This is a genomic window from Mucilaginibacter sp. KACC 22773 (assembly GCF_028736215.1).
Taxonomy (GTDB): Bacteria; Bacteroidota; Bacteroidia; order Sphingobacteriales; family Sphingobacteriaceae; genus Mucilaginibacter.
In genome coordinates this window covers 2,018,503-2,479,875 of record NZ_CP117883.1, presented here as the reverse complement: position 1 = coordinate 2,479,875, position 461,373 = coordinate 2,018,503, and the positions used below count along the sequence as shown (strand labels likewise).

General features: G+C 43.2%; 357 protein-coding genes and 1 tRNA gene. 156 read left to right on the top strand and 202 right to left on the bottom strand.

Annotation, left to right across the window (positions count from 1 at the left end):
* Window positions 1–30: 30 nt before the first annotated feature.
* The 6 genes from PQ469_RS10570 to PQ469_RS10545 all read right to left on the bottom strand — a co-directional run bounded on the left by PQ469_RS10570 (window position 31) and on the right by PQ469_RS10545 (window position 13,804).
* The gene (locus PQ469_RS10570; protein WP_274212940.1) at window positions 31–1,476 is read right to left on the bottom strand and encodes an MBL fold metallo-hydrolase; all 1,446 of its coding nucleotides are present in this window, start codon (window positions 1,474–1,476) and stop codon (window positions 31–33) included.
* Window positions 1,477–1,485: 9 nt separating this feature from the next.
* Window positions 1,486–3,483 carry a gluzincin family metallopeptidase gene (locus PQ469_RS10565; RefSeq protein WP_274212939.1) on the bottom strand — a complete coding sequence of 666 codons (1,998 nt, stop codon included), beginning with the start codon at window positions 3,481–3,483 and terminating at the stop codon, window positions 1,486–1,488.
* A gap of 244 nt (window positions 3,484–3,727) precedes the next feature.
* Complete coding sequence (locus PQ469_RS10560; protein ID WP_274212938.1) at window positions 3,728–5,530, bottom strand: glycoside hydrolase family 35 protein; 1,803 nt, start codon at window positions 5,528–5,530, stop codon at window positions 3,728–3,730.
* Window positions 5,531–5,694: 164 nt separating this feature from the next.
* A complete protein-coding gene (locus PQ469_RS10555) occupies window positions 5,695–6,930 on the bottom strand; it encodes a hybrid sensor histidine kinase/response regulator (RefSeq protein WP_274212937.1) in 1,236 nt (411 codons plus the stop codon).
* A gap of 34 nt (window positions 6,931–6,964) precedes the next feature.
* Complete coding sequence (locus PQ469_RS10550; protein WP_274212936.1) at window positions 6,965–12,613, bottom strand: HAMP domain-containing protein; 5,649 nt, start codon at window positions 12,611–12,613, stop codon at window positions 6,965–6,967.
* 402 nt (window positions 12,614–13,015) lie between these two features.
* A complete protein-coding gene (locus PQ469_RS10545; RefSeq protein ID WP_274212935.1) occupies window positions 13,016–13,804 on the bottom strand; it encodes a rhamnogalacturonan acetylesterase in 789 nt (262 codons plus the stop codon).
* Between the two features lie 384 nt (window positions 13,805–14,188).
* Between PQ469_RS10545 and PQ469_RS10540 the strand changes: the two genes are divergently transcribed.
* From PQ469_RS10540 to PQ469_RS10515, 6 genes are all read left to right on the top strand, one after another.
* Window positions 14,189–14,752, top strand: a complete 564-nt coding sequence (locus PQ469_RS10540; RefSeq protein WP_274212934.1) for an RNA polymerase sigma-70 factor — start codon at window positions 14,189–14,191, stop codon at window positions 14,750–14,752.
* A 116-nt stretch (window positions 14,753–14,868) separates the two neighbouring features.
* Window positions 14,869–16,065 carry a FecR family protein gene (locus PQ469_RS10535; RefSeq protein ID WP_274212933.1) on the top strand — a complete coding sequence of 399 codons (1,197 nt, stop codon included), beginning with the start codon at window positions 14,869–14,871 and terminating at the stop codon, window positions 16,063–16,065.
* 149 nt (window positions 16,066–16,214) lie between these two features.
* Window positions 16,215–19,757: a TonB-dependent receptor gene (locus PQ469_RS10530; RefSeq protein ID WP_274212932.1), complete on the top strand. Its 3,543-nt coding sequence runs from the start codon at window positions 16,215–16,217 to the stop codon at window positions 19,755–19,757.
* A 30-nt stretch (window positions 19,758–19,787) separates the two neighbouring features.
* The gene (locus PQ469_RS10525) at window positions 19,788–21,761 is read left to right on the top strand and encodes a RagB/SusD family nutrient uptake outer membrane protein (RefSeq protein ID WP_274212931.1); all 1,974 of its coding nucleotides are present in this window, start codon (window positions 19,788–19,790) and stop codon (window positions 21,759–21,761) included.
* A gap of 284 nt (window positions 21,762–22,045) precedes the next feature.
* The gene (locus PQ469_RS10520) at window positions 22,046–23,359 is read left to right on the top strand and encodes a glycoside hydrolase family 88/105 protein (RefSeq protein WP_274212930.1); all 1,314 of its coding nucleotides are present in this window, start codon (window positions 22,046–22,048) and stop codon (window positions 23,357–23,359) included.
* Window positions 23,360–23,410: 51 nt separating this feature from the next.
* On the top strand, window positions 23,411–25,423 hold the full coding sequence (locus PQ469_RS10515) for an FAD-dependent oxidoreductase (protein ID WP_274212928.1): 2,013 nt from the start codon (window positions 23,411–23,413) through the stop codon (window positions 25,421–25,423).
* Window positions 25,424–25,486: 63 nt separating this feature from the next.
* Here the strand turns inward: PQ469_RS10515 and PQ469_RS10510 are convergent, their stop codons facing one another.
* The 8 genes from PQ469_RS10510 to PQ469_RS10475 all read right to left on the bottom strand — a co-directional run bounded on the left by PQ469_RS10510 (window position 25,487) and on the right by PQ469_RS10475 (window position 38,521).
* Window positions 25,487–27,949, bottom strand: a complete 2,463-nt coding sequence (locus PQ469_RS10510) for a glycoside hydrolase family 31 protein (protein ID WP_274212926.1) — start codon at window positions 27,947–27,949, stop codon at window positions 25,487–25,489.
* On the bottom strand, window positions 27,949–29,094 hold the full coding sequence (locus tag PQ469_RS10505) for a glycoside hydrolase family 88/105 protein (protein ID WP_274212925.1): 1,146 nt from the start codon (window positions 29,092–29,094) through the stop codon (window positions 27,949–27,951). Before PQ469_RS10505 ends, PQ469_RS10510 begins: the two co-directional genes overlap by 1 nt.
* A 60-nt stretch (window positions 29,095–29,154) precedes the next feature.
* Window positions 29,155–31,296 carry a hypothetical protein gene (locus PQ469_RS10500; protein ID WP_274212924.1) on the bottom strand — a complete coding sequence of 714 codons (2,142 nt, stop codon included), beginning with the start codon at window positions 31,294–31,296 and terminating at the stop codon, window positions 29,155–29,157.
* Window positions 31,297–31,463: 167 nt separating this feature from the next.
* A complete protein-coding gene (locus tag PQ469_RS10495) occupies window positions 31,464–32,270 on the bottom strand; it encodes a rhamnogalacturonan acetylesterase (RefSeq protein WP_274212923.1) in 807 nt (268 codons plus the stop codon).
* A gap of 13 nt (window positions 32,271–32,283) precedes the next feature.
* The gene (locus PQ469_RS10490; RefSeq protein WP_274212922.1) at window positions 32,284–33,054 is read right to left on the bottom strand and encodes a rhamnogalacturonan acetylesterase; all 771 of its coding nucleotides are present in this window, start codon (window positions 33,052–33,054) and stop codon (window positions 32,284–32,286) included.
* Between the two features lie 7 nt (window positions 33,055–33,061).
* Window positions 33,062–35,920: a glycosyl hydrolase gene (locus tag PQ469_RS10485; RefSeq protein ID WP_274212921.1), complete on the bottom strand. Its 2,859-nt coding sequence runs from the start codon at window positions 35,918–35,920 to the stop codon at window positions 33,062–33,064.
* Window positions 35,921–35,930: 10 nt separating this feature from the next.
* Window positions 35,931–37,160, bottom strand: coding sequence for an oligogalacturonate lyase family protein (locus PQ469_RS10480; protein ID WP_274212920.1), 1,230 nt, complete (start codon window positions 37,158–37,160; stop codon window positions 35,931–35,933).
* 14 nt (window positions 37,161–37,174) lie between these two features.
* Window positions 37,175–38,521 carry a rhamnogalacturonan acetylesterase gene (locus PQ469_RS10475; RefSeq protein WP_274212919.1) on the bottom strand — a complete coding sequence of 449 codons (1,347 nt, stop codon included), beginning with the start codon at window positions 38,519–38,521 and terminating at the stop codon, window positions 37,175–37,177.
* A gap of 252 nt (window positions 38,522–38,773) precedes the next feature.
* On the opposite strand from PQ469_RS10475, the gene PQ469_RS10470 reads away from it, so the two are divergent.
* Complete coding sequence (locus tag PQ469_RS10470) at window positions 38,774–40,219, top strand: MFS transporter (RefSeq protein ID WP_274212918.1); 1,446 nt, start codon at window positions 38,774–38,776, stop codon at window positions 40,217–40,219.
* 32 nt (window positions 40,220–40,251) lie between these two features.
* Window positions 40,252–40,821 carry a Crp/Fnr family transcriptional regulator gene (locus tag PQ469_RS10465; RefSeq protein ID WP_090648007.1) on the top strand — a complete coding sequence of 190 codons (570 nt, stop codon included), beginning with the start codon at window positions 40,252–40,254 and terminating at the stop codon, window positions 40,819–40,821.
* A gap of 104 nt (window positions 40,822–40,925) precedes the next feature.
* On the opposite strand, the gene rhaM is transcribed toward PQ469_RS10465, so the two are convergent.
* On the bottom strand, window positions 40,926–41,240 hold the full coding sequence (gene rhaM / locus PQ469_RS10460) for an L-rhamnose mutarotase (protein ID WP_274212917.1): 315 nt from the start codon (window positions 41,238–41,240) through the stop codon (window positions 40,926–40,928).
* Window positions 41,241–41,464: 224 nt separating this feature from the next.
* Between rhaM and PQ469_RS10455 the strand changes: the two genes are divergently transcribed.
* Window positions 41,465–42,496, top strand: a complete 1,032-nt coding sequence (locus PQ469_RS10455; RefSeq protein ID WP_274212916.1) for a GntR family transcriptional regulator — start codon at window positions 41,465–41,467, stop codon at window positions 42,494–42,496.
* Between the two features lie 19 nt (window positions 42,497–42,515).
* Here the strand turns inward: PQ469_RS10455 and PQ469_RS10450 are convergent, their stop codons facing one another.
* Window positions 42,516–43,523 (bottom strand): GntR family transcriptional regulator, encoded by a 1,008-nt coding sequence (locus tag PQ469_RS10450; RefSeq protein ID WP_274212915.1) that lies wholly within the window; start codon window positions 43,521–43,523, stop codon window positions 42,516–42,518.
* A 199-nt stretch (window positions 43,524–43,722) separates the two neighbouring features.
* Between PQ469_RS10450 and PQ469_RS10445 the strand changes: the two genes are divergently transcribed.
* From PQ469_RS10445 to PQ469_RS10405, 9 genes are all read left to right on the top strand, one after another.
* Window positions 43,723–43,986 carry a CHC2 zinc finger domain-containing protein gene (locus tag PQ469_RS10445; protein ID WP_274212914.1) on the top strand — a complete coding sequence of 88 codons (264 nt, stop codon included), beginning with the start codon at window positions 43,723–43,725 and terminating at the stop codon, window positions 43,984–43,986.
* Between the two features lie 573 nt (window positions 43,987–44,559).
* A complete protein-coding gene (locus PQ469_RS10440) occupies window positions 44,560–45,201 on the top strand; it encodes a GNAT family N-acetyltransferase (protein ID WP_274212913.1) in 642 nt (213 codons plus the stop codon).
* A gap of 35 nt (window positions 45,202–45,236) precedes the next feature.
* Entirely contained in the window at window positions 45,237–45,653 is a 417-nt protein-coding gene (locus PQ469_RS10435) for a four helix bundle protein (RefSeq protein WP_274212912.1), read from the top strand.
* Window positions 45,654–45,737: 84 nt separating this feature from the next.
* The gene (gene argG, locus PQ469_RS10430) at window positions 45,738–46,964 is read left to right on the top strand and encodes an argininosuccinate synthase (RefSeq protein WP_090647165.1); all 1,227 of its coding nucleotides are present in this window, start codon (window positions 45,738–45,740) and stop codon (window positions 46,962–46,964) included.
* Between the two features lie 2 nt (window positions 46,965–46,966).
* On the top strand, window positions 46,967–47,371 hold the full coding sequence (locus PQ469_RS10425; RefSeq protein ID WP_274212911.1) for a cupin domain-containing protein: 405 nt from the start codon (window positions 46,967–46,969) through the stop codon (window positions 47,369–47,371).
* A 138-nt stretch (window positions 47,372–47,509) separates the two neighbouring features.
* Window positions 47,510–48,439, top strand: coding sequence for an N-acetyl-gamma-glutamyl-phosphate reductase (gene argC, locus PQ469_RS10420; protein ID WP_274213823.1), 930 nt, complete (start codon window positions 47,510–47,512; stop codon window positions 48,437–48,439).
* 157 nt (window positions 48,440–48,596) lie between these two features.
* Window positions 48,597–49,724, top strand: a complete 1,128-nt coding sequence (locus PQ469_RS10415; protein WP_274212910.1) for an aspartate aminotransferase family protein — start codon at window positions 48,597–48,599, stop codon at window positions 49,722–49,724.
* A gap of 26 nt (window positions 49,725–49,750) precedes the next feature.
* Entirely contained in the window at window positions 49,751–50,698 is a 948-nt protein-coding gene (locus tag PQ469_RS10410) for an N-acetylornithine carbamoyltransferase (RefSeq protein WP_274212909.1), read from the top strand.
* A 58-nt stretch (window positions 50,699–50,756) separates the two neighbouring features.
* The gene (locus PQ469_RS10405) at window positions 50,757–51,365 is read left to right on the top strand and encodes an FMN-binding negative transcriptional regulator (protein ID WP_274212907.1); all 609 of its coding nucleotides are present in this window, start codon (window positions 50,757–50,759) and stop codon (window positions 51,363–51,365) included.
* Between the two features lie 3 nt (window positions 51,366–51,368).
* On the opposite strand, the gene PQ469_RS10400 is transcribed toward PQ469_RS10405, so the two are convergent.
* Window positions 51,369–52,613, bottom strand: coding sequence for a cation:proton antiporter (locus PQ469_RS10400; protein WP_274212906.1), 1,245 nt, complete (start codon window positions 52,611–52,613; stop codon window positions 51,369–51,371).
* Window positions 52,614–52,669: 56 nt separating this feature from the next.
* Window positions 52,670–53,968: an NAD(P)/FAD-dependent oxidoreductase gene (locus PQ469_RS10395; RefSeq protein WP_274212905.1), complete on the bottom strand. Its 1,299-nt coding sequence runs from the start codon at window positions 53,966–53,968 to the stop codon at window positions 52,670–52,672.
* A 203-nt stretch (window positions 53,969–54,171) separates the two neighbouring features.
* Between PQ469_RS10395 and argB the strand changes: the two genes are divergently transcribed.
* From argB to PQ469_RS10380, 3 genes are all read left to right on the top strand, one after another.
* Window positions 54,172–55,017 carry an acetylglutamate kinase gene (argB, locus tag PQ469_RS10390; RefSeq protein WP_274212904.1) on the top strand — a complete coding sequence of 282 codons (846 nt, stop codon included), beginning with the start codon at window positions 54,172–54,174 and terminating at the stop codon, window positions 55,015–55,017.
* Window positions 55,014–55,835: a pyrroline-5-carboxylate reductase gene (proC, locus tag PQ469_RS10385; RefSeq protein WP_274212903.1), complete on the top strand. Its 822-nt coding sequence runs from the start codon at window positions 55,014–55,016 to the stop codon at window positions 55,833–55,835. The genes argB and proC overlap by 4 nt, the downstream gene beginning before the upstream one ends.
* A 222-nt stretch (window positions 55,836–56,057) precedes the next feature.
* Entirely contained in the window at window positions 56,058–57,434 is a 1,377-nt protein-coding gene (locus tag PQ469_RS10380; protein ID WP_274212902.1) for an aspartate kinase, read from the top strand.
* 56 nt (window positions 57,435–57,490) lie between these two features.
* Here PQ469_RS10380 and PQ469_RS10375 read toward each other — a convergent pair whose 3' ends face one another.
* Window positions 57,491–57,949 carry a hypothetical protein gene (locus tag PQ469_RS10375; RefSeq protein ID WP_274212901.1) on the bottom strand — a complete coding sequence of 153 codons (459 nt, stop codon included), beginning with the start codon at window positions 57,947–57,949 and terminating at the stop codon, window positions 57,491–57,493.
* A gap of 229 nt (window positions 57,950–58,178) precedes the next feature.
* Here PQ469_RS10375 and PQ469_RS10370 point away from each other — a divergent pair, with 229 nt between their 5' ends.
* Window positions 58,179–60,911, top strand: a complete 2,733-nt coding sequence (locus tag PQ469_RS10370; RefSeq protein WP_274212900.1) for a S9 family peptidase — start codon at window positions 58,179–58,181, stop codon at window positions 60,909–60,911.
* Window positions 60,912–61,341: 430 nt separating this feature from the next.
* Here the strand turns inward: PQ469_RS10370 and PQ469_RS10365 are convergent, their stop codons facing one another.
* The 3 genes from PQ469_RS10365 to PQ469_RS10355 are packed head-to-tail and all read right to left on the bottom strand — an operon-like array spanning window position 61,342 to window position 67,134.
* Window positions 61,342–62,988 (bottom strand): dihydrolipoamide acetyltransferase family protein, encoded by a 1,647-nt coding sequence (locus PQ469_RS10365; protein ID WP_274212899.1) that lies wholly within the window; start codon window positions 62,986–62,988, stop codon window positions 61,342–61,344.
* A 43-nt stretch (window positions 62,989–63,031) separates the two neighbouring features.
* Window positions 63,032–64,279 carry a competence/damage-inducible protein A gene (locus tag PQ469_RS10360; RefSeq protein WP_274212897.1) on the bottom strand — a complete coding sequence of 416 codons (1,248 nt, stop codon included), beginning with the start codon at window positions 64,277–64,279 and terminating at the stop codon, window positions 63,032–63,034.
* Window positions 64,280–64,284: 5 nt separating this feature from the next.
* Window positions 64,285–67,134 (bottom strand): putative LPS assembly protein LptD, encoded by a 2,850-nt coding sequence (locus PQ469_RS10355; protein WP_274212896.1) that lies wholly within the window; start codon window positions 67,132–67,134, stop codon window positions 64,285–64,287.
* 52 nt (window positions 67,135–67,186) lie between these two features.
* Between PQ469_RS10355 and PQ469_RS10350 the strand changes: the two genes are divergently transcribed.
* Both PQ469_RS10350 and PQ469_RS10345 read left to right on the top strand, forming a co-directional pair.
* Complete coding sequence (locus PQ469_RS10350) at window positions 67,187–68,089, top strand: N-acetylmuramoyl-L-alanine amidase family protein (protein ID WP_274212894.1); 903 nt, start codon at window positions 67,187–67,189, stop codon at window positions 68,087–68,089.
* 272 nt (window positions 68,090–68,361) lie between these two features.
* Window positions 68,362–69,306 (top strand): MlaD family protein, encoded by a 945-nt coding sequence (locus PQ469_RS10345; RefSeq protein ID WP_090647093.1) that lies wholly within the window; start codon window positions 68,362–68,364, stop codon window positions 69,304–69,306.
* A gap of 328 nt (window positions 69,307–69,634) precedes the next feature.
* Here the strand turns inward: PQ469_RS10345 and PQ469_RS10340 are convergent, their stop codons facing one another.
* The 10 genes from PQ469_RS10340 to PQ469_RS10295 all read right to left on the bottom strand — a co-directional run bounded on the left by PQ469_RS10340 (window position 69,635) and on the right by PQ469_RS10295 (window position 80,245).
* On the bottom strand, window positions 69,635–70,588 hold the full coding sequence (locus PQ469_RS10340) for a D-2-hydroxyacid dehydrogenase (RefSeq protein ID WP_177183787.1): 954 nt from the start codon (window positions 70,586–70,588) through the stop codon (window positions 69,635–69,637).
* A gap of 84 nt (window positions 70,589–70,672) precedes the next feature.
* Window positions 70,673–71,740 (bottom strand): 3-phosphoserine/phosphohydroxythreonine transaminase, encoded by a 1,068-nt coding sequence (gene serC, locus PQ469_RS10335; RefSeq protein WP_274212893.1) that lies wholly within the window; start codon window positions 71,738–71,740, stop codon window positions 70,673–70,675.
* 202 nt (window positions 71,741–71,942) lie between these two features.
* Complete coding sequence (gene rpe, locus PQ469_RS10330; RefSeq protein WP_274212892.1) at window positions 71,943–72,593, bottom strand: ribulose-phosphate 3-epimerase; 651 nt, start codon at window positions 72,591–72,593, stop codon at window positions 71,943–71,945.
* 106 nt (window positions 72,594–72,699) lie between these two features.
* Window positions 72,700–72,972 carry a hypothetical protein gene (locus tag PQ469_RS10325; RefSeq protein ID WP_090647080.1) on the bottom strand — a complete coding sequence of 91 codons (273 nt, stop codon included), beginning with the start codon at window positions 72,970–72,972 and terminating at the stop codon, window positions 72,700–72,702.
* 167 nt (window positions 72,973–73,139) lie between these two features.
* The gene (gene pnp, locus PQ469_RS10320) at window positions 73,140–75,275 is read right to left on the bottom strand and encodes a polyribonucleotide nucleotidyltransferase (protein WP_274212891.1); all 2,136 of its coding nucleotides are present in this window, start codon (window positions 75,273–75,275) and stop codon (window positions 73,140–73,142) included.
* 131 nt (window positions 75,276–75,406) lie between these two features.
* The gene (rpsO, locus tag PQ469_RS10315) at window positions 75,407–75,685 is read right to left on the bottom strand and encodes a 30S ribosomal protein S15 (protein WP_090647072.1); all 279 of its coding nucleotides are present in this window, start codon (window positions 75,683–75,685) and stop codon (window positions 75,407–75,409) included.
* Window positions 75,686–75,930: 245 nt separating this feature from the next.
* Window positions 75,931–76,884: an adenylyltransferase/cytidyltransferase family protein gene (locus PQ469_RS10310; RefSeq protein WP_274212890.1), complete on the bottom strand. Its 954-nt coding sequence runs from the start codon at window positions 76,882–76,884 to the stop codon at window positions 75,931–75,933.
* Window positions 76,885–76,969: 85 nt separating this feature from the next.
* A complete protein-coding gene (locus PQ469_RS10305) occupies window positions 76,970–78,775 on the bottom strand; it encodes a M61 family metallopeptidase (protein ID WP_274212889.1) in 1,806 nt (601 codons plus the stop codon).
* 161 nt (window positions 78,776–78,936) lie between these two features.
* Window positions 78,937–79,608, bottom strand: coding sequence for a hypothetical protein (locus tag PQ469_RS10300; RefSeq protein WP_274212888.1), 672 nt, complete (start codon window positions 79,606–79,608; stop codon window positions 78,937–78,939).
* Between the two features lie 67 nt (window positions 79,609–79,675).
* On the bottom strand, window positions 79,676–80,245 hold the full coding sequence (locus tag PQ469_RS10295) for a hypothetical protein (RefSeq protein WP_274212887.1): 570 nt from the start codon (window positions 80,243–80,245) through the stop codon (window positions 79,676–79,678).
* Window positions 80,246–80,431: 186 nt separating this feature from the next.
* Between PQ469_RS10295 and PQ469_RS10290 the strand changes: the two genes are divergently transcribed.
* Window positions 80,432–80,851 carry an acyl-CoA thioesterase gene (locus tag PQ469_RS10290; protein ID WP_274212886.1) on the top strand — a complete coding sequence of 140 codons (420 nt, stop codon included), beginning with the start codon at window positions 80,432–80,434 and terminating at the stop codon, window positions 80,849–80,851.
* A 204-nt stretch (window positions 80,852–81,055) separates the two neighbouring features.
* Here the strand turns inward: PQ469_RS10290 and xerD are convergent, their stop codons facing one another.
* The gene (xerD, locus tag PQ469_RS10285; RefSeq protein WP_274212885.1) at window positions 81,056–81,955 is read right to left on the bottom strand and encodes a site-specific tyrosine recombinase XerD; all 900 of its coding nucleotides are present in this window, start codon (window positions 81,953–81,955) and stop codon (window positions 81,056–81,058) included.
* Between the two features lie 41 nt (window positions 81,956–81,996).
* Between xerD and aroQ the strand changes: the two genes are divergently transcribed.
* Window positions 81,997–82,416: a type II 3-dehydroquinate dehydratase gene (gene aroQ, locus PQ469_RS10280; RefSeq protein WP_090647054.1), complete on the top strand. Its 420-nt coding sequence runs from the start codon at window positions 81,997–81,999 to the stop codon at window positions 82,414–82,416.
* A gap of 54 nt (window positions 82,417–82,470) precedes the next feature.
* On the top strand, window positions 82,471–83,112 hold the full coding sequence (locus tag PQ469_RS10275) for a hypothetical protein (RefSeq protein WP_274212884.1): 642 nt from the start codon (window positions 82,471–82,473) through the stop codon (window positions 83,110–83,112).
* A gap of 20 nt (window positions 83,113–83,132) precedes the next feature.
* Here the strand turns inward: PQ469_RS10275 and PQ469_RS10270 are convergent, their stop codons facing one another.
* Together PQ469_RS10270 and PQ469_RS10265 are read right to left on the bottom strand one after the other, a co-directional pair.
* Window positions 83,133–84,185: a glycosyltransferase family 2 protein gene (locus PQ469_RS10270; protein ID WP_274212883.1), complete on the bottom strand. Its 1,053-nt coding sequence runs from the start codon at window positions 84,183–84,185 to the stop codon at window positions 83,133–83,135.
* Window positions 84,182–85,066: a lysophospholipid acyltransferase family protein gene (locus PQ469_RS10265; protein ID WP_274212882.1), complete on the bottom strand. Its 885-nt coding sequence runs from the start codon at window positions 85,064–85,066 to the stop codon at window positions 84,182–84,184. Before PQ469_RS10265 ends, PQ469_RS10270 begins: the two co-directional genes overlap by 4 nt.
* Window positions 85,067–85,080: 14 nt before the next feature.
* Here PQ469_RS10265 and PQ469_RS10260 point away from each other — a divergent pair, with 14 nt between their 5' ends.
* Window positions 85,081–85,719, top strand: a complete 639-nt coding sequence (locus PQ469_RS10260) for a WbqC family protein (protein WP_337993760.1) — start codon at window positions 85,081–85,083, stop codon at window positions 85,717–85,719.
* The gene (corA, locus tag PQ469_RS10255; protein WP_274212881.1) at window positions 85,720–86,844 is read left to right on the top strand and encodes a magnesium/cobalt transporter CorA; all 1,125 of its coding nucleotides are present in this window, start codon (window positions 85,720–85,722) and stop codon (window positions 86,842–86,844) included.
* A gap of 544 nt (window positions 86,845–87,388) precedes the next feature.
* Here corA and msrA read toward each other — a convergent pair.
* Both msrA and PQ469_RS10245 read right to left on the bottom strand, forming a co-directional pair.
* Entirely contained in the window at window positions 87,389–88,039 is a 651-nt protein-coding gene (gene msrA / locus PQ469_RS10250; RefSeq protein WP_274212879.1) for a peptide-methionine (S)-S-oxide reductase MsrA, read from the bottom strand.
* A gap of 194 nt (window positions 88,040–88,233) precedes the next feature.
* Window positions 88,234–88,497, bottom strand: coding sequence for a DUF3820 family protein (locus PQ469_RS10245; RefSeq protein WP_090647026.1), 264 nt, complete (start codon window positions 88,495–88,497; stop codon window positions 88,234–88,236).
* A gap of 103 nt (window positions 88,498–88,600) precedes the next feature.
* On the opposite strand from PQ469_RS10245, the gene PQ469_RS10240 reads away from it, so the two are divergent.
* Entirely contained in the window at window positions 88,601–88,828 is a 228-nt protein-coding gene (locus PQ469_RS10240) for a hypothetical protein (RefSeq protein ID WP_274212877.1), read from the top strand.
* Window positions 88,829–88,894: 66 nt separating this feature from the next.
* Here the strand turns inward: PQ469_RS10240 and PQ469_RS10235 are convergent, their stop codons facing one another.
* From PQ469_RS10235 to PQ469_RS10200, 8 genes are all read right to left on the bottom strand, one after another.
* Window positions 88,895–90,202 (bottom strand): MFS transporter, encoded by a 1,308-nt coding sequence (locus tag PQ469_RS10235; RefSeq protein ID WP_274212876.1) that lies wholly within the window; start codon window positions 90,200–90,202, stop codon window positions 88,895–88,897.
* 69 nt (window positions 90,203–90,271) lie between these two features.
* The gene (locus PQ469_RS10230) at window positions 90,272–90,931 is read right to left on the bottom strand and encodes a beta/alpha barrel domain-containing protein (RefSeq protein WP_274212875.1); all 660 of its coding nucleotides are present in this window, start codon (window positions 90,929–90,931) and stop codon (window positions 90,272–90,274) included.
* A 116-nt stretch (window positions 90,932–91,047) separates the two neighbouring features.
* Window positions 91,048–92,094 carry a sugar kinase gene (locus PQ469_RS10225; RefSeq protein WP_274212874.1) on the bottom strand — a complete coding sequence of 349 codons (1,047 nt, stop codon included), beginning with the start codon at window positions 92,092–92,094 and terminating at the stop codon, window positions 91,048–91,050.
* Window positions 92,091–93,503 carry a glucuronate isomerase gene (gene uxaC, locus PQ469_RS10220; protein WP_274212873.1) on the bottom strand — a complete coding sequence of 471 codons (1,413 nt, stop codon included), beginning with the start codon at window positions 93,501–93,503 and terminating at the stop codon, window positions 92,091–92,093. Before uxaC ends, PQ469_RS10225 begins: the two co-directional genes overlap by 4 nt.
* A gap of 10 nt (window positions 93,504–93,513) precedes the next feature.
* Window positions 93,514–94,713 (bottom strand): mannonate dehydratase, encoded by a 1,200-nt coding sequence (gene uxuA, locus PQ469_RS10215; RefSeq protein ID WP_274213821.1) that lies wholly within the window; start codon window positions 94,711–94,713, stop codon window positions 93,514–93,516.
* 474 nt (window positions 94,714–95,187) lie between these two features.
* On the bottom strand, window positions 95,188–96,888 hold the full coding sequence (locus PQ469_RS10210; RefSeq protein WP_394349445.1) for a sodium/sugar symporter: 1,701 nt from the start codon (window positions 96,886–96,888) through the stop codon (window positions 95,188–95,190).
* Between the two features lie 52 nt (window positions 96,889–96,940).
* A complete protein-coding gene (xylA, locus tag PQ469_RS10205) occupies window positions 96,941–98,269 on the bottom strand; it encodes a xylose isomerase (protein WP_274212871.1) in 1,329 nt (442 codons plus the stop codon).
* Window positions 98,270–98,389: 120 nt separating this feature from the next.
* The gene (locus PQ469_RS10200; protein WP_274213820.1) at window positions 98,390–99,868 is read right to left on the bottom strand and encodes a xylulokinase; all 1,479 of its coding nucleotides are present in this window, start codon (window positions 99,866–99,868) and stop codon (window positions 98,390–98,392) included.
* A gap of 131 nt (window positions 99,869–99,999) precedes the next feature.
* On the opposite strand from PQ469_RS10200, the gene PQ469_RS10195 reads away from it, so the two are divergent.
* Window positions 100,000–101,037 carry a LacI family DNA-binding transcriptional regulator gene (locus tag PQ469_RS10195; protein ID WP_274212869.1) on the top strand — a complete coding sequence of 346 codons (1,038 nt, stop codon included), beginning with the start codon at window positions 100,000–100,002 and terminating at the stop codon, window positions 101,035–101,037.
* Between the two features lie 132 nt (window positions 101,038–101,169).
* On the top strand, window positions 101,170–101,679 hold the full coding sequence (locus PQ469_RS10190) for a hypothetical protein (protein ID WP_274212868.1): 510 nt from the start codon (window positions 101,170–101,172) through the stop codon (window positions 101,677–101,679).
* A 128-nt stretch (window positions 101,680–101,807) separates the two neighbouring features.
* On the opposite strand, the gene PQ469_RS10185 is transcribed toward PQ469_RS10190, so the two are convergent.
* On the bottom strand, window positions 101,808–102,182 hold the full coding sequence (locus PQ469_RS10185) for a VOC family protein (protein WP_274212867.1): 375 nt from the start codon (window positions 102,180–102,182) through the stop codon (window positions 101,808–101,810).
* 250 nt (window positions 102,183–102,432) lie between these two features.
* Entirely contained in the window at window positions 102,433–105,729 is a 3,297-nt protein-coding gene (locus tag PQ469_RS10180) for a glycosyl hydrolase (RefSeq protein WP_274212866.1), read from the bottom strand.
* A 288-nt stretch (window positions 105,730–106,017) separates the two neighbouring features.
* Here PQ469_RS10180 and PQ469_RS10175 point away from each other — a divergent pair, with 288 nt between their 5' ends.
* From PQ469_RS10175 to PQ469_RS10165, 3 genes are all read left to right on the top strand, one after another.
* Window positions 106,018–107,325, top strand: a complete 1,308-nt coding sequence (locus PQ469_RS10175; protein WP_274212865.1) for a cytochrome ubiquinol oxidase subunit I — start codon at window positions 106,018–106,020, stop codon at window positions 107,323–107,325.
* A gap of 12 nt (window positions 107,326–107,337) precedes the next feature.
* The gene (locus PQ469_RS10170; RefSeq protein WP_274212864.1) at window positions 107,338–108,351 is read left to right on the top strand and encodes a cytochrome d ubiquinol oxidase subunit II; all 1,014 of its coding nucleotides are present in this window, start codon (window positions 107,338–107,340) and stop codon (window positions 108,349–108,351) included.
* An 82-nt stretch (window positions 108,352–108,433) separates the two neighbouring features.
* Window positions 108,434–109,462 carry a GntR family transcriptional regulator gene (locus PQ469_RS10165; protein ID WP_274212863.1) on the top strand — a complete coding sequence of 343 codons (1,029 nt, stop codon included), beginning with the start codon at window positions 108,434–108,436 and terminating at the stop codon, window positions 109,460–109,462.
* A gap of 86 nt (window positions 109,463–109,548) precedes the next feature.
* On the opposite strand, the gene prmA is transcribed toward PQ469_RS10165, so the two are convergent.
* From prmA to mce, 6 genes are all read right to left on the bottom strand, one after another.
* Window positions 109,549–110,385: a 50S ribosomal protein L11 methyltransferase gene (gene prmA / locus PQ469_RS10160; protein WP_274212862.1), complete on the bottom strand. Its 837-nt coding sequence runs from the start codon at window positions 110,383–110,385 to the stop codon at window positions 109,549–109,551.
* A gap of 121 nt (window positions 110,386–110,506) precedes the next feature.
* Window positions 110,507–110,980, bottom strand: coding sequence for a hypothetical protein (locus PQ469_RS10155; protein ID WP_274212861.1), 474 nt, complete (start codon window positions 110,978–110,980; stop codon window positions 110,507–110,509).
* A gap of 155 nt (window positions 110,981–111,135) precedes the next feature.
* Window positions 111,136–111,900, bottom strand: a complete 765-nt coding sequence (gene tpiA / locus PQ469_RS10150; protein ID WP_274212860.1) for a triose-phosphate isomerase — start codon at window positions 111,898–111,900, stop codon at window positions 111,136–111,138.
* Between the two features lie 190 nt (window positions 111,901–112,090).
* Window positions 112,091–113,275, bottom strand: a complete 1,185-nt coding sequence (locus PQ469_RS10145) for a GlmU family protein (RefSeq protein WP_274212859.1) — start codon at window positions 113,273–113,275, stop codon at window positions 112,091–112,093.
* Between the two features lie 66 nt (window positions 113,276–113,341).
* Entirely contained in the window at window positions 113,342–113,590 is a 249-nt protein-coding gene (locus PQ469_RS10140) for a type B 50S ribosomal protein L31 (RefSeq protein ID WP_090646940.1), read from the bottom strand.
* A 220-nt stretch (window positions 113,591–113,810) separates the two neighbouring features.
* The gene (gene mce, locus PQ469_RS10135; protein WP_274212856.1) at window positions 113,811–114,647 is read right to left on the bottom strand and encodes a methylmalonyl-CoA epimerase; all 837 of its coding nucleotides are present in this window, start codon (window positions 114,645–114,647) and stop codon (window positions 113,811–113,813) included.
* Window positions 114,648–114,753: 106 nt separating this feature from the next.
* Between mce and PQ469_RS10130 the strand changes: the two genes are divergently transcribed.
* From PQ469_RS10130 to PQ469_RS10105, 6 genes are all read left to right on the top strand, one after another.
* Window positions 114,754–115,965: an IscS subfamily cysteine desulfurase gene (locus PQ469_RS10130; protein WP_274212855.1), complete on the top strand. Its 1,212-nt coding sequence runs from the start codon at window positions 114,754–114,756 to the stop codon at window positions 115,963–115,965.
* A gap of 113 nt (window positions 115,966–116,078) precedes the next feature.
* Complete coding sequence (gene iscU, locus PQ469_RS10125) at window positions 116,079–116,492, top strand: Fe-S cluster assembly scaffold IscU (RefSeq protein ID WP_147059619.1); 414 nt, start codon at window positions 116,079–116,081, stop codon at window positions 116,490–116,492.
* A 154-nt stretch (window positions 116,493–116,646) separates the two neighbouring features.
* Window positions 116,647–116,973 (top strand): HesB/IscA family protein, encoded by a 327-nt coding sequence (locus PQ469_RS10120; RefSeq protein ID WP_090646922.1) that lies wholly within the window; start codon window positions 116,647–116,649, stop codon window positions 116,971–116,973.
* Window positions 116,974–117,605: 632 nt separating this feature from the next.
* Window positions 117,606–118,040 carry a YybH family protein gene (locus PQ469_RS10115; protein WP_274212854.1) on the top strand — a complete coding sequence of 145 codons (435 nt, stop codon included), beginning with the start codon at window positions 117,606–117,608 and terminating at the stop codon, window positions 118,038–118,040.
* Window positions 118,041–118,758: 718 nt separating this feature from the next.
* Entirely contained in the window at window positions 118,759–120,492 is a 1,734-nt protein-coding gene (locus PQ469_RS10110) for a GH35 family beta-galactosidase (protein WP_274212853.1), read from the top strand.
* A 439-nt stretch (window positions 120,493–120,931) separates the two neighbouring features.
* The gene (locus PQ469_RS10105; RefSeq protein WP_274212852.1) at window positions 120,932–121,828 is read left to right on the top strand and encodes a flavin reductase family protein; all 897 of its coding nucleotides are present in this window, start codon (window positions 120,932–120,934) and stop codon (window positions 121,826–121,828) included.
* A gap of 459 nt (window positions 121,829–122,287) precedes the next feature.
* On the opposite strand, the gene PQ469_RS10100 is transcribed toward PQ469_RS10105, so the two are convergent.
* Window positions 122,288–123,121 carry a nuclear transport factor 2 family protein gene (locus PQ469_RS10100; protein ID WP_274212851.1) on the bottom strand — a complete coding sequence of 278 codons (834 nt, stop codon included), beginning with the start codon at window positions 123,119–123,121 and terminating at the stop codon, window positions 122,288–122,290.
* 245 nt (window positions 123,122–123,366) lie between these two features.
* Entirely contained in the window at window positions 123,367–124,830 is a 1,464-nt protein-coding gene (locus tag PQ469_RS10095) for an ATP-dependent DNA helicase (protein ID WP_274212850.1), read from the bottom strand.
* A 36-nt stretch (window positions 124,831–124,866) separates the two neighbouring features.
* Here PQ469_RS10095 and PQ469_RS10090 point away from each other — a divergent pair, with 36 nt between their 5' ends.
* The 3 genes from PQ469_RS10090 to rsmD all read left to right on the top strand — a co-directional run bounded on the left by PQ469_RS10090 (window position 124,867) and on the right by rsmD (window position 126,755).
* A complete protein-coding gene (locus PQ469_RS10090) occupies window positions 124,867–125,337 on the top strand; it encodes a hypothetical protein (protein WP_274212849.1) in 471 nt (156 codons plus the stop codon).
* 78 nt (window positions 125,338–125,415) lie between these two features.
* Window positions 125,416–126,228 (top strand): DUF3822 family protein, encoded by an 813-nt coding sequence (locus PQ469_RS10085; protein WP_274212848.1) that lies wholly within the window; start codon window positions 125,416–125,418, stop codon window positions 126,226–126,228.
* Window positions 126,204–126,755 (top strand): 16S rRNA (guanine(966)-N(2))-methyltransferase RsmD, encoded by a 552-nt coding sequence (gene rsmD, locus PQ469_RS10080; RefSeq protein ID WP_274212847.1) that lies wholly within the window; start codon window positions 126,204–126,206, stop codon window positions 126,753–126,755. Before PQ469_RS10085 ends, rsmD begins: the two co-directional genes overlap by 25 nt.
* Here rsmD and PQ469_RS10075 read toward each other — a convergent pair.
* Entirely contained in the window at window positions 126,752–127,501 is a 750-nt protein-coding gene (locus PQ469_RS10075) for a DeoR/GlpR family DNA-binding transcription regulator (protein WP_274212846.1), read from the bottom strand. The genes rsmD and PQ469_RS10075 overlap by 4 nt on opposite strands.
* A gap of 58 nt (window positions 127,502–127,559) precedes the next feature.
* On the opposite strand from PQ469_RS10075, the gene nudK reads away from it, so the two are divergent.
* The 3 genes from nudK (at window position 127,560) to coaD (ending at window position 129,032) form a co-directional block, all read left to right on the top strand.
* Window positions 127,560–128,138 (top strand): GDP-mannose pyrophosphatase NudK, encoded by a 579-nt coding sequence (gene nudK / locus PQ469_RS10070; RefSeq protein ID WP_274212845.1) that lies wholly within the window; start codon window positions 127,560–127,562, stop codon window positions 128,136–128,138.
* Entirely contained in the window at window positions 128,135–128,503 is a 369-nt protein-coding gene (locus PQ469_RS10065; RefSeq protein ID WP_274212844.1) for a DUF4406 domain-containing protein, read from the top strand. The genes nudK and PQ469_RS10065 overlap by 4 nt, the downstream gene beginning before the upstream one ends.
* A gap of 67 nt (window positions 128,504–128,570) precedes the next feature.
* Complete coding sequence (gene coaD / locus PQ469_RS10060; RefSeq protein WP_090646857.1) at window positions 128,571–129,032, top strand: pantetheine-phosphate adenylyltransferase; 462 nt, start codon at window positions 128,571–128,573, stop codon at window positions 129,030–129,032.
* Here coaD and PQ469_RS10055 read toward each other — a convergent pair.
* The gene (locus PQ469_RS10055; RefSeq protein ID WP_274212843.1) at window positions 129,001–129,639 is read right to left on the bottom strand and encodes an NUDIX domain-containing protein; all 639 of its coding nucleotides are present in this window, start codon (window positions 129,637–129,639) and stop codon (window positions 129,001–129,003) included. The two genes, coaD and PQ469_RS10055, sit on opposite strands and share 32 nt — an antisense overlap.
* On the opposite strand from PQ469_RS10055, the gene pyrE reads away from it, so the two are divergent.
* The 4 genes from pyrE (at window position 129,638) to PQ469_RS10035 (ending at window position 132,993) form a co-directional block, all read left to right on the top strand.
* Window positions 129,638–130,297, top strand: a complete 660-nt coding sequence (gene pyrE, locus PQ469_RS10050; protein ID WP_090646850.1) for an orotate phosphoribosyltransferase — start codon at window positions 129,638–129,640, stop codon at window positions 130,295–130,297. The genes PQ469_RS10055 and pyrE overlap by 2 nt on opposite strands.
* A gap of 88 nt (window positions 130,298–130,385) precedes the next feature.
* Entirely contained in the window at window positions 130,386–130,781 is a 396-nt protein-coding gene (locus tag PQ469_RS10045; RefSeq protein ID WP_274212842.1) for an SRPBCC family protein, read from the top strand.
* A 379-nt stretch (window positions 130,782–131,160) separates the two neighbouring features.
* On the top strand, window positions 131,161–132,789 hold the full coding sequence (locus PQ469_RS10040) for an ABC-F family ATP-binding cassette domain-containing protein (protein ID WP_274212841.1): 1,629 nt from the start codon (window positions 131,161–131,163) through the stop codon (window positions 132,787–132,789).
* A gap of 131 nt (window positions 132,790–132,920) precedes the next feature.
* Window positions 132,921–132,993 (top strand) — tRNA-Lys (locus PQ469_RS10035).
* 198 nt (window positions 132,994–133,191) lie between these two features.
* Here PQ469_RS10035 and PQ469_RS10030 read toward each other — a convergent pair.
* A complete protein-coding gene (locus tag PQ469_RS10030; RefSeq protein ID WP_274212840.1) occupies window positions 133,192–133,398 on the bottom strand; it encodes an SDR family NAD(P)-dependent oxidoreductase in 207 nt (68 codons plus the stop codon).
* 219 nt (window positions 133,399–133,617) lie between these two features.
* On the opposite strand from PQ469_RS10030, the gene PQ469_RS10025 reads away from it, so the two are divergent.
* From PQ469_RS10025 to PQ469_RS09980, 10 genes are all read left to right on the top strand, one after another.
* A complete protein-coding gene (locus tag PQ469_RS10025; RefSeq protein WP_274212839.1) occupies window positions 133,618–134,331 on the top strand; it encodes an alpha/beta hydrolase in 714 nt (237 codons plus the stop codon).
* Between the two features lie 127 nt (window positions 134,332–134,458).
* Complete coding sequence (locus PQ469_RS10020) at window positions 134,459–135,319, top strand: helix-turn-helix domain-containing protein (RefSeq protein WP_274212838.1); 861 nt, start codon at window positions 134,459–134,461, stop codon at window positions 135,317–135,319.
* Between the two features lie 95 nt (window positions 135,320–135,414).
* Window positions 135,415–136,209 carry an alpha/beta hydrolase gene (locus PQ469_RS10015; RefSeq protein ID WP_274212837.1) on the top strand — a complete coding sequence of 265 codons (795 nt, stop codon included), beginning with the start codon at window positions 135,415–135,417 and terminating at the stop codon, window positions 136,207–136,209.
* Between the two features lie 748 nt (window positions 136,210–136,957).
* The gene (locus tag PQ469_RS10010; RefSeq protein WP_274212836.1) at window positions 136,958–140,095 is read left to right on the top strand and encodes a SusC/RagA family TonB-linked outer membrane protein; all 3,138 of its coding nucleotides are present in this window, start codon (window positions 136,958–136,960) and stop codon (window positions 140,093–140,095) included.
* 61 nt (window positions 140,096–140,156) lie between these two features.
* Entirely contained in the window at window positions 140,157–141,974 is a 1,818-nt protein-coding gene (locus tag PQ469_RS10005; RefSeq protein ID WP_274212835.1) for a RagB/SusD family nutrient uptake outer membrane protein, read from the top strand.
* 18 nt (window positions 141,975–141,992) lie between these two features.
* Window positions 141,993–142,697, top strand: coding sequence for a DUF3823 domain-containing protein (locus PQ469_RS10000; RefSeq protein ID WP_274212834.1), 705 nt, complete (start codon window positions 141,993–141,995; stop codon window positions 142,695–142,697).
* 24 nt (window positions 142,698–142,721) lie between these two features.
* Window positions 142,722–143,870 (top strand): hypothetical protein, encoded by a 1,149-nt coding sequence (locus PQ469_RS09995; RefSeq protein WP_274212833.1) that lies wholly within the window; start codon window positions 142,722–142,724, stop codon window positions 143,868–143,870.
* A gap of 86 nt (window positions 143,871–143,956) precedes the next feature.
* Complete coding sequence (locus PQ469_RS09990) at window positions 143,957–144,934, top strand: family 43 glycosylhydrolase (RefSeq protein WP_274212832.1); 978 nt, start codon at window positions 143,957–143,959, stop codon at window positions 144,932–144,934.
* 5 nt (window positions 144,935–144,939) lie between these two features.
* Entirely contained in the window at window positions 144,940–145,944 is a 1,005-nt protein-coding gene (locus PQ469_RS09985; protein WP_274212831.1) for a family 43 glycosylhydrolase, read from the top strand.
* Between the two features lie 27 nt (window positions 145,945–145,971).
* A complete protein-coding gene (locus PQ469_RS09980; protein WP_274212830.1) occupies window positions 145,972–147,243 on the top strand; it encodes a glycoside hydrolase family 99 protein in 1,272 nt (423 codons plus the stop codon).
* 188 nt (window positions 147,244–147,431) lie between these two features.
* Here the strand turns inward: PQ469_RS09980 and PQ469_RS09975 are convergent, their stop codons facing one another.
* The 6 genes from PQ469_RS09975 to PQ469_RS09950 all read right to left on the bottom strand — a co-directional run bounded on the left by PQ469_RS09975 (window position 147,432) and on the right by PQ469_RS09950 (window position 158,610).
* Entirely contained in the window at window positions 147,432–148,688 is a 1,257-nt protein-coding gene (locus tag PQ469_RS09975; protein WP_274212829.1) for a glycoside hydrolase family 99 protein, read from the bottom strand.
* Between the two features lie 150 nt (window positions 148,689–148,838).
* Window positions 148,839–151,085, bottom strand: a complete 2,247-nt coding sequence (locus tag PQ469_RS09970) for a GH92 family glycosyl hydrolase (RefSeq protein WP_274212828.1) — start codon at window positions 151,083–151,085, stop codon at window positions 148,839–148,841.
* Window positions 151,086–151,189: 104 nt separating this feature from the next.
* Window positions 151,190–153,739 (bottom strand): Kelch repeat-containing protein, encoded by a 2,550-nt coding sequence (locus PQ469_RS09965; protein ID WP_274212827.1) that lies wholly within the window; start codon window positions 153,737–153,739, stop codon window positions 151,190–151,192.
* Window positions 153,740–154,125: 386 nt separating this feature from the next.
* Window positions 154,126–156,273: a DUF5703 domain-containing protein gene (locus PQ469_RS09960; protein ID WP_274212826.1), complete on the bottom strand. Its 2,148-nt coding sequence runs from the start codon at window positions 156,271–156,273 to the stop codon at window positions 154,126–154,128.
* Between the two features lie 418 nt (window positions 156,274–156,691).
* Window positions 156,692–156,904 (bottom strand): hypothetical protein, encoded by a 213-nt coding sequence (locus PQ469_RS09955; protein ID WP_274212825.1) that lies wholly within the window; start codon window positions 156,902–156,904, stop codon window positions 156,692–156,694.
* A gap of 29 nt (window positions 156,905–156,933) precedes the next feature.
* Window positions 156,934–158,610 (bottom strand): hypothetical protein, encoded by a 1,677-nt coding sequence (locus PQ469_RS09950; RefSeq protein ID WP_274212824.1) that lies wholly within the window; start codon window positions 158,608–158,610, stop codon window positions 156,934–156,936.
* Window positions 158,611–158,917: 307 nt separating this feature from the next.
* Here PQ469_RS09950 and PQ469_RS09945 point away from each other — a divergent pair, with 307 nt between their 5' ends.
* Window positions 158,918–159,181: a hypothetical protein gene (locus PQ469_RS09945; RefSeq protein ID WP_274212823.1), complete on the top strand. Its 264-nt coding sequence runs from the start codon at window positions 158,918–158,920 to the stop codon at window positions 159,179–159,181.
* Between the two features lie 149 nt (window positions 159,182–159,330).
* Here PQ469_RS09945 and PQ469_RS09940 read toward each other — a convergent pair whose 3' ends face one another.
* Window positions 159,331–161,670: a beta-galactosidase gene (locus PQ469_RS09940; RefSeq protein WP_274212822.1), complete on the bottom strand. Its 2,340-nt coding sequence runs from the start codon at window positions 161,668–161,670 to the stop codon at window positions 159,331–159,333.
* A 102-nt stretch (window positions 161,671–161,772) separates the two neighbouring features.
* Window positions 161,773–163,155 (bottom strand): alpha-L-fucosidase, encoded by a 1,383-nt coding sequence (locus PQ469_RS09935; protein WP_274212821.1) that lies wholly within the window; start codon window positions 163,153–163,155, stop codon window positions 161,773–161,775.
* 94 nt (window positions 163,156–163,249) lie between these two features.
* On the opposite strand from PQ469_RS09935, the gene PQ469_RS09930 reads away from it, so the two are divergent.
* The 3 genes from PQ469_RS09930 to PQ469_RS09920 are packed head-to-tail and all read left to right on the top strand — an operon-like array spanning window position 163,250 to window position 168,398.
* Window positions 163,250–165,526, top strand: coding sequence for an alpha-N-acetylglucosaminidase (locus tag PQ469_RS09930; protein WP_274212820.1), 2,277 nt, complete (start codon window positions 163,250–163,252; stop codon window positions 165,524–165,526).
* A gap of 39 nt (window positions 165,527–165,565) precedes the next feature.
* Window positions 165,566–166,936 (top strand): alpha-L-fucosidase, encoded by a 1,371-nt coding sequence (locus PQ469_RS09925; protein WP_274212819.1) that lies wholly within the window; start codon window positions 165,566–165,568, stop codon window positions 166,934–166,936.
* Window positions 166,937–166,973: 37 nt separating this feature from the next.
* Window positions 166,974–168,398, top strand: coding sequence for an alpha-L-fucosidase (locus PQ469_RS09920; RefSeq protein ID WP_274212818.1), 1,425 nt, complete (start codon window positions 166,974–166,976; stop codon window positions 168,396–168,398).
* A 10-nt stretch (window positions 168,399–168,408) separates the two neighbouring features.
* Here the strand turns inward: PQ469_RS09920 and PQ469_RS09915 are convergent, their stop codons facing one another.
* From PQ469_RS09915 to PQ469_RS09845, 15 genes are all read right to left on the bottom strand, one after another.
* On the bottom strand, window positions 168,409–169,443 hold the full coding sequence (locus tag PQ469_RS09915; RefSeq protein ID WP_274212817.1) for a LacI family DNA-binding transcriptional regulator: 1,035 nt from the start codon (window positions 169,441–169,443) through the stop codon (window positions 168,409–168,411).
* Between the two features lie 158 nt (window positions 169,444–169,601).
* Complete coding sequence (locus PQ469_RS09910) at window positions 169,602–171,116, bottom strand: right-handed parallel beta-helix repeat-containing protein (protein ID WP_274212816.1); 1,515 nt, start codon at window positions 171,114–171,116, stop codon at window positions 169,602–169,604.
* A 27-nt stretch (window positions 171,117–171,143) separates the two neighbouring features.
* The gene (locus PQ469_RS09905) at window positions 171,144–172,694 is read right to left on the bottom strand and encodes a right-handed parallel beta-helix repeat-containing protein (protein ID WP_274212815.1); all 1,551 of its coding nucleotides are present in this window, start codon (window positions 172,692–172,694) and stop codon (window positions 171,144–171,146) included.
* Between the two features lie 230 nt (window positions 172,695–172,924).
* Window positions 172,925–174,238, bottom strand: coding sequence for an IPT/TIG domain-containing protein (locus PQ469_RS09900; protein ID WP_274212813.1), 1,314 nt, complete (start codon window positions 174,236–174,238; stop codon window positions 172,925–172,927).
* 95 nt (window positions 174,239–174,333) lie between these two features.
* On the bottom strand, window positions 174,334–176,169 hold the full coding sequence (locus tag PQ469_RS09895; RefSeq protein WP_274212812.1) for a RagB/SusD family nutrient uptake outer membrane protein: 1,836 nt from the start codon (window positions 176,167–176,169) through the stop codon (window positions 174,334–174,336).
* 46 nt (window positions 176,170–176,215) lie between these two features.
* Entirely contained in the window at window positions 176,216–179,566 is a 3,351-nt protein-coding gene (locus PQ469_RS09890) for a TonB-dependent receptor (RefSeq protein ID WP_274212811.1), read from the bottom strand.
* A 195-nt stretch (window positions 179,567–179,761) separates the two neighbouring features.
* Complete coding sequence (locus tag PQ469_RS09885; RefSeq protein ID WP_274212810.1) at window positions 179,762–180,940, bottom strand: FecR family protein; 1,179 nt, start codon at window positions 180,938–180,940, stop codon at window positions 179,762–179,764.
* 151 nt (window positions 180,941–181,091) lie between these two features.
* Window positions 181,092–181,679: an RNA polymerase sigma-70 factor gene (locus PQ469_RS09880; protein WP_090651906.1), complete on the bottom strand. Its 588-nt coding sequence runs from the start codon at window positions 181,677–181,679 to the stop codon at window positions 181,092–181,094.
* A 165-nt stretch (window positions 181,680–181,844) separates the two neighbouring features.
* Complete coding sequence (locus tag PQ469_RS09875; protein ID WP_274212809.1) at window positions 181,845–183,593, bottom strand: DUF4091 domain-containing protein; 1,749 nt, start codon at window positions 183,591–183,593, stop codon at window positions 181,845–181,847.
* Window positions 183,556–184,284 carry a carbohydrate-binding family 9-like protein gene (locus tag PQ469_RS09870; protein ID WP_274212808.1) on the bottom strand — a complete coding sequence of 243 codons (729 nt, stop codon included), beginning with the start codon at window positions 184,282–184,284 and terminating at the stop codon, window positions 183,556–183,558. The genes PQ469_RS09875 and PQ469_RS09870 overlap by 38 nt, the downstream gene beginning before the upstream one ends.
* A complete protein-coding gene (locus PQ469_RS09865) occupies window positions 184,281–185,426 on the bottom strand; it encodes a phosphotransferase enzyme family protein (RefSeq protein ID WP_274212807.1) in 1,146 nt (381 codons plus the stop codon). The genes PQ469_RS09870 and PQ469_RS09865 overlap by 4 nt, the downstream gene beginning before the upstream one ends.
* Before the next feature lie 882 nt (window positions 185,427–186,308).
* Complete coding sequence (locus PQ469_RS09860; protein WP_274212806.1) at window positions 186,309–187,394, bottom strand: substrate-binding domain-containing protein; 1,086 nt, start codon at window positions 187,392–187,394, stop codon at window positions 186,309–186,311.
* Between the two features lie 351 nt (window positions 187,395–187,745).
* Window positions 187,746–189,506, bottom strand: coding sequence for an SGNH/GDSL hydrolase family protein (locus PQ469_RS09855; RefSeq protein WP_274212805.1), 1,761 nt, complete (start codon window positions 189,504–189,506; stop codon window positions 187,746–187,748).
* A gap of 10 nt (window positions 189,507–189,516) precedes the next feature.
* A complete protein-coding gene (locus PQ469_RS09850; protein ID WP_274212804.1) occupies window positions 189,517–189,648 on the bottom strand; it encodes a hypothetical protein in 132 nt (43 codons plus the stop codon).
* A 22-nt stretch (window positions 189,649–189,670) separates the two neighbouring features.
* Complete coding sequence (locus tag PQ469_RS09845; RefSeq protein ID WP_274212803.1) at window positions 189,671–191,692, bottom strand: hypothetical protein; 2,022 nt, start codon at window positions 191,690–191,692, stop codon at window positions 189,671–189,673.
* 411 nt (window positions 191,693–192,103) lie between these two features.
* Between PQ469_RS09845 and PQ469_RS09840 the strand changes: the two genes are divergently transcribed.
* The 4 genes from PQ469_RS09840 (at window position 192,104) to PQ469_RS09825 (ending at window position 195,465) form a co-directional block, all read left to right on the top strand.
* Window positions 192,104–192,436, top strand: a complete 333-nt coding sequence (locus tag PQ469_RS09840; protein WP_274212802.1) for a hypothetical protein — start codon at window positions 192,104–192,106, stop codon at window positions 192,434–192,436.
* Between the two features lie 123 nt (window positions 192,437–192,559).
* Complete coding sequence (locus tag PQ469_RS09835; RefSeq protein WP_274212801.1) at window positions 192,560–192,943, top strand: LiaF domain-containing protein; 384 nt, start codon at window positions 192,560–192,562, stop codon at window positions 192,941–192,943.
* A gap of 239 nt (window positions 192,944–193,182) precedes the next feature.
* A complete protein-coding gene (locus tag PQ469_RS09830) occupies window positions 193,183–194,745 on the top strand; it encodes a M20/M25/M40 family metallo-hydrolase (RefSeq protein ID WP_274212800.1) in 1,563 nt (520 codons plus the stop codon).
* 195 nt (window positions 194,746–194,940) lie between these two features.
* Window positions 194,941–195,465: a hypothetical protein gene (locus PQ469_RS09825; protein WP_090651916.1), complete on the top strand. Its 525-nt coding sequence runs from the start codon at window positions 194,941–194,943 to the stop codon at window positions 195,463–195,465.
* A 228-nt stretch (window positions 195,466–195,693) separates the two neighbouring features.
* Here the strand turns inward: PQ469_RS09825 and PQ469_RS09820 are convergent, their stop codons facing one another.
* The 7 genes from PQ469_RS09820 to PQ469_RS09790 form a co-directional block, all read right to left on the bottom strand.
* Window positions 195,694–197,991 (bottom strand): GH92 family glycosyl hydrolase, encoded by a 2,298-nt coding sequence (locus PQ469_RS09820; RefSeq protein WP_274212799.1) that lies wholly within the window; start codon window positions 197,989–197,991, stop codon window positions 195,694–195,696.
* A gap of 307 nt (window positions 197,992–198,298) precedes the next feature.
* Window positions 198,299–199,159, bottom strand: a complete 861-nt coding sequence (locus PQ469_RS09815) for an HvfC/BufC N-terminal domain-containing protein (RefSeq protein ID WP_274212798.1) — start codon at window positions 199,157–199,159, stop codon at window positions 198,299–198,301.
* On the bottom strand, window positions 199,152–200,072 hold the full coding sequence (gene bufB, locus PQ469_RS09810; protein ID WP_274212797.1) for an MNIO family bufferin maturase: 921 nt from the start codon (window positions 200,070–200,072) through the stop codon (window positions 199,152–199,154). Before bufB ends, PQ469_RS09815 begins: the two co-directional genes overlap by 8 nt.
* Before the next feature lie 14 nt (window positions 200,073–200,086).
* Window positions 200,087–202,171, bottom strand: coding sequence for a ferritin-like domain-containing protein (locus PQ469_RS09805; RefSeq protein ID WP_274212796.1), 2,085 nt, complete (start codon window positions 202,169–202,171; stop codon window positions 200,087–200,089).
* 20 nt (window positions 202,172–202,191) lie between these two features.
* Window positions 202,192–203,103 carry a PorP/SprF family type IX secretion system membrane protein gene (locus PQ469_RS09800; protein ID WP_274212795.1) on the bottom strand — a complete coding sequence of 304 codons (912 nt, stop codon included), beginning with the start codon at window positions 203,101–203,103 and terminating at the stop codon, window positions 202,192–202,194.
* Between the two features lie 282 nt (window positions 203,104–203,385).
* On the bottom strand, window positions 203,386–212,634 hold the full coding sequence (locus PQ469_RS09795; RefSeq protein ID WP_274212794.1) for a cadherin-like beta sandwich domain-containing protein: 9,249 nt from the start codon (window positions 212,632–212,634) through the stop codon (window positions 203,386–203,388).
* Window positions 212,635–212,903: 269 nt separating this feature from the next.
* A complete protein-coding gene (locus tag PQ469_RS09790; RefSeq protein WP_274212793.1) occupies window positions 212,904–213,440 on the bottom strand; it encodes a phage tail protein in 537 nt (178 codons plus the stop codon).
* Between the two features lie 463 nt (window positions 213,441–213,903).
* On the opposite strand from PQ469_RS09790, the gene PQ469_RS09785 reads away from it, so the two are divergent.
* From PQ469_RS09785 to PQ469_RS09770, 4 genes are all read left to right on the top strand, one after another.
* Window positions 213,904–214,488, top strand: coding sequence for a hypothetical protein (locus PQ469_RS09785; protein WP_274212792.1), 585 nt, complete (start codon window positions 213,904–213,906; stop codon window positions 214,486–214,488).
* Between the two features lie 12 nt (window positions 214,489–214,500).
* Window positions 214,501–215,157 (top strand): hypothetical protein, encoded by a 657-nt coding sequence (locus tag PQ469_RS09780; protein WP_274212791.1) that lies wholly within the window; start codon window positions 214,501–214,503, stop codon window positions 215,155–215,157.
* Window positions 215,124–215,912 (top strand): sensor histidine kinase, encoded by a 789-nt coding sequence (locus PQ469_RS09775; protein WP_274212790.1) that lies wholly within the window; start codon window positions 215,124–215,126, stop codon window positions 215,910–215,912. Before PQ469_RS09780 ends, PQ469_RS09775 begins: the two co-directional genes overlap by 34 nt.
* A gap of 120 nt (window positions 215,913–216,032) precedes the next feature.
* On the top strand, window positions 216,033–216,686 hold the full coding sequence (locus PQ469_RS09770) for a response regulator transcription factor (RefSeq protein WP_274212789.1): 654 nt from the start codon (window positions 216,033–216,035) through the stop codon (window positions 216,684–216,686).
* 335 nt (window positions 216,687–217,021) lie between these two features.
* On the opposite strand, the gene galB is transcribed toward PQ469_RS09770, so the two are convergent.
* From galB to PQ469_RS09710, 12 genes are all read right to left on the bottom strand, one after another.
* Window positions 217,022–219,436, bottom strand: coding sequence for a beta-galactosidase GalB (gene galB / locus PQ469_RS09765; RefSeq protein ID WP_274212788.1), 2,415 nt, complete (start codon window positions 219,434–219,436; stop codon window positions 217,022–217,024).
* Between the two features lie 174 nt (window positions 219,437–219,610).
* Window positions 219,611–220,729: a glycoside hydrolase family protein gene (locus tag PQ469_RS09760; protein WP_274212787.1), complete on the bottom strand. Its 1,119-nt coding sequence runs from the start codon at window positions 220,727–220,729 to the stop codon at window positions 219,611–219,613.
* A 321-nt stretch (window positions 220,730–221,050) separates the two neighbouring features.
* Window positions 221,051–223,816 (bottom strand): family 78 glycoside hydrolase catalytic domain, encoded by a 2,766-nt coding sequence (locus tag PQ469_RS09755; protein WP_274212786.1) that lies wholly within the window; start codon window positions 223,814–223,816, stop codon window positions 221,051–221,053.
* 24 nt (window positions 223,817–223,840) lie between these two features.
* Window positions 223,841–227,500, bottom strand: a complete 3,660-nt coding sequence (locus PQ469_RS09750) for a malectin domain-containing carbohydrate-binding protein (RefSeq protein WP_274212785.1) — start codon at window positions 227,498–227,500, stop codon at window positions 223,841–223,843.
* Window positions 227,427–230,321, bottom strand: coding sequence for a glycoside hydrolase family 95 protein (locus PQ469_RS09745; protein ID WP_274212784.1), 2,895 nt, complete (start codon window positions 230,319–230,321; stop codon window positions 227,427–227,429). Before PQ469_RS09745 ends, PQ469_RS09750 begins: the two co-directional genes overlap by 74 nt.
* An 8-nt stretch (window positions 230,322–230,329) precedes the next feature.
* Complete coding sequence (locus tag PQ469_RS09740; RefSeq protein WP_274212783.1) at window positions 230,330–233,095, bottom strand: alpha-d-galacturonidase; 2,766 nt, start codon at window positions 233,093–233,095, stop codon at window positions 230,330–230,332.
* Window positions 233,096–233,310: 215 nt separating this feature from the next.
* Window positions 233,311–234,870, bottom strand: a complete 1,560-nt coding sequence (locus PQ469_RS09735; protein WP_274212782.1) for an MGH1-like glycoside hydrolase domain-containing protein — start codon at window positions 234,868–234,870, stop codon at window positions 233,311–233,313.
* 32 nt (window positions 234,871–234,902) lie between these two features.
* Window positions 234,903–236,555: a UxaA family hydrolase gene (locus PQ469_RS09730; protein ID WP_274212781.1), complete on the bottom strand. Its 1,653-nt coding sequence runs from the start codon at window positions 236,553–236,555 to the stop codon at window positions 234,903–234,905.
* A 33-nt stretch (window positions 236,556–236,588) separates the two neighbouring features.
* A complete protein-coding gene (locus tag PQ469_RS09725; protein WP_274212780.1) occupies window positions 236,589–238,058 on the bottom strand; it encodes a tagaturonate reductase in 1,470 nt (489 codons plus the stop codon).
* Window positions 238,059–238,079: 21 nt separating this feature from the next.
* Window positions 238,080–239,981 (bottom strand): glycoside hydrolase family 88 protein, encoded by a 1,902-nt coding sequence (locus tag PQ469_RS09720; protein WP_274212779.1) that lies wholly within the window; start codon window positions 239,979–239,981, stop codon window positions 238,080–238,082.
* Between the two features lie 8 nt (window positions 239,982–239,989).
* Window positions 239,990–240,988 (bottom strand): pectinesterase family protein, encoded by a 999-nt coding sequence (locus tag PQ469_RS09715; protein ID WP_274212778.1) that lies wholly within the window; start codon window positions 240,986–240,988, stop codon window positions 239,990–239,992.
* The gene (locus PQ469_RS09710; protein WP_274212777.1) at window positions 240,988–242,643 is read right to left on the bottom strand and encodes a glycoside hydrolase family 28 protein; all 1,656 of its coding nucleotides are present in this window, start codon (window positions 242,641–242,643) and stop codon (window positions 240,988–240,990) included. The genes PQ469_RS09715 and PQ469_RS09710 overlap by 1 nt, the downstream gene beginning before the upstream one ends.
* 291 nt (window positions 242,644–242,934) lie before the next feature.
* Between PQ469_RS09710 and PQ469_RS09705 the strand changes: the two genes are divergently transcribed.
* Entirely contained in the window at window positions 242,935–243,966 is a 1,032-nt protein-coding gene (locus tag PQ469_RS09705; protein ID WP_274212776.1) for a LacI family DNA-binding transcriptional regulator, read from the top strand.
* 127 nt (window positions 243,967–244,093) lie between these two features.
* Here the strand turns inward: PQ469_RS09705 and PQ469_RS09700 are convergent, their stop codons facing one another.
* From PQ469_RS09700 to PQ469_RS09655, 10 genes are all read right to left on the bottom strand, one after another.
* A complete protein-coding gene (locus PQ469_RS09700) occupies window positions 244,094–245,434 on the bottom strand; it encodes an OmpA family protein (protein ID WP_274212775.1) in 1,341 nt (446 codons plus the stop codon).
* A gap of 724 nt (window positions 245,435–246,158) precedes the next feature.
* On the bottom strand, window positions 246,159–246,716 hold the full coding sequence (locus PQ469_RS09695) for a DUF4199 domain-containing protein (RefSeq protein ID WP_274212774.1): 558 nt from the start codon (window positions 246,714–246,716) through the stop codon (window positions 246,159–246,161).
* Between the two features lie 204 nt (window positions 246,717–246,920).
* Window positions 246,921–247,496, bottom strand: a complete 576-nt coding sequence (locus PQ469_RS09690) for a DUF4199 domain-containing protein (protein WP_274212773.1) — start codon at window positions 247,494–247,496, stop codon at window positions 246,921–246,923.
* Window positions 247,497–247,526: 30 nt separating this feature from the next.
* Window positions 247,527–248,195 carry a hypothetical protein gene (locus tag PQ469_RS09685; protein WP_274212772.1) on the bottom strand — a complete coding sequence of 223 codons (669 nt, stop codon included), beginning with the start codon at window positions 248,193–248,195 and terminating at the stop codon, window positions 247,527–247,529.
* A gap of 6 nt (window positions 248,196–248,201) precedes the next feature.
* On the bottom strand, window positions 248,202–249,452 hold the full coding sequence (locus tag PQ469_RS09680) for a dihydroorotase (protein ID WP_274212771.1): 1,251 nt from the start codon (window positions 249,450–249,452) through the stop codon (window positions 248,202–248,204).
* Window positions 249,453–249,480: 28 nt separating this feature from the next.
* Window positions 249,481–251,529 (bottom strand): BatA domain-containing protein, encoded by a 2,049-nt coding sequence (locus tag PQ469_RS09675; RefSeq protein WP_274212770.1) that lies wholly within the window; start codon window positions 251,527–251,529, stop codon window positions 249,481–249,483.
* Between the two features lie 179 nt (window positions 251,530–251,708).
* Window positions 251,709–253,130, bottom strand: a complete 1,422-nt coding sequence (locus PQ469_RS09670) for an alpha-L-fucosidase (RefSeq protein ID WP_274212769.1) — start codon at window positions 253,128–253,130, stop codon at window positions 251,709–251,711.
* A gap of 120 nt (window positions 253,131–253,250) precedes the next feature.
* The gene (locus PQ469_RS09665; protein WP_274212768.1) at window positions 253,251–254,354 is read right to left on the bottom strand and encodes a twin-arginine translocation signal domain-containing protein; all 1,104 of its coding nucleotides are present in this window, start codon (window positions 254,352–254,354) and stop codon (window positions 253,251–253,253) included.
* Between the two features lie 629 nt (window positions 254,355–254,983).
* Entirely contained in the window at window positions 254,984–256,486 is a 1,503-nt protein-coding gene (locus PQ469_RS09660) for a DUF1501 domain-containing protein (protein ID WP_274212767.1), read from the bottom strand.
* Window positions 256,487–256,493: 7 nt separating this feature from the next.
* On the bottom strand, window positions 256,494–259,727 hold the full coding sequence (locus tag PQ469_RS09655; RefSeq protein WP_274212766.1) for a DUF1553 domain-containing protein: 3,234 nt from the start codon (window positions 259,725–259,727) through the stop codon (window positions 256,494–256,496).
* Window positions 259,728–259,871: 144 nt separating this feature from the next.
* Here PQ469_RS09655 and PQ469_RS09650 point away from each other — a divergent pair, with 144 nt between their 5' ends.
* From PQ469_RS09650 to PQ469_RS09635, 4 genes are all read left to right on the top strand, one after another.
* Window positions 259,872–260,747, top strand: a complete 876-nt coding sequence (locus tag PQ469_RS09650) for a helix-turn-helix domain-containing protein (RefSeq protein ID WP_274212765.1) — start codon at window positions 259,872–259,874, stop codon at window positions 260,745–260,747.
* Window positions 260,748–260,851: 104 nt separating this feature from the next.
* Window positions 260,852–262,222 carry a sensor histidine kinase gene (locus PQ469_RS09645; RefSeq protein WP_274212764.1) on the top strand — a complete coding sequence of 457 codons (1,371 nt, stop codon included), beginning with the start codon at window positions 260,852–260,854 and terminating at the stop codon, window positions 262,220–262,222.
* Window positions 262,223–262,302: 80 nt separating this feature from the next.
* The gene (locus tag PQ469_RS09640) at window positions 262,303–262,680 is read left to right on the top strand and encodes a response regulator (RefSeq protein ID WP_274212763.1); all 378 of its coding nucleotides are present in this window, start codon (window positions 262,303–262,305) and stop codon (window positions 262,678–262,680) included.
* Window positions 262,680–263,723 (top strand): adenylate/guanylate cyclase domain-containing protein, encoded by a 1,044-nt coding sequence (locus PQ469_RS09635; RefSeq protein ID WP_274212762.1) that lies wholly within the window; start codon window positions 262,680–262,682, stop codon window positions 263,721–263,723. Before PQ469_RS09640 ends, PQ469_RS09635 begins: the two co-directional genes overlap by 1 nt.
* Before the next feature lie 98 nt (window positions 263,724–263,821).
* Here the strand turns inward: PQ469_RS09635 and PQ469_RS09630 are convergent, their stop codons facing one another.
* A complete protein-coding gene (locus PQ469_RS09630) occupies window positions 263,822–264,700 on the bottom strand; it encodes a YitT family protein (protein ID WP_274212761.1) in 879 nt (292 codons plus the stop codon).
* Window positions 264,701–264,710: 10 nt separating this feature from the next.
* Window positions 264,711–265,289, bottom strand: coding sequence for an HD domain-containing protein (locus tag PQ469_RS09625; RefSeq protein WP_274212760.1), 579 nt, complete (start codon window positions 265,287–265,289; stop codon window positions 264,711–264,713).
* Between the two features lie 142 nt (window positions 265,290–265,431).
* On the opposite strand from PQ469_RS09625, the gene PQ469_RS09620 reads away from it, so the two are divergent.
* The 5 genes from PQ469_RS09620 to PQ469_RS09600 all read left to right on the top strand — a co-directional run bounded on the left by PQ469_RS09620 (window position 265,432) and on the right by PQ469_RS09600 (window position 269,345).
* Window positions 265,432–266,661, top strand: a complete 1,230-nt coding sequence (locus PQ469_RS09620; protein ID WP_274212759.1) for a dicarboxylate/amino acid:cation symporter — start codon at window positions 265,432–265,434, stop codon at window positions 266,659–266,661.
* Window positions 266,662–266,715: 54 nt separating this feature from the next.
* Window positions 266,716–267,270 (top strand): hypothetical protein, encoded by a 555-nt coding sequence (locus PQ469_RS09615; RefSeq protein ID WP_274209702.1) that lies wholly within the window; start codon window positions 266,716–266,718, stop codon window positions 267,268–267,270.
* 2 nt (window positions 267,271–267,272) lie between these two features.
* Entirely contained in the window at window positions 267,273–268,187 is a 915-nt protein-coding gene (locus PQ469_RS09610; protein WP_274209701.1) for an IS3 family transposase, read from the top strand.
* A complete protein-coding gene (locus PQ469_RS09605; RefSeq protein ID WP_274209700.1) occupies window positions 268,151–268,384 on the top strand; it encodes a hypothetical protein in 234 nt (77 codons plus the stop codon). Before PQ469_RS09610 ends, PQ469_RS09605 begins: the two co-directional genes overlap by 37 nt.
* Window positions 268,385–268,607: 223 nt before the next feature.
* Complete coding sequence (locus tag PQ469_RS09600) at window positions 268,608–269,345, top strand: trimeric intracellular cation channel family protein (protein WP_274212758.1); 738 nt, start codon at window positions 268,608–268,610, stop codon at window positions 269,343–269,345.
* 640 nt (window positions 269,346–269,985) lie between these two features.
* On the opposite strand, the gene PQ469_RS09595 is transcribed toward PQ469_RS09600, so the two are convergent.
* The 10 genes from PQ469_RS09595 to PQ469_RS09550 all read right to left on the bottom strand — a co-directional run bounded on the left by PQ469_RS09595 (window position 269,986) and on the right by PQ469_RS09550 (window position 283,617).
* Window positions 269,986–272,274, bottom strand: coding sequence for a GH92 family glycosyl hydrolase (locus PQ469_RS09595; protein ID WP_274212757.1), 2,289 nt, complete (start codon window positions 272,272–272,274; stop codon window positions 269,986–269,988).
* 196 nt (window positions 272,275–272,470) lie between these two features.
* Window positions 272,471–273,976, bottom strand: coding sequence for a RagB/SusD family nutrient uptake outer membrane protein (locus PQ469_RS09590; RefSeq protein ID WP_218152471.1), 1,506 nt, complete (start codon window positions 273,974–273,976; stop codon window positions 272,471–272,473).
* A 23-nt stretch (window positions 273,977–273,999) separates the two neighbouring features.
* Window positions 274,000–277,350: a TonB-dependent receptor gene (locus PQ469_RS09585; RefSeq protein WP_274212756.1), complete on the bottom strand. Its 3,351-nt coding sequence runs from the start codon at window positions 277,348–277,350 to the stop codon at window positions 274,000–274,002.
* Window positions 277,351–277,701: 351 nt separating this feature from the next.
* A complete protein-coding gene (locus PQ469_RS09580; RefSeq protein ID WP_274212755.1) occupies window positions 277,702–278,916 on the bottom strand; it encodes a FecR family protein in 1,215 nt (404 codons plus the stop codon).
* Between the two features lie 90 nt (window positions 278,917–279,006).
* Window positions 279,007–279,651 (bottom strand): sigma-70 family RNA polymerase sigma factor, encoded by a 645-nt coding sequence (locus PQ469_RS09575; RefSeq protein ID WP_274212754.1) that lies wholly within the window; start codon window positions 279,649–279,651, stop codon window positions 279,007–279,009.
* A gap of 166 nt (window positions 279,652–279,817) precedes the next feature.
* Window positions 279,818–280,420: a TMEM175 family protein gene (locus PQ469_RS09570; protein WP_274212753.1), complete on the bottom strand. Its 603-nt coding sequence runs from the start codon at window positions 280,418–280,420 to the stop codon at window positions 279,818–279,820.
* Between the two features lie 26 nt (window positions 280,421–280,446).
* Window positions 280,447–281,661: a glycoside hydrolase family 88 protein gene (locus PQ469_RS09565; RefSeq protein WP_443192804.1), complete on the bottom strand. Its 1,215-nt coding sequence runs from the start codon at window positions 281,659–281,661 to the stop codon at window positions 280,447–280,449.
* Window positions 281,662–281,707: 46 nt separating this feature from the next.
* Window positions 281,708–282,181 carry a hypothetical protein gene (locus PQ469_RS09560; RefSeq protein ID WP_274212752.1) on the bottom strand — a complete coding sequence of 158 codons (474 nt, stop codon included), beginning with the start codon at window positions 282,179–282,181 and terminating at the stop codon, window positions 281,708–281,710.
* A gap of 119 nt (window positions 282,182–282,300) precedes the next feature.
* Window positions 282,301–282,948, bottom strand: a complete 648-nt coding sequence (locus tag PQ469_RS09555; RefSeq protein WP_274212751.1) for a LamG domain-containing protein — start codon at window positions 282,946–282,948, stop codon at window positions 282,301–282,303.
* A gap of 24 nt (window positions 282,949–282,972) precedes the next feature.
* Window positions 282,973–283,617: a hypothetical protein gene (locus tag PQ469_RS09550; protein WP_274212750.1), complete on the bottom strand. Its 645-nt coding sequence runs from the start codon at window positions 283,615–283,617 to the stop codon at window positions 282,973–282,975.
* 132 nt (window positions 283,618–283,749) lie between these two features.
* Here PQ469_RS09550 and PQ469_RS09545 point away from each other — a divergent pair, with 132 nt between their 5' ends.
* Window positions 283,750–285,033, top strand: a complete 1,284-nt coding sequence (locus PQ469_RS09545; protein WP_274212749.1) for a hypothetical protein — start codon at window positions 283,750–283,752, stop codon at window positions 285,031–285,033.
* A gap of 3 nt (window positions 285,034–285,036) precedes the next feature.
* Here PQ469_RS09545 and PQ469_RS09540 read toward each other — a convergent pair whose 3' ends face one another.
* Both PQ469_RS09540 and PQ469_RS09535 read right to left on the bottom strand, forming a co-directional pair.
* Complete coding sequence (locus PQ469_RS09540; protein ID WP_274212748.1) at window positions 285,037–285,285, bottom strand: hypothetical protein; 249 nt, start codon at window positions 285,283–285,285, stop codon at window positions 285,037–285,039.
* 198 nt (window positions 285,286–285,483) lie between these two features.
* Complete coding sequence (locus tag PQ469_RS09535) at window positions 285,484–287,445, bottom strand: M1 family metallopeptidase (RefSeq protein ID WP_274212747.1); 1,962 nt, start codon at window positions 287,443–287,445, stop codon at window positions 285,484–285,486.
* A gap of 199 nt (window positions 287,446–287,644) precedes the next feature.
* Between PQ469_RS09535 and PQ469_RS09530 the strand changes: the two genes are divergently transcribed.
* The 3 genes from PQ469_RS09530 to PQ469_RS09520 all read left to right on the top strand — a co-directional run bounded on the left by PQ469_RS09530 (window position 287,645) and on the right by PQ469_RS09520 (window position 288,457).
* On the top strand, window positions 287,645–287,866 hold the full coding sequence (locus tag PQ469_RS09530; protein WP_274212746.1) for a DUF2683 family protein: 222 nt from the start codon (window positions 287,645–287,647) through the stop codon (window positions 287,864–287,866).
* Window positions 287,854–288,120 carry a Txe/YoeB family addiction module toxin gene (locus tag PQ469_RS09525; RefSeq protein WP_274212745.1) on the top strand — a complete coding sequence of 89 codons (267 nt, stop codon included), beginning with the start codon at window positions 287,854–287,856 and terminating at the stop codon, window positions 288,118–288,120. Before PQ469_RS09530 ends, PQ469_RS09525 begins: the two co-directional genes overlap by 13 nt.
* 109 nt (window positions 288,121–288,229) lie before the next feature.
* The gene (locus PQ469_RS09520) at window positions 288,230–288,457 is read left to right on the top strand and encodes a hypothetical protein (protein WP_274212744.1); all 228 of its coding nucleotides are present in this window, start codon (window positions 288,230–288,232) and stop codon (window positions 288,455–288,457) included.
* A gap of 180 nt (window positions 288,458–288,637) precedes the next feature.
* Here PQ469_RS09520 and PQ469_RS09515 read toward each other — a convergent pair whose 3' ends face one another.
* The 5 genes from PQ469_RS09515 to PQ469_RS09495 all read right to left on the bottom strand — a co-directional run bounded on the left by PQ469_RS09515 (window position 288,638) and on the right by PQ469_RS09495 (window position 294,171).
* Window positions 288,638–289,018, bottom strand: coding sequence for a DUF5071 domain-containing protein (locus PQ469_RS09515; protein WP_274212743.1), 381 nt, complete (start codon window positions 289,016–289,018; stop codon window positions 288,638–288,640).
* A 17-nt stretch (window positions 289,019–289,035) separates the two neighbouring features.
* The gene (locus PQ469_RS09510; protein ID WP_274212742.1) at window positions 289,036–291,252 is read right to left on the bottom strand and encodes an outer membrane protein assembly factor BamB family protein; all 2,217 of its coding nucleotides are present in this window, start codon (window positions 291,250–291,252) and stop codon (window positions 289,036–289,038) included.
* Window positions 291,253–291,543: 291 nt separating this feature from the next.
* On the bottom strand, window positions 291,544–292,473 hold the full coding sequence (locus PQ469_RS09505; RefSeq protein WP_274212741.1) for a nucleoside hydrolase: 930 nt from the start codon (window positions 292,471–292,473) through the stop codon (window positions 291,544–291,546).
* A 6-nt stretch (window positions 292,474–292,479) separates the two neighbouring features.
* Window positions 292,480–293,790, bottom strand: coding sequence for a hypothetical protein (locus PQ469_RS09500; RefSeq protein WP_274212740.1), 1,311 nt, complete (start codon window positions 293,788–293,790; stop codon window positions 292,480–292,482).
* Between the two features lie 135 nt (window positions 293,791–293,925).
* The gene (locus PQ469_RS09495) at window positions 293,926–294,171 is read right to left on the bottom strand and encodes a hypothetical protein (protein ID WP_274212739.1); all 246 of its coding nucleotides are present in this window, start codon (window positions 294,169–294,171) and stop codon (window positions 293,926–293,928) included.
* A 132-nt stretch (window positions 294,172–294,303) separates the two neighbouring features.
* Between PQ469_RS09495 and PQ469_RS09490 the strand changes: the two genes are divergently transcribed.
* From PQ469_RS09490 to PQ469_RS09455, 8 genes are all read left to right on the top strand, one after another.
* Complete coding sequence (locus tag PQ469_RS09490; RefSeq protein WP_274212738.1) at window positions 294,304–295,551, top strand: efflux RND transporter periplasmic adaptor subunit; 1,248 nt, start codon at window positions 294,304–294,306, stop codon at window positions 295,549–295,551.
* Between the two features lie 128 nt (window positions 295,552–295,679).
* Entirely contained in the window at window positions 295,680–297,137 is a 1,458-nt protein-coding gene (locus tag PQ469_RS09485; protein ID WP_274212737.1) for a TolC family protein, read from the top strand.
* 138 nt (window positions 297,138–297,275) lie between these two features.
* Window positions 297,276–297,941 (top strand): ABC transporter ATP-binding protein, encoded by a 666-nt coding sequence (locus tag PQ469_RS09480; RefSeq protein ID WP_090651970.1) that lies wholly within the window; start codon window positions 297,276–297,278, stop codon window positions 297,939–297,941.
* A gap of 22 nt (window positions 297,942–297,963) precedes the next feature.
* Window positions 297,964–299,196, top strand: a complete 1,233-nt coding sequence (locus PQ469_RS09475; protein WP_274212736.1) for an ABC transporter permease — start codon at window positions 297,964–297,966, stop codon at window positions 299,194–299,196.
* Between the two features lie 29 nt (window positions 299,197–299,225).
* Window positions 299,226–300,413 carry an ABC transporter permease gene (locus PQ469_RS09470; RefSeq protein ID WP_274212735.1) on the top strand — a complete coding sequence of 396 codons (1,188 nt, stop codon included), beginning with the start codon at window positions 299,226–299,228 and terminating at the stop codon, window positions 300,411–300,413.
* Between the two features lie 75 nt (window positions 300,414–300,488).
* Window positions 300,489–301,862, top strand: coding sequence for a sigma-54-dependent transcriptional regulator (locus PQ469_RS09465; RefSeq protein ID WP_274212734.1), 1,374 nt, complete (start codon window positions 300,489–300,491; stop codon window positions 301,860–301,862).
* Window positions 301,846–303,144, top strand: a complete 1,299-nt coding sequence (locus tag PQ469_RS09460) for a sensor histidine kinase (RefSeq protein WP_274212733.1) — start codon at window positions 301,846–301,848, stop codon at window positions 303,142–303,144. The genes PQ469_RS09465 and PQ469_RS09460 overlap by 17 nt, the downstream gene beginning before the upstream one ends.
* Before the next feature lie 112 nt (window positions 303,145–303,256).
* On the top strand, window positions 303,257–304,927 hold the full coding sequence (locus PQ469_RS09455) for an alpha-amylase family protein (protein WP_274212732.1): 1,671 nt from the start codon (window positions 303,257–303,259) through the stop codon (window positions 304,925–304,927).
* A 67-nt stretch (window positions 304,928–304,994) separates the two neighbouring features.
* Here PQ469_RS09455 and PQ469_RS09450 read toward each other — a convergent pair whose 3' ends face one another.
* The 19 genes from PQ469_RS09450 to PQ469_RS09360 form a co-directional block, all read right to left on the bottom strand.
* Entirely contained in the window at window positions 304,995–305,333 is a 339-nt protein-coding gene (locus PQ469_RS09450) for a response regulator transcription factor (RefSeq protein WP_177183887.1), read from the bottom strand.
* Window positions 305,334–305,596: 263 nt separating this feature from the next.
* Window positions 305,597–306,379 (bottom strand): NIPSNAP family protein, encoded by a 783-nt coding sequence (locus tag PQ469_RS09445; RefSeq protein WP_090651977.1) that lies wholly within the window; start codon window positions 306,377–306,379, stop codon window positions 305,597–305,599.
* A gap of 182 nt (window positions 306,380–306,561) precedes the next feature.
* Complete coding sequence (locus PQ469_RS09440; RefSeq protein ID WP_274212731.1) at window positions 306,562–307,332, bottom strand: 3-keto-disaccharide hydrolase; 771 nt, start codon at window positions 307,330–307,332, stop codon at window positions 306,562–306,564.
* A 16-nt stretch (window positions 307,333–307,348) separates the two neighbouring features.
* Entirely contained in the window at window positions 307,349–308,224 is an 876-nt protein-coding gene (locus PQ469_RS09435) for a sugar phosphate isomerase/epimerase family protein (RefSeq protein ID WP_274212730.1), read from the bottom strand.
* 50 nt (window positions 308,225–308,274) lie between these two features.
* The gene (locus PQ469_RS09430) at window positions 308,275–309,165 is read right to left on the bottom strand and encodes a hydroxypyruvate isomerase family protein (protein ID WP_090651980.1); all 891 of its coding nucleotides are present in this window, start codon (window positions 309,163–309,165) and stop codon (window positions 308,275–308,277) included.
* A 165-nt stretch (window positions 309,166–309,330) separates the two neighbouring features.
* A complete protein-coding gene (locus tag PQ469_RS09425) occupies window positions 309,331–309,771 on the bottom strand; it encodes a c-type cytochrome (protein ID WP_090651981.1) in 441 nt (146 codons plus the stop codon).
* 178 nt (window positions 309,772–309,949) lie between these two features.
* The gene (locus PQ469_RS09420) at window positions 309,950–311,203 is read right to left on the bottom strand and encodes an MFS transporter (RefSeq protein ID WP_147052066.1); all 1,254 of its coding nucleotides are present in this window, start codon (window positions 311,201–311,203) and stop codon (window positions 309,950–309,952) included.
* Window positions 311,204–311,259: 56 nt separating this feature from the next.
* A complete protein-coding gene (locus PQ469_RS09415; protein WP_274212729.1) occupies window positions 311,260–312,312 on the bottom strand; it encodes a sugar phosphate isomerase/epimerase family protein in 1,053 nt (350 codons plus the stop codon).
* A gap of 9 nt (window positions 312,313–312,321) precedes the next feature.
* Complete coding sequence (locus tag PQ469_RS09410) at window positions 312,322–313,473, bottom strand: Gfo/Idh/MocA family protein (protein WP_255369895.1); 1,152 nt, start codon at window positions 313,471–313,473, stop codon at window positions 312,322–312,324.
* A 391-nt stretch (window positions 313,474–313,864) separates the two neighbouring features.
* Entirely contained in the window at window positions 313,865–314,437 is a 573-nt protein-coding gene (locus PQ469_RS09405; protein ID WP_274212728.1) for a gluconate 2-dehydrogenase subunit 3 family protein, read from the bottom strand.
* Between the two features lie 177 nt (window positions 314,438–314,614).
* Complete coding sequence (locus PQ469_RS09400) at window positions 314,615–316,045, bottom strand: Gfo/Idh/MocA family protein (protein ID WP_090651986.1); 1,431 nt, start codon at window positions 316,043–316,045, stop codon at window positions 314,615–314,617.
* Window positions 316,046–316,069: 24 nt separating this feature from the next.
* Entirely contained in the window at window positions 316,070–317,749 is a 1,680-nt protein-coding gene (locus PQ469_RS09395; RefSeq protein ID WP_274212727.1) for a GMC oxidoreductase, read from the bottom strand.
* A gap of 197 nt (window positions 317,750–317,946) precedes the next feature.
* Window positions 317,947–319,662, bottom strand: a complete 1,716-nt coding sequence (locus PQ469_RS09390) for a GMC oxidoreductase (protein WP_090651988.1) — start codon at window positions 319,660–319,662, stop codon at window positions 317,947–317,949.
* A 3-nt stretch (window positions 319,663–319,665) separates the two neighbouring features.
* The gene (locus PQ469_RS09385; protein ID WP_274212726.1) at window positions 319,666–320,220 is read right to left on the bottom strand and encodes a gluconate 2-dehydrogenase subunit 3 family protein; all 555 of its coding nucleotides are present in this window, start codon (window positions 320,218–320,220) and stop codon (window positions 319,666–319,668) included.
* Window positions 320,221–320,390: 170 nt separating this feature from the next.
* Window positions 320,391–321,299: a sugar phosphate isomerase/epimerase family protein gene (locus PQ469_RS09380; protein WP_274212725.1), complete on the bottom strand. Its 909-nt coding sequence runs from the start codon at window positions 321,297–321,299 to the stop codon at window positions 320,391–320,393.
* Window positions 321,300–321,448: 149 nt separating this feature from the next.
* Window positions 321,449–322,978, bottom strand: coding sequence for a hypothetical protein (locus PQ469_RS09375; RefSeq protein WP_274212724.1), 1,530 nt, complete (start codon window positions 322,976–322,978; stop codon window positions 321,449–321,451).
* Window positions 322,979–323,214: 236 nt separating this feature from the next.
* Window positions 323,215–324,297 carry a fatty acid desaturase gene (locus PQ469_RS09370; RefSeq protein ID WP_090651992.1) on the bottom strand — a complete coding sequence of 361 codons (1,083 nt, stop codon included), beginning with the start codon at window positions 324,295–324,297 and terminating at the stop codon, window positions 323,215–323,217.
* 246 nt (window positions 324,298–324,543) lie between these two features.
* Window positions 324,544–326,454: a tetratricopeptide repeat-containing sensor histidine kinase gene (locus PQ469_RS09365; RefSeq protein WP_274212723.1), complete on the bottom strand. Its 1,911-nt coding sequence runs from the start codon at window positions 326,452–326,454 to the stop codon at window positions 324,544–324,546.
* A 99-nt stretch (window positions 326,455–326,553) separates the two neighbouring features.
* On the bottom strand, window positions 326,554–327,120 hold the full coding sequence (locus PQ469_RS09360) for an acyl-CoA thioesterase (protein ID WP_090651994.1): 567 nt from the start codon (window positions 327,118–327,120) through the stop codon (window positions 326,554–326,556).
* Between the two features lie 184 nt (window positions 327,121–327,304).
* Between PQ469_RS09360 and PQ469_RS09355 the strand changes: the two genes are divergently transcribed.
* Window positions 327,305–327,988: a hypothetical protein gene (locus tag PQ469_RS09355; RefSeq protein WP_274212722.1), complete on the top strand. Its 684-nt coding sequence runs from the start codon at window positions 327,305–327,307 to the stop codon at window positions 327,986–327,988.
* 46 nt (window positions 327,989–328,034) lie between these two features.
* Here PQ469_RS09355 and PQ469_RS09350 read toward each other — a convergent pair whose 3' ends face one another.
* Complete coding sequence (locus tag PQ469_RS09350; protein ID WP_274212721.1) at window positions 328,035–328,400, bottom strand: SpoIIAA family protein; 366 nt, start codon at window positions 328,398–328,400, stop codon at window positions 328,035–328,037.
* A 161-nt stretch (window positions 328,401–328,561) separates the two neighbouring features.
* Here PQ469_RS09350 and queG point away from each other — a divergent pair, with 161 nt between their 5' ends.
* Together queG and PQ469_RS09340 are read left to right on the top strand one after the other, a co-directional pair.
* Window positions 328,562–329,488: a tRNA epoxyqueuosine(34) reductase QueG gene (gene queG, locus PQ469_RS09345; protein WP_274212720.1), complete on the top strand. Its 927-nt coding sequence runs from the start codon at window positions 328,562–328,564 to the stop codon at window positions 329,486–329,488.
* Window positions 329,489–329,637: 149 nt separating this feature from the next.
* A complete protein-coding gene (locus tag PQ469_RS09340) occupies window positions 329,638–330,279 on the top strand; it encodes a hypothetical protein (protein ID WP_274212719.1) in 642 nt (213 codons plus the stop codon).
* Between the two features lie 66 nt (window positions 330,280–330,345).
* On the opposite strand, the gene PQ469_RS09335 is transcribed toward PQ469_RS09340, so the two are convergent.
* Window positions 330,346–331,383, bottom strand: a complete 1,038-nt coding sequence (locus PQ469_RS09335) for a 3'-5' exonuclease (protein ID WP_274212717.1) — start codon at window positions 331,381–331,383, stop codon at window positions 330,346–330,348.
* 130 nt (window positions 331,384–331,513) lie between these two features.
* Between PQ469_RS09335 and PQ469_RS09330 the strand changes: the two genes are divergently transcribed.
* Together PQ469_RS09330 and PQ469_RS09325 are read left to right on the top strand one after the other, a co-directional pair.
* Window positions 331,514–333,493: a DUF3858 domain-containing protein gene (locus PQ469_RS09330; RefSeq protein ID WP_274212716.1), complete on the top strand. Its 1,980-nt coding sequence runs from the start codon at window positions 331,514–331,516 to the stop codon at window positions 333,491–333,493.
* Window positions 333,493–335,406, top strand: a complete 1,914-nt coding sequence (locus tag PQ469_RS09325; protein WP_274212715.1) for a DUF3857 domain-containing protein — start codon at window positions 333,493–333,495, stop codon at window positions 335,404–335,406. Before PQ469_RS09330 ends, PQ469_RS09325 begins: the two co-directional genes overlap by 1 nt.
* Here the strand turns inward: PQ469_RS09325 and PQ469_RS09320 are convergent.
* The 6 genes from PQ469_RS09320 to mutS all read right to left on the bottom strand — a co-directional run bounded on the left by PQ469_RS09320 (window position 335,393) and on the right by mutS (window position 340,922).
* Window positions 335,393–335,521: a hypothetical protein gene (locus tag PQ469_RS09320; protein WP_274212713.1), complete on the bottom strand. Its 129-nt coding sequence runs from the start codon at window positions 335,519–335,521 to the stop codon at window positions 335,393–335,395. The genes PQ469_RS09325 and PQ469_RS09320 overlap by 14 nt on opposite strands.
* A 337-nt stretch (window positions 335,522–335,858) precedes the next feature.
* Window positions 335,859–336,092: a hypothetical protein gene (locus PQ469_RS09315; protein ID WP_274209700.1), complete on the bottom strand. Its 234-nt coding sequence runs from the start codon at window positions 336,090–336,092 to the stop codon at window positions 335,859–335,861.
* The gene (locus tag PQ469_RS09310; RefSeq protein WP_274209701.1) at window positions 336,056–336,970 is read right to left on the bottom strand and encodes an IS3 family transposase; all 915 of its coding nucleotides are present in this window, start codon (window positions 336,968–336,970) and stop codon (window positions 336,056–336,058) included. The genes PQ469_RS09315 and PQ469_RS09310 overlap by 37 nt, the downstream gene beginning before the upstream one ends.
* A gap of 2 nt (window positions 336,971–336,972) precedes the next feature.
* Window positions 336,973–337,527 carry a hypothetical protein gene (locus PQ469_RS09305; protein ID WP_274209702.1) on the bottom strand — a complete coding sequence of 185 codons (555 nt, stop codon included), beginning with the start codon at window positions 337,525–337,527 and terminating at the stop codon, window positions 336,973–336,975.
* 55 nt (window positions 337,528–337,582) lie between these two features.
* Window positions 337,583–338,146 carry a C40 family peptidase gene (locus tag PQ469_RS09300; protein WP_274212711.1) on the bottom strand — a complete coding sequence of 188 codons (564 nt, stop codon included), beginning with the start codon at window positions 338,144–338,146 and terminating at the stop codon, window positions 337,583–337,585.
* Window positions 338,147–338,312: 166 nt separating this feature from the next.
* Complete coding sequence (mutS, locus tag PQ469_RS09295; RefSeq protein ID WP_274212709.1) at window positions 338,313–340,922, bottom strand: DNA mismatch repair protein MutS; 2,610 nt, start codon at window positions 340,920–340,922, stop codon at window positions 338,313–338,315.
* Between the two features lie 415 nt (window positions 340,923–341,337).
* Here mutS and PQ469_RS09290 point away from each other — a divergent pair, with 415 nt between their 5' ends.
* Together PQ469_RS09290 and PQ469_RS09285 are read left to right on the top strand one after the other, a co-directional pair.
* A complete protein-coding gene (locus PQ469_RS09290; protein ID WP_274212708.1) occupies window positions 341,338–342,045 on the top strand; it encodes a DNA alkylation repair protein in 708 nt (235 codons plus the stop codon).
* Window positions 342,046–342,212: 167 nt separating this feature from the next.
* Window positions 342,213–343,190: a M15 family metallopeptidase gene (locus tag PQ469_RS09285; RefSeq protein ID WP_274212706.1), complete on the top strand. Its 978-nt coding sequence runs from the start codon at window positions 342,213–342,215 to the stop codon at window positions 343,188–343,190.
* A gap of 217 nt (window positions 343,191–343,407) precedes the next feature.
* On the opposite strand, the gene PQ469_RS09280 is transcribed toward PQ469_RS09285, so the two are convergent.
* Window positions 343,408–343,971: a sugar O-acetyltransferase gene (locus PQ469_RS09280; RefSeq protein WP_274212705.1), complete on the bottom strand. Its 564-nt coding sequence runs from the start codon at window positions 343,969–343,971 to the stop codon at window positions 343,408–343,410.
* A gap of 452 nt (window positions 343,972–344,423) precedes the next feature.
* Between PQ469_RS09280 and PQ469_RS09275 the strand changes: the two genes are divergently transcribed.
* Complete coding sequence (locus PQ469_RS09275) at window positions 344,424–345,182, top strand: oxygenase MpaB family protein (RefSeq protein ID WP_274212704.1); 759 nt, start codon at window positions 344,424–344,426, stop codon at window positions 345,180–345,182.
* 126 nt (window positions 345,183–345,308) lie between these two features.
* Here the strand turns inward: PQ469_RS09275 and PQ469_RS09270 are convergent, their stop codons facing one another.
* The gene (locus PQ469_RS09270; RefSeq protein ID WP_090652008.1) at window positions 345,309–345,809 is read right to left on the bottom strand and encodes a hypothetical protein; all 501 of its coding nucleotides are present in this window, start codon (window positions 345,807–345,809) and stop codon (window positions 345,309–345,311) included.
* Window positions 345,810–345,879: 70 nt separating this feature from the next.
* Window positions 345,880–346,815: a cation diffusion facilitator family transporter gene (locus PQ469_RS09265; RefSeq protein WP_274212703.1), complete on the bottom strand. Its 936-nt coding sequence runs from the start codon at window positions 346,813–346,815 to the stop codon at window positions 345,880–345,882.
* Between the two features lie 197 nt (window positions 346,816–347,012).
* On the opposite strand from PQ469_RS09265, the gene PQ469_RS09260 reads away from it, so the two are divergent.
* Window positions 347,013–347,399, top strand: coding sequence for a hypothetical protein (locus PQ469_RS09260; protein WP_274212702.1), 387 nt, complete (start codon window positions 347,013–347,015; stop codon window positions 347,397–347,399).
* A gap of 129 nt (window positions 347,400–347,528) precedes the next feature.
* Here the strand turns inward: PQ469_RS09260 and PQ469_RS09255 are convergent, their stop codons facing one another.
* Window positions 347,529–348,101: a hypothetical protein gene (locus PQ469_RS09255; protein WP_274212700.1), complete on the bottom strand. Its 573-nt coding sequence runs from the start codon at window positions 348,099–348,101 to the stop codon at window positions 347,529–347,531.
* Between the two features lie 194 nt (window positions 348,102–348,295).
* On the opposite strand from PQ469_RS09255, the gene ppnP reads away from it, so the two are divergent.
* Both ppnP and PQ469_RS09245 read left to right on the top strand, forming a co-directional pair.
* Window positions 348,296–348,577 (top strand): pyrimidine/purine nucleoside phosphorylase, encoded by a 282-nt coding sequence (gene ppnP, locus PQ469_RS09250; protein WP_274212699.1) that lies wholly within the window; start codon window positions 348,296–348,298, stop codon window positions 348,575–348,577.
* Window positions 348,578–348,639: 62 nt separating this feature from the next.
* A complete protein-coding gene (locus PQ469_RS09245) occupies window positions 348,640–348,969 on the top strand; it encodes a YbjQ family protein (RefSeq protein ID WP_147052092.1) in 330 nt (109 codons plus the stop codon).
* A 124-nt stretch (window positions 348,970–349,093) separates the two neighbouring features.
* Here the strand turns inward: PQ469_RS09245 and PQ469_RS09240 are convergent, their stop codons facing one another.
* The 6 genes from PQ469_RS09240 to PQ469_RS09215 all read right to left on the bottom strand — a co-directional run bounded on the left by PQ469_RS09240 (window position 349,094) and on the right by PQ469_RS09215 (window position 355,115).
* Window positions 349,094–349,291, bottom strand: coding sequence for a hypothetical protein (locus PQ469_RS09240; protein WP_090652013.1), 198 nt, complete (start codon window positions 349,289–349,291; stop codon window positions 349,094–349,096).
* Window positions 349,292–349,326: 35 nt separating this feature from the next.
* Window positions 349,327–349,818, bottom strand: a complete 492-nt coding sequence (locus PQ469_RS09235; protein WP_274212696.1) for a hypothetical protein — start codon at window positions 349,816–349,818, stop codon at window positions 349,327–349,329.
* Window positions 349,819–350,221: 403 nt separating this feature from the next.
* Window positions 350,222–350,410, bottom strand: a complete 189-nt coding sequence (locus PQ469_RS09230; RefSeq protein WP_090652016.1) for a hypothetical protein — start codon at window positions 350,408–350,410, stop codon at window positions 350,222–350,224.
* 570 nt (window positions 350,411–350,980) lie between these two features.
* Window positions 350,981–351,580, bottom strand: a complete 600-nt coding sequence (locus tag PQ469_RS09225) for a GIN domain-containing protein (protein WP_274212694.1) — start codon at window positions 351,578–351,580, stop codon at window positions 350,981–350,983.
* A 352-nt stretch (window positions 351,581–351,932) separates the two neighbouring features.
* Window positions 351,933–353,825 carry a RecQ family ATP-dependent DNA helicase gene (locus PQ469_RS09220; RefSeq protein WP_274212693.1) on the bottom strand — a complete coding sequence of 631 codons (1,893 nt, stop codon included), beginning with the start codon at window positions 353,823–353,825 and terminating at the stop codon, window positions 351,933–351,935.
* A gap of 120 nt (window positions 353,826–353,945) precedes the next feature.
* Window positions 353,946–355,115, bottom strand: a complete 1,170-nt coding sequence (locus PQ469_RS09215; RefSeq protein WP_274212691.1) for an alpha/beta hydrolase-fold protein — start codon at window positions 355,113–355,115, stop codon at window positions 353,946–353,948.
* 347 nt (window positions 355,116–355,462) lie between these two features.
* Between PQ469_RS09215 and PQ469_RS09210 the strand changes: the two genes are divergently transcribed.
* From PQ469_RS09210 to PQ469_RS09200, 3 genes are all read left to right on the top strand, one after another.
* A complete protein-coding gene (locus PQ469_RS09210) occupies window positions 355,463–358,468 on the top strand; it encodes a SusC/RagA family TonB-linked outer membrane protein (RefSeq protein ID WP_274212690.1) in 3,006 nt (1,001 codons plus the stop codon).
* 26 nt (window positions 358,469–358,494) lie between these two features.
* Window positions 358,495–360,078: a RagB/SusD family nutrient uptake outer membrane protein gene (locus PQ469_RS09205; protein WP_274212688.1), complete on the top strand. Its 1,584-nt coding sequence runs from the start codon at window positions 358,495–358,497 to the stop codon at window positions 360,076–360,078.
* Between the two features lie 68 nt (window positions 360,079–360,146).
* A complete protein-coding gene (locus tag PQ469_RS09200) occupies window positions 360,147–361,172 on the top strand; it encodes a SusE domain-containing protein (protein WP_274212687.1) in 1,026 nt (341 codons plus the stop codon).
* 215 nt (window positions 361,173–361,387) lie between these two features.
* Here the strand turns inward: PQ469_RS09200 and PQ469_RS09195 are convergent, their stop codons facing one another.
* On the bottom strand, window positions 361,388–362,674 hold the full coding sequence (locus PQ469_RS09195) for a citrate synthase (RefSeq protein WP_274212685.1): 1,287 nt from the start codon (window positions 362,672–362,674) through the stop codon (window positions 361,388–361,390).
* Between the two features lie 361 nt (window positions 362,675–363,035).
* Between PQ469_RS09195 and PQ469_RS09190 the strand changes: the two genes are divergently transcribed.
* Window positions 363,036–366,098, top strand: coding sequence for a PAS domain-containing hybrid sensor histidine kinase/response regulator (locus tag PQ469_RS09190; protein WP_274212684.1), 3,063 nt, complete (start codon window positions 363,036–363,038; stop codon window positions 366,096–366,098).
* Between the two features lie 12 nt (window positions 366,099–366,110).
* On the opposite strand, the gene PQ469_RS09185 is transcribed toward PQ469_RS09190, so the two are convergent.
* Both PQ469_RS09185 and PQ469_RS09180 read right to left on the bottom strand, forming a co-directional pair.
* Window positions 366,111–366,638 (bottom strand): DUF3347 domain-containing protein, encoded by a 528-nt coding sequence (locus PQ469_RS09185; protein WP_274212683.1) that lies wholly within the window; start codon window positions 366,636–366,638, stop codon window positions 366,111–366,113.
* Window positions 366,639–366,646: 8 nt separating this feature from the next.
* Entirely contained in the window at window positions 366,647–367,894 is a 1,248-nt protein-coding gene (locus PQ469_RS09180) for an ABC transporter permease (RefSeq protein WP_090652025.1), read from the bottom strand.
* A 238-nt stretch (window positions 367,895–368,132) separates the two neighbouring features.
* Between PQ469_RS09180 and queA the strand changes: the two genes are divergently transcribed.
* On the top strand, window positions 368,133–369,182 hold the full coding sequence (gene queA, locus PQ469_RS09175; RefSeq protein ID WP_090652026.1) for a tRNA preQ1(34) S-adenosylmethionine ribosyltransferase-isomerase QueA: 1,050 nt from the start codon (window positions 368,133–368,135) through the stop codon (window positions 369,180–369,182).
* Between the two features lie 299 nt (window positions 369,183–369,481).
* Window positions 369,482–370,204, top strand: a complete 723-nt coding sequence (locus tag PQ469_RS09170) for a 2-C-methyl-D-erythritol 4-phosphate cytidylyltransferase (protein WP_274212681.1) — start codon at window positions 369,482–369,484, stop codon at window positions 370,202–370,204.
* A 41-nt stretch (window positions 370,205–370,245) separates the two neighbouring features.
* Here the strand turns inward: PQ469_RS09170 and PQ469_RS09165 are convergent, their stop codons facing one another.
* From PQ469_RS09165 to PQ469_RS09155, 3 genes are all read right to left on the bottom strand, one after another.
* Window positions 370,246–370,392, bottom strand: coding sequence for a lmo0937 family membrane protein (locus PQ469_RS09165; protein ID WP_143065512.1), 147 nt, complete (start codon window positions 370,390–370,392; stop codon window positions 370,246–370,248).
* Between the two features lie 104 nt (window positions 370,393–370,496).
* Window positions 370,497–370,718: a DUF2795 domain-containing protein gene (locus PQ469_RS09160; protein WP_002996718.1), complete on the bottom strand. Its 222-nt coding sequence runs from the start codon at window positions 370,716–370,718 to the stop codon at window positions 370,497–370,499.
* A 92-nt stretch (window positions 370,719–370,810) separates the two neighbouring features.
* Entirely contained in the window at window positions 370,811–371,359 is a 549-nt protein-coding gene (locus tag PQ469_RS09155) for a cob(I)yrinic acid a,c-diamide adenosyltransferase (protein ID WP_090652028.1), read from the bottom strand.
* Window positions 371,360–371,541: 182 nt separating this feature from the next.
* On the opposite strand from PQ469_RS09155, the gene PQ469_RS09150 reads away from it, so the two are divergent.
* A complete protein-coding gene (locus tag PQ469_RS09150; protein ID WP_274212680.1) occupies window positions 371,542–372,558 on the top strand; it encodes a chitinase in 1,017 nt (338 codons plus the stop codon).
* Window positions 372,559–372,639: 81 nt separating this feature from the next.
* Here PQ469_RS09150 and PQ469_RS09145 read toward each other — a convergent pair whose 3' ends face one another.
* The 5 genes from PQ469_RS09145 to PQ469_RS09125 form a co-directional block, all read right to left on the bottom strand.
* Window positions 372,640–373,842 (bottom strand): sensor histidine kinase, encoded by a 1,203-nt coding sequence (locus PQ469_RS09145; protein WP_274212679.1) that lies wholly within the window; start codon window positions 373,840–373,842, stop codon window positions 372,640–372,642.
* Window positions 373,843–374,058: 216 nt separating this feature from the next.
* Window positions 374,059–375,879, bottom strand: coding sequence for a membrane protein insertase YidC (yidC, locus tag PQ469_RS09140; RefSeq protein WP_274212678.1), 1,821 nt, complete (start codon window positions 375,877–375,879; stop codon window positions 374,059–374,061).
* Window positions 375,880–375,900: 21 nt separating this feature from the next.
* Window positions 375,901–377,511 carry a CTP synthase gene (gene pyrG / locus PQ469_RS09135; RefSeq protein WP_274212677.1) on the bottom strand — a complete coding sequence of 537 codons (1,611 nt, stop codon included), beginning with the start codon at window positions 377,509–377,511 and terminating at the stop codon, window positions 375,901–375,903.
* Between the two features lie 199 nt (window positions 377,512–377,710).
* Entirely contained in the window at window positions 377,711–379,243 is a 1,533-nt protein-coding gene (locus PQ469_RS09130) for a response regulator (RefSeq protein WP_274212676.1), read from the bottom strand.
* Window positions 379,244–379,246: 3 nt separating this feature from the next.
* Entirely contained in the window at window positions 379,247–380,383 is a 1,137-nt protein-coding gene (locus tag PQ469_RS09125; RefSeq protein ID WP_274212675.1) for an FIST signal transduction protein, read from the bottom strand.
* 426 nt (window positions 380,384–380,809) lie between these two features.
* Here PQ469_RS09125 and PQ469_RS09120 point away from each other — a divergent pair, with 426 nt between their 5' ends.
* On the top strand, window positions 380,810–383,839 hold the full coding sequence (locus PQ469_RS09120) for a protein O-mannosyl-transferase family (protein WP_274212674.1): 3,030 nt from the start codon (window positions 380,810–380,812) through the stop codon (window positions 383,837–383,839).
* 116 nt (window positions 383,840–383,955) lie between these two features.
* Here PQ469_RS09120 and kdsB read toward each other — a convergent pair whose 3' ends face one another.
* The 3 genes from kdsB to trpS form a co-directional block, all read right to left on the bottom strand.
* Complete coding sequence (gene kdsB / locus PQ469_RS09115) at window positions 383,956–384,690, bottom strand: 3-deoxy-manno-octulosonate cytidylyltransferase (RefSeq protein ID WP_274212673.1); 735 nt, start codon at window positions 384,688–384,690, stop codon at window positions 383,956–383,958.
* 100 nt (window positions 384,691–384,790) lie between these two features.
* Entirely contained in the window at window positions 384,791–385,405 is a 615-nt protein-coding gene (locus PQ469_RS09110) for a deoxynucleoside kinase (protein WP_090652037.1), read from the bottom strand.
* 126 nt (window positions 385,406–385,531) lie between these two features.
* Window positions 385,532–386,527, bottom strand: coding sequence for a tryptophan--tRNA ligase (trpS, locus tag PQ469_RS09105; RefSeq protein ID WP_274212672.1), 996 nt, complete (start codon window positions 386,525–386,527; stop codon window positions 385,532–385,534).
* Between the two features lie 81 nt (window positions 386,528–386,608).
* Between trpS and PQ469_RS09100 the strand changes: the two genes are divergently transcribed.
* From PQ469_RS09100 to PQ469_RS09075, 6 genes are all read left to right on the top strand, one after another.
* Window positions 386,609–387,319 carry a lysophospholipid acyltransferase family protein gene (locus PQ469_RS09100; RefSeq protein WP_274212671.1) on the top strand — a complete coding sequence of 237 codons (711 nt, stop codon included), beginning with the start codon at window positions 386,609–386,611 and terminating at the stop codon, window positions 387,317–387,319.
* Between the two features lie 108 nt (window positions 387,320–387,427).
* Complete coding sequence (locus tag PQ469_RS09095) at window positions 387,428–388,159, top strand: lysophospholipid acyltransferase family protein (RefSeq protein WP_274212670.1); 732 nt, start codon at window positions 387,428–387,430, stop codon at window positions 388,157–388,159.
* On the top strand, window positions 388,156–388,446 hold the full coding sequence (gene gatC, locus PQ469_RS09090) for an Asp-tRNA(Asn)/Glu-tRNA(Gln) amidotransferase subunit GatC (protein WP_274212669.1): 291 nt from the start codon (window positions 388,156–388,158) through the stop codon (window positions 388,444–388,446). Before PQ469_RS09095 ends, gatC begins: the two co-directional genes overlap by 4 nt.
* Before the next feature lie 158 nt (window positions 388,447–388,604).
* A complete protein-coding gene (locus PQ469_RS09085; RefSeq protein WP_274212668.1) occupies window positions 388,605–389,360 on the top strand; it encodes an ABC transporter ATP-binding protein in 756 nt (251 codons plus the stop codon).
* Between the two features lie 165 nt (window positions 389,361–389,525).
* Window positions 389,526–390,890, top strand: coding sequence for an exonuclease domain-containing protein (locus PQ469_RS09080; protein ID WP_274212667.1), 1,365 nt, complete (start codon window positions 389,526–389,528; stop codon window positions 390,888–390,890).
* Between the two features lie 235 nt (window positions 390,891–391,125).
* On the top strand, window positions 391,126–391,662 hold the full coding sequence (locus tag PQ469_RS09075; RefSeq protein WP_090646118.1) for a pyridoxamine 5'-phosphate oxidase family protein: 537 nt from the start codon (window positions 391,126–391,128) through the stop codon (window positions 391,660–391,662).
* 116 nt (window positions 391,663–391,778) lie between these two features.
* Here PQ469_RS09075 and PQ469_RS09070 read toward each other — a convergent pair whose 3' ends face one another.
* The 5 genes from PQ469_RS09070 to PQ469_RS09050 all read right to left on the bottom strand — a co-directional run bounded on the left by PQ469_RS09070 (window position 391,779) and on the right by PQ469_RS09050 (window position 402,264).
* Complete coding sequence (locus tag PQ469_RS09070) at window positions 391,779–392,861, bottom strand: efflux RND transporter periplasmic adaptor subunit (RefSeq protein ID WP_274212666.1); 1,083 nt, start codon at window positions 392,859–392,861, stop codon at window positions 391,779–391,781.
* A 4-nt stretch (window positions 392,862–392,865) separates the two neighbouring features.
* Window positions 392,866–396,126, bottom strand: coding sequence for an efflux RND transporter permease subunit (locus tag PQ469_RS09065; protein ID WP_274212665.1), 3,261 nt, complete (start codon window positions 396,124–396,126; stop codon window positions 392,866–392,868).
* A 6-nt stretch (window positions 396,127–396,132) separates the two neighbouring features.
* Entirely contained in the window at window positions 396,133–397,524 is a 1,392-nt protein-coding gene (locus PQ469_RS09060) for a TolC family protein (RefSeq protein WP_274212664.1), read from the bottom strand.
* Window positions 397,525–398,249: 725 nt separating this feature from the next.
* Entirely contained in the window at window positions 398,250–400,241 is a 1,992-nt protein-coding gene (locus PQ469_RS09055; RefSeq protein ID WP_274212663.1) for an alpha/beta hydrolase family protein, read from the bottom strand.
* 55 nt (window positions 400,242–400,296) lie between these two features.
* Entirely contained in the window at window positions 400,297–402,264 is a 1,968-nt protein-coding gene (locus PQ469_RS09050; protein ID WP_274212662.1) for an alpha/beta hydrolase family protein, read from the bottom strand.
* Between the two features lie 287 nt (window positions 402,265–402,551).
* On the opposite strand from PQ469_RS09050, the gene PQ469_RS09045 reads away from it, so the two are divergent.
* Entirely contained in the window at window positions 402,552–403,967 is a 1,416-nt protein-coding gene (locus PQ469_RS09045) for a B12-binding domain-containing radical SAM protein (protein WP_274212661.1), read from the top strand.
* A 99-nt stretch (window positions 403,968–404,066) separates the two neighbouring features.
* Here PQ469_RS09045 and pyrF read toward each other — a convergent pair whose 3' ends face one another.
* A complete protein-coding gene (pyrF, locus tag PQ469_RS09040) occupies window positions 404,067–404,897 on the bottom strand; it encodes an orotidine-5'-phosphate decarboxylase (RefSeq protein WP_274213818.1) in 831 nt (276 codons plus the stop codon).
* A gap of 353 nt (window positions 404,898–405,250) precedes the next feature.
* Between pyrF and rho the strand changes: the two genes are divergently transcribed.
* From rho to purS, 3 genes are all read left to right on the top strand, one after another.
* Window positions 405,251–406,885, top strand: a complete 1,635-nt coding sequence (gene rho, locus PQ469_RS09035; protein ID WP_090646078.1) for a transcription termination factor Rho — start codon at window positions 405,251–405,253, stop codon at window positions 406,883–406,885.
* A gap of 91 nt (window positions 406,886–406,976) precedes the next feature.
* Entirely contained in the window at window positions 406,977–407,699 is a 723-nt protein-coding gene (pssA, locus tag PQ469_RS09030) for a CDP-diacylglycerol--serine O-phosphatidyltransferase (protein ID WP_090646075.1), read from the top strand.
* Window positions 407,680–407,934, top strand: a complete 255-nt coding sequence (purS, locus tag PQ469_RS09025) for a phosphoribosylformylglycinamidine synthase subunit PurS (RefSeq protein WP_274212660.1) — start codon at window positions 407,680–407,682, stop codon at window positions 407,932–407,934. The genes pssA and purS overlap by 20 nt, the downstream gene beginning before the upstream one ends.
* Window positions 407,935–408,174: 240 nt before the next feature.
* Here purS and PQ469_RS09020 read toward each other — a convergent pair whose 3' ends face one another.
* Both PQ469_RS09020 and folK read right to left on the bottom strand, forming a co-directional pair.
* The gene (locus PQ469_RS09020) at window positions 408,175–408,552 is read right to left on the bottom strand and encodes an Hpt domain-containing protein (RefSeq protein ID WP_274212659.1); all 378 of its coding nucleotides are present in this window, start codon (window positions 408,550–408,552) and stop codon (window positions 408,175–408,177) included.
* A gap of 24 nt (window positions 408,553–408,576) precedes the next feature.
* Window positions 408,577–409,056 carry a 2-amino-4-hydroxy-6-hydroxymethyldihydropteridine diphosphokinase gene (gene folK, locus PQ469_RS09015; protein WP_274212657.1) on the bottom strand — a complete coding sequence of 160 codons (480 nt, stop codon included), beginning with the start codon at window positions 409,054–409,056 and terminating at the stop codon, window positions 408,577–408,579.
* Window positions 409,057–409,143: 87 nt separating this feature from the next.
* Between folK and sppA the strand changes: the two genes are divergently transcribed.
* The gene (sppA, locus tag PQ469_RS09010; protein ID WP_274212656.1) at window positions 409,144–410,916 is read left to right on the top strand and encodes a signal peptide peptidase SppA; all 1,773 of its coding nucleotides are present in this window, start codon (window positions 409,144–409,146) and stop codon (window positions 410,914–410,916) included.
* Between the two features lie 65 nt (window positions 410,917–410,981).
* Window positions 410,982–411,470 carry a hypothetical protein gene (locus tag PQ469_RS09005; protein WP_274212655.1) on the top strand — a complete coding sequence of 163 codons (489 nt, stop codon included), beginning with the start codon at window positions 410,982–410,984 and terminating at the stop codon, window positions 411,468–411,470.
* A gap of 82 nt (window positions 411,471–411,552) precedes the next feature.
* Here the strand turns inward: PQ469_RS09005 and PQ469_RS09000 are convergent, their stop codons facing one another.
* The 3 genes from PQ469_RS09000 to PQ469_RS08990 all read right to left on the bottom strand — a co-directional run bounded on the left by PQ469_RS09000 (window position 411,553) and on the right by PQ469_RS08990 (window position 414,338).
* Window positions 411,553–412,485 (bottom strand): hypothetical protein, encoded by a 933-nt coding sequence (locus PQ469_RS09000; protein ID WP_274212654.1) that lies wholly within the window; start codon window positions 412,483–412,485, stop codon window positions 411,553–411,555.
* 255 nt (window positions 412,486–412,740) lie between these two features.
* Entirely contained in the window at window positions 412,741–413,529 is a 789-nt protein-coding gene (locus PQ469_RS08995) for a carbon-nitrogen hydrolase family protein (RefSeq protein ID WP_274212653.1), read from the bottom strand.
* A 59-nt stretch (window positions 413,530–413,588) separates the two neighbouring features.
* Entirely contained in the window at window positions 413,589–414,338 is a 750-nt protein-coding gene (locus PQ469_RS08990; protein ID WP_274212652.1) for an ankyrin repeat domain-containing protein, read from the bottom strand.
* 265 nt (window positions 414,339–414,603) lie between these two features.
* Between PQ469_RS08990 and PQ469_RS08985 the strand changes: the two genes are divergently transcribed.
* The 11 genes from PQ469_RS08985 (at window position 414,604) to PQ469_RS08935 (ending at window position 426,348) form a co-directional block, all read left to right on the top strand.
* Entirely contained in the window at window positions 414,604–416,283 is a 1,680-nt protein-coding gene (locus PQ469_RS08985) for a DNA polymerase/3'-5' exonuclease PolX (RefSeq protein WP_274212651.1), read from the top strand.
* Window positions 416,284–416,351: 68 nt separating this feature from the next.
* Window positions 416,352–417,350: a D-glycero-beta-D-manno-heptose-7-phosphate kinase gene (rfaE1, locus tag PQ469_RS08980; protein WP_274212650.1), complete on the top strand. Its 999-nt coding sequence runs from the start codon at window positions 416,352–416,354 to the stop codon at window positions 417,348–417,350.
* Window positions 417,351–417,446: 96 nt separating this feature from the next.
* On the top strand, window positions 417,447–418,004 hold the full coding sequence (locus tag PQ469_RS08975; RefSeq protein WP_274212649.1) for a D-sedoheptulose 7-phosphate isomerase: 558 nt from the start codon (window positions 417,447–417,449) through the stop codon (window positions 418,002–418,004).
* Window positions 418,005–418,047: 43 nt separating this feature from the next.
* Entirely contained in the window at window positions 418,048–418,551 is a 504-nt protein-coding gene (gene rfaE2, locus PQ469_RS08970) for a D-glycero-beta-D-manno-heptose 1-phosphate adenylyltransferase (RefSeq protein ID WP_274212648.1), read from the top strand.
* Between the two features lie 12 nt (window positions 418,552–418,563).
* Window positions 418,564–419,529 (top strand): glycosyltransferase family 9 protein, encoded by a 966-nt coding sequence (locus PQ469_RS08965; RefSeq protein ID WP_274212647.1) that lies wholly within the window; start codon window positions 418,564–418,566, stop codon window positions 419,527–419,529.
* 325 nt (window positions 419,530–419,854) lie between these two features.
* On the top strand, window positions 419,855–420,541 hold the full coding sequence (locus tag PQ469_RS08960) for a porin family protein (RefSeq protein ID WP_274212646.1): 687 nt from the start codon (window positions 419,855–419,857) through the stop codon (window positions 420,539–420,541).
* Between the two features lie 84 nt (window positions 420,542–420,625).
* Window positions 420,626–421,102 (top strand): SixA phosphatase family protein, encoded by a 477-nt coding sequence (locus PQ469_RS08955; protein ID WP_274212645.1) that lies wholly within the window; start codon window positions 420,626–420,628, stop codon window positions 421,100–421,102.
* A 166-nt stretch (window positions 421,103–421,268) separates the two neighbouring features.
* Window positions 421,269–423,896, top strand: a complete 2,628-nt coding sequence (locus PQ469_RS08950; RefSeq protein WP_274212644.1) for a sigma-54-dependent Fis family transcriptional regulator — start codon at window positions 421,269–421,271, stop codon at window positions 423,894–423,896.
* Window positions 423,897–424,072: 176 nt separating this feature from the next.
* Entirely contained in the window at window positions 424,073–424,828 is a 756-nt protein-coding gene (locus tag PQ469_RS08945) for an SDR family oxidoreductase (RefSeq protein ID WP_274212643.1), read from the top strand.
* A 274-nt stretch (window positions 424,829–425,102) separates the two neighbouring features.
* Window positions 425,103–425,300 carry a hypothetical protein gene (locus tag PQ469_RS08940; RefSeq protein ID WP_090649405.1) on the top strand — a complete coding sequence of 66 codons (198 nt, stop codon included), beginning with the start codon at window positions 425,103–425,105 and terminating at the stop codon, window positions 425,298–425,300.
* Window positions 425,301–425,349: 49 nt separating this feature from the next.
* On the top strand, window positions 425,350–426,348 hold the full coding sequence (locus PQ469_RS08935; protein ID WP_274212642.1) for a hypothetical protein: 999 nt from the start codon (window positions 425,350–425,352) through the stop codon (window positions 426,346–426,348).
* 100 nt (window positions 426,349–426,448) lie between these two features.
* Here PQ469_RS08935 and PQ469_RS08930 read toward each other — a convergent pair whose 3' ends face one another.
* Window positions 426,449–426,814, bottom strand: coding sequence for a DUF2200 domain-containing protein (locus PQ469_RS08930; protein WP_274212641.1), 366 nt, complete (start codon window positions 426,812–426,814; stop codon window positions 426,449–426,451).
* 117 nt (window positions 426,815–426,931) lie between these two features.
* Entirely contained in the window at window positions 426,932–428,023 is a 1,092-nt protein-coding gene (gene dprA, locus PQ469_RS08925) for a DNA-processing protein DprA (protein WP_274212640.1), read from the bottom strand.
* Window positions 428,024–428,362: 339 nt separating this feature from the next.
* Here dprA and PQ469_RS08920 point away from each other — a divergent pair, with 339 nt between their 5' ends.
* The 4 genes from PQ469_RS08920 (at window position 428,363) to PQ469_RS08905 (ending at window position 433,120) form a co-directional block, all read left to right on the top strand.
* Window positions 428,363–428,743, top strand: coding sequence for a BlaI/MecI/CopY family transcriptional regulator (locus PQ469_RS08920; protein WP_090649392.1), 381 nt, complete (start codon window positions 428,363–428,365; stop codon window positions 428,741–428,743).
* On the top strand, window positions 428,740–430,635 hold the full coding sequence (locus tag PQ469_RS08915) for an energy transducer TonB (RefSeq protein WP_274212639.1): 1,896 nt from the start codon (window positions 428,740–428,742) through the stop codon (window positions 430,633–430,635). The genes PQ469_RS08920 and PQ469_RS08915 overlap by 4 nt, the downstream gene beginning before the upstream one ends.
* Window positions 430,636–430,642: 7 nt before the next feature.
* Window positions 430,643–432,295, top strand: coding sequence for a M56 family metallopeptidase (locus PQ469_RS08910; protein ID WP_274212638.1), 1,653 nt, complete (start codon window positions 430,643–430,645; stop codon window positions 432,293–432,295).
* A 582-nt stretch (window positions 432,296–432,877) separates the two neighbouring features.
* Entirely contained in the window at window positions 432,878–433,120 is a 243-nt protein-coding gene (locus PQ469_RS08905) for a hypothetical protein (RefSeq protein ID WP_090649383.1), read from the top strand.
* 247 nt (window positions 433,121–433,367) lie between these two features.
* Here the strand turns inward: PQ469_RS08905 and rsmG are convergent, their stop codons facing one another.
* From rsmG to PQ469_RS08890, 3 genes are read right to left on the bottom strand one after another with little or no spacing between them, the layout of a single operon-like run.
* A complete protein-coding gene (gene rsmG / locus PQ469_RS08900) occupies window positions 433,368–434,000 on the bottom strand; it encodes a 16S rRNA (guanine(527)-N(7))-methyltransferase RsmG (RefSeq protein WP_274212637.1) in 633 nt (210 codons plus the stop codon).
* Entirely contained in the window at window positions 433,990–434,595 is a 606-nt protein-coding gene (locus PQ469_RS08895) for an RNA polymerase sigma factor (RefSeq protein WP_274212636.1), read from the bottom strand. Before PQ469_RS08895 ends, rsmG begins: the two co-directional genes overlap by 11 nt.
* Entirely contained in the window at window positions 434,586–435,704 is a 1,119-nt protein-coding gene (locus PQ469_RS08890) for a glycosyltransferase (RefSeq protein ID WP_177183828.1), read from the bottom strand. Before PQ469_RS08890 ends, PQ469_RS08895 begins: the two co-directional genes overlap by 10 nt.
* Before the next feature lie 241 nt (window positions 435,705–435,945).
* Between PQ469_RS08890 and PQ469_RS08885 the strand changes: the two genes are divergently transcribed.
* The 12 genes from PQ469_RS08885 to PQ469_RS08830 all read left to right on the top strand — a co-directional run bounded on the left by PQ469_RS08885 (window position 435,946) and on the right by PQ469_RS08830 (window position 450,449).
* Window positions 435,946–436,830, top strand: a complete 885-nt coding sequence (locus PQ469_RS08885; protein WP_090649371.1) for an Rpn family recombination-promoting nuclease/putative transposase — start codon at window positions 435,946–435,948, stop codon at window positions 436,828–436,830.
* A 754-nt stretch (window positions 436,831–437,584) separates the two neighbouring features.
* Window positions 437,585–438,751: an alpha-xenorhabdolysin family binary toxin subunit A gene (locus PQ469_RS08880; RefSeq protein WP_274212635.1), complete on the top strand. Its 1,167-nt coding sequence runs from the start codon at window positions 437,585–437,587 to the stop codon at window positions 438,749–438,751.
* Between the two features lie 79 nt (window positions 438,752–438,830).
* Window positions 438,831–441,221, top strand: coding sequence for a hypothetical protein (locus PQ469_RS08875; RefSeq protein WP_274212634.1), 2,391 nt, complete (start codon window positions 438,831–438,833; stop codon window positions 441,219–441,221).
* Window positions 441,197–441,886 (top strand): hypothetical protein, encoded by a 690-nt coding sequence (locus PQ469_RS08870; protein WP_274212633.1) that lies wholly within the window; start codon window positions 441,197–441,199, stop codon window positions 441,884–441,886. Before PQ469_RS08875 ends, PQ469_RS08870 begins: the two co-directional genes overlap by 25 nt.
* A gap of 275 nt (window positions 441,887–442,161) precedes the next feature.
* Complete coding sequence (locus PQ469_RS08865; protein WP_274212632.1) at window positions 442,162–442,881, top strand: hypothetical protein; 720 nt, start codon at window positions 442,162–442,164, stop codon at window positions 442,879–442,881.
* Between the two features lie 61 nt (window positions 442,882–442,942).
* A complete protein-coding gene (locus PQ469_RS08860; RefSeq protein WP_274212631.1) occupies window positions 442,943–443,647 on the top strand; it encodes a hypothetical protein in 705 nt (234 codons plus the stop codon).
* Between the two features lie 187 nt (window positions 443,648–443,834).
* Window positions 443,835–444,965: a tRNA guanosine(34) transglycosylase Tgt gene (gene tgt, locus PQ469_RS08855; protein WP_274212630.1), complete on the top strand. Its 1,131-nt coding sequence runs from the start codon at window positions 443,835–443,837 to the stop codon at window positions 444,963–444,965.
* 83 nt (window positions 444,966–445,048) lie between these two features.
* The gene (locus PQ469_RS08850; RefSeq protein ID WP_177183827.1) at window positions 445,049–446,152 is read left to right on the top strand and encodes an LptF/LptG family permease; all 1,104 of its coding nucleotides are present in this window, start codon (window positions 445,049–445,051) and stop codon (window positions 446,150–446,152) included.
* A gap of 85 nt (window positions 446,153–446,237) precedes the next feature.
* Window positions 446,238–447,140, top strand: a complete 903-nt coding sequence (locus PQ469_RS08845) for a DMT family transporter (RefSeq protein WP_274212629.1) — start codon at window positions 446,238–446,240, stop codon at window positions 447,138–447,140.
* 1,066 nt (window positions 447,141–448,206) lie between these two features.
* Complete coding sequence (locus tag PQ469_RS08840; RefSeq protein WP_274212628.1) at window positions 448,207–448,485, top strand: LapA family protein; 279 nt, start codon at window positions 448,207–448,209, stop codon at window positions 448,483–448,485.
* 4 nt (window positions 448,486–448,489) lie between these two features.
* Window positions 448,490–449,377: an NAD(P)-dependent oxidoreductase gene (locus tag PQ469_RS08835; RefSeq protein ID WP_274212627.1), complete on the top strand. Its 888-nt coding sequence runs from the start codon at window positions 448,490–448,492 to the stop codon at window positions 449,375–449,377.
* A gap of 187 nt (window positions 449,378–449,564) precedes the next feature.
* A complete protein-coding gene (locus tag PQ469_RS08830) occupies window positions 449,565–450,449 on the top strand; it encodes a polysaccharide deacetylase family protein (RefSeq protein WP_274212626.1) in 885 nt (294 codons plus the stop codon).
* Between the two features lie 394 nt (window positions 450,450–450,843).
* Here the strand turns inward: PQ469_RS08830 and PQ469_RS08825 are convergent, their stop codons facing one another.
* The 5 genes from PQ469_RS08825 to PQ469_RS08805 form a co-directional block, all read right to left on the bottom strand.
* Window positions 450,844–452,730 carry a S9 family peptidase gene (locus PQ469_RS08825; RefSeq protein ID WP_274212625.1) on the bottom strand — a complete coding sequence of 629 codons (1,887 nt, stop codon included), beginning with the start codon at window positions 452,728–452,730 and terminating at the stop codon, window positions 450,844–450,846.
* A 129-nt stretch (window positions 452,731–452,859) separates the two neighbouring features.
* On the bottom strand, window positions 452,860–453,381 hold the full coding sequence (locus tag PQ469_RS08820) for a hypothetical protein (RefSeq protein WP_274212624.1): 522 nt from the start codon (window positions 453,379–453,381) through the stop codon (window positions 452,860–452,862).
* 378 nt (window positions 453,382–453,759) lie between these two features.
* Window positions 453,760–454,257, bottom strand: coding sequence for an FKBP-type peptidyl-prolyl cis-trans isomerase (locus PQ469_RS08815; RefSeq protein ID WP_274212623.1), 498 nt, complete (start codon window positions 454,255–454,257; stop codon window positions 453,760–453,762).
* 25 nt (window positions 454,258–454,282) lie between these two features.
* Window positions 454,283–456,292: a thioredoxin domain-containing protein gene (locus tag PQ469_RS08810; protein WP_274212621.1), complete on the bottom strand. Its 2,010-nt coding sequence runs from the start codon at window positions 456,290–456,292 to the stop codon at window positions 454,283–454,285.
* A gap of 205 nt (window positions 456,293–456,497) precedes the next feature.
* Window positions 456,498–457,238: a hypothetical protein gene (locus PQ469_RS08805; RefSeq protein ID WP_274212620.1), complete on the bottom strand. Its 741-nt coding sequence runs from the start codon at window positions 457,236–457,238 to the stop codon at window positions 456,498–456,500.
* Between the two features lie 578 nt (window positions 457,239–457,816).
* Between PQ469_RS08805 and PQ469_RS08800 the strand changes: the two genes are divergently transcribed.
* The 3 genes from PQ469_RS08800 (at window position 457,817) to PQ469_RS08790 (ending at window position 460,757) form a co-directional block, all read left to right on the top strand.
* On the top strand, window positions 457,817–459,778 hold the full coding sequence (locus tag PQ469_RS08800) for a M1 family metallopeptidase (RefSeq protein WP_274212619.1): 1,962 nt from the start codon (window positions 457,817–457,819) through the stop codon (window positions 459,776–459,778).
* 181 nt (window positions 459,779–459,959) lie between these two features.
* Complete coding sequence (locus PQ469_RS08795; protein ID WP_274212618.1) at window positions 459,960–460,370, top strand: response regulator; 411 nt, start codon at window positions 459,960–459,962, stop codon at window positions 460,368–460,370.
* Between the two features lie 27 nt (window positions 460,371–460,397).
* Entirely contained in the window at window positions 460,398–460,757 is a 360-nt protein-coding gene (locus tag PQ469_RS08790) for a response regulator (protein ID WP_090649313.1), read from the top strand.
* 215 nt (window positions 460,758–460,972) lie between these two features.
* On the opposite strand, the gene tnpA is transcribed toward PQ469_RS08790, so the two are convergent.
* On the bottom strand, window positions 460,973–461,368 hold the full coding sequence (tnpA, locus tag PQ469_RS08785; protein WP_274212617.1) for an IS200/IS605 family transposase: 396 nt from the start codon (window positions 461,366–461,368) through the stop codon (window positions 460,973–460,975).
* Window positions 461,369–461,373 lie beyond the last annotated feature (5 nt).

The following is a 461,373-nucleotide window of genomic DNA, read 5'->3' as shown; positions in this document are numbered from 1 at the left end:
TTTTTAACGTCTAATACAACTTATCTATAATTAATTTGAATCACTGTGAACCTCATATTCAATGTAAAACTTTTGTTGGTTGTACACCGGCTTAAAAGGCACTTTGGCCCATGCTTCTTTGGCCTGCCCGTCCGGGTCGCAATCAGCGTCGTAGCCAACATCCATTACCAGCACGCGGTTTTGCGTGTTTTCTTTTAGTTTTTTATAAAGGTTTACCGCCGGCATTTTCCAGCCATTATTCTTGGTGATATTTGGATCGGTACGATCAACGGGAATCATGGCTACAAGGTCCTTATGGATGATTTTATCATCAAGGTATTCTTTTAATGTAGCGTTGTGGCTACAGTGGTGGCCCACTTTATACAACACCGTATTGTTCAGCAGATAATCTAAAGAGAAACCTGCTTTTACTTTGTCCTTATCCCATTTAATATCTTCCCATGAAAGCCAGTTTCCGGTTTGGGCATCGCCAACAAATAACAATACCTTACTACATTCAACCAGCTCAAAGGCCAATACAAGGCTGCTGTTGTTGGTGTAGGTATCCAGGTAAAGGGATAAGCGCTCGGCCTGGTCAAGCCATTCATCGTCTATGGTACGCCAGGCATTTTTTTTCATCTGGTATTCTTTCGAAAACAATTTTGATGTTAGTTTTCTATCGTGCTTTTTGTCGAATGGAAAATTCCCCTCATCTGAATCTACAGGCTCGCCTGTAAAGTTTTTCATTGCCGATAGATAGCCTTCGGCAAGATTACTTATTGCTGCAAGCTTGGTATCATAAGTTTCATCCTTATTAGGATTAATATCAAACAGCAAATTGCTGTTTCTTGGCGGCCCAAGCACATAAACCTTAACCGAGTTTTGGGGCAGGGCGGGCAAATCCAATACAGATCCCGGCGACAGGTATGAGATGGTTTTACCAAGTTTGCGCAAATTATCAATACCCATTTGCGGCACTACCGGCGGGCGTTTTACTTTCTTTTCAGCTTTTGGTACTTCAGCATCATCGGCTGCCAGATAAAATCCCAAAACATCACTGATGCGGCTGGAAGCAAGTGAGTGGCTTTCGTTATTATTTTTTGCAAGTCCGTCCACAATTTTTTGAAGGTTGTCGGTCACTTTACGCTGCCCCGCAGCAATTTTACCGGCTTGTTCGTCTTTTGGGTCATCAAGCCATGATAGCCATACATTATTGATACCAGTTTGCTGGAAAACCCCGAAAGCATGTACAAATCCCGACAGGTGATCATTATGCTGATGTGTACCTACAACAACATCAAGGGGCATGCCCTCCAAATCATCCTGAATAAACCCGGCTATAGTTTGAAGCCTTTGCTCAGATTTATCTGAATTGCGAAACGAACCGCAATCAATTAATACCGAACTTTCGCTCCCGTCTTTTTTAAATTTTAACAGAAAGCAATCTCCAAGTTCGCCAACCTGGAACATTTTTATATTTACGCTAAGGTTACTCATGATAAGGTTTTAATGAAAATGTAAATTGGCAAAATTTATAGTACTAAACCCGTTATCGTCATCGTACATCGAATCGGAAAACGAAAGGGCTGCATCGTCTTTACCTTGCTGATAAGCCAGCTGCTTGGTAAACCTGTCCTGGCTGGCTATATTTTTTGTAACCAGGTAATTAACCTTAAAATCTTCGGCCATATTAAAAACAATAGTACAACCGCCCCTGAATTTCATTTTGTCAACAAGAGGGGTGCCTGTTTTTAAATCTACCTTGCCTGTTTCAATTAATATAGTTGTTGATTGGGTTATGGTTACTATTACTTGCTCCAATATCATTCCGTCGCGGCCTAAACGGTAAGCCGGCCTTATTTTATGGATTTCAATAGGTAGCATGCCGCTTTCCCGCTCCTGTTTTAGTTTAATGCCATCCAGTTCTTTATATCCAATTACAGTGGTGCTTAAGCCCAGCTTAGGCAACAGGCTTTCCAATTCGGGGCCGGATAAGATAGCCGAGGGCATGTTGCTCTGATTTTTTTGAGGCTTACCAACCAAAAAATCGTGGAAAGCGGCCTGTATAACTTTTGATTGCGTATAAATTTCTTTACGATCGGCCAGGTTGGCTAACGTGCGTACCTTATCCCTTAAAAAGGAGGCCATTTTCCCGAGGCTATTCCGATCCAATGGCCCAAAATTATCTGGCGTACACCATCTCAGGCTCTCTTCCGAAAAAGTATTTACATGATCGGGAAATATGCCCCAGCTCCTGAAAGCATCTATAAGCGCTATGCGGTAATTATTGTCATCGCCAGGTGCAAAATCAATATCGGCAGTAACCAGGGCGCGTAAATATTCGCCAAATGTAATGTCAACCGGCGGGCAGTAATCCAGTGCGCGGATTGCTACCTTCATTAAATGCTGGGCTATTTCACATACTTCCTGCGCAAGCCTGGTAGCCAAATCAAGCTGTAGTACGCCCTGAGGCAATACGCCAGAACCATTTGTGGCTATCCTGATTAAATCCTGGGTTTTAAAATTATAAATCTTGATGAGGGCATCAAAAAAGGTAGATACCAAAACCGATCCTAATTCATGTGCCTCGGTGCGGGTTTGGTAAAGGGTAGGATCTGGTTTGCTGCGCTTCCAGTTACCATCTTTATCATTACCGCCTATGGCACTCCGTAAAGCCCCCCTGCCATGCGCCATGGCGTTGCCAAATTGTGTGGCCAGTTCGCCCAGGTAAGTAAACTTATCTAAACTGCCATCAGATTTTGAAAACTGGTTAATTACCAGTTCATTAATGGTAAATCGCTGTAATAACGCAATAATATCGGCAAAGGCCTCATGAAAAGCCGGCACATCGGGATTTGTGTTTTCGATAAACCGGGGGTGGATACTATCTAAAAGCGCGTGGGTAACCTCATGCGATACAATATCGGGCGAGAGGCATGCAAATACTGCCCCATTTGGAAAATTGGCGCCCTGTATTTGCTGCGCTGCTTTAAAATAGCCAAACAGGATGGCTTTTTTATCAGTGGTATAATAGGCATTGGCAGCCCTGAACGCGTGTGGGTACAACCGTATGCGCTGAACATAACTTTCGATAGGCCGGCCGTTTTTACCTTTTACCGGGTTGCCCTGGGCATCTTTAACAATGCGAGAATTCCAGATTAATTTTCGGCCTAATGATTGTTCAAAATACTCCAAAGTTTTCATGGAAATTGTGTAAACAAACTGCTGATGAAACTGCGGGTTGCCTTCGCTTGGGGTTAAGCCGTTTTGCGATAAAACCTCTACCGAATCCAGATTTACCGGCTCATAATAACAATTGCTTGGCGGATCGATATCTATCACTTCAAAGTATTCGCCGGTTGGCCCTGCATTTTCGGGCTTATCCAAATTTTCCCATAGTACCCGGTAGGTCGTCTGGTTAAATTTCATGGTATCCAGCTGAGTTGAAAAGCCCGGATCAAGGGTGTATCCCCTTAAGTACCGGTAAACCAATTTGACCGCCATATTGCTTATGTTTAGTGTTTAGGAACTATCGTTTGCCATAGTAAAGTTCTGATAATGATTAATATATACAACAGGTATTTTTACGGTATTTTACAAATATTTTCCGCACCGCACCCCTCCTGTGGTGACATTCAAATGCGCCCAATAAATCTTCATTTGTATAAGGCTATCCCATAAACAAAACAGCCTGCCCCTATTAAAACTTAGCGGGCAGGCTGCACAAAATACCAATATGAGGTTACTGTTACTCCAATGTGTTTACCCCTTTAATGGTGGTTTTGGTTTCCTGGTGCATATCAAATACCGTTACACTGTTTTTGCCTTTAAGCAACCAGTTTGCCGGGCAATATAAATGAAACTGGGGCCCAACATTCCAGTAGCGGCCCAGGTTGTGGCCGTTTACCCAGATAACTCCCTTTTTAAAGTTACTGAGATCAAGGTAGGTATCGGCTACCTTACTTAATTCAAAACTGCCTTTGAAAAATACCCCGTCGTGAAATCCTTCGGGATATTTATTTTTTAACGAGGTGACGAATTTTTCGTCCATCGGCAACTTAAAGATCTGCCAGTTGGTGAGGGTCATCCCATTCAGGGTAACGCGGTCGGTAATACCTTTGCGGTCAATCATGTATTGGGCAAAGTTTATATGACCCATATTTTCTACAAGGATTTCCAGCTCAGGGTCCTTTACATCCGTTTTTGGCAGCTTGATTGTCCACTTGCCGCCATCGCGATAAACGGTATCAACCAGTTTGCCATTTAATAAAACAAGTGCGTAATCATGGGGCTCGGTAATGGTAAGGCTACCGCTTTTATGGCCAACAAGTTTTGTACGGTACAATATAAAGCCGCTATACTGGCCAAGGGCTTCCATGGGTAGCGGTTGCGGCGATTTAACAGCCACCGGCAATTCTTTCCAAACGGTAGTAAAAGGTGCCATATCAAAAGCCGGTATCTCGACAGTCGGTATCGATTTTGGAACTTCCGGTATTTTGTACTTCACATATTTTGAAATCAAATTGCGCAGCGCAAAGTATTTTGGCGTTGGTGCTCCCTGCTCGTTGATGGGCGCATCATAATCGTAGCTGGTGACATCGGGCTGAAACTGGGTGGGGCTAAACGCGTTTGCGCCCGCATTATACCCAAAGTTGGTGCCGCCATGTACTACATATAAGTTGAAAGAACGTTTATGTTCAAGCAGATAAGTTACCTCTTTCACAATACCATCGGTACCTGGCTTTTGCCATTTTTCTGTCCAGTGCGTTAACCAGCCTGGATACGACTCGCTGCTAAAGGCCGGAACATTGGGGTTTTGTTTGGCCGCCTGGTCAAAATCGGCATCGCTGCTGCCGCTATCCAATCCAATAGCTGCGCCGTCAACACCGCCAGCCTCCAGCATAAAGGCGGTTGGGCCATCGGCGGTATAAAATGGCACGTTGATGCCATTGGTAACCCAAAGCTTTTTAAGCGCTTTAATATAATCGCGGTCATTGGCATAGCTGCCGTATTCGTTTTCGACCTGTACCATCAGTATTGGGCCGCCGCTTGTACATTGCAGGCCCTTTACCTGTTGCGAAAGCGCGGTCACATATTTTGTTACTGCCGCCATATAGCGCGAATCCATGCACCGAATTTTAATATCTGGAATTTTTAAAAGGTATGGTGGCAGGCCGCCAAAATCCCACTCAGCGCAAACGTACGGACCGGGGCGCAATAATACCCACATACCCTCCTGTTTACATATGCTGATAAATTCGGCAATATTCCTGTTTTCGGTTGTAAAATCGAATACCCCGGGCTGATGTTCCAGGTAGTTCCAGAAAACGTAGGCGGCTATGGTATTACAGCCCATGGCCTTTGCCATTTGGATGCGCTGGCGCCAGTACATTTTAGGAATCCGTGCCGGGTGCATTTCGCCACTGATGATCTGGAATGGCTTACCATCAAGCAAAAAATCGGTTTTGCTTAACGAGAAAACATGCCTTTGCTGCGCGCCGGCAATACCTGCAGATATGATAAAAAGAAATACAAGGAGAGTTTTTTTCATGTGTGATGTAAATAAATTTAAAGCAAGCCCGCTGTGCCACAAATTTAAAATAACAAATGATTTTTGATCTGCCTTACACAAACGTTTGTGTGTTGGTTCATTAGTTTACTGGTTCATTAGTTCATTGGTCTTTTCCGGCGGAGCGTAACTAATTATCCCCCACTTTACAACTCCGGCTGTTCTGTAAAATGTGGTAAAGTAAACCGGAAACAGGTGCCTTTGTCAACTTCGGTATCCACGCTGATGGTGCCGCCATGGGCTGCTATAAAATCCTTTACCAGTAACAGACCCAGTCCGCTGCCTTTTTCCATATTGGTGCCTAAAATGGATGTCCGGCCGCCATTGCCAAAAAGCATCGCTTTGGTGTCTTCAGACATTCCTATGCCGTTATCACGAATGCAAATCTCTACCATGCCTGCCTCAACACAGGCGGAAACTTTTACGGCACCGCCGCCATGCGGCGTGAATTTAATAGCATTGGTTACCAGGTTTTGCAAAACAGAACGAAACATCAAAGTATCGGCCATGATATAAATATCATCGTCAACCCCGTTTTCAAGACTAATTTCTTTCTGACTGGACGTTTCGCGCAACAGGTCAAGCGATTCATTAATTCCATGGGCCAGGTGCAGCTTTACGGGTTGGAAACTTGTTTTCTCGCGTTGATTTTTGGCCCATTCAACCAACTCATTCAACTGACTGAGAATTTTGTTCGACGTCCGGTTGATGATACCCGATAACAATTTGATTTGTTCGGGTTTTAGCTTATCGGCATCTCTTTTTAAGTTTTCTGATGAAGCCAGCAATGATGTTAAAGGGTTGCGCAAATCATGCGAGATAACCGACAGGAACTTATCTTTTGACAGGTTAAGCGCTTTCAACTCATGGTTCAGGTTTTCCAGCGCAATGGTACGTTCATGTACGCGCTGTTCCAGTTCCTGGTTAAGCTGGATGAGGTCGTTATTAATCAGCTGCAATTTTTCTTCCTGCTGTTTCAGTAAATGGTTCTTCTGGTATAACTCGGTGAAAACAGCCACTTTTGACCGCAGGATATCCGGGTTGAACGGCTTCCTTACAAAATCCACCGCGCCGGCTTTGTAACCCTTAAACACGGCAGCCTCTTCGTAATCATGCGCCGTTATAAAAATAATAGGAATGCGCCGTAGCTTATCCCGCTGATAAATAAGCTCGGCAGTTTCATATCCATCCATCATGGGCATCTTTACATCCAGCAGGATAAGTGAAAAGTCATCCTCCTTCAGCAGGATACGGAGCGCTTCGCGCCCTGAGGTAGCGGTGGAAAAAGCATACTGATCTTTTTCCAGCACTACCCTCATCGATAGCAAATTATTTTCATTGTCATCTACCAACAGGATCTTGATGATACCGGTATCGTCCATTTTACGCGTATAAAGTACTTTGTTATCGATATGGTTATTTAATCAGCCACACCCGCATCAGGGACAGCAGCTGATCGGTTTTTACCGGTTTGGTGATATAATCTGATGCACCCGAGGCGATACATTTTTGCCTGTCGCCTATCATGGCTTTGGCGGTAACCGCTATTATTGGCAGGTTTTTATTCCGGGCCTCTTTGCGGATGATCTGGATCGTCTCGTACCCGTCCATTTCGGGCATCATAATGTCCATCAACACTATATCTATTGTTTTGTCCTTGTTCAATATTTCCAGCGCTTCGCGTCCGCTCTCGGCAGTAATTGCCTCTATTTTCGATCTTTCAAATACTGCGGTTAAGGCAAACAGGTTACGTACGTCGTCATCAACAACCAGTACTTTTTTACCGTCAAGTATATCGGCCTGGTTGCGCACACTGTCAATCATTTTCAGTTTACTCTCGCTGATGAACTTTTTATCAACGTGCAGCAGTACCAATATCTCTTCTAACAGGTAAACGTGCGACGAGGAGGTTTTAGCGATGATTTTATGGTTGAGACGTTTAAGCTGAATAAGCTCGTCCTGTGTAAAATCACGCGCTGAATGCAGCAGAATGGTAGTTTGCTGTTGTTTTAACAGGTTTATTTTATTGATCAGATCGAGCCCGTTGGCATCTGGCAGCACAAAATCCATGATGATACAATCAAACATTTCCTTTTTAAGTACCGACAATGCTTTTTTAGCTGTAGCTGCGCCAACAACCTCTACCCTGTCGCTTGATAATAATTCAGACAGCCTGCCAAGCTCACTCTCATTATCTTCAATCACCAGTACGCGTTTTTTGGCGTGCTCATGAAAGCTAACTATCCCCGTAATTAAATCCTGTAACGACGTATTTGAAAGCGGCTTCAGGCTAAACGATTTAGCGCCAAGCTTATGCGCCATTACCCTGTTATCCTCGCCAGATATTACATGTACCGGGATGTGCCTTAAGTTTATATCGCTCTTAAGTAATTTAAGGATCTTCCAGCCGTTTGATTCGGGCATATTTACATCAAGGGTGATGGCAATAGGGTTGTATTTGAGGATGTTATCAAAAATCTCGAGGTAACTTATTGCTACCAGTACTTTTATGCCCATATCATGGGCTTTATCTATCAGGATCTTGGTAAAGCGAAGGTCGTCCTCAACAACAAGTAACACCTTGTCTTCGGCTAAAATATTGTGGCGGTCATCATCTATTACCATTTCGGCGGTTTCGGCCAGATTAGTACGCAGGTGCGATACAGAAAGGTTTTCCTTGATTTTCACCACGGGTGTTTTCTCTTCTTTATATTTAAGTGGCAGGTAAAGGGTAAATGTACTGCCTTTACCCAGCTCACTACCCACGGTAATCGTTCCGCCTAATAACTCGGCAAACCCTTTACTGATAGATAAGCCAAGCCCGGTACCACCGTATTTACGGCTTGTTGAACCTTCGGCCTGTTGAAAGGCTTCAAAAATGATCCCCTGGGTATTTTTAGAAATACCGATACCCGAATCCTCGATAGAAAAGGCGATTACCTCGCCCGGGGCGCCAATTGGATTTTCATGATTCGCCGCCGGGCGGAAAATATGAAGTTTAACCCGTCCTTTTTCGGTGAACTTAAACGCGTTGGAGAGCAGGTTTTTGAGGATCTGGTTAAGGCGCTGCATATCTGTCTCCATCATTTCGGGCAGGGTCTCCTCTACTTCGATCTCAAATTTCAGGTTTTTAGCTTCTGATATCGGTTTAAAGGTTGACTCGGCAAACGAGGCTATTTCTTTAAAGCTAACCGGCATCACATCGGCCGCTATTACTCCCGATTCAATCTTCGACAGATCGAGGATATCATTAATCAGCTGGATAAGGTCATCCCCGCAAGAATGGATGGTTTTGGCAAACATTCGCTGCTTTTCGGTAAGGTTACCTTCGGGGTTTTCAAACAGCTGCTGCGCCAGGATCAGCAAGCTGTTAAGCGGTGTGCGTAACTCATGCGACATGTTGGCCAGGAATTCCGACTTATATTTAGACGTAAGCGTAAGCTGCTCTGCCTTTTCCTCCAGTGAGCGGCCTTTATCATGCAGCTCGTCGTTCGCCCTTCTTAACTCTTCCTGTTGCGCCGAAAGCTCACTGGCTAATGACTGCGATTGGCTCAGCAATTCCTCGGTACGGGTATTGGTTTCAATATTGTTTAACACGATACCAATACTTTCGGTAAGCTGATCCAGGAAGTCGATGTGGGTATCGCTGAAGTTTTCAAAGGAGGCCAGTTCGATAACCGCCTTTACATTATTTTCAAAAAGTACCGGCAATATCACCAGGTCGATAGGTGCGGCATTGCCTATACCCGAACTAATTTGTAAATATTCATTTGGTACATTGGCAAGCCTGATCCTTTCCTTATCTGTAGCGCACTGCCCTACCAGCCCCTCGCTAAGCGAAAATTCCTGGTTGATGAGCTTGCGGCTCTTTTGAGCATATCCTGCAAAAAGTTTCAGTTTGGGCTCGTCGGCCGCTTCGGGCTGCTCCAATATATAAAACGCGCCGTAACGGGCATTCACCAGTTCGGCAAGCTCCGATAGTACTTTGTTGGCCACCGCGTTCCGGTCGCGCTGTCCCTGAAGCATTTGTGCAAATTTAGCTAAGTTTGATTTCAGCCAATCCTGCTCGTGGTTACGTAAGGTAGTGCCTTTCAGGTTGGCAATCATCTGGTTAATGGTGTCCTTCAAAGCTTCCAGCTCGCCCTTGGCCTCCACGCGTATGGTACGGGTAAGGTCACCCTTGGTTACCGCCGAGGCTACTTCGGATATCGAGCGCACCTGTACGGTAAGGTTTTGTGCCAGCTGATTTACGTTTTCGGTCAAATCTTTCCAGGTACCGGAAGCGCCCGGTACACTGGCCTGGCCGCCCAAACGGCCCTGCACACCTACTTCACGGGCTACGGTGGTTACCTCATCGGCAAATACCGCCAGGGTATCAATCATTTCGTTAATGGTATCTGTAAGCTGGGCCACCTCTCCCAAGGCGTTGATGGAGAGGCGCTGTTTCAGGTTACCTTTGGCAATACCGGTAGCCACCTTGGCAATACCACGGATTTGCCCGGTAAGGTTGGATGCCATCTGGTTTACCGAGTCAGTTAAATCTTTCCAGGTACCGGCTACACCTTTTACGTGCGCCTGGCCACCAAGCTTACCTTCGGTGCCTACTTCACGGGCAACACGCGTTACTTCGGATGCGAAGGAGTTGAGCTGATCCACCATCGTGTTGATGGTGTTTTTAAGGTCCATGATCTCGCCTTTTACGTCGATAATAACCGTTTTTGAAAGGTCGCCGCTGGCCACCGCCTTGGTTACCTCGGCAATGTTACGCACCTGCGATGTTAAGTTACTCGACATCTGGTTTACCGAGTCGGTCAAATCTTTCCAGGTACCCGCAACGCCCGGCACAAAGGCCTGGCCGCCAAGGTTACCATCGGTACCTACCTCACGCGCCACACGCGTTACCTCGGATGCAAAACCGCGTAGCTGATCAACCATTGTGTTAATGGTTTCTTTAAGCTGCAGGATCTCGCCCCTAACGTCAACCGTGATTTTTTTAGATAAGTCGCCGTTTGCAATCGCAATCGATACGTCTGCTATATTTCTTAACTGCGCGGTAAGGTTACCGGCCATTTTATTTACCGAGTCGGTCAAATCTTTCCAGGTACCATCCACACCCGGCACGTTGGCCTGGCCGCCCAGCTGCCCTTCCGAACCTACTTCGCGGGCCACGCGGGTTACTTCAGATGCAAAACCGCGCAACTGGTCAACCATGGTGTTGATCGTATCTTTAAGCTCTAACAACTCACCCTTAGCATTTACCGTAATTTTCCGGGAAAGGTCGCCCTTGGCCACTGCCGTGGTTACCTCGGCTATATTACGTACCTGCGAGGTAAGGTTGTCGGCCATTTTATTTACCGAGTCGGTTAAATCCTTCCAGGTACCGCCTACACCCGGCACATTGGCCTGGCCACCCAACTGTCCCTCCGAACCTACCTCACGGGCTACACGCGTTACTTCCGAACCGAAGGAGTTCAGCTGATCCACCATGGTATTGATGGTGATCTTTAGTTCCAGCATTTCTCCCTGTACGTCAACCGTAATCTTTTTGGATAAGTCGCCTTTGGCCACCGCGGTAGTTACTTCGGCAATGTTACGTACCTGCCCGGTTAAGTTACCGGCCATCTGGTTTACCGAGTCGGTCAAATCCTTCCAGGTACCACCTACACCCGGCACGTTGGCCTGGCCACCTAACTGCCCTTCGGAACCTACCTCACGGGCCACGCGGGTTACCTCCGAAGAAAAAGAGTTAAGCTGATCCACCATCGTATTGATGGTATTTTTCAATTCCAGCAACTCGCCTTTGGCATCCACCGTAATTTTTCGTGAAAGGTCGCCCTTGGCCACAGCGGTTGTTACACCCGCAATATTACGTACCTGGTCGGTAAGGTTACTTCCCATCTGGTTTACCGAGTCGGTAAGATCTTTCCAAACACCACCAACGCCTTTTACCCGGGCCTGGCCACCCAATTTACCTTCGGTACCTACCTCGAGCGCAACACGTGTTACTTCGGATGCGAAGGAGTTAAGCTGATCCACCATCGTATTGATGGTTTTTTTCAGCTCGAGCATTTCGCCTTTTACGTCTACCGTAATTTTTTTAGAAAGGTCGCCGTTGGCCACCGCAGTGGTTACGCCGGCTATATTACGTACCTGCGAGGTAAGGTTACCCGCCATACGGTTTACAGAATCTGTTAAGTCTTTCCAGGTACCGGCAACACCCGGTACCTTGGCCTGGCCGCCCAGCTTACCTTCGGTACCTACCTCGAGCGCCACACGTGTTACCTCAGATGAAAAAGAGTTGAGCTGATCTACCATCGTATTGATGGTATTTTTCAGCTCAAGGATTTCGCCTTTGGCCTCTACCGTGATCTTGCGGGAAAGGTCGCCCTTGGCCACAGCCGTGGTTACTGCGGCTACGTTACGAACCTGGGCTGTTAAGTTACCGGCCATCTGGTTTACCGAGTCGGTAAGTTCGGCCCACACGCCCGCTACGCCTTTAATTTTGGCCTGCTCGCCCAGCTTACCTTCCGAGCCTACCTGCCGGGCTACACGGGTTACTTCCATGGAGAACAGCTGGAGTTTGGAAAGCATCTGGTTTGATTCCTTAGCTATGCGCAAAAACTCCCCTTTTAGCGGATGGCCCTTTATTTCCAAGGGTATATGTTTCGATAGATCTCCGTTAGCTACCGAGTTAATCATGCCCGCTATTTCCAGCGTGGGCGACGTAAGATCTTCGATGAGGTTGTTTAATGAATTTACACCGCTGGCCCACTCACCTTTAGCATCCGATAGTTCGATGCGTTTGCCCAGGTTGCCCCTTTTGCCAATGGTTTTCTCGGCAGCAGATATCTCGGCCACAAAGCGCTCGTTCATATCGATAATATCGTTGAGTACTTCGCAAATGCGGCCGTTGATGCCGGCCTGGGTTACCGGCATGCGCACATTAAGCCTGCCCCCTTTAACAAGTGACAGTACTTTAAGTAATTCTTTAAGGTCAAGGGTCTCGGTGTCAGCCTGTGTAACGCCGGCTTCATTCAAGATGTTTTCTAAAATGTCGTCCTTCATGAGAAGAGTTAAATTGTGATCAGTTTATTTAAAATAGCTGTTACATAAACAACGAGAAGCAACGCATGGTTAAATCCGTTATAGTAAAGATAAAAAAGCGACAGTAAATTTCTAAACAGTTAAGGCTAAAATATTACAAAGAAAATATTTTTCAGGTATAATAAAGCATCGGCAATCAGACAGCAAATAAAACAAATATTCGAGAAATTGTTTTAAAATTTATTTTTTTTGACGCAATTTTTTCGCCACGAGAAAACCTATAAATATCGGCGCAACGCAACCGGCTATCTTCGGTTGAGCACCACACGATCTAAATGCAATAATACACTTACAATGAGTTAATTACACAAAAAAATCAGTTTACATTGTGGGCGCCGCAGTTAGCAACATAATAATCACCACTTATTTTTCATCTACAGGTTTAAGGTTTGAAAGCACGATATGCCCCGCAAGTTCAAGCTTTAACAACCGGATTCCCTTTAGAACAATTCCGGCTATTTTTTGGGCCCCCAATTCACTAAAATGTGTATTATCAGCCTGGCCGTTAGGATAGTTAATACTCTCGCCCGGAGCCAGGTAGTTAAATAATTTTTTTGATTCTTCGGGCCCTAACTTTTGCAATAGAGCCTGGCTCTCTCTATCCAGGTCAATTAGTGGCACTTTTTGTTCGTCAGCCAGTTTACGCACTATTGCCGAATATACCTCATGTGTACCAACAACGGTACCTGTTGTATCAAACTTTCTTCGTGCCACGGGCGTCAGCAATACCGGAATTGCCTTTTTGTCTCTTGTTTCCCGGATGAACCTTTCTAAATTATCCCTATATCCCTGTTCGTTGATGTAGCTTTTTTTGGTGGGCACTTCGTCATTGTGGCCAAATTGTATAAATACATAATCGCCCTCATGTAAGCTGCTTACAATACCATCCCACAAACCTTCGCTGATAAATGTTTTGGTACTCCGGCCGTTTTGTGCGCGGTTATCAACTGTTACGGTGCTATCAAATAACAAACTGAAAGGCATCCCCCAGCCTGTCTCGGGAAAAGCTTTAGGCTGCTTTATGGCCATAGTGGAATCACCCGCCAGGTAAACGGTGACCCGGCCAGGTGTAATAATAAACGACATAAGCAACGCAGCGCTCATTAAAACACCTGTAAATAACAGGCCTTTATATTTAATTTGGGTACTCATATGTATGGTATTTTAAAGGTATTTTTTTAGTGGATAAAAGGCCAAACGGCAGCACAAGCTGATTTTTCTCAAATTTTCCAATTGGTTATTAATCATAATGAAAAGGACACTGTATCCTTTGAATAATTTAGATTGCAGGAGTCAATATTATAGAATAAATTATTCAATACCATCCTGTTCCATACTGATGTAGATAGCCTTTTCACTTTTTCATGAGATTAGGCTTGATAAAACCTGTACTCTATTTAGTACAGGACACAGCAGGACACATGGCGGTAAATTTATTTCTACATTAGTTAAACCAATTATTATCATAAGCCGCAAGTTTAAACCTGCTTATTAAATAACATCTTCCTGTACCTGACTGTTATAACTTTATCTGTAATGGAAAACAATGTTTTAGATATTCAAAGTAAAACCTACAGCGAAACTGATTTAAAAAATTTATTCGACGATTATTACAACCGACTGGTTTATTTTTCGTACCAGATCATTAACAATAAACCACATGCCGAGGATATTGCCCAGGATGCTTTTGTGAAATTCTGGGATAACTGCAATCATGTTTCCAGCAATCCGGTGGCCATAAAAAATTTCCTTTACAGTACGGTAAAAAATGCCAGCCTAAATGTTATCAGGCATAATAAGGTGGCCGAACAGCATATGAACAGCCTGAATGGCATTCCTGCTGACGAAACCATATTTCATACCATTATCAGGACCGAAGTACTGGCCGAGATATACCAGGCAATAGCTTTACTGCCCGGCAGCTGCCAGCAAATATTCCGGATGAGCTACCTGGATGATATGAAAAACCATCAAATAGCCGATGTACTGGGCATATCGGTTAATACAGTGAAAACACAAAAACAAAGGGCCCTTAAAGTATTACGCGGAAATTTAAGTCCCGAGCTTTTTGTTGTATTAATTGCATTTTCCTGTTTTTAATTTCGGGCTTTTTCTCTAAAATATTTTTTTTCATCCTCTGTCACCCCCTTGTTACATTCAAGTGTCCTTATTAATATTACCAGTTATGTGCCCCAGGCACAACCTAAATATTATTTATGGACAACAATTACGAAGCCTACCGGTATGCTGCCCTTATTGCCAGGCGCCTGAAAGGAGAGTTATCTGCAATTGAAGAAATTGAGCTGAATGCCTGGATAAACGCGAAGCCCGAAAATGCTTTGCTCATGGAGAACCTGCAGGACGAGGAATTGACAAAGGCCGACCTGGATTTCCTCGCCTCTATAAAAACAGGCGACGCCTGGCAAAACATTGTTATTCGTACACAAAAAACATCCTTTACCAATAAGGTTTATTATTTCATGCTAAAGTGGAAGTATGCGGCAGCCATCCTTATCCTGTTTTCTGTGATCGTTATATTTTATAAAAGCCCCCAGCCCGTAAAACAACAAGCTGCAGCATCGCAAAATACATCCTACAAAAATGACGTCCCCCCGGGGACGGATAAAGCTAAACTTACTTTGGCCGATGGTTCCGTAATAACCATAAACGGTCGGATGGCCGGGATTGTTAAAAATTACGCTGGCATAAAAATCAGCGTTAACAAAGGCCTTGTTAGTTACCATATAACTGATAGTATCGGCAATCTGGTTAAAAACCAACTTAATGCTATTACTACCCCTACCGGGTGCAAATACAAAATATTGTTGCCAGATGGTAGTATGGTTTGGCTAAACTCTGCATCGTCTTTAAAATTCCCAATGGTGTTTAACCAGCTTGAGCGCAAGGTTTATTTAACCGGCGAGGCTTATTTTGAAGTTGCCAAAAATAAATTGAAGCCTTTTAAAGTGTTTGCGAACAACACGGTGGTACAGGTACTGGGTACCCATTTTAACATACATGCTTACAACGATGAAAAAGCCGTAAAAACCACTTTACTTGAAGGATCGGTTAAAATATACACAGGCGGGCGCAGCAAAACAATAATGCCGGGGCAACAGGCCTATATTAAACTAAACTCGCCGAAAATTAAAATACAGCCTATTGATGTTAGTAAATCTGTAGCCTGGAAAAATGATCTTTTCATTTTTGACGGGGAAGACATGGAAAGTGTAATGAAACAAATTGCCAGGTGGTACAATGTTGAAGTGGAATACAAAGACGGAATACCTCAAACCCACATTTCGGGAAGTATATCACGCAATAACAACCTGTCGCAAATATTAAATATGCTTGAACTTACAGGAGGGGTTCATTTCGGGATTGATGGCCGCAAAATTACCGTAAGCAGGTAAAGGCTTCCAAAATTTAAGAAAAAAAACAAATAGAAGGCATTGATCAAAAAAACCGGAAGCGTTGGAGCGCCCCCGGCAGATACAGGATCAATAGCTGGCCGTATGCGATTACTAACCAATTGATTATTCAACCTATATGATGTAAAAGTATGAATTTTAATTTTTACTATGAATGTTTTTACCGGCTGCGCAAGCCGGTATTTAAAACACTCCTGATTATGAAACTAACCACTGTTATTTTACTGGTATGCAGTATGCACGTAAGCGCAATCTCGTATTCGCAAACTGTTACCCTGTCAGAAAAAAATGTTTCATTGCAGAAGATATTCCAGCAAATTAACAAGCAGGTTAATTACAGTTTTTTATATACTGACGAGTTGCTTCAAAAAACAAAAAAGATTTCTATCGAAGTTAAAGATGTGCCCTTAGAAACCGTATTGAAGGAATGTTTTGCAGGCCAGCCTTTTACCTACCAGATTTTTGACAAAACCATTATCTTAAAACCAAAGGCCGACCTGATGGATAATGCCCCGCCGGTGCCCCCTGTAACCATTACGGGTAAAATTACCGACGAAACCGGCCAGCCCCTACCAGGTGTAAGCGTTAAACTGAAAGGGACAAATGCCGTAGCTGTTAGCGATGGAAATGGTTCATATAACCTGCACGTTCCTGATGACAATGTTCAAAACGGGGTGTTAATATTTAGCTTTATTGGTTTTAGAACACAGGAGGTTACCTTAGGTACCAGCCTTGTGGTAGATGTTAAATTAATACCCGAATCACGGTCATTAAGCGAAGTTGTGGTAATTGGCTACGGTACGCAAAAACGGGGCGATGTATCAAGCGCTATAGCATCGGTTAACGTAGAGAAAATGGACAAGGTACCCGCGGCTAACCTGAGCACCGCTTTACAGGGACAGGCACCTGGCCTGGTTGTACGGCCAAGCTCTTATCGCCCGGGAGCGGGCTCCGCTATACGTATCAGGGGCAACCGTTCATTAAATGCCACCAACGACCCTTTGTTTGTTGTTGATGGTGTTCCGGTATCATATAGTATTGATGACATTAATCCCCTGGACATCGAATCGGTGGATATATTGAAGGATGCTTCGGCTACAGCCATTTATGGTTCAAGAGGTGCTAACGGGGTTATACAAATTACCACAAAAAAAGGGAAAGCGGGTAAGGTAACCGTTAATTACAGTGGCAGCACATCGTTTGATAATATATTGAGAAAATTAAACGTATTTGACGGACCTGATTATGCACAGTTTAAAAGGGATGCTTATGTAGGGGGCAAATCATACAATTCCGGATTAAGCACCACAAGCAGCAGCCAGCGCTATTTCCCCGATCCGGCATCAGACTATAAACTTTTTGGTGCAGACCCTAATGTGTTAAATAAAGTTATGGCCGGATACTCCTTTACCAAATACGACCCCACAAATGGAATTTTTGATGTAGCCACACGGCCTACTACAGATGCCGAAAAAGCTTTACTTTCAAGCCTGGGATACCCGGTACTTGATAATGTAGCTATTTACGATGCCTCCAAAGTTCCTACTTTTGACTGGCAAAGCAAGGCGTTAAGAACAGGATCAACGCAAAACCACAATTTTTCTATAGCAGGTGGCTCCGAAAAATTCAGCAATGCTTTTTCCTTAGGTTATCTAAAACAAAATGGCATAATACCGGGGCAGGACTACAGGCGGTACAGCATATCAAACAGCGCCACTTTCAGGCCGGTAAGCTACTTTTCGGCAGGTAGTAATATCACTTACGCCAATGCCATACAAAACACCGGGTCTGATATCTACAGCGCAGCATCGGGGCAACTACCTTTGGCCGAGCCCTATGACAGTAGCGGCAATTTTGTACTGTTCCCGGGCAACGACAGTAATATTATTAATCCACTTAATGATGTTACCAATATCATTAATGAAAACCGCGTAAGCCATTTGCTGGCCAACGTGTATGTACAAGCTAATATTTATAAGGGATTGACACTAAAAAGCACTTTTGGCGCCGACGTATCCAGCGCCAGGAATGGCACATTTAATGGTTCAATTTCATCGTCGCGGGCAGGCGGCGCGGCAAACGCCTCATTCAACACAAGTTCAAACCTGACCTGGACACTGCAAAACCAATTGTCATACAGTACCACCATTGCCAAAAAGCATGACATCAGTGTAACCGCAGTACAGGAGTTGTTGAAAGACCGGAGAGACTCCACCAACGCTTCGGCGGCCGGCCTTAATTATGAATCGCAAAGGTGGTACTCCTTACAAAATAATGCCACAGGGGTGGTAACCTATAAAGGAGGCTATTCACAATATCAGTTAGCATCATTTTTGGGGAGGGTAATTTACGCATACAACAGCAAGTACATTTTAACCCTGGCAGAAAGATATGACGGCTCTTCTGTGTTATCCGAACAACATAAGGGTAAAGCCTTTCCGTCAGGATCCGTGGCATGGCGTATTGACCAGGAAAACTTCATGAGAGCAGTAAACTTTGTTGATCAGCTAAAGTTACGCGGTGGTATAGGTTCTGTGGGTAACTCAGGTATCAGGCCATATTTAACCAACGGTACTTTAAACCTATCCTACTATAATTTTGGTGTAAGCCCGGCGCAGGGTTATGCACCTAATGGTTTACCACTCCCTGACTTAACCTGGGAAAAAACGGTAACCAAAAATATAGGCCTGGATTATGGTTTATTTAAGGGCAGAATATCGGGCTCCATTGACGTTTATGAATCTAACTCAAATGAAATTCAGCCTCAGAAATTACCTGATGCATCCGGTTATAGTAATATTACGGTTAACCTGGGCAAAGTACGGAACCGTGGTATTGAAGTGGCATTATCAACTGTCAATATTAACCAGGGCGGGTTTAAATGGACAACCGATTTTGTATTCTCCAAAAATAAAGAGGCTATCACATCGCTGGATGGCTCGGGTAATAACAATGTTTCGAGCCAATGGTTCATAGGTGCACCTATCAGGTCATATTATGATTATAAAAGACAAGGCATATTCCAGAACAGCGATGCATTGCCTGGCGGAATTTTGTATGACTATTTCTGGAAAAAAGCCGGTAACAAGGCCAATACCGCCTTACAGCCGGGCCGCATCCGCGTACAGGATTTGAATGGTGATACTACAATTACCGAAGCTGATAAAACACTGTTGGGTTCGCCAAATCCACAGTGGACCGGCAGCATCAATAGTACCCTTAGCTATAAAGGTTTTGAATTGTCGGCCTTTGTGTATATCAGTCATGGCGGATTGGTGCGCGACCCACGCCCTTCGCTTGTTGGCCGTTATCAGTCGATAAAATTAAACTATTGGACACCAACCAACCCTTCCAATGATTATCCGCAGCCCAACCTTACCAGCGACATACCGCTTTACTGGCAGGCCAACGGTTTCAGGGACGGATCATTTGTACGGGTGCGGAGTATTTTGCTTTCATACCAGCTACCGGCCTCGTTACTTAATAAAATAAAGATGCGTAGCTTATCATTTTCTGTTAACGCGGTTAACCCCTTCTTGTTTAGCAAATACAAAACCTACGATCCTGAAACAATGCCTTATTCAAGCTCCTATCCGTCAAGCAGCACCAATAACCCTGGCCCTACATCATACAGCTACAGAAGTTTGGTATTCGGGATAAAAGCGGGCTTGTAAACAATTGGTTATAATTAATAAGATAATAAAATGAAAAAATATATCATTCCGGTTATTTTACTCATGATAGGTTTAGATATCGCATCATGCAAAAAATACCTTAAAGAAGACCTGGTAAGCACCCTTACGCAGGAGTATTATAACACCGACCAGGGTTTAGAGGATTTAGTACGATCTGCCTATACCCCGCTCCGCAACAAATTTGAAGGTGAGCAGGCATATGCCTTATACAATTTTGGTACCGATGAATTTATTGAGGGCGATCAGTTTAACTATGAATACTATAACAGTTATGCAGCAAGCCTTAACCCTGCCGAAGGTTTATTAAATGGCTTATGGGTAAATAACTACCAGGGTATTGGCCGTTGTAATCTGGGTATACAGCAGCTGCCGCTTTTTAAAAGTACAACATCAAAAAGTCTGGGCACGCCGGCGCAGGTTACCCAGCGCATAGCCGAGCTGAGGTTTCTGAGGGGGTATTATTATTTTCAGCTGGTACAGCAGTTTGCAGGTGTGCCACTGGTATTGCAGCCAATTACCGGCAAGCAAACTGATTTCGCGCGTGCATCTGCTGCCGATGTATATAAACAAATTATTAATGATCTTCGTTTCGCTGCGGCTAATCTTACACCAACTATAACAGACCAGGGCAGGGCTACCCAGGGTGCAGCACAGCATTTTTTGGCCAAGGTATATTTAACCCGCGGCAGCGCGGTTACCGATGCCAGAGGTCAAAAGCCAACAGATATTGATAGCGCGGCTTATTATGCTACGCAGGTAATTAACAGTCCGTACTACATGCTTGAGAGCGATTATATGAATATCTGGAATGGTGTTTATCCTGCTGGTTACCCAAAGGTGACCACCCCGGCTATAGGGCAAAACGGCTCGGCCCCTTCCGGCGATATCAGCAGGTTTCAAACAGCACAGGCCAGCAAAGAGATCATTTTTGCAGCCCAGTTCATCAAAGATCTTACATTGGATGGCAACACCGGTAACCGTACACATGAATACTACATTTGTCAGTATGATGTGGGCATACCCGGAATGGCGCGAAATGCCGATAACTTTAACGGCAGGCCCTTTCGCCGCTTAGGACCTTCTGATTACACCATAGATTTGTTCGACCGAAAAAACGACTCGCGCTTTTATAAAAGCTTCCGTACGGTATTTTACTCTAACACCAACACCGGTACACCTAAATTTACCTCGGCCGACGCTCCTAATCCATCATTGGTGGGCTCGTACAAGTTTGGTATCGGCGACACCGCCGCATTATTTATAGTAAATACCAAAAGCACGCCGTTAACCAAAGAACAATTAGCTAAATACAGGTATACCGTTTATGCCCGATATTATACTAATACACCCGGGGGGCCCATACAGCAAGGCTTTAACAACAACAAGTATCTCACCCTGGTAAAAATGCTTGATCCGGTACGTGTAACGAACGATTATAATGAAGAACGCGGGATACGTAACGGTATAGTTGCCCGGCTGGCCGAAACTTACCTGATTGCCGCCGAAGCGTACGGGCGCAAAGGCGACTATATAACCGCGCTGAACTACGTTAACAAACTGCGGCAAAGGGCCGCATATCATGCCGGCGAATTCAGAAACCCACAAACTTACATGTTTGATGGCGGTACACCCGGCGATGTATCTGACACGTACCCGCAATTAATGGCCACCACCGATTTATTTATGACCAATGCGGCAAGTGAAAATTATCCGCCTACGGTAGTAGGTACGGCTGACCGATTTATTCATTTTATGCTAAATGAGCGCACCCGTGAACTATGCGGCGAGTTTTACCGATGGGAAGACCTTGTACGTACAGAAACCTTGTACGACAGAACGAAACTGTTTAACAAGGATGCCACAAGCATTATAGCCAGGGATAAGTTAAGGCCAATTCCTCAGATACAGATTGACGCTACTACTATAAATGGTCAGCCCATGTCGCCCAGCCAAAAAAGCGCCTACCAAAATCCGGGTTGGTAAACAATAACCGGCTGACAACACCTCAAACAGTATGTTCCCGTTTGAGGTGTTGTGGTTTTCTTACTATTACACCCAAAAAGCCTTTTTGAATCATTATTAAACTATAGCTTTACACGTAACATGTTCAAAAAGCCATTATACAAATGCCTTTTTGAATTTTGATTTTTAACTTATTATTACATCAACTGCATTATTTAATGAATCAATCTGATAATATATTAGGCAGCAACCAACATTTGCGGCGTATTTTAAATTGCGTTGTTATCACGCTTTTATTACAAACAATGTCGTTTGCATCATTTAGTCAAAATACCGTTTCAAAAAACAATGATGCAACCACCCCATTACATTTGCTTAAACCAGCTTATATAACCCCATACGGAGAAACAAAACAAGCTGATGTTAAAGCTGTTCTGGACAGGGTATATCATTACCTGGATGGTGTTACCCCCTACCAGCTCATTGATAAGCCGAGCGGGCAGGCAATCAACAATTTCGACAAGGTAAACTCCAACAGTGTTTTTGCAGCCGCCGATTTCAGGCTGATAAGCTATGAATGGGGCGTAACTTACACCGGGATGCTGGAGGCAGGCGCAGCAACCGGGGATAATAAATTTACAGACTACACCGTAAACCGGTTGAGTTATATTGGTAACGCTTTTGCTGCCTTTAAAACCTACCTAAAAACCTCGCCACTGGCAGTAACACCCGTAAAGTCGGTAATCGCCCCCGAGGCGCTTGACGATGCCGGGTCAATGGCCGCAGCCATGATCAAAGCCGTAAAAACAGGGGCCGTAAAGCCGGATCTGCGGCCAATAATTGATAACTATATCGGCTATATCCTAACAAAACAATTTCGCCTGGCCGATGGTACACTGGCACGTAACCGCCCTCACCCAAATACATTATGGCTTGATGATCTGTATATGAGCCTTCCGGCCCTGGTACAAATGGGCGCACTTACCGGCGACAGAAAGTATTTTGATGAGGCGGTGAAGCAATACCAATTATTCAGCAAACGAATGTTTAACACCGAACGCGGATTATTTATGCATGGCTGGGTTCAGGATATGGATCCGCACCCACAGTTTCATTGGGCCAGGGCAAATGGCTGGGCTATTTTAACAACTATTGAATTACTTGATGCCCTGCCGCAGGATCATCCGGGACGAATGTTTTTAACAGAGATGCTAAAAAAACATGCGGCCGGCCTTGCACAGCGCCAGGATGCAACGGGTTTCTGGCACCAGCTGCTTGACCGGAACGATTCGTACCTCGAAACTTCGGCAACGGCAATTTATGCCTATTGCTTTGCAAGAGCTATCAATAAGGGATGGCTGGATGCCAAAGCTTACGGACCAGCGGCATTACTTGCCTGGAACGCCGTGGGTACAAAAGTAAATGACAAAGGCCAGGTAGAAGGTACCTGCGTGGGTACAGGCATGGGGTTCGATCCTGCTTTTTATTACTACCGGCCGATAAATAACTACGCAGCACATGGTTACGGCCCGGTTTTGCTGGCAGGGGCCGAAATTTACCGCATGCTGCAAAACCACCCGTTTGTAATTAACGACAGTGCGGTACAGGTACCCAAATAAGCGTAGCCGGCCTTGCCGTACCTGGTTATTGAACGTTTTAAAAAAACAACTATGAAAAATTTTAAAGTAATCATCCTGTTAATCATAGTAACTCATTTTAGTATGGCATGGCCCCTGTATGCACAAAACATCAAAGCGTTTGAAGCCGATGTTTGTATATATGGCGGCACCTGTGCCGGTGTAATTGCGGCTTATACAGCAAAAAAAATGGGCAAAACAGTGGTATTGGTTGAGCCTGGGAATCATTTGGGCGGCATGACCTCGGGCGGCTTAGGCTATACGGATATCGGCAACAAATATGTGGTTACCGGCCTGGCCAGAGATTTTTACCGGAAAATTGGACAGCATTACGGAAAATTTGAGCAATGGATATTTGAGCCAAAGGTGGCCGAGGATATTTTTAACGAATACGCAAAAACAGCAGGTTTTACCGTGTTGATGGGAAACCGCCTTATCAAAGTAAATAAGAACGGTAACCTATTGACCGAAATGGTAGTTGAAAATTCTTTGAAACCCACCGCCCATACCAATATTATCATTAAGGCAAAGGAGTTTATTGACTGCACCTACGAAGGCGATTTGATGGCCCGTTCGGGTGTTTCGTACACGGTTGGGCGGGAAGCAAACGGCCAGTATCATGAAACCATAAACGGCGTTGAAGTTATGGATGGCCACCAGTTTCCCGACGGCGTTGACCCGTATAAAGTACCAGGTGATCCTAAGAGCGGTTTATTATGGGGAATAGCTAACATCAGCTTACAGGCAATGGGCTCCGGAGATAAAAAAGTACAGGCTTATAACTTTCGTATTACCTTAACCAATGTGCCTGAAAATCGTATAGCCATTACAAGGCCGGAAAACTACGATCCTCAGAAATATGAATTGCTGCTCCGCCTAAAGGAAAAAGCGCCCTGGAAATCAATTAACGATGTGCTTATTATAAGCAAAATGCCTAATGGGAAGACCGACATTAATAACAAAGGCGGTTTTTCTACCGATATGATAGGCATGAACTGGGATTACCCCGAAGCTGATTATGAAACAAGATTAAAAATCCGGGAGGAACACGAAACCTATACAAAAGGCTTTCTATATTTCCTTGGAAACGATCCGCGGATACCGGCTAACATCCGTAATGAAATGAAACAATGGGGCTACCCAAAAGATGAATATACGGATAATGGAAACTGGACTCCCCAGCTTTATATCAGGGAAGCCCGCAGAATGATAGGACAACTGGTAATGACCCAACAATACTGCCAGGGTAAAGAGATTGCCAATGACGGTGTTGCAATGGCCGCCTATACCATGGACTCGCATAATTGCGACAGGCAAGTGGTAAATGGTATGGTAAAAAATGAAGGCAATGTTGAAGTTGGCGGTTTTGGCCCTTACCCGGTTTCATACAGGGCCATTGTTCCAAAACCTGCGGAGGTTGCAAATATTTTAGTGCCGGTTTGCCTGTCGGCTTCGCATATCGCTTACGGTTCCATTCGCATGGAGCCGGTATTTATGGTATTGGGGCAGTCGGCCGCGGTTGCTGCCTGCCAGGCTATTGATAAAAAAATACCTGTACAGTTGGTTGATATTAAAGCAGTACAGAAACTATTGAAAAATAATCCGCTTGCAGATGGCAGTACACCCGAGGTTCTGGTAGATAACGACGATACCGCTCACGTTCAAATAACCGGGGATTGGAAAGTTGCACAATCGGGTGGTTATGGCCCAAGCTATCTTATCGATACGTCTAAAACCGGCGCACTCAATTCGGTTAAGTTCAGGCCGGAGATTGTTAAAAGCAGCAACTATAACGTGTACGTTTATTTTCCAAAAACTAAAAACGCATCAACTAAAACCCATATCACCATTTTTAACGGGACAAACACAACCGAAAAGATCATTGACCAGGCAACTATCCAGGTTGAAGGGCAAACATCGGGAGAGTGGGTTTCTTTAGGATCTTACTACCTATCAAAAAACAAACAGGCTTATATACAAATCTCCAACGAAAACGCCAGCGGGACAACCGTTGCCGATGCCGTGCTTTTTGTACCGTCCAGGTAATTGAAGTGGCGGTCCCGGCTTCACAATAGTAAAACCACTTGAAATGATGAAACAGGCTTAGCTTTATTTAAAGCTAAGCATAACATCCCCTCTATTGCTATGAGCTGCCTTAATCCATAATAAATGGTCCGTTTTATCGTAATACCAGCCAGCGATACTATTTAATTCATCGGGACGGCTCACTGCTTTTAAAATCTCCTTATTTTCAATTACCATGGATGGCTCCTTATCGCTACTCCAATGTATTTTAGCCAGGTAACCATGTGGCGCGGGGGTGTAACTGCCCACAGGTTTTTTAATATTCAACTCCCAGCCCCCGGTAACATTTGCTACCGTAATTTGAGTGATCGCTTTTTCGCCTTGCTGATATTTCAGGTTGATACCATCATCTTCATACAGTTTAAATTCGGATGCCTGGTCCGGAAAAATATCCAGAGTAATCACATCCACGGGTTTTTCACCCATATATTTCATAGCCGGTTGCATAGGGATAATACTGCCTGCTTTTACAAATAGCGGCAACTGGTCGGCGGGTGTTAATATATGGATATATTGCTTTCCGTCATATTTTTTACCCGCCCAATAGTTAAACCAAACACCGGCTGGTAAATACACCGTACGGGTTTGAGCTCCCTTTACCGTTACCGGGCAAACCATCATGTTATCACCAAATAAGTATTGATCGGCTATATTATACGTATTCGGATCATCCTGGTACTCCAGTACAAGGGCACGCATCAGCGGCATACCTGTTTGGTATTGTTTATAGGCATTGCTATAGATATAAGGGATCAGCCGGTATCGCAAATCATCATATTTTTTAAAGTTGGCCAAAGCTTCTGCCCCATAATTCCATGGCTCTTTATAACCCGGGTGATCCATGCCGAATACCATAGCAACCGGGCTAAACATACCAAACTGCACCCAACGCATATATAACTCCGGATCGGCAGCATGCTCAAAACCGCCCATACAATGCGCCCAGTACCCTACGCCCGACAAGCCAATATTTAACCCGGCTTTAATAACCGGTGCAAAATACTGCCATTCGCTCGGCCAGTCGCCAGCAAAAATGTATGGATAACGCTGTATGCCCGAGTATCCCTCGCGGGTCTGGTTCAAACCGCGAATACCATTATATTCCTGGAACTTTAAATATGGGGCTTGGGCATAAGCTATAGGGAAAACATTATGCAATTGCGCAACCTCTTTACCGGTAGGCCCCACCTTTTCACTTTCATTTGCCAATGAACCAAAGGCACTGCCTTCATCGGTTTTCAGGAATTTGGCCCCTATAGACGCTACTTTCATTACCCCGTTATCCCACCACCAGTTGGTAGCCTGCTGATCAAAAAAGTTCACAAATTCACCCGGTTTGCCGTTTTCGGGATAGGTAAAACCTTTGGCCTGCGCCTGGTCGAGCAGATTGAGGTTTTTGGCATTATCAAACCGTGGGCGAATGTGCAAGCCTACCATTTTAAAGTTCATGGCGTACAGGCTATCGAACATGGCTTTGGGGTTTTTAAATGTTTCGCGCCATTCAAAGGTTGTAGCACCCTTGCCCCCGTTTTTACCAAACAACCGCCAGGTAGAATCCAGGAACAAAATATCAACCGGGATCCCCATTTCGCGCATCTTACGTGCAAGCTCAATCACATATTTATCAGATGTAAGTTCCTCATGCCCCCAGGTGCCGCCGCTATAAGTGCCCATATGCAATCCAAAGGCAAAGCGCGGCAATAAAGGTGATTTGCCGGTTATTGACAGGTAGCTGTTTAATATGACCGGGAAAGCCGGGCCATAAATAAAGTAATAATCCAGCTCACCATCATTGGCTTTAAAGCTGTATTCATCATCGCTTTTGCTGCCCATGTCCCAGGCTGTGGCCGATGAATTATGCAGATAAATACCATAGCCGCGGGTGCTCATAAAAAACGGTACCGGGCAATAGTTTGCTTCGTTGACGTTATAAGCGCCCAGCAAATTATCTTTGTTTTTGCCCCTGCCCACATTTAATTTTACCAGTTTGTTACGCTGATCTGTAAAATCCATACGCTCACCAAAACCAAAAAAATGTTCATTTGGCATCAACTGCTTGGTACACATCACCGTATCGCCCATATGATGCAGGCCACCACTTTTTGGTACGTATTCAGATGATAACATTACGCCTTTAGTATCGGATACATTGATGATAAAAGGCGATTTAATAACTGTAATAATTAACGCAGATGTTTGAATAACGTAAGCCGATTTTGCATCGGTTACCTTATAACTTACTGCGGGCCAGTTATAGTTTTCCTGCATTAAATGCTCATCAGCCCCAAAATTACGGCTCCAGCTTGCCCTTACCCTAAACATGGACGGTGAACAAAACTCAATTTGGACATCGCCATTAACATTTTTAAAATACAGCGTATTGCCTTGCTTTTTATATCCCGACTTATTGCTGCCAATACCCGTTTGCGCAAATGTATTTACAGTAAACATTAAAACAAGCGCAAGAAACAGCGTAACCTTCCTCATTATTTACTCAATTTATAAACTTCGCTGCCTGCCAGCAGAAAACAGCCTAAACCATAATCTTCAAAATCGGGCACGCTGTTATAAGTTACCGGTTGCCCGTCTTTAGGTTGCTTGCCGGTTCCCTGCACAAAACCCAGCATACCATCTGTATGTAAACTCTCTGCCGACATGGCATTCCAGGCTTTGGTTACTATAGGTAAATAGGTTTTCTTTTTGAGGATGCCATGGTTGATGCCCCAGGCCATACCATAAGCAAACAGCGCTGTACCTGTTAATTCCTTGCCGCCAAAATTGGTAGAATCTTTTAAGCTCACGTTCCAGTAACCATCCGCACGTTGCAGCGGTACCAGGGCTTCAATCATTTCTTTATAAACATTTAAATATTCATCGCGATGCGGGGCTTTTTTGGGCATTACCTCTAAAACACGCAACATGGCCGCCAATACCCAGCCATTACCGCGCGACCAGTAACAATCGGCGCCATTGGGCTCTTTGTAAGGAGTTACAAAATCCTTATCCCTCCACCAAAGATGATCGGCGGTGTTGTACAAGCCTTTGCCGCCATGCACGGTTTTGGTATAGTTATAAATGGCGAACATTTTTTCATAATACTTATCGTCCTGGTAAACCACGCCAAGCCTGGCATATACCGGCATGGCCATTTGCAGCGCATCAACCCAGCTCCAGTCATCCTGCTTTTCGCTATTGACCATCAGGTCGATACTCAGCTTTATTTTCTCTATACGTTCCGGCTTTTTATCTATCAGGTACAGGTCTATATATGTCTGGCCGCAGCATTGGTTATCGGCGTTCCGGGTATCAACGGCACCACGCGGCGCCCATTGGTGTTTTTCGCCCCAGTCAACCGCGTAATCATAATATTTTTTTTGCGAATCAATTTTGTACATCCCCATCAAACCCTCGTAATAAACCGCTCTTGTCCACAGGTTACTGGTTCGGGTAACACCTTTTACGGTAACAGAAGCACCTGCATCCGGCCATTTTTGCATAAAATAGTTGTTAGCCAAAGTCATATCGGCCAATACTTTACTTTTTGATGGCAGCTGGGCGTGTACAGCGCCCGCCGTAACCATGATTGCACCTGTGCACAGTATCATTTTCAGTTTTGCAAATAGTTTATTCATATTGTAGGTTTTGATGTATTTCTATTCATTTAATTCACAGGTTATTATCTCCGGCTTTTTTTAAGGCATTTTTTTAAGTCCTTCCCATCTTACTTTCCACTTCCCATCTTTTGGGAAACCCGGATTAGCGATAGTTGAACCATCCCAGCCGGCACACATCATGGCTACAGCAGCCAGCAATCCGCCGTTGCCTGGCAGGTAGAGGCGTAAGCGCCCATCCTGGTAATTATGACCGTTGGGCAGGTAAGTATTGGTTTTTATGGGCATAAATAAGGCCTCAATGGCTTTTTCGGGCATATTTAAGCGGGCAGCAGTCATGGCTGTCATCGGGAAATCCCAGCCCCAGGTATCGTTCCAGTCCCATACATTCCATACCAGGTCAAAAGTTTTCTTCATTACCAGGGTATCCAGCTTATTGTTATAAGGCAGCATACCATAGGCCGCCAATACCGCCGGATGATCTGTTTTCAATTTCGGATTAGTATAAGCATCGGGCGAGCTTTCCGCAGCAAGGTAAACGCCATCCTTTTGGGGTAGCTCCGCCAGTTTCTTCAGGATGAGCGCATATTTTTTATCGGGTTGCATGCCCAAACGCTTGCGCCATTCCTGGGCGGTTGTAAGCGCCCAGCGCCAGTATTGCAGCTCATAAGTTGGGTTAAACGTGTCTTCGGGTTTATAACGTTCCTGTGCCAGTATAATACCCTTGCCTAAATTATAACGGTCAAGCTCTTTATCGTAAGTGGGGAACGAGGCCATAAAATCGGCATCGGCTAATACCAGGTCTTTGTATTTATTTAGGGTTTGTTTATTGGGATGTGCGCAGTAATCCAGCTCGGCAAAATAAATAAAATGCGGCTGCTGCCAGATCAGGAACGCGCCTACCGATGACGGGCTTTCATTACCATCAGGATCAGTCATTTTTTGCCAGCGAACGCCATCGTAACCCTGCCGCTTAGCTATAGCACGTGCGTTAGCTTTAACATGATGATACCAGGCCATGCTGTTTTCCAGCAGCTGCTCCCGTCCCCAAAGCGCAAAGTGAATACCATGCCACCAGTGCATTTCAAGGTGGGGTTTACCATACCAGCTATTATAGGTGAGCCCGGTTTCCTGAGGCGGTTGATGGCCCGAGCATTGTATTTTGGTAAGGTATTGGGATAGCACCACCCGCCGTTCCAGTTCATTGGCCCGTGGGTCTGTACTGCCGCTAAAATCAACCGCGCCGCCGCTTTGCCAAAAAGCCCTCCATTGCTGTATGTTGTTTGCCTGCGTTTGAGTAAAGCCCGGTAAAACCGCTGCGGTTTTGCGTGGGGTAAACAAACAGGTAAACATTAACAGATTTGTTTTGCCCTGCGGGGATAACACAAACTGATGAACGGCGGTATTTTTAACGGCTGCAGATCCCTGCCAATCCAGGCGCACAAAATATTGGTTAGTATCTAAACGATGAATAATGGAGGCCTGCTGCCGACCTGATGAAATGACAGTTGAATAATGTTTTTCAGGGTTTTTCCGGTTATCGCCATAGTCAGTAAATTGATTGGTAGGAAACGGAAAACGCAGCCTTACTTTTAGCCTGCCCTGGCTCAATAATTTAGATTGAACTTTTACTGCCACCAAATCCTGCCCCTGGTGGACATAGGTTTGTACGCTTACTGCTTCGCCGTCAAAAGTAAAAGTACTGTTGATGGCGCCCGTCCAGAGATCGAGTTCCTGGCGAATGTTTTGAATTTCATTGATGTTTGCTTCGGTTCCATTCTCATGCAATAGTATAAAACCAAGATTGCCCAGTTGTAAGCGATGCACATTTTCGCGGAACCAGTTAGCTGCGTCCCTACTGCGCCCGGGCTGGTTCCATTGCACCGCGTACGTAACTTTACGACCGTTGAGTGTATAGGTTTTCAATGTTTCATCAAACTTATAACCCATGGTATCTTTGAAGCTATGCCAGCCCCACTCTGATTGTGTACCCAGCGGAATGCCTTTATCATAATGTTCGGGGAAAGTTTGCAGACCGGTAGCATCAACCGTAAAAGCAAAACGACCATTACCAACCGACAGTGATGATAAGGTATCTGTACCCTTATTGATCACATTATGCCTTTGCACCAATGCCTTGCGGTTTATTGGGATTTGCGCCTTTATAATAACCGGCCAGGCACAGGCAAAAATTGCAAAATATACAGGCAGTAGTTTCTTCATCTCTCCTTCTTATTCTTTAAGTTTTCCTCAGAAGCTGTGGGTTAAACCCTTTATTTTTAATGTAGAGACGCATAATTGCGGCTCCCGTATGCAAATCGACCCTGAAAATCCCGAATATCCTGCGAGAGACGCAATTATGCGTCTCTACAATGGTTACAACCGCGGCATTACTTTAAATATTTATTAAGGACCAGTTTATTGAATGACCTGATCCCCTGGATTACAAATTTTGCATTTAGCTGCGCGCCGGGCTCAAGCGTGTGGGTAGCATCGGTACCAAAATAGACCGATTTTACTTTTGCCTCACCCTCTTCATCATAGTCATCGGCTATCATTTTATTCAGATCGACGAAATAAGTACCGGTTTGCTCACCTAACTCCCTGGCCCATTGCCCGTAACTGTTATCATCGTTGCGACCGGCCGATTTGCCATCCTTCCAAACATTGCGCGGTATTGGCGAACAAATAATTGGCGTTGCGCCTTTGGCCTTTATATCGGTAATATATTTGCGCATATACCAGCCGTAAGTGTGTACCACCTCCTGTATTTTCCTTTTCGGGTTGTAAATTTCCTGCTGCTCGTTGCCAATACCCTTAATGGTTCCGCGTGCCCGGGCGGTGTCATCCAATGCACCGGCGTCGTTATGGCCAAATTGCATAATTACAAAGTCGCCGGGTTTTACTTTTGCCAGTACCTTATCCCATAGCCCAAGCGTTTGAAATGTGCGGCTGCTGCTTCCGCCCAGTGCATCGTTTTCAACCGATATCCGGGTTGTATCAAAATAAGGAGCTATATAGTTGCCCCATCCCCACAAACCGCCATCACCTTTTCCTTTACCATTCTTCACGGTTGAATCGCCGATGAGGTAAAAGGTTGGTTTATCAGCAGGTTTTATCAGCATAAAAGACGATAGCAAGATCATGCCTATCAGCAATAAGCTTAAACCTGCATTTTTACGCATTAAATTTTTCATAATAGCTTACCAGTTAGTTTTTAAGATATTTATTTAAAGGATTCTTCGGATCGGCCCGGATGCCTTCGGCAACAGATTCGGCATTTACAGTGGCACCTGCTTTATTGGTATGGGTATGATCGCCGGGAAAGAATTTTTTTACCGAATCGGCGCCCCATTGGTCATATTTATCAGCGGTAAGCCGGTTCATATCAATGAAAATAGCCCCCTCCTGCTGCGCTACTTCCCGCGCCCATTTGCCATAATCATTATCAGCACGAATCACTTTACCCTCACGAAACTCATTACGCGGAATCATCGACAAAACCATTGGCGTAGCGCCTTTAGCTTTGGTTTCCCTTATAAATTTGCGAAAATACCAGCCGTAGGTGTGTACGGTTTCTTTTACTCCATTGGGCCAGATAAGCTCTGCTGTTTCCTCGCCCGTACCTTTTAGTACACCGCGGTATCCTTTTTTTGTAGTATCGGGTTGGCCGCCTTCATTATGGCCGAATACCATCATCACAAAATCGCCGGGCTTTAACAGGGAATCTACCTTGTTCCACCTGCCCTCTTTTATAAAAGTACGCGTGCTGCGGCCGGCCATCGCATGGTTCTCGATATTGATCTCCGACAGGTTAAAATAGTTTGGAATGATACTGCCCCAACCCCAGGTTTCCTTATCGCTGTTGTGGGTTGTGGAGTCTCCGATGAGGTACAATGTTGGTTTTTGCTGATTAACAAACGCCAGGCTTGCGAAAGCTACAATTAACAAGATAAAAAGGGATTTTAATGCTTTTACCATGATATAACTATTTAATTAGCAAATATTTAACCGGCCTAAGGGTAACCGGCCCAACCAAACCAGATGGCTTTGGCTGCCAGTTTATTGCGGTAAAAAGCCCATCCTGGCCTTTGGACCCGGAGCTATGTGACTGAAAATTAGTATTATAGAAGATTCTGTAGGGGATATTCTTTTTATCCATATCTATAATGCGGTTCACCATCAGGTTGGCTACTTTTACCTGTAACTGATTGATCAACCTTAACTGTCCTGAAGAAATGGTAATTATATATGGCGCACCTATCAGCGTTGCCAACTTTTTGCCGTTAAGGTAAACTTCGGCACTTTCATGTACCTTACCTAAATCCAGCTGCCAGGCTACCGCATTTTGTGCAGGTTTTTTGAATGTGATTGAATAACTCCCTGTTCCCGAAAACGCCTTAAATTCATCGCCCCCTAAAGCCGTCCATGATTTAAGGTCACCGGTTTTTACTGGTCGCGGCAAGGTTGGGCCGCCCTGGGTAAATGTGAGCGCCCATATGCCATTTACATTTACCGGTTTACCTGCAAGCTGGTAATATTTATAATTTGCGATATTAACTTTTGAAGGTAACGTTTGCAAAATGCAGCTTTGCCCGGGCTGTAGTTGCAGGTAAACACCGGTTTGGCCTTTGCCTTGTTTCCGGTTGCTGGCCAGGCCGTAACTTTTGGTCATCGGATCAAATACCACTACCGACGCTGCACTAACTGATAACCTTACCCAGCCATCAATCGCTTTATCGCTATTATTGGCGATAAAATAGCTGTTGCCGTTTTTGTAGGTTCTGCGTACAAATTGAAGTCCATCATCGGTCATACGCTCCCTGTTTATTCCCGCGGCATCCAGCAGGGGCATTATATCATCGGCAATTAAAAACCTGCCTTTGCCTATCGTAGCTATTTTAACACCATTGGCCCCCGGTGTAAAGTTTAACCCGGCCAGTAAATCCTTAAATGCTTTTTCGCGCTCATTTAAGCGGGCATATCCAGGCACATCTGATGGCAGTTTTTTATACACCACCACAGTGGCCCCGGCCTTTGCCATATCCATTATTTTACCGAATGTTTCCAGCGGGATATACCTGCAATCGGGCAGTAAAATGGTTTTGTAACTGATTCCACCAGTTGCGATGCGGGCGCCGGTGGCTTGCAGTTCCATTATCTGCTTATCTGATATAAAATCAAAAGTGTAGCCCTGTTTCAACATCTCCTGGGTTGAGTTTTCAAAACCGGTACCGCTAAAATCGGGTTTCATGGCATCATAATGCTTAAGTAAACCTTTTTCGCCTGGTTCCGAAAAACTATCGAACAAAGGATAATAAACCAGCACATCATTATCAGGCTTGCCCTGTTGCAAAAACGACTGGCAATTGGTTATGTATTGGTTAAGGGTCGAAAAGTCGTTCCAGAATGGATTGGTCTGGTTAAAATGTACTTCGGCATAAAACAACCAACCTGGCCAGGGGGCATCCTTTGGTGAATAGCTGATACCATGATAAAAAATATGGTTAACACCACCTACAAAATATTTATCAATAGCCTGTTTAACATCGCCTAATGACGACAAAAAATGATCATTAAGCCAGGTTGCCGACTCAGATGAAGCCAGCGGTTTACCGGTAACGTGTGCCGCCGAGGTAGCAAACTTGAATCGCAGGATATCATTCCCCTCGGTTTCGGGAATATCAATAGCCGCGTAAAGATCCAGTATATTGGATGGCGAACCGTGCGATTGATTACGGATTAAAGCGTCTTTTGATTTACCCCATTCGTGCCAGGGTTTGGTAAAATTATCAAGCAACAAATCGGATATGGTTTCACGGTAATCGCACAATATCCTGTTATCGTTCTCTTTGTCGCCACTGCCGAATAAGGCCGGTAAATGATCCCGAAGATCGTAGCCACGGCGCTTAATAAACTCGTCAAAAAACTGTGGGGTAAAATTTGATTGCCCGCGGGCGTCGTCAACCTCGTACGAGTCGTTAAAAAACGCGCGGATAGCACTTACATCCTGGCCTTTGAATGCCTGGTTAAACTTATCCAGGTAATGATCAAGCGCCGGTTTCGAAAAATGGTCAATCACATAGCCCTCGCCACCCGGGGCGGCCCGCTCCACCATTTTACCGTGCCAACCCATAAAAAGCGCATATAGCTTCCAGTTACCGGCGGGTGCGGTCAAGTTAAGTTTGCCATCGGCCTCAACTTTATCGGTCAGGTTAAGGGCCTGCCCTTTGCCATCATAGGCCATTAAAACGGTGAGTGGTATGCGTTTTTCAAACCGCACCTGATCAAGCGCCATCAATTGCAGGTTTTTATTACTGCTGATGGGCTCAACCAGGTCGGTGATCTTTGGCGTCTGGCCGTCTGCGCGTACCAGGGGTTGTTGTACAAACACCACAGGTTCATTTAATTTATCCCCACCCTTCAGGTCATAATTTTTCCAGAAGAGTTCCTTACTCGCATCCCGATCTGTTACCCAGGGGCCTCCAAAGGGCCAGCCTGTGGCGTTGGCCAGGTCAATACCCATATCCAAACGTTTAGCCTCCTGCAGTGTATATTTCAGCATATCAACCCATTGGGGCGACAAATACGGTATAAACTCACTCTCGTGTCCTTTAACGCCGTAAATGGGTGTTATTTCCATTCCGCCTAAACCGGCGTCATGGTAGCTTTGCATATTCCAGGCCAGGTCCTTTTTATTTACAGCGCTGCCTTGCCACCACCAGCGGGCCCAGGGTTTGGTTTGCCTGGTAATAACAGGCCATGTTACCTGGGCTGTTGCCTCCTCGGCACTTATTAAAAGCACTAAAACAGCGGCTATTTTGAAGTTTTTGTTGAATACCGACATGTAGATTTCTTTATTTGTGTTTGGCAATTTCAACCGCATAAACGCCCTCATGACCTTCAAAATTGGCCCTGAAGATAACCCATTTTTCATCGGGCGAAAAATGCACATTAGGTTCAAGGTGATAGTTGTGATTTTTCATATTAACCAGTTTCTCCGATTTAAAACGATCTCCATTGGGTTTAAAAAGGTATATCCACATGCCATCGGGCGCTTTGGCTACCTGCCCGGCATTACCGCCATCACCTGCAAATGTTTGCTCATCCCTGGTAACGTTGAAATGGATTGACCATTCGTTGCGGTCCATCTGGTAAACGCGGTCTTCCTTACCCGTTTTCATGTTGATGCCTGCCAGGAAAAATGTTTGTCCTTTAGGTTTTTGCAGATCAAACCACTCGGTATTGCCAAGCGGCGAAAAAAACTCATGCCCTGCAATTTCATTTACCATGGTACGCTTATGCAATAGTTTATTTTCGCCGGTTTTTATATTGATGTTCCAAATCCTGTCTACCTTCTCCCATGGCCCTTCATGACAGTACGACAAATTATCGGGATCTGTGGGCGAGAAAAGCAGGTGATTAGTCCATTCGTTCTCCTGGTGTATTTGTTTTAATAATTTGTGCCTAACATCAAGCACATATAGGGTATGTTGAATATGCGCATCATATATCCGGTTAAAAAAATCGTGTTTTTCGGGATATTTGGCCAGTATCTCACGCTCCTGCTCACCGGTGGCTTTAACACAGGCCATAAAAGATCCATCGGCATTTACGGTACCTACCCGGCCTTTAAAGTCGGGGGCAAAAGCATAAATAAACCTGGTTTTATGGGTATTTACATTTACGGCAAATATACTGTCGCCGCTTTGATAAAATGCCTCCCGGGTTTTAGCGCAAACCATCTCTCCTGATACCTTTTCGCGGCTGGTTAACTGGTCGGTCTTTAACGTTTTCAGGTTGACGGTAAACAGTTGCTGACCCTTATCCGTTTTGCCGTAAAACACCATCAAATCACCTTCGTTCTTTTCCTGGAGAACAAAGGGATTATTGTTAAAATAAAAACTCCCGTTATCATTTTCGCGGTTTACCAGCCGAACAACCTTATGCCCGGTTTCTTTATCAATCCATTGGGCCGGCATGGGTTTTACGCCCCCTGTTTCTATTAAATCCTGGGCTTTTAGGGTAAAAAAGCTTACCTGTAAAAGGGCAAAAGTCATCAAAGCCAGTTTTTTGCTTATCATCATTATTAAGATTTTAATTAGTTTCCGTCGGGTTTTATGGTGCTGTTTTTGGGGCTGGCTGGCAGGTTGAAAGTATCGGCAGGGTCAGGATGTGATGGATCATAAGGCGGTGCGTCAATAATATACTTCTCAATACCCAGGTGATTGCCCTTGATCCCCTCGATAACACATTTGGCAATTTCATAAGCTCCATAGCTGTTAAAGTGGGTATTATCTGCCAGGTCTTTAGGCTGGTTGAGGAACGAGTTGGCCGGATACCACACAAAAGCCTTTTTAGAACCTTCATTGCCCAACGCCTCATAAAGTTTAGCCGTCATGACATTAAGATCTATCAGCGGTACATTTTGCGCTTTGGCAACTTTCCTTGCAGCATCCGGATAATCGCCCAGCGTATTCACAACTTTACTGCTATCATTAAAAGCGCGGCGACTGGTAGAAGTTACAATAACCGGGATGGCATTTTTATCGCGTATTTTACTGATGAACAGCTTAAGGCGGTCTGTATATGATTTATAGGCGCCATCTTCGGGACCTTTTTCTTTCTGATCATTATGCCCAAACTCGATAAAAAGATAATCCCCGGGCTTAATGATACTCAATATTTTATCCAAACGGTGGCTGTTTAAAAAGCTGCCCAGGGTAAGTCCCGATTCGGCATGATCGGCAATGGCTACCCCAGGTTTAAAAAACCTGGTGATCATTTGCCCCCAAGAGCACCAGGGCTCATCATCCTGGTCAACCACGGTGGAGTTTCCAGCCAGGTAAACAGTTACCTGGTCATCCACCTTTTCTATTTCAAGCGCATCAATACATGGCAGGGTATCATTAAATTCAAGGCTGAGCTTATCATCCCAGTCATATTTTCCAAATTCGCGGGGTTTAAGGGATACCTTACCGCCTGTGCCGATATCCGGTTTACGTATATTTACTATGAAGCTTACCCGTTTTATGTTGCCTTTACTGGTTTTAACTTTCTCCAGCATCAGCCTGCGCGATTCTGCACGTACGGTTATATTGCTGTTACCCTTGATGTCGCCCAATAGCAGTGTTACTTTATAATTGCCTTCGGGTACATTTACCGAAAAATAAAAGGGCTTATCGCTGGTTACGTAATCACCTGTAAGCAATTTCCGGGGATTGCGGACCACTGCTGTTACTTTTGAGTCAAAATCAAACCCATAACCTTTATTGTCATCAAATTGAACATCCGAGCCTATCTTTTGATAGCCATCGGCTGCCTTGCCGCTGCCAAAATCAAATTTAAAACTGGTTTTAGCTGCCTGTGCCAAAAGTGTTGCAGGTAAGGTAAACCACAGCAAAAAACAAAAGCAGGGCAATAAGATCTTGCGAGTCGACTTTATCATGATGAATATTAATTTACCTGGTTATCTGGTTGCCCAAAATTGGGTCATGGTTTATAATAGATAAAGTTATACCATGGATACACAAACAGCGTCCTGCACTGTCCTGAATGAAGATACTGTTTGTGTAACAAATTCATTGCCTGTTCAAACTCATTAAGAATGATTCAAATGCTTTATGTACCGATTGGATAACCCTTTCATTTTTTAACACACATCAATGCTTATTCATTTTCTGTTGCCCAATTTTGGGGCATGAAAACAGAAACATTAGCGTATTTACCCGGAACTGACGTTGCAGAAAATTATACCGGCAATTTTTCCGAACTAAAAATTGCTATTGCCAGTATTTCTATAAGCCTGTTTATGATGAACCTCGACACAAGTATTGTGAGCGTAGGATTACCGACAATGATTAAAAGCCTAAAAACCACTTTCGCTTCGGCACAATGGTTTGTGCTGGCTTACCTGCTTGTACTTACCGCTCTAATTACAGCCGCAGGACGGCTTGGCGACATTATAGGTAAAAAGAAATTATACCTGGCGGGTATTGTTATATTTACCGGAGCATCTTTGCTCTGCGGTATATCTAATAGTGCAGCATTATTTATCTTATTCCGAGGGTTACAAGGTTTGGGGGCCGCCTTAATATTGGCTTTGAGTATGGCCATAGCAACGGAACTCACACCTAAAAAAATGTTGGGCAAAACAATGGGGGTTTTATCAACCATAACAGCCCTGGGTATTGCAGGCGGACCAACAATTGGCGGCATATTGCTTTCAACTTTCGGGTGGCAATCTATGTTTTTGGTAAACATACCTTTTGGAATTGTGGCTTATGGATTGGGCTATAAATACATAAACAGCCCTACTATTAAAAAACGTATTCCTATTGATAAGGTTGGAATAATTTTATTGGCAGCAACCTTATCATCCTACTGTTTTGGCATGACCATGATTGAAAAAAGCGGTTTTGGCAATCTTATTGTTTTAACGTTATTGGCAGTTACTATTATTGGCTTAGTTGTATTTATTCGGTTTGAGAAAAGAATAGCGCATCCTTTAATAAACGTCGCCATTTTTAAAAACAGGCTTATTAGCAAAAACCTGTTTACTACAGTGCTTGTTTATACCGTAATTATTACAACAGTAATATTGCCACCGTTTTATCTTTTAAAAGCAGCTAATTACAGCCTGGTACAGGTTGGGCTAATTATGTCATTCGGCCCTTTATTAACTGTTGCACTTAGTATTTACGCAGGCAAAATTGCCGACAGGTATGGTGCAAAAAATGTGATGTTTTGCGCAGTAATTACCATAGCCATTGGATGCTTTTGCATGAGCACAATTACCCCGGCCGATAATATTGTAGGTTATCTTTGGCGGATAGGAATTATTGCGATGGGATTGAATTTTTTTAAAACCCCTAACAACACGGTTGTAATGGAAATAGCACCAGCAGACCAACGCGGGCTACTAAGTGGCTTTTTATCGCTGTCGCGGATTTTAGGGCAAATAACCGGAACAACAGTAATGGGCGTTATCTTCGCGGTGTTGTCGGGAGTGTCCGGCACTTCAAAAATTGGCAGCTCGCCGCAGGCAATAACCTATGGCTTTCATGTAGTGTTTTTAATAAACGCATTTATAGCATCGTTTGCGGCATTATTGATCTATCCGAAGTTCTTGAAACAAAATGCATAATTTTAATAAGTAATAAATTCGATTGAATGTTTATGAAAGAAACCTTAGCCAGGTACATCCAGAAAAAAGTTAAAATTAGTGATGAAGATTTGCAATTTATTCTTTCGCATTTTAAGCCCCGTACGGTTAAAAAGAAAGAAATTTTATTGCATGAAGGAGATTTGTCAAACAGGATGTATTTTGTTGTAAAAGGCTGTCTGCGAATCTATTTTATTAAAGACGTTGGTACAGAAGTTACCCGAAGAATCATATTTGAAAATGATGCATCATCGTCAATGGTGTCTTTTATCACCCAAAATAGATCAAAGGAATACATTGAAGCAGTAATGGACTCCGAATTGCTATATATGGATAGAAAGGATTTTTACCACCTGGTAGAAACTTTGCCTATATGGGAAAAATTTTATCGACATCAGCTGGAATACGCTTATGTAATTAACACCAACAGGTTAATGAGTTTTATTACTAACGATGCTACCGAACGTTATTTATTATTGCTCAAAGAAAACCCCGAAATAATAAAACGGTTACCCAACAGACTGGTGGCTAACTATTTGAATATTACACAAGAAGGGTTAAGCAGGTTAAAATCAAAATTATAGAATGCCCGGGCAACAGGCTGGTTAAAAAAGCTACCCTACTTTCACAGAGCAGTTTACAGCCTTAATGGTACAATCACCAGCCCTATGGTTCTTTATTAAAATAATTATGGCAAATAAAAAACCTCTTTTAGGGGGGTACTTACCGGTGAATTATCGGGATTGCTTTCCATAATATCGCCCATATAAGCCCACCATTTTTGCATAACGGCTTCTGCTGGTAAATTATCCAGTAATTTCTTGTCGGCTACTTTTAAAACGCCAATCAGGCTGTTGGTTTCCTCATCCAGGAAGATAACATAATCGCTTATTCCCGTATCTTTTAACAGCGCCGATAACTCGGGCCATATTTCATCATGCCGTTTTTTGTACTCCTGTTCAAAGCCCGGAAAAAGCTTCATCTTAAATGCTACGCGATCCATAGGTAAATATTAAAAGGTTAAATACGGCAAATGGGTACTGATATTTGATTCGTCCAAAAATCGCATATATATTTAAACGACTCTGTATGTTTTGCCAAAATAACATTTCTTTTCTCAGTTAGCAATCCTGTGGCATCCTGATTATCTTGACAGAATATTTTAACTTTGACCCGGGTAAAGCCGCTTTTAAATTTATAACCAGGTACAGGATTTAATAATGAGATATGAAGTCTTCGCGTTTACTGGAATACATATTTATTGACTATTATTCATCCACACCCAAATACATACAATTAGCCAATTGCATTATTAAAAGTGTACGCGAGGGCAAACTGGTTATTAATGAAACACTACCCTCCATTAACGAGCTGAACCTCAATTTTGAAATATCGCGGGATACTGCCGAAAAAGCCTATAAACACTTAAAATCAATTGGCTTGCTTGGCTCCGTACCGGGTAAGGGATATTATATAAAAAACACCGAGGCCGGCCAGCAATTTAAAGTGTTTTTAATATTCAATAAGTTAAGCACCCATAAAAAGCTGGTATATGATGCCATTGTTGATGGCCTTGGTCATGAGGCAGCTATCGACTTTTATATATACAATAACGATTTTGAGTTTTTTAAAAAGCTAATCCAAAACAATAGTAATGATTACACGCACTACGTAATTTTACCGCACTTTATGGATGGCGGCGAAAATGTACATGATATCATCAATACCTTGCCAAAAGACAAGCTGATAATACTCGACAAACTTGTGCCAGGTGTAAAAGGCGACTTCGCCGCTGTATACGAAAATTTTGAAAAAGATATTTTTCATGCCCTGGAGCAGGCACTGCCGCAGCTAAGCAAGTACCATACGTTAAAGATCATATTTCCCGAATACACCTATTTTCCGGGTGAGATATTAAAAGGTTTCTTTACCTTCTGTATCCAGTACGCCTTTACCTATAAAGTTGTTCATGATATACATGGAGAGCCTATAAACGAAGGCGAGGTTTTTATAAACCTGATGGAAAATGACCTGGTTGTTTTGATTGAACGGATGCTATCGACAAAATTGCAGATAGGTAAAGATGTTGGTGTGATATCGTATAACGAAACCCCGCTAAAAAAAATTATACTAAACGGCTTAACCACCATATCAACAGATTTTGAAAAAATGGGAGAAATGACTGCCGACATTATAAAAAACGGGTATACAGGCAGGTATGAGGTGCCATTTTATTTAACCTTAAGATCATCATTATAAGCCTGTACCACGACAAGTATTATAATGATTTCCGGATAATGATCTTAAATTCATTTTTGATAACAGCTGCTTTATTTTGGAGCATGAGCTCTGCAGTTTTCCGGCCCATTTCTTCAAAGTCGGTAGATATTACGGTGATATCCAGCAGTTCTTTAAATACAGTTTCGTTGAAGGATATAATGCCTATATCTTTCCCTAATTTGTTGCCGGTGATCCTGACAGCTTTAATCAGGTCGGCTAAATCATCCTCGGCAAGTACAATATATACAGTGCCTTTTTTTAGCTCATCCAGTTTAACTGACGAAACAACTTCAAATTTCTTTTGGTTCTCTTCACAAAACTGGGCGATACCATCTTTTATTTCAGGCGGATGGTGGCGGTCAAACGGGAAAATAACTGCTACTCGTTCATATTTTGCTAAATGATAGGTAACTTCATTTAACGCACCATAAATATCGTTTCTGAAGTCCTGGAATACTGCAGAAACATTGTTTAATTGGGGGAGGTACCTATCTACCAATATCAGTTGGCCGGCCGGGATTCTTTTTAAAATATTTAAGTATTCCAGCTCGTTAGCATTGTCAAAAAAGTGCGGCATCACCAGGTAGTAATGGTAATTACCCAAATTAGCTTCTATACTCTCTTCAAGCAAAGCAGGATTGTAGTGGTGAATATGAAGATCGACCCTGCCTTTGTCGCCCAGGGTTTGCACTATAGCATCATACACGTTTTTTTTATAAGAGCTCAGTTTGTTGAACAACAATAAAACCTTCATCCTTACATCGGGCTTACCAATTACAAAATACCCTTTTCCCGAAACTGAATGGATATATCCCTCCTGTTTTAGAAGGATATAGGCTTTTTCAATAGTATCCCTTGATACCCCATATTGTTTGCTATAAATGTTTATGGATAACAGTTGTTCATTTTTTCGGTAAACGCCTTTATCTATATCTTTTTTAATGGAATTGGCCGTTTGTTGCACCAGGGACTTTACCCTATAATTATTTATTTGTTTTGTTCCCATTAGGTTTAGCTGATACCAGGTTAATGATTTACAACAATAGGAAAATTAAATCATACCTCATCACTCCGCGGTAAACCCTATATCGTGGTATTTTCAGGTTAAGGCCATTTGTTGTGATAGTGCAAGGCAAAGCAACGTTTTTTTGTTCACCGCTTTAACCACGCGTATTAATTCTTATTTTCGCCCATCTTATATGTCTATGTCAGAATCTATCTCCACCCCTGTCCAACCCAACCTCGTAGAAATCGTCTCCAAATACATCCTGCTCGAAGTAAGCCGAAAAGCGCTTAAAGGTAAGTGCCCCTTCCACAAAGATCAGGCTACGTCATTAATGGTTTACGAAGAAAAAAATATGTTTCAATGTTTCGGCTGTGGCAAAGGCGGCGGCCCGATAGAATTTGTGATGGCAATTGAAAATAAATCGCGCGAAGACGCAATCGGGATTATCGCCCAGGCAAAATAAAGACGTACGACACCGGAGGCTATCGTCAAAATCTTCGATTTGTCAACAATTGCGTAAACGTGTTAATTAGTTGCACAAAAATTGAAACTAATTGGATTTTTTTGCTGTCTTTTTGACTTCATTTTGAGTATTTGTGTACTGTTTTCGTGGCAATTTCGGGGCACACGAAAATTAAATGGCGGCAATTTATTTTACCGTCTTTTCACCGGGATAATAACGGGCGGGTTATCTCATTTCCATTTAAATGTTATAATGTAAGTTTTTTCTTGGATAAGTAAAAATTTATGGCCTAATTTGCACCCAAATTAAAAACACAGTAATACCTCAAAAAAAATGAATCAACCAAGCTTAAATAAGCCCGCAACAAGAGCAAGATTTGCTCCCATTGCCGCTGCTTTGGGTTCAACTGTTTTTTTATCCTGCCCTTCCCGACGAAGGCCCTATATGCCAAGGGTTTGAATTAATTTCCCGTACTAAACCCCGCAAAAGAGTTGTTAAACTTCTTTGTAAAAAAGCCATCTAATTATTAAGGCGATTAAAAGCCAATTAATTTAACGGTAATTATCTATTTAAATGACCATACAAGATTTTGATATTCAGGTTGCTACAGCTCAGCATGTAGATTATGCCACAATGATTTGCGATGAAATGGCCGAATCGGCCAAGGCACGCGGAACGGGTATTGCGCAACGGTCGCCAGAATATGTTGCCAACAAAATGCTGGAAGGCAAAGCAGTTATCGCCTTGCATAAAGACGGTACCTGGGCCGGCTTCTGCTACATTGAAACCTGGAGCCATGGCGATTTTGTTGCCAACTCGGGCCTTATCGTCAACCCAAACTTCCGTAAAGTGGGTTTGGCAAAGGCAATTAAACATGCCATTTTCCAGCTTTCGCGTAAAAAGTATCCGGAAGCCAAGATATTCGGACTTACCACCGGCCTGGCGGTAATGAAGATAAACTCAGAAATTGGATACGAACCAGTAACCTACTCTGAGCTTACGCAGGACGAAAACTTTTGGGCAGGCTGCAAAAGCTGCGTTAATTACGACATCCTGATGAGCAAAGGCCGCAAAAACTGCATGTGCACCGCCATGCTGTTCGATCCCGCCGAAAAAATGAAGCAGGACGAAGAAAAAATGAAACGCATTACGCATAAGGCCACATTATTGGAGAGGATAGAAAATGCGATTAAGAAACGAATTGGTCATGAATAGGTAAAAGGTGAAAGGTGAAAGGTTAAGGGCGAAAGGTGGAACTATTGGCAAAAGGTCAAGGGCGAAAGGTAGAAAAGAAGAATTTAATGAGGGATTATAAAAAGTTAGATGTTTGGAAAAAATCACATTTGCTTACGAAGCAGGTGTATGCTGACATTTTACCTATAATGCCCATTGAAGAACGTTTTGCTTTAACCAACCAATTGCGCAGATCAACATACTCCATTCCTTTGAATATTGTAGAAGGTTGTGGAAAAAATACGGATTGCGATTTTGTCCATTATCTTGACAATGCCTTAGGATCCGCGCATGAAGTAGAATATACTTGTTACCTGATTTATGACCTGGGATTTATATCAAAAGAAATTTATGAAAATACTAACACAGCAATAAACGAGATAAAAGCCATGTTAATTGGCTTCATAAAATTTTTACGTGGCGAAAACCTTTGACCTTTCGCCTTTAAACCTTTTACCCAAAAATTACGTGGCGAAAACCTTTAACCTTTCGCCTTTAACCTTATACCTCTAAAAAGAATGAAAAAGAAAGTAGTATTAGCATACAGCGGCGGATTAGACACCTCATTTTGCTGTATATATTTAACACAGGACCTTGGTTATGAAGTTCATTCGGTAATTGTAAATACCGGTGGCTTTAGCGACGAGGAACTAAAAGGGGTTGAAGAACGCGCTTATAAAATGGGCGTTACATCGCACCATGTGGTTGATGAAACTAAAAACTTTTACGATACCTGTGTTCGTTTTTTGATTTATGGTAACGTTTTAAAAAACAACACTTACCCCCTTTCGGTAAGTGCCGAGCGTGTGAGCCAGGCTACAGCTATAGCCAACTACGCTAAAGAAATTGGCGCCGAGTTTGTTGCCCACGGCAGCACCGGTGCAGGTAACGACCAGGTACGTTTTGATATGATCTTTAATATCCTGGTTCCCGAAGTTAAGATCATCACTCCTATCCGCGATTTAAAATTAAGCCGCGAAGAGGAAATTCAATACCTGAAAGATCATGGTGTGGAAATGAACTTCGAGAAAGCTAAGTATTCAATTAACAAAGGCATTTGGGGAACATCTGTAGGTGGTAAAGAAACTTTAACATCTAACTTAGGTTTACCAGAAGAAGCTTGGCCAACCCAGGTAACCGAATCTGAGGTAAAGGATCTTGTTCTTACCTTCGACAAAGGTGAATTAGTTGGTATTAACGATGAAAAATATGATCATCCAACCAAAGCAATCCAGGCTTTGCAGGCCATAGCTCAGCCTTATGGTATTGGCAGGGACATTCACGTAGGTGATACCATTATTGGTATTAAAGGCCGGGTAGGCTTTGAGGCTGCAGCACCAATGGTAATTATAAAGGCTCACCATACTTTAGAGAAACACGTGCTAACCAAATGGCAGCTATCCTGGAAAGATCAGCTTTCTGCTTTCTATGGTAACTGGCTGCATGAAGGCCAGTTCCATGACCCCATTATGCGCAACATGGAGGCCTTTTTAAGTGATACCCAGGCAAACGTAAGCGGTAAAGTATTTGTTCAATTACATCCATACCGTTTCCAGGTTGTAGGTATTGAATCGGATCATGATTTGATGTCGAATAAATTTGGTAGCTACGGTGAAATGAATAACTCCTGGAGTGGCGAAGACGTTAAAGGTTTCTCGAAAATATTTGGCAACCAGGTAATGATCTATCACAAAGTAAATGCCCCCCAGCCCCCTGAAGGGGGAGCGAAAATTGCTCAAGACTAATCATGGGAGATAAAGAAAATATCAACGCTATTCCTACTCCCCCTTTAGGGGGCAGGGGGGCTCCTTTTTCAAAAGGAGAATGCCTGAAGCATTATAACTGGGGCGATGACTGCCACGGCTGGACTTTTATTGATACCGAGGCATTATCTGTAAAACAGGAGCTAATGCCGCCAGACACGGCCGAACAACTACATTACCATGAAAAGGCAACTCAATTGTTCTTTATTTTGAAAGGGCGGGCAACTTTCTCCATTGATGGAGAAACAACCGTTTTAAAGCCAGAGCAAGGCATCGAAATATTACCGGGGCAAAAACATTTCATCAGTAATAACGACCGGAGTGACCTGGAGTTTATTTTATATTCATATCCATCAACAAATAATGACAGGATCAATGTTGCCCCCTAACCCCCTGAAGGGGGAATAATAATTGATATTATGACTGATAATTTAAAAGATATAACAAATAGTTCAACTCCCCCTTCAGGGGGTCGGGGGGCTATACGTGCAGGCATTATTGGCGGTGCGGGATATACCGGCGGCGAAATGTTGCGTATCCTCATTAACCACCCTAACGTTGATATTGCATTTGTACATAGCAACAGCAATGCCGGCAATTATATCTACGAGGTACATACCGATTTGTTTGGCGATACCGACCTGAAATTCGCAGCGGAGTTTAATACTGATATAGATGTGTTATTCCTTTGTGTTGGCCATGGCGATGCTAAGAAGTTTTTGGATGCGAATGAGATTCCAGACGAAGTAAAGATTATTGACCTTAGCCAGGACTTTCGTTTAAATCAAAATTCAAAATTAAAAAGTAAAAACTTCACATACGGTTTGCCTGAGTTAAACAGGGAAACCATTAAAACAGCAGAAAATATAGCCAACCCGGGTTGTTTTGCTACTTGTTTGCAATTGGGATTATTGCCCCTTGCATCAAAAGGATTGTTAGACAACGAAGTACACATTACCGCAACTACTGGTTCAACAGGCGCAGGCCAAAGCCTGGCAGCTACTTCGCACTTTACATGGCGAAATGATAACTTATCTGTTTACAAGGTATTTAATCACCAGCATTTGAATGAGATAGGCCAATCTTTAAAGCAGCTACAGTCTGGTTTCGATAAAGCCATCCATTTTGTACCTTACCGCGGCGACTTTACACGTGGCATTATCGCATCAATATACACAGAAAACGATTTAAGCGAAGACGAAGCTTTAGCGCTCTATCAAAACTATTACGAGGGGCATCCATTTACCCACGTTACCAACAGGAATATCGATTTAAAGCAAATTGTAAACACCAACAAATGCTTTATTCAGGTACAAAAACATGGCAATAAAATATTCATTGTCAGCATTATGGATAATTTACTTAAGGGTGCCTCGGGCCAGGCAGTACAAAACATGAACTTAATGTTCGGGCTGGACGAGCGCGCAGGGCTACGACTTAAGGCGACTGCGTTTTAAGCTGAAAGCTTAAAGACAGTTGCCGATGATAATCAAGATTTGTTTCAGCAAACAAACGCGCTAATAAATTAAGTTAAGGCAATGCTGATTAGCCTTATTAAAACAATTAGAAAATAAAAGCTTTTGGCCTTCAGCCTTCTGCTTTAAGCTCAACAAAATGAAATTATTCGACGTATATCCTATCAATCCAATAAATATAGTAAGAGGCCAGGGTAGCCTTGTATATGATGCCCAGGACAACGAATACCTTGACATGTACGGCGGTCACGCTGTAATATCTATCGGGCACACACATCCCCACTATGTGAAGCGCTTAGAAGATCAATTGCATAAACTGGGTTTTTATTCCAACTCCATCGAAATCCCTATCCAAAAAGAACTGGCCACCAAATTAGGCAAAGTATCAGGCAAAGAAGATTATCAACTATTCCTTTGCAACTCCGGTGCCGAAGCAAACGAAAATGCTTTAAAGCTGGCATCGTTTTATAATGGCAAAAAGAAGGTTATCGCATTTACCAAGGCATTTCATGGCCGTACATCTTTAGCAGTTGCGGTTACCGATAACCCAAAGATTGTTGCCCCTATTAACGAAACCGACAATGTAATATTTTTACCCTGGGCTGATGAGGCTGCTTTGGCACAGGCTTTTGCCGATAACGAAATATCCTCTGTAATTATCGAGGGCATCCAGGGCGTTGGCGGTATCCAGGTAGCACCAGAAAGTTTTCTGCAAAAAATCCGGTTGTTATGCGATGAGTATAACGCTGTTTTTATAGCTGATTCTGTTCAATGCGGTTATGGGCGTACCGGTAAATTCTTCTCCCAGGATTTTGCAGGAGTTGATGCCGATATATACAGCATGGCAAAAGGAATGGGCAATGGTTTTCCGGTTGGTGGTATCATTATTTCGCCAAAAATACAGCCGGCTTATGGCATGCTGGGCACTACTTTCGGTGGCAACCATTTGGCCTGCGCCGCCGGATTAGCCGTGCTGGAAGTAATGGAACAGGATAACCTGATGCAAAATGCTGCCACAGTTGGCGAGTACCTGATAAAGGAACTTAAAAAACTGGAGCAGGTAAAAGAAGTAAGGGGCCGCGGTTTGATGATCGGGATTGAATTGCCCGAAGAGTTATCTCATGCCCGTAAAGAACTTTTATTTAAACACCATATTTTTACAGGCGAGGCTAAACCTAACGTAGTAAGGTTATTACCTGCTTTGAACTTAACCAGGGCTCATGCGGATAGGTTCCTGGAAGCCTTTGTAGATGTTTTAAATCAATAGATCGCAATATATAATAATCCCGACTGATGAAACTATTTTCTTCTGTAAACGACGTTACCGATATTGATGCCCTTGTAAAAGAGGCATTGGCGCTTAAGCAAAACCCTTATGCCAACCAGGAATTGGGCAAAAATAAAACCCTTGCATTGGTGTTTTTAAACCCAAGCCTGCGTACCCGTATGAGCACGCAAAAAGCGGCCCTTAACCTGGGCATGAATGTGATGGTGCTTAACATCGATAAAGAAGGATGGGCGTTGGAGCTACGCGATGGCGTTGTAATGGACGGCACAACTGTTGAGCATATCCGTGAAGCGGCTGGCGTTATGGGGCAGTATGCCGATATTATTGGCGTACGTTCATTCCCCGGCTTGCGTAACCGCGAGGAAGATTATAGCGAAATGATATTTAACAAGTTTGTAGAGTTTTGCAAAGTACCGGTGGTGAGCCTGGAATCGGCTACCCGCCACCCTTTGCAAAGCCTTGCAGATTTGGTTACCATAACTGAATTAAAAACCACGGCGCGCCCTAAAGTTGTATTAACCTGGGCGCCGCATATTAAGCCGCTGCCGCAAGCAGTACCGAATTCATTTTCCGAGTGGATGTGCAAGGCTGATGTTGATTTTACCATCGTACAGCCCAAAGGATATGAGCTTTGTGCCGATTTCATTCAAGGTGCAACTATCAGTTATAACCAGGATGAGGCGTTGGCCGACGCCGATTTTATCTATGTAAAAAACTGGTCGGCCTATGAGCCTTACGGTAATATACTGGGTAAAAATGAGGAATGGATGCTGACCAATGAAAAATTGAAATTAACCAATGATGCTAAGGTGATGCATTGCTTACCCGTTCGCCGCAACTTAGAGCTGTCTGACGAGATTTTGGACGGGCCTAACAGTATTGTGGTACACGAAGCTGGTAACCGCGTTTGGGCGGCCCAGGCTGTGCTAAAGCAAATGCTGGAAAGCTTGTAGTCAGCTTTTATAGATGCAAATATTTAGCAAAAATCTTAACTCTTGATTCTCGAGAACTATGTATATACCAGCCTTCAACAAGTTCCCAAACCAGCAAGAGGCTATTAGCTTTATGCAACGGTACAGCTTTGCCACTATAATTACTGCTGATCATGATGTGCCGGTTGCTACCCACCTCCCCTTTTTGATTGAGCAGCATGATGATAAACTGACGCTGTTATCTCATTTTGCCAAAGCAAACCCACAGGCATTGGCTATAATTAATAAACCGGTATTGGTGATATTCACCGAACCGCATGCTTACATATCCCCCGGCAATTACGAAAAGGAAACCAACGTGCCTACCTGGAATTATTTAGCTGTACACGCCTACGGAAAAGCAAGTTTATTAGCCGAAGGAAATGAAACTGCCGAATTGTTAGCCAAAATGATAAACAATTATGAAGCCGGTTATCTGAAGCAATGGAACAGCCTACCTGATGATTACAAGCAAAAAATGATGAAGGGCATCGTGGCATTTGAAATCGTCGTCGACGATTTGCAAGGCAAACAAAAGCTAAGTCAGAACAGATCAGTACTTGAGCGTGAAAACATCATCAACACGCTAAGTAAAAGCGAGGATTCCGTTGAAAGCGAGATCGCCAAATATATGTCGAAATTAAAATAGCATTTATTCGATATACTTAGATGCCCTGTTTATCATAGCATTAAGTGTAAGTCCCTGAACTATTACCGAGAATATCACTATAAAATAACTTCCAGAGAGAATAAGATGACGGTAAGGCGTATTTGGCAGAGTTAGCGCCAGTGCTATGGAGATACCTCCCCTTAATCCAGCCCAGGTCATTACGTTAATATTGCTGTAATTTACCTTTAATGATCGCCTTAAAAAAGTAAGCGGCAACATAATACTCAGCCAGCGCGCTATCAAGATAAACACAATAGATATGCTCCCGGTAACCCAATAGTTGTTGACGAATGGTAAATTGATAAGCTGTAACCCGATCATTACAAACAAAATAGTATTCAGCATTTCATCAACCAATTGCCAAAATTTTTCCAGCGATTCATGCGACCGCTCTTTATTATCCTGGTTGATGGAATGGCTCCCGGCAAATAGACCTGCGGTCACCACTGCTAACGGTATCGAAAATTCAAAAATGGTGGCCAATACCGATAAGCCCATCACCAATGCCAACGAGATAAGCACAATGGTTTGAAAATCCTTTACCGATTTCATCAGTCGTTGCGCAAGGTACCCAAAAACAGCTCCTGCTATAATCCCCAGCAAAACTTCCTTTAAAATGAGTACAACTACTTTCGAAGCCTCTATGTTTTTTTCGCCTACATTGGTTATTTCAAGTAAAATCACAAATAACACCAAACCTACGCCATCGTTAAACAGCGATTCGCCCGAAATAATGGTTTCCAGGTGCGCAGGCAATTTTGAATTTTTAACAATTGCCGAAACCGCCACCGGGTCGGTAGGTGATACTAAAGCGCCGAACAGCAGGCAATAAATAAGCGGCATGTGGATATGGAAAAATGGAGCCAGGTAATACAATAGAAAACCGAAAATGGCTGTAGATAAGATTACCCCTAAGGTACTTAGCACCAGCACAGGCCGCATTTCTTTTTTAAGTTTTTTTCCATCGAGGTTAAACGCGCTGGAAAACAGCAGGAAACCCAGCATAATATTGAGCACCACCTTCGAGAAATCGATATTCTTGGCAAGGGTTGTTAAATACCCGGCTGTTGCGGGATCCAGTTTATCAACAACTAATATAACAATAGAAACTATGGTGGCTATCAAAACAATACCGATGGTACCCGGAAGTTTTATAAAGCGCGCATTTAGGTAGGAAAAAAATGCGCTTACGATAACCAATAAAGCAATAACAACAAACAGATCCATAGGCGTTTACTTTTTAACTAATAAAATAAACGCCGCAATGTTTTAAACAACTGATTTTATTTCGACTCAGGATCCGTCATCCGGGTTTCCGTATCAAAATAACGTACAATCAGACGGTTGTCGCTGTTTTTATTAAAATAATTAATAGCCCAGCTAAAAAATATAATTCCCTTATTGGTAAAACCGGCTAACGACATTAAATGGACAAAGCCCCACAATAACCAGGCAAAAAATCCCTGGAAATGCAGCCTGCCCAAATCGGCCACGGCTTTGTTACGACCTATTGTAGCTAACGATCCTTTGTCTTTATATTTAAACGGAACTGTAGCCTGGTTATTCAATATCCTCACCAGGTTTTTGGCAAGCCACTCTCCCTGCTGAATAGCCGCAGGTGCCACTCCCGGATGCCCATTTGGTGTTTCGGGTGTTATCATGGCCGATACATCGCCAATAGCGAAAATATTACTATAACCGTTTACTTTATTAATTTCATCAACCTGTATGCGGTTGCCCCTGGTAATATTAGTCTCGGGTAAGCCGGCAGGCACCTCGCCTTTTACGCCAGCTGCCCATAAAACATTGCGGGTAAGTATGGTAGTACCGTCATCTATTTTAAGCAAAACGCCATCGTAGCTTTGCACGTGCACACTATTGTAAATGGTGACGTCCATGTCTTCCAAAAACTTTTTTGCTTTTGCCGATGCTGCCTGCGAGAAGGCGCCAAGTACAACATCCTTACCCTCAACCAGGTAAACTTTCATATTGTGTTTACGTAAGCCGTGATAATCCTTCATCAGAATTAACTGGCGCATTTCGGCAAGTGCGCCGGATAGCTCCACGCCGGTTGGCCCTCCGCCTACTACAACAAAAGTCATCAAAGCTGCTTTCTCTTCCGGGTCTTTGGTAACCAACGACATTTCGAGGTTTTGCAATATCAAACTACGCAGGTTTAATGCCTCAGGGATATTCTTCATCGGCATAGCAAAATGTTCAATTTCTTTATTGCCAAAAAAGTTGGTGTTTGATCCTGTTGCAATAATCAGGTAATCATAATATACAGTGCCTATATTAGTGGTAAGTGTATTGGTTTCAGGATGTATCTGTTCAACTTCTGCCAGTGCAAACCTGAAATTATCTTGCTTTGTAAAAATCCTCCGGATTGGAAAACCAATAGAATCGGCAGCGATGGAACCGGCAGCTACCTGGTAAAGCAACGGTTGAAATGTATGGTAATTATGTTTATCAAGCAGCAGTACGTCTACCGGTGCATTTTTAAGGTTTTTAGCTAATTCCAGTCCGCCAAAACCGCCGCCAATGATCACTACACGTGGCTTTGTACCTTTCTTTTTATCCATAGGAAAAATTTACAGCAAGTTTAATGCCTTAAACTGAAGTATACTAATTATTTCATAATCAAATTGTAAACTTACAATACTGTAACCAGATAATCATTTTTGAATGATTTTTATAAGAAATAGACTATAATTTCTTATTTTTAACAGATTTTTCTTAAAAACAGAGTCAAATTGATAAGTGCCGTGTTAAATTACTGTGAAGAATGAACAAAAGTGATACAGTTTCTATTAAATCGACCGAAATAGCGGCCAAAAAAAGTCTGCATGTTATCAAAATCGGCGGAAATGTAATAGATAACTCCGAAAACTTATATCATTTCCTGAAAGATTTTGAAACGCTGGATGGCTTTAAAATATTGGTACATGGCGGTGGTAAGGTAGCAACACAAATAGCGGGAGATTTGGGCATTGAAGCAAAGCTTGTTGATGGCCGGCGCATAACCGATATAGAAACGCTAAAAGTGGTTACCATGGTATACGGTGGCCTCATTAATAAAAACATAGTAGCTCAGTTACAACGCTTTGGCAATAACGCCATAGGGCTTACCGGCGCAGACGGTAATTTTATTAAAGCAAAAAAACGCCCGGTAAAAACTATTGATTATGGTTTTGTGGGCGATATAGACGAAAACTCCATCAACCCGGGCAATATAAGCAGGTTAATGGAGGCGGGTTTTACTCCAGTATTTTGCGCGATAACGCACGATGGAGAAGGGCAGTTGCTAAATACTAATGCCGATACTATTGCATCGGCGTTAGCGGTAAATCTGGCATCGTTGTATGATACAACCCTGATTTATTGCTTTGAAAAAAAGGGGGTTTTACAAGACATTGATGATGAGGATTCATTAATACGCGAGATAAACCCGGAGCACTACGAAGAATTAAAAAAAGAGAGAATTATACACAGCGGTATGCTGCCTAAACTCGATAATGCATTTACGGCGATAGCCCGCGGCGTAAAAGCAGTAATAATTGGCAAAAGCGACGATTTAGGAAATATAAAGAATAACAAACCATTTGGAACTCGTTTAAGTAAAACCACATGAACGCATCACAGCAAATAGCCATTTTGGGCTCTGGAAACATCGGGCTTTCATTAGCCAAAGGGTTAGTTAAAGCAGGTATTTGCAAACCTCAGCAAATAACACTTACACGCAGAAATGCAGGTGCGCTGGCAGATTACGCCGCTTTAGGCTATCATACCACCGATAACAATTTAAAAGCCGTTAAAAAGTCGGATATCATAGTTTTGGCAGTTTTGCCGCAGCAATTGAATAAGTTACTTGACGAGATAAGGCCTGCCATCAAGCCCGAAAAACAACTCCTGATATCAGTAATATCCGGCGTTAGTTGCAGCGACATTCGCCAGCAATTGGAATTAAACGTACAGGTGGTGCGTGCTATGCCTAATACGGCTATAGCCATTGGCCACTCCATGACTTGTATTGCCACCGATAACGGTACCAACAAAAACATCAACCTGGTAAAATCACTTTTTGATACCGTTGGTGTAAGCATCCAGATTAATGAAGAATTAATGACATCGGCTACCGCACTTTGTGCTTGCGGAATCGCCTTCTTTTTACGCTCTATCCGCGCTGCATCGCAAGGTGGCACCGAGATTGGTTTCCACGCCGGCGATGCCTTGAAAATGGCTGCGCAAACGGCCAAAGGCGCTGCCGATTTACTATTACAGCTATCATCGCACCCCGAACAGGAAATTGATAAGGTGACCTCGCCAAGCGGCTGTACCATTGCCGGCCTTAACGAGATGGAACACAATGGCTTTAGTTCGGCCATGATAAAGGGCATCAAGTTATCTGCAGAGAAGGCAGGCGACCTTTATAAAAAGGAAGAGCATTAATATTGACACACAAATTGTCACAGATTTTTTCTAATTACACGAATTAGATTGGTTCAAGACAATGCTGCAATACACTAATTAGTGCCAGTTTTTTCGAATTTTACGAGTTTGATTGGCGTAAAGGCAGTTATATCATATAAAGTTTTCATATCTAAATAGACAAAAATTTGTTTTTTATTCGTGTAATTCGACAAAATTCGTGTCTATTCGTGTTTTAAAATAATGTTAACAGTAGAAAAAATCGGCGGTACATCCATGACCGCATTGGGTGATGTGATCAAAAACATTATCCTGTTTGAGCGCAGCGGCGACCAGCTTTACAACCGCATCTTTGTAGTATCGGCATTTTCGGGGGTAACCAACCTTTTGCTTGAAAATAAGAAAACCAAGGCCCCTGGTGTTTATCATCGTTTGGCAACTTATAAGGATTTTCATAAGCCACTTAAAGAACTTATTGTTAAACTAAAGCAACTCAATAAAAACTACGAAGGCCTTGGCTTAAACCTTACCCAGGCTGATGCTTTTATTGAGCAACGTCTTAAAGACGCACAAACTTACCTGGAAAATATTGCCAATATACTCGCCTCTGGCTATGTAAATAAAGCTGACGTCTTGCTGGCTGCACGCGAAATCCTGGCATCGATAGGCGAAAGTCATTCGGCGTTTGTATTTGCCAATGTATTGCAAAATATGGGCATCAACGCCACTTTTGTTGATTTGAGCGGCTTCCATGATCACCGGTCCTTAACTATCGATCAACGTATCCGGAAGGATCTGCAGCACATTGATTTTGCCGGCACCATTACTATTGTAACCGGTTACGCCAAAGGCACTGAAGGTATTATGCGCGAGTTTGACCGCGGCTATTCTGAAGTTACTTTTAGTAAAATAGCTGTTGAAGTAAAACCACAGGAAGCTATCATCCATAAAGAATACCATTTATGTACCGCCGACCCGCAATTGGTAGGCGTTGAAAATTGTTTCCCGGTAGGCAATACCAACTACGATGTGGCCGACCAATTGGCTGATGTGGGCATGGAAGCTATCCATCCAAAAGCATCCAAACCATTAGAGATCAATGATATTGACCTGAGAATAAAAAACACTTTCCAACCCGAACATCCCGGCACATTAATTACACGCGAGTACATATGTGATAAAAAAAGGGTTGAAGTAATTACCGGAACCGAGCACGTAATGATGATTGATATATACGACCCATCGATGGTGGGCAACGTAGGTACCGATTTTCATATCATGCAGCTGTTTTATAAATATGGCGTAAGCTATACTTTTAAGGCCACAAGCGCCAACAGTATCTCGATTGTAATATGGGATAAGGATTTTAATAAAAAGCTGATACAGGAGCTTGAAGATGACTATGAGAAAGTAACTGTAGAAAAAATGGCCATGGTATGCCTCATCGGTTCTAATATGGATCAGCCAGGCTTATTAGCCAAATCGGCAACAGCGCTGGCACAAAAAGGCATCAATATTAAAAGCTGTGGCTTTGCCCTGCGCAAGGTAAACATCCAGTTTTTGGTTGCAAGAGAAGATTTTGCCGAAGCTATAAAGGCCTTGAATAAGGCGATGATATAATTTGAAAGCAAATCAGGGGATGAAAATTGTAGTAGAAATACTCAATTGTCATCCCCTCACTTTTCCATTTTTATCGCCTTTATACTGTAAATATTCAGCATGGTTAATAGTTCTGTTAAATAAACATCCACATTTCCAAGCCTGATAGTTTTAGGAGCATGGCGTATTAAAATCTGGCCAGTTGAAATTTGCTTTGCAACCGGATACATTTTAATTATGAGTGAACCATTCTCTTCCTCAATCTCCTCAATATCTGTCCAATAATATTTTGCATTTTTAACATGGTCATAAATACAAACCTCATCAAATTCAAGCTGAGGCTCTTTATTTATTGCCACTATTATTGATTTTAAATTGTAGTAGAACAGGCTGATGAGATTAAACGCAAAGCCTATGTATATAAACCAATTTGCCACTGGTGGAATATTCCGGCTAAAAGAGATAACAAGTATCCATATTACAGCTACCACTAATTGCAAAATCAACCCAGCACCAAATTTAAAATAGTATTTCATCCTTCATCAAATGTAACAAATTACCCTAAAGTAACTAAGCTTTTACTTTTCGGATTATCCCGTATCTTCTCCTCCCTACATTGTAACTTTCACGTGGCTAATTTTTATAAACGAGCTATTTTGAGCATATTTAATGGTTAACAAAGTTGATATGCGTAAACTTTTACTAATAATCCTTTTGTCGGCTATCTACGTCAGCCTATCCGCTCAAACAATCTCAAAAAAACCTTTGGATCACGCTGTTTTTGACGGATGGCAAAGCATAACCGGCCAGCGGATAAGTAATGATGGCAAATGGATTATGTATGTGGTGAAACCGCAGGAGGGCGATGCCTGCCTGGTGATAACTGATACAAAAAACACAACCAAAGTTCAGATACCACGTGCCGATACGGCGCGTTTCAGCAGCGATGGTAAATTTGCGGTATTCCAGATCAGGCCGTTTTTTAAAGATACCAGGCAAGCTAAGATCAAGAAGAAAAAACAATCGGAATTCCCAAAAGATACTTTAGGATTTATTTCGCTTTCGACACAAAATATCGTCAAAATACCGTCAGTCAGAAACTTTAAAATAGCCGAAAGCGCCAACGTAATTGCCTATCTGTCTGCTGCTGATACTATAAAAAAACCTTCGCCTGGCGATACCTCCAAAAAAGCTATTAAAGAAACTACCGCACCGTCAACACAAGACGGTGCCGACCTTACGGTAAAACAACTGGCAGGTACAATAACCCATACCTTTAAATACGTCACCGATTACCAGGTAAGCAAAAATGGTAAGCTGGTGGCTTTTGCGGTTACCGCGCCGGCAAAGCAAAAACAATTTACTTCTGGCCTGTACGTTTTTGATGTGGATAAGAACGCAGTAAAAGCTATCAGCAAAGGCCGGGGCAATTATCACAATATAACCATTGATGACGCCGGCAAGCAAATTGCTTTTGCTGCTGAGAAAAACCCCGAGAAAGCCCTCGTAAAACCATTTAAGCTTTATTATTACAACCTAACCCGCGACAGTGCTACCGTGATAGCCGCTGAAGGATTAGAAACCATGCCCGATAAATGGGCCGTGAGCGGCGATGGTAAAATATATTTCAGCAAGAGTGGCACAAACTTGTTTTTTGGCACCGCCCCTATCCCCAAACCGGCCGATACGACTATTGTTGATTTTGAAGTAGCCCGGCTTGATATCTGGAACTATAAAGATGATTACTTGCAGCCCCAACAGCTCAAAAACCTGCAAAAAGAACTTAAAAGAAGCTACCTGGCTATAATCAGGCCCGAAGATCCAACGTCTAAACAGGTGCAATTGGGCAGCAAGGCTATTCCCGAAGTTTTTGTGGCCGAGAATAAGGACGCGCGTTATGTTTTGGCACTAACAGATACCGGCGCACGCGTACAATCCCAATGGGAAGGCGACACCAAACAGCAAGCCATTTTAATTGATACTAAAAGCGGCAACAAACGGCTGATAAACCAAGGTGTAAAAGCGAGTTATCGCATCTCGCCGGACGGGCAGTACGTGATATGGTTCAATTTTACCGATCAGCAGTGGTACAGCTACCAGATCATGACCGACGCAAAAACCAACCTGACAAAATCAATCGGCACAAAAATGGGCGACGAACTGAATGATGTACCTAACCACGCCCAGGATTACGGCTTAGCAGGCTGGACAAAAGACGATAAGGCCGTATTAATTTACGACCGGTACGATATCTGGAGCATTGATCCCGCAACGGGCGAAGCCACCAACTTTACCAACGGTATAGGGCGCAAAAACAAACGCATTATCAGGTACGACATAACCGATCCCGAACAAAAATTTATTCCCTCAAAACAGCCTATGTGGTTTTTGGCGCAGGATGAGGAAACAAAGCAATGGGGATATTTTGTAAAAACGCCTGAGAGTAAATCCCCGCCTGAAAAGGTAACCTGGGGCAAATACAGCTATGGCGATTTAACCAGGGCAAAAAAGGCGGCAATTTACATTTACACCAAAGCCAATTATGAATCTTCTCCGGATTTATACGTATCAACCGACCTGAAGAAAGAGACCAAACTTAGCAGTATCAACCTTCAACAGGCCCAATACAACTGGGGAACAGCCGAACTGGTGCACTGGACTACGCCTAAAGGCTATAAGTCGACCGGTATTTTATATAAGCCGGAGGATTTCGACGTCAACAAAAAATACCCCATGGTAGTATATTTTTACGAAAAACTATCCGAAGGATTATATAATTACCTGCCCCCCGCACCTACCCCGTCGCGCCTGCCCATTTCATTTTTTGTAAGTAACGGCTATCTGGTTTTTGCACCTGATATTAGCTATGAAACGGGTCATCCCGGCGCTTCGGCGGTTGAATTCATCAACTCGGGAGTTGAATCATTGAAAAAGAATTCGTGGGTTGACGGCGCTCATATAGGCATCCAGGGACAAAGCTGGGGCGGCTACCAGGTGGCTTACCTGGTTACCCAAACCAATATGTATGCCGCTGCATGGGCCGGCGCTCCGGTTGCCAACATGACTTCGGCATACGGCGGTATTCGCTGGGAGTCGGGTGTTAACAGGCAGTTTCAATATGAGAAAACGCAAAGCCGCATTGGCGCAACATTATGGGAAAAGCCAGAGTTGTATATCGAGAATTCGCCGTTGTTCCAACTTCCCAAAGTACAAACCCCTGTAATGATCATGAGTAACGATGCTGACGGCGCGGTGCCCTGGTACCAGGGGATAGAAATGTTTACAGCCCTGCGCCGCCTGGGCAAACCGGTTTGGCTGCTGCAATATAACGGCGAAGCACATAACCTGGTTCAGCGGCAAAACCGCAAGGATATTACCATACGCGAGCAACAATATTTTGACCACTTTTTGAAAGGCGCACCAATGCCTGTTTGGATGGCCAAAGGTGTACCCGCTGCGGATAAGGGTAAAGACTGGGGCTTTGAGTTGGTAAAATAGGCGAGCCGCTTTAAATCTCCCCAGGGTAAACGCATCCAAATAGCTAATGGAATGAGTTTATGGCGTCGGTAAGATATAAGCATCAAACTACACTTTGTTTTTATTGGCTGATCCTGGTTAAATGATCCGGCTGCCGAAGGGACTTGTATTGGCCAACAACATGCACAAGTATTTGGACGCGCCTAAATTGCGCAATCAGTTTAGTGTTAACCATGATAAAATACAAAATATTGATTATCAAATATTTATAATATTTTATCTAAAATGTGTTAAGCTATGTTAACCCAATTAGTTTGCCCTGTAAATCTCCCCTAAAGTGGAGACTTCTTATTTTATCAAACGCCCTTCCCCTTTCAAAAAAAGGAAGTTCGGAAACAACAAAGCCGGATTATTAATTAGTCCGGCTTTGTTGTTTTATATGATGAGTTGTTTATATCTCTCTGTTTGCGTCCCATTTTTCAAGGTAATCGGCTACCCGGCGTACAAATGAGCCCCCTAAGGCGCCATCAACAACCCTGTGGTCATATGACAACGACAGGAACATCATGTGGCGGATGGCTATTACATCTCCCTGCGGGGTTTCTATTACAGCCGGTTTTTTCTTGATGGCGCCAACTGCCAGTATGGCTACCTGTGGCTGATTAATAATTGGCGTACCCATCACATTGCCAAACGATCCCACGTTAGTTATTGTAAATGTACCATCTCTTACATCGTCAGGTAATAATTTACCGGTACGGGCACGGTTGGCCAGGTCATTAACTGCCTTGGTAATCCCCAGCAGGTTTAACTCATCGGCTTTTTTAATCACCGGCACTATCAGGTTACCACTTGGCAGGGCGGTTGCCATGCTGATATTGATAGCTGCCTTCTTTATAATTTGCGTACCATTAACCGTTACATTGATCATCGGGAAATCTTTGATCGCCTTAACTACGGCTTCAATAAATATCGGGGTAAAGGTTATTTTTTCGTTCTCACGTTTTTCAAAGCTGCCTTTCACCTTTTCGCGCCATAAAACCAGCCCGGTTACATCGGCCTCAACAAATGAGGTAACATGCGGCGAGGTTTGCTTGCTCATCACCATATGATCGGCAATCAGGCGGCGCATCCTGTCCATCTCGATGACCTCATCGACACCAGATACCGAACCCGCGGCTGATGCAGGCTGTGCAGGTGGAACTTCGGCCTGTGGTGCAGACACCGTTTCCGGTCCGGGTACAGGTTGTGGCTCCGGAACCATTGTTGGTTCTTTCACTTGTTCAGGCTCAAACGCAGCCGCCGGCTTCTCGGTCACCGGGCTTTCTACCGGCGCGGCAACACTTGTTGGTTCAACAGTTTGCGATACTGCAGCAAAGGGCGGTTCAGGTACTGCCTCTTTTTGAGCGGCAACCGGCGAATTTTTATATTGAATATAACTTAACAGATCGTCTTTGGTCAAACGGCCTTCAGATCCGGTACCGGGAATACGGTCGAGTTCATCAATGCTGATATTTTCCTGGCTGGCTATATTACGTACCAACGGCGAGTAAAACCGTCCCTCACCTTTAAAATTCTGATCATAAGGCGATGGCGCCTGGGGTTCAAGCTGTGCAATGCCCGGTATATCTGCAGGTGCTACAACATCGGGTTGATATTCTGCAACCTCTTGATTTTCAACTACAGGGGGCTGTGCGTCGTACCTAACCTCATTAAACGGCGTGTATTCCTTAAAATCATCCTGATTTTCTTCAACCGGTGCCGATTCTGCTATGTAAGGTACTTCAATGGCAGGAATTGTTGTTTCAACTTCCGGCGCTGACTTAGAATCGGATCCGGCAGTTACATGTTCCGGCTCATCGGTTTCAATAATGGCAATTATCGCCCCTACCTGCACTACATCATTCTCCTGGTATAATTGCTCTATTAACCTACCGGCAACGGGTGACGGCACGTCTGAATCAACTTTATCAGTCGCAATCTCCATTACTGCTTCGTCGGCATCAACGCGATCTCCTGGATTTTTGTTCCATTTAATTACGGTTGCCTCCGCAACGCTTTCACCCATTTTTGGCAATAATAGTTGATATTTGGCCATAGATACAAATTATGCTTTCGCACAAAATTATACATTTTGCAGCTTAATCTACAACATCTGTTAGTAAAGTATTCAACATGGCTAATGCCGTTACAGCACTCCTTTCGATGTTTTGCTGCCTTTTATTGCCAAATGTGTATTTCTTTACTAACAACCTGCCCCTGCCTGCAACGGCAATCCACACAGTACCAACGGGTTTATCATCGGTGGCCCCATCGGGGCCTGCTATCCCCGTTATGGATATGGCAAAATCCGACCTGAAATTTAACAACGCCCCCTCTACCATTTCTTTCACAGTTTGCTCGCTTACCGCTCCAAAAGTCAACAAGGTTTCTGGTTTTACCCCAAGAATATGCTCCTTCAACTCATACGAATACACAATTCCACCTCCAAAAAATACTTTTGATGAACCGGCATGCTGGGTAAAAAGATGAGAAAGATATCCGCCCGTACAGCTTTCGGCCACCGATAAGGTTAGCCCTTTTTCGGCCATTTTATTAAGTATCGCTTTTTCTAAAGGAATATCTTCGGCAACAACAAAAACACGGCCTATGCGCTCAATTATTTTTCCGGCAAATTCATCAACGTCATTTTGCATCAGTGCAATATCATCCCCAAAAGCACTCAGTCGCAACCTAACCTGACCTAATTTGGGTAAATAAGCCAACTTAATATATGATGGCAATGCATCTTCAATATCCGCTATCCTTTCGGCCAAAAAAGACTCCCCTTCGCCAACCGTTAAAAGTGTTTTGTGAATGATTGAAGGCAATTTCAACGTAGCCTTTAACTTTGGTATTACACCATCTTCCATCATATACATCATCTCGAAGGGAACACCCGGCATCGATACATATATCACCCCATCATGGTTAAACCACATACCAGGCGCGGTACCATTTTTGTTTAATATGATCTCGCAGTTTGATGGCACCTGGGCCTGTAGCCGGTTAATTTCGAGCAGAGGGCGGTTATATTTGGCAAAAATACGCTCCACATTTTCCAATGCTTGCTTATTTTCTACCATATCGGCCTTAAAATACTCCGCCAATGTTTTTTTGGTGATGTCATCTTTCGTTGGGCCTAATCCTCCGGTAATAAAAATAACTTTAGCCCTGCCTGCGGCCTCGGCCAATGCGTTAAGTATATGTTCCTTATCGTCAGATACCGACGAGATCTGTTTTACTCTTATTCCTATTTTATTAAGCTCCTTAGCCATCCAGGCCGAATTGGTATCAACAATTTGTCCTATCAGTATTTCGTCGCCAATGGTTATGATCTCTGCCAGCATAATAATTAATAAAAAGTCCTATTACTTGAGTAGTCGTTTCTTTTACTCAGCTTCAAGTCCTGCAAAATAGTAGATTTTACCTTTAATGTAACATTATATGATTTTAAATAACCAAAAGGCACCCATTGAAACGAAAGGTCCCAGCAATGCAAATCGCGATAAATAGAAAATGAGGTAGCGCTGGCCAGTTTCATGGCCTTAAAATCGTAGTTGGTTGAGTATTGAATTTTCCATTTTTGGGTGATGCTAACATCGCCGCTTATCATAAGGGTATTGCTGGTAGATACCTGGTTAAGATAATTACTGTAGCTATAACTGTAGTTTAAGGATATATTCCAGGGTACGTTAAAATCGACATATGAATTTGGATCGCTGTTTACCAGCGCCAGACGTTGTAATTGCGGGGAACCTGCCCCTTGCAAGGTATTCACATTAGGTGTACCCGGCGCTTTGGCCGATGTGGAATTTAAGCTGCCGCTCATAGATATACTCAGTTGGTTTAACTGCGGAAACTGACCGTTTGACCACCTGAACTTATTAACCCGCTGGCTGGTGCGTACAATAGTATTGTTAGCAATAGAATCATGCACAGCGGTAACATAAGGATCAAATGAGCCGCTAAAACTAATATTCACCTTTTGTTTAAAAATAGCGGTGTGACCCGAAAACTGAATATTGGCCAATTTCATGGAGTCGGCGGCAAAATTGTAAAAACTTGAAAATGATAAGCCCTGTAAAAGGGTAATCTTTCTATCGGTGCCTGATGTATCGGTGCTTTTGGCTTTTAACTTGGCCTCGATTGTGTTATCAAGCGCGAAGCTGATGCCTGCCTGTTTACCCGACGATGGATAGCCATAGACGCCGTTTTCAAAAATTGAATATCTTTGATAGGTGTAAGGGTATGGCACGCTTGCCTGGCTTACCGCGGTTTTATAATACCCGTAGCTTGGGTCGCTAAAATCAGGGGTGTAACCAAAACCGATTGAAGGGGTCATTACGTGCCTTATAGCTTTTAAATTGCCTTTAAAGTTTAAGGTACCGTATAACTTGGTTGATAGGCCGGTACTTAAACTGTAGTTGCCTGCACGCTTAAATCCCTGTAATGTATCAACCAATAACTGATCAGAGTTGCTGATGCTTCCGCGTTCAAAATGTTTGTTTACACTTTGAAAATACCAGCGCTCAGTATAATTTACGCTGCTGTTAAACTGAAAATATTTAAGCACGTTTAACCCAAGGCTTACCGGTATCTGGTGTTGAAAACCATTTTGCAACCGTTTGGTAACTGTGCTTTTAAACAACTCAGACTCGGGAATGTTGTTTACTTTATTGGTAGCATTCATGTTATAACTCACGGTTATTTTTTGATACCATTTTTGCTCACCAACCCTGTCTTTTGAGTCAAACGGGTTAATTGACGACATTCCAAAAGCAATAGTTGGCAACTCGATAGTGATTGTTTTGTTGGCTATATCCTGGCTGTGGCCAATACCGACACTTAGGTTAAAGGGCGTACCCGCCCACGTTTTGCCATAGGATATACTTGAACGTAAGCTACTTTGCGCCGCGGTAACTACGTTATAATTTGACGTTGACGGATTGCGCGAAAAATAACCCGAAGTACCAGCGTTTACCGATGCGCTGAATGTTGAGCCCGGATTAGCGCTCGGATCCTGTGAGTGCGTCCAATCTATATGGATATCTTTTACGGCAGGGTCGCCAGGCAGGCCGTAATTATGCGATCCATAACTTAAGGACAGGTTGCCGGTATATTTATAACGCACAAGATACCGCGCGGTAGAATTTACTTCATATGACCCCTTGGAGTAGATGGTACCAGTGGTAGTTAAATCCATATAATCGCTTAAGCCCAGGTAATAACCAAAGCCAGACAGTTTAAAGCCCAGTTTTGCATCCTCGCCAAAAGTTGGCAGGATAACCCCGGATGTTCGCGTATTGGGCTTCGGAAAAAAGCCAAACGGAATAGCCAGGGGCAGCGGTACCCCCTCAATTTCCAAATAAGCGGGGCCGGATATGATCCTGTTTTTTTCGCCGATACCTTTGGTTATCACAATACCAAAATGTGTATCCGGATAAGGCAAATCGCAGGTACTAAATATAACATTACGGTAGGCAACTTCGGTTTCGTTAAGTTTTTTTGCCTGCCCTCCTGATATAAAATTACCTTCCTGTTCAGATGCAGGGTTGTAAAGCTTTCCTTTTTTGGTGGTGTAATTAAACAACAGCGAGTCGGATGCTATCGGTTTTTCATTTTTTGATTTAGACAAAGGCCGCCCAACATAACGCCTGGTACGCGGATCAATACTCCCGCTGGCGAAAATGAGGTGATTTTTTTGGTCGACCCTGATATAGTCTGCATCCAGCTCAAAATCCTCGTAAGTTACCCTTGCACGACCGTACAAGTATAAAATATTATGTTCGTTATCAACAATTGTCGAATCTTCGGCCACTGCCTTAACTTCCGATTGGATGCCCCCTTTCTTTTTTGTTGTATCAGTTTCAGGCAACTTGGTTTGGGGCTTACCCGGTATTGTTGGCTTACCCTGGCTGTTTTTGTTTTTATTGGTATCCGCTTTAATAACGGTATCTACAGCAGGAGTGATGTTAAAAGTATTGCTTACACCCTGCCCATCTGCATTTAGATTTGGCTTATTTTGCTTAGATTTCTTAACTTTAAGGAGTTTTCTATCTTTTGCCTTAGTAGTGTCGAGTTTAATAATCGTATCTGCAACGGCCTTGCGGCTATACCTGTTATATGTACCTTTGCTTTCGGCAACCAGTACATTTACCGTTAAAATAATTGCAAACAGAAAAAAAAGAGTTATGAATTTCAAAATTGATTATGAATAGTATTTTTGCAGATATAGTTAACAGCGTTCAAAAATAATGAAAAATAGGGCATTGAAAAGATTGATTTATAGTTTATCGGCATTGTTGTTACTCCTTTCATCGTTCCCACTTATTTCTTACGGCCTCATCAAAACAGATACGGTTGTTAATTCGGGTTTCAAAATAAAAACTATTATCGTTGATGCTGGTCATGGCGGCAAGCCCACCGGGACGGGGCATTTCTCGCACGGAGCATCAGGAAGTTTTTCTTCGGAAAGAAATGTAACGCTTGCTATCGCTTTAAAATTGCAGGCTGCAATAGAAAAAGATATGGCTGGGGTAAAAGCCGTTTTAACCCGGTCGACAGAGGACGATGTATCATTTGAACGCCGCGCCGAAATAGCAAACGAAAACAAAGGCAATATTTTTGTATCTATACACTGCAACTCACTATCTGACAGGCATGTGCGCGAGCAAGTTGGCACAAAACGCCATAAGCCGGTTTACCGTACGGTAAGTGTACCAGACCGCTCCGGCAAAGGAGTATTATTGTTGGTTTACGGTTTACACCGGTCAAAAGAAGAGGAAAGGACCATCGTTCACAACCAGGTTGAGGAAGATTCGGGAATGGACGCCGGATTAGATCCCGACGATCCCATTACTATCATTTTAACCAACGAGTATAAAAGAAAATTCAGGCAGCAAAGCATCAAACTGGCAACTTTAATTAATAATGAATTTGTTGAAACCGATGGGCGGCCAAGCGAAGGTTTACGGGAACAAGGTATTTACGTACTTTGCCATACCGCAATGCCATCCGTTTTGGTTGAAACAGGCTATATTAATAACCCAAGCGATGAAGCGTACCTAAACTCGGAAGATGGACAAAATGAAATTGTGAGTTCAATTGTGCGTGCGCTGTTAAATTATAAAAACGAAGTGGAGCATGTATCGCAATAATTTACATACGAATTTGTTACTAATTATATCGAATTTCACGAATTATAAAAGTTGAATATAAACATGATAAGAGACACTAATTTTCAATAATTAAAATGAATTGCAAGAATCATAAAATTAATATAGATACGAGCCATTCTTCAATTCGATACAATTCGCGATAATTAGTGTGTATAAAAACTTAATCAGTTGTTCAAACGTATATTGCTTATAACATCACCTGTGCCGCGGGCATTGCCAGCAAAAACATTTAAACATAATCACACTACTTAATGAAAATTTCAAACGAAACAAAAATAGGCGCCCTTACGGTTATTGCTATCACTATACTCGTTTTAGGATACAGCTTTTTAAGGGGTAACGATGTATTTTCGGGATCAAATAAGTTTTACGCCGTATACAACAGTGTTGAAGGCCTCGGCGTATCAAAACCTGTACTGGTAAATGGTTTCCAGATTGGCCGTATTTCAAAAATGGAGCTTCAGCCGGATGGCCGCACCATAGTTGAATTTAAGATTGAGGAAAAATACGATGTCCCGAACAATACCCTGGCCAAGCTGGAAAGCACTGATCTTTTAGGTAGCAAAGCCATTGTTTTTGAATTAGGCAATAGTAAAATACTTGCCGAAAACAAAGACACTTTGAAGGCCGACATACAGGGAAGCCTGGCCGAGAGCCTGCAGCCGATACAAAAAAAAGCCGAAATGCTGATTACCAAGCTCGATTCATCGTTAGCGGCCATCAACAAGATCCTGAACCCAAATTTTCAGAAGAATGTTGACCGCAGTTTTATGAGCATTGCCAACTCCCTGCAAACCCTGGAAGGTGTTACCAAAAAAATAGATAACCTGGTTGGAACCCAAACCAAACACATTGATGTAATACTGTCGAATGCCGAAGTAGTATCATCTAACCTGAAGACGAGCACCGTACATATAAACGGTATGGCTACTAATTTTGAAAAAATAAGTAACGATATAGCTGCATCGAACATCAAAAACACCTTAGATAACGCCAATAAGGCCATGGCCGATTTACAGGCAACTATCGCCAATATCAATTCGACCAAAGGAACTTTGGGCTTGTTGATGAACGACGATAAGGTTTACAAAAACATGGATGCCGCCACCAACAGCCTAAACAACCTGTTGCTCGATTTAAAAGCTCATCCTAAACGTTACGTGAGTTTCTCGGTATTTGGCGGTAAAAAAGATTAAAAAAAAGAATTAAGAGTTTAAAGCACAAAAGCCGGGTAAATGAAATTTATCCGGCTTTTGTGTGTAGGCAGGTATTTATCACAAATTCGAGAGGCTTTCGTAAATTCCGTCGTACTGTATCGGGTTAGCTGTGACCATCACTTATAAGGAACAAAAGCAACCGCATGAATGTAAGGCGAATGTGCATAGTTGGTCATCGCTTTATACCTGGTGACATCGCACCAAACCAAATGGCACGAACTCTTTAGGAATTCGTGCCATTCGTTATATTCAAAAAATCAGCCTCTAATCAAATTCGTGAAATTCGGCTCAATAGTCAAATTAGTGTTTATGCTTTTTTAAAGTGATCGATGATCAGGTTGGCAAGCTCCACACCTATTCTTTCCTGTGCCTCATTGGTGGCAGCACCAATGTGAGGGGTTAAAGAAATTTTAGGGTGTTTCAGTATCTCTTCGCGGGGGGTTGGCTCGTTATCAAATACGTCTAAAGCTGCAAATGAAACCTGGCCGCTGTTTAACGCGTCAACTAAAGCCAATTCGTCAATTAAACCACCGCGTGAAATATTTACAAAGCCAACACCTTTTTTGGTCAATGCCAATTCTTCGGCACCAAACAGGGCCTTGTCAATAAACGGCGTGTGCAGGGTAATGAAATCGGCCGTTTTGGTTACCTCTTCTAAAGTTGAAGTTTTTACACTTACCTTAACGGTTGTACCACCACCTAAAACAATATCCAACTCGGGGTTAAAAGGGAATAAATCATAAGCCAAAACTTCCATACCAACGCCGATAGCTATTTTAGCCACCTCGCGGCCGATACGGCCAAAGCCAACAATACCTAAAGTTTTACCGCGCAGTTCGATACCTTTTGCATAAGCCTTCTTCAGGTCGTTAAATTTAGTACCACCTTCAACCGGCATTTTGCGGTTGCTATCTGGCAAAAACCTTACCGCGCCAAATAAACTGGCAAAAACAAGTTCGGCAACTGATAATGAAGATGACGCAGGCGTATTATAAACGCTCAGGCCTTTTTCCCTTGCATATTCTACATCAATGTTATCCATACCAACACCGCCACGGCCAATCACTTTAAGATTTGGGCAGGCATCAATAAGGGCTTTACGTACTTTAGTTGCGCTACGTACAGTAATGGCATCGTACTCTTGTAACCGCACAGGTAATTCATCCTGCGGAATGTTATTGGTATCAACAATAAAACCGGCTTCTTCTAAAAGCTGTTTTCCAATCGGGTCGATACCGTCATTAGCTAATATTTTGATCATCTTATTTTGTCATTAGTCATTGGTCATTAGTCATTGGTCTATCCGCCATCCAAAATGACTAATGACCAATTACTGATGACTAAATTATTTATTTGATTCAGCAAACTCCTGCATTACGTCAATAAGGGCGTAAACGCTGGTTATTGGCAACGCGTTGTAAATTGATGCGCGGAAACCACCAACGCTTCTGTGGCCTTTGATACCTACTATACCTCTTTCGTCGCATAGTTTCAGGAATGGTTTTTCCAGTTCAGGATTTTCCATTACGAAGGTTACGTTCATGTGCGAGCGATCTTCTGTAGCGCAAACCGGTTTAAATAACGGGTTGCGTTCAATCTCGTCATATAATACGCGTGCTTTGGTGATGTTTTCCTGCTCGATAACTTCAACGCCGCCTTTGGCTTTTAACCATTGCAGCGTAAGCATCGATACGTAGATAGCAAAACATGGAGGGGTGTTATACATCGATCCGCCTTCAATTTGTACCTGGTAATTAAGCATCGCCGGTATTTTACGGTCAACTTTACCTAAAATTTCGTCTTTAACAATAACTAAGGTAACACCTGCAGGGCCCATGTTTTTTTGAGCGCCGGCGTAAATTAAACCAAAGTCGGCAACGTTAATTTTACGGCTGAAAATATCTGACGACATATCGCAAACAACCGGTACCGGCGATTTTGGGAATTCCTGTAACTGTGTACCATAAATGGTATTGTTTGAAGTGATGTGGAAATAAGCCGCATCAGCAGGAATAGTATAATCTTTAGGGATGTAAGTAAAATTATCGGCTTTTGAAGAGGCAACAATCTCTACTTCGCCAAAAAACTTGGCTTCCTTTAAGGCTTTATTAGCCCAAACACCTGTTTCCAGGTAAGCGGCTTTGCCTGTTGAAGGCAATAAATTGTAGGGGGCCATGGCAAACTGCGTACTGGCGCCGCCTTGTAAAAATAATATCGAATAACCTTCTGGCACATCAAATAATTCTTTTACCAATGCAACAGCTTCATTCAAAACTGCTTCAAATTCTTTCGACCTGTGAGAGATCTCCAGCAATGATAATCCTGTACCATTAAAATCAATAACCGCCTCGGAAGCTTGTTTTAAAACCTCCTGAGGTAAAATGCCTGGTCCGGCACCAAAATTATGTTTCATATAATTAACGAATTGTAGGTTCTGAATACTTGATTAGGAACTTTGTATTTAGTTGGGCCGAAGTTAATCAATTTGACAAAATTCATAGGATTAATTTACGTTTTTTGAAAAAATATACAATTAATCAACAAAAGCCTTTTTGATTGCAAATATCAAATTTATCCTATAAGGTTGGTAGTAATTATTACAATTGTAATAACTTTTAAGGGTGTTTGAGGTTATATATTGCATCGGCCGGTATGGCCGATGAGAACACAGAACTGCCCGCAACAAGCACATTTGCACCTGCTTGCAATAATTCTTTAACATTATTTTGATCTACACCGCCATCAACCTCGATAAATAAGCCCGGATTTTTCCTTTCACTCAGGGCCTTCAAATCGTTAAGCTTTTTGTAGGTATTGGCAATAAACTTTTGGCCGCCAAAGCCAGGATTAACAGACATAATGAGTACCATATCCAGGTCGGCTATTATATCCTCAAGCAAAGCTACGGGCGTATGCGGATTAAGGGCGACTCCCGCCCTGCAGCCAAGCTCTTTAATAGCTTGTACGGTGCGATGTAAATGCGGGCAGGCTTCGTAATGAACAGTGATACCATTGGCACCGGCATCTTTAAACGCCTTAACGTACCTATCAGGATCAACAATCATCAGGTGAACATCCAGCGGTTTGGTGGCATGCCTTTTTGTGGCAGCAACAACCGGAAAACCAAAAGAGATATTTGGCACAAACATGCCATCCATAATATCAACATGCACCCAATCAGCTTCGCTGTTATTGATCATTTCAATATCGCGTTGCAGGTTGGCAAAGTCGGCCGCTAAAATAGATGGCGCTATCAGATGGTTCATGTGCAAATATATAAATCCCCAACATTGCAATTGGCAATTATTTGTAAAGTTTTATCTTAAGTAAACATCTGCACATCTAAAATCTGCATATCTGCACATATGCAGCTTAATCGCAGTTTAGCAACAAGTCATAGTACTTTTTCATCAGTACTGTATCGTAGTTTACAAGCGATTGATAGGCTTCTGATACCAGCTCATTCAAAATTGATGAGCCAAGCTGACCACCTCCATTGGGAATGGAGTCATAATACAGTATTAATTCTTTAACCCGGATGATCTCATATAGCAGCAATTGAACTAAATCGGTTTGTGTAGCCGATTGTATTCCCTGCGGATTGCTATTAAGAAAATCTAAAGGATCGTTTGTAGCAGGGGTCATCGTTTTTACAAGCAGGATCGGATTTTATGGTTTATTCAACTATCTATGAACTGATATAAAGTTTAAACATCCCACTTTTGTTTTAATTTTTTCAAAAAAAGTGTAAAAAAAACAAGCAAAAACAGCAAAACCCTCATAAAGAGGGTTTTGCACATATAATATTACAATTATTTTTCGGATTTTGGAGCTTCCGGCCTTGGTAACAGTGCTTTACGCGATAATTTAAGTTTACCTTGTTTATCTACATCAAGCAATTTAACCCTTACCTCGTCGCCAACCTCAAATATACCGTCCATTTTTTCGATCCTGCGGTGATCTATTTCAGATATGTGTAACAAACCATCTTTACCCGGCATAATCTCAACAAATGCGCCAAATGGCATAATTGATTTTACTTTACCTTCGTATATCTCGCCAACTTCTGGTTTAGAAGCAATGTTGCGGATACGCGATAAAGCCTGATCGATAGATGCCTTATTGTCGGCAAAAATCTGAACGATACCCTGGTTGTCTTTTTCTTCGATAGAAATAGTTGCACCGGTTTCGCGTTGCATTTCCTGGATAATTTTACCACCGGGCCCGATAACTGCACCAATAAATTCTTTATCAATTTTGATGGTAACAATACGCGGAGCGTGTGGCTTCAGATCAACACGAGGGGCAGTAATGGTTTTAGCCATTTCGCCAAGGATATGTAAACGACCATCTTTGGCCTGGTTTAAAGCGTTAGTTAACACTTCGTACGATAGGCCATTGATTTTCAAGTCCATTTGTACAGCAACAATACCGTTGGCAGTACCGGTTACTTTAAAGTCCATATCACCTAAATGATCTTCGTCGCCCAGGATGTCAGATAAGATAGCATATTTAGTACCCATTTCGTTGGTGATCAATCCCATCGCGATACCAGATACCGGCGATTTGATTTTGATACCAGCATCCATCAAAGCCAATGTACCGGCACAAACCGTAGCCATTGACGATGAACCGTTTGATTCAAGAATATCAGAAACGATACGGATGGTATATGGATTTTCATCCTCAGATGGTAGTACTTGTTTTAACGAACGCATAGCCAGGTTACCATGACCAATTTCACGGCGACCAGCACCCCTGTTAGGACGAACCTCGCCGGTTGAGAAACCCGGGAAATTATAATGCAACAGGAATTTTTGGTAACCATTGATGAACGCGCCATCAATCATTTGCTCATCATCTTTTGCACCTAAAGTAACAGTGGTTAATGATTGTGTTTCGCCACGGGTAAATACGGCAGAACCATGGGCTGACGGCAAATAACCAACTTCGCTCCAGATAGGGCGAATCTGGGTAGTTGAACGGCCATCTAAACGCTTGCCTTCATCTAATACTAGGTTACGGATAGCATCATACTCCACATCATGGTAGTATTTTTTAGCTAAGAATTTAGTAACCTCATCAATTTCGCCTAAAGTAGCGATATAGGCATCACGAACTTCTTTGAATTTTGCTGAGCGCTCGTCTTTTGCAGATGCAGAAGAAGCGATTGCGTAAACCTGGTCATAAGTAGCAGCATAGATTGCTTTTTTCAAATCTTCATTGCTGTTTTCATGGCAGTAAACACGTTTTTCGGTTTTGCCAACTTCAATAGTTAACTCTTTTTGAGCTAAACATTGAATTTTGATAGCAGTGTGTGCAAATTTAATAGCTTCAACCAATTCAGCTTCCTGGATCTCTTTCGATTCACCTTCAACCATGTTGATATCGTGCTCGCTACCTGCAACAATAAATTCTAAAGTAGCATGCTCAAGCTGGGTTAAAGTTGGGTTAATTACCAACTGACCATCAATTTTTGCAACACGTACTTCAGAGATAGGGCCGTTAAAAGGAATATCAGATACAGCTAATGCTGCCGATGCTGCCAAACCGGCAAGGCAATCGGGCATGATATCTTTATCGGCAGAAATTAAAGAGATCATCACTTGTGTATCAGCGTGATAATCTGAAGGGAATAACGGGCGTAAAGCACGGTCAACCAAACGCGAGATTAAAACCTCATAGTCTGACAAACGCGCTTCGCGGCGTAAAAAGCCACCCGGGATACGACCGGTAGCAGCGTATTTTTCCTGGTAATCAACAGAAAGGGGTAAAAAATCAACTCCCTCTTTCGCTTCCGGCGATGATACTACGGTAGCCAATAACATGGTATCACCCATTTTAATAACTACAGAGCCATCTGCCTGTTTGGCCAGTTTACCTGTTTCGATCTCAATGGTGCGGCCGTCACCTAAATCAATAACTTTTTTAATTACGTTTAAACTCATCTTCTTTTTGTTGTGGTGCACTTTTCATCTTTCGGAGCGCACCGGTTTTTTATGTGTGTGTGTATAATTTTTTCAAAAGTAAAAAAGCCATCCACAAAATCGGGATGGCTTTTCAATAAAAAGTATGAGAATTATTTAATGATATCCCTTAGCTGTAAAGCTTTGATGATAGCACGATATCTTTCAATGTCTTTTTTGTACAGGTACGCTAACAATCCGCGGCGTTTACCTACTAATTTTTGCAGTGATAACTGGGTAGAAAAATCGTGTTTGTTTTTCTTAAGGTGACCAGTTAAGTGTGCGATGCGGTGAGTGAATAATGCTACCTGACCTTCGGTTGAACCAGTGTCTGTAGCACCCTTACCGTGTTTTGCAAAGATCTCTGCCTTTGTCTCTTTACCTAAATACATTACGTGAATAATATTAAAGCGTTAAATACTTTTGTTAATTGTGGGTGCAAAGATAGTGATTTAATTCAAAAGTAAAAATTCAAAATTCAAAAGTTGGTGAGTGGTTGATTGGGTTGATTAGGTGAGTGGTTGACTGGGCCGCCGCTCGCGCGAGCTTTCAGCTCGTGGGTTACAGGGTTTCAGCTTTCAGCTGAACCAAGCCGAGAACCCTTTCACATAAAATCTCAACCACTCACCTAATCCCCCTAAACCAAATACTCCCCGGCTTTCCCATATTTTTCCAGCTGCCTGATGCCGGTGCTGGAGATATGCTCAAATTCCATATCACAAAATATGGCAATTACATTGATACTTTTATCGCCAAGCTCCTGCATATAGCGATACTGGTTTAATTCGTATTGCAAATCTGATCCATTGCGTAAGCCACGGATTATTGTTACAGCATAGCCCAGGCTGCCGGTAAAATCAGTAAGTAAACCCTCGTACGTGGCTAATTGCCTGTATTTTAAAATATTTGGTAAAGCATAACTGGAAGCATCTTTACCGGGGTTAACGCCGCGGGCTATGATTACCTTATCAAATACCTGTTCGGCTTTTTGCAGTATATTAAAGTGGCCTTTATGGAATGGGTTAAAACTACCGGGGTAAACCGCTATCCTGGGCCGGCGGGTGCGCACGTAATCAATTAAATACTCCAGCGCAGGGTTGTTTACATTTTGCTGTAAACTCTGCAGCACCTCTACCCTCTTTTCGCGGTAAATGGCATAATCAACAAACTGAAACTCCTTAAATATCTGCTGCTCATACTGCAGCAATTTATCAAAAGGCAGCTTGAGAATATTTAAATCGGCATCACAAAACACTTTTGATAGCTCTGTTTTGGGCTGATGATTTTTGGTATCGAAGATGATTTGCGTTACCTCATCCTTTAATCGCTGGTCGCCGATAAACAGTTCATTAAAGTACTTCGCCGAATCCTCTTCGTTTGTAGCCGAACGCGGATCATAAATAATATCATGAAATACGGTAGCAAGCAGCAATGCATCATTATCGGCAAAACCCTTTAATTCCAGCTGCCCACACAAATCGTCCAGATGCTCCAGCGTATGGTAAAACCGGTGCGGTTCGCGGTAACGGTTTAGTATATCCGCATCAAGGCCAAGCTCCATAAGCCGGTTTGTTTGTTCTGTAATTTTCATAACGTTTTAATTACCCCACAATGCTACAAACAAATACCTTTAAAATTGTAAGTCATTTTTGAATTTTGACTTTTGAATTTTGACTTTACAGACTCCCTATCCAGCTTTTATAAATAGCCGCCTGCAACGGATCGGGATTGGGCAGCGGACTTATCTTAAACGTCTTTTCCTTTTTGCTGCCCAGTATAATAGTTACATCGCGTTTCTCGGTTCCTTTTTGTATGGTGAGCGTTAAAGCATCGCCAGTGTTTTTTGCTTCCAGTGCATGGTCTAATAATTTTTGCGTTGCCGGTTGGCCTTCAACGGTTAAAATTTTTGTTCCACCCCTTATGCCTTTTTCCCAGGCAGGCGAATTGGGTTCGACAGTGCCAATAGTTAATGTATCGCGTCGTTGCCTATAATTAATGCCGGCCCATGAGTTATAAGTAACCGTAGCATTAGTATCTATCCGTAAACCACCGTAAGCAAAGTATTTTGGATAATCGGGTGGTTTAACCGTAGATGCGTATTCAAACACTTCGGGCATTGGCGTGCCGGCCATTTTTTCGCATTCGGCCCTAAATTCCTTTTCGGTAAAGCCCCGGTTAAGCTTTTTGTAATATTTGTAGTAAAGCAACCGCATTACATCATCAAGTGTCTTTTTATTTTGAGTAGCATGCCTGATGTTAAAATCGAGCATTAAGCCAAGCACAGGGCCTTTATCATAATAGGATATGGTTTTATTAATATCCTCATTTACGCGGCCGTTTGGCCCGTCGTTCCAGGTATTGTAACTGGCCTGGGTGGCCGACTGGTAAAAATGGCCCGGCTTATTCTCATAGTTTTTAATATTTTCTTCAAAATCTTTCAGCATATCTTCGCCCGTCATTAAACCGGCGCGCCTTGTTATCATATATTCGTAATAAACCGTAAACCCTTCAGATACCCAAAGCATATTGGTGTGGTTCTCTTTCGAATAATCAAACGGGCCCAATTCAACCGGCCTGATGCGTTTAACATTATAATGGTGAAAATACTCGTGGGCTATAAAGTTGTAAAGCCTCTTTTTAGCCTCGGGCGAATTAAAACCCTCCCCCCCGCTAAAACTTAACGACGATGAGTTTAAATGTTCGATACCGCCGCCCCCGGCACCTATTGATAAAAAGGTATAGTGCGTATAGGGTATTTCGCCAATGATGTTGCTGCCCGCAACCACAATCTTTTTCAAATCGTCCATAAATGCCTGCCCGTCAAACTCAGGTAACTTATAACCAATAAAATTGTGTGGTTTATTTTTAACCGTAAACGGAGGCAGCACTTCCAGTTCGCCCATTAAAAAGGGGCTATCATACAGCACATCAAAATTATCGGCTTTGTACAGGTGATATTTACCTGCAACCGTATCTAAGCCCGTGGCCACCATTGCATTCCATTTGCTATAGGGTTGCATTTTTATGGTAACCGGATGCCACAGTTCATTATCCAGGTACATGAATAAACCACCGGGGGTAATGTATCCCCGTGTTTCATCAAGGTAAATATTGCCCACAAAGGGCACCGTGGCTTTAACATCATACGAAATTTTTATTGTGCCAGAACTGTTGTGATAAACGCGCCAGGTGTTTTCCGAGGCTTTTTGCCACTTCAGGTTTACACCCTTGCTATCGGTTACTTTAAAATTTTGTACCGCGGCGGCAAAATCAATAAGCTGGTAGTAGCCGGGAGTCCAGGCACACATTTTAAAATCGAGTGTTTTACCTGGCGTTTTATTGGTAAGCTCAACGTGGTAAAGATGATCGGCTGCCTTCTCCATCGATACAGCGTATTGCATATTTAGAGGTTGCTGCTGTGCAAAGGAGTTAGCGCTCAAAAACAGGATAGCGGTAAATAATAACCGGGATAGTATTTTCATTATAAGCAGAAGTTTCCCGAATATAGGAAAACCAGAATAAACGTCAATCTGTTATTTTGATATCAGGCATACTTTAAATGACAATCACATAAAAACAGTCATACTCCAAAATCTAATCCACTTTTTTTAAATCTTTTTTATCGGCGTTGAGATTTAGGACATCATTTTTTCAAATCAATCAAAATTTTTGAGTAAAGCCAGTCTTTTTTTGCCGTAGTTTTATATTGGTATTTAAGTACTAAACTGTCGCCTTTAATAAGGTCATTATCAAACAGGAGTTCGGGGGCGGAGAAAAAAGATAACTTAATAGATTTTGACAGTCGCCCGCGTGGTAAGGCTATCGAATATTTTTTGTGCGTATCTACATTAAATATAATCAACGAATTACTATTTGGCCCCAGGGATATAACAATAGGATATTTACTGTCGTGGCTATAAAATACCAACCGCCCCAATAACGATTTTTGACGACCTGTGTTTTTATTAAACAAAATAAACTCGGGCGGGTCGCAACAACCGGAGATTAGGTTTTGCCGAATTAGAAATACGTATTTGTATTCGGCAGCGTAAATATAACCAAGCCGGCCTGTAAGCTCCATTAAAGAACTGTCCAACGAAAACAAGATCCGTTTGCGTCCATTTACAGCCTTGAAGGTCAACCACGACGAATCGCAGTTAAACTGCCAATATAATCGCGCTCCATTTTTAAAAATAGTAGATTTACAGTCAATGATTTCGTTCAAATTACTATCTGTACCACATGCACATTGCATCTTTTGAGCAAGACCAATACCTGCAAAAAAACAAAAGCAAACCAGGAGGATATATTTCATTTGGTTTTAGAGTTAAAAATTAAAAACTTGCCTTCCCGCCTCCGTAATATATCTTAACACATAATTGTTATAATTCAAGCGCAGTACCCGATTGACTTTCTGCCTCTTTGATCTTATCAATTAAAGTTTGTTCATTTTCGTTGTTACGCCCTGCCGAAAAAATGGACGATCTTTTTTCAGGATCACATATACTATTCACAAAAACACGATCATTGTCGAATAAAATTGTTATTTGCTCTCCCCAACTTCCGGAGAAAAACCCAGGGGTTGTTTTAGCAACATAGGTATTTGTTGTGGCTGATTTAAATTCCCAGTTAAGTTTTTTGGCAACTTCTATTATAACTTCCTTCAGTTGAACAGAATTTAATGTAGTATTAATTACTTTAAATTTCAATTGTCGTTTCTGCATGAAATAAAAAATAGTCGCCAAAACAGGAGGGATAGTTACAATCCATATCTCTCCCTCCCGAAATGAGTCACTATGGTTTTGAATGAAATTCATCAAATGAAAAACCAATACTGTTGTTGGCATAATGAGAAGAAAGCCAACAACTGAAAAGTGAGTAAAATTAACCCAAAAACCGACCATCTGTAGTTCGCGGGTTTCAATCGATTTATCGTAAATCTGTTTTGTCATCAATAGTTAAGAATATGCTGTAATCTCGATAAAGTTAATTTTATAGCCTAACAAAATCTAACGGTTAGTTATTTTTTATCACCGATCATTCACCCGGTAACCCCCAAATACACCCTCTCTCCTAATCAACTTAATCAACCGCCCTACCAATCAACCACTCTCCAACCCAATCATTATATTTGCCCTATGGATACTCCCATCTACTCTACCTTCGAAAGCGAGTTTCGTGTACGCCCGGACGATATCGACATGTTTCAGCACGTACACAACAGCAAATATTTTGATTATGTATTGGCCGCCCGGTACGATCAGATGGAACGCTGCTACGGCATGGCTATGGAAAAATTTATGGAGCGCGGTTTTGGCTGGGTAGTACGCACTGCCCACGTAGATTATAAACGTGCCCTCGCCATGGGCGACTACTTCATTGTAAAAACCGGTATCGAAACCATCGACGATAAAGGCTGCCGCGTAAAATTCAGCTTAAGCAACAAAGCTACCGGCAAAATATGCTGCGACGGCTATTTTGATTACGTAATGATTGATATGGCTACCGGAAGAAGCGCCAAGGTACCCGAGGATGTGATTGAGCATTATACTATTTAGCGCCAGTTGGCAGTTTTGAGTTTGCAGTTGGCAGCATATTTTGCGAAGGAAAGCAAATCCGCCTCAGCAGTTTGTCTGAACCCGGATTAAACAGATTTGCCAGATTTTTTCGGATTTTGATTATCTTGACGGCTATTTTACTCACAACTCACAACTCACAACTCACAACTCACAACTCACAACTCACAACTCACAACTCACAACTCACGATCTCGGGTGAAACTGGCTTATCGTGCTTTTCAGATACTCCCTATCCAGGTGAGTATAAATTTCGGTAGTGGTTATGCTTTCGTGGCCCAGCATTTCCTGTACGGCACGCAGGTCGGCGCCGCCTTCAACCAGGTGGGTGGCAAAGGAGTGGCGGAAGGTGTGCGGGCTGATTGTTTTTTTCAGGCCGATAGTTTGCGCCAGGTCCTGGATCATCAAAAAGATCATCTGGCGGCTTAGGCGTGCCCCTCTCCTGTTTAAAAACACAATATCGTCTTCGCCTTTTTTAATGGGGATGTGCACCCGTAAGTTTTCGATATAAATTTTAATGGCTTTGATGGCTTCGGCGCCTATGGGTACCAGGCGTTCTTTATTACCCTTCCCGGTAACTTTTATAAATTCAATATCCAGGTACAGGTTTGATAGCTTTAGCTCGGTTAGTTCGGAAACCCGCAGGCCGCTGCCGTATAAGGTTTCTAATATCGCTTTGTTGCGCGGGCCTTCGGGTTTAGATAGATCGATGGCGGCTATCAGTTTATTAATATCCTGGTAACTGAGTGTATCGGGTAGTTTACGCCGAATTTTGGGCGATTCCAATAACTCCGACGGATCATTTTTTATCAGGTCCTCCATCAGCATGTATTTGTAAAAAGCCTTGATGCCCGATAGGATACGCGCCTGCGAAGATGGGATCATACCCAGTTCGGCCGCCCAGGTAATGAATTCGCGTAAATCGGTTAAAGTAATGGTTTCCGGCTTCAGCTTAAATGGCTTCGTTTCGGCAAACTGGTATAGTTTTTCTATATCCCGGCTATAGGCCTCCACAGAATTATCGGCCAGCGATTTCTCTAATTTCAAATAAGCCTGGAAACCTTTTATCGCCGAACGCCAATCCAAATTGATTTTAATTTAATGTATTTATACTTAAGTTTGGAGCAATGAAGATACAAATTATAAACGGCCCCAATTTAAACCTGCTCGGCGTTCGCGAAAAATCCATTTACGGCGATACCAGCTTTGAAGGTTACCTTGAACAACTGCGTGCGCGTTACCCGGCCGTAGATATAGCCTATTACCAAAGTAATGTTGAAGGCGAAATTATAAATAAACTTCATGAAATTGGCTTTAGTTATGATGGCATTGTGATAAACGCGGGTGCTTACACCCATACCTCTATCGCCATTGCCGATGCTATCGCGGCTATCAATACGCCGGTTATCGAAGTACATATATCCAATGTATACAAACGCGAAGAGTTCAGGCATCACTCTATGCTGGCTGCAAGCTGCAAGGGCGTTATTGCCGGTTTTGGTATGGACTCATACAGGCTGGGGGTAGAGAATTTTCTGAACAAATAACAAGCGTTTGAATAATAATAGTCTATAACATGAGGTACATGATAAACAACAGTCATGATCAAATACACACTAAAAGGACTAAATCCCGAGCAACAGGAGCAGCAGCTAAAAAAGCTTCCCAGCCTTTATAAGCGCCTGGAGGGTTTTGTTACTGCTACAGTTGTTGTTTACCTTATTCTTTTTATGGCGCTGCATGTTATTTACAAAAAATTTGGAACGGAACCGGCGGCAACTCAAATTATAGCCTGTTTACTCGTTTTAGCTATTGCCTCGGCCTTAGCGGTATTTATTTGCAATAAGTTTGTAACGCCGCTTAGTAACGCCAAAAAGATAAGCGCCATTAAAACCGGCCAGGTTGAAATTATTACTGTTAAAACGTCAAGAGCGATAAAAAGAGCTGATTTTGATGATTTTGGGTCGGCTTTTTATATTGACGTTACTGATAAAGACCGAAAGAAAACCTTGTTTTTATGGGGACAGTACCTGGATGAAGGCGATTGCCAAAATAATTTCCCAAACACCGAATTTGAAATCATCCGCCAACCCGGTAGCGATGAGTTTATGAGTTTTAATTTATTGGGCGAACATTTTACGGAAGAAAAAACCTTGCCGCCATTTGATAAAAAAATTTGGCAAACCGGGGCATATCCCGTTAATGGTGATTTACTTGATCAAAGTATTGATGAGATAACCTGACTTTTCCCTCCCAATCATCACTAAACCAAATCCTGCTGCGGTAAATCAGTAAATTTCCGTTTCTTTTTAACAAAAAACTGCCACACTATGCTGCCCTGGAAAGTGCCTTTTGAGTTATGAGTTATGAGTTGTGAATTATATAATCCTTTTGACTTTTGCCTTTTACCTTTTGCCTTAAATAAGCCTAAAACAAAGGCCTGGTGTGCCCTGCTTACGGCCCAGGCATCTTTACGTTTACCTTCCATCATAAACCGGATAAGGGCAAGCAAATCCATTAAAAAGCGGATACTGATAACCCAGAATGCCCTCCGGAAAGGCAGGTTCTTTTTTAACAATAAAAGATTGTTCCTGAAATTGAGATAAGTTTTAAAAGGGTTTTCGGTATTGAGCGTACCGCCGCCCACGTGGTAAACGGTAGATTCGGCGCAATACATCACTTTATAGCCCATATTTTTCAGTCGCCAGCACAGGTCAATCTCTTCCATGTGGGCAAAAAAATATTCGTCAAAACCGCCTGCCAGGTCCCAGTATTTCTTTTTGATGAACAACGAAGCACCCGAGGCCCAAAAAACCTCGCCCGATTGCTGGTATTGGCCGTGGTCTTTTTCAACTTCATAAAACATGCGGCCACGGCAAAACGGGTAACCGTATGCGTCAATAAACCCACCGGCCGCCCCGGCGTGTTCAAATGTATCTTTATTGGCATAAGCTAATAGCTTGGGCGCTGCCGCGGCTATCTTTTCGTCGCTTTCCATCAGGCCTATCACCGGCTCAATCCAGCCGGGTACCACCTCAACATCGGAGTTTAGCAGGATATAATAATCAGCATCTACCTGTGCCAGCACACGGTTATAGCCGCCGGTAAAGCCATAATTTTCATTATTTTGAATGATCTTTATCGTAGGATAGTTTTCTTTCACAAACGCCACCGAATCGTCTGTGGAGGCGTTATCTCCCAAAACAACGTCAAGCCCGGGCCAGGTTGAAGCCATCACCGAAGGAAGAAATTGTTTAAGATATTTAATACCGTTCCAGTTTAAAATAACTACGGCAACTTTTGGTGCACTGATCATTTATGTTTGTCCTCCGGCTTAAACTTCCACCTCCGGTGACTCCATAGCCAATATTGAGGCTCCTTCCTGATCATCCCTTCCAGGTATTGCACATGCATTTCGGTTAACTCATGCTCTGCGGTCTGTTTCGGATTTTCTGTCAGCGGAACCAATGTATAAGTGTAATAACCGCGTTTAACGCGTTTCATATCGTAAAAAACAACAGCGGCATCAATTGTTTTCGAAATCTTTTCGATGCCCAGGAAAACCGCTGTAGGCTGGTTTAAAAAGGTGGTAAAATAGTTTACCTCGTTCACACCGGGGGTTTGGTCGCCCACCAATACGCTTACCGTTAATTCTTTACGGTACTCTACCATTTTACGCATGGTTTGTCTCATGGCAATGGGCTGCCCCCCAAACCGCGACCGGATCTGGATAAAAAAATCGTTAAAAATTTCGTTATTCAAGGGCTTATAAACTATCATGAACCTTTTATCAGTTACGAAGTTAAAGTTCAGCGCAGCCATTTCCCAGTTGCAATAATGACCTGCCACCGCTATGATGCTTTTGCCTTTTGCAAAGTATTCGTGAACTAATTGGGCATTGGTAGCCACTACCCTTTTTTGAATTTGTTTTTCAGATACTGTAATCATTTTTACCGTTTCTACAATCAAATCGGCCAGGTAATGATAGTATTTTCGTTCGATGTCGTGGCGTTCCTTTTCAGTTTTTTCGGGGAAAGCGTTGGCCAGGTTTTGCTGGACCACTGCCCTGCGGTAATGAACAATGTGGTAAATAATAACGAACAAAACATCAGATATGATGTATAAAAGCCAAAAGGGCAATAACGAGGTAAGGTATAAAAATAAAATCCCTAACCTTGTAAACCCTTTTTTTACCATTATTTTAACCAATTTTGACCACAAACATAAAATATATGATTGAAAAAGGTGCTGTATTACCTATGTTTTATCTTCCGCCGGTTGAATACTTTGTACAATTAAACACGTACAAGCCTGATATACTGATAGAAAGAGAAGAACATTTTCCCAAACAAACTTACCGCAACCGGGCAAATATCTATTCGCCCGAGGGTATACTTACATTGGTGGTACCGGTGGTAAAAGGTTCAAAAACACATACCAAAGTTAAAGATGTTAAAATAAGCTATGATTTTGACTGGCAGCGCCTGCACTGGCTTAGCCTTGGTGCGTGTTACCGTAGCTCGGCGTATTTTGAATATTACGAGGCCGATTTTGCCCGGTTTTATGACAAGCAAAAACAGGTAACCTATTTATTTGATTACAACCAGGAGCTTTTACAATTGCTGTTCAAATTCCTCAAAATTAAAACGGAGCTGCAGTACACATCCGAATATCATGCCGAATATCCTTCGGTTCCCGACTTTCGTGCGTCCATCCACCCAAAAAAAGAAACAGAGTTACAACAAAAACCGTATTTTCAGGTTTTTGAAGACCGGCAAGGCTTCCTGCAAAATTTGAGCATTGTCGATTTACTGTTTAACCAGGGCCCGCAGGCCATAAATTATTTGTAGATGAATAATCTGATAAAAAGGGTTAAGTATAATGCCCGCCGCAATGCAGGAAATGTTGGCGACAGCCCCGGGATGATTCGTGTGCCCGAGGGCGCTCTTAAGCCGCACATAGCCATGTTTAGCTATAATAAGGATGAGCTAATAACATCCGAAGGTAAGGACATTAAGGTGATATTAGCGCAGTTAAAAAAATGCGATAACCATACCCACTGGATAAAAATCAATGGCCTTGGCGATGCCCGGCTGATTGAACAGATTGGCGAACACCTGAAGATAAACCCGTTGGTTTTAGAGGATATTGCCAACGTTCATCAACGCCCCAAATTTGATGAGTATGAAAATTATGCTTTTAGCACCAGCCGGATTGTGCATTTTAATAAAGAAGATGAACTGATTAACCACCAGTTTTCGGCCATTATAAAAGATAACCTGATCATCAGTTTTGAGGAAGACTATGTGGAGTGCTTCGAGGCCGTTAAAGCACGGTTAAAGGCAGGTAAAGGTGCCATCCGCACGGCAGGGCCCGGATACATGTGTTACGCCCTTACAGATACTATTATCGACACGTATTTTATTTTGCTTGCGCAGATAGGCGACAAACTGGATGCCATTGAAGATAAGGTTTACACCGATGCTGATAAAAGCATCATGTTCAATTCGCAGCAAATAAAGCGGACGCTTATCATCATCCGCCGGGCAAGTTGGCCCGAGCGGGATAAGATAAACGACATGATCCGCTCAGACAGTCCATTGATAACACCCGAAGTTAAGCTATTTTTGCGCGATGCCTATGACCATTGCATCCAGGCGATGGATTTGATTGAAAACTACAAAGAGGTAACCTCCAGCATCATCGACCTTTACTTATCTATGGTGAGCAACCGCATGAACGAGATTATGAAGGTGCTGACCATTATTTCGGCAATATTTATTCCCTTAACTTTTATAGCGGGTATTTACGGTATGAACTTTTCCCGTCAGGACGATAAAGGCCACATCATCCCCGACAATATGCCCGAACTTTACTGGCGGCACGGATATGTTTATGCCATAGTTTTTATGTTTTTGATAGCCATTGTGCAGATATACATATTCTGGAAAAAGGGATGGTTTAATAAATTGTAAGCCGGCCCTCTGAAAAAATGGGAAAGGCACGTAAAAAATCCGTCATTGCGAGGTACGAAGCAATCTCCTACATGGTAAGTCCCACATAGTTCGGATTGCTTCGTACCTCGCTATGACATGATTATAATACATTGATTATCAAGTGTATTTTTCATTCCCCTCTCGAGAGGGGGCACGGTAGGAGGTGCGTTGGCAGGGGTGTGTTTTTCCGCGTTTCATTGCGCGTGCATAACACACCCCTCCGCCCCTCTCAAGAGGGGAATCGCACTTTTCCACCGCTTTTTAAAAGGAAGCGCAAATCTGATGGTACCCAGAATAACCCCATTTGCAACCATGTCATTACTGTTTTTTCCAGCCGAAGCTGATGGATACTCGCAATGACGGTAGTTTACAACATTTGTTTAACTATATCCGTTGCACGTCATAACGATTTTTTTCAGGTTTTACCTGATGGATACTCAATGACGAATTTTTGTAGACAGCCTCTTAGAATTCAATTTTTCAAGTCTCCCCTTCAGGGGAGCTTTAGAGGGGTTTGGGCTTCTTACTTCGCAAACTCCGGCTTCAACTCCGCCGCCATCGCTTTCCTGAATTTCAGCACTTTGGGTGTTGATACCGAGGCAATATAGGGCTGGCTTAAATGAGTTTTGTAATAGCCCTGGTGATAATTTTCGGCGGCGTAAAATACGGTAAACGGAACAACCTGTGTAACTACCGGGTTATTGTAATGCTTTGATTCATTTACTTTTTTAATTGTAGCCAGCAGGATATTTTTCTCTTCGGGCGTACGGTAAAAAGCTATCGAACGGTAATCTGTGCCTTCGTCAGGCCCCTGGCGGTTTAACGTAGTTGGGTCGTGTGCAAAAAAGAAAGCTTCGGCAATTGTAGCATAGCTAATCACCTTAGGATCATAATAAATCTGCACTGTTTCGGCATGGTTAGTGGTGCGGGTGCTAACATCTTCATACGTCGGATTTTTGGTACTTCCACCTGCATATCCCGAAATAACCTTGTTTACCCCTTTAAGCTCAGACATGGCCTCGCTCATACTCCAGAAACATCCGCCGCCAAAGGTAGCCAGGGCTTCGCCTGTTTTGGGTTTTGGCAACGGGGCCATCGCATCCTGGTTAGGTTGTCCGTTTGCACAGCCTACAAATAAAAATAGGCCGGCAATATATAACATCAACTTTTTCATAATTATTTATGTTTTTACTGTTAGTCGGATATACGCAGGATACCTTACAGGCGGATGGTCATCAATTGGTCACTTTAAGCTACCGTTATATTAATAGTGTAATGACGGATAGTCTTTAGTCGAAAGTCTTAAGTTTTAAGTCAAAAAAGAATAATTTTACTTTTGACTTAAGACTTAGTACTATTAACTTAACACTACTTCAATTTCGGGCTAATGCCCTGGCCTTTATTCAGTGATTTGCGCACCATAAACAAAATCTCGCCTAAACCATTTGTCTTGATCTCAAAAACGGTAGATAACATCATCCCAAGCTTATCTTTTGTAAAACCTTTACCGCTCATCCACTCCAGGTAACTGATTGGTATATCGGCAATTATTGTGCCTTTATATTTACCATAAGGCATGGGTGTTTGTACAATATCAATCAATACTTTGGGGTCGGGCTGTAAGTTTTTCACGTGTTAAAGATAATGTTTTTTGGGATTGAAGATTTACACTGATGCTAACCAATATATTGCAAACACAAAGCAATAACGCGTGTTAGTATTAAAATTATAAATTATGGAACAGCAAATTGAAGCCACATTAACCGGCACCGACAGTACCATTGATGGCACGTTAGAACCCATTGCTTACGGCAATTTTACAAAAGCATATGAATTTAAGTCGGTTGATGGCACACTGCACCTGGTAATAGCGCAGGAAGCCGATGGCGAATGGATAAGGTTAACAGGTACCGAGCCTTACCTGTCAAGTTGGATTGACGAACTTGCAGCCCAGGTGAGTTGAATTGCAAATACACAAACAATAACAACAGAGCACCGGCAATAAGCGCCGGTGCTTTGTTGCATGATACTAAAGCTTAATAGGCTTCATTTTAGGAACAAGCGCATGCATAATTAACCATGCCAGTATGTAGGCGCTGCCGCAAACAAAAAACATGATGTAATAGGCAATTTCTATTTTATGAATAGCCCTGTAGTGCACAAACAGATTTTTTTGTACCGCCATTGACAAAAACACACCACCTATCGACCCAAACATCCCCCCTATACCGGTAACTGATCCTATAGATTTTTTAGGAAACATATCCGACACGGTTGTAAATATATTAGCGCTCCAGGCCTGGTGTGCCGATGCGGCAATACCTATAACCAATACTGCAAGCCACATGTTGATACCGCCCAAAACCTGTGCAAAAACAATAGGTATCACAAACAAAGCGTAAATAAACATAGATGTTTTCCTGGCCTTAAAAACCGCCCAGTTGTTCCTGATCAGCCTCATTGGCAACCAGCCGCCAAAAATACTTCCAACTGTCGACATGGTATAAACAGCCGCCACGGGGAATGCTACATCGGTACCTTTTAATCCATACTGGCTTTGTAAAAAATCGGGCAACCAAAACAGGTAAAACCACCAGATAGGATCCGTTAAAAACTTACCAATAACAAATGCCCAGGTTTGTTTAAAAGTAAGCAGCTTGCCCCATGATATTTTTTCGCCCTCTATTAATTTTTCGTCTGGTGTTGCTGTTTCCTGATCGCTGTTGATATAATCAAGTTCTGCTTGTGTTACAAATTTATGTTTAGCAGGAGTTTGGTAAAAAAAGAACCAGAGTACCAGCCAGATAAAACCAATTGAACCGGTAATAACAAATGCCCAGCGCCAGCCCCAAACAACGGCGATATAGGGTACTGTTAAGGGAGCAACAATGGCCCCGATGTTTGATCCGGAATTGAAGATGCCCGTTGCAAAAGCCCTTTCTTTTTTAGGGAACCACTCGGCTACAGTTTTGATAGCAGCCGGGAAGTTACCGGCCTCGCTAATACCTAATGCCGAACGAACAACGCCAAAACCAAATGTACTGGCAACAAAAGCGTGGCACACTGCGGCTACGCTCCAAAAAAAAGTCGACAAAAAATAGCCAAGCTTGGTCCCTACTTTGTCGATAATACTGCCGGCAGCCAATAAACCTAAGGAGTATGCTATTTTAAATGCAATTTCAATATTGGCGTAATCCCCATCGTTCCATTTGAATTCATCTGTTAGCGGCGACTTTAACAGGCTGATTACAGCCCTGTCAAGGTAATTAATGGTTGTTGCAAAAAAAACAAGCGAACATATCACCCATCTGTAATTTCCAACTTTGGCTTCTTTCATTATATAATTGGTTTATATTTTATTGGTTTATAGGCGCAAACAAGGGGAAATTTGCGCTCAGATCAAAAGTTACCGGGCAGCTTTTACCATGTCAAGCAGTGTTACAGTATCACTGTATAATTGGTCGTACAGTTTGTTTTCCAATACATTTTTGCTGATTAGTTTGCTGCCCATACCCACCGCGCAAACGCCGGCCCTAAACCAGCCGCTAATGCTGTTGATATTTAAATCGACGCCACCCGTTGGTATAAACAACTGACCGGCAAACAAATCGCGGATTGATGATACAAACTCCGGCCCCAAAATATTGGCCGGGAAAATTTTTATTAACGCCGCGCCGTGCTGCTGCGCTGTATAAATTTCGGTAGGCGTCATACACCCCGGAATCCATAGCAACTCCTGTTCCGCGGTAAATTCACCCACTTCGGGGTTCACAATTGGCGATACGATAAAATCTGCCCCGGCATCAATAAAAGCTGTCGCCTCATCAAGACTTTTAATGGTGCCTATGCCCAGGTGCAAATCGGGCATTTCGGCCTGTTGAGCCTGTTTTAACACTTTAAAATTGGCCAGCGCGGCGGCTCCGCGATTGGTATATTCAAATACCCTCACCCCTGCTTTGTACAAAGTGCGGGTAATTTCAAGGCTAACCTCGGCATCGGGATAAAAAAACAGCGGCAAGGTGCCCTGTGTTAATATCGCATCCAGTACTATCTCTTTTTTGCTCATCGTTTTGTTAAGTCTTAAGTTTTGAGTCTTGAGTTCTAAGTCCAAAGTCTTTAGTCCAAAGTGTAATTTTGTCACTTTCGACTTAAGGCTTAAGACTTTCGACTCAAGATTATCAGTCAGTTCGCGGCTAACGCGACATTAGTAATTTCTTCAACTGTTTTATTGGTGGCATCGCCCTCAATAAACAGTTTGGTGTATGCGGCGGCGGTTGCAAACTGTAATGTTTGCTGCGGCCCAAGGTTATTGTAAAAACCATAAATAAGCCCGGCCATAAAGCAATCGCCGCTGCCAACTTTGTCAACCACTTTATCGGTTTCATACTGGCTGGAGTTGTATAACTTATCCCCGGTGTATAAAGCCGTATAATAGTTAATACCCTCGCCGGCGTCAAATCTGAAAGTATTGGCTACAGCTTTGCATTTGGGGTATTGGGCCATGATGGTTTCTGACGTTTTAAGCGCCTCTTTAAGGTAAATGCTTTTTTGTCCCGATTCATGAATATCCGGCGCTACCGGGATGCCGAGCATCAATTCGGCCGCCCAAACATTACCCATCACCAAATCGGCATATTTTACAAGTTGTGGCATTACATCTATAGGCTGCTTGCCATATTTCCACAATCTTGAACGGTAATTTAAATCAACAGAAATGGTGATCCCTTTTGCCGAAGCAGCTTCCAGCACCTCCAGGCAAACATCGGCCACATCCTGGCTTATGGCCGGGCATATGGCGCTGAAATGGAACCAACTTACACCATCCAAAACTTTATCCCAGTTAACCTGGCCGGGTTTTAACATAGCAAATGCCGAGCCCGCGCGGTCATAAATAAGGGCATTGTTTTTAATATCCTTGCCGCGGGTTAAATAGTATAGCCCTATCCTGTCGCCTTGCTTATGTACCGGAGAAGTATCAATCTTTTTTGCCTCCAGGTGATCAATTATCTGGGCCGACATTGCGTTATCCGGCAGGGCAGTAAAATATGCCGATGGTAATTGCCAAAGCGCCAGAGCGCCCGCTACATTCAGTTCGGCACCGCCTATAAAAAACGGCATTTGGTTATCGTTAAGCCATTGGCCGCCGGCATCGGGGCAAATCCGCAAAAGCAGCTCTCCAAATGAAAGGATGCGGCCTTTTGATCCAGTTATTTCAAATGCCGTACTCATTTGCTCTGATCGAAATTAAAGTAATTCTTCGCGTTGTAATAACAAATATCCTGCACTATTTTACCCGTCCATGCCATATCGTTTGGCAATTCTCCGTTTTCGATATCATCGCCGAACAGGTTACAAACCAGCCTGCGGAAATACTCGTGCCTTGGGAAAGATAAGAAGCTGCGCGAATCGGTAAGCATCCCTACCAACCTGCTGAGCAACCCTATGTTGGATAACGCATTCATCTGTTTGGTCATGCCGTCCTTTTGATCCAAAAACCACCAGGCCGATCCAAACTGGATTTTTCCTGCTACCGAGCCATCGTTAAAATTACCGGTCATGGATGCCATTAGTTCGTTATCGGCCGGGTTTAAGTTATACAGGATGGTTTTGCTGAGCTGATTGGTTGTATCCAACCGGTTCAGGAATTTAGACAAAGCCCTGCCCTGCGAAAAATCACCTATCGAATCCCAACCGGTATCCGGTCCAAGTTCGCTTAGTCCGCGGGCGTTGTTATTGCGTAAGGCACCCAGGTGCAACTGCATTACCCAGCCTTTTTCGTGGTTCCACAAAGCAAAATTATGCAGCATGGCCGATTTAAATTGCAAAGCTTCGGTTACATCAAGGGACTGGTTGCTCCTGATCTTGATAAATATATCCGCTATTTCGGCATCGGTATAATCTTCGGCATATACCTGCTCCAAACCATGGTCGGATAACCGGCCGCCGTTTGCTGCAAAATAATCGTGGCGGCCTTTTAAGGCCAATAAATAGGCATCAATAGTATTGATAGCGGTGCCTGCTATCACCTGCAGTTTATCAATGTACAAGTTTAATCCTACCAAATCATCGGCATTCATAGCCTTATCCGGCCTGAAAGTTGGCAACACCTGTACTTCGTAGCCATCAGCTTTTATTTTTTGATGATAAGCCAGGTCGTCCAGCGGGTCGTCGGTAGTACATATTACCTCAACATTTTTGCTTTTGATAATATTGCGGATGCTGTACTCCGGAGATTGCAACTTTTTACTGCTCTCCTCATAAATCTGCCTGGCCGTACCCGGCGATAACAGGTCGTGAATATCAAAATACCGCTGCAGTTCGAGGTGTGTCCAATGGTAAAGCGGGTTGCGCAGTGTATAGGGTACGGTGGCCGCCCATTGTTCAAATTTTTCCAGGTCGGTTTTCTTCCCGGTAATGTAATCCTCATCAACGCCGTTGGCACGCATGGCACGCCATTTATAATGGTCGCCGTTGAGCCATACCTGGGTTATGTTTTCAAAGTTAATATCGCCGGCAATCTGGTCGGGCGGCAAATGGCTGTGGTAATCAATAATAGGCAAATTCGCGGCATATTCATGGTACAGGCGCCGCGCGGTTTCGGTAGTTAATAAAAAGTCTTTATCTAAAAAGTTTTTCATCAATAGTAGGTTATGCTTTATCCAATAAAGAGCGCTTAACGCCCATTTCAAGCCCCCGTAACTCGGCAAGCCCTTTCAGCCTGCCTATGGCCGAGTAGCCATGGTAAGTTTTGTGGTTAAAATCGTCCAGCAGTTTATGTCCATGATCGGGGCGCATGGGTATGGCAATATCATCCCGGCCATCGGCCACACGTTTTTGCTGCTCCAATACAATATTCTTCATTACGGCGTACATATCGGTACTACCACCCAAATGCTCGGCCTCGTAAAAGCTGCCATCAGCTTCGCGCTGCACATTGCGCAGGTGCAGGAAGTGAATATGTTCGCCTAAACGTTCAACAATTCCCGGTAAATCATTATCAGCCCTTGCCCCTAATGAACCGGTACAAAAAGTGATGCCGTTACTTGGCGAAGGGTAATAGTTCACCAGGTCGGCAAGGTCTTGCTCTGTAGATACCACCCTTGGCAGGCCCAATATCGGGAATGGAGGATCGTCCGGGTGGATGCACATTTTAACCCCTGCTTTTTCGGCCGCCGGGATAATTCCACGTAAAAAATAGGCAAGGTTTTCCTTCAAACCAGCGGCATCAACATCGGCGTAGCGCTTTAAGTGCTCTTTAAATTCGGGAATAGTTAATGTTTTATTGGTGCCTGGCAAACCTGCCATCAGGTTATTGATCAGTTGCGTGCGTTCATCGGCGGTAATATTGTCAAGGTATTGTTTGGCAACCTGCTGTTGGGCGGCACTGTAATCATCGCGCGCACCAAGGCGCTCCAGTATATACAAATCAAATGCGGCTAAAGCTTTAGCATCGTATCTTAAGGCAGTTGCCTTGTTGGCCAGCAGGTAATCCAGGTCGGTTCGTGTCCAATCAAGCACGGGCATAAAGTTGTAGCATACAATATTGATACCTGCCTGCGCCAGATTTTGAAGCGTAGCCACATAGTTTTGGATATATGTATCCCTATCGGCACCGGCGGTTTTTATGCTTTCGTGAATATTCACGCTCTCTACAACCGACCATCGTAAACCGGCTGCCTCAATTATATTTTTACGCTGGATGATTTCATCCAAACTCCAAACCTCGCCAACTGGGATGTGGTAAAGTGCTGTAACAACGCCGGTAGCCCCGGATTGCGAAATTGCTGTTAGTGTAACCGGATCGGCAGGGCCAAACCACCGGAATGTTTCTTCTAAATTATTCACTATAGGTTAATGGTATTGTAGTTTGAACGGGCAAATTACACATCATTAGTTTAGGATGGAAACGATATTTGCAACAATCTACGATAACGATTGCGGAGAAGCCTCACCCTGCCCTCTCCAAAGGCTGCTGTGTGTATACAAGTTTTAAGAAAACTGCAAAAGGGTGAATCTCGATCAAAAAAAGTAGAATAAATGTCTTTACCTGCGGTAAGTAGAAATGGGCATGGAAGAGGCGTTGTAAACTGCATAGATTAAATACAAACTGTGTGTACCGGAACAAGTGAAACAGGATGAAACACCCTGGCACGGGGTGGTACACCCTGGCACAGGGTGGTACACTACCATCGGTTAATATTTTTAATCCAGGCGATGCGTGGTGTTAAATTCATTGAATTAATCCGGCTGTGAGGCTGTGGGTAAAAAAAAGAGCGACAGGTAAAACCCGCCGCTCTTTAAGTATTTCAACAAAATTGTCTGCTACCAGAAAACAGAGTAAAGTGCAACCACGATACCTGTAATAATTACCGCACCGGCCAAAAAGCCTTTCGAAGTTTTAAACATCGATGCGTCAATTTCAAGGCCATTGGTAACAACACCTTTGGCAGTTTCAATTTTTGATATGATGTACATACCTATAATACAAATAACAAATACAAAGCCCATACGGTCAAGGAAAGGTATTTCGTACAGTTTGGTTACCTTATCATCCTGTAAAGCCAGTTTGGAGAAACCGTATGGCGACAGGAAGCTAAGATCGGCAAAGCGTGGTAAAACTTTAAATACACACGACATAATGAAACCTCCAATTGTAGCAAACAAGGCCGCGTTTGATGTAGCTTTTTTCCAGAAAAAACCAAGAATGAACATGGCAAATATACCCGGAGATACAAACCCTGTATACTCCTGGATGTACTGGAACCCTTGTTTACCTTCGCCCATCAAAGCGTTGCCGATAAAAAACGATAAAATAACGCCTAATGCCAAAGCAACGAGAACAGATATTTTACCAAGATTTACCAATTTTTTATCAGTAGCCCCGGGATTGATAGCTTTTTTATAGATATCTAATGTAAATATAGTGGCTATACTATTGGCTTTACCTGCTAAAGAAGCTACAATTGCCGCCGTTAGTGCCGCAAACGATAGGCCTTTTAAGCCGGTTGGCAATAAGTTCAATAAAGATGGATAAGCTTTATTAGGATCAGTTACACCTGTTGAGCTCATCATTTCCTGGTGGAACATGCCTTTTTGGTACAATAAATAAGCGGCAATACCCGGTAATACCACAATAACAGGCATTAATAGTTTAAGGAAAGCCGCGAAAAGAATACCACCACGGGCGGTTTTAAGGTTTGCACCCAAAGCCCTTTGTGTAATATATTGGTTACAGCCCCAATAATTAAGATTGGTAATCCACATACCGCCTATTAAAACTGATAAACCAGGCAAATCCATGTAGTTAGGATTATCCTTCTTGAAGATCATGTGGAAGTGGTCTGAAGCTTCTGAATGTAATATTTTAAATCCATTTAATAAACCTGTAGTGCCCTCCTTCTCACTCAATAAAGTTAGCGCCAGGTAAGAAGCCATCAATCCGCCTAAAATAAGCACAGCAACCTGAATAACATCAGTGTAACCGATAACCTTCATGCCCCCAAGAGTAATAAATGCCGAGAAAACTGCGAGTAATATAATACATAACCAGATGTTGAGGCCAGATATACCACTGATAGCCAATGCACCCAGGTAAAGGATAGACATTAAGTTAACTACGATGTATAACAACAGCCAAAATATAGCCATTATCATAGCAACCGTGCTGTTATAGCGCTGGTGCAAAAATTGCGGCATGGTGAATATCTTGTTTTTAAGATATACCGGTATAAAAAATACTGCCACAATAATTAGCGTAATTGCCGCCATCCACTCGTAAGTTGATATCGCTAAACCCATCTTGAACGCCGATCCGCTGGTGCCGATAAACTGCTCGGCAGATATATTGGAGGCGATTAATGATGCCCCGATTGCCCACCAGGTAAGCGATCCTTCGGCCAAAAAATAGTCTTTCGAGGTCGCGTCGGCATTATGCTTACGCTTGTATACCCAATAGCCATAGCTGGATACTATAACGAAGTAAATAAAAAACACGACATAATCGCCGTACGAGAGGGTTTTCAGGTTCATTGTTTGGTTAAGTTGGTTTTAATAATGTTAGATTGACAATTATAAGCTATATATAGCGATTTATCAAATTTTCTAAATATTCTTGTCGGCCACTTAATGTTTTTGGCTCGCCATTGGTTATTGCATAGTTACGCAAATCTTCTAACGATAACTTACCATCCTCAAAATCTTTTCCCGAACCTGCATCAAATGAGGCATATCTGTCGGAACGGATCTTTTTATACTCCGATTTCTGCAAAATATTATCGGCTATAACCAGGGCGCGGGCGAAGATATCCATACCACCAATATGAGCGTAGAATAAGTCGGCCTGATCTGTTGAGTTACGGCGAATTTTGGCATCAAAATTAATACCGCCGCCTTGTAAACCACCTGCTTCCAGGATAATCATCATCGATTCGGTAATTTCGTTGATATCGTTCGGGAACTGGTCGGTATCCCATCCGTTTTGGGTATCGCCACGGTTGGCATCTATCGAACCTAATAAACCAGAATCTGCAGCTACCTGCAACTCGTGCTGGAAAGTATGGCCGGCCAACGTAGCGTGGTTAACTTCCAGGTTCAGTTTAAAGTCATTCAGCAAATCATATTTCTGCAAAAACCCTAAAACAGTAGCCGCATCATAATCATACTGGTGTTTGGTAGGCTCGCAAGGTTTTGGTTCGATGAAGAAGTTTCCTTTAAAGCCTTGTTTGCGTGCGTAATCTTTAGCAGTATGTAAAAATTTAGCAAAATGCTCCTGCTCGCGTTTCATATCGGTATTCAGCAGGCTCATGTAACCTTCACGACCACCCCAGAAAACGTAGTTTTCGCCGCCTAAAGCGATGGTAGCGTCAATTGCAGCCTTAACCTGTGCGCCAGCGTGGGCTAATACATGAAAATCGGGATTTGTAGCAGCACCATTCATATACCTGCGGTGACTAAACAGGTTTGATGTTCCCCAAAGCAATTTAACACCGCTTTCGGCTTGTTTTTGTTTGGCATATTCAACCAAAGCCTGGATGCGACGGTCGTTTTCGTTTACATCGTTGGTATAATCTACCACGTCTACATCATGAAAACAGTAGTAAGGGATATTCATTTTGGTAATAAACTCAAACGCTGCATCCATTTTGTCTTTAGCGCGTTCTACAGCGTCGGTTTTCTCGTCCCATGCAAAAATGTGGGTTGGTCCGCCAAACGGATCGGCGCCGTTACCATTAAATGAATGCCAGTAAGCGCAGGCAAAACGCAAATGCTCGGCCATGGTTTTACCGGCCACTACCCTGTTGGCATCGTACCAGCGAAACGCCAGCGGGTTATCTGATTCCTGCCCTTCGTAAGCTATCTGCCCTATTCCTTTGAAAAATTCCTTTTCGCCTGTGATGATTTTCATATTGTTTAATTAGTGAATTATTGAGTTAGTGAATTAGTGATTTTATTAGTTAGTGAATTAGCGAGTTAGTGAATTAGTGATTTTTTGCAGCTGCTCCATTTTTGAATTTTGAATTTTGAATTAACTCAACTGCTTGTTAAGTAACGTATTCCATTCATTATAAATAGGTTCAAAATTAACGGAAAGATCTGGTTCTATTAATTGGATGGCTTTGGTGTTGCTGAATGCTTCTGACGGCGATTTGAAGATGCCTGCACCTATCCCGGCGCCTAATGCCGCGCCTACGCTGCCGTCGTTGTTGTATAGTTCAACGGGCACGCCAGTGGCGTTTACAAAGGTTTCGGTAAATAGCTCGCTTAAAAAAAGGTTGCTTTTGCCGGCACGGATTACCGTTGGGTTCATGCCGTTGCTGCGCATGATATCAAAACCATAGCGGAACGCGCAGGCAATACCCTCCTGTACCGCGCGGAAAATATGCGCCTGGGTATGCAGGTTAAGGTCGATATTTTGAAAATGGGCACCTACCTGTTTATTGTTCAGCATACGCTCGGCGCCGTTGCCAAATGGCAGTACACGCAGGCCATCGCTGCCTAAAGGTGCTTTTTTCGCTTCCTGGTTAAGTTGATTGTAACCTAAGCCTGCGCCAAAATTGTATTTGGCCCAGCGGTATAAGCTGCCCGTACCGTTAATGCAAAGCAATACGCCTAAACGTTTCTCTTCTTCGGTATAATTTACGTGGGCAAAGGTGTTGATACGCGATTGCTGGTCATAAGCCAGTTGATCGCTTACACCGTATATTACGCCGGATGTGCCTGCCGTTGCAGCTACCTCGCCCGGGTTTAATACATTTAATGATAAGGCATTATTTGGCTGATCGCCTGATTTATAGGTTACCGGGATGCCGGCTTTAAGGCCAAGTTTTTCGGCTACATCGCTTTTTAACGCGCCGTGAGATGAAAAAACCGGGTTGATAACCGGGAACAGGCTTTCATCAAAACCAAAGTAGTTGATAACATCTTTAGAGATGCCGTTGGTTTTAAAATCGAAGAACACCCCTTCGGATAAAGCCGATACCGAGGTGGTAATCTCGCCTGTTAGCTTCATGGCGATGTAATCGCCGGGCAGCATGATCTTGTCTATTTTAGCGTAAATCTCCGGCTCGTTCTCTTTTACCCAGGCCAGTTTGGACGCGGTAAAGTTGCCCGGCGAGTTTAACAGGTGCGATAAGCATTTTTCCTGGCCTATGGCGGCAAAGGCTTTATCGCCAATTTCAACGGCGCGGCTATCGCACCAGATAATGCTGTCGCGTAAAACATTCTGGTCTTTATCAACCAAAACTAAGCCGTGCATCTGGTAAGCTATCCCTATGGCGGCAATATCCTGCGGGTTGTAACCACCTTTGGCATGGCAGCGTGCCAGTGCCTGTTGCGCCTGGTCCCACCACATGAGTGGCGACTGCTCGGCCCAGCCGGGATGTACAGCCTTTATCGGCGATTCCTCGTCCGGAAACTGTGCTGATGTTATAATTTGTTGCGTATCAGCATTAACAACACTAACTTTAACTGAAGAAGTACCTATATCAATCCCTAATAATAACATGGATTTTTTTGGGGTTTTAGCATGAATAGTAAAAACGGGTTTATTTTGGGGCATTTAACTTCACGAAATTAAATAAATATTTAAAATTACAATCGATTGCGTAAAATATTTTTTCCAACTTGCACTTTATAATGAAAAAGGGAAAACGCACCACCATTTATGACATCGCCGCAAAACTGGGCATAACCGCTTCGTCGGTGTCTCGCGCATTGAATAACAGCAACCAGGTAAACGAAAAAACCAAGGAGCTGATCATGAAAACCGCCGACGAACTTAACTACAAGCGTAACATCCTGGCGTCAAACCTGCGCAAGGGGCATTCCAAAACTATTGGTATTGTGGTGCCGCGCATTAACCAAAACTTTTTTGCCAACGTTATTGCGGGTATCGAGGAAGCAACCTATCAAAAAGGCTACAACCTCATCATCTGCCAATCGGGCGAATCGCATGATAAAGAGATACAGTGCGTGAATACCCTGATAAACCAGGATGTGGATTGTATTGTAATATCGGTATCGGCCGATGGCAACGACTACCAGCACCTGCAAAACGTGATTGACCACGGCATCCAGCTTATCCAGTTTGACCGCGTGGCCGAAGAACTGGAAACACTGAAGGTAATAAACGATAACGAACAGGCATCGTACGAAGCCGTATCGCACCTGATAGAAAGCGGCTACAAACGCATAGCCCTGCTGGAAGGCCCTCAAAACCTCAGCATTTTTAAACAGCGTAAAACCGGTTACCTGCGGGCCTTAAAAGCCTACAATATTGATGTGATTGACGAACTGATAGTTGAAAATGCCTGGACAAAAGAATTAGGCGCCGAGGGTACCCGCAAACTACTAAGCCTGCCCCAGCCTCCCGATGCCATATTTGCCTCCACATCTGATTTCTCGGCCCTGGGTGTTTTGGAAGTTGCCAACGCGATGAAAATAAAGGTACCATCGGAGTTAGGCGTTTGCGGCTACGCCAACGAAGGTTTCTCGGAAATTACCAGCCCATCCATAACTACTATAGACCAGTTTAGTATTTATATGGGCAACACGGTTGCCAACCTGTACTTCCAGGAAAAAGGCAATACCGATACCACATCCAAGCCAAAAATCATCAGCATAAAACCTGAGCTGATTATAAGGGGATCGACGGCGAGAAAAGGGAAAGGGTAGAAAGTATATTTATATTATTTTCTAAGTCGACCAAGATGAAGGTGCCAATGATCAAATTGTAACGCTTTCCCCAGGTTTTTGATTATTTACTGTAAATAAATCCTGTTATCTTTATTTAACAGATCATTAGATATGATTTTCCCATTCAGCGTAAGCTATAACAGGCGATTAAAAGCAACAATAACACCTGATAACCAACATGCGGTATTGCAATATATAATGAACAGTATATTGGACGATAAAGCAAATAACGTTCTTGCCGATGATATACATGTAACCTATAAAGGTTCGACATCTGCCAGGAGAGGGTCTTTATTCGGGAGCGTTGACGATGGTACTTTTAGTTTAATTTATAAAGATGATAGCTGGTGGTTGAATTATCAGATCAATATGCGTGAGCTTTTTGTTTTCACAACCATAGCCTCAACTATTATGGGCGTATTTATGCTGTTAGGAGGCGGTCCCTGGTGGGTAGGCATTGCTGCATTTTTATGGCTATGCGGCGGCAATTGGATCATCATTTTTATAAGGCATGAGACTGTAGCCACCAGCATTGCTGCGGGAATTGATGACCTGATATGCGGTAAAACGGGACTACCTGAACAGGATAAAATGACGGGTGAACTTAAAAGCTGGTTTTAGCTAACACGTTATCCTTTAGATATTTTAATAATGCTTGCTTACACCGGTGGGGATAGCCTACATGGCATGGCAATTCAAAACAATTCTTTCTTCCATAACAAATAATAAACATCCTCAGCGAAACCACATTATTCTAAAAAACTCAGGATATAACCATCCGGGTCAGTAATATAAAATTCCCGTCCGTAGGGCATTTCTCTTAGTGGCTGTATAATATTTATCGGCTGTTTTTTTATCGCTTCAAAAAGGCTGTCAATATCTGCTACCGCAAAACACAGGTCAAGATGTTCATTTTTAGCTTTGAATGCCTTTTTTTCGATAGCTCCGTAACCTAATTTAAGGTGTATAGTGTAACTACCTTTAAAAATGCCGGCATAAAAATCCTCGTAACGGAAATCAATTTCAAATCCCAGTTCGCGGGTATAAAAATCCAGGGAACGCTCAAGGTCGGCTACGACAAACTGCGGACTCATACTTTTGATTTTCAGATAATTTGTACTCATTTTGATAAATTTAGAATTGTGCGTTAAGCCTCCCAAAAAACAAAGCGTAACCATCGGTATCCGCTACCTCAAACCCACGTAATCCATCACTATTATTATGGATTGGTTTGTAAAATAATACACTGGCACACATTACAACTAAATCACATTGCAAGCCACTCTTTCCGGCGAAGCCGAAGAGAGGGTGACGGGCGCAGCCTCGCCGGGTGAGTCTTCGCCAACATTCATAACCGACGTTTTCTTGCCGCCCCTACAACCCCTTCTCCTCCACCAACGTCACCGGCCCAATCAATCCACTTTCCCTCAAAGCCGAACCTTTTTCCGGCCCGCTTATCGTCCAGGTTTTTCTTTTATCTTCCGGTAACCCGGCATCATAGGCCAACCTGTTGAACCAGGTACTGGTTACTTCCACTTTAAGCGAATTTTTGTCGGCAACAATAGCATTGGTTAAATCCAGCTGGTAAGGATTGCACCATACGGTACCGATAAACTTCCCGTTCAGGGTAACTTTGGCAATCATATTTACCGAGCCAAGGTTAAGCAAAAAATGCGCACCTGACTCAATTTTATCAATGGTGAACGTGGTGGTATACGCGGCAGTACCCGAAAATGCTTTTGCCTCGGGTGATAGGTTCAGATCTTTCCAGGGTTTTAATTCATTGATGCGGGTTGTTTGCGGTGCGCCCCATCCTTCCGGGAAAGATAGCTCCCAGGGAGCCGAGAGGTTGGTTGTGGCAATTACTTTTGTTTGGACGGGTTTATTTGCGGCGTTTTGTTGCTGGTTATGATTAAAAACTACAAAACATGAGCCCGCCTGTGGTAAATCAAAAGTTACAGATGTACGACCTTGTTTTTGTTCGGCTGCTACAGCCCTGGTTGTGCCGTTAAGGGGATCCCACATTTCGGCAGCACCTGTATTGCGGAAATCAAGCGTGCCTTTAAATGCTTTGCCTTTTGGCGCGCATATGAAATACCAGTCGGCACCTTCTGCTTTGCGGTGTGTCCAGATGGCGTCTCCGCCGGTAACATCCGGGGTTAATTGTATTTGCTGTAAAGCATCGGCCAGCGAAGTTCCTGAAATTAAAGCGCCTTTGCCCAATTTGCGCAGGCCTTTTGGTTGTTTATCACCCCAAATGTTTTTTACAGCAGTATTGAAACGGATTTGTGATTTTTGGCCGCCGCTAAGCGTTGCGAGGTATTGTGGGGCATCGCCAATAATTGTTGCCCCGGCGCGGATCAATGCCTCGAGTTTCTCCAATGTTTGCGGCAGCATATGGATGGTTGATGGCAACCATAACACCCTGTAGCTTATCCCTTCGGGCGTTACCACCATCCCGTTTGCCACAGTAAGCCTGTTCAGCAGAACATCGGGGTTACAATAATCATACTTAAAGCCTTTGGGGAAAGGCGCGTTTTGATCGGGTTTATGGTCTATCTCGTCGCCCAGATACCAAAGTACATCTGATACCGGCCTACCGCGCTCCTGTAAATAACTAATACGCGCAAAATAGCCGTTTAGCTGTGGCATATCGTTCCACCAGGTTTGCTGCCTCAGGAACGGGGTCCCTATGCCTGATCCAAATGAAGTACCGGGCTTCAGCGAATCGGCTTTGGGATTATGTGTGTAGGTATGGTATACCAGGTGTGTTACGCCTTCTACAATGTTCACGTTGGCCACTTCCTTTAAATCCTGCCAGTGCTCGTCCCACGTGAGCGCGAAGGAGGTAAATGCTTCGGCACCCAGCCGGGGTTTGCCGTAAATATGTGCGGCGGAAGCAGCCGGCTTAATAGGTTTAAAATTAAACGAGCCTACGTAGCCATTGGTAAAAGGCTGCCAGAATTCGCACATGGGTACATCGGCAAACTTGTAATATTCTAAAATATCAGCCGGAAAAACATCTCCGGCGGCAGTTTCGTACGATACAGCCAGGTTGTTTTGTTTGGCCAGCTGCGCCATCCGCCCATAAAACTTGTTGGTATACAAGTCGTTCAAGGTCGACCGCCAGTCGCGCAGGAATTTGAATGTGGTTTCCTGGTCTTTCAGCACATAGCCAAACAAAGCAGGGATCCATTTGCGCAGCGGGTAGGCCTCCACACGGTTAAACTCCTGTTCCATATTTTGTGTCCAGGTTTGGGTTTCGCATTCCCAGCTGTCCATCAGCATGCCTTTTAACAGGCCATCGCCCAGTATACCATTTGCTCCGGACAGCCTACCAATATAGCCAGCGAAATGCGCGTTGGCGCCGGCCTCTGAAAGTTTATTACTCTCCCAGCCGGTACCCTCTGCCGGGGCGGGGCCATTTTGCTTGCCGCTGTTTACGTGGCCTATGCGTAAAACAGTCCATTTACCGCGCGGGGCAGCCCATTTTAAATTGCCCTGCGCATCCATCATGTTGGTGATATCGCGAATCTGGGCCGGATCGATATAGCTTTTAGGCGATTGCCCGTACTTTTTGCCGCTGCGGTCGATGCTGCGCAAGGTCCACCCGGCCTCTGATTCCCAGCTATTTTTGCGGGCAGCCGAAAAGAAACGGATGACGCCAAGGGCCATATCGTGTTTGTTTTCGATATAGAGCTTTATCGTTTTAGCTCCTTTTACTTCCGTGCAGGCAAAAGAGAGCGGCTGCGTATCCTGCCAGTTCCCTTGGGGGATATTGGTATTTAAAATATCTATTACTTTACCGTTGGCCATGATAGCCTGCGCCTTTATTTTTACGCCGGGCTCATAATTCCAGGCGTGCCCCATGCTGTTAACGCTCGGCAATTCGATGGTCCGGATGGTCACAGTATCGGCAAAGGTTACTTCAGCCCAATACGGTTCGCCTGTGGCTGCCGGTTTAAGCCGCACAGATTCTTTCGCCTGTTTCAGGAAACAATCCTCCCATGATATATTGCTACTGCCCTTAACAGATTGGGCTACAAGCGGCTTGCCGGTATCGCCTAATGGTGTTGGAAATGCAAGTACAGTAATATCTCTGTAATCCCGCCAGGGTTCGCTGCTGGGTTGCGGTTGGTCAAGGTGCATGTTTACTACACCCTCCCCTCCTGCTAAATCGATCCTGCTCCAGGCTAAATGGCGCATGGCGTTGGCCGGTGTTATCCATGGCCCGCCGGCCATTGCCCACCCGGGGCAATTTTGCATGGTAAAGCGCAAACCCAGCCGGCGGCATTCCTGCGCAGTATGGCGTATGGCATCTTCCCATAGCGGGCTCAAACATGCAATTTGGGGACTAACTCCCGGCCATGGCCCGCCAAACTGCCCATGAAAAAGCTGGATGCCCGAAATACCCGACCGCGCAATGGCTTCCAGATCGGCCGTAATGCCTTTTTTTGAAACATTCCCCCCTATCAAGTGGAACCAGGTTTCGGGATAGTAAACTTTTGGCGGCGACATAAAGGCTGCTTTATCATATTGGCCAAAACTGCGGTTAAGTTGCTGCGCCAGCGGCAAAATTGGCGCTACCTGGGCCGTTGATGAAAAAAAAGTTACCGTCGTCAAGAAAACAGCCAACAACGGCGTGAATAATATATTTTTTTGGCGCCTCATTTTGTTTTTGCTTATAGGTTATAAAGGGTTGACAGCATCCATTTAAATGCCTGCCAGATTTGGGTAATCTAAACTATCATTAATATTTTCCAAAACTGTCCTGTGCTGTCCTCTTTAAAATATTTTGAAAGTTATTAATTTACAGAGTGTTTTTTTTTACAAAATCTCCTCCACAAATACAATACTCCACTTTAAAATACCTATAATTCATATTCAATATCAATTAACATTTCTGTTACATTTGTGCGATATAGCTTTTAACTTTCAACCATAATTTATATCACAACTATGGATGACTTTATAGCAGCAAGGTCGCAAATGGCCTTATCCTTAGGGTTTCACATCATCTACTCCTGTATCGGTATGGTTATGCCTGTTTTTATGGCCATATCGCATTATAAATGGATAAAAACCAAAGATCCGGTTTACAAAAACGTTACCATTGCCTGGAGTAAAGGCGTAGCTATATTTTTTGCTACCGGGGCAGTATCGGGCACCATGTTGTCATTTGAGTTAGGACTGCTTTGGCCGGGCTTTATGAAGCATGCCGGGCCCATATTCGGGATGCCATTTTCTTTAGAAGGTACGGCTTTTTTTATTGAAGCGATAGCACTTGGCTTTTTCCTGTACGGGTGGAACAAATTGAACACCTGGTTTCATTGGGTTACGGGTATTGTGGTGGGTGTAAGCGGGATAGCATCGGGCATATTGGTAGTGGCGGCCAACTCATGGATGAACAGCCCATCGGGGTTTGATTATGTAAACGGCAAATACCTCAACATAGACCCACTGAAGGCCATGTTCAACGAGGCCTGGTTTTCCGAAGCATTGCACATGACGATAGCGGCATTTTCGGCAACGGGTTTCGCAGTAGCCGGCATCCACGCGCTGATGATCTACCGGAAACAGAATGTTGCTTTCCACACCAAATCATTTAAAATAGCCATCGTATTTGGTGCGGCGGCGGCCATTTTACAGCCCTTAAGCGGCGATATATCCGCCAAAGGAGCAGCTAAACGGCAGCCTGCTAAACTGGCCGCTATGGAAGCTTATTTCCATACTCAGGAGTACGCGCCACTTGTTATAGGTGGTATCCCGGATACGGCTGCTAAAAAAGTTAATTACGGCCTGGAAATACCCGGCCTGCTGAGTTTTTTGGTTCATGATGATTTTAAAACGGTTGTCAATGGCCTTGATAAAATCCCGGTTAAAGATCAGCCGCCTGTTGCCATTACACACTACGCCTTCCAGGTGATGGTGGGTATTGGTACTTTGATGATGTTTATCGGTATCCTGTATTTTATCGCTTTGTGGAAAAAGAAAGAATGGCTAAATAAACCATGGTTTTTAAAGCTGTTTATTATTGCCACGCCAACGGGTTTTATAGCTTTAGAGGCCGGCTGGACAGTAACCGAAGTTGGCCGCCAGCCATGGATTATCCAGGGTGTGATGCGTACCAGCGAGGCGGTTACCAAAATGCCGGGCATCCAGTATACATTTTACCTGTTTACATTTATTTACTTCACCCTGAGCGTATTTGTTATTTTCCTACTGAAAAGACAGATCCAGATGGTGCCTAAATTGTACGACAAATAACCTGCTGACACTATGTTATACATCGTTATATTATTTTTATTTGCATCCATTACCCTATACTTTCTATTGGGCGGGGCCGATTTTGGCGCCGGTATCATCGAGCTTTTTACATCCGACGGCAACAGGCACCGGACCCGCAAAACCATGTACCAGGCCATTGGCCCTATTTGGGAAGCCAACCACATGTGGCTTATCATTACGGTGGTAATATTATTTGTAGGTTTCCCCGATATCTATAGCGAGATGTGTACTTACCTGCATATCCCGCTGCTTATTTTGTTATTAGGCATCATTGCGCGTGGTACTGCTTTTACCTTCCGCAATTATGATGCTATTAAAGGTGAAAGAACGCAAACACTTTATAACCACCTTTTTATCTACTCGAGTTTTGTTACACCAATGTTCCTGGGTATTATAGCCGGCAGCGCGTTATCCGGCCAGATTGATCCGGCAGCCAAAGATTTTGTTCATGCCTATATTTTCAGTTGGTTTAACTGGTTCTCGGTGGCTGTAGGCCTCTTTACCGTAGCACTTTGCGGTTTCCTGGCAGCCATTTACATTGTAGGCGAAACGGAGAATGTCGACGATATTAAACGCTATATCAAAAAAGCAAAGATATTTAACGTGGTAGCCGTTATTTGCGGGGGGCTGGTTTTTATCGCTTCAGAAATTGAGCACGTTGGCTTGTCCAAATGGATCTTCGGCAATGTTATTAGTTTGGTTGCCGTAATAGCTGCCACTTTATCACTCGTACTGCTTTGGTTTATTATCTCCGAACAAAAGAACAGGCAATGGATCAGGCTATTAGCCGCTTTCCAGGTAAGTATGATCCTGATATCGGTAGGATCAACCCGTTTCCCAAGGTTTGTGATATTTAAAGGGGGCAGCTCGATGTCATTGCTCACAGACCATGCAACCGTAAATACCATAAATGATTTGGGGATTGGTTTATTAGTTGGCAGTATGTTTATATTACCCGCGCTGGGGTATTTGTATTATAGCTTTCAGCGGAAAGACAAGCAATAGAGGAAATTATTGAATTATTGAATTATTGAATTAAACAAACTTAATTCGTGAAATTCGATTTAATGCACTACAATTCGTGTTTATGAAGAACTATCTTAAAATATTATCTATCGACGAGTATTCCATCACTCCGAAATACCTGCAGCTTTCAAACGCCATTATCAGGGCTATCGAAAGTGGCGACATCGTTAAGGATGATATGCTACCATCTATCAATGATTTAAGTTTTGCTTTAGACACCTCGCGCAATACGATAGAAAGAGTTTATAAAGAACTGAAAGACAAAGGGATAGTAAGCTCGGTACCTGGGAAAGGTTTTTTTATATCAAACACAGATTTCCAGAAACCACTGAAAATATTTTTGCTGTTTAACAAGCTAAGCGCGCACAAGAAAATTATTTACGACGCCTTTGTAGCCACCATAGGCGAACTGGCCACCATCGATTTTTATATTTATAACAATGATTTTTACTTTTTTAAAAAGATCATTGCCGAAAGTTTCAACAGCGGCTATGCCAAATACATCATCATCCCGCACTTTCTGGATAATGAGACCAAAGCTCACGAAATTATCAACACCATCCCAAAGGATAAACTAATCTTATTGGACAACCTGGTACCAGGAGTAAACGGAAAATTCGCAGCCATTTATGAAAATTTTGCTTCGGATGTATATGAAGCGCTTAAGAAGCTGATAGATAAATTAACTAAATATCACAATATCAAGCTGATATTTCCCGGGAAAACCTATCATTCTAAAGAGATACTGAAAGGTTTTTTGAACTTTTGCCGCCAATATGCTTTTGATTATGAAGTGGTTGATTCGTTGGCAGCAGAAACCATTCAAAAAGATACCGTTTACATAAGCCTCACCGAGGACGACCTGGTAGAACTGATCAAAAAAATCATCGCATCTGATTTAAAGGTAGCTAAGGATGTAGGTGTTATATCTTATAACGAGACGGCGCTTAAGGAGATTATCCTGGATGGCATCACCACCATATCAACCGATTTTAAACTCATGGGAAGCAAAACCGCCGAATTTGCGTTGAACAATTGCCATGAGCATTTCGCAGTACCGTTTAATGTGACGCTACGGAGCTCGTTGTAAGAAGCCCCCCTCAAAACCTTCCCTGAAGGAGAAAATTTTGAGAGAGAAGCATTATATTTTGTTTTGAAGTCTCGTTTTAAAGGGGCTTATTTTACAAACTTAGCTGCTACCCATTCTTTGTCTTTTTTGTGGGTGATATATTTAAGGCCGTATTTGGCCGCTTCATCGGTAATGATATCCAGGTCGGGCGATTCGTAAAAACCACTGAAATAGATCTCTCCGTCGGGCTTTAACACTTCGGCGTAGCGCTCCATCTGATCGAGCAGGATATTGCGGTTTATGTTGGCCAATATGGTATCATATTGTTCATTAGGTATAACCTCCTTAGAGCCGCATAGCGGGATAATATTCTCAATATGGTTTAATGCAGCGTTTTCGATAGTACTATCATAACAAACCGGATCATAATCAATAGCGGTAACCTGCACGGCACCTAATTTAGATGCCATAATAGCCAGGATACCTGTGCCGCAACCCATATCAAGCACATTTTTGCCTTCGTATTCGTTTTCCAGCATTAGTGCCAGCATCATTGATGTGGTTTGATGGTGGCCGGTACCAAAAGCCATTTTCGGATCGATAACAATCTCGTACGGAAACTCTGGCTTGGCTGGATGAAAGGTCGCCCTTACATAAATTTTGTCGCCAATCTCAATCGGCTCAAAATTACTTTCCCATACCTCGTTCCAGTTTTGTTGCGGAATAAGTGTTACTTCATAACTAAAAGTAAACAGCTCTCGATAGGGTGCTAATTGCTCAATCAGCGCTGCTTCATCAAAAGCATCTACCGGGATATAAGCTTTAAAACCAAGTTCCAGTTCTTCAAAAGTATCAAAACCAATCTCGCCCAAAGCATTAATCAGCAAATCCTGCTGGTAATCTTCGGTAGTTATGGTGGTAAAAAGTAATTCGTAGTAGTTCATAAGATAATATTTTCATCACATGTCATTGCGAGGCACGAAGCAATCGCGAACTTTGCGAGGCGAATATGCACGGTTAGCGATTGCCACGCTGCGCTCGCAATGACATAATTTTTCTCTGCTTCTACTCTTCGGTAGCAACCGTTTCGTGTTTTGCTTCGCGCTTGGTCTTCAGCTTAACAGCCTTCCCTGTTACTAAAAACAATATAAAAAAATTAATAGCCCAGTAAGCCAGCTGTATCATTAACATGATGGTTGTTAGCCCAATCAGGTTATCATAGCCCGATTGATCGTCCCATATAAAATAGGCAACCCCGCCGGCGGCAAGCGCACAAACAACAGCCACAATTATAAAAGTGACTAATGCCCCAACGGCCGACCGCAACACAAAAGCTTCCCAAACCGGCACGATAACAATCCATTGGGTAAGTATGGCGCATATGAAGTATAAAGGCCAGCAGTAATAAAAGCAGGCCATAAATGCATGTACATTACCCTCGCCCATATCCCCTACCTGCATGGCATTGGCGTAAGCGCTTGTGATTACAAACACCGAAAATGCCATAAATGCAATAAGTGGCGGGAGAAAAGTTCTCATGTTTTAGATTTGAGATGTGAGATATGAGATTTGAGACACATATCCCGCATCTTTCTATCTAACACATTTTTTTCGCTTCTGTTTGGAATCAGATTTGAGATAAGAAACAAGCGAAGCTGATCTCACATCTCAAATCTGATATCTCAAATCTAATCTTAATTAAACGCTTTAATAATATCCACAAAATCCCGAGATTTTAGGGATGCGCCACCTATCAGGCCGCCATCAATATCGGGGCAGGCAAATAGCTCGGCAGCGTTTTTAGGGTTGCAGCTACCGCCGTATAAAATGGTGGTACTATCGGCAACTTCCTGGCTGTATTTGGCAGCAATTTCTTTACGGATAAACTCATGAATTTCCTGCGCTTGCGCAGATGATGCAGTTACGCCTGTACCTATAGCCCAAACCGGCTCATAAGCTAAAACAAGTTTACCAAACTGCTCGGCATCTAAATGAAAAACACCTTCAACCAATTGCGATTTGATCACATCAAAATGCTCATTAGCCTCGCGCTCCTGCAAAGTTTCGCCAATGCAGAATATAGGGCGCAAATCGTGTTTTAAAACGGTATCCGTTTTTTTAGCCAAAAGCTCGTTGGTTTCGCCAAAATACTGGCGGCGCTCTGAGTGACCAAGGATAACGTAAGCCGCGCCGATAGATTTAATCATCCGGGCAGAAATTTCGCCGGTATAAGCGCCGCTTTCGGCCTGGTGGGCGTTTTGAGCACCAACAGATACTTTATGGTAACCTTTTGCTAATTGTACCAGGCTATTGATATGAATAAAAGGGCTGCAAATAACCGCTTCCTGGGCACCGGTAACCTCGTCTTTAACCATGTTAATAATTTCGGTAAATACGCCTAAACCTTCGTTATAGTCAAGGTTCATTTTCCAGTTTCCGGCAACAATTTTTTTTCTCATTGTGTTATGTTTTAGTTGATTGGGTTGATTTAGTTAGATTGGGTTGATTTAGTTGGGTTAAGTTGATTGAGTTGGACTGAGTTGATTGGCTTGCATTAAGTCGACTTGGTCGGAAGATTAAAAAAGATATTAAAACTTAATCAACCTAATCCAACCCAATCTAACTAAATCCAACCCAATCAACCACTCACTAAAAACGACGAAATTCCTCTGTTAATTCAAATACCTTAGTTAATATATCCTGTTCTACTTCGTCAAAATTGCGATGGTCGCGGCGGTCAAATACTTTTTGGGCGGTGGTAAACATTTTCTTGAGCGAATAAACCTCGAAGCCCTGTGCGCCTCCCCATGAAAAATCGGCCACAAAATTACGCGGGAAACCTGCGCCAAACACATTTGCGCTAACACCTACTACAGTACCCGTATTAAACATGGTATTGATGGCGCATTTTGAATGATCGCCCATGATCAGGCCACAAAACTGCAGGCCGGTTTTACGAAAGCGCATGGTATTATAATCCCAAAGCTTTACCTCGTCGTAATTATTTTTCAGGTTCGAGTTGTTGCTGTCGGCGCCGATGTTGCACCACTCGCCAAGTACCGAGTTACCTAAATAGCCTTCGTGCCCTTTAGATGAATAGCCCCAGATTACGGCATTGTTTAATTCGCCGCCAACCCTTGAGTAAGGGCCAACTGTGGTGGCACCATAAATTTTGGCGCCCATTTTAACCTGCGAATGCTCGCAAATGGCAAAAGCTCCCCTAATGTGGGTGCCTTCCCAAATCTCGGTATTAGCCGATAGATAAATGGGGCCGTTAGTAGTGTTAAATGTAGAGCATTCGGCAACAGCGCCTTCTTCGGCAAAAAAGTCGTTTCCAATAATTACGTTGGTAGCACTTATCGCGGCGCTGGTACGGCCTTTGGTGAGCAACTGATAATCTTTCCGCAGTTCGATATCATTTTTTCTGAAAATATCTTCGGGATATTTTATCGATACAAAAAGGTTTGTGTAAGCTATATTTTTATCAAACGATGCTTCCGCGTCAAAACCTCCTGCGCCGGCCTGGTCTAAACGTACAGCCAGTAACTGGTCATTATATTTTAATGCCTCGCCCGTTTGTAAATTGCCTATCGCTTCCAGTAAACCCTCGTCGGGGCAAACAGCGCCATTGATAAACAGGTTGTCAGCCTCAATTTTCGCGGGGAATTTGGCCTGCAAATAATCAAGCGTATGGAATGACGTAGTTGTATTTAAATGCTTAGCCCATTTTTCGGCAATGGTCATAATACCAATGCGCAAATCGGCAACGGGCCGGGTATAGGTAAGCGGCAGTAAAGTTTGGTGTGCGTTATCGTCGAAAAGAATAAGAGCCATGGCGCAAAAATAAAAAAAGTCCCCCGATACGTCGGGAGACTTGTAAATATTTAATTAAACAAGCAATTATTTCTTGTTGTAACGTGTACGGAATTTATCGATACGACCAGCAGTATCAACCAGTTTCATTTTACCGGTATAGAAAGGATGCGATGTGTGCGAAATTTCTAATTTGATCAATGGATACTCGTTACCGTCTTCCCATTTAATGGATTCACGTGTATCGATGCAAGATTTAGTCATAAAGGCATATTCGTTCGACATGTCTTTAAACACAACTAATCTATAGTTTTTTGGATGCAGATCTTTTTTCATTATATATAAACTTATCTTCTGTAGTCTTTAAAAGAGGCGCAAATGTAATGAAATAATTCAAAATTCAAAAGGCAAAAGTAAAAAAGGTTCATGGTTCATGGTTCATAGATCATGGCAGTGCATTTGCATACTTGACTATCACGGTTAAGTACATGATTAATAATACAATAAAAGCCAAAAATAAAACCTGGGGGGATGGAACAACGAGCGTTTAGGAACGTTAAATAAGGACATTGCTTATATCATCTTTGTAACGAGCTATAAATTCTTCAAAAGAATTTGCCACTATTTCATAGCTACTACCACAGATCGCGTACACCTCATTTTTGTCACTACCATAACCGTACAACCTTATAGCAAATACCATGAGGTGTATTGAATATTCTGCAAACACAAAGCAATTTTCATGTTCCGGTAAGATATTAACTATTTGCCGGTAGTCTGGAGTTCCGCCATAATTGCCAACTTCATCCTTTACACTTTTAAATTCGGAAAATTTGTAAAACACAAACATGTCTCGATTATAAGAATCGATCTCTTCGTCTGTCAGTTTTAAATAAGCAAGCAGATCGCCCGGAATAATTAGTTTATTTCGGAATTGAAACAGACAAATTTCGTCTTCCAAAGATAATTCAGGACGTTTGGCTTTTTCAGGATAATCATAAGCCTGGCACAGCTCAATCAACACCCCATTAGCACTCTTTGGATGCACAAAACACACTAATTTATTATCTGCCCCCTGCTTAGGCTCATCATTCAGCAGCACAAATCCTTCCTTTTTTAAACGGTGCATTTCGGCAACTATATCATCTACCTCAAATGCTATATGGTGTATCCCCTCCCCCTTTTTGGCTATAAATTTGGCTATGGGGCTATCGTCGTTCAGGGCCTGCAGCAGTTCAACCTTATTGGGCCCGGTTTGTAAAAAAGCGGTTAGCACTCCTTCGCTTGTTACGGTCTCGGTTTTATAAACCGGGGTATTTAAAAGCTTTTCATATATGTTGCCTGCTACACTAATATCGGTTACGGCAATGCCAATATGTTCCACTTTGTTCATGTCCAAATATTGTAAATTAATGGTCAGCTTTGATAATTTACACTTTATTTTGAATGATTTTAAATAAAAACTTACTTATCTTTGTACTGTTAATATTACATAGCACATGAATATCCCCATTTATTTAGATAATAACGCAACAACACCGATGGACCCACGGGTTTTAGAGGCAATGTTACCTTATTTTACCACAAAATTTGGTAACGCAGCCAGCCGTAACCATCCATTTGGCTGGGTAGCCGAAGAAGGTGTTGATTATGCACGCGAGCAAGTGGCCAAACTGATAGGCGCAAACGAAAAAGAAATTATTTTTACTTCGGGCGCTACCGAATCAGATAACCTTGCTATTAAGGGTGTGTTTGAAATGTATAAAGACAAAGGTAACCACATTATAACAACCGTTACCGAACACAAAGCCGTACTTGACGCTTGTAAACACGTTGAAAAACTGGGTGGTAAAGTTACTTACCTGCCGGTTAAAGAAGATGGTTTACTTGACCTTGCCGTATTAGAAGCCGCCATGACCAGCGAAACTATCCTGGTATCGGTAATGTATGGCAACAACGAGATTGGCGTTATCCAACCTATAAAAGAAATATCTGCCATTGCCCACAAATACGGCGCCCTGTTTATGACAGATGCTGTACAGGCAGTTGGTAAAATACCTGTTGATGTTAATGCTGATGGTATCGACCTTTTGGCACTATCGGCACACAAAATATACGGTCCTAAAGGTGTTGGCGCATTATACGTTAGGCGTAAAGGACCACGTGTTAAAGTTACAGCCCAAATGGACGGCGGCGGCCATGAGCGCGGCATGCGTTCAGGTACCTTAAACGTACCGGGCATTGTTGGCCTGGGTAAAGCCTGCGAGCTTTGCGGCCTGGAAATGGAAAGCGAAGCCAAACGTTTATCAGCTTTACGCGATAAACTGGAAGCAGCTTTAACCGTACTGGAAGAAAGCTATGTAAACGGAAACGTTGAGCACCGCTTACCACACGTTGCCAATATATCATTCAAATACGTGGAAGGTGAAGGCTTAATGATGGCGATGAAGGATTTAGCTGTGTCATCAGGCTCGGCCTGTACATCAGCTTCGTTAGAGCCATCGTACGTACTGAAAAGCTTAGGCTTATCAGACGACCTGGCACACTCATCAATCCGTTTTGGACTGGGCCGCTTTACTACCGAAGAAGAAGTTGACTACGCTGTTGAAGTAACCAAAAACTCGGTTACCCACCTGCGCGAACTTTCACCACTTTGGGAAATGTTTAAAGAAGGCATCGACCTTGACTCCATTGAGTGGGCAGAACACTAAATAGATATGCAAATGTGCAGATTTCAAATGTGCAGATGCCTTAACTGATAAAATAATATACGAGTAGAATTTAATCACTAATTCAATAACTCACTAATTCAATAATTAAAAAAATGGCATATTCAGATAAAGTAATCGATCACTACACTAACCCCCGCAATGTGGGCACTTTGGATAAAAGCAGCCACAAAGTAGGTACCGGCTTAGTTGGTGCACCTGAATGCGGCGACGTAATGCGCCTGCAAATTGAGGTGGATGATAACAATGTTATCACCGATGCAAAATTTAAAACCTTTGGTTGCGGTTCGGCAATTGCTTCTTCGTCTTTAGCTACCGAGTGGTTAAAAGGCAAAAGCATCGACGATGCAATGAAAATTGACAACATGGATATTGTTGAAGAACTGGCTTTACCACCGGTAAAAATTCACTGCTCAGTACTGGCAGAGGATGCCATCAAAGCAGCAATCAACGATTTCCGCGTTAAAAACGGCTTAGCGCCGATTGAAAGCGAAAAAGTACACCATTAATTTAGTAGTAAGTATCAAGTAGTAAGTATCAAGATTTTTTTGATGCTTACTACTTGATACTTGACAACTGATTTAATGATACTGAAAGTAGTAACTTGTTTATTAGACAATCAAATCTTACTACTTGATACTTACTACTTGATACTGAATAAAAATGGTAACTGTAACTGATAAAGCAAAAAGTAAAATAGAACACCTGATGCAGGATGGCGGGCTTGATGCTTCGTATTTTCTGCGTGTTTCTGTACAGGGTGGCGGTTGCTCGGGTTTATCATACAATTTGGATTTTGATAACGAAGAAAAAAAAGGCGACCAGTTTTTTGAAGACCAGGGAATCCGTATGGCTTTGGATATGAAATCGTTCCTGTACCTCGCCGGTACCGAACTTGATTTTAGCGACGGCCTTAACGGCAAGGGCTTCAATTTTCATAACCCTAACGCCAGCCGTACCTGCGGCTGCGGCGAAAGTTTTTCTGTATAAAAATTTATACTTTATATATAAAAGAGGCTCCTGATTGGGGCCTTTTTTTGTTTTGAGGCTTTTTTAGAAACGGTTAAAAAATAGATGAACAAACTGGCATTACTGATGCTAAACAATCAAAAATAAACGACTGTCATCCTGAGTGGTAAAATTTCGCGAAATTCTGAAGGAGAAATGACATACAAAAATAAAAGACTGTCATGCTGAGGTACGAAGCATCTATTCGCGAACTTTTCTATCGGTCATGCACAGCTGATAGATCCTTCGTACCTCAGGATGACAGGAAAACCGAACTTGCCATGGGTAATTGCAAATTTTGCGAAGTTCAGGAGGGGAATTGACGTATATCGCATGTCGGCGAGTCGACTCACCCCGACGAGGCTACGCCCGTCTGCTCCTCTCTCCGACTGCGTCGCATAGATGGGCGGAAAAAAAATAAAAAATGAGCTTCACCCTCTTTGCGGCGAAGCCGGAGAGGGTCGGCCAGCGTAGTGTAGCCGGGGTGAGTTGTAGCCAGCGTTCAAAGCCAATGTTTGTCTAAAAGCCAACTGCTTCATTAAAGTATAAAAACTAAGCGCTATAACGGGGATTATAACTAACTTGTGCAGTAAAATCTATTAGCCTATCCCATTATGTCGCTCCTCATTAAATTATCATTCCTATTGCTGTTTGCCTTTAAACAAACAGATTATAAAGCAGATATAGAAATTATTAAAGCTTCGAGGGCCGCTTCTAATATGGCTATTGCCAAACACGATGTCGACGGCATATCCAAATACTGGCTACCCGATTTTACGCAAACCATAGGCAGGGGAATTACCACCACCGGCAAGGATAGCATAGCAGCAGACTGGAAACAGTTATTTAAAATCAACAAAACCGTAGCATACGTACGTACTCCCGTAACCATTACCGTAGGCGATAACGGCATCATGGCCTGGGAAACCGGCACCTGGATAGCCATAAACTCCTACAGCAAAGGTGGCAATTACTCGGCCATGTGGCGCAAAATTGATGGCAGCTGGAAATTACAGGCGGAGTTGTTTGTATCATTAAGAAAACTTTAAAACAAAAGAAGCTGTATCTGCGAGGGCACTGAAAATACGCAAAAAGCCGGATGCATTTAATGCAACAGTGATCTTCAATCTCAAATCTCAAATCTATCATAGCGTACGCCGCCGGTAGAAGCGGCGCCAGGCTATCCACTCATACTGCACAAGGCATTAGCCACAGGCCGGTACCCGTTTCTATCCTTTACGCGAGCTGCGGGTATTCAAAAACACCCGGATGAAATTAAACATCCGGGAGTTGCATATTTATTACTTAGCAAGGCGTTTATCTATCAGGGGGGCACACGCGACACGCGTGCGCCAGCGGGGAGTTGAATCAGGACGCAATTTTTCAACCCGGTTTTTGAAAGGTGATCCCATCGGCGGCTTCCTCAATAGATTGTTTTTTTTTGATATAACTGCCTGTTACGGAGAAAATCCTCAGAGTTATTATTGAAATCGGCTGCTTCTCCTTGTATCATAATTTTACTGCAATACGCTGAATTGTTTTGTATTCAAAGTTATTAAACCCCATTGTGTAAAAAATACGCAATGAGATTTGGATATATAAAACTTATGCTATAGTTTTATTCCGTTAATGTTAGTGATTTTGTTTTATAAGACAATCGTCAGGCGAAAGTTAGTACGAGCATCGCTGTCTTAAGAACAACGGCGATGGGATTAGAGAAGGACCTCGTTAATATCAAAATCAATTAAACCTAAAATACAATCTGTAATGAACTTAAAAATAACCTTAGCCTCCGTCGCGTTTGCGATTTGGATAGCTTCTGCTTTTGCTCAAAATCCCGCGATACCACATCTGGAAACAAAGGGAACTACCAAACAATTGATTGTTAACGGTAAACCATTCCTGGTATTGGGAGGCGAACTTCACAATTCCAGTACATCCGGCGTTTCCTACATGGCCACGCTCTGGGACAAAATGAAGAAAAAAAATTTAAATACGGTGATCGCCCCGGTTTATTGGGAGTTGTTGGAACCTGAGCAGGAGAAATTTGATTTCACCTTGGTGGATAGTATGATCCATGGTGCACGAAGCAAGGGCCTGCATTTAGTGGTCTTATGGTTTGGCAGTTGGAAAAACGGATATTCTATGTACACACCAGCCTGGATAAAGGGCAATACAGAAAAATATCCAAGGGCTAAGGACAAAGACGGAAATTCCTATGAAATGCTTTCCGCCCTGTATCCTGCATCACAAAATGCCGATGCCAGGGCGTTCAAAACGCTTATGCACCATATTAAGGAAGTTGATGGCAAATATCAGACAGTAATTGCCATGCAGATCGAAAATGAGATGGGATTGTTTGGTTCACCCCGTGATTACTGCAAAGTGGCCAATGAAGAATATGAGCGTGGGGTGCCCACTGACCTGATGACATATATGTCAGGCAACAAAGAAAAATTACAGCCTGAGTTAGATAGTGCATGGAGGGCTAATGGTTATAAAACAAACGGCACATGGGAAGCCGTTTTCGGTAAAAGCAAGTTTGAAAAGAAAGATCTGTCCGTGTTGTCCTATTTGCCCGAAGAATTATTTTCGGTTTATCATTATGCCAAATATACCGGGGCCGTTGCTGCAGCGGGGAAAAGTGAGTACCCCATCCCCATGTATGTTAATTGCTGGATAAAACAAGCGATGACAAGCTATCCTGGTAAATATCCGAGCGGAGGCCCCACGCCTCATACCCTGGATCTTTGGCGGGCTGTAGCTCCTGCAATCGACTTTATATCCCCGGATATTTATGTTCCGCTAAAATCTGCGCGGTTGACTATGGAGCAATATAAACGGCCGGGCAACCCTCTATTTATTCCTGAATACCGCCCTGGGGCCCAATCGGCCACCGAGGCGTTTTGGGCTTACGGACAATTGGATGCCATCTGTTTTTCACCTTTTGGGATAGATGACCTTGAGCCCGAAGAAGATGAGATTACCAAAACATATGAGGTGCTTAATCTCGCTAAGGATAAGATACTTGAAAACCGTGGCAAAGGTAACATGCTGGGAATCTACCTGGATTCAACCGATCGTGAACAACAATTTGATCTGAACGGATATCATATCAAGGTTTCGTTCGGGGGAGCATCGAATGCAGAGATGGCAAACATTGCTGTTGGTGTCAAAATCAAAAAGGAACAAGTAGCCGGAGGCCTGATAATAGCGAACGGTCCAGACGAATTTATTGTGATAGGAAAGAATATGAGTTTCAAGCTTCAACCCATCACTCCGGATATTAAAAAGTCGTTGTTGGATGTTGAGTTTATGGATGAAGGCTATTTTAAAGAGGGGAAGTGGATAACAACCAGGAGACTAAACGGCGATGAAGGAACCGGTGGCGGCGATTATGGCTTTGGATTTATGAATAATAAAAATGCCTATATTAAGTTTCAACGGCAAAAGGGCGACAAATACAGTCTGCTCAGGTTTAAGATAAGCAAATACAATTAAATATTCTCAGTGTCTTTATATTCAGTAAAATGTGCGTAATGCCCTTGCTGTCGTTAGTCTTCCCCGCTCTCCGAAGTGTTCCGCTGTTCGAATGCCTCTCACTTCGAACGACTATGCCTGTAGTTTGCAACTACCCGTATGCATAGCAAAAGCAGTTTACAGACTACTTTACATATTGGTTCGAAGTCGGAGACATTCAAACAGCGGGTGTTTTCTCCCCCACTGCTGGCGCGTGCGCCAGCAGTGGTTTTTTTCAGAAGCTATATCTTCGCAAAAGCCAACAATGCTTACAAAAATTTCTGTAATTTTATCTCTCAGCACAGGATGTTGGTATTTGTTAATGAATTGTTGTCAATTCATTTTGCAGGCAGAAAACCATACCCTTTGCTCCCTTTTGTATACTTTTCTTATCCCGAACCCGCGTGTAATAAAAATTTGAATGAGGTTAAAAACTATTGATGCGTCATCATTAACACCGGCGGAAATGCAGGGTTATTTGCACTATGCCATTGCACCCCGGCCGATATGTTTTGCATCCACCATTAATAAAAACGGCGAGGTTAATTTAAGTCCGTTTAGTTTTTTTAATGTGTTTAGTATCAACCCTCCGATATGCGTTTTTTCGCCGGCAAGCAGGGCGCGGGATAACACCACTAAGCATACGCTTGAAAACGTTTTGGAAGTACCTGAATGTGTGATTAATATTGTGAACTATGAAATGGTTCAACAAACCTATTTAACCAGTATGGATTACCCGAAAGGAGTAAATGAGTTTTCGAAAGCGGGGTTTACTGAATTGGCTTCGGAGACAGTAAAGCCACCCAGGGTAGCGGAATCGGCCGTTCAATTGGAATGTGTAGTGAATGATGTGATATCGTTAGGAAAAAAAGGAGGAGCAGGTAATTTGGTTATTGCAGAGGTGAAACGAATTCATATCAATGAAAATATTTTGGATGCTAATGGCCAAATAGACCCTCATAAAATAGATTTGGTGGCGCGTTTAGGCGGTGATTGGTATTGCAGGGTAACCAGCGATAATTTATTTAAAATTGCCAAACCAATAGATAATGCCGGAATAGGTATCGGCGTAGATGCTTTTCCTAAAGAGGTTAAAAACTCCAGCGTATTAACCGGGAATAATTTGGGGTTATTGGGGCTTGTTAAAACGCTGCCATCCGACGATGAGGTAGCAGCCTTTAGCAAAACCGATGAAATGAAAGAACTGCTTGATGCTACCACCGACAGCCACCCTCGCACCATACGCCTGCATTTAAAAGCCAGGCATTTGTTAGATAACGGCCGCGTAATGGATGCATGGAAAGTGTTGTTGATGTAGCTGATTTATTGAGCTTGTCATTTCACCGAAGCTGGCCCGGGCAGCCAAAATCAACGAATATTTTTCCAATCTATAGTATCGTGATCTTCATAGTAATTGGCAATAGATTCAATATCATGAAGGATCGGCTCTGTAGTTACCAGTAAAGCCTAAGGTCATTTCCCCGGTTCAAAAGTCCCGTTTAGGTTAAAAATATTAACCTCCGGTTGTGTACCACCCCGTACCAGGGTGTTTCAGGGCGTACCACCCTGTACCGGTACACACACTTTAACACTAAAAACTACCTTATCATAAAAGAATTCCCCTTATCACCAAGTCAATAGTTCGCATTCAAACGCAGCTCACCTTTCGCTAAAATGACACTCTGAAGGAATGACAAATCGGCGAAAGACTTACGAAGTTTTTTAAACTTCGTAAGTCTGGGATACCGAAATGATTTAAATACGCCCCAGGTGTGTTTTAAAACATAGCCGCTGCTTGCACACCTTCCGGTACAGCCTGCTCCACGCTCCAGTGCTCGGCTATTTTACCGGCCTCAACCCTGAAAATCTGGTAAAATACAAACCCCTTCCCTCCTCTTTTAAATTGCGATTGAACCACAACAAAATCGCCCTCGGCAATAACGCGGTGAATTTTTATTTCGCGGTTGTGGTCGGTCACCAGGTATTCATCCAATGCTTTACCAGTGCTTATAACGGCGGGATCATGTTCTGTATAATCAGCCTTAAGCAATTCAGCGGGCATCTTTTTATGGAGGATAGCCTGATAAAATGCGTTTACAACCTGCTTACTATTTTCTGCAGATGCGGCAGTATCAATTTCGGCGGTTCCGTTGGATGCGGTGATGGTTAGCCCGGTTTGGTCGGGTATTTCCTGTATGGCATCCCAATGCCCTGCCAGCATACCTTTTTCGAGTTCGAACAGATCGATAACAACCATCCGTTTGCCCATGAATTGAATATCAAGGTGGGTAACTACCATGTCACCTTCCTGTATGGCCCTTACAATGGGTGATTTGGCCCCTTCAGGCGGCGGAGGCAAGGTTTTAAGGTAATTGATCATCCCGGTAATACCGACCCTGCCCTGGGCAACTGTAGGGTTATGCTGCCTGTAGTTTTCCAGCACAAATTCGGGGATAAGTTCGGCTTTGTGCTGGCCAACAATCAGCTTATAAAATAATAGTACTCTTTGTTTATTGTTTAGGGTATCCATAGGTGTATTTGCTTTGGCCGGAACAAACGCGCATAAAATAATGCAGCATATGCCCATTGCCGGTAAGTTTGTAATTTTCATTACGATTGATTAGAAATATAAAAATTGAAACGTGTTTAAAACCTACACTGAGAAATCAGCGCTTCCGGGAACCTGTATGAACAGGCCGGGCATCAGGCTACCCTTTGTTGATATGTAGTTGAAGTAATTATGGAGTAAAGATAGCGTTTTGGACAAAGTACGAAACACTTTTGGACAAAAGATTTTCAGACAAAGGATCAAGGGCAAAACCAATGACTAATGACAGCGTAGCGAATGACTAATGACTAAAAAACTTCGGGTACTTTGTAAAACCGGTTATCGAAATTAACCAAAAACAATTCGGTTGTTGCGCGGGTAACGGCCGTGTAAAACCAGCGGAGAAAATCCATATTGATCATTTCGTCGGTTACGTAACCCTGGTCAACAAAAACGGCGTCCCACTGGCCACCCTGGGCTTTATGGCAGGTAATGGCATAGGCAAATTTGATTTGCAGGGCATTATAATATGGATTTAGCTTCAATTCGTTGTGCATAGCCCGTTTGTTGGTAAGGTGGGCGTAGTCTTTCATTACCTCCTCGTAAAACTTTTTTTGGTTTTCCTGTGATAAAGCCGGCGAATCGGCATACAGGGTATCCAGTAATATTTTACAATCCAGTACCGGGTCTTCGGCGTAGTCAATAAATTCTATCTGCACATCGGCAAAACGGAAACCGTACATTTCTTCCGTCCGGCGCACTTTACGGATGCGGGCAATATCGCCATTGGCAATAAAATCGGTACTATTTTCCTCGTTATCCTTGAGCCAAAAGTAGTTGTTTTTAACAATCATGATCTGGTCGCCACCGGTTAGCTCCTCTTCCCGGTACAAAATCCGGTTGCGGATCTGGCCGTTGTACAGGTTAGCATTTTTGTTCGACCGGCAGATGATAAGTGTTCTGTCGTAACCGTATTTCCGGTAGGCGTATTCAAGTCCCTCGGGCAAGCGTTCGCCTGTCATCCGGAAAACGTCTTTATAGCCCTTGGTCACAATTTTAGGGGCAACCGCTTCATCTTTCCTGATCAGGTCACGAATTTCGGTCGCATTAAATAATATTCCCGAGTCCTTTTGCTGGCGAAGCACATCGGTAAGTTCATATTTAAAAATAGTGAGGCCAAATTTATCCTGCATAATTTTTTCGCTCAGGGCCGGGCTGGTATCTGAACCAACCGGCGGCAGCTGGGCGGTGTCGCCAACCAGCATCAGCTTGCAGTTTTTATCGTTGTAAACGTATCTGAGTAAATCAAACAACAATGAAACCCGGCCACCTATGGATTCGTCGCTGATCATGGATGCCTCATCAACAATAAACAAAGTATCGCTTGACAGGTTATCGGCAATGGCAAAGCCATCATCAAGCGTTAAGGCAGCCTTTTTACGGTAAATGCGTTTGTGAATAGTAAATGCCTTTTTCCCCGAGTAATTGGTGATCACTTTAGCTGCCCGGCCTGTAGGCGCCAGCAGCACCGAGCGATAATTATACTGCTTGAGCGCTTTTACCAACGCCCCCACTATGGTAGTTTTACCGGTACCGGCGTAGCCCCGCAATATAAAACACTCATCACCTTCGCGGCTTTGCAAAAAGGTATCCAGGCGGTCAAACAGTTCCAGTTGCTGGCCGTTGGGAGTATGCGGAAATGCTTTGCGGATATGATCAATCACTGTCACCCTGCAAAAATGCTGATAAGTAATTGAAAAACCCTTAGCCATATTAAAAAGCTACGCAGATTAGTTATAAATTTGGCCATGGAATTTGAGGAATACAAGCAGGAAGAACAGGGCGAAGAAGACTACGTAGATATTTATTCGCGGAAGGCAATTTTTGGCTTTGCAATTTTCAGCACAATGTACGCAGGTGTGTTATTAATTATCAATTTATGGGTTGCGGGATATAAGCAAATCATAAGCCAGGTAGTTCTTTTTATTTTAGGCTTCTCATTTCTGTCACGTTACCTTGTTCAACTTTTAGGGTTTAAAATAGATGTTGTAGCATTGCAAAAAACAATCGCAGCAAAAAAACAGTTTACTAACGAGCAGATTTTGCAGTTATCAGCTATAACTGCCATACAAATAGGACTCAACGTTATTGCAGGCTTGGTGCTTACCCGTTATTTTTTCAAAAAGTACTTTCCTGACGACGACTATTACCCAAGGCCTATTTATAGACCTGTGATCATTTTTATCATCCTTATCCTTTTTTTGGGATTTATATTATAAGCGTCGTGTTTTCTACAAGCATTTATGTTGCCTCCTATATGGTATCTGCTAAAAAATATTACTTTTGTTTAAACCGGCATGAGCGAATATAACTACAATTACCATGATGATGACTTTAGCCTTGATAAGGCGCAAGGTTATACTTTACTGATACAAATTGATAAAACAACGTTTACCTACGCTGTAACCGATCAAAATAAGCTAATTGCGGTTGCCGACAATCACCCGCTGGATGAATTAAGTAACCCCGAAGAACTACTGGACCTGTTATCGGCAAATTTTAAAAATGTAGTTATTGGTTTGCCTGCAACCGGTTTTTCGCTGCTGCCACAAACTGTTTTTAACCCGGACAAGCTTACCTACCTGGCCCGTTTCCTGGATGTGAAAGCCGACGAAAAGGTACTATCACAACCGCTTGATAGCCGCAATGTCATTATTTATAAAACTCCCGAAACTATATTAAATGCCGCCGACGAATTTGGCTTACGCAACACTGTTTACACATCAAAAGGCTGGTTAAATGCTTTGGCCCGCAACCAGCCCGGCGACAGAGACTTGTACGTAAACATTAATGGCGGTACCGTTGAAATTGCCAACTTCAATTTCAGCAAACTGCGGTTTTACAACACGTTTGAATTTGCCGGCGAAGATGAACTGGCTTATTTTGTATCATTGGTAACTGATGAGTTAAACCTGCAACCTGCCTACACTTACGTTTACATTAGTGGAGATGTTGATGCAGGCGACAAAAATATTACCCGCCTGGCCGATTTTTTTGGAAAAGTTGAGGTGAATACCACCAAAATTCTGCAAACCCCGCTTGAAATTGAGGGGCATAAAATACTGTCACTTTCTGCCCTGTCATTATGCGTATCATCGGAGGCACTTTAAGAGGATTAAGGCTTAATCCACCCAAAAATCTTCCGGTGCGCCCCACTACCGACCTGGCCAAGGAAGCACTTTTTAATATTCTTTTAAATCAGATAGAATTTGAAGGCATCAAGGTGCTTGATCTTTTTAGCGGCACCGGCAATATCTCATTGGAATTCGCGTCGAGAGGCGCAACGGAAGTAATATCTGTAGACAGGAGCATCCATTGTGTTAACTATCTTAAAGACACATCGCGCCAGCATAAGCTTGACCAGGTAAAGGTGTATAAGGAGGATGTTTTTAAATATCTTCAAATGGAAACCGAGCAGTACGACCTTGTTTTTGCCGATCCACCGTACGACCTGAACAAGATCCCTGAGATACCGAAAATAGTTTTTGAACGGAACATACTGTTACCTGGCGCTTTGCTGATTGTGGAGCATCAATCGATGCAAAACATCAGCCAGCACCCGTCATTTATGGAGCAGCGAAAGTATGGACATTCGTCGTTTTCGTTTTTTAGGAACAAAGCCGACGAACAGGCTTAATCAACTCTCAGAATAGTCAAAGCCGTTTCCGCAAAAAGCTTAAGCTTTTCGTCATCTGCATTGGTAATTATAGCGTCAACCTGGTTTATATCGGCAAATTTCAAATAAGTCTCATTGTTTATTTTACCGGCATCGCATAAGATATAGGTAAAGGCACTTTGTTTGATATAAGCTGATGTTATTTCTGCTTCAAGTTCGCTGTTTGCAAATAAACCGTTTGGGGATATGCCGTCAACGCCTAAAAAGGCCTTGCCGGCCCTGTATCGGCCAATATGTTCGTTTGCTACCTTGCCGTGTACAGCCTGCCTTTTACTGTCAAACTCCCCGCCTATTATATTCAGCGAGACCTGGCAGTTCTGTAATTCATAAATTACTGGCAAGGAGTTGGTTATCACTTTTATCTTTTTATTTTTTATAAACTGGCAAAGCCTGAAAACCGTACTGCCGCAATCCATAAAAATAATATCTCCGTCCTGTATATGTTCGGCAGCTTTGCGGCAAATATTGTCTTTAGCACTTGAATTTTGTGCCGCCTTATTTACAAAATCCTGTGGTTTTGCCAAAGGATCAACCTTCATCCCACCGCCGTGGGTACGGTAAAGTAAGCCGTCGCTGGCAAGTTGGTTTAAATCGCGGCGGGCGGTTATCTCCGAGATGGCGAGAGTTGCTGCCAGTTCTTTGATATCAACTTCGCCGGTGCTGTTTAGTTGCTCGAGTATTTTTTGTTTTCTTTTTTGAAAGTTCATTTAAATAACGTTCATTTGTTCAAAAATAATCAAAATAAATCAAAAACAATCAAATAAGATGAATAAAATCAGAATATTACGAACAGAGATTCTCTCCAAGAATTGGTATACACTCAATAATGTAACGTTTGAGGCTATTAAACAAGACGGATCGGTACATCAGCTCACGCGCGAAGCTTATGACCGGGGTAACGGCGCAACCATATTGCTCTACAATACTGATCTTAAAACTGTGATACTTACCCGCCAATTCAGGATGCCCACCTACATTAATGGCAACCACGACGGAATGCTTATTGAATGCTGCGCTGGCCTGCTGGATGAAAACAATCCGGAAGATTGTATCAGGAAAGAAACAGAAGAAGAAACCGGTTATAAAATAACCAATGTAAAAAAGGTATTTGAGGCTTACATGTCGCCCGGATCGGTAACAGAAATATTATATTTTTTTGTAGCTGAATATACACCCGACATGAAAGTAAGTGATGGCGGCGGCCTGGATGAAGAAAATGAAAACATAGAAGTATTGGAATTGCCGTTTACCCAAGCTTTAAACATGATCAGCACTGGCGAAATAAAGGACGCCAAAACAATAATGCTTTTACAGTACGCGCAACTAAACAACCTGGTATCATGACAAGTAAACCCCTAATCATTTTAATTGCAGGCCCCTATCGCTCAGGCACAAATGACGATCCCGAACTGATGGCCAATAATTTAAGAAAAATGGAAGAAGTCGCGCTACCTATTTTCAGGGCAGGGCACATTCCGGTAATAGGCGAATGGCTGGCACTGCCCCTGTTAAAACAAGCAGGATCAACACATCCGTGCGATGAAGCTTATCAGGAAATATCTTACCCGGTATCGCGCCGTATACTCGCTAAATGTGATGCCATTTTAAGGATACCCGGCGAATCAAAAGGAGCCGATGGCGATGTTCAAATTGCCCTGGAGCAAGGCATTAAGGTTTATTATAACCTGGAAGATATTATTGCGCTTTAAATTCAACCGCGTGCTTAAACTTTAAAAATCATTGCTACTTTTGGTACAGTATTAATACCATTCTACTATGAAGATCGCCCTTTTCCCAGGTTCGTTTGATCCGGTTACCAAAGCACATGTGGATATCGTGAAACGCTCTGTTGGCCTGTTTGATAAGCTTTATATAGGCGTTGGTGCAAATAGCAGTAAACAAGGATTATTGAGTATAGAAACCCGGGAGCAAATGTTACGGGCTGTTTTTAAACACGACGACCGGATACACATTGTGGCTTACGAAGGACTCACCGTAAATTTTTGCAAAAGCATCGGTGCTGCCTATATGATCAGGGGCATCCGTACAGTATCTGACTTTGAGTACGAAAAAGCGATAGCCCAGATGAACCATGCATTAATGCCTGACATCGAAAGCATATTTATAGTAAGCAAGCCGGGCTATTCGTCTATCAGTTCAACCATCGTACGCGAAATTATGCGTCACCATGGCGATGTGGCCCAGTTTATCCCTTCAGAGGCATTAGCTTATTTGTAGCCAGCTTTTCTTTGTGCAATACATCCAATATAGATGGAAAAGTATTGTCAATAATAGGCTCAATGTGTTCTTTTTCAAACCAGCGTACATCGGTAATACCTTCTTCTTTTTGGGGCTTCAGTTTCTCTTTACCCTTGCAATCCATTTTAAACCAGTGTGTTTTTTTCAGCACTATTTCTCCGCGGTTTATATATACGTGGTAGGTTTTACAAATTTTCTCATTAAGCCTGCTCACTTTAATACCACATTCCTCTTCTACCTCGCGCACGGCGGCTTCCTTAACTTTTTCTTCTTTCTCTATTTTCCCTTTGGGCAAATCCCATTTATCATTACGGTAAATAAATAAATAATGGCCTGCGGTATTCTTTACAAGGCCACCTGCAGCCTCAATAACCGTAATGCTTTTTTTAACAGATTTTAAAAATTCTTTAACATTATTACATTTAATGTAGAACAGCTTTTTGGGGTTGGCCAGTATCCAGGTGTAAATTATTTTAAGATCAAAGGACTCTGCATCAAGCTTTTCGTATTTTTCTGATCCATGAGGTTCTGATTCAGTTAGCAGGATAACCTTTTCGTTAATATAAATTCTGTATTTTTGGGCCATGTTTAATAATAATGAGATAGAACAGCAGGTTGCCGAGTTCCTGCTGCAAATTAAAGCAATTAAATTACAACCTAATAATCCTTTTACATGGGCATCAGGATGGAAATCGCCTATTTACTGCGATAATAGGGTAACGCTCTCTCATCCTTCAATCCGCACCTATATCAGGCAACAATTAACTGTTATTATCCAGGAAAAATTTGGCAGTGTTGGCTGTATTGCAGGTGTCGCTACAGCGGGCATACCACAAGGCGCCCTGGTAGCACAGGAAATGGGCCTGCCATTTATATACGTGCGCGCCAAAGCTAAGGAACATGGTACAGGCAGTTTAATTGAAGGCGATGTGCAAACTACCACCGGGAAAAGGGTTGTTGTAATTGAAGACCTGATATCAACCGGAAAAAGCAGCCTGCAAGCTGTCGATGCTTTAAAATCAGCCGGATTTGAAGTTGCGGGCCTTGCCGCCATTTTTAGCTACGGTTTTGATATAGCTACAGAAAACTTTAAAAATGCAGGTTGCCCTTTTGTAACGCTATCAAACTACAACGCATTGATAAAATACGCCGAAGCAAATCAATACATCAGCGAAAAAGATGTGGCCTTATTAGCGCAATGGCGAGAAAACCCATCTGCCTGGGGCCAAATTGCATCGAGCTAAAAAATAGTTTGAGTTATGAGTATTAGGTTGCGAGCTTCATTGTTCCATCTAAAACTTATAACTCTCCACTCAAAACTTAAAACCTCTTATGAGTACATTTACCAGCGCCATCAGCATAAACAAGCCTATAAACGAGGTTTACAACTACCTGGCCGATTTTAATAATCACCAAAAATTAATGCCGGATAGCATACAGGAATGGGTGTCTACCACCGATGAAGCCAGTTTCAGCATACCCAATATGGCCAAACTATCATTAAAGATAGATAGCCGCGTGGTAAACCAGGAAATTGTAATTAAACCGGCAGCTAAACCACCCTTTGCTTTAGAACTAAAATGGTCGTTATCCCCAAATAACGACCAAACAGATATTGTTTTTACTATTAATGCAGAGTTAAGCATGATGCTGAAGATGCTTGCTTCCGGGCCCCTGCAAAAATTAGCCGACCATGAAACGCAAAGTTTAAAAGGTATATTAGCCTAAATTTGCGCTGGCGTTTAACGGGTATTAATATACCTTGCGTTTTTGTATATTGTTGAAAGCTATTACTACGTTGATAATAATTAAGCTAACTATTAGTGCTCCCATGACTGTTAAAAATTAAATTTTAATTAATATATAATAATATAGTCAAAGGTTGTTCCATAGGTTCATGATCTGGTAAATTATGATATTTAACGTATGAATCAGCCGTTTAGTTTCAAGCACGCAAATATTTTGTGCAATTGCATCCACGGTTGCCAAAAAAATGGGCAAACAAATTCTTCCCCATTTCCCCAATCCTTTACACAAACATAATATCAGCTTAATTTACCATAAACGAAGTTTTTAGCTTATTTTTGCGCCAAATTACAGGTGCAGCATGATCACGGTATCCAATCTATCTTTACGTTACGGTAAACGTACTTTATTTGAAGACGTTAATCTTAAATTTTCTCAGGGCAATTGCTACGGCATTATCGGTGCCAACGGCGCCGGTAAATCAACATTTTTAAAAATTCTTTCGGGAGATATTGACCCTACCAGCGGTTCGGTAAGTTTTACTCCCGGTGAACGAATGGCAGTATTAAGTCAAAACCATTATGCTTTTGACGAATTTACAGTACTTGAAACCGTAATGATGGGCCACAAGGAAATGTATGCTGTAATGAAAGAAAAAGATGCCATTTACCTTAAAGAAGATTTTACTGATGCCGATGGCGAACGCGCCGGCGAACTGGAAAATCTTTTTGCCGAAATGGACGGCTGGAATGCCGAAAGTAATGCTGCCACCCTTTTAAGCAACCTTGGCATAAAGGAGGAATTCCATTATAACCTTGTAAAAGATCTGGATAATACCCAAAAAGTACGTGTGTTACTGGCACAAGCTCTTTTTGGCAAACCCGACATTTTACTATTGGATGAGCCTACCAACGACCTGGACATCCATACCGTAAGCTGGCTGGAGGATTTTTTAGCCTCATACGAGGCTATCGTTTTGGTAGTATCGCACGACAGGCACTTCCTGGATACCGTGTGTACCCACGTGGTAGACATCGACTTTGCCAAAATGACCATTTATACCGGTAACTATACTTTCTGGTACGAATCGAGCCAGCTTGCACTGAAACAACGTTCTGACCAGAATAAAAAGACGGAAGAGCGGGTTAAAGAACTGCAGGAGTTTATCCGTAGGTTTAGCGCCAACGCATCAAAATCAAAACAGGCCACCAGCCGTAAAAAGGCGCTGGATAAAATTAATATTGATGAAATTCAACCATCAAACCGTAAATATCCGGGCATCATATTCAACAACCTTGGCCGCGAAGCAGGTGACCAGATATTACAGGTTGAAAACCTGAAGAAATCACTTAACGGCGAGCTACTGTTCAACAATATTAGCTTTACCGTTAATAAAGGTGATAAAATTGCCATACTATCACAAAACAGCCTTGCTACAACAGCCCTTTATAATGTATTAACCGGCAGGGACGCCGATTTTAAAGGCGCATTTAAATGGGGTGTTACTATAAACCCGGCAGATATCCCTATTGATAACGCCGAATACTTTAAAGGCAAAGATGATAACCTGATTGACTGGCTGCGCGAATATTCGCCGGGCGAAAAGGACGACCAGTTTATTCGCGGCTTTTTAGGCCGGATGTTATTCTCGGGCGAGGAAGTTTTAAAGAAAAGCAATGTACTATCTGGTGGCGAGAAAATGCGCTGCATGTTTAGCCGTATGATGCTGCAACAAGCCAACCTACTGATGTTTGATGAACCAACCAACCACCTCGACCTGGAATCCATCACCGCCCTTAATAATGGCATGAAAGACTTCAGGGGCACTATCCTGTTCACCTCACGTGACCATGAGCTGGTTGAAACCGTAGCCAACCGCATCATTGAATTAACACCTGGCGGTTATATTGATAAGCTGATGACCTACGATGAGTACATTAATAGCCCGGTAGTTCAAAAACAACGCGAGGAGCTGTACGCAGCAGTTTAAAAGGCAGAAAGTCAACAAAGACGGAAAGTCAGGATTTAAAAAATGACAAAATTCTTTCGGACTTTCCGACTTCTATATTTTCCGACTCCAATAAAAATTGGCATATTTGCAACCCGGTAAAAAACCGGAACGACTTGGTAGCTCAGCCGGTAGAGCAACTGACTCTTAATCAGTGGGTCGAGAGTTCGATCCTCTCCCAGGTCACCTTTAAACCCCATTTGCGCTATGTAAATGGGGTTTTTTATTAAAAATGGTTAATGTTTTGTTAGTCCAAAATCATTATGATTCTTTAACACTCTGCTTTAACATATGCAGCTCGCAGATAGCGTCCTCCATTTTTTTCTCTAAATTCCGATTCTGGCCTCCTGTAATTCGATAGTATTTTAAGGGAAATTACATCTGTCAACCCGCATCAATGGCCTCGGCAATAGATGATCGGTTCTGCACATCGAGCCGTGCGACCTGGGTATTCGGCAATTGGTTAAGTTCCGGTTCATTTTTGGGGGAGCTCGTCGTAGCGATAATAATCGAATCCTTTTGCTGGAACCGTTTGGCGGTTTCCCGCCCAATTCCGGAGGACGCGCTGGTGATCAGAATAGTTTTTTTCATGGTCTTATATCATTTTGTTGACACAAAATTCCGGCTATCCAGCTTCCCTGACTTGACATTATCTACGCAATCCTTGACAATTTCACGGTAAAAGCATCTTGAAATTTAAAAAAGGGGAAATAACTACAACTAACCGGGAATTCCACTAATAGCCCGGGGCAGGTATTCGCCGCATCTTTGTATCGTCAACAAAAACAAAAAACTTAAAAACTTAAAAAAATGGAAACTCAAGCAAAATCTCAAACAGTAAAAAATGTAGTATTGGTACATGGCGCATTCGCCGATGGTTCAGGATTTAAAGCGCTTTACAGCGAATTAACTAAAAAAGGGTATAACGTATCGGTTGTACAAAACCCGCTAACCTCATTGGAAGACGATGTTTTGGCAACACACGTTGCTCTGGATAGGATTGGCGGTCCGGCTATCCTTGCCGGGCACTCATGGGGTGGCGCGGTGATCACCGAAGCTGGCAATCACCCAAATGTTGCCGCCCTGGTTTATATCGCGGCATTTCAGCCAGACAATGGCGAGTCTGCCCTGCAATGGTTACAAACTGCTCCCCCTGCACCTGAGAACGGCGTGCTTCCTCCTGATGAAAAAGGAATTGTATACTATGACAAAGATAAATATCATGCAGGCTTTTGTGCAGATATCGACGCGGATGAAGCAGCATTTATGTATGCTTCTCAGGGTGCTTTTTATGCCAAAGGCTTTGTAAGCCCCATCACCGATGCTGCCTGGAGGCACAAACCTGCTTATGGCCTGATCGCTACTGAAGATAAAAGCATTAACCCGGACATACAAAGAAATATGTATAGCCGGTCGAACACACAAGTAACCGAAGTTAAAGGCAGTCACGTTATCTTCATGTCGCAGCCCGAAATCGTTGCAGGTGTCATTATTGAAGCTGCTCAGGCAGTGTCAGCCCAATAACAAGAATACCAATTCGCCCACAATCCCTATTTGCTGTGACCGGTAAATGGGGATTGTGCATTTACGGCAAGTTTTAACTTTGTGCTTTGACGCTTCTTTAGTACTTTGGAAGTTCGTTTGATCAACCATGAAACTTACACTAAGAGAGGAAAGCACCGGCGGCGAATTGCTGCTTTTTAAAGAAGAAGCGGGTTTTGACCGCCTGTTTTTTAGCAGGGATAGGTTCAATAAGTATTTTACCATCGCCTGGAACCCCGGAGAACGCCAGACTGTTACCATTGACGGCACCAAATATGATTTCCCGGCCAATTCCCTGCTGACCCTTTTGTTTAACCAAACTTTCAGCTTTGAAAATTCTGCAGGCATCGTTGCCTGGCAGTTTAACCGGGAATTTTACTGTATCATCGATCATGACAGCGAAGTAAGCTGCGTGGGCTTCCTGTTCAGCAGTACCGATCATATGTTTGTTCAGTTAAATGATCCTGCACAACAAAAGCTAAAATTGCTGTCAGATGTTTTCATCGACGAATTTCAAACCTCAGACAATATTCAGAATGAAATGCTGCTGGTACTGCTCAAACGCCTCATCATTTATGTGACCCGGCTGGCAAAATCCGGTTATGTACCGGTCAAAAAGTTGCAGGACGAAAGGTTTCATATCATTAGAAAATTCAACCTGCTGGTCGAAGCTAATTTCAAAACAGAGCACTCCGTTAGTTTTTATGCCGATGTGCTTTGCAAGTCGCCTAAAACCTTATCCAACCTTTTTGCCATTTTCAATCAGAAGACCCCATCACAGATCATCCAGGAAAGAATCACGGTAGAGGCTAAGCGGCTTTTATCCTATACCGACAGGTCGGTAAAGCACATTACCTTCGAACTCGGGTTTGAAGATGTGCCCTACTTCTCCAACTTCTTCAAAAAAAATGCCGGCCTATCGCCATCGGACTTCAGAAATTCGCCAAAAGATTCCAAAGAAGGGAAATAGTCACAACTAACCGGGAATTGTGCCTATGATCTCCGGTCGCTTTTCACCGCAACTTTGTATCGTTGATCCAAACAAAAAAACTCAACGACAAAATCATGAAAAAGCAAACATTAAAGAATTCATTAAAAGGCGGCATTGTAGCCTTAACAGTTGCGTTAGCTACAGTAACAGGCACAGTAACTGAAGCAGCTGCACAAGCAGTAAAAAATGTAGTATTGGTACATGGTGCCTTTGCAGATGGTTCCGGGTATAGAGCCCTGTACACCGTACTAACCAAAAAAGGATACCATGTAACAGTAGTACAAAATCCGCTGACTTCGCTCGAGGACGACGTAACTGCCACAAAAACAGCCCTGGACAAACAGGATGGCCCTGCAATTTTAGTAGGACATTCATGGGGAGGAGCTGTAATTACAGAGGCGGGTAATCACCCTAAGGTAGCTGCCCTTGTATATATCGCCGCTTTCCAGCCAGACAATGGCGAATCTGCCCTGCAATGGCTTCAAACGGCCGCTCCGGCTCCGGAAAACGGCGTTCTTGCTCCTGATGATAAGGGGATTGTATACTATGACAAAGATAAATATCACGCCGGCTTTTGTGCTGATATCAGTAAAGAAGAAGCAGATTTCATGTATGCTTCCCAGGGCGCCTTCTACGCAAAGGGTTTTATAACGCCCATTACTCATGCTGCATGGAGAGACAAACCTGCTTATGGCCTTATTGCCACAGAAGATAAAAGCATTGCCCCGGAAATTCAACAGGCGATGTACAAACGTTCCAATACCAAAGTTACCGAGATAAAGGGGAGCCATGTCATATTCATGTCGCAACCCGAAAAAGTGGCGGCAGTTATTATAGAAGCCGCAACAAAAGGCACTCAGAAAAAATAACTTAAGATGGTGTTAAGACAGATGAACTACTTAAGACAGTCTACAAGTTCGATATACTGACAGCTATAAACATAATTTTAAAAACTGCAGATGACTAGTTCTGCGGTTTAAATAATGGTAAAAGTCTCTCTTAAATTTCCAATTCGTCGCAACTTCTCAATAAATTGGTTAAAAAAACACCGCTCTCTGAAGCTTAAGCCCCGCACCTCTGCGAGGCTTTTTTTATGCCTTATGGATTTCTGCATTTATATCCTGCATTATCTCCCCTATTTAAAGGTCAGAACGGGAAAAGTCATTACCGAATTAAGCAATGGCAAAATTTGAGAAAATGGCATTTTATCGTGCCTCTTTTTAAGTTGCCCCAACAATGCCCCCCTTTAGGGATGGCGCTTACAAAATATTAAGCCATCCAGGTGCCTTTATTACAGTTTAGGCGCATCGTCGCGCATAAAATCGCAATCGATTGCGAAAAATAATTCAAAACCTACCTTTTTAGCGCTTCTATAGCTAAAATTAATCTATTATTTATTTTTTATTAATGATCGCCTCTTCTTTTGTGTTAGTAAAACAAACCAATTATAGCACCTGCCAGCACTCATAAAGGCCCAGGTGATTTATTAACCAACCAAATTAAGATCATGTATCATTACGCACCTAACCCGCCGTAAGTATGCCGCTGCACGCGCTATTTATTGCCCTAACGAGGTAACCAAAACCAAATAAACTTAACCATTAACAGAGAGACAATATGAAAAAACTTAGATACTTACTTATACTCCTCTTCCTTTTCCCGCTTGGTTTGTTAGCCCAGCAAACTTCTATCAGCGGAAAGGTCATTGATTTAACCGATGGGTCGGCGCTTCCGGGGGTAAGTGTAAAAATCAAAGGCACTACTGCAGGCGCCATAACCGATGTTGGCGGAAAATTCAGCCTTAACATTGCAAATACCGGTGTTATTTTACAGGTATCATATATAGGTTACCTTACCAAAGAAGTAGTTGTAAAAGATATAAAAGGTGGTATTATCGCTTTAACTGCAACTAACAAAACCCTTGATGAAGTGGTAGTTGTAGGCTACGGTGTTCAAAAAAGAGCAACCATAACCGGCTCTGTATCAACACTGCAAAGTAAGGAAATTACTACAACCAAAAACGAGAGTGTTATAAATATGCTTAGCGGTAAAATACCGGGCGTACGCATTGTTCAAACAACTGCCGAACCGGGATCTTTCGCCAATAACTTAAATATCAGGGGCTTTACAAGCGCTCCATTGGTTGTAATTGATGGTGTTATTGGCGGCGACCAATCAACAATAGGCCGGATGGACCCCAATGAAATTGAAAGTGTTTCTGTGCTAAAAGACGCTGCTGCATCTATATACGGTATAAGGGCCGCGGGCGGCGCCATTTTAATAACCACCAAAAAAGGCGGAAAAAACGGCAATATCAACATCAATTATTCTGTTAACAATGCTATCCAAACCTTTTTAGGTATGCCGCAGGGTGTAGGCGCTGTTGACTACATGATGCTGACCAATGAAAAAGTTAAACGCGATTTTGCCAATAATTTTGTATCCAACGTAACTCCGCAATATTCATATGCCGATATAAAACCATGGCTTGATGGCACTTACAAATCGGCCGACTGGATAGGCATGGTTTTCAGGAAAACAGCCAACCAAATACAGCATAATTTGAATATTGATGGCGGAAACGACAAAATAAGCTACTTTTTCAACTTTGGCTATCAACGGCAGGATGGCGTTTTTAAAACAGGGGATTTAAACTATAATAAGTATAATTTCCGCTCAAACGTTACGGCTAATATAACAAAAGGGCTAAAAGCGCAGGTATTAACATCGGCCTGGATGGATGAAAAAAACATGCCTTACACCGATGAATGGACTATTTATAAATACACCTGGAACCAAATACCTACACACCAGATATATGCTAATGATAATCCTTTATACCCCGCTGTAATTGATGATAACATGAACCCTTCTATCATAACCGATGCCGACAAAGTAGGTTCAAAAAGAAGCCGGAATAAAAGTATTACCAGCCAGCTAAACTTAACCTATGATATTCCAGGTATAAAGGGATTAAGTGCAAAGGCCTTATTTAATATTGATTATGGGGTTAATGATTACAATCAAATAAAAAAGACATTCTCTTTATATACTTACAAAGCAGCCGATGATACGTATATACCAAGTGTGGTTAATTCACCTTCGGGCATAACCCGCGCTTATTATACCCACTTGAATACCTTAAGCCAGGTAACGTTAAATTATGCCCATACCTTTTTTGATGACCACCACATCACAGCTATGGCTACCTATGAGCAAAGCCATGAAACTGCCGATAACTTTAATGCTTACCGGGATACCGAGATTCCGGTAGAATATTTGTTTGGCGGCCTTCAAAATTCCAATATGTACGGTGGTATGGATGCCAACGCTTTACAGGACCAGGCACACAGGAGTATTATAGGACGGTTCAATTATGATTTTAAAGGAAAGTATCTTGCCGAATTCAGCTTTCGCCGGGATGGCACCAGTTTGTATAAACCGGGCGCCGATCAATATGGTTTCTTCCCGGGCGCGTCAGTAGGCTGGGTTTTAACCAAAGAAAACTTTTTCCGCAAACTGATTTCAGAAAACATCCTTTCCAATTTAAAGCTCAGGGCTTCTTACGGCCGGGTTGGCGACGAGAAGGGCAATGCATTCAATTATGTTAACGGTTATACCTACCCGGTAAACAACTACATTTTTGGTGCAAGCGCTGTAAATGGGTCGGCGCCAAAACTTGGCAACCCTGGTTTAACATGGCCAATAAGTACTATAAAGAATATAGCCGTTGATTTTGGTTTGTTTGGTGGAAAAGTTGACGGAACTATTGAAGTTTTCAGAAACGACAGGACCGGATTACCCGCCACACCTTCGGTTGCATTACCCGGAACAGTGGGTGCCGCTGTGCCACAAATCAATTATGAAAGCGACCGGGTGCAGGGTTTAGATTTTAACTTATCGTACAGGAACACCTTTGGCCAGGTGGGTGTAAACCTTACCGGTAACATAGGCACAACACGCCTGAAGAAAATGAAAGTTCTGCGCAGTAATTCGGGTAACGAGTATTTAAACTGGAAAGAGAACCAAACAGACAGGTATCAGAATGTTTGGTGGGGGCCGGAGTATGCCGGGCAGTTTACCACCTACAAGCAAATTTATAATTATGGCGTAAACACAGGTGGTGGCAATAACAATACAATTCCCGGCGACTATTACTACAAAGACTGGAATGGTGACGGCGTTATTGATGATAAGGACAGCCACCCTATTGCAACTACCGATATCCCCCTATACAACTATGGTTTTACCGTAGGCTTAAGCTACAAAGGTTTTGATATGAACATGCTGTTGCAAGGCGCTGCCGGTGTTTACGTACAATACGGCGAACAATTTGCAGAGCCGCTGATGTATGGCAGAAGCGCTTTAACACGTTTCCTTGACAGCTGGCATACGGCAGATCCTTCGGCAAACGTTTTTGACCCCAACACACAATGGGTTCCAGGTTATTACCCTGCAATGGGTTCGCCTGCCGCACAGGGCACAAAAGCTATACAAAACGCCAGTTACCTGCGCATAAAAACATTGGAATTTGGTTATTCACTATCTCCTGCAATACTGAAAAGCATAGGCGTTAGAAAACTCAGGGTATATGCAAACAGCTACAACCTGCTAACATTTACCGGGTTAAAGAATTATGATCCCGAGCACCAGGGGCCCAATCCCAGAGATAACGGTGATTTCAGCAAAGCTTTCGCAGGCTACACCTACCCGATGAACCGGACTTTTAACCTGGGAGCAAACGTTTCCTTTTAAACTGCTGACCATCTCATGAGCGCTTTTAAAAAGCGAATTATTAACGAATAACTATTGACACATGAAAAGTATACATAAATTTATTATAGCAATATCTATCAGCGTAGGAGCTTCGCTAACTTCCTGCCAAAAGCTGAATATTGCGCCAACCAATATCTTTACCCCCGATATTATATATGACAGCGAGGCCGGTGTTAAGTCGTTTTTAGCAACCATATACCAGAATTTGCCTATTGAAGACTTTAAATACCGGCCCGACCAGGGATTTAAAACAGGGGGCAACGATTGGGAAAACTTTTACAATTCGGCCTCGGTTACAGGCGAAGAAGTTGGCCCTTTTGGAGGGATGGACATTGGCGGCGGCTTTGGTTACTGGCCATATGGCGATATCAGGAATGTAAATATCCTGATAGACGAACTGCCTAAACATGTGGCCAAGCTAAGCCAGCCAACTGTAAATGCCCTTTTGGGCGAAGCCCATTTTTTAAGGGCATACTATTATTTTGGCCTGGCCAAACGTTATGGCGGCATTCCTATTATAACCGTGCCACAGGATCCGGGCGCCCCGCTGTCAACACTCCAGGTACATCGTGATAAAGAACAGGCCGTATGGGATTTCATAGGGGCCGAACTTGATTTGGGTTACCAGATGATGCCCGAAACCAGTGATGCAGGCAGGGCCAACAGGTATGCCGCAGCCGCATTAAAATCAAGAGCAATGCTGTATGCGGCATGTGTTGCCAGGTACGGCTCGGTAAACTTTGTTGATGGGCCTGCGCGTACGCAAGGTCTGGTAGGCATCCCTGCAGATAAGGCAACCGCCTATTTCCAGGCGGCCTATGATGCCGCCAAATTGCTGGAAGGCCATTACTCCCTTTACAATGCAAATTCAGACAAGGTACAAAACTATGTTGATCTGTTCTTAAAAAGCACAAGCCCCGAAAATATTTTTATAAAACAGTATTCTATCGCTACCCACACTGCACATAGCTGGGATGCTACCATGTCGCCGCGCTACATGACAGCCAATGCGCTTTCGCGTTCATACCCAACGTTGGATTTTGTAAGGCTTTGGGGAGAGTTACCGGTAACTAACGGCGATGGTACGCCCAAGCGTTTTGATAACCGTGCCCAATTGATGCAGGGGCTTGAACCAAGATTGCTGGCCACCGTTTATTTCCCCGGGGCAACCTTAAGGGGGCTCATGTTTGATATGCAAAGGGGCATTTATCCGGCTTTTAGCGGCACAGCTGCCGCCGAGGTTGCAAAACCGGCCAATTCCCGCTCATACATACTTGCAGGCGACACAAAAACATTGTACCAGGGCAAACAGGTAATTGGCTTTACCGGCCCATGGACAGGTGGCGACGAACTAACACGTACAGGCTTTTATGTGCGCAAATATGTTGACTATAACAAACCCCAGTCGGCAGTTGACCTTAACAGGAGCGAACAGCCCTGGATTGACCTTCGTTATGGCGAGATTTTGTTAAACCGGGCAGAAGCAGCTATGGAATTGGGCAACACGGGCGATGCATTAACCTCGGTTAACCTGATCAGGAGCCGGGCCGGTGCAAGCCCTTACGCTTCTATCGATTTGAATAAAGTCCGTAACGAAAGGCGCATGGAACTTGCCTTTGAAAACCAATACTATTGGGATTTAAAAAGATGGCGAACCGCCGATGTGGTGCTTGACCGTGCGCATTTTAAAGGCTTGATGCCATATTACGTATTGAATGAAAATAAATTCATCTTCTTAGCAGAACCCGAGTTGTTTAACCGCGAATATTCTTTCCAGAAGCAATTTTATTATGAAGGAATTCCGGGAGGCGAAATCGGAAAGAACCCTAACCTGCTCCCTAACAATCCAAATTATTAAGAATTTAAAATTTAAGATATGAAAAAACTGATTAGCAGAATTTTGGTGGGCGTAACTATTCTGGCAAGTTCTGCGTGTACAAAAACAGACAATTACGATGGTCCAACCGCTTCATTCCAGGGCAATATAGTTTCCTCTGAAGGCGGTAATTTGCCCACGTCGGGCGGTAGCACTACAATAAAGCTTCAGCAAATTGGCTGGACCACCCCACAAACTATCCCAAGTAAGTTTGACGGTACATTTCAGGACACCAAACTTTTTAAAAGCGCATATAAGGTTGTACCTACCGGGGGCGCTTTTTGGCCGGTTTATGATACCCTGACGGTGAATATTGATAAAGGCACTAAACACGATTTTGTTGTTACTCCGTACATCGTCATTAAAAACTTTACCACCAGTTTAACCGGCACAACCTTAACCATAAAATTTGATATTACCGCACCCGTTATTGCAGGGTTGCCAACCATTAAGGATGTGCAGCCTTATGTAAATACAACAAGACTGGTAGGTACAGGAGCTTCTATCAGAGACTTCTCGGATTTAAATGCTGTGACCATCAATAAAGAATTTATTGACCTGACTGATGCCCAAAAATCTATCACCTTAACTGTGCCCAATCTCATTCCGGGCCGCACATTTTTTGTACGTGCCGGGGTACGTCTAAGCGATAGTTTCAACAGCTCAAATTTTTCGGAAATAGTGCAGATAGACGTTCCTAAATAATTTAACCTTAAACCAAAAAAGGAAATGAAATTCATTAAAACAACGATGGTATGCGCCATCCTCATGGCAGGCCTTATAATTGTGGGCTGCCAAAAAGAAAAATATGTTTCGCGGGATACTTCAGGCCTTAAACCGCCTCCCCCTGTTGATACAACAACACCTCCGGTTATCGATACATCTGTTGTAATTGACAATTGCGATAAAACCGATGGCTGGCAGGTAGCAGGCGGAGATCCTGTTTTAGCAACAACCGGCAAAAAGGAAGGTACAGGCTATATCCAGGCAACAATTAAAACGGGACAAGACTTTATGCAGTTTATTAAAACCCTGCCCGCCCCTGTTAACACAAAAGTAAGCTTAAGCACCGGCGAACTAAAACTCTGGTTTTATGTTCAGGATGTTTCTTTGCTTAAAGTAGATGGCCAGATACAATTTAGCAGCGCCGCCGATCCGGATAAAAAGCGAATTGGCTGGGGAATGGATAAAATTATCCCAACATTAACAAATGGCTGGAACCACTTAGAGTTGAAATTCACCGACGGATACGTATCCGGAGATGGCGGCCCGGATTTAACGGCGATGAACTTTATAAAGATATTCTTTTGGACCGCGGCCAAAGCAGCTACCGACCAAAATTTTGGTATCGATGATATCAGGGTTGCTGCGCTGCCGCCACCGCCACCGGTTGTATTTGACGCCTGCGACTCAAAAGACGGCTGGCAAACTGTAGGCGATGTAAATATTGCAACTACCGGCCAAAAAGAGGGTGCGGGTTATATCAAAAATACAATTGCCAACGGCGGCGATTTTATGCAGTATATTAAAGATGTGGCTGCACCAATTAATACAACCTTTACCGCGAGTACCGGCAGGTTCCAATTTTGGTGGTATGTATCTGATGTATCGCTGCTTAAAGCTGATGGCTCTATCGAGATCACAAGTTCAGGAAAGTCTGATTTTAATGAATCGGCCTGGGATGTAGCCCCCCTTATACCGTCGCTTAAAAACGGGTGGAACCTGGTAACGCTGGATTTTGATAAAGCCATTAAAACAGGTGATGGAGGAGCCGATTATACGGCCATCAATCACTTCCGTATCTTCTTTTTTACCAGCGGTAAAGATCATGCCGACCTGATTACCGGTATAGATGACCTGAAGTTTATATCAAAATAATTATCCCCTAACCATCCATTAATTTTTAAACATCAAAAGGTGGAGAGAGCGCTCTCTCTGCCTTTTAAAAAAGAAACACCATCCTGATGATAAAACATAATTTATTAAAAATATCGGCTGTATTGGCCATAAGTTTGGGTACATTATCTACTTCCCTGTGTATTGCCCAGGACAAACCTGCCGATACCGCATCTGTTGGAACCCCTTTTGTTACTGATATTTATACAGCCGACCCATCTGCCCATGTTTGGAAAGATGGCCGCCTTTACGTATATCCATCGCATGATGTAGCCCCGCCGCGCGGCTGCGATTTGATGGACAGGTACCACGTTTACTCAACCGACGACATGGTACATTGGAAAGATCATGGCGAGATACTAAACGCCAGTCAGGTTGAGTGGGGCCGCCCCGAAGGAGGCTTTATGTGGGCGCCCGATTGCGCCTACAAAAATGGCACTTACTATTTCTACTTCCCGCATCCAAGCGGCACCGCCTGGAACAGCACCTGGAAAATTGGCGTAGCTACCAGCAAAAGTCCGGCAAGTGGGTTTAAATCGCAGGGATATATTAAAGGGCTGGAATCGATGATTGATCCATGTGTATTTATTGACGACGATGGACAGGCATACTTTTATTATGGCGGTGGCGGCACCTGCAAAGGTGGCAAGCTAAAAAGCAATATGGTTGAAATTGATGGCGAAATGCAGAAAATGGAAGGCCTGGAAGATTTTCATGAAGCCAGCTGGGTACATAAACGCAATGGCATATACTACCTATCCTATTCAGACAATCATGATGTGAACGGCAAACACAACCAGATGCGTTATGCCACCAGCAACAGTCCATTAGGCCCCTGGGTTTCGAAAGGTGTTTATATGGACCCTACAGATAGTTATACTAACCATGGTTCCATTGTTCAGTTTAAGGGGCAGTGGTACGCGTTTTACCATAACAGTTCGCTCTCCCACCAGGATTGGTTACGGTCTATCTGTGTAGATAAGCTTTACTATAACGCTGATGGTACTATTAAAAAAGTAATACCAACCGGACCTATCAAAAAGTAAATAATATGAATAGGAAGATAGTTCATGCGATACTTTTAATTACCCTGGCGGTGGCAATAAGCAGTTGCTCAAAAAAAAGCAACACTACCAGCGAAACCGCAACAGTGGTTATTGAAGACCCAAAGGGCGATGGTTTTAAAAACCCTTTTATTACCGATATATACACTGCCGATCCTTCGGCACATGTTTGGGCTGATGGCCGGTTGTATATATACCCTTCTCATGACATCGATCCACCGCGTGGCTGCGATTTGATGGATAAATATCATGTATACTCCACCGATGATATGGTACACTGGCGGGATGAAGGACAGGTATTACAGGCAAGCGACGTTGATTGGGGCCGCCCCGAAGGCGGTTTCATGTGGGCGCCCGATTGTGCTTATAAAAACGGCACCTACTACCTGTACTTCCCGCACCCCAGCGGTACCGAATGGAATACCACCTGGAAAATAGGCGTAGCAACCAGCAAAAGCCCGGCAAAGGACTTTAAATCGCAGGGATACATCCATGGGCTCGAATCATTGATAGATCCCTGTGTGTTTGTTGACGATAATGGGCAGGCCTATTTATACTATGGCGGCGGCAACATCTGCAAGGGCGGCAAGCTGAAGGATAATATGATAGAGCTTGATGGCGAAATGAAAACCATGCAGGGCCTTACCGATTTTCATGAGGCAAGCTGGGTACATAAAAGAAACGGAATCTACTACCTGTCATACGCCGATAATTTTAACGAGGCCGGTAAATTCAATCGCATGCGCTATGCAACAAGCAATAACCCGCTTGGCCCCTGGACCTATAAAGGCGTATACCTTGACCCTACCGACAGTTTTACCGATCATGGTTCAATAGTTGAATTTAAAGGGCAATGGTATGCCTTTTACCATAACAGTTCGCTATCGCACAACGATTGGCTAAGGTCTATCTGCGTAAATAAGTTATACTACAATGCCGATGGCACCATCAGGAAAGTGATTCAGACGGATATTAACGGATTGAAAAAATAAAAGATATAAACAAATAAAACAAGGGACATGAGAAGAAGATCATTTAACGCGTTGCTACTAATAACGCTGATAGCGGCGAACACGAGCTGTTCAAAAAAAAGTACTAACACCCCAACCCCGCCGGTAACGCCAACCGATACCATCGACCGCACCCCCTCGCCGGTTGGCGATGTAGTTGGCAAGGTAGTAGTAGGTTACCAGGGCTGGTTTGCAGCGATAGGCGACGGATCGCCGATAGACAGGTACTGGCACTGGGCACAAACCTGGGAACAGCAGCCATCAACAACCAATAAAGCTATTTCGGCCTGGCCCGACGTACGCGACTATACCAGCACCTTCCCTACCAAATTTGCCAATTTAGGCAATGGGCAGCCGGCAACGGTATTCTCTTCATTTTCAGACCAAACTATCGATACCCAGTTTAAATGGATGAAAGACTATGGTATTGACGGTGCTGCGCTTCAACGTTTTAACCCAAGCGGACTGGAAGGCCCTGTACGCGATGCCATGGCAGCCAAAACCAAAATAGCAGCCGAAAAAAACGGTGTTAAGTTTTACATTATGTACGATGTAAGCGGCTGGACAAACATGCAAACCGAGCTAAAAACCGACTGGACCAATAAAATGTCGCAATATACTTCGTCGCCTGCCTATGCAAAGCAAAATGGCAAGCCGGTGGTATGTATCTGGGGATTTGGCTTTGCCGATAACAACCATGATTTTACCGCGGCAAACTGTCTTGAAGTGATTAAATGGTTTAAAAGCAAAGGTTGTTATGTTATTGGAGGTGTACCTACAAACTGGCTTACGCAAACCAGCGATTCGCGCCCCGACTTTTTAAATACATATAAGGCATTTGATATGCTTTCGCCCTGGATGGTCGGCAGAATTGGCAATGCCAACCAGTCTGACGGTTTTTTTGTAACTATCAATAAAGCCGACCAGGCCTATTGCAATGCCAACGGCATTGATTACCAGCCCTGTGTACTGCCCGGCGATCTATCCGGCCGGCAGCGCGCCCACGGCGACTTTATGTGGCGGCAGTTTTACAACATGACCCGGGTCGGCGCGCAGGGCATCTACATCTCGATGTTTGATGAATATAACGAAGGCAACCAGATAGCTAAAACTGCCGAAAGCCAGGCATTTATACCGGTAGGCTCCGGCTTTTTGGGACTTGATGAAGACGGCACCGCCTGCTCTGCAGATTACTACCTGAGGCTTACCGGCGACGGGGCTAAAATGTTCAAGAAAATAACTCCGCTTACGGCAACAAGGCCTACAAAGCCGGTGTTGTAATAAAAGTTATATCTATGCAAAAAGGCCGCTGGCACCAATGGTTCCAGCGGCCTTTTTTTGAAAACCATTAGGATAGTTTTACCGTCCTGAAAAAGCATACCCTAATTGAAGCAAAAAAATAAGTGTGCCCGTATCTCACCCCGGGCACACCGGTTACCAAACACCTGGTAACATCAACTAAACCCCGGTTATTTTTTTACCGGCGGTGGTACATTTTCCCGTAAAGGCAGCTGCCGCCTGAGCATTTTGGCAGCATAACCCGTAAGGTATAAATAATAATCATTGGGGATATCATCCTCATATTTAACAAACGTGCTGAGCCCGACAGGTGGGTTTTTGGATGCTTTGAGGATGGCGGTACCCTCATCAACCTCATCAAACATGGCAACGTACAGCATGTCGGCGCCGCTTTTAATAGCACCGTTAATTTGTTTCCAGTAAAAGCTTCCCCGGTTGCGCGGAATCTGGTTTTGAGGTGCCCGCGGGTTCATATTATGCCAGCTGAAGCCCGGGAAAATTGTAGGCACATAGTCCACCTTATTGGCTTTACACCAGGCAATATCATCCACTATCCGGGCCTGAAATTTGGGGTAAGCATCCTCGTTAAAACGGCCTACAAACCATGGGTGTACAATATCCACCTTATGCAACAGATTATGCAGGTGTTGGTCTTTCTCGGTATCGCTTCCAAAATCGCGCCAATAAGTTGGTACACCAAGCAGTACGGCACATCCGCCATAAACAGGGTCATTCTTTAAAAAATCGATGATTCGTTCGGCTTCAGCAAGGCCATATTTCCTGTTATCGTTAAAGCCTACACCCCAAACGGCTACCAGGGGCTTACCGTTATGGTATAGCCAGGTTTGCTTATTGCCGCGGTTGGTTAATTTCATGCTGTCAACCAAATGCTTCCAATCTTTTATTACCAGCGAATCGCCTCCGGCACCCATCCCCGAAAGATCGTACATTACCGAAATTGCCCTACGATACTTTTCCGAAAACTTAAGCGCGTTGCCCAAAACCACATCATTATGGTTACGCCCTCTGCCCCGCTGCACATCGGCAATAAAACGCTGCACAAACACACCGTCTACGCCATATTGCTGCATCCATTTAAAATGGGTTTCAACCGAAGAGGCATCGTATGAACTATAGAGGTACGCATTACTGCCATCGGCCAGTTTAAAGGGCGATTTATAGGTCTTTTTATATTCGCTCACATCGGGCCATATATCAATATTGGTAAAGCCAGGTTCAAATTTGCCATGCGATACATAATGATTCCACCACCGGCCGGCCCCATCTTCGGGGGCATTAAACCAACCCTGGTAGCCGGCCATTACCAACCCTTTATAACTTTTAAATGCGGATGTTTTGCCGTGTTTTTGGCTATAAGCAACAGTGCATAGCAGTAGCAGCAAGATGGTAAATGCTCGTTTTTTCATTAGGGTAGCGTCTGATATTTTTTACTGCTTTCATCCTGAGGAACGAAGAATCTATTTTATACCTTGCATGGTCCACTTTACAAAGTTCGCGAACAGATGCTTCGTACCTCAGCATGACAGGGCTTTAGGGGAATGTTTTTACTTATAACATCAAATACCCCAGTCTTTATTTGGTTTTGGCCCCATTTCCAGTTCGAGCGTGCCGCCGGAGATTAGTTGTTCATGAGTAAACCATGGCTTATTTAAAACTTCGCCGTTAAACCTTGCGCTTTGGATATATTTATTGATCACCGAGCAATTATTGGCTATCACTTTAAACTTCTTTCCGTTTGGTAAACTGATAGTAACCTTACTAAACACAGGGCTACCAATAGTATATACAGGCTTGCCGGGTGTAATTGGATAAAAGCCCATAGATGAGAACACCACAAAGGCCGACATTCCGCCACCATCCTCGTCGCCTGGGATACCGAAAATGTTATCCTTATACCATACATCAAGCAGGAAACGGATCCGTTTCTGTGTTTTCCAGGGGGCACCTACGTAATTATATAGATATGGTATATGGAAACTTGGCTCGTTGCCCATTGAATACTGGCCAACCAAACCAGTAGCATCCGGAAATTTAGCCCAGAACTGGTACTTACTGCGATCAAGGCTTTCGCGAAATGTTCGATCCAGCTTCGCCTCAAAATTAGCTTTGCCACCCATTAAACCGATCAATCCGGGTATATCATGTTGTACCTGCCAAAGGTAAGTCCAGCCGTTATTTTCATCATAAAAATCACGGCCACCCAGGCCACCATCAAATTTAGGGTCGATATTTATCCAGTTGCCGTCCTTATCCTTTGGAATAAACATCTTTTTATCGCCGTTCCATAGGTTTTTATAGTTAGATGCCCGCTTTGCAAATATCGATTGATCGTTTGTCTTCTTCAGCTCCGTAGCCAACTCACCAACCGCCCAATCGTCATAGCTGCCACCCAATGTAACCGCAACAGCTTGTCTTTTCTCGAATGAATGCACAAGGCTTACTGTTTCTTTTTCGCCTTTTTGCAGGGCGGGGAAATAACCTTTGTTAAAATAGAAATCATCCAGCTCGCATTTGGGGCCGTTCTCCCAGGGCAGCATGGTGGCCTGGGTTGCATTTTTCAGTATACCTTCATATGCTTTTTCCACATCAAATCCACGGATCCCTTTGCGATAATCGTCCAGGAACATCACTGTAGAGTGGAAACCATTCATACAGGGGTTATCGCCAAATAAAACCGGGAAGGTAGGCATCCAGCCACTTTGCTGGTACATATTCACATAGGAGTTCAGCATATCCGATTCCATGGCAGGGTTCAGGATCGACCTGAGCGGGTGTAGTGCCAAATAAGTATCCCATACCCAATCATCTACATAAAAAGGCCGGTTGCTGTCGTGCACTTTTTTATCGTAGCCGCTGTAATAATGCCCATCCTCATTAATATCAACCATGCGCTCATTACTGCGGTACAGGGCAGTATAAAACGACCGGCGCTGGGCTACTGCCCCCCCTTCAACCTGTACCTGGTTCACTACTTTTGCCCACGCATTTTTAGCAGCTGCCATTAAAGTCGCAAAGTCAACCCCGGTAAATTCATCTTTAAAATTCTGCCTTGCCTGCTGTGCGCTTACGTAAGATATAGCGTATTTAAATTCAATATTATCCGGAGCATCACCTGAAAATGTAATAAATGACCGGGCATCCTTACCTTCTATTGATGTTTGTTTGGTTAAAACACCATCCTTAATTACCCCGGCCGTTCCTTTTGCACTAAACTGCCCATAAACATATACTTTAATATCATCATGATAGGTTTCTGTGCCGGTTACCTCATTGTTGCCGGCAAAATTCCAGCTGGATGGCCCTTCGTTATATACGTTAAAAAGGATGCTTTTAGCTGCAGTTTTAGCAGGAAAGGAGAACCTGTATATACCTGCTTTTTTTCCTGGGGTAAACAGCACGGTAATCTCCTTATCAATAAGGTAAGTTGAATAATACCACGGCCGCGTTATTTCCAGATCATGATCATAAGGCATTTGCTCGTTCCATGAGTCGGCGGTGAGCGGTTTATCATCGGGCTTTATGGCAAAAACCTCGCCCAGCCTGTGCGAAACCATATTGAGCGGAAAACTTGATATCTGGTCGTCAATATAATCGGCCCGTTTAGGGTACATCCTAATCATTTGGTTGGGCAGGTGCATGGTAGGCCGGGTGGGCTCCAAAAGTTGGCCCACATTGCCAATGCGTGGGTCAATGTATTCTAAATTACCATCGGCGCTTTGCGCATAACTTGTACCAGGGTGTGTAATGCTCAATAACGCAAATACCGGAACCGACTTTAACAATCGGGAAAAATGATTAACCATCTCAGAAAATTTATATTTGGTTTACAGTGTCAAAATTGCCCATAAAACTTAATGAACTATTAATAATTGATTAATGGGGCAAGAAAATAGCTTTTGTAACAGATTTATTCCAAAATCGAATTGAAATCGCGGTCAAAAGCTTCGCCATAAATCACTTTGTACTCTTTATTAAAACTCTCAAAAGTGTTTTTTGCCAGCGAGTGTTTGCCAATGTGCGCAAGAGCTTTACATTTCAATATCATGGCTTCCTCGTTTACAGGGTCGAAGTAGAAAATATCATTGGCCAGTTTGATTAAAAACTCGGGGTCGTCGGCAATTTCAATACTGTTTGCAAATTGTATGTAGGAATCGATGATCTCGTTGGATACTTCGGATTTAAAAGCATCAAGCCATTCATATTCAATGTTCGATAAAAAATTACCTCTTTGGGTGATATGAGTAAGCTGGATTATTCTTTGCTTGTTCAACCTGGTTTTGTTGCACACGATATTCAGGTAATTGTGATAATCAACCAATATATTGGTATAATCAATCTCTATCTTCCAATAACCGGTATCCTTTGATAAATGGCAATGCCCCATTTTATCCAGCAGCGATTTAAGTTTTGCAATATTTACCGAACGGTTGTTACGGGCGCTTTTTTCCGATTTATCAAACCAAAGGATTTCGTTCAATTTTTCCGAGCTCACCCCCCTATCCAATTTAACCGAGTACAGCAATATAACCAGGAACAACTCTTTTAATAAAGGCGTGAAATATTTGGTTATCTCGTTCCCATCAGGCGTAAAAAGCTGAAGGTCGCCAAATAAAAATATGGCATTACTGTTACCGGTACGCGTATGATCATCTTCTTCTACTAATTCCGGTTCGGTGTGGCGAGCAACTACCGGTAAATCGTTAACTATTTTAGACTGTACCGGGATGATTCCTTTTTTACGCCGACGGACAATGACAGTAGCCAAAGTTAACACTAAACCAGCAGCGCATACGCCGCCTATCCATAAGAAATAATTGACGTGGCTGATCTCAACCACTTTATCTGCCAACGGCTCGGGTGGGCTTAACAGAGAATATATCTTGATTCTTGTCCGATCGTTTTCCCTGAAAAGCGTTATAGCCAAAAACTTACCGCTGTGTGGAAAATAACCCAAATCGGCATAAGAGTGAATATCATGAAAAAGAAAAGGGATAGTATCACCTACCAAATGATAGCTTGCCTTATCCAACGATCCCTGGATAAGCTGAATGCTTGAATTAAATTTGTGCTGGGGAAAAATGAGTCCATAGTACGACCTGCTTTTTTCGTTGATGACCAAAGAGTTTGCAAATACAAAATCTTCACCTTTAACATCGATAGTAAACAGCTTTTTAAAGGATTTGTCCTTAACCGAAAACCGCATCATATCGTACAAATTGCGCGGGTTCACTATCTGCTGCCCCGAAGCACTGCCGTACCCGCCTATTACATAAGCGGTATCGCCGGTTTTATTGACGCCCAGGCCCGCCAGGTAACGGGGGGTAAAGGTATCGCCTTTCACTGTTACTTTTTGCCAGCTATTGGTAACTACGTTGTAACATTTCACGCTATCCTTATATATCAGCTGGCCGTAGCCGCCAATGGTATAAATGCAACTATCCTTTTTATTGTAAAACTTATTCAGATGCCCATTATTGGTTGCAAGGCTTTTGAAACCTTTGTTCCACCGTCCGGTTTTAAAATCATAGGTAGCAACGGCCATCTGATCGATATACAAATAATATAGTTTGTCATTACCAAACAGCGCCTGATCGCCGGGCACCAGCAATTGCCTGCCCGAATTGTAAGCCGTACTTTTTAACTGCGGCGTTTTATTCACCGAAAATGTAACTAATGAATCTTGCGAGATTATGTTAACAACTTCATTAGCTCCGTCAAAAGCAACGCTGGCATCGCCAGGCACCGTAAACTCTTTTTCTATTTGCCAATTACGATGGCGGGCTTTTATCCATAAGGGGTTTGTTATTGTTCCGTTGTTTTGGTTCACGCTTTCATTGGCAACACAACCCTCCCATTCGTTAAGTGGCCAGTTGGCCAACAGCGTACCGCTTTGTGTTACATTAACATCCCTTAATTTTAACGGCGGAAGATCGGTTGTTTGATATTGGCGGTAAGCATTGGCACCAAAAAGTAGTTTGTAATTTCGACTTTGCTTCAGGTGAACACCCGACTCAGAAAATGATTCCCGCCCGGAGAATATAATGATCCTATCATTCTTATAATCAATCAGTAAGCGCAATTTGTTCCAACGCTCAAACAGCATCTTATCGTCAATATTAAACGAGATTTTTGAAAGCCGGTCGCCGATGATGATCTTAAAATGCCGGGTGTTGGCCTGGTTATCATAAACTAAATCGATGTTTTGTTTATTATCGTCAACAATCCTCAATATATAACCAAAATATATTTCATGATTGGGCATGAAAGACAAGTCGAATGAAATTTCCAGGTTTTCTTTTGGGGAGACATTACTCAGGCTTAAATCTAAAGTAGTACGCTTATCCTGCACCACTTCGTGGCTATAAAACCCAAGCCCATACGATTGCGCATTAACTGGCAATACAAATAGGATATTTAATAGAATAACCGTTATAGTTCCCGATAAAAAAAATCTCATGTTGGTAAGTACACATTAAGCATTAAAACTTATGTACCCGGCGTATAGTTTATAATTCAGGTTATAAAAACATGCAGTATTATTAGGTTACATGTGATGTACCGGCTAAATTACAATAAAAACCATACAGATTCAAGGAATATAACTTTATATAAGGCTATAATGTCATTGAAATTTGAGCCAGATAACTGGCATAAATTTAACAAATAACAATACTAATTTAACATCTATTTTTCGACATTAGGCGTGGAATTTGCCCGGATATAAGGATAATGTTTAAAACCGGGCTTATATATTTGCAGCTATGCAGGTTACTTTAATTGTAGCTTACCTGTGTGGTTAGGCATAAAACTAAAATTAGGCTTACAATAAATTTTTTCCTTTTTTTATTCTTGTTTAGTCAGATCAGTTACATCGGCCATTCGGCTTTCAGGGCTAACTTTCAAGTTAATCAGCTTTCCATTTTCAACCCTCCCCTCTACAGTTGTGTTATATGGTGCATTTAGTTTAAAATCGGCATCCCAGCCGGCAGGCCAGGCAGGTAAAAGCATTATCTTTTTGCCGTTAACCAGCATTAACATTTGCTGCAATCCGTTTTCGCCGTTACCTCCGTTATCTTCATCAGGCGTATAATCATTACCCTTATCCCAAAATGCCGGAAACTTAAGGGTTGGGTCTTTACGTGTAAGGGCAAAACTCACATATCCTTTGGCCACATCGGCCTGGCCTAACATGGCTGCCTGTATAGGATCTTGCACCCAGCAACCTTTTGAGCGCTGTTTGCGTGCATTAAACGTATTTACAGCTACATCCAGATCCGGCTTTCCTAAGCCATAAATACGAAACGGGTATATTGCATATAATTCTGGATTTTCACTGTTAAATGATTTTGCCGTTTGAGGCCCCGTGTAAGGCAGCAATACCTTTTTGTTGTTATTATTTGATATTGGCAGTGGCGGCAGCTCGTCATAGAGTTTTTCCCATTGCGAAAGAGTCTTTTCATCTACCATACCGCCAGGTAATTTTATCATACGGCTAAGTACAGCTTGCAGGCCGGCAATATCAGGTGCCGGATTGTGCACCTTCCAAAACATTTCTATTGCGTTATCCGGATCAAGCAACAATTTCCCCGTACTATCGCGGCCAAAATGCTGATCAAAAAATTGTAGCCCGGCAGTGGCAACTGGTAATAAGGTTTTCTTAACAAATGCGGTATCACCTGTATATTCATAGTAATCAAGCATCATCATGCTTAATTCCAATATGGGCGTAAAGTAATGATTGGTATAATTGGCTTTAACATCAGGTCCCATAAAATCCAAGCCGCCCCAAAAAGGTGCGGTTTCTGCAAAATAAGCCCCACCATGATGGTAATATTGCTGAACCTGCGCGGCATTAGCCGGCAAAATACTGGCGTACATCCTGAACAAAGGCTGCATCATATCAAAATCGCCGGCCATAAGCCTTGGCCAGTACATGGCCCTGGTGTTTTGAAACCAATACTGGCCGCCCCAGGCACGAAAATCGGCATTCTCATTTTTAGCCGGATTATCTGCCACGAAAATAGATCCATTAAATTTTATGGGATAAGCCCCCCTACCCGCGCATGCGGTAACAAAGCGTTGCAAAACATAACCCTGGGTAACATTACTTGCCTGTTCATCGCCATGTACAAATACCCAGCTACGCTGCCAAAATTGCTGCCACCATTGCTGATGGGTTAGTCGTGTTTGTTCAAGTTTTAGCTTTTCAATCTGGTTTACTTTCCTTTCGAGACCAGACAGCCACCGGTCTCCACTGGCCGAAACCGATGTTAGGGGATAGATAGAGATTAGTTGTGATTTAACCTTTTTACCCGACTGTAAGGTTAGGTTATCCATATTCTCCAACCCTTTACCTTTAATAATTGCCCCAAAGGTAAGGTTGGCCAAATGAGGGTCAGCAGTTGATGAGTTATGATGATACCAGGCTATGCGTTTCCTTTGATTATTTAAGATGGTATCCGTTAAACCCGCGCGCCAGCTTTCAAGTTTTACCTTTATAGTTGCAGGTTTAACACTTTGAGTTTCTACCCTTATTACCGGGTTATTGGCATCAACCCAAACCCGCAAGGTTACAAGAGATGTGCCGTCGCCTTCCTGTATCAGGATTTCGCCTGTTTTTAATTTAAGCACCTGTTTAAAAACCGGACTATTAGCTAATGGATCAGGGCTTATAGAAACCCTGATGGCCCCCAGCTTCATCAGCACGCCCCCCTGTTTCATCCACTCATCTTTTTGGGTATCCGGTTCGCCTCCCCATGCATCCGTTTTACTGATGTAGAAAACCAGGTCGCCGTTTTTCTCAACCCAAACGTTAAGTCCAATATCCCCATTTCCCAAAGGCATCGATTGTGCCGAACCCGGGCCCGGGGAATTCCAGCTCACGTTATATTTATCAAGCAAAGTATCAACCGCAGCTCCTGGTTTGGCAAAAACAGGAGAAACTATTATCAAAAACAAGATTGTGATAATCAATAAGGTGTTCTTTTTCATTTTTTATTTGGCAGATGATCAATTGAGGAAACAATTTAGCTTGCATAACCAGCTTTGCGCAGGATGTATACAATTACCGGAATTATTTAGGTTAAAAATAAACACCGATACTCTCCAATTTTCTCCTAACACGGAAAGAGCTCATTAAATGTAAATACAAATAAAGCTGTATAACTTAATAAATTATTAAAAAAGCATTAACAATAAAGGTTACCGTTAGCCGGTTGCTTAAATATTGTATGCCATACGGATCGCATCTATTTGGCTGTCTTATAGTTTCCATTTTCTCCGATGATCGTTGATATCCACAAGAAAATTAATGTTCAATTTTCGAACCCCTTCATAGTTTTTTATTGCAGTAGGAAATAATTACAAACCTAAAAGAGGTTAACAGCAAAAACGTATTTAAGGTTATATTTTATTGTATAAAGGGATAAACAAGCGTACCTACATTATTCAAAACGGAGAAACTGCACATATCCAAATATAGTTTGCTTGTGTGGATAATACGATTCCACCAACCACCTATTCCGGAAAGTAAAAGATCAACAATTATAAAGCGAAAAATGCTGGTCAGTTGAAAAACAGATAGGCTACCATTAAAATGACCGGCTATTAATAAGCCGGCCATTTCAAAAAGTTTAATCCCGATCTGGTTGATTATTGATTTACCCGAAACGATTCATAAGTCTGGGCAGCGGTGCGATTACAGGTCATGGCCTGCGTACCGTTTTCGCTCGAAACAAATTTGGCGTTGTTTCCTCTTAGCGAAAATGTGCCATTCCCATTGTTTACCCAATCAAATTGTTCCCATGCCCCAATCGACGTTCGGTTGCAATTTATTGCCTGGGTACCATTTTCAGAAGATACATATTTACCCTGGCTCATCAGGGCTACCTTACCTCCCCCGGCATCAACAATGGTAAACTGCTCCCAGCCCTGGGCGGTAGCACGGTTGCAATTCATCGCCTGGGTACCGTTTTCGCTGCTTACATAAAGGTTATTATTTCCCTTAATGGTAATTGTTTGCCCTATTGGCGCAGGAACACTGCCCAATACAACCGGTAGCGTAGGGCGCGTGGATGTAAGCCCAATCTGGCCTTTCAGCATCCTGCCACCATCGCCTGTAAGGCGCAAATAATAATCTGCAGAACAGGCTGTACCATCTTCATCCAACGAGAAAAAGCCCAAACCAGCGGGTGTGTAGGCCGACGTCTCGGTAGTTTTGGCAATCTGGTTACCCTCATTATATTCATCAAACATGGAAATATAAATACCCTGGGCGCCCAGTCTTACCATGTTATAAAATTGCCTCCACATAAAATCACCGTGTACTCTTTGGTGTTTTTGCAAATCTCCCGGCAAAACACATGGCTGGTAATCAATACCGTTAGCGTTACAATAAGCCTGGTCCCCAACATTATGGTCGGTGTAGAAACCATCGGCTTCCGAGGTATTTGAAATCTTCCCAATCATCCAGGGCGAGATCATGTTCAGTGCATTATAAGTTGCTAAAAAGTCGGGCCTTACCTCGGTGCTATTTGTATCGCGCCAGTGAGCAGGTACGCCGCCAATTATATAACAACCCTGGGCTTTAAACCAGTTAATAACATCAAGACATACGGCTGCCGACCAGGGGTGATTATTATCATTAAAACCGAAACCCCATATACACACAACGGGCTTGCCATTTTGTTTAGCGTAAGCCGATGATGAGGTATAGGCGGCCATTTTGTTGGTCCAATCTGTTTTAATTTCAGATTGCATGTTTGTCCACCCGCCCACATCATACATAATGTAAAATTTACGGCCATAGGTCTCGGCTGCCGTTTTAACTTTAGCAGTAATAGCATCGCGGATTGGCCCTTCCTGTCCGTTGGGGTTAAATCGTTGTAAGGCCGCTCCATCAATATTGTTTTGTTGCATCCATAAAAAATGGGTATTTACTGTTTGATCATTAAACGATGAGAACAATTTGGCGGGCTGGCCATTGCCCAGGTTGCCAAAGTTGGATGCCGTGTAGGTGCTGGTATATTCACGAACATCGGGCCAGGATATAATACTGGCATTAGTTGGCGTGGGGACACCAAAAGGGTCGCCCGAGGCATAATGCCACCAGGTATTAAGGGGCGAGCCGTCGCCGGGCGCTGCGAACCAGCCCTGGTAGCCTACGATTACTTTGCCAACAACATCGCCGACGGAAGAAGCCGTAGTTTTGAGCTTGGGTATCTTCCCATCCGAAGTTGTAGAAGGGGGACTAAGTTTGTTCTTGGAACAACTGATGATGACAGCCGTGCAAGCCGCCATCAAGATAAGATTGGTCTTTTTGAAATTCATAAATAATTGGTGTTAAAAATTTAATAATTGGTTAAACGACGGACTTGCGTACCAGCTATGGGGGTACAAAGAGTTTCCTTTTCATAGATGCAGATTAATTTGTTTAGTAGATTTGTGAAATTTTCACATGGATAATTGATTGCTTATAAAGTAAAGCGGAGGTAATTAATAAAAGCTTAATTATTGCTTAACGTGCAAATTCGAAAAGCACGACTGGTAACCCGGCGAAATTTAGAGCATCGGGATATGCTCCGCAACTAAGAAGACCTTATTTTGGCAGGGAATTACCGCATCACTAAATGGCAGCATGTACCGGCTTAATGGGGATGACAAAGATCAATACATACATTTGCGGCAAAATAGTGCGGGACTCATCTATGACTTTAAACTTAGCCAGCGATGGAAATTGAACCTGATTGCCGGTCATACTTTTTCGCAAAGACTGGAAACATTTAATATGGATCAAAAAGTGCCCTTCGAAGGGTTCGGCAAACTCAATAACCGGGTAGCCAACGTGTATTATCGTCAGAATTCATTTATATTCCAGGGCGGAATCAGTTATGAATTCTGACGAAAGGATACCTTACTACCCAGAAAGATGGAAAAAGATAATTGTCTTACGTAATAACCCGAAAGTTCGGTCACAGACATATAGCCGGTGAAATAAAGCGACCTTATGATCACTATCTGGCAACGAGTAACGATGCCTTAAAATTGACATTATAAACCATTAAAAAGTTTATCGGCCAAATAAAGTTTAAAATCTTTAATCCTTCCGGTTTCCATATCCTGCCGCGGTAGCATTTTAATACCACTTATGGTTGTTTTACCTCCCAGGTCTATAACAACCTGGTGCGGGTGTTTGGTGGCATTATCCTTCCATTGGGTATGCCAGATACTGGTGTACTGTAGGTCGAACACGTTTTCTGATTTGCCGTCTTCGCCTTTCAGTTCCTCGCTATCGGCATACACTACTTTCCACAAGCCGCGGGGTATTTGATTTCCGTTCTCATCCAGCAATTCAAGCTCGGCCAATGAGGTAAACTGGTCGCCCACAAAGTTGTTTAAAGCTTCCAGGGCAATATAACGACCGCTTTTTATGGGAAACGTAAATGTTTGCCATTTAGTAGAATTTTCCATTACTCCCGAATATAACAAGCTATTCAAATTATTTCCGAACTGTTGCCCGGCTTTACGATGATTGCTGCTCACAGCTTTTATTTCTGTAAGACTATCCAATATTGGTTTATCCAAACCTTGCAGGCGGGCAGCAGATGGCCGGTGCATATCCAATACCACTACTTCATTTTTCCCATTATTTAGCCATACTCCGGGTACATACATGGTTTGGGTTGGCCCAATGTTCCAGTACCGGCCCAGGCAATGCCCGTTTATCCAGGTAACACCTTTTTTAAACCAGCGCATATCCAAATAAAAATCATCCTTGCTTTTTACATTAAAGTAGCCTTTGTAAAACGAGGGCTCATTCAACTTAGCTACGGCATTAATTGGCTTATATTTAAATGCCGGATTGCCTTCGCCCAACGGAATGGAATAATGTTTCCAGCCCTTTAACATCACTTTTTGCCCCCCTGTTATGTTATAAACTTCGCCTTGCAAGCCCTTACGGTCGTGCAGGTAATAACCGTAATTAACCCGCCCCATGGCTTCTACAAAAACCTGGAGCCTGGCACCCTTAGTGATTGCCGGAATTTCAATAACATGGTCATTTTTTACCCGGTTTAGTACACCAATAAGTTTATCATCAATAAAAACTTCTGCATAATCATGTACTTCGGTAAAATCCAGTTTACTTTTCGGGCCAGCCGGCAATGTTGTTTCATAAACCATCATTCCGTAACCCTGGTTCAAATCTTCCATAAAAAGTGTGGTATCACTTAATACAGGTTTTCCCAGCTGACTCATTATTGGGGCTACCATGCTAAGATTAAAAGGCTGTATTTTTTGTGTCGGTAACGCGGCGGGCACGTCCGTCAATACCTCGCCTGGCTGAAGATACTTTTTAAGCGTGTTACGCAACTCATCATATTTTGCAGTTGCAGAGCCATTTTCGCTTATAGGCGCATCATAATCATAACTCGATGTTTCGGGGGCATAAGGCTGACAGTTTGCGCCTGCCCATAAGCCGAATGATGTGCCGCCATGGATCATATAAATGCTAAAAGACGCCTTATGATCAAGCATCCAGCCAATTTCTTTGATAAGATGATCATTTGAGCCTGTATGGTGCGGCGCACCCCAGCTGTCAAACCAGCCCGGGTAATATTCGCCGCACATCAGCGGACCGGTGGGCTGTACCTGGCGTAAGGCTTTAAAACCGGCTTCGGGATTATTGCCAAAATTCACCACGGCAAAAATATCTCTCTGAACATCGTTTTTCAACTGAACGGTGCCATCGCAGGTAAACAAGGGAACGGTAAAGCCTGCCTCCTTTAAATAGTCCCTTATTTTTAAAATGTATTCCTTATCCGTGCCGTAACTTCCATATTCGTTTTCAACCTGTACCATTAGTATGGGGCCACCCTTTGTTATTTGCAAGGGGCTTAACACACGGCCAACTTCTTTTAAATATCGGCGGCAATGTTCCATGTAGTAAGGGTCCTGGGTACGTAATTGAATGTTTTTCTTTTTTAACAGCCACCAGGGCAGGCCACCAAATTCCCACTCGGCACATGAATATGGGCCGGGGCGCAGTAAAACATATAAGCCTTCTTCCTGCGCTATTTTACAAAACTCGGCTGCATCAGCCTGCCCTTCCCAGGTAAACTTCCCTGACTCTGTTTCCTGGAAGTTCCAAAACAGGTAAGCGCATACCGCGTTTAAGCCAACAGCTTTCGCCATTTTTAGCCGGTGCCTCCAATACGCCCTGGGTATACGCGCGTAATGCATCTCGCCACAACGAATAACAAATGGCTTACCGTTCAATATAAATGACTCCGTGCCAATTTTAAACGGCTCGTTAATTTCCTGCTGACCAAAGGCGGATCGGGAACTCAATCCGGCTAATAATAAGAGTAACCAAACAATACTTTTCTTCATTAAAAAAAACAATTTTAAAATCGTGTTATAAATTTATAAGGGGCAATAGCTGTATCACTATTAGCAAAATTTTAAGCCTGTAGCTATTTGATCCAAAATCGGTCAATCCTTTTTTAATTGGAGTGTTATCACAAATGGTTGGCTAAACTTAGCTTCTCCTAAATGCAGGTAATATTCGTTTCCATACGTTTTTTCGATTGTGAATTTTTGAAGGCTATCAGTTAAAAGTGAGTTATCTGCAATACTCGTTTTTTCAGGAAGCTTTAATTTTAATGCTTTTGATACAGGTATATTAAAAACTACCATGTAAAGCTTGTCATCACCCGGCTTTTGTGTAAAATAGCCCCAGTCCTGCTTTTCCAGGCCGGCGTTATCGCAGCTATATATCGCGGCCGAATTGGTTTTCATCCATGCGCCAACCTCTTTGGCCAGGTTTTGCTCATAGGTACGGATAGTACCATCGGGCTGGGGGCCAAAATTGAGTACAAAATTACCACCCATCGCGGTGCAGGTGGCCAGCATTTCTTCTATTTCGTAAGCAGTTTTTGTATGCCCCAACCATATTTTGTGGTATCCCCACTGATTTTCCGGAACGGTCATACAGGCTTCCCAGTCAAAATCAAGGCTTTTTACGTTTGATGGTAAACGGCGCTCAAAGCTGCCGTCAAAATCGCCAAAATGCCGTCCTTTATAATCATGATCTACATGCCCCTGCGCATCTGTACGAATGCGGTTATTAAGAATAATACCCGGTTTTAATGCCCGGCAATATTGCTCCAGCTCATAACCCATTTTGTAGTTCTTTTTATACGATGCTTCCCATTGCCCGTCGAACCAAAGGCCTTTAATACCTGGATAAGTGGTTATCAGCTCTTTCAGTTGATTTTTAACGAATGCGAAGTACCGTTCAAAAGCCTTTTGATCATCATCCGATTGTATAACCGACCGGTAATCGGGATGATGCCAGTCAAGGATAGAATAATAAAAATAAACATCAATCCCCTCCTTTTGATAGGCCTTTACAAAAGGCATCAGTAAATCTTTTTTATAAGGTGTTGATGCTATAGAAAAATCTGTAAAGGCACTGGGCCACAGGCAAAATCCCTCGTGATGTTTAGTTGTCAGGATAACATATTTCACACCCATATTTTTAGCAATACGGGCCCATTCTGTTGGATTATATTTTTGAGGATTAAACTGATGGATGAGTTCGGCATATTCTGCCGCGGAAATGTGGGCATCGGCTTTTAACCATTCAGCAGCGCCCGGATAATCTTTACCCTTCCACTGCCCGCCAGGCACGGCGTACAAACCCCAATGGATAAATTGCCCGAATCTATTGTCGCGCCATTTTTGCATCGCGGCGTCGGTACGCTTGCTCAATATCGTAGCCCCCATCAATGAATCGGCAGGGGTTGTTGTTTGCGCAAATGAAACCACACTAACAACTGTGCAAATAATAAGGCTGATTATGATTTTCTTCATTTTATAAGATGATTTTTAACGATGAAAGGGGCGCCATTTGGTAAAATATGGCCTTTGAGATACAATGGTAGCAAAATAATAATCGAAAAAAATAGTGAAAACTTACGCAACCGTTTGCGCATGCCGCAACAAACGTTTGCGTAAGTTTTATGCAACAACAGCGGCGGGCTGCGCCTTATTTTCTATTTTAATTTTAGTTAGTTTCGAGGATGTTAACCCTAAAAATCAATATTTTTATATGCGAAAACTAACTTTTCTGCTTGTTCTACTTTTGCCTATACATCTTTTTGCCCAACAATTTGAACCGGTAAAAGCACTGGTTAAAAGGCGTGCTCCCTGGTTAAGTGATCATATTATTTTCAAGACCTTAAAATCTCCCGACTCCGAAATAGCCCAGCTACAAACTATAAAAAACAAACTGGTGATCAGCGCTTCAGGGCCTAATGCAGCGGCAGTTGGTGTAAACTGGTATTTAAAATATTATTGCCACAGATCCATGTCGCACATGGGCGATAACCTGGCACCTGTGTTTCCGATTCCGGTTGTTGGCAAAAAAGAAACTGTAAAAGCGGAGGCTAAGTATCGTTATGCATTAAATTATTGTACCTATAACTATACCATGAGTTTTTACAGCTGGGCCGATTGGGAACGGGAGCTTGACTGGATGGCGCTAAATGGTGTTAATACGATGCTTACCGTTGAAGGCATGGAAGCGGTATGGCAAAATACACTGAGGAAGATAGGGTATAACGAAAATGAAATTAACAACTTTATAGTTGGCCCCGCTTATACCGCATGGTGGCTGATGGGCAATATTGAAGGCTGGGGCGGACCGATGCCGCAAAGCCAGGTTGACAACCGCAAGCTGATTCAGCAAAAAATGATAAAGCGAATGCGGGAATTGGGGATAGAACCTGTTTTACAAGGTTTTTATGGAATGGTGCCAAGTACGTTAAAAAATAAAAGCAAGGCGCACATTATAGACCAGGGCACCTGGGGCGCATTTAAAAGGCCCGACATACTTGACCCTACTGACCCTGAATTTAGCCGCGTAGCGGGTATATATTACAGCGAAATGCAGGCATTATATGGCAAAAACATCCATTTTTTTGCAGGCGATCCTTTTCATGAGGGAGGTAAAACCGACGGTATTGATCTGAAAAAGGCGGGGGCAAGCATACAGGCATCAATGCAAAGTTATTATCCGGGCTCGTCATGGGTGTTGCAGGGTTGGCAGGATAACCCTAAACAGGCCATGCTTGACGGTCTTGATAAATCAAAAGTACTGGTACAGGAACTTTTTGGCGAGTTTACCAACAACTGGGAAAAACGTAAAGCCTATGATAACACACCGTTTATATGGTGCAGTGTTAACAATTTTGGCGAACGCCCCGGTGTATACGGCAAATTACAACGCTTTGCCGATGAAATTTACAGGGCCAGGGAAAGCACTTACAGCAATTATCTTAAGGGTGTTGGTATAATGCCCGAAGGTATCAACAATAATCCCCCAGACTATGATTTGATGCTCGAACTGGGCTGGCGCACAGAACATGTTGATACCCGTACCTGGATTAATAATTACGCCAAATACCGTTATGGTGTAAACAATGCGCATACAAGTAATGCCTGGCAAGGCTTTTTACAAACCATTTATCAAAGCCTTCCCGGTTATCAGGAAGGGGCCGGCGAATCTATTTTTTGTGCAAGGCCCGCGCTTAAGGTCAAGTCAATCTCCAGTTGGGGCACGCTTACCCGGAATTATGATACTGTACAATTTGAAAAAGCGGTAAAAGAATTTGCACTGGCTGCACCCGGGCTCATGAATTCGGCTACTTACAAAATAGATCTCATCAACATGGTTAGGCAGGTGCTGTCAAATAAAGGAACTCTTGTTTTTAATGACCTGGTAACAGCCTATAACAACAAGGATTTACCGGCCTTTAACAAGGCAAGTGAAAAGTTTCTGCACATGATAAAATTGACAGACGACTTGCTGAATACAGATGGTTACTTCAGGCTCAACACCTATCTCAAACAATCCATAGCCAACGGAAACACTGCTGAAGAGAAAGCAAATAACTTAAAAAACGCTTTAATGCAGATTACTTATTGGGGAGAAAACATACGTACCGAAGATAACCTGCATGAATATGCCTATAAAGAATGGGCCGGCCTGATGGATGGTTATTACCTGCCCCGCTGGGAAATTTACTTTGATTACCTGCGTGGTAACCTGCAGGGCAAAAACGCTCCCGAGCCCGATTACTTTTCCTGGGAACGCAAATGGGTGGATGAAAACCAGAAGCTAAATCCCGAAAAACCACACAGGCCTTTACAGGAAGTGGTTAACCAAATTTTATCGATGTAAACTTAGTATACCTAATTTAATTCAAACTAACAGACCGCTATGCGTCAACTCAAAAAAACAGTCTTAATTACGTTATTAATATCCCTGGTATTTTCCTCCTCGTATGCTCAAAAGAAAATAGGAACAGAAACACCCGAACAAAAAGCTAAACGCATGGCCTGGTGGACCAACGATCGGTTTGGCATGTTTATTCATTGGGGGCTTTACTCACAAGCCGCAAGGCACGAATGGGTAAAAAGATGGGAACGGATGACCGATAAACAATACCAGCCTTACTTTGATGAGTTTAACCCGGACTTGTTTAACCCTAAAGAATGGGCAAAAAAAGCCAAAGCAGCCGGAATGAAATATGCCGTACTTACTACCAAACACCACGAAGGGTTTTGCCTGTTTGATTCAAAATACACCGATTATAAAGCCACCAATACCGCAGCTAAACGAGACCTTGTAAGAGAGTTTGTAAATGCATTTAGGGCCGAAGGCATAAAAATAGGTTTCTATTACTCGCTGTTGGATTGGCATCACCCTGATTTTACAGTTGATGTTTTACACCCGTTGCAACCGGCAAGCGAAAAGGATGAAGATTATGATAAATTGAATAAAGGCCGGGATATGGCCAGGTACCGCACCTACATGCACAACCAGATTAAAGAACTGCTTAGCAACTACGGTAAAATTGATATGCTTTGGCTCGATTTTTCATACACCGACATGGGAAAACGTGGTAAAGGCAGCAAAGACTGGGGATCTGTTGAATTGGTTAAAGAAATAAGAAAACTACAGCCCAATATTATAATTGATAACCGCCTTGATATAAATGAATACCAGGATGGATGGGACTACCTGACACCCGAACAGGTAAACCTAACAGAATGGACCCAAAAAAACGATTACAAAACTTATTGGGAAACCTGCCAAACGTTTTCTGGTTCGTGGGGATATTTCCGCGATGAAAACAGCTGGAAAAGCACTAAACAGTTAATTACTATGCTGATAGAGGCTGTAAGCAAACGCGGTAACCTGCTGTTGAATGTGGGCCCTACTGCACGTGGTTTATTTGATAAACGGGCCAATGAAAGGCTTGACGGATTAGCAGCCTGGATGAAATACAACAGCCGCGCTATTTATGGATGCACCGAAGCACCGGAAACATTTAAAGCCCCTGAACATACCATGCTTACTTATAATGCCAATACCAGGCGTTTATATGTTCATTTGTTGGAGTACCCGGGCAAAACAATCACTTTACCAGGATACAAGGACAAAGTAAAATATATACAGTTTTTGCACGATGCCTCAGAAATTCAAACGGATAGCAAATCAAAAAATGCAGGAAATGACCTTGTGTTAAATCTACCGGAGACCAAACCTGATACCGAGATACCGGTAATTGAATTGATACTGAACTAATGCAATATACCCTGCTATTAAAATATATCCATTTATCATGATCCCAAAATTCATACTTGGCCTCTGCTTGTTGGCTTGTGGCCAGGCGGCGCTTGCGCAAAACGAGCACGAAATGTCCACTACGTACCAGGCTCCTAAAGACTCCCTGGTACGGAAAAAGCTTGCCCAATGGCAGGACCAAAAATTTGGTTTGTTCATGCACTGGGGCACCTACAGCCAATGGGGCGTGGCAGAAAGCTGGACTATTTGTCCCGATGACTGGGTTACACGTACCGGCCCCTATAGTGCTGATTATTTCACCTATAAAAAAGCCTATGAAAACCTGCAAACCACGTTTAACCCTGTAAACTTTAACCCCGAAAAATGGGCTAAAACCGCAAAAGCGGCGGGCATGAATTACATGGTGTTTACAACCAAACATCACGATGGTTTTAGCATGTTTGATACCAAACAAACGGATTATAAAATTACGGACACCAAAACCCCTTTCTCGAAAAATCCGCGTAGCAATGTCACCAAAGAAATATTTGACGCCTTCCGTAAAGACAATTTTATGATCGGGGCATATTTCTCCAAACCAGATTGGCATAACCAAAACTATTGGTGGTCGTACTTTCCCCCTAAAGACCACAATGTTAATTATTCCCCGCAACGCTACCCCGAACGCTGGCAAAAATTTAAAGATTTTACTTATAACCAGATTGAAGAATTGATGACGGGCTATGGCAAGGTAGATATTTTATGGCTCGATGGAGGCTGGGTAAGGCCCTTGCCAACAAATGATAACGATCCGCAGCACTATAACCAGGATCTTGATATGGCCAAAATAGCCAAAATGGGACGTAGCCATCAGCCAGGCCTTATTATGGTAGACAGAACAGTTGCCGGCGAATTTGAAAACTATACCACCCCAGAGCAGGAAGTACCGGATAAACCTTTATCGTACCCATGGGAAACCTGTATGACCATTGGCAAATATTGGAGTTACGTGCCGGATGACGAATTTAAACCCAGCCGGCAACTGGTGCAAACATTGATAAAAATAGTTTCGCGCGGCGGTAACCTGCTGCTTAATATAGCACCGGGACCTGACGGCGACTGGAATCCGGTTGCCTATCAACGATTGCAGGATATTGCGGATTGGATGAAAATTAACGGGAAGGGTATTTATGGTTCAGAGCCGGTAGCCCCTTACTCTGCCGGGAATATCTATTTCACTAAATCGAAAACAAAGAAAACATTGTACGCCTTTTGGTTATCCGAAAAGGATATGGTAAACCTACCGGCAAGCATAAGTTTTCCGGTAAATAACATCAAACAACCGAAAAAAGTAAGCCTGCTGGGTAGTGTTCAAAAACTGAAATGGGATTATAAAAACGGACTGTTAAGCATTAAAACACCTGATGCTTTACAAAAAAGTACCGCTTTAAAGTATAGCGGCACTTTTGTATTGGAATATTAAAAAATGGGGCTTATGCTATAAAATTAACCGGGTGAGATACCATATTTGAATCAAATACAACCCGGTGAAAGCCAGGGATTGATGGAGTTTCTTTAGCACGGTCGTCAATTAACTTGAAAAGTATTTCTGCAGCTTTTACGCCCTGCTCTTTAGGGAACTGTTCGATAGATGCGAGCGGCGAATTATCCGTAAAACTCCAGATAGGCGAATTGGCAAAACTAATAAAGCTGATATCGCGATTGACTACCAAATTGTGGGTTTTTACCTGCCCCATTGCATCCCGGGCCACATAATCGTTAAAAGTGATGACGGCTGTGGGCCTTTCCGCCAATGAAATAAGCTCGTCCATGGCCTGCTGATTTCGCTCACGCGATAGGTCTGAATACACAACAAACTCTGGCTTTATGTCAATTTGATGATCGCTAAGCCCTTTTTGATAAGCCTCCAAACGTTCTTTACTTGCTGCTAACTGCCATGGGCCATTAATTAACCCAATATTGCGGTGCCCTTTTGCTATTAAACACTCAATGGCCTGTAACATTCCCGATTGGAGGTTACAAGCCGAATAATGTATATCTTCCATGTCGGGTATACGATCAACAAATACGATGGGGATATTATATTTTTTCAATTGGTTAAACACTTCATAATCGGTAGTATTTTTACTTATAGATATAATGATGCCATCTAACCGGTGATTCCTCATAGTTTGCAGGATTCCTTTTTCTTTATCGGGGTTTTCTAATGACTGCCCGATAAAAACATTGTAGTTTTTTTTACTCGCATAATCTTCAATGCCGCTAAGAGCCAAAGAAAAAAAAGCATCAGAAAAATCAGGAAGAATAACACCGATAGTGAATGTTTTTCGTTGCTTAAAAAAAACCGCGGTTTGATTACGCTCATAATTTAATTCGTTTGCTACCTTATTAACCCTCATGGTTGTTACCAGGCCAATACTGGGGTGCCCATGAAGGGCCCGGGATACCGTTGATGCATTTACTTTTAAGCGTTTAGCTATCTCTTTAATTGTCGGGATCTTTTCCATTTGATAAACGAGATTAAAACAATGGGTATTTATTATCTATTAGTCTTAGTCCAAAAAAATCGTTGAAGTCAAATAATTAAAGGGTTAACGTCACCCGTGTATTGTTCTATAATTGCAAAACCAAAGCCGTATGCGTAACCTGCATATACAACTAATGGTTATTGATAAGCACCTTTGCTTATTTGCTGATTAACAATACGCGCGTTGCCATCAAAATCTGTATTACCATTAACAACATCTGATATAACCTGCCCGCTATTTTTTGCAGTAGAAGATGATTGCAAACGAAGATTGAGGCCGGATGTATTTATGAATAAAGGATCGGCACCAGTTGTAGAATTAGCATCTCCGCCACTGGCGGCCTTCCAGGCATTGTAATCGGTGTAGGATACGCCGTTCCAGGTCCACTGTGCGGCACCTGTGGTATAATACAGATTGTAATCAATAACGTTTCCGGATCCTTTAGCCGTGTACTTATGAACAAACATATCTGATGCACCTCCATAAATAACATTGTTCTTAATCACATTATTAGTGCAATCTTCCCTGATACTAATTTCCCCTTCTATTTCACCAAAAGCGCCTAATGCCTGATTATTATTGTATAAGGTGTTATTTACAATGAATGAGTTACTTGTTCCCGCGCCGGTATAATTCAAATACCCCCCCATGTAAATACCCGAGCACCAACAGTTGTATACCAGGTTGTTCCTTATGGTAACGTGATCAGTAGGAAATCCATTTGTTTCGCTTACGGCGCCAATCCCCCTATCTGTAACAGATACCCTGTTCTTTTCTACTACCACGTTTCTGCCGCCATCTACATAAATACCTATAGCGCCATGCCCGCCAAGCGGCCCTCTTTTGCTTTCAATATTATACAGGGTGTTACCGCTGATGACCCCGTTTCGAGCATAATTAAGTGCAGGGTCGGCATTGGCAGCGTAACCGCCGGCAGCATCAATACCAATATTTTGCGCGTTATAGATGGTATTGTTTGTAATGGCGAACCCGTCAACATACCCATTAACAGTCAGATTTTCGCCGTATCCGGTTTTACAATCATGTATGGTGTTCCCGGTAACGGTAATATTAGTTACCGGATCGGACGTGTTCCCGATAATTAAAATGGCGTTGCCTCCGCCGTTCAGCGGCAGCTGGGTATAATCAATACCATATATGGTGTTGTTCTTTATGGTGATGTAGTCAGATCCGCCCTCAACCATAATGGCTTTAGGATCGCCGGTAGATGTTTTAAAATTGCGTATTTCAAATCCATCAACCACAATAAATTTGGCTTTATCAATGGTTACCAGCGCCTCGCGGCCATTAACGCTAAAAGCGCTGCCGTCAATAACCGGTTTCTCGCCACGGTAGGCTTTCAATGTAATATACTTATCCATTACTCCCGACTTGGGGAATACCACTTTTTCACTATACGTTCCACTTTTTACAATTACTGTATCGCCGGGGATGGTATGGCTTAGCGCGTTATTAATGGTCTGAAAAGGCGCATCAATCGTTCCCTTATTCGATTCTAAGCCGTTGGCAGATACATAATAAACATGAGTATTGCCAGAAGGTGTTACTACTGCCGCGCCGTTTTTTTTACTGCAACCAAATACCTGCGCTGCAAAGCCAAGCATTAAAAAAATATTGATATTATGTTTCATTGCCGTTCGTTGTAAAATAAAAAACCTTTACTGCTGCGCACCCTTGCTTATTTTATTGTTCACAATCCGCGTATTGCCGTCAATATCTGTCGTCCCGTTGATATCGGCTGAAATTACCTGGCCCGAATTTTTTGCAGGGGATGATGACTGTATATGCAAATCAGGCAGCGAAGTACTCTGTAATAACGGGTTGGCGCCATTTATTGAACTGGCATCGCTGCCGGTGGCGGTCTTCCACGCATTAAAATCGGTATATGGTGTACCGTTGGTACTATTCCAGATCCATTGCGGCGTGCCTGTGGTATAGTACAAATTGTTATCAATTATATTATTGCTCCCAGTTGAAGTATACTTGTGGATAAATACATCAACCGGCCTTGCATACACAATATTGTTTTTTATTACGTTGTTGTCGCAATGCTCCGTGAGCCTTATCTCGCCTTCAATCTCACCAAATGCACCCACAACACGATCATTTTGATACAGCGTATTGTTTACTACATAGCAGTCTTTAGTTCCGCCGGATGTATAGTTTAAATAATCGCCCATGTATATGCCTGTACGATAGCAGTTGTATACAAAGTTGTTTCGCACAATGGTGGTTTTGGTGGCATATACATTGCTTTCGCTTACCAACCCTATCCCGCGATCGCTGTTATATACTTTATTACGCTCTATAATGGTGTTAGCGCCGCCGCAAACGTAAATTGATATGGCGCCATACCGGTCGGGTCCCCAAATTTCCGGCGTTCTGATCATGGAGTTATCGTGAAACTCATTATCGCTTATTACCCCGTTACGGGCGTAATTGGTAGCAACTGCCCCATTTTTATTAAGGTTATCGCCACCCGCAATAATTATCCCTATGTTTTCAGTATCGTATACTTTATTATGGCTAAAAACAAAGCCGTCTATATTACCTGCCAACGTTACGTTTTCGCTTGTACCGGTTTGTGTATCATGTACGGTACACCCGGTAATAACCAGGTTGGTAATAGCCGCAGTTCCGTTACCTATTACCAGTATAGCATGGGCGCTTCGCCAATCGGCTAATGACGCGTTGCTTTTTATGTTATAGATATTGCAGTTTTTGATGGTGATGTCGCGCGAATCGCCGTTAATGGCTATCCCCTCCGGATCAGTATTAAAAGTTGCACTTGTAAAATTGCAGATATCGAAACCCTCCAATGATATATACTTTACATTGCTTAGGGTAATTAATGACATCCAGCCCGAAACTATTATTTTGCTTCCGTCTATTACAGGTTTTTCTCCGGGATACGCCTTTACCGTAATTACCTTATTCATTATTCCCGATTTGGGAAACACCACTTTATCGTAATAAGTGCCTCCCCTAACCAAAACTGTATCACCAGGCACGGCACGGCTTAATGCAGTATTGATAGTTTGAAAAGGCGAACTAATTGTGCCTGGATTAGCGTCGGAACCATTAGCTGATACGTAATAAACGTGAGTACTGCTCAGGGGTACTACATTGTTGCCGGCAGTTTTTTTACTGCAAGCCAGCGTTTGTACAGCCAAAACAAATACTAACAAAATATTGATATAAAATTTCATTGCGATTTTTTAATTAAGAAATGTATGCTGCTTTTCGCTTCCTGATAAATAAAGCTGTAAAGTATAGCCCCTGCAGCAGTTAGGTGTCTGCTACGGGGCACTATACAAACCAAACAATCATAAACTACTACTCAAATGACTTTCCGAATAATAAAAGGAGTGCTTGTCGGAAACAGATGATCAATGATTTACAGCATTGATTCGGGAAACTATTCAGCGTGCTGATTGCATTATTCTGAAACTATTTTCCTTATTCTGTTATTATTTTTATCCAGCACATACACTGTTCCGTTTTTGTCGACAGCGACACCTGTTGGCGCACTAAAAAGTGCAAAGCCTCCAATTGCATCGGTATAACCTGCTGTGCTGCTTCCGGCAAAGGTGCTTACATCAAACGTACCTGCCTGTATATAGCGGATACTTTGGTCCGGATGGCTGATATCGCCATAAACGGTCCCGTTACCTGCCACATATACATTGTTATTATTATCAACAGCAATGCCCCATGGCAACGAAAACTTTGATACTGCCGGTCCTCCGTTCACATACCCGGCACTCCCCTGCTGCCCGGCAATGATACTGCCTTGCCAGGTGCCGGCGGTGTATTTTTTAATAACGTGGTCTCCGTTCATTGATACGTATAGATTACCGGTTTTATCAAATTTGATACCTGCGGGATAATTGAGGCCTGATATAACTTCTTTAGCAGTCCATTGAGCCGATACCTGGTAAATGTTTCCCGGGCTGGAGCAGCTTGAATAATAAACATAGCCGGTAGTTTTATCAACAGCCACACTCCAGGGCGATTGGTTTCCCCAGGCCCAGGTAGTAGCTGTACCGTCGGGAGATATTTTACGGATGTCCCAATTCCCGGGATCGACAGAATATACGTTGCCCTGGGCGTCAACAGCCACATCATAAGGCAAAGAAAAAGTTGCGGCTGTGCCTTTTCCATCAGAATAACCAGAAACTCCCGGATTACCGGCCAGCGTCGTAACGTTTCCGCCGGTATCAATTTTCCGGATACAGTGATTTCCAGGATCGGCAACATACACATTCAGGTTATCGTCAACAGCTACGCCACAACTCCTGTACCAGCCCTGACCATTAAAATCAAACTGGGCATCCGCTCCCTGGCCATTGGCAAAACCGGCTTTACCCGACCCGGCCAGGGTAGTTACAGTCCTGGTGTATTGATAAGTAAAGTTAGTTGTGCTTGTAGCGGTTCCTTTACCTATAGTTACAACAATAGGTCCGCTACCGGCTTTTTTGGGTACTACTACCATCATTTGTGTGGTATTGGCGCCAATAATCTTCAGCTTTACACCATTCAGGGTAACAGCAATTTGCGAAGTGTCTGTTGAAAAATTACTGCCGTTAATCAATACTTCGGTGCCGCCGCCGCCCTGCGCCGGGATAAAGCTATTGATGCTAATTGGCGAATTGGCATTATGCGCGGGAGCTTTGTCTTTTTTACAACTTATGAAAGCCAGCATTATAAAAACCCCGCCGGCAAGTAAGTATTGATTTATACTTTTTGCCATTATGTTTATGAATGTTTTCATTTGAATAATTACTCTTTAATTATTTATTTTTTTACACATCTTTTATTGCCTTTTAGGCAAATAAAAACACACATCTACCAACCGGGATTTTGCACTAATGCCCTATCGCGGTCTAACTGGTACTGGGAAATTGGGAACAGGTACATTTTATTGTTCCATACTCTTTTTTGGAAAAGCGTTTTGTTATAAAAAGCTCCAAACGAAAATCCCTGGCCCTGATCGTCGGTATTTACATTTAATCCATAAATGGTTTGGTTTTCGTCGGCACCCAATGATAGCCTTCTTATCAAGGTATAGTATCTGTCGCTTTCAAAGCACAACTCTACCTGCCTTTCCCTCAAAATGTATTTGCGCATCAAATCTTTGTTTCCTATAGCACCTGGGTAAACAGTTTCTATACCGGGCAAGCCAGCCCTGCTCCTGATCTGGTCAAGGTAAATCACAATATTTTGATTAGCCGGATCGTACTCATTTAAAGCCTCAACATAATCCAGCAAAATTTCGGCATACCTTATCAATATAAAAGGGCGGTAATTGGCAGTCCACTGCCTTATATTATCGGCAGGGCTTACATTTTTCAACACGTCATACCCGGTGATATTATTACTGGCACCACTTGCCTTTGCACCCGCCTTGCCATTATAATAAAACTCGGCACGGCCTGTTCCATCAATATTTTCAGTTGAGGAATAATAGTTTTTATCATCAACAGTTGGTGCAGGTAATACCGGGCGGCCGTTATATTGAATGTAAGCGTAAAACCGTGGTTCACGGTTGGCGTACATATTCCACTGCCCCTTCTTGTGTTCCCAGTACTTTGCGCCATTACTTTGCACAAAATTGCTTGCAACATACCCAGACTGTGGGTCGTCAATGGTTCTGCCATTATTCATGTAAAATGCATCCACAATGTTTTGGGTAGCATTATACATGCTATAACCTCCGGCTCCCGGTGTTACGCATTTTGTATATCCCGCGTAATTCCATGAATTTCTCGAAAATATAATTTCGCTGTTCCAGTTGGTAATGAATAGATCCCTTACCGACAGGTAAGGATCAAACACGGTTCCGCCATTGTCAAGATTGGTAAACAATTTATAGGAGCCAAGGTCAATTACGGCTTTGGCGGCATCCGCAGCTACTTTCCATTTATTAGCGTCGTATGCTGTTGGTGCCAGCTGCTTACCATCCTGGTTTTTAAAAGAAGCAAAGGCCGAATTACCATTCCATAACGGACTGGCTGCCAGCAAAGCAATTTGTGCTTTTACCGCAAGGCAGCTGCCTTTTGTTGGCCGGCCATAGTTACTTGTTGTGCCCCATTCGGCAGGTAAGCCCGCCGCGGCCTGGTCCATCAATTGGTTAACATAATCCTTACATTCATCAAAAGATGATCTTGGGTATTTATTGAAGTCATCATTTAAGCTTATTGCCTCAGTTACTTTTACAACCGGTCCGTATTGTTTTATCAGCTGCCAGTAAAACCAACCGCGTAAAAAACGGGACTCTGCTTTATATTGATTTTTTAACGTTACGCTTAACTGGCTCAGCGGGACCCTGTCAATATTAGCTTCAAAAATAAATGACGACCGTATTCCCCTGTAATAGTTATCCCAGTTGTCAAAATAAGCATTTACCGGACTCCAGTTGCCCGCAACCATCTGCCGTACATTTGTACCCGGGATAGATACAGATGATTCATCACTTGCTCCCATGGCACTAAAATCGCCCCCATCAGTCTCAACAATATATCCATATATATTGTACAGGTATGATTCGGCATTGGCCCGGGTGCTCCAAATCAGATCAGATGTCAGCAGGTTATCGGGTTTTTTATTAAGATAATTACAGGACGATAAACTGGCACTCAGGACCAATACCCCAACCGCCATAATTAGTATATTTTTTTTCATTGGAAAAACTTTAAATACTTTTAAAATTGATTTAAATCCATTATTTCTAAAACGCAGCCCTTAATCCAAAAGCAAGTATTCTTACCGGTGGATAGCCCGCGCCATTAGAGCCGAGTTCGGGGTCCCAAAGTTTAAATTTGGAGAATGTTAACAGGTTTTGGCCTGTTAAATAAAGGTAAATCGAGTTAACACCCGCATTTGTAAGAAACTGTGGACTAAGCGTATAACCTAATGTTGCCTGTTTTAAACGGACAAAACTCGCATCTTTAGACCACCAGGTACTTGGCTGATAGTTGTTACTATTTTGGTTGGAAATACCTAATCGTGGATAATCTACATTTTGACTGGGGTTTTCAACTGTCCACCTGCTTTCAAGATTAGCAAGCATACCTGATGGATATGTACCCATACCCGTAAACGGCACAATACCCGCACCACCGGCACCTGCGCCGGTTATGGCCGAACCATTGGCCATTATAATTACATTGGAGGTTCCCTGGAAGAAGAGCGAGAGATCGAACTTTTTATAACCAACCGTAAAGCCGGCGCCGTATAATATAGTAGGTATATCAGATTTACCGGTGTATACCTTATCAAAGCTATTTATTACACCATCGTTATTTACGTCTTTATATTTAATATCGCCAGGCCTTAAAATTGCTCCAAACTGACCCGGGCTTTTATCAACATCTTCCTGGGATGTAAACAACCCTTCGGCAACGTACATCAAATTATCGCCATACTTGCGCCCTGTTGACTGCTGATAAGCGTACAGCTGTTTAGGTTCGTCTTTTTGTACAATTTTATTATTGTTATAAGTAAAGTTACCATACAGACGAAGGGATACTTTACCTATATTGTCGTTATATTCAACGTTGCCTTCAATACCATGGTTGTTCATTTCGCCCAAATTGGCAAATACGGCCCCGCTTACACCCAATATTCCCGACAGTGAACTGCGTTGAACAAGGATATTGGTCCTTCTTTCTTTATAAGCGTCAATTGTAATGTTCAGTTTGTTAAACAGCCCTATTTCTAACCCGATATTGTCTTTGGTTGCCTTTTCCCATGTCAGGTTCTCTACCCCAATTACGGTTTCGGTAGTGCCGCCATATACAGTTCCGTTTAATCCTAAACCCACCGATCCGCCGCTGCCATATTGATTGATGTAGGGGAACCTGGTGATGCCATAGGCAGAGCCAATCTGATCGTTACCCACAAGGCCATGTGAGCCTCTTATTTTAAGTAAATTAAATGTCTTTGAAAGCCCCTTAAAAAAAGGCTCTCTTGAAATTACCCAGCCGCCTGAAACGGAGGGGAAAAAGCCGAATTTTTTACCTGCTTCAAAATTTTCTGAACCTGTATAACCGGCATCAAACTCCAGCAAATATCTGTCGGCGTATGCATAAGTTACCCTGCCCGCCAGGCCCTGATTATTATAAGGAATAGAGCCAATAACGCTCCCGGCCGAACTAACCACCCGCGACCTCATGTTATATAAAAACAATGCGCCGACATGGTGTTTACCAAAAGCCTGGTCGTAATTTAAATTTGTTTCCAGGTACATGGTTTTTTCGGCAGATGACGATTGTGTATACCCCAAAAACTGGCTTCCGTACCGCGATTGGCCAAATACCAGATTACCCTGCGGATCTCTTGATGTGGCTAAAAAAAGGTCATTGGTGCCGGTCCGGCCATTATCATTTTCGCTATAAGAATCGAACGAAAACCTGGCCATAGCGCTTAAACCGTCTGTAACGGCATCCAATTTTTGGTTAATAGAAAAAACAGACTGGATGGTAGGACGAAACTCGCTGGAATAGCCTGAGTTTTGAATATCATTTACCGGGTTTGAACCTCCGTTGTTAAACGGACCTGCCCATATGCCCCCCGGATATTGTATCGGGAATGCATTAGGCGGTGTTAAATACGATTCATACCAGATACTTGATGCCGATAAGCCGGGATAACGGCTGCTCACCAGCATCGCATCCAGGTTCATCGACAATAAGGTGGTTTTACTTAAATCAATATCAAGATTTGATCGGAAATCGTACCTTTTAAAGTTAAGATTGGGGTTGTAGCCATTTTGCTTGGTAACTTTATAACTCCCGTCCTGATCATAAAAAGAAGCAGAAACATAATACCTTACAGCTGATGCACCACCGCTCACATTCAGGTTGGTATTATAGCCTGGGGCCCAATCCTTATAAACAGATTTTATCCAGTTAACATTAGGGTACAGGTATGGGTCTAAGCCGCTTGCTGTTTTTTGAATAGTTTCTTCAGAATAGGCAGGCAGGTTACCGTCATTTGTAGTTGCCTCGTTGTGCAGCCTCATCCATGATACAGCGTCCAGCATTTTTGGCGTTTTAGTGAGGCCAGACATGCTCATTTCGCTTTTTAAGGAAATTTTAGGCTTACCTGCAACACCTCTTTTGGTAGTAATAATCAAAACGCCGTTGGCACCTTTGGCACCATAAACAGCCGTTGACGAAGCATCTTTTAACAAAGAAATACTTTGAATATCCTCAGGATCGATGTTGTTATAAGCTCCTCCATAGGTGCTGTTTACATCATCGCGCTGCACACCATCTATAATAATAAGCGGGTTTGAATTACCTGTAAAAGTACCTATACCCCGGATGGTAAATGATGCGTTATCGTAACCGGGTTCCCCGCTTCTCTGCATAGATATAACCCCGGCAACTTTGCCCGCCAACGCGTTAGATAGTGAGCGGTTTGGGGTAGTCACATCGGCAACGCTCACTGTTGTTACAGCCCCTGTTATGGTCAGCTTTTTTTGTTTACCATAACCTACAACCACAACTTCATTTATGCCCTTGGTATCGTCAAGTAATTGAACAGTAAGGGATGATGTTGCCCCGGTAACCGTAATTTCTTTGGTTATAAAACCGGCAAATGAAATAACAAGTACGTTATTAACATCAGCTTCGATGGTAAACCGGCCCTCGCTATTAGTTACTACGCCTTTGCCGGTACCCTTAATGCGCACGCTTGCACCTGGCAAAGTAAGCCCCTTTGAATCGGTAACAACACCCGAAACTTTTATAACGGGTGTTGACTGAGACGGCGTTTCAGAAGGTTTAGGTTTAACAATAATTGTTTGCTCGCTTATACTATAAACAAACGGCTGACCTTTAAATGTCAGTTTTAATACTTCCTCTAATTCGGTATTCAGAACACTAATACTTACAGGGTTAGCCTGCTTAATCAATTTTGAATTATAGAAAAAATCATATCCGCATTGTTCCCTGATTTCTTTAAGAACTTTTTCTAATGGGGCGTTTTTTTCTGATAATGTAATTTTTTGCGCGTAACCTGAAGCACTTGCCTGAAGTATGGTTGCTACCAACAGTATGATGGATAGTTTCATAATCAACAAAGCTTTATTTTTTATACAGGGGACCCTGCATAAACTTATTTCATAACATTTCATACATTTGAACTTGTTTGGGTTTAAGGTGTAATTGGACTACGAATTTAGTTTCATGGTAAGCCCTAACTTTTTAGTCGGGAGTGTTCGAGCACTTCCGGCTTATTTTTAGGTTACCTTAAGGTGGGGTAATTATCACGGCATAATGATAACTCTCCTTCCTTCAATTTTAGTTTTAATATTTCCTGTCTGTTCAATAATTTTCAAAGCCTGGGCTAAGTCCCTTGATCGGGAAACCATCCCCCCAAATCTCAAATTATCTACGTTTGCGGCGTATTCTACATCAACATTATACCAGCGTGCAAACTTGCTCATAATGCTTTTCAGGTCTTCATCAACAAAAAGGAAATAACCGTTTTTCCAGGCCACAACCTCTTCTGTATTTACCTGTTGCACAGATAATGAGCTATTTGAGTAATTGATATTAGATTGCTCGCCCGGTTTCAGCAATTTTGATTGGTTTGATTTGGTGGATAATACCTTAACAGAACCTTCTAATAAGGTAGTTTTAACCGAAGTGTCATCGATGTACGAACTGATGTTAAAATGCGTACCTAAAACTTCAACCACCTGGTTGTTACTCACAACCCTGAATGGTTTTTTAGCGTTTTTAGCAACTTCAAAATAAGCCTCACCCGCCAATTCAACGCTACGGATGTTACCATTAAAATTTGTTGGGTACCTTAGTGAAGAACCTGCATTTAGCCAAACTTTTGAACCATCCGGTAAATCAACCTGGTACTGCCCGCCCTTTGGCGTTTCGATGGTGTTGTAGGCTATTGGGCCAGATGTGGCTGAATTGGATGATGTATTTTCGACAGTGTAAACCAATTGGCCGTTAGCCGCTTTGGCTACTTTTACGCCGGATTGTTTGGCCAATTCGCCGGTGGCGGCATCATCTAAAATAATTTTCGAACCGTTAGCTAAAGTTAATAAGGCTTTATTGCCTCCGGGGGCAATAGTGTTTTTAATTGGCTGTGTTTTGTTTTTAGTTGATAAAAAAGAATTGTCATTTTTTAAATAAAAGAACAATGAAGCGGAAACACCCAGTAACAAGGTTACGGATGCTGCTATAAACCACCTCCTCATAAAAAAAACCTTTTTTGATGAGGATTCGCGCGCTTTTATCTCTGATAATACTTTACTGTAAAGCTCAACCCTGGCTGTATTTTCATCACCCATTTCAAGCTCATCCCATTTCAACTCATTTTTTTGGAGTGTGCTGTAATAGCTTAACAATAGTTCTTCCTCTTCGGCCGTTGCCTGGTTCGAAAGGTATTTATTTATTAAGTTCAGCAGTATTTCTTTTTCCATTTGGCGTTAATTATATGTAAGTACCCTAACACAGCAGGTACCCCCAAAGAAATTTCAAATATTTCTATATCATTAACAAATCATGAAGTTTTGGGAATTTATTAAGGGAGAATGTTAAGAAAAGAGTCTGGACAAAATCTGCAAAAAAGGATCAAAACCACCGTATGCATAACATAACGGCGGCTATGCAAACAAAATCGCCCAGTGTTTTACGTAAACGGCCCAAGGCTACAGTTAGTTGATTTTCAACCGTTTTTGGCGCTATCCCAAGCCGTTCGGCAATTTGTTTGGTTGATAAATGCTCCTTACGGCTCATGATAAATATTTGCCGGCACTTTTCGGGCAATTCGGCAACGCCCTGATCCAGCAAGCGGTTAATATCTTTTTCAGACAGGAGATCCTCGCCGCCGTTATTGCTAAAAAGTTCTTCGAGGTGATTAAAAAGATCTGCTCTTACCTTACCGGAGCGGATAACATTAAACACCTGGTACCTGACAGATGTATATAAATATGCGTTTAAAGAGTTAAGCTGAAGGCTGGCCCGTTTTAACCACAGGTTTACCAATACCTCCTGTGTAACATCCTCAGATACCTGCCTGTCCCTGAGAATATTGTATGCCGATAAGTAGAGTTTTGACCAATATTTATTATAGATGCGTTCAAATGCCGTAAGATCATTCTCCCGGATCAAGGCTATAAGCCGCTCATCTGTCAATATATGGGTCTCAACGCAATTCATTCCGCATGTGAAATTTTAAATTTGGCAACTTTAAGAAAGTGTTTTTATCGTTTTAAATATTAAAATAGTACCTTTTTGTATTGGCACCGAAACCAGCATTTTGTTTAACTCCTCATCAAAAAGTTGTAGAAAAAATTCAAAAAAAATCATTTTTAAACTAAAAACTTACAAGTTATTTAAACTCCTTTGCGCAACATCCAAAACTTCATCCGCACGCTTGCCCTTCAGCTCACCGATGTCAAAACCGCTCAATAGTTTTTTAAGCTGATGTAGTTTGTCTTGTTGGTTGCCCTTTGTAAACTCCCCTTTCAGCACATTAATTTTTTCGTAATCCTGGATGCCTTCAATCAACCGTTCAAAGCGGATAGACGACCGCAGGCCCGGGTAAACCAAATAAGCATCCCCCGATGACCATGACCCAAACCGCGTGTCGCGCAAAGCATCCTTCGTCCAGCAATTGTAGGCCCACCTCAGGTACCCGTCATATCCCTTATAGGCTGCATACCATGCCAGCCAAACAGATTCGGCGGGTGCAGAAAAGGTAAATGTATTGGGATGCCCCTCTGTACAGCAGGTATAGTAAGTAGTGTTAAGCCCCGCCTTTTTACGTGCAAGCATGGTTGGCTCATCTATTACCTGGTTTGAGGCCACACTGTAATCTGCTAAATCGTTCTCAATTTCGGGATGGTAGTTACCGGCCAGCGAAATTTTAAAATTCTTATCGGCGCTTTTGATTAACGCTATCGCCTTTTGCATATCGGCCATCGATCTTTCGTCCATAGCGATGGTGGTTTTGCCAAACCACCCTTTTTGTTTAAGGTGCCTGGCAAAATCGGCAAGCATGGGGCGCCAGTGGGTATCATATTCCGGCGTACCGGGTTTGGCTATAATGGCGGTGTCTTTCCCCAGCGCATCGTCATGATAATAGAATTTTAAATTCCAGGGGATCATGCTATAACAGTTGATAAACTTATCAATCCCCAATGCCATCATAAAACTTACCCATTTATCAAAAACCGTATAGTCATATGTCCACGAGCCATTTTTGTTCAGGGTCCATTTGATCATCGATCCATAGATATCGTAGGTTTGGCTGTTCCAGGGATCGTGGATAAGTGTGGTAGTGATTGATTTTTGGCCGGCATCAGCCAGCATTTTCATATAAGGGCGCATAGCATCGAAATGCTGCTTAGACCAGGGTTTTACACCGTACACGCGCGAAACCGAATAGGGATTTTGCCAAAGGTCAAGGTGGAATTTCCAGTTCTTTGGTTCGGGCAGCGTATGGTTAAGTACTTGTATGGCATAATGCAAAATCGCGGGATACTTGCTTTTTCCTTCTTTAACTTTCACGTAGCCGCTATAAGTACCTTCAACCGCATTGCCCGGAACTTTAATGCTCAGCCAAACAGGCCGGGTAGTATTTTTAGCAGCCGGCAGGTATTTTACGTTATCAATTACATCCTCAACCAATGACGAATCATGACCGGCTTTGATACCGCAGCCCCCGCCCTCCTCATTCAGGCCATCGGCCATCACGTAACGTACAAAGTTGGCACTGATATTTTTTACCGGAATTTGATGCCCCTTACCATCATCAAGCTTGCTCCATTCAAAACTCAGCTGTTGCAAGTTACGGGTAACCCACACCAGGAATTGGGTATGCACTTTTTCGCCTTTCCATGCTTTGGCCTGCCAGTGGGTTTGCAAGGGCGATATAGCAGGCGCATCACGTTTATCGTAACGGATATCAGCCGAAGCAAAACTTACATAAACACCCGGTTTCAACACGTTCCAGCTTTGTTGCTGAACCGGTTTAGCGTCCGGGAGTTCCTGGTAGTACCCGCCGGTTTTTGATTGCGCCGAAACAAGGGCGCTATATAACAGCAGCAGTACAGTAATTTTCAGTTTCATGCTTACGTTGTTTTTGCTTTGAAGTGGCTAAATATCCCTGTTGCTTCCCGAATTTAATTTTACCAAAAAATTCAGGCAGGTGAAAGTCAGGATCGGCTGATTTAATATTGTTCCAGGTCAAAAAATGGGGGTCGGGCAGGTCATCGCCGCATTTGTAAAAATTGGCCCTGCATTGCCACCCGTCTACTGATTCAAGCGAATGGTAATAAAATGCTTCCAGCGGGATCATCAGGGTAAGTTCCCAGGCTATATTGCCTTCGCCCTGGTTGTTCACCACTTTTAATTGTGCATGGTGCCTTATCATCCTGATAACGGGTTCCGGTAATAATTTGCGATTTTCCCGGTTTGCCCCAAAACCCACCAAACAAGTGCCAGCACAGTTAAACTCAAAATTGTAATATTCCTTTTCGTCGCCAAAGGCCACAAAAAATTCTACGCAGCTATCTTTATAAACGGGCTGGTTAGGTTGGCTGTAAACCGCCCTCACCGTTTTTTCGGTTACGTAATACTTTATAAAAATGCAGTCGCTTCCATAAGCTATCGTGAAATTAACATCAGGCTTATATCCGTAACGCGGCCACGGAACCATTCCAATAGTGTTAGTTTGATAGCTATCTAACAAAAAAGATAAGTGGGCTATAGGGCTACTTCTGCTTACATCCCTCAAAAATGGTACGGCGAGTTCTTTCATTTAGTTTCGGATGCTAATTGTCTGGATGTTTCTGCTACGTTTTGAATTACCTGGTCTAAAAGGTCATATCTTTCTTCCAGCTTTCTGAGCAATTGAAACTGTGCCCTGGTGCGCTGCAAATTATGGCCGGCAAAATGCGTTTTGTAATAAACATCGCCCGCTATATAATCCGTCAGGAAACGCACTCCCTGCATGTAAGGGATTAACAAAACCCCCATCGAAAGCGATTTAACTTCCGTACCTGTTAAAAAACCGCCGGCACTTTCAAAATATCCTTGCGCGTAAGCTGTAAACAACGGAATGCTAAGGTCGATTTTGGTAAGGTCTTCCTCATCTTCGGATGCGGTATTGATAATGGTGCGGATAGCATCGCCAAAATCATACGCTACATAGCCTGGCATCACGGTATCCAAATCTATTACACACTGCCCGTGGTCATTTGCATCAAGCAATATGTTATTAAATTTGGTGTCGTTGTGTATAATACGCAGGGGCAATTTGCCTTCTTTTCCTAAATTGATAATCGTAACCATCTCCTGCGACCTTTCCATCACAAATGTAAGTTCGGGCAACACATCTTTAACCCTGTTTTCCGGGTCGGCCAATACTATTTTATTTAAACTATCAAGCCGCATGGTAATGTCATGAAAACCTTTTATAGTTTCATAAATTAACCCGGCATCCAAATCTGCCAGCAGTAACTGGAATTTACCAAATGCCTTGCCCCCTTCATAGGCTTGCTGTTCGGTTAATACCAGGTCGTAACTTTTGGTATCTTTCAAAAAACAATACATTCTCCAGTAATTTCCTTCCGCGTCGCAAAAAAAGCACTGCCCGTCTTTTGCCAAAACAACTGTAAGCACCTCCTTATCGGGGTTTGACCCTGCTACAAGGGCCAGCTTTTTTTTGAGGTGACCGGTTACCAGCTGAACATTTGCCATCAGGGCAGGCACGTTTTCAAATACATGATGATTGATACGCTGAAGCAGGTAGCCGGGCAATGCAACGTTGGTATTCTTCAAATAAAAGGTATCGTTAATGTGCCCAGATCCATGCGGAACAATAGTTTCGATATTTCCCTCGATGCAAAAATTAGATGCTATTTCAAAAATGTTATAAGCCTTTTTTTCTTCGTTGTTCATTTTAAATTAATCTTCAAATCCTATATCGCGTAAACGCGCTATAGCTTCATTTTTATTAAACCCGGCCTGGTAAAACAACCGGGATGTGTTTGTTTGTGCCTGCTAAACGTTGTTGAAATTTACAACTATGGCATCGGGAGCACCGCAGCCAAATGAGAACAGGGAATAAAAATTGCGTACAACAACTATCGGCAGATAGCCGCGACATGCGTAAAATAAATGACTTTACAGGCAGTAGTATGCGCACACATTAAACTACTAAAGTATAGCCACATACAAATATAAAAATATTTGCGTGTTCGCACACATCTTTGTTAATTTTATTTAAAATAATTTCACAGCTTAAAACAACATGATAAATGATCCGGGAGATGTGCGGGATGTTGGCTTTAGGATTGGAAGTTAAATTTGGCCGATTAATGTTTTCATACTTCTAATGAAGCGCATATCCACGCATGATTGCGGGTATAAAGAAGGGTGGTCCTGGAAAAAATGGGGATGACGTGTTGGCTTTAGATGCCCACAACCTATAATACGAGCGATAGCGCGGCAATCGCAAGGATGCAAAGCGGATCTGGACAGTTCGCGATTGCTTTGTGCCTATCCATGAGCTGTTTGGTTTTACATAAACATTCACTTAAACGCAGACCACGACTCACCCCGGCTACGCTGCGCTGGCCGACCCTCTCTCCGGCTAAAGCCGCAAAGAGGGTGAAGTTCGATTTTGGTTTTATTGCCCCCGTATGCGACGCAGTCGGAGGGGCAGACGGGCGCAGCCTCGTCGGGGTGAGTCGACTCGCCGACATGCGATATACGTCATTCTTCCTTCAGAATTTCGCAAAATTTTACCACTCAGGATGACAGAAAAATCACATCAGATTCTTAAATATTCAGATAAACAGTATCCTCATCATCTACATAATAATTCATATTTTCTTTCGTCACTATGTCCAGCGGAAGATATTTGATGATGGGGACTTCCTTTTTAAATACAAGATGGTCGGTTAGCTGGTAAATGCCCCAGTAACCCTGGCCCTTTGGGTTTTGGTTAATTAAAAAACTGATTGCTCCTTTATTTAAAAAATGCAAATTGGCGGGCATCAAATCATATCCTATTATTTTGATATGCTTTATATGGCGTTGCTCCAAATGCCTTGCAATTTCATGCGCCTTAGATGTTGTTACAAAAATACTGGCAATATCGGGCGTGCTATCAATAACGTCATCCAACTGCGTTATAAACAACGCCGGGTTCGACCGGTTTAACTCAATCCTTAAAATTTTATACTGGTGCTCCAGGTTATTTTGGGCAAAGTAATTACGGAAGCCCTGTTCTTTTTTCAAAAGGTGGGCGGCGTTGCTTATCTCTTCGTCAATATGGGCAATCAGGATTGAACAGGGATCGGGCTGGCCGTATTGAATGAGTTTACCAGCCAAAAAACCGCTTTGGTATGAGTCCTGGCCAATATAACTTATGGGCTCGCACTCGGCAATTTGGGTATTAAACAATACAAATGGTATTTCGGCCGCTTTCCATTTCTCAAAAAACGGCAGGGTTTCCCGGTAAAATATCGGAGACAGAATGATACCATCCGGATTATCTTTGGTTAGCTGATTGGCTTGGGTAATAAATGACTCTACATCGTACGGATTAAAAATATATTGCTGAACAACGATGCCATATTGTTTCAGGTCTTTCTCGGCCTTTTCAATTCCGGCCTTTGGGGCGTACCAATAGGAATCGGTTTTATGATCGGGTATTAAGGCAGCAATCTGGTATATTTTATTGGAACCCAAGGCCCTTGCCATCAAATTGGGCTCATAATCCATCTCTTCGATGATCTTTAATACCTTTTCCTCCACTTTTTTTGATACCCGCCCCCGCTTGTGTAATACGCGGTCAACTGTACCTGTAGAAACTTTCGCTTTTTCGGCAATATCTTTAATGCGTACAATTTTATTCTTCATATTGGCCTTTTGTATAAAAAAGATAGCAAAGGTAATTTAATATAGTTTTATCACATTATCCTGTTATAATTTTGCCGGGGAGATGTGTTGGACGTTTTATACCTCAGCATGACGGTCTTTTATTTTTGTATGTCATTCCACCTTCGTTGTTTCGCGAAATTTTACCACTATCTATGACATATCCCATTTCCCTGTCATCCTGAGGTACGAAGGATCTGTCAGCTGTGCATGACCGATAGAAAAGTTGGCGAATAGATGCTTCGTTCCTCAGCATAACAGTCTTTTATTTTTGTATGTCATTCCCCCCCTCAGAACTTTGCAAATTTTTACAGCTCAGCATAACAGCCTTTTTTATTTAAGGTAAGAAACCAAAGCAACTGCCAGTTTTTGATACCCCACCTCGTTAGGATGCAGGCCATCGCCAAAAAGGGACTCATCAATATTCCCGGCATTATTAAGAAATATCTTTCCCGGGTTAATAAAACGCACACCGGTTTGCGCGGCCAACTTAACAACAGCTTTATTAAGCGCCCCTACCCTTTTTTCCAGCGCCCTTCGTGGCAACAGGCCTGATAAAAGAATTTGGGTTTGGGGCTGACGTACTTTTACAGCCTGTACCAATAATCTTAATCCTTCAATTATCTCCTGGTCGTTGTTAATTGAAAGGTTATTGGTGCCTATCATAATCATCACCTTATTGGCTTTAAAACCATCTAATTCCCCGTGATATACTCTCCATAACACATTTTCTACCTGGTCCCAGCCAAAGCCAAAGTTTATTACACCTAATGGCTGCAGGTATTTGTCCCATGATGCGGCCCCCCTTGCCAAAGGCGCCTTTGGCGTTCCGCCCCAGTAATTCAGGATGGAATTACCGAGGAATACAATTTTCGGCGCATCGGTTTTAACAAGCGTTAATATCTCATTATGCCTGTTTCGCCAATCGTAATAGCCATCCCGGCTCTGCACAACCGGCGCGGTTGTTGAATATGGGCCCACCGGCTCATTAATAATTGCCCGGATGGTTTTTTCATAAGCATCGGCATATTTTTGCATCCCGGCATCATTAGGGTGCACACCATCAACCGTTGAATTAATATCAAAAGCAATTTCCTTATTGGTTAACAAATAAATGTTTTTTGCTCCGGCGGCAACCAGCCTGGAGTAAGTTTGGTTGAGCACTTTATTTACCCGGTTATAATCGGTATTTCTGCCCGTATCCAACAGGCCATCTACATTACCCTCGCTATGCTCCACAAGCAGTATAGGCGTTAGCGGATGCTTCTCTTGCAAGCCTTGTATCGATGCCGATAAACGTGTTTCAATCTCCCGATCTGGAAAGCTGATTAAATTGGGCATGCAATCAAGCACATAAATTTTTGCGTCCACCTCGGCCATCAGGTCGATCACTGATTTTTCGAGCCGGCCCGACCCGGAAAAACCGAGATTTATGAGCGGGCGGTCAAGGGCGCGCTGTAATAGGGCGGTCCATGCCAAACCTGGCCTTGATGCACAGGCTCCCTGGGCAATGGATGTACCATATACCAGCACCGGCTTTTCTTTAGATAAAGGCATAAAATTAAATGTATTGCCGACCGGCACACCTACCTGAAGCCAGGATACTGAATTGTATAGCGGCAAAAAAAGCCTGTACTCATAGCTTCTGCCCGGAAAGGTTTTGCTTACCTGTATGTTTGAAAAGCGATAAGTGATGGTGTCTTTAAAAGTAAAACTACCGGGGGCCAGGCACCATTTCCCATTAGGGTCCAGCGCATACAGGTCAACGCCGCTTACCCCGGTGGCCGGCATGTGCGACATGGCCAAATCACCCTTTACTTTATAACGGATAACCAGGTTTGGCGCATCTGTTTTAAACTTGATATACAAACCCGCACTACTGTGCGATATGTTCCACACATTGGGGTTAAGGCTTTTTTCGGCACGTGCCGGGAACCTGTCGTAGGCATTTGCAGTTTCTGCCGGCCATGCCTGGCCCTCAATAACCGGGAAGCCGGCGGTAGCAGGGTCGAGCCATTTATAGCTTGCCGTGGTTTGGCAAAAGGATGCTGTATTGAAAAAGCAAAAGATCAATAAGGTTACTATACGGTTCATTTCAGGTTGTTTAAAGGTACTCGTGGGTATAAAACAAGTCGTATTCAGGGGCTATCCGGCGGCTGTATTTACAGGCAGACTCGAGTGTATGCGCACACACATCCAAACTTTCCATAACGCCTGCAACTATGTCAATTTGCATAAACACAAAGTTAAAAACTGACTTATTGCAGCGCAGGTGTGGCGTTTAATACCAATACTTCAAATGGTTGAAGCGTAACGGTAAACATCCCTCCTTTAAATAAAGGATTTATTGCCTGGTTGCTGTTTAGCCTGGCGTTATAAAAAAGATAACTGTATTTACTATTTAAAGGCAATTCAAAAACTTTACCCGTGTTAACCTCAAATGTTTTTGCTTTATCTGAAGGGTTTCTTAAAGTAAGAATAGCTTTTTTGGGCGACCAGGCCGCAAATCCGTAAACATCGCCCCTGGCCGGGTCGCCGCCTACCCAATGTGTATCGGGCATGATGCCGGCATTTTCCCGCGACCATTTTATCGCTTTGGCAAGGCAATCCCAGTTAGCAGTATTTAATTTATGCGGATTAATATACAACTCCTGTAAACTTGTTCCCGACCCAAAAAACGACCAGATCTCGTCGGCAATATCTTTATCGTTCATATCAAATTTGGCAGGTGGGCCATTATCGGCAATACAAACGCCATGATACATTAAAGCGCTTATAGGATATAGCGGCGCACGCTGTACAATATTTTTATATACTTCGCCATCGCGATAATTAAGCCATTGCTGCCTGGTATCCCCCTGCCCCTGTGTATTGGTATCCCAGCCGTTTCGCCAAATTACATCGCCATATTTAAGCCAAAAGGGCGACGGCCATGTACCTATGGTCATGCTGAAATAAAGATCTGACTTTACTTTACGGAGCGATGATACCAGGTTTAGGAGCGATTCCATATCCGTTTGATATTCAGGCGTAGCGCCTGTTGATTGGTCTCCCGCCCCTACACCATCGAATTTAAACATCGAGACACCATATTTGGTAACAAAATTAGCGGCCGCATCTTTAAACCTGCCGGAATAAACGGCGCCCGAAAGTGAGAACCCATGCGAATTGGTTTCAAACGGAGGGTTTTGTTTCCTGCCATATTCCAACCTTTGCTCTTTTGCCTGCTCGTATCCGCCCCATGGCGACATCCAAACTCCCAGCGATGCATTGTATTTATTGGCCATCGTTTTCATATTATCAAAACCTGCCGGAAAATTCGTTTTACTGATTTGCCATAACGTTTGATTATCGTCCCAGCCATCATCAAATAAAAACGCGTTTAGGTTAAGGTGGCGCTTTACTGTAAGGCTATCGCCAAAGGTTTTAATACGATCAAGGCAACCTGCTTCGGTCAGTTTACGATCGGCCCATGAAATATCATACCAGGAGTTATAATGAAGCATCTGCCTGTATGGAACAACCCGCTCCCGTTCCAGATAATACAAAAATCCCCGGCGAAGCTGGCCTTGCGGTGCAACGCCCCAAACGGTAGAACCTGTTAAATCCAGGGCTGGCTCCTGGCGTTCAATATAGCTGCTAAACCAGCTGTTATCGGCCTTGTATTTACTTATAGGGCTTTCAGATGCAAAAAAGTAATTACCACATACTATCGGCGAGCCATCAACAACACCCGATGGCTTAATACCCGCTTCCGCCGGAAATTTTATTAGTTTCAATTTAGCTACCCTTAATGAATCTTTGAGGCTGTGAAAATTAAAGGCTTGCCTGATATAATTGGAGTTATCTTTTAAAATAGCTTCCCACATTACGCGGATACCATATTTTACGTTCAAAAGTTCGGCAAAAACCGCTGCCCCGTTTTCCTTTTCTGAAAGTTTAACCGCTTTGGGATTGCCTTTCGTCAGCATGATTTTTGGAGGGGCGCTCAATTGAAAATCGGCAGAATTAATTACTGTACCATCCTTAAGTTCCAGCTCAAACATGGGCGAGCCCTTTAAGGTAATCTGCTTATTATTTTGCGCGACAAATTCGTTTATCGCAACGGACTTTTTATCGGCTATCCATTTTACAGATAAGCAGTTGTTTTTTAAAGTTAATATCCCCTTATTGGAAGATACCAGCGCTTTGCCCGGCTTTATACCCGAAAGAAAAATATCCTGGCCCCTGGCAGCGCCTGCTGAGCCGATACAAATTAAAAGCAATAGTTTTTTTAGCATATTTGATAATTTACAGGGAAAAACACAAAAAATATTTTGCGTGTGCGCACACAAATATAGATTTTAATTATTCTATTAAAAACAGGCTGCAGAATATTGCCCCCTTTGAATCACGAAAAAAACGGGAGATTATCTATTAATGGTCAAAACAATCGTTTGCGCTATTTTTGGGGTATGGATGGTGTGTAAATAAATTATTCCCCCCCCTCTGTTAATACATGGCGAATTGTTGTTAAAAAAGATGGAATCTCGAACCATCTGCCAACAACAGGTTTAAGTTTGCCGAATATGGGTGATCTGCGGGTTATTTTGCAAAATTATTTCGCCCCTATTGCAAAAACCAATTACAATAAATAAATTTATAGTGCCTGCAATAAGGCAGGCATGCACAAAACCTGATAACTTATCACAATGGAAGAAACAGCAACCATAACTCAGAATACGTTTGACCAAATGTATCAATATGCGTGCAACCTGTTTATGGCAGGCCAAAACGTATTTGAAGTAAAAGCCGCATTGCTTGAACGCGGCTTAGATACCGAAAATGCCGAATACATTGTTAATATGCTTCAACAACAGATTGTAGACGCAAAAAAAGATAAAGCAAAAAAAGATATGCTTTACGGCGCCTTATGGTGCGGCGGTGGCCTGATACTGACACTCGCCCATATTGGCTTTATATTTTGGGGCGCGATAGTTTTTGGCGCGATACAATTTTTCAGAGGAGTGGCCAATTTAAACTAAACACTGCCGTTTAGTTTACCGACATAATCCCCACTTTTACCGACAACTTACACCACTTTGCAAACTTTGAGTTTCGGCGGCGGCTGTGTTACTTACCTTTGTTCGACGATTAAATCAAAGGATATGAACATTTTATCAGGAACCATGAGCCAAAACGCCAACGATAGCTTTGATACTTCAACCATTTTTGGCGAGATAAAAAGAACCATAATTTCGAAAGATTTTAAAGGAGGAAGTGTCAAGAATGTATTTGGCAGCACCGAACTGGATTTTACCCAGGCCGACATTTCAGGCACTGCCTTCGTAGATATATCGCAGGCATTTGGCCAGGTAACCATCGTAATCCCCTCCAACTGGCAAATTGAAGCCGATATAACCCATTTTGCCTCTCAGTTGGAAGACAACCGGAGCTACCTAACCAGGAAACAAAAGTCTGATAAAGTTTTGGTGCTCAAAGGCCTCTCGTTTTTCGCCGCTGTTGAAATTGTGAACGATATGGAGGATTGATGATCAATATTGAGGTTAAATACACAGGATAATACAAAGGCGCGGAACGTTGACTTTCATTTGCCCGGCTAATGTTTCCACTCAACCAGTTTCTCATTCGGCGTGTATTCAAAAATTCTCCTTTTTAGGGTATCCACATAAATCCAGCCAACTCAAGGTGAGTAGGAATAATTGTAACAATTATTCTACCTACAGGCAGTTTCTGCCAATGCCTCCCTCCTTTTACCTAAATTAGGTTCATGAAACACATTAACCTGAATTTCGGCCTTCATATTTGGCATAAGGCAAGGCCATTTGCAGTGGTCGCTTTACTTTATAGTGGTGCTGCCAGCGCGCAATCTGCCAATCCTGTTATCAACAACATCGTGACCGAAGAAACCGGCAACTCGCAATTGGAAAACCTGGCCCACCAGCTTTTTGACGGCATAGGCCCGCGCCTGGTTGGTACGCCGCAAATGAAACAGGCCAATGATTGGGCCGTAGCCAAATACAAAAGCTGGGACATACAGGCCCATAACGAAAAATGGGGCGAGTGGCGCGGCTGGGAGCGCGGTGTTTCGCATATAGATATGGTATCTCCGCGGGTAAAATCATTAGAAGGCACCCAACTGGCCTGGAGCCCCGGCATGGGCAAAAAAACGGTAACTGCCGAACTCATCATCCTGCCCGACCTGGCCGATTCAGTCGCTTTTCAGCAGTGGCTGCCCAACGTAAAGGGTAAATTTGTGCTGATATCCATGTGCCAGCCAACCGGCCGACCCGATTATAACTGGACGGAATTTGCCACCAAAGATTCATTCGACAGGATGAAAGCCGCCCGTACCGCCCAAACCGACGCCTGGAGAAAGCGCATCAGCAAAACCGGTTTTACCAACAAAACACTGCCGGTTGCACTTGAAAATGCCGGCGCGGCAGGTATTATCACCAATAATTGGTCGGCAGGTTTTGGGGTTGATAAAATTTTTGGCGCGTATACCAAAATAGTCCCCACGGTTGATATCGCGTTAGAAGATTACGGAATGCTTTACCGCCTTACCGAATCGGGCACCAGCCCTAAAATCAGCATCCACTGCGAATCAAAAGAACTGGGCGTAGTACCTACATTTAACACCATTGCCGAAATTAAGGGTACAGAAAAACCTGACGAATATGTAATGCTAAGCGCGCATTTTGATTCATGGGACGGCGGCACAGGCGCTACCGACAACGGTACTGGTACGCTTACGATGATGGAGGCTATGCGCCTGCTCAAAAAATATTACCCCCATCCAAAACGCACCATTTTAGTGGGCCATTGGGGCAGCGAGGAAGAAGGGTTGAATGGTTCGCGCGCATTTGTAGAAGACCATCCCGAAATAGTTAAAAACCTGCAGGCCTTGTTTAACCAGGATAACGGCACAGGTCGTGTGGTTAATATCGGCGGCCAAGGTTTTGTTGAATCAAAAGATTATTTAACCAGGTGGCTTGCGGCCGTACCAGATACGATAAAAAACAGGATAAAAACCAACTTCCCCGGGCAGCCCGGCGGTGGCGGTTCTGATTTTGCTTCGTTTGTAGCAGTAGGCGCTCCAGGTTTTTCGTTAAGCTCGCTCAACTGGTCGTACGGGTCATATACCTGGCATACCAACCGGGACACCTACGACAAGGTAGTATTTGATGACCTGAAGAATAACGCCATGCTGGCCGCTATAATGGCTTACATGGCCAGCGAAGACCCGGTAAAAACAACCAATACCAAAACCGAAGGCATCAAATGGCCGGCACAAACCAAAGCCACGCGAAGGGGCGGATTGGATAAGTAATTGGTTAAAACAAGCACCATATACCGGGCAACGGCAAGGGTTTTAACATTGTACATTTATCAACACATTATATTAAAAGCTTCCGGTTTGGGCCGGGAGCTTTTTTGCTTTATCGCATTGTGTAACAATGTGTTTTTCATTAAAACTTTTTGCGTTTTTATAGCTTGTTGATTAAATAAACCAACACATAGAATTATGAAACATGCATTTATTTTTGGCACCACCATCTTTTTAAGCGAACAACGTACGCTTACCGTAAATGATGGTAACAACAGCACAGAGTTTTTGCGGATACTAACTTATTACAATGAGCAAAAAGGCAATATAAATCAGCCGCTCCGCATTGATGCACACATTGCCACTACCGATGGCAAGGCATTAAATATTACCGATAATGCCGTTGCCGACAGAGCCGACATCCGCGTGGATTTAAGCAATTACCGCATTAAAGTTTACCAAACGGGCCACGAGGAGCCGGTGCTTGATGTTTACCAAATGGATAAGCACGAATTTCATGGGCTGTCAAGCCACATTCTGAATGAGATTAATGCCCAGCATCCCGACCGTGTAGTTACCATAAAAGGTAATTTTAACGTAGGCGAAGTGCATTTCTTTATTGAAAACGAAAAAATGTTTGTTGATAATAATGGCTACGCAAACGGCGTGGTAAACGCGCACCACGGCATTATCTTATCACCGGTTGATCATGATTTTGATTGATTTGCAAGTACCATAAAGCAGCCTTTGTATTGTTGCAAAGGCTGCTTTTGAACAAATATTTATTGGTAAAGCAGTTTTATATCAGACCAGGTCACTGCTGCTCACCGCCACTGCACTTATCGGCACAGTCGGCTACATGCTCAATGTACAATACAGTGCTAAACTCAACTTAAAGTCTTTAAAACCTTAAAAGTTCTTTTTTTGAATTTTTACTTTTGAATTTTGAATTTAATACCCCCACGCCAGGGGCGCATCGGTAGGTTTAATGCCCCAATTTTGGTTGGGTTTCGGCCCCATTACAAATTCCAGTTTACCGCCGCCGGTGATATCACTTTGGGTGATATAAGTTTTGGTGTAGCTTTTACCGTTTAATTTTACCGATTGGATGTAGGCATTTTGCCTGCCCGCGTTTTTTACATTAACTGCGAATACCATACCATCACCCATGTTGATCTCTGCGTTTTTTAATATTGGCGAACCGATCGCATAAACCCCGTTGGCCGGGTTAACCGGGTAAAAACCCATGGCGCTAAATATATACCATGACGACATTTGCCCACAATCTTCGTTACCCGAATAGCCTGATGAGGAGTTATTATACAATTCATTCAGCACTTTGGCTACATACATTTGTGTTTTCCAGGGCTGGCCGGCATAGTCATACAGGTAAGCAACGTGGTGGCTTGGCTCGTTGCCATGCGCATACTGGCCAATGAAACCGGACGCATTGCCGTTTACCTCGCCGGGTTTATCTTTTGTAGAAAAGAACAGGTCGAGCTTTTGGTTGAAAGCGGCATTCCCTCCTACTAAATCAATTAAGCCGGATACGTTTTGCGGCACGTACCAAAAGTACTGCCATGCATTACCCTCGGTATACGGGCTGCCGCCATTGCCGCCATAGGCCAGCGCATCAAATGGTTCCTGCCAGTTGCCATCTTTCTTTTTGGCCTGAAAAAAGCCTGTTTTGGTATTGTACAAGTTCCGGTAGTATTCAGATCGTTTCATGAAGCGGTCATAATCTTCGGTTTTGTCCAGCTTTTTGGCTAATTGTGCCACGCACCAGTCATCATAAGCCATCTCCAGCGTTACCGAAACCGACTGCGATTCGATATCTTCAGGAATATACTGGTATTTTTCCCAGGTAGTAAAAGGCGAGCCGGGATGATCTGTTATGGATGAACCTTTAACCGCTTCGTAAGCCTTCTCCTGGTTAAAACCTTTAATATCTTTCAAAGCCGCATCGACAATAACCGGGATGGCGTGATTGCCTATCATACAATAATTTTCATCGCCCCATAATTGCCATATAGGCAAGTAGCCATAAGTATCATACTGGCGCATCATGCTGTTGATAAAGCCGGCAGTTTTTTCCGGTTGAATGAGCGTATACAAAGGGTGCGCCGCCCTGTAAGTATCCCACAACGAGAAGGTTGAATAATGCGTTTTATCCGGCGCATTGGCAATGGTTAAATCTGTAGCCTGGTAATCGCCATTTACATCGGCCATATTATTGGGCTGGGTAAAAGCGTGATACATGCCCGTATAAAAAATCTGCTTTTGCTCCAGCGTGCCTTCTACTTTAATTTTGCCCAGTTCATGTTCCCATTGCAGGCTGCTTTGCGTGCTGGTATTATCAAAATCCCAGCCCGGCAACTCGGCTTTTATATTCATACGGGCATTCTCGGTACTTACGGGCGACAGGCCTACTTTTACCAAAACTTGCTCTTTATCCTTAGTGCTAAAGTTTAAAGCAGCCTTCAGGTTTGTGCCGTTGATGATTGACAGATCCGGATAGCGGTGGCTACCGCTGGCCAGTACACTACTGGTAAATGGTTTTGAAAATTCGGCATGGAAATAAATTTTCCGCAATTTGGCCCAGCCGCTTAAAATACGGTAACCTTCAATGGTGTGGTCGTCTATTACGCGTATTTGCGCACTCACAATTTTACATGACCAGTAGCCCCGCTTTTTGTCAAGCGAGTGGTCCATATCAATAATCACATGCGATTCATCACTTTTAGGAAAAGTATAGCGGTGCAAGCCAACGTGCGATGTTGAGGTAAGTTCGGCGTTGATGTTATAGTCCTTCAGCATTACCTGGTAGTAACCGGGCCGGGCTGTTTCTTCTTTATGCGAGAAGGCAGAGCTATAGCCGCTTCCGGGCTTCCCAGCGCTGCCTGGCACCAGGTTAATTGCGCCAGTGGTTGGCATCATCAGCACATCAAACAAATCGGCAACGCCGGTACCGCTCAGGTGCGTGTGGCTAAAGCCGATGATGGTTTTATCATTATAATCATAACCGGATGCCGGATCGTCCGGTGCTTCGCGGGTATCTGGGCTTAGCTGCACAAAGCCAAACGGAACTGTTGAACCGGGAAAATTACTGCCCGATAAACTGTTTTTGTCAACAGCGCCGGTACCTATAAAAGGGTTAACATACTGTACCAAATTGCCCGGGGACGATTTTTTTTGGGCAAACACAATGGGACACAAACAAACGAAGCCAATACTTAAAAGTTTTTTCATTAATCAATAGGGTTGATACGGCTAATATACCGCACAAAACTAAATTTAAATGTATCTACATATTTTTTTTTATAAGTATATTGGCCAACAACAGGCACAAATATTTGGATGCGCCTAAATTGCGTACTCAGTTTAGTGTTAACCATGTTAAAATACAAAATATTGATTATCAAATATTTATAAATATTTTATTTGAAATATGTTAAGTTATGTTAACCCAATTTGATGCGCTTGCCATGGGTCTTCCCTATCACTTAACCAATTGCTACACCATAATAACACGGTTCATCTGGGTTTAAGGCCCTCATCAGGCCCAGTCAAGCAAGCCATTTTTATGAAATATGGGCATCCAAAGAAACACATCTGCCAATAATTCGGACGGGGGTATTTTATTAAATGATGCTGTCGCGGTTATGGCATCGTATAGGTTATCCCCTGCCTGGCATAACGAAAGCAAGGTATATTGCACTTCGGTAACATCGGTCATCGTGACCCTGAAATTCTTGCGGCTTACTGCGATGAATGTTTTTTGGGGCGACGGCAGTTCATAATCCTCATCCCGGTAAACCGCGGTAAAAAACGGGATCATGGGAAAATCCAGTTCCAGCAATCGCAGGCAATCGGGGGTAATTATTTTAGCCGTGTTAAAAAGGACATCCTGGATACTGATCTCCTGGTCACGTTCGGCAGTGCCCTCAGTTCCCGGCGCACGTACGGCTTCCTGCCGGGCACGTTCCAGTTTGGCAAAGGCTACAGGCAGGTTCATAAAATCATTTATAGCCGATTCTTCGCCCGAAATAACGGGAGGCTTTGTTTTAGCCAAAAATCCTGGAAATGCGGCACCCAGGTCATACAAAGTAAACGAGGCGGATGGATGATATAACAGGTAAGCTTTAGCAAAGCTATCAAACACTTCATCGCCCATAAATTTCCGGCTAACGGCATAATCGGCATACATGCATTCCAGCAAACGCAGTAAATATCCCGAGCTATAAACATTCAGGCGGGTATAAACCGATGCTGTACCCTCATCGGCAACAACTACATCGGCTTCATCAAGCCCATGCAGACGCCATGCCTGCCCCAGTTTTTGAGGCAAGTGGCCCGGCGTCATCACTACGGTTTTGAGCCAGTTTTGCAATAATGCTAATTTTTGATCTTTAGCCATTTGCTGCCAGCAATTGAAATTCAACCGGGTTTGATACAGGCTGATGTTCAGATTTATTAACACCCTGAACGGGGATATTTCCTTTTAAAGCTTCACGGGCCTTGTAAAGTTCAATAAGCAAATCAGGATAATCGGGTATTTTTGCATCCCATTCCAGCAGTGTGCTTACACCACCCGTTGATTGCTGGGCCTGGGCATACAATTTCCAAACTTCAGATGGTACAGGTTGGTCATGGGTATCTATCAGCAAATCGCCGCAATCGGTAGGCCCGGCAATGTGCATTTGCACAATATGTTCATGTGGCAGGTTGTTGATATAATTTGGTGCATCAAAACCATGATTTGTTGCCGATACAAATACGTTGTTTACATCAAGCAACAACCCACACCCTGTTGTAGCAGCCAATGACGATAAAAAACCCCATTCAGAAATTGTCGACGCTTTAAACTGCAGATAAGTTGACGGGTTTTCCAATATCAGTGGCCGTTTTAAATAATCCTGTATACGCATTACGCGTTCGCAAACGTGGGTAAGGCTTTCCTGGGTCATGGGCATTGGCAGTAAATCGTGGGTATTGGTATAGGCAACACCCGTCCAGCATAAATGATCTGATATCCACTCCGGCTCGATAGCTTCAGCTAATGCTTTTAACTTTTCCAGGTATTTATAGTTGATAAGATCGGTACTGCCAACAGATAATGATACCCCATGCATTACCACAGGTACCTGTTTGCGCACATGCATCAGCACGTGGCGGGCAAAGCCAAAATCATCCATAAAGTTTTCGCTGATGATCTCGAACCAGTCTACCTGCGCCGGGTTGTGCAGCAGGTAATTAAAATGCTTGTTTCGTAAACCCACGCCAAGGCCCAAATTTGGCAGGCCCAGGCGTGGTAAATTATTATTATTCATAAAAATAATTTTCTTTAGGTTGACGGCGGGAAGGCCAAACGCAAATCACTTGGTTTTGGCTTTTCGGGTACGGGCAATCCCCTTTTCTCCAACACCGCTTTGTAAGCTTTCCAGGCCACATCATAAACCAGCTCGCCCTTTTCGTAATCAAGAATGCCGAATGATTTTGGTTTAAAACCGGGCTTGTCTCCAAAATCATACAGTTGCATCCGGTACTCCTCCCCATCTTTTACAGCAGGGTACATTTGTGATGCCGAAATAGGTACAGCACAGCCCCCCAAAGCTTTACAGGCATTATCTGCCGGCGGACTAAAAGGCAAAGCATTTGCTGCCGGCCATCCGGGTTGTGTTTTATAAAACGCTGTAGCCTTGCCACCGCACAGCCCACCGCCAGTGGTTTTTTGAACAAAGCCGCAACCACCTTCGGTTTTACAATCGTTCGATCCTTTGCAGGTATGGTAAATGGCTGTTGTTGCACAGGTTTCCGGGTTATCTTTCAACACATCATCCAGGCTCATTCCCTGGCAGGCATGGTAAAGGCGTTGGGTACGGTCTATAGGCTTATCGTCTGGCGATGTTACCCCAAGGCTAATATCAGGCGCTTTGCCAAAAATAGCCCAGCAGATAGACATCCTATCGCCCGAGCCTCCCATTGACGGGTACGGGAATTGCGTTTTGGGGTTTTTAAAATAATCGTTAAGTACTTTGGTTACACCTGCTATAGCGCCTGTAGAGGCACGGCTAAACAGCTCAAAGTTTTTAGCATTGGCAGTATCATTAAGCTTTAACCTGTTTAAAGCACCGGCAATATCGCCCGAGGGCGGTAGCTGCGGATTATGTGTAGGATCATAAGCTGCGGTTTGTAATGATTCGGCCGACCATGAATTACCTTTTGCATGCCATTGGTCCCAGGTTTCAATCTGTCCCTCCATCAGCAAATTCATAACAAAAGCAAAAGTTTCAAAATGATCCATTTTGCCAAATGTATCGCGGGCATCCGCTTTGGCCGATGGCGCATCGGCTCCGGTAGCTGTAAATGAAGGATATTTATTTTTCAAAACCGGGCAGCTTGGCCTAAACTGGTCTTGTACGACGTTCGGGTTAACATACTCATGGACACCCTTACTTTTATTCATCCTGTCCAGGATTTGTTTAATTACGCCCCCACCTTCGCCCTGGTCGGTAATGCCATTTATCATGTTCATGGCATCCAGCAAGGCAGCTTCCGATTCGGTATTCTGGATACTGGTGGCAATGCCCGGGTATTCATCATCACCCGGATCCTTCGGATCTGGTGCTAATTTAGGGTTAAGCCTTTCGGGATTAAAAATTTCCTTTTGTAGGGCTACATCACTACCCGCTTTTCCCTTTTCAAAAACAATATCCCAAAGCGTTACGCCATCGGTATAAGTTATAGACAGGTAATTCCACAATTGCAGGTACATGTTTCCTATCGATCCAAACAAAGGCAAATCGGTACCGGGCTTCCAGTTATCGAAAGGAGCTTTCTCACTGTATTTAGCAATTTTATCAGGGTCGAGCACCTTTTCGGCATCAGTTTCGGTTTGCTCAATAGCCAAAAACAAGCGTACCTGTTCTTTATTCATTGCCCCTGTTTTAACTTTTACCTTGTCGAATGGTGCAATGCAATCTTTAAAGTCGAGGATGTGCGGCAGCACTGTTTTATCATCGCCATAACATTTCCAGGCATAAGTTTGCTCGTCCTGTAAGGGCTCGCAGGTAAACTTTGGTTCATAACCAATTACTTTTGCCAGGTTTGATACAATTTGGAGGTGCAGCATTTCGGCCACAAAAACACTAAAAACAGCATTAAATGCTTTTTCGTTTGCCGTTGCAGGTTTGGCCGTTGCTGCCATCCCCGGCCAGGTGCGACCCAGGTAAAAGTTATTGCCTTTGCTGTTTATCTCATGCATACCTTGCAGGGAGTACAACGAGGTCATGTACAAAGGGATGGTAAACAACTCAACGTTGACCGCTGCCTGTACAATAGCGTGCAGGGCCTGTTCGTCAACCTCCTTAAAGGAAACCGGGCGTTTTTTTAGCCGGTCGTCATGCGTAAACAGTAAGGTACTTTTCATGGTTAGGGTTTTATTCTGGTTTATAATAGTTTATTGCCGGTTACATTTCCAAACCGGTAACTTATGCTTACTTCATGGGTGGTGATATTAACGCCCCCCAGGTTATTTGATGATGTGCCAAACTGGTAGCTATACCCTACCCTGAATGCTTTACCGATCACCGATAACATTGCCGCTGCTTTTTTATCAGTGCGGTAATTTAAGCCTATGCCCAATTGCTCCTTAAGATACAATGTGCCCGAAATATTTGCCAAAACCGGCGATCCGTTTACATAGCTAACCAACGTGGCTGGTTTAACCTTTACATCGTCGCTTACATCGGCCAGGCAGGCCCCTGTAAAGTAATAATGTGTGCGCAGGTAATTGGCCTGCTGTTGTGATGCCGTGCCCAGGCTACGGATGGTAAATTCGGGAACTGATAAACCCAGGTAATAATTGGCGCTATACAACATCACCCCGAAACCGATGTTAGGTTTCGTTTCGCGCACATCATTCATAAACTGCGGGTCGGTAGCATCCAGTTGCGAATAATTGCCTACATAATTACGTACGCCTAAATTTAAAGCCACAGCCAGGTAATCGGTTTGGGTAAGCTGCACGCCTTTAGCAAAAAAAACGTTAGCCTCGATTTGTTTCTCTACAGCAGCCTGGTCATTCAGTACATACAAACCGGTTGCGCCGTTGATAGATTCGATAGGAAAATTGGCATTCAGCATTAGGCTGCTTGGCGCACCATCTATACCTATAAACTGCTTGCGCCCCAGCACGCTTACAGACCCGGCCTTATCAAGTATAGAATATGCCGGGTTAACTGCAGTAAGGTTATCTGCATATTGGCTGTAGTTATAAATCTGTTGTTGCGCAAAAACCTTACTGCAAGTTGTAAATGCAAGTATCAGGCTTAGCTTTATCGTATTTTTTTTGATAAACATTTTTTTGTAATCCTGGTTAGCCTGTGTGTTTTGTGTTATGGTATTACTCTTTCATCTAAGGCAGATTTGCTGAATTTACTCTGCAAACCCGCCTATGAAAAACTAAGTAATGATAGCGTGAATTATTAGCCTGTATACAGGGATTATTAGCCTAAATTGTAGCCATTCACCAGCTATTTTTACCCTTCTTTGGCAGATAAATTACAGTAAACCATGGTTACCTGTCTGCTAACGGTAACCATGGCCAGTAATATTCCTTACCAGGCTTCTATTCTATTCCTGTTAATATTTCAGGATGATATAACCTGTCTTACGTTTGGTTTCATTACCATCCTTATACTCTAACGAGTAGTAGTATGTGCCCGGCTTTTGCATAGCCGAGTTCTTGTTGGAGTGGCCATCAAACACATTGCCATTACTGCCATAGCCTTGTACATCGTATATCAGTACACCGCCGGCGTTCATGATGCTCAGGTGGTTATCGGCATAGTTTTCAATACCATCAATGATGAACACGTCGTTAATACCATCGCCGTTTGGCGACAGTGCCTGGTGAACGGTGATGCCTTTTGCATTGATATCGTTTGATTTGTTAGCAACCCCGGTAACAACAGGCAGGATAGCATTAAAGCTGGGCGCAGCACGGGATACAACAGCGGAGTAAGTACGCATAGCTATACCATCTTGCGCGGTTACAACCATTTGGATGCTAGTACTCGTTCCGGCTGGGTTTAATACGATGTTTTGTGAGGCCGTTCCACTGGCAACTGTTTGGCCTTGTACTTTTATTGTTGCACCTGCATCACCTGCTTTCGGGATCAGTGTAACACTGTTTGTTCCAGATGCTACCGAGGTGGTATAATTATACTGTAAAGTCGTCCCGGGCAACTGGGTGAACGAGGACGCCGGGCTCATGGTAAAGCTCATGTTTACATTGCTTGAACCATTTTTACTTATGACCACTACAAAATCGCGCATCGTTATGCCGTCCTGAGCGGTGATATGTATATGAACCGTGGTTGTTCCCGTGGCATTTAGCGTGATCGCTTGTGATGCCGAGCCACTGCTTACCGCCTGTCCTTCTACCGTTATCGATGCTCCGGGGTCACCCGCTGTTGGGCTTACCGTTACACTGCTGGTTCCCGGTGCTACCGAGGTGGTATAATTATACTGTAACGCCGTCCCGGGCAACTGGGTGAACGAGGACGCCGGGCTCATGGTAAAGCTCATGTTTACATTGCTTGAACCATTTTTACTTATGACCACTACAAAATCGCGCATCGTGGTGCCATCCTGCGCGGTGATATGGATATGAACCGTGGTTGTTCCCGTGGCATTTAGCGTGATCGCTTGTGATGCCGAGCCACTGCTTACCGCCTGTCCTTCTACCGTTATCGATGCTCCGGGGTCACCCGCTGTTGGGCTTACCGTTACACTGCTGGTTCCAGGTGCTACCGAGGTAGTATAATTATACTGTGAAGCCGTCCCGGGCAACGAGGTGAACGAGGACGCCGGGCTCATGACAAAGCTCATGTTTACATTGCTTGAACCATTTTTACTTATGACCACTACAAAATCGCGCATCGTGGTGCCATCCTGCGCGGTGATATGTATATGAACCGTGGTTGTTCCCGTGGCATTTAGCGTGATCGCTTGTGATGCCGAGCCACTGCTTACCGCCTGTCCTTCTACCGTTATCGATGCTCCGGGGTCACCCGCTGTTGGGCTTACCGTTACACTGCTGGTTCCCGGTGCTACCGAGGTGGTATAATTATACTGTGAAGCCGTCCCGGGCAACTGGGTGAACGAGGACGCCGGGCTCATGGTAAAGCTCATGTTTACATTGCTTGAACCATTTTTACTTATGACCACTACAAAATCGCGCATCGTGGTGCCATCCTGCGCGGTGATATGTATATGAACCGTGGTTGTTCCCGTGGCATTTAGCGTGATCGCTTGTGATGCCGAGCCACTGCTTACCGCCTGTCCTTCTACCGTTATCGATGCTCCGGGGTCACCCGCTGTTGGGCTTACCGTTACACTGCTGGTTCCCGGTGCTACCGAGGTGGTATAATTATACTGTGAAGCCGTCCCGGGCAACGAGGTGAACGAGGACGCCGGGCTCATGGTAAAGCTCATGTTTACATTGCTTGAACCATTTTTACTTATGACCACTACAAAATCGCGCATCGTTATGCCGTCCTGAGCGGTGATATGTATATGAACCGTGGTTGTTCCCGTGGCATTTAGCGTGATCGCTTGTGATGCCGAGCCACTGCTTACCGCCTGTCCTTCTACCGTTATCGATGCTCCGGGGTCACCCGCTGTTGGGCTTACCGTTACACTGCTGGTTCCCGGTGCTACCGAGGTGGTATAATTATACTGTAACGCCGTCCCGGGCAACTGGGTGAACGAGGACGCCGGGCTCATGACAAAGCTCATGTTTACATTACTCGAACCATTTTTACTTATGACCACCGCATAATCGCGCATCGTTATGCCGTCCTGAGCGGTGATATGGATATGAACCGTGGTTGTACCAGTGGCATTTAGTAGGATCGCCTGGGATGCAGAGCCGCTGCTTACTGCCTGCCCTTCTACTGTTATCGATGCTCCCGGGTCGCCTGCTGTCGGACTTACCGTCACGCTGTTGGTTCCAGGTGCTACCGAGGTGGTATAATTATACTGTGAAGCGGTTCCCGGTACGGACGTGAGCGATACTGCCGGGTTCATGACAAAGCTCATGTTTACATTGCTCGAACCATTTTTACTTATGACCACCGCATAATCGCGCATCGTTATGCCGTCCTGAGCGGTGATATGGATATGAACCGTGGTTGTTCCCGTGGCATTTAGTGGGATCGCCTGGGATGCAGAGCCGCTGCTTACTGCCTGCCCTTCTACTGTTATCAATGCTCCCGGGTCGCCTGCTGTCGGACTTACCGTCACGCTGTTGGTTCCAGGTGCTACCGAGGTAGTATAATTATACTGTGAAGCCGTCCCGGGCAACGAGGTGAACGAGGACGCCGGGCTCATCGTAAAGCTCATGTTTACATTACTCGAACCATTTTTGCTTATTACCACTACAAAATCGTGCATTGTTATGCCGTCCTGCGCGGTGATATGTATATGAACCGTGGTTGTACCCGTAGCATTTAGCGTGATCGCTTGTGATGCCGAGCCACTGCTTACCGTCTGTCCTTCTACCGTTATCGATGCTCCGGGGTCGCCTGCTGTCGGGCTTACCGTTACACTGTTGGTCCCCGGGGCTACCGAAGTGGTATAATTATATTGCAACGCCGTCCCGGGCAACGAGGTGAACGAGGACGCCGGGCTCATGGTAAAGCTCATGTTTTTATTGCTCGATAATGAACTTTTGTTTACTGTAACGACATAGGTGTTAACTGTTCCATCCTGTCCGGTTATAATTGTTGTAATAATATTATTGCCAGGTACCAGGCTTATAACGGCTTTGCCAGACACTAATGCGTTGCCATTTACCCTAACCGTGGCGTTAACATCACTCACAACTGGAGTTATTGTATAAATAGCCGTGATATTATTTACCATTGCGGTATAGGTATTGGTACCTGCAGAAAACGCCGGGGTCAACGGACTGCTGGTAGTCAGACTGGTGAGTGTGACGCCTGACGCCGTAGCCGCCCTTGTTACATTTAAAGCATATGTCTTAGTGCTAATGCCGTCCTGGGCAGTTGTTAAAATAGCTATGTTGTTTGCACCCACGGTTAGCGGAATATCGATGGTGCCGCTAACATCCAGGTTGTTGCCGTTTACAAGTACCGCCGCATTAATATCATTTGCAAATGGCGAAAGTGTTAAAGTACCTGTTGCGTTGCTTACTGTGGCTGTATAAGCTGTTGTACCGGCATCGAATAAAGGGCTTAATGTCCCGTCGCTTAAACCAAGGCCGGCCAAAGCTGCATCAGTTGATGCTGCCGCACGATTAACAGTAAGGCTATAGGTTTTGGTGGTAATACCATCTTCAGCGGTCACAACAACCGGTATTGGATTACTGCCTGCGTTTAAAGGCACACTCAAACCAGATCCGGATGCAGCAAATATACCGCCTATCGTAATTAACGCGTTGGCATTGGTTGCGGCCGGGGTTATGGTAATTGAACCCGTTGTGTAATTCACGGATGTTGTATAAGTATCTGTACCGCTGCTAAACACCGGGCTAAGGGTACCGCTACTGAGGCCTAAGCCGGTCAAAGTAGCATCTGTAGACGGCACTGCCCTGGTAATAGTCACCGTATATGTTTTGGTGGTACTGCCATCCTGTGAGGTTATTGTTGTTGTTACCACATTGGCGCCTGCATTTAGCGGGATCAGCACCGATGGCGTGGCTGGAGTAATAGTTGTTGTATTACCCCCATTTGTTACGGTAATGACAGATGTCGCCTCGGCAGTTACCGGCGTAAAGTTAACAGACGATACATTACCCGCAACCGAAGCTGTATAATTTACGGTGTTCCGGGAAAAAACAGGTGATATAGCTCCGCTGCTCAAAACAATGTTACCCAGGAAAGCCTGGCTTGCCGACGGACGAAGCACATTTAAAGCGTAGCTTGTAAAATTCACTCCATCCGGAGCTGTTACCCTCACAGTGATGCGTTGGTTGCCTACAAATAATGAACTGTTGGTGTATGAAGGCGTTGAAGCATTAATGGTTTGTCCACCGGCTGTTACGCTTGCATCGGCTGCCGAAGCCACCGGTGTAACCGTAATAGCATTATCACTGGCGGCTACAACTACCGTATAGCTTGTTACAGCCGGTGAAAACGCGGGCGCAAGGGCGCCTTTATCTACCGCTAATGAGCTGAGCGTAACATCTACAAACGGCAACCTTATGGCATGTACGGTATAATATTGTGTATTGGAGTTATCCGCTGCTGTAATACCTATGGTAAATAGATTATCACCTACGGCAAGGGGCAGGTTATCAGATGCGCCACCAGATATTGCATAGCCGTTTACTGTAATAACCGTACCGCCAGGGTCAGACGCGTTGGGACTTAGCCTTATAGCCGTTACATTATTAGGAATAGTAGCGGTAAGGCTATTGGTGGCCTGGTTAATGATAGCCGAATATCCCGCGTTACCTGAAAGGATAACATTAATTAAACCTGCATCTGATGAATATGCCCGGTTGATGGTAATATTATAGGTATTGTTACCACCGCCAAATGAGTATACATTTACAGGAACAATGTTCACACCACCCTGTAACGCTACAAACTTAGATGCACCTGTGCTTACGGGTACCCCGCCTACTCTTAGTTCGGCACGGCTATCCTGTGCTACGGGTGCAATTACGACGCCGGTTACATTAGGGTTGCTGATGATCATCGTATAGTCATTCGTCGCCGGGTCAAATACGGGGATTAACGGTGTTATTGTGCCGTTGATGTTCATCGTTAAGCTTTGCAGCAAGTTATTTGTCGAGAAGTTCCTGGTTACATTTATGGTGTAGGTTTTTTGACTTACCCCATCGCCGGCAGTAACAACGATCACCATAGGCTCAACAGCCGAAAAGTATTGGAGTGTGATGGCGTTGCCAGTGGCAGTATTTAAAGCCACGCCGTTGATGGTTATCGTCGCGCCGTCGTTGGTAGCAATTGGTTTCAGGGTGAAAGCCGTTACATCGCTGGTTACTGTGGTATTATAAGTATAAATGGCACTATCAAAAGGCACATCCAATCCCGAAATGGTGGTCATGATACCCAGATTGACTAATGTAGCATCGGTCGATGTCGCCCTGTTTACTGTTATGTTGTAGGTTCTTGGTGTTCCGTTTTGTGCTGTTACAGTTATAGGCACCTGGTTATCGCCTATAGCAAGTGTGCTTGTAAAAGCCGCTCCTGATGGTGCGGGCAAGCCATCATGAGTTCCGTAGGCTGTCGCATCAAATGTGGGTGTAATATCAATAGATTTAGTTGCATTACTTACCTGCACAGTGTAGTTAAGCGTAGCGCTGTCAAATGCGGGGCTAAGCGACCCTGCGCTTAAAGCCAGGCTGTTCAACAGGTTGTTTGATGAAAAGGCGCGGTTGATTACCATGCCGTAGTAGCTTTGCGTAGTGCCGTCTTGCGCGGTTACTACTAAATTGTATGCGTTGTCGCCCAAATTAAGCGGCAGTGTCACCGGCGTACCCGACGTTGCAGGATTGCCGTTGACTGTTATAGTGGCATTGGGTTCATGAACTACTGCGGTAACATCAAAACTGGTTACCGTATTGGCTACGTTTGACCGGTATACATTGTATCCATCGGGTGTTGGCGTACCTGTGCTAATGGTAAAACTATTTAATGTTGCATCTGACGAAGGCAGGCGGGTTACTGTAACATTATACGGGTTGGTGGTGGTACCATCCTGCGCGGTTACATTCACCGGGATAACATTGGGGCCAACATTTAAAGAAATACTGCTCGATGACGTGCCGGATATAACCTGGCTACCATTCACAGTTACCCTGGCGTTAACATCAGATAAAGTTGGCGTTAAAGTTAACGATGTAACGCCTGTTGCAACTGTTGCCGTATAATTATTAGTACCCGATGCAAACGAGGGCGATAAACTGCCCTGGCTGATAGCTAAGCTGCTCAGGTTGCCATTGGTTGATAAGAATATAGAAAACGCCGAAGCATTTGAGGCATCCTGTACAATGGTATAATTGGCCGAGCTTAAACCTGCGCCATCAATAGCATATGTGCCAACAGGCGTACTTGTTGTTGCAGTTGTGTTAAAACTAAGCGTACCGGTAGTAGCTGATGCCTGGGTATCGCCATTTAAAAAGCCTGTTACTGTACCAGTTACCGATGGGTTGGCCGTATTAAATGCCCGGCTTGCCGGAGTGGCCACGTAACTCAGTGTGTTTTTGGTGATGGTTAAGGCCGTATTGTTAGCTGCGGCAGCTGTTATGTTATAGTTGGCTGCTGACAGGCCGCTTAACGTTATAGGGTAACTGCCCACACCACTGGCTGTGCCGGCCGTAGTACTATAAACCGGCGTACCTGTTAAAGCAGTTGCAGCAGTTTCGTTATTTACGTAACCGGTAATGGCACCGTTTAATGTAGGGTTGGTTTCACCGTAATGTTTGGTGGCTGCCTGGGCTGTAAAGGTTAAATCGGCCTTGGTTACAGTAAACGCAGCGGTGTTGGATGACGCAGCAGAAAACGTGTAGTTCAGTGCATCGAGGCCGCTTACGGTAATGGGATAAGCGCCAACCGGGCTACTAACTGTGGCAGTGGTAGCGTACGAAAGGGAATTAAGTACCTGGTCAATCGTCTGACCGTTTGCCATACCGGTAAACACTACGTTCAATGCCGGGTTTACGGCACCATAAACTTTGGTTGCCGGTTGTGCGGTATAGGTAATAATAATTTTATTAAGCGTTAATGCTGTAGTATTTGCCGTAGCCTGTACAAAGCTATAATTGGCCGAGTTAAGCCCGCTTCCTACAATTCCGTACTGGATAACATTTGTGTTATTAGTAGTTACAGGAGATGTAGCATCTGCTGCCGAGGTAAAAACCATGGTACCGGTTGTAGCGGTTGCCTGGGTGTCGCCATTCACAAAGCCGGTTACCGAGCCTGTAAAGGTTGGATTGGCTGCGCCGTAATCGCGCGATACAACGTTAGCGGTATAGGTTAATACTGCCTTGTTTACAGTTAGCTGCCTGCTTACATTTGATGCCGCAAGGTACGTAGTATTGCCCCCTTGTGCTGCCGTAATATTTACGGTACCGGCACCCACAATATGCACAAGGCCGGCACTGGTTACAGTGGCTACATTGTCGTTGTCGCTGGTATAAGTTATAGGTAGCGTACTGGCTGCTACAGCGCCTAAAGTAAAATCTGCCGCCCCATAGGTTACTGCCGGAATACTATTAAAAGTGATGGCCTGAGGGGTTTTGTCCTTGGTAATAGTGGTAGTATACGTTTTTGTGGTGAAACCATCCTGCGCGGTTACTATGGTAGTGATGGTATTACTTCCCGGGTTTAAACTGAGCGCACCGGATGCTGAACCGGATGCTACGGTTGTATTATTAATTTTCACTGAGGCATTCGCTTGCGCAACCGTTGGGGTAATGGTTAAAGACGTTACATTATAAGTCACATTTGCAGTATAGGCGGTTGTATCGGGTGCAAATACCGGACTTAAAGTACCGGAGCTGAGTGTAAAACTTGTAAGATTAGCGTTGTTGGATAAAGTTGTGAAGCTTTTTACATCCCCGTACGAAGTACCCGCGCTACTTATTGCGTATGCCCGGGTATAATAAGTTGCCACAGGGTTAAGGCCGGTAATACTTGCCGAAAAAGCACCTATACCATTGCCCATTACCTGTTTGGTATCGGTGCCTATAACCGGCAACGCGTGTACCGAGCTATAAACCACTCCCCTTTCTGTAACCGCTACATCGCTCCGGGCTATATTACCCCCGATTGTTACCGAGCCCGACGATATAACGGTGGCTGCTGTTGTTGTAAGCGATGCAAGTTTAGGTACCCAAAGCCCCGGAGCAACCGCAGTTGATGGCAGGGATTGAATAGAGATTACCTCTGTTGTGTTGCCGGTGGTGAGATCAACTGAGAATATTGCCCTATGGGTTGAAAGATTGTCATAAATATACGCTTTGTTGTTACCGGCATCAAGCGCCATCTGGTATGCGGGAGCATTGATAATTGACGACTTTATAGCAACCTGGCCGGTACCGTCAGAATGTATCTTATAAAGTGCGTCATTGGCAGTTTTTGAACCTGTATTATCTGATGTTAACAAATAAATATAATCTGTAACAGGGTCATAATCGCAATCGACGCCTACAATAGAGCCTGATGCAGCGGTTGTTGGCGATACCCTGGCCACCGAGGCAGTATAACCTGACAAACTGAGCGTTACAAATCCATGGTCGGCGAATAAATTTTCATAAACAAATACCCGGCTATTGGCAATATCGAGTGCAAGGAAAGATGGGTTTTTACAAAACCCGCTTATGAGTATTGTCGAACCAGTGCCATCGGGCTTTACCCTAACAAGTGCGTCATTTGCAGTTGCTGTTGATGGCGTACCATCCTGTACTACATAATAAATATAATCGTTGACAGGATCGTACTTTATTGATTGTATCCTGCCGGTTAATGTAACCGGGATAGTTGTTGTTACAGCGCCGGTGTTTAAATCAATTACCTTTATACTTAATCCGTTTGGCGGGGTTAATGAATATGTTTCGTATACAAATGCCCTGTGGTTAGGCAGGTCGACCTGTAATATCGTAGGTGAATATGCAATGCCTGAAACCAGGCTGATTCCCTCAGAGCCATCTGCCTTAACCCTGTATAGCGCGTCATCAACCGATTTGGTATCCTTGTTGGCGTCATTGGTTAAGTAATATACCTGTGCATGGCTCTGCGCGGCAATGCCAACTAAAACCAAAAGCAATAAGGCCGTTAAAAGGTTGCGAAGCTTATTTACCCGCGGGCTTTTTAATAAAAGTAAAGGTTTCATCATAAAAAATTTATTGATATCTTGATTATTTTAACCGGCCTATTGCCGTTAACATTTGTCATTAAAAGCCCTGTGTTCGTATTTTTATGTCCATGCGGGGCCATTGCAGACATAGGTTATCAGAGTTTACTATACCAACTATAGTAAGCGGGCATAAATTTCGTGGTATACTTAACAGACGTGATATAGTACAACCCCTGCCTTATTGTAAAGCAGGGGTTAGTTCTTTTTGGTAAACCGGCCTTATTCAGGCCACCGGGTTATAATTAATACTAAGGCCTTGGCGGATAGATACCTTCCAGAGCTATAATGAAAGTTATGGCCAAAACAGGTTGAACTAATTTTACCGCGGTTGCACCTCCAACTGTTGATACCGTACCTGCGTTTAAAGTAACGTCTGGCGCAACATCTGAATACAGGTTTGTACTTTCGCCTGAAACAGAGTCGATAAGGGCCGACGGGTAAAAATTTGTTGGTAAAACCTGGTTGGCGCCGGTTGAATTGGCATTGATAAGGTGTGAGTGAGCAGGCATCTGGTCTTTTGAAAGCACAACAGATTCTGAACCATCTTTTTGACCGAGATAGTAACCTGATGTAATGCCAGTGCTTGCACCTGCATTAACCGGCGCGCGGCCGCGCAAATCGGGCACGGCAAAGTTACTTGCGCCATCACCGCCATAATAGGTCTGGATGATCGAAAATAATTTATCCCACTGATCAATTCTTAATAAGCTGCCATCGCAAAGCGCCCAGCCACGGGGGGCAAAATCGCCTGCAAACATTCTGATCTCGCCAATGTAAGGTTCCATAGTAATAAGTTTTATAGTTTAAATAATAAGTTAGTTTTAGGGGGGAGTGAATTAGTTGTTTTGGTTTAATCGGTTATAAATATATGCCATTATATCAAGCGAAAAATTTTATCTATAGTTAACATTCAAAACCAATTGCTATGAGCATCAGCTTAATTATCAATATTTTATGATAATATACCATTAGTTAATTTAATTACAAATTCCAGTGTACAGCCACTACAACAAAGCATTATTATTGCTGCCAGGTTATGTTTAAACATTGCATCAACACACGTAACAAAACCGTTACTTCATTTTCTTTGCTTTTGCATTACATCACAAATGTCTGCTATAGTTAAAAGGTAGTATAGGGTATAATCAGCTTTTCTAAAGGTGTTTTTAAGGGTAAAAAAAGGTTTAATATAGATGTTGTGGTTCTACACATAATTAAGCACTTTCGATAAACTCAAATAACAATATCATGATCAAAAAAATTACCCTAATTACGTTGACTATTGCCGCTATCGGTTTTAGCTCGTGCCAGCAAAAGCAAACCGCCGGCCCCTCGGTTGTCATCGACCCGGACACTTTAAGCCGTGAAGTTGCACTAAAGTATGTTGCCAACTACGGAAAACACGCCGGTACCGTAGATTCGACCATAACCGATGCCCAGGGCTTGGAAAAGAAAAAACAACTACCGAATACCAGGGCCATTTATTTTAGTATTGAGCGTATGGAAGCCTTAGTTAAAAAGATTAAGGACGAAGGCGGTCAGGGTATACGCTTTTACCTGGCTGCTTATGACAGCACTTATACTAAAGGCTTTAATGGCCGTAAGCCTGCCAAAGATTATTGGGGCTATAATACTTTGGTAATGGTATCAACAAAAGATACCACCATAAACGGCACATTATACCATTGGGATTATTACAACCAAAAACCGCCGGCCGGCAAAAATGGAGGCCTGCAGGGTTCTATCATAGGCACCACTCCCGAAAACCGTGGCGAACAATGCCCACCGCCGGCTACATGCTCTACAACCGGTGCAACACTGGTGCAACCCTAATTAACAAAACAAATGATGTTCATCACCATAAATACCGGGTGTGAATTTATATGCTTCCTGGCTGCCCTCATCTTTTTAATAAAAGATAAGGATACAGCCTGGAAGCTGTTTATCCCATACCTGCTACTTACCTGCCTTGTTGAAATGACCGGTGTATACATGCGTAAAGTAGCACACGTGCCTAATTATAACCTGTACAACGCTTTTTTAATGTTTGAATGTGGCGTTACCAGCTATACATTTTATAACTTATATAAACCGTTTAAAAACACAGGTAAATGGCTTATTGCCTGGTATGTGTTTTTTATAGCAATGTGCACAACTGAGCTGGTGATGACTCATTTTAAAGCATTTGTTTCTATAACGGCAGTCGTTATGTCGGTTGTATTTGTACTGGCAAGCCTGTATTATTACTATCTTAAACTGATGGATGAAAACTTTGAGCAGCTTTCATTTTCGGCACCGTTCTGGTGGGTAAGCGGCGCGTTATTTTTTTACTTCGGCAGTACAACCTGCAATATATTTTTCGATTATCTTTCCAGTTTAAAACCTATCAACAATCAGCTTTCAATCCGTTACTATATCTTTATTTTACTAAACATAACACTATACTCATTTTGGTCATACGCTTTTTTATGCAGATATCTTCGCAGGAAATCATCTTCCTGATAGGGTTAACTTCCATCATTTTTTTGATTGCCCCCCTGTTTCTGATCATTTATGTAGTTTCATATAACCGCAAAAAAAAGAAACACCAGGAGGAGAAGTTGCTGCTGCAAAAAACTTTTGAAAACGAGCTGCTTAAAAGCCAGATAGAAGTACAGGAACAAACGCTTAAAACCATCGCTTACGACCTTCACGATAATATAGGGCAGTTGCTGAGTATCACCGCCATCACGTTAAGTTCTATCGATCTGAACAATACCGATAAAACGACCGAAAAACTTGCATTTATTGAAGACCTGACCACCCGGTCGATTAAGGAAGTAAAAGCCCTGTCGCGCCTGTTACATGGCGAAGAGCTGGTAAATCGCGGGCTGGCCGCGGCTATTGAATTTGAACTGGAATGGCTGCAGCGATCAGACAAGTTTAAAATAAATTTCGCTAAACGGAACCTCGGCTCATTTAATGCCGACAGCGGTAAAGAAACCATCCTGTTCCGGCTGTTCCAGGAGATTATAAATAACATTATACAGCATGCCAAAGCAACTGAAATATTTATAACTTTAGAGCAGATCGAAAATTCGTTTCAGTTAACAATCCGCGATAACGGGAAAGGTTTTGATGTAGAAGAAACACTGAAACGAAAAAACGGTATGGGCCTGCACAACATCACCAAAAGGGCGGCCATGATAAATGGCACCGCTTTTATCAACTCGGCCCCCGGAAACGGATCTGAAATTATCGTAACTATACCCTACTAACGTTAAGTTAATAGTACCAAGTTTTGAGTCAAAAGCTGGATCTATCTTTTTCGACTTAGAACTTAAGACTTTCGATTAAAAACTACCAATTATTGCACAATTAACATAACCTAAATATTAATGGACGCCGATAAAATAGACATAGCCATTGTTGATGACCATACCCTTTTTCGCCAGGGCCTGGTGAGCCTGCTCAGCGATTCGGGCAAGATAAATGTAATTTTTGATGCCGAGAACGGCCAGGATATGATCCATAAGCTATCTCGCCATCCTATACCCGAGGTAATCCTGATGGATATTACCATGCCCCAGATGGATGGTTACGAAAGCACCAAATGGATTAAAGAAAATCATCCTGAAATTAAAGTACTGGCCTTAAGTATGTTTGAAGAAGACAAGCCCATCATCGGCATGCTTAAAAGTGGTGCCGGCGGTTATATGCTAAAACAATCAAGGGCGTCTGATCTGGTTGATGCCATAACCGGTATAGCCAAACAATCTTTTTATATTAATGAGCTGGTAAGCGGCAAATTATTACGCAATATTCAAAACAATCAATCCGTAAAAACGCTACAGGTTGAGGTAAATGCCAACGAACTAAAATTCCTTGAACTGTGCTGCAGCGACCTCACCTACAAGCAAATAGCCGACATGATGAACCTAAGCCCGCACACCATCGACAATTACCGCGAAGCGCTGTTCCAAAAATTTGAAACCAAATCAAGAACAGGACTGGTGATTGCCGCGTTAAGGCAGGAATTGATAAAGATATAGGGGCATGCCGCTATTGCCCCGAAAGCCGGGCTGAACTGTAAAATTGGGCGAGATTCTGAAGGAGGCATGACGTATATAGCATGGCGGCGAGTCCACTCACCCCGACGAGGCTGCGCCCGTCTGCCCCTCCTCCGACTGCGTCGCATAGAGGGGCGGAGAAATATAAAAAAATGAGCTCAACCCTCTTTGCGGCGCAGCCGGAGAGAGGGTGGCCCAGCGCAGCGTCGGCCGGGTGAGTCGTAGCCAGCGTTCAACCCGAATGTTTACTCCCCCAACACCTCATGGGCAACTTGTTTCAGAATCTCACAAACATAGCGGCATGCCATCCGGCTATTTTACCTACCACTTTGTATAATAAGCTGCCCCGACTGTAAACCTTCTGCTGCTGCGGTTATATTAATTTTACCTGACTTATTATTCGATTGAATAATAACCAGCCCCAAACCATTAAATACCCGGTGCTGATTGGAAACAAAAGGATCAAGGTCTGTTTGCGAGCCGTTATCAACCGCTTTTAAAATCCCCTGCCCCCCTACTTTAAATTTAATGAGCTGACCAGCATCCGGCACCGGGACATTATTTTTATCCAGTATGGTAACCGTAATGTACGAAAGGTCTTTACCATCCGCTTTAATATGGCTCCTGTCGGCTTTAAGCTGTATGCGGTATGGCTCGCCGGCCGTAACAACCTGGGTGCTCATGATGATTTTGCCATTTTTGCGCGAAACCGCCTTCAAGGTGCCGGGCTCGTATTTAACCCGCCACATCACATGCAGGTCATCACCTGTTTTCTTGCGGATGCCTAATGATTTGCCGTTTAAATAAGCCTCCACTTCATCGGCATTATTATAATAAGCCCAAACATCAATAGTTTTACCGGCGCTCCAGTTCCAATGCGGCAGCAGGTGCAATACCGGCTTAGTTGTCCACTCGCTTTGGTACATGTAATAAACATCCTTGGGGAAGCCCGCCAGGTCAACTATCCCAAAGTATGAGCTGCGTGCTGGCCATAAATATGGGGTAGGTTCACCAATATAATCAAAACCAGTCCACACAAATAAGCCCGAAAGGAAATCGTATTTTTTGATGATCTTCCAGGTTTCTTCATGTGTTGAACCCCAATAGGCCGATACATTGTCATAAGCCGATACCGTAAAATCGGGATTGCCATCTTTCAAAGGTGTTTTTCCATCTTTTGGCCAGCGCCTTATGCTATCCGAGGGCATATCATAATGCCCGCGGGTAGCCAGTGCCGACATGTTTTCGGTGCCGATAAACTTTTGGCCGGGATAATTCTTTTGAAAATTGGCATACACCTCCTGGTGGTAATTTAAGCCAACCAAATCGAGCGCGCCGGATTGATAGATGAAATTCTTTTTAGGATCAGCTTCGCTCAGCGCCGATGTAACCGGCCTGGTTGTATCCAGCTGCTTTACTATGCCAACCAATTCGCGACTGATATTGATGCCGGTGCTGTCAAATTGTTCCCTTATTTCGTTACCTATGCTCCAGGCAAAAATCGACGGGTGGTTACGGTCACGCAATACCTGGTCCTGCAGATCTTTTACATGCCATTTATCCCAATCCTGGTGATAATCATATTTACTTTTCTTTTTTCGCCACATGTCAAAAGCTTCATCCATTACCAAAAAACCCATCCTGTCGCACAGGTCAAGAAACCCGGGTGCAGGCGCGTTGTGCGATGTGCGGATGGCGTTACAGCCCATGGCCTTTAATACCTGCAGCTGGCGCTCCATAGCCCTTACGTTTACAGCTGTACCCAAAGCGCCCTGGTCATGATGCAGGCAAACGCCTTTTATTTTCATTGGCTCGCCATTTAAAGTAAAGCCTTTATCGGCATCAAAGTTAAAATAACGAATCCCCGTGTAAATTGACTGGTCATCAAGCACTTTGCCATTCTGCAGCACTTTTATTACTACTTTATACAAATATGGCCTTGTTACCGACCAAAGCTTCGGTTTGCTTACTGCCAAAGTTTGATGAACAACAATCGAAGTGTCTCCAGTATTTTTTACCGGGGATGTTTGGGAAACAACCATTTTACCTTCGGCGTTGTAAATGGTAGTTTGCAGGCTTAATTTGTTTTTTGACGGGGGTTGATGTACCCCGATCTCCAAAGCCACTTCGGCGGCATTATCATTTACTTTAGGTGTTGTTATAAAAGTTCCCCAGTTTGTGAGGTAAGTTTTAGCCGTGGTAATCAGCCACACGTTACGGTAAATACCCGAGCCTGTATACCAGCGGGAATTAGGCTGATCGGAATTATCTACACGTACCGCGATCACATTTTTTTTGCTGCCAAAGTTGAGGTAAGGTGTAACAGCATACCTGAAAGAGATGTATCCATTTGGGCGTTTGCCCAGGTAATGCCCGTTTACCCAAACCTCGCTGTTGTGGTAAACACCATCAAAATCGATAAATGTGTTTTTGTTTTGGGCTGATAAAGGCAAGGTAAAACTTTTACGATACCAGCCGATGCCCGCGGGTAAGCCCCCCTCGGCCTGTGTGGTTGGATTTTTCTGATCAAAGCGGCCTTCAATGCTCCAATCATGCGGCAGATCCATGCTGCGCCATTGTGCATCATCAAAGGTGCTGCTTTGGGCCCGCGGCTTATCGCCTAAAAAAAACTTCCAGCCGGTATTAAAACTTTCTGTTTTACGCGCGTTTTGTGCATCAGCCGCAGCGGCACAGATTAATAAAGTAATGAGCAAAAAATAATGATACCGCATAATTTGAGTTTATAGAACAGTTTTACCCCCGTCATTGCGAGGCACGAAGCAATCCCAAACTGTACATGTCGGATTTGCAAGGCCGCTCTGTAAGTTGGGGATTGCTTCGTGCCTCGCAATGACGATCTATTTATAAGGCTTATCTAATAATTATAAAGCCTATCTGCTTAATATCTATTTCTTCTTTTTAACCGGTGGTGCAACAAAATTCAATTCGCTTTTGCCCACATCTTTTGATGTGGCTACAGCTATACCACGCTGATCGGCTTTGTTTACCGCGCAATAATAGTGGTATACCACACCCTTATATTTTACCACAAATGATTTGTGGGCAAACATATTATCATAAGGTTCGGATGATTCAATCAGCTTATCGCCTGTCCAATCCGTCCAGTGAACCAGGTCGTACGAACAGGCAAAGCGGTTAAATACACCTGTTGTTCCGGTTTTCCAAAAGGCGCCGAAATAGAACATCACATATACATCGCCTATTTTTTGAATATACGGGTCGCCGGTAATGCCGTCGCCATGGTTCAGCACAGGATCTTTACCAAAACGCTGCCAGTGCAGCATATCATCAGATACAGCCATACCAATGCGCTCGGCGCCGCGCTTTTTGTTTACACTATCGCCATTGGCATTGTAATACATTACAAATTGGTGCCCGGTAAGCTTTGCCTTATCCCATATCACCGTTTCTTTGTATTGGGTATGGTTATCCCACCAGCTTACGTCTTTATCGATACTTGATAGTACGGGATTATCTAACCGCTGCCACTCGTGCGGTATTGATGGATCCTTGTCGGTATTAGCAACACTGATTGATAGCAGCCCTTTCTCGTACCCCCGGCTTTGCCCGCCGAAATACGACATCCAGTATTTATCCCGGTATTTTTGCAACTGGTAACTGCCGCCCCACTTGTAATCCTGTAAAGCGATATAACCTGCTTTTTGATTACTATCCCACTGCGTGGTATCAGAGAATGACAGGATACGGCCGCGGGTTTTCCAATGCAGCAGGTCTTTACTATCCGCCAGCCAGGTTTCATAACCACGGCCGTTGAAAACAAGATAAGTCATGTACCAGTTGTTCCCTTTCCTGAAAACACTGGGGCAATCCATTTTTTTTGAATTGCTATCGGGCACCATCACCAGGCCATATTTATAAGGGGTTTTTACCTGCTGATAAATATCCTGCATTACCTTATTGGGCACCGTGTTGGTTTGTGCCGATAGTTTTATTGCCGGTAACAGGCAAATAAATAATGTAAAGTGTTTTAATGTATCATTCATAATTTCTATAATTCTTAAAAAGAGACCGTCATTGCGAGGTACGAAGCAATCCCCGACTTACAGAGCAGCCTTGCAAATCCGATCTGCATAGTTTGGGATTGCTTCGTTCCTTATAATGACGTGTTCGCAAATCACTGATTGTCAGTCTATTTTTTAATATAATCTATGTCATTGCGAGGAACGAAGCAATCGCATGCTATACAGGGCGGACCTACACACAGTTCGCGATTGCCGCGCTGCGCTCGCAATGACATGGGTGTTGCCAGGGCCTAAACCCAACAGGTCATCCTCATTTTTTTAAACCGCTCCTTAAATATTCCCTTACCTAACCACGAACAAATAACCACCCGACCCCACCTTAACCAAAGCCTTACCATTTTTGTATCCCATAAACTCCATGCCTTTTCTGTTCCTGATGCTTTGCCCGCCAGCGGTGATCATAGCCGCTTTAGCTGCCGGCAAATAAATGATGGCCGTTGTATTAGCCGGAATGCTTACACTCAGCTCAAACTTACCTGCCTCCTTTTCCCAGCTGCTTGAAATGGTACCGTAAGGCGATTGGTAGTTTGCCTTTGCCCAGGTTACATCGCCTACAACTTCGGGCCTGATCTCTATTTTGTTAAAGGCGATGGCATCATCTGCCGGGCGGATGCCAGCCAGTCCGCTGTAAAACCACTCCATTAAATGGCCCAGCATAAAGTGGTTGTTTGATACCGATGGCAATGCCGCCCATGATTCCGTCAGAGCTGTTGCCCCATGCGCCAGCTGATACCCATAACCAGGCACATCCGCACGGCTATTCATATCAAATATCACATCAGACCGGCCTTCATCATCCAGTACCCTCAGCAGGTAGCGGTAACCAATATCACCGGCGGTAAGGCTGTTGCCCCTGCCGCGGATATCCTTTACAATATTGTTCACCACAGCGGTTTTATATTGCGGTTCAACCAAACCGGTATAAACCGATATGGCATTTGCAGCCTGGCTGCCGGTACCGTATTGTTTGGTTTCGGCGTTAAAGAATTTTTTATTGTAAGATTGCTTTACCTGGTCGGCTAATTTATTGTAAGCTGCAGCGTCTTCGCTTTTCCCCAGTAAGGTGGCAATTTTTGTCGCGATATCCAGGTCGTAATAATATAAGGCTGTGGCTGTGATGCCTTGTGGTGTTAATTGCGATACGCCGGGCGGATTGGGACCCAAATCGTACCAATCGCCTAAGCCCTGCATTAAAATATTACCATCTGCTTTTTTATTGAGGTAAGCCAGGTAGCGTTTTATCATATCGTAATTTTGGGCCAATACACCTTTATCGCCATACCATTGATAAACGTACCAGGGCAGGATAACGGCGTTGCTGCCCCATTCGGGCGAGTCGCGGAAGGGCTCATCAAACTTTACATATTCAGGAGCTATCTCCGGTATCAAACCATCTTCGGTTTGCGAAATTCGCATATCGTTGATGCACTTACGCGCCAGCCCAACTATATCATAGTTATAATGCAGGGAACTCCCCACCAAATGTGCTTCTTCCAGCCAGCCCAGTTTTTCGCGGTGCGGGCAATCGGTAAACACACTGGCCATATTGCTTTTCATGGCCCAGTCTATCAGCCTAAAGGTTTTATTAAACAGCTCATTTGAACAGGCAAAATCGCCAACCGTGGCAGCGGCATTACGCGTATGCAGGCCTTTTATAGCGACAATAACCGGCTGCTGTTTGGCATTAGTCTCATTTTGCGGAGCCGCACCCACCACCTGTAAATACCTGAAACCATAATAGGTAAACTGCGGCTGCCAGGTTTCGGCACCATCACCTTTTAAAATGTAATTATAATAATGCGGCCCACCCGATCCTTTTTGATTGGCACTTCCATCAGCATTAACCAGCTCGGCGGGAATTATCTTTACCGTATCTCCTTTTTTACCTTTAACCGTAATTTGCGGGATACCCGAAAAGTTTTGCCCAAGATCATAGATCCAGGCTCCTGTGTTTAATTGTGTTTTGTTTTGGGGGATAAACTCCTGCATTACTTTCAGCGGGTCGGCCGCCTGGGCGTTTAGCATCGGCGGGCCATCAACCTGTATAGCCTTACGCCAGTTTTCATCATTAAAGCTATTGGTGTTCCATGCGGCCTGTTCCAGGTTGGCATTATAGTCTTCGCCGCCATAAATACTGCTGAAGATTACCGGGCCGGGGGTTGTTTTCCAGGAGGTGTCACTCAAAAGATTGTCTATCCTCCCGTCCTGGTACTCCATAACCAAACGGCATATCATTTTGGGGTAGCCATATCCACCGGTAAGTTTACGGTAGCGTTTATCGCGGGGGATATAATAAAACCCGTTACCCAACATTACGCCGATTGTGTTTTTACCGGCTTTTAACTGACCGGTAACATCAAATGGTACATATAGGGCCTGCTTGTCATATTTTGTCCAGCCGGGATCAAGGAAATGATCACCTACTTTTTTGCCGTTCAAACTCAGGTCGAAATGACCCAGCCCGCAAATATAAAGTGTAGCTCTTTTAAGCTGATTGCCCACATTGAACATTTTACGCAGCAATGGCAGCACATCATTGGCTATCCCTAACTTTTTTGGTCCTTTACCATGATAAAACGGAACAATAACCGAAGTATCGGGTAGTTTATCATAGGCTATCCAGTTGGCTCCTGCCCAGTCGGTTTGGGTAAGCAAGCCCATTTGCCAACTGGCGGTACTACTCCAGGCTGATTGCTGGTAATGGTTATCCCAAACCATTACCTTCCAATAGTAAGTTTTGGCCGGCTGCAATTGCCTGCCCTTGTAAGCCACCTGCAAAGATGCCGGCGAGTTCACTTTTTTTGAATCCCAGATGTTGCCACTATTGCTTTTCAACTTTTGCAAATCATCCGATACCAATACCCGGTAAGCCGTTTGCATGGTGCTGGCTCTGCTGCTTTTCATCTGCCAGCTCAGCCCCGGCGATACCGACTCAATCCCTTGCGGGTTTTGTTTGTAATCACATTGCAGGCCTGCCACTTTTAGGTCCTGGGCAAATAATCCCAATGGTAATACCAACAGCAAAAACAAAATGATCTTTTTTAGCATTTTTCTATATTTTTCTCAATTTTTCTACTGCATTTCTATGCCGGATATACATAAACCTGCACATTTTTCACCCCTGATTATCAGTTTATAATTGCCCGCGTTAATACTCGTTCCCGTTGTAGTAGCCACCATTCCCGACTTGTTTTTGGCTACCGGTTTAAAGTTTAAATTGTCCTCTTTCATCACCGATCCATCGGCAGCAAGCAGCTTCATTTTTGCAGTAAAGGTCTTATCGGTTGAGTTGTAATACTTTATGCGCAAAGCATACAAATCAGCCACACCGGGGGTAATAGCAAACGATGCCGCGCCGCCCTCATCCTTTTCAAACCGGATCACTTTTTTACCAGCCAAGGTATCCCTGGCTATGCCATCACCCTGTATATCAGCGATTTCAGCTTTGTAACTTATGGTTTTACGCAGATCAGTTGCCGGTTCAAGTGTAGTTACCGGCAAAACAGCTGCGGTGTACATGTATTTTTCGTTGTTCGCGCCTAATTGCACCATACCATCCTTTTTAAATCTTTTGCGGTATACCGGGAGCTTATGCCCGCCATTGGCGTCATTTTCTATATACAAACCGGTAACTTCATAATCGCTTAACCATTCGGGCCTTTGTGAAGGGGCAGTATCCATCGCCACAAATACATCTGCATCGGCAGTTACATTAAACGAGGCAAACTGCTTATTATCAGCAGGATCTGTACAAATCCAATCAGCCCCAAAAAGTACAGGCGGCAGATTACTGAAGCTGATACCGGCGTTTGCATATTGCTTTTGGCCCACATCCATCCAGCTTTGCAGTGTCCACCCACCGGCTGATTTTAAATGTGTTATTATGCCACTGTTGTTTGGCACTGCATGTACCCTGCCATTTAAAATACTGATACCCACTGCAGATATGATAGCTTCCCCAGCCAGTACATTGGGGAAGCTTATGCTTATTTTACCGCTTGTGATGTGGGCGGTAATTGTTTTCTTTAGTGCGCAGGCATAGCCCGCTTCTTTCCAGATATCCAGGTTTTTGATCTTTGTTTCACCATTAACAGCTACATCAAATAAACGCCACCCGGTGCAGTCCATTCCGCCGCCTGTGCCATACCATGGTTCAGTAAAATATAATTCAATGCGGTAATCGCCATCAGCTACCGGGAAGTTAAACTGCAATTTATCCATCCCATACCTGAATGTTTGAAACAATGGGCTATCATTTGTTTTGCCAATGTTATCAAATGTGCGTTGCTGGCTGGCAAAAAGGGCGGGCATGTTCGGATAATCGTCCGTCCATGATATTGAGCCGGGTTGATTTTTATTATCTTGATGCCTATCGGCCATCCATGTATTACCAAAGCTGTCTTTATAATCGGGACCTCCGCAATTTAAGCGATACAGGTAATTGTAACCCGCTGCGGGTTTAAGTAACGCTGAATTTGCTGACTTATACGTATTTAAATGCGGGGCGGCGGGTAAATGATTGAGCACCACCTGGTCATGCGCAACGGCTTTGCCATTTACATAGCCAACGGTGTACAAAACATTATATCTTACATCCACACCATCCCACTGAAAATGAGTACCTATCCTACCTTTTTTCTTTTTACCCAGCGAAATATGCTGTACATCGTTAAACAATTCTACCTCATCACAATTGGAGTAAACTGTAATACTATCTTTTTTACCCGCTGCCACCCAGCGGTCGGGCCATGTATGGGATACAATGTAAACCATCGGCTCTTTATCTTTTGGTGCATAATTGGCCCGGTACATATAAAATGCATCGGCTGGTTGCCCCCAGGGTGTAAATAAGCCCTTATAGTTAACCGGCCCTACCCTGTCCAACTCCCGCTGACCTTCTCCACCTTGGGTGCGACCCGGATTTTCATGTGAGTACAACAACCATTGAAAATGCCCCGCAACCCGGTCTTTTACAGAATCGGCCAGGCGAACTTTAGTCTCCATCAGTTGTGTCATACGGTCCTCGCTAAGCGGACCATTCTGATTAAACGGACCTTCGGTATGAAAACCAAGACTTCTCCAGGCGCCATACTCACCCACAAGGATCTGTTTTTTGAGGTCTTCGCCATAAGTTAATGGGTTGCCACCATAGGTGCCGGTCCAGTTTTGGGGAACATCCCAATCGGTGCCCTGGCCACCGTTACAGGTGGTTATTTTACGCTGTGATGATGCTGTAGGATCAAGCTTGCGGATGATCTCAGAACATTCATGGGCAAAATCGGCCGGCAGCTTGCTTTCATTCTGCAAGCCCCACAAAATAACTGAGGGGCTGTTACGGCGTTCTTTGACCCAATCAACGAGCAGGGTCTTATAAGCAGCCCTAAACTCAGGCGTATCAAACCAGATATGCGCCGAATATTGCGGCCACCAAAGGATGCCCAGCTTATCCCAATAGGTTTGGTATGCCAGGTTATGCGGTTGATGCGCATCCCTGAAAGCATTAAAACCTGCAGCCTTTACCTGCATCACCCTTGCTTTAATTTCTTCGGCGGTAAAAGCCTGGCTCTTGCCCATCAGGTGTTCATACTCAGCAATGCCATTGATAAACACCGGTTTACCATTCAAATAAAAACGATTATCGCCATTATTACGCCCAGATGGCCAGCTTATCCAGCGAACGCCATAGGCTGTATTTGTTTGATCCTGAAGTTTACCATTCTGCCAAACACGGGTAATTAAATTGTATAAATAAGGATTTTGTAAAGACCATAAGTGTACACCGACTACATCTTTTAGTAATTGCTGTACTACAACAGTTTCACCTGGTTTAACTTGTTTCGACGTGTTAACTTCTGCAACAACTTTTCCTGTAGCATCAACCAGTTTATTGCTGACACGAATGGAAGAAGGTTGCTTATCGTAATTTTTTATTGCTGTTTCGAGGTTAAGGGTGGCTAATTTTTCGGAGACGGTGGTATCATTCCAAATATGTACACCAAAAGGCTCAATACGTATCGCATTGGTCACAATCAAATGTACCGGTCTGAAAATACCCATAGGCTGCGACCCTTCCGAAAAACCCGGATCGTCCGAACAGCCGCCACATACCCATGGCAGATCTTTTATAAAGGCCGGATGATCTGCACGAATACAGAGCAGATTTTTACTTCCCGTTTTTATCGCATCAGTAACATCCAATGTAAACGAAGTACGCCCACCTGCATGATAGCCCACCTGCCTGCCATTTAACCAAACAGTAGCATATGAACCCACACCCTCAAACCATAAAAAGTAGCGCTTATTTTGCTGCTTTGCAGGCAGAAAGAACATTTTGCGATACCATGCATAGCCATGCCTGTTGCCATGTTTTAAACGGCGGTAACCTTCATATTCATCCCAATTGTGCGGTACGTTTACAGTTTTCCAGTCTTGATCTTTAAAGCCGGCCTGTTCAAAGCCCGGATAAGCCTTTACGTTATTATCATCAGCGATGGTATGCCAACCGGCGTTTAACAAAATCTCCTGCCTGGTGTTATTTTGCGCAAATGCCGGGCTTATCAAAAAAGTAAACACCAGGCATATAAAAAGCATTAAAACCGGTTGATGATTAAACCGGGAAAACTGTTTTTTAATATGAGCTTTGTTTACCTGCATCTTTTTATAGCTGTTCCAGATCAGCGTTAAATTGGTACGACCCGCCCTTTTGTGTATTGATGTTGACGGTTTTATCATGATAACGCAAGCGACAAACCCCGCCAATTTTTGATAGCACTTGTACTCCCTGCAACTGTCCGTTTTGCCAGTTAAAGTTCAATTCAAAACCACCACGGGCGCAAATGCCTTTTATACTTCCCTGCGCCAAAGCAGCCGGCAGTGCTGGCAGCAGCTCAATTTCATCGTCCTGACTTTGCAGCAGCATTTCTGATAATCCGGCGGCACCACCAAAGTTTCCATCAATCTGGAAAGGCGGATGCGCATCAAACAGGTTGTGGTAAACCCCGCCTTTTTCTTTGCCTGAGCTTACGTCAGCAGGCGAAAGCAATTTGGCGAACATGAGGTAAGCATGATCGCCCTGTTTCATCCTCGCCCATATATTTACCTTCCAGGCAATACTCCAGCCAGTTCCTTCATCACCACGGTATAGCATGGATTTTTCGGCAGCATGCATCAGATCCGTGGTTTTCCAGGTGATATCTGTACCGGGGAACACGCCCCACATGTGCGATACATGCCGGTGGGTATCGGCAGTATCGTCCTTATCTTCCATCCATTCCTGTAGTTGACCGTATTTGCCAATCCTGTTGGGGGCTATCTGATCGTATTTTGCTTTTAGTGTATCGGCAAAATCCTTATCAACTCCTAAAACAGTTGATGCTGCTATGCAATTTTTAAATAAATCGCGGATGATCTGGTGATCCATCGTAGGCCCCGCTACCAATCCGCCATGTTCAGGCGAATTGGAGGGGCTGCTGATAAGGTAACCGGTCTTAGGATCTTTCACTAAAAAGTGCACAAAAAACTCCGCCGCCCCCTTCATTTCGGGATAAGCGCGGTTTTGTAAAAAACTTTTATCCTTAGTATACAAATAATGCTCCCATAACTGGTGACAAAGCCATGCACCACCGCTTACCCAAATACCATGATTTGATGCATTTACCGGAGCAGTGCCCCGCCACAGGTCGGTATTATGGTGCAGCACCCAGCCGGGTGCACCGTAATGTTCTTTTGCCGTTTGCTTACCTGTTTTAGCCAGGTCATCAACTATACTGAAAAACGGTTCGCTGCAGGCCGAAAGGTTCAACACCTCAGCAGGCCAGTAGTTCATCTGTAAATTGATGTTGGTGGTAAATTTACTGCCCCATGGCGGCGTAAGCAGATCATTCCATAAGCCCTGCAAATTGGCCGGACCATTGCCGGCACGAGAGGACGATATCAACAAATACCTGCCATATTGCGTGTACAGTGTGATAAACGATGGGTCGGGTGTATCCCTGAACTTCAGGATCCGCTCATCTGTAGGCAAATCAGCATTGACGCCTTTACCAAGATCAATGGAGAATGTTTTGAAGTATTTTTGATAATCTTTAATATGTTCTGCCTTTATAGCCGGGTAGCTTTTATGTACGATGCCTGCTATTTGCTTTTTGCAGATGGCTTCCGGGGTGCCCGATACATCACGGTAATTTTTGAAATTTGTAGCAGCGGTTAAATATAACGTAGCCTCATTGGCACCGGTAACTTTAATATTGTTTGCTGTTACCAGCACTTTGCCGCCAACAGCCTGCAGATGCAGGTAACTTACCCCGCGTAATGCCCCGTCATGTACTTTTAACGATAATGCCAGGGTATGATCGTCAACCCTGCGGGTAATAAAATTTTTATGCAGACTTTTCATCAGGGCTTTTACCGTAATGCTGCCGGGCTTATCGGCAGTTAAGTGAATAGCTATTAGCCGACCGGGGGCGCTTGCCAGGTACTCGCGGGTGTAGTTTACTCCATTAGCCGTATAGATTACATGAGCTGTAGCGGTGGTGATATCAAGATCGCGTTTGTATTCACTTATTGTTTGGTTGGGGAATTGCAGGTACAGGTCGCCAAAAGGCTGATAATCGGCATTGTAGTGTGGGTACGCCGGTGGGTTATCGTCCTGGATCCGGTATTTCCAGGTTCCGTTTAATTTTATAGGAGTTACAATGCTACCCTCTTTATCAACCGCGGTTGTTATTTCGCTGCTGGTTATTCCGCCTTTGAGGGTAGCAGCCTCAAACCCTTCGGGATAGATCAGCATTTCTTTTTCCGGGCTGGTTAAGCCACCTTTATCATTAAAATTCAATACCTGTATAGCTAATAAATTTGTTCCTGTATGTAGCTCTTTAGCCGGGATGATATATTTACGATAAGCGGCTCCGGTGGTTGTGCCTATCTGGGTGCCATTGATATAAGTAAAATCCAAATCCCGGATGCGGCCCAAACTAAGCACCAGGTTTTTTCCTTTCCAATCAACGGGTACTTCAAAAGCTGTCCTAAACCAAACCGCACCATCTAACCCCTCAAAGCCAGGTGTTGTTTCCCAACCTTGCTGAGTGGGTAATGTGATGGATTTCCATGCGCCATCGTGAAACTCAACACCTTGAATCTCCTTTATACTCCGCATCATTTTAACCCAGCGGGCAGAATCGGCAGCATACGTAATTTCATTGCTTTTCATGCCCATGAAATGTTTTTCGGCAAGGGCTTCTGCTTCGGCCTGTTTGCCATCAAACAAAAGCTGGCGAATAGGTTGCAGGTATTTTACAGCCTCTTGCCGCTCATAGGCGCGCGGGCCACCCGTCCATAACGTTTGTTCATTAAACTGGATTCTGTCTTCTTCCACCCCTCCGAATATCATTGCACCTAAACGTCCATTCCCAATTGGTAAGGCATCCGTCCATTTTTGTGCAGGCTGCCTGTACCAGAGTTTAAGGTCTGATTGGGCCTGTGCTAAATGAGTGGAAAGCACAAGAATAATTGCGATTATTAGATATTTTAAAGCCGGCAGTGTAGGGTTTTTCATAGCACCGTTTAGTTAAATAACCAGCGTAAATCTTTAATGTTACCCGTATTGCTCAATCCGGCATCGTAAACCGGGATATAAGCATCATCATTAACAATACCTAAAATTAAACAGGCGCCTTTACCCAGTGTAAGCGTATTGGTGCCCGCCTTAAACGAATAGGTATGCACATTTACCGGTGGTAAGCCTTCTACCTGTATGGCATTGGCAATCTTTACATCTGCCTGGCCGTAATCGTTAGCGCTGGCATCGGTTTCCAATTGTGGTTCTGGCAGGTACTTAGCATCCTTCTCATTAAAAAACCCCACCAATACTTTAACCGGTTTGGCGTTGGTAAAGCTCAGTGATGAACCATTTTTAAGCTGATCTGCTTTCATTAATTTTAAAGCCTGCAGGTTTGCCAGTTCAGGAGCTGCATTTTTAACAACTACTGCAGTATCGGCAAATACCTGCTCACCGTTACTCACTTTGTAAAAGGTTATACCCCCTGTTTTAATCACTGCCTGCGCGTTGGTAAGGCTTACCTTCTCAGCTTTTTTCGCTACCACCGGCGGCGATTTCAACGAGTCGATGTTATGTTTAAAGTTATCCAGTTCTTTTTGGTAAACAGGCAACAGTTCTACCCAGGTTTTCATTTTGGCATCATTGCCGCCAACAGGAATTTTACGCTGTTTGGTTTGCATGCTATTGGCATACAGGTAAGTATCTTTGGTAAGATTAACCAGCTGTTTGAAATAATCCAGGCTGGTTTGTAATTCAGGCAAGGCCTTTTCCAGGTCGGCAATGTTATCCGAATATTTATACCGAAGCGCCCATAATGCCGCTTTTGCTTTATAGGCATAACTGTTTGCTAACGCATTATAACAATACATATCATTTTTTAACCTGCCGAATTCAGCCTTATCTTTTGTTATTTGTGCCGATGCACGATCAATAGCTTCAACAGCTTTACGGCCCTGCGTTATTACACTATCAATCACTTTCACAGGTGTCTCGCCGATATGCGGCTGGTGCTTCCATTCCTTTTCGGCGTACTCACTCATCATTTCGCCAACCGGCCCTTCAGAGTTATAAAGTAATGTGAACAAACCATATTTTTCAGGATTAACCAGTTGACTCATCAACATGCCTAATGTCATGGTTTGCCGGTTGCCATCGGTAATACCAAAACGCCGCAATAGTTCGGGAGCTATTTCGCCGGACTGCTCGTACGCGCCTAAAATATTTTTACCGCCAGCCTCATCACAGCCATATTTGGCAGCCAGTTGGTTTGCCCAATACTTTATTTCGCCATCCCTGCTGAGGTTGCTGTTCCAGGCATAGCGCGACCAGGCCTTGTACCAAATCCAATCGCGATCCATCTGCAATAACCGCCGGCCACCGGTATTATCTGCAGTATAAGGCCAATCCCAATATGATGCCTGGGGATAAAGGTGCAGACCGTTGGCCCCATAAACATGGTGCATGGCTTGTACACATTTCTGTATAAAATCTGCCGATCCGTATCTAAAAGGTTCCAGGTTGGCCATGATGTGCACGTTTTCAATTTGTACGGTACCAATACTGCTTAGTTTGCGATGCAAGTCGGCCCAGGGGCCATGAGGCTCGTAGGTAGTAAGCGCCTCGCCATTGTACTTGGCTTCGGTGTATAAATTCTTATAGAGAGGTTTGGCATACTTCATCACTTCCGGGGCATCCGTATCATGCGCACGCAGTACTATGGGCGGTTCGTCGGTACGGCCAAGCGCTTTTAAGCCATCCTTTACGCCGGGGATTATAGTTTTTGTAAACCAATCGATATCGTCCTGCCCTACGCCTTCCATAGCTTCACCCAGAGTGATCAGTAAACCAACATTCGGATATTTTTGGACAAAAGCAGCTATCGATTTACGGGTGTAATCGGCAATAATGGGTACTATATGGCGGTTCCTGTCCTGTGTTTTCAGGTTATTCTTTTCGGCAAATGGTTTAGATACGATGATGTTATAAAAACCCTGGATCAGCCAGATACCACGCTTGTCGGCTTCGCTGGCCAGGAAACGATAGATCTCCTCATTTTTTTTAAACGTTGCATCATCCACCTCAACCGCGTATGGATATTCCTTTACTTTTACCAATGAAGCAAAGGGATGCCCGTTCCACAGGTATAAGGAGTTCATCCTGTTTTCGGCCAAAGAATCCAGGTACCGCAGCCAAAGTGCTTTATCATAAAACCAGGGGAAATTTTCGGGCGTATAAGGATATTCATAAGTGCCCCTGCCGGGTAGTAATGCTGGCTTTTGCACCCCTATACAGGTGCCACGCAAAACCATTTCGGGTTGATCGGTTATTTCCAGCTTCGCAGGCAAATCATGTGCACCTTTTACCCTTGCGGCAAGTTCCAGGCAACCATATAAAGCACCCGAGTTATCTGCACCTGCTACGATGGTTACATCATTTACACTATTAATGATAAAGCCCTCTTTGCCAGGAAATTTGACACTGTCGGGATACCGCTTTACCAACGCTTTTTTGATTACAGGATCGTTTAAAAGCCCAACAAAAATGGCATTACCAGAAATCGCTTGTGTATTTTGCTGTATAGTAACCACATAACCAACTTGTTGCAAAGCCAGTTTTAGCTTTTGAGCGCCATAATCCAGCCGTTGGTGATGTATTGCGGCTAGTACTATGGTTATTTTTTTATTGGTGTCTTGAGCCTTCAATGAGGAATGAAAACAACTGAATAAGAGTATCAGAAGCGCAATGTAGCTATGGGTTATTCTCATTTTCATGTTTTTACATCATTTGCTACAAGCCATTTCAGGGGCCAGACTTGGTATAGCAGGTTATGTTAAGATGGTATTAAGGTTGAACTTAATTGGTTGTATAACATTCAAAAATATCAGTATAGCATGGGAGTTTCATCTGATATTTTTCCCAGCTACTATACGATATTACCATTATTGCAGCCTTTGCAATCCATGAAAGAGAGAACGTAAGCTACTAATTAAACAGGCATCCTTACCAATACATGCTTAAACCGTGTACTGCGCATAATTATTTTACCATCGGCATAAATTATAAAACCTTTGCCTTTATGATATTTGGTGCCTGTTTTATCCCATAGGATACTGATGCGGTGGCCGTGGTAAAGCACATTATCCAATGCAAACCATTTCCATTGATTTTTAGGGATAAGCGGAAAAATCTCCAGCATATTATCGGCGCGGGGCTTTAAGCCAACCAGGTCGTTAATCACCAGGTCGCAAAAACCGGAGTGGTTATAATAGCTGCTGCGCGGGTTATCGCCTTTAAGCCAATAGCCGGTTTTTTCATCCTGGTACTCACCGAGATATGGTACCCCTCTTTTTATGTGCGATAGGGCATATTTACGCAGTTCATTATAGAAAACAGCTGGGGTCATGCTGCCTTTGTTTTGATAATTGGTAAGCAAATTTGCCAGTCCTTTTAGGGTTTGGGTAGTAGCAAATGGCCAAACTGCTCCATCCCACTCGCAGCCATGCCCGGTACCATGTGTGCGGAACAGGGGGTGGCGTCTTTCGGCTGTGGTAATACCCCATGGTGCATTAAAACCTTTATCATCAGTTAACTGATCCCATTGTTTGGCAAAAGCAGGTTTATCATCGGGCAGGTTAAAATACCATGGGATAAACCCCAATTCCTCACGGGCGCCGGCCAAACTTCCATCGGGTCTGCGTGCCTCAAAAAATGAAGCAGTATCGTTCCATAAGCTATCCTGTACCAATATTTTCAGTTCAGATGCCTTTTGGCTGTATTTATTCTTAAGCGAGTCGACGCCCAGCACTGCGGCCATTTTTGATAGGGCCATAGCGTTACCAAACATATAACTGTTAATAGTGGGGCGCTTGTTCTTTACTTTTCGCGAGCCACTGATAGATTCTTCCATGGCGTCCCTTACATCAAACTGCCAGAACAGTTTTGAGGGTAGTTGCTTTTCGGTTTCCCATTGGCTGTAATCGGTATTTAAAGCAGGTATTACCTGCGCTACAAAATTTTTATTGAGGTTAACCAGGTAATAATTATAAACGGCATCATCAATCCAACTGCTGAAAGCGTGCAAATGAGGTTTCTTTTGCTTTGGATCAACATAGAGCCAGAATTTGATATAGTCGTTTATATATTGAGGATTATGCAGCCAGCGGCCCTCATAAATCTGGTGACCAAGCGCACTGCTCGAGCTGTTGTAAACACCTGTAAAACTTACCGGCGTAATAAACTCTGTAAAAATAAAGCCATCAGGTGTTTGTTTCAGGTGTTTACGGAACGTCCACCAGCGGTAATAATATATTTTTTGGATGGCCGAATCGGGACATTCAAACAGTGGTATGTTTTTGGCCATCCAACCATAAGCACCATCATTGGTTACATAGTTCTTTACCGTCTCGGTATCTATTGCATTAAAGTAACTTACATAGGTTTTTAGCTTATTATAGCCTAACAGCGGCTTTTGCTGCGCATAAGCACTATCTGCTGCAAAAGAAAGCAAAACGGTTATAAAACTGAACGTAAAAACTCTCCTGATCATACTCTCACCTCAACCATAGCTTATCAATATATTTATAAGGATACACCTCTTTTCCATGGGATAAAATCATCCTGGCCATGCCTTACTGCGCTTACTTCAATTTCTCCGCCGGCTACTTTAATTACGTAGTCAAGGATCCTTTCGCCTGCCTGTTCAATTGTTTCGTCGCCTTCTACTATGGTACCTGTATTAATGTCGATGATATCGCTCATCCGGTTAAACAAAGTGGTGTTTGTGGCGATCTTAACAACAGGGGCTATCGGGTTGCCGGTTGGCGTACCCAAACCGGTTGTAAATAAAACTATATTAGCTCCCGAACCAACTTCGGCTGTGGTTGATTCAACATCGTTACCAGGGGTACAAAGCAAATTCAAACCCGGTTTGGTAACTTTTTCGGGATAATCAAGCACATCTGCCACCGGCGATGTACCGCCCTTTTTTGCAGCCCCGGCAGATTTAATAGCATCGGTTATTAAGCCATCTTTTATATTGCCCGGCGATGGGTTCATATAGAAACCAGAGCCTGCTTCTTCGGCGCGCTGGCTATAGCTGCTTACCAGGCTGGCAAAACGTTCGGCTTTATTTTTATCCAAGCAGCGGTCAATCAGGTTCTGTTCAACACCGCACAGTTCAGGAAACTCGGCCAGGATAACCGAACCACCCAGCGCCACCAGCAGATCGGACGTGTAACCGATAGCGGGGTTTGCCGAGATACCCGAAAAACCATCTGAGCCGCCACATTCCAATCCTATAACGAGTTTACTTAATGGTGCCGGCTTACGAACGTTTGTATTGGCCTGCATTAAGCCAGCCAAAGTTTGCCGAATGGCCAACTCCATTAGGTCGGCTTCCTTGCCGGTTTTTTGCTGATCCAGTATGTACAATGGCTTATTAAAGTTTGGCGAACGCTTACTGATCTCTTCCTGCAACGTCTTCACCTCGGCATTCTGGCATCCCAGGCTTAGTACTGTAGCCCCCGCAACATTAGGATGGGTAATATAACCCGCCAACAACCCGCACAAGGTGGTTGAGTCCTGCCGGGTACCTCCGCAACCGCCGGTATGCGATAAAAATTTAATACCATCAACATTAGGAAACAGCTTATTACCGGTTGCCTGGGCTGTATCGCCATCAATTTCGGTATACAACACTTCATTGATCTCGCCGCCGGCTTTAATCATGCCTATCAACTGCTGCGCTTTTATTTCATATGTTTTTTTACGTCCGTAACCCAAAGGCTTTACTAACGCTTCCTGTAATACCTCAATATTACGGTTCTCGCAAAACACCATTGGTACCACAAGCCAATAGTTGGCGGTACCCACGCTACCATCCTCCCGGTGATAGCCGTTAAAGGTTTGGTTTTGCCATTTGCTTACATCCGGTTTATGCCAGTCGGTATGGCTGCTGCCGGTTAAAAAGCTGTTGGCCGCATGTACTACATTGCCGGTAGATAACAAACCACCAACCGGGATAGGGCTTTGCGCTTTACCTACTAAAACCCCGTACATAATAATTTCGCCGCCTTGAGGAATATCGGCAATTGCAAACTTATGCTTGGCGGGTATAAATTCGAGTACTTTATAACTATTCCCCTTATATTCAACCTCTTCACCTGGCTGCAAATCGGTCAGTGCTACCAGTACATTATCGGCAGGATGTACTTTTATAATCCGTTGTTTCATCGTTTTAATTTTTTAATTAGTGCAGCAATCTGTTTATCCTTTATTCACCTGGTTAAACTGCTCAATCACAGCTACAGTAAAGCCTGGTAAAATATCCAGGTCGGCATCCCACAAATCTTTATTTTTTAATATGTTTTGAATTACAGCATCGCTATCCGGTTTTTCCCACACCTTTGCAAAATAGCCAGCCTGGCTATCTGTAACTTTATATTCCTCATTGTTGATGGTACCGGTATATTGCCCCTCATCCCCTGCCTTAACACGCATAAAACGGATAAAGGCGGCAAAACCCTTTGCCATGCATGCCGGTACTGTGTTGTTTAATTTATAATAGTTTAATAATAACGGAATAACACGCATTTTAATTTTAGTGGAGTATTGTACCGAGATGCTTAACCACTCGTGCCTGATATACGGATTGCGGAACCTATCCAAAACCTTGTTTGCAAAATCAGCAGCTACAGCATCGTCAATTTTATAGGGGATAGCAGGCCTGATCTCATCAAACACCAGCTGCGTAATAAACTTTGTAAACTGTGCATCATCCATTGCCTCTTTAACCGTTTTAAATCCCGATAGGTAAGCAAAAGCGCAGCACAGCGTGTGTGTGCCGTTTAGTAACCTTAACTTTAACTCCCTGAATAATTCAATATCAGGTGTTATTACCACGCCTTCATCCACCTGGCCAAATGATAATACTTCTTTTATTTTATCATCGCCCTCAATGGCCCACAAACTATAGGTTTCGGCCATAATACCAAGGTTATCGGTATAGCCATTCTTGCTCTCTAATTCATCTTTCGATGCATTATCCGGCCGACCAGGCACAATCCTATCTACCAATGAATTACAGAAACTATTGCTACTTTCCAGCCAATCCATAAAGTCGGGTTCCAGTTTGTTCAAATGGGCCAGCTCCAATACAATTGCTTCCAGTTTTTTACCGTTATCAACAATAAGCTCGGTTGGGATAATTACCAGACCGCTATCCGGGCTACCATTAAAAGCCATGTAACGCTCATACAAAACGGCTAAGAGCTTGCCGGGAAATGAAACCGGCGGATGTTTCCGCACATCTTCTTTTACGAGCTTAATGCCCACTTCGGTGGTGTTGGATATGATTACTTTTAATTTAGGTTTCCTGGCCACGTCCAAAATCTCGTCCCACTCATTAGCTGCCGAAAGCACCCTGCTTATTGCCGACGAAATCAGCTGCTCACTTACCTGCCCGCCGTTTACAATGCCTTTTGAATAAATGGTGTATAAATTATCCTGTTTACCAAAATCATCAACGGTACCGGTATCTGTCGACTTAACCACAACTACCCTTCCGTTAAAAATCCCTGCCCTGTTAGCTTTATCAATATAATAATCGGGCAATCCTCTTAATAATACGCCGGTACCAAACTGCAATACTTTTTCGGGGAGCTCAAACAAATGTTCGGCGGGCACTTCAACGCCTTCAACGTTTATTCTTTTAAGGTTATACTTTGATAAGATCATGTTTTATTGGGGTATTTATGATTATTTATTTTTTGATAAAATCTGCCTGGCCACCCAGCTTACCAGGTCGTTAGCGGCATTAATGTTTTCAAATTGCGGGGGCAGCTTCCGGCCATCTACATATTCGTTGTAAAACCATGGATCGCCTACAGCAAACACAGCCCCTTTGCCATATTTAGCGGTGGCAACTATGATATCATTTTTATTAATCAATTGTGCTACAGCCGGGGCGCTTATGTTTAATGTGCTAAGCTCCTTGATGTACACCTTTTTTGCTGTTTTAAATATCTTATTATCGGCCGGTATGTTTATTGCGCCCTGCTCAAACTCACGGCCGGCTACATGGTTAATGCTGTTTTTGTTAAAACTGATACCAAACTTTGCCATCAGCTGGTTAAGATGCGTAAACTCTGCATTACCAGTATCATTATTCAGCACCAATAAAACGCCTCCGTTTTTAACCCAATCGCTTATGGCTTTAATGTGAGGTTCGAGTATATATTTGGCCTGTGGGTTTTCTTTCGGAATATCCGGATCAACAATTATATACACTGCTGCTTTTTTCAGATTTAATGCATTGGGCTCCTCATTCAAAGTTTGTGTACGGAAGCCGTAATTATTAAATACCTGCCCAAAAAACGAAATGCCATTATTATCCCACTCTTCCCATTTATAGTGAAATGGCATTGTTTTGCCTGTAATATCCTGGCGGTGTTCGTCATTAAAATAGCTATCCAGCAAGGCTATTTTACCCTTGCCTGAGATCAGCGTTTTTAACTTTTCTATTTCTACACTGGCCAGCATAAAAGCGCCAACGCCCTTGATTTCATTGGTGATGGTTTTTACACCGGTATAATACTCATAGCTTCCATCACGGTATGGTTGCCCACCCACGCCAACAGCACCACAGGTTCCTTTTATATTTACCTGCCCGGCCGCATCCGTTTCAATAAACTGTTTTATAATGCCGTCATAGGCTTTTTGTGCAGGTTGCAAGTATTTTGAAGGCAGGTAGCCTTCCCGCACACTTTTAGCCAAAGCATATACAAACATACAGGACGCTGATGCTTCCAAATAATTCCCTTTTTGAGCGCCTTTGTCCAGCACCTGGTACCATAACCCGGTTTCTTTATCCTGGTAAGTAGTTATAGCCACGGCCAATCGGTTTAAAATAGCCAGCAACTGCGCGCGTTTTGGATGATTTAAAGGCAACTGGTCGAGCACATCAACCAGGCCCATAATATACCAGCCATCGGCCCTGGCCCATAAACATGCAGATAAACCCGTTTGGGGGTTAGCCCAGCGTTCTTTTTTGCTTTGATCCCAGGCATGGTACAACAGTCTGGTTTTAGCATCGCGGGCCATCTTCTCCATCAGGACGAACTGGCTGGTTATATCATCCAAATCACTCTCCTGGTGAAATTCCGTGGCATATTCTGCATAAAAAGGTTCGGCCATATACAGGCCATCCAGCCACATTTGGTTTGGGTACCGTTTTTTATGCCAGAAACCGCCTTCGGGGACACGGGGTTGCTTGTCTATCTGTTTACGTAACAGAATGGCCGCCTTGTAATACTTTGGGTTATTTAAAACCCGGTAAAGCATGATGAGGCTGCGGCCGGCTAAAATATTATCGAGGGTAAAATCATCCGCTTTATACGTGCGGATAGTGCCGTCAGTATTAACATACCTATCGGCGGCACGTTGTATGTAGCTAAAATACTCGCCGTTGGCGCTTTGCTGCCAAACGCTTTGCATTCCCTGCAAAACTATGCCCTGGTCGTACGACCAATTGCCACCGGGCAGCGAATCTTTCCAGATATGCATAACTGTGGCAGCCATGCGTTGAGACCAGGGCTGTTCCTGCGCCCGAAGCAATAATCCTTGCAAGAGAATGGCAAACAACAAAAAGATCTTCTTCATTTTTAAGGTTATTTTATGGATGAAACATCCCAGTTATCGTTGCCGGCCAGGATATTTTTTATAGTATATTTTTCAAAATCAGCAGCACTCAACGGGTGCGACCACAATACACGTCCTTTTACATCTGCCCCGTTACCTTTTGACTGGTATTCGGCAAAAAAAGCGGTTTTCTCGTTTTCGGGGTTACGCCAGTTATCCCAGCCTTCTTTGAGTATATGGCTGCCCATAATTGTATTAATGTAAACAGCTTTTGCATATGGGCGCCACGGACGGCCGAGGTAAACTTTATTTACGCTGGTATCTGCAGCGACAAGCGTACAATCAAAAAACACAAGGCCAAATTGTTGGCGCGGGGTTGTGGCGGGGGCTGTAATAAATGAGTTTTTAAGGCTATTGATAACACAATGCTGAAATACTGCTGTTGCTTCGCCAAAAATAAAATCGGTGGTACCTTCAATATAGCAATCTTTATAAAGCTGGCGGCTGCCTTCTGTAGCGGCATAAAGGGTATCCTGGTTACCCAGCAAACGGCAGTTGATCACGGCACACCTGTCGCCTTCAATATGTAGGGCTACGGCCTGTCCAACCTGCCCTGCAGCATTGGCTATGGTAAGGTTTTCGGCGGTAAAATCATTACCCTGTACTAAAACGGTGTATGAGGTATAAGTGGTGAAAGTATCCTTAGCAAAAGCATCCTTACCCTGCGGATTTGGCTTCCCTGAAAAATCGCTATTGGTGATGATGGTGTGCTCTTTATCCTCGCCAATTAAAGAGATCCTGGTTTTCCATGATGGGATAACCAGTTTTTCGTGATATACCCCTTTTTTTATAAAGATGGACACCTGTTGCTGCGACAGGTCGCGCACGGCGTTTACGGCCTCTTGTATGGTTTTATAGTTACCGCTGCCATCCTGCGCCACCGTAAAACGGTTGGGATAGGTAACAGCCTGTGCCTGCAGCATGGCAGGCATCATCAGGATCAATATCAGCAGGTATAATTTCCTCATTATTTTGCTGTTATAAGTGAGCTATCATCGGCACCTGGACCAAACTCCGCTTTATTTTTAGCCTTTGAGGCATCGGTATTTAACAACTGTACCTGCGCCGATTTTTTGCCTGCTATTTTAAGCAGTAATTGCGCCTGGTTATACCTTATGCCGCTAAGTATAATGCTGCTACCGTTTTTAATATTAATAAGCGGGCTGGTGTTTTCACACTCAAGGTGCACATTTTTCAGGCTGATGTTTTGCGCTTCAATAATATCAATACCATCGTTTGTTTTGAATATGCTGTTTTCAATGTGGATGCCTTTAATGCTCATTTCGGGCAGGCCCCGTATCATAATGGCTTTTTCGGCACCGTTGCAGGCTACATTGTTCGCATAAAAATTGCGGAACGCGGGTGTGGCTTCTGTTACCGGGAAATTTTCCTGGTCGTTAACCTCATCTGCTTCTCCGGGCGATTTGCCGCCGTAATACATATCAAAAAGTATAGCCTCATGAAGTATATCTCTCATGCTGATGTTTTTGATGAAAATATTTTCTACCACCCCACCTCTGCCACGGGTAGTTTTAAACCTTAGGCCGATGTCGGTACCAATAAATGTGCAATCGGATACGAAAATATTGCGCGCACCACCCGACATTTCACTGCCAATTACAAAGCCGCCATGCGCACGGTAAACAACATTGTTTCTTACAATAACATTTTCGGTTGGTTTGCCCCTTTTACGGCCCTCCTCATCACGACCGGATTTGATGCAAATGCCATCGTCGCCGGCATCAAATGTGCTGCCTTCAATCAGCACATTTTTACATGATTCCACATCAATTCCGTCACCATTCTGTGCGTTCCATGCGTTTCTTACACGCACATTTTGCACGGTAAGGTGTTGACACAACAAAGTATGAATATCCCATGCCGGTGAATTTTGAAGCGTAACACCTTGCAGCAAAACGTTTTTACAATTGGTAAGCACCAACATATTCGGCCTGAAAAAATCCTTCATAGCTTCATTATCCTTGATGGTTTTCCCTTGCCCAAGCACACCGGCACCCGGTGTTTTAACACCTTTCATAAAGCCTTCTGATGGATACCATGATTTGCCGTTTTCGCTTACAACACCGCCGCTTGCCACCAGCTTTTTCCATTCGTTTTCGGTAAGCCTGTCTTTGCCGATGGCACGCCAAACCTCGCCATGCCCATCAATGATTCCATCGCCGGTAATAGCAATATTCTGTAGATTGGTACCCGATATAGGCGACTCATTACGCACGGCGGAATGCCCTTCATAATTGCCTTCAATTAATTTATACTGGGTTTTATCATCGGTAAACTGGAGCAACGCCGCCCTGCTTACATGCAGGTTTACATTGCTTTGCAATACCAACGGCCCCGTTAACCATAAACCCTGCGGAATAAGCACTACCCCACCACCTTTTTTGCTGCAGGCAGCAATTGCTTTATTAATATTAACCGTATTTAATGTAATGCCATCGGGCTTTGCGCCGTAACTTAAAATATTAACGGTATCTTTTTTAAATACAGGTACATCTACATGGGGCAAATGCTGCCAAGAATACGGCGGGCCCTGTGCAAATGCAGTTAGTAAACCGGTCGCAAATAAGACCGCAACACTAAATGATACTTTTATTAACGACATGCTTTTATAGCTAATTTTTTTACGCCTTAATTGGTAGCGAATTAAAATAGGCAACGCTGCTGACGGCGCTATGTAAAATTCTTAAACAAGATTAACGGCTCTTAACTATAAAAAAAAGGAATTGACCAACTAAAACCACGCAATCGTTCCCAGTAACGTTTGCGTGATTTTAAGAGTTATGGGTAAACACGACAAAATCCCAGTTTTTACGATAACTTAGTCGTAAAATAATTTCTTAATATTTGAAAACGTTTGATCTTGCCGTAATTTGCACGATCAGAGAACCAAATTATGTTTGAATCCTATACCATTAAAGACATTGCAAAGGCTTTGGGCGTATCCACCTCCACCGTATCGAGGGCATTAAAGGGCAGCTATGAAATTGGCGCTGAAACTAAAAAACTCGTTCAGGAGTATGCCGAGAAGGTGAATTACCGCCCCAATCCTATTGCCTTAAGTCTTAAAGATCAAAAAAGCCATTCAATTGGTGTTGTGGTATGCGAAGTGGCGAACGACTATTTCTCGCAAGCCATCAATGGTATCGAATCTATTGCATATAACCTTGGTTACCACGTCATTATTACGCAAACCCACGAATCGTTTGACAGGGAAACAGTTAACGTACAACATTTGCTTTCAAGGCATGTTGATGGGTTGCTGGTTTCTTTATCTGCCCAAACCACAGATACATCGCAGTATAAATATCTTCATGAAAAAGGATTCCCTATTGTATTTTTTGACAGAATTGCCGCAGATATTGACACACACAGGGTTGTTGCTGATAATTTTAAAGGGGCATTTGATGCTACGGAGCTTTTAATAAAATCCGGATTTAAAAAGATAGCGCACCTAACCAATTCAAATAACTTATCGATAACAGTTGAAAGGCTCAACGGGTTTAAAGCCGCGCTGGATAAGCACGGCATCGAATTTAAACCTGGTTATTTAAAAAACTGCGAGCATGGCGGAATGATACACGATGAAATTGAATTTGCGGTAAAAGCATTGTTAGCTATGGATGACCGGCCCGAAGCCATTTTTATCGGCAGCGACAGGCTGACCATTAATTGCATGTCGATATTAAAAAAAATGGGCGTAAAAGTACCCGACGATTTGGCGCTGGCTGGTTTTACCAATTCGGATGTTGTTGATTTATTTGATCCGCCACTTACCGTAGTCCGCCAGCCTGCATTCCAGATAGGCCAAAAAGCAACTGAACTACTTATAAAAACCATTGAGAGCAAATGGCCCGTTGAAGAATTTACGACCGAGCGGGTGGATACACAGTTAATTGAAAGATTATCGTCGCAAAAATTAAAATAACAATCACTTTCTTATAAAATAAAACAAGTGGGAGCTCCGTTCGCTTCAAACCGACTTGCTTTTTGTATAAATGCAAAAAGCCCCGGGTTATCCGGGGCTTTCGCAAATAATATTTAATTAAAGACTATTACTTTTTGAACTGAACGCGACGGTTTAATACACGTCCTTCTTCAGTTGAATTATCAGCAATTGGCATGGTTTCGCCATAACCCTTAATTTTTACCTTCTTGGCATCAACACCAGAGTTAACCAGGTAAGTTTTTACCGAGTTAGCACGATCTTTTGATAAAGAAAGATTGTGAGCAGCTGTGCCTTCAGATGAAGCGAAGCCATCAACCTCAACTTTAGCACCAGATGCACGTAAGTCTGCAGATGTAGCATCTAATACAGGGTAAGATGAAGTGCGCAATACCGAGCTGTCAAATTCAAACTGGATGTTTGAGTAAGCGGTACCAACCACTTTACCACCAGCCAGCGTTGAATCTGGTTTAGGGAATACGATAACGCAACCAGAACCATCAACTACGCTGCCTGCAGCAGTACCTGGACATTTGTCAAACTGATCGGCAACACCGTCACCGTCCGAATCTTTTTTCAGGTCGTTAACCGCAGTTTCCACATTGGTAACGCGGCCTTTTAAAGCTTCAACTTCCTGGCGTAAAGCTGCATCGTATAATTCGTCATACATTTGAGCAACCGGGTTAACCCATGTTAGGTTCTGTTTGGTTTTCGGGCCAAAAGTATACTCTAAACCACCATAGGTATAAGAGTAGTGGCTAAACTGCGGATAGGTATGAATAGCGCCAAAGTTATAGCCCTGTACAAAGCTAATAGTGTAACCTAAATTTAAGGCTAACGCGTCAGACAGTCTGAACTTTACGCCTGCACCAACCGGAGCAAATAATTCTTTAATGGTTTTGTCGCCCCATGGATTAGTTACAGGGCTACCGCCAACGGGAGTATTTTCTTTAACTTTATACATATCTAAACCTAAACCGGCAGAACCATAAAAGTTAACACTGTTTTTGCGATGCAGGAAGCTAACGCTTGCAATGTTAAAAACACCACTAAGCGCAGCTGAATTAAACGAAGTTTTGTATTCGGTGTAGCCAAATTTTTCAGTGCCGTCCTTGTCAATACCATGCACTTTACCACCTAAATAATCTAACTGCAAGCTAAAAGTGTGTGATAATTGTTGTCTTAAATACACGCCATAGCCTAAATCAGCTTTAAATTTGTTAGTAGTGTTAATGGTAAACGGAACAAGCCCATCAGTAATACCGGCACTTACGCCAATGCTGAATGTGTTGTACTGACCAATGCCACCAAATACCTTGGCGGTAGAAGTCTCAGAAGACATTGTTGTAGTTGTTGTTTTGGTGGAATCGGTTTGGGCATTAGCCATACCTACAACCATCAAAGACGCAAACGATAATGCGACTGTTTTCTTTAATGTAGAGTAATTCATAGTTGTTTGTTGTTGTTTTTTTAAGCCTTCCAAAAGGCTTTATAATCACCTATAACTTTTTAAGAAGCAAATTGTTTCGAAAAAGGAAAATTGATTTATAGTTATGAAATTAAAAACACCTTTGGTTGAATTTTCATTTAAATAACTGGTCAACTAACCTTAACATTTTCTCGACCTATTTACCCCTTTTGTTATTTTGCTGTTTTGCAAAAAGAACGCCAAAAACAAAAAGTTGCACTTTTAAATTCAAAAAAATAACATATCAACAAGGGCCATGCGGCTTAAGTGCATAATTTTAGTTAAAAAAATAAGCTGATTGCAAAAAAACAATAAGCCCCCGATTTATTATTTTTATTTTAAGTACATAAACTGTCTATATTAGGATACATTATTTTCGTCATTCTGCAATCAGTTCCTTAATAAACGGCATTCCTGTCCTGAAGATAGTGCGGTGAGCGGTAAATTATCACAAGTCGGAGCAATATCAGGGTATAAAAAACGCCGGTATAATAACCGCGTTTCTGATTGCAGGAGGCAAAACTTGAAGCCGCTGCCTTTAAATTTTAATCAATAATACTTTTACCCTCTGTCTTTTCTATATTGATATCCCTGGCATTTTTTGAAGGCCTCGTTAATATGTGTCCCGATAAAATCTGGAAAGCAAAACAGGCCTTTCTTGTTCAGAAAAGGCCTGTTGAATTGTTATAAGATCAGTTGTATCATATTACACGGGTGAATCAAGCGGCTCCGGGTCGTTATATCCTGGAGTATCAAACGGAGAACGCTCTTTTTTAAATATAGCTGCACCAATAAGAGCTCCGATTACTCCCATTATAGCCGAAATGAAAACAGTGCTAACGGCACCTATCACCGCAAAGTATTTACGGGTTATGTTCAGTGCGGTATCAATTTGTTCCTGCGACATTCCTTTTGCCTCCAGTTGAGATTGTGTGGAGGCTACCATCTTTTCCACCATTTCGGGGCTTAATATGGCATAATATAAATAAAGAAATATGGCCGATAGGATACCTGTAAAAACGGAATACAAAAAACCCGACAAAAAACCCTCACCAAAAGTCATAAATCCGCCAAGTTGTTCTCTGTATTCTTTTTGAGCTAATAATAAAAAACCAAAGAAAGGAATCAGCCCTATGTACTTAACGGCAGAGTTGGGATCGAGATTTGAAAATTGAATAGCATACGTAATAATTATTGATGTAACCAGGCCAATTAGTGCCCATTTTATTGCCGGGGCAGATGGACTTGCTTTTTTTACTTCCATGAGATTGTAGGTTTATTTTTTTGTTTCTCTAAATTAACTAATATTTTAGAAATCAGCTAAGTCCGGCTAAATATATTTAATACACCTATTGGTAAATCATCCACATGTGTTGGCAATTGCACCAAATTAAAACAGGCCTCTCCGGGTGAGAAAAGGCCTGTAAAAATCATATATACTTATAAATTAAGCTGATGCATCATTGACTCATGAACTATATTGCTGTTGTTCATTTTTAAAAAATGCAGCGAAAATTAATGCTAACACAAACAGGAATATAATACTGATTCCTAATGATTGAATTTGCTGCCCAACCGTGATGTTTTTTTCTCCCTCTAATGCTTTTTTCATGTCGCTTATTTTAGCGTCCACATCCTTAGCATTTGCAGGATTTTCGGCTTTCAGTTTATTTAACGCGGTAATCATTGCTGTCTCAGTTTTTTGCAGCATATCAGGCTCAATAACTTTGGCAAAAACATTGTCTTTAATTATAAACACCAATAAGTACGAAGCAAAAAACATGATAAAAATACCGGTTGTTGCCTGCCGGACATTCCAGTACCCTCCTATCTTTTTTCTGAGGCTCATGCAAAACAAAATAGCTATCCCTATTGGCAATACATACGAAAACAGCACCGAGCCAACGGTCACTGTAACAGCTGTTTTTGCCACCAGTATCATAAAATAAAAATAAATGATACTTACAACAGACAACACCCCCCCCAAAATCAACCCGTTGATTAATCCTTGTACTTTTATTCTTCTGTTTATGTCTTCGCTCATGCTTGCGTGTAATTAAGGCAACCTAATTGTCTATTGAAAATTGATCAGGATCTCTAAAACAGCCATATCGAAATCAGCTTCCAATGCGTTTTCAGCTATAATAGCTTTTGCCTCCGGCGATGGATCGATATTCTGGAAAAAACACATTACCGGGTAAAACAGTTCGGCCAGCTCAGAATCTTCGGGCAGGCTGCTGGCTACATTGGCAATTTCTTCAACAGGGCTTTCCATCAATATCTGGTTAGCTATTATAGGCTCATAAATGCGGTACTCATCCTGAAACTCGTCTTCATCAACCAACAAAAATTCTTTTAAATAGTCTTCCAGTTCGGGCTCAATATCTTCATCTTCGCACTCGTTCAGGTACAGGAGCATGTTTAGCAGTTCGGTACCACGGTCAAGGGTCTGTTCCTCAATATCTTCCCATTCGGGGGTATCCAGGTAATCTTCTTCCAGCTTTTTAACATCAGCGCTAAAAAAGTTGATCATCAACAGATCAAAAAACACCTCGCGCAATACCTCCACCTGTGGATTATTGTCAAATACCTCGTCCAAAGCGTCAACTTTGGTCAGGAAATCTTCATCGGATATAAAAACATCCCCAAAATCGCCGGTTAGTACTGTTGCATCAAAGCTGTTATATTTAGAAAATGCCTCTAAGGCCGCCTGGAAGGCAGTTTCTATTTTTGGATCTATCATGTTTTTCTATTTAGATATTTGTTTGTTGTTAAATGTTAACAGCACTTTTCCTTTTAAAGTATCGCCAATAAAGGGCGAGTTTATTGATTTTGACATATTGCTCTTGCTATTATACTCCCACTCCGTATCAATATCAAAAAGCACCAGGTTGGCTTTTTCGTCTTCGGCAATTACAGGCACAGCTACCCCAAGTATTTCACGTGGATTGATAGCCAGTTTTTCTACCAGCAATTCAACCGGCAAGCCGGCCTTAAGCGCAAGCGGTAATACAGTTTGAAAACCTACCATACCATAAGCTGCCACTTCAAATTCCACATCTTTAAATTCGATTTCGTGCGGTGTATGCTGCGATACAATGGCATCAATTGTGCCGTCTTTTAAGCCTTTTATAAGCGCTTTTACGTCATCCCTGGTACGTAAGGGTGGCTTTACCTTGTATTGGCTATCAAAGCCCAATAATGCTTCATCAGTAAGTATCAAATGGTGTGCGGCGACATCACAGGTAACCTCCAGCCCCTTTCGTTTGGCTTCCCTGATAAGCTCTACAGAACGGGCAGTTGATATGGTACTGAAATGTATTTTGGACACGGTATACTCGGCCAGGTAAAGGTCGCGGGCTATCATCAGTTCTTCGGCCAATGAGGGGATTCCCTTCATGCCCAAGAGGGTACTGATTTCGCCTTCATTCACCTTGGCCTTGCCTGCAATAGCGGTATCTTCGGGATACGAGAATACCATCGCATCAAAACCTTGCGCATACAGTAAAGCACGTTCCATTAAACCGGCATCCTGCACGGGGCGGTTACCATCAGTAAAAGCTTTGGCACCGCTCAGGAACATATCATACATCTCGGCAAGGTCTTTCCCCTCCCGCTTGTGCGATATGGTACCTAAAGGGTAAACATCTACCAAATTACCTTTTGAACGGTTAATGAGGTATTCAACCTCGGCTTTGGAGTGCACCGGGTTTGCGGTATTAGGCATCATAGCCACGCCGGTAAAACCTCCGGCGGCGGCGGCTTGCGTACCCGATGCTATATCTTCCTTTGTTTCTAACCCCAATTCGCCTATATTGCAGTTTAAATCGAAAAAGCCAGGCGAAACGTATTTGCCTTCTGCTTCAATTAACTTAGCATCAGCTTCAATATCGTCAGCAATACGGGTGATAACTCCGTTTTCAATTAAAATATCGGCAATTTGTTGATGAAAGGGCGATCCGGGATCAAGGATAGTGGCAGATTTGATAAGCAAATTCATTAGCACCGCTTTAAGGATTTTTTGTTGATTAAACCGGGTGTTTTACTACCGCGACACCCGGTTTAAAATACCTGATGAGCACAATTTCGGCAGCCAGAAAAATCAATGCCAAAATTATACAAAGTTTCCATAATTGTGTACCTAAATTTGTTTCGGCAACAATACCTTTTAATGAGGCGTTACCTCCTGTAATTAAGGCGCTTGACTTTGGCATAATTTCTTTTAAAGCCGCGGCGTCGAGGTAACTCATATCCGATTCGCTCCTGTTATCGTTAAAAGCCAGCGCCGCCAGGGTGCTGTCTTGTTTTTTTAAAGTATAAATGCCGGGTTCATGTAATTGATCGGATACATACAACAACGTGCTACCCTCCTGCTGCCTTACATCTGGTATAATACTTTGTTCCCCCTTGCTCAATTTAAGCAATTGTTTTTCGGCGATTTGCACCGGCGGAATCTCTAAAGCCTCATCCTGCCCTAAAGTGTAAAAAAGCGGCAGGTCATGGCCGCTTAATAAAGCTATCCTGAACAATACCGGCACAAACAACGCATGCCGGGGCAAATTGCTAAATTCTTCATCTAAGGGAACAGCAGCTATGTAAACTTTGCCTTTGCCGCTGTTATAGCCGGCCCAAAAAGTTTGGCCGCCGGTAAGCGTCATCAGGTTATCGGCAACGCCATGGGCAGCACTTAACTGATAATATTTTTTTACCACCGGCAAATCGGGGTTTTGAGGAAAACTTTCAAATACATTTTTGAATACCGGGCTTTGGCGGTTAAGGCCGGATACCTTGTTTGCTTCGGTTATTAACTTTTCGGGGTAAGCGGCATTCATGCCCTGCAGGAACAGCCGGTAATTAGCCAGATCGGCATTGGCCGAGGGGAAAATCGCCAGCGTACCACCTTTGGAAACATAAGTTTTCAGCTGCTGCGCCAATCCGGTAGATATCGCTTTAATATCGCTTAGCACAATTAAAGGATAAGTGCTTAAAGCCCCATAATCAACATTACCCTCAGGCACGTTCCTGGTTTTAAAAAAAACATCGGCTGCAAAAACGGCTTTCAGGTATGGGTTGGCTATGCCTGCATCAATCAGCAAAACAGGCATCTGTTGTGCCACGTTAAAGCTGAAATAGAATTTATTATCAAAGGTAATGGGGTTATCCTGTAATTGCACTTCGCCCTGCTGCCAGCCTGCCTGCAGGCCCATAAACGACAAGGTATCGTTTTGTACAGCGCGTGCAGCAACGGTATAGCTGCCCAGTGCCTTTTGCTCGCCATTAATTAATACTTTTAAAGGGATCTTCTCTGCCTTTTCTCCGGCGTAATTGTGCAGGCGCACCACCAGCTTCTCACTTTCGCCGGGCCGATGGATGGCGCTGAGCAGCCAAACAGAATCAACAGTTACGTTTGAGAGGTTACCGGCTTTAAGCTGGATGAGACTGTAAGCGATACTACTATCGGCTTTCAGCGGCTTATCAGCCATGTTTTTTTGCAGATCAGATATAATATAGGCAGCTTTTGTAGTGCCGGGCCGGGCTAACAGTAAACTTTGCTGCCTGCCAATAATTTCCTGCAATTTTCGGCTTTGTGGGCTAATCTTTACCTGGTCTACCGCGTCATTAAACTCATCGCGGCTAAGCAGGCGCTGATGCTTGCCCTCAAAATCCTGCGTAAGCAATTGAAAACGATCATTTATATTGTATGCCGACGCTATCTCTTTAGCTTTTTGCCTGGCATCGTCCAATAATGAACCCTCGCGGTTAAGGGTTTGCATGGAGTATGAATTATCAACAAAAACACTCACTACATTTTGCCTGCCCGCACCCGCAGAATTTTGACCGGGGATAAAAGGCCTTGCAAAAGCCAGCACCAAAAAAAACAAAGCCAATAACCGTGAAGCCAAAATCAAACGCTCCTTTAAATTACGGCGGGACGATTGTTGCTCCTGTATCTCTTTTAAAAACTGAACATTGCTAAAATTAACCTTCTGAAACTTCCGAAAGTTGAACAGGTGGATAATTACCGGGATAGCTAACGTAAGTAATGCAAATAAAAAAGCCGGATAGATGAAGTGCATTTACAAATGAAGTGAAAAATGTGCAGATTTCAGATTACAGATGTGTAGATGTTCAAAAAGCAAAAATTGCCTCATGTATTTGGCATGAGGCAATCGTTTTATAATCATCTGTAAATCTGAAATTTGCAAACTAATCCTTCAAACATCATCTGCACATCTGTAATCTGAAATCTGCACATCTACAATTTCGGTTCATTATAAACCTGGAATTCCGCTATACTTGGCGCATTATCATAGGTTTCGATAGACATGCGTACTTTGTCGCCTTTTACCTGGGCAAAGCGGTTTACTTTAACGCGGCTTAGGTTCTCGCCTTCAAATATTGTTTTCCAGGTGGCACCATCAAGGTATTCCAGCTTGTATTTTTTAATGTTGGGTTTGCGTTCAAATATCACCACCGTGTTAAAAGGCTGGCCTGGTTTTAAAGTAACCTCGTACCATGGATTTTTTACCCTTGGGTTCGACTGCCACACGGTGCTAAAATCATCATCGTTGGCAAAATCCATAATCTCGGAGTCATCGCTCCAGCTTGAGTTGGCCGGCGCGTGTTTAGCCAGGTTGTGCGATACTATCGGCGGGCCTGTTTCGCCTAATTTGCCTACCGGGCCTTCATTTTTCCATAGCTGCCCTATTTGTTTTAAACCGGCAAGCGCGTTATCGTCCATCAAACCATCGGTGTTTGGCGCTACGTTCAGGATAAAGTTACAGCTGGCATTATTAAGCGGGATCAGGGTTTCATTAACAAATTTATTTACATCGCGGATTGGTGTTGTTGGGAAGTCTGTTTTCCAAAACCAGTTAGCCTGTATTGGCAGGCAAGCCAAGGCCGGCATTTTATTGGTTTCTTTTGATAAACGCTGGCCGGCACCCATTTCATAGGTTTTAATATCGGTGTAATACAAACCATCTCCCGGGTATTTGGCGCCGTTCAAATCCATCATCAGGCAGTTTGGTTGTAATGATTTTACCAGCTGATAGATTTCCTGGAAAGGGACATCGTCATAAGATATCCTTGACCATGGTGCATCCCAGCCGTCAATGATCAAAGCTTCTATCGGGCCGTAGTTGGTAAGCAACTCGGTTATCTGCTTTTTGATCATCTCGATATGCCTTGGCTGGATCATATTAGGGCGCAGTTTGTGATGTGTATCTAAAATAGAGTAGTACAGCATCACCTTTAAGCCTTCATCCCGAAAAGCTTTAACATACTCTTTAACCACATCGCGTTTCAACGGACTGTTCATCACATTGTAATCGGTGCTTTTGGTATCCCAGATGCAAAAACCACTATGGTGCTTGGTAGTTAAACAACCATAGCTCATATTGGCCGATTTTGCTGCCTTTGCCCATTGCACACAATCCAGTTTTTTAGGGTTAAACTCCGATGCGGGTGTTTCAGGATCAGGCCAGTCGGCGTTCTCGTAAGTTGGTATATTAAAGTGAATGAACATGCCGAAACGCAGGTCGACAAATTTTTGCTGTAATTCTGAAAGCGGCAACTGTTTTTTTGAAACGCTTTGAGCGTTTACATTGGTTACGCTTAAAATTAGCGCGGTTATTAAAAACTGGATTAATTTTGTTTTGGTAATACTGTTAATCATAGTTAGCTAAATTAATTTAGTAAGGTGTTTGAAGGTAGCTAAGATTGTTAAAAACAGGTAATTAAAATTGAATTCATATTGGCATATTATTCAACGATATTGACTATATACCTGATTAACTTACACCCTTGTTAATTTCACCGGAGCCGTATGATAAGCATTCCATTGGCATACATAAACATTTTTATCTTCATCAACACAAACGTCATGACCGTGCTGAAAAATGCGGCTCGACGCTTGTAAAGTAGGCTGTAAAACACCGTTTTTATACACAGGCGCGGCACCGCCCGGGTTTGATACCACTTTATTGTCTTTATCCAAAATGGTTACAAAGCCCGAATAATCAAACCGGTTACCGCTGGCATCCTTGCTCCAGCAAACACCGGCGTAAATATTTTGATCGTCAATTACCGCCCGGCAAACATACATGCCCGGCATATCGATACGCTTAATGAATTTACCATCCATGGTAAATACTTTAAAGCAGTTTTCTTCGCGCGAGGTACAAATGAGCGTAGGATTATTTTTGTCGCGCGTATCTACCGTGATGCCATGCGCGTTCACCAGGTTATGATCCTTATTGGCATTATTATGCCCGCCGAAATGACGGATATACTGCCCCTTGCTATCGTAATGAATAATATAATCCGATCCGTAACCATCGGCCACATAAATATCGCCGTTGGGGGCAACCGCCGTCTCAGTTGGTTTAAAGGGTTCATTATCTTTATAAACACCAATGGTACGTGGGTGACCAATGGCAAATATCAGCTTACCATCAACAGTGGTTTTAAGCACCTGCCCCGATTGCCCGTACGAGTTGCCTGTTTTATCAACTGCCCAGCCGCAGTCAGTCAACAGTAAAAAATCTTCGCCCCCTTCTTTGCTGATGGTTAGCCCATGGCCGCCTGGTAATGCGGTGCCCCAATAATCAAGCAGTTTGCCCGATTTGTCAAAAATGAGGATGTTGTTTTGGGTATGGTCGCCCAGCATGATCAAACGCCCCTTACTGTCCTGGACCATTTCGTGGCAATTGGCCAGCGGATGGCTGTTTACACTGATTTTTGCCCAGCCTTTGTCGGCTTTGTAGGTGTATCCACCCTGCCCTATGGTCTGGTCATCGGGTTGTAGGTCCTTGTGCAAAATAGCAAAACTATTTACCGGGGCAGCAGCCACCAGTGCCGATGCGATGGCCGAGTTTTTTATAAAATTCCTTCTTTCCATAATGTAATAGTATCAAGTAGTAAGTATCAAGTATCAAGACAGCTGCGGAACGCAGTCGACTTTTTCAATAGGTGCTTATCTGGTTAATAAAATAGTATCAAGTAGTTAGTATCAAGTATCCGAACAGCTTCTTAATGCGGTTGGCTTTATCATTGCTCAATTGGTTAAAACAAGTTCTAATATCTGATTTCTTATTTGTATGTACAAATAAAATATACCTGCTAATTATCAAATATTACATAATCAACAAAACCCCAGCTCCCGCGGGCTTTCAGCCCGTGGGCTATATAGTTTCAGCTTTCAGCCGAATTTAGGACGCAAACTTCTATCGCTTTATTGCTAATCTCGATATGCTGATCTTGTAGCTGATAGAAAACAATCCAACCAAATGTAGCTGATAGCTGCAAACATGATTAACCACGAGCTGGAAGCTCGCGGAAGCGGCGCAAACTTCTATCGCTTTATTGTTAATCTCGATATGCTGATCTTGTAGCTGATAGAAAAACAATCAACCAAATGCAGCTGAAAGCTGCAAACATGATTAACCACGAGCTGGAAGCTCGCGGCAGCGGCTTCACCCTTCTAAAATCTTACTACTTGATACTTACTACTTACTACTAAAAATGATACTAACTCAAAATATCCCTCACCACTTTTCCCTCCACATCGGTAAGCCTGAAACGGCGGCCCTGGAACTGGTAGGTAAGCAATTCGTGGTTGATACCCATCAGGTGCAGCAGTGTGGCCTGAAAATCGTGTACATGCACCGGGTCTTTTACAATATTGTAGCTAAAATCATCCGTTTCGCCATAGCTGATGCCGTGTTTTACGCCGGCACCGGCCATCCACATGGTAAAGCAGCGCGGGTGATGATCGCGGCCGTAATTATCGGCAGTTAGCTTGCCCTGCGAGTATGCGGTGCGGCCAAATTCGCCGCCCCATATCACCAGGGTATCGTCCAGCATGCCGCGTTGTTTCAGGTCTTTGATTAATGCAGCGGTAGCCTGGTCGGTAGCCTTACATTGGCCGGCTATACCCGATGGCAGGTTACTATGCTGATCCCAGCCCTGGTGGTATAGCTGCACAAACTTCACATCTTTTTCCAACAGTTTTCGCGCAAGCAGGCAATTGGCGGCATAGGTACCGGGGTCTTTACTATCGGGGCCGTACATGTCAAAAATTTCTTTGGGTTCGTTGGCGGTGCTCATCACCTCGGGCACCGATGTTTGCATGCGTGCAGCCATTTCATACTGGGCTATGCGGGCATCAACTTCAGGATCGGCATAGGCGGCGTTTTGCAGGTTGTTTAGTTTAGACAGGTATTCCAGCATTTCCTTTCTATCTGCCCCATCATAACCTTCGGGGTTATTCAGGAACAAAACAGGGTCTTTACCCGAACCAAACTGCACCCCCTGGAATTTGGATGGCAGGAAACCGTTACCCCATAGCCGGGCGTACAAAGGCTGGTCTTTAGGGGCGTTTTTTGAGACCAGTACAATAAAAGTAGGCAGGTTTTGATTATCCGACCCTAAACCGTAGCTAATCCAGGAGCCTATAGATGGCCTGCCCGGCAGCTGGTTTCCCGTTTGCAGGAAAGTTATAGCCGGATCGTGGTTTATTGCTTCGGAGTACAACGATTTTACAATACACAGTTCATCTACCACCTGGGCGGTAAAGGGCATCAATTCGCTCATCCAGGTTTGGCTTTGGCCGTGCCGGTTAAATTTACAAAATGATGGTGCCAGCGGCAGCACACTCTGGTTGGCGCTCATGCCGGTAAGCCTTTGCCCCTGCCTCACCGAATCGGGCAGGTTTTGGCCAAGCATGGCAGCCAGTTTAGGCTTATAATCAAAAGTTTCAAATTGCGATGGCCCGCCCGCCTGGAACAGGTATACTACCCTTTTGGCCTTCGGTGCAATTTGCGGCAGGGCACTCAAAATATCATCCTCCAGGCTGCCCGGGCGTTTAAGCGGGCTGCCAAAAACACTGTTGCCAAACAACGATCCAACGGCCAGCGCGCCCAAACCCAGTGAAGCTTTGGTTAAAAAATTGCGCCTGTCCATCTTCCGGTGAAGCTCATTAAACTCCGGCGTATGCAGCCTGAATTCCTCATCATGGTGAAAATCTGACATGGATATTTTATCTTTTGGTTAATGATGCATCTGAATTTAAAATGGCGCTGGCCACTACGGTATTGGCGGCTATTAAAGCGCCATCCAGCTTTTTATCTACCCGGTACTGGCCGGCGGTAAGCCAGCCCTTTTGTTTCTCGGGGTGTGTTTTAAACTTCTTGAGTTCTACCTGTTGCAGGGCCATCAACAGGCTTACTTCATCTGGCGTCGGGCTTCGGCTGGTTAGTTTGCGGTAGGCAGTAGTTATAGCTTGCTTACCATCAGCATTTCGGGCCATTTGTTCGCCCAAAACTTTGGCGGCCTCCACAAACGTAGGGTCGTTCAGGGTTACCAAAGCCTGCAATGGCGTATTGGTTTTTTGCCTGCGGATAATACAATAGCTGCGCGATGGCGCGTCAAACGTAGCAAGCGTTGGGTTGGGGACAGATCGCTTTACAATAACGTACAAACTGCGCCTGTACACCGCCTTCCCGGTATCCGGTGTGTAAGTGGTATTATTAATTTCCCATAAACCGGCAGGCTGGTATGGTTTTATACTTTTGCCGCCTATTTGGGTATTTAACAACCCGCTGGCAAATAAGGCATTGTCGCGAATCATCTCGGCAGGCATCCGGTACGCCGGGCCGTGCGACAGGTAACGATTTTCGGGATCTTTTTCAGCAGCCTCTTTAGTCGGCCGCGAATCCTGGCGGTACGTAGCCGACATCACGATCAGTTTGTTCAAAGCTTTCATATCCCAGCCCTGCTCAACAAAGGTTGTAGCCAGCCAGTCCAGCAGTTCGGGGTGGCTGGGCATTTCGCCCTGGTTGCCAAAATCTTCGCTGGTTTTCACCAGCCCGGTTCCAAAAAAGTTTTGCCACAAACGGTTTACCGCTACCCTTGCTACCAGCGGATTATCGGTATTTGTAGCCCATTGTGCTAAGCCGTACCTGTTTTTAGGCAAATCGGCCGCAAATGGCAGTATAGCTTCGGGCGTGTTGGGAAAAACCTGTTCGCCAGGCATATCGTAATTGCCGCGGTTAAGCAGGTATGAGTTTTTAGGCTTAGCCATTTCCTGCATTACCATCAACTCGGCCACATTTTCGGTCGAATCTGATAAAGTGGTGCGCAAAGCGGTTAACTTTTTTGTTTCGGCCAGCATCAGCGGGTCAACGGCGGTAACATAGTAGGCTTTTAGCTTACCAATATCATCGGCACCCAGGGCATCCTTGCTTTTTGCAGCCACCTGCTGCCAGCTATCCTTTTGCGCCAGTATTTTCACCTCGAAAGCGGTAAGGGTCCGGTTGTATACTACAACATCGTCTACCTTTCCATCTTTAAAACCACGCCCTCGTTCCCAGGCGCCAACCTGTAACCCGGGCTGGCTATCGCCCATAAATAAAATATCCTTGGTAAGCTGATCCATGGTGGTTTCCATTTTCATTTCGCTGCCATCCAGGTACAGTTTAAAACCATCCGCCTTTGCCGATCCATCATAGGTTGCCGTAAGCTGCATCCACCTGTCGCGAGGCACGTCATCAACCGTAACCAGGGTTATTGCATTTGAAGGCCCGGTGTGGGCCATGTTGAGTTCCAGCTTATTATTTTTGAGGTATAAATGATAGCCCCTAAAATTGTACAGCCGTTCGGAATTGCCTTTATGAAAAATAACACCTTCGCTTAACTGTTTAGGAATGTTAACCCAAATACCGATGCTAAAGGGCTGCGATTTGCGGAAGACGCCAATCTTATTTAAATCCAGCCAGGTATCACCATTCAAAGCCAATGCCTTGCCATCGCCCTTAGCCTCAAATAAAGGTGCATCGCCGGCCTGGCCGCCTTCGCGTTTCATAGTGCCCATATCTTTAGGGTTTACGCTGCTTGCCAGGTCGCCCTTATCAAAATTAAAACTGGCCTGTAAGCCATTAGCCGGGATTTTTTCAGTGGCCAGTTTTTTATATTCGCCATTGGCAAGCCATTTATCAAACTCAGCAGTAGCCTTACTTTCTGTTTGGGCTATCGTGTTTTTTTGCTGCGCGATGTTGTCATTAATAAAAGTAAGTATTTTTTCTTTTTGAGCCGTTGGCAGCATCAAAGTTGGCGTTGGCAAAGCATCGTCCCAGGATATTTGCCCGGCCTCTTTTACGTTATTAAAAAAGCTGAACAACTGGTAGTAATTCTTTTGCGATATCGGGTCAAACTTATGGTCATGGCATTTGGCGCAGCCTACGGTCATGCCTAATACCGCGCTGCCAAAGGTATTGGTACGGTCAATCACATATTCGGTTTGGTATTCCTCCTCAACAACGCCGCCTTCCATATTTTGCTGGTGATTGCGGTTAAAGGCGGTAGCAATGATCATATCTTTTGTTGGGTGCGGCATCAAATCGCCTGCCAATTGCCACTGGATGAATTTATCGTAGCTAAAGTTGCTGTTAAAAGCCTTGATCACCCAATCGCGGTAGGGCGACATATCCCTTATCCTATCTACCGTGTACCCATGCGAATCGGCAAAACGGGCGGCATCCAGCCAATCCACCGCCATTTTTTCGCCATAATGGGGCGATGCCAACAGGCGGTCTACCTGTTTTTCATAGGCATTAGGCGATGCATCTTTTAAAAAATCATCAATCTCTTTCAGCGTTGGCGGCAGGCCGGTAAGGTCGAGCGAAAGCCTGCGCAACAGCAATTCTTTATCAGCTTCTTTGGATGGCAGCAGGTTTTGCCGCTTAAGCCTGGCCAGCACAAAGTTATCAATAGGGTTATTCACAGCGCCTTCAACCACGGGAACGGCCGCCTTCACAGGTTTTACAAAGGCCCAATGGGGTTTATATACAGCTCCGGTTTTTATCCATTTTATAATGACAGCTTTTTCATAAGCCGACAACGTATGGTGCGATTCGGGCGCGGGCATCAGGTAGGTTGAATCGGTTGATAAAATGCGTTTTACCACCTCGCTATGTTGCAAGTCGCCGGGTTTAATGGCAACAACGCCTATATCATCGGGTACTTCGGCGTAGGCATTTGCAGCTATGTCCAGCCGTAAACCGGCCTTTTGCTTGTTTTTATCGGGGCCATGGCAGGCAAAGCACTTATTGGATAGTATGGGCTTTACATCAATGTTATAATCAACCGTTGGCGGCAAGGCATCGTATGCTTTTTGTACATCAGCGGGCAAGTCGACAGCCGATGAATAAAAAAACAACCCGCTGCCTGTTACCATTACGGCACTCAGCGTTACTAAAAAAGACCTCAGCATCATACAATTTATCAGGTTTGATAATCTGGATAAATCTACGCGGAGCCAGGGATTAAAAATTTCACAAAGGCCACATCAATTTGCACAAATCCGACTTTTTTGGGTTAATCTGACGATTAATTTATTAAATTGCATTCCCTTATAGGTATGAACAAAAGCATTTTAAGATCAACATTCAATTTACTGAATATTGACCATGTAGAACTAAACAAAAACTGGAACTACAAAAATGTTACCAGTACATTTTACCGGCTGTATTATATCGACGGCGGAGAAGGCGTGCTATATAATGCCGATAGCAGCATTAAACTGGAGCCAGACTATATATACCTGGTGCCGAGTTTTACCACCTGCAATTATTATTGCGACAACTATTTAAGCCAGTATTATATCTGCTTTGCCGAGGAATCTGTTGACGGCGCCTCGCTGTTTTCATCAAACCGTAAAATATTTAAGTTAAAAGCCGCCGATAATGCGCTGGCATGTTTTAAACGCATACTGCAATTAAACCCTAACCGGAGTTTGTATATATCCTACAATCCGAAAGTTTACGAGAAGCGGCCTGTGCAAAAAAACTTCGAGGAATTGAACCAGCTGATGCATGCATCGGCTTATATGGAAACCTATGGTTTGCTTTTGCAATTGGTATCGATGTTTTTAAAACCGGATGTTTTCTTGATGGAAGATAAAAGCATCATCCACTCCAAAATATCTGATGCTATCAATTATATACAAACCAACCTGCACCAAAACATTACGGTTGCCCAGCTGGCCAAACGCGCCAACCATAATGCCGATTATTTTTCGCGCCTGTTTTTTGAAAATACCGGCGAGCGGCCCTTAACCTACATTCAATCAAAACGCATTGAACGCGCGCAATTGTTGCTTACCACAACCAGTATGCCTTTTTATGAAATAGCCGCCGAAACGGGTTTTGAGAGCCTCGCCTATTTTTCGAGGGTGTTCAGGAATATTACCGGGCAAACACCCGGATCATATAAAAAAAACAGCCTGGTGATGTAGCGATATGGCTGATTTCGCTATTAAATGTTGATTAATGCAAATAAAATATTAGTTTTAAAACTGTTTGCCTAAACATCGGGCGCAAACTGAAAATTTGATTCTCTATGATAGGAATAGAACCTGCTGTAACCATATTTCTTACAACCCAACTACGCAAAAGTTTAAAAGACCGGGGCATCGTTAGCGAATGGGATAAATACCTTTTGTATGTATTATACGGCGCTGTGGCCGTAATGATGGGAAGCATTTTTCTTGAAAAAGAAGGGCTGATCAGGTGGTTTGGGCATATTCTTTTAGCATGGCTTATATCCCTACCGTTTACAAGAGAAGAGTTTAAGGCAAATCGCTCTATTATCAATTGGGTGCTGCCATTTGCGGTGGCCGTAATTTTTAGCGACCTGGTACGGCTGGTTGCATCCGGCTTTTATGACAAGCATAACGACCTTTTTGAAAACTCGGTAGGCTTTACCGTGCTCTGGCTTTTTGCCATGTGGTGGATAAACCGCAAGCAAGCCAAAGCGCTTGAAACAGAACGAATAAAGCGCCGCAATGAAGAAGAGCAGAACCGCATGATGGCCGCCATGAAAGTTAACCTGGAAAGCGAAGTAAAGCAACGTACCGCCGAACTAACCAACCAGAAGGAAGAACTGCAACACGCCCTATCCGAACTGAGAAGCACCCAGGCACAACTGGTACAGCAGGAAAAAATGGCATCGCTGGGCGAGCTTACGGCCGGTATAGCCCATGAAATTCAAAACCCGCTTAATTTTGTAAACAACTTTAGCGAAGTGAGTATCGAATTGCTGGATGAACTTAAAGATGAGGTATTAAGCAAGCTGCCCGACGATATTAAACAGGAAGCGGATGATATTATAAACGATATTACCCAAAACCTAACCAAAATAAACCAGCATGGCAAACGTGCCGACGCCATAGTAAAAGGGATGCTGCAGCACTCGCGTACCACTACAGGTAAAAAAGAACCAACCGATATTAATGCGCTTGCCGATGAATACCTGCGCTTAAGCTACCATGGTTTACGGGCCAAAGACAAAATGTTTAACGCTGGCATGAAAACCAGTTTCGATGAAAACATTGGTAAAATTGAAGCCATTCCACAAGATCTGGGCCGGGTACTTTTAAATCTGTTTAACAACTCCTTTTACTCGGTGGCCGAAAAGAAAAAGCAAAACATTGCCGGCTATGAGCCCACTGTAACGGTGGTTACCAAAAAATTACCAAACGCCGTTGAAATTACCGTAAGCGATAACGGAACGGGCATCCCTCAAAAGGTATTGGACAAAATATACCAGCCCTTTTTTACCACCAAACCAACGGGCCAGGGAACGGGGTTAGGCCTGTCTATGAGTTATGATATCATTACCAAAGGCCATGGCGGCGATTTAAAGGTAGAGACTGCGGAGGGCGAGTTTGCTAAGTTTGTGATCACTATTCCGGATGTAAAAGCCAATTAATGGCAAAACAGCCGCGATAATCGCGTTTTAGCTGCCTATTAAATCAATACAAAACCTAAATTTGAAACGAGAATAAAACTATGAAAATACTTGTTGTTGATGACGAGGCTGATGTACAACCACTGTTTTTGCAACGCTTTCGCAAAGAGATAAAAAATGGCGAAATCGAATTTAATTTCGCGCAATCGGGCGAGGAAGCCATGTCGTTTTTGGCGGTTAACCACTCTGAAGTGATCCTGATATTATCCGACATCAATATGCCCGGCATGACGGGGTTAGAATTGCTTGACAAGATAAGGCACACCTATGAGAAACCACCACCGGTGGTCATGATGATTACTGCCTATGGCGATGAGGAAAACTATCAAAAATCGATGGAGTTGGGTGCTAATGACTTTTTAACCAAGCCCCTTGATTTTAATAATTTAAAAGAAAAACTAAAACACATAGAACAATAATGGCCAAAATACTGGTGGTTGATGATGAATTGGACCTGGAATTATTGATAAAACAAAAATTCAGGAAAAAGATCCGTGAAAAAGTATATGATTTTGTATTCGCCCACAACGGTTTTGAAGCATTAACCAAACTTGCCGAAGACCCGGAGATTGATATGATTTTGAGTGATATCAATATGCCCGAAATGGACGGCCTTACCCTGCTTACCAAACTGCCCGAGGCCAACCCTATATTAAAAGCTGTAATGGTATCGGCCTACAGCGATATGGATAACATCCGCACGGCCATGAACCGCGGCGCGTTTGACTTTGTGGTTAAACCGGTAAATTTTGACGACCTGGATATTACCATCGAAAAAACTTTGATGCATGTGCTGGAGTTGAAAAAAACCATGCAGGCCATCAAAGAAAATAACATTCTGAGAATGTATGTTGATGAGAATGTGCTTAACTTTATGACCCATAAGGAGTTTGAAACAAGCCTGCTGAGCAACGAAACTGTTGACGCCACTGTTTTATTCATCGACATATGCGGCTTTACGGCCATATCCGAACATGTACCCGCCAACGCCGTTGTTAGTTTAATTAACAAGCTTTTTGACATGATGGTGCAGGAAATTATTGCCCAAACCGGCCACATAGATAAATTTATGGGCGATGCCGTTATGGCGGTATTCCGCGGGGAGTACCACCTAGACCGTGCCATAGATGCCGCCCTTGCCGTGCGCGAAAAAATGCACAGCACCGAGACTATAGTTTACGGCGATAAAACTTTTAAACCCGATGTATCCATCGGCATAAACTCGGGCGAAATGATATCAGGCAACATTGGTTCTGCCTCCCTGAAACGCCTTGATTATACCGTAATAGGTGATGCCGTAAACCTGGCCCAGCGCCTGCAGGGTGTAGCCAAAGCCAACCAGATTGTGGTTACCGAAGAAGTTTACCAAAAAGCCAAAGAATCCTTCGAGCTCAAAAAAATTGGCGAAGTAACGTTGAAGAACAAAGCGAAACCGGTGGAGATTTATGAAGTAGTGAGTTAGTAGCAAGTATCAAGTACATAGTATCAAGACCGCTTCTGCAAACGGCATTTATCCTCAAAAAATCTTGATACTTGATACTTGCGACTTGATACTTAAAATCAATGCTCCCTAACCCTTTTCTTTAACACCCCACCTGCAGCTTCTTTGATGCTGTTGGTAAATACGAATGCTTTGGGATCAATGCTGTGCACCAGGTTTTTGAGGCGGCGTACCTCGAAGCGAGTTATTACGGTGAAAATGATATCGACAGGCTGGTGAACATCAAAGCTTTCTTTTAGAAAGCCGCGCTCGCCTTTGTAAATGGTAATACCCCGGCCCAGTTCCATAACCAGTTTTTGTTTGATGATCTCGCTTTGGCCGGATATGATGTTTACCGCCGTGTATTCTTCCAGCCCGTCAATTACAAAGCTAATGGTGCGCGATGCGGTGTAGTAGGTTAAAATGGAGTATAATGCGGTTGGCAGGCCAAGTTCAAACGCAGCTATTAAAAATATAATAATGTTGATGCCTAAAATAATCTCGCTGATAGTAAAACTACTGCGCTTTAAGGTGTAAAGCGCCAATATCTCAATCCCATCTAACGCACAGCCGCCACGAATGGAAAGGCCAACACCCAGGCCCATAAACACACCGCCGAATATGGATACCAATAGCTTATCGGATGTAATAACCGGATAAGGTACATACAACAAGCAAACCCCAAGCCCTATTACGCAGGCAAAAGTTTTGAGCGCAAAAGACCTGTTCACCTGGAACATTCCCATAATGATGAACGGAATATTGGCAGCTATAATCACAAAAGCGATATTGATGTGATAAAGCTCATGAATCAGCAGGGATATACCTGTTACGCCTCCATCAAAAAATTGGTTAGGCACCAAAAAACCTTTCAGGGCAAATCCGCAAAATAAAATCCCGATAATTACGGTTACTACATCCTTAATTATTTCAGATAAACTATGTTCCGGTTTAGTCATGTATAGTACTTTATATTAATCTTTCAGTTATTGTACACAGGTGCTTTTCTTTTTCAGCTGCCCGTAAACCGATAGCTGTTTTGGTGAAATAGCGGTGGCTTTTCAGAAAGCTTACCTGCTGTTTATCCCACTCCTGTTCTGTTTTCAGTTTATGGGTTATTTCAAGTTCCGAAAATAACCTTTTACTAAGGATAAAAAAATCATTCCGCCCTAAATAATCCAAATCGGCATCACAAATAATTTCGCCAAGCTTGTTATGCGGTTTCTGGGGTATTTTGGTAGCCATAATGATATCGCAAACAACGGCTATCTGGGCCTCCGTATAATTAAAGGCCGGCAGATGCTTACGGGCTATTTTACAGGAGTTGCTTTCATGATCATCTACCCCGCACAAAAAGCCCGAATCATGAAACAGGGCGGCTGTAAGCAGCAAAGTAGTTTCTGCTAAATCGATACCTTCACCTAAAGCTAACTGTTTAGCAGCATTGTATACATCCTGCGCATGGGTTGCATTGTGGTAGTAAAAATGTACCGGGAGTTCGCGTTTTATTTTATCCAGGATAAATTCCCCGGCCTTATCAATCTGCATTGGTTATAAATTGGCTGCTAATATAATAAAATGTGTTACCAGGCAAATTTCAAAACGGCATAAATACATGGCGCTAAGTTTTTGTTCGCCCGGTAGTGTATCACATGCATCCGTTATACGTGTAAAAAACTATATTAGCTACATGAATGATTGGTTCAAAAACTACAAGGGCATCATATTGCTGATGGCGGGTATTATGGTTGGCAGTATTGCCGGCATTTTTTTAGGCGATAAGGTAAGTATTATTAAACCCATAGGCGATATTTTCCTGAACCTGTTATTCACTGCAGTGGTGCCCCTGGTTTTCTTTGCCATCGCATCGGCCATTGCCGGGTTGGATGCCACAAATAAGCTGGGGAAGTTATTAGGAGTAACCTCGCTGGTATTTTTGGGTACTGTACTGATAGCGGCCATAGTAACTATTATTGCTATCTGGATCTTCCCCATTCATCAGCATTTGGTGGCCAACCCCATTACGGAAGCCATTGACAAAAAACCTTTGGGCGACCAGCTCACCAACCTATTTACCACCAGCGAATTTTACCAGTTGTTATCGCGCAAAAGCATGATGGCCATGATCATATTTTCGGTACTTATTGGCTTTGCCACCCTTAATGCCGGCGAAAAGGGTGCTGCGTTCACCCGCTTTTTGCATAGCGGTAACGAGGTGTTTAAAAACATTTTTATCCTGATCATGAAACTGGGGCCTATTGGGTTAGGGGCTTATTTTGCCTACCAGGTGGGCGTGTTCGGCCCGCAGCTATTTGGGGGCTACGCCCGTTCGATGGCTTTGTACTATGGTGTGGGCGCGTTTTATTTTGTTGCCATATTTAGCCTTTACGCTTTCATAGCGGGCGGCGTAGGTGCGGTAAAAAGGTATTGGAAAAATAACATTATCCCATCGGCTACAGCTGTGGGCACATGCAGCAGCATTGCAACTATTCCGGCTAACCTTGATGCCGCAAAAAAAATGGGCATCCGGGATGTTATCGCCAATGTAACTATTCCGCTGGGCGGCACCCTGCACAAGGATGGCTCGAGCATATCCTCAATTGTGAAAATGGCGGTGGTGTTTGCACTCTTCGGCAATAGCTTTAATAACGTACAAACCATTGTGGTAGCGCTGGCTTTAACAGTACTGGTAAGCCTGGTTGAAGGCGGCATACCCAACGGCGGTTATATAGGCGAATTGTTGTTTATATCGGCCTACGGCTTTCCGCCCGAAGCCTTGCCGCCCGCTATGATCATTGGCACATTGGTTGACCCCATGGCTACCCTGCTAAATGCGACCGGCGATACCGTGGCTGCCATGATGATTTCCCGCTTCGTAGATGGAAAAAACTGGATGGGCCCTGAACCTCTGAAGGGGTAGGAAGACTGGGCAAACTGACTCGTCCTGAAATAACTATACACTAAAAGAAAGTGTATGAAAGAAGAATCGGAACAAAAAGCGAGTCAGATTCGCCTTACTAAGCGATGTCACTTTGAAAGCAGCCTACGGAATGAGATCATAAAATTGATAGAATCAGGGACTCCGCGGAGCGTGATAGCCTATCAGTATGGCATGTCGCGGGCATCTCTGAGTAAATGGATGCGCGACCGCGGCTCGAAAGAGTACCAGGAAAAACAGCGGGGATATCATTTAAGCGACATAGAAAAAAGATCCGTCGTCCGCCAGGTTGAGCAAGGCATTCTGAAACCTTATGCAGCGAGGAAGTCATACGGACTAAGTGGAGAAACGTTAAATAAATGGCTTAAGGCCTCGTTGAAAGAAAATGCCGAACTTGCGGTTCATGAAAAGTTTGAGATGAAGGATAAAGCTGAAGGGCAGTCTGGTGTGCCGGACCCGGAAACGGAAGCTTTAAAAAAGGCTTTGGAATATGCACAGCTAAAGATCAGTGCCTTAAATACCCTTATTGATGTAGCAGAGGATCAGTTTAAGATCAAGATCAGAAAAAAAGCTGGGGCCAGGCAGTCATGATAATGAAGCAGGATTACGCGCATTTAAGCTGGGCGTTTCTATGCGGACTGTTTGGCAAAACCCGCCATGCGCACTATGATCACTTATGGAGAAACCAGGATGACTCTATCAAAGAGGAAATTATCCTGCAGCTTGTTCATGAAATAAGGAAGCCTTTACCCCGGTTAGGGACAAGAAAGATGCTTTATCTGCTTAAGCCGCAACTGGCTTCTCATCATATAGAAATCGGCAGGGACTACCTGTTTGACTTGCTTGACGCTCATAAGCTGCTGATCAGGCAGCGTAAACGAAAAGCAATCACCACCGATTCCCGGCACTGGATGCATAAGTACGCCAACCTGGTAAAGGAAATGCATATTATACGGCCGGAGGAACTTTGGGTAAGCGATATAACTTACATTCGGGTGCAAAACCAATGGGGCTACCTGTCACTGATAACAGATGCATTTTCACGTAAGATCATGGGTTATTGTTTCCGCCTGGATATGCTGGCGCTGGGGCCTATAGCGGCCTTACAGATGGCCCTGGATGTCCGCAGTTACAGCGGGCAAACCCTTACCCATCACTCTGACAGAGGGTCCCAATACTGCTCTAAGGATTATGTGGAATTGCTTGGGAACGAAACTATTTCCATCAGTATGACTGAACGGGGTGACCCGTATGAGAATGCACTGGCCGAACGAATGAATGGCATCATCAAGGGGGAGTTCGACCTGTACATCAGCCCGGTTAACTTTGAGCAGACTTATAAAAAGATCGATAGCAGTATTAAGGCATACAACGAATTGAGGCCCCATGGAAGCTGTGACTACCTGACGCCTTGCCAGGCGCATGAACAAGGTGATGTACTGAAAAAACGCTGGAAGGAATACCCGGGCAAATGGGAGAAGGAAAAGCCGCTGGCCATACCCGCCTGACAGATGAGTTATCAACAAAAAGAGGAGGTTCAGCAAAAAGAAAAAAAGAAGCAAAAAAAGAAAAACGTGTTGAAATATGGAAAACTGAAGGAGTTTCCCACATTCCAACACAACAAACAAACAACAAGTTATTTAACTTTATCTTTAAAAAAAGAACCTGTATAGTGTTTACAGGATTAACTCACAAATCTGTATAGTTATTTCAGGACGGGTCAAACGCCTCTGATTGGGTTAACATAACTTAACACATTTCGGAAAAAATATTTATAAATATTTGATAATCAATATCTTATATTTTATCATGGTTAACACTAAACTGAGCGCAATTTAGGCGTATTCTAATACTTTTGCCTGTTGCTGGCTAATACAAGTCCCTTCGGTAACCGGATCATTTAACCAGGATCAGCCAATAAAAACAGGGTGTCGTTTGATGCTTATATCGCTCATTCCATTAGCTATTCGGATGCGTTTGCACTGGAGAGAAAGAATCTTGGCTTTTTGATAGAAAACAAATTAGCTATATTTGTTAAACACCTGCCTGCCATGCTACACATACTATACATCATAGCTATTATTGCCGAAGCCATGACCGCCGCCCTATCTGCCGGACGCAGGGATATGGATTGGGTGGGCGTTTGCATCATCGCCTGGGTAACCGCCTTGGGCGGCGGCACCGTACGCAATATCCTGTTTAACCACTATCCCATGAGCTGGGTTGAACATCCCGAATACCTGGTGATAACCGCCGGCGCAGCGATACTGGCAGCCGTTATAGCCCGCCTAATGACCAAAATGAAAACGCTATTCCTATACCTTGATGCGCTGGGTTTGGTAGTATTTACCATTATAGGCTGCCAGATAGCGCAGCAAATAAACCTGCCGGCTACTATTGTATTATTAAGCGGAATGATAACGGGCTGCGCCGGCGGCGTACTGCGCGACGTGCTTTGTAACGAGGTCCCTTTACTATTCCGCAAGGAGATTTATGCAAGTGCATCAATAGTTACCGGGGCTGTTTACTTAGGGATTGAATATTTGGGCGCCAGCGATGCGGTTGCCATAATAATTGCTTGTATCATTGGCCTGGCGTTACGCCTGCTATCCATCAAATACAACTGGCAAATGCCCAAGTTTGTTTACCGGGAAGAATGGCATTAAGCTTACTTTAGACAGCAGTCTCATACATGCTAAGTCCCACATAGTTCGGGATTATTAATGTTGTGTTTTGATTTTCATAGGTATTAATGAGCTCCCTGCGGTCGGTTATCTTCGTGCCTTATGATGACGTGTTTGTAAGTTACTGATTGTCAATATCAAATATCCGTCATTGCGAGGCACGAAGCAATCCCCGACATGCTAAGTCCCACATAGTTTGGGATTGCTTCGTGCCTCGCAATGACGGTAGTTTTGGACTTTGGTTTAACTATATTTCGTTGCACGTCATCCCCATTTTTTTCAGGATCATCCTGATGGATACTTATAATGACATGATTATAATACGCTGATTATCAAGCGTATTTTTTATTCCCCTCTCGAGAGGGGGCGCGGTAGGAGGTGCGTTGGCAGGGGTGTGTTTTTCCGCGTTTCATTGCGCGTGCATAACACACCCCTCCGCCCCTCTCAAGAGGGGAATCGCACTTTTCCACCGCTTTTTAAAAGGAAGCGCAAATCTGATGGTACCCAGAATAACCCCATTTGCAACCATGTCATTACTGTTTTTTCCAGCCGAAGCTGATGGATACTCGCTATGACATAATGAGAAAAGACTTAAGCCCGTCATCGTTCCCCCTTCAGGGGGTTAGGGGGCTTCGTTTGATAAGGAGTAAGGCACATCGCTATCCTTTACCCCTCTTGTTTTATTAGGCGTTGGGGCCATATTAAAGTTGATGGTTGCGCCTTTTTGTAACTCCTTGTGGCTTAACCAGTTTAAATCATAAGGCTTGCCGTTTACGCTCATGGTATTGATGTACCGGTTGGCGTAATTATTATTGGCGGCATTGATGGTTACCGTTTTGCCGTTCTCGAGCTTTAAAGTGATCTTTTTAAACAAAGGCGCACCAAGCACATATTGGTCGCTGGCCGGCGTTACCGGGTAAAAGCCCATGGCCGAGAATACATACCAGGCCGATGTTTGCCCGTTATCTTCATCGCCGCAATAACCATCGGGGGTGGCTTTGTACAGCTTGTTCATTACATCGCGTACATGGAGCTGGGTTTTCCATGGTTCGCCGGCGTAGTTGTACAGGTAAATCATGTGCTGTATAGGCTGGTTGCCGTGAGCATACTGCCCCATATTCACAATCTGCATCTCGCGGATTTCGTGGATAGTTTCGCCGTAGTAACTGTCATCAAATACCGGCGGCAAGGTAAATACCGAATCGAGCTTGTTAACAAATTGCTTTTTGCCACCCATTAGGTTTATCAGCCCCTGGATATCATGGAACACACTCCAGCTGTAATGCCAGCTGTTGCCCTCGGTAAAGGCATCGCCCCATTTAAACGGACTAAAAGGCGTTTCAAATGAACCATCCTTATTTTTACCACGCATTAACCCGGTTGATGGATCAAACAGATTTTTATAATTCATGCTCCGCTTTTTGTACACATCTGTTTCGGAAGCAGGTTTGCCTAAGGCTTTACCTAACTTATAAATGGTGAAATCATCATAGGCATACTCGAGGGTACGGGCGGCGTTTTCGTTGATCTTAACATCGTAAGGAACATAGCCTAATGTGTTGTAGTACTCCACCCCTTCGCGGCCGGTTGCTGCCGGCCCTTTGTTGTTCGCACCGTGTACCAGGGCCTCATACAGTTTTTCGATATCGTAACCTTTGCCACCTTTTAAATAGGCTTCGGATACTACAGATGCAGAGTTGTTGCCTATCATTACAGCAGAATATCCGGGGCTCGACCACTCAGGTAGCCAGCCGCCTTCTTTATAATCATTAATAAGGCCTTCCTGCATCTCTTTATTAATCGAAGGATAAACCAGGTTCAGGAACGGATACAGCGCCCTGAAGGTATCCCAAAAGCCTGTACCGGCAAACTTATAACCGGGGAATACTTTACCCGTTGATGCGCTGTAGTGTACAATATTTCCTTTCTCGTCTATCTCATACAATTTATTCGGGAAGAAAACCATACGGTACATACAGGAGTAAAACGTACGGGTCTGATCAATAGTACCGCCCTCAACAGTTAAGCGGCTAAGGGTTTTATTCCAAACGTCTTTAGCTTTTTGTTTGGTTACGTCAAAGCTGTCGTTGCCTACTTCCCTTTTCAGATTCAGTTCGGCCTGCTCAATGCTGATGAATGACGAAGCTACCCGCAGATGTACTTTCTCGCCATGGGTAGTGGCAAAACCTATTAAAGCGCTTGCATGCTCGGCTTTCAGTTCCAGGCCATTGCTCAGAGTAGTATCGCTGTAGGTTTGCGCAATGGTGATGGGCTTATCTACATAAATAACAAAGTAGTTTTTAAAGTTTTTTAAGGGGCCGCGAGCGTACTTGGTAGAGTAACCTACTATCTTTTTCTCGCCGGGAATAATCTTTACATACGACCCTTTGTTCAGTGCGTCTATCACAATAAAAGAGCTGTCTGTTTTGGGATAAGTAAACATGAACTGGGCCGCCCTTTCGGTCGGTGTAATCTCGGTAGTTACATCATGATCGGCCAGGTAAACGCTGTAGTAATATGGTTTGGCAATCTCGGCCTTGTGCGAAAACCAGCTTGCCCGGTCGTTTTGCGATACTTTTAAATGTTTGGTTACCGGCATTATAGCAAACTGCCCATAATCATTCATCCATGGCGATGGCTGGTGGGTTTGCTTAAAGCCACGTATTTTATGGGCATCGTAAGTATAAGCCCATCCATCGCCCATTACACCGGTTTGGGGTGTCCAAAAGTTCATACCCCAGGGCAGTGCAATTGCCGGGTAAGTGTTACCGTTGGATAAATCATAATGCGAATCGGTACCCATCAGCGGGTTAATGTATTCAACAGGGTCGGTTACTTTATTTACCTGCTGCGCCATGGCACATGTAGCAGCCATTAATAATGAACCAATGAGTACAATGTTTTTCTTCATTCCGGGAGACATTTAATGTTTTTCAATTTACCTGTAAATATAAAAGACCAGCTGCATTGGCCGGTCTTTTATGTTTAAATATTTAGCCTCACCCTACCCTCTCCAAAGGAGAGGGTTCTTGATTTGAATGTTTTTTTAAGTCCTCTCTTTTGGAGAGGATTTAGGTGAGGCCCTTTTAGTAAGGGCAGGTTGAGGCTTACCAACCCGGGTTTTGGGTTAGTTTAGCATTAGTGCTAATCTCGCGCTGCGGAATAGGCCACAAGTAATACTGAGCTTTCATGGTTACATTTTGCTCGTTTTTGGTTGATGTAGCATCGCCAAAAGTATTGTTGATAACATCATAAACCTGGTGGGTACGCTGTATGTCAAAATAAGCTTTGTTTTCATACGCCAGTTCATGATAGCGCTCTTTCCAAACCTCTTTGCGGAATGCGTCCTGGCTTAAGGCACCTATGGGGGCCAGTTGCGCACGTGCGCGTATTTTATTAAGTTGGGCAATTGCTGTTGCATTTGGTGCTCCTTCAGCTTCGTTACTTGCTTCTGCATAAATCAGCATGGCTTCTGGCAAGCGCAAAAAGGTCCAGTTTTCATCGCTCTGGCCATTACCTGTTGCACTCTCTACGTGGAAATATTTGTAAAGGGCATGCTCGCCAAAGTTGATGATCGTACCATCTTTAGATGATGGGTAGCTTGAAAAATAAAACTGCCTTTCTTTTGCACGTAAGTCGCCCGCTTCATAACTGTTAAAGAAGGCATTGGTAGGTATCATCGCGCCAAGGTGATCGCCATATACACCAACCAATAAGTTAAATGGAACAGTTAACTGGGGAATGGCATTTGTAGCCACGCCAACCAGGTAATTGGATTGAAATATCAATTCGCCCTGGTTTTTGTGGGCATTGTCATGCAGATAATCATACTTATCAAACAAAGTGTATGCGGTACCATTTATAACCGGTAATATTTCGGCAGCGGCCAAAGCGTAATTCGCAGTCTTTTTAAGCGGAAAACCAGCAGTAGTTAAATAAACACTGGCTAACAAAGTACGCACTGCACCTAACGATACCTTACCTGTTTTATCAGATTCAGGCAGGCCCGATGCTTCCGCGGCTTTGAGGTCGCTGATGATTTGATCATACACAGCAGCGGCAGCTGTACGTGCAGGGTAAAGATTGGGGCTTGTAATAGTAACCGGTTCGGTAATTAATGGTACATCGCCGTATAACCTAACCAGGTGATAATAAAAGAACGCCCTTAAGAAATAGGCTTCGCCTAACAAAGCTTTTTTATCCGCGTCGGCAAAAGGAGTTATCGGCGGAATATTTGCTATGGCCACATTGGCATTTGCTATAGCGCCATAGCTATTTTGCCATACATCTTCAAAACCCGGGTTAACAGCGTCGGTACGGTTGTTTATAACGTTGTTATTATTAACACTTTGCCCTAATGAGGTAGTATGACCTGCAAAAAGCTCGATGGTAATAAACGGGCTTTCACCGTAGGCATCCCCATTTTGAAACAGGTAAAGCTTTTGGTAAATACCATTAACAAATATACGCGCCTGGTTTGCACTGGTAAAATAATTACTTTTTACAAAACCGCCTTTATTTTTTTCGACAAGCTCGTTTTTGCAACTACCAAGCATTATAGTGAGAATCAGTAATGAATAACCAATCCGGTATTTTTTTAAATTAAACTTCATAATAGTATGTTTTAACGTTTAAATTAGAAACTAACATTTAAGCCAAGCAGGAAGGTTCTTGGTTTTGGATAATCGTAAAACTGGATGCTTTGATTAAAGTTGCTGTTATTGTTAGGATTCTTAGGATCGTAACCATAGGTAGAAACTTCCGGATCATAGCCGGTGTACTTGGTTATCACAAACAAGTTTTGAGCCTGCGCATACACCCTTAACCTGCTCAATTTAATTTTAGCTATTGAAGCAGTTGGGAAAGTGTAACCAAGTGTTACCGATCTGCCGCGGATAAAATTGCCGCTTTCAACTTTGGTTGAATAGATTTCTGTTTGGTAATACACATAGGCTGGTCTGTCTTCGGCTATGCTTGTATTTTGATTGGTTGGTGTCCATGCATTTAAAACAGTGGCATAGCTGTTAGCCTGGCCTGTACGATCCTGGCCCGAGTGACGGGTTAGGTTCATGATTTGGTTACCATAGTTAAATTGCAGGTCGATACCTAAATCGATGTTTTTATAACGGAAAGTGTTACTTAATGTTCCGTATCCATCTGGTATCGATTTACCAAGGATCACTTTATCATCGGCTGTAATTTTGCCATCGCCATTAGTATCCTGTATTTTCAGGTCGCCTGGCAGTTTGTTAAATATTGCAGCTTGCGATGCTTCGGCAGTACCCCATGTGCCCAACACTTTGTAACCATAAAAGCTACCTGCAGGTAAGCCAACGCGCATCAGGTTAAATTGTGAAAGGAACGTTGGCGACAAAAATATGTCATCGTTTGATGCGCCCAAAGCCAATATTTTGTTCTTTAAGAACGAGATATTAAATGAAGTATTCCAGGAGAAGTCCTCGGTTTTGATATTTTGGGTATTGATAGTTAACTCCAAACCTTTGTTTTGCAGCCTGCCAATGTTTTTGTAAACGCTGTTAAAGCCGCTGGTTTCTGGCAATGGCGCGTTAAGCAGCAAGGCTTTGGTTTTCTTTAAATAAGCATCCGCTTCAATATTAACACGGTTGTTGAATAAGCCTACAGAGAAACCAAGATCAAACTCGGCGGTTTTTTCCCATGAAAGATCTTCGTTACCAATGGTAGTTTGCTGCGTACCTATAGCCTGTGCACCGTTAAACACGTAGTTAACCGTTCCAATTTGCGCTTGTGAGCGGTACTCACCAATTTCGGAGTTACCTGTTAAACCATAACTCAACCTGAATTTAAGATCAGAAATAGTTTTGTTGTCCTTCAGAAAATCCTCCTGCGAAGCCCTCCATGCGAAAGCTGCCGATGGGAAAAACCCGGTTTTTACATTTGTACCAAAACGGGAAGAGCCATCCTGGCGACCGGTTACTGTTAACAGGTATTTATCCTTGTAGTTATAATTTAAACGTCCAAAATAGGAGCGCATTTGCCATGCGTCATAATTTGAAGAAGGGATACCAGGGATAGAACCTGCGCCTAAATTATAATACTGATAATAATTATCAGACAGGTTACTGGTAGAAGCACCTAACCCGGTTTGTTGAAAATTTTGCTGCTCGGTACCTGCAACAATGTTAATAGTATGCACCTTGTTAAAGGTTTTATTATAGGTAAAGTGATTTTCCCACTGCCAAAAAGTATTGTTCTGCTCATCAATTGATGCAGAGCTTTTTGTTTGGCTTGCTACAGAACCACCAACTAAGCCACTTTGAAAGTGAGGATTATAATTGGCAGACGTTGTAACGCCCAGGGTGCTGCGAAACTCAAGACCTGGAATTATGTTTATATTAAGGTAACTGTTACCGCTAAAAATGCGTTTACGGTAAAGTGCTTCAATCTCGTTGGCCTGGGCTACCGGGTTATCGCCGCCTTCTAAGTTTGGATAATCTGTACGTTTACCATAAGTTCCGTCGGGATATTTAATTGGGATAAACGGAACCATCTCAATTAACATACGCGGAATGTTGTTACCTCCGGTACCATCATCAGCAGTACGCTGATCCTGGGCATTGTAATTTAAAGTAGCCCCAACTTTTAACCATGATTTAATTTGATTATCGATGGTTAACCGGGCATTGTAGCGTTTTAAATAACTATTTAAAATTATACCCTGATCATTGGCATAGTTTAAAAATAAACCGTAGGTTAATTTGTCTGATCCACCTGTAAAAGTCAGGTTATGATTTTGACTTACTGCATTACGTGTGGTAGCTTTTTGCCAATCCACATCATATAACGGTTTAAGATTTGAATCAAATAATTTACCAATTAAGGCGGTGCGCAATTTAACCGGATCCTGATCAGCATATTTACCAGACGCCCAGCCGGTAGGGTCGTATTTTTTAATGTTGGCGTATGACAGGTCTTCAACAGCCATAAATTGGGCTGAATTCAACACAGGCAACTCTTTTGCCATGTGGCCTACGCTTACGTAGCTATCATAGCTTACTGTGCCTTCTCCTTTTTTGCCACGTTTGGTAGTAACCAAAATAACACCGTTTGCACCGCGTGTACCGTAAATAGCAGTTGATGATGCATCTTTTAACACATCAACCGACTCGATATCATTAGGGCTTATAGCGTTACCGCCCTCTGTCCAAATCACCCCGTCAACTACGTACAAAGGATCTGTGCGGGTGTTGATGGAACTGTAACCACGAATCCTGATTTTAGTATTACCACCTGGGGCGCCGGAGTTTGTTGAAACGTTTACACCGGCAATTTTACCTGATAATTCCTGTTCCAGGTTGGTTTGTGGCCTTTCCTGCAAACCTTTGGCGCTTACGCTACCAACAGATCCTGTTAAATCAACACGTTTTTGGGTACCATAACCTACAACAACCACTTCGCTTAACGCCTTTGGCGATTCTGCCAGCATCACGTTTAAAGTAGTTTTGCCACCAACAGCAACTTCTTGTGTAGTATAGCCTACAAAGCTAAAAACAAGTGTTCCGTTTTCGGGTGCGTTCAATGTGAATTTACCATTTACATCGGTTTGGGTGCCCTGGTCAGACCCCTTGATCCTGATGCTTACACCTGGAAGCGGACCTTTTGAATCAGACACCGTGCCTGAAACTTTGATGTCTGCGACTGGCGTACTAACTTCATCTTTCTTTTTAACCACAATGGTTTCCTGGAAAATTTTGTAGGTTAAAGGCTGATCTTTAAAAGCAAGGTCGAGCGCCTGCTCCAATGAAACACCGGCAACTTCGATGTTAATTGCGCTTGCTTTGGATACATCCTGCTTATCATACATAAAATGATAGCCAGTTTGTTTTTCAATAGAACGAAGAACTTTTTCGACACTTGCGTTTTTTTGGTGCAGGGTAACAACCTGGCTGTAGGTTTTGGCACTTACGTTGGTAAGTACTGCCACCATAATAATAACTGTTAGCTTCATAGCTAAAATTATTTTGGATAATTGGGGCCATACCAAAGGCGTGGCCTTAGAATTAAAATTCATAAGTTTGTAGAGTTTGGGTTAAACATTAACTTTCAATTCGTCGATTGCATTTTTTTGGGGCCCAGATGCTTAGCCGGGAAAGTACTGCGAATACTTCCCGGTTTTTTATTGGTTATGTTTTGGCACCGGCATGTTTATTTTTTACATGAGCGGTAAGCCATTTTACCATGCGGGTCCCTCCCGGGCTAACTTATTTTTGGTATTTCTTCCATCATAGCTTTTTTAAAAAGTGAGTAATTGGTTGTTGATTAGTTGTATATAAATTGGTTATTAATTGGGGCTGGTTATTTATGGCAGCACTGTTATATGTTTGTCTTCAATTTTAAAATTAACACCCATATATTTTAGCATCCCCATCAGTTCAGAAGCCTTTACATTGCGCGAAATGCGACCGGTAAATTCTTTTACCGGTACTTTGCCGGTATAGCTCACCTGTACATCGTACCAGCGCGCGGCCTGCCTCATGATGGCCTCGATACCTGCGTCTCTAAACTGGAAGATGCCCTCCTTCCAGGCGATGGCATCGTCGGCATCTGCCTCATCCGTTATTTTTATAGGTCCGTTTTGTTTAAGTAACGCCTGCTGCCCGGGTTTTAAAAGGCCGCTAAATTGTTTGTTGCTGATTTTTACCGATCCTTCTAACAGGGTTGTTTTTATAGCATCTTCATCATTATAAGCCATAATGTTAAAATGGGTACCCAGCACTTCAACAACGGTATTATTTACCTTTACTTTAAATGGCATCTTCGCATTTTTGGCCACCTCAAAATAAGCCTCGCCAGTAATTTCGACCTCCCTGGTAGCGCCTTTAAATGTCGCGGGGAAACTTAACGATGATGCCGAGTTTAACCAAACCTTGCTTCCATCATCCAATACCAGCTGATACTGTCCTCCGCGCGGGGTAGATACAGTATTGATAGCAGCGGGCGCATCAGATCCTTCGTTTTTACTCCCTTCGTAAACTAACTGGCCATCATGTGTTTTTTTGATATGGGCATTGCCTTCATTAGCCAGCAAACCATTTTTTGCGCTATCCAGCGTTATCGTTTTACCGTTGGCCAGGGTGAGTACAGCCTTATTGCCACCTGGCAAAACATCATGCGCCGGCACCGCCTTTAGCCTGGCCTGGGCCCGTTTATTTGCAGCAGTTTTGTGTTGACTAATTAATACATAAGCACCAAAACCAACAAACACCATCATGGCGGCTGCAACACCAACTTTTAACCACAACTGGTTTTTATTTGGCGGCCTTATGGGGTGTATATTATCCGGATTTGATTTATTTTGAAGAATATTGTTGAGCATATCCATGCTTTTTGCGGCATCAAAAAGCGGCTCATCTGCCTGCAGCGTGTTCCAGGCTTCATGAATAAGTGCAGTAAGCTCCGCATCGTTGGCAGATGAATTGATGATTTCAAACAATTCATCCCGCTCCTGCTGCGTAGCGGTTTGGTGGTAATAACTATTAAACAGGTAGTTAAGCCTTGCATTAAATGCACTCATACAGGTAGATGTTAATTCATATTATAAATTGGTAAATGCCGAGCTTGGGGTTAACTCACATACAAGACAATAAATGCGATAAAAAAGGGGCTATCGCTTTTGAAAAAAAATAAAAAAAGTTTTTATTGCCAGTAAAACAACCGAATACACATCCAAATGGCTGCGTACATAATCAGTTATAGAGGTGGTGGCTATTTGCAGGTATTTTTTTACAGTTTCGCGGGAGAGTTTAAGCTGATCGGCAATTTCGTTATACTTAAGCCGGTTGTGCCTGCTTAGCAAATACACTTTTTGCTGTTGCGATGGCAGGTGATCTATTGCTTCATCCAATAAGTTATAGTACAGGTTATCCTGCTGATCGTCCATGATCAAACCAAGACTGCTCTCTTCCAGTTTTTTTGCCTGTACCTTTTCTTTCGCCAGCTTTTTGAGGCAATTAAGGGCGTGGTTTTTTGAAATAACAAACAGGTAAGCCTTAAAATCCTCTACTTGCGCAAGGGTTTCGCGCGCCATCCATATTTTCAAAAAAACATCCTGAACCACTTCTTCGGCCAGTTCTATTGAGTTGGTAATACGATGAATATGAACACCTAATTGCTGATGGTGCATAATAAACAAACAGCGAAAAGCATGTTCATCCCCTTCCGCTACTTTTAATAGCAAATCCTTGTCATGATGTTGTGGCGCTGCCCTGATAAGCAGTTCCGGCTCATGGTTATAAGCAATATCCAACATAGGTAAACGTATAGTAGTGGCAAATATTGGTTAATTAAAATGCAATAAAAATCACTTAGGTTAAAACACTACTACAACTACGAAATTGCGAAATAGTTTATACTTTTCCATCAACTAAATGCATTTAGTTGATATTATTTAGCAACAGACAACCAGGTATTTCTATTTATAGCTGGCTGTCAGCATCATGATGAGTTAGTTTATTTTCAATTCTTTTGTCAGGAATAAACCAGATGCCGGCAACTAAAACATACAACCCAAGTGCCCCAACAGGGCTAAACCAGGATAAGCAAATGGCTACGGCATATAAAATAACAGATATTTTACCCTTCCAGTCTTCGCCAAAGGCCTGTGCCAATAAGGAGTGCTCGCCATGATGGCGAACAAGATTCTTTACCAGGATTGTGTACGCTATGCCATTCATCAGCAGTACAAAACCGTAACACATTACAGGCCATTTGGCAAAGTGATTTTCGCCCATCCATCCGGTTACAAATGGTATTAACGATAGCCAAAACAGCAAATGCAGGTTGGCCCACAGCGTTTTGCCATTTATTGATTTTACCGCCTGCAAGGTATGGTGATGGTTGTTCCAATAAATGCCTACATAAATAAAACTCAATACATAAGTCATAAAAACTGGAATAAACGGCTTTAACACCTCAATACTATCGCCGTGGGGCACCTTCATCTCCAATACCATAATGGTGATAATGATGGCGATAACACCATCGCTGAAAGCCTCTAACCTACCTTTACCTAATGCCATCTTATATTTTTACAGCTAAAAGTAAGTTATTTTTTTGTGCCGAATGCCAGGTAACGCTGCATAGCCTCAATAAAATAGTAATCGGCGTAAGTTAAAGGGACATCAATTTCTGTCCCGGCGGGGAAATGGCCAACGCTGTGCTGCAAAATAAAACCGCCGTTGGTACCCGCAGCAGCCATATAAGGAGGTGCCGATAGTGTTTTTAATATGGTTTGTGCAACATCAAAATACTGCCGCCCTTTTTTGGCATCGCTATACCTGCATAATTCAAGCAGGGCCGAAGCCATAACAGAAGCCGCCGATGCATCTTTTAATGCGTTGGGAATGTTGCTGGCATTGTAATCCCAATATGGAATTTTATCTGCCGGCAAATTTGGGTTAGTCAATATAAAATGCGCTATGTTTTGTGCCTGGTCAAGATATTTTTTATCATGCGTTTCGCGGTACATAACGGTATAACCATACAAACCCCATGACTGCCCCCTTGCCCATGCCGATTCATTAGCAAAGCCCTGGGCAGTTTTCTTTTCCTTTACCGCGCCTGTTAGGGCATCGTAATTTATGACGTGGTACGAGCTAAAATCGGGTCTGAAATGGTTTTTCATGGTTGTATTGGCGTGGGTAACCGCTATTTTATAATAACTGGAATCGCCCGTTTCCCGCGTTGCCCAAAAAAGCAATTCAAGGTTCATCATGTTGTCAATAATCACCAGGTAATCGCCTGGTTTTGAATCCCATGATTTAATACAGCCCACCGCCGGGTTAAACCTGGTTGATAACGATTTAGCGCTGTTAATTAATATCTGCTTATACTCCGGCTTAGGCTCAATTTTGTTGGCATTGCCAAAGCTGCAATACATCATAAAGCCCAAATCATGGGTATGGGTATTAAACTGCTCTTTAGCCAATACCCCCATAATGCGGTTGGCCTCGGCAAGCAGCTGTTTATCTTTTGTTTCCTGGTATAAAAACAACAGGCTGCCAGGATAAAAGCCACTGCACCACCAGCCCGAGTTGCTATTTTCCTGTTTATCCTTATCGGGATGATAAGTTTTCGGGAACTCCTCCGGTCCTATCTTTGTTGCTAATAATCTATATTGGGCATCCGCAGCAATAAAGTTTTTTTTGATGGTAGCTGAAAGCGCTCTTTCCGGTTTTAAAGCCGGTTGGGCATTACTAAAAAAAGCAATCGCTATTAAGCAAACAGTACAGATGAGGGCGGGCAATATTTTGAATTTCATAGATATAATTTGGCTGGCAATAAAGTTGCATATTTTGATTGGAATTTTAAGAACCAAATTTATCTCGTAGCCCTTCCAGCATCAAAACAATTTTAAGTTTATCAAAATATTGTACTTTGCCCAGCCAAAAATCTTCTTTGCTATTCTTCCCGCTTTTACTCAATATGTCTACCCGCTGCATAATATAAATACTACTCCTTTGCTTGCCATACATTTTTAATATCAAATATTGCCCGCCTTTGGTCGAAGCGGCGATTGTATCCACGGATTCGTCGGATTGAGCGGCCAACTTTTGAAGTAATGATTTGATGAGCAGTACCGAGTCTGGATTGGGTTGGCCCTTACCGGCATCCAGTTTTGCCAACATCATTTCGGGATGCGTGTCTTTAAGGTGTAAAATCCCCCTGGGACCCCAGTCATAAACCCAGGTGTACCAGATAATGATCGCTATAAAACAGGTCGACCAAATGATAATGGTTGATTTGTTTTTTAGAAACTTATTTTGGTTAAAAACCGGCATTGGTTAGGCAAAAAATATAGATTTACCCATAAATATACCGGAATTACCAATACCTGCCAATATTATTTACACTTTAAAATTACCGTTGTTCGCATGCTGAATTATTGTTCCGTTCATCGCTATTCGAGTGTTTTTATTGTTAGATTCCGGTAAGCGCCTAAGGACGAATTACCATGCCAGTAACCAACAGACCCACTTTTTAGGGAAGGATCAAGCGAGGTGTAAACCATGGCAGGTTTAGCAGCATTGTTCACATATACTTCCATTTTTTGGCCTGTAACTATCACTTTAACATGAAACCAGCCGTTAGCAGGCAGTATCGCGCTGGCCTGGTATTTATCGGCTTCGTAATCCCACCAGTTAAATTCTGCTTTTTTTTCGGGCATATATTGAATGGCGTTGATGGTACCCGACGACAATGGCCTGAAATATACGGTTTCATAATGATGAGCATCTTTGATCCTGAAGGCAAGGCCGATATAACCATTTCCCTTGCCCGCAAATGCCAAATCAAACTCGATAATACCATCCTTAAAAATTAAACTCTTAGGATAGGCCAGGCTCGCCGATTTGTAATTACCTATCTTCCGTTTTATCAGCAGCGCTTTTTTACCCTGGTAGCTGCCAAATTCATAATCAAGGGTGTCATTTTTGGGGATATTCCATTCTTTCGGGTTAATGGCCGGCAGGTTCTGCGCCTTATACTTTGGCTGGGCATTTACCCTAATAGTTGCAAAAAGAACAAATAATAACAATAGCTTTTTCATAACGAATTTTTAAAGGTTGGTGTTTTATTGTTTGATAACGAGGTTGGCAAAATCGCCGGGCAAACTATCATTCCACAATCCGATGAGGCCGTGTTGCCGGTTATTCAGTTTTTTAACGCTGAGCGATGGTTTTGGTGAACGGTTTACATATACCACAATTTCATCAGCTTTTACCACAATATGAGCGTGGAACCAGTCGGTAGCCAGCGGGAATGGGTTAACAGCATTTTCGTACACAAGCGGATGATCTGCCCGCAGTTTATCCCACGAAAAATCTGGCTGACTGATGTACTGCACGGTATGCCTGCGCCTAAGCGTATCTGTTGATTGAAAATTAAAAGGCCGGAAATAAATGGCATCATAAGTAACCGTATCGACGCCATGAAAAGCAATGCCCAAAAAACTTTGCTGAAAAACGTCTTTGCCCCTAAGATCGACGTCAATTGTCCCGGTGGCAAAGTCTATATCTTTGAGCCAAACAATACCGGTAAGTGAAATTCCCTTCCTGGTACCATCAGTAATTTTGCTTATTTTTTTTGCGGACGATGTTATCCGCGTCTCCTGTTTTAACAGGCTACTCAAATCATAGGCGCCCTTTTGCTGCGCACAGGCAGCGCCGCAAAAAAACGTAGTTATTAAAAAGAGGCTAAATAAAATATTGTTCTTCATGGTTTTAGATTTTAACTTTAGCAAAACTTGCAAATAGCATACAGAATTAAGCATAACAGGCGTTTCAATCCTGTTCAAGTTTGTTCAAGCCGTTTTTGCGGGTTTAAATACTGCGTCATTGCCTAAAAATTGATGGAAAAAGAAAAACAACTGCTTTTATTATGCTGCCAGCTTATTGAACGCTCGTTAAACTGGGGTGATAACAGCATTTGGACTAATGACGATTTTGATCAATTGAGCAAACTGATCTTCGAAAAAACAAAAGTAAGCCTCAGTATTTCTACCCTAAAACGCATTTGGGGCAAAGTGCGTTATGATAGCTACCCAACAGCCGCAACACTTAATGCCCTGGCCCGTTTCCTTGATTATGAAAGCTGGCGCGATTTCAGGCAGCACCACCAGGTTAATGGCGTAATTGAACAAAGCGAGCTACCCAGCACAATTGAGCAAATTCCGGCAGCCAATGCCCCCTCTAAAAACAGGTACAAATACATATGGTTCACCGCTATCCCCTTACTATTGTTTGGCGCCTTTTATTTTGCCGGATTTAACAGAAAAGACTCACCGGATTTGTCAACCGTAAAATTTAGCAGTAAAAAGACATCTGATGACCTGCCCAATTCTGTGGTTTTCAATTATGACGCATCTGCCTTTCATTCAGATAGCGTTTACATCCAGCAATCATGGGACCCACGCCGACGTGAGCTTGTGTCCGGCGATGGTAAACAGCATACGTCCATCTACTATACCCCCGGCCATTTTATAGCAAAACTGGTGGTAAACAACCGGATAGTTAAACAGTCTGTTGTTTTTATAAAAACCAAAGGATGGGTTGGTATTATAGACCATCAGCCTGTACCGGTGTACTTGTCATCTGCCGAAATAAAGGGTGATGGCTATATGGGTATTACAGATAGCCTGATGCAGCAAAAACTGGGCACACCGGTGTTTAATGATACCTGGTTAAAATTTTCCAACGTGCGCGAGTTTCCGGGCATCCGGGCCGATAATTTCACGATGGAATGCACGCTGCGCAATACAGCAACGCCGGGCCAATCTGTTTGCCGCAAAGCCGATTTAACCATTTTGGGCGATGGTATGGCCATTGTGATACCCATTGTAAACAAAGGATGCATTGCCAATATGGGCGTTTTAACCGGCCAATATTGGATTGGCGGCAATGACCATGACCTGAGTGGATTCGGCTGCGATTTCAGACAATATCAAACCTTAAAATGCAGTGTTAATAACCATCGCTTAAAAATTTATCTCAATAACAAACAAATCATGGATGTTGAACAAAAGCGCAACATTGGCCGTATTGTAGGCCTGCGGTTTGAGTTTGAAGGCCCCGGCCAGGTAAAACATTACAAGCTGGAAACGCCCGGTTCAAAGGTATATGAGGAGAGTTTTTAAACCTCAGGACGTCAATTCTACCTTTTGGTTAAAATCCTCGTAGCTTAGTTTCCCTTTACGCAGCTGGCTGATGTATTTAAAAACGCTTAGTTTATCCAGCTCCTGCTTGTAGCGTTCGCGGTCATGGTCTGTCGACAGGTTGCCCTGTAGTTTTAAGCGGATAGATGTGCGGGAGATGTCCTCCTCCAGTTTATCTATCGGGCAATTACGAAGATCATCAAAGTTACTGCGGGGGAAAAGGATACGGTCCATTGGTTTTTTGCTTCCTTAAATTTAAAGGCCGGGCATCAACATCAATTTAACTGTATGTTATTTTATTGTTATAGATAAAGGGTAGAGCGACAAAAAAAACTTAAAAAAACATTATCCTCTCACATATCTTTCATCCACCTTTCCCGCACCGTTGGCGCCCTTTCATACAACCTTCAATCACCTTCCGTGCCGTGTTGGCTAATTAACAATTTTATAAACATTGTTGGCCCTGTTTACATCGGGATAGAGGCTATCCGGATCGATGGTTACTTTGGTTACCGTCGCTTTTTTGTTGCATGTAAAAGTGTAGCTGCCGGTATACTCCCATACCTCTACCGGGAACTCCCGGTGCTCTGTAGAGCCATCGGCGTAGGTGAGTTGAACCACCAACGGCATGGCGGCTTTTTCCAGGTTTTCGATGGTGATCTGCGCCCTGCCATTTCCCATGTTTTCTACTTTAGCTACTCCCTGGTCAAGGCGGTAATTTTCTAAAAACATCGATTTCCAAAACCAGCTAAGGTCTTCGCCTACCGAGCTGTCCATACTCCTGAAAAAATCCCAGGGTGTAGGGTGCTTATAGGCCCAATCGGCAATATACTTGCGGAAAGCTTTATCAAACCTTTCGGGGCCAACTACCTGGTTACGCAGCAAGGTTAGCACATAGGCAACCTTTTGGTACTGAACCGGGAAAACCATATCGCCGGGTATGGCATCGGGCCGGGTAATGATGGGGACCACCCGCTCTGAAAAAAGCGTATCAAGCGGGCTGTATATCTCGGCATAGCCCCTGAACTCGCCTTTGTTAAAATCTTTTACAGCCAGGTTATCAATAAAGGTATTAAAACCTTCATCCATCCAGGCGTATTTACGCTCGTTGCCGCCTACTACCATCGGGAACCAGGTGTGGCCCAATTCGTGGTTTACCACCATAAAATATGCGTTACCGGTATCCCTGGCCGAACAAAATACCATCCCCGGGTACTCCATACCATCCAGGTTGGATGCCACATTTACTGCCTTATTGTAAGGATAAGTAAACCACTTTTCCGAAAAATGCTGCAAAGTGAATTTGATATATTCCGATGACCGTTTCCAGCTATCTTTTTTGTTGGATTCAACCGGGTACAGCGAGCTTCCCATTACCTTTTTACCCCCGGCTACCGGGAAGCTGAAGGCTTCCCAAATAAACGCCTTCGAGGCCGTCCAGGCAAAATCACGGGTATTATCCATCCTGTATTTCCAGGTACAGGTAGCTTTTACAGGCCGCGTCGAGGCTTCCGCAACTTCTTTGGCCTGGCGGATGAACACCGGCGTCTCGCTTTGTTTAGCAGCCTGCCAGCGCTTAAGCTGTACAGGGGTTAATACATCTTCGGGATTCAGCAAATCGCCCGAGCCCTCTACAATATAACCCGCGGGCACTGTAATATTCACGTTAAAATTGCCGTATTCCAGGTAAAACTCGCCATTACCCAGGTAAGGCAAGGTATTCCAGCCTTCCACATCGTCCAATACGCACATCCTCGGGTACCATTGGGCAACGGCGTAAATGTTGCCGTTTTTGGTTGGCAGGATATCGGTACGGTTAACCAGGAAATCGGCATTCTTATAGTTTTGAGGGAAATTGTAGCGGTACTGAACGCTGAAAGTTACTTTCTGCCCGCTTTTTAAGGGCTGCGGCAAGGTCAACTCCATCCGGGTATCGTAAATGTTATATTTAATGTCGCCTGTAATTGCGCCATCCTTCAGCTTTACTGCCTGTATATCGTATCCCCCATCGGCGGTTTCTTCATCCGGGTTTTTATAGAGGAATAATTTTGATTTTATGCCCCTTGAGTCTTTTTTAAACACATTTTGTTCCAGCTGCAGCCATAATGACGATAGCGATTTGGGGCTGTTGTTGGTATAAGTTATGGTGGCGGTTCCGCTAACCACGTTCTTCTGATCATCCAGGGCTACATCTATCACATAATCGGCCTGGTTTTGCCAATATGCAGGTCCGGGTTCGCCGGTTGCGGTACGGTATTCATTACCGGGGGGCAACAGCGGTAAGGCGGGGAATAGATCGGTGGGGCGATACCGCGACTGGGCTAACGCGCAATGGCCAATAAAAAGTAAGCAACAAGCAATAATGATTTTTATGCTTTGTAGGGGATTATGCATATTTGATATTTTACTATAGTGGCTAAGATAAGGCAAAAAGCGAAATTCTCACAAGTTGCCATTTGTCTATTCAACACGATTTTGCAAAAGGCAATTAAAAATCATTGGAAAGTAAGAGATATGGGCAAGCCGTGTCTTTTTACAATCAAAAGCATAACAGCCAATTGAAAGTAAAATCAAAAATAGCTATATTTGATACATGACTACATTGACCATCCATCCTATATCTGAAGACCAGGAAACTGCCATCCGTATATTCCTCGACGCTTTACATGTAAATTATGATGCCAGTGAAGAAACTGACAATACTTCATACCTGTTATCATCTCCTGCCAATGCCGAACATTTGCAAAAATCGATACAACAAGGCCAAAATGGCGAAATTACCAAGCTTGGCCTTGATGATATATGGAAGCTATAAACTTCACCTCCGAGGCATTAACAGATCTTGAATATTGGAAAAAAAGCGGCAATATTATGGTTTTGAAACGTATTCGTCAGTTGTTACAAGCTATTCAAACAGATCCTTTTAACGGCATTGGCAAACCCGAAGCCCTAAAATATAATCTATCAGGCGCATGGTCGCGACGAATTAACCAGGAGCATCGAATAGTATATAAATTTGAAAATAACGTAATTACAGTTTATTCGCTTCGTTTTCACTATTCAAGGTAATATCACTATTTATTGTTTTTGTGACCACTAAATAAAGCTAAAAAGCCTTTATGAAAACAGTAGCTTTTTTACTTAATCAGATTGGCTGATTTTTATTAAAAACTAAATTATGGTTACTGCTGAAATCAAGCTGCCTGAAAAAGACGCAGAAATGATATTGAAGGTAATTTCTAAATTAGGTGGAAAAATCAAAGTAATTGAGCCGAATCGGCCTAAGCTGTCTATCGCAGCAAAAAAAATGAAAAAAGATCTTGAGCAGGCTCTTAAAGAAGTTAAGCTTCATCAGGAAAGAAAAGTTAAGCTAAAAACGCTGTCAGAAGTCTTAGATGAGCTTTAATATTGTAGCCCTAAACAGCTTTAAAAGAAGATGAAACACTTTATTTATTCAAAAAAATTTACGATAAAAGTGATCACGAAAATATTAGCGAAGCTGAGTTAAAACAACTTTTGGAATCCATCAAATTATTGTAAACCTCGTAGGTTTGATCCCCATCATTTACCCCCGGAGACGGCTACCTCATTTATATTCCCCGTTTAAAATAGCAATCGCTTCCAAATTTACCTCATCTTCTATCTCGTCCATTGACGGAAATTTCGCGATCCGTTCAATTTCATTCAACAAAAGGGGATCTGTTGTGCTTCTTGCGAGATATCCCAATACCCACAATTTCCACATTCCATCGTTTGTTTTTAAGATCTTAATTATTTCAGGAACTATCCTATCGGCAAAGGGTTCAAGAATATCGGCAACAGGCCTGGCAATTGGCCAATTCGTATCTTGAAGCCATACTAACAACTCAGGAATAATAGGCTCTAACTGTTCAAACGAAAGCTTTTTAAGGCCTGCAATTACTTCTTGATCGTCTTTATGTTTTGGAATAAGTTTTTTAATATCCATAACTTTTATCAATAATTTTACTCCCCCAACCCAAAACAAACATACTCATCGCCCGATTTACTGTCAATTTTACCACCGCCACAAGCTATAACTACATATTGTTTTCCATCAATTGCATAGGTGGCAGGGGTAGCATACCCGGCGGCAGGCAGTTGGGCCTCCCAAACCATTTTACCTGTTTTTTTATCAAATGCATGAATTTTTTCGTCCTTAGAGGCTGCCACAAATACAAGGCCGCCTTTGGTTACCAACGGGCCACCATATAGTTCGGTACCGGTAATGGGGATGCCTTTTTTCTTCAGTTCCGGATATTCGCCCACCGGTACTTTCCAAAGCAGTTTGCCGGTTGTAAGGTCAACGGCGTTAAGCGTACCCCATGGCGGTTTAATGCCGGGATAACCATCCTTATCCAAAAAACGGTTGTAACCTGTCATGGTGTACGGTATTTCGTCAACCATTTTCTTCTCAGTTTTGGTTGCTGCGGCGCGGTCGCCGGTTGGTTCTTTGGCCAATGTTTTATTTGCCCTGGCATCGGGTAGTTTAAGCAGGAACGCCAGCAATGCCTTTTTATCTTCGGGTGTAATCTGTTTAAAAGATGGCATCATATTGCGGCCGCTGGCTATGATCTGGCTCAGCTGATCTTCCTTATATTTTTTCCCGATGTTGACCAACGACGGATATGACGATCCGTTGCCCTTCAGTTGGGAGCCATGACAGCCAATACAATTTTTATTGTAAACCACTTGCCCGTTGCCGGCCAGCGAGCCATTGCTTGTCGTTTTAGGCACATCAATCATCACCTGCGCCCAGGGCATTTCAGAACAGCTGATGTACATGATATTGGTTTGTATATCAACCGCGGCGCCTCCCCACTCGCCTCCGCCGTCGAAACCAGGAAATATCCAGCCGCCTTGTTTACTCGGTGGCGTAAACATAATGCGGTTTTTAACCTGGTTATATTTATCAAGCATTTCTTTGTGCGCCTCAGGTGTGCGGTCAGTAACATCTTCGGGGTTAAACATTTGGCGGGCAAAGGGCTGTGGCAAAGTCGGGATAGGCTGTGTTGGCCATGGCGCTTCGCCGGGCAAGCCTTTGGTTGGTACAGGAGTTTCCACTATCGGGAAAACGGGTTTACCATTTGTCCTGTCGAACATAAAAATATAACCATGCTTGGTGATCTGGGCAACGGCGTCAATCTTTTTACCATTGTGCATAATAGTCACCAAATTAGGGTTGGCGGGCAAATCCCTGTCCCACAGGTCGTGATGCACCACCTGGAAATGCCATTTAAGCTTGCCGGTGGCAGCATCTAAAGCCAATAACGAGTTGGCAAACAGGTTTTGCCCCTTACGAAAACCGCCGTAAAAATCGCCGCCAATAGAACCCGTGGGGATATAAACCAACCCGCGCTTTTCATCCAGCGCCATGCCGGCCCAGCTATTAGCGCCACCAAACTTTTTATAAGCGGCTGTATCCATCCACGTTTCGTAACCGGCCTCACCCGGGTGTGGTATGGTATGGAAAATCCAGCGCACTTTCCCTGTACGTACATCGTAAGCTCTTACGTGCCCAGGCGCGGCATCTGCCGATTCAGCTACGCGCGTGCCAACTATCAGCAAATCTTTATAAACTACACCCGGCGTTGTACCGGCCACAAATGATTTGGTATCCCGATCAAGGTTCTTCGTCAGGTCCAGGTAACCATTTTTACCAAAGGTCATAATGGGGTTGCCGTTTTCTGCGTCGATGGCAAAAGTTTTGGCGCCAACGCTGTAAAACAAACGTTTTTCGCCGCCACTTTTGTTTTGCCAGTAAATAACTCCCCTGCTCACTTTGTAGTAAGCCATCGGATCGCCGCTGTTGGTGGTATCGGCCTTGGCCGGGTCAAAAAGCCATTTTTGTTCGCCGGTTGCCGCATCCAATGCAAACAGCTTCAGTTTGGGGCTGGTGCCATATAAAATACCATCAACCATAATGGGGTTACATTGGTTTTGGCTGCGGTTGGCCGTGTCTTTATCGTTAGTGCTGTACCGCCAAACCTCCTTCAGCTTGCTAACGTTACTTAAATTAATTTCCTCATTTGATGAATACCGGTTACCTTCTTTTGATCCCGCGTAGGCCCCCCAGCCACTGTTTGGCGGCCCTGGTTTTAAGTTATGGCTGGGCTTTGGATTTTTACAGGACACATATGTACAGGTTGCAATTAAAAGGGCTATCAAAAATCGGGACTTCATTGTTGTATTGGGTTAATGGTATTATTATAATGGGTATGCTGAGCAGTAAAATTTTGCTAATTTCCGGAGGGGAATAATGTGTATCGCAGGGCGGCGAGTTGACTCACCCCGACGAGGCTACGCCCGTCTGCCCCTCTCTCCGCTTCGCGCATAGAGGGGCTAAAATATTATTTTTATTTGCTCAACCCTCTTTGCGGCTTCAGCCGGAGAGAGGAGGGTCGGCCAGCGCAGCGTAGCCGGGGTGAGTCGTAGCCAGCGTTCAAAGCCAATGTTTGCGCAAACCCCAACACGTCACTTCCCTTCCATCCTATTCCAAAAATCTGCCTGCATTTTAGCCGCGTCAATCGTTTTGTAAACCGATATCTCGCGTGCGTCGTTCTCTGGCGGCACAAGTGCGCTTATCTTTTCGGCTTTGGCGGGATCAAGATAGGCCATTACCAGGGCAAGGTCCCACATAATCCAGATTTGGCCGGCTTCTACAAAATCCCAGCGGTTATACAACAGCTGGCCCAATTTACCCTTATCTTTTAAATTATCCCGGCAAACTGTGCGGTCGAATTTTAAGGCAATGGCGGTATTAATGGGCATAATTGTCAAATCCAAACCTTTGCAGTTCAGCAACAGGTCGAAGGCGTTCAGGTCGTTACGTACATTAAATTCGCTTTTATCCCAAACCTTGCGGTCGCTAAAATATCGGGCAGCCAGCAGGTAAACTCTTATATGCGGAATAATGGTGGTATCGGCCTGTATAGCCGATGCCAGGTTTGATGCCGCGCCTATGCACAAAACATCCAGTTTTTCGCCTGCTTTAAGCTGGTGTACGGTAGCTATGATACCCTTTTCGGCTGCCGAAAGCACCGGTTCTTTGCCGCCCCAGGCGTGGCCTATGGTTCCGCGGCCACCCAGCGGGTGTGGTATATCGGTGCGGCCCATAAGTTTCAGCATCTCCTCGTTTAAATCCTGGCTTAGCTGTACCGTATTGATGTTTTTGGTAGGGTAATAATGCCATTTTTCGCCAACAAGCATATCGGCATTGTTAAAATGGGCCGAGCTTAGGCCAACTACATTTACACCTGCATCTTTAAGCAGGTAAGTAATGGCGTACAAATCGTCCATCTCATTGGCCGTATCAGAATCAAGCCAAACTATTCGTTTTTGCGCATAGCAGCAGCCGGCTAATAATATAGCCGCAAGACAAACAGGGACAACTTTTTTAAACATAGTGGTTTACTTTTGGAGCAACTGGTCGGGGCCGACCTCATTGCTCAGCAATTTACCAAAAAGTTCCCATTGCTTCGCAGGATTTTTGGCAGTGCCGCCATTTCTTTCAATATAGTCCTTTACCAAATCCTGCCCGTAATTATAGTTAATTACATAACTGCGATTCTTTTTGATAAAGCTGATTGATTTTGCCGCCGTTTCATCGTTCATCAAACAATATTTGGTAAGGTAATTGGTCGCTTTATCTTTAGGCATGGTGTTGTTTACCAGCCCCCTTGCAGCCTCGTTGCGGGCATAATTCAACTGGCCCCGGATAGCCAGCGCTTTAAAATACAGGTCGATACCGGCTGTATCCAGGCCGGCCAGCGGCAGCAATACATTTTTGGCAAACTTCGCTTTATCCTCGCCCGGGAAAGCCACCTCGATGCCATAATTGGCACTGCCCTCGGCAATTAAACTTTGCGGACTAAACAACGGGTAAAGCGAAATCTCCACCCAGCCCTTATCGCGATACAAGTGTTTCTCCAACAACATGTTGTATACATGATGGCCGGGATAACTTTCGTGGCTGCCCACATCAATGGCACGGTCAATAAAAATCTTCAGGTCGGTGTTAATTTGTACGGTGCTTTTATAATTACCTTTATACCAGTTGTACCCGCTCCAGGGCTTATCGGTTACATATTCCAGCGAAAACGCTTCGCCGGCGGGCAGGCTGTAATGTGCCATGGTACGTTTACGGGCCTCGGCAATGGCCGCTTTTATAACCGCGTCAAGTTTATCTTTGGGGATAATGAATCTATTGGCAAGTTTTTGAAAACGCTCACTTACCCTGCCTTTGCCCGGCAAAATACTATCCAGCAAAGCTATCTGCGCTTTAAAATGATCCTCGTCATAAACGGGCGCCGATACGCCAAAAAGCTCCTTCGACTCTTCGTCAAAAGGCCTCTCCTCGCCCGAGTAAATCCTGATGCGCCGGCCAAATGCCACCAGTTGATTAATCATCCAGTCTGCCCGCATTTTATTGCTGTCAACTTGCGCATTAGTCGAAATTATTTTCAACTCATTCATCAAAATATTGGTATTGGCCAGCAAACTATCCTTCGGAAACTCTTTTGCAGGCGGCAATTTTGGCTTTAACGAGTCGGGCCCGTAGTAGGCATCCACAAAGTCAGTATCGTACTGGCCAATGTTAAGGCCCAGCCTAACATACTCAGTAGCAAGGGTATTAAGCTTCTTATTCTCGTCCAGCTGTGCCGGTCCATGTCCGCATGATAACATAAAAAACAGGGGTAAATAGAGCAGTATTTTCTTCATAGCCAAGTATCCGGTTCGATGTAAATGTGGAACAAGATAATAATTACATTGTTTACAGAAGGAATGTTTGTCTGAATCAGAATTTACAGGATTTTTGAATTAGCAGAATGAAGATGGACACAGGACACTCAACTGTTAACAATTTCCAAATCCGCCATACATGGCTTTTGACTTTTGAATTTTACCTTTTGACTTAATTTTAGCGTTGCCTGCGGCCCGGGCTCTATGCTCATACGCGCACAAGGCATTAGGCTCTTGGCCGGTATCCGCGCCGATCCCTAACGCAATTGTCTGAACCTGAATTAAACGAATTAAAGAATTAACAGAATTTAAAGCAAATTCGAGAAATTCTAAAAATTCGTTTAATTCAGGTTCAGACAATCCCCCCGTCCAAAATCAAAACATTTGTCCGATATCGAACACTTTTTCAAAATAAAAATCACATAAAACACTAATAATAAACACTTTAACATTGGTATACCTATTGCAAAACCTTATGCAAATTATATCACAATGGATAAGGAAATTACGCTCGAGGTAACATCGCAAAAAAGAAAAAAAGGCGCGGTGATAGTAGTGATCAGTATCGCGGTATTAGTACTGCTGGTTGTTGCTCTTCGGGGATTCATCAAATCATCGGTAAAAAAAGCAGAGATCACTACCGCCACCGTAGAAGTTGGCAATATAGAAAACACCCTTAATGCTACCGGCGAAGTTTTGCCCGAGTTTGAGGAGATCATCACCAGCCCGATCAATGCATCTATCAAAAGTGCGTTGATGGACGCGGGTAATAAAATTACTCCGGGCCAGTCTATATTAACCTTAGATAAATCGGCCACCCAAACAGAATTTGATAAGCTAAACTTTACCCTCGAATCAAAACGGAACGAGATTGCTAAACTAAAACTCGACCTTGCTAAAAGCTTTTACGATATCCAATCAAACAACGACATCAAGCAACTGCGCATCAGCAGCCTGGCCGATGCCGTTGAAAATGCCAAGCGCCTGTTTAAAGCCGGCGGCGGTACCCGTGAAGGCATTGAACAGGCCGAACTTAATCTTAAAGTTGCCCAGCTGGAAAAAAAGCAGCTGGAAAACGAGATTAAAAACAAGCAGCAAACCATGCAGATAGAGATTAAAGAAGCACAGATTGCTGCCGCCATACAGGAAAACGATTTAAAGGCCCTGCAACGCAAGCTTGCACTGGCCAATGTGGTGGCTACCCGCACTGGCGTTATCACCTACGTAAACAAAAACATAGGCGCCAACGTGCACGAGGGCGAAACCCTTGCCCGTATTGCCAACCTGGGCAGTTTTAAGGTATCGGGCAGTATATCAGATAATTCGATGGACCAGCTGCACAGCGGGATTCCGGTAATTATCCGCATTAACGATACGCAACTGCGCGGGCATGTTACCAATGTGTCGCCATCGGTACAAAACAGCATCATATCTTTCGATATCCAGCTGGACGACCGCGCCAACAAACAGCTTCGCCCCAATATGAAAGTGGATGTGTTTTTGGTAACGGCAACCCATAGCAAAATTATGCGTGTTGCCAACGGTCCGGCGTTTAAAGGCCCTACTGTACAGGACATTTTTGTAATTAACAAAGGCAAAGCCGAACGGCGCACGGTACACATTGGCCTTACCAATTTTGACTATGTGGAGATTGAGGATGGGGTTAAACCCGGGGATGTGGTGATTACATCGGATATGACGGAGTTTAAGAACTCGAAGGAAGTAACGATAACGAATTAAGTTAACCATAAACGTCTTTGCGAGGAACGAAGCAATCTCTTTAGGACAGGTGATTAACCTGCAAAGCTGATTTGCATATCGGGGATTGCTTCGTTCCTCGCAATGACGGTTGAAATAGCACAAGACAAATGAAATTATTATACACCATATTATTACTAACCATTTGTTCAGGGGTATTTGCTGCGGGCAGCAGCGATACGCTCCGGCTTACCCTGCAACAGGTGGTTGAGATGGCCAAGGCTAACTCTATAGCCGCCAAGCAGGCTGCTACGGTGCGCGAAACCAAATACTGGGAATACCGCACCTATAAATCAAATTACCAGCCGCAGCTATCACTCAGTGGTATTTTACCGGGCTACACCAAAACGTTTACCCAGGTACAGCAACCCGATGGAACCATACAGTTTCAGCCTATACATAATGATAACTCGTCGCTGGCACTTAATTTTAGCCAGAGCATTACCGCCACCGGCGGAACGATTTACGGAACCACGCAATTGCAGCGTTTTGATGATTTCGACAGGCATAATGTGCTTTACAATGGCATCCCATATGGCATCGGGTATACCCAGCCCCTGTTTCAGTTTAACAGTTTAAAGTGGGATAAACGCATTGAACCTTTAAAATATAACGAGAGTAAACAGGCCTACATTGAAGCACAGGAAAAAATAGCCATAGATGTAGAAGGTTTCTTTTTCGATTTGTTGCTGGCCCAGGTTAACCTTAAAATTGCCGAAACCAATTACGCTAATACCCAAAAAATCATGAGCATTGCCAATACCAAATTTGAATTGGGCAAGGTTTCAAAAAACGAGATACTGCAATTGCAACTGGAACAAATAAACGCCAAAAAAGCTGTAGGCACCGCTAAACGCGATATGGAAATTGCCACCCTTAACCTACGCAGCTATACCGGGCAGGAAGGCGAAGAAAAAATTGTACTGGTAGTACCCGAACAAATTAGCCAGATGCAGGTATCGGCAGATAAAGTTTTGGCCGAGGCATTTTCCAACCGCTCGGATGCCATTGCATTTTTGCGCCGCGTGGCCGAGGCTAAGCGGGATGTGGCAAAAGCAAAAGGCCAAAATGGTTTAACCGCTACATTGAATGCCAATTTGGGTTACTCAAATACATCAACCAGTATACCGGGTGTTTACAAAAACCCGCAAAACCAACAGGTGTTACAGGTGCAGTTAGCCGTGCCCATTTTGGATTGGGGGCGTTCTAAATCTCGCACCAAAACGGCCCTGGCCAACCAGCAGTTTACCGAGTATGCAGTAGAGCAGGACAAGCAAACTTTTAAACAGCAAATTATAACCCAGGTATCCCTTTTTAATGTAATGAAAGAGCAACTGGTATACACCGCCGAGGCCGACAGTATAGCATCAGAAAAGTACCAGATAGCCCGCGAGCGCTACGTTTTAGGCGACCTGAGCATCACCGACCTTGGCATAGCCTTCCGCGAAAACGACCAGGCCAAACGCGACTATGTAGCTTCCCTCCGCGATTTCTGGGGAGCCTACTACCAGTTACGCTACCTGTCGTTATACGATTTCGAAACCAACAGGAAAATCAATTACCAGTAGGGAAAGTCAAAATTCAAAAGTAAAAATTCAAAAAGCCCATCGCTTCAATAATTAAAAAAGACAAATTCAATAATTCAGTCATTCAATAATTCAATAATTAACAAACCACTCACTATTCACCACTCACAACTCACCAATATGATCCGTTTACAAAACATCGAAAAAGTGTACCGTACCGACACTATAGAAACCCTGGCACTGAACAGCATAAGCCTTGACGTGGCCAAAGGCGAATTTTTATCTATCATGGGGCCATCGGGCTGCGGCAAAAGTACGCTGCTTAATATTATAGGGCTGCTGGATGCGCCATCAAAAGGAAACATCAAAATTGCCGATAAATCAACTGAAAAGCTGAGCGATAAGCAACTGGCACAGTTCCGCAATAAAACACTGGGCTTTATTTTTCAAAGCTATCACCTGATTAACGACCTACAGGTTTTGGATAATGTAGAGCTGCCCCTGCTGTACCGCGATACCACAGCAAAAGAACGCAAAATGCTGGCCACCGAGGCATTGGAAAAGGTAGGCTTAGCCAACCGCATTAAACACTTCCCAACCCAACTATCGGGCGGGCAACGCCAGCGTGTAGCCATAGCCAGGGCCATAGTGGGCAGGCCGGATATTATTTTGGCCGATGAGCCAACCGGCAACCTGGATAGCGCCATGGGTAACGAGATTATGGACATCCTCATCAACCTTAACCGTAACGAGGGTACTACCATTGTAATGGTTACACATGATGAAAACATGGCCCACAAAACTCACCGTTTGGTACGCCTGTTTGATGGTTCGCAAGTTCAATAATTAACCGCTTAAACAATCAGTCATGCTTAAAAATTATTTTAAAATAGCCATAGCGGTGTTAAGGCGAAGAAAGTTTTTCACCTTTATCAGCCTGTTTGGTATCAGCTTTACCCTTACCATACTGCTGGTACTTACCGCCTTTATAGATAAAATTGCCGGCGACAGCTATCCCGACAGGAAACGCGATCGATCGTTGTATATTTCAAGAATGCAGGAGATAAACAAAACCGGCGGGCAAAGCTCGGGGCCTTTATCTTACTATTTTTTAAGCCACTATGCAGGTAGTTTAAAAACGCCTGTTAAGGTGGGCATTTCCTCTATATTCAGCGGCACAAATACTTATGTTAACAATAAAAAGATTGCTGTAAACTATAAATACACCAATGATGCCTATTGGGATATTATGGAATACGATTTTATTGAAGGCAAAGCTTTTAATAAACAACAGGTTGATAATGCCGATAAAGTAGTGATCATATCAGAGGATATGAAACAGCAATACTTCGGCGATGTACCCTCGGTTGTAGGCAAGTACTTCGAGGCCGATAACGTGAAATACAGGGTAACCGGCGTGGTAAAAAATGTACCTATAACCAGTTATATGACCTATGGCGACATCTACCTGCCCTATACTGTATCAAAAACTGATTACCGTAAAGATAAAGGGTACAGGGGAGGTTTTTTTGGCGTGTTGCTTGCAAATTCAAAAGCAGATTTACCGCGTATGCATGATGAATATCAAAGTATGGTTGCCCGGTTGCCAATGGAAAGCAAGGAGTTTGATAAAATATTCAGCCATGCCGATCCTTATATTGTAAGCTATGTAGATACCGGCAACGAAAAATCATCGGGCGTTATGATCGTGTTGACAACCATTGGCATATTTGCCCTACTGGTAATGATGCTGCCAACGCTTAACCTGGTCAATATCAACATCACCCGTATTATGGAACGCTCGTCAGAAATTGGCGTACGCAAGGCCTTCGGTGCATCATCCGGCACCTTGGTTTACCAGTTTATTGTCGAAAATATCATACTTACGCTGTTGGGCGGCTTTATCGGGGTTATATTATCCTTCGTAGCTATCCAGGTACTAAATGGCATGAACCTCATCCCCAACCTGGTACTATCCATCAATTTTACTGTTTTGGCAATTGGCCTGCTCATTTGTTTTCTGTTTGGTTTAATCTCAGGCGTTTACCCGGCCTGGCGCATGTCAAAACTAAACGTAGTAACGGCTTTGAAAGCTTCATAACAATTATTCATCCTTTAAATCAAGATATTATGTTTAAGCATTTATTTAAACTCATCTGGAATAAAAAGAAGCAAAACTTTTTATTGATGTCCGAGATGCTATTCTCGTTCCTGGTGCTATTCGCGGTATTTAGCCTTTTGGTTTACTACTATAACAATTATAAAAAGCCAATTGGGATTAGCTACCAAAACGTATGGGTTGTTAGTTATAATAACGCCCTGCAAACAAAAAACACCGATTCGCTGAATACTTATTACGAAACATTGCGTAATAATATTAAGGCCATGCCCGAGGTAAAGGAAATCAGCTTTTGCAGCGACAACGTCCCCTTTTCGGCAAATACGTGGACAGGACTGGCTGGTTACAATAACCACAATTACAGCAACGTAAATATGTATAATGCCGAGGATAGCTATCTGAAAACTTTAAACGCACAGCTGCTGGAAGGCCGTTGGTTTAACAAAAGCGACGTGGCTACCAAAATACCACCTGTAGTTATCAATAACGAATTACGCGAGAAGCTGTTTGGTAAAGGCGAAGCGATAGGAAAAATCATTGATGAGAGCGACGACGGCAAAAACAAGAAAAGAGTAGTAGGCGTGATACAGGCCATCAAAGCCAAAGGCGATTATGCTGCTGCCGGCGATGCGGTATACCACAGAACCGACACCGGTTCTTTCAGGTCGCTTGGTAAAATCATGGTGCAGGTTGTGCCCGGGGCCAACGCCGCCTTCGAAGCCCGCCTGTACAAAACTTTAGCCAACTATATGAAAGATTCGAACGTGGAGATTGAGCACCTTGTAAACAAACGTAAGGATATTAATTATTTTACTTTAGTGCCCATGATAGTACTAAGTATTGTAGGCTGTTTTTTAGTTATTAACGTGGCGCTCGGCCTGTTTGGAGTGCTTTGGTATAACATTAACAAACGCCGGGGCGAAATTGGCTTACGGCGGGCTGTTGGCGCCACCGGTAGCTCGGTATCTAACCAGCTCATTATGGAATCAATGATACTGGCCACCTTTTCGCTCATCATCGGGTCATTTTTTGCCGTGCAGTTCCCATTGCTAAACGTGTTTGATCTTTCGGCAGGGATTTACCTGGTAGCCATCCTGTTCTCAATCATATTTATTTACCTGCTGGTATTTTTATGTTCATTATATCCGGGCAGGCAGGCTGCTGCCATTTATCCCGCCGTTGCTTTACACGAAGAATAGCATATGGGCATCATAAAAATAACTCAAAACTCACCACTCAATACTTTTAACTAATTACGATATTGACCTGCAATTATGATACTGGTTATTGATGATGATATTGCCGTACGCACCTCGCTTTTGCTGTTACTCAAAAGCGAGGGCTATGATGCTGTGAGCGCCGAAGAGCCCGCCGGGGCCATAAAGATCATAAAGAAAAAAAGTCCTGAACTGATTATTCTCGACCTTAATTTTTCGATTGATACATCGGGCCGTGAAGGGATGAACCTGCTTGAAAACATAAAGCAGCTTAACAGCGCTATCCCGGTAATATTAATTACAGGATGGGGCAGCATCCAGCTTGCCGTACAAGGTATGAAGCTGGGTGCCAACGACTTTATAAACAAACCCTGGAATAACGAACACCTTATACAAACAGTTAAAACACTGTTAGATTTAAGGGATAAAAAAACAGAACACCATACCCGTAAGCAATTAGATAAAACCTACAATTTTCAAAGCATTATTGGCCAGGACCCTCAAATGCTGGATATCCTGGAAACCATAGGCCGTGTGGCAACCACGGACGCATCGATACTGATTATGGGCGAAAGCGGTACCGGCAAAGAGCTGATAGCCGAGGCCATCCACCAAAACAGCCTGCGCCGCAATAAACCATTTATCAAAGTTAATTTGGGCGGTATCTCTACTTCGCTTTTTGAAAGTGAAATGTTTGGCCATATCCGCGGGGCTTTTACCGATGCCCGTTTTGATCGGATTGGCCGTTTTGAAATGGCACACAAGGGTACCATATTTTTAGATGAAATTGGCGACCTTGATGCCAGCAGCCAGGTGAAGCTGTTAAGGGTATTACAGGACCGTACTTACGAAATGCTGGGCAGCAGCCGTACCAAAACATTAGATACCCGGGTGGTTTGTGCCACCAATAAAAACCTTAACGAAATGGTATCACGCGGTACTTTTCGTGAGGATTTGTTATACCGCATTAACCTGATCACCGTTTACCTGCCCGCCCTGCGCGAACGGCCCAAGGATATACCTTTACTGGTCGATTTTTTTATCAATAACCTAAAGGATATCTACAACCGGCCCCAATTATCGGTATCTGCCGCCGCCATGAAGTGGCTGCAGCAACTGCCATTGCCCGGCAATATCAGGCAGCTTAAAAACCTGGTAGAGCGATCAATACTGGTAAGCCGGAAAGATGAATTGGGGATTGATGATTTCCGGTCGCAGTTAGAATTATCGCCGGTAAAAAAAGGAAACATGCAATTACCCGGCGTAGGTACCCTAACTTTGGAAGAAGTGGAGGTTGAAATGATAAAACGTGCCATGGACCACCACAAAAACAAAATAAGCCGGGCGGCGGCGGCCCTTGGGCTCACCCGGAGTGCGCTTTACCGCAGGCTTGACAAATACCAGATACCATACGATGAAGCTGAGGACTAAATATGTTTTATTTGTTGTAACACTGCACCTGGTAACGCTGGTGCTCACTTATTTTATTTTCCAGCAAAACAAGGTTTTCTTTATCGCATCTGAGGTATTTGTACTTATTTCTGTAGTAGTATCGGTGCAGCTTTACCGGCAACTCATAAATCCTTTAAAATTATTAATGCAGGGGCTGGATGCCATAAAAGACAAGGATTTTAACGTAAAATTTTTATCAACCGGCAGGCACGAGGTTGACACATTAATTGATGTATATAATCATATGATGGACGAGTTAAGAACAGAACGTACAAGGCAGGAACAGCAACATTTCTTTTTGGAAAAACTGATCTATACCTCACCTACCGGCATCGTTATATTAGATTTTGACGACCGGATACAACAAATAAACCCAAAAGCCCTGCAATTATTGGCTATCCCGGATGATAAGTTACAAGGCAATTCCATTTATGACCTTGACCATCCCCTGTTTGCGCAGATGAGATTACTTAAATCAGGCGAAACTGCAGTGGTAAAGCCGGACGGTATAAATTCGTTCAAGCTCCAGAAATCGCATTTTGTTGACCGGGGGTTTTCGCGTCATTTTATTATGATAGAGGATTTAACTGCCGAGATTCTGGCGGCCGAGAAAAAGGTTTACGGCAAGGTTATCCGTATGATGGCACATGAAGTGAACAATACCATCGGGCCGGTAAATTCCATTATGCAATCGGCCATGAAAACCGACCAGCTATGGGCCGGGCATGAGTTTGATACCCTTAAGGATGCCTTACAGATAGCCATGGACCGCAACCAAAACCTCAACCTGTTTATGCGCAACTTTGCCGATCTGGTGAAACTCCCGCCTGCCAATAAACAACCTGTTTTACTTCAAAAGCTTGTTCGGTCGGTAGCCACCCTTATGCAGGCAAAAGCCAATGGAAAAGGCGTTGAATTTGAATTTAACCTGCCCGATGAAGCCTTAAGCATCATGGCCGATGAGCAACAACTGGAGCAGGCGCTCATAAACATTGTTAAAAATGCCATTGAAGCTATTGAAGATAAAGGGCTGGTAAAATTCGCGCTCTTCTCCAAAGAACGGAAACTCATCATTGCCGATACGGGCAAAGGCATCACTGCCGAACAAAACAGCAACCTGTTTTCGCCCTTCTTCAGCACCAAAAAAGATGGACAAGGTATAGGGCTTACCTTAACACGCGAGATACTCCTAAACCATGGTTTTGAATTTAGTTTAAAAACCATAACCGCGGGGCAAACCGAGTTTGCCATTTGGTTTTAGAGCACGCAAAATAGCTTTAGTCGTTTTAGCACCAACAATTTGCAATATTTTATTTTAAATCACTAAATGCTTTTAGTAATGTTGTATATCCAATTCAGAACATCACTATACTATGCAAAGACGACATTTCCTGAAACTGACGGCAACAACCGGTGCCGCCGTACTGTTTAGCCGCCTAACTTATGCTGCATCAGCCCAAACATCAACTATGAATGCACCCGACGAGGTTTGGGCGCAATCCGGTGAAGAATGGGTTAAGCTAAAAGCTTCCGGCGGCACAAAATTCACCTACAAGGATATCGAGGTTGATTTTAAAACTAATGGCAATACTAAAGCCATCTACCTACAGTCGCCAACACAACCACTGAGCGCCGTTAGGTTGCGCTGGAAACACAATACGCCATCATCGGCAAAATACCTTGGCGATCATTGGGAACGCTCCTATGGCGATTTAAAATGGAAATCGGGCTTTGATGGGAGTAAAAGCCCATGGTATATATTAATAAATGATGGGAAACAAACTGCCTGCTTTGGTGTAAAAACAGGTGCGGGCAGCATTTGCTGGTGGGGATTGGATCAAAACCACCTTGACCTTAACCTGGATACCCATTCGGGCGGCAATGGCGTATTGCTGGGAAACCGCACCCTGCATGCAGCAGATATTGTAACCACGCACAGCAAGCCGGGCGAAAACGCTTTTTATACCGACCATCGCTTTTGTGGTATCATGTGCGAAAAACCGCGATTACCCAAACAACCTATTTATGGCATAAACGATTGGTATTTTGCCTATGGCAACAACAATTTCGACCTGATAAAACAAACCACCGCCATGATGAGCGAACTGGTTACCGATACCAATAACAAACCATTTTCGGTAATTGACGCGGGCTGGGCAACCTATTCGCCACTATTGCCAGGGGATGGCGGCTGGAACGATGATTTTAGCAAGCCGAACGATAAGTTTAAGGATATGCACCTGTTGGGCGACGAGATTAAGAAACTGGGCATGCGCCCGGGCTTATGGATGCGCCCGTTGTGCGCCCGTCATGATGAAAAGACGAGCTTGCTTGCACCAAAAATTCCGGGCCGCGACGATCCTAAAAATCCAACGCTCGACCCTACCATCCCCGAAAACCGGGAGCGTATTAAGCGTAATTTCACCTTTTACAAGCAATGGGGGTATCAAATGGTAAAGCACGATTTTACCACTTACGATATCACGGGCCGTTGGGGTTTTGATATGAAGGACAGTATTACAGCACCCAACTGGAATTATAATGACCGCAGTAAAACCACAGCCGAAATCATTCTTGATTTGTACCGCGATATCCGTGAAGCAGCAGGCGATGGGATATATGTAATAGGCTGTAATACCATGAGCCATTTAAGCGCAGGCATTTTTGAGATGTGCCGAATAGGTGATGACACCAGCGGAAACGAATGGGAACGCACACGCAAAATGGGTGTAAACACGCTGGCTTTCCGCCTGCCGCAGCACAATAAATTTTATGCTGTAGATGGTGATTGTGTAGGTATAACTACTAAAATAGCATGGGGCCGTAACAAGCAGTGGCTTGAATTATTGGCAAAAAGCGGCGCCCCCCTATTTGTATCCGGGCAGCCCGAAGCTATGGGTGCCGAACAAAAGACTGCCGTTAAAAAAGCCTTTGCCAGTGCAGCTAAAGTATTGCCGTTAGGCGAACCTTTAGATTGGATGGAGACAATGCTGCCGCAAAAATGGAAACTCGACGGAACAGTAGTTGACTTTGATTGGGCCTGAAAGCGTCTTAGTCCTCTCTTAATGGTGCGGTATATTTATACCACAGCAATTAAGGGAGGATTTTTATCTACAACAATCGTTTTATTTTTCCTAAAAGATCGTCAATTTCAAAAGGCTTGGCCAGAAAGTCATCGGCACCAGCTTCGTAAGCGGAGCGTTCGATATCGCGGCTGGCTGATATCATGATAATGGGAATTGCCCTGGTATCTGACCGGTGTTTAAGTTCGCGGCAAATATCGCGGCCATCAGAGCCAGACATCCAGATATCAAGTAACAGCAAGTCGGGAAATTCTGTTTTCATATCCAAAACCGTGGCACCGTTAACGGTCGACGAAACCTCGTATCCTTCAAAATCTAATATGATCTCTACCGCATCCACAATCCCCGGATCATCGTCCGCTATCATGATTTTTTTTAAATTTCCCACCTATGCACCTTTCTTAACAAAAATCAAGCCTTTATTGGCAATTTCAGGAATATTCCGGCTTAAAGCTCAATTTAATATTAATCGCAGGGTATCTGCTAAAAAAAACAGGATATCAGATGCGACTTAAACAGGTGATCGGTACAAACCTGCAATAGTTACTTTATAAGCAATGCTTTTTTGTAACAATAGAGCGCAAAAACATACAACTGTTGCTTTTTAACAACTACAACTAAATGGATTGCCTAATAATCAGAATAATCCGTTGGGAAAAGAAAAAAGATATCAGCTTTCGACACATTGTGCTGATACTCGGCTTTTGCCGAGAGGGTTTTCCAATAGGTATCGTTACTAAACGCTGCCCAGTGCTTTTCTCTTTCTTCTTTACTGTTAAAAGTAGTCATGTACATAAGGTTGGGCATGTGCGAGCCTGAAACAACCTCCGAGTAAAAAACCGCGTTAAAACCAAGGCGTTTAAACAGGCCTATCTCGTCGCCGTCATTAAACATGCGCACTTTATTGTAGTTATATTTTTCTGTGGGGCTTTCATAGCTTCTGAGTTCGTAAACCCTATCTGCTTTATTACCGGTAAGCTGTGGAACCGAGGGCGCCGGCATGCCCGGAAAAGCGTGCAATATCATAATTTCAATGCGCGTATACGGGGCATCTTTATAATCGGCGTTCATATACTCCTCCCCATCGGTAAAATATTGGGTATCACCTTGTAATTTTTTATCAATGCCGGTAAGCTTATCTAAGCTGGTAAAAGGTGTGTAAACATAAATACGCATGTCGGCTGTATCCTGCTTTATCGGTTTAAACACACCAACATTGGGTATGCCTGCCCTGTGTAGCGCGGGCAAATAGGCATCTTTTAAATAATGCTCAATCTTAGCTTCCTGATCCAATGTTTTATAATGATAAACTTTAAGCTCGTAATAATACCTTTTGGGCGAGGCGGATAAGCTGAAAGCAAAAAGCAAAAAGCTAAAAGCCAAGGTTAAAATACGGGTAAGTTGTGTTTTCATGGATGCTTAAAATTTCGTAAATATAATTTCAAATTCTAATTTTCGGGCATTTTATTAATTTATTTGCGCCATTTTCTCAACAAGATAAAGTTTTTTGGGTAGAGAAATTTTGCGCCATTATAAACTTAAAAAGCCCGTTCCATAAATCAGGAACAGGCTTCTCAAACATTTTTAATAATTACTTACAATTCCCTTACCCAGATATTGCGGAAGCTAAGCGGTTCGCTTTTATCGCCATGCGCTTGCAGTTTTATTGGCGATGCGCCATGGGCTTTACCTTCATAAGATGGTTTACCAATGTATTGGGTTGGGCCAAGCAGTTCAAAGTTGTTTTCAACCAATACGCCGTTAAAGAAAACGGTTGCCCTTGCGGCAGATTTTAGTGTACCGTCCTGGTTAAACACAGGGGCTGTCCATACCACATCATACACATTCCACTCGCCTGGTTTGCGGCCTGGGTTTGCCAACGGGATAACCTGTTTGTACAAACTGCCTGCCATGCCGTTTACGTAAGTTTTGTTGTTGTACGAATCTAAAACCTGTAGCTCATAACCGGCATCACCTTTACCTATTGATGCTAAAAACACGCCGCTATTGCCACGGGCCTGGCCGCTGCCTGTAATGCTCGCAGGCACACGCCACTCAATGTGTAATTGATAATTAGTAAATTTTTTCTTTGTTTCTATATTTCCGGTAGCTTTATTTACTGTAAGCACATCGCCCTTTACCGTCCATTTAGCCGGTGTTTGGGTTTCTACGTCAACCCACTCATCAAGGCCTTTACCATTAAACAAAATAATAGCGTCAGAAGGGGCATCGCCCAAAACCTTACCCGGCACTACTGCTTTAGGAATTGGCTCCCAAATTTCGGTATCCTCTGGTTTAGCATTTTGCGCATTAGCCATTAAAAAACTCCCGGCTAAAATGGTTGTTAATATTATTGAATATTTCATGTTGTTATTTGGTTTATTATATGTGAAGCGTACTTTTTAAGTAGGCAGCGCTTTTGGCTATGCTTACATATGGATCAATATTGGTAAAATTCTCTTGCTCAACAATAAAGTGTTTTATACCCGCCTGTTGTGCTTTGCCCAATATCTTCACAAAATCAATATCGCCTGTACCTATCTCGGTATTCAGGTTTGGATTGGTTTTATCCCTGTCTTTAATATGCACAAAAGTAAAACGTCCGGGGTGCTTTTCAAAAATAGCCAAAGGATCCTGGCCGGCCCGTACCACCCAGTATAAATCCATCTCCATATTAACCAGTTTAGGGTCGGTATTGTTTAATACTACATCGTAAAACGTGGTATCGCCAACCGGCGCCCATTCAAAGTTATGGTTGTGGTAACCTAATTTTAAACCCGACGCCTTGCATATCTCGGCAGCTTTATTCATTTTTTCGGCAACACCTTTACAGTCGTCAACCGTTTTTATGAAATTATAGTTTAATGAAGGTACTATGATATAAGTTTGACCAATGGTGTTGGCAACCTCCACATACATATTTAAATCATCGGTTTTTCCTTCGCCAAAGTACGAGTCTAAACCATAGTGACCGCTTGGGCTGCTGAGTCCGTTATCCTTTAACAACGTTCCAAAATCTTTGCTGGGCAGTCCCCAGTAGCCTTTTTCTTTGTTATAGCCAAAGGTTTCCACTTCTTTGTAACCAGCTTTAGCCACTTTACCTATTACACCTTTTACATCGGCAGGTAACTCGTTACGCAAGCTATATAACTGCAGGCCCGCACCTTTCTTTTCTTTTGCCGATAATAAAGACGGCGCTAACATTGCACCTGCCGAAAGTATACCGGCCTGCGCTAAAAATGTTCTTCTGGATGTCATGTATTTCTGTTTGGTTAATATAGCATTGGAGTGTATTTAAACCATAAGGTTTAAACGTCGCAAATATGTACCGCTTTACGCAGCGATGCCACCTTGTCTTTTTGCTTCGGAATAAATTCCTGCGCAACAAAACCTTTATGACCGGTTTCTACAATAGCTTTCATTATTGCCGGGTAATAAAGCTCCTGTGTTTCGTCAATCTCGTTACGGCCGGGTACGCCGCCTGTATGGTAGTGGTTAATATATGGGTGATATTGACGTATATTACGGATCACATCACCTTCATCAATCTGCATGTGATAAATATCAAACAGCAATTTAAAATGTTCCGATCCTATCCTTTTGGCCAGTTCGGCACCCCACTCTACCCTGTCGCATTGGTAATCTTTGTGGTCAATTTTGCTGTTCAGCAGTTCCATTACCAGTACAATGTTGTGTTTTTCGGCCAGTTCAACCATTGGTTTCAAACCCTCCACACAATTATTCCAACCGGTTTCATTGTCTTTTCCGCGACGGCTGCCGCTAAAACAGATCAGGTTTTTATAACCGGCTGCAGCAACCTTGGGAATCATTTCGCTGTAGTTTTTATGCAACTGGGCATGAAACTGCGTATCACCAAAACCATCAGTCAGGTTAATTTCGGCACCGTTACACATAGATGAGTACAGGCCATACTTTTTAAGTGTGGGCCAGTCTGCCGGGCCAACCAGGTCGATACCTTTTATGCCAATATCTTTAGCGGCCGCGCAAAGCTGTTCAACTGTCATATCGCCATAGCACCAGCGGCATACGGCATGGTTAATATTACCTTTTAGCGCAGTATCAACTACCATTTCTTTTTCCCCGGGTTTAAATGACGATAACATGCCGGCCGCGGTAATGGCTGCTGTACCGGTAACTATATTTTTTATAGCCGACCGCCTGTTTTGATTTGATTCCATGGTTAATTATCGGTTTATTCCGGGGAGTGTTACTCTCCGGATTATAATTGGTTAAGCACCTTTAATAATTTTATAAAACAGGACAAAAAGCACCGGCTATACTTGCCGGACTATTAAATGATCAGCCTGATTATCTAAAACTTATTGCCCTTATAAATTATCGGGTTATTTTTTTTGTGCAAGAATATATTGTACTATTTCTTTCGCATCGCTTTCGGCAAGTGCAGGGTGCGGGGTCATTGCCATTGTCCCCCAGTTACCGCTACCTCCGGCAATTACTTTTTTGGCCAACATCTCAATATTGGCTTCAGAAGCGTCATATTTCTTAGCGATATCCTGGAAGGATGGGCCAATAACTTTTGTGTCAACTTTATGACAAGTTCCACAATCATTGGCCGCCAATAATTTTTCGCCGGCACTTGAGCCCGCCGAGCCACCTGCCGCTTCGGTACCGGTTTTAGTAGCATTGGTATCAGCATCAGAATTAGTTGCCTTGGCAGTTTGATTTGCCGCCGTGGTACTATCGCTACCACCTTTACTTGCCGAATTGCCACCACAGGCAGAAACTACCGCACAGATACCAAGAATAAAAAAAGCCTTTTTCATTGAGTTAATTTGTTTTTAGGGTAACAGGGCTTTACCCCCATTGATTTTGTTTTTTAATTAAATATAAAGCATCAACCTGGTTAAGTTTTACCTATAATTTTGATGCTTTATACTGTTTTTAATTTCATTTATTAATTGTGCCGAAAAATACAATTTTTATCCTAAAAAATATGATTTGTTAAACAGTTACCTGGCTTAACGGCGCTGTTTTTTTCTTTGCACGCATGTAAAACACCAATCCGGTAAAGGCTACAATTAAAACCAGGGGTATGGTAAGCGTAAAATGTAACACATCGGGACCGGCAAGGCTTTTTGCTGTTTCCAAAGCTTTAGCAGGATCGGTACCGGCCGGCAATGCAGCCATTTTAGAAGCTACAATATTATCGTAGTATTTACCCATGATTATAGTCCAGATAGAAACCGCGAACATCCCGGCCCCACCCATCAAGTTTAAACCAAGCGCACCTGATTTGGGGATGTTTTCTGATACAAAACCAAGCATTGTTGGCCAAAAGAAACAAACACCCATACCAAAAATAATTGCTGCCAGGAATATGATATCCCCTGTCATGGTACTCAACATAAAAAGACCAATTGATGCTACTATGGTCGACATCAGGATTACAACCTGGGGCGAAAATAACTTTAACACCGGCTTAGCAAAAGCCCGGCCCAATACCATCACACCTGTTTCTAAAGTCAGCAAAAGCAGTGCATTGTCGGTAACATTTTTTAATAATACATCAATCCACTGCCCGGTAAACAACTCGGTTATAGCTGTACCAAACATGCAGATAAACATAAAAATAAACAGCGGCGATGCCACAGCTTTGTACATACCTGCTGTTGAAACGCCCGATGCAACACGTTCAGTTACCGGGAAATCAAGTTTTGAAAATAAGTATCCGTAAATAGCAGTTGGTATAAGCATTACACCAACCTGTACCTGCCAGTTAAGGCCGATAAGTTTAAACAGCGTAACTATTAATGTACCTATTACGATACCACCCGGAAACCACAAGTGAAAGTGACTAAGCTTAGTTGTTTTGTTTTCGGTATATAACGAGGTTACCAATGGATTACAGGCAGCCTCAACAGTACCATTGGCAATACCGATAACCAATGTTGAGAAAAAGAGCGTCCAGTAACCGGTGGCAAAAATGGTAAGTAAAATACCGGTAAGGTGAAATATAAATGCCAGTAACAGCAAACGTTTCATACCAATGATATCTACCACAATGCCCCCAATAACTACAGCAAGTGGAAAGCCCCAGAAAGCAGTGGCTGTTATAGTTCCTAATTGCGAGGCGTTGAGCGCGAATTTCGTTCCAAGTTCGCCAAGGATACCGGCACGGATACCGAATGATAATGATGTTACCAACAGGGATAAACAACTGGCCCTGAATAGTTGTGTGCGGTTAATGGTTTGCATTTAAATATATTAAGTTTAATTAATTGGTTAATTGGCTATTCCAAATGTACTGATTTTTATATTCCCAGTGTCTTCCTGTTAAGCACATCGTCGGCGCCTGATGCAGCGAAATCATCAAACGCGCGTTCGGTTACACGGATGATGTGATTTTTGATAAACTCCGCACCTTCACGCGCACCGTCTTCGGGATGTTTAAGCGCGCATTCCCATTCCAACACGGCCCATCCGGGGAAATCATATTGCGTCAGCTTGCTAAATATCGCTTTAAAATCAACCTGTCCATCACCTAATGAGCGGAAACGGCCTGCACGATCAACCCAGTTCTGGTAACCGCCGTACACGCCTTGCCTACCTGTTGGGTTAAACTCGGCATCCTTAACGTGAAACATTTTGATGCGTTCGTGATACAAGTCGATATATTCCAAATAATCCAGGCATTGCAAAACAAAATGCGATGGATCATACAATAAATTGGCCCGTTTGTGTCCCTTCACCTTATCCAAAAACATTTCGAAGGTAATACCATCATGCAGGTCTTCGCCCGGATGAATTTCGTAGCAAAGATCGATACCATTATCCTCGTAAACATTCAAAATAGGTGTCCAGCGTTTAGCTAATTCTTCAAAAGCGGTTTCTACAATACCGGCAGGGCGTTGCGGCCATGGGTATACCATAGGCCAAAGCAGCGCGCCGCTAAAAGTAACAGATGCCTGCAGGCCTAAATTTTTTGAAGCCTGCGCAGCGTATTTAAGTTGCTGTACAGCCCATTTTTGCCTTTCCACAGGATTTTTACGGTATTGCTCGGGAGCAAACCCATCAAATAGTTCGTCATAAACGGGGTTTACGGCTACCAGCTGCCCTTGCAGGTGGGTTGATAATTCGGTAATCTCCAATCCGTGGCTGTTTACTACACCTTTTACTTCTTCAGCATAAGTTTTGCTTTCGGCAGCTTTTTGCAGATCAATAAAACGGGCATCCAGCGTTGGCAGTTGTACGCCTTTGTAGCCAAGCCCGGCTGCCCATTGGCAAATAGAATCCAGACTGTTAAAAGGGGCGTTGTCGCCTATAAATTGAGCTATAAATATTGCAGGTCCTTTAATGGTTTTCATAGTTTTTGGTTAGATAGTAAACTCAGTCCACTTTTTATCTGATTTGCCCGAAGCGATCACATTTTCGATGAACGCCATGCCACGCACACCTTCTTCAATACCGGGATAATCCAACTCTTCGGGCGTAGCTTCCCTACCCTCCAAACCTGCCTTTACCGTTAAGGCGAAATTACGGTACAGGTTGGCAAAAGCTTCCAGGTAACCTTCCGGATGGCCTGCCGGTGTACGGGTATTATGCTGCGCGAACGAGCTGGTGTAACCACCACCTGTACGCCATACTTCCATCGGCTTATCGGTATACATCAGCGTTAAGGAGTTGGCGTCGCTTTGGTGCCATTCCAGGCCACCTTTTTCGCCGTATACCCTAATCTTTACGTTATTTTCTTCGCCTGCAGCAATCTGGGTAGCCGTAAGCACACCACTTGCGCCGTTATCAAATTTTAGTAATGCTGCCCCGTCATCGTCAAGCTTACGGCCCGGCACAACTACGTTAATATCGGCACATATTTTTGTTACCTGCAACCCGGTTACGTATTCGGCAAGGTTAAAAGCATGGGTACCAATATCACCCATGGCGCCGGCTATCCCGCTTTTACCTGGGTCGGTACGCCACGAAGCTTGTTTGTTATCATCTCCTTCTAAAAAACTGCTTAGCCATCCTTGCGGATACTCTACATAAACTTTTCGGATTGTGCCCAGTTTACCGGCTTTTATCAGTTGCTTAGCTTCCTTTACCATAGGATAGCCGGTGTAGGTATGTGTTAAGCAAAATAATTTACCGCTTGATTTCACTACTTTTTCCAGTTCTTTAGCCTCGGCCAATGAAAATGTCATTGGTTTATCTAAAACAACATGAAAGCCATTTTCCAATGCAGCTTTTGACGGATCAAAGTGCACATGGTTTGGTGTAACTATGCTAATTACCTGAACACGCTGGTCTTCAGGTAGCTGTTTTTCTTTTTCAATAAGTTCGGTATATGAACTGTAAACGCGATTTTCGGGCAAGCCCAGCAAAACGCCGCTTGCTTTCGATTTTTCGGCGTTACTGCTAAAAGCCCCGCAAACCAATTCATATTCGCCATCAATGCGGGCGGCAATCCTGTGCACGGCGCCAATAAACGCACCTTGCCCGCCGCCAATCATTCCTAATCTTAGTTTCATTGTTTATGTTTTGTTGAATTGAGTTGATCAAGTTAGATTGAGTTGATTAATTAAATCAGAATACAATCGATTGAATGGGGTAAATTTGGCTATTTGAGTTGATTTTTCAAAACATTGCTGTTCATATATTTCCAACTTTGCAAACCATTTATTTAACTCAGACAACCCATGCCAATTTAATCAACTTAATCAACCACAAACCAATTATCATTAAGTGAGTGGTTTGCTGGGTTGATTAGGTTGGATTGTGTTGACTGAGTTAGATTACGTTAATTAAGTTGATAGGATTAAAACCCATTAACTCAATCAACCATTCTCTTATTCAACTCAATCAACCACTCTCTTATTCAACCACTCACCTAATCAACTCAATCCACCACAAACCAACCCCTTAGGTCGCCCAGGCCTTATCTCCTTTTTTGTATGGGAAATTACCATCGTATTTGCCGGGTACAGGCAGGTAACGCAAAGCCTGGGTTGCACCGGGTTTTGAAGTGAAGAAACCTAACAAGGTCAACTCTTTCATCATCCTGAAATAATGGTTAGGATCTTCTGGTTTTTTAGTTTTAGTATAAGCTTTTTGCTCGGCATCAAGTTGGGTAAGCAATTCTGTGCGTTGTTTGGCATCTGCTTCCATGAATTTTTTGCCAAATTTTTTATTGCAGGCTTCGTCAATATTAGAAATACCTTTTAAAAATATTTCCTGATCGGCAGGCTTATAACAATCGGTTACCATTACGCCCATAAACTTGCCTATTTCGGCCGCTTTGGCACCCGGCGAACTTGTAGCCGGTAAAATGGTTTCGCCAACCTCATCAAGGAAGGCAATAATTTCTGGTTTAGACAGGTCGGCCACACCCGAAGCGGATGTTGACGATTTACAGCCCGAAATGAAAAACTCGGCTCCTATTACCGCGCCTCCAAGTAACAAGCCCACCCTGCTAATTGCGTCTCTTCTATTCATTGTTTTATAATTTTTTATTAATTAGTGAATGATTTTGTAATTAGTGAATGACTGATTTAGTGAATTAGTGATTTTTTTTTGATCTGTAAATTATTGAATTTGTTCATTAGCTACCTTATTTTCAAAATCACTAACTCACTAATTCTCTAATTCACTAACTATCTCCCACTAATTAACTTAAGCTTTCAGCTCAAAACCTTCGCGGTAATTGCGCTTAATATATTGGTTAACCGGGTCAAAGTTAGTTACTTTCATAGCCTCGTTATCCCAAACCAGCTTTACACGGCCACCTTGTAATTCGTGACCACGTACTGCAAGGTTTGCCATTAACAAAGCCTCGGTAAGCGGCCCGGCCTTATCAAAAGATGAGCTTAACTCTGTTTTACCATAACCGGCCAAACATCCCTCTACCCATTGTGCGTAGTGACCATTTGCCCCACCCTGTACGCGTGCCCATTTCTGAGGTGCTTTCGCATCCTTAGTGAGCGCTGTTGGCAACAATGTTGGCGCATCTGAATAGGTACTTGCGTACATTTTTCCTTTTGTACCAATAAATAATGTTCCGTTACCTTCTTCGCCGCCAAATTTTTCGCTTGGCAATAACTCTTCAGGTCTTTCGGGTTGTATACCGCCATCCATCCAGTGTAGTTTAACGTCGCCTTTAGTTTTATCGGTTTTAGGGAATGTTAACGTGATGTGGCTTGACGGAGGGCAGCTTTCAGGGAAATGGCCTTCTTTAAACTCATCTACATATACGCTGCCAACGCTGGCCTGTACATCCTTTGCGTACTGGATACCCAACACCCTGAATGGAGCTTCAACAAGGTGACAGCCCATATCGCCCAGGGCACCTGTTCCGTAATCCCACCATCCGCGCCAGTTAAACGGCACTAATTTATCAACGTAGTCTTTTTTAGGTGCGGTACCCAACCACAGGTCCCAATCTAATTCCTTAGGGATATTAGGGTTGGCTGCCGGCCATTGAATTCCCTGCGGCCATACCGGGCGGTTTGTCCAGCAGTAAACAGTATGTACATCGCCAATCAAATCGGCATCATACCATTCAGATAATAAACGGGTGCCATCATTTGATGATCCCTGGTTACCCATCTGGGTTACTACTTTATATTTTTTTGCAGCCTCGGTTAATAAGCGTGCTTCCCAAATATCATGCGTCATTGGCTTTTGCACGTAAACGTGTTTGCCCATTTGCATAGCCTTGTAGGTTATAATGGCATGATTATGATCAGGGGTCGAGATTGATACGGCATCAAAGTGTTTATGCTCTTTATCGTACATCTCGCGCCAGTCTTTATAATATTTAGCTTTAGGGAAGTCGGCACGTGATTTTGCTGCACGCCTGTCGTCCACGTCGCACAGGAAAGCAATTTCGGCTTTGCCGCTTTTATAAAAGTTGGCAATATCGCTCTGGCCTTTACCGCCCGCGCCAACGCCGGCTATCAAAAGCTTGTCGCTTGGCGCTATATAACCTTTGCCGCCCAATACAAAGCGCGGAACGATCATGAAGCTTGCTGCAGCTACCGTAGTGGTTTTAATAAAATCCCGCCTCGATGGATTGGGAGTAACGTTATCTTTTTCTTCAGACATAGGTATGGTATTATGATGTTTTTGTTAGATCTCGTTTTTCTTTAATGCTTCAACTGCATAGTTAGCTGCACGGGCTGTTAGCGCCATGTAAGTAAGTGATGGGTTTTGGCATGCGGCCGATGTCATGCAAGAACCATCGGTAACAAACACGTTTTTGGCATCCCAGACCTGGTTCCACTGGTTTAGCACCGATGTTTTAGGATCGCGGCCCATACGTGCTGTGCCCATTTCATGAATACCACGGCCAAGGAACGGATTGCTGCTGTGGGTTTGTACATCTTTAACGCCTGCCGCTTCCAGCATCGCTTTAGCTTCACTTTCCATCGCTACACGCATTTTTTTCTCGTTATCCTTCAACTCGGCGTCAATAGCAACAACGTTGAGTCCCCATTTGTCTTTTTTGGTTTTATCAAGCGTTACTTTATTTTCATGATAAGGCAGCGTTTCGCCAAAGCCTCCCATACCAACCGACCATGTGCCTGGTTCGGTAAGTGCATCTTTATAGGCCGCGCCGATATTTAATTCGGCAATATCCCTGCTCCAGCCTTCGCGGCTTGCACCGCCCTGGTAACCAAACCCACGTATAAAATCGCGTTTATCGCCGCCAAGGTTAGCAAAGCGAGGGATGTAAAATCCGTTTGCACGGCGGCCAAAGTAATATTTATCTTCAAAACCTTCGTACCGGCCAGATGCGCCAACACCCAGGTGATGATCCATCAGGTTGTGACCAAGTTCGCCGCTGCTGCTGCCCAAACCGCCATCCCAAACGTCAGTTGCCGAATTCATCAAAATCCAGGCTGAGTTAATTGTTGATGCATTCACAAAAACAATTTTTGCAAAATACTCATAGGTTTGGTTGGTTTCGGCATCCAGTACTTCAACGCCTTTGGCTTTTTTGGTATCCTTATCGTACAAAATTTTTGTAACGATAGACCATGGCCTCACCGTTAAATTGCCGGTAGCCATAGCAGCCGGCAATGTAGCTGATTGTGTGCTAAAGTAAGCACCAAACGGACAACCCAACCAGCATTTATTGCGGTACTGGCAGTTAGTGCGGTCGTTATGCGGTATGGTGATATTGGCTGTACGGCCAATAATCATGTCGCGTGCTTCTTTATAATGATCTTTTAGTCTTTTGGCAACATCCTTTTCAACCACATTCATTTCCATTGGCGGCATAAAATCACCATCGGGAAGAATGGCCAGGCCATCTCTGTTACCCGATATTCCTGCAAATTTCTCGGCATAGCTGTACCACGGCGCTATATCCTTATAACGGATAGGCCAGTCGACAGCAATGCCATCTTTCAAATTGGCTTCAAAATCAACATCGGCCCAGCGGTATGATTGCCTGCCCCACATTAATGAACGGCCGCCTACGTGGTAACCACGAAACCAATCGAACCTTTTTGTTTCTGTGTAAGGGCTGTCTTTATCGCTTGCCCAATAATCAAGATTGACCTCATTAAGCGGATAATCGCGTTTTAAAACAGGATAATCGTCAATCATTTTTTGCGTGCGCCCGCCCCTGTGGGTAAAATCCCAGGGATCTTTAGTAGCGTTCACGTAATCTTTTATATGTTTGATATCGCGCCCGCGTTCAAGCATAATGGTTTTTAAACCCTTTTGTGTCAGTTCTTTGGCGGCCCACCCACCAGATATCCCCGAGCCGATGACAATAGCGTCATAAGTATTTGCAGACATACAATTATATTAGGTTGTTAAATTTTGTTTATTACTTGGTTGTTCGGTTAAATGTATGAATAAAAATTATTTTACAAATATAGCTTTGTGTTTTTTTTACACAATGTGTTGGTGAGCCGTGAGTAGTGAGCGGTGAATGGGTGACTGTCTATAATTAAACTACTCTCCATTTACTACTCACCATTCACTACTCACTACTATATGTTCCCCTTTTTCATCTCGCTCACAGCGTAATCGGCTGCCCGCGCGGTAAAGGCCATGTAGGTAAGCGATGGGTTTTGGCATGAGGTTGAGGTCATGCAGGCGCCGTCGGTTACAAATACGTTTTTTACCGCATGCATCTGGTTCCATTTATTTAATACCGATGTTTTAGGGTCATTACCCATCCGGGCGCCACCCATTTCATGTATATCAAGTCCTGGCGCGCGGTTATCGGTGCTGGCTTTTATATTGGTGAAACCAGCGCTGGTAAACATCTCAGTCAACTGCTCCACATAATCCTTCTTCATCTTCTCGTCGTTATCATCATATGCCACCGATATTTTTAGTTGCGGTATACCCCACTGATCTTTCAATGCTTTATCAAGGGCTACATAGTTACTCTCTTTCGGGATAGTTTCGCCCATCATGTGCGATCCTACTTTCCAGCCACTCAGGTTATCTTTAACCAGGTTATCCTTTAAGCTGGCCCCAACACCATCCCATGGGCGTTGCTGGTAGCGGTACGCGCTAAAGCCGGAAGCATAGCCCCGTAAAAAGTCTGTCTCCTGTTTATAAACGTTACGGAAACGGGGAATATATCCACCACCGGCAGGGTTACGGCCATCAGTTGTCCACTCCTTATCGCCGTCGTACTCGGCCCCTATATGGGCCGAATAATTATGAAAGGCTACATATTTACCCAACACACCACTATCATTACCAAGGCCGTTAGGGAAACGATGCGAAGTTGAATTTAATAACACCAGGTTGGTATTTAAAGCAGCTGCATTTACAAAAATGATATCGGCATAATATTCTATCGCTTCTTTTGTATTAGTATCGATAACGCGAACGCCACTTGCCTTACCTTTTTTCTCGTCGTAAATAATCTCCTGCACAACAGAAAAGGGACGTAAGGTGGCGTGGCCTGATTTTAATGCCCAGGGAATAGTAGATGCATTTGCGCTAAAGTAACCGCCAAACGGGCAGCCGCGCTGGCACAAAATGCGTTCCTGGCATTGCACCCGTCCCTGATCTAAATGAATTTGGTTTGGTTTAGATAAATGGGCGCAACGAGCACTAATTACATGCCGGTTGCTGTATTTACTTTTTACGTGGTTACTAAAATAGGTTTCGACGGTATTTAATGGGAAGGCTGGCAAAAATTCGCCATCCGGCAACTCCGGAATGCCATCCCTGTTACCCGAAATGCCGGCAAATTTCTCCACATAGCTGTACCATGGGGCAATATCTTTATACCGGATGGGCCAATCAACAGCAAAACCATCGCGCGCAGGGCCCTCAAAATCAAATTCGCTCCAACGCTGTGTCTGGCGGGCCCAAAGCAGCGATTTACCGCCCACCTGGTAACCACGAATCCAATCAAACGGTTTTTCCTGTACATAAGGATGATCATTATCTTTTACAAAAAAGTGAGCGGCATCCTCGCCAAAAGCATAACAGCGGTTTACTATGGGGTTGGCCTCTTTTATCGCCACCGGCAACTCGCCGCGGTGCTCAAACTCCCAGGGGTACATATTGGTAGTGGGATAATCTTTAATGTGTTTTACATCGCGCCCACGTTCCAATATCAAGGTTTTAAGGCCCTTGTCTGTAAGTTCCTTTGCAGCCCAGCCACCACTCATCCCCGAGCCAATCACTATCGCATCAAATGTTCTGTCTTTAACGCTATCTATATTTAAATTAGCCATTATTTATGCTGATTGCTTTTGTTTGTATGGAAAACGGGCGTTATACCTACCCGGTACAAGTTCATACACTACTTGTTTTGTCATAAAATATTTAGACTTCACATAACCGTTTACAGTTTGATTTTTTACTATCCCGTAAAAAGATTTGAGTTCCTTCGGATTTGCAGTACATTTCTCGTCCTTATCATTTTCGATGCTCAATAACACGTCTTCGCGCTGTTTCTGGCTTAAATCCGAAAAGGGTTTATCATATTTATTTTTTACAGCATCAGTAAACTGCCCCATACCTGTCATGAATGCCTGCTGATCTTCTTTTTTGTAGCAATCATCCAGCATTTTGAATACGAATAAATGCAGATTCAGGTCCCTTGCACCAGGTGTTGTTGTTTTTGGAATAATAGTCTCAGCAATGTCGCTCACCAACTTTTCCTGATCGGCGCTGATATCAACATTTTTAAGTGTTACAGACACCTTACCTTCTATTCGATGGCATGCCGGAAGTATTGCCGCCCCGCCTATTATCAAAGCCAAATTTTTTATTACAGTACGCCTGTGCATATTAAGTAAATTGTTTTAGCAGGAATTGGTTTATTTACCCGCGGTAAGGCAGGCAATTAAACTAATCTGTGTTTATGTTTATAACGGAATTCAAACTTAGTAATTTTAGGCTTTTAAGCTAATCGCCTCAAAAATTAAATCCGTTGATGGTGTAAGTTACCCTTATACTATTAATAACCCCATTTTTTCATGATTTGTAAATCAATTTTTACACTCTCCACCGGATCTTTGCCCTGATAGGCCTCCTGCTCTATAATAAAAAGCGAGGTGCCGCCTTTTTTACTGCCCGCCTTTACAATATCTTTCACTGGCATAATACCCTGGCCCAAAATGCAGCTTTCGGTGTCATCGCCATCATGTGGGGCAACCTTTATTTCGTCTTTAACGTGCATCGACTCAAACCTGCCGGGATATTTATTAATAAATTCAAGCGCATGCCCACCGGTAGTTAACATATTACCAATATCTATTTGCTGTGCTACCAATGCAGCATCAGTGTTTTGAATGATATAGTCATATAGGGTGATATCGCCTACTTTGGTGCTGATTTCGAAATGATGGTTATGATAACCAAATTTCATCGCCGATTTTTGGCACAACTCGCCGCATTTGTTAAACTGCTCCATGGCGCGTTTCAGGGCATCCATATCCGTGCGTACTTTTTCATCAAGCCATGGGCTTATTACAAATTTTTGCCCCATGGTGGCTGCGTCTTCCACTGTATATTTCCAGGCATCGGTAAAATCTTTTTTTGATTCGTCCCAGTGTTGCGCTGTCATTACGGTATGGCCACTTGGCATTTTAAGTGCCAGATCATTGAGGATAACCTTGAATTCTTTTGCGGTGAAGCCATAAAATTTCCGGTCGACATAATTGGCATGTTCTACATGATGATAACCGGCGTCGGCAATTTTTTTCAGCGTCCCCTTAGGGTCAAGCTTCATGGCATCGCGTACACTGTAAAGCTGAACCCCCACCCTTTCAAGTTTTTTGGGCGCGGCAAATAAGCTATCGGGCAAAAGGGAGGCGCCGGCAACGGCCAGGGCGCCTGTTTTTAAAAATGATCTGCGTGTGGTCATAATTTTAGAATCAAGAGTTAAGAATCAAGAGTCAAGACAAGGATTATAATCAGCAGTCAAGATATAAGTAATTCCAACCAAAACGAAAATTTGTTTTCTGTAAGTCGTCATCGGTCTTTGTCTTAATTCTTGACTCTTGATTCTTGTCTCTATTTTTCTTTCGGGAATACCGGGAACAATAAATCTGAATTACTTACAAAAGCAAGATGTTTACTATCAGGCGCCCATGACGGGGTGTTGATAGTGCCCTGTCCTCCGTATAAGTAGGCAATTACTTTTGACGGGCCGCCACCTATTGGCATCAGCCTTAAAAATACGTGCTTGTAAAAAGGGTGATCATCCGGGGCTACTTCGTTTTTAAAGAAGGAGATATATACAATCCATTTGCCATCGGGTGATATGTGCGGGAACCAGTTGTTATAATCATCGTTAGTTATCTGCGTTTGCTCGGTGCCATCGGCTTTCATACGCCAAATCTGCATCAACCCGCTACGCACAGAGTTAAAGTAGATGTATTTTCTGTCGGGCGTATATTCTGGCCCATCGTCCAAACCAGGCGTATTGGTCAGCCTTTCTTCGGCGCCTCCTGCCGATGGGATCCGGTATACATCAAACTCCTTGTTTCTTTGACCACAAAATACGAGGTATTTACCATCCGGCGACCAGCCGTGCATATAGCTCGCGCCAACGCCAGGTGCCGTAATCCTTTTTGCCTGGCCACCTGTAACCGGCACGGTGTATCCTATAGAAGGGCCGCCATCACCACTGCTAATAACCAGCATTTTACCATCAAAAGAAAGTACATGATCGTTATTATTGTTTTTTGCCGGCGCTGTATTGAGTTGTGCCGGTGTGTTGGTTTTAAGATCGAACTTAAACAACGAACCGTCGCTGTTGTAAATCAATGCCTTACCATCCTTCATCCAGTTTGGCGCCTGCAACGATCGTGGCGACTGGTAAACGATGGTGCTGTTTTGAGTCTCTACGTCAAGTAATTCAATGCTGCTGCCCAGGTATTGTTTATAAGGCACCAGTGTTGCAGGCGCCGGAACTATAATACGTACGTTGCTGAAGGTTGCCTTTTCGGTTACATCAGCATTGTGCGAGCAAATAAAAATCCCAACATAAACTTCATCGCCCAGGTCAAGGTCGCTCACTTCTTCGGTAACAAACAGATCGCCTTTACGGGCTACCGACATGGTGTAGGTATTGCCCTTACGCTCTAACTGGATAACATCTGCCGCGGTGATACTTGCTTTTTTTTCTTCGGTAATTCCGCTAACGGTTTTGCGGTACTGCAGCGAGGTAAGGCCGTCGCCATGAACAACGGCATTTATATGTTTTGAATTGCTATCTAAAGTGCTGCGTACCATTAGCCCAACCTTACGGTGCAGCTCGACACCTTTGCCAATAAAAGCGGCATTGGTGCGTAATATAAAATCGCCTTTCATACGTTTCCACACAAAATGAAAATCATCATGCGTTGCCCAAATGTTTTGCCCCGCCCCGCTAAGCTCATACTGCTGCGTTTTGGCATCATATTGCCCGCCGCCGGGAAGTTTATTGATACCTACATCTATTTGATTATCAAATATTCCCAGGCCCTGTGCCTGCACCCTTTTGTTAAAAAAAACAAGGCACGACAAGCAGGCTGCAAAACAGAAAAGCTTATTTAACATAGATTATGGCGTTTAAGTTGTATAATTAGTTGGCTCGCTAATATATCAATTACAATCGTAAATAAGATGTAACTATTTTAACATAATACTGCTACCCCAGCGTACAGCAAAAAAAAAGAGATAAACGCAAAACGCCATCGCTAAAACAGCAATGGCGTTTAAAAATAATATGACAATATAAACGGATAGTCCTTTGAATGTGAAAACGCTCCTTCTTTAAGGAGCATTAAGGCCTTTTATTTTGCCCGCACAAGCACTGGCTTAACTTCCATCTGTTTTATAGCCAGCGCCGTAACCGGCACCTGTACTTTATTGCAATAAGTAAGTAAAAATTCTTTTTTAGAATCGCGGTATGAACTCACGGCGCCTATCATGCTCATGAATTTGATATAGCACCAGGCCAGGTCAAATTGATGCGGCTTAAAACCGGAGCGGGCACTTTTAGGATAAAGATGATGGTTATTGTGCCACTCGCCGGCAACATAGCCCGGCCATAATTGGTTTATAGACATGTCTTCGCGATTATAATCGGTGCCATCGCGGCGTTTGTCCTGGCCCTTGCCGTGGCCTTCATAATTAAAGGTACGCACACCTACAGCCCAAAATCCGGCCGAGCCGAAGATAGCGCAGGCTAAAGGCAAGCCACCCATCAGGTAAAATGCGGTAAACCAGAAGCCCCAGTTAAGGACGATGCCAATAACGGTGCGGTACGGGTTGGCTATAGTACCCCATTTTTGATATTGTTTATAGGTGTTTGGAGTTACGCCAACGTGTTTCATTAGGTTAACACATTTTTTATAACAGGCTTCGGTCATATTCCTGGCTACAGGCTGATGGTTTACATCGGCCAAAAAGCAGTACATAAAGCCCCCCTGGGCATTGTAAGGATCGCCGGGCTGATCTGACAACGCGTGATGAACATGGTGCGATACTGCATAAATCTCTTCGGGAATAATTTTAAGCGTAAGGTTTTGTGTAAAAAAGCGCCAGAATTTATTGGTGAAAGTGTATGCGTTATGCGTACAATACCTATGATGCCATATAGTACCATGGGTACCCATGATAATCATGCTGTAAACAAAAGCCACTATTAAGCCTACGATACTGAAATATTTGAATACAAACAAAAACAGGAAAGGTGTTAACGCAAGCACTAAAAACCAGCTTAAAAATGAAAGCCAGTTTTTCTTATCCCGGAAAACATTCAGTCTCGAAAAGAATTCTTTTAAAATTGTTGCATTGGTGGGTTTTGCAAGGTTACCATCCTCATCCGTCCATCCGTACGAGGGTGGTTCGAGCACTGTGTTTAAAAAAGCCATTAAATTAGCAGGAATAAAAAAAATGTTAGGAGTAATAAATATTGTCACAATATAGTAAAAAACTCACCATATTGTTATTTTAGAAAATATAATTGATTTCACTAAATCAACACATATAGTTAAAACGTTTTCTACATAATTAAATTACTTATCCCGTAATATATTTATCAGAATTGTTTTTGACTACTATCCTTTTTCCACGTAAAAGCTTTATGATTTGTTAATACAAAAAGGAATAATTTTTGCTTAATCGGCCAAAGGTAAGCTAAAACTGAAAGTACTCCCCTTGCCTACTTCTGATTTAACCCATAGCCGGCCACCATTAAACTCCACCAGTTCTTTACACAAAAACAGGCCAATGCCTGTACCAACCTCGCCCATTGTGCCGTTTTGGGTATAGTGCGAATGAAGATCAAAGAGCTTAACTAATTTGTCCTGCGGAATACCCTTACCCGTATCGTTAACATTAACCACAAGCTCTTTACCGGCAACATGGCTGCTCAGGGTTACAACGCCATTATCATCAGTAAATTTTATTGCATTGCTAATAAGGTTTCCTATAACTACCTTAATATGTTTTTCATCGGCTTTTACCATATGGCCAGTGATAGCTATATTTTGAAACCTGATGTTTTTTTGCTGCAGCTGGTAGCTATAAATTTGCGCCATCTCTTCGCCCACCAGGTTTATATCAATAACCGATGGTGTTAAATTTATCCCCCTGATTTGGCTGCCCGCCCATTCCAGCAGGTTGGATAGCGTAAGCTCGGCGCCTTTTACTACCGGTTCCATTTTTTTCATCAGGCCATGCATGTCTTCAAGGTTTAAGTTATCATCCTCAAATAGCCCCATGATACTACGCAGGTTTGCAAAAGGGGTACGCAAATCGTGCCCTATTACAGCCAATAGCTTATCCTTAAGCTTATTTACAGCGGCAAGGTTAGCCGATTGTTCTTCAATCAGGCCTTTTTGCACCAGTAAGGCCTCATGCTGCCTGCTTAGCTTATTACTAAGTAATTTTTTTTGTTTTAAATTATAATAGGTAATATACAAAGCCGTTAGTACGGCCAGCAACGATATGATCAGCGTAATAATGATGGCATTTTGAAAATGAATCTTATCCTTATCTTCTTTTGCCCGTTGTTCAATTACAGCAATCTCTTTGAGCCTGTCGTTTAAAGCAAAATAATTCTGGATCAGTTCGGTATTACGCCTTCTGTCAGATTCATTCAGCGAATCAAGCGCTGCGTTATATTTTTTTTGGAACAGCAACGCGTTGGCCAGGTCTTTCTTTTGTTCAAAGCTAAACATGATTGTCCTGTATGCATCCGAAATTCCGTTCATCAAACCAATGCTATCAGCAAGTGCGGCACCCCTTGTGGCATAACCAATTGCTTTATCAAATTGCTTTAGCCCATTATAGTTATCGGCATATTCAATAAGAGTTTTAGCACGCAATCGCCGATTGTTGGTTTTAAAGCTCATGTAATACGCGGTATCATCATAAGCTATCGATTTTTGAAATTGTTTTTGAAGGCGCTGTATCGAACTTAACCGCGTATAGATAATATTGGTGTTATTATCATCCCCGCTGGCCCTGCAAAGTTTTAAGGCCTGCAAACTTGCTGCCATACCCAGCGTGTAATCGCGCATCCGGATGTATACCAGCGACTTCTCGGTGTAAAACTCCCCCAACATTTTGGCATCGTTCCCGGCATATTTTGCCGATTGGTTTAAACTATTGATTGCCTGCTGATAGTTTTTAAGTTCAAGGTAAGTGCGGCCTATTGCACTGTGACACTCGGCCTGCAAAGTGGCATTATTTTTAGGCAAATACGGTAATGCCGAATTAAGATAAAATAAACTGATAGTATAATAGGATTGTGACCAGTACACATGGCCCAGGTTGATATAGGCTAAACCTATCCCCGCATTGTATTTAATTTTTTCGGAAAGCAACAGCGCCTTGCCGGCCATTTCACGCGCTTTATCGGGGGCGCCCATGTATATCTCGCCGGCAGCTTTATTGAGGCTGTCAACCGTATCTTTAACAGATACCGTATTGGCTACAAACCCAACCGGCACATCTTTTTGAGCATAGCAAACCCCATGAATTAGCAATAATAATAATAGTACCTGGCCAATAGCTCGCCTCATTTATCAATAGGGAATTGAAATCTTATCTGCAATATTATGCCCAAACATTTTGGCAATTAATATTCTAATTTTACCTGTTTATTTTGGATTTGGCGCTATTTAACCTGCAACCAGGCATCTTTCGCCTTTCAAAAGCTCGATGCAGTGCTCGTAGTTATCAGGCATCTTTATCTGCTCAACTTCTTTCATATAGCCCTGCTTAATTTCTTTGCGCCGCCGGGCTTCAATAAACCGCCTTACATGTTCACGGTGTTCCAATATCAAGCCTGGAACTTTAGCAGGCTTGTTATGCTCATCCTTTGATACCATGGTAAAATAACTGGTATTGGTGTGCTTTACCGAGTTGTTTTTTATATTTTCAGAAACTACCCTAATGCCAACCACCAGCGATGTATTGCCCACATAGTTAACCGATGCCATTAATGATACCAGTTCGCCCACCTCAACAGGCTGTAAAAAATCAACAGTATCAATAGAAGCGGTAACACAATAATTACCGGCATGTTTAGCGGCGCAAACATAGGCCACCTTATCCATCAGCGATAACAAAATGCCTCCATGAATCTTTCCGCCAAAATTTGAATAAGAAGGGATCATCAACTCGGTTATCGTGGTCTCAGAAAAACGTACCGTTTTGTAATCGGATTGATCAGTTAGCGCCGTCATGAAATATGGTTTATGGCTACAAGTTTAAGCATCCCGTACTATTAATGCAACAAAACTATTACAATAGCCATAATGTGTTACATCTCATTTTGCAAAATGGTCAAAAAACAAAGCCGGTATATTAAACCAGCCATTTGATATTGGTGCATCCGCGTTATATATTTACCCCAAATATATAACACCATTGAAAACCATAACCCTGCTGATAGTTACCCTGTTTTTTATAAATGCGGCCCTTGCCCAGGAAACTGTTGAGCGCGGTCATAAAATAAACGCGCACATTACCGAAAAACTTACTGTTTTAAAAAGCGACAAAAGTACCAGGCAAGGCCTGTACCAAATGATTTATGATAAAACCTATGCCCTGGCCAATGGCCGTTTTGAAAACGACAAAAAAGTGGGCATCTGGCGCTTTTATACCCCTGACGGCCATTTGCTGCAAAACTACGACTATACAAAAAAGGAATTCCTTTACGAGGCCCCCGAAGACACTACATCAAACTTAAGGTATTTTGTTGATAAGCAATTGACCGATAGCGACCGTACTACCAAACCTTTAAAAATAGGCGGAAGGTATTTTGGCTACCTGCCCTATTTAAAACTCTTCAGGCTGCCGGCAAACCTCATGGATATAAGCAGGGAAGCATCCATCGCCGTTGTTGAATTACTGGTGAGCCCCGGCGGCAGACTGGCCTATTTTAAAGTGACTATTTATAGCGGCAATTTTTCAAAAACATTTAACATGAATGTTAACGTTTTGCCCGAAGAAGACAAAGTATTTGTTCCCGCTACAGTAAATGGCGAGCCGATAGGCTGTAGGATAGTGAGCAGGTGTTTTATTGACGACGACGGCACACTAATTTTTTAGCAAGTACATTTATTAGCAACCGCCAAGTCACGGCCTGCACGGCAGGCTATTTCTCTGCTATCCATATTACGGCTTCGTTCAGTTCGTTAAGGGGATAGCCCTTATATTTGCCTGGTAGTATATATTTAAAAAGATGGCTAAATTCCCTTACACCTTCTTTATCCGTAACTATGGCAAATTTGTTCCACTTAGTAAAGTATTTTAGGCCAATGCCTATATTACCGCACCAGGCACCGGCATCAAAATCCTTAATATTGGTTTCCAATACCAGTATAAAATTAATTTTTCCGTGTTGTTTTATATGTTCGTCAAGCAAAGGCTCCAACGCTTTCTCATATTCGGCATTTGTAATTTCACCTGTGGCATGTAGCCCTAAAACGTGTTGCGGCAGGTAGCTTAAGTGCGTTAGCATTTATAGATTATATATTTACCAATAGTTACAAAAACCACACCATTGATTAAATAATTTGGATTTTTTCTGTAGAAATACTATTACAATATCTAACTGTTTCATATTCACTACCAAACACCGTATATTTTACGAATTTTAATTTGTAGTATCTTTGTACCGATATGCAAAACAGGACGGTATACAGCCAGTTAATAAAAAGCGAAGCGCAAAAGCTCGGTTTTTTATTTTGCGGTATATCAAAGGCCGACTTCCTGGAAGAAGAGGCGCCGCGCCTGGAAAACTGGTTGAAAAAAAACATGCATGGCGAAATGCAATACATGGAAAACCACTTTGATAAACGCCTTGACCCGCGCCTGCTGGTTGATGGCGCCAAATCGGTAATTTCTTTAGGGATTAACTATTATACCGATAACCGGCAAACCGATCCAACAGCGCCCAAAATATCAAAATATGCTTACGGCATGGATTATCATACCGTTATTAAAGATAAACTGAGGCTTCTGTTACAAATCATAAACGAAAAAATTGGTGAAGTTGGCGGCCGGGTATTTGTTGATTCGGCGCCGGTGCTGGATAAGGCCTGGGCCAAAAAATCGGGCATGGGCTGGATAGGCAAAAACACCAACCTGCTCAACAAAAAAGCAGGCTCGTTTTTTTTCCTGGCCGAACTGATCATCGATCTGGAATTGGAATATGATATAGCACCCACTGCCGATCATTGTGGTACCTGTACCAATTGTATTGATGCCTGCCCTACTGATGCTATTGTTGGGCCTTATATTGTTGATGGCAGCCGCTGCATATCATACCTGACCATCGAACTAAAAAACGAAATTCCTGAAGAGTTTAAGGGAAAAATGGACAACTGGATGTTTGGCTGCGATGTTTGCCAGGACGTATGCCCATGGAACCGCTTTTCGGTACTGAACACCGAACCTGCTTTTACACCACATCCGGATTTACTCCACCTGAAAGCTGCCGACTGGCAGGATATCACCCAGGATGTTTTTCAGAAAGTATTTAAAAACTCGGCTGTAAAACGTACCAAATTTAGTGGACTGAAGCGTAATATTGATTTTCTTCGATAAACACATATATTTATTATTTACTATTGCTTGTAGCGTTTGCTACCTTACACTCGTTTAGGCATTTAAATTAAAGCCTGAACATTTTACTTATAACCCAAAACCTGCAAATGAACCTTTACCGCTGTAACCAATTATTTTATATTTTGCTAATGTTTGCAAGCTGCGTTACGCTTAGTGGTTGTAAAAAAAAGCCACGCATGGTAACTACCACCATACATGGACATATTAACACACAGGGACCAACTGTAATTGCCAGTAATGTAGTTGTACAGATATTTTATTATCAAAACGTTTTGGGGCTTGCCAAATCCCAGCAATTGAGAGACAGTGTTGTTAGCGATATAAACGGCGACTATCATCTTTCCTTTACAAGCAATGCTGCTGTCGAGAATGATATGCTCGGTACAGCATATTATACATTTAATATCAAAAAAGACCCGCTTATTAAAAACCTGCAGCCAAACGGCCAATCATATCATTTGGGCCAGGATAACAAAATTGACATGTCGGTTATCATGTATCAGCCATTTAAAGCAAGGTTTACGTTAAAAGCTCCGCCAAACGGAAGAGTCGAGGTAGATACCCAGGCGGGCTATATTGGTCTATACCTGTTTAAAGCAGACAGCCTGGTTAACATGATTATTCCCAGGGCGCAAAAAACTATCCTTAGTTACCAGGCAATTTCACCAACGCAGGTTTACCACGCCCTCAAACAACAGGACACTATTGACCTTGAGGCCAACCCAACTTTGCAAACTAAAAATTTCTTTGTTGATACCGAAGGGTTATGAGATATGCAAAAAGCCCCTGACGGAGCTTTTGTTTGATGAAACTATTCAAAAAGTCTCATATCTAAACTACCCTTTTTTAAACTTCAATGCCAACTGTGCCAGCATATCGTCATTAACGGGTTGAGCTGGCTCATCCTTCTTTTTAAAAGGCTTGGGCGGATATTGGGTTTTGGTATGATCGGGTTTGTGAAAGTCTTTTTTAGGGTAATCAGCTTTTGGCGCCTCGGGCCGTGGTGTATGGGCCTGGTCGGCTGGTTTTGGCTGTTGCGCAGCGTTTTTGGCCTGGCGCTCTGCATTCTTTTTAGCATTCCAGCGGGTGTATATTTCTTCCAGTTTACGTTTGGTGTACAGCGGAAAATCGCCCTGCATCATCCATGAATAGTAACTTGGTTCGGCATTTAACACATCCTCAACCCTTTTGCCTTTATGTTTGCCAAAGTTAATGGTTTCTTCGCCCTGCTCGTTGTAAACCATGCGGCCTGCAAAATCAACCGGCTTGCTTAAGTTGGTAAACTTGTGCAGCGCTTCTACGTCGCCAACAACCGGTACGGTAATATTTCCTTTTTTATCCTCCCACTCCATGTTTTCATAGCGCTCAATCTGCGCCAGCAAAACTTCCATGGTTGCCCGCGTATCAGCCTCGGCCGAGTGGGCGTTTTCAATCTTTTTATCGCAATAAAACTGGTAGGCAGCTTTAAGCGTACGCTGTTCCATCTGGTGAAATATGTTTTGTACATCCACAAAATGGCGGTCGTCTAATGTAAACGATACGCCTGCGCGCAAAAACTCTTCCATCAGCATCGGGATGTCAAACTTGTTGGAGTTGTAGCCGGCAAGGTCGCTATCGCCAATAAACTCGGCAATGGCCTGGCCCAAAGCTTTAAACTCCGGTTCGTCCTTTATATGCTCGTCATAAATACCATGCACCAGCGATGACTCCAGCGGTATAGGCATCCCCGGATGTATACGCCAGGTTTTAACATCTTCGCTGCCATCAGGATGCAGTTTAATAACCGATATTTCAACTATCCTGTCAACCCCGATATTAGTACCCGTAGTTTCCAGATCAAAAAAGGCAAGCGGGCGTTTTAGTTTTAATTTCATTGTAATGATTCAGTATTACTGTAAACGTCGCAAATGTCCTAAAAAGAATCAGCACAATAAATTTTTTAATTTATTTAATATCTAAGTTTTATTTTTAAATTAATACCATCCTAATTATCGCGATTATTGTATGAAAAAAGTACTACTCATTATTATTTTACTTACTGCTGCTCAACACGTTGTAAAGGCCCAGGATTTTGACCAGAGTGTAACTACCGAAGACCTTGACTTAAAAAAATACGCGAAAGATACCGCCGCCCATGCGCTTTTTCTGAATGAATTTGGCAAAAGCAGGATAGATATGGTAAGCGACGACCACGTACGCCTGATATTTGATTACCACGCCCGCATAAAAATATTTGATACAAAGGGCCTTGAACAGGGTACCATCGAAATTCCTATTCACCACAGCGCCGACGGCGAAACAACCGAAGAAGTTAGCGACATAACCGGCACTACCTATTACCGCGATGACGATGGACTAATGCGCAGCGCCCCGCTCGATTTAAAAAAGGTGTATACCGTAAAAGATTATAAATACCGTAGCACCGTAAAGTTTGCCTTGCCTGCCTTAAAGCCCGGTTGTGTTATTGATTTTAAGTATAAGTTGGTCTCGCCTTATATTGATGAGTTCAGGAATTGGGATTTTCAGGATGAGATACCCAAAGTCCGGTCCACATATGATGTCCATATCCCGGGTTACTGGTATTTTAACGTTACATTGCGTGGTATTCAAAAATTATCAAAGTCGACATCCGAATTGGAACGGGAATGTTTTCAGTCGCATGGCGCCAAAGCAGATTGCTCTCACATGACTTATGAAATGACAGATATTCCGGCGTTTGTATCTGAAGATTATATGACCTCGCCTAAAAACTTTTTATCGGCCATATATTTTGACGAGGTGGAATGGACCAACCCATACACCGGGGCTAAAACCGTAGTATCTAAAACCTGGAAAGATATTGAGCACCAGCTAAAAACCGACGAGCTTTTTGGATCGCAGTTTAAGCGCAAGGAACTGATGAAAGACAGAATTGCATCCGTTATAGCCGGTAAAACAGACGAATTGGAAAAGGCAAAGGCCATTTATGCGTACCTGCAAAAATGGTTTAAGTGGAATGACATTACATCGATATATAGCCCGGACGGTATAAAAAAAGCGTATGAAGCGCATACGGGTACTATTGGTGATATTAATCTTGCCCTTGGGGCGGCCTTAAGGGCCGCCGACCTTAATACCGAGCTTGTAGTACTATCAACCCGTAACAACGGCAACATTAATATGCTTTACCCGGTAATTAACGATTTTAATTACGTGATTGCCAAAGTGAATATTGGCGATAAAAACTACCTGCTTGATGCTACAGACCCCCTTTTATCATTTGGCCTGTTACCATTAAAATGCCTTAATGACAAAGGGCGGGTGATAAACCTTGATAAACCATCATACTGGATGGAGTTAAGCGGCCTGCAAAAGGAATCAACAACCAGGGCGCTTGATTTAACCTTGCTTGATAATGGCAAATTAAAGGGAACAATCACCAACTATTACCGTGGGTATAATGCGTATGAAAAACGAAAAGCCATCAAAAAGTTCAACTCGATTGATGAGTATATTGAAAACCAGGACGAAAAACTCCCCAAGTTAAAAATACTGAAATCGAATATAGCAAACCTGGATAGCCTTGAAATGCCGCTTGGCGAAACTTTTGAAGTTGAGATTGATGCTTATGACAATACTAACCATAACCGTTTGGTGTTTAACCCTTTTTTGTGGGAAAAAATAACCAAAAACCCATTTAAGCTGGCCGAAAGAGACTACCCGGTAGATTGGGGAATGGCATCAGACGACCGTTTAATATTAACTATGCGGCTACCGCAGGGTTATACCGTTGAAACGCCACCACAAACAGTAGCCTTTAAAATGCCCGGTGATGGCGGTATGTATGCAACCACTTTTGAAAATTCAGATAACACTTTCACCTTCTCGAACATTACAAAATTTACTAAACCTATTTACACATCCGAGGAATACCCTTACCTTAAAGAATTGTACAACAAAATAATACTTACCGAAAAGGCGGATATGGTTTTCAAGAAAAAATAATGAAAGTACTTACATGGCTCATTTTATTATCTGCGTTGGCATTAAGCGCAAATGCACAGGAAAACTACGATGCATCGCTTATACCTAAAGAATTGCTACCCTACGCCAGCGCCGTTATCCGCAGCAATGATATGAGCATTGAGGTAAAAGACCTGGATAATACCTATTACCGTATTAAAACCGCGGTAACCATATTAAATAAAAATGGCGACGACGAAGCCGAAATTGTAATATTTCACGACAAGGCGAACGTGATTAAAAACATAAAAGGACTGATTTACAACCAGTTTGGTAAAACTATTGGCAAGTTTTCTGAAAGTGATTTCCAGGACGACGCCGCGGTAAGCCGCTCGGCTTTATTTGAAGATACTAAAGTAAAACATTTTCAGCCTGCTGTAACTGATTATCCTTACACGGTTGTTTATGAATACGAATATAAATCGAAGCAATCGTTAAGCTTCCAGGACTGGGAGCCTAAGCCATCAGTTGATGTATCTGTTGAAAAAAGTTCCTATACATTTAGCTGCAAAAACGATTTTAAGATCAGGTACAAAGAAATTAACATACCCTCGCATTTGGTTGAAGGTACAAATAAGCAGGGCGAAAACACTTATAGCTGGCAGGTAAGTAACATCAAAGCATCAAAAGCTGAGCCTTATAGCCCTATTTATGAAAAGATGAGCAGCAGGGTGAAGATTTCGCCGGCGTCGCAATTTAATTACCTTGGAGTAACAGGTTCTTTTAATGACTGGAACGGTATGGGTAAATGGATCTATGATAAATTACTATCGTCGCGCAGGGCACTGCCGCAAAGCACTGTTTACAGGATGCAGGAAATAACCAAAGACATTACCGATCCTAAAGCCAAAGCCAAAAAGATATATGAATATATGCAGGGAAAAACGCATTACATTAGCGTGCAGGTTGGTATAGGCGGCTATCAGCCGTTTTTAGCGAGCGATGTTGACGCGCAAAATTATGGCGATTGTAAAGCCCTGGTAAACTATACACAATCGCTTTTTAAGGCTGTTGATATCGAATCTTATTACTGTATTGTCAAGTCGGGAAGCTTAAAACGCAGCCCGCTTACTGATTTTGCAAGCATGAACCAGTTTGATCATGTGATCCTGTGTTTGCCATTTAAAAACGACACCACTTTTTTAGAATGTACCAGTCAGCAAATTCCTTTTGGCTTTTTGAGTGATTTTACCGACGACCGCGACGTATTAGCCTGCACACCAGAAGGCGGCAAATTGATGCATACCCCAAAATATCCGGCCAAAACCAATACACAGCAGTGCACAGCCAATTTTACCCTTGCTGCCGACGGAACATTATCGGGCAGTATGCTTACCAGTTTTAAAGGCTTGCAATATGATAACCGCACCTATTTGCTTACCGAGCCACCTAAAGAACAAGTGAAAATACTCCAGAAAATTTACGCCATTAATAACCTGGATATAGAAAAATTTGATTTTAAAGACGATAAAAACATCTATCCCAGCCTCACAGAAACAATCAAGCTAACGGCCCCCGATTACGGATCGGCCGTTAATGGTAAAATAGACTTTTTGGCCAATGCTACCAACAGAAAAGATAATACGCCGCGCGAGGTACGCAACAGGCACTATGATTTATACATTAACACCGGTTACACCGATGAAGACGAAATTACCTATACCCTGCCCAAAGGCTATCATGTAGACATGCGCCCGGCCAGCATTTCGCTCGAAAAGCCTTTTGGCAATTTCTCGGTATCTGCCACGGTTGTTGGCAACCAGTTAATTTACAAACGAAAGCTGCAAATAATTGACGGCACTTACAGTAAAGAACTGTACCAGGCCTTTGTAGATTTTTACCAATCGGTAAGCGAAACCGACAACAGCAATGTTACCCTGATTAAAGATAACTAAATATAACGATGCCCAGGATGATGCCAATGATCATGACCAGGTAAAGCAAAATTTCGTTACCGGCAAACTTTTTATATTTAGTCCAAAATGAGTATTCTTCTTTTTGTTTTGACATAAGGTTGCAAAGTTAGCACTTTTTAGTGAGTGGTTGATTGGGTTGATTAAGTGAGTGGTTTAGAAGCCGCCGCCCGATTCAATATAATACAGTGGACCAACGGAATAAGCAGGAATGTAAGGAAGATGTAAGCATTAAACCACACCTGATGTTTGTTGCCTGTTGTTGGCCAAAACAGGCACAAACATTTGGATACACTTAAATTGTTCAAAACATCAGTTTGATGTTAACCTTGTAAAAATGTAAAATATTGATTATAAAATATTTATAAAATATATTTCTAAAATATGTTAAGTTATGTTAACCCACTTTAGATGTGTGACCCGTCCTGAAATAACTATACAGATTTGTGAGTTAATCCTGTAAACACTATACAGGTTCTTTTTTTAAAGATAAAGTTAAATAACTTGTTGTTTGTTTGTTGTGTTGGAATGTGGGAAACTCCTTCAGTTTTCCATATTTCAACACGTTTTTCTTTTTTTGCTTCTTTTTTTCTTTTTGCTGAACCTCCTCTTTTTGTTGATAACTCATCTGTCAGGCGGGTATGGCCAGCGGCTTTTCCTTCTCCCATTTGCCCGGGTATTCCTTCCAGCGTTTTTTCAGTACATCACCTTGTTCATGCGCCTGGCAAGGCGTCAGGTAGTCACAGCTTCCATGGGGCCTCAATTCGTTGTATGCCTTAATACTGCTATCGATCTTTTTATAAGTCTGCTCAAAGTTAACCGGGCTGATGTACAGGTCGAACTCCCCCTTGATGATGCCATTCATTCGTTCGGCCAGTGCATTCTCATACGGGTCACCCCGTTCAGTCATACTGATGGAAATAGTTTCGTTCCCAAGCAATTCCACATAATCCTTAGAGCAGTATTGGGACCCTCTGTCAGAGTGATGGGTAAGGGTTTGCCCGCTGTAACTGCGGACATCCAGGGCCATCTGTAAGGCCGCTATAGGCCCCAGCGCCAGCATATCCAGGCGGAAACAATAACCCATGATCTTACGTGAAAATGCATCTGTTATCAGTGACAGGTAGCCCCATTGGTTTTGCACCCGAATGTAAGTTATATCGCTTACCCAAAGTTCCTCCGGCCGTATAATATGCATTTCCTTTACCAGGTTGGCGTACTTATGCATCCAGTGCCGGGAATCGGTGGTGATTGCTTTTCGTTTACGCTGCCTGATCAGCAGCTTATGAGCGTCAAGCAAGTCAAACAGGTAGTCCCTGCCGATTTCTATATGATGAGAAGCCAGTTGCGGCTTAAGCAGATAAAGCATCTTTCTTGTCCCTAACCGGGGTAAAGGCTTCCTTATTTCATGAACAAGCTGCAGGATAATTTCCTCTTTGATAGAGTCATCCTGGTTTCTCCATAAGTGATCATAGTGCGCATGGCGGGTTTTGCCAAACAGTCCGCATAGAAACGCCCAGCTTAAATGCGCGTAATCCTGCTTCATTATCATGACTGCCTGGCCCCAGCTTTTTTTCTGATCTTGATCTTAAACTGATCCTCTGCTACATCAATAAGGGTATTTAAGGCACTGATCTTTAGCTGTGCATATTCCAAAGCCTTTTTTAAAGCTTCCGTTTCCGGGTCCGGCACACCAGACTGCCCTTCAGCTTTATCCTTCATCTCAAACTTTTCATGAACCGCAAGTTCGGCATTTTCTTTCAACGAGGCCTTAAGCCATTTATTTAACGTTTCTCCACTTAGTCCGTATGACTTCCTCGCTGCATAAGGTTTCAGAATGCCTTGCTCAACCTGGCGGACGACGGATCTTTTTTCTATGTCGCTTAAATGATATCCCCGCTGTTTTTCCTGGTACTCTTTCGAGCCGCGGTCGCGCATCCATTTACTCAGAGATGCCCGCGACATGCCATACTGATAGGCTATCACGCTCCGCGGAGTCCCTGATTCTATCAATTTTATGATCTCATTCCGTAGGCTGCTTTCAAAGTGACATCGCTTAGTAAGGCGAATCTGACTCGCTTTTTGTTCCGATTCTTCTTTCATACACTTTCTTTTAGTGTATAGTTATTTCAGGACGAGTCACGTTTATCCTGATGAACTAATTAACCTGCACCGTTCCTTCGTCCACAGACCCGGCTCTTGAAAAGTATTTGTACAGCGATGGGTCGCGAAGTTTTACGATAACTACGCCATGCCTTGAACTGGCGTGAACTACGTAGCCGTTTTGCAGGTAAACACCCACATGGCTAAATTGCTTGCCGTCAAAATCGAAGAAAACCAGGTCGCCTTCTTTTAGTTCGTCTTCATATTTGCGTTTAATAACGGTTATTTGCTTACTGGTCATGCGGGGGATGGTTATACCATACACCTGCTGCTCAAGCAAAAAGGCCAGTCCTGAACAATCCACACCATCTTTATCAAGCCCGCCAAATTTGTAGGGGGTGCCCATCCATTGCTCGATAAAGGCATACAGCCTGCCATTTTCGATATCGCTTTTGTTTACCCCCATAATTTCTGAGTATTTAGAGGCAATATCCCCATCCGGCTTTACCACTTCGCCCGGCAGGCCACGCATAGCTGACTTGCGGGTGTGGCAAGATGTTAATACTATTGGCACAAAAAACAAAACGAAGCAGTAGAAAAGCAGGCGATGTTTGGTCATGCTGCAAATGTAGAATTTAGTGAGATGTAGTGAGAACTGATGTTTTTAACAAATTAACATTGCAGATGTGCAAATTTCAGATTTCAAATGTGCAGATGTTTTTAATGTATAAAAAATGCCGATCTATCTTCCTCATCTGCACATCTGAAATCTGCACATCTGAAATCTAAGACTTTATCACCCTTTGTATCTCGTCCAGCTTCATCAGCGCTTCAACGGGTGTTAAAGTATTTACATCGAGGTTATTCAGCGTGTCGCGGATTTTTACCAGCACAGGGTCGTCTATCGAGAACATTTGCATCTGCACGGCCTGCTTTTGCACTTTGCGGATGCTTTCTTTGATATGTTCCCCTCCTGTCCGTTCGTTTTCCAGTTTTTTCAGAATTTCGTTGGCACGGCTCAGTACCTTTTGGGGCATCCCGGCAAGCTTGGCTACGTGGATCCCGAAACTATGCTCGCTGCCACCGGGTACCAGCTTACGCAGGAAGATTATTTGCTGGCCAACTTCCTTTACTGATACGTTGAAGTTTTTGATGCGGTTAAAGGTATTGCTCAGCTCGTTCAGCTCGTGATAGTGGGTGGCAAACAGCGTTTTGGCTTTTGCTGTTGGGTGGTTATGCAGGTATTCGGCAATAGACCAGGCAATGGAAATACCATCATAGGTTGAGGTACCGCGGCCGATCTCGTCGAGCAGGATCAGGCTTCTGTCGGATAAATTATTCAGGATACTGGCCGTTTCGTTCATCTCCACCATAAAGGTTGATTCGCCCGACGACAGATTATCTGATGCCCCTACCCTGGTAAATATCTTGTCGACCAACCCAATCGATGCCGATTTGGCCGGCACAAAGCAGCCCATCTGCGCCATCAGCACAATTAAACCGGTTTGCCTGAGCAAAGCCGACTTACCCGCCATATTGGGGCCGGTAATGATGATGATCTGCTGCGTTTCCGAATCCAGGTATACATCATTTGTGATGTAGCTTTCGCCCAGCGGCAGGTTCTTTTCAATCACCGGGTGACGGCCGCCTTTGATGTCGAGCACTTTACTCTCGTTCATCTGGGGTTTAGCGTAATAGTTTTTGATGGATATATGCGCAAAATTAAGCAGCACATCCAAACGGGCTATTAGCTGCGCATTCAGCTGGATAGGCTTAATATATTCAGCAAGCGAATACAACAGATCGTTATATAACCGGGTCTCAATCACCAGGATTTTTTCCTCGGCACCCAAAATCTGCTCTTCGTATTCTTTTAGTTCGGGGGTAATATAGCGCTCGGCATTAACCAAAGTTTGCTTTCTTATCCACTCCGAAGGCACCTTATCGCGGTGGCTATGTGTAACTTCCAGGTAGTAGCCAAAAACGTTATTAAAAGATACTTTAAGCGAAGGGATGCCTGTTGCCTCGGCCTCGCGTTTCTGTATCTCCAGCAGGTATCCTTTGCCGCCAAAGGCTATTTTACGCAGCCTGTCCAGTTCCTCGTTGATCCCCTCGTTCATCACCGACCCTTTGATAATCATTACCGGCGGCTCGGGGTTCAGCTCGCGTTCTATTTTCTCGCAGATAGTTACACAGGGATTTAACTGCTCGCCAATAGCGCGCAGTGGCAGGCTTTCAGATGCCTCAGCTGTTTTTTTGATGGAGCCGATAGCCATCAATGCTTTTTTAAGTTGGCAAACCTCGCGCGGGTTGGCTTTTTGTAAACCTATCTTGCTGATTAACCGCTCCAGGTCGCCAATCTGGCGGATGCAGTTTTGCAGGTTTTCGCGCAGCTCCTCGTGCTCAATCATGTACTCTACAACGCCCAGGCGGTCGTTTATAGGCTTTATCTCCTTAAGGGGCATCACAATCCACCGGCGCAGCAAACGGGCGCCCATGGGCGAGCAGGTATGGTCAAGCACATCAACCAGGGTAAGGGCATTATCGTTGGTCGATCCTACCAGTTCCAGGTTGCGTACGCTAAACCTGTCGAGCCATAAATACCGGTCTTCCTCTATCCGGCCAATAGCACTAATGTGCTGCAGGTTGCGGTGTTCGGTTTCATTCAGATAATGAATAGCAACACCCGCGGCTATAATGCCCAGGTTAAGCTTATCTATCCCGAAGCCTTTTAACGATTTTACCCCGAAGTGCTTCAATAGCGTTTCGGTGGCGTAATCGCCGCTGTAGGGCCATTCGTCAAGGGCATAGGTATAAAAGCGGTCGCCGTAGTTATCCTTAAAATCGCGGGTGCGACTTTTGGGGTATATCACTTCACTTGGCGAAAAACTTTGCAGCAGCTTATCAATATAATCGCTGTTGCCCTGGGCGGTCCAAAACTCGCCTGTCGAAATATCGATGAGGGCAATGCCTATACTGTTTTTTTCAAAATGCAGCGATGCCAGGTAGTTATTGCTTTTTTGATTAAGGATATTATCATTAGTGGCAACCCCGGGCGTAACCAGTTCGGTAACTCCGCGTTTAACAATAGTTTTGGTGGTTTTAGGATCTTCCAGCTGATCGCAGATAGCCACCCGCTGCCCGGCGCGTACCAGTTTGGGTAAGTAAGTATCCAGCGAGTGATGCGGGAAACCTGCCAGTTCGATGTGGGTAGCAGCGCCATTTGCACGGCGGGTAAGCACAATGCCCAATATGCCCGCGGCTTTAACGGCGTCTTCGCCAAAAGTTTCGTAAAAATCGCCCACGCGGAACAGCAGCAGAGCACCTGGATACTTCACCTTGATGGCGTTGTATTGCTGCATTAATGGGGTTTCTTTGGTAGTGTCTTTAGCCAAGCGGTTTACTCCTTTTCTTAATCGGGTAAAGTTAATGCATTGCCCGTGCTTTTAGGGCATTGTGGAAAAGTTGGATGGATGTGGATATCGGGTGGTCGGGTTGCGGGTGGTGTTTCCTGTTGTTATGGGTGTACCACCAAAAAATATGAAACACCCTGGTACACCCTGGTACGCCCTGGTACGGGGTGACACACCCTGAAACACTTTATAGGTGATATTCAACAATTACATTTCATCGGCAAGCCAATATGAAACATTATTATCATTGATGAACAATAAATTAACCATTTTGGCAAAACAAATGTTTTGTTGGGCCAACGGGCTAACCTGTGTTGTATAATGTTCGCATTTATTTCATAGTTATTCATAAAAGTCGGGAAATAGCATAAATTTATACCTGATTGAATTTGATAAAATGAACGTAGCCGAAATCATGACCTACCTGCAGGCTAATGGCAACCAGGGCATCAAAAATATCCTGTTAAAACATGGGGTTAAAGAGCCGTTTTTTGGGGTGAAGGTTGAGTATTTAAAAACCATCAAAAAAAAGGTTAAAAAAGATTACCAGCTGGCCAAAGATTTGTATGCCACCGGCAACGCCGATGCCATGTACCTTGCCGGCCTGATTGCCGACGATGCTAAAATGACCAGGGCCGACCTGCAAACCTGGGTTAATGAGGCCATATCCAACAACATTAGCGAATATACGGTACCCTGGGTAGCTACCGAAGGCCAATATGGATTTGAACTGGCCCAGGAATGGATAAACGACAGCAGGGAGCACGTTGCCGCCGCGGGCTGGTCTACCTTAAGCAATATTGTTTCGTTTAAACCGGATAAGGAACTGGATTTGGATGTATTGCGGGATTTGCTAAATCGTGTTGAGCAAACCATCCATTCATCGCCCAACCGGGTACGGTCGACTATGAACGGATTTATAATCGCTTTGGGTACTTATGTAGATGCATTAATGGATGAAGCCATTGCAACGGGCATTAAAATAGGAACTGTATTTGTGGATCAAAACGGAACTGCATGCAAGGTGCCGGTTGCTGTAGATTATATTGAAAAATCGCGCGCAAGACGTAAACCGGGGATGAAGAAGAAGACGGTTAAGTGTTAGGGGAACCACTACCCAATAATCTCTCTCTGCTGAGTTTGAGCGGCCTGCAACCAGTTCAGCATCGCTGGCATCCTAAGTAGCGCATAACTTTGGGAATGATTTTAAATAAATTCTGACTTTAAAACTTAAATTAGATACCTTATGCAGCATCTTTAAAATTTGATTTTATGAGAGGGATCCAGAAACTACGAAAAGAGTTAGAAGACGTTAAGGCCACGGTAGAAAAATTGCAGTCCGATAAAAAAACTGGCAGAGACCTTTGGGATAAACTTTCGTCTATAACACCTTTAGCGACTGGCATCTTGATAACAGGGATGGGTACAGTGGCAACAATTATTTATAATAACAGGCAACAAGAGATACTGCGTTTGCAAAATGCTTCAGAAAAAGTACGGCTAGATAGCGATGCTGCCCATCAGCATACTTTGCAGCGCATAGAGGCGCTTGATAAAAATATGAAATACCTTATCTCTAAAGATCCAAGAGAACGCCAATTGGGCTACTTTAATTTTTCCGCACTCGGCTTCCGGTCGGAGGCCCTGCAAATAATAGCTATGTCTAAAGACTCCGCCGGTGGTATTAATGTGGCTCTTAGCATATCCCAAAATGCCAAGAGTAGCGCTTTGAAAGAAGAAGCAGATAAAACGATACGAACATTAAAAACCACAACACCTTTGGGTACAACTGTTGCATATACCGCAGGTGAAAACGGGGAGGTGATATTCAAGGATGAATTTAAAAAAAGTGAATTGGCAACCGAGCTTATACCTCAACTTGTAAACATGCCGACTATTAATTCAAAATTCGACGGAAAAGTCACATTTAACAAAGTCGCAATTGGCGATCTTAAGGCTGCCTTTGCGGAAATTGAAAAAATGGGTTTGCTGCCATTAGTAAAAACATGGGATGGAAGCCAGGCAGACCGAGCAATTCGTGGATCGCTCAAACTTAGCGACCATGCTTTAGGACTGGCATTCGATATCAATGCCAAATGGAATTTTTTTGGTAGTACCGCTACACCAGAAGGTACTGAAGGGTCTGTTATTCGCCTTGTTCCTATCTTTAAAAAATATGGCTTCATGTGGGGCGGGGATTATCTTGGCCGAATTAAAGATCCTATGCATTTCTATTGGAGAAAGCATTAACTCAATTTTCAAGTATATATTTCAGCCTGCGGTCGGCTTTTCGCACGCCCCCTTATACTGTATTGTTGACATACCGAATTACAAATTTAGTATTGCGCATTAAAAACAACCAACCGTAAGTTGATGGAATTATCTGAACCAAAACCAAGCATATCTTTCGGATTCCTGAATTTCCCCTTCCCATTTGTAGTCCGATAAAAAGCGTAGCTCCTTTCTGTCACGACACAATCTCTTTTATTACCTTGCACGGATTCCCCACTGCCACCACATTAGCCGGAATATCTTTGGTCACCACACTGCCCGCGCCAATAGTGGTATTATCGCCAATGGTAACACCGGGGCAAACAATTACGCCGCCGCCAAGCCATACATTGTTGCCTATGGTTATAGGAGCAGCGTACTCGGGGCCTTTTATCCGTTCAGAAGCGATAACGGGGTGATAAGCAGTATATAGCTGCACATTGGGCGCCATAAAAACATTATTACCTAAAGTTACTCGCGCACAATCCAGTATAATGCAATTAAAATTCAGGAACAGGTTATCGCCGGCAAAAATATTAAAGCCATAATCGCAGTAAAAAGGCGACTGGATATCGATGGCATTGGTAAACCCACCCAGTAACTCTTTTAAAATGGCACGCTTGCCCTGTTTATCGTCATAATCAAGCGCATTGTAACGAGTAAACAGCTGGCGTGCTTTTGAGCGGCCGGCAATCAGTTCGGCATCGCTGGCATCGTACAGGTCGCCATCCAGCATTTTTTGAAGTTCGGATTTTTGCATGGTTAAATATACCAATTGCAATTTGTGATTTTCAACGCGCAGAGAACAATGGCGCAAAGTTTTTTGAATTCATAAAATATCCGTTAATCTTTTTTTGCAACATATCTGTAACGTTTTTTTCTGAACTGTAAAATTCGGCGAGACTCGGAAGGAGAACGACGTATATCGCATGTCGGCGAGTCGACTCACCCCGACATCGCTACGCTCGTCACCCCTCACTCCGCTTCGCGCATAGAGGGGCAAATCAAAATAAAAAAAGGGGTTTACCCTCTTTGCGGTGCAGCCGGAGAGACGGTGGTCGGGCATAGCCTCGACAGGGTGAGTCTTAGCCGACGTTCAACCGAATGCTTATGTAAAACCTCAGCGTGTCATGGATAGTGTAAAACCATCAGTTGCAAATTCAAATAATATTTATTACTTTGCAACACAAAGTACTTTACAAGATTTAAAGAATGGAATATTTTGTAAGCGAGGAATCAATAGTTAGGAAAATTTGGGGTAAGGCCGATACCATCCTATTTATTTTTGCGGCAGCTGCAGCCGAATTTGCCTTAAACAAAGCGGTTGACTGGCTCTACTTTACCGGCCGCCTGCCTGCCGACCCGCTTGGACGTTTATTTTCGACCGTTGAATATTCAAGGCAGATCATTTTTTCGGACCAGGAATCGGCTTTAAAAGCTATCGACAGGATAACGGCCATTCACAAAGGTGTAGAAAACAGCCGCGGCGCACAAATCCCGGATTGGGCTTACCGCGATGTGTTGTTCCTGTTGATTGACCTGTCTATCCGTTCATATGAACTATTGGAGCGCAAACTAACCCAGGCCGAAAAGGGCCAAACGTTTATGGTTTTTAACCGGGTAGGCCAGCGCATGGGGCTTACCGGCCTACCAAAAAACTACTTTGAATACCTGGATATGCGCGAGGAACACTTACAACATAACCTGGTTTGTGGCGAATTGACTTTGGATTTATACCGTCAATATAAAAAACACCTCGGCGTTTCGCGCTACGCGGTGTTAAAACAGGCGCAACTGCTCGTAGTACCACCATTGGTAGGCAGGCATCTTCCCTTAGGAAAACTGCCCTGGCTTTTACCGGTGATATGGGCGTATAAGTTTTTAAGAATGCTTAAAGTGGAAACCTTTTTACGCAATGCCCTCCTTCCGGTAGCTTATAAAGCCCAGATCATTAGTATGGATAATGCTTAGTCTGAAGTCGGGAAGTCCGGAAGTCGGAAAGATGAGAAGGCAAACTGGAGTTGAAAGCCTTAGGTCAAAGTCAGAAGTGATCCGTCGGAAGCCTTAACTTCCGGACTTTCCGACTTTGAACAAACATCAGCGTAATTGCTGCGTTTCATCGTAGCTTAATTGAAGGTAAGCTTCGGTGGCATTAACCGATGGCCTTAAACTGATCATGGTAATTATTAAACATGCCGAGATGAGTAAATAAAACAGGTTACCTGTTATTAAAAAACAAACTATACCGAACAACGAGGGGCCTTCCAGCAGCGCGTATCTTATAATTAAGGCCGATTGATATGCTTTTAGTTTTTCTGATAGCGTTTTACTGGTACCGGCGGCCTGCTGATGGAATTTACCCAATTGCTGGTTAAACAAAAAACCGCCAATCACCGTACATACAATAGCCATTAAGGGCACAATGTAAAAAAACACGTCGTCCCTGCTGTCTTTATAATCAAAGTATTTGATGTTTTTATTGGTTATATAAGCCACTATCATAAACAATACCTGCCCCGTTATTAAGGCCAGGTGTATAATTGATGTTGTTTTTAAAGCGTTTTTAGGGGTAGCTGTTGCGGGCTGGTTATAATTCATGATAATAAGTTTAGCACTGCATATTAGCTATTTTTTCAGATATGGAGGATGTTTATTTTACAATTACCAATTAAACGTACAACTGCATATTGGGGCTTACTTTTTCCATAAAGGTATCTGGTTGGATAATAACAAAGTGAATGAGGCTATACTCATCTTTTACCCGGTTGCGGATGCGAATAATAGCATTATTAATGCCCGCGGTATCCAGGTTACTTTTAAACGAAATGATTAGCATGAGCAAAACCTCGGTAGGCGATTGATAGGTTGACATGAGGTGCATGAGCTTTAAAACGTCGTGATCCTGCTCTACAATTTCGATGATGTGTTTTTTAGTGCTTGCGCCTATCCCCTCGCCCATGAGCAAACTGCGGCTTTCGCGCGCAAGTATTATAGAAACAAATATGAGCACCAATCCAACCAGCAATGAGGCCAGGCCATCAAGATAATTAATGTGATAAGTATGACCGATAAACATACAAACAGCTACGATAACCAGGCCTATAACGGCCGCGCTATCTTCAAACAGCACCAAAAAAGTTGATGGATCTTTACTCTTGACAATAGCCTGCCACCACGAAAGCTCGCTACGCAGTTTGTTAAACTCTTTGGCCGCTATTAACAACGATGAACCCTCGAATATTACCGACATGCCCAACACCGCGTAATTCCAGGTTGGGTTACCCGGAACTTCGGGCGTGATGATATGGGCAATACCCTGGTATATGGAAACGCCCCCGCCCAGCCCAAATATGAGTATCGACACGATGAACGAATAAAAATACAACTCCTTACCATAGCCAAAAGGATGCTTTGCATCGGGCTTTTTGCGGCTTTGGTGCAAACCAAACAACAATAATACCTGGTTGGCGGTGTCAACCACAGAGTGTACCCCCTCGGCTACCATAGCGGCACTGTTACTAAAAAAGCCTGCCATAAATTTGGTTAAAGCGATAAGCAAATTTGCCGCCAGCGCAGCATAAATAGACTTGTTTGATGATGCCATACAAAACCATAAAGCGTTAACGCAATATATTGTTTTAGCAAAACGCTAATGTTGAGCGGCGCACTTTCGCAGTCGCTGATGACTAAAAATGCTGGTAGTTTTCTTGTTCAAAAAAAGAGTTATCACAATTAATGAAAACTAAAGCTTATTGGCACTGTTATCATTTAAGTTAATTTATTAATTTAAAATAAATTATTATGAAAAATTTAAAGTTAACAGCAGCAGCTGTAGCATTATCATTTGCATGTTCGGTAGTTTTTGCCGCCAATCATACGGCCATTAATGGTACCGGCGACAACGGAATCATCGCAAAAAAAGGTATGGTAACCGATACTATACCAGGTAAAAAGAAAAAGACGCCAAAAACACCTGCTCCGGCGCCAACCCCGGCACCTGTACCGTCGCCAACACCAACACCTACTGACCCGGCACCTGTTCCATCGCCAACACCTGCACCTGTGCCAAATCCGAGCCCTACGCCCACTCCGAGCCCAACCCCGACTCCAAACCCCGCACCTACGCCAAACCCAAGTCCTACGCCCACACCTATGCCTACAACCCCTTCGCCTACAAAACCAGCTTAACACCTGGCAGTTTAGTTGTAGCCCGGAAAGGGCGGTTTTGACTTTAGCTAAAAAATGGATATAAAAACAAAGCCCTCTGTTTTTCAACAGAGGGCTTTAATATTTTGCAAAATACCTGGCTATGCCCGGCTATAAATTGCCATCTCCTAATTGATATGGTAATTTATCGAAGGTGCCTAAAAGTATCTGCGATATTTCTATGGATTGATAGCTTCCGTCAGGATTAAGATTAACCTTTTTTGAGGTAAACGAATATGTTCCGGTAATTACTTTGGCAACCGTATCAATTGCAGTTATGGTAGCCAATCCGGAGCCCGGTTCAACAGTGCCGGTTTGTACAAACACATAAACGCCAGCATCGTTTCTTTGCTGGGTGTAATAAGTCATGTTTAATTTTCCCGTGCCGTCTACTTTATATGTGGCTAAAGGAAAACTATTGGTATTTGTGCTGTTGGGCACATTGATATTAAAGATAACCCGCTTTGAATTGGCAGTACCAATTACCGAAAAGGTTTTAACTTTTGTAGTACTGTTAAAAGTAATCCGTGCGGTAACCGTATCCGGGTACCATTCAACACCATTAATATTTGCAGCAAGTATTTTATCAGATGTGGTAGAAGCAGAAGTAACAACGTCTTTTTTACAGCCTTGGAAGTAGATAGCCGATATAAGTAACAGAACAATAAGTTGAATTTTCCTCATATATAAATTTTGTGCAAACTATGCGCCTTGCAGATTTTATGCAAATAACGCTCTTTGCAGATTAATAATTACAACCAAAGTTAATTTTTTCACATATTTTAACATTCGGCAGTTTTACCCTGAATTATTTAAGGCCGGCATTTATTAAAACAAATGATTTTATTTAGGCATATTAGGCGCTTAATTTAAAAAATATGATTCACGTAAACGAATATTTTGAAGGCACGGTAAAATCACTGGGCTATACCAGCGCAGAAGGGAAAAGCACCATCGGCGTAATGGAAAAAGGCGAGTATGAATTTGGCACATCGAGCCACGAAACCATGACCGTTATTGAAGGCGGGCTGGATGTACTGTTACCTGGCGAAGATGAATGGCAAACTTACACACCGGGTCAATCGTTTGAAGTTGAGGCCAATATAAAATTCAAGGTAAAAACGCACGTTCAAAGTTCGTACTTGTGTAAATACCGGTAAGCAGCCATTATTGTAACATTTGGCCTTGCCTGCACTCTAATCAACATAAACTAAATAAAACAATGGATACTTCGCTTATTACAACCAGTACCGGATTAGATGGTTACCGGGTAGTTAAACATTTAGGTGTTGTACGTGGTATTACCGTACGCAGCCGCAGCGCGCTGGGCAATATTGCCGGTGGTTTTCAGTCGCTTTTTGGCGGCCGGCTTTCTATTTATGTTGAGCTTTGCGAAAACGCCCGTGAAGAAGCCTACCAGCTTTTGATACAGCATGCCCAGGCCATTGGCGCAAATGCCATTATCAACATGCGTTACGACGCAAACGAAGTAATGCAGGGCATTACCGAAGTATTGGCATACGGCACAGCAGTTGTTGTTGAAAAGGTTTGATAAACCAGCGTTGCGTGGTAACAACCGGGCCGGGTGTTCCTATGCCACCTGATAGCTAATTTAAAACAAAAAATGCCCGGCTGTTAACCGGGCATAAATAGTAAAAAATATTTTGACAGCTATACTAATTAAAATACGATAGCGGAATTGTACGCCAAAGCCCGTGGGCAAGGTGGCCAATCAGCAATTCGTACACCAGGTAAACCGGCCAGATAAGGTAATGGATAAGCAACAAAATCAGCGAATGGTTATAATACCAACTGATCATGAGGGTATATAATCCCAATACAAGATAAAGTATGCTGGTGTCCCTGGTTTTCATTTTTTGATGGTGATAATTTTATCTAAATTAAATAATTACTTGCAATTTTTCATATTGTAAATTACGGTATAGGCAGCCGAGTTATTGGTTTGCTGCCTGCCGGTTTTGGCATCGTATTGATAAGGCTTTTGCGCCAGCGCGTTCCCCCGTAGTTGAAATTCAACGGCCATAGTGTCGGTACTTCCCTCCTGTGTATAATTCCATACGGCCTTAATAGCGTTACCCGCAAGCGTACCCGTTAAAGTTCCCTTCCGGGCATCTTTCTGCTTTGGCATCCAGTACATATCGCCGGTAACTTTATTGCCGTTTATGAATATACTTACCTCGGTTGTATCCTGGGCCCGTGTACCATCAGTATAAAAAAAACAATATCGCATGTTTACAGCCGGGGCATTTGGCGCACTGCCCAATTGCGTATCGGCCGGCGAAAGTATTGAAATTGTTGTATCATTATCGGCTGTGTTATTGCTACCAGAACAGGATGCCAGCAAAGCAATAGAAACCAGTAAGTAAAAGTTTATTTTCATGGCAGTTTAATCGTCGGTATTTTTTAGGTACGACAATTGAAAACTAAAAAGGTTCAATTTAAAAAATGCAGATTTTTCAGTGCTTTGAAACATTTTTGCGGGCAGACCGCCTTATTCGCCACAGATTTAAAAAACCAACCGTCAATATAGCAGGGCTGCAGCTACTGATAACAAATGCCAATTGAGGATGCAGTAACGGAAAGTACCTGCGCATTATAATACCCGTAGCAAATAAAACCAACCCAATGCCCATAATCACTTTTAGCTGGTTTTTGTTGATCATAGCGTAAAGCTACCAATTACAAGGGGTAAATTGAGGCTTTTTATAGATAAAACATTACAATTTTTTATGTAGTGTAAACATTCATTGTGTTACACTACATAATATTGTAAAGCGGATGGGTTATCCTTTTTTTTCAGGGGGAGTAGATACAATTTCGCCAAACTCGTTAACGTAGGCCATCATACTGTCCAGGTCGCTGCCGCCGCCGTTTTGCTGGCGCTCCAGTTTACGTTGTTCTTTATCTTCTTTTTTCTTCTGACGATTTTTTTCGAGTTGTTTTTTCATGAATGTTGCCTGCGATTTAGCCATGTTTATTAAAATTTAGTTAAACAATGTGCATTTCCCGGTTTACAACTGTATCAATCTGATCAACGGAACAAAAGTTCGGTATCGGCACAAAATGAAGAGGATCTCATTAATTAAATTCCGGGCAGCAACGGTATCAGCGGGGATAAAAATGAACCCTGATCAATAAAAATTGACAGTGGCGGCTATCGGGAAATAGCTATAATTTTCCGTTATTACGCAAATATACGATTTTTTAGCACATTTCATGGTTCATGGTTCATGGTTCATGGTTCATGGTTCATGGTTCATGGTTCATGGTTCATGGTTCATGGTTCATGGTTCATGGTTCATGGTTCATGGAACGCGGGCATTGCGGGCATGCAGGGCAAAAAGCGTTCGGGCTGGAGAGCACCAGACTTACGAAGTTTTAAAAACTTCGTAGGTCTTTCAACGGCAGGCAGACAAACGTCTAATACCTACAAAAACAGCCACCCTTGCGAGGTGGCTGGCTAAGTCTTTCTGCAACGGGCAGGCAAGACCAATGAACTAATGAACCAGTGAACTAATGAACCAAAGTGAACCAGTGAACGATTATATACCTGCATATTCGGCGGCTTTGGCTGGTGCACCGGTTAATTTATCGGTTGCATTTTCAGTCACCAGGTAAGTGCGGTTAACACTTGATGCTATGTTACGTACCTGGCTATATTCAGTTACATTGCCGCTTAAATTTGCTTTTGCATGATCATTCATGGTAACACTGGCGCTGTAGGCATCTAATTTTAAATCGGCAGACGCATTGTTGTACAATTTAACATCAAGCTCGATAGATGATAAGTTTCCGAATGATTTTATTTCGGCATTATCATAAGCGGTTATTGAGGAAAGCTCTTTTGCAGTAACCCAAACCACCAGTTTTTCGGTTTTGTATGATGAAATCCTCAATACACCTTTTTGTGATTGTACCAAAGCGCTTTCGGCATAATATTGGTTGTAAACCTTTACCTGGTCGGCTGTCCCGGTAGTAACGTATACCTGTACGTTACCGTAAACTTCTATTTTATTGATGCTGCTGATATCGGTTAAAACTACGCCTTTATTGTTATTATTATCTACAGATGCGTAAGTTGAATTTGTGATGCCCAATACGGTAACTATTACTGTAAAAATGGCTATTAAGTTAGTTTTCATGGTATTAATATTTTGATTGTCAAGTAATTATTTTGTTATTTTTAAATACACCTATATGACGATCTCCAATAAAAATCGTTACAGCCGTTTCCGGTGTATTAGTTGTATGCAGGTTTTTTGTCGGTGAAGCGTATAATTTATACGGTGAATTTGGAGGATCTGAGGACTGGAATCTGTGGTCGGAGGACTGAGATCGGGTTACAATGTTCGGGAACGAAGCTCGGGATACCTGAGATGGAGTATATAGACCATAAGTATCGATTTCGCTCCGTTACCTCGCAACGAAACCACACTCGTCCATCGGGGCTGAGGCTTCAGACCTCAGAATCCCGGCCTCAGACCTCAGAACCAATTAAAGATAATACTTCTCCCCGTCGGTTTTTATTTTGCCGGCATCAAGCAGCAGGCGGATGGTTTCCATTTTATCTTTTTCGGTACCTATGTTGATGGTGGTTATCAATGTGCCGATATCGGGGGTTGAGATGCTGAGCAGTTGTACAACCTCGTTGGTAATGTTATCAAAAAGTTCATCTTCGTTTTTGTGGCGCTTTTCGTCGAGGCAAACATCGCAGATGCCGCATTTGCGGGCGTTGGGCTCATCAAAATAAGCCAGTAACATTTGGCTGCGGCACTGTTTATGAACAGCATACGCAAAAACTGCCTCCATTTTTTGGCGGTAAGTTTCCTTACGCTCCTGGATGTAGTTCTTGTTGATAAACAGCCTGTTTGATTGCTGCCGCGCTTTTAAATAAGTAACCTGTGGTTTATCTGTTTGCTGAAGATAGCTAATTAAGCCAAACTGCTGTAGCTGCAACAACCCTTCAACAACCTGCTGAACGCTTAATGTAGTACGCCTTGACAGGTCATACTCTTTGATTTTAACATAATTTTCAAACGCGCCGCCGTATGACCGCAACAACGTTTTAATAAACGGGTCCCAGCCGGCATTCTGGATCTGGAAGTTATATAGCACCTCGTTAACAACTTCGAACCTGAACCGCGATGGCAGGAAAACGCTCTCGTTGAACGACAGGTATTCGTCTTTTTCCAAAAACTTAAGGGCGTTTAGCGTTTTGATAGCATCCAGCTTAAAACGGCTGCAAAATTCGCCCAGGTCAAGGTCAAAGCTAAGCCCCTCTCCTGCTTCATAAGCAAGCTGGTAATAGTTGGCCAGGCAATGGTAAACATGCTTTATTTCATCAACCGTAGGGAAATTAAGTTCAAACAACTTCTCCTGCCGCAGTCTGTCGGCATGGGTGTATAGCAACACGCCATAAGCCTTTTGCCCGTCGCGGCCTCCCCTGCCGGCTTCCTGGTAATAAGCTTCCAGGCTTTCGGGCATATCTTTATGAATAACAAACCGAACGTCGGGTTTGTCAATACCCATCCCAAAGGCATTAGTGGCTACAATTACCCGCGTGCGGTTATTTTTCCAGCTTTCCTGGCGTTCGGCACGCTCGTCCATAGGCAGACCAGCGTGGTAAAAATCGGCTTTGATACCGTTTTCATTATAATATTTGGCAATTTCGGCGGCATCTTTACGGCTGCGCACATATACGATGCCGCTGCCTTTAACCCCTTTGGCAATATCCAACATCCGCCTGAATTTATTTTCGGCATCCTGAACAACGTAGCTGATGTTACTACGCTCAAAACTTTGCTGATAGATAACCGGATTTTTAAATTGCAGTTTATCCTGGATGTCCTTTTTAACATCAGCCGTGGCTGTTGCGGTAAGGGCAAGCACAGGCACATTGGGATGCAATTGGCGTAAATCGGCAATGTGCAGGTACGGGGGGCGAAAATCATAGCCCCATTGCGAGATACAGTGCGCTTCGTCAACCGCTATCAGGTTCACCTTCATGTATTTTATCCGCTCCTGTACCAGTTCTGACAGTAAACGTTCGGGCGAGAGGTATAAAAATTTAACCGTGCCATAAATGCAGTTATCCAACGCCAGGTCAATCTCGCGCCGGCCCATTCCGGACACGATGGCTACGGCATTAATTCCCTTATCTTTTAAGTTCTCAACCTGGTCTTTCATCAGGGCAATCAGCGGTGATATGACGATGCATACCCCCTCTTTAGCTAACGCAGGCACCTGGAAACAAACAGATTTACCACCACCTGTAGGCAGCAAAGCCAGCGTATCATGACCCAATAAAACAGACTTGATGATCTCGGCCTGCATCGGCCTGAAATGATCATGGTTCCAGTACTGTTTTAATATTTCTTCGATAGTCATTTGTTAGTCGGAAAGTCCGTAAGTCGGTAAAGTCCGAAAGATAATAAATGTCGGGCAGGTACAATGTCGCGGTTTTAAAAAAACAAAAATTGCCTGATATCCTTAAGCTCAGATCTGAGGCTACTTTCGGACTTTCCAGACTTCCAAACTTTCCGACTGCATTAGCCAATTATAAAATCCTGGCCAATCTCCGTTCCATTGCTTTTCATTATGGCTGGATCCTTTGATGATGGTTACCGGGGCGTTTTCGGGCTTAGCCCCATTATTCTTTATGATCGAGGCCATTTTTTGCATATCGGCAACCATGTCTTCACTTTCGGCATCGCCGCAAACAAAATAAAAACGGGTTTTATGGCTGATGGCTTTTTGTTTGGCCAGATCGTAAATTTGGGGGGCTATCCAAAAAGCCGGCGAAAATATGCCGGCATTACCAAACACACCCGGATATTTTAATGTGGCGTACATTGATATCAGCCCACCCATCGAACTACCGGCTATTGTGGTATTTTTTGCATCAGCCATGGTTTTATAATGTGTATCAATGTAGGGTTTCAACGTTTGTGCCAGGAACTCTACATAATCGTCACCCCGCCCTTTGCCATACTTTGAATCATAAGGATCATACTCGGTGATCCTGAAATCGCCGCCATGATCAATTCCCACTATAATACACTGCTTTTGCGGCGGTACTTTATCCATCAATTCGTCAAGACCCCACTCCCCGTAACCACTGGTGTATTCATCAAAAAGGTTTTGCCCGTCGTGCATATAAATAACCGGGTACCTTTTTTTTGATGAAGTATAATTTTCGGGCAGGTAAATCCAAATGCGGCGCTGCCTGTTCAGTTGAGGCATCTCAAATTTACCGCTAATGATATGTACCCGGGCGGTGGTCGTATGTTTCTTTTCAGCCGGGGCAAAATTATCCTGCCAGGCGGCAACATCTAAAACTATAATAGTATCGCCGGTAATTATAAGGCTGCGGTTATCGGCAGGCTTGCCGGTTGCAGTGCATTCCACCTTATCCCAGCTCCCACGTGTTATTTTGTAGTTATAAATCCCCTTAGGCATTGCTGTTAAAAGCCGGTAGCCACCAATGCCATCGGGGAGCAATTTCCAGGCACTGTCGGCCGGGTTCCAACCGTTAAAATTACCTGCCAAAAACAGGCTTTCAGACTGGTTTTTCAGGGGTGGTATTTTACCCGTTTTGAAGGTTGTTTTTACCTGTCCGAAAAGCAAAAAAGTTTGGGCAAAAACCCAAAACGCGCAGAAAAATATTTTTTTTATCATTATTAACTGTTTATTTGACAATTATTTTCCGGGAACGTTCCCGGAAAATCGTTACATATTAGTAAAATTGCTTATTGTGTAATTTTGACACTTAGTTTTGTATAAATGTTAGCCAGTTTGCAAATTTCCCACAAAAAAAGGCAAAAAGTATTAAAAGTACTGCCCTTTTTTGTGTTTCATTAAAGTTAATTATAACTTAATTAATGGGGTCAAAATTATCTTTTATATAAAATTTGCTTTTATTATTTCTAAATGTAAATTAGTCGCGTGCTGTTTCAGCAAAATTATCAGACCAATTTAACACCGGCTAATTAAGCCTTTTTAATTCACAAAAACCCAAAAAGTAAATGAGAAAAAATTACTCAAAAAAGTACGTTCTTCTTTGTGCCTTTCTAATGATGTCAGTAATGGCGTTTGCCCAAACAGGAAGCATTAAAGGGAAAGTATTAGACGAAACCAATGCACCCCTGCCCGGTGCTGCCGTTACTATTGACGGTACAACCATAGGTGCAACTACCGATGGCAATGGTAACTACACCATTACCGGTGTTAAGACCGGGAACGTTACCGTAACCGCTAAGTTTTTAGGTTATGTGGCTTTAAAGAAAGCTGTAACGGTAGGCGGCTCCGTAGTTATTGTAGATTTCGGCCTCCAGCCTGACAGTAAAAGCCTGAATGAAGTTGTTGTTATAGGATATGGTACACAGAAAAAGAAAGACCTTTCCGGTTCGATAGCAAACGTAACCTCAAAAGATTTTCAGAAAGGTGTTATCACTACGCCCGAACAATTGATTGCCGGTAAAGTTGCCGGTGTTTCGGTTGTGTCTAACAGTGGCGCCCCTGGTTCTGGAAGTACCATCCGTATCCGTGGAGGTGCTTCTTTATCCGCAAGTAATGATCCGCTTATTGTTATCGATGGTGTGCCGGTAAGTAACAGCGGCATCTCCGGTGCCGCCAATCCTTTAAGCCTGATCAATCCGAACGATATTGAATCATTTTCGATATTAAAAGACGCTTCTGCGTCGGCCATTTATGGTAACAGAGCGTCAAACGGTGTAATTTTAATTACTACCAAAAAAGGTAAATCGGGCAAACCTGTTATTGATTTCAGTTCCCAGTTTTCTGTTGCTAAGTTAGTGAAAGAAGCCAGCGTGCTTACGGCAGATCAGCTTCGCGCTTATGTAAAAGCAAACGGAACAACTACTCAACAAGCGCAATTAGGCACGGCAAATACCGATTGGCAAAAACAAATATATCAAACAGCGCTGACTACTGATAATAATATCAGCTTATCCGGCGCTACAAAAGTATTGCCTTACCGCGTTTCGTTTGGCTACCTTGACCAGGACGGTATCCTTAAAACAAGTTCGTTGCAGCGCCTTACAGGTGCTATTAACCTTAGCCCCAGTTTCTTTACCGACCATTTAAAAGTAAACTTAAATGTAAAGGGCTCGCAGGTAAAACAAAGGTTTGCAAATGAAGGTGCAGTGGGGGCTGCCGTTAGTTTTGACCCAACAAAGCCTGTATATTCGGGCAGCAAACGTTTTGGCGGCTATTATGAGTGGCTTGATCCGTCTTCCGCCTCTGGCTTAAGATCATTAGCTGGTTTAAACCCACTTGGGTTGCTTGAACAACAGGATAACAGAAGCAAAGTTTATCGCAGCATTGGCAACTTGCAACTTGATTATAAATTCCACTTTTTACCAGAATTGCATGCCAATGTTAATTTAGGATACGATATTTCAAAGGGAGATGGTCATACCATTATTCCAGATAGCGCAGCTAACGGATATAACCGCTACAAAGACCCCGCAGGTAAGTTCCACGGCGGTACAAATAATATCTACAAGCAAACACAGTCAAATAAAATTTTCGAAGGATACCTAAGTTATGCCAAGGATATTAAAAGTATATCGAGTCATATCGATGCGGTAGCTGGCTATTCATACCAGGATTTTTTGATCACTAATTATAACTATAACGATTATACTTATGATAAAACAGTGGTTACCTCTCCTACTTATCCTTTTAATAAACCAGAAAACAGGCTGATCTCTTTCTACGGACGTTTAAATTATGTATTTGATGATAAATATATCTTAACCGGAACAGTACGTCGTGACGGGTCTTCAAGGTTTAACCCCGACAAAAAGTTTGGTACTTTTCCATCTGGTGCATTTGCCTGGAAAATCAAGCAAGAGTCATTTATGCAAAGCTTAACCGCCCTTTCTGATTTGAAATTGCGTGTAGGCTATGGTGTTACCGGACAGCAAGAAGGCATTGGCAATTATGATTATATTTCTTATTATAACTTAAGTAACAGCACAGCTCAATATCAGTTTGGCAATACCTTTTATAGTCTTTATCGTCCAAATGGGTACTATTTTAACAGAACCTGGGAACAAACAGCAGCTGCCAACGTAGCTTTGGATTTTGGTTTTATCGACAACAGAATAACTGGTAGTATTGATTATTTTAACCGCAAAACAACACATTTGCTAAATAACATTTCACAACCGGCAGGTACAAACTTTTCCAATGAAATTGTAGCCAATATTGGGGACGCAAAAAGTAGTGGTGTTGAGTTTAATATCAGCGCAGATATCATCAGAAACAAGAACGTAACGTGGAATGTGAACTTCAATGCCACTTATAATACCAACAAAATAACCAAGCTTACCATTTCAAATGATCCGAGCTATGCGGGTAGCCCGACCGGTGGTGTCTCTGGAGGTACAGGTAATAATATTCAGATACAATCTGTAGGCTATGCCCGTAATTCATTTTATGTTTATCAACAAGTTTATGGTACAGACGGAAAGCCACTTGACGGTGTATTTGTTGACCGCAACAACGATGGCGTAATAAACGGCCAAGATCTTTATCATTATAAAAGCCCCGATCCTAAAGGTTACTTTGGGTTAACATCAAATGTTACTTATAAAAAGTGGTCAGCTGGTTTCGTAGCAAGGGCAAGTGTTGGTAATTATGTTTACAACAACGTATTCTCAGGCTCAGGCACCAAAATCAGTGTCCTTAACCCGATAGGCATCATCAATAATGCCTCTACAAACTTGTTAGAAAGTGGATTGAGCGGCAGTAACGACAAAAATGTATTGTCTGATTACTATGTTCAAAACGGGTCGTTTATAAGGATGGACAATGCCAACATAGGTTACAACTTCGGTAAAATATTTGGCAGCACAGGAAACCTGAGAATTAGCGCAAATGTTCAAAACGTATTCATTATAACAAAATATAAAGGTTTAGATCCGGAAGTAAACGGTGGTATCGATAACAACTTTTATCCAAGGCCGCGTACTTATGTTATAGGTTTAAATCTATCGCTATAATTATTTGATAATAATAAAGATTTAGCATGAAAAGAAATTCAATTAAAATAGTAATAATCGCCGGTTTGATATCCGGTAGTTTGGTATCATGTACCAAAAAACTCGACCTGCTCCCAACCAATGATATTACATCTGCGCAGGTTTATAGCACCGCAACCGGTTATAAGCAGGCATTTGCAAAAGTTTATGGAAGTTTTGCGCTGACAGGCAACCAGGGGCCTGCCGGAAATGGCGACATACAGGGTATAGACGAAGGTACTTCTGACTATTTCCGCTTACTGTGGTGCGCCCAGGAATTATCAACAGATGAAGCTGTTATAGGCTGGGGAGATGTGGGATTGCCCGATTTCCATAATATGAGTTGGTCATCAAGCAATGTGTTTTTAAAAGGCTTGTACTATCGCTCAATGTATCAAATCACACTCGCTAATGATTTCATCCGCCAGTCATCTGATGCAAATTTGAGCAGCAGGGGGATCTCTGGCACCGATGCCGATAACATACGCAGATTTAAAACAGAAGCCCGTTTTTTAAGAGCTTATCAATATGCGTCATTAATGGATTTGTTTGGCAACCCGCCTTTTGTAACAGAAAACGATGCACTGGGCTCAACTTTACCTAAACAAATTTCGCGCAAGGACCTATTTACTTATGTTGAAAGCGAATTAAAAGCAATTGACGCCGGTTTAGCCGACCCTAAAACCAACGAATATGGCCGTGCTGATAAAGCAGCCGCATGGGCGTTATTGGCGAGAATATATTTAAACGCCAAAGTTTATACCGGTACCGAAAGGTATACCGACGCTATAACCTACTCTAAAAAAGTGATCGGAGCTGGCTACTCATTAATTAGCGATTATACTAAGCTGATGCGTGCCGACAATAATTTGAACACAAATGAATTTATCCTTACAATTAATTATGATGGGCTACATACGCAAAGCTATGGTGGTGCAACTTTTATGACCCATGCACCTGTGGGTGGCTCAATGCCAGCATCAGATTTTGGTATAAGCGGTGGATGGGGTGGTGCGCGCACCACAAAAGCGTTAGTTAGCTTATTCCCGGGCGGCGCTTCGAGTGCCGATAAACGCGCACAATTTTACACAAATGGCCAAAATCTTGAAATTAGCGAGATAGGCACTTTTACGGATGGTTATGCCATAACTAAATTTAAGAATGTTAAAATAAACGGAGGCGCCCCGCAAAGTTTGGATTTTGCCGATATGGACATTCCAATCTTCCGTTTACCCGAAATGTACCTTATTTATGCCGAAGCAGTTTTGCGTGGCGGCACAGGTGGCGACCCTGTTACTGCTTTAGCTTACGTAAATGCACTGCGTACACGTGCATATGGAAATATTACCGGAAATTTAGCCACCTTAACTGTTGATAATATTCTTGATGAAAGAGGCCGTGAATTGTATTGGGAAGGTTTTCGCCGGACAGATTTGATTCGTTATGGAAAATTTGTTGAGGATACCTACCTGTGGCCATTTAAAGGCGGTGCCAAAAGCGGTAAAGGTGTTGAATCGTTCCGTACCCTTTACCCATTGCCAAGCAGCGATGTTGCAGCAAATACCAATTTGAAACAAAATACAGGATATTAATCACACTGATGCAGGTGCAAGTTTACATCTGCATCGGTTTTTAAGGTAAATCAATTACATAAAAGTATATGAAAAAGAATTTAAACCGTGTTTTAGCCATTGGCAGCATCACGCTGCTTATGCTGACGTCGTGTAAAAAGGATGAAAGTAATAAGGTGGTAGCTTCATCCAACACAAAAGCAGGTACATTAAGTGCGTCAGAAACAACCCTGGTTTTAACTAAAGCCAATCAGGACAAAACAGCCATCACATTTACGCTGCAATCACCTAATTACGGCTTTAGCGCAGCTGTCACAAACACGCTGCAGATAAGTGCGTCTTCCGATTTTAGTAGTCCGAAAGAAGTTGCAATTGGCACTAAGGTTACTACCAAAAGTTACACTGTGTTAGATTTTAATGCCATGATATTGGCACTTAACCTGAGCACAGGAGTAAATTCAACGGTGCAGGCCCGTTTAAAAACACAACTAACCGGTGCTACCGCAACGCCTATTTATTCAAACGTTGTAACCCTAAATGTAACACCTTATGCTTTGATATCATTTCTATATGTACCTGGTGCCTATCAGGGATGGAAACCGGAAACAGCCGATAGCCTTCAATCGGCTACAAGCAATGGGGTTTATACTGGTGTTATTAACTTTACTGCAGGTAATCTTGAATATAAAATTACCCCCGCCAAAGTTTGGACTAACTCATACGGAATTACATCGGCAGGGGTTGTAACCTACAATGGTGGCGATAATTTTAAAGTGCCCTCAGCCGGTTCATATTTCCTTACGTTAGATCTCAACAAAAACACCATGGTTGCAAAACAAACTCTATGGGCGGTAATTGGCGATGCTACACCAGGCGGATGGGGTGGCGATACGGATCTTCAATTTAGCAATGCTACCCAGCAATGGATAGGAACAATTGCCCTTATTGGTGGCAAACAATTAAAGTTTCGGCTAAATCATGATTGGGGTGTTAATTTCGGCGCTACAGGAAGTACACTTGTTGCTGGTGGAGATAATATTAATGTTAGCGCATCCGGGACATACAAAGTTGTCTTAGATTTAAATGCGAATACATACTCGCTTACAAAACTATAAGATATTTATTCACAGTTGATTGATTTGATAGACCCGCCCGGTGAAAACCAGCGGGTCTTTTTAGTTCATTTGTTCACTGGTTCATTGGTCCTACACCGCGATTATCAGCGGCATAAAAAAAGCGATTGGGGCTACCAATCGCTTTTTTTGATTATTGCTTTATCATAAACCGTCGGTCTGAAAAAGCAGACCAATGAACCGGTGAACCAAAAGGACTACCGTTCTTTTATATCCTTATACTCCCTGTCGGTATCGCCGGTATAAATCTGGCGCGGGCGGCCAATGGGTTCTTTGTTGGCTTTCATCTCTTTCCATTGGGCTATCCAACCTGGCAGGCGACCAAGGGCGAATAGTACGGTAAACATCTCGGTTGGGAAACCTAATGCCCGGTAAATGATACCTGAGTAAAAATCAACGTTGGGGTACAGCTTGCGCTCAACAAAATAAGGGTCTTTCAGGGCTACTTCTTCCAGCTTTTTGGCTATTTCCAGTACCTCGTCATTGATGCCTAATTTTTCTAATATATCATCACAGGCCTTCTTAATGATCTTGGCCCTCGGGTCGAAATTTTTATATACCCGGTGACCAAAACCCATTAAACGAAAAGGATCGTTTTTATCCTTTGCCTTGGCTATCCATTTATCAGTATCTCCACCGTCGTTTTTAATTTTCTCCAGCATTTCTATCACAGCCTGGTTTGCGCCACCATGCAGCGGGCCCCAAAGTGCTGAAATACCTGCCGAAATAGACGCGTATAAATTAGCATCTGATGAACCTACAATACGTACTGTTGACGTTGAGCAGTTTTGCTCATGATCGGCATGCAGTATCAGTAGTTTATTCATTACATCTACCACTACCCTATCAACTTTATAATCTTCTGTACGCTCGGCAAACGTCATGTACAGGAAGTTGGTTACATAATCGTATTTATTTTGTGGATACACAACCGGGTGGCCTAACGATTTTTTGTAGATCCATGATACTACTGTGCTCATTTTAGCCAGCAGCTTCATAATCTCGAGGTTCACTTCCTCGACAGATAAACCTGGCTTTAACGATTCGGGATTAAAAGCAGCTAATGCGCCAATTAATGACGACAACTGGCCCATAGGATGTGATTTTGATGGAAAGCCATCAAAAAACTTTTTCATATCCTCGTGCACAAGGGTGTGGCGGCTAACCTGGTATTGAAAATCGGCTAACTCCTGCTCTTTTGGTAATTCGCCATATATCAATAAGTAGGCTACTTCAATAAAACTGGCATTTTCGGCCAGTTGTTCAATCGAGTAACCGCGATATTTAAGGATGCCTTTTTCCCCATCCAAAAAAGTAATGGCGCTTTTGGTAGCACCTGTGTTTTTGTAGCCGATATCCAGCGTTACGTAACCGCTTTGATCTCGCAGTTTTGAAATATCTATTGCTTTTTCGCCTTCTGTACCCTCAATTACCGGGAGTTCAAATGTTTTATCACCAATTTTTAGCTGTGCTGTTTCCGACATAGAAATTTTTGTATCTGCAACAAATGTAATTAAATCTGCGTATTAATAACCGCTAAGATAATTTACTATTTGTAAATTTTTAACGGCAAAATTATTAAATTACCCCTCGTTTACTAAGTAATATTGCCCTGAATCATTTAAAAAGTATCTGTTAATGTCGTTGAAAGTTAAAACACTGTTAATAATCCAAAACGACGATACAGTTTACCGGTTATTACTCATCGGCCTGTTTATTGCAAGCCCTTCGTTACATTATCTTTGTTATTATAACTCATATGACCCTATTTGGTTGAGGCTTATTAACAGTTTTTTTTGTGTTATTTCACTGGGCCTGTCTTTCGGCAACAATAAAGCCATTTATATGGCAAGTACTTACATCACAATTTTAGCTTTCCTGATAATTAATAATTACATATTATTAACCATTAATGGTTTTGGGCATGCATACCTGTTTAGCTCCATTACCATATTTATAGCCCTTACTTTGTTTTGTAATAAAGCATGGGAATTTGTTACCATTTGCGGCCTTAATTTACTGGCAATCATCGCTGCTTATATTAATGGCCCCCGGCTTAATATATCGCTGCCTGTACTGGCGGTGCTTATTGTGGTTTTCTCCATCATCGCCTACGTGTCATTCCTGGTTGTAAAATCATATCAATATAAGCTTAAAAATGCTGTCGATAATGTAATGCAGCTTAACAGTAACCTGATAGCTAATGACGGCATGTTGCGCCAAAGCCGGGAAGACCTTTCATCGCTCATAAACTCATTAAATGATATTATTTATGAGTTTAATGAAGATAAGGTTTGCCAAAACGCCTGGTTTAGCGATTTAACAAAAATAACAGTTAACCCAAGAGCATTTATAGGAAAAAAAATAGAAGACGTATTAGGCACAGACAAGGCGAAGAAATATAATGAGGCGCTTGATTATGTAATACAAACCCGTTTGTCAACGTCTTTTGATTTCATGTCGGATTTTGATCCCGATCTTTGGTTTATAGCTAAGGTTGTGCCAATTTTTGACAGGAATGGCGCATATATGCAGCGTATTTCGTTAGTTTTTGTAGATATATCCGAACAAAAAAGATATGCAAACGCTCTAAAGGCCAATGAAGCTCTTTTACTTGAGGCACAGGCCATTTCAAAAACCGGTAACTGGTGGTATGATAGCATTACAAGTGAAGCCTATTGGTCAGATAACTTATTCAGCCTGCTCGAGATTGAGAGTATCCCCCCTAATATCAGCAAATTTCATTATTATATTAGCCTCATCCACCAGGACGACCGCAAAAATGCCGAAGCTTACCTATCAAGCGTTCACCAGATAACACAGCCCCAGTTTGAACATAAATTTATTACGCCGAAGGGCAATTTAAAATATATTAAAATTATCCGTGGCGATTTGTTGCAGGCTGATGATGGCAGTGGTAAAAAGATTTTTGGCGTATTGCAGGACATCACAGAAGCTAAGCTATCTGAAAAAGCTATAAAAGTTAGCCAGGTAGAACTGGTGGAAGCCCAAACCATTGCCAAAATAGGTAACTGGAAATGGAACTTAACCACAAACCTGCTTGCCTGGTCGGATGAATTGAACATTATATATGAAGTTTCGGCCGTTGACCCGCGGGAATTAAACCAAATAAGGTTGTTGTTAAAATATGTTCATCCTAATGACAGGCATATTTTAAAGCAATTGCTCAGAAAACCCGAAAATTTAAAAGATATCTCGCAAGAATACCGCATAATTACCCCAAATGGCAACGTAAAATATCTAAGCGTAATTATAGGTAAGCTAATGAGGCGCGATGATGGCACCATACGTAAAATCATTGGTACTTTACAGGATATAACAGAACGCAAACAAGCCGAATTAGACTACCGGCAGTCAGAAAGCAAGTATAAATTGGTTTTAGAGACCATTAACCTGGCAGCCGTTACTTTAGATAAAAACGGTAACGTGATTTTTTGCAATAAATACCTGGCCAAACTGCTTGGTTACTCCCAAACCGAAATTGCAGGTATGAACTGGATGGAACATTTTATACCGCACGACTTAAAAGATTTTATGACCAACTGGTTTAAAAATAATGCGGTGGAAGCCCATTTTATTAATCCTATTATTTGCCGCAATGGCGAGGAACGGATTATAAGCTGGCAAAACACCATTATTTTTGACGAAAATGGCGACCTGAGAGAAACCAGTAGCATTGGCGAAGATATAACCGACCAGCAAAAGGCACGGCAAGAGTTGATCTGGGCGAAAGAGGTGGCCGAAAAGGCATCGAAATTTAAATCGGAGTTTTTGTCGATCATGAGCCATGAGATACGCACCCCGATGAATGCGGTTATTGGCACTACCAATTTATTACTCTCGGAAAATCCCCGGCCAGAGCAACTGGAATACCTGAATACCTTAAAGTTTTCGGGCGAGAACCTGCTGGCTATCATCAATGACATTTTAGATTATAATAAAATTGAGGCAGGCAAACTTGAGCTTAACAACTCGCCGTTCAACCTTCATCAATTAATCCATAAAATAAAGCAGTCCTTTCACGCCAGGATTACCGAAAAGCAATTATATCTGGATGTTGTAATTGACGATGGTATACCAGAAATGGTAACCGGCGACAACATGCGTTTAAGCCAGGTAATGAACAACCTGGTGAGCAATGCTGTAAAGTTTACCCATACCGGCGGGGTTACCATTAAACTGGAGAAAGAACTAATAAACAGCACTACTGTAACGGTTAAGTTTACGGTTACCGATACCGGGATAGGCATCAGTGCCGATAGTTTCGGTATTGTTTTTGATCCGTTTATGCAGGATAAGCATGTAATTAATAATGATTATGGCGGTACCGGCCTTGGCCTTGCCATCACCAAACGCCTGGTTGAGTTGCACAACAGCACTATATCTGTTATAAGCGAACTGCACGAGGGCACATCCTTTGCATTTTCTATCGCCTTTAATATAGCTTCAAAAACTACAGGCCATCAGCCTGTTACACCATCTGTGGCCGGGTTTACACTTAACCTGGCTGGCATGAATATACTGGTAGTTGATGACAATAAAATGAACCTGATGATTGCCACCCGTTTTTTAAAAAAATGGAATGCGAGTACTGACGAGGCGCTAAATGGCGAGATAGCCGTAAATATGGTAAACAATAACAGCTATAACCTTATCATTATGGATTTACAGATGCCGGTTATGGATGGATTTGAAGCTTCAGCTATTATCAAAAAATCGCACCCGGATATACCCATCATAGCATTAACAGCCGATGCCATGCCCGAAACCTACAACAAAGCCTTAGAAGCAGGTATGAGCGATTATCTTACCAAGCCTTTTGTACCCGAAACTTTGTTTGAAAAAGCGGCCAAATATTATAACCCTGCGGTGAGTGTAAATCAGTAAATAAGGTTTGTATTAATTCAGCTGCTCCTTCACCAATCCGCACTCTCTCATATGTTCGGGAAAGTATGGATTTGCAATTTTCTTATCGAGCGATAACCAATAGCCGCCTTTACCGGCATCAGCCATAGGGCAAAAATCAACGTAGATAGCTGTTGTTTTTATCTTACTTCCTTTAACAAGGGCAATCACATCATTACTCAGCGTTAAAAAGGCTGCACGTTGATCTTTTATATCATCGGTTGTTACCATTTTATTAGTGAGCGTAGCGGTTTCTGAACAACCTTTAATGCCAATAAGCTTACTTTCAAGTACCGAAGCCGCAGCTTTAATCCCTGCTATATTTGATTTAAGAAATTCATTTTTAAGCGCAATGTAAGCAGAAAACACCTGGGCCGTATTGGCAGTATCTGCAATTTTTGCATCTACAACTTTAACAGCGGCAGTATCGGCTTTAACAGCCTCCTGCTGCTTTACTGGTTGGTTACATGCCTGTGCAGCTACCAGCACGGCAACAATAAAAATACTGTTTACAATTTTCATTTATTACGTTAGTTAGTCCGTATTGCTTCAACAGGGTCTAGTACCGATGCAAAATAAGCCGGAATTATCCCTGATAAAACACCTGTTATCAGCGAGAAGCTTAAACCTGTTATAATATTTGAAGCCCCAAGTATCACCTGCACATCAAATACAGCTTTAATACCAAACGTTAAAAAATATACAAATAACAGGCCTATTAACCCACCCATGAGGCAAAGCGATACGGATTCAATTAAGAACTGTAATAATATGAAATAGTTTTTAGCACCCAATGATTTTTGGATGCCTATAATATTTGTGCGCTCCTTTACCGATACAAACATGATGTTGGCTATACCAAACCCGCCAACCAGCATCGAAAATAAACCTATTATAGCCCCGCCGGTGTTTAAAACTTTAAAAACACTATCCAATTGCTGGGTTAGCATGGTGGTACGGTTAAGCGCAAAATTATCTTCGACACCAGGCCTTAAGCTCCTGATTGAACGCATGAGGCCCCTTATCTCGCTTTCAACATCATCGGTAGGGATACCATCTTTACCCCGCACAATGATGGATGGGTGATAATTTTCGGCCTGGATATCAACCAGGTTATGCGCAAAATTTAGTGGCAATAAAACTTCTTTATCGGTAGATATGCCCAGCATGTCCTTACCTTGTTTTGAAAACACACCAACTACCGTAACATAGCGGCCCATTACTTTTATCTGTTTGCCAATTGCATCACCGGCCGGGAAAAGGTTTTGGGCTATATCGAAACCTATATCGGTTATCGGGGCACCTGTTTTTGATTCCATCCCGGTAAAATACCGTCCTTCCGCAAAATCAAAATTCCAGGTTTTGTTGTGATCTTGCGATGCCGCATCAATCTGGGCGCCATCAACGGTATTGCTTTTATATTTAATGGTACGGTTGTCAACGCTTATCTCGTAAGACAAAGCTTCGGCGGTTTGGCTACGGCGCGACAGTTCATTAAAATCTTTAAGCTTGGGTACCGGCCTGCGCAAGTATTTCCACCACGGAAAATCGCTGCCGCCTACCCAAGGCCATTTTTCAACGTAAATACTGTTGTTGCCTAACTTATTAACGCTGTTTTGCAGGTTGTTACGCAGTGTATCAACTGCCGAAAATACGGCTATAATGGTAAATATGCCAATGGTTACACCTAACAACGAAAGTGTTGTGCGGGTTTTGTTTTGTTTTAGTGCATCAAAAGCAAACAAAAAGCTTTCCCCGAAAAGTTTTAAAAACAGCATATAAACTTATTTTGATTTCAATGGTTAACCTTATTGCATTTGCACCGTAGCAAAAGCTAAAATGAACAGATTTTACCCGGTTGAATATTTTTGTTTTTTAGACGGTATTGCTGCGTTTAAGTTACAGCAATTTAATATTAAACTTAAAGGTTTATAAAATAAGGAGACCCTTAAAAAAATCCGTGAATTTAACAAAAAAATTCATACATTTGCGCCCTGAAAATTCATATACACAAACATGAAATTATCTCAATTTAAATTCAATTTACCAGAGTCACTAATTGCACACAACCCATCAGCTACCCGCGACGAAGCGCGTTTAATGGTATTACACAAGGATTCTGGCAAAATTGAGCATAAAATATTTAAAGACGTACTTGATTATTTTGACGATAAGGATGTAATGATCCTTAACAATACTAAAGTATTCCCTGCCCGTTTGTATGGAAATAAAGAAAAAACAGGCGCTACCATTGAAGTTTTTTTATTACGCGAACTAAACAAAGAACTACGCTTATGGGATGTACTAGTTGATCCGGCCCGTAAAATACGTGTAGGTAATAAATTATATTTTGGCGATGACGATTTGTTAATTGCCGAAGTTGTTGACAATACCACTTCGCGTGGCCGTACCATTCGCTTTTTATTTGATGGAACCGACGAGGAATTCCGCCGCAATGTGGAGATCCTGGGCGAAACACCGCTGCCAAAATACATTAAGCGTAAAGCTACTGCCGAAGATAAAGAACGCTACCAAACTATTTTTGCCAAACACGAAGGCGCAGTTGCAGCCCCTACTGCAGGTTTGCACTTCAGCCGCGAGCTGATGAAACGCCTTGAGCTAAAAGGCGTTGATTTTGCTGAAGTTACCCTTCACGTAGGTTTAGGAACTTTTCGCCCGGTTGAGGTTGAGGACTTAACCAAGCACAAAATGGATTCAGAACAATTCATTATCGAGCAAAAACAAGCCGACATTGTAAACCGCGGTATTGAGCGCAAAGCACGGATATGCGCTGTTGGTACCACATCAATGCGCGCCATCGAATCGGCGGTATCTGCAGGTAAAACACTTAAAGCTGCCAACGACTGGACCAGCAAATTCATTTTCCCTCCGTACGATTTTAGCATTGCAAACTCCATGATCACCAACTTCCACACGCCAGAATCAACCCTGTTGATGATGGTATCGGCATTTGGCGGTTACGAACATGTAATGAACGCTTACGAAGTTGCTGTTAAAGAAAAATACCGCTTTTACAGCTATGGTGATGCCATGCTGATTATATAAGTTTAGATTTGAGATATCAAAAATGAGATATGAGGCTAAAGCTTATATCTCATTTTTTTTGTTTTAGATTTACTGAAAATTAATGTCATCCTGAGCAGTAAAATTTCGCAAAATTCTCAAAAGGGGAATGACATTGAAAAATAAAAAACTGTCATGCTGAGGAACGAAGCATCTATTCGCGAACTTTTCTATCGGTCATGCATAACCGATAAAGCCTTCGTACCTCGGGATGACAGAAAAATTGAAGCTGTCGTGCTGAAGAACAAAGCACGACAGGTAAATGGTTAAACAAAATAAAAATGACCGAAGCCAATCTCCTATCTCAAATTTCAAATCTCAAATCTAAATATGCTATTATAGTAGCCGGGGGCTCGGGTACCCGTATGCAGACTGCCGTGCCAAAACAATTTCTTTTGATTAATGGTTTGCCTGTACTAATGCATACTATGCTGGCATTTTACAATTCCGGCGTTAATCCAGATATCGTTCTTGTTCTTCATCCCGATTTTCATGCGTACTGGCATGAGTTGTGCAAAAAACACGATTTCAGCATTCCCCACCTATTGGTCGCCGGCGGCGAAACACGCTTTCATTCTGTAAAATACGGATTGAACGCTATTTGTAGTGACGATGACGATTTAATTGCCGTGCATGACGCCGTTCGGCTGCTCACCAGCGCTTCTATCATCCAAACATCATACAACCATGCCCATGAGCATGGCAACGCGGTAACAGCCGTTAAAAGCCGCGATTCTGTAAGGCAGGGCACTGCCGATAAATCGGTAAGTTTATTACGGGATGACATTTACCTGGTTCAAACGCCCCAAACCTTTAAAGCCGGCTTGTTAAGAAAAGCTTATGAACAGGCCTTCAGCCCTAAATTTACTGATGATGCCAGCGTTGTTGAACAAATCGGCATTGATATTCAACTTACTGAGGGCAGTTATGAAAACATTAAAATTACATTCCCTGAAGACATCGCGATAGCAGCATTGCTTTTAAGCAAAAAAGCCACCGGGTAGTCCGATGGCTTTTTTATTTATGCAGGGTTATACAGGGTTTGTTAAGCCCGCCTGATTACGCCTAATAGTAAAGCTATAATGGCTATTACCAAAAGTATGTGAATTAAATTTCCGGCATGCCCAAAGAAAAAGCCGAATAGCCATCCTATTACCAGGATAACCGCGATAATGTACAATAAGCCTCTCATTTTTGTAAGTTTTAAGTGATAAATGTGTTAAGCTTATTACTAAAATCATTCCAAAAATGTAGCCTAAATAAAAAAGCCCCTAAAAAGAGGCTTTTTTATGCAGATTAGTATTCGTCTTCGTTAAAAAAGAAATCATCTTTGGTCGGGTAATCCGGCCATATCTCTTCTATATTTTCGTACGGTTCACCATCATCTTCCAATGCCTGCAGGTTTTCAATCACCTCAACAGGAGCTCCGGAACGGATAGCGTAATCAATTAATTCATCTTTTGTTGCGGGCCATGGTGCATCTTCAAGATGCGATGCAAGTTCAAGTGTCCAATACATATTTCTCTATATTTTATAATTTATCAGTAAATTAACTTTTTCGCAAAACTATAATATTTTTAAGTGGAATATCAATATTTTTTTTCACATTATCAAATTCTCGGTATCCATTGATTCTCAGGCACTTTATTATCATATCCAATTTTGCGGGCCAAAGTAAACAGGTAGTCGCTCAGCCTGTTCAGGTAAATATTCACTTTTTCGTCTACTGTACTCCCGGTGGCCAGTTCAACGGTTATCCGCTCGGCACGCCTGCATATACATCTTGCAATATGGCAAAACGAAATGGCATTACTGCCACCCGGTAAAATAAAATGACGCAGCTCGGGCAATTGTTCATTCATGCTGTCCATTTCTTTTTCAAGTAACTCCACATCTTCCATATGCAAATCAGGTATCACCATTTTTGACCGTTCGGGGTCTGCTGCCAGAGAGGAGCCTATTGTAAACAACCTGTCCTGTATCTGCTTCAATATTTCCTTATCATGGCTGGCAATATCCTGATCGCGGATAAGGCCAATGTATGAGTTTAGCTCATCAACAGTTCCATAGCTTTCAATCCGCAAATGGTATTTAGCTACCCGGGTACCACCTATTAGTGATGTAAACCCTTTATCTCCTGTTTTAGTATATATCTTCATGAATTCTTTTCATACCTCGTTCGTCCAAAGTGAATATATCACTTTTACCGGAAACAAATAGCGCAATTCCAATATTATAACACAACACTTTTGTGTAATTTTTACATATAAAATGCTTTTATAAAATGATAGCGTTAAACTTGCACCTATAATATAGTCAAAACCGTTATTTAATGAAAATCATGAAATCGATCATATTATCATCTAAGCTATTGTTTGTTGCCGCCAGCACCATGATTATATCATCTGTTAGCTGCGGCGGCAGCATCGGGGATAAAAAAATTCAGGATACTGCCGCAATAGTTACAACTGCACCTAAGGCATCTATCAGCAGCATACTTACCGAGAAACAGTTCAATGAGCTTTTCCCACAACGTAATAAATTTTATACTTATGCCGCATTTATTAAAGCGGCTAATGAATTGGGGCTGGTTAAAGTAAAGGTATCCCGCAGGGCCGTGTCGGTTTATCAATTCATCCGCACCAACAAAAAAACAGGTAAAGATTCTGTTGCCCGCCAGGATGCCGACTGGAATGAAGAATGGGCGAAAAAGAAACCCGATAGTGTGTTTACCGTTGACTATGGCGACTTCTGCACTGCCTCGGCAGCCGATATCAACAAAAAAGAACTGGCGGCATTTTTTGCACAAATAGCCCACGAAACGCGCCACGGCATGAACGGGAGTTATACCGACGGATTGATGTTGATACACGAAGACAATACATCAAACGTGTATATATCCGACAGCGACGAATATCCTGCGGTTAAAGGGAAAAAATACTACGGCCGCGGCCCCATGCAATTAAGTTATAACGGAAACTATGGTTTTGCCTCGAACATTATTTTTGGCAACTCAAAAATATTGCTCAACAACCCCGAATTGGTAGAGCAAGACCCGGTAATAGCTTTTAAAGCCGCCATATATTTTTGGATGACCCCCGAAACCCATAAGCCATCGGCCCATGATGTGATGACCGGCAAATGGCAACCGACAGCTAATGATAAAGCAAACGGCCGTACAACACCCGGCTTTGGCATGACAATCAACATTGTTAATGGCGACGTAGAATGCGGTAAAGGCGATAACTTCGGCATGGCAGATCGTATTGGTTTTTACCAGTTCTTTTTAAAGAAGCTTGGCATCACCGATGCAAATTGCGCCTGTTCATGTGCTACAATGAAGCCGTATAAATATTAAACAAACCTATCATGAAGGCCTAACTTACGAAGTTTTAAAAACTTCGTAAGTTAACAAGTGGGTTTATACATCGGCGTTAAGTTACCTTTTAAGCGTAAATGTAAACGTCGTAAACTCATCAATAACCGAGTTAACCTTTATAGTGCCGCCCAATGCCTCAACCAGGCTTTTTACGGTACTTAATCCAACACCCGAACCCTGTACGTCAAACCTGTCTTTAACGCCCAGTGTGGTCATGGGTTCAAATATTTTGGTGTAATTTTCCGGAGCAATGCCTATGCCATTGTCGGTAATAGCAAAAGTGTAAAACCAGTTATCGGCTGTAAATTCAATCTGTATAATGCCCTTAGGTTTGTTGTTATAACGGATAGCGTTATTAATCAGGTTAGCCATGATCTGTTCAAACGCAACAACCGATGTGGTAATTTTAACAGGCCGCGATGATATGTTAACAGTAAAAGCAGCTGGTATGTTCACCAGTTTAAGTACTTCATCTAACAGGCTCATTACCTCAACTTCCTCCCTGTTCTGCATCAGCACTTTGCTTGATTTGGAATAGTCGAGCATCTTTTCGAGGAACGAGATCAATTTATAGGAAGATGCATTGATAATATCCAGGAATTTATTGCCTTTTTCATCAAGCTTATCTTTAAATCTATCTTTTAATACTTGCCCGGTAAGCAAAATATTGGTGAGCGGGTTGCGGATATCATGAGCCGCCATTATGGCAAATTTTTCAAGATGTTGGTTTGATTCTTCCAGTTGGAGCCTGGTTGTGTTAAGTTCATTAACTTTCTTTTTAAGTTCAAGCTGCGCCACCACCTGGTTCGCCAAGGCTTTAAGAGCAATTATTTGCGCGTTATTGAGCTGGCGGGCTTTATGGTCAATAACGCAAAGGGTGCCCAGGGCATAGCCATCCGGATTAATCAGCGGCACACCTGTATAAAAAACAACCTGTGGCGAACCTGTTACCAGTGGATTATCTGCAAATCGTTCATCAATTTGCGCATCGGCAACCACCATTACTTCTTTGGGTTCCAAAATGGCATGAGCACAAAAAGCAAGTTCTTTAGGCGTTTGGGTAACCTCCAGGCCTTTGTTTGATTTAAACCATTGCCTGTCGTTATCAATTAAGCTAACTAACGAGATAGGCGTTTGACAAATTTCGGAAGCGATGAGCGTAATTTCATCAAAAGCCCGCTCGGGCAAAGTGTCCAGAATTTGGTAGGAGTTTAAAGCGGCGAGGCGCTCATTTTCATTTTCCGGAACAGAGGGTTTTATCATTAAATTTTATTGATAACAAAACAGCTTCTAAGTTAAAAAAATGTTATTGCAATTAAGGAGTATTTGTATCATTAAAATTACACCCGGCCGAGTATGCGATTAACCAAACTGCAAATTTACGTTTACACAATTGACGCTTCCCACCCATCAAACGCAAAATATCCCGAAAGGCAAACCTCCCGGGATATCTGACAGTTTAATCTTTCGTACAAAAAACTATTTCTTAGCTTGTTGTTGATTTTTCATCATCTCTTCCATACGGGCCTGGAAACCTGATTTCTTTTTCTTTTCCTCGGGTTTCTTTTTGTTTTCCTGGATTTGGGCATGAATTTTTTTATCATCAACCATGAATTTAATCAGGTATTGCTGTAAAAATGTAAGCATGTTGGCCAGGAAGTAGTAATAATTCAAACCTGAAGGATAGCTATTCAAGGTAATCAGGAATATAAGCGGCGTAATGTAGCCGATATATTTCATTTGCCCGGTAGCCCCCGATATCTGGTTATTAAAATAAGTGTATATCAATGTAGAAATGGTCATCAGCAAACACATCAAACTGATGTGGTCGACACCCATAATGGGGGCAAATTTAATTACCGAATCATACGTTGATAAATCATGCATCCATAAAAAGCTTTGTCCGCGCAGTTCAAATAAGCTTGGGAAAAACTTAAAAAAGGCGATAACAATTGGCATCTGTATCACTAACGGCAAACAGCCACCCAATGGGTTTACTCCCGCTTTTTTGTAAAGCTTAAGGTATTCCTGTTGTAAAAGTGTTGGGTTATCCTCTCCTACCTTTGCCTTTATTTCATCCATCTCGGGCTTCAGCACACGCATTTTAGCCATCGACAGGTATGATTTGTAAGTAAGCGGCGATAATACCAGCTTAAGGGCAATTGTCAGTATCAAAATGATTAACCCATAGTTCCAGTTAAATTGGTTCAGGAAGTTAAACAACGGCAACACAGCAAACTGGTTGATATATTTTAACGGGCCCCAGCCCAGGTTAACCAATTTTTGTAAATCTGAGCCCTGTGCCTTAAGCGTTGAATAGCGGTTAGGACCAAAATAAAACTCCAGGGGAACGCTGCCATCGGCCGAGCGCACTAAGGTTAAATCGGCTTTCATCTGCCTTACATCCGTAGTATCGGCTACATCGGTTACTGCTGCAAAATTTGATTTGCTTATCCCATTTTTAGCCACCAGCGCATCAGAGAAAAAATGCTGTTTAAAAGCAACCCAGGTCATCTTTTTATCACTAACCTCTTTTTGGTCGTCCTTGGTCTCGCTCAAATAATCAACATCGCCATCTGTATTATAGTAGTAAACAGTTGTATACTGGCGTTCCTGTTTCATATCTTTTTCCTGTTTGTGCAGGCTGGCGGCCCAGTTCAGGTTAAGGTTGCTGCTATTGGCCATAACGCCATCAAGGCCGGTTGGCTTAATGGTAAGGCCTAATTTAAAACCGGTACCTTTCAAGCTGTATATATAATCAATATACTGTGTTGGACTGTAGCTTAAACGCAGGGTAATGGAAGCCGAATCTTTTTCGGCTACTTTTAAATCGGTTCCACTTGGGGTAAAATAATACTCGTCGGTATTGATGTTTTTAGCGCCAACGTTAAAGTTTAAACCAAAATGATCTTTATCGCCACTAAACAATACCAGCGGCTTTTTATCAAAGGTTTTATAATTTTTTAACTCAACAGATGCTACTTTACCACCTTTGGTATTCAGTTTAACTAATAATTCCTGGTTTTCTATAGTGATAAGCTTCTCGCTGCCTACAGATGCCGCGCCGAAGGGGCTTTTTAAAGTTGCAGAATCGGCCACAGTTTTAACCACGGCTTTAGCGGTATCAAACTTAGCGGCCACAGGCGTATTTGTTTTATTAAGCAAGCCCTTTTTTACCGAATCCTGGTGTTGCACCAGGCGCTCTTTTTTCAATTCGGCTTCATTCGGCTTTAAAAAATAAATTGAGCCGGCTATGATAGCCATAATCAGGAATAATCCTGTGAAAGTATTTTTATCCATTATATTGTATCGTACAATTACTTATTTCTTACGGGCATAAGCCAGTGAAGCGGCGACAAAGTTAATAAAAAGTGGGTGCGGATTTGCAACTGTTGATTTTAATTCGGGATGAAATTGCGAGCCCACAAAAAACGGGTGATTTTTTAACTCTACAACCTCCACCAGGTTATTCTCGGGGTTAATTCCAGAAGGTATCAAACCGGCTGCTTCGTACTGTTTCAAGTACACGTTATTAAACTCGTAACGGTGACGGTGCCTTTCGGATATACTGGTTTTACCATATATAGCAGCAGCCTTACTGTTCTTTTTCAACTCGCAGGCATAGGCCCCCAGGCGCATGGTGCCTCCTTTATTGGTGATGTTTTTTTGATCTTCCATCATTCCAATAACAGGGTGCCTGGTGTCGGGGTTCATCTCGGTGCTGTTGGCATTTTCAAGGCCCAAAACATTGCGGCCAAACTCAACAACCGCGCATTGCATGCCCAAACAAATACCAAAGAAAGGTATGTTGTTTTCGCGTACATAACGGATAGCTTCAATTTTACCTTCAAAACCACGTTCGCCAAAACCAGGGGCAACCAGCACACCGTGCATGCCTTTAAGCTTTTCTATGGCGTTTTCGGGCGTCAGGCTTTCTGATGGTATATATTCAACCCTTACCTTACACTCTTTGGCAGCGCCCGCGTGAATGAACGCTTCGGTGATGGATTTATAGGCATCCGGTAATTCTACATATTTGCCTACCAGGGCAATGCGTACATCTGCGGTAGGATTTTTTAAGCGGCCCAGGAAATCTTTCCAGTTATCCAGGCTCGGTTCATTTTTGTGCGATAATTTTAATTTGGTAAGTACTGTTTTATCCAGTTGCTCTTTCAGCATCAGCAAAGGCACATCGTAAATAGTTGAGGCATCAATAGATTCAATAACCGCGTTAATATTTACGTTACAGAAAAGCGCGATTTTTTTTCGGATATCCATATTCAGGTGATGCTCGGTACGGCAAACCAAAACATCGGGCTGAATGCCATATTCAAGCAGCATTTTTACCGAGTGCTGGGTTGGCTTGGTTTTTAACTCGCCTGCGGCCGCAAGGAAAGGGACCAAAGTAAGGTGAATAACCAATGAGTTACCCGAACCTATCTCCCACCTGAACTGGCGTACAGCCTCGATATAAGGCAATGACTCGATGTCACCCACAGTACCACCCAATTCCGTAATTACGATATCGTAATCACCGCTTTCGCCAAGGATACGGAAATTTCGTTTAATTTCGTCGGTGATGTGTGGTACTACTTGTACCGTTTTACCTAAAAAAGCACCTTCACGCTCTTTATTGATTACATTTTGATAAATACGGCCGGTAGTAATGTTATTGGCTTTTGATGTTGGTGTATTTAAAAAGCGTTCGTAATGACCAAGGTCTAAATCTGTTTCGGCGCCATCCTCGGTTACGTAGCATTCGCCATGCTCGTATGGGTTTAACGTTCCCGGATCAATATTGATATAGGGGTCAAACTTTTGGATTGTGACACGATAACCGCGCGATTGAAGTAATTTGGCTAATGAGGCTGAGATAATACCTTTTCCTAACGACGAGGTAACGCCACCCGTAACAAAAATATATTTAGTCATGATTTTTTTGAAAAATGGCTGCGGTTTTATGCCGAAACCAAATGTTTGTGTACGGGATACAAAAGTAAGAAAATTTTCAGGCTTTGGTGTACTTGTTGAGAAAAAACGGCCAAATCTTGATATTTAGTAAACACCCGGATTTATAACATTTTATTATTGAGACAATTACAAATATACAACTTAATGAAATGACAAATAGTTAAACTATTGCCTGATGCTTACTGTACAAAGCTATTTTGCGGTGAAGTTCGTTAGGATTAAATGGTTTGCTCACGTAGTCATTCATCCCAACGGTAAATGCCATATCCTGTATATCCAGCATGGCCGAGGCGGTAAGCGCTATAATGGGCAGTTTTTTATACTTCTCGCCCTCCAAGTTACGTATTGCCGCAGTGGTTTGATAGCCATCCATTTCGGGCATTTGTAAATCCATCAGTACCAGGTCGTAGTTATGGGTCTGTACCAGCATCAGCGCAATTTCGCCATTCTCGGCTACATCGCACTCCACGTCCCATTGCTTCATAAAATGTTTAGCCAATATTACATTAATCTGGTTATCCTCGGCTATCAGCAGCCTGGTACCTTTCAGGCTTTTTAGGGCATAAAATTCGTCGCTGTCTGATGTACTGCTTAGGTGCTTTTTGCTGTTTTTAAACACCAGGCTAAAGCTAAAAACAGACCCAACGCCAAATTCACTTTTCAGTTTAATATCAGTACCTAACAATTGTAAAAGGCGTTTTGTAATGGTAAGGCCCAATCCTGTGCCTCCATATTTGCGGGTAGTATCGGTACTGGCCTGGTTAAAGCTATCAAAAATATGGTCAATTTTATCGGGCATAATTCCAATACCGGTATCAGCAACTTCAAAATCAATAGTCGAGTTTTCGCCGTCGTTACCGGCCATTGTGGCTGTAATGGTGACCTTTCCTTTATTGGTAAATTTCACGGCATTGCTTATCAAGTTGGTTAATATCTGCCCCAACCGTACCGGATCGCCTATAATAGCATTGGGCAGGTCGTGGTCCATCATCAGTTTAATCTGGATATTTTTTTCGTTTGCTTTTTGCAGCAACGATAGACGGGTATTTTTAATCAGTTCGATTACGCTGAAATCGACTTGTTCAAATTCAACTTTACCAGCCTCAATTTTGCTAAAATCCAATATATCATTAATCAACACCAATAGGTTTTCGGCCGAAAATTTTAAAAAACCCAAAAATTCTTTTTGCTCGGGTTTAGGGTCCTGGTGAATGAGTAAATGCGTAAAGCCTATTACAGCGTTCATCGGCGTACGTATTTCATGGCTCATGATGCTCAAAAACTGCGCTTTGGCCATGGCCGCTTTTTCGGCAAGTTCTTTTGATTGAATAAGCTCTACTTCCAGTTCTTTGGCCTTGGTTATACGTTCCTGCAAAAAGCTGATGATATGGATCAGGTCATCATCCGAATCGGAAAGGTTTAGCTCAACATCGGGATTAAGCGCTTTTATGGCTTCCTTTAATTGTTGTATTGATCTTTTTTTGATCTCGTTTTGTTGCTTAAGATCGTCAGTTGCAGCCAGGTATTCGCGTTCGCTGATGTTAAAGGCATGATCGGCAAGCCTTATTGATTTGTCAAAGTTTTTAAAACTATTATCTACAGCACTCAAAAACTGCAAAATAGCCTCATCCTGCAGATATTGGGCCGGCAGCATTTTTCTTATTTGCTTAGCTAACAGGTAATGGTAGTCCATAAATTAGTTCTCAGTAAAAGTGGTAATGGTCATGGTTTGATTGTGCAGTTCGCAATTTGAGCCTTTGTTCAATGGGGATAACTCGCCGTAGGAGTAAAAGCCTGCAATCACCGTTTTGTCGCCAAAAACCTGTTTAGCCACCATTAATTCCTCGTCGGTACGCTCGTTAAGCACCAGTTTACGACCTACGCAGCTCACCATAATGGCAAGATTAGTGGCCGCCGCCCTATCCGAAGCATCTGTTGCCGCAGTTGACGATGCATTTATCAGCTTATCAAAGTTGGCTTTCATCAGCCGCACGTGGCTCCCCTCTGGCAGGTTACCTGCAAAGGTCATGGATTTTTCCTGTTCGTTAACACTCAAAATTGTACGTACTAACTTTTTATCAGACCCTGGTATGCTTAATGATAACGGAAACAACAGAGCCGATCCCGGCAACTCTTTTACATATTCGCCAAGATATTCTTTGTAAAGGTCAAGCGCACTCTTGTTATCAATCTCGAACAATACATTTTTATCAGATTTGGTTATAGTACGTTGCGGGCCAAACTCATCCCATCCCCCATTTGAACCGTGGCTGATAACCAAATTATCGCCGTAAAAACCAATAGCGGTTACATTACCTTGCGCCGGTATATTGTTAAGGCTGGTAAACGTGCTGTTAAACCTGGCCGCATCGCCCGCCAGGCCACCTGTTACCGGCACATTATTAAGGTTATCGCTATTAAAACCAGCCACCAGGTCGCTACCGTTAATAAACGTACCATCGGAAATAATGAACACACATTTCAAGCCATTTTTATCCAGCTGCGACATCAGGTAAGCACCCGTTTCAAAGCTGCTGGTTTGATTGCTTACGTGGGTTGTAGCACAACTTATGTTTGATTTTTCAAACTCGATGGCGGTAACTACAATACTATCGTCATATACCTCGCTGTCCAGTATCTCGCCCGAAGTTGAGGAAAAAACAATATCGGCAACGGGATATTTTATTTTCAGATACTCATACACAGCCGGCACCATAATTAGCTGGGTGGCGCCAAATACAAGCACAAGCTGGCATTTTGCCTCCTCAAATTCACTATCGGCATTGAAATCAATCCACTTATTGTTGATAAAATGATGCTGTCTGGTTCTCATGACTGAAAAGGTTTATCCCGGTGTATTTTTTTTTATTTAAACAAAAGAAGGAGTAATAACGGCCAAAAACATTAAATACCTGAGCGATTTACTGAAAAGCTACGGTTTATTAATTGATGATTATTAGGTCGCTTTCTTATTGGTTAACCAGCCATTTTATCGCCCAGATATTGGGTATTTGTTAAATCGGCTAATATTCTTTGTACGTTTTAAATTTGATAATGTTGTTGTTGTTTTTGCCTCTAATTTATTGGTGATTAATTATAGGGTTATACGGTAAGCCATCCTTACCTACTCACTCAAAATCAATAAGTTAAATTTTGTTAAAAGATGTTAAGCAGATGTTAATGCCTATGGCCTTCCGATATTTTACTTCGAAATTGTACCGCGTTAACGTATGATAAAACATTTACAACCTTATTAATAATGCAGTACAACAAAATCAACAATCTGCTGGGCTGGCTTTGCCTCGTAATTGCCCTTACAACCTACATTTTAACACTCGAGCCATCAGTTAGCTTTTGGGATTGCGGCGAGTTTATAGCCTGCGCCTACCGCCTGCAGGTATCGCACCAGCCAGGTTACCCCCTGTTTGCCATGCTGGGTAAAGTATTTTCGCTGCTATCCATGGGTGATAAAACCAAAGTACCTTATTTTACCAACCTCGGTTCGGCCCTTGCAAGCGCTGCCACGGTAATGTTTTTGTTCTGGACAATTACCGCGCTGGCCAAAAAGCTGCTTGTCGCAAAAGGCGAAACAATCACATCATCACAACTGATTGCGATAATGGGGGCCGGCCTGGTTGGTTCTTTGGCCTTTGCTTATACCGATACCTTTTGGTTTTCGGCGGTAGAGACCATTGTATTCGCCCTGTCTTCGCTTTGTACAGCTGTAGTATTCTGGGCCATTTTAAAATGGGAGGCACATGCTGATGAACGGGGCGCCGATAAATGGATAGTTTTAATAGCCTACCTCATGGGCTTATCCATAGGCATCCACCTGCTTAACCTGTTAACCATCCCGGCTATTACCATGGTGTATTATTTCCGCAGGTATAAAAACCCAACTGTAAAAAGCGGCATCGTGGTATTTTTGCTCAGCATCGTATTACTTGGTTTGGTACAGTATGGCATCAGGGAATACACCATCAAATTCGCAGCTTACTCCGACCTGTTTTTTGTGAACTCCCTGGGCCTGGGTTTTGGCAGCGGTGCCATGTGTTTTGTAATGTTGATTGTAGCTTCATTAGCCCTGGGTATCCGGTACAGCATCCGCCATAAAAAGCCTGCGCTAAACCTGGCCTTGATTTGCCTTGCCTTCATTTACTTTGGTTACGGGTCATTTTTTTATATCCCAATCCGGGCCACTGCCAATACCGATCTGAATAACTCGCACCCGGATAATGCCTTTACACTTAACGATTATCTTGGCCGCATCCAATATGGCGAAACACCATTGCTTTATGGCCCCTACTTTGACGCCAAACTTACCGATCAGCAGGAAGGTAAAAACCTTTACCGCAAGGGCGCCGAACGGTACGAAGTAAACGGCAAAAAACTCATCAACACGTACGATCATAACACACTTATGCCACGTATGCACAGTACGCAGGGCGATCCGCAATATGCCCAAAACGTACAGTTTTACAAACAATGGTTGCAATTAGCCGAGGGGCAAAGCCCCACTTTTGCCGATAACATGAAGTGGATGCTAAGCTGGCAAATGTACCAGATGTACTGGCGCTACTTTTTATGGAATTTTGTTGGCCGCTACAATGATGCCGACGGCCAAACCAGCGCAGTATCAATAGATGGTAACTGGACATCGGGCTGGTTTGATGGCAGCAAACACCTGCCAAAATCGATAACCAGCTCCAATACCTATACTCCTTTATATGCCTTGCCTTTGGTTGTTGGCTTATTGGGCATGGCCTACCACATTAAACGCAAAAAAGCCGATGCTATAGTTATTGCCCTGCTGTGGTTTTTTACGGGCCTGGCCATTGTACTATATGTTAACCAGGCCAACATACAGCCCCGCGAACGCGATTACTCGTACGTAGGCTCCTTTTACGCCTTTGCCATCTGGATAGGCCTGGGCGTGCTGGCTATTAATGATTTTATACGGCATAAAGTAAATGCAAAGGGAGCTGCTTTTGCTTCGGTGGCTGTTTGCTTGCTTGTTGCCCCTGTTTTAATGGCCAGGCAGGAATGGGGCGATCATGACCGCTCGACCAAGATGACGGCACATGATATGGCGTATAATTTTCTGATCTCGTGCCCCAAAAATGCTATCCTGTTTACCAATGGCGATAATGACACCTACTCCCTTTGGTACGATCAGGAAGTTGAAGGCGTAAGGCCCGATGTGCGTATAGTTTGTACCAGCCTGTTTAGCGGCGATTGGTACATCCGCCAGATGCAAAAGCCCATGAACCAATCGGCCCCGTTGCCCATTACCATGCCTTTTGATAAATACAAACAGGGCGTACGCGATTTTATGGTTTATAATGATGCCAAAATACCTGGTTCTGTTGATGTAAAAGAGGTATTTGATTTCATCACGTCCGATGATGAACGCACCAAAGTACAATACCAAAGCGGCGAAAGCATGAACTACCTGCCCACCAAAAATTTTAAACTTAAAGTTGATCCGGACGAGCTGGTAAAAAAAGGCGGGGTAACCCCGCAACAAAAGGCTAAGCTGACCAACAGCATGGAGTGGACATATACTGGCGATTACCTATACAAAGATAAACTGGCCATAATAGACCTGCTGGCCCATAACGATTGGAAACGCCCGATATGTTTCACCATCGGGGTAGCTCCTGAATATATGGTGGGAATGCAGCCTTACCTGTATAAAGAAGGATTTACCTACCGCCTCATTCCATTTAAGGCCGATACAGCAGTGCACGACCAGTTAGGCAAGGTAAACAGCCTGGTAATGTACAACAACGTAATGAACAAGTTTAAATACGGCAATTTTAAACATGCCCGCTATCTTGACGATGTAAGCAAAACCCAGTTTTACCCTTACCTGGAAACCACCTTTCACGACCTTGCCCAAGGCTTGATTAAAGATGGGCGCAGCGACCTGGCCCTAAATGCCCTGCATAAGTTTGACCAGGAAATGCCCGACATTAACCCCAACATTGATACCGCTCATCGTAAGCTGCTGTTGGCCCAGTTAGCCTATAAACTCAACGACAAGGAGCTGGCCAACCGCTATGCCAAAGGCATAGGCAATTACCTTACCGACCAGCTTGCCTATAATTACACCCTTTTAAAAGATAAACCCGAAGCCCTTAACGTTGGCGAAGTACAATTTCAGCTGTATGTATTGAACGGATTGGCAGAAACCACCAAAGCATACAACGAAACAGGATTACATAAACAATTCCAGGACGAATTAAATGATTACGGCGGTAAATTTGCTGTGCTGGAAAACAGATAGAAAAGCTGAAAGCGAAAAGCCTAAGGCTGAAGGCGTACTTGCCCACCATATGCAAGTGAACCAAACTTACGAAGTTTTAAAAACTTCGTAAGTTTTTCGTCCGGGTAGTCATATAGTTACTTGAACAAATTCAACTTTTCCAAATCAGCCGGTACATCCACTGCATGGGTTTCCAGCTCCGTTTCGGCAACTTTTATGCGGTAGCCATTCTCAATCCAGCGCAGTTGTTCAAGGCTTTCGGCTTTCTCGAGGCCCGAGATGGGGAGTTTAGTAATTTGCTGCAACACATCTGCCCGGTAGCCATAAATGCCTATATGTTTGAAATAAGTATAGAATTCAAGCCAGTTGTCGGGCTCCTGTGCGCGGACGTGTGGCAGCGTGGCGCGCGAAAAGTAAACCGCCTCGGATAGTTTATTGATCACAACTTTAGGCGAGTTATAGTTAAACAACTCTTCCCTCGTCAGGATCTTTTTTATCAATGTAGCTATTTGGGTACCAGGATCGTTAAAGCAGGCGGCCAGCTTGGTTATCTGTTCCGGGTCGATGTACGGTTCATCGCCCTGTATGTTGATAATCACATCGTATTCAGGATGTAATGAGGCAACCTCGGCACAACGGTCGGTACCGCTTTGATGGTCATCGGCTGTCATAACCGCAACGCCGCCAAAGGCTTGTACATGATCAAATATGCGGCTATCGTCGGTAGCCACTATTACCTCGGCGACATCAACGCATTTCTTAGCCTGCTCATACACCCTTTGAATCATGCTTTTACCGGCAATATCAACTAAAGGTTTACCCGGGAATCGGGAAGATGCGTAACGGGCGGGAATTATACCTAAAATGTTCATTCAGTTATACGTTTTACGTATTACGTTATACGTTTTTGAATATTTTTTTCATCTGGTTTACGTAAAACTTAAAACGTCCAACGTAAAACCTAACTAACCGCTAAAACAACCCATTAATTTCCCGTTCAATCAGCTGAACTATGGTAGCCATATCTTCGGTATTATTGGCGAAATCGAGGTTGTCTTTATCGAGGATCAGCAATTTGCCCAGCTTATAGTTTTTGATCCATTTATCATACTTCTCGTTCAGTTTTGACAAGTAATCCAGGCGGATGCCTATTTCATATTCGCGGCCACGGCGTTGTATGTTGCTTACCAGGGTTGGCACCGATGCTTTAAGGTAAACCAACAAATCGGGCGGTTTTATAAACTCGGTAATGTTCTCAAATATCGATTCGTAGTTTTGATAATCGCGGGTGGTCATCAGCCCCATATCATGCAGGTTTTCGGCAAATATGTAGGCATCCTCATAAATGGTACGGTCCTGTAAAATATTGCGGCCGGTTTTCTGAATATCGATAATCTGGCGGTAACGGCTGTTCAGGAAATAAATTTGCAGGTTAAAACTCCAGCGTTTCATGTCGCTGTAAAAATCTTCCAGGTAGGGGTTATTGTCTACGGCTTCAAAAAGTGGTTCCCAGCCGTAGTTATGGGCCAGCATTTCAGTCAGCGTGGTTTTACCGGCGCCAATATTTCCTACAATAGCTATGTGCATTTTTAGTTGATAATGAATTTGTCTGAATCAGAATTTTCCTAATTTACAGAATTGTCAGAATTATAAAAATCTTTTACAACTCAATTCTGATAATTTCAAAATTCTGTAAATTCTGATTCTGACAACTTAAAATTTCTTAAATCCTATAATTTCCCGTACTTCCCTGATGGTTTTTGAGGCGCTTGCGCGGGCTTTCTCTTCGCCCATGGCGGCCACTTTTCTTAAATAATCGGCATCGCCTGCAATCGCGTTTATCCGCTCGCGGATGGGCGCCGTGGCAATGATCATATCCTCGGTAAGCTGTTTTTTAAGATCGCCGTAACGGATAGCCATTTTGTTATACAAATCGTCAAAATGGGCAACGGTATCCGCAGATGATACTACCTTCATCAAATCAAACAGGTTTTGAATTTCCTGCGGTTTGGTTTGGTTTTCGGTTGTTGGCCCGCCATCGGTAACGGCACGCATTACCTTCTTTTTGATGGCTTCGGGGGTATCGCAAAGGAAAATGGCATTGCCCTCCCCTTCTGATTTGCCCATTTTACCTTTACCATCAAGCCCCGGAATTTTTACCAGGTTGCTGCTGTAATTAAAGGCGTAAGGCTCGGGAAAATAATCGTGGTTGTACAGCCGGTTAAAACGGTTACCAAAGGTACGGGCCATTTCCAGGTGTTGCTCCTGATCTTTACCAACAGGCACTTTGGTTGCTTTATGGATAATGATATCTGCTGCCATTAATACCGGGTAGGTAAGCAGGCCCGCGTTCACATTATCGGGATTGGCGCGTACTTTGTCTTTAAACGATGTAGCGCGTTCCAGTTCGCCCAGGTAGGCGTTCATGTTTAAATATAAATATAGCTCGCTAATCTCGGGCACATCTGATTGGACGTAAATAGTAGCCTTTTCCGGGTCGATACCCGCGGCAAGATACTCCACCAAAACCTGCTTTACATTACTATGTAAATCGGCGGGTGTTGGATGCGTGGTTAACGAATGCAGATCGGCAATAAAAAAAAAGCAGTTATATTCATTCTGCATTTTTATGAAGTTCTGCAACGCCCCGTAATAGTTTCCTAAGTGCAAATTTCCGGTCGAACGGATGCCACTAACAACAGTTTCCATAGGTGGCGAAAGTAAGGAATTTTTCTATTTTTGATGGCGATGAAAATGATATTGAAAAAAGTGCACATCTATTTATACGTAATGAGTGTAGCGCTATCCTACTTTTTATTATGGCCTTTTTTTAAATATTTTTCTAAAAAACCGTCCCGGTACCATAGCATGAACAAGCTGCGCCGAGCCTGGGGGTTCATCAGTTCGGCGCTGGTGGGTATTTTGTATAATTTTGAGTATGAGGAGCCTGTTGATTGGAGCAAACCGTATATCATATGCCCAAACCATACCTCTAACCTCGATATTTCGGCCATGTGCATTCTTGTAAACAGCAATTGCAGCTTTATGGGCAAGCAGGAACTGGAGGACGGCCTGGTAACCGGCATTTTCTTCCGCTCGGTTGATATCGCTGTTAACCGCGAAAGTAAAATGTCGTCTTTCCGGGCTTTTAAAAAAGCCTCCGAAAAGTTGAAGGAAGGCGTTTCGCTGGTTATTTTCCCCGAAGGGATGATCTCAGATCATTATCCGCCTAAATTGTGTGAATTTAAAAGCGGACCGTTCCGCCTGGCTATTGAACATAAAATACCCATTATCCCGGTAACATCTTTAAATACCTGGGAAATACTGTGGGATACCGGCACCAAATATGGCAGTAGGCCGGGCATTTGCCATTTTTACGTGCATAAACCTATAGATACCAGTAGCCTTACCATTGCAGATGCCGATGCCCTGCGGGATGACGTTTACACCATCATTCAACAAAAGCTGGCCACATCCGAAAGACTAAGCACAATTGCATAAAATTTATTGAGCCCTGCAAATGAAGTTAACATGAAAATTTTAGCTTTAAGCTTTTCGCATGAAGCTTCAAGCTTTCTGAAACCAGTATTTTTTTTACATTTGGGGAACATGAAATTAACACTGAAAAGGATCCATACCAATTTTTACAGGTATAGCATAGCCGTCTTTTTCACCCTTTGTTACCCGGTTTTATTTATACTCAGGCAAAAAACCAGCCGGTACCGGTACATTAACCAAATGCGGCGACTTATTATTTTTTTGAGTTCGAGCGTTTCGGGAATTTTTTACAGCGCCACTTTTGAAGAACCGCCGGATTGGAAAAAAACTTACGTAATATGCGGCAACCACACATCAAACCTTGATGTATCGGCCATCAATACCATCCTTAAAAACAATATTTGTTTTATGGGGAAAGAAGAATTGCTAAACAATTATGTACTCGGCTATTTTTTTAAAACTATTGACGTTACGGTTAACAGGGAAAGTAAAATGTCGTCGTTCCGTGCTTTTAAAACCGCTGCAGAGCGTATTAAAAACGGTGTGAGCGTAGTTATTTTCCCCGAAGCTACTATCCCGAAAAACTATCCACCTGAGTTACATAGTTTTAAGAACGGCCCGTTCAGGCTGGCTATCGAAATGAAAGTGCCCATTTTGCCCATATCATCCCTTGATACCTGGAAAGTGCTTTGGGATACCGGCAAAGAATATGGCAGCAGACCCGGAATTTGTAATATATTTGTACATAAACCCATTGAAACGGCCCATTTAACACTGGATGATGCCGATGCACTGCGTGACCAAGTGTTTGATATAATTAATAAAAAATTGCAAACTGCATGACCATAGATAAAGAAACAGTTGAAAAAGTTGCCCACCTGGCCCGTTTAGAACTAAACGAGACCGAAAAGCAGGACATGATACAGGATATGAGCAAGATTCTTGATTTTATGGCCAAACTAAACGAACTGGACACCACCGGTGTGGAGCCTCTTATTTACATGACCGACGGCGCCAACGTACTGCGCGACGACGTTGTAAAACAACAGATAACCCACGAAGAAGCACTTGAAAACGCTCCTAAGCACGATAAAGACTACTTTTTGGTGGCTAAGGTGATTGAGAAGTAAGTCAAAAGTAAAAATTCAAAAGTAAAAATTCAAAATTCAAAAGTGCCTGTTTGATGGCTTGTTTTGATAACATTCTGGCTTTTGACTTTTTAATTTTGAATTTTGAATTTCTATTGTAACATTCCGCCCCTATCAACAGTCCAAATAAAAAAACATTCATGGAGCCATTAAAAGACAAGCCTTTAATTACCATAAACGAGATTGGACGTAAGTACGTGATAGGTAGCGAAGTTATTCACGCGCTTAAATCGGTGTCGTTAACTATAAATAAAGGCGAATTTGTGGCTTTGATGGGCCCGTCAGGTTCCGGCAAATCAACGCTGATGAATATTTTGGGGTGCCTGGATACACCAACCAAAGGCGAGTATATCCTAAACGGAATAAACGTAAGCCACATGACCGATAATGAGTTGGCAGAAGTGCGTAACTCAGAGATTGGCTTCGTTTTCCAAACTTTTAACTTGTTGCCCCGTAACACCGCCCTTGATAACGTTGCCCTACCCTTAATTTACGCCGGCATCAGTAAGGAAAAACGTACCGAGCGCGCCAATGCAGCCCTTAAAAATGTTGGCCTGGAGCATAGGGTTGACCATAAACCAAATGAGCTTTCGGGTGGCCAGCGTCAGCGTGTGGCCGTGGCGCGGGCTCTTATTAACGACCCCTCTATTATACTGGCCGATGAGCCTACCGGTAACCTGGATACCAAAACCTCTATTGAAATTATGGGATTGCTGGAAGATATCCATGCCAAAGGCAATACCATTATACTGGTAACCCACGAAGAAGATATTGCCAAGCATGCCCACCGCATTGTGCGTATGCGCGACGGGCTGATTGAAAAAGATTACCAAAACGAGGATATCCAAAAGGTTGACAGAAGACTTGCCGTGGAAACTGCTGAAGAGAAAGCTTAAATCATCCATTTAATAGGAAGGTTGATATTAACGGCGAGGTTCATAATCTTGCCCGTCTTCCCAATTTTCGGACTTCCATCTTTCGGACTTTCGGACTTCCCGTCTTTCGGACTAAAAAATAAAATAACACTAAAATAATTAGCAAACTTGTATTACATTTGAAATATGTATGCAATTGTTGATATCGAGACTACCGGGGGGCATGCCAGCGCCAATGGCATTACAGAAATTGCCATATGCATACATGATGGTAAAAAAGTTGTAAAACGTTTTCAAACCCTGGTTAACCCCCAACGCGAAATACCCATATATATCAGCGCCTTAACAGGTATTACCAACGAGATGGTACAAAGCGCCCCGCCCTTTGAGGATGTGGCGGCTGATATTTACCATTTGATACACGGCAAAATATTTGTAGCACATAACGTAAACTTCGATTATTCATTTGTACGCTACCACCTTGCCGCCGCCGGATACGATTTACAGTTAAACAAGCTTTGTACCGTACGCCTGGGCCGCAAAATATTGCCTGGCTTGCCATCCTACAGCCTTGGCCGCCTGTGCCGCCATTTAGGCATCGGTAACGAAGCCCGCCACCGCGCCGCCGGCGATGCCGAAGCCACCGCCGAGTTATTTACCCTGTTAATAAACAGCGATACCGAAGGCCATATTAAACAGGCACTTAAGCAAAATTCAAAAGAACAGGTATTGCCCGCCAACCTGCCCAAAAAGGATGTGGAGCAATTGCCATACTCGCCGGGTGTATATTATTTTCATGATCAAAAAGGGAAAGTGATTTATGTTGGCAAAGCCAAAAACATCAAGAAACGGGTAAGCAGCCATTTTACCGGCAATAACCCGGGTCTGCAGCGGCAAGAGTTTTTACGCAATATTCACCAGGTAAGTTACCAGGTTTGCGGCACCGAGCTGATTGCCTTTGTGCTGGAAGCCATCGAGATTAAACGCCTTTGGCCAAAATACAACCGTTCATTAAAACGCTTTGAAAACGCCTATTGCCTGTACGCCTTTGAAGATCAGCGTGGCTATACCAGGCTGGCGGTTGATAAACGCCGCAAATTCAGCGATGTTATTTATACCTGCAACTCATTGCTGGATGGTTATAATCTGCTTAACAAACTGATAGAAGCTTTTGGCCTATGCCCCAAGCTTTGCTTTATACAAACCAACACGGCCCCATGTACCGGTGCTGCCGGCAGCCAATGCGCCTGCGAAGGTGTTGAATCTGTAGAGGACTATAACAAAAAGGTTAACAACGCTATTGACCAGCTTAAACTTGCCCTGCCTACCTATGCCATCCGCGATGAAGGCCGTACCGGCGATGAACACAGCTGTATTTTGGTTGAAAAGGGCCAGTTTTACGGAATGGGCTACATCTCGCACTATTTTGATGCCAATAATGTACAGCAACTCAAAAACTACCTAACCCCTTACCCGGGCAATGACTACATCAAAAACATCGTATCCAGCTATGCTACACGATACCCGGATAGAATGGTTGTGTTTGCATAAAGGTCATTGGTTCATTGGTTCATTGGTTCATTGGTTCATTGGTTCATTGGTTCATTGGTTCATTGGTTCATTGGTTCATTGGTTCATACGGCAAATCGGTTTCACAAATATTGTTTTATCTATTTAACATAATTCCACTCACCACTCACCACTTTATCCTAAAAGTTAATTTTATTAACACAATAAAGATTTTGATTGGTTATTCTATAACATTTACCAACAAAAACTTTAAATAATGGATAGCATTAATCAACAACAACCGGAAGATAATTATCAAGACCTTGGCGGACCAGAGGCCATAGCTAAATTAAAAGACATGGTCGACAGCGCTAAAAGCTGTTTCTTTTTAACCAATATTAAAACAGGCATCCCGGCAAATGTTCGCCCGATGTCTGTTCAACAAGTTGATGACGAGGGTAACCTATGGTTTCTGAGTGCCAATGACAGCCACAAGAATGAAGATCTGCAGAAAGACCCAATGGTCCACTTGTTATTCCAGGGATCTGCGCATTCCGACTTCCTGAATGTTTACGGTATAGCCACTGTGAGTGAAGACAAGGAAAAAATTAAAGAGCTTTGGGAACCGATACTAAAAGTATGGTTCACCGATGGCATCGACGACCCGCGCATCTCGGTAATAAAAGTTGAACCTACCGAAAGCTATTACTGGGACAACAAGCATGGTAATGCTATCGCTTTTGTAAAAATGCTGGCCGGCGCGGCTATAGGCAAAACCTTCGATGATTCGATTGAAGGTAAAATAAACGTATAACTACTTTTAAGGGGGAAAGATGTCCTTAATGGACAAAAGCCATGCAATTGATTTTCTGCATGGCTTTTTAAATGTTACGACGTTTTAGAAACCTGGCAAGGTTTAATGAGCAACTATTAATTTATCGCATCTCCTTGTCGCATCTCATCGCTGGCGTGCTTTACAATGGTATCGCCGGCTTTTAAGTTACCGAATACTTCTGTCGAATCATTACGTGAAAGCCCTTCTTTAATATCCTGCAATTGGGCCTTGCCATCTTTTACCACAATTACATATTCCCGCTCTGTCGACCGGACGATGGCCTGGTTAGGCACCAGCAATGATTTGGCACCCGATAACATCGGGATATGCACCTCGGCATACATACCCGGTTTCAGGTTGCCGTTTTTGTTCTGAACGTCTATCTCAATAGCCTCAGACCGCATACTGCCCAACGCATTTGCCGACCGGCTGATCCTTGCAGTTTGCTGTGTACCAGGCATGGCGTTGTAGGTAAAATTTACCGGTTTGGTTAAATCTACCTTATCTACATAATCTTCGGGAATAAAAACCTCTAAACGCAATTTGCTAATATCCAGTAATATTAACATTGGTTGGTCTGTCCCTTTACCCGGCGAAACCAGCGCACCCGGCGACACATTACGCTGAACAATCATTCCATCAAACGGTGCCCTTATATTCAAATAATCCTGCATGGTACGTACCGATGCCACGTTGGATTGTTCTGATTTTGCCATGGCTTCATCGGCCCTCATTTTGGCCGAGGCGTTATCCAGGTCAAGCGGCGATACCGAACCGGGCTCTTTGGCGGCTTCCTTTAACCGCTGGTATTTTTCTTTACTGGCAACGGCATTTTCCTGTGCTTGCAGATACCTTGAATTGGCTGCCTGTAGCTGCGATTCCATTTCGGGTGCCTCAAGGGTGAGCAATAATTGTCCTTTTTTTACAATGGTACCCCTATCTACATACATATTTTTCACGAAGCCGTTTACCTTCGGGAAAATATTTACTTCGTTGTAAGGCTTAAGCTGGCCAGGCAGGCGGGCGTTACTTGACAAGGCTTTTTCGGTTACAATACCTGTTTCGGTGACCGCTTTACTTTTTGCAGCCGGGGCCGAAATATCTACCGGCTTTTGATTGCCACCGCATGCAGCAAATAGGCTTACGGCTGCTATTAATATAATTGATTGAAATTTCATGATTTTAAACTATGGAGGTTTCTGGTTCTGTTATTTTAGCTGATTGTTCGTAGGTTTCACCAGGCATTAGCGAAGGCGATAAAAAATCTGTTTTTTGCTGTACCCACGCAAATACTTGGGGCAAAATGAATAAGGCCGCAAGGGTTGATGCAAACAAACCACCAATAACCGCACGCCCTAAAGGTGCCGACTGCTCACCTGCCTCGCCCATGCCCGAAGCCATAGGGATCATACCTGCTATCATGGCCAGGCTGGTCATCAGGATGGGGCGTAAGCGGATGGATGCACTGATTATAGCCGCTTTCGTGGCGTCCTTATAATCAATCCGTAATTTTTCGGCATTGGTTACAATCAAAATGGCATTGGCCACGGATACCCCCGTCGACATGATCATCCCCATATACGATTGGAGGTTTAAGGTCGATCCTGTAAGCAGCAACATCAGCAACGATCCCAAAATAACGGCCGGCACTGTTGATAGTACGGCAAGCGATACTTTAAAAGACTGATAGTTGGCAGCCAACAATAAAAAGATAACTACAATGGCAAGCATTAGTCCGTTTTGTAAACTGCCCAATGTATCTGTTAACAGGGTCGACATTCCTCCTATGCTGGCAATCAACCCTTTTGGCGGTGCGCCTATCGATTTCAGCGCTTTTTGCACATCGGTAGTAGCAGTACCCAAATCGGTTTTATAAATGTTGGCGCTGATAGTCAAAAACCGCCTTGGCCCGGCCCTGTCGTACTCGCCGGGAACATAGGTTGTGGTAAATGTTGCTATATCGCTCAAAACCGGGCTGCTTTGCCCTTTTACCAGCGGCACCTCCTTAAGCTGATCCATCGTATTCATTACATACTCGGGAATTTGCACCTGCACCTGGTAGGTATAGGCGCCTTTTTCATCAAGCCACAAGTTTTTATCAGTAAAACGGCTGGACGATGTACTTGCCGTAACCGAGCGGGCAATATCTTTAATATTCAACCCTAACTGAGCCGCTTTTAACCTATCCAAAGTGATCTTTATTACCGGGAACTTTAAAGGCTGCTCTATTTGTACGTCGCGCAAATAACTGATATTCTTTAGCTTGGTTACTACCTTATTGGCGTAACCTTCAATCTGCTGCATATCCTTACCGGCTACCTGTACTTCAATTGGCGAAGACGCTCCCTGGCTCATGATCTTTTCGGTCATATCTATCGGCTCAAAGGTTATTTGCAGTTCCGGGAGTTTATAATGGATGTTTTTGCGCAGCGCATCTTTTAGTTCATCCATATTCACCTTGTATTTTTCATCAAGGTTTACCTGTAATACGGCTTCCTGGGTACCTGTATTAAAAATATAAAGGTTACTGGTACCGTAGCTGCTGGGTATTAGCCCCACGTATCCTGATGTAATTTCTACACGGTTATTTACTGTTTGGTTGATAACCTGCAATACTTGTTTAAAAGCATCCTCGGTGCGTTCCAACCGGGTGCCGTCCGGCTCTTTAATCCTTATCTGAAACTGCCCGTTATTGATTTTTGGCATCATATCCTTACCAATAAAAACAAAGCATAACCCTGCTAAAATGATAACCACGCCTAAATAAACAGACACGATAAGCCGCTTTCGGGGCATAGAATTATTAAGGGCATTAATAAGCCAGAGCTTTACCTTTTCAAACAGGTCGTTGTTTTCGGGATGCTCCTGCTCGTTTTGCAGGTGTTTTTCGACTTGTTTTTCCTCCCTATCATCCAATGATTCGCCGGCATGGGCGTGTACTTCCCCGTGGTGATAGTGTTGATAGCGTTCGGCTTTAATAAGCCAGTTACTCAATATCGGCACACCTGTTTGGGCAAGTATGTACGATACGATCATGGTTAAACCTATTGACAAAGAAAGCGGTAAAAACATCGCTTTAGGCACGCCCGACATCATGAACGATGGCGCGAATACCGCCAGGATACACAACAATATCAACAGCAGCGGGAACGAAATTTCTTCACAGGCATCATAAATTGCCTGCTTTTTTGATTTACCCATCTCCAGGTGCTGGTGGATATTTTCGATGGTTACGGTTGCCTGGTCTACAAGGATACCGATAGCCAGCGCCAACCCGCTCAATGTCATAATGTTGATGGTTTGCCCAAACAGGCTCAATAATAACACTCCTATCAGTATAGAAACCGGGATGGTTATTACTACAATAAGGCTGCTTCGCCAATCGCGCAAAAACAGCAATACCATTAAGCCGGTAAGCAGAGCCCCCAAACCGCCTTCGGTCATCAAACTTTTAACCGCGTTAACCACAAATACCGACTGATCAAAGGCATAGCTCACCTTTACATCATCGGGCAACAGGCTTTGCATTTCGGGCAGTTTACTTTTAAGCGTTTGAACTACAGTCCAGGTAGAAGCATCGGCTGTTTTTACCACCGGGATATAAACCGACCGCTTGCCGTTAATAAGCGCATAATCAACCGTAACATCCGCAGCATCAGCAACGCGGGCTACATCTTTTATAAATATGGGTACGCCATTTTGCGTTTTTACGGGTATATCGCCAAAGTTATCCGGGCTTTTAATCAGCGAGTTCATGGTGGTTAAAAACATGGTGTTATTTAACCGGAGATTGCCCGAGGGCGACATCACATTAAATTTAGATAATGCTTCAACCACTTCATCTGGCGTTAAATTGTAACTCCGCAGCTTATCTGGATCAATACTTACTGTAATTGACCGCGCGTTTGCACCAAATGGCGGCGGTGCCGAAAGCCCTGGTATAGTTGCAAACATGGGCCGTATTTTGGTAGCAGCCAGGTCATAAATATCCTTTAAGCTACGTGTAGGGCTGGAGAAAACCAGCTGGCCAACGGGCAATGAGGAAGCATCAAACCGGATTACCTGCGGCGGCAATGCTCCCGGCGGAAAAAAAGCGGTTGCCCTGTTTACCTGCAAAGCCACCTGGGCCGATGCTTCGGCCATGTTGGTGGTTTCATAAAACGAGAGCTTGATGAGGGTTAAACCTTGGATGTTTTTACTGGTGATGCTTTTTATCCCATTTACATACAAAAACTGATCCTGCAAACGGGTTGAGAAAAAGCCCTCCATTTGCTGTGGCGACATGCCGCCGTACGATTCAATTACATATATGGTGGGCAGGTTTAACTGCGGGAAAATATCGATAGGTATTTTTATTGCACTAAGCACTGCAAAAAGCAAAAGGCTCATGGTGATAACCACCGTGGTAATGGGCCTTTTTAGTGCGGATGTGACCATTGACATATTTACTTATTTTAAAAGGTTTAAAACTTCGTTTACCTGGTTATCGGTAACTGCTTTTTGGAACAACGCGCTTGAATAACTGTATTTTGCCTGCGCGTAATCGGTTTCGGCGCGGTAAAGGATATTGAGCGCCGCGTTTAATTCAATGATATCGGTAAGGCCGTTTTTATAAAGCGACAATTTTTGCCGGTATCCGTCATTAGCGGCCCTCAACTGGTGCGGAATTTCCTGCAGGCGCTGGCGGGCGGTTTCCAGCTCCACATCGGCCTGGTTGGCGTTTACTGCAAGCAGTTGTTTTTGCTCCTGTAGCTTTTGAGCATTATAGCTGGTTTCGGCCTTTTGGGTGCGGAGTTTTAGCTGCCTGCGGCGTAGGTCGAACAAATTATAGCTGATACCCACACCCACAAGATAATTGTTGCGGTCGAACCCCCAACCGGTGGACAGGCTGTTAAAATGATCATTAGCATCAACGCTCGATCCCCTGCCCCACACGGCACCCTCTAACATAATTTTAGGATTATAGCTTTTTTTAACCAGATTTTCCCGCTGCAGGCTGTTTTGATACACCGATCTGTAATAGTTAATCAGCGGATGGTTAACGGTATCCTGATCAATTGACTGTAATGATGCAGGCTGAGCTATCAACGCGGTTTCGGCGGTGGTATCTGGCACAATAGATTGATATGGTAAGCCACTAACTGCCGAGAGTTGCAATTGCACCTGCTTTACCTGGTTGGCCAGCTCGATATAATTTAACCGGGCTTTGGATAGTTCGGCTTCGGCAATGCTGGTATCTACCCCTGCCCTTACGCCGCTTTTGGCCAATGATTGTACAGATCGCCTGATCTCGACATTACGCTGAATGTTTCGTGACTGGATATCCAAAAAGTTTTGCAACCTCATCAGCAGTAAATAATTGCCAATGGTGTAAGCCTGTAATTGATATTTTGAGTTGGCAAACTGGCTTTGTTGCACCCGGATATCGGAATTAGCCACCTTATTTTGGGCACCGTAAGCGCCAAAATTATATACTTCCCAATCCAGGGCCGCTACGCCTACATTGGCAGATACAGCGGTTGTATTGTTAGTAGTGCGTACGCCTCGTGAATCGGATGGAATGATGCCGAAGCCAAAATAAGGCCCCGCTACGTTATTATTTGTGCCAATATCGGCCTGGTAATTAAGCTTTAAATTAGGCAGCCAATTGCTGTGTGTTTCGGCTGCCTGCGCCTGGCGGATACCTATTGCCGCCGAATCTGTAATTAACGTTGGCGCATTGGCATTTACCTGGTTCAGCAGGGTTTTAAGGCCAATAGATGTTATATTTTGTTGTGCAAAAGTATTCAGGCTGATGAGCAGGCCCGTCAGTATAAATACATTTCGTTTTATGAGTTGCATATAAGTTTCCTGGAATTTGATGTACCGGTACAATCGGGCCGTAAGAAAACCATGTAAAAACACTACGTGGCAAACCTGGTTAGTACCGGTAAATAATTTAAATAGATTTAAATGAATGCCTAAAGCAGGATAGCTTAGGCAAATGCCCCTAAACAGGCCATCACATCAAATGCGGAAGGAACAGAAAGAAAGGTATGAATACCGGCAATTACTAAACAGAACATGCGAAAGCCGTTGCCAATTGGACCGCATTTTCCAAATCTGCAGGGCAAAGAAAAGCAGGATAAAACTGCTTATAACAGCCTTCAGTAGGTCAATCACCGATTTTTTATCATTAATCACTACCTTATCTGTACGCTGAATAAAATTCCAATGCACAGCGTTCAACGCCAAATTATCGAGTTTTCTTTTAAAAATAGAATTGTGGCCAGAACCCAGCCGGCTGGCCTGTTGAGTAAGTTTGGGAAGCAAAAAAACATGCGAAACAGCTATAAAGACATAACAGGCCGCCACAAGCAGCACTTTTAAATCTTTAATTACACCATTTTTTTCACTCAACATCGTAAACGGTATTCTTTTGGATGCAAACATCTAAATAAAAAATATGTTTTTCTGCAAAAGTATTGTTGCAATTGGGTCGGCAAGAGCAATCTTCATCAATTCTACATAAACCGAAATAAATAAAATTAATCAATCAAATCATACCGGGGCTCAAAAAAAAACCTTTAGGGGGCTGGCGAGCCTTTCAAATACTTATCATACCAATCAATATAACGCTGCAGTCTATCCACCTGGTAGCTTGGTATGGTGATACCGTGAAACTGGCCGGGGTAAAGCACCATTTGAGCAGGTACGCCCTGCGATTTAAGCGCCTGGTACATTTGCTCGGTGCCACCGGTTGGTACATTAAAATCCTTCAGTCCCGACATAAACTGCGTAGGCGTTTTAATTTTATCTGCATGGAAAAACGGATACGATAACTTGATATATTTTTCCGGGTTTTTCCAGGGTGCACCCAATTCATTGTCATATTGCACAACCCATTGGTCGCTGCCGTAAATGGCCAGCTGCATAGCGCTGCCCGCCCCGCTCGATGCTGCTTTAAAACGCGGATCGGTTGCAATGGTATAATCTGTCAAAATACCACCATAGCTCCAGCCGCCTATACCTAACCGGTCGCGGTCGGCTATGCCAAACTTCACCAGTTCGTCTACCGCGCCCAACAAATCCTGAACTTCTTTATTGCCCCAATCGGCATAAATGGCTTTGGTAAATTCCAATCCGCGGCCTGTGCTCCCCCGATAGTTTACCGCGGCCACAGCATACCCAGCCGAAGCTAAAGTTTGACGGATCATATCAAATTCAAACTCGTCCTGGTCAGTAGGGCCGCCGTGGATATACAGGATGAATGGCAGCTTTTTATTTACGACGCTATCGGGGGTATATAAAATTCCCGATACCAGCGTACCATCGGCACTAAAAGATTGAAAACCTTTTACGTGAGCCAGTTTTACCCCAGTTAGCCACTTGTCCTGGTGAAAGGTAAGCCGCCTGATTTTGCCGTTTTCGATAGCAACAAGTTCATGAGGCATATAGGGAGTAGTCATTTTAGCAATCCACACGCCAGGCGCTGCGCCAATAACGTTTTCAAAACTGCACTCGGTGCCTTTATATACTGTAGTTGATTTACGGAGCAACAAGTTGTATTGAGCCACAAACCTGGTACGGTCGTTGCTAACCAGGTAACCAATATTTTTGCTATCGCGACTCCAGGCTACATTACTTACTGGCCTGTCCAGTGCTTCGGTAAGTACCCGGTTATTTTTGCCGTCGGCATCCATCATGCACAACAAATCGTGCTGGTAAATATAATAGTCGGCATCACTCGTCGATCGCAGGTAGGCAATGTGCTTACCATCCGGGCTCCAAAGCGGCTGAATATCGTGGCCGGTAAAAGTAGTAAGCTGCTTAATCTCGCCATCGTCTTTGGCCTCAACAGTAAAAATATCCGAATTTTCATTCCTATCAGGATCATTCGTATGGTTGCTTACAAAAGCGATGTATTTGCCATCCGGGCTCCACGCCGGCGATTGATCGTCTCTGTTACCAGTAGTCAATGTATCCAGCTTTTTGCTTTCAATATCATACAGGTACAAATGCGTGTGCCGGTGTTGCAGGTACCCATCAATGTCCTGTTTAAAATGGTAGCGGTCAATCTTTACAGGCGGTATTGTTTTTGGTTCCTTACCATCATACTCAGGATCTTTAATTACCAGTGCCAGCTTTTTACTATCCGGCGACCATGCATAATCTTCCAGGCTGCCCTTTTTTAGGTCTGTTAGTTTATGCCCCTCACCTCCCCTGCGGTCCATCAGCCAAACCTGTCCGCCGTTTTTTGATTCGCGCGCTGATACAAATGACAAAAATTTACCATCCGGCGTCCATTTTGGTAAAGACGCCGGTTCGGCACCATAAGTGAGTTGAATAGACTGTTTGCCGTCAACGCTTTGCATCCACAAATGCGATACCCGGTTATCCTTTGCCGTATCCACGTCCGAAACGCTATAAGCCAGCCACTTACCATCGGGCGATAATTGCGGATCAGCAAGTGTGGGAATATTATTTACGTCAGACGGTTTTAAAGGGCGCTTTGCCGTTTGTGCCGCGACGCCTGTAAAAGCAAATATGGCGACAAACATTAGTACATTTTTATTCATAGCAATGGAACAAGAATCAATGGTTTTAGCAAATTACCCAATGTATAAATGACATTTACTTTTTCAAATACTTATCATACCATTCCACATACCGTTGCAGCCTGTCAACCTGGTAGCTTGGCTTGGTGATGCCATGGAACGAGTTTGGATAAAGTATTAACTCCGTAGGTATCCCTTGCGACCGCAGAGCCTGGTACATCTGTTCGCTGCCGATTGTTGGTACATTGAAGTCCTTCAAACCGGACATATATAATACAGGAGTTTTGATTTTATCAGCATGAAAAAATGGGTACGATAAGGCAATCCACTTATCGGCATTTTTCCAGGGCACACCAATTTCGTTTTCATATTGTAAAACATACTGATCGCTGCCATAAACTGCTAATTGCAAGGCACTGCCGGCGCCGCTGGCCGCAGCTTTAAAGCGGGTATCAGATGCGATGGTATAATCGGTAAGGATGCCGCCGTAGCTCCATCCGCCTATGCCTAAATGGTCGGGATCGGCAATACCTAATTTTTCCAGTTTATCTACCGCGCCCAGCAGGTCTTTTACTTCTTTGTTGCCCCAGTCGGCATAAATGGCTTTGCAATAGTCAAGGCCACGGCCGTTGCTACCCCTATAATTTACACCGGCAACGGCATAACCCGCGCAGGCCAAAACCTGGCGTACGGCATCAAAGGCATATTCATCCTGCCCAACGGGGCCGCCGTGTATAAATAAAATAAAAGGTAACTTTTTGGCATTACTATCGGGCGTTAAAACAATACCATTAACCAGGGTACCATCTGCACTGGTAGATTCAAAACCTTCTACATGGGCCAGTTTAACATTGGATAACCAGGCTTGCTGATGGAAGGTTAAGCGGCGCAGCTTGCCACCTTCCAACGCGAATAACTCGGCAGGGGTATAAGGATCGGTTTTTTGAACAGCCCAGTTGCCACTTATGCTGGTAACTATATCCGCAATGCTGTAGGCACCTTTATTAACCGTACTTATTTTACCATTGTTTATGTTCACGCTGGCCACATAGCGTTCACGGTCGTCAACAACTAAAAACGAGATATTTTTACTGTCTTTTGCCCAGGCCAGGTCGGTCACTGGCCTATCAAGCTGCTGTGTTAGTATCTTTTTATTGGAGCCAACCACATCCATGGTGCACAACATATTTTGATCGTACATCATATAATCAGCATCACTGGTAGAGCGCAAAAAGGCTATTAGTTTCCCGTCAGGGCTCCACTGCGGGTTTGTATCTGGGCCTTTCCACGAAGTAATCTGGAGCATACTGGCATTCGGCCGGGCATCAATGGTAAAAATATCTGTATTCTCATTTTTATCGGGGTCGGCACTGCGGTTGCTCACAAAAGCTATCGTTTTACCATCCGGCGACCATACCGGCGAGCTTTCATCTTTATCCCCTTTGGTTAAAGTATCAAGCTTTTTTGCTGCAACATCAAACAGGTACAAATGCTTGTGCAGGTGCTGCAGGTAGCCTTCTATATCCTGTTTAAAATGATAACGGTCGATGACAATGGGTTTAGGCGTTTTGGGCTCTTCTTTACCTTTATTTTCAAGGTCGCCAATAACAATTACCAGTTTTTTACCATCCGGCGACCAGGCATATTCGCCTACATCGCCTTTAATGTCTGTCAGCTTCACGCCTTCGCCTCCGCGCCTGTCCATCAGCCAAATCTGGCCGCCCTTTTTTGAATCGCGGGACGAGACAAACGACAAATACTTACCATCCGGCGACCATCGCGGCGCCGAAGCTGCTTCGTCGCCATGCGTTAACTCTATTGATTCCTTACCGTCCCAGCTTTGCATCCACAGGTGCGATACCCGCTTGTCCTTGGCCGTATCAACTTCAGATACGCTGTAGGCCACCCACTTGCCATCAGGCGAAAGCTGCGGGTCACTTACTGTTGGAATTTTATAAAAATCGGCTGGTTTAAATGGATTTGTTTGAGCAGTAGCATACAACGCACAGGATAGCGCAAAAAGCGAGAGTAGTGTTTTTTTCATAGCGTCAACTTACGAGGCGGTAAGTTAGGAATTTTTGCGATAAGAAGAATCAAGAGGCAAGGATCAAGGCAAGACAAACGTATCTAATTGGGTTAACATAACTTAACACATTTCGGATAAAATATTTGTAATTATTTAATAATCAATATATTATATTTTAACATGGTTAACACTAAATTGATGTATCGTGCAATTTAGGCTGCACACCAAATTTATAACACAGATTGTTTGTTTAATTAAATTCAATTCATTTACTTTGTATATCAAAGTACTTTTATTCACTATCTATGAAAGTTAAAATGATCCTTCCAGCCTTAACCGAAGCCGAAAGTCCGTTTTGGAGGCCGATAAAATATTCCCTGTTTCCTCCTTTAGGTTTGGCCACGCTGGCTGCATACCTATCCCCCGATGATGAAATAGATTTGCAGGATCAACATGTAGAGAAACTTAATTTAGATGATAACCCCGACCTGGTGGTTATACAGGTGTACATCACCAATGCTTACCGCGCCTACAAAATTGCCGACCATTACCGCGCAAAAGGAGCTTACGTTATTCTTGGCGGCCTGCACGTTACCTCGCTGCCGTTTGAAGCCGCACCGCATGCCGACAGTATTTTTACAGGACCGGGAGAAGATACATTCCCCAAGTTTTTGTTGGATTTTAAAAATCGCTGTCCTCAAAAAATATATAATTCAACCATCCGCACCTTAGAAAAGGTTCCGCCCATCCGCCGGGACCTCATCAAAAGGCACTTGTACCTTGTACCCAACTCTATTGTAGTTACCAGGGGCTGCCCGCATCATTGCAGCTTTTGTTATAAGGATGCTTTTTTTGAAGGAGGCCGTACTTTTTACACCCAGGAGGTTGACGATGCCCTTGCCGAAATTGACAGGCTGCCCGGCAGGCATTTATATTTTTTAGACGATCACTTATTAGGCAACACCAAATTCTCGGCTGCTTTATTTGAGGGGATGCAGGGCATGAACCGCGTTTTCCAAGGAGCCGCAACTGTAGATTCCATATTAAGGGGAAACCTTGTTGAAAAGGCCGCCGAAGCCGGCTTAAGGAGTTTATTTGTCGGTTTCGAAACATTTTCGCCGCAAAACCTTAAACAAAGTAATAAAAAGCAAAACCTCGAAAAAGATTATGTAAAAGCCGTAAACAGGCTCCACAGCCTTGGCATCATGATAAACGGTAGTTTTGTTTTTGGGTTGGATGATGATGACAAAGATGTTTTCAAGCGAACGGTTGATTGGGGTGTAAAACATTCTATTACTACATCAACCTATCATGTGTTAACCCCCTACCCGGGTACCGAATTGTTTAAAAGCATGGAAAGGCAGGGAAGGATAATTACCAAAAACTGGGATTTGTATGATACCCGCAAAGTAGTTTACCAAACCATTGGCTTAAGCGCGCAAGAACTGGAAGATGGCTACTGGTGGGCTTATAGGGAATTTTATAAGTGGAACAACATCTTCAAAGCCAGCATTCAGCACCAATCGCATACGCACAAGCTCAAACACTTTTTTTATGCCGGCGGCTGGAAAAAATTTGAACCGGTGTGGAATTTCCTCATCAAAACAAAACACCTCAACAATACGCTGCCGGCCCTCGAAACCGTGTTATCAAAAATCAACTTTGGCAATAAACATGAAAAAGAAGCCGAACCAATGCCCTTTTATTTACCCGAAGCTTAACCTAATCAACTATTTAACCAAATCAACCACCAACCTATTTTAACCCCAAACCGCACAACAAAAAATCTTGCTACTTGATACTATGCTACTTGATACTATCTAAATAACCCCCGCCTTCTCCAATTCCACCTCCATTTGCTGCTGCATGCGTAATGCTTCGGCGCGGGCGGCTTCGGCAAAGTTTTCATCGTTGCCCGCATAGATGATGGAGCGGGACGCATTTACAATCAGGCCGCATTCTTTAGTGATGCCATATTTGCAAACTTCTTCCAGGCTGCCTCCCTGCGCGCCAACTCCGGGCACCAGCAGGAAGTTATCTGGCGCGTATTTGCGGATATTGGTAAATTCGGTGCTTTTGGTGGCACCTACCACATACATGATCCTATCAGCCCCTGCCCAGGTATTGGCTTTTTGGATTACGGTTTCGTACAAATAACCGTCGCCGGTTTCCAGGTACTGAAAATCCTTACTGCCTACTGATGACGTGAGCGCCAGGATAATAATCCATTTACCATCATATTTAAGGTAAGGCGTAACACTGTCATTCCCCATATAGGGGGTTATGGTGATAGCATCAAAGCTCATGCCCGATGCATCTTCATTAAAAAAAGCGGTAGCGTATTTATCAGATGTGTTACCGATATCGCCCCTTTTAGCGTCTATTATATTTAAGGTATCTGTTGGCAGGTATTTCCAGGTATCTATCAGGCTTTGCAGGCCTTTTATACCCCGCGCCTCGTAAAAAGCGGCATTGGGTTTGTAGGATATGCAAAGGTCTTTAGTGGCGTCAATAATGCGTTTATTAAACTCAAGGATGGGATCGGGATATTCCTTTAAAAATTCGGGTATCTTATCAATGTCGGTATCAAGGCCTACACATAAAAAGGATTTTTTTTGCTTGATCTGGTCTATTAGCTGCCTGCGCGATATCATAGGGAGGGGTTAAATATTCGGATGGCAAAAAAACTAAAAATTTAGCTTAAACGTTATACCAGTGGAGATATTTATTTAATTAATTTGATATTAAGAAATAATTGTTTACAATTGCATCGTTTTCCTTTGAATTTTTTCTTGCACCAAAGAAACAATTTAAAACCCCACAATATTTATTAACTAATGTTTTGAGTGGGTTTGGATGTTTATTTAATCAATGCTTCAAGATCAATTTCTTACTATAACACCCCGTGTGTAACAACGTATAAGCCAAAATGCACATGGAAGTTTTATAACCATTTGAAAACTATTTACGATATTAAAAATCCCTTTGAACTATAATTCATATCATGTCTGATAAAATCGAATTGAACGACAAACTCGTTTCAGAGTTGCGCGAAATTGCAAAAAATTTAGGTATTGCTGAGGCCGACGAACTACGTAAAGCTCAGCTAATTGCACGTATTATTGAACAACAACAATTAATTGAGGCCGCAAGGGTACAACAGAACATTGTTGAACAAAATTATGCACCAATTACAGCCGAGCCTGTAGCCGAAGAAGCCGGTGAAAAAACACGCAAACGTACCCGCGTGTTAAAACCAAAAACGCAGCCCCGTGTTGAAGTGCCTTTGGACGATACCAACCTGTTTGACCAGGAAGAGGACGATCAAAACAACGCAGATGCTGTTAATGATACAACCCTGCCGGCGCCCGTAACAGGCGAAACCCCTGATAACCAACCCGGAGAATCGGCACCAAAACCCGAAGCCGTTGTGGCCGAAGGCCGCCCGCAAAAATTTGACAGGCGCCAGCCAAATGGCAACCCTAACCAGCAAAAAGCCCAGGAGCCACCAATAAACCTTGATTTTGACAATGTTATTGTAAACGAAGGTGTATTGGAAATTATGCCCGATGGTTATGGCTTTTTAAGATCGTCTGATTATAACTACCTTACTTCTCCCGATGATATTTACGTATCACAATCGCAAATAAAACTTTTCGGCTTAAAAACAGGTGATACCGTTCGCGGTAGCATCCGTCCACCAAAAGAAGGCGAAAAATACTTTCCTTTGGTACGTGTTGAAGCTATTAACGGCCGTATACCTGCCGAAGTTCGTGACCGCGTTCCTTTTGATCACTTAACACCGCTTTTCCCATCCGAGAAACTGAGTTTGTTTACCGATCCGGGTAATTATTCAACCCGTATTATGGATTTGTTCTCGCCTATCGGTAAAGGTCAGCGTGGGTTAATCGTGGCGCAGCCTAAAACAGGTAAAACCATGTTATTAAAGGATGTGGCCAATGCTATTGCCCGTAACCACCCCGAAGTTTACCTGATTATTTTACTGATTGACGAGCGCCCCGAAGAGGTAACCGATATGGCCCGCAGCGTACGCGCCGAGGTAGTATCATCAACATTTGATGAGCCTGCCGAGCGCCACGTGAAAATTGCCAATATTGTTTTGGAGAAAGCAAAGCGTATGGTAGAATGTGGTCATGATGTGGTAATCCTTTTAGATTCAATTACCCGCCTGGCCCGTGCTTATAACACTGTAGCACCGGCATCCGGTAAAATACTATCGGGTGGTGTTGATGCCAACGCATTACACAAACCAAAACGCTTTTTTGGCGCGGCCCGTAATATTGAAGATGGCGGTTCATTAACCATCATCGCTACTGCACTTACAGAAACCGGATCAAAAATGGATGAGGTTATTTTTGAAGAGTTTAAAGGTACCGGTAACATGGAGTTACAGTTGGATCGTAAACTTTCAAACAAACGTATTTTCCCTGCTATAGACATCACTGCATCAAGTACCCGCCGCGACGATCTCTTGCTTGATCGCGAAACACTGCAACGCATCTGGATATTGCGTAACCACCTGGCCGACATGAACTCGCAAGAATCAATGGAGTTTTTACAGGCACAAATAAGGGGTACCAAAACAAACGAAGAATTCCTGATTTCGATGAATTCGTAATATTTTAGTGGTAATGAAGTTATATTTAATGTAAATATTATTTGTAACTTCATTATTACTTAATAAAATCCTGATAACTTCGTAACACAAAATGAAGAGACGCGTTAGAAAACACCTGCCCAATACCATAACCTGCGCCAACCTGTTTAGCGGCTGTATAGGGATAGTGTTTGCCTTTCAGGGTAATTTATTAATTGCTTCCTACGCTATTTTTCTTGCCGCCATTTTTGATTTTTTTGATGGCTTTGCATCCAGGGTACTTAACTCCTACTCGTTTATAGGTAAAGACCTGGATTCGTTGGCCGATATGGTAAGCTTTGGCTTTTTGCCGTCGGCTATATTGTATGAGCTGTTTTTAAAGGCTCCGCAAATTAATCACGTAAGCGACTATTTGTGTTACGTTGCGTTTTTAATAACTGTGTTTTCGGCTTTGCGCCTGGCCAAATTCAATAATGATACCCGTCAATCAGATAGCTTTATTGGTTTGCCAACACCTGCCAATGCTATATTTATAGCATCGTTGCCATTAATTATTGACCAGTACGAGGTTTTGGCCCGCTTTATCCTAAATCCGTATACGTTAACTGTACTGATAGTTATCATGTGTACCCTGCTGGTGTCCGAATTGCCGCTGATGTCGCTTAAATTCAAGAACCGCGACTTCAATAAAAACATTTTCCGTTATTTACTGCTCATGTTTTCGGCAATACTGATTCTATTTTTTAAATTTGTGGCAGTTCCGGTGGTTATATTTATGTACATCACCTTATCTTTAATTCAAACTAAAATAACTAATGACAAAGTTCCAGGCTGAAATTGACGTAATGCCCAAAAAAGAAATTCTTGACCCGCAAGGAAAAGCAGTAACAGGAAGCATGAAAAACCTCGGTTTAGCCGAAATTCAAAACGTACGTATTGGCAAGCATATCACCCTTGAACTTGAAGCTGACAGCGCCGAAACAGCACACAACAAAGTAGACGAAGCCTGCAAAAACTTATTGGCCAACCTTATTATGGAAAGCTATACTTTTAAGGTAGTAGAAGTTTAGTTTTTGAGGAAAAAGGTGAAAGTTGAAAGGAAAAAGGCGAAAGGTTTTTACCACTCTATAAAAGGCGAAAGGCTTTAACAACTCTAAAATATAAAAAGAGGTTATCTCACTGAGAGGTAGCCTCTTTTTTTGTTCAATTTATAAGGACATAGAATGCAAAGAGGCCACCCTTTTAAGGATGGCCTCTTTTATATTTTAAGCAAAAAACCTTTTACCTTTCGCCTTTAACCTTTTACCTCCTTAAAGACTGGCTTCTTTTTCGGCTTTAATTTGCTGCAGGGTAATCAAATTAGCATTAACAGTTGCTTTTACCTGGTTAAATTTGGCAAAAATTTCTTCCGGGTTTTGGCCGCCTGCTTTACAAGCCAATTCAACTTCCTGAATAGTAGCCTGGCTTATCGGCATACCAAAAAAGCCAAGATTGGGTTTCAATTTATGCGATGCTTTACCGGCTTCAGCCCAGTCGCCCGATTCAAGGGCAACAGTTATCATACCCAATAATTGAGGTGTTTGCTCCAGAAACATACCAATTGATTCCACAATAAATTCATCGCTGCCATCGGCAATTTCATATAGGAAAGAAAGATCAAAGTCTTGTTCGGGTGAAATATCTGACATATAAAGATTTATGAATATTCAAAATTATACTTTTTTTACGACCAAGTCATCAATAAGTTCATTTTTTAGCTGCAAAATATTTTTTTTTATTAGGGGGTGTTCAAATTCAGGCACCAGTTCGGCCAAAGGCGCTAAGGTAAACCTCCGTTTATGCATTTCAGGGTGCGGTATTTTCAAATCCGGCTCATCAATAATGGCATCGCCGTAAAACAAAATATCAATATCAATCGTCCGCGAGCCCCATTTTTCTTCGCGCCTGCGTCCCATTAACAGCTCAATTGCCAATATTTTCCCGAGCACTTCCCGCGCTTTTAAATCAGTTTGCAGCAGCAGCACCTGGTTCAAATAATCGGGGGCTTCGGTTTTGCCCCATGATTGTGTTTCATAAACTGATGAAGCCTGTAATACCGGCCCTACAGCAGCTTCAATGCGCTCAATTGCCTCGTTCAGCAGCAATTTTCTATTGCCAAGGTTGCTGCCCAAAAGTAAAAAAACATCAATCATGTTGTAACAAATATTATAGAACAGGCTCTTACCACTATACGGTATTGAATTACTAAGTTTGCATAGTTAAACAGATTTATAACATTAATGAAACAATTCTTCAAATTCGTTTTTGCCACCATGCTGGGGGTAGTATTAACAACAGTGATACTGGCTTTAATAATTGTAGGTATAATAGTTGCCGCCAGCGGTGAAAAAGAGGTAGAAGTTGAGCCCGGTTCTGTATTGCACATGGCATTTACCACCCCAATAACCGAGCGTACGCCAAACAACCCGCTTGCCGGGTTAAGTTTTTTGGGGTTAAACAGCGATAAATCAACCGGCTTAAATGATATTTTGGCCAACATTAAAAAAGCAAAAACCGACCCCAACATCAAAGGTATCTTTTTAGACGAAAGCTATATGACATCGGGCCAGGCCACCACCGAAGAAATCCGTAATGCGTTAATCAACTTTAAAAAATCGGGTAAATTTGTTATAGCCTACTCAGAAATTTACACCCAGGGTTTTTATTATCTGGCATCGGTTGCCGATAAAGTATATATGAACCCCAAAGGCATTTTTGAGTTTACCGGTTTTAGCCAGCAAGTTACTTTCCTGAAAGGCGCGCTTGATAAACTGGGCATCGAGGTACAAATTATTAAGGTAGGCACCTACAAAAGCGCAGTTGAGCCTTTATTCCTCACCAAAATGAGCGAGCCTAACCGTTTGCAGGTTACCTCCTATTTAGGTTCATTATATGACCATTTTTTAACCGGCATCAGCAAAAGCCGTGGCATTAATAAAGATTCGTTGTTTAATTATGCAAATAGCGGTCGAGTTCAATTTCCCGAAGACGCAGTGAAACTGAAGCTGATAGATGGCCTAAAATATAAGGACGAGCTTTTAGATGAACTTAGGCAGCGTACAGGCAAAGGCAAAAAAGAAGATATTGCCAGCGTTGATCTTGACGAGTATACCAAAAGCAAAACCGATGGTAATACAGATGACGATAATTCGTCAAAAAACCGCATAGCTATTGTTTATGCCAGCGGCGACATTACCGGCGGCCAGGGCGATGATAACAGCATCGGATCTGAAAGAATTTCAAAAGCAATCCGTAAAGTACGTTTAGATAATAAAGTAAAGGCTGTTGTATTACGGGTTAACTCGCCCGGCGGCAGCTCGTTAGCATCTGATGTGATATGGCGCGAAGTTGCGCTTACCAAAAAAGTAAAACCTATTATTGTTTCGATGGGCGATTATGCCGCCTCGGGTGGCTACTATATCAGTTGCGCCGCCGATTCGATATTTGCCGAACCTAATACCATAACCGGCTCAATAGGTATTTTTGCCGTATTGCCTAACATGCAAAAGCTGTTTAATGACAAGCTGGGCGTTACTTTTGACGGTGTAAAAACCGGAAAATATGCCGACCTGGGCGACGTGAGCCGGCCATTAACTCCCGAAGAAAGGGCAATACTGCAAAACAATGTTAACCATGGTTATGATGATTTTACCAAAGCCGTTGCAGCAGGCCGTGGCAAAACACAAGCCTACGTCAACAGCATTGGGCAGGGCCGCGTTTGGACCGGCGCACAGGCTATAAAAATTGGATTGGTTGACCGCTTAGGCAATATTAACGATGCCATTGCTTCGGCTGCTAAAAAGGCCAAACTTAAAAACTATAACCTGGTAAGCTACCCCGAGCAAAAAAGCTTTTTTAAACAGCTGGATAGTGATGTAACCGGCCAGATGAAAACTAAAATGCTAAAATCAGAATTAGGTGATAATTACCGCGTGTACGAACAATTAAAAGGCCTTACCCAAATAATGCGCAGCCCACAGGCCAGGTTGCCTTATGAAATTGTGATCAAGTAAGTTTTATGTTATATTTTGAAAGAAGAGCTGCCCGAAAGGGTGGCTTTTTTTATTAATTTTATTGGATGTTAGCCTTTTTCAACAAAAAATCTATCAATAACAATCACGTAAAGCGCGTTTCGTTATATATTTCTGAACAGGAGAAAAAAATTATTATTGCGCCACTGTATAAAAACAACGCGGGAATTTACTACGAACAGGAAAAATGTTCTGTATTGAAGTTCCCAACTGATGCAACGATTTTAGGAGACGAAGTGATAAAGAACTTCCATCTTTTTAAGGTACAAGACAAAAATCTTCGCGACCAAAAACTTAAGGAATGGCCTGCTTTTATTCACAGCAAGCTAAAAACGGTTAAAGCCTTTGAAACGCTCTATTTTAAAATAGGGATCGATGGCATAAACGCCGGTAATCTTTTCATAAATATTGAGGGTGAAACAATTGCAGATAACGATATTATCATTAAGTCTTCCCTACCAGCAACTACAGATACCAAAGCTATTGGCGAACGGATTATCAGGATTTATAAATCGTGTATCACCGGGATAATATAAATGACCTAATTGAACAAAAACCACCATATGAAAGATAAGCATCTTCATACGGTGGTTTAAAAAGCTGATAAACAGGGATAATTTAATCCTGAATATGCAACGCCGCTTTCAATTCATTATAATTTTTAAGTTTAACAGCAGCTATGTGTACCCCGCCCGGTATAATTACGTACCTGTAGCTATGGGCATTTGAAATATTAGAGTACACATTGTTATTGTTTTTCATGCTGATTTGTACATTCCCGAGGCTATAAAGGCCCGACCAGGTATCAATTTCGGGAGTGGTACCGCTTAAGTAGTTAATTACGATAGGCAATGGAGCTACCTGGTCTGTTGGCCAAATTACCGGGTTGTAGCCATTTAATTTGCCATAAACCACAACAACGCCTTTATCTAATATATCCTGTGTTATTTTGGGTTCGGCTACGTCGAAAGTAAACGTGCTTGTACTAAAAACGGTTGTTTTCACATACGATGACGGTGTAAACCAATCAGAGTAAATAACATTTGCAGTACCGGGATCGCCTTTAGGCCCTTTCAGGTTAATTGGGGCCGGCCATGTGCCGCCAATTTTTGGCCCATAAAATAAGTAGGTGGCAGTGTTCAGGTAATAATCGCCATTGGCACCTACAGCCGCACTTGGTGCAACATTGCCGCTTTTAATGGTCGAGCCGTCGGCGCCGGCAGCGCCAGTTGCACCGGTGGCACCAGTAGCCCCGGTAGCACCCTTTAAACTAAAAGGCGAACCCCAGCCGGCAGCTGTTTTTGGGCCGTAGAAGCCACTGGTTGCGGTATTAATGTAAAAATCGCCATTGATACCAAGCGTTGTGGCCGGGGCCGTTGTACCCGAGTAAATTTTGGTTCCATCGGCACCTGTTACGCCAACTGCCCCAGCAGCACCGGCTGCGCCTTGTGTACCTGCAGGTCCGGCTGGGCCTACTGCTCCGTCTTTACCGCAAGAAGTTATTGCCAATACAACAACCGCCAGTAACTGTAATAAATAGATCTTTTTCATGTGGATAGATTTTAGAGATTTTTAATAAATAAATTTTAGCTGATTGAAACAAAATTTCTTTATTGTTTAATCAAGGGCTAAAGTCGGCAGGCACCGAAAAAAATCTATCAGGAGATTCACGTAAACGCGAACGTGTTATTACCTGTTTTGCATCGCGTATAAATGCCTGCTTTTTTAGGTAGAATTACCAGAAGACATTTTGGGGCAACGAAAACACTATTGGCAATAGTGCTATATTGTATACTGGAAGTATTCTTAAATGTAGAGCTGTGGCTTAAACCTCCTGGCCAACAGGCCTGTAGCTAAACCAGGATCAATATCGGTTATAATCACACCGATTTTACCGTAGGTTTCGTGAGCTATGCATGTGCCATCCGGCGCAATTATACAGCTGGCCGAATCCGGGTATTTAAACGCGTAGTTCGAACTGGCAAAATAGATGGTATTTTCCATCGCCCTTAGCATAATGGCCTTTTCATAGTAGGGATTATCCTTGCTGCCCCACTCGGTAAGCTCAACTCCCTGCACATTGCTGCCTGTGCAATGCGGATGAAATACAATTTTAGCATCATTGCGGGCTGCCCACCGTACAGATTCGGGGTAGCGGAAACCTTCATGACATATGGTGATACCAAACTTAACACCATTTACTTCAAAAATATGGCGCTCCGTTCCGGGTATCCAGATGTTATCTTCAGATGGATCTAACTGATTTTTGGTTTGATAGCCTAAAATTTCGCCTGTTTTTGATATTACATGGGCTACATTTAAAACACCGCCAATGGTATACCAATCCATGGGCATAATAATAGCTATTGAATTTTTTGCCGCCATGGCGCTTACTTCTTCTAAAGCCAAACGCATTTTTTCGGGCGAACTTGTTTCTACCCCAAATTCTTCAGCAGGGTAACCCGGGAGATAGGATTCGGGAAAACAGATGATCTCGGCCTGTTGATTTGCAGCTTCCTGGATCAAAAATTCGGCCTGTTGCAATCCCTCTTTAATAGATGCCGGCATTGGTGGCGAAGCTATGGCAATTTTCATTTTTCTAAATTATATCACAAAATTACCAAATCCAACAATGTGTACCATATACTTTAAGCCTATCCCCTTTTTAAATAAACATTCGGTACATTATTTGGCAAGTAATCAATCCCGTAAGCATGTTTCAATAACAAACTTACTGTTTCCATTACCGTAACCTCTTTACGGTGAACCTGTGGCAGCAAGCCCATCATAGCGTAACTTAACGGGTTAACGGCGGGCATCAGCGTTTCCCACTCATACCCTTTCCCCCAAATAAGTCCTTTAACCGTGATTGATAAATCGGCACCATTTTGCAGCAGGAAGTGGAGCATATCAATTGAGCTATTGCCGTTTTGGTTTACAGTATGGAATATTGGTGTATGGCCGCCAAAACCATATTCGTCAACGGCTGCACTGGCGTTTAAGTCAGCCCCGTGCTGCAACAGTACCTGGGCGCAGGCAAGGCTATTATATTCGGCGCAGTAATGCATTAAAGTTGCGCCGGTAAGCGGTGTATAGGTATTTTTGTGTATTGCATATGTTTTAACAGTTATTTGTGGATCGTCAATAATACACGATTCTAACTTTTCGGCATCATGCGCCAGTACGGCCAAAAGCGCCTGATCTTCAAACTCCAAACCGGCATCAATAAATGCCCGGATACAATCTTTAAATTGGGGGCTGCGGTAATACATCTCTACCATCGTGGTAAAAAGTGGCACGCCGCCATTAACTTCGTTTGGATTTCCTCTGTCACTGAAATATTGCTTAATTCCTTCAACAGAATGTACTTCGGTGGCGTAAAGGATTTGATTGTAATCGGGCATGGTATCTGAAATTATCTGACTATTAATAATGTCGTGTCCCATCGCGCAATGAGGGACTGGCGTTAGTTCAAATTCATTGCAACCCAAACTTACAAAGTTTTCCATACTTCATGAACCATCGCTCCAAGGCAAATTTATTTTAAATAGGTCCGTATCCGCCCGAAAAACAGGTATTGGTTTATTTATAAATTCAATGCCCAAAACAAACCATCCCGCAACACTGTCTTTACAATGGCTTTTTGTATTTTTACCGCTCAATTTAATTATGGAAAACAAACCCATAGCCCGCAAACTTCGATTACTATCGCAACTCATGGAGTTACATGAGGTTAACCCTTTTAAAATTAAGTCGATAGCTAATGCTGCTTTTAAGGTTGATAAGCTCCCCTTCCCTATTGCCGGTAAAACACTGGCCGAACTGGAAAAGGTTGACGGCATTGGCAAAAGCATAGCCGGCAAAATCATCGAGCTTTTTGAAACCGGTACTATGGCCGAAATGGAAGAAATGCTTGCCCAAACCCCAGAGGGCGTGGTAGAGATGATGCACATTAAAGGCATCGGCCCCAAAAAAGTTGCTATTATATGGAAGGAGCTGGGGATTGAAAACACGGGGGAACTTTTTTACGCCTGTAACGAAAACCGCCTGATTGAGGCCAAAGGCTTCGGGCTGAAAACACAGGAAGAGATCCGTAAGGCTATTGAATTCAGGATGGCCAGTAACGGTAAGTTCCTGTTTGCCCAGGTTGAAAAAGAAGCTAACGAGCTGATGGACATGGTAAAAGCTGTTTTCCCGGGTGCCTTAAAGCATTTCGCCGGTGAATTCAGGAGGCTAAATGAAATCATTACCGAAATTGTGATTGTAATTGGCAGTATTGACCAAAAGATTGCCTACGATGCTTTTTTAGCATCGGACATATTGCAAAATATAGCTCAGAATGAAAATCATATTTCGGGCGAGTTGAAGAACGGCTTACTGGTTGATATTGTTTGTGTAGAAAAAGGTGATTATTATTTAGAGCTATTTAAAAATACCGGTACCGACGATCATGTACAGGCCGTTTTGGACCGCATTAACACCCCGCTTCAACAGCCCGAGACTGAAGAACTCATATACACCAAAGCCGGCCTGGCCTGGATGCAGCCCGAACTACGCGAAGGCACCATGTTTATTGAAAAGGCCGAAACAAACACACTGCCGGTGCTTATAAACTGGCACGATTTAAAAGGCAGCCTGCATAATCACAGTACCTGGAGCGATGGTGTAAACACGATTGAAGAAATGGCCTTATACTGCCGGGATACCCTGAAGCTGGAATACCTGGGCATGTGCGACCACAGTAAAAGCGCCTTTTATGCCAAAGGCCTGACCATTGAACGCGTACTGCAACAACAGGAAGAAATTGACCACCTGAACAAAAAGCTGGATGGCTTTCATATATTTAAAGGTATCGAATCGGATATTTTGTACGATGGCTCATTGGATTACCCGGATGAGATATTGAAAAAATTCGATTTTATCGTAGCATCGGTGCACTCTATATTAAAAATGGATGAGGCCAAGGCTACATCGAGGCTGATAACAGCCATTGAAAATCCATACACCACCATATTGGGCCACCCTACCGGCAGGTTGCTATTAAGCCGTAAAGGTTACCCTATTGATTATAAAAAGGTAATTGACGCCTGTGCCGCCAACAATGTGGTAATTGAAATAAACGCCAATCCGCTAAGACTTGATCTTGACTGGCGCTGGCACCAATACGCCCTTGAAAAAGGTGTTAGGCTATCCATCAATCCGGATGCCCACCGCCTGGAAGGCCACCTGGATATGCATTACGGTATTTTGGCAGCCCGAAAAGGCGGCTTATATAAGGAAATGTGCCTAAACGCGTTATCGTTACCAGAGATTACAAAAGCCTTTGATAAGAAGAGAGGCGAAAGGTAAAAGGTGAAAGGCGTAAAAGCCAATTGACCAATGACAGCGAAGCGAATGACTAATGACAGCGCAGCGAAATGACTAATGAACTAATGAGCTTAAAGAATAAAGTACACGCCATACAATCATCAGGAGTAAAACCGAAAATACTCGTTATAGGAGATTTGATGGTTGACCATTATATAATAGGCGGAGCCACAAGGCTTTCGCCAGAGGCTCCGGTGCCCATTGTGAACGTAAAAAAAGAAACTTACACCCTTGGCGGTGCCGGTAACGTAGTGCAAAACCTGGTATCCCTTGGTGCAGGCGTTTCCGTGGCCGGCGTAATTGGAGATGATGCCGCAGCAATACAGGTATTTGATATCCTGGCTAACGAAGGGGTACAAACACTCAGTATTATTAAGGATAGCAGCCGCCCCACTACGGTTAAAACCAGGGTATTGGCAGGCAGTCACCAACTGGTGCGGGTGGATAGGGAGGTAACAGATACCGTTTCTGCAGCTATTGAAGATGAATTGATTGGCAAATTAGGCAAATATATTGAACAGGCCGATATGGTAATATTGTCTGATTACAACAAAGGCCTTTTTTCGCCATCGTTAACCCAAAGAGTTATCATCGAGGCTACCAAACAGGGTAAAAAAGTGGTAATTGACCCGAAGGGACTCAATTACGAAAAGTATAAAGGTGCATTTATTATCAAACCAAACCGTAAGGAACTGGCCGAAGCAGCTAAAGTAGAAAAGATAAATTCGACTGAAAGCCTGCAGGAGGCATCGAAAGTTATTTTTGGACAAACGGGCTCTGAATACATCGTGGTTACTCTATCGGAAGAAGGGATGGTGATAATAAGCGAAACGGAGTACACAGCCTTGCCTGTAAAAGCCACCGAAGTGTTTGACGTAACCGGCGCCGGTGATACGGTTTTGGCAACCATGACCTATTTTATCGCCTCCGGATTATCTGTTGAAGAAGCATGTGAGTTAGCAAACCACGCGGCAGCAATAGTGATACGCCACGTAGGCAGCGCCACAACAACTATCGACGAAATTATTGAAGATATGGGAATGAGCTGAAAGCCGAAGGCTTAAAGCAGAAAGCTTCTTTTGAACAAGGTAAAACGAGTTCAAAAAAAAATTCCAAACTGACAACACAAAACCCAAAACTATAAAATGGTTTTAAAAGAGCTTATAGATCATCAAAACACGATACAACTGGTAATTGACACCCTGCAGGGTGATATTGAAACAGCCTGTGAAATGATGACCACTACTTTAAAAAATGGCAACAAGGTATTATTTGCCGGTAATGGCGGCAGTGCGGCGGACGCACAGCACCTTGCGGCCGAATTAACCGGCCGCTTTGTGAAAGAACGGAAAGCCCTGCCAGGGATAGCTTTAACGGTAGATACTTCGGCAATGACTGCTATTGCCAATGATTATCATTACGATAGAGTATTTGCACGCCAGGTTGAGGCATATGCCAAACCGGGCGATCTGTTTATCGGTATATCTACCAGCGGCAATAGCCAGGGAATTTTAAATGCCTTTGAAACGGCTGCGCAATATGGCTGCAAAACTTTAGGGTTATCCGGCAAGGATGGCGGTAAAATGAATGGCAATTGCGATTTAAACATTGTTGTACCATCAAACACCACAGCCCGTATCCAGGAAATGCATATCCTGATAGGCCATATCATGTGCCAGGCGGTTGATAACATGTTTGATTAAAAAATATAAAGACACAACAAACCCTCCACCCAAAAGCAAGATAATGAGAATCGACCTCGAAAAAACACTTACCGGAAAAATTAATGATTTGTCATCGCTTAAAACCCTGGTACAAAGCTGGCAAAGCGAAGGAAAAAAAGTGGTATTTACCAATGGCGTGTTCGATTTATTGCATATTGGCCACATTACCTACCTGGCCAAAGCTGCCGAACTGGGCGATAAACTGATCATCGGGCTTAATGCCGATAGCTCTGTGAGACGCATCAAGGGCGAAAGCAGGCCGGTTAACGACCAAAATAGCCGCGCAGCAATATTAGCGGCATTGTTTTTTGTAGATGGCATAGTTGTGTTTGAGGAAGATACACCGCTAAATTTAATCAGTACCCTACTACCCGACTATTTGGTGAAAGGCGCCGATTATTCGGTAGAAAATATAGTTGGATCAAAAGAAGTGATTGCCAATGGCGGCGAGGTTAAAACCATTAATTTTGTAGAAGGCTATTCCTCAACGTCGATAATCAACAAAATCAGGAACCAAATTTCCTGATACGGCAGCAACATGAAGATACTGGTAATCCGCTTTAGTTCGATGGGTGATATTATATATACAACCCCCATTGTACGTTGTATTAAAAAGCAGGTTCCTGATGCCGAAGTACATTTTTTAACCAAACCGGCGTTTAAGTATATTTATGACAACAATCCCTATGTTGATAAACTACTGCTGTTAAAGCCTTCTCTTTCAGATACTATTAACGACATTAAGGCCGAAAAATACGATCATATTGTCGATTTACATAACAACCTGCGCACCGCAATTATTAAACTGCGCACGGGCATAAAAGCCACAACCTACAAAAAGCAACCCATAAGGAAATGGCTCAGCTTAAAATTTAAATTAAAGCTTATCGCCCCTACCCACCTGGTTGACAGGTACCTGGAAGCCGCAAAACCATTGGGCGTTACCAACGATGCCCAGCCCATTGATTACTACGTTAAAGCCGAGCATCAGCTAAGTAAACTACTTCCCCCCTCGCATCAAAACGGCTATATCGCCTTTGTAATAGGCGCCACGCATTTCACCAAACGGATGCCGAATGAAAAAATCATCAGTATTTGCAGTCAGCTTAAATTGCCTGTTGTGCTATTGGGCGGTAATGATGTTAAAGCTAATGGCGATATCGTCGCCGCTGCCATCGGTACTCATATCTATAATGCCTGCGGGGTAACCACTCTGGACGAATCGGTTTACCTGGTATCCAAAGCCGAAAGTATCATAGGGTTTGACACCGGCCTTACCCACATTGCCGAAGCTTTTAACAAACCCATTGTATCTGTTTGGGGCGGCACCGTACCCGAGCTGCTTGGCGTACAGCCCTATATGGTTAAAGATGTACTGGTTGCCGCCATCGACCTGGATTGCCGCCCATGCTCAAAATTCGGGCTGGAGAAATGCCCGCTGGGGCATTTTAAATGCATGAATGATATGCCTGAGGATAGTATTATTGATTTTGTAAACCGGTAAACTTTATTATCCATAACTGTAATTTCTGGGGCTTCGTATTTTGATACATTAAATCAAAATACGGCAGAAAAGCAACCATCTACCCAGAGAAATCGCTTTTAAACTTTTTCAGCTACAGACGGTTAACCTTTACAAAATGATACACTTTTAAGCTGCCTCGTGGAGGCTACCTGTTTGTAGACAAATAGTTCAACCTTTTTTGCTCCTTAGGAGCTACCTTTCTTCAGGATCAACTTTTAAAAGCGATTTCTCCGGCCATCTACCCTGCTTTTTTATTTGGTATTATTTATACATTTGTTTTAACCTGCAAACCATATGCTGCTACATGAAGAAAACTTTCCTTGCCTTGCTTTTATCTTGCTCATCATTAGCCGCCTTCGCGCAACTGCCTGCTATTGGCATTAAGGGCGGTGTAAATTTTGCAACCATGCAGGCATCGGGCACGCAGGCCAATGTAGTTGCCGGCACCAACACCATTGCCAACAGCAGCACGGTAACATCTTTTAATTTCGGCGTTTTTGTTGATGTTAAACTTGGGCATTTTTCATTGCAGCCAGCTGTTAATTTTACCGGTAAAGGCGGCACATTCAATGGCTTTACCGGTACGCTCCCTAACGGATCAAAAAGCGAGGTGTATACCAAATACAATTTGTATTATGTGCAGGTCCCCGTTAATATAGTTTACCATATACCTTTTGTGGTAGGCGAATTTTATATTGGCGCAGGCCCTTTTGTGGGTATGGGTGTTTATGGCCGAAAAAATCTATCGGCCGATAACAATAATAATGGTACACATACCGCCATATCCAGCAGCGATAAAATCACGTTTGGCGATAACGGCGATATCAGATCGGACGAGTATGGCGCCGGCGCCATCACGGGCGTCAAACTGAAAGGCGGACTGCTCTTCAACCTGAATTACGACATGGGCCTATCAAACGTAGCGCCAGACCAGGCTGGTAACAAGTTCAAAAACCATGTTTTCGGTGCTTCCGTAGGCTTTGTTTTTTAACATTTCTACTGCAAAACAACAAACAAAAAGCAACGTTAATACTTAATAAACCAAACTTAAAATACCCGGAAAATCCGTTTTGTTATGAAAAAATTGCTGCTCATCCGCCATGCCAAAGCCACACATGAAAGTGGCTACGCTGATTTTGACCGACCATTAAAGCAGGTGGGCAAAGAGGACGCCGTGCTCATGGCGTCGATATTAAAAGGGCAATCCATTATACCGCAAATAATAGTAACAAGCCCGGCGCTGCGTACGCAAACCACAGCAGATATTTTTACGGCACAAATGCAGCTACCCAGCGCCGGCACCGATAAAAGAATTTACGAAGCCAACGAATACACCTGGGTAAAAGTGATTAACGGACTGCCAAACGAATATGATTTTATTGGTGTTGTAGGCCATAACCCCGGCATCAGCCAGGTATTATATTACCTTACCGGCCAGTACCGCGATTTGCCAACCTGCGCCGTTGCCCTCATCACTTTTGATAACGACACCTGGGAATCCATCAGCGGCGAAGATGGCCACTTAACTTTTTTTGATTCGCCGAAGGGGTGATCCAAGTGCATGTTCGGGGGAAGGATTGCTGAATTTCTGGGAGAACGCACACCGACGTTTCACATTAAAATGTGGAGCGCTTTGATTTAATGATAAAGCGGTATGCATATTTGAACAACAGCAACCAGGCGGAAACATCTGCGTGTAATTTCCATAAATTGCCATCATGAAAAAGACAAAACTTTCCGAATCAAATTTGCCGGCCCCCTCAATGGCCGGCCTTGAGCAGGAAAGAAGTATCTTGCTGGAACTGGGGAACGATATTACCCGGGTTAGGGACAAGAATGATCTTATTGTACTTTTTAAAAAAAGGATCAAAGGGTTATTTTATTTTACTCATACGATTGTTACCCTTATTGACTATAAGGACGAAACATACGTCCCTTTCCTGCTTGACAATGAAGGCTCTCCCATCCGGTCGCATCCAAGATACCAGGAAATGGTTAAGTCTCATTTTTCCTTGAACGAGCCCTTTATCCAGACGGTATTAGAGGCAGAAGAACCTGTATCTTTTCTACTGGAAGATATATTGGACAAGCCGCAAAGCCCCGCTTTTCTCCGCGTTAATTACGAAGAAGGCGTAAGAGAAATTTTAATGACGCGGCTTATGAAAGAAGGAAAGCCCATGGGCTTTATTCATATTTATTCAGATAAACCCGGCAGTTTTAGCAGCGAATTCAGGAGCATTATTAAAGGCATTATACCCCAGTTGTCGAGCGCCGTATCTAATATTATCAAAAATGAGGAACTGCTTGATAAGGAAAAAGAAAAATCATTCCTTCTTGACTTTAGCAGCGATATCGTAACCGTAAGGACGAAGGAAGAGCTTGCCCGCGCTGTCCGCACGTCATTAGGCAAGTTAAATCCACCGGGAGGCTTTGTCATTCGCCGGATCAATGAAGATCAGACGACCATGAGCCCTTATGTGTACGATCTTCAAAAGGCACAAGATCCCAAAATAGTGAGTGCGCTTGAGCAAGCCCGGTACCTCATCAATGACGGACTTCAAAATCGTGTATTAAATAACTCAATCCCTTTGCTATTTAACATAGACAGGGAAATACAACGCGGCATCACCTCACCTTATTTACAATATTGGAAGCAGATGGGGTTTAAAGACATTGTAGGTATCCGGTTGCGCAACGGGGAAACCAACCTTGGAATTTTGTTCCTCGACATCGGGGAGATCAATGTGCAGCTGTTGCAAGGTATTTGCGCACAAATATCCATCGCTATGGCTAATATTCTGGCGCATGAGCAAATCAATAAAAAACAGGAAGAGCAGGCCTTTTTGCTGAATTTCAGCAACGATATTACACAGTCGAGAACGAAGCTGGATTTGCAAAATGCCATTTTCAGGGTGTTGGATAAAACAATGCAAACAAAACTCGCCATGCTGCGGGTGATAGATGATGACGGCTTTCACCTGAGCCCATTTATGTTTGACGGTACATTGTTTGACAAAGCCCAAATCTATTACGGTAAAAGCCTGGCCAACCGGGTCACCATTGAAGAAACCTACACGGCGCAGGTGCTTGCAAGTAAGGATGGATTGGTGTTTAATGTAGAAGAAGAATTAAAAACCGGTAATACATACGCGAAGCTGTGGCAAACAACCGGCTTGAGAAATATGTACGCCCTGCCATTACGTGTGGGCGACAAAAGCATAGGCACCATCTGGCTGCTGGCAAACCGGCTGAGCCAGTTGCTGCTGAAAGGGATATGTGCCCAAATAGCTGTTGCTGTTGCCAATATACAGGCTAATGAAAAATTGCTGGCCTACAAAAAACAGCTGGAAGTAGAAAATGATTATCTGAAAGAACAGATCAAAACCATTTACAACTTCTCGGAAATAATTGGCAATGGCGACCAGATGCAAAAAGTATATCGCCTGATGTCATTGGTGGCCGATTCCAATACTACTGTGATGGTATCAGGCGAAACAGGAACAGGAAAGGAGCTGATTGGAAGAGCCATTCACAACGCATCGCCGCGCCGCGATAAGCTGATGGTAAAGGTCAATTGCGCCGCGTTGCCGGCAAATCTTATTGAGAGCGAATTGTTTGGTCATGAAAAGGGCGCCTTTACCGGGGCCATTGACCGGCGCATAGGTAAATTTGAGCTGGCCAATAACAGTACGTTGTTCCTTGATGAAATTGGCGAACTGCCGCTTGAAGCACAGGCTAAATTGCTGCGTGTAATACAAGAACGTGAACTGGAACGAATTGGAGGTAAGCAAACCATAAAGATAGATGTAAGGCTGATTGCCGCAACTAACCGCAACCTGGAAGAAGAGGTAAAGGCCGGCCGTTTTCGCTCAGATCTGTATTTTCGGCTAAATGTATTTCCCATCAGCCTCCCCCCTCTTCGTGACAGATCGGAGGATATTGAAGCCCTTACCCATTTTTTTGTAAAGAAACACAGCAGAAATACCGGCCGCAGGATCAGGAAAATTGCACCAAAAGTAATACAGCAGTTACGCAGCTACACCTGGCCGGGCAATGTACGCGAATTGGAACATTTACTGGAACGCAGTATATTATTAACAACCGACGGTATATTGCAAGATGTATATATACCCAGGAATATGAATTCAGAAAAGCACGACGAGGCTGATCTCTTAAACCGCTCGCTGGAGGAAGTTGAACGTAGTTATATTATTGAAGCATTGAAACGGTGTTCCGGCAAAATTTCAGGTGCAGGCGGCGCCGCCGAAATTTTGAAAATTCCCGGCAATACTTTACACTCCAAAATGAAAAAATTAGGCATCAGCAAGAGCGATTATTTTGCCTGACACCTTCTTAAAATTCCCGAATTCCTTCCCTTTATATAGTGAGAAAGATCGTAATTTCACTGAATATAGTGAAAAATACGACACCTAAGGTAATGTATATTGTTGACTATCAATAATTTTAATTATTTGGCATTGGCTTTGTCTTTTGTATAACAAATCATTAAAAAATCAACATTATGAAAATCGTAGTCATTGGAGGCACAGGCCTCATCGGAAGCAAAGTAGTTTCAAAACTTCGCCAGCAGGGGCACCAGGTTATAGCTGCCTCGCCAGACACAGGTATCAACACCATCACGGGAGCAGGGCTGGCCGAGGCCATGAACAATACCGATGTGGTTGTAGACCTGGCAAATTCTCCGTCTTTTGAAGATAAAGCTGTTCTGGAATTCTTCCAGACGGCCGGCCGCAATTTACTGGCTGCAGAAATCAATGCCGGTGTAAAACATCACGTGGCGCTTTCCATTGTTGGGGTCGACATCATGCAGAACATTGGTTACATGCGGGCCAAAAAAGCTCAGGAAGACCTTATCAAGCAATCGGGAGTGCCTTACACTATTATCCGGAGCACCCAGTTTTTAGAGTTCCTGGCAGGTATCGCCAACCAGGCTACTAATGGAAGTGAAGTACATCTTTCCGATGTTCTGTTCCAACCTATCGCTGCAGAAGATGTAGCCTCCTTTGTAGCCAAATACGCCCTGGCGGCCCCTATTAATGGCGAAACGGAAATAGCCGGTCCCGAACGCTTTGCCTTGTATGAAATAGTGGCCCGGTATCTGCAGTATACAAACGATCCACGCCAGGTGTTATCCGACGGCAAACCATCGTACTTCGGCGGAGAAATTAGCCATGCAGCATTGGTACCGGCCGGGCAGGCGGAGCTGGGAGCCATTAACTTTGAAAAATGGTGGAGCTACCAACTGCAAAAGGCCTGATGGTAGCGATCTGTCACCTGTTGAAACGAAGATGACGGGTGGCAGCTTGCCGGGGCGGTTGTAACGGGAATGCACTTTCCACCAGTTCGTGCACCAGGATATCCCTACGCCGGCGTATTATCCTTACGAAAACCGGTCAACAACACGGCAAGTCAGCAGGTAGCAGATCGAACTCTCACCGATTTTTTTGACAATAAATTGTCCAGTTGGTCCGGGTGATCGGGCCATCTGTTGCTGAAAGAAAAACAAATTATTCATTAACAATGTAAACATCATGAATCCCTTCATTTTATATCCCGCCGGTGAAAATCTGAAAGATCAATCAGATAAACACACCATCACTATTAAAGAGCCTCCGTACAGTATGAACGAAGGCGGCGAGTTTTTAGACGATGCTATCCGCATGAAAGATATGCCATTATTCTATAGCGAAAAAGGCGTTGCTGCCAGAAGCAGCTGGAACTTATTGTAACAGCCCAGGCAGATATTCAGCCCCATTATTATTATTAAAAAATTGAGCCATGCAAGTTTATAATATCGAAATCAAAAACGTGCTTCCTATATTAACAGACCTGGTCGAATCTATCAGGAACTTTAATGATTCTCAAAATATTTACCTGAGCCGTACATATGATGGCAGCACACCCGGGCCGGGAACCCTTAAAAAGGCCTTTGGAATTAAAGAGGCCAAACTGCCCGAATTTTTAACCAATTTAGGTGTCCGTAGTCTAACTTTAAGTTCTCCGTACGCTGAAGATGCACTTTCCAGGTGTGCCTTTGATGTTGGGGAGGGTGGAAACAGAAGCAACAGATGGTCTGAAATTAAAAGCGAAAAACTAATTGCTGATCTTTCTGACCTGTTTCGGGCTTGTCGCACTATCGCGTTTGACGACTGGGCAAATGTGGCAAACTCATCGGATTTATGGAACGGTTTGCTTTCGGATGTTATTCGGCCTTTACAGAAAAACGATTTAGAGTTTATTTTTTATCTTGGAGATCCTGCCAAAAGGTTATTCTTCCAGGTGGATGAGATCCTCGACATTATAAGTGAATTTTCAAAACATGGCCGGGTGACATTTTGCCTGGACGAAAGTGAGGCTGTTAAATTATGGATGGTGCTGAATGGCGAACGTCCGGACAATACATTAAACGCTTTTGCACTAAGCGATTTAAAAAGGAAATACTTTTCCATATTTAAGACGATGACGGTGGACCAGTTATTAATTTATTCTGTAAATGACGCCCTGGTATATTCCGAAGATCAGCAATTCGTATTAACGCGAAAGGTAGTAGATTATAACATTGAGATTGCCAGGGATGCAAGAGACAATTTTATTGCCGGCTTTACCATAGGTTTAATATTGCAGCTCGACATCAGGTATTGCATTGCTTTGGGATTAATTGTTTTTGGCTCACGTGGAGAAAACAATTCGAGCCCTGATAAAGATGACCTGCTTGCCTACATTGAAAAGTGGATTATCGATCTTAATAAGGAGGATGCTATAAGTCTTTATCAATAACAACCGGCAATGCATATTTATATAACAGAGGATTTATAAGCCGATTAGGGTTTGCACTATAACCGGCTTTGCGTTGGGGGGATGTAAATTTCCCGATGCCTCAAGGGTTCCGTAATATCTTCTCCATCTTCCGTCCCTTCGCCAGCTCATCTACCAACTTATCTAAGTATCTAACCTGCTGTGTCAAAGGATTCTCGATTTCCTCTACCCGATACCCACAGATTACTCCCGTAATAAGGTGTGCATTGGGATTTAGCGAAGCCACCTGAAAAAAGGTTTCAAAAGTTGCTTTTTGTTCAATCAGGTCTTTTAGTTTCTCGTCATTAAAGCCAGTTAGCCATGCGATAACCTGATGTAATTCTTCCTTTGTTCTACCTTTCTTCTCCACTTTTACCAGGTACAAAGGGTAAACCGAGGCAAAAGTCATTTTTGCAATACGCTCATTGTGTATATCGATCTTGTTCATATCTTATATAAAGCGACTGATTTTCTTTATACCAAAAATATCCACAAAAACATTCATGACCAATACCCAAACCTCAAAATTCTCACCCGAACCCCGCAACCGGCAACACGTACCCCATCAATTCACCCGATAAGTTTTCCCCGGCAAACTACGGATATAGCCCTGCATTTCCATGTTGAGCAGGTTCATGGCCAGCGAGCTCATGGGCATGTTGGCCTTTATGGTAAGTTCGTCAATAGCCAACGGGGCTTTATGTTGTTGTAAAATATCAAATATCAGGCTCTCGTCTTTGGTTAAATCCAGCGGCAGCATAAACTGTTCGGTGGGTTTCAGGTTTTCGTCTTTTTCCCAGCCAAGGCTAAAGGCCAGGTCGGCCATGCAGGTAAGCAGTGCTGCTTTATTGTTGCGGATCAGAAAGTTACACCCTTCCGAATACACATCATCCAGCCTGCCGGGGAATGCGAACACATCCCGGTTATAGGAGTTGGCAATTTCGGCGGTTATGAGTGCGCCGCCCTTAAGGCCTGCTTCTATCACAACCGTGGCATCGGCCATGCCGGCAACAATCCGGTTTCGTTGGGGGAAGTTTTCCCTGTCGGGGATAGTGCCCGATGGGTATTCGGTAAGCAAGCCACCGTTTTCCAGCATTTTTTCGGCAGTCGCACGGTTTTGGCTGGGGTACATCCTATCGAGGCCGTGGCCCAGCACCCCTACCGTTGGCACATTCAACCGCAGGCATTCTTTATGGGCAGCAACGTCAATCCCAAGGGCAAGGCCACTCGCTATTAATACATTATATTGCTGTAACTCCTCTATCAGTTGCCTGCATAATTGCTTGCCGTAATCAGTAGCGTTGCGGGTGCCAACTATACTGATCACTTTGGGCATGTTCAGTTCCATTTTACCCTTACTATATAATAGTATAGGCGAATCGCCACAATTTTTTAAACGTTTTGGATACCGGGCGTCGGTATAAAATATTAATTCGATGCCATGTTTAGCGGCAAATTCCAATTCCTTTTCGGCCAGGCGCAACGCTTCATTAAAATCCCATTGGCTTGCCCGTTTCTCGCCAATGCCGGGTATAGAAGCCATTTTTAAGGGTGATGTTTTAAAAACCTGCTCGGCGCTGCCTAAATAAGCCATCAATGATTTGGCCGCAACAGGGCCTAAGTTTTTAACAAATGATAAAGCGGTATTATAGATCATTGATGTGCAGATTTCAGATGTGCAGATTAAACGCCACTATCAGTACCACGAATATACAAATCCTAAAAATATTAGCAAATTAATTAATTTCAAATGTGCAGATTTCAGATGTGCAGATGAAAAGAGTCTGTGCCGCTACGATTTCTGCCTACACTATCCTCTAATTAGTAGCTCTACTCTTCATCTGCACATCTGAAATCTGCATATCTGCACGTCCACTCCCCCTCATCTGCACATCTGAAATTTGCACATCTGAAATCTATTTTCAAAAAACTATAAAAATAGTTTGCAAACTATAAAAATAGTTTTACCTTTATCTAACTATAAAAATAGTTTACTATGAATGTTAAAGAACTAACTAAAGCCGAGGAACAGATTATGCAGATTCTGTGGCAATTAAAGGAAGCTATTGTAAAAGATATCATTGAGCAAATGCCCGATCCTAAACCGGCCTACAATACCGTATCAACCGTGGTGCGAGTACTGGAAGGCAAAGGTTTTATCGACCATAAAGCTTATGGAAACTCGCACGTTTACTTCCCGCTTATCAGCGATGATCAGTATAAAAAGTTCACGTTTGATAAGATGATGAAAAACTATTTCAGCAATTCGTACCAAAGCCTGGTATCGTTTATTGTAGACGAAAAGAAGATCAGCGTAAAAGAACTGGACGAATTAACCTCACTGATTGATAACCTTAAAAACAAAAAACAATCATGAACTGGCTACACTACCTACTGGAAGCAAACATATACCTGGCCGTTTTTTACGCCTTTTATTGCCTGTTTTTAAATAAAGAAACACATTATACCCTTAACCGGGTGTACCTATTGCTAAGCTGTACAGTGGCATTTATTTTACCATTGGTACAGGTAAGCGCACTGAAACCCGCTGCCGAAAGTGCTCAACAAACTTATGTAACCATTGCCGCTAACAGTCACAATAACACAACACCTGCGCTGGTAAACTACCAGCCGCCGGTAAGTCAGTTTACCGTGCAGGATGCTATTTTATACTTATATATAACAGGTATGGCGGTAATGGCCTTACTACTGCTTATTAAAATTGGTAAGCTCATTAAAATGACTACCAGGGGTAACACTATACTGAATGATAAATACAAGTTAATAGGTATCGAAAGTTCAAACACTGCGTTTTCATTTTTCAATTACCTGTTTATCGGCACAAAAATAAACGGCAGCGATACCATCATCCGGCATGAGTTGGTACATATCAAACAAAAACACTCGGCAGATATTATTTTTATCGAGATCCTGAGGATCGTTAACTGGTTTAACCCCATCATCTACTTTGTACAAATAAGCCTTAAAACCGTTCACGAATATATTGCCGACGAGCAAACCGCAGTACATGAAACCGATGCCATCACCTACTCGTCGTTCCTGGTTGATAATGCTTACGGCATTGGCGGCTCATCAATCACACATTCATTTTTCAATTATAATCTACTAAAAAAGAGAATCATTATGTTAAACCAGAAACGTTCGGGGAACTTAGCCAGGCTAAAATACCTGGTGGCTGTACCTATTTGTGCCGGGATGCTTTGTGCATCAACATTGGCGTTCAGTAAAGATTACGCACTGATTGACCTTGCGCCTGTGCACCATCAACCAGCTTTACCAACCCCGGCAGATAGTATACCCAAGGTAAAATCGCAACAAAACGACACGCACCTGCAGCCTCCGCCGCCACCCATCTTCGTTAAAGATACCTACGTCGACCTTTTCAATTATCTAAATAAAACCATTACCTATCCAAAAAGCGAGTTAAAAACAAACCAGGCCGGCCTTGTAGCTCTTAGCTTTGATGTTAAAGCCCAAGGCAAAATTGCAAATATCAGCATTACCAAAAATGCAGGCACAGCATTTAATCAGGAAGTTTTGCAAGCACTAAAAACATATCCGGGTACAGTTAACGAAACTGTGGGCAGGCATAAAATGATAGTTTATTTTTGTACCGACTATTACAAATTCATAAAAACACCTGATGCCGCCGAACTAAAAGCGCCGGATTACGACTTTAGCCTGATGGTTTTCGGAGCCAGCAAATACCCCTTTATGCCGCCCTATAAGACCAATAAAAAAGCGACAAACGTGCCTGCCGCCCAGGTTGAAATTAACCACACTACCAAGCTTCCGCCGCCACCGCCACCTGCGCCGCCGGTTAGCATGCAGGCCGATACACCGATCCACGCGACAACCGATGTTTTTAACAAATATGTAGCCAGGAACGTCCGATATCCCGCTATCGACCGCGATAAGAAAATCGGCGGCAGGGTAATTGCAGCCTTTGATGTGGTTGATGGAAAAATTAACGATCCGCAAATTGTACGGGGTGTAGAACCGGTGATGGACGGGGAGCTTTTACGTGCCATTAAAGCCTATGATGGCACACTTGATTTAAAAGACGGGCATTATTCAATCCCTACGTTATTTCAGGTGGTTGATTATAAAGGCAGCAATCAGGTGGTGGTTTCCCATTTACCAGAAGCGAATACCGCTGATAAGCCTGCCAAACAATCCGCCGGCTTTTCAACTGCGGTTAGTTTAAATGAAGTTGTGATAGTTGCTTATCCTTCACAAATTAAATAAAAACCCAATGAACTGGCTGCATTATCTCCTGGAGGCAAATATATACCTGGCTGTATTTTATGCCGGCTACTGCTTGTTTTTAAATCGCGAAACGCATTATAACCTTAACCGAGTATACTTGTTGCTGAGTTGTGTGCTATCGTTTGCATTGCCCGTTATCCAAATAGGTGTGTTGAAACCAGCAGAAAACGTTCAGGAAATTACCTGGGTAAGCTCCCCTGCTGATTCGACCACCGTACCGCCAGTTGCAGCTGATTACATCACCTGGGATAATGCTTTATGGGCTGTTTATATTATTGGCATATCGGTATTAGCTTTACTACTGGTTATCAAACTGTTTAAACTGGTAAACCTAACCACGTCAGGTAAAAGGATTATTGATAATAAGTACAAGCTTATAGATATTGAAGATGCAGATACAGCCTTTTCGTTTTTTAACTACCTCTTTATAGGCACAAAAACCAGCGCCAGCGACATTATTATCCGGCATGAACTGGTACACATTCGCCAAAAGCACTCGTTTGATATTGTTTTTATCGAGGTTATTAAAATTATCAATTGGTTTAATCCCATCATTTACCTGTTGCAGATAAGCCTTAAAACCGTACATGAGTATATTGCCGATGAGCAAACCGCAGCTCATGAAGCAGATGCCCTGGCTTACTCATCGTTCCTGGTGAACAATGCTTACGGGCTCAATGGCTCGTCTATCACGCATTCATTTTTCAATTATAATTTGTTAAAAAAGAGGATCATTATGTTAAACCAACAACGTTCGGGCAATTTAGCAAGGCTAAAATACCTGGTGGCCGTACCCATATGTGCGGGGATGCTTTGCGCATCAACATTGGCGTTCAGTAAAAATTATGCATTTATTGACCTGGCGCCTAAAACAGCAAAGCCAACCCTTACAGTGCCTAAAACAGCCACAGCCGATACATCTAACCGCAAGATGAGAACAAGGTCCACTACATCAAAAGGCTATGCTTATGATGAAACCGGCTACCTTATTAACAACAAAACCGATTTCAGGGTAATTATTACCGATAAAAACGGCGATCAGAAAGAGTATTATAAAAGTAAGGCAAAACCAGCAGAGCTGGCCATGCTGAAGGAAAAATACGGTTATTCGTTTCCTAAAATGATGATCTACCCTAAACTTCCGCCACCGCCGCCCATGCCACCAGGCGCACAGCCAGATATGGACAGAATGCCGCCCCCACCACCTGCACCACCAAAACACGGGGCTAAACACCTGCGCATGCCGCCGCCGGCTGAAGGAGCAGACGTGAACAGGACGCCACCTCCTCCCCCGCCTGCGCCTCCGGTTGTGTCACGCGATATAAACAAAATGCCGCCACCACCACCAGTACCGCCAGTTGGATCAGGAGATATAAACAGAATGCCACCGCCGCCACCAGTACCTCCTGTTTATTCAAAAGATACGGTTGGAATGCCTGTAGCGCCTCAACCCGGCACACCGCCGCAAGCACCAAAACCAGCTAAAGCGTTGAAGTTGAAACCTGTATCGGCAAGCCTGAGCTCTAAAGTTACAGGGGCAAAACCTGTTAAATTGAAGTTAAAACTGATATCGGCAACCCTCTACCTGAAACCAGCTCCAGCTGTATCCCCTGCTGAGGCTACGCCGGAGGCCAATTAGCCGTCAGGCAACAAACTAATTACCCCAAAAACCAATGGGTCAAAAATTGCTGAACGGTAAAACCCGCTTCGGCATTTTTCTGTGTAAAGTATTTCTCCCCTTTTGGTAACAAATACCAACATCTTTCATTGCGGTACATGCTATATCATATGCCCGTCGCTATGCGCCGTTAGGTGCAACCCATTTGTAGCACAATAGATTCTCCATTAACCTTTGCCTCGGCAGAGGCTACCTACACGCTGAAAGGATGGCTACCTTCATATCCAGAGGTCGCACCTACGGCGCAAAATAATTTTTGCGTGCCATAGCTACAAACGGTAACTCCTACGGAGTAGCAAACCCGCTGTTCGAAGTCTCCGACTTCGAACCATTATGCCTGTTTCTCTGACTACAGGATGCCAAAACAAACAATTGACATCACAATACCATCAATACCCGCGTATTCCGGCTTTTTGCATCTGCTTAAATAATAATTAAATAAAGTATACACTTACCATTTAAACTTGTTAAATTTGATATACTACTCAGTTGATATACAGTGCCTAAAATACCGATTGGGTATATCATTTAAATTTAATCATCATGAAAAAGTTTGGAATTATTGTAGCCATTTTGGGTATTGCGCTGTTTATTACCAGCAACTTTTTTTACAAAAAAACATCAAACGCTGTTGATAGCAGCGGCAGCAAAGAAATTGTTACCGGGCCCAATGGCAGCTGGACATTTAAACTACCAGTATTTGCCGGCGGTGCGCTGTTTGTAATTGGCCTGATATTCTTCGCCGCATCGCGAACCGATAACCAACACCACGATCACTTGATTTGAGCAAAATCAAGTGAAATGCTCCACCAAGCAACCGGGAAAACATCCCGAACAAGATTACTATGCACTTTTTGGATTTTTACTTTTAACGGTAATGCCCCCGCGAGGTTAACGCAACTAAGCGGGGTAAAGCCAGTTGAAGCCTTTGGCTTCTTTTCAGCTGAAAGCTGAAACCATATTAGCCAAGGGTTAAAACCCCGCGGCAGCCAACGTAAACTGAAATTTTGAATTTTTACTTTTGAATTTTGAATTACAACTTCCCCTTCACATAAATTACCTGTTTAGTTTCAAAAAACTCTTCGGTAAAATAGTCTTTAAGGTAATATTGCTGCACTTTAAGGCCCGATTCTTTGATCTCCTGGTCAAGGTCGCCGCCTTTTAAATACAGGATGCCGTTAGGCAGTTTATTGCCCGATTGTTTTTTGAATTTGCTGCGCACCCAGGGATAAAAATCTTTTAGTTGGGTTACCGCGCGCGATACTACAAAGTCAAAATTCTCGTCAATTTCTTCGGCGCGGGCATGGGTAGCCTTCACATTGGTAAGGCCCAATGCTTTGGCAACTTCCTGCACAACTTTTATTTTTTTGCCGATGGAATCAACCAAATGGAAAGAAGTCTGGGGGAATAATATGGCCAGCGGAATACCCGGGAAACCGCCACCTGTGCCTACATCAAGTACACTTTCGCCGGGTAAAAAGGGCATTATTTTGGCAATACCCATGGAATGTAAAACATGGCGCTCATACAACAAATCAATATCCTTACGGGATATCACGTTTATCTGGCTGTTCCAGGTGTTATATAATTCGGGCAACTGCTCAACCTGGGCACGTTGCTGCGCTGTTAGTTCGGGAAAATATTTAAAAACGATATCAGATGTCATCCCTGTTAAATCGGTTGATGATGTTGCCAAGCAGGTACCTGGCCCTAAACAATTGCGCCTTTACCGTACCTAATGGCAAATCCAGCTGTTGAGCTATTTCCTCGTAGGATAGCTCATCAAAATAACGCAGGGTAATAAGGTTGCGGTAGCGCGGCGGCAGGCTTTCTATCAGCAATTTCAGCTCCTGGGTTTGCTGCTTTTTTATAGATGTTTCTTCCGGGTTTAATATGTCGGCTTTAATTTGAAGCGGCTTTTCGTCGCCATCCTCATCCGTCATCCCGTGGATAGATTGGGTGTTGAGTTTCTTTTTACGGATAAAATCAATACAATTGTTGGTGGCCACCCTAAAAAGCCAGGTACTGAAAGCATAGTCGGGCTGATATTTTTCCAGCTTTTCAAATGCTTTGGCAAAGGTCTCCACGGTAAGGTCCATGGCGTCCTCTTTATTGTTCACCATTTTAAGTACCATAAAATATATGGAATCCTTATAACGGTGCATCAGGTCGGCATACGCCTTTTGATCGCCCGTACGGGCCTTCACTACCAGGTGAAAATCATTCTTGGCGTTTTCGGTAAAATTTGCGTTTATTTCCATTGGGTGGTTTTTAAAAGTAGCCCAACTAATCCAAATCCAATTAAATACATATAATATATGATATCAAAAAACGGTAAATACCAAATCAGATCTTTGCTATCCAGCTTCCTGAACACCTTATTATAAATTAATAATTGGATAATCAGCCTAAAAAGCAACAAACCTAATGCCAACAACGGTTCGAATTTACAAACCAGGCATAGTATAAGCAGCGAATAAAACAAAAAGCCGCTAATGCCATCAAAAATAAGCATTTTACGGTGTTTGGCCTTATATAATTTACCTACCCCCGCGTGCCTTTTTTTTTGCCTGTACCACGATGCTAAAGTTGATTTTGCCGCAGTGTACATAAAGGTATCCGGGTGTACTTCAATAGCAGTATTATAAGGCGTGGCGTGCTGGTTCACAAATAAATCGTCATCGCCGGATATAACGTGCATGTGCGATGCAAAGCCTTTTGCACTAAAAAACAATGTTTTGGTATAGGCCAGGTTACGCCCAACCCCCATGTAGGCATTGCCGTTTAACGCGCTTGACAAGTAATTTGTGGCCGCCTTTACCGACTCGTACCGGGTAAACAAATTCAAAAAGCTCCTGGTTTGATAAAACGGCGAATAACCTAAAACTATTTGGGCCCCACCGCCAAAATTGGCTACCATCCGGGTTATCCAATTTGCCGATACGGGTTTACAATCAGCATCAGTAAACAACAGGTATTCGTTTTTTGACGCCTTTATGCCCAGCGTAAGTGCGAATTTTTTTCCGGTTTTAAAGCGGTCATGCTCGGTTATGGTAACCACTTTAAGGTTGGGATACCGGCGCTCCATATCCTCCAAAACCTCATCCGATCTGTCGTATGAGCAATCGTTTATCACCACAACCTCAAAATCGGGATAGTTTTGTTCCAGTATCGAGGGCAGGTTTTCCTGCAGGTTTTGCGCCTCGTTACGGGCGGCGATGATTACCGAAACAGGTATTAACACCGTTGGCAGCTCCTCACGGGGTTTGTAACCGGCAAGACTAATGTGGTTGCTTACCAGGTAGTACAGCTGAACGATAAAACAGAGCTGAAAAAGTAGAAATAGTACTATTTGTATATAAGTTTCCAATGAGCCAAAAATAATCAGGCAAAGTTGTTAAAATTACACGAATTTAAAGGGTTTAATCGGGTTAAATTTAAGGCTTAGGAGACATGGCACCAGGTAGTTTTCCACACTTTTAATATAAAAGGTATTTATGTGGATAAGTTGCTCCCCGATGCTGTCATCCAACGTATACCTTCTATTTTTGCCGGGCCCGAGCTACTTTCACAGCTAAGGTTGGATAACGAATAAACTTTTATATTTGGCTATGCCAAACTATCCCCCACCTGTTACCGGGAAATACATCGACCCTTTGGTTGATTTCGCTTTTAAAAAAATATTCGGCAGCGAACCTAACAAAGATTTGCTGACCGCCTTTTTAAATGAAGTATTCAGGGGGCGTAAGCATATTGTAGATTTAGTTTACAATAAAAACGAACACCCGGGCGATTTAAAAGACGAGGGCTCGGCCATATTCGATCTGCTTTGTACGGGAGATAACGGCGAACGTTTTATAATTGAGGTGCAACGGGCGAAACAAGGATATTTTAAAGAAAGGGCTTTATTTTATACCAGTCGCCTTATAAGCGACCAGGCGCCAAAAGGCAAACGAAACACCTGGGGTTACAACATAGCCGAGGTATATTTAATAGCTTTGTTAGAAGATTTTACGCTGGAAGATAGCCCGGCAAACAGTTACCTGCATGATATTTGCCTGTGCAACAGGGATACCGGTGAAATTTTTTACGATAAACTGGGTTATACGTATATAGAATTGAGTAAATTTGTGAAAGAGGAGACCGAACTGGAAACCGATTTGGATAGATGGCTTTATGTTTTAAAGCACCTTAGCCAAATGGATAAGATTCCCGTTTATCTTCGGAAACCCATATTTGAGAAATTGTTCAGTATTGCAGAATATACAAACCTGACAAAGGAGGAAAAAACGATGTACGATAGCAGCTTAAAATATAAATGGGATAATAAGAATGTAGTTGATTATGCCCGGCAGGAAGGCATGGAAAAAGGTATTGAAAAAGGCGAGTATAAAAAAGCTTTGGACATTGCTCGTGAAATGAAAAAAGATGGCTTGCCACTTGTTCAAATCTCAAAGTTTACTAAACTCTCTGTTGAGGAAATAGAAAAACTTTAGTCAAACACAGAATATCTCTTTTTAAATTATAAAACAGGCAGAGTTTTCTTTTCAACATCCCCAATTTGAGGTTTTCTTTCTGAAGAAATATTCCAGAAAAGATATCTTCAATAGCGTCTGTTAATGCATCTTTTGTTGAAAAAGCCAAGGGTAGATTTAAATTAATAACCTCCGCCTCAATATTCATAACTGCCCTCATTTGGCTCTGTAACCCATAACTCTTTTTCGGACTTAACCTGCCCTATCTATATTTTTTTCAGGAAAGGCTTAACCTGCCATACAACGCCGAGGAACAATTACCTATGCCAACAAAGCTATTAGTTCCATTTGCAAAGGTTACACCTAACATCCTATAAAATAAACAGCTTCCGTAAATCACATACAAAAAACGGGGTCCTCAACTATCTTAATAAATCACCCCAAAAAAGAGACTATTTCCATGTTAGCGAGATGGCGCCGCTGCTATCCTTTTTTTAGCACCCTTAAATATTCAGAAATTCCACCTGGTTGTATCGGTTTTTACAGCTAAAAAGCCCCTCAAATAAAAGCTGTTTTGTCCCTGCCCTCCTTTTATCAAATAACTGACCTTGCATTATCAAATAAATCGCAATACCGGGGTTATAAACAAATAATTCAAAAGGCCCGGGCATTGCCTGGTACGTTGAGTTTTGTTTTTTAAGCAACCGGTGTCAGTCGACGTTTTGCTTCAACACAAATTAATATAATCTATAAACCCAATTTAACTTTCAATTTTATGTCAAACCCAACAATCGATCTTAGTCCGCGCGACCTGGCTAAAGGCACCACCTTCGTGCTATCTACCAATGAGTGGTTATCAATACAGGTATTTGTTACCGGTGCCATGTTATTACCAACTACCACTGCGCTTCTGCAAAAAACACTGCCTGCAGTACCATCCGGAGGCATTGAACAATTTGAGCCCCTGGTGAAGGGTTACAAAAACCTATATGACATTTGCGACACTTTTGATACTGTTACCAAACCCGACAGCGTAAAGTGCGCTTCAAACCTCATCGCTTACAATGTTAAAGTGCCGATATTTTACCGGGCTATTTTAGCATTGCTGTTAAAAATCGAGGCCGACCCAACTGATACCGTATCAATCAATCAGCTTAAACAAACGCTACAGGTAATGATCAATGAAGCCCAGGCTTTTTCAACCCATGCTACCAATGTTGCAGCGGCCATGCAAAAATTTTCTTTAGATACATCAGTTAACGAAGCGGCAATTGGCACATTGTTTAAAACTTATAGCGACAAGATATCAGGAACAAGTGGAACTATTAAAACAATGCAAACCCAACTGGCCCAGGATAAGGCTGACCTTGCCGACGCGGAAGACGAATATAAGCACGATATTATTGTAGCTGCCACATCGGCAAGCTACGCCTGGATTTGGCCGTGTGGATCTATTGCCGCAGGGATTGTGGCCGGAATTTATGGCGACAAGGCAACCAAGGCAAAAGCAAGAATAGACGCACTTGGCGACCTGGTGAACAGCCTTGAGGCTAAAATTGCCGCCGACGCCACGCTTGTGCTCGATTTAACCCGCATTAACAACGATATCACCGGCATCACTAAAAAAATAGATGACGCCTTGCCGGCCATTCAGAAAATACAAGGCATGTGGAACGCGCTGAAGGATGACCTTTCCAGCCTACTGGCCACTATTAATGGCGAAATTAAAGATATGCCATCATTTATTGCGGGGCTTGGTATCGAGGCGGCTATAGTATTGTGGCAGCAAGTAGCCGACGAGGCTAATGCTTACCGCATTAACGCTTATATTACTATAGTACCCAACCCTACAGTGGCTTTTTATGCTGCCGATAATCTTGAAAGGTTGCTGACCCGGAAAAACAGGGTGAGCATACACCAGAAAGAAAGTGCGTTAGCATAAAAACAAAATGTGATATAAACACAAGCCGGGCAAAAAAACCGGCTTGTAAACTTAACCTACACTTTTTAATTCCCTTAAAATGGCAATTTCAGTACATGACAAAAAAGACTGGGCCGATTATTATAAAAACGCCCAGCTATCAAAAGATAAAATACCATGCACAACCGCTACAATCCCCTTTAACGGCCAGCTTATTTTTCGCGACCTGTTTGTGGATATGGACGAAGTATTGGCAAGCGCCGATAAAAACAAATCGGTTATTGTATATATCATAGCAGATATTGTAAAGATGCCGGCTGCCAATATCCAGCTTTTTAACCGCGGGATATTTATCATCAGCCGCAGGCTGGTTTGCAATTCATCGGTGGTTAACATCGATTTTAGCTCAATCAATGCTGCAACTTTTATGCTGTTTGCCACAGAAATTAGCGGCAAACTTAAAATAAACACTTTAGGCCCGCATTCCGATGAAAATAAAAATTTTTCCATCGCCGATTTTCCAGGCTTAGGTATTCATGTTAAACACGCTAATTACAAAACTCAACTGGTTGACTTGTATTCAAAAGACCTTAAACTCATTACAGATAACCCCGTACATCCCCTGCCTGGCATAGAGTTGCAGCTCACACTTTCCTCTCTTTACCAGTTTAGTACACGCCTTATAGATGCCGAACCAGGCGCAGCAAGGGCTATACTTAGCTGGGTTAAGGCCGCTTCTCAAAATAACGTTGTCCTCGCCGATCTTTATTACCAAAGCTCGGCCTTGTTGGGCGAACTTACGCTTGAAGCAAGTAACTTAAATTTTATACCGCAACTTAGCCCTGCCATTTACGAAACACTTGCCACTGCCTATCTGGCATCTGTTGGCAATTATGAAACTCAATACAACCTGGTAACCCAGGACGCGGTAAGTAAAGCCGATCAGATTAGGGCCGGAAACCAAATGCTTACTTATTTTAATAATACCGCTGCATTTACCGATAGTTTAATAAAACAAGCTGTATCTAACCTCGATGCTGCAAAAAATGCATACGAACAGGCACAAGCCAACATGACATCGGCAAATATAGCCAGTATGCGGGCTGCCGCCGACTTTAAGGCAGGCGTAGCGATATGGGAGCGCGACCAAACCTTAAAAGCTGCTTTTCAGATATGCATGGCTTTGGGCACTTTTGCAGCATCCATAGGGGCAATGTGTGTTGGCGATGTAGCCGCTGCAGGCGCTACCGCCGGTGCGGTGGCCAAAGCAGGAGAAGCCGCCGCTGCGGCAGCAGATTCGGCAAAAACAGTATCAAAATTTGCCACGGCTATCGGCAACTTATCCAAGGCTATGTCAAAGCTCGAAAACATAGCAAAAATGCTGCAGAACACTTTTAAATTCATGAATGATTTAAGAGAGGTTGCCAAAAGCATGGATTATACTAAAGCTGTTACCGACTTTGAGATACCTGATGCCGGTGACATTTCCAGCCAGGCCGAGTGGGACATTTTTCGGTTACAGGTAGATGATATGATGAGGGGTGCAGAAGGTGAAAGCATTGCCGGCGCTACAGAATACCGGCAGCAACTGGATATCCTTTCGATATACGGAAAGGCGCAATCAGCCGCGCAGGCAGCCATGGTACAGGTTACCCAGGAATTGGCCAGGCTATATATGCAAAAAAAGGTAAGCGCAAACATGATTGAATCTTATAAAGACTATCTTAAAGCGCTGGAAGGAGATATCGCGACAGATAAAAACACCCTGCATAACGTTTATGTATTGCAGATGAACATGAAAACTTATATGTACCTGGCTATCAGAAATTATACCCGGGCATATAAATACTGGGCCTTGCAGGAATCCACGGTCGCTCCTTCTATTTTAAAAACAGCCGCGCAACTTACCAATGATCTGGCCTCGATGAAAACGGATTATGCGGAGGCACTGGGGAAATTTGAACCGAAGCCGCAGGATTTTAAAATATCCGAAGAGGGCTATAGTATCCATATTACTGATGCGGACGCAATTGCGGCATTTATCAAAGATGGGCAAATTACCATTGCTGTTGGAACGGATTCTGAACTGTTCCAGGATATGGACCGGGCCAGGGTAACCAGCGTACAGGCGTTAGTACATGGCATCGACGTTGCTAAAATGCTTAAGGTAAGCATTCGCACTTCTGGTGTATATGCCGACCAGTACAAAAAACAAAAATTTAGTTTTAGCAGCAAGCCCGAAAAACTCACATTCGGATATCATGAAGAGAATGGTAAAATTATCACCGACATTCCGGGCGAGATTAGTAAAGAACTACAGGCCGCTTACTTTCAACCCTCCCTTTTTACAGAATGGACTATCTCGGTAGATAAAAAGGTGCCCCGTAACCAGGTAAACAAAATAACACTATCATTTGCAGGCTCTGCAATACAAACAAAGTCGCTGAAAAAAAACAGTATAAAGACATGGGAATTACAGGCAGATCACTGATAACTTTTGATATGGGGGCGCTATTTACCATACCCAAAACGGATATGGATGCCATTAAAGCCCGTGTAAAAACCTGCAAACAGGGAGAGGCTATTGAGGACGTGATTAAGCAGCACCTTCCTCATTTTCCTGATGCACTTGCTGCAGCCTACCTGTGGGACACCGATATTGCCCCGCAAATGAAAGCTCAATGTAACCTGTTGATGGGATACGCCTCAAAAGCCAGGGCTGATTTTTCGGAACTGGATAATACGGTGCAGCAATTGATTAAAGATAAGCAGGATATGACACCCGCAGTGCAGCAACAGGCAACGGTAGCGATAGCGGCTTTATATGGCTCAACCCAGGCTTTATCTGCTTCTTTCATCAATATTGTAAATCAGATAGTAGCCTTCAATAAAGCCAACCAAAGCCTCGATATTGATATTGCCGGTACAGAATTTGGTTTTATGAAAGAAATAACCGCAAGCTTAGCGGTGCTTGACCATGCCACCGGAAGCATCCGGGGGGCATGGTCGGCACTTGCCGATGACCTGGAAGCCCTTGCAACAACAAGCCCGGTTGATTTTACAATCCCCCTCATCGCCGGGCTGAACATTTCTGTAGCCATTGCAGCATGGGATCAGCTTCAAACTGAGTGCGATGCATTTTTGAGGTCGCAATAAACGGTTATCGCATTGGGGAAATCGCGGTTACAGGTTTTTCGCGCAGAGTTGCAAAGATCGCTAAGAAACTCCTAAAAATAAAAAAACAGACCGTCGTCGCGAGGTACGAAGCAATCCCAAACTATGTGGGACTTTGCATGTCGGGGATTGCTTCGTACCTCGCAATGACGGATAGTTTACTATTGATTAGCGTCTTTGCGCGAAATAAAACTTAACATTTTTAAAGCCTTTACAAGCACATTTTACTTCCATAAACCAATTTAATCTACAAAATTATGCCTCCAATTAACTACGCCAGTCCCATGCAGGGGAAATTATTTTCACTGGCACAAGGCAAAGGCAGTATAAGTGGTCTTTTTCAGGACGAAGTTATCATTTGGGTGCCCAGGCCCGGTTACATGCCCATCCCGCCGGCAGAACGTGTAGATCTGGGGATAGACAGGATTACAGATATTATGAGTAATAATATAATTGATAGCTGTATCCAATGGTCATTCATTAGCCTGACTGGTAATAAATTTATACTCACCTGCCGTAGCCCGCGGACAGGCAAAACTCACGTAATGACTTGCAGCGAGTACCCCAATATTTGCCAAACGGTTAAAGTAAATCATTTTGATCTTCCTGTTAATACAGAAAATGTAGACCGGGCCAATCAGTTCACATTGACCTATGTAGAACAAAGTCCCTGTTTTTTTTATTTAAAAAATGCCGATAACTTATACCTGGCCACAACAACAGAATCTGTACAGATATTGGGGCTAAACATTGGGATATTAACCTTTTTTACCGAAGATCAAAAAAACAACCCGGCTATCAACGCCAATTGCGTTTGGTTTATCGATACCATCGTTGACAGGATTCGCCAGGTGGCCGGTGATATCGTTTTTATCGACGATCAGGATATTAAACGGCCTGTATCGTTTGCCGATATCTCTGAAAAAGTGAACAAAACTATTGACATGGCTTACCTTAACACCCTGATGGGAAGATGAGTTAACCCCAAATTAGCCAGCATTGTAAATCTTATTCTATAATCAATTAATCTACTATATCATGCCCCCAATTAACTATGCTAACCCAATGCAGGGTAAACTATTTTCACTTGCACACGGCAAAGGCAGCTTAAGCGGTATTTTTCTGGATGTTGTTTTTATTTTGAATCCCAGGAACGTTTACGTACCCTTAGATAGCGGGATAGACAGGAGTACACATATTGTTAGTAATAATAGTATAATTGATGAATTTATACGATGGTCATTTATCAGCCTAAGCGATAACAAATATATGCTAACCTGCCGTAGCCCACGAACAAGCAAAATCCATGTAATGACTTGTAGTGAATATCCTAATTTTTACAAAACTGTTAAAGCCAATACTTTTGATCTTCCTGTTAACATCGAGGATGTAAACAGCGCAAACCAATTTACCTTGACCTTTGTAGAGCAAAGTCCCTGCTTTTTTTATTTAAAAAATGCCAACAACTTATACCTGGCAACCACCACAGAAACTGTGCAGGTATTCGGGCGGACGATAGGGTTATTAACCTTTTTTTCTGAAGAACAAAAAAACGACCCTGCCATCAACGCCAATTGTATTTGGTTCATCGACACCCTTGTTGACAAGATCCACCAGGAGGCTGATCATACCTTTTTTATTGACGATCAGGATGTAAAAAGGCCTGTATCGTTTGCCGATATCTCTGAAAAAGTGAACAAAACTATTAATATAGCTTACCTTAATGAGTTAATGGGAAGATGAGTTGACATAAAGGTGCGGGCCTCCTTCCCCAATAGCATTAAGTTAAAAACTCCCGATGATTAAGCCCACCTTAATTCTTTCTGCCGCTTAGCAGAAAGAATTAAAAAAAGTGTAGTTAAAGTCTCTCCAACCAGGGGAGATTTAGAGGGGGCTGGTAGTTTTTTTTTGCTAATTTTACCCCCTCGAAATGAAATTTAAATTAGCAGCACAAGATCCTCTATCAAAGGCCCGTGCCGGTGAAATCACCACCGATCATGGCACTATTGAAACCCCCATATTTATGCCCGTTGGCACGGCCGGCACCGTTAAAGCGGTGCATCAGCGCGAGCTTAAAACGGATATTGAAGCACAAATTATTTTAGGAAACACCTATCATTTATACTTGCGCCCCGGCCTTAATACGCTGGAAAGCGCCGGCGGCCTGCATAAATTTAATGGCTGGGATGGCCCTATTTTAACCGATAGCGGCGGTTACCAGGTGTATTCGCTTACCGAAGTACGTAAGATAAAGGAGGAAGGCGTAACCTTCCGTTCGCATATTGATGGGTCAAAACACCTGTTTACACCCGAGAATGTGATGGATATTCAGCGTGTTATTGGCGCCGATATCATCATGGCTTTTGACGAGTGTACCCCCTACCCCTGCGAGTATGGTTATGCGCGCCGGTCGATAGAAATGACGCATCGCTGGCTTAAACGCTGCTGCGACAGGTTTGATAGCACCGAGCCAAAATACGGCTATAGCCAAACACTTTTCCCCATTGTACAGGGCTCGGTTTATAAAGATTTAAGGGTAAAATCGGCCGAAGTTATTGCTTCATTTGAGCGCGAAGGGAATGCCATAGGTGGCCTTTCGGTAGGCGAACCAGCCGAAGAAATGTACGCCATGACCGAAATTGTATGCAATATTTTGCCCGAACACAAGCCTCGTTACCTGATGGGCGTAGGCACCCCCATCAATTTGTTGGAAAATATTGCCCTGGGAATTGATATGTTTGATTGCGTTATGCCTACCCGCAATGCCCGTAACGGCATGCTTTTTACCAAAAACGGCATTATTAATATCAAGAATGAGAAGTGGAAAAACGACTTTAGCGCGATAGAAGACGACAGCGATTTATTTGCAGATAAGGAATACAGCAAGGCTTATTTACGACATTTGATCCACTCGGGCGAGATGCTTGGGGCGCAAATTGCCACCCTGCACAACCTCCACTTTTATCTGTGGCTGGTAAAAGAAGCGCGTAAAAAGATCATCAGCGGCGAGTTTTATGCCTGGAAAAACATGATGGTGGGCCGTTTAGGGCAGCGATTATAATTGCAGGACGATCAAATAATGCGCCATAAAAAGCGTTGCTTACATAATATAAACCATGGCTTTAAAAAACATTTAATCTGCCGATGAGGACTTTTATACACCGGTACCTGATGGTTATCGACAGGTTTATTATTAAAAAATACCTGGGCACATTTGTGTTTACGATGGCCATTTTCGCAGCTATTTCGGTGGTGTTTGACATCTCCGAGAAGCTGGATAACTTCACCAGCAGGCACGCCACGCTGCACGATATTGTATTTAAATACTACGCCGGTTTTGTGCCTTTTTACCTCAATTTGCTATCGCCGCTGATTAACTTTTTGGCGGTGATCTTCTTTACGGCCAAGATGGCAAACCAAACAGAAATCGTTCCCATCCTGAGTGGCAAGGCCAGTTTTAACCGCTTTTTAAGGCCCTATTTTATTGCTGCATCGCTCATATTTGTGGTATCTTTTTTTGCCAATGTGTACCTTATCCCGTATACAAACCACCTTAAAAACGATTTTGAAAACGCCAACGGAATCACCGATAACGACCCTACCAAGAGCGAGGTGCACATGCAAATTGATAAACATACCTTTGTTTACCTGGCCAATTACGACCCAACAGTGCACACCGGCTACACCTTTATTATGGAGAAATTTAACGGCGATACCCTGCGCGAAAAGCTCATTGCCCAGCAGGTAACCTACGATTCTGTAAAAAGGATCTGGGCTTTAAAGAACTACGATGTTAGATATATTAAGGGATTAAAGGAACAATTTATTCATAATCCCGGCCAAAAAGATACAGTACTGGACATGCACCCAACCGACTTTATTGTGTACGATAACGTATACGCGGCGATGTCATTAAGCGAGCTGAACAAGAATATCGATAAGGAAAAGCTACGCCGGCCGGAGGTTTTAAACAACCTTTATTACGAAAAATATCACCGCTTTGTGTACCCTTTATCGGCATATGTTTTAACAATTTTGGGGGTCGCCCTATCGTCCCGCAAGGTGCGTGGTGGGGTCGGATTGCCCTTGGGGATTGGGATTTTGTTGTGTTTTACCTACATCATTATCGAGAAATTCTCGATCGTATTTTCGATAAAAGGTGGTGTCCCGCCAATTTTTACGGTGCTAATTCCTAATACATTATTTGGTATTTTAGGCTATTATGTATTGTTAAAGGCACCTAAATAGTTTTAAAAAACATCGCATAAAACTTGTTCTGAACTGAGTAAAACTTGGTAAAAGCTGTAAAAACTTGAAATAAATTGCAATAAAATTGGATAAAAATACCCCAAAAGCACTCAATAAGAACCTGATTATACTCCATTTCACAGTTTTTATCTGGGGTTTTACCGGTATTTTAGGTCAATTAATCACCATTTCGGCAGTACAATTGGTGTGGTACCGGGTGCTAATTGCCTTTGTTTCGTTGTTTTTATATTTTAAATTCAGCAAAACCGACTTTAAAGTTGAGCGAAAAACCATGCTAAAAATGGTTTTTACGGGCGCTTTGGTGGGCGGCCATTGGATACTTTTCTTCGCTTCCATCAAGCTTTCTACGGTGCCGGTAACACTGGTTTGCCTCTCCAGCATCACTTTGTTTACTGCCATTTTTGAACCCCTGATTAACAAAAGCAGGATCTCTAAACTGGAAATCATGGCGGGTTTATTAATCATTACCGGCATCATTTTAATTTTCAAATTCGAAACTCAATACACTAAGGGAATCATAGCCGGGCTGGCAAGCGCAGTTTGCGCGGCGCTTTTTGCCATTATCAACTCGCGTTTTGTTAAAAAAAGTGAGGCTCCTATCATTGCCTTTTATGAGCTCACAGGAGCATTTTTTTGGATCTCAATGTACCTTTTTGCAACCAACGGATATAACCAAAAACTACTTTTAAAACCGGCAGATATTGGCTACCTGGTACTGCTTGGCACGGTGTGCACCTCGCTTGCTTATGTTGCCGGGGTATCCGTCATGCGCGAACTTTCGGCCTTCCGGGTAGCGCTCATCACCAACCTGGAGCCGGTATATGGCATCATCATGGCTTTTATTTTCTTCGGCGATATGAATAAAATGTCCATCGGTTTTTGGGCGGGTTCGGTACTTATCCTGTCCACCATCTTCTTGTACCCGGTTGCACAGTCGCAAATTGCAAGGCGCAAAAATCGCGGCTAATCTTTCCATTATCTTTAGCGTTACGCTGTTCTTTTGAATCAGTTCTCCCTGTTATTTTTATTGGCTGCCGGTAGTCCCTTTGCCAAAAAAAGTTGTTGTTCATCCAGGTATTCTTTGCGCCAACAGTGCCTGAGTAGGGGATAAATTCATGTGCCATAAAATGCCATTTTTAAGCCCTGTGAGCGATTGTAATTTTTCGGCACATTCCAGCCTGTTTAAATCAACGTGCGTCGATTAGCGCCAAAATTCAATTTTCAGTTAGTGTATTAAAATTCAAAAATGGAAAACTATTGGAGAAATACCAAAAGGAGATTTATATCTGATAATTTCTTTGATAAAAATTAAAAATTGTGTTTTTAAAAAAATTTTATTTAATTAAAAATCAGAAATTTATATAATTTATCAGAAGTAAAAATTAAACAAAAGAAAGCTAAGTTAAACCGTAAAAAACTAAAAAAATTAGCAAGTAAAAAAAATGTCAATTAATATGCATATATAAATCATTAAATGAGATACTTAAAGCATGTTATTTAATCAAAAAATACAGATTCAGAATTAATACATAGCAATACATCAAAGTGTACCGAATGACAAAATGAGGATTCTAATTAAATGAAGGCAGGTATCGGTTTTGTATACAGGACCGAAAAATGAGCAGCAAAAATTTACTTCTCATCAGCGAATACAGCGCGTGAATCTGGCTTTTAAAAACGCCGAAATATTAAAGTTAAAATCGTACACCGCCATAAAAAACGCCAACAAAAATTGTCCAGCAATGACGACTGCCCGGCCACTTCCCCACCAATAAAATTCACAGATGAAATCAGTCCGATTTTTTTCGCGACGGAATTTCGCTTCAAATTCCTGAGGTGAAAAAATACATGTACAGACAGAAAAATCAGATCGGGAATAATCACAAATTTGGAACATCAAACTACCGGCCGTCCCACAGTCTCAAATCTCACATCTAATATCTCAAATCTCTCTCCTATCTAAAACGCCCTTTTATTTCAACATTAAAAACTGCATCTTGTATTAACTGTTAACTTTAGCAAATCAAAACATCATGAGCATAAAAACCATCACCATAGTTATCATCACTATTTTGCTTACGGCCGCGCTTGCCCAAAATACCGACAATGTAACTTTCGCATTTTTGTTCATGAGTTTCAGGGTATCCAAACTGGCCATCATGATCACCATGACCCTTGTAGGTTTTGTCCTGGGCTTTATGGTTGGCCGCCCCAAAAAAGCAAAATATGATATTGAAGGTTACCACGACAACATCCACCAAAAAGAAGATAAAAATACACTAAGTGACGAAGACAGGGACTACATTAACTAACACTATGAAAAACAAAATCGGATTTATCGGCCTTGGCAACATGGGCATCCACATGGCCAAAAACCTTATCGAGGCAGGCTACCATCTGCAAGTCCATAACCGCACCCTCAGCAAAGCCGACGAGCTTGACCAGGCCGGCATCACCAAATGCCAAACACCTGCCGAGGCGGCCGCCGGTGTACCTATCGTGATCACCATGTTATCGGAAGATGAGGTGCTGCGAGAATCGGTTACAGGGCCCGACGGAATTTTAAAAACGCTACAGCCAAATGCTGTGCACATATCCATGAGCACCATCTCGCCCGAAACGGCCGTTGAGCTGGCCAAAGCCCATGAGCAGGCGGGCAGCCATTACCTGGCTTCACCAGTGTTCGGAAGGCCCGAGGCGGCAGCGGCAAAAAAGCTTTTCATTTGCGTTTCCGGGCCGCAGCAGGTAAAAGATATTGCCAAACCAGTACTCGATTGCCTGGGCCAGGCCATACACGATTTTGGCGAAGAAGCTGGCGGCGCCAACGTGGTGAAGATTGCCGGCAACTTCATGATCATGGCATCAATGGAGATGATGGCCGAAGCTTACACTCTTGCCGAGAAGAATGGCCTTGACCGTACGCAGGTGGCTAACTTTTTTGGCTCAACGCTCTTCAACGCCCCCATTTACCAAAACTACGGCAGGCTGATTGCAAACAAGCAATATGAACCCGTAGGATTCAAAGCCAAATTAGGCTATAAAGACGCCCGCCTTGCCTTTAAACTGTCGCAGGCGAGCTACACACCCATGCCACTTGTAAACGCCGTGCACAGCCGCTTATTAAGCGCCGTGGCAAAAGGACTTGGCGACAGGGACTGGGTAGAAGGTTTTGGCCGCGGTGTAAGCGAAGATGCAGGACTTTAGGATTTCGGAATTGGGATTTTCGATTTCGGATTTAGTTTGATTACAAATTTGAAATGAGATTTTTTGATTCAGGGTGTAGGAAATTTCCGTCTTGATTCTTGACTCTTGATTCTTAACTCTAAGAAAATCTCAATAAAATCCTAATTTCGCCGTTGTTGAACTAATTAAAAAAAACATCCACTATTTTATGATAAAGAAAACATTTGTATGGATGGCAGTTTGCGCATTGGGCGCAACCATGTCATGCCAGGGAAAACCAACCGACAAGTCGGCCAGTGCATCTGCCACAAGCCCTACGCCTGCTTCGGCCGCCTCTGTAGATAACAAAGCTGTGATGGCCCGTAAACAGGTGCCCATCGTTTGCTACCACCAGATACGCGATTGGAAGCCTACTGATTCCAAAGGAGCCAAAGATTACATTGTTCAGGTTGCCGCATTTAAAGAGCATATAAAAATGCTGGCCGATAGTGGCTACCATACCATCCTGCCCGATCAGTTGTACGCCTACCTTACCACCGGCGCGGCGTTGCCCAAAAAACCAATCATGCTTACTTTTGACGATACCGATCTTGACCAGTTTACCATTGCCAACCCTACGCTTAAAAAGTACGGTTTTAAGGCAGTTTATTTTGTGATGACAGTATCGTTAGGCCGCCCGCATTATATGACCGCAGACATGGTTAAAAAGCTATCAGACGAGGGCAACGTAATTGCCAGCCATACCTGGGATCATCACCGGGTAGATAAGTACTCGCATAACTCTGAAATTAAGATCAAAGGCAAAAACGGAAAAATAACCACGAAGCCAGTTGACGACTGGGTTACCCAGATTGACAAGCCTACCAAAAAACTGGAAGAAATTACCGGTAAAAAAATAGAATATTTTGCCTACCCATTTGGTGTATGGAAAAAACCGGTATTGCCGGAAATTCAAAAGAAAGGTTTTAAAATAGCCTTCCAGCTTGCCGATAAACGCGACCCTGATTATCCGCTGATGACCGTACGCCGTATTTTAGATAGCGGCTACTGGACAACTAAAACTTTCAGCAATAGCGTAAGGAATAGTTTCTAAGCCCCCTAACCCCCTGAAGGGGGAATGTAAAACGGCCTTTCTTTTTTGAAGAGGGGCCGTTTTTTGTGATCATCGCCACTTCAATGCAATTGGTTATTTCGTTAATAAGATAAAGCATTGAAAGCCATTTTACAATTTGCCATTGCGAGTACATATCAGGATGATCCTGAAAAAACAGGGATTACATGTTGGCTTTAGAGCCTCGCAACAACCATGTCATTGCGAGCGTAGCGCGGCAATCGCGAACTCTGCAAGTCCACCCTGTATAGTTCGCGATTGCTTCGTTCCTCGCAATGACATAGATTGCGTTAAAAACAACATTGATAATCAGTTATTTATAATCATGTCAATATAAAGAACGAAGCAATGACATCAATGTATAAAGTTATTAGTCCTACTTTTTCCCAGCCAAATACTTATCTAAAAACGCGAGGGTTTTGTTGGCTGTTGTTATCTGGTCTTCTTTTTTGGTAAAGCCATGGCCTTCGTTGGGATAGGTGATGTATTCCACCGGTACACCGTTCTTTTTAACCCCATCCACAATTTCCTTACTTTCAATGGGCAGCACCCGCACATCATTCATGCCCTGGAAAACAATTAGCGGCTTGTTGATGGTTTGGTAATGGAACAAAGGCGAAATCTTTTTCAGGTGTACACTATCAGCCGTGTAGGGATCGCCCAATTCCTCGTAAAGGGCTTTACGCTGGGCCTCCCAGTACGGAGGGATACTTTTGAGTGTCCGCATCCAGTTGGCCACGCCAAAGAGGTCTACACCCACTTTAAATTCGTTAGGGTGAAAGGCAAGGGCACCCAGCACCATGCAGCCGCCGTAACTACCACCCAGTATGCCTATTTTGGCGGTATCGATGTAGGCTTGTTGCTGCAACCATTTTTTACCCCAGATGCAGTCCTTTAAATCGCCGTTGCTGTGGTCTTTGTTATCCAGCTTGTAAAAAGTTTTACCATAACCGCTGCTGCCCCGGTTATTAACCGCCAACACCGCGTAGCCATGGTTTACCAAAAACTGTATTTGATTACTAAAGCTGGTTGTGGTTTGGCCGCCCGGCCCTCCGTGTATCCAAAGTATAGCCGGCACCGGTTTATCTTTGCCGGCATTTTTGGGTTTGTAATAAATCGCCGGAATTTCCAACCCGTCAAAAGATTTAAAATGGACAACTTCTGCACTTACCAAATCATCACTGCTTACCGCCGGGTTTAGTGTGCGGGTTATCGGTTTTAATTCCTTCCTATCAAAATTGTAAACGTACAGGTTATTCGGGCTTGTGCTGCTACCTACCGTAAGCATTATGTTTTTCTCGCTTGGCGAAAACACTGCCGACTTAGCCTCGCCATCTTTAATTTCCGGAAAATCCATTTGTTTACCGGTACTATTATCAAACAGCAAAACCTTGGTTTTACCATCGGCATTTACATACACGGTGTAATATTTTTCCAGGTCGCTTAGCTCCATGCCAACAACATCCCAGTTGGTGCTGTAAACTTTGGCGGTTGCCCCGGTTACCAGGTTATATTTTACCAAATAACTAAATTCGCTTCCGTCGTTGGTAATGTAGTACAGGCTCGAATCGCCTTTGGTAAAAGCCGCCGGGTACCAGGTTGCGTCTTTATCGTTGCTTAGCTTTTTGGTGGCTTTTGTCGTTCTGTCATAAAGGTACAACTCATTTTTATCAGTCGTGATAGATTTGGTTAATGTGATGTACCGTTCGGATTTTGAAACAGGGCCGGGCGAATAGCCGTCGTTGTTTTGATATAACAACTCATCTTTCCAGTTTTTCGCATCAAGTTTATAAACGTCAAAAAACTTAGGGTCGCGCTTGTTACTTACAACGTAAAGGTACTTTTTATCGGTACTCCAGCCGTTTGTACTATTGGTAGTGTTTGCCCAAGGTGTAAGATCCTTCACCGGCGAGCCATCTGCTTTTTGCAGGTAAATGTGACTATTTTCGTTACCACCCTGGTCGGCGCTGTATAAAAAATCGTTGGTGCCCGGCACGTAGCCTATAGAAAAATAGGAATCTTTAGTTGAATGGGTGAGCTGTTTTGATGAGGTATCGGCCAAATTAATGGCGTAGATGTTAAATATCCCCGTGCTGTTGTCCTCTATCAGCACTTTGGTTTCATCGGCATTAAAGCCCGCCCCTGCTATTGATTTATTGTTATACAACTGCTCAATGGTGTATGATTTTACATCGGCAGGCTTGTTTGTGCTTTTGCAAGCGCTGAACATTACAGCCACGGCCAGTAAGGATAGGTATTTCATTTTTAGGTTTAATTTTCAGCAAGTTACAGCAAATATCCTATAAAAAGCAAACGTGTTAAACCTATTTTAAATGAGACTCGACAACTTAAGCCGACAATCGTTTAAATAAATATTTAGTAAAAAAATTAACTAAACAGTGTAGTTTTTACCAATTAACAAATCGCTCAATTCAGTCTCAAAATAATCTGTAATTACATAAACCTCCTCCGTTCCGTCGAAAAGCAGGTATGCGCGAAAATCCAGATCATAAATCGATTTCACTGGGTAATTAATCGCCTTTACCCTTGCTCTATTTGTTTTCATCGTGATACTTTGCGAGGGCTTGTCAACAAAAAACAAGATTTGGTAAGGTGAGGTAATTATTTCGATCACATCTGTTGATACCTCAATTGCTACCGCCGTTTTGACTACAGTTTTTCCGGGTGAACTGATTTGAGCATACTGAATGCCGCCAATTATTAACACGCCAAGTGTCATAGTAACAATAAACACAGCATCAATTGTTCTACCTCCTTCAATATATAGCTTGATGGCAAGATACCCAAGCACCAATATCATAATAAAAATATTTCTGATGCGCATTTTAATGTCACGACTAATACAATTGCGTATGGTATCGGAACTAAAACTTCCTAATTTTTCGTTAAGCATTTAAATAACATTACGTAAAGATACTTGTAACTACCAACGTATTCAAAAATGTCTTAATGAAAAGATTTCAGGTCTCGCAAAGCCATTTTATATCTCTTGGAAGAGATATAAATAATTTACGCAACATGCTTTGGTTTCTACCAATAACATCATGGGCGTTGCCTGCGGCCGCGCTTTACGCTTATACTGCACAGGCATTAAGCGCGGGGCAGGTATTCGCTGCAATCGCTAACGTGAATTGTCTGAACCAGAATTTCCAGAATTAAAGAATTAACTGAATAAAAAAAACAGTTATGCCGCACACATGCATAACTATAGGGCACAAAAAAAGCCCGCTATTCACATAACGGGCTTCCAAATATTTTACGATCAATAAACTTAGTGAGCGTGATGACCATCCGGACCATGCGCGTGGCCGTGCGATAATTCTTCTGGCGTAGCCGGGCGTACGTTCAGGATGCTGCCTTTAAAGTGCAGTTCCTGGCCGGCCATAGGGTGGTTAAGATCGACAATTACCGCATCTTCGGCTATTGATACTACCTGGGCCTGAAAACGGTTGCCATTATTATCCTGCAAAGGCAAAATAGTACCTACTTCAGGTAATTCTGCACCCTGGAACATTTCTTTAGGCAGGTTGGCTACGGCTTCCTCATCATATTCGCCATAAGCATCGCCTGCAGTTAAACGGAATTCATAAGTATCACCTGTTGAAAGGCTGCTTAAGTTTTCTTCAAATTTGGGCAGCATCTGGCCGGCACCAAACAAAAAAGTTAAAGGTTGTTCTTGTGTGGCACTTTCTGTTAAAGTTTCGGTACCATCCTGGTCAACATACAAATCGTAAGTTAATGACACTACGTGCTGTGGTTCAATCTTCATTGTTACTGTTTTTATAAATAAGCAATCAGGCCTGCATTTGTTTTAGTGCATCGGCCGTGTTATTAGCAGGTAATCCGCAGGTTTTATCTATACAAACAAAAATTTGTGTTGATTTACCAAACTTATCCTGTAACAAAGGTAAACTTCCTTTTGTACCTCCCAATATAATTTTATTGGGTATGTAATTATTTTCAAGTTCCTTTCTTACAGTTTCGGCTTCGGAGCCGGTTACGGCAACTTCATAAATACCATAAACTTCATCAAGCAATAACATAGTCCAGTTTGAATAAGCCGTACCATACTTTGCCAACTGTGGCATAATGTTGCGTAACAGCTGTGCCGAAACCGCTGCATAATTTTCATTATCAAAAAGCAGGCCCAATTTTTTAAGGTTGCGCGCCATTGCCGAGTTACTGGCCGGCGTAACCCCATCCATAATTTCAGATTTGCGGGCTATCAATTGCTCATCATCATCGGCGGTATAAAAGAAAACACCATTGGCTTCATCGTAATAATGAGCCATTGCAGTATCGGCAAGGGCTTTTGCCTGCTGCACCCAGTATTCATTAAAGGTAACTTCGTACATGGCTATAAGGCCATCAATGATGTTGGCATAATCGTCCAAAAACGCTACAGGGATACCTTCAATCACCGGACTGCCGTAAACCCGCGATAGCCTGCCATTTTGACCTATAAGATTATTCATGATAAAATCGGCGTTCTTCAAAGCCATTTCCAGGTATTTCGGTTCAGCGAAAGACCGGTAAGCTTCGCACAGGCCTTTCAGCATCAAACCATTCCATGATGCCAGTATCTTGTTATCCAAACCTGGCCTGATACGGTGGCGGCGGGCTTCAAACACCTTTTTGCGGGATGCTTTTACTTGTAATAACAAATCATCCAGCCCTAAGCCCAGCTTTTCGGCCAGTTGCCCGTCCGTTTCTTTTCTAAAGAGCACGTTGGAGTGTTCTTCTTCCCAGTTGCCGTCTTGGGTAATATGGTAGTAAATGCAAAACAGGTCGGCATCGTCGCCTAAAATGGTTTCAATTTCGGTTTTAGTAAAAATATAGAACTTACCCTCTACCCCCTCGCTATCGGCATCAAGGGCCGAATAAAAGCCCATATCCGGCGATGCCAATTCAGCCGCTGTGAAATGAATAATTTCATCAACCACTGTTTTATACAATTCATCGGGCTGCCATGTGTAGGCTTCGGAGTACAGGGTGATGAGCTGGGCGTTATCATAAAGCATTTTTTCAAAATGCGGCACATGCCAGCGGCCATCAACCGAGTAGCGGGCAAAGCCGCCGCCTACATGATCGTAGATACCGCCGAAAGCCATTTTATGCAAGGTTAATTTTACCTGTTTGGCAATTTCGTCGTCGTTGGTCAAATGCGCATATCGCATCAGCAATTGCCAGTTATTGGGCATCGGGAATTTGGGCGCATTGCCTGTACCTCCCTCCTGCCTGTCGAAATAGCGCTTCCAGTTATCGCCGATAACTTTCAGGTCGTCCTTTGTGTAGTCCGGCTGATCGGCTATAAACTGGATCGATTCATATTTTTGGATGCCGTCTGTCAGGCGAACGGCGTATTCCTCCGCTTCCTCCGGTTTTTGTTTATAAAAATCGGCCAGGTTAAACAGCAGCGATGTCCAGTCGTTTTTACGGAAGTAGGTACCGCCATAAATTGGCCGCTGATCGGGCAGGCAAATACAGTTTAACGGCCAGCCGCCGCGGCCGCTCATGAGTTGCACGGCGCTCATGTAAATCTGGTCTACATCCGGCCGCTCTTCCCTATCAACCTTAATACAAACAAAATACTCGTTCATTACGGCGGCCACGGCTGCGTCCTCAAAGCTTTCGTGCTCCATTACGTGGCACCAGTGGCAGGCCGAGTAGCCAATGCTTACCAATATCAATTTATTCTCGGCTTTGGCCTTATCCAGGGCTTCTTTACCCCAGGGGTACCAGTTTACAGGATTGTTGGCATGCTGTAATAGATATGGAGAGGTGGAATTTGCAAGTTTATTCATAGCAGATGGTATTGCGTTATCAATGCAATGTGCGAATATAATTGTACCTGTAGGTTAAAGCGGGATTATTTGGAAAAGTTTTAGGGGAGGGATGTTGAATTGAAACTAATTTGATTGTAAGTTTTAAAATAGCAAAACAGCGGCAGCTTTTACATTACTGTCAATCTTCCCTAAAAACATCGAATTAACTGGTTAAGTTATCAAGTTAATATTTAATTATTGAGTCTTTGCTGAGTTCGAACCATTGACCTCCGATAAAAACGTATTTATTGTCCTCTAAAATTACTTCAGGAAAATTACCTTGAATTTCACGTCTATAGGTTGTGTCGTGATAAATAACCTTTAATGTATCGTATAAATCGTCCTTTATACTATAAAATATCTTTAATTTTTTATCAAAATGCAACTTACTGCTACTTGTATATTCATAATTTGTTTCAGGATTGATTGATGAAATCGATTTATCTCTTATGCTTGCTGTAAGCACATAATCTTTTTTATGATCTGCTAGTGCAAACTTTACATTATAAGTTTTAACCAATTCCGATTCCCAATCCGTATATCGCAACACGTGTAGTGCTTCATACAACTTATTATTACTTACACAAATTATCAATGAATTTCCAAGACCGAAATTTGAACCTCCCCTAACTTCATAATTTATTTTAATAAATCGTTTACTCAAATAGGATGTTTTGGGCACCACATCCCAATAATCAAATACCTTAACTGTATCTTTTAAATATATTACACACAAAATATTATGCACGTAATCAGGTAAAACTTTTACTCTTACTATTTTACCTTCAAGAGATTGAATGTTAAAAGTTCTTGTATCTTTTTTAGACTGAACTATTCTGTTTTCCAGTAACTCATCCTGGGCCAGCAGCACACTTTTAGAGATGAATAAAATAAGGGGTAAAATCAATAGGAAACGTTTGCTCATCTATCAAAAATTAGGTTACAGGTTTAAATTGCATTGCTTGCTATATATATTATTAGCAGATATTTTCTCGCTGGGAGCATAGCTGCGCTACAGGCTCCTATATGCGGTTTGTATTTAAAACCTACGGTAACAAATATTTATAAACCGAAGGTCTTGATGCATCAATCTCTTTTGCACGGATTTTTACTAAATTCAATATGGCTTTTTTTCGTAAAGGCTTCGCAACTAAAGCGTCATTACCTGCCTTCTTATTTATCGTCGGCCGATTGCTCATATGTCGTTGCTTTACACAAATATACTTTATCGATTATTATTTCAAACTAACCGATTTCCATTTTGACTAAGTACTTACCAAGTGTACCACCCCGTACCAGGGTGTTTCAGGCCGTACCACCCCGTACCACCCCGTCTCATGGTGTTTCAGGGTGTTTCATTCCCAGTGGGTACACACAGTTTGTTGGTATTACATAGTACCTCAATTATGTTAAACCCATTTAATTCCACTTACTTAAGCTTCCAAATTACCAACTTCACAATTTATTTCCCTTTATTTGCGGTTTTTATTATTGACTGACAAAATGCGCTATTTAAAACTGATCAACATTTTATGTGCTGTTGGCTTATTTGCATCGGCAAACCCGGCATCGGCACAAACCGACTCTGTTAAGTATAATCACCAGGAATCATTTGGCCCCATTACCTGGCCGGTAACCGGGCAAGGCACCCGCTCAAATGCCGGCAAACCATCGCCAACTTATTGGCAAAACCGCGCCGACTACCAGATTAAAGCCGCCCTGAACGAAGGTAAAGATACCACCATTACCGGCGAAGTTACCATCACCTATACCAACAACAGCCCCGACCAATTAGACTACCTGTGGCTGCAACTTGACCAGAATTTATTTAAACCCGACTCGCGCGGCGCAGCGGTAACCCCCTACACCGGCGACCGCTTTGATGTGCGTGGCTTTAGTCGTGGCGGTTACCACATAGGCTCGGTTGAGGTCACCTACAAAGGCGAAACTTATAAAGTTACCCCGGTTGTAACCGATGCCCGTATGCAACTGCGCCTGAATGCCCCAATGGAAGGTAAAGGCGAAAAAATAAGCGTAAAAATCAATTACGATTTTGCTATCCCTTTTTATGGTGCCGACCGCATGGGCCGCAAAAAGTTTAAACAAGGTTATGTTTACGAAATTGCCCAATGGTACCCCCGCATGTGCGTTTATGATGATGTTGAAGGCTGGAACACCCTGCCCTACATGGGCCTTGGCGAATTTTATTGCGAATACGGCGATTTTGACTATTACATAACCGCCCCCGCCAATATGGTGGTTGTAGGCAGTGGCGATTTGCAAAACCCCGAAGAAGTATTATCGCCTGCACAGTTGAGCCGCATGGCCGAAGCCAAAAGCAGCGATAAAACAGTAATGCTGATTAAGCAGAATGAAGTTGGCAAAGCGGCAACCCGTCCGTTTAAGGGAAGCCTTACCTGGCACTACAAAATGCTTAACAGCCGCGATGTGGCCTTTGGCGCATCAAATGCTTTTATATGGGATGCTGCAAGGGTTAATTTCCCATCGGGCCGTAAGGGTATTGCTATGTCGGCCTACCCTGTTGAGAGTGCCGGCGTTGATAGCTGGGGCCGGTCGACCGAGTACCTGAAAAACAGCATGGAGATTTACTCAAAAGCTTATTTTGAATACCCATGGAACTCGGCTGTGAACGTATCTGGCGTTGCCCTTGGCATGGAATACCCCGGTGCTATATTTTGCCTTGGCGGCCTTAAAAAAGGCCAGCTGTGGGGAGATGTTACCCATGAAATTGGCCACAACTGGTTCCCGATGATAGTGGGCTCAAACGAGCGTAAATACATGTGGATGGATGAGGGCTTCAACACTTTTATTAATGAATATGCCTCGCAACAATTTAACAAAGGCGAGTATAACGATACCAGCAAACAGGCGCAACACATTTTAGGTATGTACCGCAACAGTAAAGATCCGCTGATGACCGCGCCCGAAGCCATAGGCCTGAATGATTACGGCCAGTACTATGTTAAAACCGCTTTAGGTATGGATATTTTGCGCAACGTGGTTTTAGGTCCCGAGCGTTTTGATTATGCATTTCACGAATACATTAAAAACTGGGCGTTTAAGCACCCGTTGCCTTATGACCTTTTCCGCGCGATGAACGATGCCAGCGGCGAAGACCTAAACTGGTTTTGGAAAGGCTGGTTTACTACTACCTGGAAAATTGACCAGGCCATTACCGGCGTTAAATATATTGACGATAACGCTGCAAATGGGTCGCTGATCACCATTACCAACAACGAAAAAATGGCCATGCCTGTCGACCTGAAAATTAACCAGGCCAACGGTAAGGTTGAAACCCTGCACCTGCCGGTAAACGTTTGGCAGCGCGGCGGAGTATGGACGCTTAAATATCCATCAACATCAAAAATTAAATCAATGGTGATTGACCCGGAACACGAATTACCCGATGTTGATTTGAAAAACAACGTGTATTACGGGGAGTGATTTTAATTGTTGAGTTACTGATTTAGTGAATTAGTGATTTGTAGCATAAAAAATGGCGATGTGTTAAAACACATCGCCATTTTTTATGTACCCGTTTTAATTAAAAGTTGTAACAAAATAAATTCATTCCCGTATATACAACATATTGGAATATTAATGTTGTTTAATAGTTTATCGGCTGATGGGAATTATTGATTCGGGTGTGAGCATTCTTGTCATAGATGACGAAGAGTTGGATTGCGTTATCGTAAAAGCATTGATGAAAAAGGTGCTGATGGATCCTCATATTGACTCTTTCCAAAATGGCAAAAGTGCAATAGACGAGCTCAGCAAAATTAATGAAAACAACCCCGGGCAGCTTCCGGATTTTATTTTTCTGGATCTGGCTATGCCGGTAATGGACGGGTGGCAATTTTTGGCCGAATTTGACAGGTTAAAAATTGACTCGTTAAAGAAAAGCAAAATCTATATACTTACCTCGTCTGTAAGCGTCGACGATGTAACCAGGTCGAAAGAGAATCCTCTTGTAATCGACTTTATAAATAAGCCGTTAAATTTTGAAAAAATAAAAAACATTTTTGCCGATTCGTGAATTTAATATAGCATATATAATATTCACATGGCTAAAAATATTTTGATCATCGAAGATGATGACGACATTCTTGCCGTGCTCACAACCGTTTTAAATTTCAATAATTTTTCGGTCAGCGGCATCAATCGTACCGATGATATTATCGGATCGATAAAAAACTTCTCGCCCGACCTGGTTTTAACCGATTATATGTTGCCTGGGTTAAACGGCGGCCAAATTTGCATCCTGATCAAAAAAAATAAAGAAACCGCCCATATCCCCGTGGTATTAATATCCGCATATCATGAAATGGCCATATCACTGGCAAACTTTGGTTACGACGCTTTTATACCGAAACCCTTTGATATTAACAAACTGGTAAAAACCATCAATAAGTTTTTGAATTGATCTTTCCCAGGCTGTTAAACATAGCAATCGGGGTTTAAAATTTCATGATCAATGATATTGCGCTATTCTCGCTACATTTGGCCGTTTATATGATTTCGCTTACGGAGTTTTCGCACCAATCGAAAAATCGCTTTGTTTCTTCGCAAATTGCAGGAAAATAAAATAGCAGGAGAGTTTACCGATTACATTTTGCATCAAAATATAGCGGTAAATACTTACATCAAATCCTGAAAAACATACCGATCATCGTAAGCTACTTTAAACTTTTTTAAAAAGTCAAGATATTCTTCTCTAAATGTTTGTTTTTTATGATGATCTTCCTGGTTTTGGATATATTTATAAACCTTATCAACCTGCGATTGGCTATAGGAAAATACACCATAACCGTCCTGCCATTCAAAACGCTTAGGGGTTAACGAATGATCATTAATATATTTTGATGATTTTGCTTTTACTGTTTGCATTAAATCCGAAACTGAAACAGTAGGTTTCAAGCCGATAAAACAATGTACATGATCTTCCACACCATTTACAATAATAGTTTTGCAATTGTTTTCATTGATTAGATTGCCTATTACACCAAACAGTTCGGCGCTCCATTTTTTTTTCAATCACC

Bases quoted from the DNA above. Each gene is read 5' to 3' on its own strand.
- PQ469_RS09515 (WP_274212743.1), bottom strand. From the start codon at position 289,018: ATGGATATTAAAAAACTTATTCCAAAACATAAAGACGATCAAGAAGTA.
- PQ469_RS09180 (WP_090652025.1), bottom strand. From the start codon at position 367,894: ATGCTGTTTTTAAAACTTTTCGGGGAAAGCTTTTTGTTTGCTTTTGAT.
- PQ469_RS09640 (WP_274212763.1), top strand. From the start codon at position 262,303: ATGAAAATACTTGTTGTTGATGACGAGGCTGATGTACAACCACTGTTT.
- PQ469_RS09830 (WP_274212800.1), top strand. From the start codon at position 193,183: ATGAAACACATTAACCTGAATTTCGGCCTTCATATTTGGCATAAGGCA.
- PQ469_RS09125 (WP_274212675.1), bottom strand. From the start codon at position 380,383: ATGAGAACCAGACAGCATCATTTTATCAACAATAAGTGGATTGATTTC.
- PQ469_RS09370 (WP_090651992.1), bottom strand. From the start codon at position 324,297: ATGGCTTTTTTAAACACAGTGCTCGAACCACCCTCGTACGGATGGACG.
- PQ469_RS09475 (WP_274212736.1), top strand. From the start codon at position 297,964: ATGCTTAAAAATTATTTTAAAATAGCCATAGCGGTGTTAAGGCGAAGA.
- PQ469_RS09205 (WP_274212688.1), top strand. From the start codon at position 358,495: ATGAAAAGAAATTCAATTAAAATAGTAATAATCGCCGGTTTGATATCC.
- PQ469_RS09005 (WP_274212655.1), top strand. From the start codon at position 410,982: ATGTTAGCCTTTTTCAACAAAAAATCTATCAATAACAATCACGTAAAG.
- PQ469_RS09085 (WP_274212668.1), top strand. From the start codon at position 388,605: ATGGAGCCATTAAAAGACAAGCCTTTAATTACCATAAACGAGATTGGA.
- PQ469_RS09050 (WP_274212662.1), bottom strand. From the start codon at position 402,264: ATGAAAAAAACACTACTCTCGCTTTTTGCGCTATCCTGTGCGTTGTAT.
- PQ469_RS09290 (WP_274212708.1), top strand. From the start codon at position 341,338: ATGAACGTAGCCGAAATCATGACCTACCTGCAGGCTAATGGCAACCAG.
- PQ469_RS10350 (WP_274212894.1), top strand. From the start codon at position 67,187: ATGAAAAATAGGGCATTGAAAAGATTGATTTATAGTTTATCGGCATTG.
- PQ469_RS09490 (WP_274212738.1), top strand. From the start codon at position 294,304: ATGGATAAGGAAATTACGCTCGAGGTAACATCGCAAAAAAGAAAAAAA.
- PQ469_RS09195 (WP_274212685.1), bottom strand. From the start codon at position 362,674: ATGTCGGAAACAGCACAGCTAAAAATTGGTGATAAAACATTTGAACTC.
- PQ469_RS09375 (WP_274212724.1), bottom strand. From the start codon at position 322,978: ATGTTAAATAAGCTTTTCTGTTTTGCAGCCTGCTTGTCGTGCCTTGTT.
- PQ469_RS08880 (WP_274212635.1), top strand. From the start codon at position 437,585: ATGTCAAACCCAACAATCGATCTTAGTCCGCGCGACCTGGCTAAAGGC.
- PQ469_RS09875 (WP_274212809.1), bottom strand. From the start codon at position 183,593: ATGAAACTGAAAATTACTGTACTGCTGCTGTTATATAGCGCCCTTGTT.
- PQ469_RS09060 (WP_274212664.1), bottom strand. From the start codon at position 397,524: ATGCAACTCATAAAACGAAATGTATTTATACTGACGGGCCTGCTCATC.
- uxaC (WP_274212873.1), bottom strand. From the start codon at position 93,503: ATGAAAAACTTTTTAGATAAAGACTTTTTATTAACTACCGAAACCGCG.
- PQ469_RS10235 (WP_274212876.1), bottom strand. From the start codon at position 90,202: ATGAAAGAAGCCAAAGTTGGAAATTACAGATGGGTGATATGTTCGCTT.
- PQ469_RS09315 (WP_274209700.1), bottom strand. From the start codon at position 336,092: ATGGGAGAAGGAAAAGCCGCTGGCCATACCCGCCTGACAGATGAGTTA.
- PQ469_RS08800 (WP_274212619.1), top strand. From the start codon at position 457,817: ATGCGCTATTTAAAACTGATCAACATTTTATGTGCTGTTGGCTTATTT.
- PQ469_RS08840 (WP_274212628.1), top strand. From the start codon at position 448,207: ATGAGCATAAAAACCATCACCATAGTTATCATCACTATTTTGCTTACG.
- PQ469_RS08815 (WP_274212623.1), bottom strand. From the start codon at position 454,257: ATGAAGATTGAACCACAGCACGTAGTGTCATTAACTTACGATTTGTAT.
- PQ469_RS10400 (WP_274212906.1), bottom strand. From the start codon at position 52,613: ATGGATCTGTTTGTTGTTATTGCTTTATTGGTTATCGTAAGCGCATTT.
- PQ469_RS10110 (WP_274212853.1), top strand. From the start codon at position 118,759: ATGAACTTAAAAATAACCTTAGCCTCCGTCGCGTTTGCGATTTGGATA.
- tgt (WP_274212630.1), top strand. From the start codon at position 443,835: ATGAAATTTAAATTAGCAGCACAAGATCCTCTATCAAAGGCCCGTGCC.
- PQ469_RS08885 (WP_090649371.1), top strand. From the start codon at position 435,946: ATGCCAAACTATCCCCCACCTGTTACCGGGAAATACATCGACCCTTTG.
- PQ469_RS09340 (WP_274212719.1), top strand. From the start codon at position 329,638: ATGTTTGCAAGCTGCGTTACGCTTAGTGGTTGTAAAAAAAAGCCACGC.
- PQ469_RS09545 (WP_274212749.1), top strand. From the start codon at position 283,750: ATGGAAAAAGAAAAACAACTGCTTTTATTATGCTGCCAGCTTATTGAA.
- PQ469_RS10550 (WP_274212936.1), bottom strand. From the start codon at position 12,613: ATGAAGGACGACATTTTAGAAAACATCTTGAATGAAGCCGGCGTTACA.
- PQ469_RS09560 (WP_274212752.1), bottom strand. From the start codon at position 282,181: ATGCCGGTTTTTAACCAAAATAAGTTTCTAAAAAACAAATCAACCATT.
- PQ469_RS10195 (WP_274212869.1), top strand. From the start codon at position 100,000: ATGAAAAAGGGAAAACGCACCACCATTTATGACATCGCCGCAAAACTG.
- PQ469_RS10410 (WP_274212909.1), top strand. From the start codon at position 49,751: ATGAAACTATTTTCTTCTGTAAACGACGTTACCGATATTGATGCCCTT.
- PQ469_RS09210 (WP_274212690.1), top strand. From the start codon at position 355,463: ATGAGAAAAAATTACTCAAAAAAGTACGTTCTTCTTTGTGCCTTTCTA.
- PQ469_RS10445 (WP_274212914.1), top strand. From the start codon at position 43,723: ATGTCAGAATCTATCTCCACCCCTGTCCAACCCAACCTCGTAGAAATC.
- PQ469_RS10545 (WP_274212935.1), bottom strand. From the start codon at position 13,804: ATGAGTACCCAAATTAAATATAAAGGCCTGTTATTTACAGGTGTTTTA.
- PQ469_RS10440 (WP_274212913.1), top strand. From the start codon at position 44,560: ATGACCATACAAGATTTTGATATTCAGGTTGCTACAGCTCAGCATGTA.
- PQ469_RS09325 (WP_274212715.1), top strand. From the start codon at position 333,493: ATGAAAGTACTTACATGGCTCATTTTATTATCTGCGTTGGCATTAAGC.
- PQ469_RS09655 (WP_274212766.1), bottom strand. From the start codon at position 259,727: ATGATGCTGAGGTCTTTTTTAGTAACGCTGAGTGCCGTAATGGTAACA.
- PQ469_RS09825 (WP_090651916.1), top strand. From the start codon at position 194,941: ATGAAACATGCATTTATTTTTGGCACCACCATCTTTTTAAGCGAACAA.
- PQ469_RS09045 (WP_274212661.1), top strand. From the start codon at position 402,552: ATGAAAGTTAAAATGATCCTTCCAGCCTTAACCGAAGCCGAAAGTCCG.
- PQ469_RS10040 (WP_274212841.1), top strand. From the start codon at position 131,161: ATGATCACGGTATCCAATCTATCTTTACGTTACGGTAAACGTACTTTA.
- PQ469_RS09335 (WP_274212717.1), bottom strand. From the start codon at position 331,383: ATGAAATTAAAACTAAAACGCCCGCTTGCCTTTTTTGATCTGGAAACT.
- PQ469_RS09625 (WP_274212760.1), bottom strand. From the start codon at position 265,289: ATGCAGATTGATAAGGCCGGGGAATTTATCCTGGATAAAATAAAACGC.
- PQ469_RS10525 (WP_274212931.1), top strand. From the start codon at position 19,788: ATGAAAAAATATATCATTCCGGTTATTTTACTCATGATAGGTTTAGAT.
- PQ469_RS10105 (WP_274212852.1), top strand. From the start codon at position 120,932: ATGAGGTTAAAAACTATTGATGCGTCATCATTAACACCGGCGGAAATG.
- PQ469_RS10425 (WP_274212911.1), top strand. From the start codon at position 46,967: ATGGGAGATAAAGAAAATATCAACGCTATTCCTACTCCCCCTTTAGGG.
- PQ469_RS09785 (WP_274212792.1), top strand. From the start codon at position 213,904: ATGATCAAAAAAATTACCCTAATTACGTTGACTATTGCCGCTATCGGT.
- PQ469_RS10295 (WP_274212887.1), bottom strand. From the start codon at position 80,245: ATGACAAAACAGATTTACGATAAATCGATTGAAACCCGCGAACTACAG.
- PQ469_RS10190 (WP_274212868.1), top strand. From the start codon at position 101,170: ATGATTTTCCCATTCAGCGTAAGCTATAACAGGCGATTAAAAGCAACA.
- PQ469_RS10230 (WP_274212875.1), bottom strand. From the start codon at position 90,931: ATGAGCAAAAAAGAGATAGTACTGGATGCGATATTAACACAGGGCACC.
- PQ469_RS10275 (WP_274212884.1), top strand. From the start codon at position 82,471: ATGATCAAATACACACTAAAAGGACTAAATCCCGAGCAACAGGAGCAG.
- PQ469_RS10530 (WP_274212932.1), top strand. From the start codon at position 16,215: ATGAATTTTAATTTTTACTATGAATGTTTTTACCGGCTGCGCAAGCCG.
- PQ469_RS09700 (WP_274212775.1), bottom strand. From the start codon at position 245,434: ATGAATTACTCTACATTAAAGAAAACAGTCGCATTATCGTTTGCGTCT.
- PQ469_RS09970 (WP_274212828.1), bottom strand. From the start codon at position 151,085: ATGGTTAATCATTTTTCCCGATTGTTAAAGTCGGTTCCGGTATTTGCG.
- coaD (WP_090646857.1), top strand. From the start codon at position 128,571: ATGAAGATCGCCCTTTTCCCAGGTTCGTTTGATCCGGTTACCAAAGCA.
- PQ469_RS08930 (WP_274212641.1), bottom strand. From the start codon at position 426,814: ATGAACAAGATCGATATACACAATGAGCGTATTGCAAAAATGACTTTT.
- PQ469_RS09385 (WP_274212726.1), bottom strand. From the start codon at position 320,220: ATGCACAGGCGTACTGTAATAAAAAATTTGGCTTTGATAATAGGCGGG.
- PQ469_RS08995 (WP_274212653.1), bottom strand. From the start codon at position 413,529: ATGAAAATTGCCATAGCTTCGCCACCAATGCCGGCATCTATTAAAGAG.
- PQ469_RS09120 (WP_274212674.1), top strand. From the start codon at position 380,810: ATGCAGTACAACAAAATCAACAATCTGCTGGGCTGGCTTTGCCTCGTA.
- argC (WP_274213823.1), top strand. From the start codon at position 47,510: ATGTTGCGTATCCTCATTAACCACCCTAACGTTGATATTGCATTTGTA.
- PQ469_RS10045 (WP_274212842.1), top strand. From the start codon at position 130,386: ATGAGTACATTTACCAGCGCCATCAGCATAAACAAGCCTATAAACGAG.
- PQ469_RS10405 (WP_274212907.1), top strand. From the start codon at position 50,757: ATGTATATACCAGCCTTCAACAAGTTCCCAAACCAGCAAGAGGCTATT.
- PQ469_RS08915 (WP_274212639.1), top strand. From the start codon at position 428,740: ATGAACTGGCTACACTACCTACTGGAAGCAAACATATACCTGGCCGTT.
- folK (WP_274212657.1), bottom strand. From the start codon at position 409,056: ATGATTGATGTTTTTTTACTTTTGGGCAGCAACCTTGGCAATAGAAAA.
- PQ469_RS10120 (WP_090646922.1), top strand. From the start codon at position 116,647: ATGGTAACTGTAACTGATAAAGCAAAAAGTAAAATAGAACACCTGATG.
- PQ469_RS09955 (WP_274212825.1), bottom strand. From the start codon at position 156,904: ATGGCCGGCTTATTAATAGCCGGTCATTTTAATGGTAGCCTATCTGTT.
- tpiA (WP_274212860.1), bottom strand. From the start codon at position 111,900: ATGAGAAAAAAAATTGTTGCCGGAAACTGGAAAATGAACCTTGACTAT.
- PQ469_RS09280 (WP_274212705.1), bottom strand. From the start codon at position 343,971: ATGCAAAAATCCGAACTTCAAAAAATGCTGGATGGCGACCTGTACGAT.
- PQ469_RS09760 (WP_274212787.1), bottom strand. From the start codon at position 220,729: ATGAATGATACATTAAAACACTTTACATTATTTATTTGCCTGTTACCG.
- PQ469_RS10075 (WP_274212846.1), bottom strand. From the start codon at position 127,501: ATGAACTTTCAAAAAAGAAAACAAAAAATACTCGAGCAACTAAACAGC.
- PQ469_RS08875 (WP_274212634.1), top strand. From the start codon at position 438,831: ATGGCAATTTCAGTACATGACAAAAAAGACTGGGCCGATTATTATAAA.
- PQ469_RS10145 (WP_274212859.1), bottom strand. From the start codon at position 113,275: ATGGCTCTTATTCTTTTCGACGATAACGCACACCAAACTTTACTGCCG.
- PQ469_RS09740 (WP_274212783.1), bottom strand. From the start codon at position 233,095: ATGAAAATGAGAATAACCCATAGCTACATTGCGCTTCTGATACTCTTA.
- PQ469_RS08830 (WP_274212626.1), top strand. From the start codon at position 449,565: ATGATAAAGAAAACATTTGTATGGATGGCAGTTTGCGCATTGGGCGCA.
- PQ469_RS09695 (WP_274212774.1), bottom strand. From the start codon at position 246,716: ATGGAAGTAAAAAAAGCAAGTCCATCTGCCCCGGCAATAAAATGGGCA.
- PQ469_RS09610 (WP_274209701.1), top strand. From the start codon at position 267,273: ATGAAGCAGGATTACGCGCATTTAAGCTGGGCGTTTCTATGCGGACTG.
- PQ469_RS10380 (WP_274212902.1), top strand. From the start codon at position 56,058: ATGTTAACAGTAGAAAAAATCGGCGGTACATCCATGACCGCATTGGGT.
- PQ469_RS09395 (WP_274212727.1), bottom strand. From the start codon at position 317,749: ATGTCTGCAAATACTTATGACGCTATTGTCATCGGCTCGGGGATATCT.
- PQ469_RS10055 (WP_274212843.1), bottom strand. From the start codon at position 129,639: ATGGCCCAAAAATACAGAATTTATATTAACGAAAAGGTTATCCTGCTA.
- PQ469_RS09865 (WP_274212807.1), bottom strand. From the start codon at position 185,426: ATGAACAACGAAGAAAAAAAGGCTTATAACATTTTTGAAATAGCATCT.
- PQ469_RS09480 (WP_090651970.1), top strand. From the start codon at position 297,276: ATGATCCGTTTACAAAACATCGAAAAAGTGTACCGTACCGACACTATA.
- galB (WP_274212788.1), bottom strand. From the start codon at position 219,436: ATGCGGTATCATTATTTTTTGCTCATTACTTTATTAATCTGTGCCGCT.
- aroQ (WP_090647054.1), top strand. From the start codon at position 81,997: ATGAAGATACAAATTATAAACGGCCCCAATTTAAACCTGCTCGGCGTT.
- PQ469_RS10560 (WP_274212938.1), bottom strand. From the start codon at position 5,530: ATGAAAAAAACTCTCCTTGTATTTCTTTTTATCATATCTGCAGGTATT.
- PQ469_RS09960 (WP_274212826.1), bottom strand. From the start codon at position 156,273: ATGAAAAAGAACACCTTATTGATTATCACAATCTTGTTTTTGATAATA.
- PQ469_RS10570 (WP_274212940.1), bottom strand. From the start codon at position 1,476: ATGAGTAACCTTAGCGTAAATATAAAAATGTTCCAGGTTGGCGAACTT.
- PQ469_RS10480 (WP_274212920.1), bottom strand. From the start codon at position 37,160: ATGATGATAAGCAAAAAACTGGCTTTGATGACTTTTGCCCTTTTACAG.
- PQ469_RS09570 (WP_274212753.1), bottom strand. From the start codon at position 280,420: ATGGCATTAGGTAAAGGTAGGTTAGAGGCTTTCAGCGATGGTGTTATC.
- PQ469_RS09800 (WP_274212795.1), bottom strand. From the start codon at position 203,103: ATGTTTATCAAAAAAAATACGATAAAGCTAAGCCTGATACTTGCATTT.
- PQ469_RS10310 (WP_274212890.1), bottom strand. From the start codon at position 76,884: ATGAAAATTACAGAACAAACAAACCGGCTTATGGAGCTTGGCCTTGAT.
- PQ469_RS09590 (WP_218152471.1), bottom strand. From the start codon at position 273,976: ATGAAGTTTAATTTAAAAAAATACCGGATTGGTTATTCATTACTGATT.
- PQ469_RS10085 (WP_274212848.1), top strand. From the start codon at position 125,416: ATGAGCGAATATAACTACAATTACCATGATGATGACTTTAGCCTTGAT.
- dprA (WP_274212640.1), bottom strand. From the start codon at position 428,023: ATGATCTATAATACCGCTTTATCATTTGTTAAAAACTTAGGCCCTGTT.
- PQ469_RS10025 (WP_274212839.1), top strand. From the start codon at position 133,618: ATGGAAACTCAAGCAAAATCTCAAACAGTAAAAAATGTAGTATTGGTA.
- PQ469_RS09285 (WP_274212706.1), top strand. From the start codon at position 342,213: ATGAGAGGGATCCAGAAACTACGAAAAGAGTTAGAAGACGTTAAGGCC.
- PQ469_RS09435 (WP_274212730.1), bottom strand. From the start codon at position 308,224: ATGACATCCAGAAGAACATTTTTAGCGCAGGCCGGTATACTTTCGGCA.
- PQ469_RS10265 (WP_274212882.1), bottom strand. From the start codon at position 85,066: ATGGTAAAAAAAGGGTTTACAAGGTTAGGGATTTTATTTTTATACCTT.
- PQ469_RS09460 (WP_274212733.1), top strand. From the start codon at position 301,846: ATGAAGCTGAGGACTAAATATGTTTTATTTGTTGTAACACTGCACCTG.
- PQ469_RS09550 (WP_274212750.1), bottom strand. From the start codon at position 283,617: ATGAAGAACAATATTTTATTTAGCCTCTTTTTAATAACTACGTTTTTT.
- PQ469_RS10475 (WP_274212919.1), bottom strand. From the start codon at position 38,521: ATGATAAAGTCGACTCGCAAGATCTTATTGCCCTGCTTTTGTTTTTTG.
- rpe (WP_274212892.1), bottom strand. From the start codon at position 72,593: ATGAACCATCTGATAGCGCCATCTATTTTAGCGGCCGACTTTGCCAAC.
- rfaE1 (WP_274212650.1), top strand. From the start codon at position 416,352: ATGACTAATGAACTAATGAGCTTAAAGAATAAAGTACACGCCATACAA.
- kdsB (WP_274212673.1), bottom strand. From the start codon at position 384,690: ATGAACATTTTAGGTATAATTCCCGCCCGTTACGCATCTTCCCGATTC.
- PQ469_RS09165 (WP_143065512.1), bottom strand. From the start codon at position 370,392: ATGAGAGGCTTATTGTACATTATCGCGGTTATCCTGGTAATAGGATGG.
- msrA (WP_274212879.1), bottom strand. From the start codon at position 88,039: ATGAAAAAGTTGATGTTATATATTGCCGGCCTATTTTTATTTGTAGGC.
- PQ469_RS09185 (WP_274212683.1), bottom strand. From the start codon at position 366,638: ATGAAAATTGTAAACAGTATTTTTATTGTTGCCGTGCTGGTAGCTGCA.
- PQ469_RS09895 (WP_274212812.1), bottom strand. From the start codon at position 176,169: ATGAAAAAAAATATACTAATTATGGCGGTTGGGGTATTGGTCCTGAGT.
- PQ469_RS09615 (WP_274209702.1), top strand. From the start codon at position 266,716: ATGAAAGAAGAATCGGAACAAAAAGCGAGTCAGATTCGCCTTACTAAG.
- PQ469_RS09705 (WP_274212776.1), top strand. From the start codon at position 242,935: ATGTTTGAATCCTATACCATTAAAGACATTGCAAAGGCTTTGGGCGTA.
- argB (WP_274212904.1), top strand. From the start codon at position 54,172: ATGAACAAAAGTGATACAGTTTCTATTAAATCGACCGAAATAGCGGCC.
- PQ469_RS09780 (WP_274212791.1), top strand. From the start codon at position 214,501: ATGATGTTCATCACCATAAATACCGGGTGTGAATTTATATGCTTCCTG.
- prmA (WP_274212862.1), bottom strand. From the start codon at position 110,385: ATGAACTACTACGAATTACTTTTTACCACCATAACTACCGAAGATTAC.
- PQ469_RS10325 (WP_090647080.1), bottom strand. From the start codon at position 72,972: ATGACCCCTGCTACAAACGATCCTTTAGATTTTCTTAATAGCAATCCG.
- ppnP (WP_274212699.1), top strand. From the start codon at position 348,296: ATGATTCACGTAAACGAATATTTTGAAGGCACGGTAAAATCACTGGGC.
- PQ469_RS08870 (WP_274212633.1), top strand. From the start codon at position 441,197: ATGGGAATTACAGGCAGATCACTGATAACTTTTGATATGGGGGCGCTA.
- PQ469_RS09240 (WP_090652013.1), bottom strand. From the start codon at position 349,291: ATGAAAACCAGGGACACCAGCATACTTTATCTTGTATTGGGATTATAT.
- PQ469_RS08940 (WP_090649405.1), top strand. From the start codon at position 425,103: ATGAATCCCTTCATTTTATATCCCGCCGGTGAAAATCTGAAAGATCAA.
- PQ469_RS09425 (WP_090651981.1), bottom strand. From the start codon at position 309,771: ATGAAAAAGGCTTTTTTTATTCTTGGTATCTGTGCGGTAGTTTCTGCC.
- PQ469_RS08865 (WP_274212632.1), top strand. From the start codon at position 442,162: ATGCCTCCAATTAACTACGCCAGTCCCATGCAGGGGAAATTATTTTCA.
- PQ469_RS09845 (WP_274212803.1), bottom strand. From the start codon at position 191,692: ATGCTAAAAAAACTATTGCTTTTAATTTGTATCGGCTCAGCAGGCGCT.
- PQ469_RS10305 (WP_274212889.1), bottom strand. From the start codon at position 78,775: ATGAAAATACTATCCCGGTTATTATTTACCGCTATCCTGTTTTTGAGC.
- PQ469_RS09920 (WP_274212818.1), top strand. From the start codon at position 166,974: ATGATCCCAAAATTCATACTTGGCCTCTGCTTGTTGGCTTGTGGCCAG.
- PQ469_RS09065 (WP_274212665.1), bottom strand. From the start codon at position 396,126: ATGTCAATGGTCACATCCGCACTAAAAAGGCCCATTACCACGGTGGTT.
- PQ469_RS10270 (WP_274212883.1), bottom strand. From the start codon at position 84,185: ATGATCAGTGCACCAAAAGTTGCCGTAGTTATTTTAAACTGGAACGGT.
- PQ469_RS10535 (WP_274212933.1), top strand. From the start codon at position 14,869: ATGGACAACAATTACGAAGCCTACCGGTATGCTGCCCTTATTGCCAGG.
- yidC (WP_274212678.1), bottom strand. From the start codon at position 375,879: ATGGATAAAAATACTTTCACAGGATTATTCCTGATTATGGCTATCATA.
- PQ469_RS09975 (WP_274212829.1), bottom strand. From the start codon at position 148,688: ATGAAAAAACGAGCATTTACCATCTTGCTGCTACTGCTATGCACTGTT.
- PQ469_RS10365 (WP_274212899.1), bottom strand. From the start codon at position 62,988: ATGGCCAAATATCAACTATTATTGCCAAAAATGGGTGAAAGCGTTGCG.
- PQ469_RS09795 (WP_274212794.1), bottom strand. From the start codon at position 212,634: ATGATGAAACCTTTACTTTTATTAAAAAGCCCGCGGGTAAATAAGCTT.
- pnp (WP_274212891.1), bottom strand. From the start codon at position 75,275: ATGAGTTTAAACGTAATTAAAAAAGTTATTGATTTAGGTGACGGCCGC.
- sppA (WP_274212656.1), top strand. From the start codon at position 409,144: ATGAAACAATTCTTCAAATTCGTTTTTGCCACCATGCTGGGGGTAGTA.
- PQ469_RS09730 (WP_274212781.1), bottom strand. From the start codon at position 236,555: ATGAAACAACGGATTATAAAAGTACATCCTGCCGATAATGTACTGGTA.
- purS (WP_274212660.1), top strand. From the start codon at position 407,680: ATGACAAAGTTCCAGGCTGAAATTGACGTAATGCCCAAAAAAGAAATT.
- pyrG (WP_274212677.1), bottom strand. From the start codon at position 377,511: ATGACTAAATATATTTTTGTTACGGGTGGCGTTACCTCGTCGTTAGGA.
- PQ469_RS09485 (WP_274212737.1), top strand. From the start codon at position 295,680: ATGAAATTATTATACACCATATTATTACTAACCATTTGTTCAGGGGTA.
- PQ469_RS09100 (WP_274212671.1), top strand. From the start codon at position 386,609: ATGAGTGTAGCGCTATCCTACTTTTTATTATGGCCTTTTTTTAAATAT.
- PQ469_RS08945 (WP_274212643.1), top strand. From the start codon at position 424,073: ATGAAAATCGTAGTCATTGGAGGCACAGGCCTCATCGGAAGCAAAGTA.
- PQ469_RS09155 (WP_090652028.1), bottom strand. From the start codon at position 371,359: ATGAAGATATATACTAAAACAGGAGATAAAGGGTTTACATCACTAATA.
- PQ469_RS09415 (WP_274212729.1), bottom strand. From the start codon at position 312,312: ATGAAAACCATTAAAGGACCTGCAATATTTATAGCTCAATTTATAGGC.
- PQ469_RS09670 (WP_274212769.1), bottom strand. From the start codon at position 253,130: ATGATTAACAGTATTACCAAAACAAAATTAATCCAGTTTTTAATAACC.
- PQ469_RS08920 (WP_090649392.1), top strand. From the start codon at position 428,363: ATGAATGTTAAAGAACTAACTAAAGCCGAGGAACAGATTATGCAGATT.
- queA (WP_090652026.1), top strand. From the start codon at position 368,133: ATGAAATTATCTCAATTTAAATTCAATTTACCAGAGTCACTAATTGCA.
- PQ469_RS09950 (WP_274212824.1), bottom strand. From the start codon at position 158,610: ATGAATTTCAAAAAGACCAATCTTATCTTGATGGCGGCTTGCACGGCT.
- PQ469_RS09870 (WP_274212808.1), bottom strand. From the start codon at position 184,284: ATGAAAGAACTCGCCGTACCATTTTTGAGGGATGTAAGCAGAAGTAGC.
- PQ469_RS09310 (WP_274209701.1), bottom strand. From the start codon at position 336,970: ATGAAGCAGGATTACGCGCATTTAAGCTGGGCGTTTCTATGCGGACTG.
- PQ469_RS09500 (WP_274212740.1), bottom strand. From the start codon at position 293,790: ATGAAGAAAATACTGCTCTATTTACCCCTGTTTTTTATGTTATCATGC.
- PQ469_RS09555 (WP_274212751.1), bottom strand. From the start codon at position 282,948: ATGAAAAAGCTATTGTTATTATTTGTTCTTTTTGCAACTATTAGGGTA.
- PQ469_RS09080 (WP_274212667.1), top strand. From the start codon at position 389,526: ATGTATGCAATTGTTGATATCGAGACTACCGGGGGGCATGCCAGCGCC.
- PQ469_RS09860 (WP_274212806.1), bottom strand. From the start codon at position 187,394: ATGAAGAATAAAATTGTACGCATTAAAGATATTGCCGAAAAAGCGAAA.
- PQ469_RS08905 (WP_090649383.1), top strand. From the start codon at position 432,878: ATGAAAAAGTTTGGAATTATTGTAGCCATTTTGGGTATTGCGCTGTTT.
- PQ469_RS09170 (WP_274212681.1), top strand. From the start codon at position 369,482: ATGACCGAAGCCAATCTCCTATCTCAAATTTCAAATCTCAAATCTAAA.
- pyrE (WP_090646850.1), top strand. From the start codon at position 129,638: ATGTTTAATAATAATGAGATAGAACAGCAGGTTGCCGAGTTCCTGCTG.
- gatC (WP_274212669.1), top strand. From the start codon at position 388,156: ATGACCATAGATAAAGAAACAGTTGAAAAAGTTGCCCACCTGGCCCGT.
- PQ469_RS10015 (WP_274212837.1), top strand. From the start codon at position 135,415: ATGAAAAAGCAAACATTAAAGAATTCATTAAAAGGCGGCATTGTAGCC.
- rhaM (WP_274212917.1), bottom strand. From the start codon at position 41,240: ATGGATCGCGTAGCATTTAAGATGAAGCTTTTTCCGGGCTTTGAACAG.
- PQ469_RS10290 (WP_274212886.1), top strand. From the start codon at position 80,432: ATGGATACTCCCATCTACTCTACCTTCGAAAGCGAGTTTCGTGTACGC.
- PQ469_RS09715 (WP_274212778.1), bottom strand. From the start codon at position 240,988: ATGAGGAAATTATACCTGCTGATATTGATCCTGATGATGCCTGCCATG.
- PQ469_RS09255 (WP_274212700.1), bottom strand. From the start codon at position 348,101: ATGAGGAAAATTCAACTTATTGTTCTGTTACTTATATCGGCTATCTAC.
- rfaE2 (WP_274212648.1), top strand. From the start codon at position 418,048: ATGAGAATCGACCTCGAAAAAACACTTACCGGAAAAATTAATGATTTG.
- PQ469_RS10485 (WP_274212921.1), bottom strand. From the start codon at position 35,920: ATGTCGGTATTCAACAAAAACTTCAAAATAGCCGCTGTTTTAGTGCTT.
- PQ469_RS09225 (WP_274212694.1), bottom strand. From the start codon at position 351,580: ATGAAAACTAACTTAATAGCCATTTTTACAGTAATAGTTACCGTATTG.
- PQ469_RS09945 (WP_274212823.1), top strand. From the start codon at position 158,918: ATGTACCGGCTTAATGGGGATGACAAAGATCAATACATACATTTGCGG.
- PQ469_RS10510 (WP_274212926.1), bottom strand. From the start codon at position 27,949: ATGAGGAAGGTTACGCTGTTTCTTGCGCTTGTTTTAATGTTTACTGTA.
- PQ469_RS09745 (WP_274212784.1), bottom strand. From the start codon at position 230,321: ATGAAAAACCCTACACTGCCGGCTTTAAAATATCTAATAATCGCAATT.
- PQ469_RS10010 (WP_274212836.1), top strand. From the start codon at position 136,958: ATGAAAAAACTTAGATACTTACTTATACTCCTCTTCCTTTTCCCGCTT.
- PQ469_RS09380 (WP_274212725.1), bottom strand. From the start codon at position 321,299: ATGACCACACGCAGATCATTTTTAAAAACAGGCGCCCTGGCCGTTGCC.
- PQ469_RS10465 (WP_090648007.1), top strand. From the start codon at position 40,252: ATGAAAGAAACCTTAGCCAGGTACATCCAGAAAAAAGTTAAAATTAGT.
- PQ469_RS09275 (WP_274212704.1), top strand. From the start codon at position 344,424: ATGGAATATTTTGTAAGCGAGGAATCAATAGTTAGGAAAATTTGGGGT.
- PQ469_RS09230 (WP_090652016.1), bottom strand. From the start codon at position 350,410: ATGGCTAAATCGCAGGCAACATTCATGAAAAAACAACTCGAAAAAAAT.
- trpS (WP_274212672.1), bottom strand. From the start codon at position 386,527: ATGGAAACTGTTGTTAGTGGCATCCGTTCGACCGGAAATTTGCACTTA.
- PQ469_RS10225 (WP_274212874.1), bottom strand. From the start codon at position 92,094: ATGAGTACGGCATTTGAAATAACTGGATCAAAAGGCCGCATCCTTTCA.
- PQ469_RS10415 (WP_274212910.1), top strand. From the start codon at position 48,597: ATGAAATTATTCGACGTATATCCTATCAATCCAATAAATATAGTAAGA.
- PQ469_RS08790 (WP_090649313.1), top strand. From the start codon at position 460,398: ATGGCTAAAAATATTTTGATCATCGAAGATGATGACGACATTCTTGCC.
- PQ469_RS09400 (WP_090651986.1), bottom strand. From the start codon at position 316,045: ATGTCTGAAGAAAAAGATAACGTTACTCCCAATCCATCGAGGCGGGAT.
- PQ469_RS09840 (WP_274212802.1), top strand. From the start codon at position 192,104: ATGGAAGAAACAGCAACCATAACTCAGAATACGTTTGACCAAATGTAT.
- PQ469_RS09390 (WP_090651988.1), bottom strand. From the start codon at position 319,662: ATGGCTAATTTAAATATAGATAGCGTTAAAGACAGAACATTTGATGCG.
- PQ469_RS09665 (WP_274212768.1), bottom strand. From the start codon at position 254,354: ATGGAAAGAAGGAATTTTATAAAAAACTCGGCCATCGCATCGGCACTG.
- PQ469_RS09505 (WP_274212741.1), bottom strand. From the start codon at position 292,473: ATGTTTAAAAAAGTTGTCCCTGTTTGTCTTGCGGCTATATTATTAGCC.
- PQ469_RS09805 (WP_274212796.1), bottom strand. From the start codon at position 202,171: ATGAAAAGTACCTTACTGTTTACGCATGACGACCGGCTAAAAAAACGC.
- PQ469_RS09995 (WP_274212833.1), top strand. From the start codon at position 142,722: ATGAAATTCATTAAAACAACGATGGTATGCGCCATCCTCATGGCAGGC.
- rpsO (WP_090647072.1), bottom strand. From the start codon at position 75,685: ATGTATTTAGGTAAAGAGACAAAGGCAGAGATCTTTGCAAAACACGGT.
- PQ469_RS10155 (WP_274212861.1), bottom strand. From the start codon at position 110,980: ATGAGAACTTTTCTCCCGCCACTTATTGCATTTATGGCATTTTCGGTG.
- PQ469_RS10130 (WP_274212855.1), top strand. From the start codon at position 114,754: ATGAATATCCCCATTTATTTAGATAATAACGCAACAACACCGATGGAC.
- PQ469_RS09365 (WP_274212723.1), bottom strand. From the start codon at position 326,454: ATGAGGCGAGCTATTGGCCAGGTACTATTATTATTATTGCTAATTCAT.
- PQ469_RS08895 (WP_274212636.1), bottom strand. From the start codon at position 434,595: ATGGAAATAAACGCAAATTTTACCGAAAACGCCAAGAATGATTTTCAC.
- PQ469_RS09350 (WP_274212721.1), bottom strand. From the start codon at position 328,400: ATGCTAACGCACTTAAGCTACCTGCCGCAACACGTTTTAGGGCTACAT.
- PQ469_RS08820 (WP_274212624.1), bottom strand. From the start codon at position 453,381: ATGCTTAACGAAAAATTAGGAAGTTTTAGTTCCGATACCATACGCAAT.
- PQ469_RS09880 (WP_090651906.1), bottom strand. From the start codon at position 181,679: ATGAATTGCGTTGAGACCCATATATTGACAGATGAGCGGCTTATAGCC.
- PQ469_RS09605 (WP_274209700.1), top strand. From the start codon at position 268,151: ATGGGAGAAGGAAAAGCCGCTGGCCATACCCGCCTGACAGATGAGTTA.
- PQ469_RS09915 (WP_274212817.1), bottom strand. From the start codon at position 169,443: ATGGAAAAGATCCCGACAATTAAAGAGATAGCTAAACGCTTAAAAGTA.
- PQ469_RS09725 (WP_274212780.1), bottom strand. From the start codon at position 238,058: ATGATCTTATCAAAGTATAACCTTAAAAGAATAAACGTTGAAGGCGTT.
- PQ469_RS10165 (WP_274212863.1), top strand. From the start codon at position 108,434: ATGAAGAACTATCTTAAAATATTATCTATCGACGAGTATTCCATCACT.
- PQ469_RS09265 (WP_274212703.1), bottom strand. From the start codon at position 346,815: ATGGCATCATCAAACAAGTCTATTTATGCTGCGCTGGCGGCAAATTTG.
- iscU (WP_147059619.1), top strand. From the start codon at position 116,079: ATGGCATATTCAGATAAAGTAATCGATCACTACACTAACCCCCGCAAT.
- PQ469_RS09855 (WP_274212805.1), bottom strand. From the start codon at position 189,506: ATGAACCGTATAGTAACCTTATTGATCTTTTGCTTTTTCAATACAGCA.
- PQ469_RS09320 (WP_274212713.1), bottom strand. From the start codon at position 335,521: ATGTCAAAACAAAAAGAAGAATACTCATTTTGGACTAAATATAAAAAG.
- PQ469_RS09685 (WP_274212772.1), bottom strand. From the start codon at position 248,195: ATGATAGATCCAAAAATAGAAACTGCCTTCCAGGCGGCCTTAGAGGCA.
- PQ469_RS10520 (WP_274212930.1), top strand. From the start codon at position 22,046: ATGTCGTTTGCATCATTTAGTCAAAATACCGTTTCAAAAAACAATGAT.
- PQ469_RS09110 (WP_090652037.1), bottom strand. From the start codon at position 385,405: ATGCACATAGCTATTGTAGGAAATATTGGCGCCGGTAAAACCACGCTG.
- PQ469_RS10450 (WP_274212915.1), bottom strand. From the start codon at position 43,523: ATGGGAACAAAACAAATAAATAATTATAGGGTAAAGTCCCTGGTGCAA.
- rho (WP_090646078.1), top strand. From the start codon at position 405,251: ATGTCTGATAAAATCGAATTGAACGACAAACTCGTTTCAGAGTTGCGC.
- pssA (WP_090646075.1), top strand. From the start codon at position 406,977: ATGAAGAGACGCGTTAGAAAACACCTGCCCAATACCATAACCTGCGCC.
- rsmG (WP_274212637.1), bottom strand. From the start codon at position 434,000: ATGACATCTGATATCGTTTTTAAATATTTTCCCGAACTAACAGCGCAG.
- PQ469_RS08825 (WP_274212625.1), bottom strand. From the start codon at position 452,730: ATGAAATACCTATCCTTACTGGCCGTGGCTGTAATGTTCAGCGCTTGC.
- PQ469_RS09635 (WP_274212762.1), top strand. From the start codon at position 262,680: ATGGCCAAAATACTGGTGGTTGATGATGAATTGGACCTGGAATTATTG.
- PQ469_RS09055 (WP_274212663.1), bottom strand. From the start codon at position 400,241: ATGAATAAAAATGTACTAATGTTTGTCGCCATATTTGCTTTTACAGGC.
- PQ469_RS08975 (WP_274212649.1), top strand. From the start codon at position 417,447: ATGGTTTTAAAAGAGCTTATAGATCATCAAAACACGATACAACTGGTA.
- PQ469_RS09445 (WP_090651977.1), bottom strand. From the start codon at position 306,379: ATGAAAACACAACTTACCCGTATTTTAACCTTGGCTTTTAGCTTTTTG.
- PQ469_RS09790 (WP_274212793.1), bottom strand. From the start codon at position 213,440: ATGGAACCTTACATTGGCGAGATCAGAATGTTTGCAGGCGATTTTGCC.
- PQ469_RS10340 (WP_177183787.1), bottom strand. From the start codon at position 70,588: ATGATCAAAATATTAGCTAATGACGGTATCGACCCGATTGGAAAACAG.
- PQ469_RS09525 (WP_274212745.1), top strand. From the start codon at position 287,854: ATGGAAGCTATAAACTTCACCTCCGAGGCATTAACAGATCTTGAATAT.
- PQ469_RS09885 (WP_274212810.1), bottom strand. From the start codon at position 180,940: ATGGAAAAAGAAATACTGCTGAACTTAATAAATAAATACCTTTCGAAC.
- PQ469_RS09540 (WP_274212748.1), bottom strand. From the start codon at position 285,285: ATGGACCGTATCCTTTTCCCCCGCAGTAACTTTGATGATCTTCGTAAT.
- PQ469_RS09470 (WP_274212735.1), top strand. From the start codon at position 299,226: ATGTTTAAGCATTTATTTAAACTCATCTGGAATAAAAAGAAGCAAAAC.
- PQ469_RS09190 (WP_274212684.1), top strand. From the start codon at position 363,036: ATGGCAAGTACTTACATCACAATTTTAGCTTTCCTGATAATTAATAAT.
- PQ469_RS10200 (WP_274213820.1), bottom strand. From the start codon at position 99,868: ATGTTATTATTAGGGATTGATATAGGTACTTCTTCAGTTAAAGTTAGT.
- PQ469_RS10115 (WP_274212854.1), top strand. From the start codon at position 117,606: ATGTCGCTCCTCATTAAATTATCATTCCTATTGCTGTTTGCCTTTAAA.
- PQ469_RS09235 (WP_274212696.1), bottom strand. From the start codon at position 349,818: ATGAAAATAAACTTTTACTTACTGGTTTCTATTGCTTTGCTGGCATCC.
- corA (WP_274212881.1), top strand. From the start codon at position 85,720: ATGAATAATCTGATAAAAAGGGTTAAGTATAATGCCCGCCGCAATGCA.
- PQ469_RS09980 (WP_274212830.1), top strand. From the start codon at position 145,972: ATGAGAAGAAGATCATTTAACGCGTTGCTACTAATAACGCTGATAGCG.
- PQ469_RS10395 (WP_274212905.1), bottom strand. From the start codon at position 53,968: ATGGATAAAAAGAAAGGTACAAAGCCACGTGTAGTGATCATTGGCGGC.
- PQ469_RS09835 (WP_274212801.1), top strand. From the start codon at position 192,560: ATGAACATTTTATCAGGAACCATGAGCCAAAACGCCAACGATAGCTTT.
- PQ469_RS08965 (WP_274212647.1), top strand. From the start codon at position 418,564: ATGAAGATACTGGTAATCCGCTTTAGTTCGATGGGTGATATTATATAT.
- PQ469_RS09575 (WP_274212754.1), bottom strand. From the start codon at position 279,651: ATGTTGGATATTGCTTATAACCATGAGCCGGAACTGCTTATCAGGGCA.
- PQ469_RS10240 (WP_274212877.1), top strand. From the start codon at position 88,601: ATGGAACAGCAAATTGAAGCCACATTAACCGGCACCGACAGTACCATT.
- PQ469_RS09565 (WP_443192804.1), bottom strand. From the start codon at position 281,661: ATGAAATTCAAAATATTGCCCGCCCTCATCTGTACTGTTTGCTTAATA.
- PQ469_RS08795 (WP_274212618.1), top strand. From the start codon at position 459,960: ATGGGAATTATTGATTCGGGTGTGAGCATTCTTGTCATAGATGACGAA.
- PQ469_RS09465 (WP_274212734.1), top strand. From the start codon at position 300,489: ATGATACTGGTTATTGATGATGATATTGCCGTACGCACCTCGCTTTTG.
- PQ469_RS09710 (WP_274212777.1), bottom strand. From the start codon at position 242,643: ATGTCGTTAATAAAAGTATCATTTAGTGTTGCGGTCTTATTTGCGACC.
- PQ469_RS10095 (WP_274212850.1), bottom strand. From the start codon at position 124,830: ATGGCTAAGGGTTTTTCAATTACTTATCAGCATTTTTGCAGGGTGACA.
- PQ469_RS09000 (WP_274212654.1), bottom strand. From the start codon at position 412,485: ATGAAAAAGATCTATTTATTACAGTTACTGGCGGTTGTTGTATTGGCA.
- PQ469_RS09150 (WP_274212680.1), top strand. From the start codon at position 371,542: ATGAAATCGATCATATTATCATCTAAGCTATTGTTTGTTGCCGCCAGC.
- PQ469_RS10005 (WP_274212835.1), top strand. From the start codon at position 140,157: ATGAAAAGTATACATAAATTTATTATAGCAATATCTATCAGCGTAGGA.
- PQ469_RS08860 (WP_274212631.1), top strand. From the start codon at position 442,943: ATGCCCCCAATTAACTATGCTAACCCAATGCAGGGTAAACTATTTTCA.
- PQ469_RS08990 (WP_274212652.1), bottom strand. From the start codon at position 414,338: ATGCCCGATTACAATCAAATCCTTTACGCCACCGAAGTACATTCTGTT.
- PQ469_RS09580 (WP_274212755.1), bottom strand. From the start codon at position 278,916: ATGAGTGCATTTAATGCAAGGCTTAACTACCTGTTTAATAGTTATTAC.
- PQ469_RS08805 (WP_274212620.1), bottom strand. From the start codon at position 457,238: ATGAGCAAACGTTTCCTATTGATTTTACCCCTTATTTTATTCATCTCT.
- PQ469_RS09965 (WP_274212827.1), bottom strand. From the start codon at position 153,739: ATGAGATTTTTTTTATCGGGAACTATAACGGTTATTCTATTAAATATC.
- PQ469_RS09770 (WP_274212789.1), top strand. From the start codon at position 216,033: ATGGACGCCGATAAAATAGACATAGCCATTGTTGATGACCATACCCTT.
- PQ469_RS10495 (WP_274212923.1), bottom strand. From the start codon at position 32,270: ATGAAAAATTTAATGCGTAAAAATGCAGGTTTAAGCTTATTGCTGATA.
- PQ469_RS09650 (WP_274212765.1), top strand. From the start codon at position 259,872: ATGAACAAAAGCATTTTAAGATCAACATTCAATTTACTGAATATTGAC.
- PQ469_RS10515 (WP_274212928.1), top strand. From the start codon at position 23,411: ATGAAAAATTTTAAAGTAATCATCCTGTTAATCATAGTAACTCATTTT.
- PQ469_RS09850 (WP_274212804.1), bottom strand. From the start codon at position 189,648: ATGCAAATTGACATAGTTGCAGGCGTTATGGAAAGTTTGGATGTGTGT.
- argG (WP_090647165.1), top strand. From the start codon at position 45,738: ATGAAAAAGAAAGTAGTATTAGCATACAGCGGCGGATTAGACACCTCA.
- PQ469_RS09070 (WP_274212666.1), bottom strand. From the start codon at position 392,861: ATGAAATTTCAATCAATTATATTAATAGCAGCCGTAAGCCTATTTGCT.
- mce (WP_274212856.1), bottom strand. From the start codon at position 114,647: ATGAACAAAGTGGAACATATTGGCATTGCCGTAACCGATATTAGTGTA.
- PQ469_RS09300 (WP_274212711.1), bottom strand. From the start codon at position 338,146: ATGACCAAACATCGCCTGCTTTTCTACTGCTTCGTTTTGTTTTTTGTG.
- PQ469_RS10020 (WP_274212838.1), top strand. From the start codon at position 134,459: ATGAAACTTACACTAAGAGAGGAAAGCACCGGCGGCGAATTGCTGCTT.
- PQ469_RS09755 (WP_274212786.1), bottom strand. From the start codon at position 223,816: ATGCTAAAAAAGATCATTTTGTTTTTGCTGTTGGTATTACCATTGGGA.
- xylA (WP_274212871.1), bottom strand. From the start codon at position 98,269: ATGAAAATCATCACAGGCGAAAAGGAATTTTTCAAAGGAATAGGGCAG.
- PQ469_RS10505 (WP_274212925.1), bottom strand. From the start codon at position 29,094: ATGAATAAACTATTTGCAAAACTGAAAATGATACTGTGCACAGGTGCA.
- PQ469_RS09420 (WP_147052066.1), bottom strand. From the start codon at position 311,203: ATGCAAACCATTAACCGCACACAACTATTCAGGGCCAGTTGTTTATCC.
- PQ469_RS09130 (WP_274212676.1), bottom strand. From the start codon at position 379,243: ATGGACTACCATTACCTGTTAGCTAAGCAAATAAGAAAAATGCTGCCG.
- PQ469_RS09900 (WP_274212813.1), bottom strand. From the start codon at position 174,238: ATGGCAAAAAGTATAAATCAATACTTACTTGCCGGCGGGGTTTTTATA.
- PQ469_RS09360 (WP_090651994.1), bottom strand. From the start codon at position 327,120: ATGACGGCGCTAACTGATCAATCCGATTACAAAACGGTACGTTTTTCT.
- PQ469_RS08850 (WP_177183827.1), top strand. From the start codon at position 445,049: ATGAGGACTTTTATACACCGGTACCTGATGGTTATCGACAGGTTTATT.
- PQ469_RS09815 (WP_274212798.1), bottom strand. From the start codon at position 199,159: ATGGCTAAAGATCAAAAATTAGCATTATTGCAAAACTGGCTCAAAACC.
- PQ469_RS10000 (WP_274212834.1), top strand. From the start codon at position 141,993: ATGAAAAAACTGATTAGCAGAATTTTGGTGGGCGTAACTATTCTGGCA.
- PQ469_RS09595 (WP_274212757.1), bottom strand. From the start codon at position 272,274: ATGAAGAAAAACATTGTACTCATTGGTTCATTATTAATGGCTGCTACA.
- PQ469_RS09985 (WP_274212831.1), top strand. From the start codon at position 144,940: ATGAATAGGAAGATAGTTCATGCGATACTTTTAATTACCCTGGCGGTG.
- PQ469_RS09200 (WP_274212687.1), top strand. From the start codon at position 360,147: ATGAAAAAGAATTTAAACCGTGTTTTAGCCATTGGCAGCATCACGCTG.
- PQ469_RS09450 (WP_177183887.1), bottom strand. From the start codon at position 305,333: ATGATAGCGGACGATGATCCGGGGATTGTGGATGCGGTAGAGATCATA.
- PQ469_RS09735 (WP_274212782.1), bottom strand. From the start codon at position 234,870: ATGATCAGGAGAGTTTTTACGTTCAGTTTTATAACCGTTTTGCTTTCT.
- PQ469_RS10175 (WP_274212865.1), top strand. From the start codon at position 106,018: ATGGATGACTTTATAGCAGCAAGGTCGCAAATGGCCTTATCCTTAGGG.
- PQ469_RS10555 (WP_274212937.1), bottom strand. From the start codon at position 6,930: ATGGACGATACCGGTATCATCAAGATCCTGTTGGTAGATGACAATGAA.
- PQ469_RS10030 (WP_274212840.1), bottom strand. From the start codon at position 133,398: ATGAAAAAAACTATTCTGATCACCAGCGCGTCCTCCGGAATTGGGCGG.
- PQ469_RS09940 (WP_274212822.1), bottom strand. From the start codon at position 161,670: ATGAAGAAAAGTATTGTTTGGTTACTCTTATTATTAGCCGGATTGAGT.
- PQ469_RS08985 (WP_274212651.1), top strand. From the start codon at position 414,604: ATGGAAAACAAACCCATAGCCCGCAAACTTCGATTACTATCGCAACTC.
- PQ469_RS09535 (WP_274212747.1), bottom strand. From the start codon at position 287,445: ATGCATAATCCCCTACAAAGCATAAAAATCATTATTGCTTGTTGCTTA.
- PQ469_RS10500 (WP_274212924.1), bottom strand. From the start codon at position 31,296: ATGAAGAAACTACTGCCTGTATATTTTGCAATTTTTGCCTGTGCCTGG.
- PQ469_RS09820 (WP_274212799.1), bottom strand. From the start codon at position 197,991: ATGAAAAAACTTTTAAGTATTGGCTTCGTTTGTTTGTGTCCCATTGTG.
- bufB (WP_274212797.1), bottom strand. From the start codon at position 200,072: ATGAATAATAATAATTTACCACGCCTGGGCCTGCCAAATTTGGGCCTT.
- PQ469_RS10345 (WP_090647093.1), top strand. From the start codon at position 68,362: ATGAAAATTTCAAACGAAACAAAAATAGGCGCCCTTACGGTTATTGCT.
- PQ469_RS09215 (WP_274212691.1), bottom strand. From the start codon at position 355,115: ATGATAAAAAAAATATTTTTCTGCGCGTTTTGGGTTTTTGCCCAAACT.
- PQ469_RS10065 (WP_274212844.1), top strand. From the start codon at position 128,135: ATGACAAGTAAACCCCTAATCATTTTAATTGCAGGCCCCTATCGCTCA.
- PQ469_RS10565 (WP_274212939.1), bottom strand. From the start codon at position 3,483: ATGGCGGTCAAATTGGTTTACCGGTACTTAAGGGGATACACCCTTGAT.
- PQ469_RS10180 (WP_274212866.1), bottom strand. From the start codon at position 105,729: ATGAGGCGCCAAAAAAATATATTATTCACGCCGTTGTTGGCTGTTTTC.
- PQ469_RS10300 (WP_274212888.1), bottom strand. From the start codon at position 79,608: ATGAAATATATCCTCCTGGTTTGCTTTTGTTTTTTTGCAGGTATTGGT.
- PQ469_RS08955 (WP_274212645.1), top strand. From the start codon at position 420,626: ATGAAAAAATTGCTGCTCATCCGCCATGCCAAAGCCACACATGAAAGT.
- PQ469_RS10185 (WP_274212867.1), bottom strand. From the start codon at position 102,182: ATGAGTACAAATTATCTGAAAATCAAAAGTATGAGTCCGCAGTTTGTC.
- PQ469_RS09675 (WP_274212770.1), bottom strand. From the start codon at position 251,529: ATGCACTTCATCTATCCGGCTTTTTTATTTGCATTACTTACGTTAGCT.
- PQ469_RS09270 (WP_090652008.1), bottom strand. From the start codon at position 345,809: ATGAATTATAACCAGCCCGCAACAGCTACCCCTAAAAACGCTTTAAAA.
- PQ469_RS09260 (WP_274212702.1), top strand. From the start codon at position 347,013: ATGAAAAATTTAAAGTTAACAGCAGCAGCTGTAGCATTATCATTTGCA.
- PQ469_RS09990 (WP_274212832.1), top strand. From the start codon at position 143,957: ATGATAAAACATAATTTATTAAAAATATCGGCTGTATTGGCCATAAGT.
- PQ469_RS10100 (WP_274212851.1), bottom strand. From the start codon at position 123,121: ATGAAAATTACAAACTTACCGGCAATGGGCATATGCTGCATTATTTTA.
- PQ469_RS09750 (WP_274212785.1), bottom strand. From the start codon at position 227,500: ATGATAAAACCGTCAACATCAATACACAAAAGGGCGGGTCGTACCAAT.
- PQ469_RS09775 (WP_274212790.1), top strand. From the start codon at position 215,124: ATGCAGATATCTTCGCAGGAAATCATCTTCCTGATAGGGTTAACTTCC.
- PQ469_RS08950 (WP_274212644.1), top strand. From the start codon at position 421,269: ATGAAAAAGACAAAACTTTCCGAATCAAATTTGCCGGCCCCCTCAATG.
- PQ469_RS09160 (WP_002996718.1), bottom strand. From the start codon at position 370,718: ATGTATTGGACACTTGAACTTGCATCGCATCTTGAAGATGCACCATGG.
- PQ469_RS08960 (WP_274212646.1), top strand. From the start codon at position 419,855: ATGAAGAAAACTTTCCTTGCCTTGCTTTTATCTTGCTCATCATTAGCC.
- PQ469_RS09220 (WP_274212693.1), bottom strand. From the start codon at position 353,825: ATGACTATCGAAGAAATATTAAAACAGTACTGGAACCATGATCATTTC.
- PQ469_RS08935 (WP_274212642.1), top strand. From the start codon at position 425,350: ATGCAAGTTTATAATATCGAAATCAAAAACGTGCTTCCTATATTAACA.
- PQ469_RS09645 (WP_274212764.1), top strand. From the start codon at position 260,852: ATGATAGGAATAGAACCTGCTGTAACCATATTTCTTACAACCCAACTA.
- serC (WP_274212893.1), bottom strand. From the start codon at position 71,740: ATGAAACATAATTTTGGTGCCGGACCAGGCATTTTACCTCAGGAGGTT.
- PQ469_RS10090 (WP_274212849.1), top strand. From the start codon at position 124,867: ATGGAATTTGAGGAATACAAGCAGGAAGAACAGGGCGAAGAAGACTAC.
- PQ469_RS09510 (WP_274212742.1), bottom strand. From the start codon at position 291,252: ATGAAGTCCCGATTTTTGATAGCCCTTTTAATTGCAACCTGTACATAT.
- PQ469_RS09075 (WP_090646118.1), top strand. From the start codon at position 391,126: ATGGATAGCATTAATCAACAACAACCGGAAGATAATTATCAAGACCTT.
- PQ469_RS09910 (WP_274212816.1), bottom strand. From the start codon at position 171,116: ATGAAACATAATATCAATATTTTTTTAATGCTTGGCTTTGCAGCGCAG.
- PQ469_RS09330 (WP_274212716.1), top strand. From the start codon at position 331,514: ATGAAAAAAGTACTACTCATTATTATTTTACTTACTGCTGCTCAACAC.
- PQ469_RS09905 (WP_274212815.1), bottom strand. From the start codon at position 172,694: ATGAAATTTTATATCAATATTTTGTTAGTATTTGTTTTGGCTGTACAA.
- PQ469_RS09405 (WP_274212728.1), bottom strand. From the start codon at position 314,437: ATGAATAGAAGAGACGCAATTAGCAGGGTGGGCTTGTTACTTGGAGGC.
- PQ469_RS09430 (WP_090651980.1), bottom strand. From the start codon at position 309,165: ATGGAATCAAATCAAAACAGGCGGTCGGCTATAAAAAATATAGTTACC.
- PQ469_RS09720 (WP_274212779.1), bottom strand. From the start codon at position 239,981: ATGAAGAAGATCTTTTTGTTGTTTGCCATTCTCTTGCAAGGATTATTG.
- PQ469_RS09660 (WP_274212767.1), bottom strand. From the start codon at position 256,486: ATGTCAGATTTTCACCATGATGAGGAATTCAGGCTGCATACGCCGGAG.
- PQ469_RS09455 (WP_274212732.1), top strand. From the start codon at position 303,257: ATGCAAAGACGACATTTCCTGAAACTGACGGCAACAACCGGTGCCGCC.
- PQ469_RS09620 (WP_274212759.1), top strand. From the start codon at position 265,432: ATGAATGATTGGTTCAAAAACTACAAGGGCATCATATTGCTGATGGCG.
- proC (WP_274212903.1), top strand. From the start codon at position 55,014: ATGAACGCATCACAGCAAATAGCCATTTTGGGCTCTGGAAACATCGGG.
- PQ469_RS10375 (WP_274212901.1), bottom strand. From the start codon at position 57,949: ATGAAATACTATTTTAAATTTGGTGCTGGGTTGATTTTGCAATTAGTG.
- PQ469_RS09925 (WP_274212819.1), top strand. From the start codon at position 165,566: ATGCGTCAACTCAAAAAAACAGTCTTAATTACGTTATTAATATCCCTG.
- PQ469_RS09585 (WP_274212756.1), bottom strand. From the start codon at position 277,350: ATGAAGCTAACAGTTATTATTATGGTGGCAGTACTTACCAACGTAAGT.
- PQ469_RS09680 (WP_274212771.1), bottom strand. From the start codon at position 249,452: ATGAATTTGCTTATCAAATCTGCCACTATCCTTGATCCCGGATCGCCC.
- PQ469_RS10540 (WP_274212934.1), top strand. From the start codon at position 14,189: ATGGAAAACAATGTTTTAGATATTCAAAGTAAAACCTACAGCGAAACT.
- PQ469_RS09935 (WP_274212821.1), bottom strand. From the start codon at position 163,155: ATGAAGAAAATCATAATCAGCCTTATTATTTGCACAGTTGTTAGTGTG.
- PQ469_RS09630 (WP_274212761.1), bottom strand. From the start codon at position 264,700: ATGACTAAACCGGAACATAGTTTATCTGAAATAATTAAGGATGTAGTA.
- queG (WP_274212720.1), top strand. From the start codon at position 328,562: ATGCAAAACAGGACGGTATACAGCCAGTTAATAAAAAGCGAAGCGCAA.
- PQ469_RS09245 (WP_147052092.1), top strand. From the start codon at position 348,640: ATGGATACTTCGCTTATTACAACCAGTACCGGATTAGATGGTTACCGG.
- PQ469_RS09305 (WP_274209702.1), bottom strand. From the start codon at position 337,527: ATGAAAGAAGAATCGGAACAAAAAGCGAGTCAGATTCGCCTTACTAAG.
- PQ469_RS08810 (WP_274212621.1), bottom strand. From the start codon at position 456,292: ATGAATAAACTTGCAAATTCCACCTCTCCATATCTATTACAGCATGCC.
- PQ469_RS10170 (WP_274212864.1), top strand. From the start codon at position 107,338: ATGTTATACATCGTTATATTATTTTTATTTGCATCCATTACCCTATAC.
- PQ469_RS09410 (WP_255369895.1), bottom strand. From the start codon at position 313,473: ATGAAACTAAGATTAGGAATGATTGGCGGCGGGCAAGGTGCGTTTATT.
- PQ469_RS10360 (WP_274212897.1), bottom strand. From the start codon at position 64,279: ATGCTGGCAGAGATCATAACCATTGGCGACGAAATACTGATAGGACAA.
- PQ469_RS09520 (WP_274212744.1), top strand. From the start codon at position 288,230: ATGGTTACTGCTGAAATCAAGCTGCCTGAAAAAGACGCAGAAATGATA.
- PQ469_RS09440 (WP_274212731.1), bottom strand. From the start codon at position 307,332: ATGAAATATTCAATAATATTAACAACCATTTTAGCCGGGAGTTTTTTA.
- PQ469_RS08910 (WP_274212638.1), top strand. From the start codon at position 430,643: ATGAACTGGCTGCATTATCTCCTGGAGGCAAATATATACCTGGCTGTA.
- PQ469_RS09020 (WP_274212659.1), bottom strand. From the start codon at position 408,552: ATGTCAGATATTTCACCCGAACAAGACTTTGATCTTTCTTTCCTATAT.
- PQ469_RS09890 (WP_274212811.1), bottom strand. From the start codon at position 179,566: ATGAAACTATCCATCATACTGTTGGTAGCAACCATACTTCAGGCAAGT.
- PQ469_RS10470 (WP_274212918.1), top strand. From the start codon at position 38,774: ATGAAAACAGAAACATTAGCGTATTTACCCGGAACTGACGTTGCAGAA.
- PQ469_RS09530 (WP_274212746.1), top strand. From the start codon at position 287,645: ATGACTACATTGACCATCCATCCTATATCTGAAGACCAGGAAACTGCC.
- PQ469_RS10455 (WP_274212916.1), top strand. From the start codon at position 41,465: ATGAAGTCTTCGCGTTTACTGGAATACATATTTATTGACTATTATTCA.
- PQ469_RS08835 (WP_274212627.1), top strand. From the start codon at position 448,490: ATGAAAAACAAAATCGGATTTATCGGCCTTGGCAACATGGGCATCCAC.
- PQ469_RS09145 (WP_274212679.1), bottom strand. From the start codon at position 373,842: ATGATAAAACCCTCTGTTCCGGAAAATGAAAATGAGCGCCTCGCCGCT.
- PQ469_RS09095 (WP_274212670.1), top strand. From the start codon at position 387,428: ATGAAATTAACACTGAAAAGGATCCATACCAATTTTTACAGGTATAGC.
- PQ469_RS10140 (WP_090646940.1), bottom strand. From the start codon at position 113,590: ATGAAAAAAGATCTGCATCCAAAAAACTATAGATTAGTTGTGTTTAAA.
- PQ469_RS09690 (WP_274212773.1), bottom strand. From the start codon at position 247,496: ATGAGCGAAGACATAAACAGAAGAATAAAAGTACAAGGATTAATCAAC.
- rsmD (WP_274212847.1), top strand. From the start codon at position 126,204: ATGCGTATCATCGGAGGCACTTTAAGAGGATTAAGGCTTAATCCACCC.
- nudK (WP_274212845.1), top strand. From the start codon at position 127,560: ATGAATAAAATCAGAATATTACGAACAGAGATTCTCTCCAAGAATTGG.
- PQ469_RS10490 (WP_274212922.1), bottom strand. From the start codon at position 33,054: ATGGTAAAAGCATTAAAATCCCTTTTTATCTTGTTAATTGTAGCTTTC.